Origin of the sequence: Streptomyces sp. WZ-12 (assembly GCF_028898845.1) — a bacterium.
Lineage (GTDB): Bacteria > Actinomycetota > Actinomycetes > Streptomycetales > Streptomycetaceae > Streptomyces.
Genome location: NZ_CP118574.1, coordinates 2,915,187 through 3,376,559, shown reverse-complemented (window position 1 = coordinate 3,376,559; position 461,373 = coordinate 2,915,187). Strand labels below are relative to the sequence as shown.

General features: G+C 72.2%; 395 protein-coding genes, 8 tRNA genes, 3 pseudogenes and 2 riboswitches (2 of these 408 running past the window's edge). Of the genes and pseudogenes, 249 read left to right on the top strand and 157 right to left on the bottom strand.

Features of this window, described 5'->3' with window-relative positions:
- The 3 genes from PV796_RS14130 to nudC all read left to right on the top strand — a co-directional run.
- Positions 1-2,535, top strand: partial view of an ATP-dependent DNA helicase gene (locus PV796_RS14130; protein WP_274913424.1) — the 3' portion only. 1,074 nt of this gene lie to the left of the window's left edge; the window shows 2,535 of its 3,609 coding nt (coding positions 1,075-3,609); its start codon lies off the left edge, out of view; its stop codon occupies positions 2,533-2,535.
- Positions 2,536-2,545: 10 nt separating this feature from the next.
- A complete protein-coding gene (locus PV796_RS14125; protein WP_274913422.1) occupies positions 2,546-3,946 on the top strand; it encodes a dipeptidase in 1,401 nt (466 codons plus the stop codon).
- A 74-nt stretch (positions 3,947-4,020) separates the two neighbouring features.
- A complete protein-coding gene (nudC, locus tag PV796_RS14120; protein ID WP_274913421.1) occupies positions 4,021-4,956 on the top strand; it encodes an NAD(+) diphosphatase in 936 nt (311 codons plus the stop codon).
- Positions 4,957-5,051: 95 nt separating this feature from the next.
- Here the strand turns inward: nudC and PV796_RS14115 are convergent, their stop codons facing one another.
- Positions 5,052-5,297, bottom strand: coding sequence for a mycoredoxin (locus PV796_RS14115; protein WP_274913419.1), 246 nt, complete (start codon positions 5,295-5,297; stop codon positions 5,052-5,054).
- A gap of 226 nt (positions 5,298-5,523) precedes the next feature.
- On the opposite strand from PV796_RS14115, the gene PV796_RS14110 reads away from it, so the two are divergent.
- From PV796_RS14110 to PV796_RS14090, 5 genes are all read left to right on the top strand, one after another.
- Entirely contained in the window at positions 5,524-7,755 is a 2,232-nt protein-coding gene (locus PV796_RS14110) for an ATP-dependent DNA helicase UvrD2 (protein ID WP_274913417.1), read from the top strand.
- 145 nt (positions 7,756-7,900) lie between these two features.
- Positions 7,901-8,218 (top strand): hypothetical protein, encoded by a 318-nt coding sequence (locus PV796_RS14105; RefSeq protein ID WP_274913416.1) that lies wholly within the window; start codon positions 7,901-7,903, stop codon positions 8,216-8,218.
- A gap of 118 nt (positions 8,219-8,336) precedes the next feature.
- Complete coding sequence (locus PV796_RS14100) at positions 8,337-8,687, top strand: WhiB family transcriptional regulator (protein WP_274913415.1); 351 nt, start codon at positions 8,337-8,339, stop codon at positions 8,685-8,687.
- Positions 8,684-9,001, top strand: a complete 318-nt coding sequence (locus PV796_RS14095; RefSeq protein ID WP_274913414.1) for a hypothetical protein — start codon at positions 8,684-8,686, stop codon at positions 8,999-9,001. Before PV796_RS14100 ends, PV796_RS14095 begins: the two co-directional genes overlap by 4 nt.
- 113 nt (positions 9,002-9,114) lie before the next feature.
- A complete protein-coding gene (locus PV796_RS14090) occupies positions 9,115-9,336 on the top strand; it encodes a hypothetical protein (RefSeq protein ID WP_274913413.1) in 222 nt (73 codons plus the stop codon).
- A gap of 3 nt (positions 9,337-9,339) precedes the next feature.
- Here PV796_RS14090 and PV796_RS14085 read toward each other — a convergent pair whose 3' ends face one another.
- Together PV796_RS14085 and PV796_RS14080 are read right to left on the bottom strand one after the other, a co-directional pair.
- A complete protein-coding gene (locus PV796_RS14085) occupies positions 9,340-10,800 on the bottom strand; it encodes an ABC1 kinase family protein (protein WP_274913411.1) in 1,461 nt (486 codons plus the stop codon).
- A gap of 34 nt (positions 10,801-10,834) precedes the next feature.
- Positions 10,835-11,974: a TOMM precursor leader peptide-binding protein gene (locus PV796_RS14080; RefSeq protein ID WP_274919022.1), complete on the bottom strand. Its 1,140-nt coding sequence runs from the start codon at positions 11,972-11,974 to the stop codon at positions 10,835-10,837.
- Positions 11,975-12,163: 189 nt separating this feature from the next.
- Here PV796_RS14080 and PV796_RS14075 point away from each other — a divergent pair, with 189 nt between their 5' ends.
- Both PV796_RS14075 and PV796_RS14070 read left to right on the top strand, forming a co-directional pair.
- A complete protein-coding gene (locus tag PV796_RS14075) occupies positions 12,164-12,775 on the top strand; it encodes a M48 metallopeptidase family protein (protein WP_274913410.1) in 612 nt (203 codons plus the stop codon).
- A 107-nt stretch (positions 12,776-12,882) separates the two neighbouring features.
- Positions 12,883-14,115, top strand: a pseudogene (locus PV796_RS14070) (TerD family protein); the annotation flags it as partial.
- A 168-nt stretch (positions 14,116-14,283) separates the two neighbouring features.
- Here the strand turns inward: PV796_RS14070 and PV796_RS14065 are convergent.
- Both PV796_RS14065 and PV796_RS14060 read right to left on the bottom strand, forming a co-directional pair.
- Positions 14,284-14,826, bottom strand: coding sequence for an NUDIX hydrolase (locus tag PV796_RS14065; protein ID WP_274913409.1), 543 nt, complete (start codon positions 14,824-14,826; stop codon positions 14,284-14,286).
- Entirely contained in the window at positions 14,823-16,319 is a 1,497-nt protein-coding gene (locus tag PV796_RS14060; protein ID WP_274913408.1) for a zinc-dependent metalloprotease, read from the bottom strand. Before PV796_RS14060 ends, PV796_RS14065 begins: the two co-directional genes overlap by 4 nt.
- Before the next feature lie 190 nt (positions 16,320-16,509).
- On the opposite strand from PV796_RS14060, the gene PV796_RS14055 reads away from it, so the two are divergent.
- The 4 genes from PV796_RS14055 to PV796_RS14040 all read left to right on the top strand — a co-directional run bounded on the left by PV796_RS14055 (position 16,510) and on the right by PV796_RS14040 (position 19,940).
- Positions 16,510-17,658 (top strand): SDR family oxidoreductase, encoded by a 1,149-nt coding sequence (locus PV796_RS14055; protein ID WP_274913407.1) that lies wholly within the window; start codon positions 16,510-16,512, stop codon positions 17,656-17,658.
- Between the two features lie 148 nt (positions 17,659-17,806).
- Positions 17,807-18,280, top strand: a complete 474-nt coding sequence (locus tag PV796_RS14050) for a molybdenum cofactor biosynthesis protein MoaE (protein WP_274913406.1) — start codon at positions 17,807-17,809, stop codon at positions 18,278-18,280.
- A 281-nt stretch (positions 18,281-18,561) separates the two neighbouring features.
- Complete coding sequence (locus tag PV796_RS14045) at positions 18,562-18,756, top strand: hypothetical protein (RefSeq protein ID WP_274913405.1); 195 nt, start codon at positions 18,562-18,564, stop codon at positions 18,754-18,756.
- 89 nt (positions 18,757-18,845) lie between these two features.
- The gene (locus PV796_RS14040; protein WP_274913404.1) at positions 18,846-19,940 is read left to right on the top strand and encodes a YlbL family protein; all 1,095 of its coding nucleotides are present in this window, start codon (positions 18,846-18,848) and stop codon (positions 19,938-19,940) included.
- A 47-nt stretch (positions 19,941-19,987) separates the two neighbouring features.
- Here the strand turns inward: PV796_RS14040 and PV796_RS14035 are convergent, their stop codons facing one another.
- Positions 19,988-20,542 (bottom strand): PPA1309 family protein, encoded by a 555-nt coding sequence (locus PV796_RS14035; RefSeq protein WP_274913403.1) that lies wholly within the window; start codon positions 20,540-20,542, stop codon positions 19,988-19,990.
- 214 nt (positions 20,543-20,756) lie between these two features.
- Between PV796_RS14035 and PV796_RS14030 the strand changes: the two genes are divergently transcribed.
- The 4 genes from PV796_RS14030 to PV796_RS14015 all read left to right on the top strand — a co-directional run bounded on the left by PV796_RS14030 (position 20,757) and on the right by PV796_RS14015 (position 26,014).
- Positions 20,757-23,573, top strand: coding sequence for a UPF0182 family membrane protein (locus tag PV796_RS14030; protein WP_274913402.1), 2,817 nt, complete (start codon positions 20,757-20,759; stop codon positions 23,571-23,573).
- A 131-nt stretch (positions 23,574-23,704) separates the two neighbouring features.
- A tRNA-Met gene (locus PV796_RS14025) sits at positions 23,705-23,778 on the top strand.
- Between the two features lie 207 nt (positions 23,779-23,985).
- On the top strand, positions 23,986-25,821 hold the full coding sequence (locus PV796_RS14020; RefSeq protein ID WP_274913399.1) for a tetratricopeptide repeat protein: 1,836 nt from the start codon (positions 23,986-23,988) through the stop codon (positions 25,819-25,821).
- Positions 25,822-25,940: 119 nt separating this feature from the next.
- Positions 25,941-26,014 (top strand) — tRNA-Met (locus PV796_RS14015).
- 418 nt (positions 26,015-26,432) lie between these two features.
- Here PV796_RS14015 and PV796_RS14010 read toward each other — a convergent pair.
- Positions 26,433-26,852 (bottom strand): Fur family transcriptional regulator, encoded by a 420-nt coding sequence (locus PV796_RS14010; protein WP_274913398.1) that lies wholly within the window; start codon positions 26,850-26,852, stop codon positions 26,433-26,435.
- Between the two features lie 161 nt (positions 26,853-27,013).
- Between PV796_RS14010 and PV796_RS14005 the strand changes: the two genes are divergently transcribed.
- Entirely contained in the window at positions 27,014-28,477 is a 1,464-nt protein-coding gene (locus PV796_RS14005; RefSeq protein WP_274913397.1) for a catalase, read from the top strand.
- 174 nt (positions 28,478-28,651) lie between these two features.
- Here the strand turns inward: PV796_RS14005 and PV796_RS14000 are convergent, their stop codons facing one another.
- Together PV796_RS14000 and hisN are read right to left on the bottom strand one after the other, a co-directional pair.
- Positions 28,652-29,050, bottom strand: a complete 399-nt coding sequence (locus PV796_RS14000) for a CBS domain-containing protein (protein WP_274919020.1) — start codon at positions 29,048-29,050, stop codon at positions 28,652-28,654.
- Between the two features lie 202 nt (positions 29,051-29,252).
- Positions 29,253-30,056 (bottom strand): histidinol-phosphatase, encoded by an 804-nt coding sequence (gene hisN, locus PV796_RS13995; protein ID WP_274913395.1) that lies wholly within the window; start codon positions 30,054-30,056, stop codon positions 29,253-29,255.
- Positions 30,057-30,239: 183 nt separating this feature from the next.
- Between hisN and PV796_RS13990 the strand changes: the two genes are divergently transcribed.
- Positions 30,240-30,878, top strand: a complete 639-nt coding sequence (locus PV796_RS13990; protein ID WP_274913394.1) for a TetR/AcrR family transcriptional regulator — start codon at positions 30,240-30,242, stop codon at positions 30,876-30,878.
- 42 nt (positions 30,879-30,920) lie between these two features.
- On the opposite strand, the gene PV796_RS13985 is transcribed toward PV796_RS13990, so the two are convergent.
- The 4 genes from PV796_RS13985 to PV796_RS13970 form a co-directional block, all read right to left on the bottom strand.
- Positions 30,921-31,244 carry a DMT family transporter gene (locus PV796_RS13985; protein WP_274913393.1) on the bottom strand — a complete coding sequence of 108 codons (324 nt, stop codon included), beginning with the start codon at positions 31,242-31,244 and terminating at the stop codon, positions 30,921-30,923.
- Positions 31,245-31,403: 159 nt separating this feature from the next.
- Positions 31,404-32,411: a ribosome small subunit-dependent GTPase A gene (gene rsgA, locus PV796_RS13980; protein WP_274913392.1), complete on the bottom strand. Its 1,008-nt coding sequence runs from the start codon at positions 32,409-32,411 to the stop codon at positions 31,404-31,406.
- A gap of 13 nt (positions 32,412-32,424) precedes the next feature.
- A complete protein-coding gene (gene aroA / locus PV796_RS13975; RefSeq protein WP_274913391.1) occupies positions 32,425-33,774 on the bottom strand; it encodes a 3-phosphoshikimate 1-carboxyvinyltransferase in 1,350 nt (449 codons plus the stop codon).
- A 175-nt stretch (positions 33,775-33,949) separates the two neighbouring features.
- The gene (locus PV796_RS13970) at positions 33,950-34,663 is read right to left on the bottom strand and encodes a M50 family metallopeptidase (protein WP_274913389.1); all 714 of its coding nucleotides are present in this window, start codon (positions 34,661-34,663) and stop codon (positions 33,950-33,952) included.
- Positions 34,664-34,706: 43 nt separating this feature from the next.
- Between PV796_RS13970 and PV796_RS13965 the strand changes: the two genes are divergently transcribed.
- From PV796_RS13965 to def, 8 genes are all read left to right on the top strand, one after another.
- A complete protein-coding gene (locus PV796_RS13965) occupies positions 34,707-35,537 on the top strand; it encodes an SOS response-associated peptidase (protein WP_274913388.1) in 831 nt (276 codons plus the stop codon).
- Between the two features lie 54 nt (positions 35,538-35,591).
- The gene (locus PV796_RS13960; RefSeq protein WP_274913387.1) at positions 35,592-36,239 is read left to right on the top strand and encodes an alpha/beta hydrolase family protein; all 648 of its coding nucleotides are present in this window, start codon (positions 35,592-35,594) and stop codon (positions 36,237-36,239) included.
- A 340-nt stretch (positions 36,240-36,579) separates the two neighbouring features.
- On the top strand, positions 36,580-37,284 hold the full coding sequence (locus PV796_RS13955; RefSeq protein WP_274919018.1) for a sigma-70 family RNA polymerase sigma factor: 705 nt from the start codon (positions 36,580-36,582) through the stop codon (positions 37,282-37,284).
- A complete protein-coding gene (gene rsrA, locus PV796_RS13950; protein ID WP_274913386.1) occupies positions 37,281-37,673 on the top strand; it encodes a mycothiol system anti-sigma-R factor in 393 nt (130 codons plus the stop codon). Before PV796_RS13955 ends, rsrA begins: the two co-directional genes overlap by 4 nt.
- A 194-nt stretch (positions 37,674-37,867) precedes the next feature.
- Positions 37,868-39,274: an HD-GYP domain-containing protein gene (locus PV796_RS13945; RefSeq protein ID WP_274913385.1), complete on the top strand. Its 1,407-nt coding sequence runs from the start codon at positions 37,868-37,870 to the stop codon at positions 39,272-39,274.
- Positions 39,271-40,590 carry an HD-GYP domain-containing protein gene (locus PV796_RS13940; RefSeq protein WP_274913384.1) on the top strand — a complete coding sequence of 440 codons (1,320 nt, stop codon included), beginning with the start codon at positions 39,271-39,273 and terminating at the stop codon, positions 40,588-40,590. The genes PV796_RS13945 and PV796_RS13940 overlap by 4 nt, the downstream gene beginning before the upstream one ends.
- A gap of 325 nt (positions 40,591-40,915) precedes the next feature.
- Positions 40,916-41,914: a tetratricopeptide repeat protein gene (locus PV796_RS13935; RefSeq protein ID WP_274913383.1), complete on the top strand. Its 999-nt coding sequence runs from the start codon at positions 40,916-40,918 to the stop codon at positions 41,912-41,914.
- A gap of 100 nt (positions 41,915-42,014) precedes the next feature.
- Positions 42,015-42,644, top strand: coding sequence for a peptide deformylase (gene def, locus PV796_RS13930; protein ID WP_274913382.1), 630 nt, complete (start codon positions 42,015-42,017; stop codon positions 42,642-42,644).
- A gap of 48 nt (positions 42,645-42,692) precedes the next feature.
- On the opposite strand, the gene PV796_RS13925 is transcribed toward def, so the two are convergent.
- The 7 genes from PV796_RS13925 to PV796_RS13890 all read right to left on the bottom strand — a co-directional run bounded on the left by PV796_RS13925 (position 42,693) and on the right by PV796_RS13890 (position 52,528).
- Positions 42,693-44,636 carry a transglycosylase domain-containing protein gene (locus PV796_RS13925; RefSeq protein WP_274913380.1) on the bottom strand — a complete coding sequence of 648 codons (1,944 nt, stop codon included), beginning with the start codon at positions 44,634-44,636 and terminating at the stop codon, positions 42,693-42,695.
- Between the two features lie 166 nt (positions 44,637-44,802).
- Positions 44,803-45,858 (bottom strand): ribonucleotide-diphosphate reductase subunit beta, encoded by a 1,056-nt coding sequence (locus tag PV796_RS13920; protein WP_274913379.1) that lies wholly within the window; start codon positions 45,856-45,858, stop codon positions 44,803-44,805.
- Positions 45,858-48,263, bottom strand: a complete 2,406-nt coding sequence (locus PV796_RS13915; protein ID WP_274913378.1) for a ribonucleoside-diphosphate reductase subunit alpha — start codon at positions 48,261-48,263, stop codon at positions 45,858-45,860. Before PV796_RS13915 ends, PV796_RS13920 begins: the two co-directional genes overlap by 1 nt.
- 164 nt (positions 48,264-48,427) lie before the next feature.
- A riboswitch (cobalamin riboswitch) is annotated at positions 48,428-48,577 on the bottom strand.
- A 104-nt stretch (positions 48,578-48,681) separates the two neighbouring features.
- A complete protein-coding gene (locus tag PV796_RS13910; protein ID WP_274913377.1) occupies positions 48,682-49,191 on the bottom strand; it encodes a GNAT family N-acetyltransferase in 510 nt (169 codons plus the stop codon).
- 519 nt (positions 49,192-49,710) lie between these two features.
- The gene (gene mctP, locus PV796_RS13900) at positions 49,711-51,375 is read right to left on the bottom strand and encodes a monocarboxylate uptake permease MctP (protein WP_274913376.1); all 1,665 of its coding nucleotides are present in this window, start codon (positions 51,373-51,375) and stop codon (positions 49,711-49,713) included.
- Entirely contained in the window at positions 51,372-51,632 is a 261-nt protein-coding gene (locus tag PV796_RS13895) for a DUF3311 domain-containing protein (protein ID WP_274913374.1), read from the bottom strand. Before PV796_RS13895 ends, mctP begins: the two co-directional genes overlap by 4 nt.
- Positions 51,633-51,766: 134 nt before the next feature.
- On the bottom strand, positions 51,767-52,528 hold the full coding sequence (locus PV796_RS13890; protein WP_274919017.1) for a GntR family transcriptional regulator: 762 nt from the start codon (positions 52,526-52,528) through the stop codon (positions 51,767-51,769).
- A 243-nt stretch (positions 52,529-52,771) separates the two neighbouring features.
- Between PV796_RS13890 and PV796_RS13885 the strand changes: the two genes are divergently transcribed.
- The 4 genes from PV796_RS13885 (at position 52,772) to PV796_RS13870 (ending at position 57,543) form a co-directional block, all read left to right on the top strand.
- Positions 52,772-54,040, top strand: coding sequence for an extracellular solute-binding protein (locus tag PV796_RS13885; protein WP_274913373.1), 1,269 nt, complete (start codon positions 52,772-52,774; stop codon positions 54,038-54,040).
- Positions 54,041-54,181: 141 nt separating this feature from the next.
- Positions 54,182-55,165, top strand: a complete 984-nt coding sequence (locus tag PV796_RS13880; RefSeq protein WP_274913372.1) for a carbohydrate ABC transporter permease — start codon at positions 54,182-54,184, stop codon at positions 55,163-55,165.
- A complete protein-coding gene (locus PV796_RS13875; protein WP_274913371.1) occupies positions 55,162-55,992 on the top strand; it encodes a carbohydrate ABC transporter permease in 831 nt (276 codons plus the stop codon). Before PV796_RS13880 ends, PV796_RS13875 begins: the two co-directional genes overlap by 4 nt.
- Positions 55,993-55,995: 3 nt before the next feature.
- Complete coding sequence (locus PV796_RS13870) at positions 55,996-57,543, top strand: glycoside hydrolase family 3 protein (RefSeq protein ID WP_274913370.1); 1,548 nt, start codon at positions 55,996-55,998, stop codon at positions 57,541-57,543.
- Positions 57,544-57,958: 415 nt separating this feature from the next.
- Here the strand turns inward: PV796_RS13870 and nagB are convergent, their stop codons facing one another.
- On the bottom strand, positions 57,959-58,741 hold the full coding sequence (gene nagB, locus PV796_RS13865; RefSeq protein ID WP_274913369.1) for a glucosamine-6-phosphate deaminase: 783 nt from the start codon (positions 58,739-58,741) through the stop codon (positions 57,959-57,961).
- A gap of 275 nt (positions 58,742-59,016) precedes the next feature.
- The gene (locus PV796_RS13860) at positions 59,017-59,790 is read right to left on the bottom strand and encodes an SDR family oxidoreductase (protein WP_274913368.1); all 774 of its coding nucleotides are present in this window, start codon (positions 59,788-59,790) and stop codon (positions 59,017-59,019) included.
- Between the two features lie 134 nt (positions 59,791-59,924).
- Between PV796_RS13860 and PV796_RS13855 the strand changes: the two genes are divergently transcribed.
- Both PV796_RS13855 and PV796_RS13850 read left to right on the top strand, forming a co-directional pair.
- Positions 59,925-60,584, top strand: coding sequence for a TetR/AcrR family transcriptional regulator (locus PV796_RS13855; protein ID WP_274913367.1), 660 nt, complete (start codon positions 59,925-59,927; stop codon positions 60,582-60,584).
- A gap of 357 nt (positions 60,585-60,941) precedes the next feature.
- Positions 60,942-62,414 (top strand): sensor histidine kinase, encoded by a 1,473-nt coding sequence (locus tag PV796_RS13850; protein ID WP_274913365.1) that lies wholly within the window; start codon positions 60,942-60,944, stop codon positions 62,412-62,414.
- A gap of 172 nt (positions 62,415-62,586) precedes the next feature.
- Here the strand turns inward: PV796_RS13850 and PV796_RS13845 are convergent, their stop codons facing one another.
- Both PV796_RS13845 and PV796_RS13840 read right to left on the bottom strand, forming a co-directional pair.
- Positions 62,587-62,844: a WhiB family transcriptional regulator gene (locus PV796_RS13845; protein WP_003983230.1), complete on the bottom strand. Its 258-nt coding sequence runs from the start codon at positions 62,842-62,844 to the stop codon at positions 62,587-62,589.
- Positions 62,845-63,164: 320 nt separating this feature from the next.
- A complete protein-coding gene (locus PV796_RS13840; RefSeq protein WP_274913364.1) occupies positions 63,165-64,148 on the bottom strand; it encodes a diacylglycerol/lipid kinase family protein in 984 nt (327 codons plus the stop codon).
- Positions 64,149-64,244: 96 nt separating this feature from the next.
- On the opposite strand from PV796_RS13840, the gene PV796_RS13835 reads away from it, so the two are divergent.
- A complete protein-coding gene (locus PV796_RS13835; RefSeq protein ID WP_274919015.1) occupies positions 64,245-64,706 on the top strand; it encodes a hypothetical protein in 462 nt (153 codons plus the stop codon).
- A gap of 224 nt (positions 64,707-64,930) precedes the next feature.
- Here PV796_RS13835 and PV796_RS13830 read toward each other — a convergent pair whose 3' ends face one another.
- From PV796_RS13830 to PV796_RS13815, 4 genes are all read right to left on the bottom strand, one after another.
- Complete coding sequence (locus tag PV796_RS13830) at positions 64,931-65,896, bottom strand: RNA polymerase sigma factor SigF (RefSeq protein WP_274919014.1); 966 nt, start codon at positions 65,894-65,896, stop codon at positions 64,931-64,933.
- A gap of 43 nt (positions 65,897-65,939) precedes the next feature.
- Complete coding sequence (locus PV796_RS13825) at positions 65,940-66,353, bottom strand: anti-sigma regulatory factor (protein ID WP_018536172.1); 414 nt, start codon at positions 66,351-66,353, stop codon at positions 65,940-65,942.
- A gap of 299 nt (positions 66,354-66,652) precedes the next feature.
- Positions 66,653-67,141 carry a GNAT family N-acetyltransferase gene (locus tag PV796_RS13820; protein WP_274913362.1) on the bottom strand — a complete coding sequence of 163 codons (489 nt, stop codon included), beginning with the start codon at positions 67,139-67,141 and terminating at the stop codon, positions 66,653-66,655.
- Positions 67,142-67,208: 67 nt separating this feature from the next.
- On the bottom strand, positions 67,209-67,469 hold the full coding sequence (locus tag PV796_RS13815; protein WP_274913361.1) for a UBP-type zinc finger domain-containing protein: 261 nt from the start codon (positions 67,467-67,469) through the stop codon (positions 67,209-67,211).
- A 66-nt stretch (positions 67,470-67,535) separates the two neighbouring features.
- Here PV796_RS13815 and PV796_RS13810 point away from each other — a divergent pair, with 66 nt between their 5' ends.
- Positions 67,536-69,128: a Na+/H+ antiporter gene (locus PV796_RS13810; RefSeq protein ID WP_446750684.1), complete on the top strand. Its 1,593-nt coding sequence runs from the start codon at positions 67,536-67,538 to the stop codon at positions 69,126-69,128.
- 24 nt (positions 69,129-69,152) lie between these two features.
- On the opposite strand, the gene PV796_RS13805 is transcribed toward PV796_RS13810, so the two are convergent.
- Complete coding sequence (locus tag PV796_RS13805; protein ID WP_274913358.1) at positions 69,153-70,064, bottom strand: 1-aminocyclopropane-1-carboxylate deaminase/D-cysteine desulfhydrase; 912 nt, start codon at positions 70,062-70,064, stop codon at positions 69,153-69,155.
- Positions 70,065-70,110: 46 nt separating this feature from the next.
- Positions 70,111-70,344: a hypothetical protein gene (locus PV796_RS13800; protein WP_274913357.1), complete on the bottom strand. Its 234-nt coding sequence runs from the start codon at positions 70,342-70,344 to the stop codon at positions 70,111-70,113.
- A gap of 235 nt (positions 70,345-70,579) precedes the next feature.
- On the opposite strand from PV796_RS13800, the gene PV796_RS13795 reads away from it, so the two are divergent.
- Together PV796_RS13795 and PV796_RS13790 are read left to right on the top strand one after the other, a co-directional pair.
- The gene (locus PV796_RS13795) at positions 70,580-71,497 is read left to right on the top strand and encodes a glutaminase (protein ID WP_274913356.1); all 918 of its coding nucleotides are present in this window, start codon (positions 70,580-70,582) and stop codon (positions 71,495-71,497) included.
- Between the two features lie 92 nt (positions 71,498-71,589).
- Positions 71,590-71,823 carry a hypothetical protein gene (locus PV796_RS13790; RefSeq protein ID WP_274913355.1) on the top strand — a complete coding sequence of 78 codons (234 nt, stop codon included), beginning with the start codon at positions 71,590-71,592 and terminating at the stop codon, positions 71,821-71,823.
- A gap of 51 nt (positions 71,824-71,874) precedes the next feature.
- Here the strand turns inward: PV796_RS13790 and PV796_RS13785 are convergent, their stop codons facing one another.
- The 3 genes from PV796_RS13785 to PV796_RS13775 all read right to left on the bottom strand — a co-directional run bounded on the left by PV796_RS13785 (position 71,875) and on the right by PV796_RS13775 (position 76,358).
- Positions 71,875-72,813 (bottom strand): beta-ketoacyl-ACP synthase III, encoded by a 939-nt coding sequence (locus tag PV796_RS13785; protein ID WP_274913354.1) that lies wholly within the window; start codon positions 72,811-72,813, stop codon positions 71,875-71,877.
- A gap of 171 nt (positions 72,814-72,984) precedes the next feature.
- Positions 72,985-75,258: a heavy metal translocating P-type ATPase gene (locus PV796_RS13780; RefSeq protein ID WP_274913352.1), complete on the bottom strand. Its 2,274-nt coding sequence runs from the start codon at positions 75,256-75,258 to the stop codon at positions 72,985-72,987.
- A gap of 86 nt (positions 75,259-75,344) precedes the next feature.
- Complete coding sequence (locus PV796_RS13775; RefSeq protein WP_274913351.1) at positions 75,345-76,358, bottom strand: helix-turn-helix transcriptional regulator; 1,014 nt, start codon at positions 76,356-76,358, stop codon at positions 75,345-75,347.
- Positions 76,359-76,595: 237 nt separating this feature from the next.
- Between PV796_RS13775 and corA the strand changes: the two genes are divergently transcribed.
- Positions 76,596-77,681, top strand: a complete 1,086-nt coding sequence (gene corA / locus PV796_RS13770) for a magnesium/cobalt transporter CorA (RefSeq protein WP_274919013.1) — start codon at positions 76,596-76,598, stop codon at positions 77,679-77,681.
- 70 nt (positions 77,682-77,751) lie between these two features.
- Here the strand turns inward: corA and PV796_RS13765 are convergent, their stop codons facing one another.
- Together PV796_RS13765 and PV796_RS13760 are read right to left on the bottom strand one after the other, a co-directional pair.
- Positions 77,752-79,023 (bottom strand): CynX/NimT family MFS transporter, encoded by a 1,272-nt coding sequence (locus PV796_RS13765; RefSeq protein ID WP_274913350.1) that lies wholly within the window; start codon positions 79,021-79,023, stop codon positions 77,752-77,754.
- Positions 79,020-79,799: a FadR/GntR family transcriptional regulator gene (locus PV796_RS13760; RefSeq protein WP_274913348.1), complete on the bottom strand. Its 780-nt coding sequence runs from the start codon at positions 79,797-79,799 to the stop codon at positions 79,020-79,022. The genes PV796_RS13765 and PV796_RS13760 overlap by 4 nt, the downstream gene beginning before the upstream one ends.
- 176 nt (positions 79,800-79,975) lie before the next feature.
- On the opposite strand from PV796_RS13760, the gene crcB (PV796_RS13755) reads away from it, so the two are divergent.
- From crcB (PV796_RS13755) to crcB (PV796_RS13745), 3 genes are read left to right on the top strand one after another with little or no spacing between them, the layout of a single operon-like run.
- Entirely contained in the window at positions 79,976-80,413 is a 438-nt protein-coding gene (gene crcB / locus PV796_RS13755) for a fluoride efflux transporter CrcB (RefSeq protein ID WP_274913347.1), read from the top strand.
- On the top strand, positions 80,410-80,844 hold the full coding sequence (locus PV796_RS13750) for a DUF190 domain-containing protein (RefSeq protein WP_274913346.1): 435 nt from the start codon (positions 80,410-80,412) through the stop codon (positions 80,842-80,844). The genes crcB (PV796_RS13755) and PV796_RS13750 overlap by 4 nt, the downstream gene beginning before the upstream one ends.
- The gene (gene crcB / locus PV796_RS13745) at positions 80,841-81,200 is read left to right on the top strand and encodes a fluoride efflux transporter CrcB (RefSeq protein ID WP_274913344.1); all 360 of its coding nucleotides are present in this window, start codon (positions 80,841-80,843) and stop codon (positions 81,198-81,200) included. Before PV796_RS13750 ends, crcB (PV796_RS13745) begins: the two co-directional genes overlap by 4 nt.
- Before the next feature lie 220 nt (positions 81,201-81,420).
- On the opposite strand, the gene snpA is transcribed toward crcB (PV796_RS13745), so the two are convergent.
- A complete protein-coding gene (snpA, locus tag PV796_RS13740; protein ID WP_274913343.1) occupies positions 81,421-82,086 on the bottom strand; it encodes a snapalysin in 666 nt (221 codons plus the stop codon).
- A 244-nt stretch (positions 82,087-82,330) separates the two neighbouring features.
- Here snpA and PV796_RS13735 point away from each other — a divergent pair, with 244 nt between their 5' ends.
- A complete protein-coding gene (locus tag PV796_RS13735) occupies positions 82,331-83,290 on the top strand; it encodes a LysR family transcriptional regulator (protein WP_274913342.1) in 960 nt (319 codons plus the stop codon).
- A 179-nt stretch (positions 83,291-83,469) separates the two neighbouring features.
- On the opposite strand, the gene sodN is transcribed toward PV796_RS13735, so the two are convergent.
- Entirely contained in the window at positions 83,470-83,865 is a 396-nt protein-coding gene (gene sodN / locus PV796_RS13730; RefSeq protein WP_274913341.1) for a superoxide dismutase, Ni, read from the bottom strand.
- 164 nt (positions 83,866-84,029) lie between these two features.
- Between sodN and sodX the strand changes: the two genes are divergently transcribed.
- On the top strand, positions 84,030-84,485 hold the full coding sequence (gene sodX, locus PV796_RS13725; protein ID WP_274919011.1) for a nickel-type superoxide dismutase maturation protease: 456 nt from the start codon (positions 84,030-84,032) through the stop codon (positions 84,483-84,485).
- On the opposite strand, the gene PV796_RS13720 is transcribed toward sodX, so the two are convergent.
- Complete coding sequence (locus PV796_RS13720; RefSeq protein ID WP_274913340.1) at positions 84,398-85,018, bottom strand: CGNR zinc finger domain-containing protein; 621 nt, start codon at positions 85,016-85,018, stop codon at positions 84,398-84,400. The two genes, sodX and PV796_RS13720, sit on opposite strands and share 88 nt — an antisense overlap.
- A 92-nt stretch (positions 85,019-85,110) precedes the next feature.
- Between PV796_RS13720 and PV796_RS13715 the strand changes: the two genes are divergently transcribed.
- The gene (locus tag PV796_RS13715; protein WP_274913339.1) at positions 85,111-85,872 is read left to right on the top strand and encodes a class I SAM-dependent methyltransferase; all 762 of its coding nucleotides are present in this window, start codon (positions 85,111-85,113) and stop codon (positions 85,870-85,872) included.
- An 80-nt stretch (positions 85,873-85,952) separates the two neighbouring features.
- Here the strand turns inward: PV796_RS13715 and PV796_RS13710 are convergent, their stop codons facing one another.
- The 3 genes from PV796_RS13710 to PV796_RS13700 all read right to left on the bottom strand — a co-directional run bounded on the left by PV796_RS13710 (position 85,953) and on the right by PV796_RS13700 (position 88,762).
- On the bottom strand, positions 85,953-86,705 hold the full coding sequence (locus PV796_RS13710) for an amino acid ABC transporter ATP-binding protein (RefSeq protein WP_274919010.1): 753 nt from the start codon (positions 86,703-86,705) through the stop codon (positions 85,953-85,955).
- 53 nt (positions 86,706-86,758) lie between these two features.
- Positions 86,759-87,694, bottom strand: coding sequence for an amino acid ABC transporter permease (locus PV796_RS13705; RefSeq protein WP_274913338.1), 936 nt, complete (start codon positions 87,692-87,694; stop codon positions 86,759-86,761).
- Positions 87,695-87,778: 84 nt separating this feature from the next.
- Positions 87,779-88,762, bottom strand: coding sequence for an ABC transporter substrate-binding protein (locus tag PV796_RS13700; RefSeq protein WP_274913336.1), 984 nt, complete (start codon positions 88,760-88,762; stop codon positions 87,779-87,781).
- A gap of 561 nt (positions 88,763-89,323) precedes the next feature.
- Here PV796_RS13700 and PV796_RS13695 point away from each other — a divergent pair.
- Positions 89,324-90,550, top strand: a complete 1,227-nt coding sequence (locus PV796_RS13695) for an NAD(P)-dependent malic enzyme (protein ID WP_274913335.1) — start codon at positions 89,324-89,326, stop codon at positions 90,548-90,550.
- 197 nt (positions 90,551-90,747) lie between these two features.
- Positions 90,748-91,710 carry a zinc-binding dehydrogenase gene (locus PV796_RS13690; RefSeq protein WP_274913334.1) on the top strand — a complete coding sequence of 321 codons (963 nt, stop codon included), beginning with the start codon at positions 90,748-90,750 and terminating at the stop codon, positions 91,708-91,710.
- A gap of 27 nt (positions 91,711-91,737) precedes the next feature.
- Here PV796_RS13690 and PV796_RS13685 read toward each other — a convergent pair whose 3' ends face one another.
- Positions 91,738-92,490, bottom strand: a complete 753-nt coding sequence (locus PV796_RS13685; RefSeq protein ID WP_274913332.1) for an antibiotic biosynthesis monooxygenase — start codon at positions 92,488-92,490, stop codon at positions 91,738-91,740.
- A gap of 157 nt (positions 92,491-92,647) precedes the next feature.
- On the opposite strand from PV796_RS13685, the gene PV796_RS13680 reads away from it, so the two are divergent.
- Positions 92,648-92,857 (top strand): helix-turn-helix domain-containing protein, encoded by a 210-nt coding sequence (locus PV796_RS13680; RefSeq protein WP_039640853.1) that lies wholly within the window; start codon positions 92,648-92,650, stop codon positions 92,855-92,857.
- On the top strand, positions 92,857-93,417 hold the full coding sequence (locus PV796_RS13675) for a Clp protease N-terminal domain-containing protein (protein ID WP_274913329.1): 561 nt from the start codon (positions 92,857-92,859) through the stop codon (positions 93,415-93,417). The genes PV796_RS13680 and PV796_RS13675 overlap by 1 nt, the downstream gene beginning before the upstream one ends.
- A gap of 116 nt (positions 93,418-93,533) precedes the next feature.
- Here PV796_RS13675 and PV796_RS13670 read toward each other — a convergent pair whose 3' ends face one another.
- From PV796_RS13670 to PV796_RS13640, 7 genes are all read right to left on the bottom strand, one after another.
- Complete coding sequence (locus PV796_RS13670; protein ID WP_274913328.1) at positions 93,534-94,739, bottom strand: helix-turn-helix transcriptional regulator; 1,206 nt, start codon at positions 94,737-94,739, stop codon at positions 93,534-93,536.
- A gap of 2 nt (positions 94,740-94,741) precedes the next feature.
- Entirely contained in the window at positions 94,742-95,653 is a 912-nt protein-coding gene (locus PV796_RS13665) for a DUF4097 family beta strand repeat-containing protein (protein ID WP_274913326.1), read from the bottom strand.
- A 179-nt stretch (positions 95,654-95,832) separates the two neighbouring features.
- Complete coding sequence (locus PV796_RS13660) at positions 95,833-96,012, bottom strand: DUF6104 family protein (protein ID WP_189295496.1); 180 nt, start codon at positions 96,010-96,012, stop codon at positions 95,833-95,835.
- Positions 96,013-96,177: 165 nt separating this feature from the next.
- A complete protein-coding gene (locus PV796_RS13655) occupies positions 96,178-99,975 on the bottom strand; it encodes a multifunctional oxoglutarate decarboxylase/oxoglutarate dehydrogenase thiamine pyrophosphate-binding subunit/dihydrolipoyllysine-residue succinyltransferase subunit (RefSeq protein ID WP_274913323.1) in 3,798 nt (1,265 codons plus the stop codon).
- A 238-nt stretch (positions 99,976-100,213) separates the two neighbouring features.
- A complete protein-coding gene (locus PV796_RS13650; protein WP_274913321.1) occupies positions 100,214-101,338 on the bottom strand; it encodes a HAMP domain-containing sensor histidine kinase in 1,125 nt (374 codons plus the stop codon).
- Positions 101,335-102,075, bottom strand: a complete 741-nt coding sequence (locus PV796_RS13645; RefSeq protein ID WP_274913320.1) for a response regulator transcription factor — start codon at positions 102,073-102,075, stop codon at positions 101,335-101,337. The genes PV796_RS13650 and PV796_RS13645 overlap by 4 nt, the downstream gene beginning before the upstream one ends.
- A gap of 112 nt (positions 102,076-102,187) precedes the next feature.
- Positions 102,188-102,931 carry a spermidine synthase gene (locus tag PV796_RS13640; RefSeq protein ID WP_274913318.1) on the bottom strand — a complete coding sequence of 248 codons (744 nt, stop codon included), beginning with the start codon at positions 102,929-102,931 and terminating at the stop codon, positions 102,188-102,190.
- A 195-nt stretch (positions 102,932-103,126) separates the two neighbouring features.
- Between PV796_RS13640 and PV796_RS13635 the strand changes: the two genes are divergently transcribed.
- The 3 genes from PV796_RS13635 (at position 103,127) to lon (ending at position 107,548) form a co-directional block, all read left to right on the top strand.
- Complete coding sequence (locus PV796_RS13635) at positions 103,127-103,981, top strand: rhomboid-like protein (RefSeq protein WP_274913317.1); 855 nt, start codon at positions 103,127-103,129, stop codon at positions 103,979-103,981.
- A 96-nt stretch (positions 103,982-104,077) separates the two neighbouring features.
- Positions 104,078-104,986: a pentapeptide repeat-containing protein gene (locus PV796_RS13630; RefSeq protein WP_274913315.1), complete on the top strand. Its 909-nt coding sequence runs from the start codon at positions 104,078-104,080 to the stop codon at positions 104,984-104,986.
- 147 nt (positions 104,987-105,133) lie between these two features.
- Positions 105,134-107,548 carry an endopeptidase La gene (gene lon / locus PV796_RS13625; protein WP_274913314.1) on the top strand — a complete coding sequence of 805 codons (2,415 nt, stop codon included), beginning with the start codon at positions 105,134-105,136 and terminating at the stop codon, positions 107,546-107,548.
- 71 nt (positions 107,549-107,619) lie between these two features.
- Here lon and PV796_RS13620 read toward each other — a convergent pair whose 3' ends face one another.
- A complete protein-coding gene (locus tag PV796_RS13620; RefSeq protein WP_274913312.1) occupies positions 107,620-108,480 on the bottom strand; it encodes a lysozyme in 861 nt (286 codons plus the stop codon).
- Between the two features lie 305 nt (positions 108,481-108,785).
- Here PV796_RS13620 and PV796_RS13615 point away from each other — a divergent pair, with 305 nt between their 5' ends.
- Entirely contained in the window at positions 108,786-109,307 is a 522-nt protein-coding gene (locus PV796_RS13615) for a MarR family winged helix-turn-helix transcriptional regulator (protein ID WP_376570015.1), read from the top strand.
- A 259-nt stretch (positions 109,308-109,566) separates the two neighbouring features.
- Here the strand turns inward: PV796_RS13615 and PV796_RS13610 are convergent, their stop codons facing one another.
- On the bottom strand, positions 109,567-110,412 hold the full coding sequence (locus tag PV796_RS13610) for a hypothetical protein (RefSeq protein WP_274913311.1): 846 nt from the start codon (positions 110,410-110,412) through the stop codon (positions 109,567-109,569).
- A gap of 623 nt (positions 110,413-111,035) precedes the next feature.
- Here PV796_RS13610 and PV796_RS13605 point away from each other — a divergent pair.
- From PV796_RS13605 to PV796_RS13585, 5 genes are all read left to right on the top strand, one after another.
- Positions 111,036-113,996 carry a sensor histidine kinase gene (locus PV796_RS13605; RefSeq protein WP_274913309.1) on the top strand — a complete coding sequence of 987 codons (2,961 nt, stop codon included), beginning with the start codon at positions 111,036-111,038 and terminating at the stop codon, positions 113,994-113,996.
- Positions 113,996-114,490, top strand: a complete 495-nt coding sequence (locus PV796_RS13600; protein WP_274913308.1) for a roadblock/LC7 domain-containing protein — start codon at positions 113,996-113,998, stop codon at positions 114,488-114,490. The genes PV796_RS13605 and PV796_RS13600 overlap by 1 nt, the downstream gene beginning before the upstream one ends.
- Positions 114,487-114,888 carry a DUF742 domain-containing protein gene (locus PV796_RS13595; protein ID WP_274913306.1) on the top strand — a complete coding sequence of 134 codons (402 nt, stop codon included), beginning with the start codon at positions 114,487-114,489 and terminating at the stop codon, positions 114,886-114,888. Before PV796_RS13600 ends, PV796_RS13595 begins: the two co-directional genes overlap by 4 nt.
- Before the next feature lie 76 nt (positions 114,889-114,964).
- Complete coding sequence (locus tag PV796_RS13590; RefSeq protein WP_274919006.1) at positions 114,965-115,540, top strand: GTP-binding protein; 576 nt, start codon at positions 114,965-114,967, stop codon at positions 115,538-115,540.
- 59 nt (positions 115,541-115,599) lie between these two features.
- Positions 115,600-116,853: a styrene monooxygenase/indole monooxygenase family protein gene (locus tag PV796_RS13585; RefSeq protein WP_274913304.1), complete on the top strand. Its 1,254-nt coding sequence runs from the start codon at positions 115,600-115,602 to the stop codon at positions 116,851-116,853.
- A 54-nt stretch (positions 116,854-116,907) separates the two neighbouring features.
- Here the strand turns inward: PV796_RS13585 and PV796_RS13580 are convergent, their stop codons facing one another.
- From PV796_RS13580 to PV796_RS13570, 3 genes are all read right to left on the bottom strand, one after another.
- Complete coding sequence (locus PV796_RS13580; protein ID WP_274913303.1) at positions 116,908-117,171, bottom strand: hypothetical protein; 264 nt, start codon at positions 117,169-117,171, stop codon at positions 116,908-116,910.
- A gap of 11 nt (positions 117,172-117,182) precedes the next feature.
- A complete protein-coding gene (locus PV796_RS13575; RefSeq protein WP_274913302.1) occupies positions 117,183-117,923 on the bottom strand; it encodes a TetR/AcrR family transcriptional regulator in 741 nt (246 codons plus the stop codon).
- A 209-nt stretch (positions 117,924-118,132) separates the two neighbouring features.
- Positions 118,133-119,059: an AurF N-oxygenase family protein gene (locus PV796_RS13570; protein ID WP_446750683.1), complete on the bottom strand. Its 927-nt coding sequence runs from the start codon at positions 119,057-119,059 to the stop codon at positions 118,133-118,135.
- 207 nt (positions 119,060-119,266) lie between these two features.
- Between PV796_RS13570 and PV796_RS13565 the strand changes: the two genes are divergently transcribed.
- Both PV796_RS13565 and PV796_RS13560 read left to right on the top strand, forming a co-directional pair.
- Complete coding sequence (locus tag PV796_RS13565) at positions 119,267-120,376, top strand: ferritin-like domain-containing protein (RefSeq protein ID WP_274913298.1); 1,110 nt, start codon at positions 119,267-119,269, stop codon at positions 120,374-120,376.
- A gap of 30 nt (positions 120,377-120,406) precedes the next feature.
- Entirely contained in the window at positions 120,407-121,309 is a 903-nt protein-coding gene (locus tag PV796_RS13560) for an ADP-ribosylglycohydrolase family protein (protein WP_274913297.1), read from the top strand.
- 157 nt (positions 121,310-121,466) lie between these two features.
- Here the strand turns inward: PV796_RS13560 and PV796_RS13555 are convergent, their stop codons facing one another.
- The 4 genes from PV796_RS13555 to PV796_RS13540 all read right to left on the bottom strand — a co-directional run bounded on the left by PV796_RS13555 (position 121,467) and on the right by PV796_RS13540 (position 126,431).
- Positions 121,467-122,375, bottom strand: coding sequence for an alpha/beta fold hydrolase (locus PV796_RS13555; RefSeq protein WP_274913295.1), 909 nt, complete (start codon positions 122,373-122,375; stop codon positions 121,467-121,469).
- Positions 122,376-122,493: 118 nt separating this feature from the next.
- Positions 122,494-123,324, bottom strand: a complete 831-nt coding sequence (locus tag PV796_RS13550; RefSeq protein WP_274913293.1) for an ABC transporter ATP-binding protein — start codon at positions 123,322-123,324, stop codon at positions 122,494-122,496.
- A 207-nt stretch (positions 123,325-123,531) separates the two neighbouring features.
- Complete coding sequence (locus PV796_RS13545) at positions 123,532-124,986, bottom strand: penicillin-binding transpeptidase domain-containing protein (RefSeq protein ID WP_274913291.1); 1,455 nt, start codon at positions 124,984-124,986, stop codon at positions 123,532-123,534.
- On the bottom strand, positions 124,983-126,431 hold the full coding sequence (locus PV796_RS13540) for an FtsW/RodA/SpoVE family cell cycle protein (protein WP_274913289.1): 1,449 nt from the start codon (positions 126,429-126,431) through the stop codon (positions 124,983-124,985). The genes PV796_RS13545 and PV796_RS13540 overlap by 4 nt, the downstream gene beginning before the upstream one ends.
- 370 nt (positions 126,432-126,801) lie before the next feature.
- Between PV796_RS13540 and PV796_RS13535 the strand changes: the two genes are divergently transcribed.
- A complete protein-coding gene (locus tag PV796_RS13535; RefSeq protein WP_274913287.1) occupies positions 126,802-128,100 on the top strand; it encodes a cytochrome P450 in 1,299 nt (432 codons plus the stop codon).
- 585 nt (positions 128,101-128,685) lie between these two features.
- On the top strand, positions 128,686-129,630 hold the full coding sequence (locus PV796_RS13530; RefSeq protein ID WP_274913286.1) for a helix-turn-helix transcriptional regulator: 945 nt from the start codon (positions 128,686-128,688) through the stop codon (positions 129,628-129,630).
- A 160-nt stretch (positions 129,631-129,790) separates the two neighbouring features.
- Here the strand turns inward: PV796_RS13530 and PV796_RS13525 are convergent, their stop codons facing one another.
- The 4 genes from PV796_RS13525 to PV796_RS13510 form a co-directional block, all read right to left on the bottom strand.
- The gene (locus PV796_RS13525; RefSeq protein WP_274913284.1) at positions 129,791-130,246 is read right to left on the bottom strand and encodes an NUDIX domain-containing protein; all 456 of its coding nucleotides are present in this window, start codon (positions 130,244-130,246) and stop codon (positions 129,791-129,793) included.
- A gap of 231 nt (positions 130,247-130,477) precedes the next feature.
- The gene (locus PV796_RS13520) at positions 130,478-131,686 is read right to left on the bottom strand and encodes an MAB_1171c family putative transporter (protein WP_274913283.1); all 1,209 of its coding nucleotides are present in this window, start codon (positions 131,684-131,686) and stop codon (positions 130,478-130,480) included.
- Positions 131,679-132,200: a hypothetical protein gene (locus PV796_RS13515; RefSeq protein WP_274913282.1), complete on the bottom strand. Its 522-nt coding sequence runs from the start codon at positions 132,198-132,200 to the stop codon at positions 131,679-131,681. The genes PV796_RS13520 and PV796_RS13515 overlap by 8 nt, the downstream gene beginning before the upstream one ends.
- 528 nt (positions 132,201-132,728) lie before the next feature.
- Positions 132,729-132,800, bottom strand: a tRNA-Arg gene (locus PV796_RS13510).
- 258 nt (positions 132,801-133,058) lie between these two features.
- Here PV796_RS13510 and PV796_RS13505 point away from each other — a divergent pair.
- The 25 genes from PV796_RS13505 to PV796_RS13385 all read left to right on the top strand — a co-directional run bounded on the left by PV796_RS13505 (position 133,059) and on the right by PV796_RS13385 (position 159,661).
- Positions 133,059-133,562, top strand: coding sequence for a response regulator (locus tag PV796_RS13505; RefSeq protein ID WP_274913281.1), 504 nt, complete (start codon positions 133,059-133,061; stop codon positions 133,560-133,562).
- A gap of 121 nt (positions 133,563-133,683) precedes the next feature.
- Positions 133,684-134,718 carry an ArgS-related anticodon-binding protein NrtL gene (gene nrtL / locus PV796_RS13500; protein WP_274913280.1) on the top strand — a complete coding sequence of 345 codons (1,035 nt, stop codon included), beginning with the start codon at positions 133,684-133,686 and terminating at the stop codon, positions 134,716-134,718.
- A 100-nt stretch (positions 134,719-134,818) separates the two neighbouring features.
- A complete protein-coding gene (lysA, locus tag PV796_RS13495) occupies positions 134,819-136,210 on the top strand; it encodes a diaminopimelate decarboxylase (protein ID WP_274913279.1) in 1,392 nt (463 codons plus the stop codon).
- A 157-nt stretch (positions 136,211-136,367) separates the two neighbouring features.
- Positions 136,368-137,660, top strand: coding sequence for a homoserine dehydrogenase (locus PV796_RS13490; protein ID WP_274913278.1), 1,293 nt, complete (start codon positions 136,368-136,370; stop codon positions 137,658-137,660).
- Between the two features lie 8 nt (positions 137,661-137,668).
- Entirely contained in the window at positions 137,669-138,751 is a 1,083-nt protein-coding gene (gene thrC, locus PV796_RS13485; protein WP_274913277.1) for a threonine synthase, read from the top strand.
- 349 nt (positions 138,752-139,100) lie between these two features.
- Positions 139,101-140,018 (top strand): homoserine kinase, encoded by a 918-nt coding sequence (gene thrB, locus PV796_RS13480; RefSeq protein WP_274913275.1) that lies wholly within the window; start codon positions 139,101-139,103, stop codon positions 140,016-140,018.
- A gap of 373 nt (positions 140,019-140,391) precedes the next feature.
- Entirely contained in the window at positions 140,392-142,407 is a 2,016-nt protein-coding gene (rho, locus tag PV796_RS13475; protein ID WP_274913273.1) for a transcription termination factor Rho, read from the top strand.
- A gap of 349 nt (positions 142,408-142,756) precedes the next feature.
- Positions 142,757-143,881 carry an LCP family protein gene (locus tag PV796_RS13470; RefSeq protein WP_274913272.1) on the top strand — a complete coding sequence of 375 codons (1,125 nt, stop codon included), beginning with the start codon at positions 142,757-142,759 and terminating at the stop codon, positions 143,879-143,881.
- A gap of 154 nt (positions 143,882-144,035) precedes the next feature.
- Entirely contained in the window at positions 144,036-144,260 is a 225-nt protein-coding gene (gene rpmE, locus PV796_RS13465) for a 50S ribosomal protein L31 (RefSeq protein ID WP_016570915.1), read from the top strand.
- A gap of 168 nt (positions 144,261-144,428) precedes the next feature.
- A complete protein-coding gene (prfA, locus tag PV796_RS13460) occupies positions 144,429-145,508 on the top strand; it encodes a peptide chain release factor 1 (RefSeq protein WP_274913270.1) in 1,080 nt (359 codons plus the stop codon).
- Between the two features lie 39 nt (positions 145,509-145,547).
- Entirely contained in the window at positions 145,548-146,393 is an 846-nt protein-coding gene (gene prmC, locus PV796_RS13455) for a peptide chain release factor N(5)-glutamine methyltransferase (RefSeq protein WP_274913269.1), read from the top strand.
- 70 nt (positions 146,394-146,463) lie between these two features.
- Positions 146,464-147,111 (top strand): L-threonylcarbamoyladenylate synthase, encoded by a 648-nt coding sequence (locus PV796_RS13450; RefSeq protein WP_274913268.1) that lies wholly within the window; start codon positions 146,464-146,466, stop codon positions 147,109-147,111.
- Positions 147,111-147,806, top strand: a complete 696-nt coding sequence (locus tag PV796_RS13445; RefSeq protein ID WP_274913267.1) for an arsenate reductase/protein-tyrosine-phosphatase family protein — start codon at positions 147,111-147,113, stop codon at positions 147,804-147,806. The genes PV796_RS13450 and PV796_RS13445 overlap by 1 nt, the downstream gene beginning before the upstream one ends.
- A 216-nt stretch (positions 147,807-148,022) precedes the next feature.
- Positions 148,023-149,396 carry a serine hydroxymethyltransferase gene (locus PV796_RS13440; RefSeq protein ID WP_274913265.1) on the top strand — a complete coding sequence of 458 codons (1,374 nt, stop codon included), beginning with the start codon at positions 148,023-148,025 and terminating at the stop codon, positions 149,394-149,396.
- A 119-nt stretch (positions 149,397-149,515) separates the two neighbouring features.
- On the top strand, positions 149,516-150,853 hold the full coding sequence (locus PV796_RS13435) for an MraY family glycosyltransferase (protein WP_274913263.1): 1,338 nt from the start codon (positions 149,516-149,518) through the stop codon (positions 150,851-150,853).
- Between the two features lie 289 nt (positions 150,854-151,142).
- Positions 151,143-151,580 carry a hypothetical protein gene (locus tag PV796_RS13430; RefSeq protein ID WP_274913262.1) on the top strand — a complete coding sequence of 146 codons (438 nt, stop codon included), beginning with the start codon at positions 151,143-151,145 and terminating at the stop codon, positions 151,578-151,580.
- A gap of 279 nt (positions 151,581-151,859) precedes the next feature.
- Positions 151,860-152,654, top strand: coding sequence for a F0F1 ATP synthase subunit A (atpB, locus tag PV796_RS13425; RefSeq protein ID WP_274919004.1), 795 nt, complete (start codon positions 151,860-151,862; stop codon positions 152,652-152,654).
- A gap of 76 nt (positions 152,655-152,730) precedes the next feature.
- Complete coding sequence (gene atpE / locus PV796_RS13420) at positions 152,731-153,000, top strand: ATP synthase F0 subunit C (protein WP_274913260.1); 270 nt, start codon at positions 152,731-152,733, stop codon at positions 152,998-153,000.
- A 41-nt stretch (positions 153,001-153,041) separates the two neighbouring features.
- Complete coding sequence (locus tag PV796_RS13415; protein WP_274913259.1) at positions 153,042-153,605, top strand: F0F1 ATP synthase subunit B; 564 nt, start codon at positions 153,042-153,044, stop codon at positions 153,603-153,605.
- Entirely contained in the window at positions 153,602-154,417 is an 816-nt protein-coding gene (locus tag PV796_RS13410; protein WP_274913258.1) for a F0F1 ATP synthase subunit delta, read from the top strand. Before PV796_RS13415 ends, PV796_RS13410 begins: the two co-directional genes overlap by 4 nt.
- Positions 154,418-154,630: 213 nt before the next feature.
- Positions 154,631-156,220, top strand: coding sequence for a F0F1 ATP synthase subunit alpha (gene atpA / locus PV796_RS13405; protein ID WP_274913257.1), 1,590 nt, complete (start codon positions 154,631-154,633; stop codon positions 156,218-156,220).
- Positions 156,221-156,240: 20 nt separating this feature from the next.
- Positions 156,241-157,161: a F0F1 ATP synthase subunit gamma gene (locus PV796_RS13400; RefSeq protein ID WP_274913255.1), complete on the top strand. Its 921-nt coding sequence runs from the start codon at positions 156,241-156,243 to the stop codon at positions 157,159-157,161.
- 5 nt (positions 157,162-157,166) lie between these two features.
- Positions 157,167-158,609, top strand: coding sequence for a F0F1 ATP synthase subunit beta (gene atpD / locus PV796_RS13395; protein ID WP_274913254.1), 1,443 nt, complete (start codon positions 157,167-157,169; stop codon positions 158,607-158,609).
- A 107-nt stretch (positions 158,610-158,716) separates the two neighbouring features.
- Entirely contained in the window at positions 158,717-159,100 is a 384-nt protein-coding gene (locus PV796_RS13390) for a F0F1 ATP synthase subunit epsilon (RefSeq protein WP_136742616.1), read from the top strand.
- A gap of 117 nt (positions 159,101-159,217) precedes the next feature.
- Entirely contained in the window at positions 159,218-159,661 is a 444-nt protein-coding gene (locus PV796_RS13385) for a DUF2550 domain-containing protein (protein WP_274913252.1), read from the top strand.
- A 334-nt stretch (positions 159,662-159,995) separates the two neighbouring features.
- Here PV796_RS13385 and PV796_RS13380 read toward each other — a convergent pair whose 3' ends face one another.
- Together PV796_RS13380 and PV796_RS13375 are read right to left on the bottom strand one after the other, a co-directional pair.
- Positions 159,996-160,685, bottom strand: coding sequence for a response regulator (locus PV796_RS13380; protein WP_274913251.1), 690 nt, complete (start codon positions 160,683-160,685; stop codon positions 159,996-159,998).
- Positions 160,682-161,911 carry a sensor histidine kinase gene (locus tag PV796_RS13375; RefSeq protein WP_274913250.1) on the bottom strand — a complete coding sequence of 410 codons (1,230 nt, stop codon included), beginning with the start codon at positions 161,909-161,911 and terminating at the stop codon, positions 160,682-160,684. The genes PV796_RS13380 and PV796_RS13375 overlap by 4 nt, the downstream gene beginning before the upstream one ends.
- Before the next feature lie 261 nt (positions 161,912-162,172).
- On the opposite strand from PV796_RS13375, the gene PV796_RS13370 reads away from it, so the two are divergent.
- On the top strand, positions 162,173-162,757 hold the full coding sequence (locus PV796_RS13370) for a hypothetical protein (protein WP_274913248.1): 585 nt from the start codon (positions 162,173-162,175) through the stop codon (positions 162,755-162,757).
- Positions 162,758-162,764: 7 nt separating this feature from the next.
- On the opposite strand, the gene PV796_RS13365 is transcribed toward PV796_RS13370, so the two are convergent.
- Entirely contained in the window at positions 162,765-163,337 is a 573-nt protein-coding gene (locus PV796_RS13365) for a cob(I)yrinic acid a,c-diamide adenosyltransferase (protein ID WP_274913247.1), read from the bottom strand.
- 364 nt (positions 163,338-163,701) lie between these two features.
- On the opposite strand from PV796_RS13365, the gene PV796_RS13360 reads away from it, so the two are divergent.
- The 3 genes from PV796_RS13360 (at position 163,702) to PV796_RS13350 (ending at position 168,003) form a co-directional block, all read left to right on the top strand.
- Positions 163,702-164,550 carry a 3-hydroxyacyl-CoA dehydrogenase family protein gene (locus PV796_RS13360; protein WP_274913245.1) on the top strand — a complete coding sequence of 283 codons (849 nt, stop codon included), beginning with the start codon at positions 163,702-163,704 and terminating at the stop codon, positions 164,548-164,550.
- Positions 164,551-164,696: 146 nt separating this feature from the next.
- The gene (locus PV796_RS13355) at positions 164,697-165,020 is read left to right on the top strand and encodes an STAS domain-containing protein (protein WP_274913244.1); all 324 of its coding nucleotides are present in this window, start codon (positions 164,697-164,699) and stop codon (positions 165,018-165,020) included.
- Between the two features lie 298 nt (positions 165,021-165,318).
- On the top strand, positions 165,319-168,003 hold the full coding sequence (locus PV796_RS13350; protein WP_274913243.1) for an ATP-binding protein: 2,685 nt from the start codon (positions 165,319-165,321) through the stop codon (positions 168,001-168,003).
- A gap of 133 nt (positions 168,004-168,136) precedes the next feature.
- On the opposite strand, the gene nucS is transcribed toward PV796_RS13350, so the two are convergent.
- Positions 168,137-168,799: an endonuclease NucS gene (gene nucS / locus PV796_RS13345; RefSeq protein WP_100599763.1), complete on the bottom strand. Its 663-nt coding sequence runs from the start codon at positions 168,797-168,799 to the stop codon at positions 168,137-168,139.
- A 252-nt stretch (positions 168,800-169,051) separates the two neighbouring features.
- Here nucS and PV796_RS13340 point away from each other — a divergent pair, with 252 nt between their 5' ends.
- The gene (locus PV796_RS13340; RefSeq protein WP_274913240.1) at positions 169,052-169,444 is read left to right on the top strand and encodes an SCO5389 family protein; all 393 of its coding nucleotides are present in this window, start codon (positions 169,052-169,054) and stop codon (positions 169,442-169,444) included.
- 128 nt (positions 169,445-169,572) lie between these two features.
- On the opposite strand, the gene PV796_RS13335 is transcribed toward PV796_RS13340, so the two are convergent.
- Positions 169,573-170,622: an LLM class flavin-dependent oxidoreductase gene (locus tag PV796_RS13335; RefSeq protein ID WP_274913239.1), complete on the bottom strand. Its 1,050-nt coding sequence runs from the start codon at positions 170,620-170,622 to the stop codon at positions 169,573-169,575.
- 225 nt (positions 170,623-170,847) lie between these two features.
- On the opposite strand from PV796_RS13335, the gene PV796_RS13330 reads away from it, so the two are divergent.
- Entirely contained in the window at positions 170,848-171,171 is a 324-nt protein-coding gene (locus PV796_RS13330; RefSeq protein WP_274913238.1) for an ATP/GTP-binding protein, read from the top strand.
- A gap of 21 nt (positions 171,172-171,192) precedes the next feature.
- Here the strand turns inward: PV796_RS13330 and PV796_RS13325 are convergent, their stop codons facing one another.
- From PV796_RS13325 to mce, 7 genes are all read right to left on the bottom strand, one after another.
- Positions 171,193-172,068 (bottom strand): ABC transporter permease, encoded by an 876-nt coding sequence (locus PV796_RS13325; protein WP_274919003.1) that lies wholly within the window; start codon positions 172,066-172,068, stop codon positions 171,193-171,195.
- A gap of 401 nt (positions 172,069-172,469) precedes the next feature.
- Positions 172,470-173,693: an ABC transporter ATP-binding protein gene (locus tag PV796_RS13320; RefSeq protein ID WP_274913237.1), complete on the bottom strand. Its 1,224-nt coding sequence runs from the start codon at positions 173,691-173,693 to the stop codon at positions 172,470-172,472.
- A gap of 123 nt (positions 173,694-173,816) precedes the next feature.
- On the bottom strand, positions 173,817-174,590 hold the full coding sequence (locus PV796_RS13315; RefSeq protein WP_274913236.1) for an ABC transporter permease: 774 nt from the start codon (positions 174,588-174,590) through the stop codon (positions 173,817-173,819).
- Positions 174,591-174,593: 3 nt separating this feature from the next.
- Entirely contained in the window at positions 174,594-175,619 is a 1,026-nt protein-coding gene (locus tag PV796_RS13310) for an ABC transporter ATP-binding protein (RefSeq protein WP_274913235.1), read from the bottom strand.
- A 159-nt stretch (positions 175,620-175,778) separates the two neighbouring features.
- Positions 175,779-176,717, bottom strand: a complete 939-nt coding sequence (locus PV796_RS13305) for a cellulose-binding protein (protein WP_274913234.1) — start codon at positions 176,715-176,717, stop codon at positions 175,779-175,781.
- Positions 176,718-176,831: 114 nt separating this feature from the next.
- Positions 176,832-181,130, bottom strand: coding sequence for a polarized growth protein Scy (gene scy, locus PV796_RS13300; RefSeq protein WP_274913233.1), 4,299 nt, complete (start codon positions 181,128-181,130; stop codon positions 176,832-176,834).
- A gap of 210 nt (positions 181,131-181,340) precedes the next feature.
- Positions 181,341-181,781: a methylmalonyl-CoA epimerase gene (gene mce / locus PV796_RS13295; protein WP_274913232.1), complete on the bottom strand. Its 441-nt coding sequence runs from the start codon at positions 181,779-181,781 to the stop codon at positions 181,341-181,343.
- A 164-nt stretch (positions 181,782-181,945) separates the two neighbouring features.
- On the opposite strand from mce, the gene PV796_RS13290 reads away from it, so the two are divergent.
- Both PV796_RS13290 and meaB read left to right on the top strand, forming a co-directional pair.
- The gene (locus tag PV796_RS13290) at positions 181,946-183,121 is read left to right on the top strand and encodes an acetyl-CoA C-acetyltransferase (protein ID WP_274919001.1); all 1,176 of its coding nucleotides are present in this window, start codon (positions 181,946-181,948) and stop codon (positions 183,119-183,121) included.
- An 81-nt stretch (positions 183,122-183,202) separates the two neighbouring features.
- Positions 183,203-184,162 (top strand): methylmalonyl Co-A mutase-associated GTPase MeaB, encoded by a 960-nt coding sequence (meaB, locus tag PV796_RS13285; protein ID WP_274913230.1) that lies wholly within the window; start codon positions 183,203-183,205, stop codon positions 184,160-184,162.
- 253 nt (positions 184,163-184,415) lie between these two features.
- On the opposite strand, the gene PV796_RS13280 is transcribed toward meaB, so the two are convergent.
- From PV796_RS13280 to PV796_RS13265, 4 genes are all read right to left on the bottom strand, one after another.
- On the bottom strand, positions 184,416-184,892 hold the full coding sequence (locus tag PV796_RS13280; RefSeq protein WP_274913229.1) for a MarR family winged helix-turn-helix transcriptional regulator: 477 nt from the start codon (positions 184,890-184,892) through the stop codon (positions 184,416-184,418).
- A gap of 122 nt (positions 184,893-185,014) precedes the next feature.
- Positions 185,015-185,788, bottom strand: coding sequence for an AIM24 family protein (locus PV796_RS13275; protein ID WP_274913228.1), 774 nt, complete (start codon positions 185,786-185,788; stop codon positions 185,015-185,017).
- Positions 185,785-186,435, bottom strand: coding sequence for an AIM24 family protein (locus PV796_RS13270; protein ID WP_274913227.1), 651 nt, complete (start codon positions 186,433-186,435; stop codon positions 185,785-185,787). The genes PV796_RS13275 and PV796_RS13270 overlap by 4 nt, the downstream gene beginning before the upstream one ends.
- Complete coding sequence (locus PV796_RS13265; protein WP_274913226.1) at positions 186,435-187,073, bottom strand: AIM24 family protein; 639 nt, start codon at positions 187,071-187,073, stop codon at positions 186,435-186,437. Before PV796_RS13265 ends, PV796_RS13270 begins: the two co-directional genes overlap by 1 nt.
- Positions 187,074-187,291: 218 nt before the next feature.
- Between PV796_RS13265 and PV796_RS13260 the strand changes: the two genes are divergently transcribed.
- Positions 187,292-187,642: a DUF3817 domain-containing protein gene (locus PV796_RS13260; protein ID WP_274913225.1), complete on the top strand. Its 351-nt coding sequence runs from the start codon at positions 187,292-187,294 to the stop codon at positions 187,640-187,642.
- Positions 187,639-187,947, top strand: coding sequence for an MTH1187 family thiamine-binding protein (locus PV796_RS13255; protein ID WP_274913224.1), 309 nt, complete (start codon positions 187,639-187,641; stop codon positions 187,945-187,947). The genes PV796_RS13260 and PV796_RS13255 overlap by 4 nt, the downstream gene beginning before the upstream one ends.
- Positions 187,948-187,959: 12 nt before the next feature.
- Here the strand turns inward: PV796_RS13255 and PV796_RS13250 are convergent, their stop codons facing one another.
- Entirely contained in the window at positions 187,960-188,949 is a 990-nt protein-coding gene (locus PV796_RS13250) for an ArsR/SmtB family transcription factor (RefSeq protein WP_274913222.1), read from the bottom strand.
- Positions 188,950-189,029: 80 nt separating this feature from the next.
- On the opposite strand from PV796_RS13250, the pseudogene PV796_RS13245 reads away from it, so the two are divergent.
- From PV796_RS13245 to PV796_RS13230, 4 genes and pseudogenes are all read left to right on the top strand, one after another.
- Positions 189,030-190,315, top strand: a pseudogene (locus PV796_RS13245) (MFS transporter).
- 123 nt (positions 190,316-190,438) lie between these two features.
- Positions 190,439-190,951, top strand: coding sequence for a MarR family winged helix-turn-helix transcriptional regulator (locus tag PV796_RS13240; RefSeq protein ID WP_274913221.1), 513 nt, complete (start codon positions 190,439-190,441; stop codon positions 190,949-190,951).
- A 144-nt stretch (positions 190,952-191,095) separates the two neighbouring features.
- Entirely contained in the window at positions 191,096-191,428 is a 333-nt protein-coding gene (locus tag PV796_RS13235) for a DUF3817 domain-containing protein (protein ID WP_274913220.1), read from the top strand.
- Positions 191,429-191,780: 352 nt separating this feature from the next.
- Positions 191,781-193,481 carry an acyl-CoA mutase large subunit family protein gene (locus PV796_RS13230; protein WP_274913219.1) on the top strand — a complete coding sequence of 567 codons (1,701 nt, stop codon included), beginning with the start codon at positions 191,781-191,783 and terminating at the stop codon, positions 193,479-193,481.
- A 423-nt stretch (positions 193,482-193,904) separates the two neighbouring features.
- Here PV796_RS13230 and PV796_RS13225 read toward each other — a convergent pair whose 3' ends face one another.
- Both PV796_RS13225 and PV796_RS13220 read right to left on the bottom strand, forming a co-directional pair.
- On the bottom strand, positions 193,905-195,329 hold the full coding sequence (locus PV796_RS13225; protein ID WP_274913218.1) for a sensor histidine kinase: 1,425 nt from the start codon (positions 195,327-195,329) through the stop codon (positions 193,905-193,907).
- Positions 195,330-195,384: 55 nt separating this feature from the next.
- Positions 195,385-196,125: a response regulator transcription factor gene (locus tag PV796_RS13220; RefSeq protein ID WP_274913217.1), complete on the bottom strand. Its 741-nt coding sequence runs from the start codon at positions 196,123-196,125 to the stop codon at positions 195,385-195,387.
- 62 nt (positions 196,126-196,187) lie between these two features.
- On the opposite strand from PV796_RS13220, the gene PV796_RS13215 reads away from it, so the two are divergent.
- A complete protein-coding gene (locus PV796_RS13215; protein ID WP_274913216.1) occupies positions 196,188-197,348 on the top strand; it encodes a UDP-N-acetylglucosamine--N-acetylmuramyl-(pentapeptide) pyrophosphoryl-undecaprenol N-acetylglucosamine transferase in 1,161 nt (386 codons plus the stop codon).
- A complete protein-coding gene (locus PV796_RS13210) occupies positions 197,345-198,358 on the top strand; it encodes a GDP-mannose 4,6-dehydratase (RefSeq protein WP_274913215.1) in 1,014 nt (337 codons plus the stop codon). Before PV796_RS13215 ends, PV796_RS13210 begins: the two co-directional genes overlap by 4 nt.
- Positions 198,359-198,391: 33 nt before the next feature.
- Here the strand turns inward: PV796_RS13210 and PV796_RS13205 are convergent, their stop codons facing one another.
- Positions 198,392-199,030, bottom strand: coding sequence for a TetR/AcrR family transcriptional regulator (locus PV796_RS13205; RefSeq protein ID WP_274913214.1), 639 nt, complete (start codon positions 199,028-199,030; stop codon positions 198,392-198,394).
- Positions 199,031-199,337: 307 nt separating this feature from the next.
- Here PV796_RS13205 and PV796_RS13200 point away from each other — a divergent pair, with 307 nt between their 5' ends.
- The 4 genes from PV796_RS13200 (at position 199,338) to PV796_RS13185 (ending at position 203,714) form a co-directional block, all read left to right on the top strand.
- The gene (locus PV796_RS13200) at positions 199,338-200,312 is read left to right on the top strand and encodes a tetratricopeptide repeat protein (protein WP_274913213.1); all 975 of its coding nucleotides are present in this window, start codon (positions 199,338-199,340) and stop codon (positions 200,310-200,312) included.
- Between the two features lie 639 nt (positions 200,313-200,951).
- Positions 200,952-201,572: a DUF6230 family protein gene (locus PV796_RS13195; protein ID WP_274913212.1), complete on the top strand. Its 621-nt coding sequence runs from the start codon at positions 200,952-200,954 to the stop codon at positions 201,570-201,572.
- Positions 201,573-201,829: 257 nt separating this feature from the next.
- Positions 201,830-202,390 carry a DUF6114 domain-containing protein gene (locus tag PV796_RS13190; protein ID WP_274913211.1) on the top strand — a complete coding sequence of 187 codons (561 nt, stop codon included), beginning with the start codon at positions 201,830-201,832 and terminating at the stop codon, positions 202,388-202,390.
- On the top strand, positions 202,380-203,714 hold the full coding sequence (locus PV796_RS13185; protein WP_274913210.1) for a hypothetical protein: 1,335 nt from the start codon (positions 202,380-202,382) through the stop codon (positions 203,712-203,714). Before PV796_RS13190 ends, PV796_RS13185 begins: the two co-directional genes overlap by 11 nt.
- Positions 203,715-203,846: 132 nt before the next feature.
- On the opposite strand, the gene pyk is transcribed toward PV796_RS13185, so the two are convergent.
- From pyk to pta, 3 genes are all read right to left on the bottom strand, one after another.
- A complete protein-coding gene (gene pyk, locus PV796_RS13180; protein WP_274913209.1) occupies positions 203,847-205,274 on the bottom strand; it encodes a pyruvate kinase in 1,428 nt (475 codons plus the stop codon).
- Positions 205,275-205,391: 117 nt separating this feature from the next.
- Complete coding sequence (locus tag PV796_RS13175) at positions 205,392-206,636, bottom strand: acetate kinase (protein ID WP_274913208.1); 1,245 nt, start codon at positions 206,634-206,636, stop codon at positions 205,392-205,394.
- Between the two features lie 25 nt (positions 206,637-206,661).
- Positions 206,662-208,809, bottom strand: a complete 2,148-nt coding sequence (gene pta, locus PV796_RS13170; protein WP_274913207.1) for a phosphate acetyltransferase — start codon at positions 208,807-208,809, stop codon at positions 206,662-206,664.
- A gap of 277 nt (positions 208,810-209,086) precedes the next feature.
- Here pta and PV796_RS13165 point away from each other — a divergent pair, with 277 nt between their 5' ends.
- Positions 209,087-210,112: an ATP-dependent 6-phosphofructokinase gene (locus PV796_RS13165; RefSeq protein ID WP_274913206.1), complete on the top strand. Its 1,026-nt coding sequence runs from the start codon at positions 209,087-209,089 to the stop codon at positions 210,110-210,112.
- Between the two features lie 100 nt (positions 210,113-210,212).
- On the opposite strand, the gene PV796_RS13160 is transcribed toward PV796_RS13165, so the two are convergent.
- The 8 genes from PV796_RS13160 to PV796_RS13125 form a co-directional block, all read right to left on the bottom strand.
- Entirely contained in the window at positions 210,213-212,786 is a 2,574-nt protein-coding gene (locus PV796_RS13160) for an ABC transporter permease (protein ID WP_274913205.1), read from the bottom strand.
- Between the two features lie 124 nt (positions 212,787-212,910).
- Positions 212,911-213,702, bottom strand: coding sequence for an ABC transporter ATP-binding protein (locus PV796_RS13155; RefSeq protein ID WP_274913204.1), 792 nt, complete (start codon positions 213,700-213,702; stop codon positions 212,911-212,913).
- Between the two features lie 200 nt (positions 213,703-213,902).
- Positions 213,903-214,637, bottom strand: coding sequence for a helix-turn-helix domain-containing protein (locus PV796_RS13150; RefSeq protein ID WP_274913203.1), 735 nt, complete (start codon positions 214,635-214,637; stop codon positions 213,903-213,905).
- 151 nt (positions 214,638-214,788) lie between these two features.
- The gene (locus tag PV796_RS13145; RefSeq protein WP_274913202.1) at positions 214,789-215,643 is read right to left on the bottom strand and encodes a carbohydrate ABC transporter permease; all 855 of its coding nucleotides are present in this window, start codon (positions 215,641-215,643) and stop codon (positions 214,789-214,791) included.
- The gene (locus PV796_RS13140) at positions 215,643-216,497 is read right to left on the bottom strand and encodes a carbohydrate ABC transporter permease (protein WP_274913201.1); all 855 of its coding nucleotides are present in this window, start codon (positions 216,495-216,497) and stop codon (positions 215,643-215,645) included. The genes PV796_RS13145 and PV796_RS13140 overlap by 1 nt, the downstream gene beginning before the upstream one ends.
- A complete protein-coding gene (locus tag PV796_RS13135) occupies positions 216,497-217,870 on the bottom strand; it encodes an extracellular solute-binding protein (RefSeq protein ID WP_274913200.1) in 1,374 nt (457 codons plus the stop codon). The genes PV796_RS13140 and PV796_RS13135 overlap by 1 nt, the downstream gene beginning before the upstream one ends.
- 106 nt (positions 217,871-217,976) lie before the next feature.
- Positions 217,977-218,681: a response regulator gene (locus PV796_RS13130; protein ID WP_274913199.1), complete on the bottom strand. Its 705-nt coding sequence runs from the start codon at positions 218,679-218,681 to the stop codon at positions 217,977-217,979.
- Positions 218,678-220,330: a sensor histidine kinase gene (locus PV796_RS13125; protein ID WP_274913197.1), complete on the bottom strand. Its 1,653-nt coding sequence runs from the start codon at positions 220,328-220,330 to the stop codon at positions 218,678-218,680. The genes PV796_RS13130 and PV796_RS13125 overlap by 4 nt, the downstream gene beginning before the upstream one ends.
- A gap of 154 nt (positions 220,331-220,484) precedes the next feature.
- On the opposite strand from PV796_RS13125, the gene PV796_RS13120 reads away from it, so the two are divergent.
- The gene (locus tag PV796_RS13120) at positions 220,485-221,885 is read left to right on the top strand and encodes a cation:dicarboxylate symporter family transporter (protein ID WP_274913196.1); all 1,401 of its coding nucleotides are present in this window, start codon (positions 220,485-220,487) and stop codon (positions 221,883-221,885) included.
- 113 nt (positions 221,886-221,998) lie between these two features.
- Here the strand turns inward: PV796_RS13120 and glgB are convergent, their stop codons facing one another.
- The 9 genes from glgB to glgX all read right to left on the bottom strand — a co-directional run bounded on the left by glgB (position 221,999) and on the right by glgX (position 241,122).
- Positions 221,999-224,320 carry a 1,4-alpha-glucan branching enzyme gene (gene glgB / locus PV796_RS13115; protein WP_446750593.1) on the bottom strand — a complete coding sequence of 774 codons (2,322 nt, stop codon included), beginning with the start codon at positions 224,318-224,320 and terminating at the stop codon, positions 221,999-222,001.
- A gap of 76 nt (positions 224,321-224,396) precedes the next feature.
- Complete coding sequence (locus PV796_RS13110) at positions 224,397-225,851, bottom strand: maltokinase N-terminal cap-like domain-containing protein (RefSeq protein ID WP_274913194.1); 1,455 nt, start codon at positions 225,849-225,851, stop codon at positions 224,397-224,399.
- A gap of 341 nt (positions 225,852-226,192) precedes the next feature.
- Complete coding sequence (gene treS / locus PV796_RS13105; protein WP_274913193.1) at positions 226,193-227,920, bottom strand: maltose alpha-D-glucosyltransferase; 1,728 nt, start codon at positions 227,918-227,920, stop codon at positions 226,193-226,195.
- Positions 227,917-229,920, bottom strand: coding sequence for an alpha-1,4-glucan--maltose-1-phosphate maltosyltransferase (locus PV796_RS13100; RefSeq protein ID WP_274913191.1), 2,004 nt, complete (start codon positions 229,918-229,920; stop codon positions 227,917-227,919). Before PV796_RS13100 ends, treS begins: the two co-directional genes overlap by 4 nt.
- Positions 229,921-230,548: 628 nt before the next feature.
- Positions 230,549-232,180, bottom strand: a complete 1,632-nt coding sequence (locus PV796_RS13095) for a M4 family metallopeptidase (protein ID WP_274913190.1) — start codon at positions 232,178-232,180, stop codon at positions 230,549-230,551.
- A gap of 295 nt (positions 232,181-232,475) precedes the next feature.
- A complete protein-coding gene (locus PV796_RS13090) occupies positions 232,476-234,467 on the bottom strand; it encodes a M4 family metallopeptidase (RefSeq protein WP_274913188.1) in 1,992 nt (663 codons plus the stop codon).
- 391 nt (positions 234,468-234,858) lie between these two features.
- Entirely contained in the window at positions 234,859-236,766 is a 1,908-nt protein-coding gene (locus PV796_RS13085) for an ABC transporter ATP-binding protein (RefSeq protein ID WP_274913187.1), read from the bottom strand.
- Positions 236,763-238,658 carry an ABC transporter ATP-binding protein gene (locus PV796_RS13080; RefSeq protein ID WP_274913185.1) on the bottom strand — a complete coding sequence of 632 codons (1,896 nt, stop codon included), beginning with the start codon at positions 238,656-238,658 and terminating at the stop codon, positions 236,763-236,765. Before PV796_RS13080 ends, PV796_RS13085 begins: the two co-directional genes overlap by 4 nt.
- 154 nt (positions 238,659-238,812) lie before the next feature.
- Entirely contained in the window at positions 238,813-241,122 is a 2,310-nt protein-coding gene (gene glgX, locus PV796_RS13075) for a glycogen debranching protein GlgX (protein WP_274913182.1), read from the bottom strand.
- 279 nt (positions 241,123-241,401) lie between these two features.
- Here glgX and PV796_RS13070 point away from each other — a divergent pair, with 279 nt between their 5' ends.
- The 7 genes from PV796_RS13070 to PV796_RS13040 all read left to right on the top strand — a co-directional run bounded on the left by PV796_RS13070 (position 241,402) and on the right by PV796_RS13040 (position 248,295).
- Positions 241,402-242,676 carry a L,D-transpeptidase gene (locus tag PV796_RS13070; protein WP_274913180.1) on the top strand — a complete coding sequence of 425 codons (1,275 nt, stop codon included), beginning with the start codon at positions 241,402-241,404 and terminating at the stop codon, positions 242,674-242,676.
- 205 nt (positions 242,677-242,881) lie between these two features.
- Positions 242,882-244,108 (top strand): L,D-transpeptidase, encoded by a 1,227-nt coding sequence (locus PV796_RS13065; protein WP_446750592.1) that lies wholly within the window; start codon positions 242,882-242,884, stop codon positions 244,106-244,108.
- Between the two features lie 102 nt (positions 244,109-244,210).
- Entirely contained in the window at positions 244,211-244,978 is a 768-nt protein-coding gene (locus PV796_RS13060; protein WP_274913179.1) for an enoyl-CoA hydratase/isomerase family protein, read from the top strand.
- Positions 244,979-245,252: 274 nt separating this feature from the next.
- Positions 245,253-245,780 carry an ATP-binding protein gene (locus PV796_RS13055; RefSeq protein ID WP_274913177.1) on the top strand — a complete coding sequence of 176 codons (528 nt, stop codon included), beginning with the start codon at positions 245,253-245,255 and terminating at the stop codon, positions 245,778-245,780.
- A gap of 388 nt (positions 245,781-246,168) precedes the next feature.
- Positions 246,169-246,591, top strand: coding sequence for a hypothetical protein (locus tag PV796_RS13050; protein ID WP_274913175.1), 423 nt, complete (start codon positions 246,169-246,171; stop codon positions 246,589-246,591).
- A 58-nt stretch (positions 246,592-246,649) separates the two neighbouring features.
- Positions 246,650-247,414, top strand: a complete 765-nt coding sequence (locus PV796_RS13045; protein ID WP_274913174.1) for a DsbA family protein — start codon at positions 246,650-246,652, stop codon at positions 247,412-247,414.
- The gene (locus PV796_RS13040; protein ID WP_274913172.1) at positions 247,411-248,295 is read left to right on the top strand and encodes a cytochrome c biogenesis CcdA family protein; all 885 of its coding nucleotides are present in this window, start codon (positions 247,411-247,413) and stop codon (positions 248,293-248,295) included. Before PV796_RS13045 ends, PV796_RS13040 begins: the two co-directional genes overlap by 4 nt.
- A gap of 27 nt (positions 248,296-248,322) precedes the next feature.
- Here the strand turns inward: PV796_RS13040 and PV796_RS13035 are convergent, their stop codons facing one another.
- The 4 genes from PV796_RS13035 to PV796_RS13020 form a co-directional block, all read right to left on the bottom strand.
- Entirely contained in the window at positions 248,323-248,685 is a 363-nt protein-coding gene (locus tag PV796_RS13035) for a hypothetical protein (protein WP_274913170.1), read from the bottom strand.
- A 173-nt stretch (positions 248,686-248,858) separates the two neighbouring features.
- On the bottom strand, positions 248,859-249,689 hold the full coding sequence (gene nadE, locus PV796_RS13030; RefSeq protein WP_274913169.1) for an ammonia-dependent NAD(+) synthetase: 831 nt from the start codon (positions 249,687-249,689) through the stop codon (positions 248,859-248,861).
- 99 nt (positions 249,690-249,788) lie between these two features.
- Positions 249,789-250,343, bottom strand: a complete 555-nt coding sequence (locus PV796_RS13025; RefSeq protein ID WP_274913168.1) for a GH25 family lysozyme — start codon at positions 250,341-250,343, stop codon at positions 249,789-249,791.
- A 217-nt stretch (positions 250,344-250,560) separates the two neighbouring features.
- Positions 250,561-251,814: a glycosyltransferase gene (locus tag PV796_RS13020; protein ID WP_274913166.1), complete on the bottom strand. Its 1,254-nt coding sequence runs from the start codon at positions 251,812-251,814 to the stop codon at positions 250,561-250,563.
- Between the two features lie 283 nt (positions 251,815-252,097).
- Here PV796_RS13020 and PV796_RS13015 point away from each other — a divergent pair, with 283 nt between their 5' ends.
- Both PV796_RS13015 and PV796_RS13010 read left to right on the top strand, forming a co-directional pair.
- Positions 252,098-252,829, top strand: a complete 732-nt coding sequence (locus PV796_RS13015) for a response regulator transcription factor (RefSeq protein WP_274913165.1) — start codon at positions 252,098-252,100, stop codon at positions 252,827-252,829.
- A 1-nt stretch (position 252,830) separates the two neighbouring features.
- Positions 252,831-254,336 (top strand): ATP-binding protein, encoded by a 1,506-nt coding sequence (locus PV796_RS13010; RefSeq protein WP_446750591.1) that lies wholly within the window; start codon positions 252,831-252,833, stop codon positions 254,334-254,336.
- Between the two features lie 166 nt (positions 254,337-254,502).
- Here the strand turns inward: PV796_RS13010 and PV796_RS13005 are convergent, their stop codons facing one another.
- Positions 254,503-255,462 (bottom strand): M56 family metallopeptidase, encoded by a 960-nt coding sequence (locus PV796_RS13005; RefSeq protein WP_274913164.1) that lies wholly within the window; start codon positions 255,460-255,462, stop codon positions 254,503-254,505.
- Positions 255,459-255,908, bottom strand: coding sequence for a BlaI/MecI/CopY family transcriptional regulator (locus PV796_RS13000; RefSeq protein ID WP_274913163.1), 450 nt, complete (start codon positions 255,906-255,908; stop codon positions 255,459-255,461). The genes PV796_RS13005 and PV796_RS13000 overlap by 4 nt, the downstream gene beginning before the upstream one ends.
- Positions 255,909-256,022: 114 nt before the next feature.
- Between PV796_RS13000 and PV796_RS12995 the strand changes: the two genes are divergently transcribed.
- The 4 genes from PV796_RS12995 to PV796_RS12980 all read left to right on the top strand — a co-directional run bounded on the left by PV796_RS12995 (position 256,023) and on the right by PV796_RS12980 (position 258,665).
- Positions 256,023-256,748 (top strand): DedA family protein, encoded by a 726-nt coding sequence (locus PV796_RS12995; RefSeq protein ID WP_274913162.1) that lies wholly within the window; start codon positions 256,023-256,025, stop codon positions 256,746-256,748.
- Positions 256,749-256,854: 106 nt separating this feature from the next.
- Complete coding sequence (locus tag PV796_RS12990; RefSeq protein WP_274913160.1) at positions 256,855-257,514, top strand: phosphatase PAP2 family protein; 660 nt, start codon at positions 256,855-256,857, stop codon at positions 257,512-257,514.
- Complete coding sequence (locus tag PV796_RS12985; RefSeq protein WP_274913159.1) at positions 257,511-258,239, top strand: phosphatase PAP2 family protein; 729 nt, start codon at positions 257,511-257,513, stop codon at positions 258,237-258,239. Before PV796_RS12990 ends, PV796_RS12985 begins: the two co-directional genes overlap by 4 nt.
- 141 nt (positions 258,240-258,380) lie before the next feature.
- Positions 258,381-258,665 carry a hypothetical protein gene (locus PV796_RS12980; RefSeq protein WP_274913158.1) on the top strand — a complete coding sequence of 95 codons (285 nt, stop codon included), beginning with the start codon at positions 258,381-258,383 and terminating at the stop codon, positions 258,663-258,665.
- Positions 258,666-258,752: 87 nt separating this feature from the next.
- On the opposite strand, the gene PV796_RS12975 is transcribed toward PV796_RS12980, so the two are convergent.
- From PV796_RS12975 to gcvT, 4 genes are all read right to left on the bottom strand, one after another.
- Complete coding sequence (locus tag PV796_RS12975) at positions 258,753-260,135, bottom strand: L-serine ammonia-lyase (RefSeq protein WP_274913156.1); 1,383 nt, start codon at positions 260,133-260,135, stop codon at positions 258,753-258,755.
- Between the two features lie 339 nt (positions 260,136-260,474).
- Positions 260,475-261,734, bottom strand: coding sequence for a serine hydroxymethyltransferase (gene glyA, locus PV796_RS12970; protein WP_274913154.1), 1,260 nt, complete (start codon positions 261,732-261,734; stop codon positions 260,475-260,477).
- A gap of 75 nt (positions 261,735-261,809) precedes the next feature.
- The gene (gene gcvH, locus PV796_RS12965) at positions 261,810-262,187 is read right to left on the bottom strand and encodes a glycine cleavage system protein GcvH (protein ID WP_274913153.1); all 378 of its coding nucleotides are present in this window, start codon (positions 262,185-262,187) and stop codon (positions 261,810-261,812) included.
- Positions 262,188-262,309: 122 nt separating this feature from the next.
- Positions 262,310-263,428 carry a glycine cleavage system aminomethyltransferase GcvT gene (gcvT, locus tag PV796_RS12960; protein WP_274913151.1) on the bottom strand — a complete coding sequence of 373 codons (1,119 nt, stop codon included), beginning with the start codon at positions 263,426-263,428 and terminating at the stop codon, positions 262,310-262,312.
- A gap of 152 nt (positions 263,429-263,580) precedes the next feature.
- Positions 263,581-263,676, bottom strand: a riboswitch (glycine riboswitch).
- A 284-nt stretch (positions 263,677-263,960) separates the two neighbouring features.
- Between gcvT and PV796_RS12955 the strand changes: the two genes are divergently transcribed.
- The 9 genes from PV796_RS12955 to PV796_RS12915 all read left to right on the top strand — a co-directional run bounded on the left by PV796_RS12955 (position 263,961) and on the right by PV796_RS12915 (position 274,595).
- Positions 263,961-264,671 carry an AAA family ATPase gene (locus tag PV796_RS12955; protein ID WP_376566952.1) on the top strand — a complete coding sequence of 237 codons (711 nt, stop codon included), beginning with the start codon at positions 263,961-263,963 and terminating at the stop codon, positions 264,669-264,671.
- 129 nt (positions 264,672-264,800) lie between these two features.
- Entirely contained in the window at positions 264,801-265,646 is an 846-nt protein-coding gene (locus PV796_RS12950; RefSeq protein ID WP_274913149.1) for an enhanced serine sensitivity protein SseB C-terminal domain-containing protein, read from the top strand.
- 53 nt (positions 265,647-265,699) lie between these two features.
- Positions 265,700-266,488 carry an enhanced serine sensitivity protein SseB C-terminal domain-containing protein gene (locus PV796_RS12945; RefSeq protein ID WP_274913148.1) on the top strand — a complete coding sequence of 263 codons (789 nt, stop codon included), beginning with the start codon at positions 265,700-265,702 and terminating at the stop codon, positions 266,486-266,488.
- A gap of 410 nt (positions 266,489-266,898) precedes the next feature.
- Entirely contained in the window at positions 266,899-267,897 is a 999-nt protein-coding gene (locus PV796_RS12940) for an ABC transporter permease (RefSeq protein WP_274913147.1), read from the top strand.
- Positions 267,898-267,988: 91 nt separating this feature from the next.
- Positions 267,989-269,737 (top strand): ABC transporter substrate-binding protein, encoded by a 1,749-nt coding sequence (locus tag PV796_RS12935; protein ID WP_274913146.1) that lies wholly within the window; start codon positions 267,989-267,991, stop codon positions 269,735-269,737.
- A gap of 78 nt (positions 269,738-269,815) precedes the next feature.
- Positions 269,816-270,826, top strand: coding sequence for an ABC transporter permease (locus PV796_RS12930; RefSeq protein WP_274913145.1), 1,011 nt, complete (start codon positions 269,816-269,818; stop codon positions 270,824-270,826).
- Positions 270,823-271,938 (top strand): ABC transporter ATP-binding protein, encoded by a 1,116-nt coding sequence (locus PV796_RS12925; RefSeq protein WP_376566946.1) that lies wholly within the window; start codon positions 270,823-270,825, stop codon positions 271,936-271,938. Before PV796_RS12930 ends, PV796_RS12925 begins: the two co-directional genes overlap by 4 nt.
- Positions 271,935-273,065, top strand: a complete 1,131-nt coding sequence (locus tag PV796_RS12920) for an ABC transporter ATP-binding protein (protein WP_446750590.1) — start codon at positions 271,935-271,937, stop codon at positions 273,063-273,065. Before PV796_RS12925 ends, PV796_RS12920 begins: the two co-directional genes overlap by 4 nt.
- A gap of 99 nt (positions 273,066-273,164) precedes the next feature.
- Positions 273,165-274,595: a M1 family metallopeptidase gene (locus PV796_RS12915; RefSeq protein WP_274913143.1), complete on the top strand. Its 1,431-nt coding sequence runs from the start codon at positions 273,165-273,167 to the stop codon at positions 274,593-274,595.
- 16 nt (positions 274,596-274,611) lie between these two features.
- Here PV796_RS12915 and PV796_RS12910 read toward each other — a convergent pair whose 3' ends face one another.
- Positions 274,612-275,235, bottom strand: a complete 624-nt coding sequence (locus tag PV796_RS12910) for a trimeric intracellular cation channel family protein (protein ID WP_274913142.1) — start codon at positions 275,233-275,235, stop codon at positions 274,612-274,614.
- 117 nt (positions 275,236-275,352) lie between these two features.
- Between PV796_RS12910 and PV796_RS12905 the strand changes: the two genes are divergently transcribed.
- The 17 genes from PV796_RS12905 (at position 275,353) to PV796_RS12825 (ending at position 296,801) form a co-directional block, all read left to right on the top strand.
- A complete protein-coding gene (locus PV796_RS12905; RefSeq protein WP_274913140.1) occupies positions 275,353-276,201 on the top strand; it encodes a thioesterase family protein in 849 nt (282 codons plus the stop codon).
- Between the two features lie 119 nt (positions 276,202-276,320).
- The gene (locus tag PV796_RS12900; protein WP_274913139.1) at positions 276,321-277,490 is read left to right on the top strand and encodes a cysteine desulfurase family protein; all 1,170 of its coding nucleotides are present in this window, start codon (positions 276,321-276,323) and stop codon (positions 277,488-277,490) included.
- Between the two features lie 770 nt (positions 277,491-278,260).
- The gene (mnmA, locus tag PV796_RS12895; RefSeq protein ID WP_274913137.1) at positions 278,261-279,418 is read left to right on the top strand and encodes a tRNA 2-thiouridine(34) synthase MnmA; all 1,158 of its coding nucleotides are present in this window, start codon (positions 278,261-278,263) and stop codon (positions 279,416-279,418) included.
- 304 nt (positions 279,419-279,722) lie between these two features.
- Positions 279,723-280,394 carry a VC0807 family protein gene (locus PV796_RS12890; RefSeq protein ID WP_376566959.1) on the top strand — a complete coding sequence of 224 codons (672 nt, stop codon included), beginning with the start codon at positions 279,723-279,725 and terminating at the stop codon, positions 280,392-280,394.
- A gap of 186 nt (positions 280,395-280,580) precedes the next feature.
- Positions 280,581-281,957: an NADP-specific glutamate dehydrogenase gene (gdhA, locus tag PV796_RS12885; protein WP_274913134.1), complete on the top strand. Its 1,377-nt coding sequence runs from the start codon at positions 280,581-280,583 to the stop codon at positions 281,955-281,957.
- Positions 281,958-282,057: 100 nt separating this feature from the next.
- Complete coding sequence (locus tag PV796_RS12880) at positions 282,058-282,600, top strand: LOG family protein (RefSeq protein WP_274913133.1); 543 nt, start codon at positions 282,058-282,060, stop codon at positions 282,598-282,600.
- Positions 282,601-282,645: 45 nt separating this feature from the next.
- The gene (locus PV796_RS12875) at positions 282,646-283,335 is read left to right on the top strand and encodes an SDR family oxidoreductase (RefSeq protein ID WP_274913132.1); all 690 of its coding nucleotides are present in this window, start codon (positions 282,646-282,648) and stop codon (positions 283,333-283,335) included.
- 93 nt (positions 283,336-283,428) lie between these two features.
- Complete coding sequence (locus PV796_RS12870; protein ID WP_274913131.1) at positions 283,429-283,887, top strand: MarR family winged helix-turn-helix transcriptional regulator; 459 nt, start codon at positions 283,429-283,431, stop codon at positions 283,885-283,887.
- Between the two features lie 179 nt (positions 283,888-284,066).
- The gene (locus tag PV796_RS12865; RefSeq protein WP_274913129.1) at positions 284,067-285,467 is read left to right on the top strand and encodes an MFS transporter; all 1,401 of its coding nucleotides are present in this window, start codon (positions 284,067-284,069) and stop codon (positions 285,465-285,467) included.
- Between the two features lie 74 nt (positions 285,468-285,541).
- Positions 285,542-286,555, top strand: a complete 1,014-nt coding sequence (locus PV796_RS12860) for a methionine synthase (protein ID WP_274913127.1) — start codon at positions 285,542-285,544, stop codon at positions 286,553-286,555.
- Between the two features lie 34 nt (positions 286,556-286,589).
- Positions 286,590-288,806, top strand: a complete 2,217-nt coding sequence (gene ligA / locus PV796_RS12855) for an NAD-dependent DNA ligase LigA (RefSeq protein WP_274918992.1) — start codon at positions 286,590-286,592, stop codon at positions 288,804-288,806.
- Between the two features lie 156 nt (positions 288,807-288,962).
- Complete coding sequence (locus PV796_RS12850) at positions 288,963-291,071, top strand: putative bifunctional diguanylate cyclase/phosphodiesterase (protein ID WP_274913125.1); 2,109 nt, start codon at positions 288,963-288,965, stop codon at positions 291,069-291,071.
- A gap of 875 nt (positions 291,072-291,946) precedes the next feature.
- On the top strand, positions 291,947-292,243 hold the full coding sequence (gene gatC, locus PV796_RS12845; protein ID WP_274913123.1) for an Asp-tRNA(Asn)/Glu-tRNA(Gln) amidotransferase subunit GatC: 297 nt from the start codon (positions 291,947-291,949) through the stop codon (positions 292,241-292,243).
- A 5-nt stretch (positions 292,244-292,248) separates the two neighbouring features.
- Positions 292,249-293,742: an Asp-tRNA(Asn)/Glu-tRNA(Gln) amidotransferase subunit GatA gene (gene gatA / locus PV796_RS12840; RefSeq protein WP_274913121.1), complete on the top strand. Its 1,494-nt coding sequence runs from the start codon at positions 292,249-292,251 to the stop codon at positions 293,740-293,742.
- Positions 293,743-293,813: 71 nt separating this feature from the next.
- Positions 293,814-294,056 (top strand): hypothetical protein, encoded by a 243-nt coding sequence (locus PV796_RS12835; protein ID WP_274918991.1) that lies wholly within the window; start codon positions 293,814-293,816, stop codon positions 294,054-294,056.
- Positions 294,057-294,087: 31 nt separating this feature from the next.
- Positions 294,088-295,596 (top strand): Asp-tRNA(Asn)/Glu-tRNA(Gln) amidotransferase subunit GatB, encoded by a 1,509-nt coding sequence (gene gatB / locus PV796_RS12830; protein ID WP_274913119.1) that lies wholly within the window; start codon positions 294,088-294,090, stop codon positions 295,594-295,596.
- Positions 295,597-295,874: 278 nt separating this feature from the next.
- Complete coding sequence (locus PV796_RS12825) at positions 295,875-296,801, top strand: LLM class F420-dependent oxidoreductase (protein WP_274913118.1); 927 nt, start codon at positions 295,875-295,877, stop codon at positions 296,799-296,801.
- 111 nt (positions 296,802-296,912) lie between these two features.
- Here PV796_RS12825 and PV796_RS12820 read toward each other — a convergent pair whose 3' ends face one another.
- The 3 genes from PV796_RS12820 to PV796_RS12810 are packed head-to-tail and all read right to left on the bottom strand — an operon-like array spanning position 296,913 to position 298,986.
- Positions 296,913-297,917 carry an aldo/keto reductase gene (locus PV796_RS12820; RefSeq protein ID WP_274913117.1) on the bottom strand — a complete coding sequence of 335 codons (1,005 nt, stop codon included), beginning with the start codon at positions 297,915-297,917 and terminating at the stop codon, positions 296,913-296,915.
- Positions 297,914-298,168, bottom strand: coding sequence for a DUF397 domain-containing protein (locus PV796_RS12815; protein WP_274913116.1), 255 nt, complete (start codon positions 298,166-298,168; stop codon positions 297,914-297,916). Before PV796_RS12815 ends, PV796_RS12820 begins: the two co-directional genes overlap by 4 nt.
- On the bottom strand, positions 298,165-298,986 hold the full coding sequence (locus tag PV796_RS12810) for a helix-turn-helix domain-containing protein (protein WP_274913115.1): 822 nt from the start codon (positions 298,984-298,986) through the stop codon (positions 298,165-298,167). Before PV796_RS12810 ends, PV796_RS12815 begins: the two co-directional genes overlap by 4 nt.
- Positions 298,987-299,098: 112 nt before the next feature.
- Between PV796_RS12810 and PV796_RS12805 the strand changes: the two genes are divergently transcribed.
- From PV796_RS12805 to PV796_RS12785, 5 genes are all read left to right on the top strand, one after another.
- On the top strand, positions 299,099-299,557 hold the full coding sequence (locus PV796_RS12805; protein WP_274913113.1) for an ATP-binding protein: 459 nt from the start codon (positions 299,099-299,101) through the stop codon (positions 299,555-299,557).
- Between the two features lie 201 nt (positions 299,558-299,758).
- On the top strand, positions 299,759-301,954 hold the full coding sequence (locus PV796_RS12800; RefSeq protein ID WP_274913111.1) for an MMPL family transporter: 2,196 nt from the start codon (positions 299,759-299,761) through the stop codon (positions 301,952-301,954).
- Positions 301,955-302,020: 66 nt separating this feature from the next.
- Positions 302,021-302,728, top strand: a complete 708-nt coding sequence (locus PV796_RS12795; RefSeq protein ID WP_274913109.1) for a hypothetical protein — start codon at positions 302,021-302,023, stop codon at positions 302,726-302,728.
- A gap of 256 nt (positions 302,729-302,984) precedes the next feature.
- Positions 302,985-303,164 carry a hypothetical protein gene (locus tag PV796_RS12790; RefSeq protein WP_274913108.1) on the top strand — a complete coding sequence of 60 codons (180 nt, stop codon included), beginning with the start codon at positions 302,985-302,987 and terminating at the stop codon, positions 303,162-303,164.
- A gap of 108 nt (positions 303,165-303,272) precedes the next feature.
- Positions 303,273-306,329, top strand: coding sequence for a helix-turn-helix transcriptional regulator (locus PV796_RS12785; RefSeq protein WP_342456908.1), 3,057 nt, complete (start codon positions 303,273-303,275; stop codon positions 306,327-306,329).
- Positions 306,330-306,979: 650 nt separating this feature from the next.
- Here PV796_RS12785 and PV796_RS12780 read toward each other — a convergent pair.
- A complete protein-coding gene (locus tag PV796_RS12780) occupies positions 306,980-308,020 on the bottom strand; it encodes an aldo/keto reductase (protein WP_274913104.1) in 1,041 nt (346 codons plus the stop codon).
- 87 nt (positions 308,021-308,107) lie between these two features.
- On the opposite strand from PV796_RS12780, the gene PV796_RS12775 reads away from it, so the two are divergent.
- The 7 genes from PV796_RS12775 (at position 308,108) to PV796_RS12745 (ending at position 319,260) form a co-directional block, all read left to right on the top strand.
- Positions 308,108-309,100 (top strand): 2-hydroxyacid dehydrogenase, encoded by a 993-nt coding sequence (locus tag PV796_RS12775; RefSeq protein WP_274913102.1) that lies wholly within the window; start codon positions 308,108-308,110, stop codon positions 309,098-309,100.
- 291 nt (positions 309,101-309,391) lie between these two features.
- Positions 309,392-312,301 carry a putative bifunctional diguanylate cyclase/phosphodiesterase gene (locus tag PV796_RS12770; RefSeq protein ID WP_274918989.1) on the top strand — a complete coding sequence of 970 codons (2,910 nt, stop codon included), beginning with the start codon at positions 309,392-309,394 and terminating at the stop codon, positions 312,299-312,301.
- 208 nt (positions 312,302-312,509) lie between these two features.
- Positions 312,510-314,381: an acetolactate synthase large subunit gene (locus PV796_RS12765; RefSeq protein WP_274913100.1), complete on the top strand. Its 1,872-nt coding sequence runs from the start codon at positions 312,510-312,512 to the stop codon at positions 314,379-314,381.
- Between the two features lie 44 nt (positions 314,382-314,425).
- Positions 314,426-314,950, top strand: coding sequence for an acetolactate synthase small subunit (gene ilvN / locus PV796_RS12760; RefSeq protein ID WP_274913099.1), 525 nt, complete (start codon positions 314,426-314,428; stop codon positions 314,948-314,950).
- Positions 314,951-315,060: 110 nt separating this feature from the next.
- On the top strand, positions 315,061-316,059 hold the full coding sequence (gene ilvC / locus PV796_RS12755) for a ketol-acid reductoisomerase (RefSeq protein WP_274913098.1): 999 nt from the start codon (positions 315,061-315,063) through the stop codon (positions 316,057-316,059).
- A 271-nt stretch (positions 316,060-316,330) separates the two neighbouring features.
- Entirely contained in the window at positions 316,331-317,935 is a 1,605-nt protein-coding gene (gene serA, locus PV796_RS12750; protein WP_274913096.1) for a phosphoglycerate dehydrogenase, read from the top strand.
- 299 nt (positions 317,936-318,234) lie between these two features.
- The gene (locus PV796_RS12745; protein ID WP_274913095.1) at positions 318,235-319,260 is read left to right on the top strand and encodes a PRC and DUF2382 domain-containing protein; all 1,026 of its coding nucleotides are present in this window, start codon (positions 318,235-318,237) and stop codon (positions 319,258-319,260) included.
- Positions 319,261-319,399: 139 nt separating this feature from the next.
- Here PV796_RS12745 and PV796_RS12740 read toward each other — a convergent pair whose 3' ends face one another.
- Positions 319,400-321,127 carry a TIGR03767 family metallophosphoesterase gene (locus PV796_RS12740; protein WP_274913094.1) on the bottom strand — a complete coding sequence of 576 codons (1,728 nt, stop codon included), beginning with the start codon at positions 321,125-321,127 and terminating at the stop codon, positions 319,400-319,402.
- Positions 321,128-321,349: 222 nt separating this feature from the next.
- A complete protein-coding gene (locus PV796_RS12735) occupies positions 321,350-322,612 on the bottom strand; it encodes a PucR family transcriptional regulator (protein ID WP_274913092.1) in 1,263 nt (420 codons plus the stop codon).
- A gap of 205 nt (positions 322,613-322,817) precedes the next feature.
- Between PV796_RS12735 and PV796_RS12730 the strand changes: the two genes are divergently transcribed.
- The 3 genes from PV796_RS12730 to PV796_RS12720 all read left to right on the top strand — a co-directional run bounded on the left by PV796_RS12730 (position 322,818) and on the right by PV796_RS12720 (position 326,049).
- Positions 322,818-323,744: a proline dehydrogenase family protein gene (locus tag PV796_RS12730; protein ID WP_274913091.1), complete on the top strand. Its 927-nt coding sequence runs from the start codon at positions 322,818-322,820 to the stop codon at positions 323,742-323,744.
- Between the two features lie 217 nt (positions 323,745-323,961).
- Positions 323,962-325,602 carry an L-glutamate gamma-semialdehyde dehydrogenase gene (pruA, locus tag PV796_RS12725; protein ID WP_274913090.1) on the top strand — a complete coding sequence of 547 codons (1,641 nt, stop codon included), beginning with the start codon at positions 323,962-323,964 and terminating at the stop codon, positions 325,600-325,602.
- A 315-nt stretch (positions 325,603-325,917) separates the two neighbouring features.
- The gene (locus tag PV796_RS12720; RefSeq protein ID WP_274913088.1) at positions 325,918-326,049 is read left to right on the top strand and encodes a hypothetical protein; all 132 of its coding nucleotides are present in this window, start codon (positions 325,918-325,920) and stop codon (positions 326,047-326,049) included.
- Between the two features lie 79 nt (positions 326,050-326,128).
- On the opposite strand, the gene PV796_RS12715 is transcribed toward PV796_RS12720, so the two are convergent.
- The gene (locus tag PV796_RS12715; RefSeq protein WP_274913087.1) at positions 326,129-327,751 is read right to left on the bottom strand and encodes a purple acid phosphatase family protein; all 1,623 of its coding nucleotides are present in this window, start codon (positions 327,749-327,751) and stop codon (positions 326,129-326,131) included.
- A 141-nt stretch (positions 327,752-327,892) separates the two neighbouring features.
- On the opposite strand from PV796_RS12715, the gene PV796_RS12710 reads away from it, so the two are divergent.
- A complete protein-coding gene (locus PV796_RS12710) occupies positions 327,893-328,933 on the top strand; it encodes a 3-isopropylmalate dehydrogenase (protein WP_274913086.1) in 1,041 nt (346 codons plus the stop codon).
- A 364-nt stretch (positions 328,934-329,297) separates the two neighbouring features.
- Positions 329,298-330,386 (top strand): branched-chain amino acid aminotransferase, encoded by a 1,089-nt coding sequence (locus PV796_RS12705; protein WP_274913085.1) that lies wholly within the window; start codon positions 329,298-329,300, stop codon positions 330,384-330,386.
- 86 nt (positions 330,387-330,472) lie between these two features.
- Here the strand turns inward: PV796_RS12705 and PV796_RS12700 are convergent, their stop codons facing one another.
- On the bottom strand, positions 330,473-331,912 hold the full coding sequence (locus PV796_RS12700; RefSeq protein ID WP_274913084.1) for a cytosine permease: 1,440 nt from the start codon (positions 331,910-331,912) through the stop codon (positions 330,473-330,475).
- Between the two features lie 270 nt (positions 331,913-332,182).
- On the opposite strand from PV796_RS12700, the gene ureA reads away from it, so the two are divergent.
- The 6 genes from ureA (at position 332,183) to cimA (ending at position 339,709) form a co-directional block, all read left to right on the top strand.
- On the top strand, positions 332,183-332,872 hold the full coding sequence (ureA, locus tag PV796_RS12695; RefSeq protein ID WP_274913083.1) for an urease subunit gamma: 690 nt from the start codon (positions 332,183-332,185) through the stop codon (positions 332,870-332,872).
- Positions 332,869-334,563: an urease subunit alpha gene (locus PV796_RS12690; RefSeq protein ID WP_274913082.1), complete on the top strand. Its 1,695-nt coding sequence runs from the start codon at positions 332,869-332,871 to the stop codon at positions 334,561-334,563. Before ureA ends, PV796_RS12690 begins: the two co-directional genes overlap by 4 nt.
- Before the next feature lie 105 nt (positions 334,564-334,668).
- Positions 334,669-335,709 carry an agmatine deiminase family protein gene (locus PV796_RS12685; protein ID WP_274913081.1) on the top strand — a complete coding sequence of 347 codons (1,041 nt, stop codon included), beginning with the start codon at positions 334,669-334,671 and terminating at the stop codon, positions 335,707-335,709.
- 33 nt (positions 335,710-335,742) lie between these two features.
- The gene (locus tag PV796_RS12680; protein WP_274913080.1) at positions 335,743-336,360 is read left to right on the top strand and encodes a TetR/AcrR family transcriptional regulator; all 618 of its coding nucleotides are present in this window, start codon (positions 335,743-335,745) and stop codon (positions 336,358-336,360) included.
- A gap of 116 nt (positions 336,361-336,476) precedes the next feature.
- Positions 336,477-337,799, top strand: a complete 1,323-nt coding sequence (locus PV796_RS12675) for an MFS transporter (protein ID WP_274913079.1) — start codon at positions 336,477-336,479, stop codon at positions 337,797-337,799.
- Positions 337,800-338,083: 284 nt separating this feature from the next.
- Positions 338,084-339,709 (top strand): citramalate synthase, encoded by a 1,626-nt coding sequence (gene cimA, locus PV796_RS12670; RefSeq protein WP_274913078.1) that lies wholly within the window; start codon positions 338,084-338,086, stop codon positions 339,707-339,709.
- 79 nt (positions 339,710-339,788) lie between these two features.
- Here cimA and PV796_RS12665 read toward each other — a convergent pair whose 3' ends face one another.
- On the bottom strand, positions 339,789-340,409 hold the full coding sequence (locus PV796_RS12665) for a YceI family protein (protein ID WP_274913077.1): 621 nt from the start codon (positions 340,407-340,409) through the stop codon (positions 339,789-339,791).
- 259 nt (positions 340,410-340,668) lie between these two features.
- Here PV796_RS12665 and PV796_RS12660 point away from each other — a divergent pair, with 259 nt between their 5' ends.
- From PV796_RS12660 to PV796_RS12650, 3 genes are all read left to right on the top strand, one after another.
- Positions 340,669-343,092: a polysaccharide lyase 8 family protein gene (locus tag PV796_RS12660; RefSeq protein WP_274913076.1), complete on the top strand. Its 2,424-nt coding sequence runs from the start codon at positions 340,669-340,671 to the stop codon at positions 343,090-343,092.
- A gap of 217 nt (positions 343,093-343,309) precedes the next feature.
- Positions 343,310-344,893 (top strand): acyl-CoA carboxylase subunit beta, encoded by a 1,584-nt coding sequence (locus PV796_RS12655; protein ID WP_274913075.1) that lies wholly within the window; start codon positions 343,310-343,312, stop codon positions 344,891-344,893.
- 81 nt (positions 344,894-344,974) lie between these two features.
- A complete protein-coding gene (locus tag PV796_RS12650) occupies positions 344,975-345,190 on the top strand; it encodes an acyl-CoA carboxylase epsilon subunit (protein WP_274913074.1) in 216 nt (71 codons plus the stop codon).
- 153 nt (positions 345,191-345,343) lie between these two features.
- Here the strand turns inward: PV796_RS12650 and PV796_RS12645 are convergent, their stop codons facing one another.
- Positions 345,344-346,627 carry an MFS transporter gene (locus PV796_RS12645; RefSeq protein ID WP_274913073.1) on the bottom strand — a complete coding sequence of 428 codons (1,284 nt, stop codon included), beginning with the start codon at positions 346,625-346,627 and terminating at the stop codon, positions 345,344-345,346.
- A 191-nt stretch (positions 346,628-346,818) separates the two neighbouring features.
- Here PV796_RS12645 and PV796_RS12640 point away from each other — a divergent pair, with 191 nt between their 5' ends.
- Positions 346,819-348,636: a dihydroxyacetone kinase family protein gene (locus PV796_RS12640; RefSeq protein WP_274913072.1), complete on the top strand. Its 1,818-nt coding sequence runs from the start codon at positions 346,819-346,821 to the stop codon at positions 348,634-348,636.
- A 96-nt stretch (positions 348,637-348,732) separates the two neighbouring features.
- Here PV796_RS12640 and PV796_RS12635 read toward each other — a convergent pair whose 3' ends face one another.
- The 8 genes from PV796_RS12635 to PV796_RS12600 form a co-directional block, all read right to left on the bottom strand.
- Entirely contained in the window at positions 348,733-349,311 is a 579-nt protein-coding gene (locus PV796_RS12635; protein ID WP_073447656.1) for a GTP-binding protein, read from the bottom strand.
- Positions 349,292-349,897 carry a DUF742 domain-containing protein gene (locus PV796_RS12630; protein ID WP_274913071.1) on the bottom strand — a complete coding sequence of 202 codons (606 nt, stop codon included), beginning with the start codon at positions 349,895-349,897 and terminating at the stop codon, positions 349,292-349,294. The genes PV796_RS12635 and PV796_RS12630 overlap by 20 nt, the downstream gene beginning before the upstream one ends.
- A gap of 84 nt (positions 349,898-349,981) precedes the next feature.
- Positions 349,982-350,395, bottom strand: coding sequence for a roadblock/LC7 domain-containing protein (locus tag PV796_RS12625; protein WP_018542541.1), 414 nt, complete (start codon positions 350,393-350,395; stop codon positions 349,982-349,984).
- 10 nt (positions 350,396-350,405) lie between these two features.
- The gene (locus PV796_RS12620; RefSeq protein ID WP_274913070.1) at positions 350,406-353,555 is read right to left on the bottom strand and encodes a sensor histidine kinase; all 3,150 of its coding nucleotides are present in this window, start codon (positions 353,553-353,555) and stop codon (positions 350,406-350,408) included.
- Positions 353,556-353,964: 409 nt separating this feature from the next.
- Complete coding sequence (locus tag PV796_RS12615) at positions 353,965-354,543, bottom strand: GTP-binding protein (RefSeq protein ID WP_274913069.1); 579 nt, start codon at positions 354,541-354,543, stop codon at positions 353,965-353,967.
- Positions 354,524-354,934, bottom strand: a complete 411-nt coding sequence (locus PV796_RS12610; RefSeq protein ID WP_016576235.1) for a DUF742 domain-containing protein — start codon at positions 354,932-354,934, stop codon at positions 354,524-354,526. Before PV796_RS12610 ends, PV796_RS12615 begins: the two co-directional genes overlap by 20 nt.
- A gap of 113 nt (positions 354,935-355,047) precedes the next feature.
- The gene (locus PV796_RS12605; protein ID WP_274918988.1) at positions 355,048-355,461 is read right to left on the bottom strand and encodes a roadblock/LC7 domain-containing protein; all 414 of its coding nucleotides are present in this window, start codon (positions 355,459-355,461) and stop codon (positions 355,048-355,050) included.
- Between the two features lie 9 nt (positions 355,462-355,470).
- A complete protein-coding gene (locus PV796_RS12600; RefSeq protein ID WP_274913067.1) occupies positions 355,471-359,016 on the bottom strand; it encodes a sensor histidine kinase in 3,546 nt (1,181 codons plus the stop codon).
- Positions 359,017-359,610: 594 nt separating this feature from the next.
- Between PV796_RS12600 and PV796_RS12595 the strand changes: the two genes are divergently transcribed.
- The 9 genes from PV796_RS12595 (at position 359,611) to PV796_RS12555 (ending at position 363,545) form a co-directional block, all read left to right on the top strand.
- Positions 359,611-359,796: a hypothetical protein gene (locus PV796_RS12595; RefSeq protein ID WP_274913066.1), complete on the top strand. Its 186-nt coding sequence runs from the start codon at positions 359,611-359,613 to the stop codon at positions 359,794-359,796.
- A gap of 80 nt (positions 359,797-359,876) precedes the next feature.
- Complete coding sequence (locus PV796_RS12590) at positions 359,877-360,650, top strand: fumarylacetoacetate hydrolase family protein (protein WP_274913065.1); 774 nt, start codon at positions 359,877-359,879, stop codon at positions 360,648-360,650.
- Positions 360,643-362,124, top strand: a complete 1,482-nt coding sequence (gltX, locus tag PV796_RS12585) for a glutamate--tRNA ligase (RefSeq protein WP_274913064.1) — start codon at positions 360,643-360,645, stop codon at positions 362,122-362,124. Before PV796_RS12590 ends, gltX begins: the two co-directional genes overlap by 8 nt.
- Positions 362,125-362,244: 120 nt before the next feature.
- A complete protein-coding gene (locus PV796_RS12580) occupies positions 362,245-362,970 on the top strand; it encodes an HAD family hydrolase (RefSeq protein WP_274913062.1) in 726 nt (241 codons plus the stop codon).
- Positions 362,971-363,062: 92 nt separating this feature from the next.
- Positions 363,063-363,134: transfer RNA gene (locus PV796_RS12575), tRNA-Gln, on the top strand.
- 21 nt (positions 363,135-363,155) lie between these two features.
- Positions 363,156-363,228 (top strand) — tRNA-Glu (locus tag PV796_RS12570).
- Positions 363,229-363,290: 62 nt separating this feature from the next.
- A tRNA-Glu gene (locus PV796_RS12565) sits at positions 363,291-363,363 on the top strand.
- 16 nt (positions 363,364-363,379) lie between these two features.
- Positions 363,380-363,451, top strand: a tRNA-Gln gene (locus tag PV796_RS12560).
- A gap of 21 nt (positions 363,452-363,472) precedes the next feature.
- Positions 363,473-363,545: transfer RNA gene (locus tag PV796_RS12555), tRNA-Glu, on the top strand.
- Between the two features lie 209 nt (positions 363,546-363,754).
- Here the strand turns inward: PV796_RS12555 and ndgR are convergent.
- Positions 363,755-364,474, bottom strand: coding sequence for an IclR family transcriptional regulator NdgR (ndgR, locus tag PV796_RS12550; RefSeq protein ID WP_018541140.1), 720 nt, complete (start codon positions 364,472-364,474; stop codon positions 363,755-363,757).
- A 174-nt stretch (positions 364,475-364,648) separates the two neighbouring features.
- Here ndgR and leuC point away from each other — a divergent pair, with 174 nt between their 5' ends.
- From leuC to PV796_RS12525, 5 genes are all read left to right on the top strand, one after another.
- Positions 364,649-366,079 carry a 3-isopropylmalate dehydratase large subunit gene (gene leuC, locus PV796_RS12545; protein ID WP_274913060.1) on the top strand — a complete coding sequence of 477 codons (1,431 nt, stop codon included), beginning with the start codon at positions 364,649-364,651 and terminating at the stop codon, positions 366,077-366,079.
- Positions 366,080-366,084: 5 nt separating this feature from the next.
- Positions 366,085-366,678, top strand: a complete 594-nt coding sequence (gene leuD, locus PV796_RS12540) for a 3-isopropylmalate dehydratase small subunit (protein ID WP_274913058.1) — start codon at positions 366,085-366,087, stop codon at positions 366,676-366,678.
- Positions 366,679-366,814: 136 nt separating this feature from the next.
- Positions 366,815-367,060 (top strand): hypothetical protein, encoded by a 246-nt coding sequence (locus PV796_RS12535; RefSeq protein WP_274913057.1) that lies wholly within the window; start codon positions 366,815-366,817, stop codon positions 367,058-367,060.
- A gap of 125 nt (positions 367,061-367,185) precedes the next feature.
- Positions 367,186-367,842 (top strand): HU family DNA-binding protein, encoded by a 657-nt coding sequence (locus PV796_RS12530; protein ID WP_274913056.1) that lies wholly within the window; start codon positions 367,186-367,188, stop codon positions 367,840-367,842.
- A gap of 101 nt (positions 367,843-367,943) precedes the next feature.
- Entirely contained in the window at positions 367,944-368,147 is a 204-nt protein-coding gene (locus PV796_RS12525; RefSeq protein ID WP_274913055.1) for a hypothetical protein, read from the top strand.
- On the opposite strand, the gene cofC is transcribed toward PV796_RS12525, so the two are convergent.
- Entirely contained in the window at positions 368,128-368,883 is a 756-nt protein-coding gene (gene cofC / locus PV796_RS12520) for a 2-phospho-L-lactate guanylyltransferase (protein WP_376564089.1), read from the bottom strand. The genes PV796_RS12525 and cofC overlap by 20 nt on opposite strands.
- A 131-nt stretch (positions 368,884-369,014) precedes the next feature.
- On the opposite strand from cofC, the gene PV796_RS12515 reads away from it, so the two are divergent.
- The 3 genes from PV796_RS12515 (at position 369,015) to PV796_RS12505 (ending at position 372,129) form a co-directional block, all read left to right on the top strand.
- Complete coding sequence (locus PV796_RS12515; protein WP_274913053.1) at positions 369,015-369,890, top strand: lysophospholipid acyltransferase family protein; 876 nt, start codon at positions 369,015-369,017, stop codon at positions 369,888-369,890.
- Positions 369,887-370,888: an NAD(P)H-dependent glycerol-3-phosphate dehydrogenase gene (locus PV796_RS12510; protein WP_274913051.1), complete on the top strand. Its 1,002-nt coding sequence runs from the start codon at positions 369,887-369,889 to the stop codon at positions 370,886-370,888. The genes PV796_RS12515 and PV796_RS12510 overlap by 4 nt, the downstream gene beginning before the upstream one ends.
- A gap of 104 nt (positions 370,889-370,992) precedes the next feature.
- On the top strand, positions 370,993-372,129 hold the full coding sequence (locus PV796_RS12505; RefSeq protein ID WP_274913050.1) for a D-alanine--D-alanine ligase family protein: 1,137 nt from the start codon (positions 370,993-370,995) through the stop codon (positions 372,127-372,129).
- Between the two features lie 345 nt (positions 372,130-372,474).
- Here the strand turns inward: PV796_RS12505 and PV796_RS12500 are convergent, their stop codons facing one another.
- Together PV796_RS12500 and PV796_RS12495 are read right to left on the bottom strand one after the other, a co-directional pair.
- Positions 372,475-372,969, bottom strand: coding sequence for a DUF3515 domain-containing protein (locus PV796_RS12500; RefSeq protein WP_274913049.1), 495 nt, complete (start codon positions 372,967-372,969; stop codon positions 372,475-372,477).
- A 9-nt stretch (positions 372,970-372,978) separates the two neighbouring features.
- Complete coding sequence (locus PV796_RS12495; protein WP_274913048.1) at positions 372,979-373,212, bottom strand: Lrp/AsnC family transcriptional regulator; 234 nt, start codon at positions 373,210-373,212, stop codon at positions 372,979-372,981.
- 158 nt (positions 373,213-373,370) lie between these two features.
- Here PV796_RS12495 and PV796_RS12490 point away from each other — a divergent pair, with 158 nt between their 5' ends.
- A complete protein-coding gene (locus PV796_RS12490) occupies positions 373,371-374,339 on the top strand; it encodes a thiamine-phosphate kinase (protein ID WP_274913047.1) in 969 nt (322 codons plus the stop codon).
- A gap of 9 nt (positions 374,340-374,348) precedes the next feature.
- Positions 374,349-375,155: a bifunctional hydroxymethylpyrimidine kinase/phosphomethylpyrimidine kinase gene (gene thiD, locus PV796_RS12485; RefSeq protein WP_274913046.1), complete on the top strand. Its 807-nt coding sequence runs from the start codon at positions 374,349-374,351 to the stop codon at positions 375,153-375,155.
- Between the two features lie 134 nt (positions 375,156-375,289).
- Here thiD and rpmB read toward each other — a convergent pair whose 3' ends face one another.
- Positions 375,290-375,475 carry a 50S ribosomal protein L28 gene (gene rpmB, locus PV796_RS12480; protein WP_006602870.1) on the bottom strand — a complete coding sequence of 62 codons (186 nt, stop codon included), beginning with the start codon at positions 375,473-375,475 and terminating at the stop codon, positions 375,290-375,292.
- Between the two features lie 231 nt (positions 375,476-375,706).
- Here rpmB and PV796_RS12475 point away from each other — a divergent pair, with 231 nt between their 5' ends.
- The 9 genes from PV796_RS12475 (at position 375,707) to mutM (ending at position 385,964) form a co-directional block, all read left to right on the top strand.
- Entirely contained in the window at positions 375,707-377,353 is a 1,647-nt protein-coding gene (locus tag PV796_RS12475) for a DAK2 domain-containing protein (protein WP_274913043.1), read from the top strand.
- Between the two features lie 120 nt (positions 377,354-377,473).
- Positions 377,474-380,473 (top strand): helicase-related protein, encoded by a 3,000-nt coding sequence (locus PV796_RS12470; RefSeq protein ID WP_274913041.1) that lies wholly within the window; start codon positions 377,474-377,476, stop codon positions 380,471-380,473.
- 173 nt (positions 380,474-380,646) lie between these two features.
- Positions 380,647-381,246 carry a 16S rRNA (guanine(966)-N(2))-methyltransferase RsmD gene (gene rsmD, locus PV796_RS12465; RefSeq protein ID WP_274913039.1) on the top strand — a complete coding sequence of 200 codons (600 nt, stop codon included), beginning with the start codon at positions 380,647-380,649 and terminating at the stop codon, positions 381,244-381,246.
- Positions 381,247-381,272: 26 nt separating this feature from the next.
- Entirely contained in the window at positions 381,273-381,755 is a 483-nt protein-coding gene (coaD, locus tag PV796_RS12460) for a pantetheine-phosphate adenylyltransferase (RefSeq protein WP_274918987.1), read from the top strand.
- 128 nt (positions 381,756-381,883) lie between these two features.
- On the top strand, positions 381,884-382,969 hold the full coding sequence (locus PV796_RS12455) for a cell division initiation protein (RefSeq protein WP_274913037.1): 1,086 nt from the start codon (positions 381,884-381,886) through the stop codon (positions 382,967-382,969).
- Between the two features lie 235 nt (positions 382,970-383,204).
- Positions 383,205-383,792: a YceD family protein gene (locus tag PV796_RS12450; RefSeq protein WP_274913036.1), complete on the top strand. Its 588-nt coding sequence runs from the start codon at positions 383,205-383,207 to the stop codon at positions 383,790-383,792.
- 2 nt (positions 383,793-383,794) lie between these two features.
- Positions 383,795-383,968 (top strand): 50S ribosomal protein L32, encoded by a 174-nt coding sequence (rpmF, locus tag PV796_RS12445; protein WP_016578620.1) that lies wholly within the window; start codon positions 383,795-383,797, stop codon positions 383,966-383,968.
- A gap of 7 nt (positions 383,969-383,975) precedes the next feature.
- Positions 383,976-384,827, top strand: coding sequence for a ribonuclease III (gene rnc, locus PV796_RS12440; RefSeq protein WP_274913034.1), 852 nt, complete (start codon positions 383,976-383,978; stop codon positions 384,825-384,827).
- A 186-nt stretch (positions 384,828-385,013) separates the two neighbouring features.
- Positions 385,014-385,964 (top strand): bifunctional DNA-formamidopyrimidine glycosylase/DNA-(apurinic or apyrimidinic site) lyase, encoded by a 951-nt coding sequence (gene mutM, locus PV796_RS12435; protein WP_274913033.1) that lies wholly within the window; start codon positions 385,014-385,016, stop codon positions 385,962-385,964.
- Positions 385,965-387,165: 1,201 nt separating this feature from the next.
- Here mutM and istB read toward each other — a convergent pair.
- The 4 genes from istB to PV796_RS12415 all read right to left on the bottom strand — a co-directional run bounded on the left by istB (position 387,166) and on the right by PV796_RS12415 (position 391,165).
- Positions 387,166-388,008, bottom strand: a complete 843-nt coding sequence (gene istB / locus PV796_RS12430; protein WP_274911130.1) for an IS21-like element helper ATPase IstB — start codon at positions 388,006-388,008, stop codon at positions 387,166-387,168.
- 75 nt (positions 388,009-388,083) lie between these two features.
- A complete protein-coding gene (gene istA, locus PV796_RS12425; protein WP_274911131.1) occupies positions 388,084-389,652 on the bottom strand; it encodes an IS21 family transposase in 1,569 nt (522 codons plus the stop codon).
- 107 nt (positions 389,653-389,759) lie between these two features.
- Positions 389,760-390,395, bottom strand: a complete 636-nt coding sequence (locus PV796_RS12420; protein ID WP_274913032.1) for a GNAT family N-acetyltransferase — start codon at positions 390,393-390,395, stop codon at positions 389,760-389,762.
- On the bottom strand, positions 390,392-391,165 hold the full coding sequence (locus tag PV796_RS12415) for a GntR family transcriptional regulator (RefSeq protein ID WP_274913031.1): 774 nt from the start codon (positions 391,163-391,165) through the stop codon (positions 390,392-390,394). Before PV796_RS12415 ends, PV796_RS12420 begins: the two co-directional genes overlap by 4 nt.
- Before the next feature lie 364 nt (positions 391,166-391,529).
- On the opposite strand from PV796_RS12415, the gene PV796_RS12410 reads away from it, so the two are divergent.
- Genes PV796_RS12410 through PV796_RS12385 form a run of 6 tightly spaced genes read left to right on the top strand, consistent with a single transcriptional unit; the run spans position 391,530 to position 394,965 of the window.
- Positions 391,530-391,685 (top strand): hypothetical protein, encoded by a 156-nt coding sequence (locus PV796_RS12410; protein WP_274913029.1) that lies wholly within the window; start codon positions 391,530-391,532, stop codon positions 391,683-391,685.
- Positions 391,682-391,918 carry a hypothetical protein gene (locus PV796_RS12405; protein ID WP_274913028.1) on the top strand — a complete coding sequence of 79 codons (237 nt, stop codon included), beginning with the start codon at positions 391,682-391,684 and terminating at the stop codon, positions 391,916-391,918. The genes PV796_RS12410 and PV796_RS12405 overlap by 4 nt, the downstream gene beginning before the upstream one ends.
- Entirely contained in the window at positions 391,918-392,109 is a 192-nt protein-coding gene (locus PV796_RS12400; protein ID WP_274913027.1) for a hypothetical protein, read from the top strand. Before PV796_RS12405 ends, PV796_RS12400 begins: the two co-directional genes overlap by 1 nt.
- 47 nt (positions 392,110-392,156) lie before the next feature.
- Positions 392,157-393,536, top strand: a complete 1,380-nt coding sequence (gene repSA / locus PV796_RS12395; RefSeq protein WP_274913026.1) for a replication initiator protein RepSA — start codon at positions 392,157-392,159, stop codon at positions 393,534-393,536.
- Positions 393,533-393,727 carry a helix-turn-helix domain-containing protein gene (locus tag PV796_RS12390; RefSeq protein ID WP_274913025.1) on the top strand — a complete coding sequence of 65 codons (195 nt, stop codon included), beginning with the start codon at positions 393,533-393,535 and terminating at the stop codon, positions 393,725-393,727. The genes repSA and PV796_RS12390 overlap by 4 nt, the downstream gene beginning before the upstream one ends.
- Positions 393,727-394,965, top strand: coding sequence for a tyrosine-type recombinase/integrase (locus tag PV796_RS12385; protein ID WP_274913024.1), 1,239 nt, complete (start codon positions 393,727-393,729; stop codon positions 394,963-394,965). Before PV796_RS12390 ends, PV796_RS12385 begins: the two co-directional genes overlap by 1 nt.
- A 20-nt stretch (positions 394,966-394,985) precedes the next feature.
- Here the strand turns inward: PV796_RS12385 and PV796_RS12380 are convergent, their stop codons facing one another.
- Complete coding sequence (locus PV796_RS12380) at positions 394,986-395,924, bottom strand: CAP domain-containing protein (protein WP_446750589.1); 939 nt, start codon at positions 395,922-395,924, stop codon at positions 394,986-394,988.
- 132 nt (positions 395,925-396,056) lie between these two features.
- Between PV796_RS12380 and PV796_RS12375 the strand changes: the two genes are divergently transcribed.
- The 4 genes from PV796_RS12375 to PV796_RS12360 all read left to right on the top strand — a co-directional run bounded on the left by PV796_RS12375 (position 396,057) and on the right by PV796_RS12360 (position 402,664).
- Entirely contained in the window at positions 396,057-396,338 is a 282-nt protein-coding gene (locus PV796_RS12375; RefSeq protein ID WP_274913022.1) for an acylphosphatase, read from the top strand.
- Positions 396,339-396,721: 383 nt separating this feature from the next.
- Entirely contained in the window at positions 396,722-396,925 is a 204-nt protein-coding gene (locus tag PV796_RS12370) for a hypothetical protein (RefSeq protein WP_039632428.1), read from the top strand.
- A gap of 378 nt (positions 396,926-397,303) precedes the next feature.
- On the top strand, positions 397,304-400,978 hold the full coding sequence (locus PV796_RS12365; protein ID WP_274913021.1) for a chromosome segregation SMC family protein: 3,675 nt from the start codon (positions 397,304-397,306) through the stop codon (positions 400,976-400,978).
- Between the two features lie 267 nt (positions 400,979-401,245).
- Entirely contained in the window at positions 401,246-402,664 is a 1,419-nt protein-coding gene (locus tag PV796_RS12360; protein WP_274913020.1) for a sugar porter family MFS transporter, read from the top strand.
- Between the two features lie 78 nt (positions 402,665-402,742).
- Here PV796_RS12360 and PV796_RS12355 read toward each other — a convergent pair whose 3' ends face one another.
- From PV796_RS12355 to PV796_RS12345, 3 genes are all read right to left on the bottom strand, one after another.
- Positions 402,743-404,464: an ankyrin repeat domain-containing protein gene (locus PV796_RS12355; RefSeq protein ID WP_274913018.1), complete on the bottom strand. Its 1,722-nt coding sequence runs from the start codon at positions 404,462-404,464 to the stop codon at positions 402,743-402,745.
- A 61-nt stretch (positions 404,465-404,525) separates the two neighbouring features.
- Positions 404,526-405,530 (bottom strand): LLM class flavin-dependent oxidoreductase, encoded by a 1,005-nt coding sequence (locus PV796_RS12350; protein WP_274913017.1) that lies wholly within the window; start codon positions 405,528-405,530, stop codon positions 404,526-404,528.
- 92 nt (positions 405,531-405,622) lie between these two features.
- Positions 405,623-407,122: a purine-cytosine permease family protein gene (locus PV796_RS12345; protein WP_274913016.1), complete on the bottom strand. Its 1,500-nt coding sequence runs from the start codon at positions 407,120-407,122 to the stop codon at positions 405,623-405,625.
- A 412-nt stretch (positions 407,123-407,534) separates the two neighbouring features.
- Between PV796_RS12345 and PV796_RS12340 the strand changes: the two genes are divergently transcribed.
- Entirely contained in the window at positions 407,535-407,777 is a 243-nt protein-coding gene (locus tag PV796_RS12340) for a hypothetical protein (RefSeq protein ID WP_274913015.1), read from the top strand.
- Between the two features lie 125 nt (positions 407,778-407,902).
- Positions 407,903-409,138, top strand: coding sequence for a signal recognition particle-docking protein FtsY (gene ftsY, locus PV796_RS12335; protein ID WP_274913013.1), 1,236 nt, complete (start codon positions 407,903-407,905; stop codon positions 409,136-409,138).
- A 186-nt stretch (positions 409,139-409,324) separates the two neighbouring features.
- On the opposite strand, the gene PV796_RS12330 is transcribed toward ftsY, so the two are convergent.
- The gene (locus PV796_RS12330) at positions 409,325-410,035 is read right to left on the bottom strand and encodes a bifunctional DNA primase/polymerase (protein WP_274913012.1); all 711 of its coding nucleotides are present in this window, start codon (positions 410,033-410,035) and stop codon (positions 409,325-409,327) included.
- Positions 410,036-410,512: 477 nt separating this feature from the next.
- Between PV796_RS12330 and nsdA the strand changes: the two genes are divergently transcribed.
- The 5 genes from nsdA to ffh all read left to right on the top strand — a co-directional run bounded on the left by nsdA (position 410,513) and on the right by ffh (position 418,734).
- Positions 410,513-412,006 carry a transcriptional repressor NsdA gene (nsdA, locus tag PV796_RS12325; protein WP_274913011.1) on the top strand — a complete coding sequence of 498 codons (1,494 nt, stop codon included), beginning with the start codon at positions 410,513-410,515 and terminating at the stop codon, positions 412,004-412,006.
- Between the two features lie 170 nt (positions 412,007-412,176).
- Complete coding sequence (locus PV796_RS12320) at positions 412,177-413,526, top strand: ammonium transporter (protein WP_274913010.1); 1,350 nt, start codon at positions 412,177-412,179, stop codon at positions 413,524-413,526.
- Entirely contained in the window at positions 413,523-413,861 is a 339-nt protein-coding gene (locus PV796_RS12315; protein WP_039632407.1) for a P-II family nitrogen regulator, read from the top strand. Before PV796_RS12320 ends, PV796_RS12315 begins: the two co-directional genes overlap by 4 nt.
- Before the next feature lie 70 nt (positions 413,862-413,931).
- A complete protein-coding gene (locus PV796_RS12310; RefSeq protein WP_274913009.1) occupies positions 413,932-416,481 on the top strand; it encodes a [protein-PII] uridylyltransferase in 2,550 nt (849 codons plus the stop codon).
- A gap of 702 nt (positions 416,482-417,183) precedes the next feature.
- Positions 417,184-418,734 (top strand): signal recognition particle protein, encoded by a 1,551-nt coding sequence (ffh, locus tag PV796_RS12305; protein WP_274913008.1) that lies wholly within the window; start codon positions 417,184-417,186, stop codon positions 418,732-418,734.
- A 73-nt stretch (positions 418,735-418,807) separates the two neighbouring features.
- Here the strand turns inward: ffh and PV796_RS12300 are convergent, their stop codons facing one another.
- Positions 418,808-419,665, bottom strand: coding sequence for a methyltransferase domain-containing protein (locus PV796_RS12300; protein WP_274913007.1), 858 nt, complete (start codon positions 419,663-419,665; stop codon positions 418,808-418,810).
- 554 nt (positions 419,666-420,219) lie between these two features.
- On the opposite strand from PV796_RS12300, the gene PV796_RS12295 reads away from it, so the two are divergent.
- The 17 genes and pseudogenes from PV796_RS12295 to PV796_RS12215 all read left to right on the top strand — a co-directional run bounded on the left by PV796_RS12295 (position 420,220) and on the right by PV796_RS12215 (position 434,450).
- On the top strand, positions 420,220-420,810 hold the full coding sequence (locus tag PV796_RS12295; protein ID WP_274913006.1) for a hypothetical protein: 591 nt from the start codon (positions 420,220-420,222) through the stop codon (positions 420,808-420,810).
- Between the two features lie 156 nt (positions 420,811-420,966).
- On the top strand, positions 420,967-421,407 hold the full coding sequence (gene rpsP / locus PV796_RS12290) for a 30S ribosomal protein S16 (protein WP_274913004.1): 441 nt from the start codon (positions 420,967-420,969) through the stop codon (positions 421,405-421,407).
- 2 nt (positions 421,408-421,409) lie between these two features.
- Complete coding sequence (locus PV796_RS12285) at positions 421,410-421,649, top strand: RNA-binding protein (protein WP_003980229.1); 240 nt, start codon at positions 421,410-421,412, stop codon at positions 421,647-421,649.
- Positions 421,650-421,854: 205 nt separating this feature from the next.
- Complete coding sequence (gene rimM, locus PV796_RS12280; protein WP_274913002.1) at positions 421,855-422,400, top strand: ribosome maturation factor RimM; 546 nt, start codon at positions 421,855-421,857, stop codon at positions 422,398-422,400.
- A complete protein-coding gene (gene trmD, locus PV796_RS12275) occupies positions 422,400-423,209 on the top strand; it encodes a tRNA (guanosine(37)-N1)-methyltransferase TrmD (protein WP_274913001.1) in 810 nt (269 codons plus the stop codon). Before rimM ends, trmD begins: the two co-directional genes overlap by 1 nt.
- 132 nt (positions 423,210-423,341) lie before the next feature.
- The gene (gene rplS / locus PV796_RS12270) at positions 423,342-423,689 is read left to right on the top strand and encodes a 50S ribosomal protein L19 (protein WP_274913000.1); all 348 of its coding nucleotides are present in this window, start codon (positions 423,342-423,344) and stop codon (positions 423,687-423,689) included.
- Between the two features lie 96 nt (positions 423,690-423,785).
- Positions 423,786-424,550 carry a signal peptidase I gene (gene lepB / locus PV796_RS12265; protein ID WP_274912999.1) on the top strand — a complete coding sequence of 255 codons (765 nt, stop codon included), beginning with the start codon at positions 423,786-423,788 and terminating at the stop codon, positions 424,548-424,550.
- Positions 424,543-425,598 carry a signal peptidase I gene (gene lepB, locus PV796_RS12260; protein ID WP_274912998.1) on the top strand — a complete coding sequence of 352 codons (1,056 nt, stop codon included), beginning with the start codon at positions 424,543-424,545 and terminating at the stop codon, positions 425,596-425,598. Before lepB (PV796_RS12265) ends, lepB (PV796_RS12260) begins: the two co-directional genes overlap by 8 nt.
- Entirely contained in the window at positions 425,540-426,502 is a 963-nt protein-coding gene (lepB, locus tag PV796_RS12255) for a signal peptidase I (protein WP_274918986.1), read from the top strand. Before lepB (PV796_RS12260) ends, lepB (PV796_RS12255) begins: the two co-directional genes overlap by 59 nt.
- A 54-nt stretch (positions 426,503-426,556) precedes the next feature.
- Positions 426,557-427,285 (top strand): signal peptidase I, encoded by a 729-nt coding sequence (gene lepB / locus PV796_RS12250; protein ID WP_274912996.1) that lies wholly within the window; start codon positions 426,557-426,559, stop codon positions 427,283-427,285.
- A gap of 82 nt (positions 427,286-427,367) precedes the next feature.
- Positions 427,368-427,883 (top strand): NUDIX hydrolase, encoded by a 516-nt coding sequence (locus PV796_RS12245; protein WP_274918985.1) that lies wholly within the window; start codon positions 427,368-427,370, stop codon positions 427,881-427,883.
- 38 nt (positions 427,884-427,921) lie between these two features.
- Positions 427,922-428,230, top strand: a complete 309-nt coding sequence (locus tag PV796_RS12240; RefSeq protein WP_003980220.1) for a DUF2469 domain-containing protein — start codon at positions 427,922-427,924, stop codon at positions 428,228-428,230.
- A gap of 468 nt (positions 428,231-428,698) precedes the next feature.
- On the top strand, positions 428,699-429,058 hold the full coding sequence (locus PV796_RS12235) for a YraN family protein (RefSeq protein ID WP_274912992.1): 360 nt from the start codon (positions 428,699-428,701) through the stop codon (positions 429,056-429,058).
- Positions 429,058-430,641: pseudogene (locus PV796_RS12230) on the top strand (YifB family Mg chelatase-like AAA ATPase); the annotation flags it as partial. The gene PV796_RS12235 and the pseudogene PV796_RS12230, both read left to right, overlap by 1 nt.
- Before the next feature lie 350 nt (positions 430,642-430,991).
- Positions 430,992-432,392 carry a DNA-processing protein DprA gene (gene dprA / locus PV796_RS12225; protein WP_274912990.1) on the top strand — a complete coding sequence of 467 codons (1,401 nt, stop codon included), beginning with the start codon at positions 430,992-430,994 and terminating at the stop codon, positions 432,390-432,392.
- Between the two features lie 375 nt (positions 432,393-432,767).
- A complete protein-coding gene (whiG, locus tag PV796_RS12220; protein ID WP_274912988.1) occupies positions 432,768-433,604 on the top strand; it encodes an RNA polymerase sigma factor WhiG in 837 nt (278 codons plus the stop codon).
- 306 nt (positions 433,605-433,910) lie between these two features.
- Complete coding sequence (locus PV796_RS12215) at positions 433,911-434,450, top strand: TetR/AcrR family transcriptional regulator (RefSeq protein ID WP_274918984.1); 540 nt, start codon at positions 433,911-433,913, stop codon at positions 434,448-434,450.
- Between the two features lie 456 nt (positions 434,451-434,906).
- Here the strand turns inward: PV796_RS12215 and PV796_RS42365 are convergent, their stop codons facing one another.
- Positions 434,907-435,722 (bottom strand): M23 family metallopeptidase, encoded by an 816-nt coding sequence (locus PV796_RS42365; RefSeq protein WP_446750588.1) that lies wholly within the window; start codon positions 435,720-435,722, stop codon positions 434,907-434,909.
- A gap of 1,030 nt (positions 435,723-436,752) precedes the next feature.
- Here PV796_RS42365 and rpsB point away from each other — a divergent pair.
- The 9 genes from rpsB (at position 436,753) to PV796_RS12165 (ending at position 446,806) form a co-directional block, all read left to right on the top strand.
- Positions 436,753-437,622, top strand: a complete 870-nt coding sequence (gene rpsB / locus PV796_RS12205; RefSeq protein ID WP_274912987.1) for a 30S ribosomal protein S2 — start codon at positions 436,753-436,755, stop codon at positions 437,620-437,622.
- 109 nt (positions 437,623-437,731) lie between these two features.
- On the top strand, positions 437,732-438,568 hold the full coding sequence (gene tsf, locus PV796_RS12200) for a translation elongation factor Ts (RefSeq protein WP_274912986.1): 837 nt from the start codon (positions 437,732-437,734) through the stop codon (positions 438,566-438,568).
- A 161-nt stretch (positions 438,569-438,729) separates the two neighbouring features.
- The gene (gene pyrH / locus PV796_RS12195) at positions 438,730-439,491 is read left to right on the top strand and encodes a UMP kinase (RefSeq protein ID WP_274912985.1); all 762 of its coding nucleotides are present in this window, start codon (positions 438,730-438,732) and stop codon (positions 439,489-439,491) included.
- Between the two features lie 174 nt (positions 439,492-439,665).
- Positions 439,666-440,223 carry a ribosome recycling factor gene (gene frr, locus PV796_RS12190; protein WP_274912984.1) on the top strand — a complete coding sequence of 186 codons (558 nt, stop codon included), beginning with the start codon at positions 439,666-439,668 and terminating at the stop codon, positions 440,221-440,223.
- Entirely contained in the window at positions 440,223-441,374 is a 1,152-nt protein-coding gene (locus PV796_RS12185) for a phosphatidate cytidylyltransferase (RefSeq protein WP_274912983.1), read from the top strand. Before frr ends, PV796_RS12185 begins: the two co-directional genes overlap by 1 nt.
- Before the next feature lie 168 nt (positions 441,375-441,542).
- Positions 441,543-442,655 (top strand): 23S rRNA (adenine(2503)-C(2))-methyltransferase RlmN, encoded by a 1,113-nt coding sequence (rlmN, locus tag PV796_RS12180; protein ID WP_274912982.1) that lies wholly within the window; start codon positions 441,543-441,545, stop codon positions 442,653-442,655.
- A gap of 261 nt (positions 442,656-442,916) precedes the next feature.
- Entirely contained in the window at positions 442,917-443,996 is a 1,080-nt protein-coding gene (locus tag PV796_RS12175; RefSeq protein WP_274912981.1) for a thiamine ABC transporter substrate-binding protein, read from the top strand.
- Positions 443,972-445,735 (top strand): ABC transporter permease, encoded by a 1,764-nt coding sequence (locus PV796_RS12170; RefSeq protein WP_446750682.1) that lies wholly within the window; start codon positions 443,972-443,974, stop codon positions 445,733-445,735. Before PV796_RS12175 ends, PV796_RS12170 begins: the two co-directional genes overlap by 25 nt.
- Entirely contained in the window at positions 445,736-446,806 is a 1,071-nt protein-coding gene (locus tag PV796_RS12165; protein ID WP_274912979.1) for an ABC transporter ATP-binding protein, read from the top strand. It begins immediately after the preceding gene.
- A gap of 54 nt (positions 446,807-446,860) precedes the next feature.
- On the opposite strand, the gene PV796_RS12160 is transcribed toward PV796_RS12165, so the two are convergent.
- The 5 genes from PV796_RS12160 to PV796_RS12140 all read right to left on the bottom strand — a co-directional run bounded on the left by PV796_RS12160 (position 446,861) and on the right by PV796_RS12140 (position 452,591).
- On the bottom strand, positions 446,861-447,547 hold the full coding sequence (locus PV796_RS12160) for a response regulator (protein WP_274912977.1): 687 nt from the start codon (positions 447,545-447,547) through the stop codon (positions 446,861-446,863).
- Complete coding sequence (locus PV796_RS12155; protein ID WP_274918983.1) at positions 447,541-448,695, bottom strand: sensor histidine kinase; 1,155 nt, start codon at positions 448,693-448,695, stop codon at positions 447,541-447,543. The genes PV796_RS12160 and PV796_RS12155 overlap by 7 nt, the downstream gene beginning before the upstream one ends.
- A 978-nt stretch (positions 448,696-449,673) precedes the next feature.
- Positions 449,674-450,660 (bottom strand): hypothetical protein, encoded by a 987-nt coding sequence (locus PV796_RS12150; RefSeq protein ID WP_274912976.1) that lies wholly within the window; start codon positions 450,658-450,660, stop codon positions 449,674-449,676.
- Between the two features lie 352 nt (positions 450,661-451,012).
- The gene (locus tag PV796_RS12145) at positions 451,013-452,173 is read right to left on the bottom strand and encodes an LOG family protein (protein ID WP_376564064.1); all 1,161 of its coding nucleotides are present in this window, start codon (positions 452,171-452,173) and stop codon (positions 451,013-451,015) included.
- A gap of 10 nt (positions 452,174-452,183) precedes the next feature.
- Positions 452,184-452,591, bottom strand: a complete 408-nt coding sequence (locus PV796_RS12140) for a MarR family winged helix-turn-helix transcriptional regulator (RefSeq protein WP_274912974.1) — start codon at positions 452,589-452,591, stop codon at positions 452,184-452,186.
- Positions 452,592-452,751: 160 nt separating this feature from the next.
- Between PV796_RS12140 and PV796_RS12135 the strand changes: the two genes are divergently transcribed.
- A complete protein-coding gene (locus PV796_RS12135) occupies positions 452,752-453,174 on the top strand; it encodes a RidA family protein (protein WP_274912973.1) in 423 nt (140 codons plus the stop codon).
- Positions 453,175-454,180: 1,006 nt separating this feature from the next.
- On the opposite strand, the gene PV796_RS12130 is transcribed toward PV796_RS12135, so the two are convergent.
- From PV796_RS12130 to PV796_RS12115, 4 genes are all read right to left on the bottom strand, one after another.
- Entirely contained in the window at positions 454,181-455,350 is a 1,170-nt protein-coding gene (locus tag PV796_RS12130; protein WP_274912971.1) for a hypothetical protein, read from the bottom strand.
- On the bottom strand, positions 455,332-456,072 hold the full coding sequence (locus PV796_RS12125; RefSeq protein ID WP_274912970.1) for an ABC transporter ATP-binding protein: 741 nt from the start codon (positions 456,070-456,072) through the stop codon (positions 455,332-455,334). Before PV796_RS12125 ends, PV796_RS12130 begins: the two co-directional genes overlap by 19 nt.
- Before the next feature lie 214 nt (positions 456,073-456,286).
- The gene (locus PV796_RS12120) at positions 456,287-457,648 is read right to left on the bottom strand and encodes an aspartate aminotransferase family protein (RefSeq protein WP_274912968.1); all 1,362 of its coding nucleotides are present in this window, start codon (positions 457,646-457,648) and stop codon (positions 456,287-456,289) included.
- A gap of 2 nt (positions 457,649-457,650) precedes the next feature.
- Positions 457,651-458,124 carry an Lrp/AsnC family transcriptional regulator gene (locus PV796_RS12115; protein WP_042150015.1) on the bottom strand — a complete coding sequence of 158 codons (474 nt, stop codon included), beginning with the start codon at positions 458,122-458,124 and terminating at the stop codon, positions 457,651-457,653.
- A gap of 184 nt (positions 458,125-458,308) precedes the next feature.
- Here PV796_RS12115 and PV796_RS12110 point away from each other — a divergent pair, with 184 nt between their 5' ends.
- Both PV796_RS12110 and PV796_RS12105 read left to right on the top strand, forming a co-directional pair.
- Positions 458,309-459,763, top strand: a complete 1,455-nt coding sequence (locus tag PV796_RS12110; protein ID WP_274912965.1) for a gamma-aminobutyraldehyde dehydrogenase — start codon at positions 458,309-458,311, stop codon at positions 459,761-459,763.
- A 133-nt stretch (positions 459,764-459,896) separates the two neighbouring features.
- Positions 459,897-461,078: a polyamine ABC transporter substrate-binding protein gene (locus PV796_RS12105; protein ID WP_274912964.1), complete on the top strand. Its 1,182-nt coding sequence runs from the start codon at positions 459,897-459,899 to the stop codon at positions 461,076-461,078.
- Between the two features lie 87 nt (positions 461,079-461,165).
- Here the strand turns inward: PV796_RS12105 and PV796_RS12100 are convergent, their stop codons facing one another.
- Positions 461,166-461,373, bottom strand: partial view of an adenosine deaminase gene (locus PV796_RS12100; RefSeq protein WP_376564060.1) — the 3' portion only. Its footprint extends 863 nt past the window's final position; 208 of the gene's 1,071 nt are visible here — the last part of the coding sequence; the start codon falls outside the window, past its right edge; it ends in the stop codon at positions 461,166-461,168.

Genomic DNA, 461,373 nt, shown 5'->3' with positions numbered 1-461,373 from the left:
GCCAACCGCCTGGCCGCCCCGCTGCGCGCGATGCACGCCGGCGTCGAGGCGCTGCGCCCGGCCCCCGGCGCCGAGCGGGACGGGCAGGTCCGCTGCGCCCTGCTGCCCACCCACGCCGAGGAGCTCACCTGGCTCGCGGACTCCCTCGCCCACCTGGTCCGCACCGGCACCCCGCCCGGCGGGATCGCGGTGCTGTGCCGCTCCGCCGCCGACTTCGCGCAGATCCAGGGCGAGTTGGTGGCCCGGGACGTACCGGTGGAGGTCGTCGGCCTCTCCGGGCTGCTCCACCTCCCCGAGATCGCCGACCTGGTCGCGGTCTGCGAGGTCCTCCAGGACCCGACGGCCAACGCCTCCCTGGTGCGGCTGCTGATCGGCCCCCGTTGGCGGATCGGCCCGCGCGACCTGGCCCTGCTGGGCCGCCGGGCGCGCGCCCTGGCCCGCCCCGGCACCCCCGCCGACGACGACCCGGAGCGCCGCCTGGCCGCGGCCGTCGAGGGCGTCGACCCGGCCGAGACGGTCTCCCTCGCCGACGCGCTGGACACCTTCCTGGAGGCCGGCGGCCCGGACGACGGCCTGCCGTTCTCCTCGGAGGCCCGGGTCCGCTTCGCCCGGCTGGCCGCCGAACTCCGCGACCTGCGGCGCTCGTTGGCCGACCCGCTGATGGACGTGCTGCACCGGATCCTGGCCGTCACCGGACTGGAGGTCGAGCTGTCCGCCTCGCCGCACGCCCTGGCCGCCCGCCGCCGCGAGACCCTGGGCACCTTCCTGGACCTCGCGGCCGGCTTCGCCGCCAAGGAGGGCGGCGCGGCCCTCGACGGCGAGGCCACGCTGCTCGCCTTCCTGGGTTTCCTGCGCACCGCCGTCCAGTTCGAGAAGGGCCTGGACAGCTCGCTCCCGGGCGGCGAGAACACCGTCAAGGTGCTCACCGCCCACAAGTCCAAGGGCCTGGAGTGGGACGTCGTCGCGGTGCCCGGCCTGGTGACCAAGCAGTTCCCCAGCGAGCAGGCCCGCGAGTCGTGGACCGGCCGCGCCAAGGTGCTGCCGCACCCGCTCCGGGGGGACGCCGCGACCCTGCCCGAAGTGGGGGAGTGGACCGCCCGCGGTGTGAAGGACTTCAAGGAGGCGATGCGGCACCACCAGGAGACCGAGGAACTCCGCCTCGGCTACGTCACGTTCACCCGCCCCCGCTCCCTCCTCCTCGGCTCCGGCCACTGGTGGGGCCCGAGCCAGAAGCGCTCGCGCGGCCCGTCCGCCTTCCTCACGGCGCTGCGCGAGCACTGCGAGGCGGGCCACGGCGAGATCGAGGTCTGGGCCGACCAGCCCGAGGAGGGCGCCGAGAACCCCGCCCTCGCCGAGGCCGCCGCCGACCGGCCCTGGCCGCTGCCCCTGGACGAGGACGCCACCGCCCGCCGCCGCGCGGCCGCCGCCACCGTCCGCGCCCACCTCGCCCGCCAGGCCCCGGAGACCGCCCCGGCACCCCCGGCCCCCGGGTACGACCCGGAATGGCCGCCGCCCCCGGACGACGAGGAGTGGGCGGCCGCTCACGAGGACGATCCGCTCCCGCCGCCCCCGGAGGACGACCCGTACGAGGCGTCCCCGTACGAGGCGTCCCCGTACGAGGACGAGCCCCCGTACGGGGCGGACGCCCCGGCCGCCGAGCCGTACGCCGACGGCCGCCGCCCCCGCCTCATCGCCCAGCGTTCCGCCGAGCCCGACCCGGCCGCCCTGGAAGGCGCCGCCGCCGGCACCGCGGGCACGGGCGCCCCCACCGGCCAGGAGGGCCTCTCCCCGCTGCCCCCCGAGGAGCGTCGCCTCGCGGCGTCCTGGGACCGCGATCTGACGGCGCTGGCCGCCGAGTTGCGCAGCTCCCGCGCCCGGGTCCGCGATGTCCCGCTCCCGGCCTCGCTCACCGCCACCCAGCTCCTTCAGGTCGCCGCCGACCCGGACGGCTTCGCCCGCGAGCTGGCCCGCCCGATGCCGCGCGCACCGCAGCGCGCCGCCCGCCGCGGCACCCGCTTCCACGCCTGGGTCCAGTCCCGTTTCGAGGAGCTGCCGTTGCCGCTGCTCGGCCCGGACGAGCTCCCGGGCGCCGAGCCCGGCGAGGAGCCGGAGATCGCCGACGAGCAGGACCTTCAGGCGCTGAAGGAGGCGTTCGCCCGCAGCCCGTACGCCCGGCGGACCCCGTTCCGGGTGGAGGTCCCGTTCCGGATGACGCTCGCCGGAAGGGTGATCCGCGGCCGGATCGACGCGGTCTACAAGGAGCCCGGCCCGGGCGGCGACCGCTTCGAGATCGTCGACTGGAAGACCGGCCGGAACCTCCCCTCGGGCGCCGGCGGCGCCGACCCCCTCCAACTCGCCGTCTACCGCCTGGCCTGGGCCGAGCGGTACGGCCTGGCCCCGTCCGAGGTCGGCGCCGCGTTCCTCTTCGTCCGCACCGGGGAAGTGGTCAGACCGGCGCGCCTACCAGGCCGGGAGGGGTTGGAGCGGATCCTGCGGGGCGAGACCGCCGGCCGGTATCCCCCGGAAGGCCGATAGGCTCGGGCGTATGAGCACCACCCCGGACAACGCCGTCCGCGCGTACATCGCCGGCCACCGCGACGCCTTCCTCGACGACCTCGCCCAGTGGCTGCGCATCCCCTCGGTTTCCGCCGACCCCGACCGCGCCGCCGATGTGCGCCGCAGCGCCGAGTGGCTCGCCGCCAAGCTGGCCGAGACCGGCTTCCCGGTGTCCGAGGTCTGGGAGACCGGGGGACTGCCCGCGGTCTTCGCCGAGTGGCCCGCCGGGGACCCGTCCGCCCCCACCGTGCTCGTCTACGGCCACCACGACGTCCAGCCCGCCGCCCGCGAGGACGGTTGGCACACCGACCCCTTCGAGCCGGAGACCGTCGACGGGAAGCTGTACGCCCGCGGCGCCGCCGACGACAAGGGGCAGGTGTTCTTCCACACCCTCGGCGTCCGCGCGCACCTCGCCGCGACCGGCCGCACCGCCCCCGCGGTCAACCTCAAGCTGCTCATCGAGGGCGAGGAGGAGTCCGGCTCGCCGCACTTCCCGGCCCTGATCGAGCAGCACGCCGACCGCCTGGCCTGCGACGCGGTGATCGTCTCCGACACCGGGATGTGGTCCAAGGACACCCCCACCGTCTGCACCGGCATGCGCGGGCTGACGGACTGCCAGATCGACCTGTACGGGCCCGACCAGGACATCCACTCCGGCTCGTTCGGCGGCGCGGTGCCCAACCCGGCCACCGAGGCGGCCCGGCTCGTCGCCGCCCTCCACGACGCCGACCGCAGGGTCGCCGTCCCCGGCTTCTACGACGGCGTGATCGAGCTCACCGACCGCGAGCGGGAGCCCTTCGCCGAGCTGCCCTTCGACGAGGAGGGCTGGCTGCGCACCGCGCACTCGCACGCCACCCTCGGCGAGGCCGGCACCACCACCCTGGAGCGCATCTGGGCCCGCCCCACCGCCGAGGTCAACGGCATCTCCGGCGGCTACCAGGGCCCCGGCGGCAAGACCATCGTCCCGTCCTCGGCCCAGTTGAAGCTCTCGTTCCGGCTGGTCGCCGGCCAGGACGCGGACGCCGTCCAACAGGCCGTCCGCGCCTGGGTCGCCGAGCGGCTCCCGGCCGGCATCCGCCACGAGATCACCTTCTGGGGCGCCACCCGCCCCTGCCTCACCCCGCTCGACCACCCCGCGCTCCAGTCCGTGGTGCGCGCCATGGGCCGGGCCTTCGAGACGGAGATCCGCTTCACCCGCGAGGGCGGCTCAGGGCCGGCCGCCGACCTCCAGGACGTCCTCGGCGTCCCGGTCCTGTTCCTCGGCATCTCGGTGCCCTCCGACGGCTGGCACGCGCCGAACGAGAAGGTCGAGCTCGACCTGCTGATGAAGGGCGTCGAGACCGCCGCCCACCTCTGGGGCGACCTGGCGGACGCCTGGCGCCCGTCCTGACCCGCGCGCACCGCCGTACCGCTCCGCGCCGCACGCAGCAATCACCCACGCCATAGGGGGAGTTGGAAACAGCAGTGACCACCTGGACCGACCGCACGGCCGACCGGCCGATCACCTTCAGCGCGCCGAGCGGCATCGACCGCAGTGCCCACCACCGTCTGGACGAGGCATGGCTGGCGGCGGCCTGGAGCCACCCGACGACGCGCGTCTTCGTCGTGTCCGGGGGACAGGCGCTGATCGACGACACCCCTGACGGTCGCACCGAACTGATCATGACGCCGACCTTCGAGGCGCCGCTGACCGAGGCCCACCGCTACTACCTCGGCACCGACGAGGACGGGGTCAGCTACTTCGCGCTCCAGAAGGACGCGCTGCCCGGCCGCCTCGACCAGTCCGCGCGCGCCGCCGGACTGCGCGAGGCCGGGATGCTGCTCTCCCCGCGGGACGCCGGTCTGCTGGTGCACGCCGTGGCGCTGGAGAACTGGCAGCGGATGCACCGCTTCTGCTCGCGCTGCGGCGAACGGACGGTCATCGCGGCGGCCGGCCACATCCGCCGCTGCCCGGCCTGCGGCGCCGAGCACTACCCGCGCACCGACCCGGCCGTGATCATGCTCGTCACCGACGACCAGGACCGCGCCCTGCTCGGCCGCCAGGTCCACTGGCCCGAGGGCCGCTTCTCCACGCTCGCCGGCTTCGTCGAGCCGGGCGAGTCCATCGAGCACTCGGTCGCCCGCGAGGTCTACGAGGAGGCCGGGGTCGTCATCGGCGACGTCGAGTACGTCGCCAGCCAGCCCTGGCCCTTCCCCTCCAGCCTGATGCTGGGCTTCATGGCCCGCGCCACCTCCTCGGAGATCCAGGTGGACGGCGAGGAGATCGAGGAGGCCCGGTGGTTCTCCCGCGACGATCTGGCCGCCGCCTTCGCCTCCGGTGAGGTCCTCCCGCCCTACGGCATCTCCATCGCCGCACGGCTCATCGAGAAGTGGTACGGCAAGCCGCTGCCCAGGCCCTGAGCCGCGCGGCCCGGGCCGCGGGCACGATCGGGCCGCCGACCGGCTCCCTCACCGGACCGGTCGGCGGCCCCGCCATTGGTGGTGCGCCGGGCCCCTCAGGCCGCGGCGACCTTCTCCTTGACCTGCGCCAGGGACGGGTTGGTCAGCGTCGAGCCGTCGGCGAAGAGCACGGTCGGCACCGTCTGGTTGCCGCCGTTGGCCTTCTCCACGAACGCCGCGGACTCCGGGTCCTGCTCGATGTTGATCTCGGTGTAGGCAATGCCCTCGCGGTCCATCTGGCCCTTCAGCCGACGGCAGTAACCGCACCAGGTCGTGCTGTACATCGTCACAGTGCCCGCCATGTGCCCTGCGCTCCTTCGGGGGTCGTCTCGATCGTGGTCACGTGCCACGCGCGTCCTTACCGACACCGTGGCACCGATGAGCACAACGCCCACCGGCCGCCAACCATTCCCGATCGGCCCACCGCCGCGCCACCGCCGTCCCCACCCGCGCCCACCGGTACGACCGCTCCCCGGGCGCTGTGGACGACGTTCCCGGGTGTCCTCGCGGACCTGGCAGCATGGCGGGGTGACAGCAGCAACCGACGCCACTCTCTTCCCGCAGGTTCCGGCGACGGCCGACGCGGTGCTCGACGGGCTCGACCCCGAGCAGCGCGAGGTCGCCACGGCCCTGCACGGGCCGGTGTGCGTCCTGGCCGGCGCCGGCACCGGCAAGACCCGCGCGATCACCCACCGCATCGCGTACGGCGTCCGGGCCGGGATCCTCCAGCCCGCCAGCGTGCTCGCGGTCACCTTCACCGCCCGCGCCGCCGGCGAGATGCGCGGCCGGCTCCGGCAGCTCGGCGCGGCCGGCGTGCAGGCCCGCACGTTCCACTCCGCGGCCCTGCGCCAGCTCCAGTTCTTCTGGCCCCGGGCGGTCGGCGGCGAGCTGCCGCGGCTGCTGGACCGCAAGGGCCCGCTGGTCGCCGAGGCCGCCGCCCGCTGCCGCCTCAAGCTCGACCGCAACGAGCTGCGCGACGTCACCGGCGAGGTCGAGTGGTCCAAGGTCACCCAGACCGTGCCCGCCGACTACCCGGCCGCGGTCGTCAAGGCCGGCCGCGAGGCCCCCCGCGACCCCGCCGAGATCGGCCAGATATACGCCACGTACGAACAGCTCAAACGGGACCGCGGCACCATCGACTTCGAGGACGTGCTGCTGCTCACGGTCGGCGTTCTCCAGGACCGGCACGACATCGCCGAGCAGGTGCGCGCCCAGTACCAGCACTTCGTCGTCGACGAGTACCAGGACGTCAGCCCGCTCCAGCAGCGGCTGTTGGACCTGTGGCTGGGCGACCGCGACAACCTCTGCGTGGTCGGCGACGCCAGCCAGACCATCTACAGCTTCACCGGCGCCACCCCCGACCACCTCCTCGACTTCCGGGTCCGCCACCCGCACGCCACGGTCGTCAAGCTGGTCCGCGACTACCGCTCCACCCCCCAGGTCGTCCACCTCGCCAACGGCCTGCTCTCCCGGGCCCGGGGCCGCGCCGCCGAGCACCGCCTGGAGCTGGTCTCGCAGCGCGAGCCCGAGGGCGAGCCGGCGTTCACCGAGTACGCCGACGAGCCCGCCGAGGCCGAGGGCACCGCCCGCCGGATCCGTGACCTGATCGCCGCCGGCGTCCCGGCGAGCGAGATCGCGGTCCTCTTCCGCATCAACGCCCAGTCCGAGGTCTACGAACAGGCCCTCGCCGACGCCGGCGTGCCCTATCAACTCCGCGGCGCCGAGCGGTTCTTCGAGCGGCCCGAGGTGCGCGAGGCCGGCGTCAAGCTGCGCGGCGCGGCCCGCTTCGGCGGCAACGACACCCTGCTGGACGGCGCGGCCGGCCTGCCGTCCGAGGTGCGCGCGGTGCTCAGCGACATGGGCTGGACCGACCAGCCGCCGGCCGGTTCCGGCGCCGTCCGCGACCGCTGGGAGTCGCTCGCCGCCCTGGTGCGCCTGGCCGAGGACTTCGCCCGGGCCCGCCCCACCGCCACCCTCGCCGACCTCGTCGCCGAACTCGACGAGCGGGCCGGCGCCCAGCACGCCCCCACCGTGGAGGGCGTCACCCTCGCCTCCCTGCACGCCGCCAAGGGCCTGGAGTGGGACGCGGTGTTCCTGGTCGGCCTCACCGAGGGCATGCTGCCGATCCACCACGCCCGCACCGACGAGCAGGTCGAGGAGGAGCGCCGGCTGCTCTACGTCGGCATCACCCGCGCCCGTCGCCGGCTGACGCTGTCCTGGTCGCTGGCCCGCTCGCCCGGCGGCCGGCACTCGCGCAGCGCCAGCCGCTTCCTCGACGGCCTGCGCCCCGGCTCCGGCGGGTCCCGTTACCGCGCCGCCGGGGCCCTGTCCGCCGGCGGCGTCGAGCGCGGCCGCGCCACGGCGGCCCCCGACCGGCCGCGCCGCGCGCACCGCAGCCCCGCCCGCTGCCGGGTCTGCAACCGCACGCTGACCGACCCCGGCGAGATGAAGCTGATGCGCTGCGAGGACTGCCCCTCGGAGCTCGACGAGGGGCTCTACGAGCGGCTGCGGGACTGGCGCTCCGCACAGGCCGCGGTCACCCGTCAGCCCGCCTACTGCGTCTTCACCGACAAGACCCTGATGGCCATCGCCGAGACCGTCCCGGCGAGCGCCGAGGAACTGGCCGTCATCCCCGGCGTGGGCCGCCGCAAGCTGGACCGCTTCGGCACCGACGTCCTGGCGATCTGCGCCGGTGAGGAGCCCGGTGGGGACGCCGCAGGGGGGCGCGCGGGGGGCGCGGAAAACTCATGGGAAAAATAGTTTGCGCACGCGGAGCGCATCCCCATAGCCTGCGGGAGCAACGGAAACGACGGAACTTCCGAGATCCGACGGATCCATGCTGTACTTGAACGCCCGGATCGGGATTTTCCCGGTCCCCAAAGACGCCGAGAGGAGGCGAGACCCCGTGATCAGCTTCATTGAGACCAACAAAATGACCGATCTCTCGGTCGTCGCCCCCTGCGCTCTCGGCGTTTCGCTCCTTGGTACCGGTCTGTCCGGCTCCGGCCGCCTGTCCGGTATTGAGGTCGCGCGTCCCGAGGCCCTCGCCGTCCCGACGGCGGGCGAGCGCGTCGCGCGACCGACCGAGGCACCCGCGGCAGCGGTAACGACGGCGAATTCCTTTGCCCTCGTGACGGCGGCCCATGGTGCCGAATCCCGGAAGCAGTACCAGCACGACATGTGGGCCTACCGCGGCCTCGAACCCTGGAGAGATCCAGCCTGATCGGCGATCAGGTCGGCACCTTCCAGGGCCGCGGAACCCACACCGGGATCCGCGGTCCTTTTGTTTTGCCCAACGCGCCCGCCACCACCGGGCCGCAACAGACGAGGAACACACACCAGTGCAACTCACGACGCACACCCCGTCAGCCACCGACCTGATCCCTCCGCCTGACCTCCAGGAGAACCCCTTGTTGCCCCTCACCGAGCTCGACGACGAGATCGACCGCCTCGGCACCGCCGTCCCCTGCCGCACCTACGACCCCGAGGTCTTCTTCGCCGAGTCCCCGGCCGACGTCGAGTACGCCAAGACGTTGTGCCAGACCTGCCCGGTGCGCGAAGCCTGCCTGGCCGGCGCCAAGGACCGCCGCGAGCCGTGGGGTGTGTGGGGCGGTGAGCTCTTCGTCCAGGGCGTCGTCGTACCCCGCAAGCGTCCGCGGGGCCGTCCGCGCAAGAACCCGGTCGTGGCATGAGCACCGCGCGCACAGGAACGATCGACCGTCCCGCCACCCGGGACCCCCAGAAGCAGGACCCCACGATGACCCCGTCTTTCACCGAAACCCCCGCACCCGCGAACTCCGGCGCGCTGAAGTCGCGTCAGAACAGGAACCTCGCCATGCAACTCATGCCAGAAGCCCTGGCCAGGGCCCATGTGGAGCAACGCCTCCAGGAAGCCGAGTCCGAACGCAGGGGACATCGGCTCGCCGCCGCGCGGCGGATGCAGCGGCGCGCCGAGCGCGCGTCGCTGCGTGCCCGCCGGGCGTTGGCCATGGCCGTGATGCAGTGACCGGAGACCCCGGCACCGCGCGCTGAACCGCCCGCGCCACGGGGCCCGTTCGACCGGACGGGCCCCGTACTGCGTTGCGTCCCGTTTCACGACTCCTGCGGGGATATCGTCGGATGGTGGACCAGAAGACGCATCAGACGCGGCAACAGGCGGAGTTGACCTCCGACGGCACGGTCGACGGCACGGTGTGTGCGCGCTGCGGCGCGGTGGCCAAGGGCTCCCCGCCGACCTGGACCTGCTCGGTCGAGAACGACGAACGCCGGTACTTCTGCAACCGCTGCGCCCGGGACAACATCCGTGCCATCGAGGGCCGGCTGGACTCCAACTGGTGGTGACGGTCAGGCCGGACTCTCCGCCGGGCTCCCGCCGGCACCGTCCGCGCCCGCCTCCCGTGCGGCCGCGCTCTCCCCGGCCTCGTCCTCCCCGGCCGTGGCCTCCGCTGCCGCGTCCTCCTCGTACGCGTCCGGCAGGAATCCCGGCATCCACGCCTCCAACTCATCGCGCAGCCGCACCGTGGCCCCCAACTGGCACAGCACCCCGATGGTGCTCAACGTCACACGGTGTATCAGGAGGTAGGAGGGCGGGAGGTTGAGCTGCTTGCCCAACTGGTGGGCGGGGGAGCGCGGATCGCCGATCCGGGTCGCCTGCTGGCGCATCCAGCCCCGGCTGAAGGTGAAGGCGTCCACCTGCGCGGGCTCGATGATCGGCAGCAGATACTCCAGCACCGCGTCGGGATCCAGCGCGATGGACTCCTTGACGAACCCCTCCTCGCACAGCATGCGGTAGACCGCGTCCGCCTCGCCGTCCAGCGCCATCCGCAGTGAGGCGCCGATCGTCGGCGGCAACCCGTCGGGCAGCCGGTCGACGGTGCCGAAGTCCAGGACGCCCAGTCGCCACTCCGCCACCGGACCGTCCGGTGATTCCCCGGGCAGCAGCCGGAAGTTGCCGGGGTGCGGATCGGCGTGCAGCAGACCGGTGCGCGCCGGGCCGGAGAAGAGGAAGCGCGCCAGCAACTGCCCGGCCCGGTCCCGCTGTTCCTCGGTGCCGTCCGCGATCACCTCGGACAGCGGCACCCCCGCCAACCACTCCGTCACCAGGACCTGGTCGCCCTGGTGCACCACCGCCGGCACCACCACGTCGGGATCGGCGGCGAACTCCGCGGCGTGCGCCTGCTGGGCCTCGGCCTCCAGGGCGTAGTCCAACTCCTCCGCGACCCGGTCGCGCAACTCGGTGATGAGCGGCTTGATGTCCATGCCAGGGATCAGCGGCCCGAGCAGCCGGGCGAACCGGCTGAGCTGCGTCAGGTCCGACAGCAACGCCGTGCCCGCCCCCGGGTACTGCACCTTGACGGCCACCTCGCGGCCGTCGTGCCACACCGCCCGGTGCACCTGCCCGATGGACGCCGCCGCGGCCGGCTTGTCCTCGAACTCCGCGAACTGCTCCCGCCAGTTGGCGCCCAGTTGCTCGGCCAGCACGGCGTGCACGGTGCTCGTCGGCATCGGCGGCGCCGCGTCCTGGAGCTTCGTCAGCGCCGCGCGATAGGGGCCGGCGATCTCCTCGGGCAGCGCCGACTCGAAGACGGACAGCGCCTGACCGAACTTCATCGCACCGCCCTTCAACTCGCCGAGCACCTTGAAGAGCTGTTCCGCGGTGCGCTGTTGGAGCTCGCGGCCGACGATCTCGGCGGACCGGCCGCCGAGCCGTTTGCCCAGGCCCCAGGTGGCACGGCCGGCGAACCCCAGTGGCAGCGCGGCCAGCTTGGCGGTCCGGGTGACCGCCTTGCGGGGAAGATCAGACATGCGCCCCTCCAACTCACACCGTCCCCTACCGGGGTTACCCGGTCATTGTTGCGTGTCGCGGCCGAGGAACCGAGGCGTCCGCCGGGCCCCGCTCCGCGGCGGCACCGCAGCCGCAGTCGGGATGCGGGGCGATCCGCACCGTCCGTACGCTCGCACACGGCAGCGGCAGTTCCATCCGCGCCCCCGTGCACGGCGGTGGCTCGCCGTCGAGGTACGCCAGCGCCTGGATGGCGGCGAGCCCCGCGACCGCCGTGGCCAGCGCGGCGTCGCAGGCCGGCACCGCCGGGGTACCGCGCCCCGAGCGCCACTGCGCGAGCAGCCGCGGCCAGGCCGGCTCGGCGTCCGTGCGCCGGAGTTGGTCGCAGCCGGCGCAGGCCGAGACGCCGGGCACCACCAACGGGCCCACCACTCCGGTGCCTTCCAGCACGCCCGCGTAGAGGTGGGGGATGCCGGCGGCGAGCAGCGGTTCGGCGAGCACGGGATCGGGGGCGTAGGCGCCGAGGCCGTCGCGCGGGGCGAGCACCATGAGGGAGATGCCGGGCGTGCCGGACTCGGTGACCGGGGCGCCGGTCCGGGGTCGGCCGCTCCACGGGGAGGACTCCCGGACCAACCGGCCGGCGGCCTCGGCCCGCCGCTCGCCGATCTGCCCGGCCGCCGGCCCGCCCGGCACCACGTCCCACGGCGCGACCGTGCCGCCGTCCACCACGTCCACCCGGCCGACCCCGGACCCCGACAGCAGCGCCGCGAGCTGCGCGCCGACCCGGCCCGCCCCCTTCACCTTGACCCGGACCGACCGGCGCGCCCCCATCCGCGCGAGCGGCCCTGACGCGCCCCCGCGCTGCCGCACCGACAGCGCGCCCAGATCCGCCCGTAACCGCTCGACGGCCGCGCCGTCCGCCCGCAGGGCGTCCGCCGCCGGTCCGTCCGCCGCCGGCGCCTCCAACAGCCCGGCCGCGCCGAGCCGCTCCACCACCCCGCGCGCCCGCTCCGGCGGCACGTCCAGCGCCACCGCCTCGTCGAGCAGTTGCGGCAGCGAGCGCGTGCCGTCGAGCAGTTCGATGAAGCAGCCGGTCGCCACGTCGACCGGCCCGACCGACCGCGCATGGGCCGGTGCCACCCCGAACCACACCGTCTCCCGGTCCCGCCAACCGCGCCGCAGCGCGGGCTTGAGCATCGGATGCATGTCTGCCGCCCCCGTTCGTTCTCGACCGGACTCCAGCATGCGCCGAGCGCCCGAGCGCGGCGGAAGTTATCCACAGGCGGCGGTCATTCGTCGTACAACGCGTGCACGCCGGGGGCGTTCAGGTGGCGAACCGTCCGAGGGGCGGGACTTCCCGCAGTGCCAACGGGTAACGTCGGGCGCGTGCCCGCCGACCCTTCCCCGCGCGGATCCGGGGAGACGCCCCTGCGCCGCGCCGCCGACCGCCCGCGCCGGGACGAGCCGAGCCCACCGGCCCGCGCGGTCGAAGTGCGGCGCAGCGCGCGACGGCGCCGGACGGTCTCCGCGTACCGCGAGGGCGACCGCACCATCGTCCTGATCCCGGCCCGGATGTCGCAGTCCGAGGAGCAGCGCTGGGTCTCCGTGATGCTGGACAAGCTCGCCGCCCAGGAGAGCAAGCGGATGCTGGGCGACGTCGATCTGGCCGAACGGGCCGAGCGGCTCTCCGGGCAGTACCTCGACGGGCGGGCCCGGCCGGGGTCGGTGCGCTGGGTCACCAACCAGAACACCCGCTGGGGGTCGTGCACCCCGGCCGAGGGCAGCATCCGGCTGTCGCACCGCCTCCAGGGCATGCCCGAGTACGTCATCGACTACGTCCTGCTGCACGAGTTGGCGCACCTCCTCGTCCCGGGCCACGGGCCGGAGTTCTGGCGCCTGTTGGAGTCCTACCCGCGCACCGAACGGGCCCGCGGCTACCTCGAAGGCGTGGTGGCCGCCGACCGGCTGCCGCATCTGCCGGCCGCCCGCCGCCGCTGACGGGACCGGAGGCCCCGGGCGCGCACCGGGGAGGCCCGCTGTCCGTACCAGCCGTTAGCCTGGCGAGGGTACGGATTCAACGCGAGGGCGGGGGAGGGCCGGTGTCGATGGCCAGGGAATTCCAGCGCGGCCACAAGGCCAGGCTGGCCGATCTGACGACGGAACGGGAGCTGTACGTCGGCGTGCAGATCGCCGGTCCCGGATTGGTCGTCGACATAAGCTGCTTCGGGCTGGACGACGACGAGCGGCTGTCCGACGACCGCTACTTCATCTTCTACAACCAGCCCAAGTCGCCCGAAGAAGCCATCCAGTTGCTCGGTGCGCAGGGCGGCGACACCGAATCCTTCCGGATCGCCCTCGACCGGATCCCGCCGCAGGTGCGGAAGTTGACCTTCACCGCCACCCTCGACGGCGACGGACAGATGTCGCAGATCGGGCCGGGCTTCCTGCGCATCGTCGCCGGTGGCCAGGAGGTGGCCCGATATCCCTTCACCGGCGCCGAGTTCAGCACCGAGCGCGCGGTGATGCTCGGTGACCTCTACGTCAAGGACGTCTGGCGGTTCGCCGCCGTGGGCCAGGGCTTCGACGGCGGCCTGGAGGCGCTGCTGACGAACTTCGGCGGCGAGATCCTGGAGGAGGACGAGGGCACCGGGCGCGCCGAGGGAGCGCCGGGGCCCGCGGGCGAGGCGCCGGCGCCACCCGTCACGGCGCAGGGTGTCCCCGCCCCCGCCCCCGCCCCGACGCCCGACCCCGCGCCCGTCTCGCCCCCGGCACCGCCCGTCACCACGCAGGGGGTGCCCGGGCCGGCGCCGACCGCCCCGGATCCGCGCGAACCGGCGCCGTACCAGCCGCAGTTGGTCCCGCCCCCGCTGCCCCAGCCGGCCGCCGCGCAGATCCACAGCGCGCCGACGCTCGTTGCGCCGCTGGTCCCGCCGGGCGGGACGCCGCCGCCCCCGGGCGTCCAGGCTCCGCCTCCGCCGCCCCCTCCGCCGCCGGCCGTCGGCGTGCCGGGTCCGCCCCCGCTCCCGTACGGCCAGGTGCCCGGCGGCCAACAGCCCCCGCCGCTGCCCCCGTACGGCCAGCAGGTACCTCCGCCGCCCCCGTACGGCCAGCAGCCCCCACCGTTGCCCTACGGTCAGCAGCCTCCACCGCCTCCGTACGGGCAGCAGCCGCCGCCCCCGCCGCCCGGTGGGTACGCCGCGCCCCAGGGGCCGCCGGTGCCGCTTCCGCCGCCCCCCGGTGCGTACGGTCAGCCGGGCCAGCAGCCGCCACCCCCGGGGGCCCCGTACGCCCCGTATCCGGGGCAGGGTGCGCCGGCTTCCGAGGGTGCCGGCGGGCAGTGGCGCCCCGAAGAGGAACCGGGTACGGGCCCGGGTGACCCGCACCGGGGTCGCTGACCGGCGCGCACGCGACGGCCTCGCCCCCCCAAATGCGTCCGGCGCCCGCCCCGTTGGGGCGGGCGCCGGAGTTGGCGTAGCTGGCGCAGCGTCAAATGGCTTGTGGCGGCGTCATGGTGTCGCCGACAGCAACGCCCGGGTGTCCGCCACCAGGTTGACCACCGACGCATCGGCCACCGAGGGCACCTCGTCGTAGCGGAACCACCGCAGGTCCAGCGACTCGTCGCTGATCGCCGCGACCGCGTCCGGCGGCGCCAGCGCGGCGTACTGGACGTCCAAGTGCACGGCGCAGGGCGTCTGATGGCGGTCCAGCCGCACCGGCGCACCGCCCAGCAGCGTCAGCCCCCGCGCGATCCCGGACTCCTCGCGCGCCTCCCGCAGCGCCGCGTCGGCGAGCGAGGCGTCCTCGGGCTCGCAGTGCCCGCCCATCTGGAGCCACATCTCCAGCTTGCGGTGCAGGGTGAGCAGCACCCGACCGCCCTCCGGGTCGATGACCAGCGCGCTGGCGGTGAGGTGCCCCTCCTTGCACGGCTTCCACATGCCGTCCTGATGGGCCGCGAGGTGGTCCAGATAGGCCAGCCGCAGTCGCTCCTGGTCGGCCGACGGCGCGGGCCACTCCTTGAGCACCCGCGCCGCGTCCTCCCGCAGGGTCACTGGGCGCCGCCGCCCTTGCCGTCGTCCTCGGGGCCGCGTGTGCCACCCTCGTCCTTGGTGCCGTCCGACGGTGCCTCACCGGCGTCCTCGGACCGCTTGGTCAGGTCCGGGCCCGCACCGGACGCCGCCTCGCCCAGCATCTTGTCGAGCTCGGAGAAGTCCGGGTGCTCGTGGTGGACGAAGCCGTCCGGGTCGTCCAGATCGGCCGCCGTCGGCAGCATGTCCGGGTGCTCCCACAGGCCGTCGCGGCCGTCCAGGCCCCGTGCGTCCGTCAGGGAGGCCCACAGCCGCGAGGCGTCCCGCAGGCGCCGCGGGCGGAGCTGGAGGCCGATCAGCGTGGCGAAGGTCTGCTCGGCCGGGCCACCGGTGGCCCGGCGCCGCCGCAGCGTCTCGCGGAGCTTGTCGGCAGACGGCAGGTGCGGCTTGGCCGCGGCGTGCACCACCGCGTCGACCCAGCCCTCGACGAGCGCCAGCGCGGTCTCCAGACGGGCCAGCGCGGCCTTCTGCTCCGGGGTGTCCTCGGGCTGGAACATGCCCTGCTGGAGGGCGTTTTGGAGCTCCTCGGGGTGCTGCGGGTCGAGCTGGCCGACCACGTCCTCCAGCTTGGTCGTGTCGACCTTGATGCCGCGCGCATAGCCCTCGACGGCACCGAAGAGGTGCGAGCGCAGCCACGGCACATGGGCGAACAGCCGCTGGTGGGCGGCCTCGCGCAGGGCGAGGTAGAGCCGCACCTCCTCCTCGGGGACGCCCAGTCCGGCGCCGAACGCCGTGACGTTCGCCGGCAGCAGCGCGGCCTTGCCGGCCGGGCCCAGCGGCAGCCCGATGTCCGTCGAACCGACGACCTCGGAGGCCAGCACACCCAGCGCCTGCCCGATCTGGGTGCCGAACATCGCGCCGCCCATGGAGCGCATCATCCCGAGCAGCGGGCCCGCCATGGCCTGCATCTCCTCGGGCAGTACGTCGCCCATCGCCGAGCCGACCCGCTCGGCGAGCGGGTCGACCAGGTCCTTCCACACCGGCAGGGTCTCCTCGACCCACTCGGCGCGGCTCCAGGCCACCACCGTGCCGGCGCCCGACGGGAGCGACGTCACGCCGTCCAGCCAGAGGTCCGCGAGCCGTACGGCGTCCTCGACCGCCGAGCGCTCACCGGGGGAGACGCTGGCGTCCTTGCTGCCGTCCTCGGCGCCCTGCGCGACGGTCTGCCGCGCGATGTCCTTGGCCATCTCCCAGTTCACCGGGCCGCCCTCGTAGGAGAGCATCTGGCCGAGGCGCTGGAAGGCGGCGCCGAGGTCGCCAGGGTTCATCTGGCCGCCGGGTCCCCCCATGCCGCCGAAGAGCGCCGCGAACGGATTGTTCGCGTCGCCGCTCCCGCCGCCGAACCCGAAGGGGTTCGCGGGGCCCTGGCTACCTCCCTGGCCGCCCTTCTGCTTGCCGTTGTCGCCGTCCTCCGGCTCCTCCGGCGGAAGGCCGAATCCAAATGGGGTGTCACTCACGGGTTTCCTCGGCTCGTAGGGCCGCCGGCCCTACGCCGACGGCGGCTGCCCGACATCACCTCCAGCGTAGACACTCGCCCCGCCCTGGGGCTCGGTGCTTCGCTGTCCCGGTGGCTGCGGCAGGATGGACGCCACCTGGTGCGAACGCGTCAGACGCGCCCGCACTGAAGACAACCGCTGGAGACGCCCGGTGAGTTCCCCAGATCCGACCGTTCGCGCAGCGCGAAACGCTGCCGCCACAACCGAACAGGCCGACCGCGGCCCGTCCGACGCCGGCCGGCCGCTGCGCCGCCCCGTCGTCGCCGTCACCGGAGCCGCCTCCGGGGTCGGCGCGCTGCTCACCCGCGCCCTGGTCGCGTCCGACGAGGTCAAGCAGGTGGTGGCGATCGACGAGCGGGTCGGTGAGGTCGCCGAGGCGGAGTGGCACGTGCTCGACGTCCGTGACCCCGCCATCGCCGACAAACTGCGCGGAACGGACGTCGTCGTCCATCTCGCGCTCGACCTCGACCTGGAGACCGACGCCGCGGCCCGCACCGCCTACAACGTGCGCGGCACCCAGACCGTGTTGACCGCGGCCGCGGCCGCCGGCGTCCACCGGGTGGTGCTGTGCACCTCCGCGATGGTCTACGGGGCGCTGCCCGACAACGACGTCCCGCTCGCCGAGGACGCCGAACTGCGCGCCACCGCCGACGCCACCGGGGTCGGCGACCTCCTGGAGATCGAGCACCTGGCGCGCCGCGCCCCCCGCGCCCACCCGGGCCTGAACGTCACCGTGCTCCGCCCCGCCGTCCTGGTCGGCGGCACCGACACCGCGCTGACCCGCTACTTCGAGTCGCCGCGCCTCCTGGTCGTCGCCGGCTCCCGCCCCGCCTGGCAGTTCTGTCACGTGGAGGACCTGGTCAGCGCCCTGGAGTACGCCGCCCTGGAGAAGGTCGAGGGCGAGCTGGCGGTGGGCTGCGACGGCTGGCTGGAGCAGGAGGAGGTCGAGGAGCTCTCCGGTATCCGGCGCATGGAGCTGCCGTCCTCAGTGGCTCTGGGCGCCGCCGCCCGGCTGCACCGGATCGGCCTGACGCCGTCGCCCGCCGGAGACCTGGCGTACACCATGCACCCCTGGGTGGTCAGCGGCAGCCGGCTGCACGACGCGGGCTGGCGGCCCCAGTGGACCAACGAGGAGGTCCTTGCCGAACTGCTGGAGGAGGTCGCCGGGCGGCACACCGTCGCCGGCCGCCGGCTCGGCCGCAAGGACGCCACCGCCGCGGGCGCCGCCGGCGCCACCGTCGCCCTCCTGGGCACCGCGGCCCTGGTCCGCCGCGCACGCAAGGCCCGCCGCCGCATCTGACGCCACCCATCGGGATCGTCCGTCCGCCCGTACACCTCCCGAAACGGCCACCGGGGCCACGGGACTGTACGAGCCTCCATACGCGGTCGCGGACGCCCGGTGGAAACGGCCATTCCGCGGCGCCCTCCCGGTACGGCACGATGGGACCATGTCTGGCACGCACTCCCGCACCGGTCGCGACCACCCTGGTGAGCAGGCCGCCGAGGACCCCATCCGGCTCCTGGAGATCCGCGCCGCCGCGCTGTCGGTGGACGAGGTCTTCGCGGCGGTCGGTGACGCATCGGCCGGTGGCACGGCCCTCTTCGTCGGCACCGTCCGCTCGCACGACGGCGGCGCGGACGTGGACGGCCTGGGCTACTCCGCGCACCCGTCCGCCGAGGCGGAGCTGCGCCGGATCGCCGAGAAGGTCGTCGCCGACTACCCGGTCCGCGCGCTGGCCGCCGTTCACCGGGTGGGCGACCTGGCCATCGGGGACCTCGCCGTGGTCGTCGCGGTCGCCTGCCCCCACCGGGCCGAGGCGTTCGCGGCCTGCCGCAAGCTGATCGACGACCTCAAACACGAGGTCCCCATCTGGAAGCACCAGACGTTCTCGGACGGAACCGAAGAGTGGGTGGGCGCGTAGCGCCCTCTTCTGGGGGTGGAGGTCGGGTGACGGGCGGGTGGGTGGGCGCGTAGCGCCCTCTTCTGGGGGTGGAGGTCGGGTGACGGGCGGGAGGGTGGGCGCGTAGCGCTCTCCTCCGGGGCGTAGGCCGGGTGCGTTCCCCATGCTCCTGGGGCCATGCGGCCGAATCGGTGCCTTGGGTTCCGGTTGCGTAACCCCGTCCTCGGGACCAGCGTTGACGTGGCAGATGGTTAATCTGCTTATTTGTCGATCGCGGGTGCGCAAGGGGTAGGGAGGTCGCCATGGGAGCGCTCCTCTGGCTGCTGATTCCGGTGCTGGCCGGTCTGGCCGCTGCGATGTGGAGCAGTTGGGCCATGCGCAACCGCCGCTCCGGGGACGTCGCCGAGCTGGCGGGCTACGCCCGGTTCCGCGCCGCGATGGAGCGGGGGCACGCCCCGGCCGCGACCGCCCCCGAGCACGCCTCGGACCCGGTCTGACGTCATAGCGGCCGGTCTGACGCCCTCGCTCGCCCCCGTACGGACGGCCCCGCGGGCCGGTTGTCGTACCCGTCCCGTACTGTCGTTCCATGCCACGCCGCACCGCGACGCTGCTCGCCTCGACCTTGATGCTGATCGCGCTGCTCTGCGCCGGGGTGCTGATTCCCGTCCCGTATGCCGAGATGTCGCCGGGGCCGACGGTCAACACCCTCGGTGAGCACGACGGGGAGCCGGTCCTGCAGATCTCCGGCCGGAAGACCTATCCGACGTCCGGGCACCTCAACATGACGACGGTCCGGGTCACGGGGCCGGACTACAACATGAACCTCCTTGAGGCGGTCTACGGCTGGTTGGACCCGAGCAGCGCGGTGGTGCCGCACAAGACGCTCTATCCCGAGGGGCAGACGGCCGAGCAGGCCGACCAGCAGAACGCCGAGGAGTTCAGTCAGTCCCAGGAGAGCGCCAAGGCCGCCGCGCTCAAGGAGCTGAACATTCCGGTCGCCACCCAGACCGTCGTCGGTGCGGTCCTGAAGGACAAGCCGGCCGACGGGGTGCTGCACGCCGGCGATGTGATCAAGGCGGTGGACGGCAAGGACGTCCAACAGACCAGCGACGTCGCCAAGTTCGTCACCCAGCACAAGCCGGGCGAAAAGGTGGTCTTCTCCATCATTCCGGCCAAGGAGGCGGCCGCGGCGGAGAAGAAGGGCAAGCGGCCTGAGGTCCCCGTCAAGCAGCTCGCGATCACCACGGCGTCGGACGGCGGCCGGGCGGTGGTCGGCATCCAGGCGCAGTTGGACCACATCTTCCCGTTCCCCATTGACGTGAAGCTGGCGGACGTCGGCGGCCCGAGCGCCGGGCTGATGTTCGCGCTCGGCATCGTCGACAAGCTCACCCCGGGCGGCGATCTGACGGGCGGCAAGTTCGTCGCCGGTACGGGCACCATCGACGACCAGGGCAAGGTCGGCCCGATCGGCGGCATTTCGATGAAGACGATCGGGGCGCGGGACAAGGGCGCGGAGTTCTTCCTGACGCCCAAGGAGAACTGCGCGGCCGCGGCGAAGGACACCCCCAGCGGCCTCCGGCTGGTGAAGGTCGGCTCCATCCAGGACGCGGTCAAGGCGTTGGAGAAGATCCGCGGGCACGACACCGCCGGCCTGCCGAGTTGTAGCCCGGCAGGCCGGTAGCGGGGGCGGCCGGCGGGCCCGTTCGGCCCGCCGTGGCCGTTAGGCCGTTACTCCTCGAAGGTCGCGGCCAGCGCCTCGGCGAGGCCGGGCACCAGCGACTTGCCGGTCAGCACCTCGGAGGTGGAGTCCTTCTCGCGCAGTCGCAGCGCGGACTCGCGGGCGCCGTCCCGGAGGACGGCCACCGTCATCCGCACCTCCTGGCGGTCCGGGTGCTTGGCGACCCACTTGGCGAGCTGCTCCCCGCTCATACCGGCCGGCTCGGCCTGTTCGGCGGAGGGGGGCAGCATCAGGCGCTCCACGGTGAGCGCGCAGCCGACGACGGCGTCCGGCCAGGCGATGGTGGCGAGGAACTCGTCCAGCGGGGCGCCGGCGGGGATCTCGTCCTGCTCGATGGGGGTCAGGGAGGTGCCGGAGGACTCGTCGATGCCCAGTTGGGCGGCGAGCGAGGGCTCCTGCGCGCGGAGCTTGGTGGTGTCGACGAGGGCGAACAGTCGGGCGGGCTGGTCCCAGCCGAGCCCGGCTGCGTACTCGTCGATTTCGAGCACCGCGCGGGTCAGTGGGTCGGCGGCGAGGGGGGTGCCGTCAACGGGGAGGTTGGTCATGCCCAACATCGTGCCTTGTAGACCCCGGAAATCGGGAACCGAGTAAAGCCGTCGTAAGTTGCATCACTGGGTCCTACTATCGCCGGGCCTGCTCCACACGACAGCGAACTTCGAGGTGCGCACCTTGGCTTTCCAGATGCCGGACCGCGGCGGAGGCCCCTCCGGGCCACGGATCAGAGTCGGCCGACCGTCGCGGCGGTTCCGAACCCTGCTCATGACGTTGGGCGCACTGGCCGTGCTGGCCATGCTCTTCGTGATGTTCTCGGGCTTCTGGACCGACTGGCTCTGGTACCGCTCGGTCCACTTCTCCTCGGTCTTCACCACCACCCTGTGGACCAAGATCGGACTGTTCTTCGCCTTCGGCTTCGTCATGGCGATCGCCGTCGGCATCAACATCTGGCTGGCGCACCGGCTGCGGCCGCCGCTCGCCGCGATGTCCACGGAGCAGCAGAGCCTGGACCGCTACCGCATGGGCATCGCCCCGTTCAAGAAGTGGGCGCTGATCGCGATCACCGCGGTGATCGGGCTGATCGCCGGGGCCTCCGCCTCCGGTGAGTGGCGTACCTGGCTCCAGTGGGTCAACCGCGTCCCGTTCGGCACCACGGACCCGCAGTTCCACAAGGACGTCTCGTTCTACGCCTTCGATCTGCCCTGGTACCGCTTCCTGTTGAGCTTCGGCTTCGCCTGCGCGGTGCTGTCCCTGGTGGCCGCCGCCCTCACCCACTACCTCTACGGCGGACTGCGGCTGACCAGCCCCGGTTCCCGGGCGACCGCCGCGGCCACCGGCCACCTCTCGGTGCTGCTGGGCATCTTCGTCTCCCTGAAGGCGGTCGCGTACTGGCTCGACCGCTACGGCCTGGCGGTGAAGTCCAGCGGCCTGAAGTCGGCCGACAACTGGACCGGTCTGCGCTACGTCGACGCCAACGCCTATCTGCCGGCGAAGACCATCCTGTTCTTCATCGCGGCGATCTGCGCGGTCCTGTTCTTCGCCACCCTCTGGCGGCGCACCTGGCAGTTGCCGGTGATCGGCTTCGGGCTGATGGTGCTCTCCGCCGTCCTGATCGGCGGGCTGTACCCAGCGATCGTGCAGAAGTTCCAGGTCCAGCCCAACGAGCAGGCCAAGGAAGCGCCGTACATCGAGAACAACATCAAGGCGACCCGGGACGCGTACGACATCCAGGACGCCGACGTGACGCCCTACAAGGGCAACTACAAGCCGACCACCAAGGAGGACAGCCAGCGGCTGCGGGACGCGGCGGACACCACCGCCAGCATGCGGCTGCTCGACCCGAACGTGGTCTCGCCGGCCTTCCAGCAGCAGCAACAGGTGCGGTCCTACTACCAGTTCCCGTCCACCCTGGACGTCGACCGGTACAAGGACAAGGACGGCAAGGAGCAGGACACCGTCATCGGCCTGCGCGAGCTGAACATCGCCGGCATCCCCGAACGCAACTGGATCAACGACCACTTCAAGTACACCCACGGCTACGGCGCGGTCACCGCCAAGGGGACCGAGACCGCCGACGGCGGCGCCCCGGACTACACCGAGGCCAACCTCCCCTCCCGTGGCCAGCTCCCCCCGTACGAACAGCGGGTCTACTACGGCGAGAAGACCACCCAGTACTCCATCGTGGGCGGGCCGCAGAAGGAGCTGGACTACTCCGACGACAGCGGCGAGAAGGGCTACCGCTACCAGGGCAAGAGCGGGGTGAGCCTGTCCAACCCGATCAACCGCGCCGCGTACGCGGTGGCGTTCGGGGAGCCGCAGATCCTCTACTCCGGCGCCATCGGGGACAAGTCGCGGATCCTGTACAACCGCACGCCCAAGGAGCGCGTGGAGTCCGTCGCCCCCTGGCTGACCATCGACGGCGACGCCTACCCGGCGGTGATCAACGGCCGCATCCAGTGGATCGTGGACGCGTACACCACCAGCAACGGCTACCCGTACGCCTCGCGCACCACCCTCGGGGACAGCACCGCCGACTCGCTCACCAACGGCCAGCGCGCGGTGGTGGCCCAGCAGAACCAGGTCAACTACATCCGTAACTCGGTCAAGGCGACGGTCGACGCCTATGACGGCACGGTCAAGCTCTACCAGTGGGACACCAAGGACCCGGTCCTGAAGACCTGGATGAAGGCGTTCCCCGGCACGGTCGAGAAGAAGGACTCCATCAGCCCCGAGCTGAAGGCCCACCTGCGCTACCCGCAGGACCTCTTCAAGGTGCAGCGCCAGTTGCTGACCACGTACCACGTCACCGACCCGGGCACCTTCTACACCGGTTCGGAGCGCTGGCAGATCCCGAACGACCCGACCACCAAGTCGGGCAACGCGGTGCCGCCGTACTACCTCAGCATGAAGATGCCCGACCAGAAGGACCGGGCGTTCTCGTTGACGACTACCTTCACGCCCAACAAGAAGGACAACCTGGGCGCCTTCATGGCGGTCGACGCTGACGCGAACAGCGACGACTACGGCAAGATCAGATTGCTGAAGCTGCCCGCGCAGACCCCGGTGCCCGGACCGCAGTTGGCCCAGTCGAAGTTCAACTCCGACCCGGCCATCGCCAACGAGCTCAACATCCTCAAGAAGTTCGGCGACTCGGAGATCGAGTACGGCAACCTGCTGACCGTCCCGTTGGACGGCGGACTGCTCTACGTCGAACCGGTCTACCTGCGCGGCGCCAACACCAACTACCCGCTCCTGAAGAAGGTGTTGGTGAGCTACGGCGACAGCAAGCCCGTCCTGGAGAACAGCCTCAAGGACGCGCTGGACGTGGTCTTCGGCAAGAAGGCGCCGAGCGCGGGCACCAGCCCGGAGAACCCGCCCGGCGGCGGCCAGACCGGCGAGCAGCCGCCGTCCGGCCAGACCGTCCAACAGGCCCTGTCGGACGCCGAGAAGGCGTACGACGAGGGCGAGAAGGCGCGCGTGGCGGGCGACTGGGCCGCGTACGGCGACGCCCAGAAGAAGCTGAAGGCCGCACTGGACCGGGCGGCCAAGGCGTCCGAGAAGGGCGGGAAGTCGAGCGGCTGAGCCTTCCCCGGGCACCACTGGGTGGTGCCCGGCGCGGGCCTCAGCGGGGTGGCCGCCGGCGCGAACCGGCGGCCACCGCGCACCGAGTGTCAATCGCGGCCCCGTGGCGTGATACGTTGGAGTCACAACGGCGCGGGGTGGAGCAGCTCGGTAGCTCGCTGGGCTCATAACCCAGAGGTCGCAGGTTCAAATCCTGTCCCCGCTACTGAAGACCAAGGCCCGGATTCCTTGAGGATCCGGGCCTTTGTCATGCGTTCGTGTCAAAGCGGCCGACAGGCGGGTCGGACGCCCCATGTGGGAAAGCTGTGTGCTTGAGTTTGGCATGTCGCCGTGTCGGGAAGTCGACAAACCGCTGAAGTGACCTCACTTGCTGCGGTATACCAGGTGTACGTGCGTTACAGGTGATGCGACGATGGTTCTTATGGGGGACAAGGCAAGGTTGTTGGAGACGGACCGGTTTGTGCAGGCGCCCGACGACGGGCGCGATTCCGAGAAGGCGATGGACGCGATGGAGGCCGACGGCACGGCCGAGGCGTCCGACGCGGTGACCGAGTCCGGCTACCGCCGCGCCGCCGAGGCGGGCGACACCGCCGCCATGAGCGCCCTGGGCGCACTGCTGTTGCGCCGTGCCGATCTGGACGGCGCCGAACCTCACCTGCGCTCCGCGGCCGCCGCGGGGGACCGGGCCGCGGCCAACAACCTCGGCGTCCTCCTGCACCAGCGGGGCTACGGCGACGAGGCCGCCGGTTGGTGGCGGATCGCCGCCGTCGCCGGTTCCGCCGCCGCGGCGCACGCCCTGGGCCGTCACTACCGCGAGCGCGGCGACGAGCCGGCCGCCGAGTACTGGCTGCGCCAATCCGCCGAGTCCGGCCACTACTTGGGCGCCTACGCCCTCGCCGACCTCCTGGAGCACCGCGGCGACATCGGCGCCGAGCGCTGGTTCCGGGCCGCCGCCGAGCGCGGTCACCGCGAGGCCGCCTACCGCCTGGCCCGGCTCATCGAGGAGGGCCGGGACGCCGAGCGCCGAACGACGCCCGCCTACGGGGAGTTGACCCAGCAGGTCGAGGCCCAGCAGTGGTACCGCCAGGCCGCCGCCCGCGGCCACCGGCGGGCCGCGCTGCAACTGGGCGCGCTGCTGGAGGAGCGCGGCGACATCCAGGAGGCCGGCCGCTGGTACCTCTCCGCGGCCAAGGACGGCGAGGCCCGCGCCGCCTGCGCGTTGGGCTTCCTGCTGCGCGACGCCGGCGACGAGGAGAGCGCCGCCGAGTGGTGGCGGCGCGCGGCCCAGGACGGCGACGGCAACGCGGCCAACGCCCTGGGGGCGCTCCACGCCGACCGCGGTGAACTCCAGACCGCCGAGCGCTGGTACCGCGCCGCGCTGGACGCCGGGGACATCAACGGCGCCTACAACCTCGGCCTGCTCTGCGCCGAGCAGGGCCGGCCCGGCCGGGGCGAACAGTGGTACCGCCGCGCCGCGTACACCGGTCACCGCGAGGCGGCCAACGCGCTGGCGATCCTGCTGCTGCAGCGCGGCGACGCCTCCGGGGCCGAGCCGTGGTTCTCCAAGGCGGCCGAGGCCGGCAGCGTGGACGCCGCGTTCAACCTCGGCATCCTGTTCGCCGGGCGCGGCGAGGAGCGGCTGGCGCTCTCCTGGTACGAGCGCGCGGCGGCCGCCGGGCACACCGAGGCCGCGCTCCAGGTGGCCATAGCGCAACTCCGGGACGGCGAGATCAAGGACGCCGAGCGGAACCTCCGTTGCGCGGCCGGGGGCGGTAGCGCCGAGGCGGCCTTCCGGCTCGCCGACCTGCTGGACCGGCGCTCCGCGGGTGCGGACGGCGAGCGGGCCGAGGGCGACGAGAGCCGGCAGTGGTACGAGCGGGCCGCCCGGCAGGGCCACCGCCGCGCCCAGGTCCGGGTTGGCATGTTCGCGGCGGCTCAGGGTGACGTCGTCGAGGCGGCGAACTGGTACCGCGCGGCGGCCGAGGCCGGCAGCCGCAACGGCGCCTTCAACCTCGGCCTGCTGCTGGCCCGCGAGGGCAGCCTGCCCGAGGCCACCCTGTGGTGGCAGCGCGCCGCCGAGGGCGGGCACGGTCGGGCGGCGCTGCGGCTGGCGCTGATCGCCGCCCGGCGCGGGGCGCTCGCGGAGGCCCAGCGTTGGTGCGCGCGGGCCGTGGAGCTGGGGCCGCCGGAGGTGGCCGAACGGGCGGCCCGGTTGCGGGCGGCGCTCCAGGAGGAACTGAGCGCGTGACGGCGGCAGGGTGCGGTCTGCGCCCGGTGTCCGGGGCCCGGTCCGAGGGCCGGCCCCGGGGCCCCGCGGAGGGAATTTGCGCTGGTCGTCGCGGTGGGGTTAAAGTTGAGACACAACGGCGCGGGGTGGAGCAGCTCGGTAGCTCGCTGGGCTCATAACCCAGAGGTCGCAGGTTCAAATCCTGTCCCCGCTACTGAAACCGAAGGCCCGGATCCTCAAGGATCCGGGCCTTCGGCGTTGTGGGAGTGGCGGCGCCGAGCGCGGTTGGCCGTGCGTGCGGCTGGGGGGCGGGAGGCCCTCTCGCGGTGCGCCTCCCCTGGGTGCGTCGGCCCCGGTTATCAAAACGCGCGACGCGATCAAAGCACTTGGCGCTGCGGCGATATGACGTGCCGTCAGGTGGGGCGACAGGGGAGTGGGCGTCCCGCGCGCGGGCAGGTAGGCGGGCGCGAGGAGTGGCGGGGATGTCGTCGGCTGTCGACTGGGGGCCGGGGTGTCCTGGTCGGCGGCGGGTCGTTGCTCCGTGAGCGGAACGGGGCCGCGGGGTGGCCGAGGGGAGGGCGCGCGGTGGTGGCGGGGGCCTGGGGCGCGGCCCGGACGGGGCCGGGCCCGGGTCAGGACTCGGTGTTGCAGTTGGGGCAGATGCCCCGGTAGGTCACGGTGACCTCGGAGACGTCGAAGCCGTAGCGCTCCGGCTCGGGCAGGGCGGACAGCGGGTCGCCGTGCAGGTGCACGTCGCGGATGGTGCCGCAGCGCGAGCAGACCAGGTGCTGGTGGTCGTGGTGGGCGTTGGGGTCGTAGCGCTTGGCGCGGCCGTCGGTGCTCACCTCGATCACCTCGCCGAGCGAGACCAGTTCGCCGAGGGTGTTGTAGACCGTGGCGCGGGAGATCTCAGGAAGGCGCTCCGACGCCTTGGCGTGCACCTCGTCGGCGGTGTAGTGGACGTGGTCCCCGTCCAGGACCTCGGCGACGACGCGGCGCTGTGCGGTCAGTCGCCAGCCGCGTCCCCGGAGCCGTTCCAGCAGGTCACTCATGCCAATCACCTATCAGTCAGATAGCCACCAGGGTACCAGCGGTCGTCCATCACCGGATTGTGTACGACTTTCGGTCACTTCTTGACTTAGACAATGTCCAATGTAGGATCGGGCTCGGCGAAAGCCAAGGGCAGGTGTACGAAAGACATCAGGAGGCGCACGTGTCGGTAGAGAGCACCACCGGACCGCTGACCACGGAGGCCGGGGCCCCGGTCGCGGACAACCAGAACAGCGAGACGGCCGGCGTCGGCGGCCTCGGTCTGATCCAGGACCAGAACCTGATCGAGAAGCTGGCGCACTTCAACCGCGAGCGCATCCCGGAGCGCATCGTGCACGCCCGCGGCGCCGGCGCGTACGGCACCTTCACCGTGACCGCGGACGTGACGAAGTACACCCGCGCGAAGTTCCTCTCCGAGGTCGGCAAGCAGACCGAGACGTTCCTGCGCTTCTCGACCGTCGCGGGCAACCTCGGTGCGGCCGACGCGGTGCGCGACCCCCGCGGCTTCGCGCTGAAGTTCTACACCGAAGAGGGCAACTACGACCTGGTCGGCAACAACACGCCGGTCTTCTTCATCAAGGACGCCATCAAGTTCCCCGACTTCATCCACACCCAGAAGCGCGACCCGTACACCGGCTCGCAGGAGGCGGACAACGTCTGGGACTTCTGGGGTCTGTCGCCCGAGGCCACCCACCAGGTGACCTGGCTCTTCGGCGACCGCGGCATCCCGGCCAGCTACCGCCACATGAACGGCTACGGCTCGCACACCTTCCAGTGGAGCAACGAGGCGGGCGAGGTCTTCTGGGTCAAGTACCACTTCAAGACCGACCAGGGCATCAAGAGCCTCGTCCAGGACGAGGCCAACAAGCTGGCCGGCGAGGACCCGGACAGCCACCAGCGGGACCTGCGCGAGTCCATCGAGCGCGGTGAGTTCCCGACCTGGACGGTCCAGGTGCAGATCATGCCGGCGGCCGAGGCGGCCAACTACCGCTTCAACCCGTTCGACCTGACCAAGGTCTGGCCGCACGAGGACTACCCGCCGATCGAGATCGGCAAGCTGGAGCTCAACCGCAACCCGGAGAACATCTTCGCCGAGGTCGAGCAGTCGATCTTCTCCCCGCACCACTTCGTGCCGGGCATCGGCCCCTCGCCCGACAAGATGCTCCAGGGCCGCCTGTTCGCCTACGGCGACGCGCACCGCTACCGCGTCGGCATCAACGCCGACCACCTCCCGGTGAACCGCCCGCACGCCACCGAGGCGCGCACCCACGGTCGGGACGGCGTGCTCTACGACGGCCGCCACGCCGGCCAGAAGAACTACGAGCCCAACAGCTTCGGCGGCCCGGTCGAGACCGGCCGGCCGCTGTGGCAGCCGGTCGCGGTCTCCGGCGAGTCCGCCAAGAGCGCGGCGCCCTCGCACGCCGAGGACAACGACTTCGTCCAGGCCGGCAACCTCTACCGCCTGATGTCCGAGGCCGAGAAGGAGCGCCTGATCAACAACCTGGCGGGCTTCATCGCCAAGGTCTCCCGCGACGACATCGCGCAGCGCGCGATCGAGAACTTCCGCAAGGCGGACGCGGACTACGGCAAGCGGCTGGAGGCCGCGGTCCAGGCCCTGCGCGGCTGACGTCCCACGCGCTGCGGCCGCCGCCCGCGCGGTGGTCGCGGCACGGGGCGATCCGTCGTCGCTTGCCGTACATGCCGAAGAGGCCGGAAGCCATGGGGCTCCGGCCTCTTCGCGCGTACGCCGACCCGTGCCCGCACGGGGCGGGCCCGGAGTCGAGGTGCGCGGTGGTGCCCCTCATGCCGCCGCGGCCGCCCGGGCGGGGACGCCGGACCAGCAGCGGATGATGTCGCGGACCGAGACGATGCCGACGGGTTCCATGTCGTCGAGGACGACGAGGTGGCGGAAGCCGCCGCGGACCATGGCGCCCGCCGCGTCGTCCAGGGTCCAGTCGGGGGCCGCGAAGACCACGTCCGAGGTGGTGTGGCCCTGTGCGGTCTCCCGGTCGGGATTCTCGCCCGCGCCAAGGGAGTTGAGGATGTCGCGCTCGGTGAGGATGCCGATGCCGCAGGTGTCGTTGTCGAGGACCACGGCCGCGCCGATGCGGCGGGCCGCCATCAGCCGCGCCGCTTGGCGGAGGGTGTGAGCCGGCCCGATGGTGAGGACCACCGTGCTCATGGCGTCTTTGACGAGCATGGGCATGGAGAAGAGCCACCTCCTTGGGGCTGTGAAAATGCGAAACGATTCACAAATTCACAAAGTGGGGGCTTCTCATATTCACATGCTCCCGGGCGCACAACAAGGGGCAGATGCTGGACGTCAGTCCGAACATCCGCCCCTGTGCAGGTCGGCCGGGGTGTGCGCGGCGTGAAAGCCGGCGCCGGTCACCCGTGCGGGATCAGCTCCGGTCGTCGCCGACGTAGGAGAGCAGGTCCTCGTGGAGCAGGCCGTTGGAGGCCGCCGCGTTGCCGCTGTGTGGGCCGGGTCGGCCGTCGAGTCCGGTGAAGCGCCCGCCGGCCTCCTGGACGATCACCGCACAGGCCGCCATGTCCCAGAGCGACAACTCCGGCTCCGCGCAGATGTCCACGGTCCCCTCGGCGACCATCATGTACGGCCAGAAGTCCCCGTAGGCGCGGGTGCGCCAGCAGTCTCGGGACAGGTTGAGGAAGTTGGGGAGCTTGCCGCGCTCCTCCCAGCCGGTCAGCGAGGAGTAGGCGAAGGACGCGTCCTGCATGCGGCCGACCTGGGAGGCCTGCAGCCGGGTCGCCGAGGTCAGGCTGCGGCCGGTGAAGGCGCCGAGGCCCTCCGCGGCCCACCAGCGACGGTTCAGCGCCGGCGCGGAGACCAGCCCGACGACCGGGCGGTCGCCGCCCTCGCCGCGCTCCATCAGGGCGATCAGGGTCGCCCAGACCGGCACCCCGCGCACGTAGTTCTTGGTGCCGTCGATCGGGTCGATGATCCAGCGGCGCGGGCCCGAGCCCTCGCTGCCGAACTCCTCGCCGAGCACCGCGTCCCGCGGCCGGGCGCGCTGGAGGTGGCTGCGGATCAGTTCCTCGGCGGACTTGTCCGCCTCGGTCACCGGGGTCATGTCCGGTTTGGTCTCCACCTTGAGGTCGAGGGCCTTGAACCGTTCCATGGTCGCGGCGTCCGCGGCGTCCGCCAGGACGTGTGCCAGGCGAAGATCATCGTGATAGTCGGGCATGGGCGAACAGTATCGACTGGTATGCGCGGGAGCCACACGGCCATGCCGCGCTCATCGGGTGGTCCGCCCGTCGGCGTCGGTCGGGTTCGCGCCGGCGGTGCCCGTAGCGGGTCTTGACAGTCCCTGACGGTGCGTCAATTCTGTGAGCTGGCCCACAAGTCGGGTGGGTCGGGGAGGTGGCGGATGCCCTCGGCGCGTGAGGCCCTGCTGGACGCCGCCTATGCGGCGCTGCTGAACCGGGCCTGGGTGGAGGTCCGGATGGTGGAGGTGGCGACGGCGGCCGGGGTCTCCCGGCAGACGCTCTACAACGCCTTCGGCAGCAAGGAGGGGTTGGCCCGCGCGCTGGTCAGCCGGGAGACCGAGAGCTATCTGACCGGGGTGGAGCGGGCGCTGGCCGTCGGAGGCCCGGACGGCCTGGACGGCCCGGCGGGCGACGCGGCCGCGCGGGTGGCCGCCGCGGCCGCCTGGACGCTGCGCGCCGCGCGGACGAATCCGCTGGTCAAGGCGGCGCTGACGGGATGTTGGGGGGAGCGGCTGCCGGCCGGGCAGACCGGGCCGGCGGAACTCGTCGGGCACTTCCGCGACCGGGCGGTGGCGGCGTTGGCGCCCGGCCGGCCCCGGGAGGAACTGCCGGCCCTGGGGACCGCCTGCGAGACCGCGGCCCGGTTGACGCTGTCCTGTGTGATCGTCCCGGCGGGACCGGCACCGGACGCGGCGCCGGCGGGGGCGTCCGCGCAGGTGCCGCGGCAGCGGGCGCCGGAGGCCGAGACCGAGGCGGTCGGCCGGCTCGTCCGGAAGGCGTTCGCCGGGCTCACGGCCTGATGGCGCGTTCCCACCGGCCGCCTGTGCGTGCTTCGACGTGCTTCAGTGCGCCGAGCCGGACAGTTGGAGCCCGATCACCCCGACGACCACCAGCGTGATGGAGACGATCTTCAACGTGGAGACCAGGTCGCCGAGGAAGATCATGCCGTAGATCGCGGTGCCGGCCGCGCCGATGCCGGTCCACACCGCGTACGCCGGGCCGACGTCCAGCTTCCGCAGCGCCAGGGTCAACAGGCCGAAGCTGCCCAGCGCGAAGACGGCGAAGGCGACCGTGGGGTAGAGGCGGGTGAAGCCGTGCGAGAGCTTGAGGCAGACCGCGAAGCCGGTCTCCAGCAGCCCCGCCACCACGACCAGCAGCCACGCCATATCCCACGCCTCCGTCAGCTCGGGGCCGCGCCAGCCGGTTGAGCACTTCTGGCGGGGCCGGACCGGATCGGACGGGAATGGACCGGACCAGACCGGACCGCGTCCTGGTTGAAGGCGATTATGCCCGCGGTCCGGATGGTCGGCAGGGGATCGCCGCGCTCAGTCGCCCTCGCGCCGCTCGCGGGTGGCCAGCAGCCGGCGCAGGGAATACAGGCGGGCCGGGTCCGCGTGCCCCTCGGCCACCCAGGCGTCCAGCGCGCAGTCCGGCTCGTCGTGGCTGCACGCCCGGGGGCACTCGGCGGTGCCGGGATCCAGGTCCGGGAAGGCGTTGATGACCCGGGACGGGTCGATGTGGGCCAGCCCGAAGGAGCGGACGCCCGGGGTGTCGATGACCCAGCCGGTGTCGTCCGGGAGCGGCAGCGCCAGCGCCGAGGTGGTGGTGTGCCGGCCGCGGCCGGTGACCGCGTTGACGTGCCCGGTGGCCCGGCGGCGCTCCGGCACCAGGGCGTTGACCAGGGTCGTCTTGCCCACCCCGGAGTGCCCCACGAACGCCGTCATCCGGCCGGTCAGCTTCTCCCGGACCCGCTCGGCGGCGGCGCCGTCGGCCAGCTCCTCGCGGTTGGTGACGACGTACGGGACGCCGAGCGCACCGTAGGACTCCAGCAGGGTGTCCGGCGGCGCCAGGTCGGACTTGGTCAGCACCAGGAGCGGGTCCAGCCCCGCGTCGTAGGCGGCGACCAGGCAGCGGTCGATCAGCCGGGGGCGGGGCTCGGGGTCGGCGAGCGCGGTGACGATCGCGAGCTGGTCGGCGTTGGCGACCACCACCCGCTCGAACGGGTCGTCGTCGTCGGCGGTGCGGCGCAGCGTGGAGGAGCGCGTCTCGACCCGGACTATCCGGGCCAGGGTGTCCTTGTCGCCGCTCAGGTCGCCGACCACCGCGACCCGGTCGCCGACCACCGCGCTCTTGCGGCCCAGCTCGCGGGCCTTCATGGCGGTGACCGTCCGGCCCTCGATCAGGCAGGTCAGGCGGCCCCGGTCGACGGTCAGGACCAGGCCCTCGCGGGCGTCCTCGTGCTTGGGCCGGATGCTCGTCCGCGGGCGGTTGCCCTTGCGGTTGGGGCGGACGCGGACGTCGTCCTCATCGGGGTTCTTGCCGTAGCGGCGCATCGTGCGACGACCCTCACGCTCTCCGGGCGGGGGCCGACGTCGGGTCGAGCATCCGTGTCCACAGCGCCGGGAAGTCCGGCAGGGTCTTGGCGGTGGTGGCGACGTTCTCCACCTCCACGCCCTCGACGGCCAGGCCGATGATCGCGGCGGCGGTGGCCAGCCGGTGGTCCTCGTAGGTGTGGAAGATCCCGCCGTGCAGCGGGCGCGGCCGGATGTGCAGGCCGTCGGCGGTCTCGGTGACGTCGCCGCCGAGCTCGTTGAGCTCCTTGGTGAGCGCGGCCAGGCGGTCGGTCTCGTGCAGCCGGAGGTGGGCCACCCCGCGCAGCGTGGAGGGCGAGTCGGCGAGCGCGGCGAGGGCGGCGATGCCCGGGGTCAGCTCGCCGACCTCGCCGAGGTCGACGTCGATGCCGTGGATCCGGCCGCTGCCGGTGAGGGTCAGGCCGTCGTCGGTCAGCTCGCAGGAGCCGCCCATGGCGGTGAAGATCTCGCGCAGCGCGTCGCCGGGCTGGGTGGTGTGCTCGGGCCAGTCCGGGATGGTGACCTTGCCGCCGGTGACCAGGGCCGCGGCCAGGAACGGCTGGGCGTTGGAGAGGTCCGGCTCGACGACCAGGTCGCGGCCGAGCAGCGCGCCGGGGGTGACCCGCCAGACGTTCGGCTCGCCGCCGGCCTCCGGGGTGTCCACCTGGGCGCCGACGCTGCGCAGCATGTCGACGGTCATCCGGATGTGCGGCATCGAGGGCAGCGCCGCGCCGACGTGCCGGACCTCGACGCCCTGGTTGAAGCGGGGGGCGGACAGCAGCAGGGCGCTGACGAACTGGGAGGACGAGGAGGCGTCGATCTCCACCGCGCCGCCCTCCAGGGCACCGCCGCCGAAGACCGTCATCGGGAGCGCACCGCGGTTGTCGTCGTCGATCCGGGCGCCGAGGGCGCGCAGCGCGTCGATGACGCCGCCCAGCGGGCGCTCGTAGCAGCGCGGGTCGCCGTCGAAGCGGACCGGGCCGTCGGCGAGCGCGGCGACCGGGGGCAGGAAGCGCATGACCGTGCCGGCGTTGCCGACGTCGATGGTGGCGGGGCCGTGCAGGCCGGCGGGGATGATCCGCCACGCCTCGCCGCCGGAGTCGGCGGAGCCCGAGGAGACGGTCTCCTCGATGCCGACGCCCATGGCGCGCAGCGCCTCGGCCATCAGCAGGGTGTCGCGGGAGCGCAGCGGGCGGCGCAGCCAGCCGGGCTCGGAGGACAGCGCGGCCAGCACCAGGCCGCGGTTCGTGACCGATTTGGAGCCGGGCACGGTGACGGTCGCATCGACCGCCCCCGGGGCTACGGGGGCGGGCCACAGGGCGGGGGGAGCGGGGCTCTCGGTCATGCCCTTACTTTAATGGCTGGACAAGGGTGCCGATCTTGATCAAAAGCGGCGCAACCTGTGCGAAACACGTCCCTGCCAGTACAACCGCAGGCAGGTGGCGTCTTCGGGGCAACCGGGGCGCGGGAGACATACGGAATGTGGGTTACCGGATGTCATCGAGAGGGGCATCGGCTCCTCATATACCGAGCAGCCAGCGCCCGCCGCCCATCAGGGAGCAGACCGTCACCACGTGGAAGAAACCGAGCCAGACCGCGGCCGGGACGTGGGTGAGCCGCGCCAACTGGTCGGGGTCGGAGTCCACGGCGCCGCCGCGGCGCCGCTTCCCCTGGAGCTCGAACGGCGGCCGCACCCCGCCCAGCAGCAGGAACCACACCACCGCGTACGCGAACACCGCCTGCACCTGGGGATCGGTCAGCCAGGACACCAACAGGAAGGTGCCGCCGGCCAGTACGACGGTGAGCACGCCGTACGCGTTGCGGATCATCACCAGCATCGCCAGCAGCAGCGCGGTGGCCCCCCACAGCAGCGCCGTGATGTGCCCGGCGGCCAGCAGCGCGGCGCCGGCCAGGCCCAGCAGGGACGGCGCTATGTAGCCGGCCGCGGCGGTCAGGATCATGCCGAGGCCGTGCGGCTTGCCCCGGGAGACCGTCAACCCCGAGGTGTCCGAGTGCAGTTGGATGCCGTCCAGCCGGCGGCCGGTGAGCAGGGCGATCAGCCCGTGGCCGCCCTCGTGGGCGATGGTGACGGCGTTCCGCGACAGCCGCCAGGCGGTGCGCGGGACGATGGCCCCCAGGGCCAGCACGCCGGTGACGATCACCAGCCAGAGCGTCGGGCCGGGTTGGGCCGAGACGACCCGGTCCCAGACGTCGGTGATGCTGTGGGTGTCCATGGTCTCCGCGTCTCCCTTCGACGTGCATGGCAGTGTGGCATGCATGTGCGGTAGGTATGCAGCGAGCCGGAAGCCCGAGGACCTGGTGGGGATCTTCGGCGTTCAGCAGTGGGAGCCCACGGAGACCCTGGCGCCCAGTTGGAACATCGCCCCGACGGACAGCGTGCAGGCGGTGCTGGAACGTCCCCTCAAGGGCGAGGCGGCCGCCGCCTTCCCGCCGGGACCGGTGCGTCAACTGCGGACGCTCAAGTGGGGCCTGGTCCCGTCGTGGGCGAAATCACCCGAGGGCGCCGCGCGGATGATCAACGCGCGGGCCGAGACGGTGCACGAGAAGCCGTCGTTCCGGCAGGCGTTCGCCGCGCGCCGCTGCCTGCTCCCCGGGGACGGCTACTTCGAGTGGGTCACCGGCGCCGGCGAGCGGGAGCTGGAGGAGCAGGGGCGCAAGAAGCGGCCCCGCAAGCAGCCGTACTTCGTCACGCCCGCGGACGGCTCGGTGATGGCGATGGCCGGCCTCTACGAGTTCTGGCGGGACCGCACCCTGCCCGGGGACCACCCGCTGGCCTGGTGGGTGACCTGCACGGTCGTCACCACCGAGGCCGAGACCACGCCGCTGGCCGGGGCCGCCGGCGGCGAGGGCCCGCAGTCGCTCGCCGCCATCCACCCGCGGATGCCGCTGGTGCTGCCGCCGGACCGCTGGGACGCCTGGCTGGACCCGACCCGCACCGACCCCGACGACCTGCGCGCCCTGCTGGCCCCGCCGCCGCCCGGTCTGATGCGCGCCTACCCGGTCCCCACCGACGTCAGCAACGTCCGCAACAACGGTCCCGAGCTGGTCACCGAGCTCGACGGCCCCGAGGTCGGCACGCTGTTCTGAGCCGCCGGGCGGGCCGGACCGCCCCGCGCGGTGCACCGCGGGCAGGATGGGCGTATGAGCACGAGGGCGAACGAGAGCGAGACAATCACGACGCCGGCGGGCGACGCCCGGATCTCCTGGTACCGCGAGGCCGAACCGGCCCGGGCCGTGGTCGCCGTGAGCCACGGCGCCGGCGGCGGCATCGAGGCCCGCGACCTGGTGGCCCTGGCGGCCGCGCTGCCGGCCCGCGGCTACCCGGTGGCGCTGGTCGAGCAGCCGTGGCGGGTGGCCGGCAAGAAGGTGGCGCCCGCGCCGAAGACCCTGGACGCGGCCTGGACCGCGCTGTGGCCGGCGCTCACCAAGCCCGGGCTGCCGGTGGTCGCGGGCGGGCGGAGCGCCGGTGCCCGGGTGGCCTGCCGCACGGCCCGCGAGCTGGGCGCGCACGCCGTACTGGCGCTGAGCTTCCCGCTGCACCCGCCGGGCAAGCCGGAGAAGTCCCGGGTCGAGGAGCTGACCGGCGCCGGGGTGCCGACCCTGGTGGTGCAGGGCGGCCGGGATCCGTTCGGGCGGCCCGCGGAGTTCCCCGCGGGCACCGAGATCACCGAGGTGGCCCACGGGGACCACGGCTTTGCGGTGCCGAAGTCGGCCGGGGTGACCGAGGCGGAGTCGATGACGGCGCTCACCGACGCGGTGCTGGCATGGCTGGACGGCGTGTGCGGGTGACCCGGTCCGGGCGGTGCGGCAGCGGGTGACCGCGGGCCCCGGCGTCGCCCGCCGCGGTTCGCGTGCGGAAATGGCCGGCCGAGCCGGGAATGATCAGGCGGGGTGCCGCTGTTGTGCCATGCGTAGGCAGTGGAGCACGTTCAGCGCGCAACGAGGAATGGGAGTCCGCCGCATGGGAATCGCTTGCCCGGCCCGCCCGGCCGCCGACCTGCAGTGGCCGAAGATGCAGGTGACCCAGTCCGCCCTGGTTGGAGCGGCGGGGGCACCGGATCGTCGTCTATTCTCCGAATCGAGAGGGCCCGCGGCGCAGGCAGCGGGGTCCGCCACGGTGTTGGAGGAGGTGGGTCCGGTCACCGGAGCCGACGAAGGGACCGACGGCCCGGCCGCGGAGCAGACCGCGGGCGGGGCGGAGAGCGACGCCGAGCGCAATGCGCGCTTCGAGCGGGACGCCCTCGGCTTCCTGGACCAGATGTACTCCGCCGCCCTGCGCATGACGCGCAATCCGGCCGATGCGGAGGACCTGGTGCAGGAGACCTACGCCAAGGCGTACGCGTCCTTCCACCAGTTCCGGGAGGGCACCAACCTCAAGGCATGGCTGTACCGGATCCTCACCAACACCTTCATCAACTCGTACCGCAAGAAGCAGCGTGAGCCGCAGCGCAGCGCCGCCGACGAGATCGAGGACTGGCAGCTCGCGCGCGCGGAGTCCCACATGTCGACGGGGCTGCGCTCCGCCGAGTCGCAGGCGCTGGACCACCTCCCGGACTCGGACGTGAAGGCCGCGCTCCAGGCGATCCCGGAGGAGTTCCGGATCGCCGTCTACCTCGCGGACGTTGAGGGCTTTGCGTACAAGGAGATCGCGGACATCATGGGGACACCCATCGGCACGGTGATGTCCCGTCTCCACCGCGGTCGTCGCCAACTGCGCGGCCTGCTGGAGGATTACGCCCGTGAGCGCGGGCTGGTCCCGGCGGGGGCGGCTGCCGCCGAGGCGCAGTCCGCGGGCACGCCGGAGTCGCACGACCGGAAAGGCTCGGGATCATGAGCTGCGGAGAGCCGCACGAGAAGGACTGCTCAGAGGTCCTTGACCACCTTTACGAGTATCTCGACCGGGAGATGCCGGCCGGCGAGTGCGCCGAGTTCCAGGTCCATCTCGACGAGTGCTCGCCGTGCCTGGAGAAGTACGGCCTGGAGCAGGCCGTCAAGAAGCTGGTCAAGCGCTGCTGCGGGCACGACGACGTCCCCACCGACCTGCGCTCCAAGGTCATGGGCCGGATCGACCTGATCCGGGCCGGGGAGGCCGTGCCCGAGGTGAGCGTGCTGGACCAGGCGCGGCACGAACAGGCCCAGCGGGAGCGGGCGGACGCCGCCGGCGCCACCCCGCCGCCCGCTTCGCAGGCCGACCCGGCGGGCAACACCGCGCACGCCGAGTAGGACCCCGCCCCGACGTCCGCGCGCCGAACAGGCGCGCGTCGCACTCACCCCTGGGAGTGAGGGCAGCGCGGTCCGTCCCACCCGATTCATCGATGCGCCCCCCGTGGCGCCCCCGTCCCTCTATCCTCACCGGACCCCGAGGCACGCGGCGCTCCGCCGCGACGGAGAGCGTCGGGCAGGGTGAGGAGGGCGCGATGCGGGAACTCCCGACGGCCGCGCGGGTCTACATCGGCTGCGCCGCCCTGGCCGCGGCGCTCTGCGCGGCCCCCGCGGTACGGCTCGGCGCCGCCGCCCCCTGGACCGGCGCCCTGGCCCTCGGCACCCTGCACGGCCTGTGCGAGCGGATCCGCCGCTGCCCGTTGACCGACGGAGCGCAGCGCCCCGCCCCGGGCCCCGACGGGCCGCCCGGCACCTTCCCGCCGGGCTGGGCCGCCCCCGTACTGCTCGCCGGATCCTTCCTGTTGCCCCCACCGCTGGCCGCCCTGGTGGCCGTCCCCGGTGCCGCGCTGGCCCCGGCCGCCCGGCCCTGGCCGGCCGCCCGCCGTCTCTGGCACACCGCCGAACTCGCCCTCGCCGCCTGGGCGTCGGCCCAGGTCTTCCGGGCCGTCGGTCCCGTCGCGCCGGCCGCGGCCCCCTTCCCGGAGCTGCTGCCGCCCGCCCTGGCCGGTGCCGGCGCCTGCTGCGCCGTCCTGGTCGGGCTGGGTGGCGGGGTGCTGGTCCTCGCCGAGCGGCATCCGGTGCGCACCGCCTGGCGCGGTCCCGCGGTCCGGCTGCCGCTGGCGTACCTCGTCCACGGGCTGACCGGGCTGATGATGGCGGTGCTCTGGCGCAGCGCCTACGGGCCGCCCGCGGCGCTGTTGGTGCTGCTGCCGGTCCATCTGACCTGCTGGGCGTGGGCCCAGTACCAGCGCGAACGGGCCGCCCACCAGGCCACCGTCCGCGCCCTCGTCCAGGCCGTCGACCTCAAGGACCGCTACACCCGCGGGCACAGCGAGCGGGTCGGCCGGGCCTCGGTGCTGATCGCCCGGGAGTTGGGCCTGCCGGAGGACCGGCTGGAGGTGCTGCGGTTCGCCGGGATCCTGCACGACGTCGGCAAACTCGGCGTGCCCACCCGGGTGTTGCGGAAGGACGGGCCGCTGACACCGGAGGAGCGGCGGATCATCGAGCTGCACCCGGAGTACGGGCACGAGATCGTCCGCGGCATCGGCTTCCTGGGCGAGGCCAGGGCGGCGATCCTCCACCACCACGAGCGGATGGACGGCAGCGGCTACCCCTACGGCCTGACCGGCGCCCACATCCCCGAGTGCGCCCGGGTGGTGGCGGTCGCCGACGCCTTCGACGCGATGACCTCCACCCGCTCCTACCGCCGCGCCCGCCCGGTGTCGGCCGCCGTCGCCGAGCTCCGCCGGTGCGCCGGGACGCAGTTCGACCCGCGGATGGTCCGGGCGCTGGCCGACGCCCTGGACCGGCACGGCTGGCGCCCCGAGCGGGTGACCGCGGGGGAGGAGCGGGCGTCGGAACCGGCCCCGGCCGGGCGCGGAAACGTCCCGCCAACTCGGCTGTCCCACGGGCCCGGTGCGGCCCGCGGCGCCGTCCGGTGACCGGCCGACCGGCCGGCTGGCTGCCCGCCCCGGCCGCCGTGCTGGCCGGCTGGGGCCTCGGGCACACCCTGTGGCACGGGATCACCGGGCCGCGCGCCGCGCTGGCCTTCGGGGCGCTGATAGCGGCGGGCGAGGCGGTGCGCCGGGTCCCCGCCGCGGCCGGCCGCGGGCCCGAGCGCCCCGCGGCGCGGTCCGCGCGGGCGCCGTACCCGGACGCCGTCCGCCCGGCGTCCCCGGTGCCCGGCCTCCGGGAGGGCGCCCCGCTCGGCGCGGCCGGGGCGCTCGGCTACGCGCTGCTCGGCGAGGTGGGCGGCCGGCCGGCCGCGCCCGGGGTGCCGCAGACCCTCGCGGTGGTGGTGGCGGCCCAACTGGTCGGCCTCGTCCCGTACTTGCTGCGCGGCGGCGGCCCGGTGCTCGATCCGCTGGCCCGCCGGATGCTGACCGTCGCCTTCGCCGCCACCTGCTGCCAACCCCTCTACGCCGCGGGCGTGTTGCGCGCCGGGGGCGTGGCCGGGCCGGCCCGCCCGCTCTTCCTGGCGGTGCTGCTGGCGCTGACCGCGCTCTGCGACGCGGTGGTGGCGGCCGCGCTGATCCGGGCCAGGACCGGCTGGCCGTACGGGCCGCTGCTGCGCGACGAGTTGCGGGCGCTGCCCGGCATCGGCACCGCCATCTGTGCCACCGGGGTGGTCAGCGCACTGGGCGTGGCCGTCGCCGGCCTGTGGGCACTGCCCGTCTTCTGCCTGCCGCTGCTGCTCGCCCAGAGCGCCTTCCGCCGGTACGCCGCGGTGCGCGCCACCTACCGGCAGACCATCGCCTCGCTGGCCCGGGCCACCGAGGTCGCCGGCTGCACCCCGCCGGGGCACGCCCGCAAGGTGGCCGCGCTCGGCCGCGAGGTGGGGCGCGAACTCGGGCTCGGCGGGCCGGACTTGGAGGTCCTCGAACACGCCGCGCTGATGCACGACATCGGCCAGCTCTCGCTCGTCGACCCGGTACCGGCGGGCGCCACCGCCCCGTTGCCGCCCGCCGAACAGCGCCGGATCGCGCTGCTCGGCGGCGCCGTGGCCCGGCAGACCGGCGCCCCGCCGGAGGTCGCGGTGATTGTCGAGCGGCAGGCCGATCCGTACCGGGAACAGCCGCTCACGGCCCGTATCGTCCGCACCGTCAACGCCTACGAGGACCTGGTGGCGGAGGGCGTGGGGCCCGCGGCGAGACTGCGGGCGCTGGAGCGGCTGCGGCTGGCCACCGCCCGGGACCACGAGCCGCGGGTGGTCGAGGCGCTGGCCCGGGTCCTGGCCCGCGCGGACCGGGCGGGTTGAGGGTCGCCCCGGGCGCGAACACCGGCGGCCCGCGCCCCGTGGCGGGCTCCCGCGCACACCGTTGCGCAGTGTTCCGGGGCCGTCCACCGCCCGGGAACCCATGGGTAATGAGCGGCCCGCGAGATGGGCATGGTTGGATGCGAAGGAAGCCCCCTGAAGGGGGGTTCAGGGGGTCGGCGCAGGGCATGAGCCGCACGGGGGTGCTGTGCACCGGGCTGAGCCCGACGGCAATCTGTGGCAGGTTGTCGAGTGGGTCCCCAGAAGGCCCCGGGCGCCGCCCGGGACACCTCCGGAGCGGCACAAGAGCAACCAGCAGGCGGGAATCGTGAGGATCTTCGGCAAGGTACGGCACCGGCCCTCCGCCTCGTGGCGGCAGGCGACCGACCGGGCTTTCACGCTGATCGGCGACGGCCGTTACGAGGACGCCGGGGCGCTGCTGACCCGCGCGGCGGACATGGAACCCTGGCTGTCGGAGTCCTGGTTCAACCTCGCGCTGCTGCACAAGTTCCGGCACGACTGGGAACAGGCCCGGGCCGCCGGACTGCGCGCGGTGGCGCTGCTGGACCGCGAGACCGGGGCGCCCGACTGGTGGAACGTCGGCATCGCCGCCACCGCCCTCCAGGACTGGCCGTTGGCCCGCCGCGCCTGGCAGGCGTACGGCCTGAAGGTCCCCGGCGAGGGCTCGCCGACCGGGGAGCCGCTGGGGATGGCGCTGGGCAGCGCCGCGGTGCGGCTGTCGCCGGAGGGCGAGGCCGAGGTGGTCTGGGGCCGCCGGCTGGACCCGGCCCGGATCGAGGTGCTCTCCATCCCGCTGCCGTCCTCGGGCCGGCGCTGGGGCGAGGTGGTGCTGCACGACGGCGTTCCGCACGGCGAGCGCACCACCACCGGGGCCGGCGGCGAGACCCGGACGTTCCCGGTCTTCGACGAGATCGAGTTGTGGGCGCCGTCCCCGGTGCCCACCTGGGTGGTGCTCCTGGAGGCCGCCACCGAGGACGACCGGGACGCCCTGGAACAACTGGCCGCCGACGCCGGCTTCGCGGCCGAGGACTGGTCGTCGTCGGTGCGGCTGCTGTGCCGCACCTGCTCCGAGAGCCGGATGCCCAGCGACGAGGGCGACGGCGAGCACCTGGACCCGCACGACCACAGCGAACCGGGCCACCCCGGGCCGCTGGGCCACCGCACCGCGGGCTCCGGCTCGCTGTGGGTCCCCGAGCGCGAGTGCGGGATCGCGGCGCCGGCGGCGTTGGTGCGCGGACTGCTGGACGGCTGGGTCGCGGACAGCCCGGACACCCGGGAGTGGCGCGATCTCGAAGAGGTCTGCTGACGCCGTCGAAGGCGTTTCGACGGCCCCGGAAGCCGTCGCCGGCAACGGATTAGGCTGTAGGGCGTTACCCGAGGGTTTTGCAGGAAGGCGTACGGCGGAGATGGCCCAGCAGGACAGCGAGCAGCAAGCGAGCGACGCGTTCGTCGACGACGTCACGGACGCCAAGGAGCGTGAGGAGGCCCACCGGGAGCGCGGCACCTCCCGTCCGATCACCGTGGTCGGCAATCCCGTGCTCCACAAGGAGTGCAAGGACGTCACCGCGTTCGACGACGAGCTGGCGAAGCTGATCGACGACATGTTCGCCAGCCAGCGCACCGCCGAGGGCGTCGGCCTGGCCGCCAACCAGATCGGCGTGGACCTCAAGGTCTTCGTCTACGACTGCCCGGACGACGAGGGCGCCCGGCACGTCGGCGCGGTCTGCAACCCCGTCCTGGAGGAGCTGCCGGCCGGGCAGCGGGTGCTGGACGACTCCAACGAGGGCTGCCTGTCCGTCCCCGGTGCCTACGCCGCGATGCCGCGCCCGGACTACGCGGTGGTGCGCGGCCAGAACGCCAAGGGCGAGCCGATCGTGGTGCAGGGCACCGGCTACTTCGCGCGCTGCCTCCAGCACGAGACCGACCACCTCTACGGCTACCTCTACATCGACCGGCTCTCCAAGCGGGAGCGCAAGGACGTGCTCAAGCAGATGGCCGAGCAGGAGCCCCGCTACGACGTCGTGCCCAACGACTGAGCGCGGCGGTACGAGCGGGGCTCCGGCCCCGTGCGGGCCCCTGCGGCCCTACGCGGCGTTCTGATAGGCGGCCCAGACCCGGGGCGGGAGCGAGGTGCCCAGCCCGGTGTCGGGGCCGCCGACGCCGTTCAGCGGCAGCAACTGGGGCGCACCCGGCTTGTTCCGGAACAGCGTGATCGCCGTGGTCGGTTCGGCGCCGTCCGCCTCTTTGGGGGCGCGGTCGGCGCGGACCCCGGCACCGGGGGTGGCCTTCGCCGGCCGGCTCCAGGTGCCGGCCGGCGGCGGGGTGCCCACGAACCACGCCGACTTCATCCGGTCCCCGGACTCGGTCGCCCCGGCCGCGACCGGCTGCCGCGCCCACTCGCCGCCCACCGGGCTCAGCGCGCGCCAGCCCAGCCCCTCCAGCGTGGCGGTCATCTCCTGTGCCACCGCCGGGGCGAGCACCTGCTGCGGCTCACCGCGGGCGAAGCCGGCGACGCCCTTGCCCTGGTGGGACATCTTCGTCACCGCGTACGGCTCGGCGTGCTGGCCGCCGCCTGCGAATGTGGTGTACGCGCTGGCCAGCCGGATCGCGCTGGGCGCCGAGGTGCCCAGCGGGAAGGTCTGTTCCAGTTGCGCCAGGCTCTCCTTGTGCAGCCCGGCGCGGAGCACCAGGTCCCGGATCCGCTCCAACCCCAGCTTCTTGCCGGCCTGGACGAACGGGGCGCTCTCGCCGCGCATCAGGGCGCCGCGCAACTCCTCGGCGCCGCCGGCGGTGTCCACCGGGCGCGGCTGGTCCCCGTACCGCTCGGCCTCCTGCTGGAGGGCGGTGGCCAGTACGAACGGTTTGAAGGCGGAGCCGGCCGGGACCGCGGAGGTGTCCGCGTTGTTGACGAAGTGCGAGGTGGCGTCGGTCCCGCCGTAGAGCGCGACGATGGCGCCGTCACCGGGGCGCACCGAGGCCGCGCCGAATTCCGCGTAGGTGTCCTCGGTGCGCTTCTTCGGGTCGAGATTCTTCTTGCGGACGTCGGCGACGGCCTTCTCCAGTTGGTGGGTGCACCGCTTGTCGAACGTGGTGTGGATGCGGTAGCCGCCGCGGGCGAGGTCCTTGTCGGTCAGCCCGGTCGCGCTCTTGACGAATTTGTTGGCGACGTCGACGAGATAGCCGATCTGGCCGGCCTGACTGGTGGGTTTGGCCATCGGGCGCGGCTCGGGGAACGTGCGGTAGTGCGCCCTTTCCTGCTCGCTCATCGCACCGGTGGTGACCAGCCGGTCGAGTATCCACTTCCAACGCGCCACCGCCCGCGCGTGATTGGCCTTGCTCAGCCCCGGGTCGTACTGCTCGGAGCCCTTCAACAGGGCCGCCAGCAGGGCCCCTTGGCTGGGATCGAGGTCCTTGGCGTCGATGCCGTAATAGGCGTGCGCGGCCGCCTGAATTCCGTTCGAACCGCGGCCGAACCAACTGGTGTTGAGATATCCCCGCAGGATCTCCGACTTGGACTTCCGGTTGTTGACCTTCAGCGCGATGATGAATTCCTTCACCTTGCGGGTGGCGGTCTGATCCGGCGAGAGATAGGTGTTCTTCACATACTGCTGGGTGATGGTCGAACCGCCCTGGGTGTCCCCGCCCGAGACCATGTTCACCGCGGCGCGGGCGATTCCGGTGAGCGAGACCCCGTGGTCCTTGTAGAAGGTGGCGTTCTCCGCCGCTATCACCGCGTTCTGGACGTGCTTGGGCACCTTGTCGAGGGCGATGTTCTGGCGGTTGACGGCGCCGACGCTGACCATCTGGCTGCCGTCCGCCCAGTAGTAGACGGTGGCCTCCTGGGCGGCCAGCGCGTTCTCGTTGGGAATGTCGATCTTCACGTACACGACCGCGAACAGCCCCGCGAGGCAGAGCAGGACGAACCCGCCCGATCCCAGCCAGAGCCGCCAGGACGGCAGCCAACGGCGCACTCCCGTACGGCCGTTGCGGGGATAGTCGATGTACCGGCGTCTTTTCCTTCCCTCCATGCATGCGTAGATGCGGTGGGCAGGGCTCCGGTTGCCGCTCCGGCCGCCCGCTAATCGAACGCTCACATTCGGCGGGCGGCCGGGGGAAAACGGGACGGCCGGACGGCGGGGCAGGCCACCGTCCGGCCGTCGGTCCGGTCGATCGGGAGCAGAACCCGACGCGGGATCAGAACTCGTCGTCGAACGAGACCGAGCCCTCGACGGCGACCTGGTAGGCCGAGGCGCGCCGCTCGAAGAAGTTGGTCAACTCCTGGACGTTCTGCAGCTCCATGAAGGAGAACGGGTTCTCCGAGCCGAAGACGGCCGGGAAGCCCAGGCGGCGCAGGCGCTGGTCGGCGACGCACTGGAGGTACTCGCGCATCGACGCGGTGTTCATCCCCGGCAGGCCCTCGCCGCACAGGTCGCGGGCGAACTGGAGCTCGGCCTCGACGGCCTCCTTGAGCATGTCGGTGACCTCCTGCTCCAACGCGTCGTCGAAGAGGTCGGGCTCCTCCTGGCGGACCGTGTCCACCACGGAGAACGCGAAGTCCATGTGCATGGACTCGTCGCGGAACACCCAGTTGGTGCCGGTGGCCAGGCCGTGCAGCAGGCCCCGCGACCGGAACCAGTAGACGTACGCGAACGCGCCGTAGAAGAACAGGCCCTCGATGCAGGCCGCGAAGCAGATGAGGTTGAGCAGGAAGCGACGGCGGTCGGCCTTCGTCTCCAGCTGCCCGATCTCCTCGACGTGGTCCATCCACTTGAAGCAGAACTGGGCCTTCTCCCGGATGGACGGGATGTTCTCCACCGCGGCGAAGGCGGCGGCCCGGTCCTCCGGGTCGGGGAGGTAGGTGTCCAGCAGGGTCAGGTAGAACTGGACGTGCACCGCCTCCTCGAAGAGCTGACGGCTCAAGTACAGCCGCGCCTCGGGGGAGTTGATGTGCTTGTAGAGCGTCAGCACCAGGTTGTTGGCGACGATCGAGTCGCCGGTGGCGAAGAAGGCCACCAGACGGCCGATGAGGTGCTGCTCGCCGGGGGACATCTTGGCGAGGTCGGCCACGTCGGAGTGGAGGTCGACCTCCTCCACGGTCCAGGTGTTCTTGATCGCGTCCCGGTAGCGGTCGTAGAAGTCCGGGTACCGCATGGGGCGCAGGGTTAGTTCGAAGCCCGGGTCGAGGAGGTTCTTCGACCCCGTGGTGGCGGTGTGGGTCGCTGCTGCGTTCTTCTCGGGTGCGGTGGTCATTACTGGCATGCCTCGCAGGACTCGGGGTTTTCCAGGGAGCAGGCGACCGCCTCGGGGTCGGTCACCGGCAGTTGGGCGGGGATGGTGGCGGCGCGGGCGGACTGGGCGATCCGGGTGGCCGGCCGGGAGCGCAGGTAGTACGTGGTCTTGATCCCGCGCTTCCAGGCGTACGCGTACATCGAGCTGAGCTTGCCGATGGTCGGCGACGCCATGAAGAGGTTGAGCGACTGGCTCTGGTCCAGGTAGGGCGTCCGGTCCGCGGCCATGTCGATCAGGGCGCGCTGGGGGATCTCCCAGGCGGTGCGGTAGCGGTTCCGGAGGTCCGCGGGGATCCAGGACAGGTCCTGGACCGAGCCGTTGGCCTCGCGCAGCGCGTCCCGGGTCCGCGCGTCCCACAGGCCCAGCTCCTTGAGCTCCCCGATCAGGTACGTGTTGACCTGGAGGAACTCACCGGAGAGCGTCTCGCGCTTGAAGAGGTTGGAGACCTGCGGCTCGATGCACTCGTAGACGCCGGCGATCGAGGCGATGGTGGCGGTCGGGGCGATCGCCAGCAGCAGCGAGTTGCGCATGCCGGTCCTCGCGATCCGCGCGCGCAGCGCCGCCCAGCGGTCCGCCCAGCGCACCTCGGCGTTCGGGTAGTGGTCCGGGTGCAGCACCCCGCGGGCGGTCCGGGTCGCGGCCCAGTTCGGGTGCGCGCCGTGCCGCTCGGCGAGGTCGGCGGACGCCTCGTAGGCGGCGAGCATGATCCGCTCGGAGATGCGGGTCGACAGCTCCCGGGCCTCGGCGGAGTCGAACGGCAGCCGCAGCCGGAAGAAGACGTCCTGGAGGCCCATCAGGCCCAGACCGACCGGCCGCCAGCGGGAGTTGGAGGCGGCGGCCTGCTCGGTCGGGTAGAAGTTGATGTCCACGACCCGGTCGAGGAAGGTCACGGCGGTGCGGACGGTGGCGTCCAGCCGCTCCCAGTCCATCCGGCCGTCCTCGCCCAGGTGGGCCGCGAGGTTGACCGACCCCAGGTTGCAGACCGCGGTCTCGCCGTCGTCGGTCACCTCCAGGATCTCGGTGCACAGGTTGGAGGAGTGCACGACCCGGCCGGGCTCGGCGGTCTGGTTGGCGGTGCGGTTGGCGGCGTCCTTGAACGTCATCCAGCCGTTGCCGGTCTGCGCCAGGGTGCGCATCATCCGGGAGTACAACACCCGGGCCGGCACCTGCTTGAGGGCCTTGCCCGCGGCCTCAGCGGCCCGGTAGGCGGCGTCGAACTCGTCGCCCCACAGGTCGACGAGCTCGGGCACGTCCGAGGGGGAGAACAGCGACCAGTCCGCGTCCGCCTCGACCCGGCGCATGAACTCGTCCGGGATCCAGTGCGCGATGTTGAGGTTGTGGGTCCGGCGGGCCTCCTCGCCGGTGTTGTCCCGCAGCTCCAGGAACTCCTCGATGTCGGCGTGCCAGGACTCCAGGTAGACGCAGGCCGCGCCCTTGCGGCGGCCGCCCTGGTTGACCGCCGCGACCGACGCGTCCAGGGTGCGCAGGAACGGCACGATGCCGTTGGAGTGCCCGTTGGTGCCGCGGATCAGTGAACCGCGGGCGCGGATCCGGGAGTACGACAGCCCGATGCCGCCGGCGTGCTTGGAGAGCCGGGCCACCTGGTGGTAGCGGTCGTAGATGGAGTCCAGCTCGTCCAGCGGGGAGTCCAGCAGGTAGCAGGAGGACATCTGCGGGTGCCGGGTGCCGGAGTTGAACAGCGTGGGGGAGGACGGCAGGTAGGAGAGCGTGCTGGTCATCCGGTACAGCTCGGCGACGTCCGCCAGCGCCCGCTCGGAGGCGTCCTCGGCCAGGCCGCAGGCGACCCGCAGCAGGAAGTGCTGGGGCGTCTCGACCACGTTGCGGGTGGTGGGGTGGCGCAGCAGGTAGCGCGACTGGAGGGTGCGCAGCCCGAAGTACCCGAAGCGGTCGTCCGCGCCGTCGGCCAACGCCCCGTCCACCAGGGCGTCCAGGCGCTCGGCGTGCGCGGCGACGAACTCCGCGGTGGCGTCCGCGATCAGTCCCTCCCGGTGGCCGACCGCGATCGAGGCGGAGAAGGACGTGGCGCCCTGGCCGGCGGCCTCCTCGGCGATGGCGAGGGTGAGCAGGCGCGCGGCCAGCTTGGAGTACTGCGGCTCGTCGCCGATCAGCCCGGCCGCGGCCTCGGTGGCCAGGGACCGCAACTCGGCCTCGTCGGAGCCGGGGTGGCGGCCGCGGAGCGCGGCGGCGGCCACCTTGCCCGGGTCGGTGGCGGTCAGGTCCGCGGTCAGCTCGGTCAGCGTGCGCAGCAGGGCGACACCCGGGCCGTCTTCGGCCACGGGGGGCGCGGCCACCGCGGGCTGTACGACCTCGGCGTCTGACGCGGGCTCCGTTGGCGCGATGGTCACCTGATGCTCTCCCTCACTCGGCGGGGGCCGGAGGGCGCAGCAGGGGCGGCGCGCGGGCGGACAAGGGGGCACCCCGCGGCGAACCGGGGGTGCGCGGGGCCGGCCGCGCTCCGTCCACCAACCCATCCCTCGGGGCCCGGACGTCTCGACGCCGCACCAGTGGCGGTGCGGACGTACCATCGGCAGGTCTTCGGACTCGTGAGCGCGTAGGACCCCCAGAAACTGGCCGTATCCTGCGCTCTCATACCGTTGCGGGACAGTTCCGGATTCGCACCGGATTCCCCTGCGGCGACAGCGAGGAAGAGCATACATCTTGTGTTGCTCCCCGCACGCACCCCCACATCTTGTGTCGCACCGCATGGCATCCCTACGCGTGTGCGAACGGCCGCACCGCCTGTGCGGGGCCGGAAACAAGCCGTCAGGCCAGCTCCCGAGCAAACGCCCACAGGCGCACGCCCGGCACCGGGTCCCAGTCCCGCCCGGCAGCCCGCGCGAACCCCAGCCGCCGGTAGAGCCGGTGCGCCGGCAGCAGGTGCCGCTGGCTCGACAGCACCATGGCGCGCAGCCCGAGCCCCCGGGCCCGCTCAAGGCAGGCCCGGACCAGCGCCTCTCCGACGCCGCGCCCGCGCCCCTCGCCGCGGACCGCCAGCATCCGGAACTCGCCCTCGCCGGGCCCGGCCAACTCCGCGTACGGGCTGCCGTACGCGGCGAATGTCACAGCACCCACAACCGCGCCGCCCGCGCCGTTCTTCCCATCCACGGCCACCCATATCTCGGCGTGCTCGGCCCGGTGCGCCACCCGCCGCAACACCGCCGCATACGGATCGTCCGCCCCGCTCAGCAGCCCGTCGGCCAGATACACCTCCACCACCAACTCCCCGACCGTCTCGAACTCCGCCTGGCGTATGGGCCTGATCGTGATGTCCATGGAGCCAGTGTGGGGAACTGTGGGGCGCAGCGGGCGCGTTCGCCGATGGTGATCACGTATTGACTGTCAGTGGGCTCGGCTACCGTCGGTTCCATGTTCCCTGCTCTGCCCGGTGGATGGCATAAGGAGGAGGTTCCATGACCGCGCTCGCCGATCGGCCGCACACCAGCACGGCCGACTTCGAAGAGGCCGCCCGGATACTCAGTCGCTTGGAAGAAGAAGCGCGGTGGGAGCTCATCAACGGGAAGGTGCAAGAGCAAGCCCATGCCGGACGGGGATCACGGACGGATCATCCAGTGGTTGCTGCGCATCTGCCTGCAGCACCGGCCCGAGCTCTTCCTGGACCCGAACCAGGGACTGAAGACGGAGCCACACCGAAACGGTCGCCTCCGTCCGGACGGCTCGCTCGTGCCCTGTGACGCCTTCGTGAATGACCTCACGAGGTCGCTGAGCCGCACACGAGCGAGGGCCGTCGCGTTCGTCAGGAACGCGACGGCCCTCCGCCGTAGTTGACGAGGGTCAGTGCCCGCCCGGTGCCCCCGCCGTGGCCGGCGGGAGGTCGGCCGTGACGCCGTCGTCGCCGATGTCGGCGGTGTAGTCGCCGGGGGCGGTCTCGTCGACGCCCTCAGGGGCCTTGAGGGCCTTCAGGACGAGGGTGAGCACGACCGTCACCACCACGTTGAGCACGAAGGCGGTGAGGCCGATGTAGCCGATCTCGCCGATGCCGGGGATCTCCGCGTTGGAGCCGCCGAAGTGCTTCTGGGTCGGGCTGGCCACGCCGTACGCGGCCAGGGTGCCGTAGAGCATGCCGATCGCCCAGCCGGCCAGCAGCGCCCAGCGGTGGAACCAGCGGGTGAACAGCCCGCCGACCAGCGCCGGCATGGTCTGGAGGATCCAGATGCCGCCCAGCAGCTGGAAGTTGATGGCGACGGTCTTGTCCATGGTCAGGACGAAGATCAGGGCGCCGACCTTGACCAGGAGGGAGACCAGCTTGGCCACCTTGTGCTCCTGCTCGGGCGTGGCGGTGGGCTTCAGGAAGTCCTTGTAGACGTTCCGGGTGAAGAGGTTGGCGGCGGCGATCGACATGATCGCGGCGGGCACCAGCGCGCCGATGCCGATCGCGGCGAACGCCACCCCGGCGAACCAGCTCGGGAACATGTCCGCGAACAACTGCGGGATTGCCAACTGCGCGTTGCCGTGGGTGTCCGTCCCGGCCTTGAGCGCCATGAAGCCGAGCAGCGCGAGGAAGCCCAGCATCAGCGAGTAGATCGGCAGGATGGTGGTGTTGCGACGGATCACGTTGCGGCTGCGCGAGGAGAGCGTGGCGGTGATCGAGTGCGGGTACATGAACAGCGCCAGCGCCGAGCCGAGTGCCAAAGTGGCGTACGCCCACTGGGCGTTGGGGCCGCTGGCCAGTTCGCCGCGCGGTTTGCCGGTGGGCCCGGTCTGGGCGAGCGCCTTGCCCGCGGAATGGAAGATCTCGCCGAAGCCGCCCAGTTTGAGCGGGATGTAGATGATCGCCACCGCGATGACCAGGTAGATCAGCCCGTCCTTGACGAACGCGATCAACGCCGGCGCCCGCAGGCCCGAGGAGTAGGTGTAGGCGGCCAGCACGGCGAACGCGATCAGCAGCGGCAGGTCCTTGACGAACCAGTTGGCGTGCTCCCCGCCGCCGACCCCCATCACGTCCAGGACGGCCTGGATGCCGACGAGTTGGAGCGCGATGTAGGGCATCGTGGCCAGCAGGCCGGTCAGCGCCACGGCCAGCGACAGCCCCTTGGAGCCGAACCGCCCGCGGACGAAGTCGGAGGTGGTGACGTAGCCGTGGCGGTGCGAGACCGACCACAGTCGGGGCAGGAAGGTGAAGATCAGCGGGTAGACCAGGATGGTGTACGGGACGGCGAAGAAGCCGGCCGCGCCCGCCGAGTAGATCGCCGCCGGGACGGCCACGAAGGTGTACGCCGTGTAGAGGTCGCCGCCGAGCAGGAACCAGGTGATCCAGGTGCCGAAGCTCCGCCCGCCCAGGCCCCATTCGTCGAGGTTGGCGGAGTGCTCGACCCGGCGCCAGCGCGCGGCCAGGAAGCCCATGACCGTGACGGCGAGGAAGAAGAAGACGAAGACGGCGAGCGCCACGCCGTCGACGCCCTGGGGGCCGGCGGCGAGCGCGGTGGACGGGTTCGTCATCGGCCCGCACCGCCCTTGCGGGCGCGCTGCTCGCGCCGGACCAGCGCGTAGGCCACGGTCGTCAGCACCGTCGAGATCAGCACCCAGGCCATCTGGTACCAGTAGAAGAACGGGATCCCGATCAGCGTCGGCTCGATCCGCGCGTACGAACTCACCCACAGCATCGCCACGAACGGGGCGAGCAGGCACAATCCGGCCACCACCCGTGTGGGGGTGACGACCGGTCTGTGGTCCGGTGATGCGGCGTTCTCGGCCATGACCGTTGGCTCCCGTCCCTGGTGAACTCCGGTGCAGTCGGCTGGAAATCTATTCCAGGGGCGTGGTGCGCGTCACTAGCCGTCCGCATATCGGTACACAGCAGTGACCGTAAGGGAGTTGGGGCCGCGGGCCTTCAGTCCGTCGGGCGCCGCAGTCGGGCGACGAACTTGTAGCGGTCGCCGCGGTAGACCGAGCGGACCCACTCCACCGGCTGCCCCCGGGCGTCCAGCGAGTGCCGGGAGAGCATCAGCATCGGCAGGCCGACGTCGGTGCCCAGCAGCCCGGCCTCGCGCGGGGTGGCCAGCGAGGTCTCGATGGTCTCCTCGGCCTCCGCCAGCCGGACGTCGTAGACCTCCGCCAACGCGGTGTAGAGCGAGGTGTACTTGACCAGATTGCGACGGAGCGCCGGGAAGCGCTTGGCGGACAGGTGGGTGGTCTCGATCGCCATCGGCTCGCCGCTGGCCAGCCGCAGCCGCTCGATGCGCAGCACCCGGCCGCCGGGGGCGATGTCCAGCAGCCCGGCCAGCCGGTCGTCGGCGGTGACATAGCCGATGTCCAGCAGTTGGGAGGTCGGCTCCAGGCCCTGGGCCCGCATGTCCTCGGTGTAGGAGGTCAGTTGCAGCGCCTGGGAGACCTTGGGCTTGGCGACGAAGGTGCCCTTGCCCTGGATGCGCTCCAGGCGGCCCTCGACGACGAGTTCCTGGAGGGCCTGGCGGACGGTGGTGCGGGAGGTGTCGAACTCGGCGGCGAGGGTGCGCTCGGGCGGCACCGGGGTACCGGGCGGCAGGGTCTCGGTGATCTCCAGCAAGTGCCGCTTGAGGCGGTAGTACTTGGGCACCCGGGCGGACCGCACGCCCCCGCCACCGTTCTCGGCGCTGCCCGCGTCGGTCTCCATGACCCGCCTCTCCGATGCCTGTCGTGCTGCCGTCACCGGCTCCTCCGTACGTAGCGGCTCACATCGTGGCACGGGCGGGATGCCCGCGCGTCCACACGGGTCGCGGCCCGCCCCAGATGTCGGTCCGGTAACGGACCTGACAGCGACTCTTATACACCCTTGACACCCCTAAAGGTCTAGGCCAAGCTGCGAGAACTGGTCTAAACCATTAAAGCCACACCCGTCCTTGAGGGGGAGAGCGCAATGAAGCGTGGGCTCATAGCGGCGACCGCGGTCGCGGGAATGCTGGTGAGCGTCGCTGCCTGTGGGTCGAGCGGCGGCAAGAATGCGGGCGCCGACGGCTTCAAAGGCCAGAAGTTGACGGTCTGGGTGATGTCAGGATCGAATCCTGAGCAGTGGACCAAGCAGGTGTCCGAGCAATTCAAGAAGACGACCGGTGCCACCGTTGAATTCAAGGTCCAGCAGTGGAACGGAATTCAGCAGAAGCTGAGCACCGCGCTGTCCGAGGACACTCCGCCGGACGTGGTCGAGATCGGCAACACCCAGACCGCCGCCTACGCCAAGGCCGGTGCCCTGGTCGACCTCGGTGACCTGAAGAAGGAGATCGGCGCCGACTGGAGCGACGCCTTCAACAAGGCCGCCATGGCGGACGGCAAGCAGTACGCGCTGCCGTGGTTCGCCGGCAACCGCGTGGTGATGTACAACAAGAAGATCTGGGCCGCGGCCGGGATCAAGAAGAACCCCGCCACCCGCGCCGAACTCTTCCACGACTTCGACACCATCAAGAAGAAGACCGACGCCGAGCCGCTCTATCTGCCCGGCCAGAACTGGTACTTCCTCGACGGCCTGACCATCGGCACCGGTGCCCAACTGGTGAAGAGGGCGGGCGACAAGTGGGTTTCGAATATCGCCGACCCCAAGGTCGCCAAGGCCATGGACATTTACAAGCAGTACCAGGCGTTCGGCAACGCGCCCAAGAACAAGGACGAGGCCACCCCACAGCAGGCCGAGATCTTCGCCAAGGGAAAGACCGGCGCCATCATCGCCATGGGTTATGAGGCGGCCACCGCCATCAAGGCAAACCCGAAGATCAAGGACGATATCGGCTTCTTCACCATTCCCGGTGAGACCGCCGACAAGCCCGAGGGCGTCTTCCTCGGCGGCTCCAACTTCGCGGTCGCCGGGCTGAGCAAGAACCAGGACCTCGCCAAGGAATTCCTCAAGGTCGCGCTCTCCAAGGAGAACGACGCCCAGATGGTGCGCGAGGCCGGCTGGACGCCCAAGTCCCCGGCCCTGGCGAGCGCGGCCAAGGACAACCCGGCCGCCGCGGCCGCCGCCCCGGCCGCCGAAAAGGCGGGCGGCACCACGCCGTTGATCCCCCAGTGGGCCGCGGTCGAGAACGTGCCGAACCCGATCAAGAACTACATGACCGCGGTCCTGAACGGTAAGGCCCCGACCGACGCGGCCAAGGACATCGAGTCCGAGATCAACGCCCGGCTCGCCAAGCAGTAGCCGACCCCCGACGCGTACGGGCCGGCCGCCCCCGGCCCGTACGCCCGTCCGCCGCCGACCCCCCGAGCACCCCGGTGGGGCCGGCGGCGGCAACCACCGGAACCACCAGGCGCATTCACGGGAACGAGGGGACCACAGCTCATGGCAGTGCAGCTCGACGAAGCGGCCGGGGGGACCGCGCCGCGGACCCGCAAGCGCGGCGCACCACCCGGCCGGAGCGGCCCCGGTGGCCGGCGGGCGGCCCGCGGTGCGCCGTACCTCCTGCTGCTCCCGGCCCTGCTCGCCACCGCGGTCTTCCTGGGCTGGCCGCTCGTGCGCAACCTGGTGCTCTCCTTCCAGAACCTCAACATGAAGGAGCTGATCCAGCACCTCACCGACTGGCGGGGCCTGGGCAACTACCAAGAGGTCCTGGGCAGCGACCAGTTCTGGCGGGTCACCCTCCGCACCATCGTCTTCACCGCCGTCAACGTCGTACTGATCATGGTGCTGGGCACCCTGCTCGGGCTGCTGCTGGCCCGGCTCGGCAAGAAGATGCGGCTGGTGCTGTCCGCGGCGCTGGTGCTGGCCTGGGCGATGCCGGTGATCGCCGCCACCACCGTCTTCCAGTGGCTCTTCGACTCCCGCTACGGCGTCGTCAACTGGCTGCTGGCACACCTCGGTTGGCGCTCCATGGCGCACTACGACTGGGTCGGCACCCAGTTCTCCACCTTCTTCGTCATCACCGTGCTGATCGTCTGGCAGTCGCTGCCCTTCGTGGCCCTCAACCTCTACGCGGCCACCACGACCATCGCCAAGGAGCTCTACGAGGCGGCCCGGATGGACGGCGCCGGCACCTGGAGGATCTTCACCTCGGTCACCTTCCCCTTCCTGCGCCCCTTCTTCCTGGCCACGACGTTCCTCGAAGTCATCTGGGTCTTCAAGGCGTTCCCGCAGATCTTCGCGATCAACCAGGGCGGCCCCGACCGGCTCACCGAGACGCTGCCGATCTACGCCTTCACCGAGGGCGTCGGCAACCTCCACTTCGGGATGGGCGCCGCGATCTCCGTGCTGACCATCGTCGTGCTGCTCGCCCTCACCGCGTACTACCTGCGCCTGACGCTCAAGCAAGAGGAGGACGCGCTGTGAAGCGCTCACTCGCCGGCCGGATCTGGCCCAACGCGACCGCCGCCGTCCTCGCGCTGCTGTTCGTCTTCCCCGTGTACTGGATGTTCGCCACGGCCTTCAAGCCGACCGGGGACATCCTCAGCGAGGACCCCGTGTGGTTCCCGCTCCACGGCACCCTCAGCCACTTCGCGACCGCGGTGAACGCGCCCAACTTCTGGCAGCTGGCCACCAATTCGATCGTGGTGACCGTGCTCGCCGTCGGGCTCTCCCTGGTCATCGCGTTGTGCGGCGCGTTCGCCATCGCGCGGATGCGCTTCAAGGGACGCAAGGGCATCCTGCTGACCTTCATGGTGGCCCAGATGGCGCCCTGGGAGGTCATGGTGATCTCGATCTACCTGATCGTCCGGGATGCCGACCTGCTCAACAGCCTGCTGCCGCTCACCTTCTTCTACATGCTGATGGTGCTCCCCTTCACCCTCCTCACCCTGCGCGGCTATGTCGCCGCGGTGCCCAAGGAGTTGGAGGAGTCCGCGATGGTCGACGGCTGCACGCGCCGCCAGGCGTTCGTCAAGGTCATCCTGCCGCTGCTGGCCCCCGGCCTGATGGCCACCTCCCTCTTCGGCTTCATCACCGCCTGGAACGAGTTCCCGCTGGTCCTGGTGCTCAACAAGGAGCCCGGCGCCGGCACCCTGCCGCTCTGGCTCTCCCAGTTCCAGACCCAGTTCGGCGACGACTGGGGCGCCACCATGGCCGCCGCCTCGCTCTTCGCCGTGCCGATCCTGATCCTGTTCCTCTTCCTCCAGCGCAAGGCGGTCGGCGGTCTCGCCTCCGGCGCCGTGAAGGGATGACCGATGGTCACCGCTGTCCGCCCGGCCGACACCCTCACCCGGGACGCGCTCGCCGTCCTCCAGCCCGGCTTCACCGGCACCACCGCGCCGGACTGGCTGCTGCGCCGCCTCGACGAGGGCCTGGTCTCCGTCGCCCTCTTCGGCCGCAACGTGCACGGACCCGAACAACTCGGCGCCCTCACCGGCCAATTGCGCGCCACCCGTGACGAACTCCTCATCGCCATCGACGAGGAGGGCGGCGACGTCACCCGCCTCGAAGTGCGCGGCGGCTCCTCCTTCCCCGGCAACCTCGCCCTCGGCGCCGTCGACGACACCGCGCTGACCCGCGACGTCGCCCGCGAACTCGGCCGCCGACTGGCCGACTGCGGCGTCAACTTCAACTGGGCCCCCTGCGCCGACGTCAACTCCGACCCCGCCAACCCCGTCATCGGCGTCCGCTCCTTCGGCGCCGACCCGGCCCTCGTGGCCCGGCACACCGCCGCCTACGTCGAGGGCCTCCAGTCCGCCGGCGTCGCCGCCTGCGCCAAGCACTTCCCCGGCCACGGCGACACCGCCGTCGACTCGCACCACGACCTGCCCCGCGTCACCGCCGACCTGACGACGCTCCGGGAACGCGAACTGGTCCCGTTCCGCGCCGCGGTGGCCGCTGGCACCCGCGCCGTGATGACCGCCCACCTCCTCCTCCCCGCGCTGGACGCCGAACGCCCCGCCACGCTCAGCCCGGCCACCCTGCACGGCCTGCTGCGCGCCCCCGTCACCGCCGGCGGCCTCGGCTTCGACGGCCTGATCGTCTCCGACGGCATCGAGATGCGGGCCATCTCCGCCACCTACGGCATCGAGCGCGGCACCGTCCTGGCGCTCGCCGCCGGGGCCGACGCGATCTGCGTGGGCGGCGGCCTGTCCGACGAGGACACCGTGCTCCGGCTGCGGGACGCGCTGGTCAGGGCCGTCCGGGAAGGCGAACTGCCCGAGGAGCGGCTCGCCGACGCCGCGGCGCGGGTGCGCGCCCTGGCGCACTGGACCCGGGTCGCGGGCGCGGGGGAGGGGGCCGCGCCCGCGCCCGGGATCGGTCTGACCGCCGCCCGGCGCGCCGTCCGGCTGACCTCCGTCACCCCGCACCGCCCGCTCACCGTCCCCGCCTACGTCGCCGCGTTCACCCCGCATGCCAACATCGCCGTCGGCGACGAGACCCCCTGGGGCGTCGCCGCCGAACTCGCCCGCCTCCTCCCCGGCACCGGGTCCGCCACCTACACCGCCGCCGACGCCGCGGCCGACCCCGCCGCCCTCGTCGACGACCTCCTCACCGCCGCCGGCGACCGCCCCATCGTGGCCGTCGTCCGCGACCTCCACCGCCACCCCTGGATGGCCGACGCCCTGCACGTCCTGCTGACCGCCCGCCCCCACACCGCCGTCATCGAAATGGGCGTCCCCCAGGCCCCACCTCAGGGCACCCCCCACATAGCCACCCACGGCGCCGCCCACGCCTGCACCCAGGCGGCCACAGAAGCCCTGACGGGCCGGGGGGTTTGGGGGGATCGGGCGGACGCCTGAGACGCCAACGCGCCGGTGCGCCCGACGGGTTGGCGGAGCGCGTGCCCGGGGACGCAAGGGGCGTACCCGAGGGCGTAACGGGTCGGTGTGCCTGATGGACCTGAGGGCGCGAGGGGGCGGGCGCTGAGGGGCGGAGCCGGTCCGGCCGCCTTCACCCAACTCCCCAACAGTGGGTCTCCGTAGGGCACCCCAACGGCCCCGACCCCGCCGCCCTCGGCCCGACGGGCACCACCACCCACCGGACTCCCAGCGCCCACAAGCGCACCGGGAAGCGCCAGTCGCGCCGCGACGTACCGCCGGCTTCCCGCCCCAACTCCAGCCGCCCTCCCGGCAGTACACCGAGGGCCCGCCCCCGCGCCGGCGTCCCGTCAGGGCCCGGTGCTGGTGCGGGCCCTCGGGCCGCCGGTCGGTTCCGTCAGAGGCCCTGCCATTCCGGCTTGGCGGCGTAGGTCGCGCGGAAGTACTCGGCCAGCTTCAGCTTGGACGCCGCGGCCTCGTCGACGACCACCGTCGCGTGCGGGTGGAACTGCAGCGCCGAGGCCGGCACCAGCGCGGCGACCGGTCCCTCGACGGCCTGGGCCACCGCATCGGCCTTGCCCTCGCCGGTGGCGAGCAGCACCACGTGCTGCGCCTCCAGGATGGTGCCGATGCCCTGGGTGATGACGTGGTGCGGAACCTCGTCCAGGCTGTCGAAGAAGCGGGCGTTGTCCTCCCGGGTCTGCTGGGTGAGGGTCTTGATGCGGGTACGCGAAGCCAGCGACGAGCAGGGCTCGTTGAAGCCGATGTGCCCGTCGGTGCCGATGCCCAGCAACTGGAGGTCCACCCCACCGGCCTCGCGGAGCGCACGGTCGTACGCCTCGCACGCGGCCTGGACATCGTCGGCCGTGCCGTCCGGTCCCATGAACGCGTCCTCGTCGAGCCCCAGCGGCTCCACCACCTCGCGCAGCACCACCGAGCGGTACGACTCGGGATGCCCGGCCGGCAGCCCCACGTACTCGTCGAGCTGGCAGATCCGCGCCCGCGAGGCGTCCACCTCGCCGGCCCGGACCTTCGTCGCCAACGCCTCGTAGATGGGCAACGGCGTCGAGCCGGTGGCCACGCCGAGGAGCGCCTCGGGCTTGCGGCGCACCAGGGTGGCGATCGCCTCCGCGATGAGCTCGCCGCCTGCCGCGGCGTCCTGGACGATGACAACTTCCACGCTGGGCCTGCCGTTCTGAAGAATGGGCTATGTGGTATAGACCAATCTAGCAGAGGTGGGCCCACGCGGTCCCGTGGTGCCGTTGAACGACGGGGCACGTTTTCCCGACCGTTACCCGTCGATCCGGTGGCCGGCCGGCGGCCAACGGGTAACGGTCGACGGACCGGTGGGCGGGCCGAGCGGCGCACCGGTTGACGGGGCGGCCACAGGGTGACGGGCATGCGGGCCGCGCGCGGGGGAGCGAGCCATCGCCGGGGCGGCGCGGTGCCGGCCGGTCACAGCAGGGCGCCGCCCGTGGCGTCTATCCACTGGCCCGTCACCCACCGGCTGTCACCCGAGGCGAGGAACCCCACGATGTCGGCGATATCGGTGGCGTCCGCCACCCGCCCCAGCGGGGAGAGCGCGCTGGTCGCGGCGCGCGCCTCGGCGTTCTCCCCGCCGCGCAGCCAGGCGGCGTTCATGTCCGTGTCGACGGCGCCGGGTGCCACCGCGTTGACCGTGATGCCGCGGGGGCCGAGCTCCTTCGCCAGCGAGCGGGTCAGCACGTCGATCGGTCCCTTCGACATCGCGTAGGCGATCAGATCGGACTTGGCCGCGCCGTGCGTCAGCCGCGTGGAGACATTGACGATCCGTCCGCCGTCCCGCAGCCGGGACAGGCCCTCCTGGATGACGAAGTACGGCGCGGTGGTGTTGACCGCGAAGAGGCGCTCGACATCGGCGCGGGTCATCTCGCCGAACGGGCGCAGCGTGCCGTCCAACGTCTTATTGATTCCAGCGTTGTTGACCAGGATGTCCACCCCGTCCGCCCGCTCGTCGAACGCGGTCCACAGTGCCTCGGCGTCCCCGGGCATCCCCAGCGCGGCGTGGAGCGTGAACGCCTCGCCGCCCGCCGCCTCGATCGCCGCGGCCGTCTCCTTCGCCGCCGTCTCGTCGCTCCCGTAGTGCACGCCGACCCGCGCGCCGTCCCGTCCCAGCCGCTCCGCGATCGCGCGGCCGATGCCCCGGCCGCCGCCCGTCACCAGTGCCGTCCTGCCGCTGAGTGCACCCATCGCGAGCCCCTCCCCTTCGTCCGCCCGCGCGCCCCTCGGCGCGCACGCCTGCCCGTCCGCGAACGATTTCTGTATCGCTCGCTACATAAAAACCGTAGCACGCGTTTCTTAGCGACCGCTATAGAATTCACTCCATGGTGGCCAAGGAGACCAAGCAGCGCGGCCGACCCCGGTCCTTCGACCGGGAGACGGCCCTGGAGAAGGCGATCCGCTCCTTCTGGGAGTACGGCTACGAATCCACGTCCATCGCCGACCTCACCCGCGAGATGGGCATCAGCGCCCCCAGCCTCTACGCCGCCTTCGGCGACAAGCGGGCCCTGTTCGACGAGGCGATAGCGGTGTACGGGGAGGTGTACGGCGGCTTCATCTCCCGGGCCCTGGCCGAGGAGCCGACCGCCCGCCGCGGCGTCGAACGGGCCCTGCGCGAGGCCGCGATCGAGTACACCGTCCCGGACCGCCCGCGCGGCTGCATGGTCATCAGCGCCGCGCTCAACACCGCCCCCGCCTCCGCCGAGGTCGCCGCGTCCCTGCGCGACAAGCGGCAGTCGAACGTCCGGGAGATCGAGCGCGCGATCCGCGCGGACGCCGCCGCCGGCGAACTCCCCGCCGACACCGACGCGCACGCCCTCGCCGCGTACGTCAGCGCGATCATCGCGGGGATGTCGCAGTCCGCCCGGGACGGCACGGACCGCGCGACGCTGGAGGCGGTCGCCTCGCTGGCGATGAACGCCTGGCCGGGGAAGGGGGATCGGGCCCAGGGGGCGGGTGGCGCGGGCTCCTCCGGCCGGCGCTGACCCCCAAAAAACACCCGCGGGCCGCGGCGCCGGGACAGGACCCTCAACCTGTCCGGCACCGCAGCCCGGAGCTGACATCGGCCGGCCCCGTAGTGCGGGCGGTTGGTACCCCCAGTGCGGTAGGGGGCACGGCCCCGTCCCGGGACCGGTCGATCTTAAGGCCCGGGCGCAGTCAGGGCAGAGAGCGCCGTGGGCCTCGGTCCGCCCTCCTGTGCGGGGAGAGCGGAGGTTCCAGCGGTTCGGGGCTTCGCCCCGGTGTGCCGCACCGCACATTCTGGACTAGACCATTCTTCTCTGTCCATGGCCGTGCAGGCACAACACATACCGTACGCCGGTAGGCTCCGAGGTGTGCCCTCGATGAACGATCTCGTACGCCAGCACACCGCTCTGAGCGATTCCGACCTGGAGTGGCTCCACTTGCTGGTCTCGGAGTGGCAGTTGCTCTCCGACCTCTCCTTCGCCGACCTCGTCCTGTGGGTCCCCACCCTCGACGGCACCCGCTATGTGTCGGTCGCCCAGATGCGCCCCAACACCGGACCGACCTCCTATCAGGACGACATGGTCGGCCACCTCGTCCCCCGGGGACGTCGCCCGATGCTGGACTCCGCGTTGGACGAGGGCCGCATCGTGCGCGAGGGCGACCCCGAGTGGCGCGAGGAGGTGCCGGTCCGGGTGGAGTCCATCCCGGTCCGCCGCGAGGGCCGGGTCCTCGGAGTGATCGCCCGGAACACCAACCTGCTGACCGTACGGACGCCCAGCCGGCTGGAGTTGACCTACCTCCAGAGCGCCTCCGACCTGGCTCAGATGATCGCCGCCGGAACGTTTCCCTTCCCCGGCCAGCAGGTCGACATGGACGCCTCGCCGCGCGCCGGCGACGGGCTGATCCGGCTCGACGCCGAAGGCGTCGTCCAGTACGCCAGCCCCAACGCGCTCTCCGCCTACCACCGCCTCGGCCTCGCCGCCGACCTCGTGGGCCACCACCTCGGCCAGGCCACCGCCGAACTGGCCCCGGCCCGCGGCCCGGTGGACGAGGCGCTGGTCAAACTGGCCAGCGGCTGGGCGCCGCGGGAATTCGAGGTCGAGGGCAACGACGGGGTGATCCAATTGCGGGCCATTCCCCTCAAGCCCAAAGGGACGCACATCGGATCGCTCGTCCTGCTGCGCGACGTCACCGAACTCCGGCGCCGCGAACGGGAACTGATCACCAAGGACGCCACCATCCGGGAAATCCACCACCGGGTGAAGAACAACCTCCAGACCGTAGCCGCCCTGTTGCGGCTGCAGTCCCGCCGGATGGATTCCGAGCAGGGCCGCGAGGCCCTCAACGAGGCGGTGCGCAGGGTCGGTTCGATCGCGATCGTGCACGAGACGCTCTCCCAGACCCTCGACGAGCGGGTGGAGTTCGACGAGATCGTCGACCGGGTGCTGGCCATGGTCGCGGAGATCGCGCCCGGGAAGGTGGCCACCCGCCGCACCGGACGCTTCGGCATCCTGGACGCCGAGGTGGCCACGCCGCTGTCGATGGTGCTCACCGAGGTGCTCCAAAACGCCCTGGAACACGCCTTCGAGCAGGTGCAGCACGGCGCCGTCGAGGTCGCCGCGGTGCGCGGCGGCAGCCGCACCGAGCCCCGACTGCTGGTCACCGTCCAGGACAACGGCCGCGGACTGCCCGAGGGTTTCGATCCGCAGCGCGCCGGAAACCTGGGGCTGCAGATCGTACGGACCCTGGTGGAGGGGGAGTTGGGCGGAACGTTCGATATGGTCCGCCGGCCCGAGGGCGGCACCCAGGTGCTCCTCGACATCCCCGTGCGGGCCGACAAGAAGCACTGAGCAGCGGGCGCGCGGGCCGCCGCTCGTCGCCGCCCCGACACAGCAACAAGCCCCGGACCGATCCCGGTCCGGGGCTCAAAGCTGTGGTGATGCGGTATCGACCGGGTCTTCAACTCCGGGCGGGCATCGAAGGTACTGCGCGCTGCGGCTCGGGGGCCACGGGGAGGTCGGCTCAGGCGCTGGCGTTACGCGCCCGGTTACGAGCCGCACGGCGCTTCATGGCGCGGCGCTCGTCCTCGCTCAGACCACCCCAGACGCCCGAGTCCTGACCGGACTCAAGCGCCCACTGCAGGCACTGCTCCATGACGGGGCAGCGGCGGCAGACGGCCTTGGCTTCCTCGATCTGCAGCAGCGCGGGACCGGTGTTGCCGATAGGGAAGAAGAGCTCGGGGTCTTCTTCGCGGCAAACGGCGCGGTGACGCCAGTCCATGGCTGCTCCATCTCCTCGTGTGACGGGAACGTTGCTTGTGAATGTGAACGCTTTCACGAATCCCTCCACAAGGGAAGGGCCGAAAGCCAGTCAACGACTGGTGCGGTCCTGTGGAATGAGGAGGAGGATTCGGGCTCTCAAGGGGGCCGGTAAAGCGGCCGTCCCGATCGCCATGAAGAGACTCGCAAACCTCGGCGACGGATACAACCCCTTCCGGAAACTTTTTTTTGATTCCTTGGTGTCGCCTAGCTCACAGCCGTCATTCCAGGGGGTGGAGGCCAGTCTAAACGTTCGAGTGAAAGGACTTTAGGCCCTACTGCTCACACAATCACACGCAGTGCACGGCGTACGCCTGTGAACGTCACACTCGTCCGCAGTCCCAGATGGTCACCGTCCATCTGAAACGGCAGGGGAACCTGCGAATGCAAGGTGAAGTCGGTGAGGTCGTGGAGCGAGAGGACGTGCTTGCCGCGTGGGCCGCGATCCGGCGTGGAGGCGAGGAGTTGGGAACCGTAGCGGGTCACCGCCGGCACCGAGAACTTGTCCAGCGCGAAGAGGTCCAGGGCGGTGTCGAAGGACGCCTCGGGGGAGGGGTAGATCGGGCGGTTGCCCAGGTACGACCAGGGGGCGGTGTTGCAGATTATGGACATCGCGAGGTTCTCGGTGACCTCCGTGGTGCCCGGCTCCGCGCCCGGTCGTTCGAGTGTGATGGTGCCCTGCCGGCGGTTGGCCTCGCCCAGGAACTGCCGGACGACCTGGCGCACGTACAGGGAGTGGGTGGACCGCTTGCCGCGCTCGCGCTGCTGCTCGACCCGGCCGACCACGCCCGCGTCGAAGCCGAAGCCGGCGCAGAAGGTGAACCACCGGGCCGGCACCCCCTCGTCCGGGCTGCCGACGGTGCCCGCGGCGAGGCCCAGGCCGACCGTGCGCTCGCTCTTGTCGCGCAGCGCGTCCAGCAGGGCGCCGGTGGCCTCCACGACGTCGTTGGGGAGGCCCAGGGCGCGGGCGAAGACGTTGGTGGAGCCGCCGGGGACCACGGCGAGCCGGGGGTGCGAGTCCGGGTCGGGGCCGGTGGTCAGCAGGCCGTTGACGACCTCGTTGACCGTGCCGTCGCCGCCGAGCGCCACCACCAGGTCGGTCTCCCCGCCCTCGGCGGCCTCCCGGGCCAGGTCGCGGGCGTGTCCGCGGTACCGCGTCTCGGCGACCTCCAGCTTGAGGTCGCTGGCCAGCGCGTGGGTGAGTACCTCACGGGTGCGGGCACTGGTGGTGGTTGCTGCGGGATTGACCACGAGAAGTGCGCGCATATGCAGCAGCGTACCTACCTGCCGGTACCGGCCTCACTCCTGTCCACGCTCCGGGCGACCGGCGGTCCGGCCGGGGCCCGGCGCTACCCTGCTGGGGTGACCAGTCAGCAGAAGCAGTCCCCGAAGCGAGCCGCCGGCGCCCCCGCGGTGTCCGAGCCGGAGGGCCCGCGTCCCGCCCGGCTGAGCGCCGCCGCGGCGCTCACCGCCGTCGAGGGGCTGGCGCTGGCCGCCCTCGGCGCCTACATGCTGATCAACGGGCTGATCGGGGCGCCCGACAGCCCGCAGCAGGCGGAGATGGGCGGGGTGACCATCCTGGCGCTGGCGGTGCTCCCGCTGGTCGCCGCGCGCGGGCTGTGGCTCCGCCGCCGGTGGAGCCGGGGGCCCTCGCTGATCACCCAGATCGTGGCCCTGCCGGTCGCCTGGACCCTCGTCAAGGGCGGCGGCGCGCTGATCGCCGCCGGTGCCGCGCTGGCGGTGGCGGCGATCGTCGTGCTCGTCCTGCTGGTCAACCCGACGGCGACCACGGCGCTGGGCATCGGCCCGCGGGAGACGCCGTAGGCCCAACGACGGCCCAAGAGCGCGGAGATGGCCCCGTGGACGGATGCGCCGTGAACGCGCGAGTGGCCCCGTAAGGGAGGGGCGAACGGATCCCGTAGGGGACGTCGCCGCCCCCTGCGGGGCCACAACGGTGTTGGGGCGGGGTGGTATTCCCGTGCCGCGCCCCGTCGGGGTGGGGCGCCGGAGCGGCATCGGCGGCGGGGGACGGGACGGGGTGGGTGGGGCTACTCCTCCACCAGGAGCTTGTCGCGGAGTTGGGCCAGGGTGCGGGCCAGCAGACGGGAGACGTGCATCTGGGAGATGCCGACCTCCTGGGCGATCTGCGACTGGGTCATGTTGCCGAAGAACCGCAGCAGCAGGATCTTCTTCTCGCGCGGCGGGAGGTCCTCCAGCAGCGGCTTGAGGGACTCGCGGTACTCCACGCCCTCCAGCGCCTCGTCCTCCGCGCCGAGGGTGTCGGCGACCGCCGGGGACTCGTCGTCGGTGTCCGGGACGTCCAGCGACAGGGTGCTGTACGCGTTCGCCGACTCCAGGCCCTCCAGGACCTCCTCCTCGGAGATCCCCAGGTGCTCGGCCAACTCGTGGACCGTGGGCGCGCGGCCGTGCCGCTGGGACAGCTCGGCGGTCGCGGTGGTCAGCGACAGCCGCAGCTCCTGGAGGCGGCGCGGGACGCGGACCGCCCAACCCTTGTCGCGGAAGTGCCGCTTGATCTCGCCGACGACGGTGGGCGTGGCGTACGTGGAGAACTCCACGCCGCGCTCCGGGTCGAACCGGTCCACCGACTTGATCAGACCGATCGTGGCGACCTGGGTCAGGTCGTCGAGCGGCTCACCGCGGTTGCGGAACCGCCGGGCCAGGTGCTCGACCAGCGGCAGGTGCATCCGCACGAGGGTGTTGCGCAGCTCCGCGTGCTCCGGGGAGCCGGCGGGCAGCTCGCGCAGCTCGTAGAAGAGCGCGCGGGCGCCGCTGCGGTCGTGCGGATCCTCCGGCCCCGGGGACTGTCGTTCCTGGGGCCGGCCGCCGGCGGCCGGCGGATCCTGCCGGTCGGCCTGCCGGCCCTGCTGCTCGCTGTGGTCCATGTGGTCCGCCCGCTCTGCCTGCTCCGCCGCGTCCAACCGGACGCCGTGGTCGTCCCCACCCACCGGATGCGGCCGGGCGTGCTGCCCGGGGATGACCGCGCCCGCCGCCATCCTCGCGCCGCGTTCGACATCTTTCACGGGGCCCCCTGTTCGGTCATGACGGTCCGGGACCGGCGCCGCGCTCCTTGTACAGACTGATGGTGACCGTACGGTCCTCGGCAACGCTGGAGTCGACCTTGCCGGCCAGTGCGGAGAGCACCGTCCAGGCGAAGGTGTCGCGCTCGGGAGCGCGGCCGTCGGTCGTCGGGGCCGAGACCGTCACCTGCAGCGCGTCGTCGATGAGCCGGAAGACGCAGCTCAGCACGCTGCCGGGGACGGCCTGTTGCAGCAGGATCGCGCAGGCCTCGTCCACCGCGATGCGCAGATCCTCGATTTCGTCGAGGGTGAAGTCCAAGCGGGCTGCGAGACCGGCCGTGGCGGTACGCAGCACTGACAGGTAGGCACCCGCAGCGGGCAGACGGACTTCCACGAAGTCCTGAGTCCCGGGCTCGCCTGCGATCTGGGACACCCTCACCTCCAAGGTGGCACAAGCTGGTAAAGCTGGAATGCGTGCGGAAGCACCAGCGGTTGGCGTGCTTCACGTTCTTGCGGGGTATCCGTGCCGGTGGCCCTCCCGACGGGAGAACGATCGGCGCGGCTCGTGGTTCGGCTGTGACGCTATCGCGATCCGCGGGCCGGTGTCGCCCGGAAGGAGCAGGGCGCCCGTCCGGACAGCGACGCCCGGCTCGCCGACGGCGCATCTGTTACTGAGTGTAAAACTTCAGGCACGGACAGTGGTAGGGGTCGGCGTCGTCAAATCGCGGCCGATTACGCTCCGTTGGCGGGCGCGGTCTCCGCGAGCGACTGGAGCGCATCTCCAGTGAGCCGGAAGACCGTCCATTCGTCCATGGGCCGGGCGCCGATGGACCGGTAAAAACCGATGGACGGTTCGTTCCAATCCAGGACCGACCACTCGAAACGCTGGTAGCCGCGCTCCACGCAGATCCGTGCGAGGGCCGCCAGCAGCGCCTTGCCGTGGCCGCCGCCGCGCGCCTCGGGGCGCACGTACAGGTCCTCCAGATAGACACCGTGCGTGCCCGTCCAGGTCGAGAAGTTCCGGAACCACAGGGCGAAGCCGACCGGCTCGCCGGCGTCCTCGGCGATCAGTGCGAAGGCCGCCGGCTGCGCGCCGAACAGCGCCTCCTTCAACTGCGGTTCGGTGGCCTGCGCGGCCTCGGGGGTGCGTTCGTAGGCGGCCAGTTCGCCGATCATGGCGAGGATGACGGGGACGTCGTCGGGGGTCGCTGCGCGGATCATGCGGCAAGGCTAGACCGGGGCCCTGAGGGGCCCCACGGCGGTACCCGCCGCCGACCGCCGGTGACCCTCAGACCAGCGCCTCGTCCACGAAGCACCACCGCCAGGACGCGCCCGGCTCGAACGACCGCATCACCGCGTGGCCGGTCTCCTCGTAGTGGCCGGTGGCGTGCCGGTACGGGGAGGAGTCGCAGCAGCCGACGTGCCCGCACACCAGGCACAGCCGCAACTGCACCGGGTGGCTGCCCACGGCCAGGCACTCCAGGCAGGTCTCGCTCAGCGGCGCCGGCTCGGCGCGCGGCAGTTCGGGAACGTGCGTGCACTCGCTCATGATGGCCAGGTTAGATCGCCGGGACGGCCGGCGGGGGAGTGTGGGGACGGTGCGGTTGTGAACGTGATGCCGCTGTTGCTGCTGGTCGCGGGCAGCGCGGGGATCGCCGGGCTGGCGCGAAGGACGCCGGTGCCGGCGCCGCTGCTGTTGGTCACCGCGGGGCTCGGCGCCGCGTTCATCCCCGGCGTCCCGGATTACACCCTCGACCCGCATGTCGTACTCCCGCTGCTGCTGCCCCCGTTGCTGCACACCGCCGCGCTGGACAGCTCCTACCTGGACCTGCGGGCCAACCTCCGGCCGGTGGCGCTGCTCTCGGTCGGCTATGTGCTGTTCGCGACGCTGGCCGTCGGGTACGCGGCGTACCTGCTCGTGCCGGACCTGCCGCTGACCGCCGCGCTCGTCCTGGGCGCCGTCGTCGCCCCGCCGGACGCCGTCGCGGCCACCGCGATCGCCCGCAAGCTGGGGCTGCCGCACCGGATCACGACGATCCTCCAGGGCGAATCGCTGGTCAACGACGCCACCGCGATCACCGCGTACAAGGTGGCGCTGGCCGCCGCCGTGGGGGCGAGCGCCACCTGGGGCGCCGGCCTGAGGGAGTTCACCGTGGCCTCCCTCGGGGGCATCGGCATCGGCGTCGTCCTGATGGTGCCGCTGCACTGGCTCCGCTGCCGGCTGCGGGAATCGGCGCTCCTGGAGAACACCCTCTCGCTGCTCATCCCGTTCACCGCGTACGCCGCCGCCGAACAGGTCGGGGCCTCCGGGGTGTTGGCCGTCGTGGTGGTCGGCCTCTACCTGGGCCACCGTTCCTGGCAGGTGGACTTCGAGACCCGGCTCCAGGAGGAGGCGGTCTGGAAGATGGTCTCCTTCGTGTTGGAGTCCGCGGTCTTCGCGCTGATCGGGCTCCAACTGCCGGTCGTGCTGCGGGGACTGGGGAAGTTCAGCACCGCGCAGGCGCTCGGGTACGCGGCGGTGGTGTTCGCCGTCGTGGTGCTGGCGCGCTTCCTGTGGGTCTTCCCCGCCACGTACCTGCCGCGGCTGCTCTCGGCCCGGATCAGGACCCGGGAACCGGACACCACCTGGCGGGCACCGGTCATCGTCGGCTGGGCCGGGATGCGCGGGGTGGTCTCGCTGGCCATCGCCTTCTCCATCCCCGCGACGGTGCAGGCCGGCGGCCCCTTCCCGGCCCGCAACCTCGTGCTCTTCCTGACCTTCACCACCGTCATCGCCACCCTGGTCGTCCAGGGGCTGACGCTGCCGCCGCTGATCCGGGCGCTGCGGCTGCCGGGCCGGGACGCCCAGGCCGAGACGCTGGCCGAGGCACAGGCCCAGAACGAGGCGTCCCGGGCCGCCGAGGACCGCCTCGACGCCCTGCTCCAGGACGAGCGCAACGCCCTGCCGGGGCCGCTCGTCGACCGGCTGCGCACGGTCCTGGAGCGGCGCCGCAACGCGGTGTGGGAGCGGCTGGGCGCGGTGAACGAGGTGACCGGGGAGTCCGCCGACGACACCTACCGGCGGCTGGCCCGGGAGATGATCGACGCCGAGCGGCGGGTCTTCGTCGAACTGCGGGACGCGCGGAGCATCGACGACGAGATGATGCGGACGCTGCTGCGCCGGCTGGACCTGGAGGAGGCGGCGGCCTACCGGGAGGGCGCCTCATGACCCGTCCCGTGGGCGGCGGGGCGGCTACCCGGTCCCGGTGACGACGGCGACGACGGTACTGCCGGACGGGAAGGCGCCCCGCTCGACCAGGGCCGTCAGCGCGAACAGCAGCTTGGCGACGTAGACCCGCTCGACGGGCAGGCCGTGCCGCGCCTCGAACGCCTCGGTGAACGCGTCGAGTTCGGGGGTGCGGCGGGCGTAGCCGCCGAAGTCGAAGCCCTCCGCCAGCGTCCAGTCGCCGCGCGGCCCGCCGAAGGCCGCGCGCTGGAGGTCCGCGACCGTCTCGTGCAGGAAGTGCGGGCTGCCGCCCTTGAGGACCGGGACGCCCAGCGCGCGCTGCCCGGGCCCGAGGCCGGCGGCGAGCCCGGCCAGGGTGCCGCCGGTCCCGCACGCCACCGCGACCGCGTCGGCGTGCCCGCGCAGCTCTCGGCCCAGCTCCGTACAGCCCTGCGCGGCAAGGGAGTTGCTGCCGCCCTCCGGTATCAGGCGGAAGGCGCCGAAACGGTCCCGGAGGGCGGCCAGGACGCCTGGGTCGTCCTTGCGGCGGTAGGTGGCGCGGTCGACGAAGTGCAGGCGCATCCCGTCGGCGGCGCAGCGGGCCAGGGACCAGTTGAGCGGGGCGTGGGCCAACTCGTCGCCGCGGACCACGCCGATGGTGTCGAACCCCAGGAGCCGGCCGGCCGCTGCCGTGGCGCGCAGGTGGTTGGAGTACGCGCCCCCGAAGGTGAGCAGCGCGCGGTCGCCCGCCTCGGTGGCGGCGCGCAGATTGGGCGCCAACTTGCGCCACTTGTTGCCCGGGAGGGCGGGGTGTATGAGGTCGTCCCGTTTGAGGACGAGGCGGACGCCGCGGCGGGCGAACGGCCCGTCGTCGACGGGCTGGAGAGGGGAGGGCAGGCGGGGGCGGAGCGCTTGGGGCGCGGGGGAGGAACGGGTCACGGCAGCGGGGAGGGAGGAGGGGACGGGGGTGCGGTGCGGCCGGGCGTCAGTCGTGCAGGAAGCCGTCGCCGTGGGCGCTGATGTGGGCTTCGAGGGCCGACAGGGCGCTCTGGGTGGCATCGGGGGTGCCGCTGCCGCGGCGCTCGGCGTAGTAGGCGGCGCCCAGCTTCCTCAGCAGGTCGTTGCCGGCGCGCTGCTGCTGCAACTCGTCGACCTTCTGCCGGCCTTGCGCCAGCCCCTGCTTGGCCTGCTCCTTGGCGCGGTCGAGAAACCCTGACATTGCTGCCTCCCTGGGCGTACGGGTCGGTGGGCCCGACCCGGTGTCGGATTCGTTACGGGATCAACGGCGGGGAGGGCCGTGCGGTTCCCGTGCCAGGCTGGGGGATGTGGGCGAGGAGCGCGACATGGGTGACCCGGTCGGTGCACCCGACCCGGGTCCCGACCGGGCGGGCCTCGGGGGCGTTGACGGGGGGCTCCGATGGGGGCGCTCCTGCGGGCGGGTTAGCGTGTCCGTTATGGACTACCAGGCCGTTCTTGAGGAGGTAGCGGCCTATGCGAGGCCGTTCGTGGGGCGCGGGCACGTCGCCGACTACATTCCGGCGTTGGCGAAGGTGTCCCCGGACCAGTTCGGGATCGCGGTAGCCGACATCAACGGCGAGGTCTACGGGACCGGCGACTGGGAGGTCCCGTTCTCGGTGCAGTCGATCTCCAAGGCGTTCTCGCTGGCGCTGGTGATGGCCGGGTCCCACGGCCACGACGACATCTGGCAACGGGTCGGCCGGGAGCCCTCGGGGACGCCGTTCAACTCCCTGGTGCAACTGGAGTGGGAGAACGGGATTCCGAGGAATCCTTTCATCAACGCGGGCGCGCTGGTGGTGACCGACCGGCTGCTGACCATGACGGGCGATGCCAGCACCTCGATGCTGGAGTTCCTCCAGACCGAGAGCGGGAACCCGGAGTTGGCGTTCGACCAGGCGGTGGCCGACTCCGAGGCCGACCACGGCGACCGGAACGCGGCGCTGGCCCACTTCATGGCGTCGTTCGGGAACCTGGAGAACCCGGTGCCGAGCGTGATCGAGCACTACTTCTGGCAGTGCTCGATGGAGATGACGTGCCGGGACCTGGCGGTGGCCGGCGGGTTCCTGGCCCGGCACGGGCTGCGGGCGGACGGCAGCCGGCTGCTGGAGGCGCGCGAGGCCAAGCGGATCAACGCCGTGATGCTGACCTGCGGGACGTACGACGCGGCGGGCGAGTTCGCCTACCGGGTCGGGCTGCCGGCGAAGAGCGGCGTGGGCGGCGGCATCGTGGCCGTGGTACCGGGGCGGTGCACGCTGTGCGTGTGGAGCCCAGGGCTGGACGCGCGGGGGAACTCGGTGGCCGGGATGGCGGCGCTGGACCAGTTCACGACGCTGACCGGCTGGTCGATCTTCTAGCCGGCGGCCCGCGCGCGGGCGCCCGGCCCCGGGCCTGGCGTTGTGGGGCCGGGGGCGGCGGCGCATGGTGGGCGGTAGGAGGTGCACCTGCCATGGAGCATGAGATGCGCGCTGAGTATGCGGAGGGCGTGCTGCCGCACGAGGACACGCCGGTCAGGAAGTGGCACATGACCCGGGTGGGCGCGACGACCGCGATGTGCGGGCAGCCGCTGGCCCCGGCCGCCGCCACCCAATCGGCCGGCAAGTGGGGAACGGCCGAGGCGCAGCCGTTCTGCCGCACCTGCGGCGTGATGTATCTGGAGGAGCACCCTCAGGACACCGAATGAGCCGCACCGGGCGAGGCGGACGCCGTCCGGCCACCCGGTGACCGGGCGGCGTCAGGGGCTGGCGACGACCTGGCCCGCGTAGGAGAGGTTGCCGCCGAAGGCGAACAGCAGGACGGGGGCACCGGAGGGGATCTCGCGCCGTTCCACCAGCTTGGACAGGGCGAGCGGGACCGAGGCGGCGGAGGTGTTGCCGGAGTCGACGACGTCCCGGGCGACGACCGCGTTGACCGCGCCGATCCGCTCCGCGACCGGCTCGATGATCCGCAGGTTGGCCTGGTGGAGGACGACGCCGGCGAGGTCCTCGGGGCGGATGCCGGCCCGGTCGCACACCTGGCGGGCGATGGCGGGGAGTTGGGTGGTGGCCCAGCGGTAGACGGTCTGGCCCTCCTGGGCGAAGCGGGGCGGGGCGCCCTCGATGCGGACCGCGTTGCCCATCTGCGGGACCGAGCCCCACACCACCGGGCTGATGCCGGGTTCGTCGGCGGCGGTGACCACCGCGGCGGCGGCGCCGTCCCCGACCAGGACGCAGGTGGAGCGGTCGGTCCAGTCGACGACGTCGGTGAACTTCTCCGCGCCGATGACCAGGGCGCGGGTCGCCGAACCGGCCCGGATGGCGTGGTCGGCGGTGGCCAGGGCGTGGGTGAAGCCGGCGCAGACCACGTTGAGGTCCATCGTGGCGGGGGAGGCCAGGCACAGGCGGGCCGCGACCCGGGCCGCGGTGTTGGGGCTGCGGTCCACGGCGGTGCAGGTGGCGACCAGGACCAGGTCGATGTCCGCGGCGGCGAGGCCCGCGGTGGCCAGTGCCTTCGCGGCGGCCGCGGCGGCCATCGCGTCCACGGTCTCGTCCGGTGCCGCGATGTGCCGGGTGCGGATGCCGACGCGGCTGCGGATCCAGGCGTCGTCGGTGTCGACCATGCCGGCGAGGTCGTCGTTGGTGAGCACGCGAGAGGGCTGGTAATGGCCGAGGGCCAAGATGCGCGACCCGGTCATGAGGTCCCCTGGGGTACGTGGAGCGGGTGGTACCCGGACAGTCTCGCCGGTCGGCGACGGGGGACGGCTGTGCGAACCGCCAACGTTCGGCGGCGAGAACTGGAGGCTTCCGACGCCCGCCGGCCCCTGGACGCGGGGCGCGACCGGGGCCGGCGGGCGACGGGGCGGGCGTCAGCGCAGCGCGCGAAAGCGCCGCAGGCGGAGGCTGTTGCCGACGACGAAGACCGAGGAGCAGGCCATCGCGGCGCCGGCGATCATCGGGTTGAGCAGGCCGGCGGCGGCCAGCGGCAGCGCGGCGACGTTGTAGCCGAACGCCCAGAAGAGGTTGGTGCGGATGGTGCCGAGGGTGGCTCGGGCCAGCCGGATGGCGTCCGCTGCGGTGCGCAGGTCGCCGCGGACCAGGGTGAGGTCGCCGGCCTCGATGGCGGCGTCGGTGCCGGTGCCCATCGCCAGGCCGAGGTCGGCGGTGGCCAGCGCGGCCGCGTCGTTGACGCCGTCGCCGACCATGGCGACCGAGCGGCCCTCGGCCTGGAGGCGCTCGACGACGGCGACCTTGTCCTCGGGCAGCACCTCGGCGATCACCTCGTCGATGCCGACCTCCGCGGCGACCGACTCGGCGAGCGCGCGATGGTCGCCGGTGAGCAGGACCGGGGTCAGCCCCAGGGCGCGCAGTCGGCGGACCGCCTCGGCGCTGGTGGGCCGGACCGCGTCGGAGACCACCAGCACGGCGCGGGCGGCGCCGTCCCAGCCGACCGCGATCGCGGTGCGCCCGGCCCGCTCGGCCGCGTCCTTGGCGGCGGCCAGCGCGGGCGGCAGCGGCTGACCGCGGTCGGCCAGCAGCCGCTCCCGGCCGACGAGGACGGCGTGCCCCTCGACGGTGCCGCGGACCCCGAGGCCGGGGACGCCGGCGAAGTCCTCGGGCACCGGGAGGGCGCCGGAGGGCTCGGCCTCCTGGGCGGCGCCGGCGACGGCCCGGGCGATGGGGTGCTCGGAGGAGTGCTCCAGCGCGCCGGCCAGCCGCAGCGCCTGCGCGCGGGTCACGCCGTCGGCCAGGTGCACGTCGGTCAGGGCCATCGCGCCGGTGGTGACGGTGCCGGTCTTGTCCAGGAGGACGGTGTCGACGGTGCGGGTGGTCTCCAGGACTTCCGGGCCCTTGAGGAGGATGCCGAGCTGGGCGCCGCGGCCGGTGCCGACCATCAGCGCCGTCGGGGTCGCCAGGCCCAGCGCGCACGGGCAGGCGATGATCAGCACCGCGACCGCCGCGGTGAAGGCGGCCACCGCGCCGTGCCCGGTGGCGAGCCAGCCGGCGAGGGTGCCCAGGGCGAGCGCGATGACGACCGGGACGAAGACCGCGGAGATCTTGTCGGCGAGCCGCTGGGCCGCCGCCTTGCCGTTCTGCGCGTCCGTCACCAGCTTGGCCATACGAGCGAGTTGGGTGTCCGCGCCGATCCGGGTGGCCTCGACGACCAGCCGGCCGCCGGCGTTGACGGTGGCGCCGGTGACGGTGTCGCCGGGGGCCACCTCCACGGGCGCCGACTCCCCGGTCAGCAGCGCGGCGTCCACGGCGGAGGAGCCCTCCACCACCCGCCCGTCGGTGGCGATCTTCTCCCCGGGACGGACCACGAAGCGGTCGCCGACGGCCAGTTGACCCACCGGGACGCGCACCTCGCGGCCGGCCCGGAGGACGGCGACGTCCTTCGCGCCCAGCTCCATCAGGGCGCGCAGCGCGGCGCCGGCCCGGCGCTTGGCGCGGGCCTCGAAGTAACGGCCGGCCAGGATGAAGGTGGTGACGCCGGCCGCGGTCTCCAGGTAGAGGGCGTCGCCGCCGTCCGTACGGGACAGCGTCAGCGCGAAGGGGTGGGTCATCCCGGGCGTGCCCGCCGTCCCGAAGAACAGCGCCCACAGCGACCAGCCGAAGGCGGCGAGGGTGCCCAGGGAGATCAGGGTGTCCATGGTGGCCGCGCCGTGCCGGAGGTTGGTCCAGGCGGCGCGGTGGAAGGGCCACGCCCCGTACACCACCACGGGGGCGGTCAAAGTCAGCGAGAGCCACTGCCAGTTGGCGAACTGCAGCGCGGGGACCATCGCCATCAGGACCACCGGGACGGCGAGCGCCAGGGAGACCGCGAGGCGCTGCCGGAGGGCGGCGAGCGGGCCGTCGTCCGCCGGGGCCGGGCCGTCGCCGGCGTCCTCGGCGGACGGCTCCGGGGCGGGCGGCTCGGGGACGGTGGCGGTGTAGCCGGTCCGCTCCACGGTGGCGATCAGGTCGGCGGTGGCCACGCCGCTGCCCTCCGCGAGCGTCACCTGCGCCTTCTCGGTGGCGTAGTTGACGGTGGCGGTGACCCCGTCCATGCGGTTGAGCTTCTTCTCGACGCGGGCCGCGCACGAGGCGCAGGTCATCCCGCCGATCTCCAGCTCGACGACGGGCCCGTCGATCGCGGTGGTCATGACGGCTGTTCCTCCTGTTCGCGGGGCCGTGGGACACCGGTGGCGGCCGGCGTGGCGACCGCCCTCCGTCGATCCCGACCAACACCTTACCCCCCTGGGGTATTCCCGCCGCTCGGCCCCGCCGCGTCGTCCGTCGCCCCGGCCCCTGCCGCCCGCACCGCCCGGCCGCCCAGGTCCCGCACGTAGGCGGTCAGCTCGGCTGGCTCATGGACCGTGAACTCGAAGCCCAGCAGCATCAGTCGCATCGCCAGCCACTCCAGCGAATCCGGCGTGCTGCGCCAGCGGCAGCTGCCCGCGTCGAGCGGGGTGACCTCGCCCACCGCCGGCCCGCCGAGCCGCGCGGCCACCTCCGCCGCCGGCCCCCGCACCGTCGCCACCGCCCGGTACCCGGCCGTGAGCCCGCGCATCCGCTCCCGGACGTACGTCCCGGCGTCGGCCGCCGGCAGCTCGCGCGGCGGGGTCCGCACCCCGGTGGCGAACGGCTCGGCCAGCCGGTCCACCCGGAAGATCCGCCAGTCGTCGCGGTCGTTGTCGTACCCGACCAGGTACCAGCGGCGGCCTGCCGCGACCAGGCGGTGCGGCTCCACCAGGCGCCGGCTCGGCTCGCCCGCGTGCACCCGGTAACGGAAGCGCACCCGCTCGTGGTTGGCGATCGCCGCGGCCAGCACCGTCAGGTGCTCCGGGTCGACGGTCGGGCCGTCGCCGCCGGGCATCGGGACGGTGGCGGTGCCCAGGGTACTGACCCGGCGCCGCAGCCGGGCCGGGAGCACCTGCTCCAGTTTGGCCAGCGCCCGCACCGACGCCTCCTCGATGCCGACGAGGGTGTGCCCGGCGGTCGAGCGCAGGCCCACCGCGATGGCCACCGCCTCCTCGTCGTCCAGCAGCAGCGGCGGCATGGCGGTGCCGGCGGCCAGCCGGTAGCCGCCGTCGGCGCCCAGCGTGGCGTGCACCGGATACCCCAGCTCGCGCAGCCGCTCGATGTCGCGGCGGATGGTGCGGGTGGTGACCCGCAGCCGCTCGGCCAACTCCCGGCCGGGCCACTCCCGGGGCGTCTGGAGCAGGGACAGCAGATTCAGCAGGCGTGCCGACGTCTCACTCATGGGAACGATGATGAGGGAGGAAGTAGGACGGATACTGTCCTAGGGCGCCAGGGGTTCAGGGCTTTTCGGGACGGTGCGCGGTGGCGGCAGACCGCGCACCGGGGCCCGCCGGCGCGCGGGGCGCACGCGGGGCAAACGCGGGGCACGGAGTCCACCACGGGCCGGTGCGGAGTGCGCAAAATCAGGCGGCCGACATACCGTCGGCGCGCGCCCACGGGCGATACTGACCCGGTGTCGATGATCAGCAACCTCCGCAAGGCCGTCCGGCTGCCGCAGCCGCGTCGCGGCGCGGTGGACCTCAGCCACCCCGCGCGCTCGCCGCTGGGCACCGCCGTGGTGAACTGCGCGGTCTACGTCGGCGGGGTGCGCCAGGACGGTCACCGACCGGCCGACGAGGCGATCCGGCAGGTCCGGCGGACCGGTGACGGCTTCGTCTGGATCGGGCTGCACGAGCCGTCCGAGGTGGAGTTCGCCGGCATCGTCGAGCTGTTCGGGCTGCACCCGCTCGCCGTCGAGGACGCGGTCCACGCCCATCAGCGCCCCAAGCTGGAGCACTACGACGACTCGCTGTTCACGGTCTTCAAGACCGTGCGCTATGTGGAACACGACCAACTCACCGACACCAGCGAGGTCGTCGACACCGGCGAGATCATGGTCTTCACCGGCGCCGACTTCGTGATCACCGTGCGGCACGGCGGCCACGGCTCGTTGGGCCCGCTGCGCGAGCAACTGGAGCGCGAGCCCGGGCAGCTCGCGCTCGGCCCGTCGGCCGTGTTGCACGCCATCGCCGACCTCGTCGTGGACGACTACCTCGACGTCGCCGCCGCCGTCCAGGACGACATCGACGACGTCGAGAGCGAGGTCTTCTCGGTCCGGGGCAGCCGCGGCGCCGGCCGGATCTACCAACTCAAGCGCGAGCTACTGGACTTCAAGCGGGCGGTGACCCCGTTGGACCGCCCCCTCCAGGAGCTCGCCACCCGCTCGCCGCAGCACATCGACCCCCGGATCAAGACCTACTTCCGGGACGTCGCGGACCACCTCGACCGGGTCCGGGAGCAGATCACCGGCTTCGACGAACTGCTCAACTCGATACTCCAGGCGCACCTCGCCCAGGTCGCCAACGCCCAGAACGAGGCGATGCGCCGGATGTCCGCCTGGGCGGCGATCCTGGCCGTCCCCACCATGGTCACCGGCGTCTACGGCATGAACTTCGCGTACATGCCGGAGAAGAACTGGACCTTCGGCTATCCGCTGGTGATGGCCGTGATGGTGGGGGTCTGCTGGCTGATGCACCGCGGCTTCAAGCGGAACGGCTGGTTGTAGGGCGCCTCCGGGGGATCTGCGCGGGGCCCAACGGGCCCGTCGGGGACGGCCGTTCGGCCGCCCCTTCCGTTCATCGCCCCGCGACGTGCTGCGGCCGGGCGGCGCCGAGTCCCATCGCCACCTGCGGGACCAGCAGCACCAGCAGCACCGCCAGCGGCACCGTCCAGGAGCCCGAGGCGTCGTGCACCGCGCCCAGCACCGCCGGGCCGGTGGCGGCGAGGATGTAGCCGAAGCACTGGGCCATGCTGGAGAGTTGGGCGGCGTGCCGGGTGTCCGGGGCGCGCTGGACGATGAACAGCAGCGCCAGGCTGATCGCCGCGCCCTGGCCGAGGCCGAGCAGCGTCATCCACAGGTACGCGCCGCCGACCGGCGCCGCCCAGACCCCGACGAAGCCCGCCGCGCACAGCACCGCGCCCAGCGCCGCCAGGGTGCCGGCCCTCAGCCGGCGGCCGACGATCACCGGCGCCAGAAACGAGCCGGCGATCCCCAACAGCGAGGAGAACGACAGCATCCAGCCGGCGTCGCCCGCGCTCATCCCGGCGTCCTCGAAGACCGTCGGCAGCCAGGCGGCGGCCGCGTAGTAGCTCAGCGACTGCAGCCCCATGAAGCCGGTGACCTGCCAGGCCAGCGGGGAGCGCCACAGCCCGCGCACCGGGTGGGCGGCCTGCCGGGCGGCGGCCTCGGAGACGTCGGTGCGGGTGCGGATCTGCGGCAGCCAGACCACCAGCGCGAGCAGCGCCAGCGCGCCCCAACAGGCCAGCGTGGCCTGCCAACTGAGCCCCGCGGCCTGCTGCACGGGGACGGTGATGCCGGCCGCCAGCGCCGCGCCGCCGAACAGCGACATCGAGTACAGCCCGGTCATCAGGCCGGCCCTGGCCGGGAAGTCCCGCTTGATCAGGCCGGGCAGCAGGACGTTGGCGACGGCGATGCCGGCGCCGATCACCACCGTCCCGGCGAACAGCGCCACCACCGAGTCCAGCAGCCGCAGCCCGGTGCCCAGGCAGATCAGCGCCATGGTGGCCAGCAGCGACCGCTCCATCCCGAAGCGTCGGCCCAGCCGCGGCGCGACCGGTGCCAGCAGTCCGAAGCAGAGCAGCGGCAGCGCGGTCAGCAGGCTGGTGGCGGCCGCCGACATCCCGCTCTCGGTGCGGATGGTGCCGACCAACGGGGAGACCGCGACCAGCGCCGGGCGCAGGTTCAGCGCCAACAGGACGACGCCGAGGCCGAGATAGAGGGCGCGGCGGCCGGTGGTGCCGGTGGGCGCGGGGCCCCCTCCGGGCGCGGTCGTCGGCCCGGCGGCCGGCCGCGCCTCGGATATCTCCGTCGGCGGTCCTTGGGTCATGACTGGGCTTCCTCCTGTGTCCCGTCGTTCCGGGCCGTCCCGTTGGTGGCACCGGCGGTCTTGGTCTTCTGGGCCGGTTCGGCGGGCGCCTCGCGCAGCACCTGCGCCGCCTCCGCGAGGTGCGTCAGCGCCGCCCGCTCGGCGGCGTCCGGGTCCCGCGCCTCGATGGCGTCGACGATCGCGGCGTGCGCGTCGAACTGGTGCCGGACCGCGTCGGGCAGCAGCGGCGTGTCGACCACGGCCGCCAGCGCCTCCCGCAGCGCGTCGCTGAACTGCTCGTACAACTCGGCCAGCAGGCCGTTGTGCGCGGCGGCCGCGACCGCCCGGTGGAAGCGCATGTCCGCCTCCACGAACCGGGCCGCGTCGCCGGTGTCCCAGGCCCGGCCGCGCACCGCCAGCGCCTCCCGCAGCGCGGTCAGGTCCTCGTCCGTGCGGCGCTCGGCCGCATAACGGGCGGCATCGCGCTCCAGGCACGAACGGACCTCGTACGCCTCCAAGTTGGCGGCCCGGCGCAGCCGGCGCTGGACCGCCGCGCCGAAGCCGCTGCGGGCCCGGACGTAGGTCCCGTCGCCCTGCCGCGGCTCCAGCATTCCGGTGTGCACCAGGGCGCGGACCGCCTCGCGGACGGTGTTCCGGCCGACGTCCAACTGCTCGACCAGCACCGGCTCGGCGGGGATCTTCGCGCCGACCGGCCACTCGCCGTCGGCGATCAGCCGCTCCATCTGCTCGATGACCAGCTCGACGAGGCTGGTGCGGGCGGTACTGCGCAGCGGCATCGGCGCCGTCCTCTCGTTCGCGGGGCGTGGGTTCCGCGTCCGTCGGCACTCATCCGACGGGGCGCCGATTCCACCAGTGATGGGAACATCCCATGTTTAGCCGTGTCAAACGGCGCGGCTTAACCTGAGGGCGACGACGCCCGGTCGCACGCGCAGAGCAGAAAGGCCCGCGGACCATGGACGAACCAGCCCGCCGCCCGCTGCCCTGGCAGGGCCAGTGGCCGGTGATCGGCGCGGTGGCCGTGGGCGGCGCCCTCGGCGCCTCGGCCCGCTACGGCGCGGGGCTGCTCTGGCCGAGCGCGCGGGACGCCTTCCCCTGGACCACGCTGCTGGTCAACGTGGTCGGCTGCGCGCTGATGGGCGTCCTGATGGTGCTGATCACCGAGGTGTGGAGCGCCCACCGGCTGCTCCGCCCGTTCCTGGGCACCGGCGTCCTCGGCGGCTTCACCACCTTCTCCACCTACGCGGTGGACATCCAACGTCTGGTGGGTGCCGGCCGGTTGCCGCTGGCCCTGGCCTATCTCGCCGGCACCCTGCTCGCCGCACTGGCCGCGGTGGCGCTCGCCGCGGCCACCACCCGCGCGCTGGTCGGACCGGGGCGGCGGGCGGCATGACCGACGACGTGACGGGCGGCACGGCGGGCCGCGGCCCGGCCGGGTCCCCGGGCGGGCCGGTGCCGGCCGGCGAGCCGGGCCTGCGGCTGACCGTCTTCGTCGGCGAGCAGGACCTCTGGCACCACCGGCCGCTCTACGCGGAGATCGTGCACCGCGCCCGCGCGGCGGGGCTGGCCGGGGCGAGCGCCTTCCGCGGCATCGAGGGTTTCGGGGCCACCTCGCTGATCCACACCCACCGACTGCTCTCGCTCAGCGAGGAGTTGCCGGTGGCGGTGATCGTGGTGGACACCGAGGAACGGGTGCGGGCGTTCCTGCCGCAACTGACCGAACTCCTCGCCGGCGGGGGCCTGATGACCCTCGACCCGTGCGAGACGATCGCGTTCCGGGGCCGGGCGGGCACGGCCGCCGGCGGGGAGGACTCGCGCGAGTGAACTGGCTGCTGGTGGTGGCCGGTGCCATGGTCGGGGCACCGCTGCGCTTCCTCACCGACCGCTTCGTGCAGTCCCGGCACGACTCCGTCTTCCCCTGGGGGACGCTCGCCGTCAACGTCGGCGGCAGCCTCGTCCTGGGCGTGCTGACCGGCGCCGCGGGCCCGGACCTCCAACTGCTGTTCGGCACCGGCCTGTGCGGGGCGCTGACGACCTACTCGACGTTCTCCTACGAGACGCTGCGGCTGGCCGCCGACGGCGCGCGCCGGTACGCCGCGCTCAACGTGGTGCTCAGCCTGGTGGCCGGACTGGCCGCCGCCGGCGCCGGGTTGGCCCTCGGCCAGGCCCTCTGGCGCTGACCGGTCAACTCCCCTTGCACGCGCAAGCGGTGGGGCTCGGGAGGAGCCCCACCGCATGGGCGGACGTACGGCGCGCGAGGGCTGGTGGGGGGTACGGAGGCCGACCCCGCCAGGTGCCGGGCTCCGTCAGCCCCGGCCCGCCGTCCGCCCGGTCTCCGTCAGCCCGGCCGGGCGGACGACGGGCGACCGCCGTGCCGCGTCCCGGAGGTGACCCGGGAGGTCAGCCGCCGAAGTGGACGCCGGCCAGGCCGTTGGCCCAGAGCTGGTCCACCTGGGCGCGCTCGTTGGCGTCCGGCTGGGTGTTCTGGCAGGACGGGCCGGGCCCGCCACCGGACATCAGCTCGCTGCACGGGCCCTCGTAGTGGTCCGGCAGCCCCAGCACGTGACCGGTCTCGTGGGCGACCACGCGGACCGAGTTGTACTGCTGGGCCTGGCTGTGGTCGATGAAGACGAAGCCCTTGCCGTGGCCGTCGGTGCTGGCGTACGAACCGCGCGGGTCGTCGCCCTCCTTGTACTGGAAGTCGCCGCCGCCGCTGCCCGCCTGGAGCTTGACGTTCTGCACGGCGCCGTTCCAGATGGAGGCGCTCTGGGATATCTGGTCCGCGAAGGACGGCGCGGCGCTCGCGTCGTAGGTGACGGTCACCGACTTCAGGGACGGGTTGGCCAGGTGCTTGGCCTTGGCCACCGCCATGACGGCGTTGAAGAACGCCTTGGTGTTCGCCTTCTCGGCCGCCGAGCCGGTGTAGGCGGCGATCGAGGCGGGGGTGCTGTGGTGGGGGGCGGAGTGTGCGGTGGCGGGCGCGGCCGACACCGGTGCGGCCGCGGCGAGCGCGGCGGCGAGGCCCAGACCGAGCGCAGCCGACAGCGCCGTCTTGGGAGTTCTCATGTGGGGGGCTCCTTTATTTCCGAGGGGCCGTACGGCCGCCGTGTGGGGCGGCGGCCGGGGCCCTGCGGATTTCTTGGTGCCGTTGAGTGTGGACGGAGTTCACCCGGAAGGCGGAGATGCCAGGTGGCGATAGCGCGGGTCAATACCCCGGGTGGCGACCGGCCAACGCGCTGGTGAAGGGCCGGAGTTCGGACCGGTGGTGAAAGCCTGGTGTGAGTTGCGCCTGCGCGTTTATGCTCCGGGCGTGGAGCTTGAGGTAAGGCATCTTCGCGCCCTGTGCGCCATCGCCGACACCGGCAGCGTGCGCAAGGCGGCCCGTCAGCTGGGGATGACCCAACCCTCCTTGACCACCCAGCTCCACCGCATCGAGAAGGCCCTCGGCGGTCAGCTCTTCTTCCGCGAGCCGACCGGCAGTCGTCCCACCCCGCTAGGGCATTCGGTGCTCTGTCGCGCCCGGCCGATAGTGGCCGAAATGCGCGCGCTTGTCGAGGACGTCGCCTCGGTCTCCGTACGGGAGGAGGGCACCCGGCTGCGGATCGGCAGCACCAACAGCCCGGCCGTCGCCGGCTGGTTGCGCCGACTGCGCGCCCGCCTGCCGGAGACCGACACCACGATACGCACCGACGTGTCCGCCAACGCCCTGCTCCACATGGTCGCGATGGGCCAGCTCGACGCGGCCTTCGTGCACGAGGTCGAGGGCGCCCCGCTGCGCGTCCCCGACGGGCTGCTCGCGCACGAACTCCTCGCCAGGGAACCGCAGTTCATCGCCCTCGCCGAGAGTCACCCGGCGGCCGGCCATCCCGTCGTCCGGGTCGCCGACCTGGCCGCCGACCAGTGGATGGTCGACCCGACGGTGGACGGCGAGTGGGCCGGCCTGCGCCGCATCTGGGCCGCGGCCGGCATCAACCCCCGGGTGGTGCACGGCGATTACCTCACCGCCGTGGACCTCGTCATGGCCGGCGAGGTGGTCACCCCCTGCCAGCCCACCGCACGCTCCCGCCCCGGCATGGCGATCCGCCCGCTGTACGGGGACCCGTTGGCGGTCCGGCTGTTCATGGCCTGCCGCGCGGACGGCCCGCCGGCCGCCTCCGCCGACGACCTGTTCGCCGACCTCACCGCCGCCTACACGGAGATCGCCTGGGCCAGCGAGGCGTACCACGACTGGCTGGTCCGGCACGGCGGGCCGCTGTCGGTCGAACACTGAGGCGTCAGGGGCTTATAGGGCGGGGCTATCGCCCGCCGCCGGGCGGTCCGTGGCGCTACCGGGAACGGCCGCACCCGGCCCGCGACGTCCGCCGGGTTGCGGCGGGGTGCGGACCGGGTGCGGTCGGTTCCGGGACCGGGCGATCAAAGTGAGCGCCGGCCGGGCGGGTTGAGACGGGCTCAGCCCTTCTTGGTCGCCCAGAAGATCTTGTCGATCTGGGCGATCAGGTCCAGGGCCTTCTGGCCGGTGGCCGGGTCGTTCGAGCCCTTGGCGGCGCTGAGCGCCTTGAGGGTGTCGTTGACCAACTGGTGCAGCTCCGGGTACTTCTCGAAGTGCGGGGGCTTGAAGTAGTCGCTCCACAGCACCGAGACGTGGTGCTTGGCCAGCTCGGCCCGCTGCTCCTTGATCAGGACGGCGCGGGTGCGGAAGTCCGGGTCCTCATTGGCCTGGTACTTCTCCTGGACGGCCTTGACCGACTCGGCCTCGATGCGGGCCTGGGCGGGGTCGTACACGCCGCAGGGCAGGTCACAGTGGGCGCTGACCCGGATCTTCGGGGCGAACAGGCGGGAAAGCATGTTCAGTCCTTCCTCGTGATCGTCTTCTCAGGTGCGAGATTACTCGGTGCGGGAAGGCTTTTCTCGGGCGCCCCGGGGGTCTTAGGGCAAAAGTCCGGCACCGGGTCGGGACTGATGGAGGATGGTCCGTGAGGGTCGGACGGGGGCAGCAGTGGGAGGTACGGATGCCGGAGCGGGTGCGCGGGCCGGAGCGGGGCGTGGACGACGGCGCGGAGTCGGCGCGCGGCGGGCCGCTGCGGGCGCTGGGGCTGGCCGAGGTCTACAACCCGTCGATGGTGCCGACGCTCAGGCCCGGGGACCAGCTCGTGGTCCGGTACGGGGCGGCGGTGCGCCCCGGTGACGTGGTCGTGCTGCGGCACCCGTTCCGGCAGGACCTGCTGATCGTCAAGCGGGCGGTCGAGCGGCGGGACGGCGGCTGGTGGGTGCGCGGCGACAATCCGTTCGTGGAGAACGACAGCCGGGAGTTCGGGGCGGTCCCCGACGAGCTGGTGATCGCCCGGGCCTGGCTGCGGGTGCGGCCGCCGCGCGGGCTTCAGCGCTCGCCGCGCGCGGTGCTCGACTGGGGCGCCTGGGCGCTGTCGGCGGTACGGCCGCTCTCCCGGCGCTTGCGGGCGCGGTAGGCGGCGACGTTGGAGCGGGTGGCGCAGCGGTCGGAGCAGTAGCGCCGGGACCGGTTGGTCGAGGTGTCCAGATAGGCGTTGCGGCAGGGTCTGGCCTCGCAGATGCCCAGCCGGTCCACGCCCAGCTCGGTGAGGTGGAACGCCAGGCCCATGCAGGCGGTCGCGGTGTAGCCGGCGGTGGCGTTGGCGGCGTGGTCGGCGATGTGCATGTGCCACTTGGGGCGTCCGTCGTCATCACGGAACTCGTGGCCGGAGATCTGCGGGCTGACCGGGAACTCCATCATCAGGGCGTTGAGCAGGTCCACCGCGCGCACCTCGTCGCCGCCGTCCGCCGCCTCGAAGACCGCCCGCAGCCGGGAGCGGACCGCCCGCAGCCGGGTCACATCGCTCTCGGTGGCCCGCCGGGCGGCCTGCTGGGCGACGCCGAAGAGTTCGCGGACCGCCTCGACCGAGCTGAGACTGTCCCCGCCGCGCTCGGGCTGCTCGGTGTTGACCAGTCGCACGGCATAGTCCGAGTAATAGGCCAGTTCCACTTGTAATCCTTACGGGACGGCGTCTAAGGTGCAAGCACCCAGGCGTAATGGGTGTTGTCAGTACGAGGGTATTACGTACCGGAGGGGTGGCAATGACCGAGACCGTGCTCGACGGCGACTGGCAGGCGTGGCAGGACAGTTGGGACCGCCAGCAGGAGTGGTACATGCCGGACCGCGAGGAGCGGTTCCGGGTGATGCTCGACATGGTCGAGGCGCTGGTGGGTCCCAAGCCCCGGGTGCTCGACCTGGCGTGCGGCACCGGCAGCATCTCCGACCGGCTGCTGAGGCGGTTCCCCAAGGCCGAGAGCGTCGGCGTCGACCTGGACCCGGCGCTGCTGGCGATCGCCGAGGGATACTTCGCAGACGAGCCGCGGATCCGCTTCGTCCGGGCCGACCTCAAGGACCCGCAGTGGCCCGCGCGGCTGCCCCACGACTCCTTCGACGCGGTGCTCACCGCCACCGCGCTGCACTGGCTGCATGCGCCCGAACTGCGGGCGCTGTACGGGCAGTTGGGTGGCCTGGTCCGGGACGGCGGGGTGTTCCTCAACGCCGACCACATGCCCGACGAGGAGACCCCGCGGATCAACGCCGCCGAGCGGGAGTTCCGGCACGCCCGGATGGCGCGCGCCAAGGAGGCCGGCGCGGTCGACTGGGCGGAGTGGTGGCGGCGGGCCGCCGCCGACCCGTACCTGGCCGGGCCGACCGCCGAGCGCTTCGCGATCTACGGCGAGCACGCGGACGGCGAGACGCCCCCGCTGCGCTGGCACGCCGAGGCGCTGCGCGCGGCCGGGTTCGCCGAGGTGCGCCCGGTATGGGCCTCGCCGACCGACAGCCTCGTGCTGGCGCTGAAGTAACCCCCGGCGCCGCGCGGGCACCCGGCGCGGGGGGCGGGACCGCGCCGGTCCCGTCCACCGCGCCGTCGCGGTCGGTCCCGTCAGAGCACCTTGGACAGGAACGACTGGGTCCGTTCGTGCCGGGGGTTGGTGAGGACCTCGCGCGGGTGGCCGGATTCGACGACCACGCCGTCGTCCATGAAGACCAGCGAGTCGCCGACCTCGCGGGCGAAGCCCATCTCGTGGGTGACCACGACCATCGTCATGCCGTCGGCCGCCAGGTCCTTCATCACGTCCAGCACGTCGCCGACCAGCTCCGGGTCGAGGGCCGAGGTCGGCTCGTCGAAGAGCATCAGCTTGGGTTCCATGGCCAACGCCCGGGCGATCGCCACCCGTTGCTGCTGGCCGCCGGAGAGCTGCGAGGGGTAGTTGCCGGCCTTGTCGGCCAGCCCCACCCGGTCCAGCAGCTTGACCGCCCGCTCCCGCGCGGACGCCTTGGCCTCGCCCTTGACCTGGACCGGCGCCTCCATGACGTTCTCCACCGCGGTCATGTGCGGGAAGAGGTTGAAGCGCTGGAAGACCATCCCGATGTCCCGCCGACGGGCGGCGACCTCGCGGTCGCGCAGCTCGTAGAGCTTGCCGTGGTGCTCCCGGTAGCCGACCAGTTCGCCGTCGACCGACAGCCGGCCGGCGTTGATCTTCTCCAGGTGGTTGATGCACCGCAGGAACGTCGACTTGCCGGAGCCGGAGGGGCCTATCAGGCAGAACACCTCCCGGGGCGCCACCTCCAGGTCGATCCCCTTGAGGATGTGGGCGTTGCCGAAGGACTTGTGGACGCCCTCGGCCTTGACCATCGGGACGGCGGCCTTGCCGGAGCCGGTGATCGCGGTCCTGCTCGTGGGCTTGCTCATGCCGCACCTCCGGCGCGGTTCGGGCCGGCCAGCTTCGCCCTGAGGCGCTGGAACGGGGTGGGCGGAAGCTGGCGGCTGGAGCCGCGGGCGTAGTAGCGCTCCAGGTAGTACTGGCCGATGCTGAGCACCGTCGTGGCGATCAAGTACCAGGCGGCGGCCAGGATCAGCATCTCGACCACCACGCCGGAGTCCCGGCCGACGTTCTGCGCGGCCTGCAACAGGTCGTAGTACTGCACCGCGATGACCAGGGACGAGGTCTTGAGCATGTTGATGACCTCGTTGCCGGTCGGCGGCACGATCACCCGCATCGCCTGCGGCACGATGATCCGGCGCAGGGTCTTGCCGTGGCTCATGCCCAGCGCGTGCGCGGCCTCGGTCTGGCCCTCGTCGACGGCGTTCAGACCGGCCCGACAGATCTCGGCCATGTACGCGGCCTCGTTGAGGCCGAGGCCGAGCAGCGCGCACAGGAACGGGGTCATGAAGTCCGACCACTCGTCCTTGTAGATCGGCATGATGTCGATGTACTGGAAGACCAGGCCGAGGTTGAACCAGAGGAAGAGCTGGACGTAGACCGGGGTGCCGCGGAAGAACCAGACGTAGAACCACGCCACGGTCGAGGTCACCGGGTTCTTGGACTGCCGCATGACCGCCAGGATCACGCCCAGCACGATGCCGATCACCATCGCCAGCAGCGTGATCCACAACGTGTTGCGCAGACCCTTGAGGATGTCCGCGTTGAACATGTACTCCGGTATCGCGCCCCAGTTGACCTTTCCGGAGGCGAAGGCCCGCACGAGCAGCGCCAGCAGCCCGATGACGACGAGCGCGGCGACCCAGCGGCCGTAGTGGCGGACGGGGATGGCTTTGATGGGCTCGGGCTGGGGCGGAGCGGCCGCCGGCGGCTCGGCCGGCTTGTCGACGTCGACTGACACAGGGCTGCCTTTCAGCGTGTGACGGGAGAGGCGTAACGGAGGGACGCGCGGACCGCGCCGGCTTCGGCGGGTCGAACGCCGGCCTCAGGAGCCGCCGTTGATCTTCACTTCCTTGACGCCGGCGTCCCTGACGTTCCACTTGGCCAGGACGGCGTCGTACGCGTGGTTCTTGATCACCAGCTCCACGGCCGCCTTGATCGCGTCGCGCAGCTTCTCCTGCCCCTTGGGGACGGCGATGCCGTACGGGGCCGCCTTGAGCGGGGCGCCGCCGACCATCTGGAAGTCGTTGCCGCCACCGGAGACCTTCACCGCGTAGGCCGCGACCGGGTAGTCGCTGGAGACCGCGTCGACCCCGCCGGTGCGCAGCCGGGTCTGGGCCTCGGAGTCGTTGTCGAACGCCTCGATGGAGATCGGCTGTTGGCCGTCCGCCTCACAGGACTTGGACTTCTCCTTGGCCAGGTCGTGCGAGACGGTGCCGCGCTGCACGGCCAGCTTCTTGCCGCACATGGTCTCCCAGCCGTCGATGCCCTGGGTCTTGCCCTTCTGCGTGTAGAGCGAGACGCCGACGTTGAGGTAGTCCACGAAATCGACGCCCTCACCGATCTTCTTGCCGGTGGTGGAGTCGACGCCCTGCTGGCGGTCCTTGGTGTCCGTCATCGCCGACACCGCGATGTCATAGCGCTGGGACTTCAGGCCGCCCATGAGGGTGTCGAAGGTGGCGTTGTTGAAATTGAGCTTGATGCCCAGTTCCTTGCCGATGGCGGCGGCGAGATCCGGATCGATGCCTTCCACCTTGCCGTTCGACCGGAACTCCACCGGCTTGTAGGTGATGTCCGAGCCGACCTGGAGCATCGCCTTGTCCTGGACGTCCTTGGGCAACTTGCTGAAAAGCGGGGCGTGCGGATTCCGGTTCTTCGCCGCCTCCCGCCGGGCCTGCGCCGCCTGGGTCTGGTCACCGCAAGCGCTGAGCAGCAGCAGCGATGCGGTGACCGTGGCTATCGCGGCAGCAGTCTTGACGGACCTGCCGGGCCTGCCGGCCGCCGCGCGACGGGTGGTGTCTGCGGTCATGCGGATCCTCCTGCGGATGGGTAACCGACGTGCCAGTGTGGGCAGCCGATGCGCTGGTGAGAAGGGGGTGGGCACACACCTTTGGGCACCTTTGGGCGTCGCGCCCTCGGTCGGTGACGGAATCTTGCCATCCGGACTCCGGTATTCGGACTGCCGTTCAGGTCAAAATCGCATAACGGACGGGCAATGGTCACTACCGGCCTTCCGGCGCAAGGGAATCGGCTGCCCGCGGAGGATAGGGAGAACGCCGACGAAGGGGCGATGTCTCGGAATACGGACGGCCCGGAGGGCGTTCAGTGATTTTGGGCATTCCGTCGCTATTGTCGGGGCCTTGTACCAGCAGGTAACGAATCTGACTCGTCGGCGTGCATGCCCGTCCGGTAGAAAGGGTCGTTACACCCCTCATCCGGGGCTCAGGGCGCGTGTGCGGCGCGCCCGGCGTCCGTACCTCCCCCCGCGTGGCGGCCATCCGCGGCGCAGGGCGCGGGCGCGGTGCCCGCCCACCCCCCAACCAGGGAGTGGCCACCCTCAACTGATTTACGACAAAGGGGTCTAAGAACAGTGGCAGCGGAGATCGTCAATCCTCGCAGCGATCGCGAGACCGGTGCGGGCGGCGCGGACGGCACGTCCGGCGAGCCCTTCGACCCGGCCTTCGCCCTGCACCGCGGCGGCAAGATGGCCATCCAGGCGACCGTGCCGGTCCGCGACCGGGACGACCTGTCCCTCGCGTACACGCCGGGCGTCGCCAAGGTGTGCAGCGCCATCGCCGAGCGGCCCGAGCTCGTGCACGACTACACCTGGAAGTCCCAGGTCGTCGCCGTCGTCACGGACGGCACGGCGGTGCTGGGGCTGGGCGACATCGGGCCGGAAGCCTCCCTTCCCGTGATGGAGGGCAAGGCCATCCTCTTCAAGCAGTTCGGCGGTGTCGACGCGGTCCCGATCGCGCTCGCGACCACCGACACCGACGAGATCGTGGAGACCGTCGTCCGGCTCGCGCCGTCCTTCGGCGGCGTCAACCTGGAAGACATCTCGGCGCCGCGGTGCTTCGAGATCGAGCGCAGGCTCCAGGAGCGGCTGGACATCCCGGTCTTCCACGACGACCAGCACGGCACCGCCGTGGTCACCCTGGCCGCCCTGCGCAACGCCGCCAAGCTCACCGAGCGCGAGCTCGGCGACCTGCGGGCGGTCATCTCCGGCGCCGGCGCGGCCGGTGTCGCCATCGCCAAGATCCTGATCAACGCGGGCATCGGCGACGTGGCCGTCTGCGACCGCAAGGGCGTGGTCTCGGCGGACCGGGACGACCTCACCGACGTCAAGCGCGAGCTGGCCGGCTTCACCAACAAGGCCGGCCTGACCGGTTCGTTGGAGTCGGCGCTGGACGGCGCCGACGTCTTCATCGGGGTCTCCGGCGGCACGGTGCCGGAGGAGGCGGTGTCGAAGATGGCGAAGGACTCGCTGATCTTCGCGATGGCCAACCCCAACCCGGAGATCCACCCGGACGTCGCCCACAAGTACGCCGCCGTGGTCGCCACCGGGCGCAGCGACTTCCCGAACCAGATCAACAACGTGCTCGCCTTCCCCGGCATCTTCGCCGGCGCCATGCAGGTGCGCGCCGCGCAGATCACCGAGGGCATGAAGCTCGCCGCCGCGGAGGCGCTGGCCGCCGTCGTCGCCGACGAGTTGAGCGCGGACAAGGTCATCCCCTCGCCGTTCGACGAGCGGGTCGCCCCGGCCGTCACCGCGGCCGTCGCGGCCGCCGCCCGCGCGGAGGGCGTGGCCCGGCGCTGACCGGTCCGCCGCGGACCGACCACCGGAAAACGGGCCGGGCCGACACCCCCAAGGGGTGCCGGCCCGGCCCGTCCGCATGGGGCGGCGTCGGCGGGAAACGACCGCACGGATCCGGCCACCCGCGCGCACCCGCCGGGCGGTGCGTGTCACACCCGCGCCCGCTGTCGCGGGGCCCGCCGGCGGCCTACTTTGGGATCATGTTTGCTGCCTACGCCGCCCGCATCGACCGCGATCAGCCGCTCTCCGGACTGGAATTGGGGGAGCGCCCGGCCCCCACCGCCCGCCCCGGCTGGACCACCGTCGACGTCAAGGCCGCCTCCCTCAACCACCACGACCTGTGGACGCTGCGCGGCGTCGGGATCACCGAAGCGTCGCTCCCGATGATCCTCGGCTGCGACGCCGCCGGCATCGACGAGCACGGCAACGAGGTCGTCCTGCACTCCGTCATCGGGCAGACCGGCCACGGCGTCGGCCCCGACGAGAAGCCCTCCATCCTCACCGAGCGCTACCAGGGCACCTTCGCCGAGCGGGTCACCGTGCCCGCCTGGAACGTCCTGGCCAAGCCCGCGGAGCTGTCGTTCGAGGAGGCGGCCTGCCTGCCCACCGCCTGGCTGACCGCGTACCGGATGCTGTTCACCAACGCCGGCGTCCGGCCCGGTGACAGCGTGCTGGTCCAGGGCGCCGGCGGCGGGGTGGCGACCGCCGCCATCGTGCTGGGCGCCGCCGCTGGCCTGCGGGTCTTCGCCACCAGCCGGGACGAGGCCAAGCGCAAGCGCGCCGTGGAGCTGGGCGCCGAGGCGGCGTTCCCGACCGGTGAGCGGTTGCCCGGGCGGGTGGACGCGGTGATCGAGACGGTCGGCGCGGCCACCTGGTCGCACTCGATCAGGTCGCTGCGGCCCGGCGGCACCCTGGTCATCTCCGGTGCCACCAGCGGCTTCACGCCCAAGAGCGGCGAGCTGAACCGGATCTTCTTCCTGGAGCTGAAGGTCGTCGGATCGACCATGGGCAGCAAGGAGGAGCTGGCCGGACTGCTCGACTTCTGCGCCGCCAAGGGCATCCGGCCGGTGATCGACTCGACGCTGCCGCTGGACCGGGCGCGCGAGGGCTTCGCGAAGATGGCGGAGGGGGAGCTCTTCGGGAAGGTCGTGTTGACGGTCTGAGCCGTCGGCACCGGCCCCGAAGGGGCGTCAACCGCGGCCTGGCGGTGGGACGTTGACCAGGCTCCGGTGCGGCACATAGGTGGGCACGGCCGGTACGCCGGGCGTGCCCACCGCCGCGTCGTCCGCCGGTACCGCCGGGGCGGGAGCGACCCCGGGCAGCGCCTCGATCGCCGCCCGCAGTCGGGCCGGAGCGGCGCTGTCGGCAAACGCCCGCCAGGCCGAACGGCCCCGCCACTCGCCGAAGTTGAGCACCCGGCGGCCGTCCTGGGAGAAGTGGAAGTGGGCGCCGAGCAGCCCCGGGACGGGCTCCTCGGCCAGCATCCCGAGCACGGTGTCGGCGAGGGCGCGCTGGGCGTCCGCTGTGGCGGTGGCGAACGTCGGGGTCACCACGAACTCCGGTGTCCGCGTGGCGCGTTCGGCGGCCACGTGGCTGCGGTGGTGGCGGTAGCGGACCACGCCCGGGCGGCGGATGCCGGGGAGGGCCGCGTCGACGGGGGCGAGGGCGGCGGGGCGCCGGGTGCGCACCCACTCCCGGTGGGCCGCGTCGTCGGTCCACTGCGCGTAGTTGAGGACGTGGCCGCCGTCGGTGCTCAGGAAGGTGGTGAGCGTCAGCATCGCGGCCGGGCGGGGCTGCGCCTCCCAGGCGTCCACCACCGCGTCGGCCGCCGGGCGTTGGAAACGGGCGTCCGGTACCAGCCAGGGGCTGATCAGGACGGTGCCGGTGTCGGGCCGTTGGACGTCCGGGAATTCGAGGGTCGGGGCGGGGTCGGTCGGGGGCATGACGGCTCCGTTCGCGTGGGGCTCTTCTGGGTGCGGCACGAGCCTGATCCCTCAAGTGCGGTTGAGGTCAAGGGGGTTGGGGTGCGGAGGGGCACCTTTGAGAAGAGGGCCGTCAATCGGGGTTGACGCATTCTGTCCGTCAACCTACGTTGACATCATGACCGAAGCAACGGATCTCGCCGCACGGGCGAGTGACCCGGACCCGCGGGCCGGGCTGCGTGCCGTCGCCGCGCTCCGCCGGCTGCTGGAGCAGTTGGAGGCCGTACAGGTGCGCAGCGCCCGCGCGAAGGGTTGGTCCTGGCAGGAGATCGCCGCCGAGCTGGGGGTCAGTCGGCAGGCGGTCCACAAGAAGCACGGGAGGCGTTGATGTTCGAGAGGCTCACGGTCGGGGCGCGGGCGGTGGTGCGCGACGCCGGGGCGCACGCGGAGCGCACCGGCAGCGACACCATCGGCGAACCGGAGCTGCTGCTGGCGGTGTTGGACCGCCGGGGCACCCCGGCCGCCGCGGCGCTCGACGGGCTCGGCGCGCCACGGGCGGCGCTCGCCGACGACCTGGCGGCGGCCCGCCGGCGGGCCGGCCTCACGGCGGCCGACGCGGCGGCGCTGGCCGGGCTCGGGATCGACGTCGAGGAGGTCATCGCGCGGGTGGAGGAGGCGCACGGCGCCGGGGCGTTGGCCGCCGGTGGTCGCCGGGGCGGGCGCGGCAAACGGATGCGCCGGGCGTTCGCGCCGGAGGGCAAGGCGGTGCTGGAGCGCGCCCTGCGGATCGCGCTCGGCCGCGGCGACCGGCATGTCGGCGACGAGCACCTGCTGTTGGCGCTCACCGCCCGCTCCGGACCGGCCGGGGCGGTGCTCGCCGGCCGCGGGGTGACGTACGAGGCGGTGGCGCGGACGCTGGCCCGGCCGCCCGCCGAACGCGCGGGCTGAGGGCGGTACGTGGGGCGCCGGCGGCCGGCTCGGCCTCCGCAGGGGACGGAACAACGGCGGCCCCGGGTCGGGGGAGCGCACGTGGGCGCCCGACCACCGGGTCCGCCGGCCCGCGCCTACGCCCCCCGGCCGGCCCCCGGGCCGCCGTCCGCGCCCGTGCCGTCGTCGGGGGTCGCCGAGGCGTCGTCGCCCGCCCCGGGGCGGCGCAGCAGCGTGCCGATGTGGGCGGCGGCCGACGCCAACCGGCGGTGGGACTCGGCGTATTGCTCCGCGGTGACGCCGTGGTCGCGGGCCGCGTCCCGCAGGTCGTCGCGGAAGCGGTCCAGCAGGCGGTCGAAGTCGCGGGCCGGATCGCCGCTGCCGGGCTCGGTGGCCCAGGCGGGCGCGGCGGGCTCGGGCGGCGCGGGCGCCGCCCCGGCGGCCGGCGCGGCGGCCTCCTCCGGGGGCGCCGACTCCGGGGCCTCCTTGGTGAGGTCGACCCGCTCGACGGTGACCCGCGGGCCGTCCGCGGCGCCGTCGCGCTCGCCGGCACCGGACGGGGCGCCCGTGAAGCGGCCGACCTCGCGGGAGACCTCGGCCAGCGCCTCCTTCACCGCCGCCGACCAGTCCCCGGTGCGCACCACACCCTGGGCCTGCTCCTGGACGGTGCGGATCACCCGCTGGACCTCCTCGCGGGCGAACACCTGGGCGTCCCGGGCCTGTTTGCGGGCCCGCTGGGCGTCCTGCCTGGCGCGCCGGCTCTCCTCCTTGGCCCGCCGGGCCTGCTCCTTCCACTCCTCCTTGGCGCGCCGGAACTCCTCCTTCGCCTGCCGCCAGGCGTCCTTGTCGCCGTACGCGCCGTCGAAGTAGTCCGAGGCTTCCGGGAACGGGCGCCCGCCCGGGGCCCCGCGACCGGCCTTGCCGCCGGCCTTCCCGTTGCCCTTCTGGCCGCCCGCGCGGGCCTGTTGGGCGGCCTCCTTGACCTCGCGGCGCAGATCGCGGGCCGAACCGCTGACGTCCTCGCGGATGTCGGAGGCGAGCGCCGCCACCGACTCGCGGATCTCCAGCTCCAGATCGGCCAGTTCGCCGCCGCGGTCGGCGAGCTCGGCGCGGCCGGCGCCGGTGATGGAGTAGACCTTGCGACCGCCCTCGGTGGTGTGGGACACCAGGCCCTCGGCCTCCAGCTTGGCCAGCCGGGGGTAGACCGTGCCAGCGGACGGGGCGTAGAGCCCCTGGAAGCGCTCCTCCAGGAGGCGGATGATCTCGTAGCCGTGCCGCGGGGCCTCGTCGAGCAGCTTGAGGAGGTAGAGCCGCAGGCGGCCGTGGGCGAAGACGGGGGGCATGCTCAGAGCACCTTCTTCCCGGCGGGCGGGGTCGTGGGGGAGGGGCCTTCGCCCGGCGCGCCGGACGACGCGGCGCCGGCGGGGCCGTCCGACTCCTCGTAGGCGGGGCGGCGCAGCAGGGCCAGGGCGCCGGAGACCGTGGTGGCCCGGAGGCGGCCGGTGCCGGCGCCCAACGAGCCGGTGATCCGCTTGGCGCCCCACTGGCCGGTGACCCGGAGGTCGACGAAGGCGTTGGTGACCGCGCCGGTGGTGGTGCCGGCGTCCACCTTGGCGTCGGCCGGGTCGGGCAGCCGGATGGCGATCTCGCCGGAGACCGTGGTCAGTTCGATCTCCGCGCCGGTCGCCGGATCCAGGTCCAGCACCATGTCGCCGCTGACGGACTCGGCGCGGACCGCGCCGCCGGTGCCGTCGATGACCGTCAGATCGCCCGAGACGGAGTGGAAGCGGAGGTCGCCGGTGAGTGCCTGGGCCTCGACGTTGCCACTGACGGTGTCGGCGCGGACCGCGCCGGAGAGGCCGACGAGGGTGCCGTCCCCGTTGACCCCGCGCAGCTCCGTGGGGCCGGAGATGCCGGAGACGACCGCGCCGGCGCCGACCACGCCGACCTCGACGCGGGTGGTGGCCGGCACCGTCACCGAGACCACCGCGCTGCGCTGCCAGCCCCTGCGGTCGAGGAACTTCAAGAAGCCCTTCCAGGGCAGGTCGTCATAGCCGACGGAGAGGGTGCCGTCCTCGTGGGAGACCGACACCGGCGGGCCGTCCACCGCGGAGACCTCCAGGCGGGCCGGGCCGTCCTCGGTGGTGCCGACGACGTTGACGGTGCCGCCCACCAGGCGCACCGTCAGCGTCCGGACGGGCTCGGCGAACTCCAGCGTGCGCGGCCCGGAGACCGTCCACTCGGACTGGGCTGACATACCTGGCCTCCCCTGGGTAGGCGGACAACGCAACATATCGCGTCTTCGTTAGACACGATATATCGCAGTCCGGGAGAGTCAAGCGGGCTCAACCCCGACCGTGCCCTGATACGCCCCTTGCGTTCCCCTAGGTGACGGCCCCGTGCGCCCTACGCCCCTACGCCCTACTCGGCTACGCCCTACTCCTCGTCCTCGTCGTCCAGCCGGGCCAGCCAGGTGGCCAGCCGCTCCACCGGCACCTCGAAGTCCGGGTTGAGGTCGACGAAGGTCCGGAGCTGATCGGCCACCCACCCGAGGGTGACCTCCTCCTCGCCGCGCCGGTTCTCCAGCTCCTCGATGCCGCGGTCGGTGAAATACACGTGCTCTCCAGCAGGTCAAAGGGACATTGCGGCCAGGATAGGCAGCCGCGCGGACCGCCCGTGCCGCGGGCCGCCGGCCTCCGCGCCGGGCCCGGACAGCCCGAAGGGCCCGCCCCACCCTGGGTGGGAACGGGCCCTTCGGGGCCGTGGTCACGGACTAGACGCTCACGCGTCGAAGACCTCCGCCACGAGCTGGGCCTGCTCGGCCTGGTGCCGCTTGGCGGAACCGACCGCAGGCGAGGAGCCGTGCGGCCGCGAGATGCGGCGCAGGCGCTCACCGTGCGGGACGTCGGCGCCGACCGCCAGGTCCAGGTGGTCGATCAGGTTGAGACCGAGGAACGGCCAGGCACCCTGGTTCGCCGGCTCCTCCTGCGCCCACAGGTACTTCTCGGCGTTCGGGAACTTGGCGATCTCCGCCTGGAGTTCCTTGCCGGGCAGCGGGTACAGCCGCTCGATCCGGACCAGGGCGGTGTCGTTCGCGCCGCGCTTGGTCCGCGCCTCCTCCAGGTCGTAGTAGACCTTGCCGGAGCAGAAGACGACCTTGCGGACGTCCTCGGGCTTGACCGTGCTGTCGCCGATGACCGGCCGGAAGCCGCCGGTGGTGAACTCCTCCGCCTTCGACGCCGCGGCCTTCAGACGCAGCATCGACTTCGGGGTGAAGACGACCAGCGGCTTGTGGTGCGGGTTGTGCACCTGCCAGCGCAGCAGGTGGAAGTAGTTCGACGGCAGCGTCGGCATGGCGACGGTCATGTTGTTCTGCGCGCAGAGCTGGAGGAAGCGCTCGATCCGGGCCGAGGAGTGGTCCGGGCCCTGGCCCTCGTAGCCGTGCGGCAGCAGCAGGGTGACGCCGGAGGTCTGGCCCCACTTCTGCTCCGCGGACGAGATGAACTCGTCGACGACGGTCTGCGCGCCGTTGGCGAAGTCGCCGAACTGCGCCTCCCACATCACCAGCGCGTCCGGACGGGCCAGCGAGTAGCCGTACTCGAAGCCCATCGCCGCGTACTCGCTGAGCAGCGAGTCGTAGACGTTGAACCGCGCCTGGTCCTCGGACAGGTACAACAGCGGGGTGTAGTCGTTGCCGGTCTCCCGGTCGATCAGCACCGCGTGGCGCTGGCCGAACGTGCCGCGGCGGGAGTCCTGGCCGGCGAGCCGGACCGGGGTGCCCTCCATCAGCAGCGAACCGATGGCCAGGGTCTCGCCCATGCCCCAGTCGATCGTGCCCTCTTCGACCATCGTCGCCCGGCGCTGGAGCTGCGGCAGCAGGCGCGGGTGGACGGTGATGTTCTCGGGGATGTTGACCTGGGACTCGGCGATCCGCTTGACGACCTCCTGGGAGACCGCGGTGTCCACGTGGACCGGGAACTCCGCCTGCGGCTGCGGCACTTCCACCGCACCGGGCGCCGTGGTGGCGTCGCGGACCTCGGTGAAGACCTTCTCCAACTGACCCTGGAAGTCCTGGAGCGCCTGCTCCGCCTCTTCGAGGGTGATGTCGCCCCGGCCGATCAGCGACTCGGTGTAGAGCTTGCGCACCGAGCGCTTCTTGTCGATCAGGTCGTACATCAGCGGCTGGGTGAAGGCCGGGTTGTCCAGCTCGTTGTGGCCGCGGCGGCGGTAGCAGATGAGGTCGATGACCACGTCCTTGTTGAACGCCTGGCGGAACTCGAAGGCGAGCCGGGCGACCCGGACGACGGCCTCGGGGTCGTCGCCGTTGACGTGGAAGATCGGCGCCTCGATCATGCGGGCCACGTCCGTGGCGTACATGGACGAGCGCGACGACTCCGGGGCGGCGGTGAAGCCGACCTGGTTGTTGATGACGACGTGGACCGTGCCGCCGGTGCGGTAGCCGCGGAGCTGCGACATGTTCAGCGTCTCGGCGACCACGCCCTGGCCGGCGAACGCCGCGTCACCGTGCAACTGGATCGGCAGGACGGTGAAGTCCGTGCCGCCCTTGTTGATGATGTCCTGCTTGGCGCGGGCGATGCCCTCGACGATCGGGTCGACGGCCTCCAGGTGGGAGGGGTTCGCGGCCAGGGAGACGGTGATCTGCTCGCCGTCCAGGCCGGTGAACGTGCCCTCGGCGCCCAGGTGGTACTTCACGTCGCCGGAGCCGTGCATCGACTTCGGGTCGAGGTTGCCCTCGAACTCCCGGAAGAGCTGGGCGTAGGACTTGCCGACGATGTTGGCGAGCACGTTGAGCCGGCCGCGGTGGGCCATGCCGATGACGGCCTCGTCCAGCCGCGCCTCGGCCGCGGAGTCGATGACCGCGTCCAGCAGCGGGATGACCGACTCGCCGCCCTCCAGCGAGAACCGCTTCTGGCCGACGTACTTGGTCTGCAGGAAGGTCTCGAACGCCTCGGCGGAGTTCAGCCGGCGCAGGATGCGGAGCTGCTCGTCGCGCTCGGGGGACTTGTGCGGGCGCTCGACCCGGTCCTGGATCCACTTGCGCTGCTTGGGGTCCTGGATGTGCATGAACTCGATGCCGGTGGTGCGGCAGTACGAGTCGCGCAGCACGCCCAGGATGTCGCGCAGCTTCATCATGGACTTGCCGGCGAAGCCACCGACCGCGAACTCCCGCTCCAGGTCCCACAGGGTGAGGCCGTGCTCGGTGATGTCCAGGTCGGGGTGCTTGCGCTGGTGGTACTCCAGCGGGTCCGTGTCGGCCATGACGTGGCCGCGGACCCGGTAGGAGTGGATCAGCTCGAAGACCCGGGCGGCCTTGGTGACGTCGTCGTCGTGCGAGGCGTCGATGTCCCGCATCCAACGGATCGGCTCGTAGGGGATCCGCAGCGACTTGAAGATGTCGTCGTAGAAGTCGTTCTCGCCGAGCATGAGCTGGCTCATGACCCGCAGGAACTCGCCGGAGGCGGCGCCCTGGATCACCCGGTGGTCGTAGGTGCTGGTCAGCGTCATGACCTTGGAGACGCCCAGCTTGTTCAGGGCGTCCTGCGAGGTGCCCTGGAACTCGGCCGGGTAGTCCATCGAACCGACGCCCATGATCATGGACTGGCCGGGCATCAGACGCGGCACGGAGTGGACGGTGCCGATGCCGCCGGGGTTCGTCAGCGACGCGGTGACCCCGGTGAAGTCGTCCATCGTCAGCTTGTTGTCCCGGGCCCGGCGGACGATGTCCTCGTACGCCTGCCAGAACTCGAAGAAGCTCAGCGTCTCGGCCTTCTTGATGGCCGCGACGACCAACTGGCGCTCGCCCTTCGGCTTGACCAGGTCGATGGCCAGGCCGAGGTTGATGTGCGCCGGCTTGACCAGCGTCGGCTTGCCGTCCTTCTCCGCGAAGGAGTAGTTCATCGACGGCATGGCCTTGAGGGCCTGCACCATCGCGTACCCGATGAGGTGCGTGAAGGAGACCTTCCCGCCGCGGGCGCGCTTGAGGTGGTTGTTGATGACGATGCGGTTGTCGAACAGCAGCTTCACCGGGACCGCGCGGACGGACGTGGCCGTCGGCAGCTCCAGGGACGCGCTCATGTTCTTCGCAACGGCGGCCGACGGGCCGCGCAGGGTGACGAGCTCGGGGCCCGCGGGGGCCTCGCCGGTGGGCGCGCTCTTCGCCGGGGCGGCCTTCGCCGCGGGCTTCGCGGGAGCGGCCTTGGCAGGCGCGGGCGCAGCAGCGGCGGCCGGCTTGGCCGGGGCGGCGGGCTGGGCCGGCGCGGCCGGCTGGGCGGGGGGCTTCGGCCCGTCCGCGGCGGGGGCCGCCGGGGCAGGTGCCGACGGAGCCGGGGCCGCCGGAGCAGCGCCTGCTGCCGGCTGGTTCGGCGCGGTGGCACCGCCCGGCTTGTAGTCGGCGAAGAAGTCCCACCAGGCTCGGTCTACCGAGTTCGGGTCCTGGAGGTACTGCTGGTAGATCTCGTCGACGAGCCACTCGTTGGAACCGAACGCCGCAGCGGGATTCTTCCGCTGCTCTTCCTGTTCGGTCGAGACACTCGCACTGTTGGGGGACTGTAGCGACACGGCGGCAACCGCCCTCTTCCGCTTCCTAAGGTGGTGGACAGCGGGAATAAAGGCTACGCCTCTTGTGACCTTTGGTGCAGTCCGGGAGGGTCACTCGTCGCGCACGTCACATTCACCGAAGGGTTTCAGGGCCTGACTTGGCGGGAAACACACGAGGTTTGCCCGCGTGCGGGTAGCGCGCATCGCCGTAGCACCCCGGAAATCAGTGCTCCCACCACCGACCCTACGTCAGCCGACGTCAGCCCCGGGATGACGTGAGCCCCGGAAGAGTGACTCGGATCCGGCAACCCCGGGGTGACTCGGCCACCCCGATCCGGCCGCCGTGCAGGTCCACCGCCCAGCGCGCGATCGCCAGGCCCAGCCCCGTCCCGCCGTCGGTGCCCGGGCCGGAGGAGCCGGGGCCGCCGCGGTTGAACCGCTCGAAGACCCGGTAGCGCTCCGACTCCGGGATGCCGGGGCCCTCGTCCTGGACCTCCAGCACCAGGCTCTCCGGCCCGTCGCCGCGGCGGGCGCGCACGGTGACCCGGCCGTGCCGCGGGCTGTGCTTGATCGCGTTGTCGATGAGGTTGGCGACGACCTGGTGGAGCCGCTCGGCGTCGGCGTGCGCGGTCAGCTCCGGCGGGGAGACGTCGAGGTGGAGGTGGACGTCGGTGCGGGTGTGGGCGCCGGAGCCGGTGACGCCGGAGAGGGTGGAGGCGCCGCGGCTCATGTTGGCCTCCTTGAGCACCCCGGACAGGTACGGCCAGACCTCGAAGCGCCGGGCGTGCAGCGGGACCACGCCGTTGTCCAAACGGGACAGGTCCAGCAGGTGCTCCACCAGGCGGCCCAGGCGTTCGGTCTGCTTCAGGGCCGTGCGCATGGTGTCCGAGTCCGGCTCGCAGACGCCGTCGACGACGTTCTCCAGCACCGCGCGCAGCGCCGCGATGGGGGTGCGCAACTCGTGCGAGACGTTGGCGACCAGTTCCTTGCGGTGGGTGTCCACCGCCTCCAGGTCGGCGGCCATGCGGTTGAAGGCGTCGGCCAGGTCGCCGAACTCGTCGCGGCGGCCGGCGCGCACCCGGCGGGTGTAGTCGCCGTGCGCCATCGCCCTGGTCACCTCGGTCATCTCGCCGAGCGGGGCGGTCAGGCCGGTGGCCACGAACTGGGTGATCAGCAGCGAGGCGATGATCGAGAAGACCGTGATCACCCGCAGCTCGGTCGCCGAGTGCATCGCCACGAACACCAGGAGTGTGGTGATGATCACCGAGACGATCACCAGCGCGCCGAGCGCGGCCTTGACGGAGCGGTACGGGTCCAGCGGCCGCAACCCCTCCCAGAACCGGTCCCACAGGTCCCGTGCGCGCGGCCGCCACCGAAGCGTCATGCCGGCGGGGTCTCCAGGGCGTACCCGACGCCGTGGACCGTGCGGATGCGCTCGGCGCCGATCTTGCGGCGCAGCGCCTTGATGTGGCTGTCGACCGTGCGCGTGCCGGAGGCGTCCGCCCAGTCCCAGACCTCGGCCAGCAACTGCTCGCGGGAGAGCACCGCGCGCGGGGTGTTCGCCAGGCAGACCAGCAGGTCGAACTCGGTGGGGGTGAGGTGGACGTCGGTGCCGCGCACCCGGACCCGGCGCTGGGCGTGGTCGATCTCCAGCTCGCCGAGCCGCAGGATGCCGCTGCGCGGGGTGTGCGCGGCCAGCGCGGCCCGCTCGACCCGGCGCAGCAGCACGTGCACCCGGGCGGCCAGTTCCCGCATGGAGAACGGCTTGGTCATGTAGTCGTCGGCGCCGACGCCGAGGCCGACCAGCATGTCGGTCTCGTCGTCCCGGGCGGTGAGCATCATCACCGGCACCGGGCGCTGCGCCTGCACCCGGCGGCACACCTCCAGGCCGTCGAAGCCCGGCAGCATCACGTCGAGGACGAGCAGATCGGGCTGCCACGCCTCGGCGGTGTCCACCGCCGCCGGGCCGTCGGTGGCCGTCTGCACCTGGAAGCCCTCGGCGCGCAGCCGGGCCGCGATGGCGTCGACGATCGTCGGATCGTCCTCCACGACCAGCACCCGGCGCTGGGCGCCCGGCGTGGCCGCGGTGGTGCCGCCCTGGGTTGTCTGAGTCTGGTCCATCGCCCGCCCCTGCATGTGCCCTGCGTGGTCGCGTCTTGCCTGCGTGGTCGTGTCTTGTCGCGTCGTGCTGGGCAGCAGCGTAAGGGCATGATGTGACAGTCGGCTACGCGCCCTACGCGCACCGGAGCCCAAGGTGGACAACGTCCGGGACGCCTCGGGCAACCGGGATCTCTTCGGTCCGTACGCCCCCGAATCCGGCGTTTTCCAGCGCCCGTTCGAACGCCGGGGACGGCTGGGCCGACCACACCGCGAGCACCCCGCCGTCGGTCAGCGCGGCGCGGCAGGCGGCCAGTCCGGCGGGGGAGTAGAGGGTGTCGTTGTCGTCGGTGACGGTCCAGTCGGGGCCGTTGTCGATGTCCAAGCACAGGGCGTCGTAAGGGTGTTGGGCGGCGTCCGTGCGCAGGTGGGCCAGTAGGTCGGTGGGCAGGACCGCGGTGCGCGGGTCGGCCAGCGCCGGGCCGGAGACCGTGGCGAGCGGGCCGGCGCGGTGCCAGTCGATCACCGCCGCCTCCCGCTCGGCGACCGCGATCCGGCCCCAGCGCGGCTCGGCGGCCGCCCGGGCCAGCGAGAAGCCCACGCCCAGCCCGCCGATCAACAGCGAGGGGCGGGGGCGGTCCGGCGGCAGCGCGGCGAGCGCCGCGTCGACCAGCAGCCGCTCGGAACGCCCGTCGGAGGTGTCCATAAGGAAGCAGCCGTTCGCGATGATCTCGTAGACCGGACCGGCCTCCCCGGGGGCCGCCCCGACCGGGTCGCGCTGCCGGAGCACCACCTCCCCGTGGGGGCCCTCGCGACGGTCCAGGGTGCGTACGGCCGGTTCGGCGCCGGCGTGCGGATGCCAGGGGTGAACGGGAGCCATGCGGCCATCTTTAGCAACGTCCCCTCCGGTCGGTCCACCGACGGCGGGCGGCGGCCTCGCGCGGGGGAGGGGGCAACACCGGTGCACCACACGGGGGTTGCCGGCCGTGACGGATATCACTCACATAGCTGACTCATGGGTTGGCCGGGCACAGTGGGGCGCGAACGGTGCGCGGGGGCGGGGAGAGGACCTGGGATGACGAGTGCGGCGGAGCCGGTCGACGGCGCCCCGGTCGGCGACGGGGCGGCCCCGACCGTGGCCGGCCCCGGCGGCGCGGCCCCGGCACTGCTCGCCGGTGTCCCCCGCCAGCGCGGGGAGGCGGCCGCGGCCGCCCCCGACCCGGTGGACGCCCCGGCCCGCCGCCCCTGGCAGGGCCTGCGCCCCTGGCGGCTGCTCCCCACCCCCACCGGCGCCCCCTTCACCCTCTGCTACGCGCTGCTGCTCCTGGCCACCTCGTTCTACGCCGACCACGGCAACCCCTCGGTGGTCGCCGCGCTGCTCCAGGGCTCCAGTACGGACGTGACCCACCTCGCGCAGGCGCCGCTGCTGGTGCTCGTCGCCAGCGCGCTGTGGATAGCCGGCGGGGTGACCTCCGGGTTCGCGCTGGTCTTCCTGTTCGTGATGACCGCCCTGGAGCGGCGGATCGGCGGGGTGCGCACCGCGGTGGTGTTCTTCGGCGGCCATGCGCTGGCCACCCTCGCCACCGAGATGCCGGTGGGCTTCTCGGTCGCCGCCGGGTCGCTGCCGGACAGCTCACTGCACCGCCTCGACTACGGGATCAGCTTCGGCGTGATGACCTGTATCGGGGCGCTCGCCGGGCTGTTGCCCGCCTGGGCGCGCTGGCCCCTGGTGGCCGCGGCCGGCTACCAGGCGGTGGCCGGGCTGCTCAACGCATCGGACCCGCTGACCGATTGGGGTCATCTGCTCTCGTTCGTCCTCGGCCTGGCCGCCTGGCCGCTGCTCCGGCACTGGCGGGCGCAGCGCTCCGGACCCGCCCCGCTGCTGGGCGACCTGGGCCACCCGGCGCTGCGGGCGCCCCGGACGCCCTGACCCCGGCCCGTCCGCCGGCGGCGCCGATCCCGGAGAATGGGTCGCCTCGCGGGCGCCGCAACGGAAGGGCGACCGCCGGCCGCAGGAGCTGAGAACGTGTCGCACGAGCGTCGCCCCACCCAGGAGGACCGCGCGTCCACCCCGCCGCAGGCCCCGGAGGCCGACCGGCTGCCGCTGCGCTCCGACTGCGGAAACTGCTTCGGGCTGTGCTGTGTGGCGCTGCCGTTCGCCCGGTCCGCGGACTTCGCGCTGGACAAGGAGGCCGGGCGGCCCTGCCCCAACCTGGCGACCGACTTCCGCTGTGGCATCCACCGGGACCTGCGGCAGCGCGGCTTCTCCGGCTGCACGGTCTTCGAGTGCTTCGGCGCCGGGCAGAAGGTCTCCCAGGTCACCTTCGAGGGGCGGGACTGGCGGAGCGCGCCCGAGACCGCCCGGCCGATGTTCGACGCGTTCGCCGTGCTGCGCCAACTCCACGAGCTGCTCTGGTACCTCACGGAGGCGGTGGCGCTGCCGGCGCCCGGTGCGAGCACCGACTCCACCGGAGCGGCCGGCGCCGCGCTGCCTGCCGCGGTACGGGAGGAGTTGCGCTCCGCCCTGGAGAAGACCGAGCGGCTGACCCTGGGGACCGCCGAGGAGCTGGCCGCGGTGGACGTGGCCGGGCACCGCGGTGAGGTCAACGTCCTGCTGCTGCGGGTCAGCGAAGCGGTCCGGGCGAGGGTCCCGGGCCGTAAGAAGGAGCGGCGGGGCGCGGACCTGATGGGGGCCCGGCTGAAGGGCGCCGACCTCAGGGGCGCCAACCTCCGCGGCGCGTATCTGATCGCCGCCGACCTGCGGGGCGCGGACCTGCGGAGCGCGGACATGATCGGCGCCGATCTGCGGGACGCCGATCTGCGCGGCGCCGACCTCACCGACGGCCTCTTCCTGACACAGGCCCAGGTGAACGCCGCCCGGGGCGATGCGCGCACCCGGCTGCCGCGGGGGCTGCGCCGCCCCGCCCACTGGTAGCGGCACCCTCCCGCAGGGCCCATGCGCCCTGCCCCGTAACCGAGTTGCCCCGCGCTGATCGCTCACAGCGAACAGGTGGCGGGGAACAACCGCCGGCTCCCCGGCATTGAGTGGGTAAAGCTCAACTTGCTTGCCGAAGGGGAGATCATGACTGCTGAGCCGGCGTCCACACCGCTCACCCTGCCCGTGCTGCCCCTCGATGACGAGGTCGTCCTGCCCGGCATGGTGGTGCCCCTGGACCTGTCCGACGCCGAGGTGCGCGCCGCGGTGGAGGCCGCCCAGGCCGCCGCCCCGTCGGGCGCCAAGCCGCGGGTGCTGCTGGTGCCGCGGATCGACGGGACGTACGCGGCGATCGGCACGCTCGGACGGATCGAGCAGGTCGGCCGGTTGTCCGACGGCGACCCGGGCGCCCTGATCCGGGGCCTGGGCCGGGTGCGGATCGGTTCCGGCACCACCGGACCGGGCGCCGCGCTCTGGGTCGAGGGCACCACCGTCGAGGAGCCGGCCCCCGAGCCCCCGCCGGGCGCCGTCGCCGAACTCGTCACGGAATACAAGGCGTTGGCCACGAGCTGGCTGCGCAAGCGCGGCGCCTGGCAGGTCGTCGACCGGGTCACCGGCATCGACGACGTCCCCACGCTCGCCGACAATGCCGGCTACCTGCCCTTCCTCACCGTCGAGCAGAAGCTCCAACTCCTGGAAACCGTCGACCCGGTGGCCCGACTGAAGTACGCCACCGAGGTGCTGCGCTCCCACCTGGCCGAGCAGGACGTCGCCGAGTCCATCGCCAAGGACGTCCAGGAGGGCGTCGACAAGCAGCAGCGGGAGTTCCTGCTGCGGCGCCAACTGGAGGCGGTCCGCAAGGAACTGGCCCAGCTCAACGGCGACCCGGAGGACGAGGGCGACGACTACCGCGCCCGGGTCGAGGCCGCCGACCTGCCGGAAGAGGTGCGCAAGGCCGCCCTCAAGGAGGTCGACAAGCTGGAGCGGGCCAGCGACCAGAGCCCCGAGGGCAGTTGGATCCGCACCTGGCTGGACACCGTCCTGGAGCTGCCCTGGAACGAGCGCACCGAGGACGCCTACGACATCGCCGGCGCCAGGGCCGTGCTGGACGCCGACCACGCCGGACTGGAGGACGTCAAGGAGCGGATCACCGAGTACCTGGCGGTCCGCAAGCGGCGGTCGGAGCGCGGGCTCGGGCTCGTCGGGGGGCGGCGCGGGGGAGCCGTGCTGGCGCTCGTCGGGCCGCCCGGCGTCGGCAAGACCTCGCTCGGCGAGTCCGTGGCGCGCGCCATGGGGCGGAAGTTCGTCCGGGTCGCGCTCGGCGGCGTCCGGGACGAGGCGGAGATCCGCGGCCACCGGCGCACCTACGTCGGCGCGCTCCCCGGCCGGATCGTGCGGGCCGTCAAGGAGGCCGGCTCGATGAATCCGGTCGTCCTCCTGGACGAGATCGACAAGGTGGGCTCCGACTACCGGGGCGACCCGGCCGCCGCCCTGCTGGAGGTGCTGGACCCGGCGCAGAACCACACCTTCCGGGACCACTACCTGGAGGTCGAACTCGACCTGTCCGACGTGGTGTTCCTGGCCACCGCCAACGTCCTGGAGGCGATCCCGGAGCCGCTGCTGGACCGGATGGAGCTGGTCCGGCTGGACGGTTACACCGAGGACGAGAAGGTCGTCATCGCCCGCGACCACCTGGTGCCGCGCCAACTGGAGCGCGCCGGCCTGGCGGCGGGCGAGGTCACCGTCGAGGACGCCGCGCTGCGCAAGCTGGCCGGCGAGTACACCCGCGAGGCCGGTGTGCGGAATCTGGAGCGGTCCCTCGCCCGGCTGCTGCGCAAGGTGGCCGCCCAGCACGAACTGGGCGAGCGGAAGCTGCCGTTCACCGTCGGCGCGGACCAACTGCGGTCGCTCATCGGGCGCCCGCACCACACCCCGGAGTCGGCGCAGGACCCCGCCGAGCGGCGGACCGCGGTGCCCGGCGTGGTCACCGGCCTCGCGGTCACCGGGGCCGGCGGCGACGTGCTCTACGTGGAGGCGTCGCTGGCCGACCCGGAGACCGGCGCCTCCGGGCTCCAGCTGACCGGTCAGCTCGGCGACGTGATGAAGGAGTCGGCGCACATCGCGCTGTCCTTCCTGCGCTCGCACGGTGCCGAACTGGAGCTCCCGGTGGGTGACTTGAAGGAGCGCGGCGTCCATCTGCACGTCCCGGCCGGTGCCGTCCCCAAGGACGGGCCCAGCGCGGGCGTCACGATGACCACCGCACTGGCCTCGCTGCTGTCGGGCCGCCAGGTCCGCCCGGACGTCGCGATGACCGGTGAGGTCTCGCTGACCGGGCGGGTGCTGCCGATCGGCGGCGTCAAGCAGAAGCTGCTGGCGGCGCACCGCGCCGGCATCACCACCGTGATCATCCCCAAGCGCAACGAACCCGACCTGGACGACGTCCCGGCCGAGATCCTCGAAGCGCTGGAGGTGCACCCGGTCGCGGACGTGCGGCAGGTGCTGGAACTGGCCCTGACGCCGGCCGCGAACGGGGAGCGGCCCGAGGTCCCGGTGGCGGCGTAGGAGCCGGGCGCCGGCGCGGCGGAGGCCGGCCCGTCCCCCTGCGCGGGAGGACGGGCCGGCCCGCCGTGCGGTCAGCCGTTGGCCAGCGCCTGGAGGCGGTCGTACGCCCCGTTGAAGCGGTTGTGGTCACCGACCGTCGGGCCGGTCGAGGTGTACTGCCAGATGGTGTGGAAGCCCCAGCCGCCCGGGAGTTCGCCGACCGAGGAGCCGTAGCGCGGGACCCACAGCGGGTTGGTGCCCCCGAACGCGGCGGAGTTGCCGGTGCACTGCTTCCACCAGTTGGTGGAGGTGTAGAGCACCGCGTCCCGCCCGGTGCGCGCCTTGTAGGTGGCGAACCAGTCCTTCATCCAGTTCACCAGCCCCGCGGCGCTCAGCCCGTAACAGGTGGCGCCGTAGGGGTTGTACTCCATGTCCAGCGCGCCGGGCAGGGTCTTGCCGTCCTTGGACCAACCGCCGCCGTGGGCGACGAAGTAGTTGGCCTGGGCGGCGCCGCTGGAGGTGTCGGGCGTCGCGAAGTGGTAAGCGCCGCGGATCATGCCGGAGTTGTAGGAGCCGTTGTACTGCTGCGCGAAGGAGGGGTTGGTGTAGCTGGTCGACTCCGTGGCCTTGACGTAGGCGAACTTCACGCCGGCGGTCCACAGCGTCGACCAGGCGACGTTGCCGTTGTGGCTGCTGACGTCGACGCCCTCGACGGACGCGGTCAGCGAGGGCGGCGGCAGCACGCCGGCCTTGCCGCCCTCGTGCCTGGCGATCTGGGAGCCGGCCCAGTCCTGTCCGGGGTGGGTGGGCTCGGGGGCGCGCCGGGCGGCCGTGGCGCCGGCCGTGCCGGGCAGGCCGACGAGGAGGGAGACGGTCGTGAGCAGGATCCCGGCCACGGCCGCGCGGGAGCGCGCGGGGCGGTGGGTGGGGGAGCCGGATCTGAGCACGGGCATTACGTGCCTCCATAGATCTCGGTGGATCTCGGTGGATCCCGGTCCGATGGGGGAAATCCGAGGGAGCGGACGTGACCTTTTGAGGGGGAGGTACCGGCGCCACACTTGGTGTGGCCATGCCAGAACTGACGATACGCGCGTAGACCCCCGTGGTAAAAGGGGTGCGCGGACCGCCGTTGGCCTCACCTGCGAAATACTGTCCCAACTGCGGTTCCGCTTGGCCGGGAAGGAAATGTCCCGGCGCCGGGAAACGCGGGAGAGTGCACCGGGGGAACATCGGGGAAGCACCGGGGGAATTGCTGGACATGCGGGAAGACGCGGGAAAGGGCGCTGACGTGCAGGACACCGGAGCCGGCGGTACCACGGCGGAGGGCGAGCCGATGGGCGTGGACCCCGCGTTCCTGGCGCTGGAACGCGAATTGGCGGTGTTCCTGCGGCGGGCCCGGGCCTCCTCCGGCGAGCTCTCGCGCGAGGTCCACCCCGATCTGGAGTCGGCCGCCTACGGGTTGCTGGTGCGGCTCGCCGACGCGGGGGCGCAGCGGGCCACCGATCTCGCGGCGTTCTTCGGGGTCGGGAAGGCGACGATAAGCCGGCAACTGCACGCGCTGGAGCGGCTGGGGCTGGTGGCACGGGCACCCGATCCGGCCGATGGGCGGGCGGTGTTGGTGCGGATCACGGAGGAGGGGCGGGAGCGGTTCAACCGCGTGCGGACCGCGCGGCGGGCGCGGTACGCGTGCAACCTCGCGTCGTGGGACCGGGCGGAGGTCGCGGAGTTGGCGCGGTTGTTGCATCGGTTGAACGCGGAGCAAGAGGGGGAGGAGGGGTGACCCCCTCCTGAACCCGCGGCCCTCCGGCCGGGCCTGGGCCCGGGGGCCTTCCCCTTTGGGGGGTGCTCCGTTGCCCGTGGTGCCGGTGCCGGGGGCTGCGAGGCGTGGTTGTCGGACTGCTTCGCTTTACGTCCGACAACCGCGCCCCTCCGCCCCCGGCACCTCGCGTCGGATCCGGCTCACTGGTGGTGGGGGTGGGCGTCAGGGTGCTTTGCGGCGCCTCCGGTTGAGTTCCGGCCTTTCTGCGGGTGGCGGTGTCTCACGTCGTCGCGTGGATCACCGCCGCGTCGTCGTGGGGCTTGCCGCGGGGGTGGGTGGTCGAGTGGGGGTCGGCGTTTTCCAGGGCACGGACGCGGTCGATGAGGGCCTGGGGGCCGGCCGTTGCCACCAGGGCGGCGCATTCGGCCCAGGTGCCGGCGTGGAAGACGTCCACCCAGCGGGTGGCGCCGTCGGTCAGTGCGGTCAGGGAGCGGATCTCGGCGCGCGGGGCGGTGCCGGTGAGGGCGCGGGTGGCCACGGAGGGGTCGGCGGCGGCGGTGAAGAAGCCGTTCTCGGTGTTCCGGAGGGCCTCCACGGCGCGGACGTACTCCCGGGCCGCGGCGGCGCGTTCGGCCGAGTCGCGGGGGAGGGCCCGGACCGCGGCGCGCTGCGCGCGGACCGCGGGCGGCAGGGTGTCGAGCCGGGTGTCGCGCACGGGCTGTACCGAGCCGTCCGCCTTCGCCACGAGCAGTACGGAATCGGACAACACCAGGTGTTCCACGGTGTCCGCGGACCAGCGGGCGGCGACCACCGTCGCCTGTGGCGTGCGGGGGTGAGAAAGGTCACAGGTTCCGCGGTGGGTGGCGGCCGTTTCGGCCAGGGCCGCGGCCAGTACCTCAGTGAGCGTCATGTCGCGGCGTGAAACCGACAGTTCGAGCATTGCGCCCCCCAGGCGCGCGGTGAACCACGGCACGGAATGGACGCAGCCGTCGTCCCCCTCCGGCGGGGTCACCCCGTCCAGTAGCACCAGGGCGCCGCCCTCCCCGGAGGCAGGCAGGGCGACCGATGCGTAGTCCTCGTTGGGGCGTTGGGGATCGCCCGGCTCCGTGGCGAGTGCGATGCGCATGTCGGAAAGTCTGCCGGAGGTGGCCGGAACGCGGCGGTGGCCGGGCGCCGTGGCGGGCCGGGCGAGTAAAGGTGGCCCGGGGTCAGTTGGCGGCCCGGGGCCGGCTGCGGGCGGGCATCCTTCCAGGACCGGCACGCATCTCCAAACCCGCTTTGGGGTTGCGCGGGGTTGCGGCCGAAACTGATGTGGCGCGGAAGTTGATGGTCAAACTGCGATTGTTGTTCACTCGTTCAGGTGGCCGGAGATGTGTTGCCGAGCCACTGCGCGGCGCCGATGGAATGGTCATTTCCCGGATCAACCGGGGTGGTCAGGACGTTCGTCGCGACGCGCAGAGCCGGGCTGTTCCCCTTCGCGGGATGGTGCGCTGCCGCGTTCTTCGCGCAGATCCGACCCGCGAGCGGTGAGCGAGCCGGGTCCGCGACGCCAACACGGCGTGGGCAGGCGAGACAGGAATGCGAGCAGCGGTGCGGAAGAAGCGGCTTCGGGGCGGCGCAGGGAAGCCGGGGTCACCGGCCGGATCAATCTCGGTACCGGGTTCCGGTACGGGACCGGGCGCGGCAGGCGACGGCGCGGACGGCTCGGGACGGCGTCCCGCGCGGGTCCGCAACCGGCTCGTGGGGGCCGTGGCCGTGGTCGCCGTCGCGGTGCTGGGGGCCGGCGCCCCCGCAGTGGTGACTGCTGCCGACAACGCCAACGGCAGTCAACATCTGGTCGATCTCGCCGGGGTGAACGCGAAGGCCATCACCCTCGCGCACTCCCTCGCCGACGAGCGCGACGCGATGACCGCGTACGTCGCCGGCGGGCGCACCGGCCGCAACGTCAGCCAGGCACCCACCGAGTCCCAACGCGCCCAGGTGGACCGGCAGATCGACGACCTGCGCGGCCAGGCGCCCGGCGACTCCGCCGCGTTCGCCGCCGCCGACAAGCTCCTCAAGCAACTGCCGGACACCCGGCAGAAGGCGCTCGCCGGGCCCGCCACCGCCGACCAGGTCTACGACTCCTACAGCGAGGTCGTGCAGGCGCTCGGCGGGATCAGCGACGACATCGCCCGGGGCCTGCCCGCCCGGGCCGACGGCGGCGCCGCCGACACCCGCGCGCTGCCCGCCCTCGGCCGGGCCACAGACCAGGCCGCCGCCGCCCGGGCGTTGCTGCTCGCCGGCCTCAAGGCGGGCGGCAGCCAACCGAAGTTGACCGCCGCCGCGCAGGTCGCCCACGTCCGCGCGCAGGGGGCGCTCGGCGACTTCAACCAGGCCGCGAGCCAGCAGGCCCGGGACCGCTACCAGCGCACCGTCAACGGCAGCGACGTCGACACCGCCGAGCGCTATCTGACCAAGCTCACCGACCGGCCATATCTGGACGCCACCGCCATGGCGTTCAGCCGGAGCCGGGTGGAGGCGGCCCTGACGGCCCGGGTCGGGCTGATGCGGGGCGTCGAATCGGCCCTGGCCACCGCCGAGATCCAGCGCCTGGGCCAGCTCCGCGACGACGACGTGACGGACCTGGAGATCGCCGTCGGGCTGGAGGGCCTCTGCCTGCTGGTGGCCGTCGGCACCGGCATCTGGGCCGCCCGCACCCTGACCCAGCCGCTGGCCGCGCTGCGGATCGGCGCCAAGCGGCTGGCGGCCGACCCCGGCCACGAGGAGCCGATCAACTACAAGGGCCGCAACGACGAGTTCGCGGCCACCGTCCGGTCGGTCAACGCGCTGCACGCCCAGGTCGCCGAGACCGCCCGGCGCACCGCCGAACTGGAGGGCGAGCGCAAGCGGTTGGTCGGGTCACGGCAGCGGCTGGTCGCCGAGCGGGAGGTCCTCCAGGAGCAGGCGGAGGGGCTCAAGGAGGAGGCGGCCGCGCTCGCCGAGCGGCTGGCGGTGCTGCGCACCGGCATCCACGGCCGGTTCGTCAACCTCTCGCTGCGCACCGTCGGCCTGGTGGAGCGCCAACTCGGCGTCATCGAGTCGCTGGAGGAGTCCGAGCAGGACCCGGAGCGGCTGGAGACCCTCTTCAAGCTGGACCACTACGCCGCGCGGATGCGCCGCAACAGCGAGAACCTGCTCGTCCTGGCCGGCGCCGAACAGCACGGCAGCAGCCACTCGGGGCCGGTGCCGCTGCTGGACATGCTGCGCGCCGCGGTCAGCGAGATCGAGCGCTACGAGCGGGTGCGGATCGCCTCGCTGCCGCCGCACGCCCAGGTCGCCGGGTTCGCCTCCGACGACCTCAGCCACCTGGTCGCCGAACTCCTGGAGAACGCCACCGCGTTCTCCCCGCCGGACGCCCATGTCGAGCTCTCCGGCTGGCTGTTGGAGAGCGGCGAGCTGATGCTCTCCGTCGAGGACGAGGGCATCGGGATGACCGCCGACCGGCTGGCGGAGGTCAACGAGCGGCTCGCGGACGCCGAGTCCGCCTCGACGTCCGAGACCGTGGACGAGGCGCTGGGCCTCGGCCTGTACGTGGTGGTCCGGCTGGCCGCCCGGCACGGGGTGCAGGTCCAGCTCCGGGACCGGAAGCAGGGCGGGGTCACCGCCGTCGTCGTGCTGCCCGGTTCGATCCTGCCGAACCGGCCGGGGCCGGGGCCGGTGCCCCAGGGCGCGGCGGCGGGCACCGGCGGGCCGGCCCTCCCGGGCTCGATCGCCGAGGCCAACTCCAACACCCTCCAGACGCGGACGCACCGGCTCGACCCGGCCGGCCCGCCGGCCCCCGCGGAGCCGGTGGCCCCGGCGCCCGCACCGACCCCCGCGCCCGCGCCCGCCCCGGCGGCGCAGGCCGCGCCGGAGCCCGCTCCCCAGGAGCCGGCCGCCCGGCGCGGTCTGGCCGGCGACCCGTTCGTCGCCGCGGCCGAGCGCGCCATCGACGCGGCGGGGCTGGGCACTTCGGCCCAGGCCCCGGCGGAGCAGGCGCCGTCGGGCCCGCCGGCCGCGCCCTCCGTACCGGCCCAGTCGAAGGCCGCACCGGAACCCGTCGCGCCGGAGCCGGCCGCCTCGGCCCCCGAACTGAGCCCGTACGGCCCGCAGTCGGCCGGCCCGTACGCCTCCGCCGGCAACGCCGCCGGGACCCCCGGCAACGCCACCGGCGAGCACACCCGCCCCGGGGAGGCCGCGCCGCAGGGCGCGTCCCCGGCCGAGGGCGTCCCGGCGCCCGGGAAGCGCCGGCACGCCGCCCCGGCGCCGGCCACCGCCGACCCGTACGCCATCGGGCCGGACCAGCACGCCCGCCCCGTCCAGGGCGGGGAGCCCGCCGGAGCACCGGAGCCCACCGCGGCCCCGGACCCGGCGTCCCAGGGGGAGGCACAAGAGGAGGCACCCGACGCGGCCGGACCGCCGCGCCGGACCGCCACCGGGCTGCCCAAGCGCACGCCCAAGAACGTGGCGCAGAAGAAGGCGCCCGCCGCTCCCCGGCGGACGGGCGCCGCCAACGCCGAGGCACTGCGCCGTCGGCTCGGCGGATTCCAGCAGGGGGCACGAGACGGCCGGCGCGACGTCGCCGCCGAGATCGCGGAACGTACCGCGGAGCAGACCATCCCACAGACGGACACCGACGGAGCGGGGGCCCCGGGAGACAGCCGGATCGGCGAGGAGGCACGCGAGTGATGGCGCAAGCGCCCACTGCTTACGGACACGGATTGAGCACCCAGGCACGCAATCTGCACTGGCTGCTCGGGAATCTGGTCGACGAGGTCCCCGGCGTCCGCTCCGTCGCGGTCGTCTCCTCCGACGGTCTGCTGCTGCTCTCCTCCGACCCCGAGCAGGGCGGGGCCATCGCCGGCCACGGCGGCGAGCAGGGCGGTCCGCGCGGCTCCAGCGCCGACCTCGCCACCATCGTGTCCGGCCTCGGCAGCCTCACCAACGGGGCGGCCAAGCTGATGGACGGCGGCACCGTCAAGCAGACGATGGTCGCGATGGACGAGGGCAGCCTCTTCGTCATGTCGGTCAGCGACGGCTCGCTGCTCGGGGTGCACGCCACCCCGGACTGCGACATGAGCGTCGTCGCCTACCACATGGCCCTGTTCGTCGGCCGGGCCGGCCATGTCCTCACCCCCGAACTCCGCACCGAACTCCGCAAGTCGATGGAGAACGTCCAGTGAGCAGTAGCCCGAAACTCCCCGTGCGCGGCGGGGAACGCAAACCCGCGCGGGTCCGCCCGTATTCGCTCACCGGCGGCCGGACGCGCTTCGGCCACGTGCTGCTCGTCGAGACGTTCGTGGCGGCGCTGGACGCCCCCGAGGAGCGGCGCGAGTTGACCTCCGGCGGCTGGGGGGACCGCGTGATGCCGGAGATGCGCGCGATCGTCGAGCTGTGCCGTCGGATGCGCTCGGTCGCGGAGATCTCCGCGCTCCTCAAGATGCCGCTGGGTGTGGTCCGCGTCCTGCTCAGCGACCTCGCCGACCAGGGAAAGATTCGCGTCTACGGCACCGGGCACGGCACCGGCCGGCCCGACCGCGCGCTGCTCGAAAGGGTGCTGAGTGGACTTCACAGGCTCTGACACGATAGCGGCCGGCACGGAGCCGGCCGCCGGCTCCACGGCACCGGCCGCCCCGGCCACCGCCGCCGACGCGGGGCTGCAGAGCTGGCAGACGGACCGTTCGCAGGCGCCGATCGCCACCAAGATCGTGGTGGCGGGCGGCTTCGGCGTCGGCAAGACCACCTTCGTCGGGTCGGTCTCGGAGATCACCCCGCTCCAGACCGAGGCGGTGATGACCGAGGCCAGCGAGGCGACCGACGACCTGTCCGCGACGCCGGAGAAGACCACGACCACGGTCGCCATGGACTTCGGCCGGATCACCCTCGACCAGGAACTGGTGCTGTACCTCTTCGGCACCCCCGGCCAGCAGCGCTTCTGGTTCATGTGGGACGACCTGGTGCGCGGCGCGATCGGCGCGATCGTGATGGCGGACACCCGGCGGCTTCAGGACTGCTTCCCGGCGCTGGACTACTTCGAGAGCTGCGGGCTGCCGTACATCGTCGCGGTCAACCACTTCGAGGGGACCGAGCTGTACGACGTGGAGGACGTCCGGGACGCGCTGACGGTCCCGCCGGAGGTGCCGGTCGTGGTGATGGACGCCCGGCGCCGGCCCACGGTCATCCAGGCGCTCCTCGGGCTGGTCGGCCACGCGCTGGACGTCACGCCCGAGTAGCCCCCGCCTTCCGCCACCCCCCTCCCCCCGAACCGCAGGAACGAAAGAAGCGCGCCGCCATGCGGAAGATACTCATCGTTGGAGCCGGCCAGTCCGGTCTCCAACTCGCCCTCGGCCTCCAGACGCAGGGCTACGACGTCACCCTGATGTCCAACCGCACCGCCGACGAGATCCGCTCCGGCCGGGTCATGTCGACGCAGTGCATGTTCCACACCGCCCTCCAGCACGAGCGCGACCTGGCGGTCAACTTCTGGGAGGGACAGGCCCCGCGCATCGAGGGCCTGGGCGTCTCGGTCGCCGCCCCCGGCAGCCACGCCGAGCCCGGCGGCAGCCAGCGCGCCATCGACTGGGTCGGCAAGCTGGACGGCTACGCCCAGTCCGTCGACCAGCGGGTCAAGATGGCCGGCTGGATGGAGACCTTCGCGCAGCGCGGCGGCCAACTGGTCATCCACGGCGCGGCAGTTTCCGACCTGGACTTCTTCGCGCGGCGCTACGACCTGACGCTGGTCTCCGCCGGCAAGGGCGAACTGGTCTCGATGTTCGGCCGGGACGCCGCCCGCTCGCCCTACGACGCCCCGCAGCGCGCCCTGGCCGTCGCCTACGTGCACGGCATGGGCCCGCGCCCGGAGCACCCGGAGTTCGACGCGGTGCGCTGCAACCTCGTGCCCGGCGTCGGCGAGCTGTTCGTGATGCCCACCTTCACCGTCAGCGGCCGGGCCGACATCCTCTTCTGGGAGGGCGTCCCGGGCGGCCCGGTGGACGCCTTCCAGGGCGTGCGGGACCCCAGGGAACACCTGGCCCTGACCCTGGAGTTGATGAAGACGTTCCTGCCGTGGGAGTACGCCCGCAGCACCGGCGTCGAACTGACCGACGCAGGCGGCACGTTGGCCGGCCGCTACGCCCCGACGGTCCGCAACCCGATCGGCCGGCTGCCCTCCGGCGGCCTGGTGCTGGGCGTCGCGGACGTGGTCGTCGCCAACGACCCGATCACCGGCCAGGGCTCCAACTCGGCCGCCAAGTGCGCCGCTTCCTACCTCTCGTCCATCGTCGAGCGCGGGGAGCGCCCGTTCGACGGCGCGTGGATGCAGGCCACCTTCGACCGCTACTGGGAGACCGCCCAGCACGTCACGAAGTGGACCAACGCGATGCTGGCCCCGCCGCCGGAGCACGTGCTGAACCTCATCGGCGCCGCCGGCCAGCTCCAGCCCGTCGCCGACCGGTTCGCCAACGGCTTCAACGACCCGGCCGACTTCGAGAACTTCTTCTTCGAGCCGGAGAAGACCGCCGCCTACCTGGCGTCGCTGACGGGCTGACCCAAGGACCGGCCGGGGTGCCGGCGGCCGTTCGCGGACCGCCGGCCCCAGGCGTCAACGCCGCCTGCGCCAGGGCCACTTGGGGGCGAGGCCGGCCCGTCCCTCCGGGACGTAGGTGTACTGCCAGCCGCGCGGCAGGCCCAGGCGGCCCGGCGGGCCCGGGACCCGGCGGTAGACGTGTACCTCCGGCGGCCGCCCGTCGTCGCGGGGTACGGGGATCTCGTAGCTCTTCGGGGGCAGCCCGGTGGGGCCGACCAGGACGGGCAGGACCCGGCCGTCCAGGGGACCGCCGACGAAGAGAGTGTTCTCGCTGCGCACTGGCTCAAGTCTTACAGCAGATGGGCGGCGTCGCTGACGACGGGCAGGAGGCGGCGCGCGAAGTCGCCGGCCGGGCCGTTGCGGGCCTCCAGCTTCAGGGTCGCGCGGATCACCCGGGCGGTCCCCGCATCGCGGGCCGCGGTGGCGGTGAGCAGCGCCACGAAGTGGTCCACCAGCCAGTCCCGCAGCTCGTCGAGGCCGGGCTGCTTCTCCTCGTCGAGCCAGATCAGCGAGGCGGCCTCGACCGAGGCGATCCACATCCGGACCGTCGTCCGCAGCCGCGGGCTCGGCTCCGGGGCGCCGAGGTGGTGCAGGATCTGCTCGGCCGCGGCCCGCCGGACCTCGTCCACGATCGCGTTCGTCCGGGACGTCTCCACCACGCTGCCGCTCTGCAGCAGCGCGGAGAACCCGGCGTCGTGCTGGTCGACGAAGGCCAGGTAGCGGTCGAGGGCGCGGCCCAGCCGCCGGGTGAGCGGGCCGATCTCGGGCTCCGCGAAGCACTGCTCCAGCTCGTCGGCGGCGCTGCGCAGCGCCGCCTCGTACAACTGCTGCTTGCCGCCGGGGAAGTAGCGGTAGACGAGCGGCCGCGAGACCTCGGCGGCGGTCGCGACGTCGTCCAACGAGACGTCCTCCGGCGCGCGCTGGGCGAACAGGCCCAGCGCCGCGGCCAGGAGCTGGCTGCGGCGCTGCTCCACGCTCAGCCTGCGGTAGGCGGGTCTGGGTACTGCTGGGGCGGTGCCGCTGCCGTTCATGAACAGCAGCGTAACCGCCGGGGTTTCAGCGTCGTACAGGTGCTCGGGTCCCACCGGTCGCGGGGGGAGCGATCAGGCCAACAGTCCCGAGCTGCGCCACAGTCGGCGGCCGACCCCGCGCAGCACCCCGATGTCGTCGAGGCCGTGTCGATGTGCGGCTCCGCCGCGTGGCCGTCAGTCGTTTCGGGGGGCGGGCGCTGGGGCGGGTCTCAGGCCAACAGTCCCGAGCTGCGCCACAGTCGGCGGCCGACCCCGCGCAGCACCCCGATGTCGTCGAGGAAGTCCGTCAGGCGCCTGGCGCCGTTCTGCATGACCTCCCGCCGGTGGCCGCTGGCCTTCACCTGGGCGACCGCCTCGTTCCGGTCCAGGCCGACGTTGGTGTAGACCTCGGGGTTGACGAACGCCACCGCGAAGACCCGGGCGAACTCGCCGGAGGTGACCCGGGTGAACTCCTGTGACCACTTGGGCGCCGTCACCATCTGCCGCCGCAACTCCTCGCGGGCGTAGCGCACGTGCCGGGCCTCCTCCACCACGTGGATCCGGGTGACGCCGCGGACCAACGGCTGCACCCGCTCGTCGGCGAAGGTCAGCCGCTGCATCCAGTCCAGGACCTCCTCGCCGAGCAGGGTCGCGGTGAACGAACCCGGGGTGGTGGAGATCGTCTTGAAGAGGCGGCCGAGGTGGTGATGGACCCGGCTCACCGGGTACCAGGGCGTGTCCCCGCGGGAGATCAGCCGGGCGAACATCTTCGAGTGCCGGCACTCGTCCTCGATCTCGGTGAGCGCGTACCGGACGTGCGCGCTGGTGACCGGCTTGTCGTAGATGTGCCGGACGAGCAACTGCATCAGGATCATCTCGAACCAGATGCCCAACGAGGCGAGCGCCGCGGCCTCGTGCTGGGAGAGCAGGATGCGCTGTTCCTGGCTCATCCGCCGCCACAGCGGGGTGTCGTAGAGCGATACCAGCTCCGGCGGCCAGAACCACTTGCCCTCCTCGAAGGGCGCGTCCCAGTCGAGTTCGGCGTCGGGGTCGAAGGAGTGCTTGGCGGAGGAGGCGAGCAGCCGCTCGGCGACCTGCTCCCGGTCCTTGAGCGCCCCGAGGGCGTCCCGCAGGACTTCGATATCCGTCACGGTCATTGCGGTGGGCGCGCTCGTCATGGCTCTGGCTACACCTCACGGTCGAAAGTTACCCGCGGTCACATGCGGCTCCCCCTTATGAGACTGCGTGTCAGTAAGCGCGTCAATCCCTCGCGCACGACTTCTTGACCCGCCGGTAATGAGCGTGTGAACCTGCCAACAGCCGGCCCGGTAGCGGGCGTTGGCGGGCGGAGGAGGTACCGGACGGTGTCCATCCGAGAGCTGTACGTACAGGACCCAGGCGATCCCCTGTGGACCGTGCCGGCCACCGGCGCGGCCCGCTTCAACTGGGAGTACGACGAGGGACGTGACCGACTGCTGGCTCTCTACCAAAAGGGCAAGGACAAGCAGTGGGACGCCACCACCCGGATCGACTGGGACCTGGAGGTGGACCCCAAGGACCCACTCGGCACCCCCGACGACGCCCTGGCCGTGTACGGGACGAAGTACTGGGGCCGGATGACCGAGAAGGACCGCGGCGACCTCCGACAGCGCTTCACCGCCTGGCAGTTCAGTCAGTTCCTGCACGGCGAACAGGGCGCGATGGTCTGCGCGGCGCGCATCGTGGAGTCCGTCCCCGACCTGGACGCCAAGTTCTACTCGGCCACCCAGACCATGGACGAGGCCCGGCACGCGGAGATCTACGGCCGCTTCCTCAAGGACAAGATCGGGATGCTCTACCCGGTCGACGACAACCTCCGGGCGCTGCTGGCCGACACCCTCGCCGACTCCCGCTGGGACATGCCCTACCTCGGCATGCAGGTCCTCATCGAGGGCCTGGCGCTGGCCGCGTTCGGCATGATCCGCGACACCACCAACAAGCCGCTGCCACAGCAGATCCTCGCCTACGTCATGCAGGACGAGGCCCGGCACGTCGCCTTCGGCCGGATGGCGCTGCGCGACTACTACCGGCAGCTCACCGACGCCGAGCTCCGCGAGCGCGAGGAATTCGTCATCGAGGGCTGCTACTTGATGCGCGACCGGCTGCGCGGCACCCAGGTCCTTACGGACTTCGGCATCCCGCCGCAGGAGGCCGCCGAGCTCACCGAGGGCTCCGAGTTCCTCCAACTCTTCCGGAAGCTGCTGTTCAGCCGGATCGTCCCGTGCGTGAAGGACATCGGCCTGTGGGGCGAGCGCCTCCAGCGTGCCTATGTGGACCTCGGCGTCTTCGGGTTGGGCGACGCCAACCTCGACCTGCTGATGACCCAGGACGAGGAGCTCGCCGAGAAGCTGGACGCCGAGCGGTTCGCCACCGAGGAGGCGGCCCGCACGGCAGAGGTGGCCGAGGCCGTCGCCCGGGGCGCCGACGAAGGGTGAACTCCCCGCCCGCCGTGGCAGGATCCGCCCATGGACACCGACGACCGACGGCGCGCCGCGGTGCGCGGCAGCATCGAGGGCCTGGCGCACGGCGACGCCTTCGGTGAACGCTTCTTCCCGCTCCTCCGGACCGAGGAGGAGGCCCGCGCGCTGATCACCGCCCGCCGCCTGCCGCCCGACCCCCACTGGCGCTGGACCGACGACACGGCCATGGCGCTCGACCTGCTGGCCGTCCTCACCGCACACGGCGAGGTCCAACAACCCGCCCTCATGGCCCGGTTCGCCGCCACCCACCGCGCCGACCCGGGCCGCGGCTACGGCCCCGGCATGCACGCCCTGCTGCCCCGCGCCGCGGCCGCGCCCGAGGGCTGGCGGGAGTTGGCGCACGCCCTCTTCGGCGGCGAGGGCAGCCTCGGCAACGGCGCCGCCATGCGGGTCGCCCCGCTCGGCGCCTGGTTCCACCACGACCTCGACCGCGCCGCCGAACAGGCCGCCCGCTCCGCGGAGGTCACCCACGCCCACCCCCAGGGCATCGCCGGCGCGGTCGCGGTGGCCGTGGCCGCCGCGCTCGCCGCCCGCGGCACCCCCCTCGCCCTCCCCGAGATCGCCGCCCGCACCCCCGAGGGCCCGGTCCGCGACGGCCTGCTGCGCGCCGCCCAACTCCCGCCCGACACCGTCCCCGAGGACGCCGCCGCCATCCTGGGCAGCGGCCACCGCGTACGCGCCGAGGACACCGTCCCGTTCGCCCTCTGGTGCGCCGCCCGCCACCCCGACGACCTCCCCACCGCCCTGTGGACCACCGCCGCCGGCCTGGGCGACGTGGACACCACCTGCGCCATCACCGGCGGCGTAGTGGGCGCCCGTAGGGGGACGGGAGCGCTGGGGGAGGAGTGGACGCGCAGGCGGGAGCCGTTGCCGGAGTGGCTCGACTAGGTGTATTGCCCTGTGAGGTTCGGGGGCGGAGGTTCGGGGGCGGACTGCTTCGCTGTCCGTCCGGCCACCCCGCCCCGGAGCCCCCGAACCCGGCACCACGACGCGACCGGGGGCACGCCCCGGCGCCCCGAGCCGGACCAGCCGCCCATCCCGGCCCTCAGCCCGACTCCGCCCCGCCCGTCAGGAACCCGCTCAACTCCCCCTCCACGGCGGCCGACCGCAGCTCCGGCAACGCATGGTGCCCGACCCCCGGCACCGTCACGACCCGCGCCCCCGGCAGCCCCCGCCCCGCCGCCGCACCGACCTTCCACACGTCGTGCGCCCGACTCCCCCCGGCCACCAGCACCAGCACCGACGTCCCGGCGGCCGCCAGCCGAGCGAGCTCCGGCCGTGCCCCGGTGACCGGCCGCAGGCCCCGGAACTCCCGGCCGCCCACCCCCATCAGCCGCACCAACTCGGGCGCCACCCCCGGACCGCCGCCGCACTCCCACGCCAGGAACCGCCGGGCCCCGGCCTCACCGGGCCGGACCAACAGCGGCACGGCCCGCACCAGATACGACACCCGGTAACCGGCGAAGACCTGCGTCGGATCGAGCAGCACCAGCCGCTCCACCCGGTCGGGCGCGTGCACCGCATAGCCCGCCGCGATCCAGCCCCCGTACGAGTGCCCCATCAGCGCGACCCGGTCGAGCCCGAGCCCGTCCAACAGCCCGTCCAGCCAGGCCATCAGGTCGGCCGGCCGACGCAGCGGCCGCCCGGTGGGCACGGTCAGCCCCGGCGTGCCCGGCACGTCCACCGCGTGGACCCGGTGCGTCCGGGCGAGTTCGGCGACCCGCGCGTACCAGCCGGCGGAGGTGGCCCCGCCGCCGCCCAGCAGCACGAGCGGCGGCCGCCCGACCGCCCCGCAGGCGTTCACCCGCGTGGTCCCGAACTCCCCTTCGTGCTCGACCGGTTCGACCGGCACCGGCCAGAGCGCCAGGGCCCGCCCGTACGCGGCGCGGAACGCCGGGGACGGCGAGGACGCGGAAGGGGCGGCGGGACCGGAGGGCGTGGGGCTCGCGGACACGGGTGCCTCCGATGCGGGGAAGAGGGCGGACGGACGTCCGGGCGGGCGCGGTGCCTGACCCGACACGGTACGCCGCAAATGCCGGTCGCGCGGGGCCAGTTGGCGATCGTTACGCCGCCTACCGCCGCCCGGAGCGGGCCAGCCACCGCCCCTCGTGGCGGGACACCTCGATCGGCCGCCCGAAGCAGGCCGCCATCCGCGCGCCCGTCAGCACCTCGGCGACCGGCCCGAGCGCCTGCACCCGCCCGTCGCGCAGCAGCACCGCCCGGTCGATCGCCGGGGACAGCTCCTCCAGGTGGTGGGTGACCGTCACCGTCGCCAACTCCGGCCGGCCGACGGCCAGTCGGTGCAGCGCGTCGATCAGGTCCTCGCGGGACGGCAGGTCCAGGGCGTTGAACGGCTCGTCGAGCAGGAGCAGCGACGGGTCGGCCATCAGCGCGCGGGCGATCAGGATCCGGGCCCGCTGGCCGCCCGAGCAGACGCCGAACGGCCGCTCCGTCAGCTCCTTGCAGTCCAGCTCGGCCAGCAGCTCGTGGGCCCGTTCCCGGGTCTCCTGGTCGTACCTGCGCCACAGCGGCTGCACGGTGCCGGTGGCGCCGGTCAGCACCACGGTGTGCGCGATCGCGTCCTGCGGCACCTTCTGGGCGCCGGACACCAGGCCGATGGCGGCGCGCAGTTCGCGCACGTCGACGCGGCCGAGCCGGTGGCCGAGCACCTCGACGGTGCCGACGGTGGGGAACATCAGCGCGCCGATCAGCCGCAGCACGGTGGTCTTCCCGGCGCCGTTCGCGCCGAGCAACGCCCAGTGCTCGCCGGCGCGCACGGTCCAGTCGATGCCGTCGAGGATGACCTGGTCGGTGGTGTAGCGGCGGACGCCGACGCCGGCGAGGGCGGCGATCACCCGCCCCGCGTCCGGGGATCGGGGTTCCGAGGGCTGCGTGGGAGTCATCGCGGAAGGTTAGCTGCGCGTGGCACGTTCTCGTCGGGGCGTCCGGGACGTGGGACCCGTGGGGTGCCGCCCACGTTGTCGGCTCTCCCGCCGTGGGGGTTGCTGTCTGCGCCTGCGGCGCGGGGGCGTTGTCCGCTGCGCGGGGTTGTCGGGTGCGGTGACGGGCCTCCGGGGCCGGTGGTCGTGGTCGGCTGCCGGAGCGTGGGGTCAGGGGAGGCCGGCCGTCAGCACCGCCCTGGCGATCGGGCCGGCGCTGCCGCCTCCGCTGATGTCGTCGCGGTCGGCCTCCGCGTCCTCCACGACCACCGCGACCGCCGCCGTCGGCTCGTGGCTCTCGCGGTTGCGGACCCAGGCGATGAACCAGGCGTACGGGGTGCCCTCGTTGCGCACCCCGTGCTGGGCCGTCCCCGTCTTGCCGCCCACGGTGTACCCGTCGATGGCCGCGGTGTGCCCGCTGCCGTGCTCGACGACCTCGGCCATCAGCTCCTGGAGTTGCTGCGCGGTGCCCGGGTTCATCACCTGTCGGGTGGGCCCCCGGGGCCCGGTGCCGACCGTCACCCCGTACGCGTTGGTCACCCGCTCCACGAGGTACGGCGGCGTCAACTGGCCGTCGTTGGCCACCGTGGACGCCACCATCGCCATCTGGAGCGGGGTGGCCGCGGTGTCGTACTGGCCGATGGCGGACAGCGCGAGCTGCGCCGGGTCCAGGTCCGGGTCGAAGGTGCTCGGCGCGACGGGGGAGGGCAGCCGCAGCCCGGCGTCGCCGAAGCCGAACCGCTCTGCCGTGCGGACCATCGGGCGCAGCCCCACGCCGACGCCCAGCCGCGCGAAGACGGTGTTGCAGGAGAGCCGGAACGCCTCCCGCAGGCCGATGTGTTCGCAGCCGTCGGTCGGATTGCCCAGTGAGGTGCGGGTGCCCGGCAGGATGTACGGGTCGGGCACGTCCAGCGGAGCGTCGAGGTCCTTGACCAGCCCGGACTCCAGCGCGGCCGTCGCGGTGACGACCTTGAAGGTGGAACCGGGCGGATAGGTCTGCCGCAGCGCCCGGTTGAGCATCGGCCGGTCCGCCGCCCCGTTCAGCCGGCGCCAGGCGGCGGACACCGAGCGGCCGTTCCCGGAGAGCTCGCCGGGGTCGTACGAGGGCGAGCTGACCAGCGCCAACACCCGCCCGCTGCGCGGCTCGACGGCCGCCACCGCGCCCTTGCGGCCGGCCAGCCCGCGGTACGCGGCGCGCTGCATCGCCGGATCGACGGTGGTCTCGACCCGGCCGGCGGGCGGCCGCCGGCGGATCAGCCGGTCCCACCAGGGGAACCCGGCCAGCCGCTCGTCGGTCCCGGCGAGGATGCCGTCCTCGGCGCGCTCCAACAGCGACGTGCCGTACGTCTGCGAGGCGAAGCCGGTGATCGGCGCGTACAGCGGGCCGTCGGTGTAGGTGCGCTCGTAGCGCAGCCGTCCGCCGCTGTCCCGCGACCCGGTGACCGGGCGGCCGCCGACGACGAGCGTGCCGCGCGGCTGGGCGTAGCGGGCGATGGCGGGCCGCCGGTTGGCCGGGTTCGCGGTGTAGCCGTCCGCCTCGAAGACCTGCACCCGGACGGCGTTGACCAACAGCGCGGTCAGCAGCAGGAAGGAGAACGCGGCGGTGTGCCGGATGCCGCGGATCACCGGGCCGCCCCGACGGCGTCCGCGGCGGCCCGCGCCGGCCGGACCGGGGCCGGCGCCCGCGGCCCCCGCGCCCGGTCGCTGAGCCGCACCAGCAGCGCGACGATGATCCAGTTGGTGACCACCGACGAACCGCCCTGGGCCAGGAACGGCATCGCCATCCCGGTCAGCGGGATCAGCCCCATCACCCCGCCCGCGATCACGAACACCTGGAGCGCCGGCAGCACCGCCAGCCCCACCGCCAACAGGCTGCCGAACTCCTCGCGCAGCCCGAGCGCCGCCCGGTAGCCGCAGGCCGCCGGCAGCGCGTACAGCACGAACAGCGCGCACAGCCCGGCCAGTCCGAGCTCCTCGCCCACCGTCGCCAGGATGAAGTCGGACTTGCGCGCGAACCCGATCAGCGACGAGTGCCCCTGCCCCAGCCCCGTCCCCAGCGTCCCGCCCGCGGCGAACGCGAACAGCGACTGGGCCAGTTGCCCCGGCCCCCGGCCCGCCGCGATCCCGGCGAACGGATGCAGCCAGTCCGCCACCCGGCCGTGCACATGCGGCTCCAGCGCGCCCACCGCCGCCGCCCCGGCCGACGCCAGCAGCACCCCCACCGCGATCCACCCGGTCCGCCCGGTGGCGACGTACAGCAGCGCGACGAAGACCCCGAAGAACAGCAGCGAGGTCCCCAGGTCCCGTTCGAGGACCAGCACCCCGACGCTCACCAGCCAGATCGCGACGACCGGGGCGAGCACCCTCCCGGCCGGCAGCCGCAGCCGCCACACCACCTTGCCGGTGTGCGCCAGCGCCTCCCGGTTGGCCGCCAGGTACGCCGCGAAGAACACCGTGATCAACACCTTGGCGAACTCGGCCGGCTGGAGCGAGAATCCGGCCACCCTGATCCAGATCCGTGCCCCGTTGACGGCCGGGAAGAGGATCGGCACCACCATCAGGGCCAGCGCCAGCCCCGCGCACCCGTAGGCGCAGCGCTGGAGCACCCGGTGGTCCCGCAGCCCGGCCACCACCGCGATGAACAGCGCCACGCCCACCGTGGACCACACCAACTGGGCCGGCGCGGCATGGTCGTGCGCCGTCTCCAGGTCCAGCCGGAAGATCAGCACCAGCCCGAGCCCGTTGAGCAGCACCGCGGTCGGCAGCAGCAGCGGATCCGCGTACGGGGCGCCGAACCGCACCGCGAGGTGCGCCAGCAGCGCCAGCCCGCCGAGCCCGGCCGCGTACCGCAGCGCCCCGCCCGGCACCGCGTGCGCCCGCGCCAGCCCCACCACCAGGTAGCCGCAGAAGCTGATCAGCACCGCGCCTACGAGGAGGGCCAGTTCGGCGCCGCGCCTCTTGGGCCGGGGCACCGCCGCCGGCACGTCCCCCGCCCGTACCTCCGCCGCATCCGCCCCGTCCGCCACATCCACAGCGGCAACGTAGCAAGCAAAACGGTGCATTTCGGTCATGTCGCCCACTCCGTCAACCCCTCCCGCCCGACGGAACACGGACGGAATACGGCCGGGACACGGGTGGCCGAAAGTGCTCGCCGTCCCCTAGGGGAAGAATCAGGGACCTCACAGGGCGCGGGGCGCGGCCGTTCCGCGACCGACTCCGACGGCAGTTTGTAAACTCGGTCAGAACGAAAAGCAGAAGGCCGAGCTCGTCACGCTGATGCGGGCGACCGAACGCACCGGTCGACGCCATGGACCTGTGCCATGGCGCCGCACGCGAGGGGCTATGGCGTACGACACCGAGCACGCCAGTGAAGGTCCCGCGCCGTTTCGGCCCACGGGGGCGGCCGAGCGCGGGTGACCGTCCCCCGCGACGAAAGGCAGTATGAGCGCCATGACGACCCTCCGTTCCCGGATCTTCGCCTGGGCCGGCCGCCTCTACCTGGCGAGAACGCGGAAGAAGGGCTTCGACCTCTCCCGCATGTCCTTCCTGCCGGACTCCGTCCTGATGCCGCTGCGCCGGGACGGGCTCGACCCGGTCCCCGACCTCGCCGCCGTCCGCGAGCGCGAGCCCATCAGCAAGCTCCCGGTGCCGATAGCCGCCAACGTCTGGCTGGTCACCGGCTACGACGAGGCCAGGGCCGTCCTCGGCAACGGCCAGGCGTTCAGCTCCGACTTCACCAACCTCGTCGGCAAGGCCGGCGCCGGCGCCGAACAGAACCCCGGCGGCCTCGGTTTCGCCGACCCGCCGGTGCACACCCGCCTCCGCCGGCTGCTCACCCCCGAATTCACCATGCGCCGCCTGAGCCGGCTCACCCCGCGCATCCACGACATCGTCGAGGAGCGCCTCGACGCCATGGAGCGGGCCGGCCGCAACGGCGAGCCGGTGGACCTCGTCGCCGCCTTCGCCCTCCCCATCCCCTCCCTCGTCATCTGCGAACTCCTCGGCGTCCCCTACGAGGACCGCGACGACTTCGAACGCCTCAGCGCCGCCCGCTTCGACCTCTTCAGCGGCGCCAACGCCTCCTTCGGCGCCATATCCGAATCGCTCGCCTACTTCCGTGAGGTGGTCAAGAAGCAGCGCGCCAACCCCGGCGACGGCCTGCTCGGCATGATCATCCGGGAGCACGGCGACTCGGTCTCCGACGAGGAGCTCGCCGGCCTCGCCGACGGCGTCCTGACCGGCGGCTTCGAGACCACCGCCAGCATGCTCGCGCTCGGTGCCCTGGTCCTCCTCCAGGACCCGAAGCACTTCGCGGCCCTCAAGGACGGCGAGGACGTCGTCGACGCCTACGTCGAGGAGCTGCTGCGCTACCTCACCGTCGTCCAGGTCGCCTTCCCCCGCTTCGCCCGCGAGGACCTGGAGGTCGGCGGCGTCCGCATCGCCGCCGGCGACGTGGTGCTGTGCTCCCTCAGCGGCGCCGACCGCGACGGCGAACTGGGCCCCGACATGGAGCAGTTCGACCCCCAGCGCGCCAAGGCCCGCTCCCACCTGGCCTTCGGCTACGGCATCCACCGCTGCGTCGGCGCCGAGCTCGCCCGCATGGAACTCCGCGCCGCCTACCCCGCCCTGGTCCGCCGCTTCCCGACCATGCGCCTCGCCGCCCGCCCCGAGGACCTGGCCTTCCGCAAGCTGTCGATCGTCTACGGCCTGGACTCGCTGCCGGTCCGCGTGGACGGCTGACGGGCGTCCCACCCGCCGCGCGGGGGAGCGGCGCGGGCCCGCTCCCCGGCACCCCAACCCCGAGCAACGAAAGATCCCTTGACCGCCATCACGCCGGTCAAGGGATCAGTGCTTTGTGGGGGAGACGGCTCCTCCGCAGGCAGCCCCTCCGTGCGTAAACGGCCGAAACGTGCGGAGGGAAGGAGAGGGGCACGGGCGCCGAGAGGTCGAGACGCCTGAGGCGCCTGAGATGCCTGAGACGGGAAGGCCGAAAAGGCGGTGAAGAGAAGGTCGGGCCACCGGCCGCCGCAAGGCGCCGGGGCGAAACGCCAGTTGGGGACAAGACGGGCAGCGCCTCCCCCGTGCGCGCTGCCTGTCCTGCCCCTCACCCGGCCATCCGCCGCGCCACTGCGCGGAGTTCGGCCCGGTCCAACCGGTGCCACCGACGAGGAAGGCGCGATGGGAGCCGGGCGGCGTCCCGACCGAACCTCGCGTCGGCTAGATTGAAGTTATCCCGATTCAGTGAACCGATCAAGTCGTCGTTTCCGGCGCCGGTGACTAGAGTTCGTAGATCGAATCCAAGCCCGTCGCCCAGGAGTAACTGCCATGCCCGCTCGTCGATTCGACGGTCGCCGCGTACGCGCCGTACGCCGAGCCGCCGAGCTAGTCCAGTGCCAGGTGGCGCAGGCGGTCGGCGTCCGGGACACGGCCGTGGCGAGCTGGGAGACCGGTCACAGCTCGCCGCCCCCGGAGAAGCTGCCGGCGCTCGCCCGCGCCCTCGGGCAGGACCTCGACGAGCTGTTCCCCAGGGACGGTCTCCCCGATCTCGCCGATCTGCGCGCCGACGCCGGCTATGCGCAGCGCGACACCAAGACCGTCACCAAGACCAAGAGCACCGGCGCGGTGGCCAATGCCGAACGGGGCCGCAGGCGCCTGGGCGACGCCCTCGTCCAACCCCTTGCCGCCGCCTACGGGGTGAGCGTCGAGGTGCTCCTGACCGCACAGGAGCGCTCGTTCGGCCACGACGTCCCCGCGCCCCCGTCCCGACCGACCGCCGGGCCGACCGCCGGGCCGACCGCCGGGCCGACCACCAAGTCGGCTGCGGACACCGCCACCGGGCCGTCCGCCGGCCAGGAGCCGCGGTCCATCGCGGAGAAGATCGCCGGCCTGCTGAGGCTCTCGAAGCCCGACGCCCGCCCCACCCACGCCGAGCTCGCCGCCCGCGGGAACGAGCGTTGCGGCCAACCCGTGCTCTCCGAACGGCTCGTCGCCGAACTGCACTCCGGGTCGGTGACCGAGGCCCCGCCCGAGGCCCTCAAGGCGCTGGCCCTGGCCCTGGACGCCCCCGAGCTCTTCTTCTCCAGCCACGACCGCGAGGTGGACCGGATCGTCAGCGGGATACGGCTGGTCAAGGACGGCTTCACCGGCATGGCGGCGCGCGGCCGGGACGGCGGCGTGCCGGCCGAACTCATGGACTACATCAGCGAGATGTTCCAGGAGATCCGCCGCACCGAACTCCCGGACCCCCCACATCCGTCGGACGCGCCCTAGGGCGCGTCCGACGGATCTCCGCGGCGTCGCGGCGTCTGGCACGCCCGCTCGCGGCGTTGCCGACATGTCCCCATAGCTCCGCTATGAAGACATCCCGGCGCCTTGCGATCGCACGCACCAGACGCCGCTCCTTCCTCCACGGAGATCCGTCGGACGCGCCCTAGGGTGCCGTCACCTCGACATAGCGCTGCTGCCCGTCCTCGCGGGCGGCCAGCGCCGCCTCCCAGGCGACGCTCATCGGCGCCGGGATCAGATCCGGTCCGATCTCCCGCGGTGCCACGAACCGGTGCTCCGCCAGCTCCTCGGACTGCAGCACCATCGACTCCTGCTGGGCGCCGGTGAGCGTGCCGCCGTCGAAGACGTAGTAGACGTGCGAGCCGCGGCCGGGGACGGTGACCCACGCGCTCACCAGCAGGGGGCCGACCGCCGGCTCGACGCCCAACTCCTCGCGCAGTTCGCGCTCGCAGGCCGCGCGCGGCAGTTCGCCCTCGTCGATGCGCCCGCCCGGCAGGTTCCAGGCCGGCTTGTAGGTCGGCTTCACGATCAGCACGCGGCCGTCCTCGTCGGTAACGACGGCCCCGGCCGAGGCCCCGACACGGGCGTGAGCAGCGCTCATGGGTGACTCCTGGATATGTCGTTGGTCGACCGGAAGCGGGCCGACCGGAAGGTGGTCGTGGTCAGTTGGTCGAGCGTCGGTCGGCGGAACGGCGGTTGGTCGAGTGTCGGTTGGTGGAGATCGCCCGACGGTCGCTCGCCCGCCGGGCGTCCGTCCGTCACGCCGGGGTGGCCGCGCCCAGCAGTCGGACGGTGGCCGTCGGGTTGGCGCTCGCGTAGGCGTCGGCCACCGTCAGCAGCCACGGCACCTCCGCGGCCAGGCTCTCCCCGCGGCCAGGCTCTCCCCGCGGCCGGAGGGGAACGGCACGGGCGAGCCGACCGGGCGGTCGGCGCTCGCCATGGCGGCCCGGATCCAGTACGCCTCGGCGACGGCGTCCGCGGGCCGGCCGGCCGTCTCGGCCGCCGCCAACTCCGTGGCGTGCCGGTACAGATCCTCCGGCGCGCGCCGGCGCAGTTCGTGGATCGCGTCCCGGATCTCCGTGACGTACCGGCCGAGCCGGATCTGCGGGGACGCGTCGTGCGCGAAGATGTCCCGCACCGTGTTGAGCGGCGCCACCAGCCGGCTGCCCGGCAGGATGCGGCTCGGCGGGTACAGCACCAGATCGGGCACCACGAACGCCAGGTCGCGCCAGAGCCGGTGCAGCCGTCGGATCGCCGCGAGGGTCCGGTAGCGCAGCACGGCGACGTGGATGGTCGGCGCGATCACGCCGATCGCCCACAGGAGGAACGCCCCGTACAGCAGGGTGTCGGTCACCGCCTCCTGGACGGCGGCCGGCCCCTCGGGCATCGGGCTGACGGTGTTCCAGACCGCGCAGACGGCGCGCACCACGCAGTACAGCGTGGCCACGGCCATGCCGACGGCCATCAGCCACAGCCCGACGCGCAGCGTGCGGCGCGGCGCGTGCCGGGCCTTGCTGCCCCACTGGTATCCGCACAGCGCGGTGACGGCGCCGGAGTAGAGGTAGAACAGGCCCATGTACACGGCCAGTCCGGGCTCCCCGGCGTGCCGCTCCATGAAGTACGGGGAGGTGGGGACCTCGGTGCGGTGCAGCCAGAAGAGGAAGACCCCGGCCATGACGGCGATGGTGAGCGCGCAGCCCCACCCCGCGTGCCGGTGCACCGCGGAGGTGATCCGGACCCGACGGCTCGGCTCCGCGCCCGAGGCGAGCTCCCCGGCGTCGACGGCCGTGAGGTACCGCAGCAGCGTGCACATCGCCGCGATCGTGATGGTGTGCTTGAGCAGCGTGGCCAGGTCGGCCACGCCGATGTGGTCGACGAGGAACCTGCCGAGCGCGGTGCGCATCAGCCAGGCCAGCGCCAGCGCGGTGAACGTGCCCCACAGGGAGCGCTCCCGGGCCCGGCCCCGCAGCGCGGCGGGCGCCCGCCACAGGGCCTGCACCAGCAGCAGGCCCACGATGGTGTAGGCGATCGCATCAGTCACGGGGGCTCCTGCCGGGGTGGGTGAGGGTGTCGTCCAGTGCGCGCAGCGCACCGTCCTCGATGAACTCGTCGCTGTACGCGATGTGGTGGATGAGGTCCGCCACGGTCTCCGCGCGGGCCTCCTCACGGGTGCCGTAGCGCCGGCGGGCGGCCGCCTGCCCGCGCCCGATCAGCCGGTCGACCAGTTCGGCGGACGGATCGCCCGCCACTCGGTCCAGTACCTGTGAGGTGACCCCGTCGGCGTCGTCGCACCACAGGTGACCCAGCTCGTGAAGGATGATCTTCTCGCGGTGGAAGCGCGTGGTGCTCTCGACGTGCAGGATCAGATCGAGCGGCAGGGTCTCGTGCTTGAGCCACAGCCCGCACAGCCCGGTGCTCCCCAACAGCCGGTCCGGCAGCGGCACGAGCCGGATGGACCGGCCGCGCGCCGCGGCGATGTTCGCCACCAGGCCGTCGAGGTCGAACGGACGGGGAACGGGCATCTCCTCGACGATCCGCCGGGCTTCCTTGCGCACGGCACGGTGGTTGACCGGCCTCCCGCCTTCTTGGCGACGCCTCCTCCACCGCATGCGACTGGTTCCCTATACCCGTAAGCCCCGGAATCGGCAGACCAAACGATGGCAGCGCGTCATCCAGTCCACTCGATGAGTCGAAGCGACATTAGGCGATTTCCGGTTGCCCTTGTCAAGTGCGGGATTCACACCCTCGAACGCCTTGAATTCCCAGGCGAATTAGCTTTCCGCTCATTGCATCATCGCCGGCCATGCGGCTCGGCAGCGTGCCGCGACCGCGGCCGGTACCGCGCACCCCGCGCATGGCATCCCCGCCAACTCGCCCGCGCCGCCCACGGATTCCCCGCGCGTCCGCCAAGAACCGCAGCCCCGGCCCCAGTTGGCGACCGCGAGCGACGACGACCGGGCGTGCGCGACGCACCAGAACCGCCCCGACCCAAACGAAAAAGCCGGACCCAGTGAGACTGGATCCGACTCTTCCTCTTGGCATCTGCGCTGACCAATTGCGCTCTCGCGTCGGTCGAAGCGAAGTGCCCCCGGCAGGATTCGAACCTGCGCACACGGCTCCGGAGGCCGTTGCTCTATCCCCTGAGCTACGGGGGCTTTGCCGCTCGTTGCGGCGACGGGTAGAACACTACCAGCTCCGCCGGGGTGGTCATGAACGTTCCGGTGGTCAGGGCCGGGAGCGGGGTCCGGGAGGCGAAGGAGGGGCACCCCTGGGGACCGTCCGACGGGTCGGGTCGGACGGGCCCTAGCGCATGGCGGCGGGCGGTCGACGGCGGTCGTGGAAACGTCCCCCGCACGAGGGCGGAAGTGGGCAAAACCGGGACGCAGCCGCAGGGGCGCGCCTAGTCTCGTGGTGTGCCTGGCTTGTCCGGTCGGATCCTTGTGGTCGATGACAACAAGGTGATCCGGCAGTTGATCAGGGTCAACCTTGAGCTGGAGGGCTTCGAGGTCGTGACCGCGGCTGATGGTGCCGAGTGTCTGGATGTCGTCCACCGGGTCAGACCCGACGTGGTGACCCTGGACGTGATGATGCCGCGGCTGGGCGGGCTGCACACCGCGGCGCGTTTGCGGTCCGACCCGCGCACCTGGGACATCCCGATCGCCATCGTCAGCGCCTGTTCCCAGGGCGAGGTGGACAACGGGGAGTCGGTGGGCATCGACGCGTTCTTGGCCAAGCCGTTCGAACCGACGGATCTGGTGCGCACGGTGGGGATGTTGGTGCGCGAGGGGCGGCGGGAGCGCAGGGGGTGTGGCGGCCTCGCGGAGGGCGCCGGAGGAGCGGAGAACGGGCGCCCGGGCGGGGGCGCGTGGGGGAGCGACGGCGAGCCGGGGGCCGGGGGCGACCGGGCCGCCGGATGACGAGCGACGGAGCGGGACGGGTCCCGGTCGTCGGATGGGGAACGGGCGGCGGAGCGGGCCGGAGGGCCACAGGGCGAAACCCGCTCGCGTGGGCACCCCCTTCCTCCCATACGCTGGTGCTGTGACCCCGGAAGAGCTCTCCCGTACCGTCCTGCGCTCCGTGCGCGGGGCCGTCGCGGAGCGGGAGCTCTCCGTGTCCGTGCCGGCGCGGATCGTGGTGCAGTCACCGCCCCGGCCCGGCTGCGGGGAGTACGCCTCCAACGTCGCGCTGCAACTGGCCGGCCCCGCCGGGCTGCCGGCGCGCGAGGTCGCCGAGATCCTGCGGCGGCGCCTGACCGGGCGGGACGGTATCGCGCGGGTGGAGATCGCCGGCCCGGGATTCCTCAACTTCCACTTGGGCGGCGCGGCCACGGCCGGCCTCGTCGCGGACGTGTTGGCCCAGGGGGAGCGCTACGGCGAACCCCCGGCGCCGGGAGCCGCGGGGCCCGGCCGGCCCGGTGGCCCGGCGCGCTTCGCGGGGCAGTGGGCGCGGGCCCGGGAGGCCGTCGTCGGCGAGGTGCTGGCGCGGCTCGGCCGGGCCGCGGAAGCGGACACTCCGGACGCTCCGGACGCCGACGGTGAACTGGCCGGTCTGCTCGCGCGACTGGGCAGCGACGAGGCGCGCTGGGCGCTGCTGCGGCCCGCCGCGCACGACCCGGTGCGGCTGCCGGAGCGGCCGGTGCAGCACGAGGACAACCCGCGCTTCCGCGTCCAGTACGCCCACGCGCGCACCCGCGCAATGGTGCGGAACGCCGCCGAGTTGGGGTTCGCCGGCGAAGCGGGCGACGTCCGCGGCGAGGCGCCCGCGGCCGACCACCGGCCCCCGCAGGACGCCCCGACGCCCCTGACGCTCCAAACCCTGGAGACCTGCCTCGGCACGTATCCCACCGCCACCGCGACCGCCGCCCGGCGGTGCGCGCCGGATCGCGTGGTGCGCCATCTGGAAGCCACCGCTGACGCCTATCTGCGGTGGCAGGAGGAGTTCTGGCCGCTGCCCGTCGGCGGGGAGAAACCCTTGGCCGTGCACCGCGCCCGGGTGGCCCTCGCCGAGGCCACGGGGACGGTGCTGGGGAACGGCCTGCACCTGCTCGGCATCTCTGCTCCTGAACACGTCTGAATCCGGAGACCTCCGATGCATGCGTCCGACGTCGTGCGAACCGCACCGGTGGCCGTCCCGATCAGCACCTCTGAACGATCTTGAGGGGACCGTTTCCGTTATGAGCCGTTCCGCGCACCCCGCAGGCCCCCGGCATGGCGACGTACTGCCCGAGGGGCACTACGCCGGGCCGCCCGCCGACCTCAACTCCCTTGACCCGCAGGTCTGGTCCCGCACCGTGGCGCGCGACGCCGACGGCGCGGTGACCGTCGGCGGGCTGTCCGTGACCGCGCTCGCCGAGGAGTTCGGCACGCCGGCCTACTTCCTGGACGAGGCGGACTTCCGGGCGCGCTGCCAAGCCTGGAAGGACGCGTTCGGGCCGGACGCCGACGTCTTCTACGCCGGCAAGGCGTTCCTGTCCCGCGCCGTCGTGCGGTGGCTGCACGAGGAGGGCCTCCACCTCGACGTCTGCTCCGGCGGCGAACTCGCGACGGCGCTGGACGCGGGGATGCCCGCGGAGCGCATCGCCCTGCACGGCAACAACAAGAGCACCGAGGAGATCACCCGGGCCGTCGAGGCCGGGGTGGGACGCATCGTGCTGGACTCCTTCCAGGAGATCGCCCGGGTCGCGCACATCGCCGAGCGGCTCGGCAAGCGCCAGCGGGTGCAGATCCGGGTCACGGTCGGCGTCGAGGCGCACACCCACGAGTTCATCGCGACCGCGCACGAGGACCAGAAGTTCGGCATCGCGCTGGCCGGCGGCCAGGCCGCCGAGGCGGTCCGGCGCGCGCTGAAGCTGGACGGCCTCGAACTCATCGGCATCCACAGCCACATCGGCTCGCAGATCTTCGACATGGCCGGCTTCGAGGTCTCCGCCCGCCGCGTCGTGGAACTGCTCGCGACGGTCCGCGACGAGCACGGCGTGGAGCTGCCGGAGATCGACCTCGGCGGCGGGCTGGGCATCGCCTACACCTCCGACGACGACCCGCGGGCGCCGCACGAGATCGCCGAGGCGCTGCGCGGGATCGTCGGCCGCGAGTGCGCGGCGGCCGGGCTGCGGGTGCCGCGGCTGTCCGTCGAGCCGGGCCGGGCGATCGTCGGCCCGACCGCCTTCACGCTCTACGAGGTCGGCACGGTCAAGGAGTTGGAGGGGCTGCGCACCTACGTCTCCGTGGACGGCGGGATGTCGGACAACATCCGCACCGCGCTGTACGACGCGGAGTACAGCGTGGTGCTGGCCTCCCGGACGTCCGGCGCCGAGCCGATGCTGTCGCGGGTGGTCGGCAAGCACTGCGAGAGCGGCGACATCGTCGTGCGGGACGCCTTCCTGCCCTCCGACGTGGCGCCGGGCGACCTGCTCGCGGTGCCGGCGACCGGCGCGTACTGCCGCTCCATGGCCAGCAACTACAACCACGCGCTGCGCCCGCCGGTGGTGGCGGTCAACGACGGTGCGGCCCGGGTGATCGTCCGGCGGGAGACGGAGGAAGATCTCCTGCGGTTGGATGTCGGGTAGGGGCGGATCGCCGGGACCGGGCCCCGGATGAAATAAATGTCTCGGCATCCGGACGCGGGGCGGAAACCGCCGTCCGGTGCGTGAGACTGGTGCACGACCGGGAAACCGGTGCGTGACCAAGCAAGAAACCGCTGGATCGAAGAAAAGACGAGGTCGAATGATGCGTACGCGTCCGCTGAAGGTGGCGCTGCTGGGCTGTGGTGTGGTCGGCTCAGAGGTGACGCGCATCATGACGACGCACGCCGACGACCTCGCGGCCCGCATCGGCGCGCCCGTGGAGCTCGCCGGGATCGCCGTCCGCCGCCCGGAGAAGGTGCGGGCCGGCGTCCCGGCCGAGCTGATCACCACCGACGCCACCGCGCTCGTCAAACGCGGCGACATCGACGTGGTCATCGAGGTGATCGGGGGGATCGAGCCCGCCCGGGGGCTGATCACCACCGCCTTCGAGCACGGCGCGAGCGTGGTCTCGGCCAACAAGGCCCTGGTGGCGGCGGACGGCGCCGCGCTGCACGCGGCCGCCGAGAAGCACAACGCCGACCTGTACTACGAGGCGGCGGTCGCCGGCGCGATCCCGCTGGTGCGGCCGCTGCGCGAGTCGCTCGCCGGCGACAAGGTCAACCGCGTCCTCGGCATCGTCAACGGCACCACCAACTTCATCCTCGACAAGATGGACAGCACCGGCGCCGGCTACAGCGAGGCCCTCGACGAGGCCACCGCGCTCGGCTACGCCGAGGCCGACCCGACCGCCGACGTCGAGGGCTTCGACGCCGCAGCCAAGGCCGCGATCCTCGCCGGGATCGCCTTCCACACCCGCGTCACCATCGACGACGTGCACCGCGAGGGGCTGACCGAGGTCACCGCCGCGGACATCGCCTCCGCCAAGCGGATGGGCTGCACCGTGAAGCTGCTGGCCATCTGCGAACGGGCCGCGGACGGCGCGTCGGTGACCGCCCGAGTGCACCCGGCGATGATCCCGCTGACGCATCCGCTGGCGTCCGTGCGCGAGGCGTACAACGCGGTCTTCGTGGAGGCCGACGCGGCCGGCCAGTTGATGTTCTACGGGCCGGGCGCGGGCGGTGCGCCGACCGCCTCCGCGGTCCTCGGCGACCTCGTCGCGGTCTGCCGCAACAAGCTCGCCGGAGCCACCGGGCCGGGGGAGTCGGCGTACACCGCGCTGCCCGTCAGCCCCATGGGTGAGGTCGTCACCCGCTACCACATCAGTCTCGACGTGGCCGACAAGCCCGGCGTCCTCGCGCAGGTCGCGACGGTCTTCGCCGAACACGGCGTGTCCATCGACACCGTCCGCCAACAGGGCAAGGACGGGGAGGCGGACCTCGTCGTCGTCACCCACCGGGCGACCGACGCGGCCCTGTCGTCGACGGTCCAAGCGCTGCGCGAGCTGGACACCGTCCGCGGTGTCGTCAGCATCATGCGGGTCGAAGGGGAGTAGAGGAACCCATGTCTGCCAATTCCACCGTGGCCACCAGTAGGCAGTGGCGCGGAATCATCGAGGAGTACCGCGACCGGCTGCCGGTCAGCGACACGACCGAGGTCGTGACCCTCCGGGAGGGCGGCACGCCGCTCGTCCCCGCCCAGGTGCTGTCCGAGCGCACCGGCTGCGAGGTGCACCTCAAGGTCGAGGGCGCCAACCCCACGGGGTCGTTCAAGGACCGCGGGATGACGATGGCCATCACCCGCGCCAAGGAAGAGGGCGCCAAGGCCGTCATCTGCGCCTCCACCGGCAACACCTCCGCCTCGGCCGCCGCCTACGCGGTCCGGGCCGGGATGGTCTGCGCGGTGCTGGTCCCACAGGGCAAGATCGCGCTCGGCAAGATGGGCCAGGCGCTGGTGCACGGCGCCAAGATCCTCCAGGTCGACGGAAATTTCGACGACTGCCTGACGCTGGCCCGGGGCCTCTCCGAGAAGTACCCGGTCGCACTTGTGAACTCCGTTAACCCGGTGCGCATCGAGGGCCAGAAGACCGCCGCCTTCGAGATCGTCGACATGCTCGGCGACGCCCCTGACATCCACGTCCTGCCCGTCGGCAACGCCGGCAACATCACCGCCTACTGGAAGGGCTACCGGGAGTACGCGGCCGACGGCGTCGCCGCGCGCACCCCGCGGATGTGGGGCTTCCAGGCGTCCGGCAGCGCCCCGATCGTGCGCGGCGAGGTCGTCAAGGACCCGCACACCATCGCCACCGCGATCCGCATCGGCAACCCCGCATCCTGGGAGTTCGCCGAGCGGGCCAGGGACGAGTCCGGCGGCTTCATCGACGACGTGACGGACCGTCAAATCCTGGCCGCCTACCGCCTGTTGGCCGCACAGGAGGGCGTCTTCGTGGAGCCCGCCTCGGCCGCCTCGGTCGCCGGTCTGCTGAAGGCCGCCGAGGAGGGCAAGGTCGACCCCGGCCAGCGGATCGTCTGTACGGTCACCGGCAACGGCCTGAAGGACCCCGACTGGGCGGTCGCCGGCGCACCGCAGCCGGTCACGGTCCCGATCGACGCCGACGCCGCGGCCGAGCGCCTCGGCCTCGCCTGACCCCTCCGGGCAACCCCCGCAACCTGCGGAGACGTTCGGGGGCGGGTGGGCCGGCCAGCCGCCCGCCCGCCCCCGAACCGCACATTGCGCAAAGCCCCGGGCAAACGCTGCAAAGGCGCCGTTGAGGCATGTGCTGGCGCGCGACACGCATCGTGCGCCTCCTGTGCGCCCTATGTCGCGACAGAACCTTCCTTCGATAGGCTGGCACCCAACTCCCCTCCCCACGGCATAACGCAGTGGTGTGCAGGGCAGGTCAGAACAGACCCCACGAGCCGTCCGGGCGCTTCGGCGCCGCGGAGTCGTGCTCCGGGGCAGTACCGCAGCATCAATCAAGGAGAGTCATCGAGCGATGGCCGGTCCCGCGTTCCGCGCCGCCGCCGTCCGGGTGCGCACCCCCGCTACCAGCGCCAATCTCGGCCCCGGCTTCGATGCCCTGGGACTTTCCCTGGGGCTGTACGACGACGTCGTCGTCCGGGTCGCCGACTCCGGTCTGCACGTCGACATCGCCGGCGAGGGTGCGCAGTCGCTGCCGCGCGACGAAAGCCATCTGCTCGTACGGGCCATGCGTACCGCCTTCGACCTGCTCGGCGGGCAGCCGCGCGGCCTGGAGATCGTCTGCGCCAACCGCATTCCGCACGGCCGGGGCCTCGGCTCCTCCTCGGCCGCCATCTGCGCCGGCATCGTCGCGGCCCGCGCGGTGACCATAGGCGGCGAGCAGAAGCTGGACGACGCCGCGCTGTTGGAGCTCGCCAACGAGATCGAGGGCCACCCCGACAACGTCGCGGCCTGTCTGCTCGGCGGGTTCACGCTGGCCTGGACGGACACCGGCACCGCGCGGGCGATCCGCATGGATCCGGCCGATTCCATCGTTCCGGTGGTCTTCGTGCCCGGGAAGCCGGTGCTCACCGAGACCGCCCGCGGACTGCTGCCGCGCACCGTCCCGCACGTGGACGCCGCGGCCAACGCCGGTCGTGCCGCACTGCTCGTCGAGGCCCTGACCAGGCGCCCCGAGCTGCTGCTCGCCGCGACCGAGGACCGACTTCACCAGGACTACCGTGCCCCCGCGATGCCGGAGAGCATGGGCCTGGTGAACCGACTGCGCGCGGACGGCGTCCCCGCAGTCATCTCCGGTGCGGGCCCGACGGTCCTCGCACTGGTCGAAGAAGCGGCGGCCGACAAGGTCGCGGCGCTGGCGGGAGAGGGGTGGGCGGCCAACCGGCTGACCCTCGACGTGGCGGGCACCTGCGTGCTGCCGCTCGCCGGGTGATCACACCGAGTGATCGACGATCGCCGGTCTTGGAGAGGGGGAATGTTTGTTGGATCCGGTAGTGTTAACCTCAAGTCAGTACTCGACGCCAGTGTGGCGCGGTGCTTCGTGTCCCCCATCGGGACCATTTCTTCCGGGAGCCTCCCAAACTGCTTGGAACCCTTGTCCTGAGCAGACGTGAGCACGCTCCGGAATCGGCGTGACGACATAAGTCACATCCCAGATCTTCACGCCGGAGCCATGAATTGATTTCTCCGCCGAATCAGGCGGGACCACCGCCCCGGCCCGGTCCGTTAGACCAAGGAACCGGCCGGACAGCACAACCGGTCGCCGAGCCAGACAGGCCGACGCCCGCTCCAGGGAAGGACCCTTCGTGAGCGACACCACCGATCTGATGGGCGCGCGCACCGACGGCAGTGCCGCCACGCCCGCCACGGACGCTCCCGCCGCGCCTGCCACCACGCGGCGCCGCCGTTCCGGCACCGGCCTTGAGGGCATGGTCCTGGCAGAGTTGCAGCAGATTGCCTCGGGCCTCGGTATCAAGGGCACCGCGCGGATGCGCAAGAGCCAGCTGATCGAGGTCATCAAGGAGCGGCAGGCCGCCGGCTCCGGGGCCGCAACCAAGGCCGACGCGCCCGCCGCCGACGCCGAGACCAAGCCCAAGCGCCGGGCCACTTCCAAGGCCCGCACCGGTGAGGAGAGCGCCGAGCCCGCCAAGGCCGAGAAGGCCGCCAAGTCGACCAAGTCGACGGAGAAGGCCGGGACCCAGCAGCAGATCGACATCCCCGGCCAGCCCTCCCCGCAGGGCGGCGCCGCCGCCGAGGAGGCGCCGACCGGTGAGCGCCGCCGGCGCCGGGCCACCGCCCCCGCGGGCAGCCCGGACGGCACCGACGCCAAGGCCGAGTCCGCCACCGCGGTCAAGGCCGAGGCCAAGACCGACACCGCCGCGCAGGAGGCCGGCGAGGGCCGGTCCGCCAAGGGCACCGACCGCCAGGACCGCGGGGACCGCGGCCCGAAGGGCGAGCGGGGTCGTCGGGACCGTGACCGGGACCGCGACCGCGACCGTCGCAAGGGCGACGCGGGCGACAGCGGCGGCCAGGGCGGCAACCGTCAGCGGGACCGTCGGGACGGCGGCGACGACGAGGACTTCGAGGGTGGTCGGCGCGGTCGGCGCGGCCGTTACCGCGACCGCCGCGGGCGTCGTGGCCGCGAGGACTTCGCAGGCGAGCCGCAGTTGGCCGAGGACGACGTGCTGATCCCCGTCGCGGGCATCCTCGACATCCTCGACAACTACGCGTTCATCCGGACCTCCGGCTACCTGCCCGGCCCGAACGACGTCTACGTCTCGCTCGCCCAGGTCCGCAAGAACGGCCTGCGCAAGGGTGACCACGTCACCGGCGCGGTCCGGCAGCCCAAGGACGGCGAGCGGCGCGAGAAGTTCAACGCCCTGGTGCGGCTGGACAGCGTCAACAGCATGGCGCCCGAACAGGGCCGCCAGCGGGCGGAGTTCGGGAAGCTGACGCCCCTTTACCCGCAGGAGCGGCTGCGCCTGGAGGGCGAGTCGGGCGGCCTGACGACCCGGATCATCGATCTCGTCACGCCGATCGGCAAGGGCCAGCGCGGTCTGATCGTGGCGCCGCCGAAGACCGGCAAGACCATGATCATGCAGGCGATCGCCAACTCGATCACCCGCAACAACCCCGAGTGCCACCTGATGGTCGTCCTCGTCGACGAGCGTCCGGAAGAGGTCACCGACATGCAGCGGTCGGTCAAGGGCGAGGTCATCTCCTCGACCTTCGACCGCCCGGCCGAGGATCACACCACCGTCGCCGAACTCGCCATCGAGCGCGCCAAGCGCCTGGTCGAGCTCGGCCACGACGTGGTCGTGCTGCTGGACTCCATCACCCGCCTGGGCCGCGCGTACAACCTCGCGGCGCCCGCCTCCGGCCGCATCCTCTCCGGTGGTGTCGACTCGACCGCGCTCTACCCGCCGAAGCGCTTCTTCGGTGCCGCGCGCAACATCGAGGACGGCGGCTCGCTGACCATCCTGGCCACCGCGCTGGTCGAGACCGGCTCGCGGATGGACGAGGTGATCTTCGAGGAGTTCAAGGGCACCGGCAACCTGGAGCTCAAGCTCGACCGCAAGCTCTCCGACAAGCGCATCTTCCCGGCGGTGGACGTGGACGCGTCCAGCACCCGTAAGGAAGAGATCCTGATGGGCAGCGACGAGCTGGCCATCGTCTGGAAGCTGCGTCGGGTGCTGCACGCGCTGGACCAGCAGCAGGCCATCGAGCTGCTGCTGGACAAGATGAAGCAGACCAAGTCCAACGCGGAGTTCCTGCTGCAGATCCAGAAGACGACGCCGACCACGGGCAACGGCAACGACTGACGCCCGCGGCCGCGCCGCACTTCCACCGGGCCCCCTCACCCCTTCGCGGGTGAGGGGGCCCGGTTCATTCCGGTGTGACCCGCGCCGCGCGGGGCCGTGACCCGCTTGAGACCTTTCGCACAGATCGACGGCGCCTGCGGCGTTTACGCCGGACTGTGCCGCGCCGCGAAACCCCTGGTGAGGGCCGTGCCGCGGGCTCCGCGTCGGCGAGCGACGGCTGGTCCTTCTAAGAAAACGCTCATATTGGGCTGTGCAACCCTTCCGGTCGGCCCCCCGTCTGACTAGGCAATCCACCGCTTACGGCAGGGAGACGGCGAGGCGCAGTCGACCGACGAAGGACTGAGAACAGATGGCGCAGAGCGACGGGACCGGGCGAACCGCCGGAAGCGGAGGACGCTCCATACGTGGCACCGGACGGCGGCGCAAGGCCCCCAGCCGGCGGCACCGGATCCTCACCCGCACCCTGTGCGCACTGGTCGGCGTGGTGCTGCTCGGCGGCGCCGGGGCCGGCTACCTCTACTTCAAGTTCAACGGCAACCTCACGGGCGTCGACATCAACGCCGCCCTCGGCCGCGACCGGCCCAAGAACATCGACAACGGCTCGATGGACATCCTCGTCATGGGCTCCGACTCCCGCTCCGGCGCCAACGCCTCCTACGGCAAGGACGAGGGCGGGGCGCGCTCGGACACCGCGATGGTCCTGCACGTCTTCAAGGGCCACAAGAAGGCCAGCGTCGTCAGCATCCCGCGCGACACCCTGGTCACCCGGCCCGACTGCACCAAGGACGGCAGGACCGTCCCCGGGCAGCAGCGCGCCATGTTCAACACCGCCTTCGAGGTCGGCGGCCCCGCCTGCGCCGTCAAGACCGTCGAGTCGATGAGCGGCATCCGTATGGACCACTTCGTCGAGGTCGACTTCACCGGCTTCAAGAAGCTCATCGACGCGCTCGGCGGGGTGCCGATCACCACCACCAAGCCGATCGACGACAAGTACAGCCATCTGCACCTGGCGCCCGGCACCCACACCCTGGGCGGCGAGGACGCCCTCGGCCTGGTCCGCACCCGGCACGGCGTCCCCGGCGGCGACGGCAGCGACCTGGGCCGCATCCAGCTCCAACAGACCTTCATCAAGGCCCTGTTGAAGCAGGTGCGCAGCATCGGCGTGCTCTCCAACCCCGCCAAGCTCTACGACATCGCCGACACCGCCACCAAGGCCATCACCACCGACACCGACCTCAACTCGGTCACCGCACTGACTGGTCTTGCCAAGGAACTCGGCGGCATCTCCACCGACGACATCGACATGGTGACGCTCCCGGTGACCTACGACCCGGTCGACCCCGACCGCGTGCTGCCGCTCACCGCCAAGAGCCGGCAGGTGTGGGACGCGCTCCGCAACGACCAGGACATCCCCAAGGCCGCGCTCAAGGGCTCGGCGGGTGACAAGGGCGGCACGTCCCGCTACGTCAAGTAGCCGCCGCCGGCGCCGCGCCCGCCCGGGAATAGCGGAGGTCGTACCCCGGTTTTGGGAGATACGGCCAGTGCTGGCAAACTGGACCGTCGGCCCCGGTTCACGTGACGCAATCCGTGCCACGACCCGGTGCCACTCCCGAACCTAGGAGAATCCCTTGAAGCGCGACATCCACCCGGAGTACGTCGAGACCCAGGTCAGCTGCACCTGTGGCGCGTCGTTCACCACCCGTAGCACCGTTGCCGGCGGCACCATCCGCGCCGACATCTGCTCCGAGTGCCACCCGTTCTACACGGGCAAGCAGAAGATCATGGACACGGGCGGCCGCGTGGCCCGCTTCGAGGCCCGCTTCGGCAAGTCCGCCCAGGCCGCCAAGAAGTAGCGACCCGCAAGGCGCCGGCCTCCGGTCGCCCCTGGACAAGGGGGACCGGACCGGCGTCTTTGTCGTCCGTACCCTCTGCCCCCCCGGCTGAGGGCCGGCCCGCCGCACCGCGGCAACGGGGCGCAGCGCCCCGGGAAGCCACACCAGCAGTCAGCAGAGGAACACACGATGTTCGAGGCGGTCGAGGAACTGGTCGGCGAGCACGCCGACCTCGAAAAGCGGCTGGCCGACCCCGCGGTCCACGCGGACCAGCGCGAGGCCATGCGGCTCAACAAGCGCTATGCGGAACTGACCCCGATCATCGCCACGTACCGCGCGTGGAAGCAGACCGGCGACGACATCGGCACGGCCCGCGAACTGGCCGCCGACGACCCGGACTTCGCGAGTGAGGTCAAGGATCTCGAAGCCGCCCGCGAGGAGCTCACCGAGAAGCTGCGGCTGCTGCTCGTCCCGCGCGACCCCAGCGACGACAAGGACGTCATCCTGGAGGTCAAGGCCGGCGAGGGCGGCGAGGAGTCCGCGCTGTTCGCCGGCGACCTGCTGCGGATGTACCTGCGGTACGCGGAGCGGGTCGGCTGGAAGACCGAGATCCTCGACGCCAACGAGTCCGACCTCGGTGGCTACAAGGACGTCCAGGTCGCGGTGAAGACCAAGGGCGGCGGCGGGGCCACCGAGCCCGGCCAGGGCGTCTGGGCGCGGCTGAAGTACGAGGGCGGGGTGCACCGCGTCCAGCGGGTGCCCGCGACCGAGTCGCAGGGCCGGATCCACACCTCCGCGGCCGGTGTGCTGGTCACGCCGGAGGCCGAGGAGGTCGAGGTCGAGGTCGTGGCCAACGACCTGCGGATCGACGTCTACCGCTCCTCGGGGCCCGGCGGCCAGTCCGTCAACACCACCGACTCCGCGGTCCGGATCACCCACCTGCCCACCGGCATCGTGGTCTCCTGCCAGAACGAGAAGAGCCAGCTCCAGAACAAGGAGCAGGCGATGCGCATCCTCCGCTCGCGGCTGCTGGCCGCGGCCCAGGAGGAGGCCGAGAAGGAGGCGTCGGACGCCCGGCGCAGCCAGGTGCGCACCGTGGACCGCTCGGAGCGCATCCGCACGTACAACTTCCCGGAGAACCGCATCTCGGACCACCGGGTGGGCTTCAAGGCGTACAACCTGGACCAGGTGCTCGACGGCGAGCTGGACCCGGTCATCCAGGCGTGCGTCGACGCCGATGCGGCGGCCAAGCTGGCCGCCGCCCAGTAAGACCGCAAGACCTTTGAGGACCGATCGGCTGGAGGACCAGTGAACCTGCTGCTCGCGGAGGTGGCCCAGGCCACCCAGCGGCTGGCCGACGCCGGCGTGCCCTCCCCGCGCTTCGACGCGGAGGAGTTGGCCGCGCATGTGCACGGCGTCAAGCGCAGCCAGTTGCACACGGTCCCCGACGCGGACTTCGACGCCCGCTACTGGGAGGCCGTCGCCCGTCGCGAGGCGCGCGAACCCCTCCAGCACATCACCGGCCGGGCGTTCTTCCGCTACCTCGAACTGGCCGTCGGGCCGGGGGTGTTCGTGCCCCGCCCGGAGACCGAGTCGGTGGTCGGGTGGGCGATAGACGCGGTGCGCGCCATGGACGTCGTCGAGCCGCTGATCGTCGACCTCTGCACCGGCTCGGGGGCGATCGCCCTCGCCCTGGCGCAGGAGGTGCCGCGCTCGCGGGTGCACGCCGTGGAACTCTCCGACGAGGCCCTGGGCTTCGCCCGCAAGAACGTCGAGGGGTCCCGCGTCGTTCTCCACCACGGCGATGCGCTCACCGCGCTCCCCGAACTGGACGGGCAGGTCGACCTGGTGATCTCCAATCCGCCGTACATCCCGCTCACCGAGTGGGAGTACGTCGCCCCCGAGGCCCGCGACCACGACCCGGAGCTGGCGCTGTTCTCCGGCGAGGACGGCCTGGACACCATCCGGGGCATCGAGCGGACCGCGCACCGTCTGCTGAGGCCCGGCGGCGTGGTCGTCGTCGAGCACGCCGACACCCAGGGCGGGCAGGTGCCGTGGATCTTCAACGAGGAGCTGGGCTGGGCGGACGCGGCCGACCACCCCGACCTCAACAACCGGCCCCGCTTCGCCACCGCGCGCCGGGCGACGCCATGAGCCGCCCCGCCCAGGCGCCCGACGCAGGCGAGGCATCCGAAGTATTCGTTCCGCACGAGGAGGACCGCTAATGGCACGGCGATACGACTGCAGCGACGCGACCGACCGCGCGACCGGCCTGCGTGAGGCAGCCTCGGCCGTGCGGCGCGGCGAGCTGGTCGTGCTGCCGACCGACACCGTCTACGGCATCGGCGCGGACGCCTTCAGCCCGGAGGCCGTCGGCGACCTGCTGGAGGCCAAGGGCCGTGGCCGGGGGATGCCGTCCCCGGTCCTGGTCGGGTCCCCCAACACCCTGCACGGCCTGGTCACCGAGTTCTCCGAGCAGGCGTGGGAGCTGGTCGACGCGTTCTGGCCGGGGGCGTTGACCCTCGTCGCCAGCCATCAGCCGTCGCTGACCTGGGACTTGGGCGAGACCCGCGGCACGGTCGCGGTGCGGATGCCGCTGCACCCGGTCGCCATCGAGCTGCTCACCGAGTTCGGCCCGATGGCGGTCTCCAGCGCCAACCTCACCGGCCACCCCTCTCCGCAGGACTGCGACGCCGCGCAGGAGATGCTCGGCGACTCGGTCTCGGTCTACCTCGACGCCGGCCCGACGCCCGCCGCCGTGCCGTCCTCGATCGTGGACGTCACCGGCAAGGTGCCGGTGCTGCTGCGCGAGGGCGCCATCAGCGTCGAGGAGCTGCGCAAGGTCGTACCCGAGCTTGAGGTGGCGCATTGATGCCGCCGCCGCAGGGACGGGGCATAGCGGGACGAGGCGCCGACACCTTCTCCGTCCCGGTGGAGGACCCGCACTGCTTCCGGATCCTCCACGTCAGCACCGGCAACGTCTGCCGCTCGCCGATCACCGAGCGGCTGCACCGGCACGCCCTCCAGGAGCGGCTCGGCTCGTCACAGGCCGTCCGCGGCTGCGGGCTGCTCGTGGAGAGCGCCGGTACCTGGGGCCATGAGGGCGCCCCGATGGAGACGCACGCCGCGACGGTGCTCGCCGACTACGGCGCGGACCCGGCCGGCTTCATCGGCCGGGAGCTGCTCGACGAGCACGTCATCCGGGCCGACCTGGTGCTCACCGCCACCCGTGACCACCGCGCGCAGGTCATCTCCATGGGGCACTCCGCGGGGCTGCGCACCTTCACGCTGAAGGAGTTCAACCGGCTGGTTCGCGCCATAGATCCGGCCACGTTGCCGGCGCCCGACCCGGGGCTGCCCGACGGCGGGCTGGTCGAGCGGGCCCGCGCGCTGGTCGGCGCGGCCGCCGCGCTGCGCGGCTGGCTGCTGGCGCCCAACCCGGAGTCCGACGAGGTCCACGACCCCTACGGGGCGCCGATCACGTTCTTCCGCTCCATCGGCGACGAGATCAACAGCGCGCTCGACCCGGTCGTCACCGCCCTCACCGGAGTCCCGGCGCCGGCGTAGCGCGCCCGCGCACCCTCGCGTCCCAGGCACCCCGGGAACGGCCCTGACGGCCCCTCTGCGGCCCGTGGCCGGCCCCGGGACCCGATCGCTCGGCACGCCGCGCCCGATGCCTGAGCCGCGCCTACATTGGGATTGGGCCTGCCGGGCGGTCAGGGCCGGACGGGCCCCGGGGCACGTGCGACGTGCCCTGGTCCCGTACGAGGCCCGGAGCCAGCGATGCCCGCCACCACCGCGTCATCCCGCCGCACGTCCCCGGCCGGCGACCCCCGGACCGCCATCGCGGCCGAGGCCGTCGAGCAGCGGGCCCGGGCCGCCGCCCACGACCAGGTCACCAGGCCGCCCGGCTCTCCCGACTTCGCCGCGCTGCTGCGCCAGGACCCGGAGATCGCCGGCGTCCTGCTGGCGGAGAGCGGCCGGCAGAGCGACGGGCTCCAACTCATCGCCGCCGAGAACTTCGTCTCGCCCGCCGTCCTGGCCGCCCTCGGCTCCCCGCTGGGCAACAAGTACGCCGAGGGCTATCCGGGCGCCCGGCACCACAGCGGCTGCGAGATCGTCGACCTCGCCGAGCGGATCGCGGTGGAGCGCGCCACGGCCCTCTTCGGCGCCGAACACGCCAACGTCCAGTCCCACTCGGGCTCTTCGGCCGTGCTCGCCGCCTACGCCGCGCTGCTGCGCCCCGGCGACACCGTCCTGGCGATGTCCCTGCGGCACGGCGGCCACCTCACCCACGGCTCGCCGGCCAACTTCTCCGGCCGGTGGTTCGACTTCGCCGGCTACGGCGTCGACCCGGCGACCGGCCTGCTCGACTACGACGCGATCCGCGCACTGGCCCGCGAGCGCCGCCCCAAGGCCCTGGTGTGCGGCTCGATCGCCTATCCGCGCCACATCGACTACGCCGCCTTCCGCGACATCGCCGACGAGATCGGCGCGTATCTGATCGCCGACGTGGCACACCCGATGGGGTTGATCGCCGGCCGGGCGGCGCCCAGCCCGGTGCCCTACGCGGACGTGGTGTGCGCGACCACCCACAAGGTGCTGCGCGGGCCGCGCGGCGGGATGATCCTGTGCCGGGCGCGGCTGGCCGAGCGGATCGACCGCGCGGTGTTCCCGTTCACCCAGGGCGGCGCGCAGATGAACGCGGTCGCCGCCAAGGCCGTGGCGTTCGCGGAGGCCGCGACGCCCGCGTTCCGGGGCTACGCCCGCCAGGTCGTCGGCAATGCCCGGGCGCTGTCCGGCGGGCTGGCCGCGCAGGGCCTGACGGTCACCACCGGCGGCACCGACACCCACCTGATCACCGCGGACACCGCGCCGCTGGGCCTGGACGCGCGCACCGCCCGCGGCCGGCTGGCGGCCGCCGGCATCGTGTTGGACACCTGCGCGCTGCCCGGCGCCCAGCCGCCCGCGGGGTCCGGGACCTGCCCGACCGGGATCCGGCTGGGCACCGCGGCGGTGACGACGCAGGGGATGGGCGAGGCCGAGATGCACCGGGTCGCGGAGCTGATCGGGGCGGCGCTGCGGGAGGACGGCGCGGTGCGCGCCGCGGTCGCCGGGCTGGTCGGCCGGTTCCCGCCGTATCCGGATCAGGACTGAGCGCCGGCGGCTCCGGAACCGTCCGCGCGGCGCCCGGCGTCTTCTCCGGTATGCGCCCGTATTCACGGCCACTGGCCGGACACGCATAAGGTGTGGGGCTGTGATGGCCAGCTATCTCTATGGGGCAGCCCGTGCGTGAATACCTGCTGACGCTGTGCGTCACTGCCGCGGTGACCTACCTGCTGACCGGTCCGGTGCGGAAGTTCGCGATCGCGGCCGGTGCGGTGCCGGAGATCCGTGCGCGGGACGTACACCGCGAGCCGACCCCGCGACTGGGCGGGATCGCGATGTTCGGCGGGTTGTGCGCGGGGCTGCTGGTGGCCGCGCACCTGACCAACCTCAAGAGCGTCTTCGAGACCAACGAGCCGCGGGCCCTGCTGTCGGGCGCCGCGCTGATCTGGATCCTCGGCGTGCTGGACGACAAGTGGGGCGTGGACGCCCTGGTCAAGCTGGGCGGCCAGATGATCGCCGCGGGTGTGATGGTCCTTCAGGGGTTGACGATCCTGTACCTCCCGGTCCCCGGCATCGGCACGGTCTCGCTGACGCCGATGCAGGGCACCCTGCTGACCGTCGCGCTGGTGGTCATCACCATCAACGCGGTGAACTTCGTGGACGGCCTGGACGGTCTGGCGTCCGGCATGGTCTGCGTCGCCGCGGCCGCGTTCTTCATGTACACCTACCGGCTCTGGTTCGGTTACGGCATCGAGGCGGCGGCGCCGGCCACCCTGTTCTCGGTCGTCTTGATGGGCATGTGCCTGGGCTTCCTGCCGCACAACATGCACCCGGCCCGGATCTTCATGGGCGACTCCGGCTCGATGCTGATCGGCCTGGTGATGGCGGCCGGCGCGGTCTCGCTGACCGGCCAGGTCGACCCGGACCTGCTCAACCAGAAGGCGGGCGGTCTGCGCGAGGCGACCCACGCGATGGTGCCGGTCTACATCCCGCTGCTGCTGCCGCTGACGATCATCGCGGTGCCGGTCGCGGATCTGATTCTGGCCATTGTTCGACGGACCTGGAAGGGCCAGTCACCGTTCGCCGCGGACCGCGGGCACCTGCACCACCGCCTGCTGGAGATCGGCCACTCGCACAGCCGCGCGGTGCTGATCATGTACTTCTGGTCCGCGCTGATCGCGTTCGGCGCGGTGGCGTACTCCGCCAACGACGCCAGCATGTGGATCGTCCTGGGCATCGTGCTGCTCAGCACGGTCGGCCTGGTGCTGCTCCTGCTGCCGCGCTTCACCCCGCGGGCCCCGATCTGGGCCGAGCGGCTGGTCCCGCCGCGCTACCGCCGGGTCGTCCGCGCGGCGCTGGCCGTGGACGACCCGGCCGGGGGCGCGGCCGTGGACGAGCCGGGGGAGGAGCGTCGGTCGACGGTTCCGCCCGGGATCCACGGCGCCACGGCGATCGGCGACCGGTCACGTTTCGTGGACCGCCGCAAGGCGGGGAGTCACCGCTGAGGCCCCTCGTCGTCGCCCGAATGTGCGTCAGGAATCGGGACGGTTGACCCCATACCAGACAGATGATGGTTCGTCAGTGCACTGATGTGCAGAGTCACTCTCAGGTGTGACAGGATCCACACGAACCAGGTAAAGACCTCATCAAATAGTTTGTGATACCGTTCACGAAACCCGGCGATAGAGCCGAAGGGCCGTAGTGCGACGGTCCATTGGCCTGAAGGACCTTCCGCCGGCCGGGTCTACGCTCGTCCCTGACGACACCACCCCCATCCCATGCCGGAGCGCCACCATGCAGTCGAATGACGCCCGACTACTTCTCCACGCCGCCGTACCCACCGTTGCCGCCGGCGCCATCGCCGTTGCCGTGAGCGGTGTGGTCGCGGGCGCCGCGGGTGCGCTCGGCGCCGCCTTCGGCGCCCTGCTGGTCATCCTGGTGATGGGGGCCGGGCTCGTCGTCCTGCAGCAGACCGCCAAGAAGCTGCCGCAGCTGTTCCAGATGATGGGGCTGCTGCTGTACACGGTGCAGATCCTGTTCGTGGCGGTGTTCCTCATCGCCTTCAAGGACACAACTCTCTTCGATACCAAGGCATTTGCGTTCTCCCTGCTCGCTGCCACCCTCGTGTGGATCGCGGCACAGACCCGCGGCCACATGAAGGCGAAGATTCTGTACGTGGATCCCGACTCCGCGGAGGCCAAGACGGCCAAGACGGCGGGGTCGCCGACGTGACACGTAGGGCCGAGATAAACGGCCTCGTGCCGGCCTGCTATCGTCCGGTGCCAACTGCGGCGCAGCTGGCGCAGGCGGCTGAGCTCCCGGGGTCCCCGAGAAGGAACGGGAAGTTCTCGCGGCCGATGCCTGTGATCCGGACCGGCCTAGTGCCGACCAGCCGCCCCCTAATCCGTAACACCAGTCCAGTGCCGCTCCGTGGTTCAACGCCGCGCCGACACAACGAGGTTGCCGTACCCATGCGCCACGCTGAAGGAGCTCGCGGTGAGTGCTGAAACGATGCTCGCCTTCGAGACCGACTGCCACATCTTTTCCGGGTGCGGCTTTGATGCTCCCGGGCTTCATAACTTCGTCTTCGAGCCGCTCTTCACCATCGGTGGCTTCGAGTTCAACAAGCCGATGTTGCTGGCCCTGCTCAGCACGGTCGTCGTGGTGTGGTTCTTCTGGGCTGCCTTCGGCCGCGCCAAGGTGGTTCCCGGCAAGCTGCAGATGATCGGCGAGGCGGGCTATGACTTCGTGCGTCGCGGGCTCGTCTACGACGCGCTGGGGAAGAAGGAGGGCGACAAGTACGTCCCCTTCATGGTCTCGCTGTTCTTCTTCGTGTGGATCATGAACATCTGGTCGATCATCCCCGTCGCCCAGTTCCCGGTGACGTCGGTGATCGCCTTCCCCGCGGGCCTCGCGGCGATCGTCTACATCCTCTGGGTCTTCCTGACCTTCAAGAAGCACGGCTTCGTCGGCGCCTTCAAGAACTTCTCCGGCTACGACAAGTCGCTCGGCTGGGTCCTCCCGCTGCTGATGGTCATCGAGCTCTTCTCGAACCTGATCATCCGGCCGTTCACCCACGCGGTCCGACTCTTCGCGAACATGTTCGCGGGTCACCTGCTGATCCTGATGTTCACCGTCGCGAGCTGGTACCTGCTCAACGGGATCGGCTTCGTGTACGCCGGCGCGTCGTTCATCATGACCATCCTGATGACGGCCTTCGAGCTGTTCATCCAGGCCGTTCAGGCGTACGTCTTCGTGCTTCTGGCCTGCAACTACGTCCAGGGCGCGCTCGCCGAACACCACTGAGCACCCCGGCTCCCACCCCAACAGCTGTCCGGTGGCCAACCCCCACCGGTCCGTGAAACGAGAAGGAAGTAACGGCATGTCCGCTGCTCTCGAGATGGCCAACCACCTCGCCGCCGCCGGCGACTCCGCCAAGACCACGGTCGTCGGCAACGTCGCCGCCATCGGTTACGGTCTCGCCGCGATCGGCCCCGGCGTCGGCGTCGGCATCATCTTCGGTAACGGCACCCAGGCCCTGGCCCGCCAGCCCGAGGCCGCCGGCCTGATCCGCACCAACCAGATCATGGGTTTCGCCTTCTGTGAGGCTCTCGCCCTGATCGGCATCGTCATGGGCTTCGTTTACAAGTAAACGAAACTCATCGACTATCCATTCAGACGGAAGGCACTGATGTGAACGCCCTGAACTTGGCGGCGGAGGTTCCTGAGAACCCCCTCGTCCCGCCGATTCCAGAGCTGGTCATCGGCCTGATCGCTTTCTTCATCGTCTTCGGCTTCCTCGCCAAGAAGCTCCTCCCGAACATCAACAAGGTTCTGGACGAGCGCCGGGCGCAGATCGAGGGCCGGATCGAGGATGCCGAGGCGACTCAGGCCGAGGCGCAGCAGGTGCTCGCGGACTACCGGGCCCAGCTCGCCGACGCCCGCCACGAGGCCGCGCGCCTGCGCCAGGAGGCGCAGGAGCAGGGCGCGACGCTCATCGCCGAGATGCGCGCCGAGGGCCAGCGGCAGCGTGAGGAAATCATCGCCGCCGGTCACGCCCAGATCGAGGCAGACCGCAAGACGGCCGCCCAGGCGCTGCGTCAGGACGTGGGCAAGCTCGCCACCGAACTGGCCGGCAAGCTCGTCGGCGAGTCCCTTGAGGACCACGCCCGACAGAGCCGGACCATCGACCGCTTCCTCGACGAGCTTGAGGAGAAGTCGGCATCGGACGCGACGAAGGCTGAGGCCGGCCGATGAATGGAGCGAGCCGCGAGGCACTCGCCTCCGCACGCGAGCGGTTCAACGCGCTGACGGACAACACCTCCGTCGACGCCGCGAAGCTCGCCGAGGAGCTGGCTGCCGTCACCGCTCTGCTCGACCGCGAGGTGTCGTTGCGTCGGGTCCTCACCGACCCGGCGCAGCCCGGCGAGGCGCGGGCCGAGCTGGCCCGGCGGCTGCTCGGCGGCCAGGTCGGCGAGGCCACCCTCGACCTGGTGACCGACATGATCCGCTCCCGCTGGTCGCGCTCGCGTGACCTGCCGGACGCGATCGAGGAACTGGCGTTCAGCGCCGACCTCGTCGCGGCACAGCGGGACGGCCGCCTGGACGACGTCGAGGACGAGCTGTTCCGGTTCGGCCGGATCATCGCCGGGAGCGGCGAGCTCCGCCGTGCGCTGACGGACCGGAGCGCCACGGCCTCCGCCAAGACGGAGCTGCTGCACACGCTGCTGGGCGGCCGGGCCAACCCGGTCACCGAGCGGCTGGTGATCCGTCTTGTCGCACAGCCACGGGGCCGTAGCCTGGAGGCGGGGCTCGACGCCCTCTCCAAGCTGGCGGCGGCCCGCCGGGACCGCATGGTCGCGGTGGTCACCTCCGCGGTGCCGCTCAGCGACGGACAGCGGCAGCGCCTCGGCGCCGCACTGGCCGAGCTGTACGGCCGGCAGATCCACCTGAACCTCGACGTGGACCCCGATGTCCTCGGCGGCGTCCAGGTCCGGATCGGCGACGAGGTCATCAACGGGACCGTCGCGGAGCGCCTCGACGAGGCGTCCCGGCGGATGGCCGGCTGACGTAAGCCACCAACTCAAGAGCTGCACACCCGGCGGCGAGACACCGGACCCGCCGGACCGACAGGTCCGGCCGCGGTCCGGACGACGCCCCGGAGAACAGCACAAGCATGACGGCGGCCCCGAGTTGGGCCGTAAGCGGAAACGGTCCGGGGGAGACGCCCCCAGGACACCCGCACGTAACTTCGGGCCCAACAAGGAGAGCAGGGAACCCAGATGGCGGAGCTCACGATCCGGCCGGAGGAGATCCGGGACGCACTGGAGAACTTCGTCCAGGCGTACAAGCCGGACGCGGCCTCGCGCGAAGAGGTCGGGACGGTCAGCGATGCCGGCGACGGCATCGCACACGTCGAGGGTCTGCCCTCGACGATGGCGAACGAACTGCTGAAGTTCGAGGACGGCACGCTCGGTCTGGCGCTGAACCTGGAAGAGCGCGAGATCGGTGCGGTCATCCTCGGTGAGTTCAGCGGCATCGAGCAGGGCCAGCCGGTGCAGCGCACCGGTGAGGTGCTCTCGGTCGCCGTGGGCGAGGGCTACCTCGGCCGCGTCGTCGACCCGCTGGGCAACCCGATCGACGGACTCGGCGAGATCGAGACCGAGGGCCGCCGTGCCCTGGAGCTGCAGGCCCCCGGCGTCATGGTCCGCAAGTCGGTCCACGAGCCGATGGAGACCGGCTACAAGGCCGTCGACTCGATGGTGCCGATCGGCCGTGGCCAGCGTCAGCTGATCATCGGCGACCGCCAGACCGGCAAGACCGCCCTGGCCGTCGACACCATCATCAACCAGCGCGACAACTGGCGTTCCGGCGACCCGAAGAAGCAGGTCCGCTGCATCTACGTCGCCATCGGCCAGAAGGGCTCCACCATCGCGTCCGTCCGCGGCGCGCTGGAAGAGGCCGGTGCCCTCGAATACACCACCATCGTCGCCGCCCCGGCGTCCGACCCGGCGGGCTTCAAGTACCTGGCCCCCTACACCGGTTCGGCCATCGGCCAGCACTGGATGTACCAGGGCAAGCACGTCCTGATCATCTTCGACGACCTCTCGAAGCAGGCCGACGCCTACCGCGCCGTGTCCCTGCTGCTGCGCCGCCCGCCGGGCCGCGAGGCGTACCCGGGTGACGTCTTCTACCTGCACTCGCGTCTGCTGGAGCGCTGCGCCAAGCTCTCCGACGACATGGGCGCCGGTTCGATGACCGGTCTGCCGATCGTCGAGACCAAGGCCAACGACGTCTCGGCGTTCATCCCGACCAACGTCATCTCCATCACCGACGGCCAGTGCTTCCTGGAGTCGGACCTGTTCAACGCCAACCAGCGGCCGGCGCTCAACGTCGGTATCTCGGTCTCCCGCGTCGGTGGCTCGGCCCAGCACAAGGCGATGAAGCAGGTCTCCGGTCGACTCCGCGTCGACCTCGCCCAGTACCGCGAGCTGGAGGCGTTCGCCGCCTTCGGTTCCGACCTGGACGCGGCCTCCAAGGCCCAGCTTGGCCGCGGTCAGCGCATGACCGAGCTGCTCAAGCAGGACCAGTACGCGCCGATGGCCACCGAGGACCAGGTCATCTCCGTCTGGGCCGGCACCAACGGCAAGATGGACGAGGTCCCGGTCGCGGACATCCGCCGCTTCGAGCGCGAGCTCCTCGCCCACCTCCACCGGGAGAAGAAGGACCTGCTGACCAGCATCCGCGAGGGCGGCAAGATGTCCGACGACACCCTCGGTGCCATCTCGGACGCGGTCGACGCCTTCAAGCGGCAGTTCGAGACCTCGGACGGCAAGCTGCTCGGCGAGGACACCCCCGCCACCGGCAAGTGACGACGGAAGGGACCTGATCCATGGGAGCCACGCTCCGGGTCTACAAGCGTCGCATCCGCTCCGTCTCCGCGACCAAGAAGATCACTCGTGCGATGGAGATGATCGCCGCCTCGCGCGTCGTCAAGGCGCAGCGTCAGGTGGCGGCATCGACGCCGTACTCAAGTGAACTGACCCGCGCGGTGACCGCGGTTGCCACGGGTTCGAACACCCAGCACCCGCTGACGACCGAGGTGGAGAAGCCGACCCGGGCCGCGCTGCTGCTCATCACGAGCGACCGCGGTCTGGCCGGCGCCTACTCCTCCAACGTCATCAAGGCCGCGGAGCAGCTCACCGAGCGGCTCAAGGCCGAGGGCAAGGAGGTCGACGCCTACATCGTCGGCCGCAAGGGCGTGTCCTACTACGGCTTCCGTGAGCGCAAGGTCATGGAGTCGTGGGTCGGCTTCACCGACAGCCCGACGTACGCCGACGCCAAGATGATCGCCGCTCCGCTGATCGCCGCCGTCCAGCAGGACACCGCGGACGGCGGAGTGGACGAACTCCACATCGTCTTCACCGAGTTCATCTCGATGATGACGCAGAACGCGCTGGACGACCGTCTGTTGCCGCTGTCCCTGGACGGTGCGGCAGACGCGTCCGACGAGAAGTCCAAGGGCGAGATCCTCCCGCTCTACGACTTCGAACCGTCGCCGGAGGACGTCCTCGACGCCCTGCTGCCGCGGTACGTGGAGTCGCGCATCTACAACGCGCTGCTGCAGGCCGCCGCCTCCAAGCACGCCGCCACGCGGCGTGCGATGAAGTCGGCGACCGACAACGCCGAAGAGCTCATCAAGTCGCTCTCGCGGCTTGCCAACGCGGCCCGCCAGGCCGAAATCACCCAGGAAATCAGCGAGATCGTCGGTGGCAGTGCCGCACTGGCCGACGCGACCGCGGGGAGTGACTGACAACTATGACCACCACTGTTGAGACGGCCACGGCGACGGGCCGCGTCGCGCGGGTCATCGGCCCGGTCGTCGACGTGGAGTTCCCCGTCGACGCGATGCCGGACATCTACAACGCCCTGACGGTCGAGGTCATCGACCCGGCCGAGAAGGGCAAGACCAAGACCCTGACGCTGGAGGTCGCGCAGCACCTCGGCGAGGGCCTGGTCCGGGCGATCTCCATGCAGCCCACCGACGGCCTGGTCCGTCAGGCCCCGGTGACCGACACCGGCAACGGCATCACCGTGCCCGTCGGTGACATCACCAAGGGCAAGGTGTTCAACACCCTCGGCGAGATCCTCAACAAGCCCGAGGCGACCGCCGACGTCACCGAGCGCTGGGCCATCCACCGCAAGGCCCCGTCCTTCGACCAGCTTGAGTCGAAGACCGAGATGTTCGAGACCGGCATCAAGGTCATCGACCTGCTGACCCCGTACGTCAAGGGCGGCAAGATCGGTCTGTTCGGCGGCGCCGGCGTCGGCAAGACGGTGCTCATCCAGGAGATGATCTACCGCGTCGCCAACAACCACGACGGTGTCTCCGTGTTCGCCGGTGTCGGCGAGCGCACCCGTGAGGGCAACGACCTCATCGAGGAGATGACCGACTCCGGCGTCATCGACAAGACCGCGCTGGTCTTCGGTCAGATGGACGAGCCGCCGGGCACCCGTCTGCGCGTCGCGCTGGCCGGCCTGACCATGGCCGAGTACTTCCGTGACGTCCAGAAGCAGGACGTGTTGTTCTTCATCGACAACATCTTCCGCTTCACCCAGGCCGGTTCCGAGGTCTCGACCCTGCTCGGCCGGATGCCCTCCGCGGTGGGTTACCAGCCGAACCTGGCCGACGAGATGGGTCTCCTCCAGGAGCGCATCACCTCGACCCGTGGTCACTCGATCACCTCGATGCAGGCGATCTACGTCCCCGCGGACGACCTGACCGACCCGGCGCCGGCGACCACCTTCGCCCACCTCGACGCGACGACGGTGCTGTCGCGTCCGATCTCGGAGAAGGGCATCTACCCGGCGGTCGACCCGCTGGACTCGACGTCCCGGATCCTGGACCCGCGCTACATCTCGCAGGACCACTACAACTGCGCCTCGCGCGTGAAGTCGATCCTGCAGAAGTACAAGGACCTCCAGGACATCATCTCCATCCTGGGTATGGACGAGCTCAGCGAGGAAGACCGGCTCACGGTCTACCGCGCCCGTCGGATCGAGCGCTTCCTGTCGCAGAACACCCACGTGGCGAAGCAGTTCACCGGCGTCGACGGCTCGGACGTGCCGCTGGACGAGACGATCGCGGCCTTCAACGCGATCGCCGACGGCGAGTTCGACCACTTCCCGGAGCAGGCCTTCTTCATGTGCGGTGGCCTTGAGGACCTGAAGAAGAACGCCAAGGAGCTTGGCGTCTCCTGACCCGTGCTCCCGGACCGGGGGCGGCCTGGCCGTCCCCGGTCCGTACGACCACTAGTATTTGACCCAACATCTGCCACACCAGGCAGGTGGAGACCCGAGGAGCCATCGTGGCTGAGCTGCACGTCGAGTTGGTCGCCGCGGACCGGCAGGTCTGGTCCGGCGAGGCCAGCCTGGTCGTCGCGCGCACCTCGTCGGGCGACATCGGCGTCATGCCCGGACACCAGCCGCTGCTCGGCGTGCTGCAGTCGGGCCCGGTGACGATTCGCACGACCGGTGAGAGCGGGGACGGCACCGTCGTCGCCGCGGTGCACGGCGGCTTCATCTCGTTCGCCGACAACAAGCTGTCTCTGCTGGCGGAGATCGCCGAACTGTCGGACGAGATCGATGTCCAGCGCGCGGAGCGGGCCCTGGAGCGGGCGAAGTCGGAGGCCGACGCGGCCGCCGAGCGCCGCGCCGATGTCCGGCTGCGTGCGGTGACGGGCGTTCACTAGAGCTCCGTCACCGTCGAGATCGATCCTCAGCCGCGGGCTGCCCGGACTTCCGGAGCGGTCCGCGGCTGAGGCAATGCAGGTGCGTTTCCCGAATACACGGCGAGGAGGTCGGTCGAGATGGTCCTCGCTCTGCTCGTGAGCGGCGCGGTCGTGTTGCTCGTGCTGCTGGGGCTGTTCGTCTTCGGACTGCGACGGCGGCTCATCCAGCGCTCCGGCGGCACCTTCGACTGCAGTCTGCGCTGGAACGCGCCGGAGGTCGAGCCCGGCGGCAAGGGCTGGATCTACGGTGTGGCGCGGTACAACGGCGACCGGGTCGAGTGGTTCCGGGTCTTCTCGTACGCGCCGCGCCCCCGCCGCGTGCTGGAGCGCTCCGCCATCGAGGTGCTGGAGCGCCGCACCCCCCAGGGCGAGGAGGAACTCGCCCTGCTCTCCGACTCCATCGTGCTGGCCTGCGCCCACGACGGCCTCCGCGTGGAGCTCGCCATGAGCGAGGACGCCCTCACCGGCTTCCTGGCCTGGCTGGAGGCGGCCCCTCCGGGGCAACGAGTCAACGTGGCTTGAATGGGGCGTTCTCGTTGGATGAGGGTCCCCCCGGACGAAGCCTGAGGGAGGGCGAACGTGGCCTGAGGAGCGGGGAGATGGCTGCCGGTTGAGGGCTGTTGTCTGAGAGCGGTCGCCTGATGGCTGCCTCCCGACGCCTGCCGCCTGGTGGCGGTCGCCTGAGCGCCGCTGCCCGACGGCCGTCGCCTGACGGCCGGAATACCTCTCGTCCCGACTTCGTTGTGGCCCCGCAGGGGGGCCTGGCGCCCCCTACGGGATCCGTTCGGACGTCCCCTACGGCACTCCGCCCCGGCCACCGTGCCTCGGCTTGAGCGCCTCCGCTTGAGCGCCTCGGCTAAGGCGCATCCACCCCCAACTCCTGGGCCAGGACGGCCGCTTGGACGCGGCTGCGGAGGTCCAGTTTGGCCAGGAGGCGGCTGACGTGGGTCTTGACGGTGGCCTCCGCCATCGCCAACCGCAGCGCGATATCGGCGTTCGACAGCCCCTGACCCAAGCAGCCCAGCACCTCCCGCTCCCGTGGGGTCAGCGCGTCCAGCGCCGCCGGGTCGGGGGCCCGGCGGTCCCGCGGCGGTCGGCCCGCCGGGCGCGGGCGGGCGAACTCCGCGATCAGCCGCCGGGTCACCGCCGGGGCGATCAGCCCCTCGCCGGCCGCCACCGTGCGCACCGCGGTCAGCAGTGCCGCCGCGTCGCTGTCCTTGAGCAGGAAGCCCGCGGCCCCCGCCCGCAGCGCGCCGAAGACGTACTCGTCCAGGTCGAAGGTGGTCAGCACCAGGACGTCGGCCAGCCCCTCCGCGGTGATCCGTCCGGTGGCCGAGACGCCGTCCAGCCGCGGCATCTGAATGTCCATCAGCACCAGATCGGGTCGTAACGCGCGGGCCAGGCGGATCGCCTCCTCGCCGTCCACCGCCTCCCCGACCACCTCGATGTCGGGCGCGGAGCGCAGGATGAGGACCAGTCCGGCCCGTACGGCGGACTGGTCCTCGGCGACGAGGATCCGGATCGGCTGGGTGGCGGCGCCTGTCATCGTTGCTCTTCCTCTCCGGCGGCGGGCAACGCTGCCCGCACCAGCCAGACTCTTCCGTCCGGCCCGCCTTCCGGGCCGGCTTCGAACTCCCCGCCCAACAGGGCGATCCGCTCCCGCATGCCGACCAGCCCGGCTCCGGAGCCGGGCGCGCGGGGGCCCGAACGCTCACCGTACGGGCTGCGCACGGTGACGGTGAGCGCCCCTTGGGGGCCGTCGGCGACCCGCACCCGGACCGTGCCGGGCGCGGCGTGCTTGAGCGCGTTGGTCAGCGACTCCTGGACGATCCGGTACGCGGCCAACTCCACCGGTGCCGGGGGCCTTTCGTCGCCCCGGCCGGCCGGCTGCCGGTCGTCGTCCAGGACGAACCTCAGGTCGCTGGCGACGCCGTTGGCGCGGGCCTGTTCGACCAGGGCCTCCAGGCCGTCGAGGGTGGGGGTGGCGGCCGGCTCCTCGCAGGTGGTGGCCGCCGGGTCCCGCAACAGCCCGATGAGGCGGCGCATTTCGGCCAGGCCCTGGACGCTGTTCTCGCGGATGACGGTGAGCGCCGCACGGGTCGCCGACGCGTCGTCGATGGTCTGCGCGGCGGTCGCGTGGATGGCGATCGCGGACAGGTGGTTGGCGACCAGGTCGTGCAACTCCCTGGCCATCCGGGCGCGTTCGCCGACCACCGCCTGGGTGCGGTCCATCTCGGCCAGCAGCGCGGTCTGTTCGGCCCGCAACCGGGCGCTCTGCGCGGCGTCCCGATGGCCGCGGATGATCACGCCGGTCCAGGCGGGGGCCACGGTGATCAGCGCGATGCCGATGCCGATCAGCACCACCTGCGGGTCGGGCCAGGCCGCCGCGGTCGCGGCCGTGGCCAGCACCGTCACCAGCACCGAGTGGACCGGGATCTGCCGGGCGGCGGCCGGCGGCCCGTAGAGCACCGCGGCGTACAGCACGTCCGTGAACATCAAGACGGTGGCGATCAGCGCGCCGGTGCAGACGTCCAGCGCCAGCGCCGGCACCGCGAGGGCCAGCGCGGTCATCGGGGCGGTGCGGCGCAGGAGTTCGGCCACCACCATGACGGTGAGCGCGAGCGGGGTGGCCGACGAGGGAAGGTCGAACAGCGGGGGACCGCCGTGCAGGCCGAGGACCCACAGCAGCACCCCGGTGGACAGCCCGCCGGCCGCGATGAGGACGTCGAGGCGGTGCGGCCGGCCCGGCGCGGCGGGATGGTGGGCGATCACCCCTCCATCAAACACGGCGTCGGGGCCGGGCGCCGCCACCTCGCCCGCTTCCGGCTACGCCGCGGGCGGGCGGAGGCCGGGCCCGCGCACCGCGCCGCCTCCTCCCGCCCGTCGGTCGGGTACATCGAAAGATGCAGCTCGGGATCGTCGCCGCCGACGAGGTACCGGGCGCTCTCGGCTGCGAGCCTTTGAGGGACCGCCCCGCTGGGCCGGTGCGCCACGGCCGCCCGGGAAGCGGAGCGGCCGGAGAGGAGAGATGCCGTGGTCGTCACCCTGATCATCGCCTGCGAGGTCGGCTTCTGGGTGCTGCTCGCCGCCGGCCTGGCGCTGCGCTATCTGGCGCGGATGCCGAGGACCGGGGCGGCGGTGCTGCTGCTGGAGCCGCTGCTGGAGCTGGTGCTGCTGATCGTCACCGCGATCGACCTGAAGAACGGGGCCACCGCGGACTGGAAACACGGCCTGGCCGCCCTCTACATCGGCTACACCGTCGCCTACGGCCACTACACGATCAAGTGGGTCGACGGGTACGTCGCCCACCGCTTCGCCGGCGGCCCGCGCCCCGTCAAGCGCTACGGCATGCAGCGCTTCGTCCACGAGATGAAGCTGTGGGTGCGCACCGTGGTGATGGCCGGGGTGGCGGCCGCGCTGCTCCAGGTCGCCATCTGGTACGTCGGTCAGGACGGGGACGCGTCGTCGCTGCGGGAGTGGCAGGCGACGAGCCTGCGCATCGTGATGATCCACGCGGTGATCGCGCTGACCTACCTCATCTGGCAGAAGAAGGACCCCAACGGCCAGTCCGCGCCGGCGGAGGCGGCGGACCGGCCCCGGGAGAAGTCGCTGCGCTAGGGCCGGTTCAGCGCTCGCCGCCCGGCACCCACAGCACGTCCCCGGTCTCCTTGTTGGCCGTGCGGGCGAGGATGAACAACAGGTCGGAGAGGCGGTTGAGGTAGGTGGCGGCGAGCGGGTTCATGGTCTCGCCGTGCTCCTCCATCGCCGCCCAGGTGGCGCGCTCGGCGCGACGGACGACGGTGCACGCCTGGTGGAGCAGGGCGGCGCCGGGGGTGCCGCCGGGGAGGATGAAGCTGCGCAGCTTCTCCAGCTCCGCCAGGAAGCGGTCGCAGTCCGCCTCCAACTTGTCGACGTAGGACTGCTCGACGCGCAGCGGCGGGTATTCCGGGTCCGCCACCACCGGGGTCGCCAGGTCGGCGCCGACGTCGAAGAGGTCGTTCTGCACCCGCAGCAGCACCGCGGCGACCTCCTCGGGCAGCGCGCCGAGCGCCAGCGCCACCCCGATCGCCGCGTTGGCCTCGTTGGCGTCCGCGTACGCCGCGATCCGGGCGTCGGTCTTGGCGGTCCGGCTCATGTCGCCGAGCGCGGTGGTGCCCTTGTCTCCGGTACGGGTGTAGATGCGGGTCAGATTCACCATAGGAGTGAGACTACGCCGCGGGCCGGGGGAGGGCGCGGGCGTGCGGGGCCGTCGACTTCGGCCGTGGGCCGGGCCGTCGGCGGGCGGTCGGTGCGGCGCCGACCGGCCGGGTCCGGCGCGGGCCCGCGAAGGTCTCCCGAGACGCGCTCGGGCCGCTGGGCGAGGGGGCGGCGGGGCGACCGGACGGGTCCTCAACTGCCCGGTGCGGGTGGCCGACTGACGGTTCCGGCGGGGGTCGGCGGGCCCCCTGAGTGTGATGTCCGTCATTCGAGACGTGACGCGCATCTCTTAGCGACCAATCGATCGTCGCCGACCGCTAACGTCGCTCACGACCGTCAAATGCACAGGGTGTGAGGGGACAGCAGTGGCAAAGAAGCTGGCCGTCATCGGCGCCGGACTGATGGGTTCCGGTATCGCGCAGGTCTCGGCCCAGGCGGGTTGGGACGTCGTCCTGCGCGACGTCACCGACGAGGCGCTGGCGCGCGGAAAGGGCGGCATCGCCGCCTCCTACGAGAAGTTCGTCGCCAAGGGGAAGTTGACGGCGTCCGACGCCGAGCAGGCGTTGGCCCGGATCTCCACCACCACCGACCTGGACGCGGTCGCCGACGCGGACCTCGTGGTGGAGGCGGTCTTCGAGAAGATCGAGGTCAAGCGGGAGATCTTCCAGACGCTGGACAAGTTGGCCAAGGACGAGGCGGTGTTGGCCTCCAACACCTCGGCGATCCCGATCACCAAGATCGCCGCGGCCACCTCGCGGCCCGAGCGGGTGGTCGGCACGCACTTCTTCTCGCCGGTGCCGCTGATGCAGCTCTGCGAGCTGGTGCGCGGCTACAAGACCAGCGACGAAACCCTCGCCGCCGCACGGGAGTTCGCCGAGTCCGTCGGCAAGACCTGCGTCGTGGTCAACCGCGATGTGGCCGGCTTCGTCACCACCCGGCTGATCTCGGCGCTGGTCGTCGAGGCCGCCAAGCTCTACGAGTCCGGGGTGGCCACCGCCGAGGACATCGACACCGCCTGCAAGTTGGGCTTCGGGCACGCGATGGGCCCGCTGGCCACCGCCGACCTGACCGGCGTCGACATCCTGCTGCACGCCACCGAGAACATCTACACCGAGTCGCAGGACGAGAAGTTCGCCCCGCCGGAGCTCATGCGCCGCATGGTCGACGCCGGTGACATCGGCCGCAAGAGCGGCCAGGGGTTCTACGCACACTGATGCCGCGTCAGGGACGTACTCCCACGGGGTCACCCCGCGGGGTGATTTCGGTATCGGTTCGCTCACAGACGGCAACTTCGCCGTGGGAGAGGCAGTCAGTTCGGTAGACGACAATGCACCACAACCCATGACATCGGGGAGCGCATATGTACATCAGGGGCGACCACGCCGAGCTGGTCGTCGGGGGCCGCCTCGACGTCCGCAGCGCGGCGGACGCCCGTACGGCCCTGCACGCCGCCGTGGACGCCGGTCGGGGTGATCTGGTGCTGGATCTCGCCGAGTTGGACTCGTGGGACGCCACCGGCCTCGGAGTGATCATGGGTGCGCACCGGCGGGCCGGCCGCAACAACCGCCGGCTCGTCCTGCGCGGGGTGCCGCCGCAGATGCAGCGGCTCCTGGTCGCCACCCGGCTCCACCGCGTCCTCGCGATCGAGGGCGGGATCGAGGCGGAGTCGCTTCCCCGGGTGTGAGACCGGGGGAGCGGGTGCGGTCGTCGCGGGGTGACGGGTGCGCCCATGCGTGCCGACGTTCACACTCGGGCAAATCCGGCGAAGCGCGCATCTCGCCTGATGTGCGGTCTTTTCCGGCAAGGCGCTACCCCGAGTGTGCCCCGAGCCGGGGAACGGTCTATGGTTCGGTTGCCTGCCGTGTGTCATCATCCGCGGCGGGGCACCGGACCAGACGCGACGGCTGAGGACAATCGCCGGAGCCGGGGGAGTGCGGACGGCCGGAAGCACCGACGGCACGCACATCCTGGGAGCTTGCAGCATGGACCCGAACACCCACCCGGGGCCCGAAGAGTACGAGGAGCAGGGCGGCCCGGCCGGGCCGCCGGCCCCCGAGACCGCCGGCCGGCCCGCCGGATCCGACGGCCTGGCCCGCGTCGTCCGGCTGGTGACCGGCCCCTACCTGGTCACCGTCAACCCCGTCGACGGCTGCGAGATACAGCCCTGCCCACCCGGTGAGCGGCCCGCCGCGCCGGAGAAGCGCGACGCCCAGGACCGCGCCGAGACGGCCCGCGCCGCGCTGCCCCCGGCGCCCACCGGACCGCTCTCCTTCGCCGGCCACGCGATCCCCCTCGAAGAGCGCGACGAGGACATCGCCCGGCTGATCCGGCTGCTCACCCGCGGCCGCTCGGTCCGCGTCACCGGCCCCGCTGGCTCCGGCCGCACCCGGCTGCTGGACGCCGTCGCGGGCGGCGTCGCCGACCTCGCCCCGGACGGCGTGGTCCGGCTCTCCGGCTACCACCGCAGCGTCGCCGACGTCCTGTACGCGCTGTTCGCCGCCGTCTACCGGGCCCCGCAGTACCGGCCGGAACGGCCCGAACTGCTGCGTCTGCTCGGCGAGATCGGCGCCGTCGTCGTCCTGGACGACCTGGATTTCGGCGGCGCCGCGCTGGACGAGCTGCTCGACGCCACCCCCGAGTGCGCCTTCCTCCTCGCCGCCACCCCCGACGTGCCGGCCCCCAGCGCCGACGCCCACGTCGAGGAGGTCTTCGTCGGAGGGATCAGCCAGGCCGCCGGCGCCCGGCTGCTGGAGCGCGCCGTGGACCGCCCGCTCACCCGGGAAGAGAAGTCCTGGGCCGCCGACCTGTGGTTCGAGTCCGAGGGGCTGCCGCTGCGGTTCGTCCAGGGCGCCGCCCTGCTGCGGCAGCGCGACAGGGCCCGGACCGCGCCCGGCGCCCTCGACGACGGCTACGGCCTCTTCCCCGAGGACGGCACCGCGGACCCGGAGCGGCGCCCCGAGGTCCCGCTGCCGGCCCTCGGCGAGGCCGCCGCGCCCGCCCCGCTGCTCGCCAACCGGCTCGGCGCCGCCGCCCAGGAGGCGCTCCGCTTCGCGGTCGCCCTCGGGGGCGAACTGCCCCACCAGGCACACCTGCCGGCCCTCACCCAGGACACCCAGGCCGACGCCGCCCTCGGCGAGCTGCTCGGCTGCGGCCTGATCAGCCCGGCCGGCGGCCACTACCGCCTCGCGGCCACCGTCCAGGACCAGTTGACCGCCGCCGGCTACGCCGAGGGCGCCCCCGCCCGGGCGCACACCGCCGCCCAGCACTACGCCTGGTGGGCCGGGCACCCCTCGGTCACCCCCGAGCGGGCCGCCGCCGAGTCCGGCGCGGTGCTGGCCGCCATGGGCGTGCTGACCGGCAGCCGGGAGAGCGGCCATCCGGCCGCCGCGGTGCTGCTGGCCCGCACCGCCGCGCCCGCGTTCGCCGCCGCGCTGCACTGGAGCGCCTGGGAGCGCAGTCTGCGGCACGGCCAGGAGGCCGCCCGGCTCGCCGGCGAGGTCGCCGAGGAGGCGTACTTCCACCACGACCTGGGCGTGCTGGCGCTGTGCAGCGGCAACGTCGACCGGGCGCGCGCCGAGCTGGAGGCGTCCATCGGGCTGCGCGGGGTGCTCTCCGACCGGGACGGCGCGGTCGCCGGGCGGCGCGCCCTCGCCCTGGTCATCGACCGCGCCCGGGCCGCCTCCGCGGACGCCCCGACGGCCCTGATCGCCCCCGTCGCCGCGACGCCGGCCCCCGAGGGGGCGGACGCGTCGGCGGGCCACGAGACGGCCGCCGGGTTGTCGCCCGACGCGGTGTCAACGGCCAAGCTGCACGCGGTCGTTCGGCCGGAGGGGCCCGCCCCCGCGGCCGCCGCGCCCGGCGAGACCACCGCCACCCTGCCGGCCGCCAAGGCCGCCAACACGGTGCGGACCCCCGTGGCGGTCCCGGCCGCGGCGAGGGGCGTGACCGCCAAGTCCGCATCGGCCGGCGGCGGTTCGGCCACCGGCGGCGTCCGGCACGCCCTGCGCCGCACCGGCCGCCGCAACCTCCTCGCCGCCGCCGGCGGAGTGCTGCTGGCCGCGGTGCTCGGCACCGTCGTCACCCTCGGTGTGACCTCCGACAACACCGGCCCGCAGGACGACAAGAAGGTCACCACCGAGCAGTCCCCGACCCCGAGCGACGACACCGGGCAGCCGGCCCGGGAGACCGGCACCGGCCTGCCGCCCACCGGCCCCGGCACCACCCACCCCGGCACCCCGAGCCACCGACCGACCACCTCGCCGTCCGCCCCCGGCACCACCGGCGCCCCCACCGGCCCCGGCACCCCCACCGGCGGACCGACCTCCGGCAGCGGCTCCCCGACCGGCGGCACCACGTCCCCCACCGACCGCCCGACCCACCCCACGCACACCCCCACCGACCGTCCCACCCACACCCCGACCGGGAAGCCGACCGACACCCCGACCGACCCCACCCCGACGGGGAAGCCGACCGACACCCCGACCGACCCGACCCCGTCGACGTCCGGCGGCTCCACGGGCGGCTCTACGGGCGGCAGCCCCTCCGGCGGCAGCTCCGTGGTGGCGCCGTCCACCAGTACCGGGAACGGCTCCGGCACCGCACCGTCGTCATCCGGCCAGGCGGCTTCCAGCCAGGAGGCCACCGGGCAGGGCACCCCGACCGGCTGACCCAGCCGCCCCACCCGCACCACCCGGCCCACCCGGCGCGCGTCACCACGCCACGACGGCCCGGTACGCACCCCCGCCCACCGGGCGGACGGATCGCGTACCGGGCCGTCGTCGTACGGGCCGGTGCGGGCGGTCAGAACAGTCGCAGCTTGTCGTCCTCGATGCCGCGCAGCGCGTCGTAGTCCAGCACCACACAGCCGATGCCGCGGTCGGTGGCCAACACCCGGGCCTGCGGCTTGATTTCCTGAGCTGCGAAGACCCCCTTCACCGGGGCCAGGTGCGGGTCGCGGTTGAGGAGTTCGAGGTAGCGGGTGAGCTGCTCGACGCCGTCGATCTCACCGCGCCGCTTGATCTCGACGGCGACGGTCTGCCCGTCGGCGTCCCGGCACAAGATATCCACCGGGCCAATGGCAGTGGGGTATTCACGCCGAATAAGCGAGTAGCCCTCGCCCAGTGTCTCGATCCGGTCGGCGAGCAACTCCTGGAGGTGCGCCTCCACACCGTCCTTGATCAGCCCGGGGTCCACGCCGAGCTCGTGCGAGGAGTCGTGCATGATCTCCTCAAGGGTGATGATGAGCTTCTCGCCGCCCTTGTTCTCCACCGTCCACACGTTGCCGTCGCCCTCCTTGAGGGAGCAGGGCGGGGACATCCAATTCAGGGGTTTGTAGGCCCGGTCGTCCGCGTGGATGGAGACGGAGCCGTCCGCCTTCACCAGGATCAGGCGGGGGGCGGAGGGCAGATGAGCGGTGAGCCGCCCCGCGTAGTCCACGGAGCAGCGGGCGATGACGAGACGCATGGTGCGCCACGCTACTCGAAGCGGGGCCGCCGACGCGATTCGGCCCCGGGCCGGAGGCTCTTTACGGCGGAAACCGCCGCACCCCCGGCGCCCGTGCATGGCCGGTTGTATGTGCAATCTCCTGGTGCGGACCCCTTGCGCGGCATACCGTTGACGCGGGGGGTCGCGGTGCGAACACGCTCTGTCGCGATTTCCCCTTGTCCCATCCATGAGGTCCCGTCCGTCGCGACGGGGCCGCGAGAGGAGAACCTCATGTCGCTCGACGTCTCACCGGCCCTCCTCGAACAGGCCGAGCGGGGCGAGGTCGACGAAGCCGCGTTTGTCGACTGCGTCCGGACGTCCCTGCCCTACGCGTGGGGGATGATCAGCTCACTGGTGGACCGGCTGGAGGCGGACGGCGGCGAGTTCGCCGACAACCAGACGCCGCCGCCGGACGAGCAGGCGCGTGGCCAGCTCCTGCGCGCGCTGGCAAGCGACGCCATCCGCGGCTCGCTGGAGCGTCACTTCGGTGTGCGCCTCGCCTTCCAGAACTGCCACCGGGTCGCGGTGTTCCCGCTCGACCCGGCCGCCGACCGGCGGCTGGCCCGATTCACCTCCGTGCGGGGCCAGTTGCTGAACCAGTCGCCCGAACTCCGCGACTGCTGAACGGAGTTGCTGCCGCCGAGCCGACCCTCCGGAGCTCCCTCCGGCGCCGCGCACCGGCGTTCAGCACCAGCACCGACAGCCGTGCCCCACGTGTGCTTCCGTGACCCCGTCGCCCACCTCCGGCGGGGTCACGCCAGCCGCGGCAACACCTCGACGCCCAGCCGCCGGACGTTCTCCTCGGTGGCGGCGAGATCCCCGGAGCCCTCCACCAGCAGCGCGAACCGCCGGATTCCGGTGCGCTCCGCGGTCTGCGCCAGCCGATCCGCGCACCACTCCGGCGGGCCGACCGGATGCAGCTCGCACAGCAACTCCGTGTACGCCAGCGGATCGCGCATCGCCCGGTACCGGCCGTCGACCGTCACATGCGCGCCCAGGCCCTGCCGCAGCCAGCCCGGCATCGCCTTGGTCAACGACTCCAGCGCGGCCGCCCGGTCGTCGGCGATCTGCACCACGCCCGCCGAGACGTGCTCGGCCGTGGCCACCTCGACCGGGTCCCGCCCGGCCTGAAGCGCCGCCGCCCGCCACAGCGCGACCATGTCCGCCTTCTCCTCGTCGCCGCAGTGCATCCCGAGGAGCATCGGCAACCCCCGGGCCGCGGCCAGCCGCACCGACGGCGGCGAGGTGCACGCCACCACCACCGGCGGCCCGGCCGTCAACCCGTCCGGATCGTCCGGATCGGTGAGCGCCTCGGACGACCGCGGCACCACCGCCACCTCCCGGAAGGCATAGCGCTCGCCGCACGCACCCACCCGCGGCTCGCGCAGCCACCGCAGCAGCAGGTCCAGCGACTCGGGGAAGCCGCGGTCGTACGCGTCCAGACCGGCGCCGAAGACCTCCAGGTCCACCCAGGGACCGCCCCGCCCGACACCGAGCGTGAACCGCCCCTCGGACGTCAGGTGCAGCAGCGCCGCCTGCTCGCCGAGCGCCACCGGATGCTGGGTCGGCAGCACGCTCACCGCCGTCCCCACCCCGATCCGCCGCGTCCGCCCCAGCAACAGCGCGGCCAGCGTCGTCGCCTGCGGACACACCCCGTACGGGACGAAGTGGTGTTCGGCGAGCCAGACTTCATCGAGCCCGGCCTGCTCCGCGAGCTCCGCGGACCGCACTGCGCGGTGCAGTGCTTCCCCCTGCCCCTGGCCGGGGAACTGGGCGGCCAGGATGAAGGCCCCAACACGCATCGCTCTCTGCCTCCTTGCAGCCGACGCGACCCCTCCTCACCCGGCAACAACGTGCGACACCTGCCCAGGGCACGGCCTGACGGGAAATTTCCAGATGATCGCAGAAACGTGACGGCGGACTTTTGCCCCTGACCGTGCCGCGTACGCTGGTGACAGCCCTCCCCCGAGCTCTCCACCTCGTTCGACCGGAGGGTCCCCGACCCCCGCGACCTGTCGAGGAGTGCTGTGTCTCCGCGCCGAAACCGCCAACGCGGTGCGAAACCCGCCGACCGCACGGAGCGCACGGGGGCCGGCCATTACGGCCTGGAAGCCACCGAGGAGTGGCGCGGGGAGGAGTGGGTGGTCCGCCAGGTCGGCGGCACCGGCGCGGTCAAGCACTACCGCTGCCCCGGCTGCGACCAGGAGATCCCGCCCGGCGTCCCGCACGTCGTCACCTGGCCCCGGCACGGCGACGTCGACGACCGCCGGCACTGGCACCGGACCTGCTGGAACGCACGGGACCGCCGGCGCGCACGGCTCCAGCGGTCCCGGAACGCGCCCCGCTACTGAGGCGCCACGCACCCTCGCGCCCTACACGTCGCGCCGTTCCTGGACGAGGAAGGCGGCGCCCAGGGCGACGCCGGCGACCGCGGTCAGGATCCACAGCGGGGTCCACCCCTCCGGGCCGGAGCCGTCCGGGAGGAACGGGATGCCGTACAGGGTCGCCAGGGAGTTGGGGACCGAGTAGTTGATCAGGCCCTTGGTGAGCCACTGCAGGCTCGACGCGCCGAGCATGAAGACCGCGAGCAGCATCGGCAGCAGGACCACCCCGAACATGGCGCTGATGGCGCCGGCGGAGTGCCGCAGCAGGGAGCCGATCGCCAGTGCCAGCAGGCCGAGCAGGGAGACGTACAGGCCGGTGCCGACCGTGGCCCGCAGCCATTCGTCAACCGTCGGTTCCCGGCCGCCGACCATGCCGGACATGGCGAGCGCGACCAGCGTGGCGGCCAGCGTCGTGATCACGAAGGCGAGCAGGAAGAAGACGATCGCCTTGGCGGCCAACACCCGGGCCCGGCTCGGGCAGGCGGTCATGGTGGTCCGGATCATCCCCGTCCCGTACTCGGCGGCGATCACCAGGACGCCGAGCGGGATGATGCACAGCGTCCCCAGCATCACGCCGAAGAAGCCGAAGGCGATGCGGGGGTTGACGTCGTGGCCCGACAGGGCGGTGGCGGTGAGCAGGCCGATGCCGAGGATCAGCACGACCAGCACGCCGAGCGTCCACATCGTCGACCGCACCGAGCGGATCTTGGTCCACTCGGCGGCCAGCGCATGGCCCAGGTGCGTCGGGCGGACGGGGATGGGGGAGACGTAACCGCCGCGCGGGGCCTGGTGGTTGGGGGCGGGCTGCGGCGGCTGTGCCGGGTGCGGCTGCGGGACCTGCGGCGGTACGGCGGCGAGTTGCATCGTGCCGGCGTCCTTGCCCGGCCCGTGCGCCGACAGCGGCCGCGGCGCGGGGTGACCGCCGGCCGGCGGCTGCGCGTGGGGGAGCGGCTGTGCCTGGAGCGCCATCGTGCCGGCCTCCTGCGCGGGGGCGGGGGCGGGGGCGGGCTGGGCCTGCAACATCATCGTCCCCGCCTCCTGGGCGGGCGCCGGCTGCTGCGGCGCGGGCTGCTCCGCGACCGGCAGCGGCTGGGCGGCGGGCACGGGCGGCACCGCCGACTCCGGCGCGGCCGGGGGCACGGCGGGCGGCATCGGCCCGGCGGTGGGCGCGGAGGGGGTTCCCCCCTGCTCGAACGGAGTGGAGAGCTCGGGGGACGGCGGCATCGGCTGCGCACCGGGCTGCGGTTGCGGCTGCTGAGGGCTGGTCATCGGGCGTCCTGGGGGTGCGGCATGGACTGGTCGGCGGAGGGGGTTCCGCCCTGCTCGAACGGAGTGGAGGGCGTGGGGGCCGGCGCTGGCGGTTGTTGCCCGTACGGGTGGGGCGCGCCGTACGGACCGGGCGCCCCGTACGGGTGACCCTGCGGCGGCGGCACCGGGGCGCCCACGGGCTGCGCGTACGGGTCCGGCTGCGCGTACGGATTCGGCGGCGGCGCGGGCATGCCGAACGGCGGCTGCCCCGGCGCGTGTTCCCGGCGCGCGCCGCCCGGCGGCGGGAAACCGGCCCGCTGATCGGCGGCGGAGCGGTAGTCGACGACGCCCTGCGTCATCCGCATGTACGCCTCCTCCAACGACGCCTGGTGCGGGGAGAGTTCCCACAGCCGCACCTCGGCCGCGTGCGCCAGCTCGCTGATCCGCGGCAGCGGCAGCCCGGTCACCCGCAGCGCACCGTCCGGCTCCGGCACCGCCGCGCCGCCCGCCTCGGCGACCGCCGCGACCAGCTTCTCGCGCTGTTCCGGCGCGTCGCCCGGCGTCCGCACCCGCGCGAAGTCCGCGGAGTGCGTCGAGATGAAGTCCGTGACGGGCATGTCCGCCAGCAACTGCCCCCGGCCGATCACGATCAGGTGCTCCGCGGTCAGCGCCATCTCACTCATCAGGTGCGAGGAGACGAACACCGTGCGGCCCTCGGCCGCCAACCGCTTCATGAGGTTGCGCACCCACAGGATGCCCTCCGGGTCCAGGCCGTTGACCGGCTCGTCGAAGAGCAGCACCTGCGGATCGCCGAGCAGCGCCGCCGCGATCCCCAGCCGCTGCCCCATCCCCAGCGAGAACCCCTTCGACCGCCGGTGCGCGACGTCCTGCAGACCGACCACGCCCAGCACCTCGTCGACCCGCTGCGCCGGAATCCCCGACAACTGCGCCAACGACAGCAGATGCGCCCGCGCACTGCGCCCCCCGTGCACCGCCTTCGCGTCCAGCAACGCGCCCACCTGGCGCGCCGCGTTGGGGGTCCGGCGGAACGGTCGGCCACCGATCGTGGCGTGACCGGACGTCGGGGCGTCGAGGCCCAGGATCATCCGCATCGTCGTCGACTTGCCCGAGCCGTTGGGCCCGAGAAAGCCGGTCACGGTGCCCGGACGCACCTGGAACGTCAGGTTCTGCACGGCCGTCTTGGGCCCGTAGCGCTTTGTCAGGCCGACTGCCTCGATCATTCTCCGCCCCTCGCGAGATGGTCGGGGCAGAGGCGCCCTCGTGCCCCCGTGAGGGGTACGAGGCTATCGGCACGTTGACGGTTCCCGCCAAAGCAGCACAACCGGTCGGTGCCGGCCCCGCCGTCAGGCGTCCCGCCGTGCCAGCAGCACATAGCCGGCGATCAGCGCCGCCGCCGTCCACGCCGCCATGATCGCGAACCCGCCCCACGGCCCGTACGGCGTCTGGTCGTTGACCGGCGCGACCACCTGCATGACCTTCGAGCCGGCCTGGTCCGGGAGGTACCGGCCGACCTTCCGGGTCGCCGACACGTTCCCCAGGATGTTGGAGATCAGGAAGAAGAACGGCATCAGCGTCCCCAGCGACAACATCGGGCTCCGCAACATCGTCGCCACCGCCATCGAGAACAGCGCGATCATCGTCATGTACAGCCCGCCGCCGATCACCGCCCGCAGCACCCCCGGGTCACCGAGGTGGGCCCGATGACCGCCGAGCGCCGCCTGCCCCGCGAAGAACGCCGCGAAGCTGGTCACCAACCCGACCACGAACACCAGCACCGTCGCCACCAGCACCTTGCAGAACAGGAACATCCCGCGCCGCGGCACCGCCGCCAACGACGTGCGGATCATCCCCGTGCTGTACTCGTTCGTCACCACCAGCACCCCGAAGACGATCATCGCCAACTGCCCCAACCCCATCCCCGCGAAGCTGATGTTGGTCGGGTCGAAGGCCAACCGCCGCTCCGCCGGCATCGCATCGAAGTCCTTCCGCGCCAGCGTGCAGATCAGCACGCCCAACACGACGGTCACCAGCACCGCGGTGCCCAGCGTCCACACCGTCGACCGCACCGACCGGATCTTGGTCCACTCCGACCGCAACACCTGTCCCACGACAGCCATCCCTCAACTCCTCTTCCGCTGCTGCCAGTCCGCACCCCAACCGTCCGGCGCCGCCCCGCCCGACATCGCCCCCTGCGGCACCGCCGGCCGCACCGGCGCCCCGCCGCCCTGCCCGGCCGGCCGACCGTCGTGCGCGTGATACTCCACCGCACCCGCCGTGAGCTGCATGAACGCCTCCTCCAACGAAGCCTGTTGCGGGCTGAGCTCGTGCAACACCAACCGGTGCGCGGCCGCCAACTCCCCCAACCGCTCCGCCGGCACCCCGTCGACCTCCAACGCCCCGTCCCGCCCCGCCGACGACCGGATGCCCTCCCGGTGCAACACGTCCAACAACCGCTCCCGCTCCGGGCACCGCAGCCGCACATACGACCGCGAGTTCTCCTGGATGAACTCCGCCATCGACGTGTCCGCCAACAACCGGCCCTGCCCGATCACCACCAAGTGCTCCGCGGTCAGCGCCATTTCGCTCATCAAATGGGACGACACGAACACCGTCCGCCCCTGGGACGCCAGGTTCTTCATCAGATTGCGGATCCAGTGGATGCCCTCCGGATCCAACCCGTTGACCGGCTCGTCGAACATCAAGATCCGCGGATCGCCCAACAACGCCCCCGCGATCCCCAGCCGTTGCCCCATCCCCAGCGAAAAGCCCCTCGACCGCTTCCGCGCCACCGACGTCAACCCGACCAGGTCCAACACCTCGTCGACCCGCGCCCGCGGAATGCCGTTGCTCTGCGCCAGACACAGCAGATGGTTGGTCGCGCTCCGCCCCCCGTGCATCGCCTTGGCGTCCAACAGCGCCCCGACATACGTCAACGGGTCCTTCAACTGCCGGTAGTGCTTCCCGTCGATCCGCACCGAGCCCGCCGTCGGCACGTCCAGACCGAGCACCATCCGCATCGTCGTGGACTTCCCCGCCCCGTTGGGGCCGAGGAAGCCGGTGACGATCCCGGGCCGCACGGTGAACGTCAGACGGTCCACCGCGACCGTGTCACCGTAGTGCTTGGTCAGCCCCTTGAGCTCGATCATGCACAGCACGCTAGGCGCGCCCCGACCGCCCCGCCACCGGGGCGGCGCCGCCCGGAGGACCACCACTTCGGGCCCCGCACACGACCGCGCCCCCGGACCACCACGGCGGTGGTACGGGGGCGCGGACCGGCCCTGCGCGAAACTCTCCGGCAGCGGACCTCAGCGGCTCTGTTGGGCCGGCACCCCGCGGGACACCGACTCGTCGTCGCCCGGCGCACCGGCCGCGGCCACCGCCGCGCCCGTCAGCGTCGCCAGCATCTCGCGGACGTTGGTGAGCTGCGCGTTGATCGAGTCGCGGCGGTTGGTGAGCGCCGCCAGCTCGCGCTCGGATTCGCTGCGGATCCGGTCGGCCTTGGCGTTGGCGTCCGCCACGATGTCCTCGGCCTGACGCTGCGCGGTCTCCACCGTCTGACGGGCCCGACGCTCCGCGTCCGTCCGCAGCTTCTCCGCCTCCAGGCGCAGCTGCTCCGCCCGGTGCTCGATCTCCGCCAGCCGCTTCTCGGCCTTCGCCTGACGCGACGCCAGATCACGCTCGGACTGCTCCCGCCGCTTGGCGAGGTTGGTCTCGAAGTCCGCCGCCGCCTGCGCGGCCTTGGCCCGGGTCTCCTCGAAGAGGGCGTCCGCCTCCTCGCGCTTGGACTGGGCGTCCTTCTGCGCCTCGGCCCGCATCGAGGCCGCCTCGCCCTTGGCCTTCTCGACGATCCGCGCGCCCTCGTCCTCGGCCTTCGCCTTGCGCTCGACGGCGAACTGCTCCGCGTCGTTACGGACCTGCTGGGCGGCCGACTCGGCCAGCTCGCGGTGCTGCTCGGCGGCCCGGCGGGCCTCCTCACGCAGCTCCTTGGCCTCCTCCTCCGCGAGGCGGAGGATCTTCTCCACGCGCGCTCCGAGGCCCGCGTAGGAGGGTTCGGCGTCGGTGACCTGAGCCTGGGCGTTCTGCGTTTCGAGGTGCAGCTCCTCGATGCGCTTCTCCAGCGAGGTGATACGGGCCAGCGCACTGTCGCGGTCCGCGACCAGTTTCGTAATGCGGTCATCCACCTGACCGCGGTCGTACCCACGCCGCACGAGCTCGAAGCCGAAGGGGGAGGAAGTGTCGCTCATGGGGTTCCTGTCGAAAGAGACCGGTGAGGTGATAAGGAGAATCCTAGGGGCCTTAACGGCGTGTCATCGAGTCATTGCGCGTTTGAAGTGGAGAATGACCCCTCATTTGAGTGGCTACCCCTCAGACTGCTTGCCACTCGAACGAGTTGTCCCGGCCCCCGCGGCGGCCTTCACCGCACCGCCCTTGCCATCCCCGCCGCCCTGCGTCGGCACCTCGAACGACTCCAACGCCTCCAGGACGTTCTGGACACGGGAGATCTCGGTGTTGATGTCCGCCTGACGACGCGCCAGCACCTCCAACTCGCGCTTGCCCTCCGCCACGATCTGCGCGGCCTCCTCCTTGGCCTCGGCGCGCATCTTCTCCGCGTCCCGCACCGCCGCGGCCTTCTTGTTCTCGGCCTCCTTGATCAGACCCTCGGCCTTCTTGACCGCGGCGATCCGGACCTTGCTCGCCTCGCTGTTCGCGTCCGACATCAGCTTGTCGGCCTTCGCCTCGGCCGCCACCTGCTGCTCCGTGGCCTGCGCGATCAGCTTGTCGACCCGCTCCCCGGCGTTCTTCATCGCCTCCGACGACTCCCGACGGGCCCGCTCGTGCAACTCCTCGACCTCGGACTCGATCCGGCCCCGCAGCTCCTCGGACCGCTCCCTTATGGCCGTCGCGTCCCGCCGCGCCTCGCCGAGCAACGTATCGGCGTCCGTACGGGCCTTCTCCACCAGCGAGTTGCCCTCCGCGGTGCCCTCCCGCACGATCCGCTCGGCCTCCTTGCGGGCCGCCCCGACCATCGCGTCGGACTGCTCCTCGGCGGCGGTCGCCGTCTTCAGCGCCTCCTCCTGCGCCTTGGCGATCAACTGGTCGGCCTGCTCGGCCGCGTCACCACGGCGCTTCGCGGCGTCCTTACGGGCCTCGTCCAGCACCCGGTCCGCCTCGCCGGCCGCCTCGGTACGCGTCCGCTCCGCGGCCGCCTCGGCCTCCTCACGGACCTTCGCCGACTCCGCCCGCGTCCGCGTGGCGTGCTCCTGCGCCGACGTGACCGTCTCCGCCGCCTCGGCGCGCAACCGGTCCGCCTCCGCCGTGGCCGTCGCCACCATCCGGTCGGCCTGCTCCCGCGCGTCCGCCCGGGTACGGTCCGCCTCCCGCTCGGCCTCCGCGGTCCGCTCCGCCGCCTCCGTGCGCAGCCGCTCCGCCTCGCCGGCCGCCTCCGCCACCAACTCGTCGGCCTGCGCCGCCGCGTCCGCCCGCGTCTTGTTCGCCGCCGTGCGCGCCGCGTCGCCGGTCCGCTCCGCGTCCGCCCGGGCACCCTCCAGCACCTCGGCCGCGTCCGCCCGCAGCCGCTCGGCCGCCTCCGACGCCTCCGTGACCATCCGCTGCGCCCGCTGCTCGCCCTCCGCGCGCAGCCGCTCCGCGGCCTCCTGACCCTCCCGGACCGTCCGGTCCGCGTCATCCTGCGCCGAAGACGTCAGCTCCGTCGCCTCGTTGACGATCCGTTCGGCCTCCGCACGGGCCTCGGTCACCAGCCGGTCGGTCTGCTCGGCCGCCTCCGACCGCATCCGGTTCGCATCGTCCCGCGCCTCCGCACGGGCCCGCGCCGCGTCCTGCTCCGCCGACGCCAACGCGTCCGACGCGTCGGTCCGCAGCTGCTGCGCCCGCGCCGTGGCGTCCGCCACCGACTTCGTGGCCTTCGCGGTCGCCTCGGCGACCAACTCCTCGGCCTGTGCGGTTGCTTCCGACACCAGTTGGTCGGCCTGCTCCGCGGCCTCCGTGCGCGCGGTGTTGGCGTCCCGACGCGCCCCGTCCAGGACCTCGGCCGCCTCCGAGCGCAGCCGCTCGCCCTCCTCGGAAGCCTCCAAAACCGCCCGCTCCGCAAGCGACTTGGCGGCCTCCGCGGCCTCCTGCGCCTCCTGACGCACCCGCGCCGCATCCTCCGCGGCCCGCTCGCGCTCGGCATGCGCATCCGCCCGGACCCGGTCGGCCTCCTCCTGCGCCTCGGACTTCGTCCGCTCCGCGACATGCTCCGCCGCCGAACGCAGCCCCGCGATCTCCTCGTTGGCCTGCTCGTGCAGCCCCGCGACCGCATCCCGCACCTGCTGCGCGGTCTGCTCGGCCGCCGCCACCAACTCCGCGGCCCGCCGGTCCGCCTCCTCGACGAGCTGCTCGGCCTCCGCCTGCGCCTCACTGACCCGCGTACGGGCCGACGCCAGCAACTCCTCGCTCTGCTCCCGCGCCGCCGTCCGCTCCTGGTGCGCCTCCTCGCGCGCCTCACCCAGGAGCTGCTCGGCCTCCCGACGCCGCCGGGCCGCCTCCTCCTGCGCCTCGGCCAACGCCTCCGCGGCCTCCGTGCCCGTCCGCTCGGCGGCCGCCGCCGCCTCCGCACGCACCCGGTCCGCGGTCTCCTGCGCCTCCGCCTTCAGCCGCTCGGCCTCCGCCGCCGCCTCGCCCCGCAGGGCCGCCGCCGCCGACTCCGCCTCGGCCCGCGCCGTCGACGCGTCCCCGGCCGCCTCCGACCGCAGCCGCTCGGCCTCCTCCTCGGCCTGCTGCTGCAGCGCACGCCGCCGCTCCGCGGCCTCCGCCTTGAGCCGGGCCGCCTCCTCCTGCGTCTCCCGCCGCAACTGCTCGGCCCCGGAACGCGCTTCGCGCAGCGACTCCTCGGCCGCCGCCAGCTTCTCCTCGGCCTCGCCCTGCAGCCGGTCCAGCTCCGCCTGGGCCTCCGCCCGCCGCTCCTCGGCGGCCTCCTCGGCCTCCGCCCGCAGCTTCGCGGCGCTCTTCTCCGCCTCGTCCGTCAGCTCCTCGGCGGCCTGCGTGCCCTCCAACAGGAGCTGCTCGGCCTCCGCACGGGCCCGCTCCAGCGCCTCATCGGCCTGCCGGCGCAGCGCCGACGCCCGCTCGATCGCCTCCGTCCGCACCCGCTCGCTCTCCGCGACCGCGCCCGAACGGGACTCCTCCGCATCCGACTTGGCCTCGGCCAGCAGCCCCTCGGCGGTCCCCGCCGCCTCCTCGATCTGCTGAACCGCCTCCCGGCGCGCCTCGCCCCGGATCCGCTCGCCCTCCGCGACCGCGTCCGCCCGAAGCTGCTCCGCCTCACCGCGCAGCCGCCGCGCCTCCTCCTGGAGCTCGGCGGTCTTGGCCCGGTATTCCTTGGTGTCGTTCTTCGCCGCGCCCTTGAGCTGCTCGGCGGTGTCGTGCGCCTGCTCCCGCAGCCGATCCGCCTCCGCCTCCGCCTCCCGGCGCAGCCGCTCCGCCTCCTCGGCGGCCGCCTTCGTCGTCGCCTTGGCGTCCTGCGACGCCTTCGACAACATCTCCTCCGCGGCCCGCGCCGCCTTCGCCAACTGCGCCGCGGAATCCTCCGCGACCTTCGAGCGCGCCGTCTCCTGCGCCTCGGCGAGGAGCCGATCCGCCTCCGCCCGGGCATCCGCCCGCAGTGACTCGGCCTCCGACGTGAGCGCCTCGGCCTCCTTCGTCGCCTCGGCCACCAGCCGGGCGACCTCCGCCTTCGCCGTCCGCGTCCGCTGCTCGTTCTCCGACTCCGCCGACGACAACCGCTTGGCGGCCGACGCCTGCGCCTCCTCGACCAGCTTCTCCGCCTCGGTCCGCGCCTCCCGCAGCGCGGCGTCCGCCTCCTGCGCCCGCTCCTTCGCGGTCCGCGTCAGCTCCGCCGCCTGTCGACGCGCCTCCTCCGACTCCGCACCCGCCGACGAACGAAGCTGCTCGGCCTGGTCCGTCGCCTCCTGCGCCTGACTCGACGCCGCGTTCAACAACCGCTCGGCATCGGTCCGCGCCCGGCGCAGGATGGATTCCGCTTCCGCCCGCGCCTCCTCGGCGGCCGTCCCCAGCCGCTCCCGGGCCCGGTCCGCCACCCGCTGCGCCTCGTCCCGCGCGGCCGCCCGCACCTGCTCGGCCTCCGCCCGGGACTCCTCCATCAGGCGGCGCGCCTGCGACTCCGTACGGGCCCGCAACTGCTCGGCCCACGCCACGTTCTCGTTGACGTGCGACTCGACCGTCTGCCGGCGCTCGTTGAGCTCCTCGTCCAACCGCTGCCGACGACCGACCGCCTCGGCGTGCAGCTCGGCCTCCATGCGGGACTGCCGCTCCGCCGCCTCCTGAAGCAGCCGCTGCGTCTGCGCCCGCGCCTCCCGCAGCTCCCGCTCGGCATCCGAACGCAGCTGATCGGCCTGGATCTGCGCATTGCGCAGCAACTGCTCGGCCTGGTGGCTGAGGTTGTCGTAGGCAGGCCGCGAGGCGAGGTTGCGGCGCGCCTCGTGGAGCTTGGCGCGCAACACCTCGACCTGGTAGCCGAGGTCGTCGGCGTGCTGGACGGCCTTGTCCCGCTCAGTCTTCAGCCGTTCCATCTCGGCTTCGAACTGCGAGAGGTGGTCGGCCTCAGCCCACTGACGCTCCTGGCGCTCGTTGCCCCGCACTGCGCGGTCCCATCCGTCCCCTGGTCATGGCGGCGGCCGGCTCCGGCCCTGCGGCGCTGATCCCGTACACGTCACCGCGCACCAGGACTCGCGCCCCTCGGAGCTGACCCTTCCGAAGAAATGGTGTCAGATCATCGGCAGAGTATGGACGCAAGCCCCACTCCCGTACCCCGGCCGAAGCTGCACTCTACCGGCCGGGGAAGCGGAAGGTCAGTGGTCAGTCGCCTCCGGGGGCGCTGCGGTGACGAGTTCGGTCAGCACACCGTGGCAGTCCTTGGGGTGCAGGAACGTGATGCGGGACCCCATCGAACCCCGCCGCGGCTCGTCGTAGAGCACCCGCACGCCCTTGTCGCGGATGTCCTGCGCGTCCCCGTCCACGTCCGCCGTCCCGAACGCGATGTGATGCACGCCCTCGCCGTTCTTGGCCAGCCACTTGCCCACCGCCGAATCCTCCCGGACCGGCTCCAGCAACTGGAGATAGGAGGCCCCGCCGTCCGAGGTCTCATTGATCTTCAACATCGCCTCGCGCACGCCCTGTTCCTCGTTGACCTCGGTGTGGAACACCTCGAAGCCATACGTGGCACGGTAGAACTCGACGGTCCGGTCGAGGTCGAAGCAGGCGATCCCGATGTGGTCGATTCGCGTCAGCATGGCTCCAGTGCACCGCCCGCACGGCTGGTTACGCAACGTGCGCGCGATCACACCCACTTCCCGGTGACCCGGCGACTACCCCTCAGTACATTGACGGGAACCCTCGTTAACTTCCCTGCACAGGAAGGCCGCACCGTATGTCTGCAACGAACGGCACCACCTCCGTGATCGTGGCCGGCGCGCGCACCCCCATGGGCCGCCTCCTCGGCTCGCTGCGCAGCTTCTCCGGGGCCGATCTGGGCGGAGCGGCCATCAAGGCGGCACTGGACCGCGCGGGGATCGGCGGCGACCAGGTGCAGTACGTGATCATGGGGCAGGTGCTCCAGGCCGGCGCCGGCCAGATCCCGGCCCGCCAGGCCGCCGTCAAGGCCGGCATCCCCATGAACGTCCCCGCGCTGACCGTCAACAAGGTCTGCCTCTCCGGTCTCGACGCCATCGCCCTGGCCGACCAGCTCATCCGCGCCGGCGAGTTCGACGTCATCGTCGCCGGCGGCCAGGAGTCCATGACCAACGCCCCGCACCTGCTGCCCAAGTCCCGCGAGGGCTACAAGTACGGCGCGGTGGAACTGCTCGACGCCATGGCGCACGACGGCCTCACCGACGCCTTCGAGGGCATCGCCATGGGCGAGTCCACCGAGAAGCACAACACCCGCCTCGGCATCGGCCGCACCGAACAGGACGAGATCGCCGCGCGCTCCCACCAACGGGCCGCCGCCGCCCAGAAGAACGGCCTCTTCGAGGCGGAGATCACCCCCGTCGAGATCCCGCAGCGCAAGGGCGACCCGGTGCTCTTCAGCAAGGACGAGGGCATCCGCCCCGAGACCACCGCGGAGGGCCTCGGCAAGCTCCGCCCGGCCTTCTCCAAGAACGGCACCATCACCGCCGGCACCTCCTCGCAGATCTCCGACGGCGCCGCCGCCGTCGTCGTGATGAGCAAGGCCAAGGCCGAGGAACTGGGCCTGGAGTGGATCGCCGAGATCGGCGCGCACGGCAACGTCGCCGGCCCCGACAACTCCCTCCAGTCGCAGCCCTCCAACGCCATCAACCACGCCCTCGCCAAGGACGGCCTGACCGTCGACGACCTCGACCTGATCGAGATCAACGAGGCGTTCGCGGCGGTCGCCGTGCAGTCAATGAAGGACCTCGGGGTCTCCCCGGAAAAGGTGAATGTCAACGGTGGCGCCATCGCGCTCGGCCACCCGATCGGCATGTCCGGCGCCCGTATCGTGCTGCACCTCGCGCTGGAACTGCGGCGGCGCGGCGGCGGCATCGGCGCGGCGGCGCTGTGCGGCGGTGGCGGCCAGGGCGACGCGCTGATCCTGCGGGTACCGGGCAAGTGACCGCCGGCCGCGCGCCGGACGGGTCCGGCGCGGGAACAGCGCGTACCAGCCAGTGAGTCGAGGTCGAAGGAGCCGAGCGCGATGGTGGACGTCCCGCAGCTAGTGGAACAGGCCCGGCAGGGCCGGCCGAGGGCGGTGGCCCGGCTGATCTCCCTCGTCGAGGGGGCGGCGCCGGAGCTGCGCGAGGTGATGGCGGCCCTGGCGCCGCTGACCGGCAACGCCTACGTCGTCGGCCTCACCGGTTCGCCCGGCGTCGGCAAGTCCACCACCACCTCCGCCCTGGTGACCGCGTACCGCAAGGCGGGCAAACGGGTCGGCGTGCTGGCCGTCGACCCGTCCTCGCCGTTCTCCGGCGGCGCGCTCCTCGGCGACCGCGTCCGGATGTCGGAACACGCCTCCGACCCCGGCGTCTACATCCGCTCCATGGCCACCCGCGGCCACCTCGGCGGGCTGGCCTGGGCCGCCCCACAGGCGATCCGGGTGCTGGACGCCGCCGGCTGCGACGTGGTCCTCGTCGAGACCGTCGGCGTCGGCCAGTCCGAGGTCGAGATCGCCTCGCAGGCCGACACCAGCGTGGTGCTGCTGGCCCCCGGGATGGGCGACGGCATCCAGGCCGCCAAGGCCGGCATCCTGGAGATCGGCGACGTCTACGTCGTCAACAAGGCCGACCGGGACGGCGCCGACGCCACCGCCCGCGAGCTGAACCACATGCTGGGCCTGGGGGAGGCCCGGGCACCCGGCGACTGGCGGCCGCCGATCGTCAAGACGGTCGCGGCCCGCGCCGAGGGCATCGACGAGGTCGTCGCGGCGCTGGAGAAGCACCGGGCGTGGATGGAGGAGCGCGGCGTGCTGACCCAACGCCGGCTGGCCCGCGCCGCCCGCGAGGTCGAGACGATCGCCGTCACCACCCTCCGCTCCCGCATCGGCGACCTCTCCGGCGACCGCCACCTCGACGCCCTCGCCGAACGCATCGTCGCCGGCGACACCGACCCGTACCGCGCCGCGGACGAACTCGTCACGGGCCTCACGAACGGCACGTAGCGCGGCGTGGCGCGCAGGGGGCGTCTGGGCCCTCTCTTGGGCCCCTCTGGCCCCCTGCGCCCGGTCCTGGCCCCTGCGACCCGCACCCGGCGAGGAGAGGCGGAGCGCCCGAGCCACCACGGAGTCGGGCAGGCAGTCGCGGGGGCGGCCATCGACACCCCGCTCCGCCGACATGGCGAGCGGGCGCCAACGGGCAGGGGGCGGCGGGGTGTTGGAGCCACCGTGACCGCGGCGTGCGGCGCCGCACGCGCGGCTACGCGTTGCCGCGGTGTTCGCGCAGGTGATCGGCGACCGGGGCGAGGGAGTCGTGCAGGGACTCCAGGGTCTCGGGGGTGAAGAGGTCGATGAAGTGGCGGCGGACCGAGGCGACATGGTGCGGGGCGACCCGGCGCATCGTCTCCCAACCGGCCTCGGTGAGGACGGCGTAGAGGCCACGGCGGTCCGACTCGCAGCTTTCGCGGCGCACCAGGCCGGCGTTCTCCATGCGCGTGATCTGGTGCGAGAGGCGGCTCTTGGACTGCAGCGTGCTGGCGGCCAGGTCGCTCATCCGCAGCCGGTGGTCCTCGGCCTCGGAGAGGTTGACCAGGATCTCGTAGTCGTTGTTCGTCAGGCCGAACGGCTGGAGATCGCGCTCCAGTTGGTGCATCAGCAGCCTGCTGACGTCCAGATGGGTGCGCCAGGCACGCTGCTCCTGGTTGGTCAGCCAGGGAGTGTCACTGTCGGTCGTCATGGATGAATTCTACCCGTGAAAGTTGAATAATGAATTAGTCATGGCGTGTGACATTGCGGAACTCGGCTGGCCGGGATCCATGGTGGCTCAGACGTTCGAGGTCACCGTCCGCAGACTACCGTTCACAGCCCGAAGCGGCGCTGGAGCCCCCCGAGGGCGCCGGAGGGCTGCGGCACATGTGAGCCACTTTCCGGCGCGGGGGCGCCGCCTCCCGGGACGCCGTCCTCCGCCGCCAGCGCGCCGGTCGCGCGCTCCGGAAGCAGTTGTTCCGTGGACTGCAGCAGGACCGTCCCGGCGCCGGTGAACTCGAATTGGTGCTCCTCGCCTGAGGCGCCGCCGAGGCCGGTGTGGGCGCGCACCCCGCCGAGGAATCCGCGCAGGTACTGGTGGTCGTAGTGGTGGCAGGGGGACGGGCAGTCGGCCCAACCCACCAGGGCCTGCGGGTCGACCCGGATCGGTGGTTCGGCGAAGACCACCGGGCCGTTGGAGGCGGCGACGAACTTCCCCGTGCCGATCAAGGTGAGGAAGCCGGGGATGATCGATTGCTTCAGGGCGAGAGATGGCTGAAAGGCGAGCAGGTTGCCGGAGCGAATAGTGAGGTTGCCCTCATCGAGGTCGAAGGAGTTCACGTCGAAGGACCGGTCGGCCAGGAGCATCTTGCCCCGGCCCTCGGCGACCACCCAGTGCGCGGCGTGCAGTGGCGAATGGAAACTCCCGGCGATGAGGCGGTCCAGGCCGCCGTACCCGATGCCGTGGAAGTCGATCTGCCCGTAGTAGGCGATCATCTTCCCTTTCTGGAGGAACCATTGGCCGTCCAGGGCGACGCTGAAGGCGTAGTCGCCCACGTTGTCGTCGACGGGGAGGGTGTGGACGTCGTGGATGACGGGACCGGTCACAGTTTCTCCTCGGACGCCTGGACGTAGACGGTGCCCTGGCCGGACAGCTCCAGTTGGAACGCCTCGCCCGAGCCGCGGCCGATCAACTCGCGCCAACCGATCGCGGTGGAGAGGCGGTTGCGCACCTCGCCGCGGTGCCCGACGTACGCCTGCGGGTCGACGTGGACCGGGCGCTGCGGGGTGATCGGCAGCTCGACGACGCCGCCGTGGGCCATCACCGCGGCCGAGCCGTGCCCCTGGAGCGTGGTGGTGAACAGGCCCTGGCCGGTGGCCTGTCCGCGGACCATGCCCAGCACCCCGCCCTGCGAGCCGAGGAACATCGTGCCCTGGGCGAGCGAGCCGTCGAAGGCCAGCAGCCGGTCGGCCTCCACGTAGAGGGTGTCGCCGGTCAGGTCGACGAGGTGGACGTGATGGCCGCCGTGACCAAACATGACTGTGCCGTCGCCCTCCACAGTCATGAGGGGCGTCGCCTCGCCGGCGATCCGGCGGCCGATCATGGAGCCCAGACCGCCCTGGCCGCCCTGGATGTTCGGGGTGAAGGCGACCTCGCCGCGGTAGGCGAGCATCGCGCCGCGCTGGCTGAACATCCGCTGCCCGGGGGCGATCCGGGCCTCCACCATGCGGGAGTTGAGGGCCGTGAACGGCATCAGACCTCACCGCCCACGGTGTTGCGCTCGCTGGGCTGCACGTAGACCAGCCCCTCGCCCTCGAAACGGATCTGGAACGCCTCCCCGGAGCCCTCGCCGATGAACGTGCGGAAATTCACCCCGGACTGGAAGTGCTGCTTCAGCTTCCCGGTGTGCGCGACGTAGGCGCCCGGGTCGACCTGGAGCGGGTACTGCGGGGTGACCCGCAGCACCACGGCCGGGCCGTCGGAGGTGAGCGCGGCCTGCCCGTGGCCCTCGACGGTGGTGGTGAACAGGCCGTTGCCCTGCGAGGCGCCGCGCAGCCCGGTGAACGTCGTGCCGGTGTGCAGCGCCGCCTCGGTGCACAGCAGGTTGCTGGCCTCCACGTAGAGCTTCTCGCCCTGGAGGCGGACGAGGTTGATCTCGCTGGCGCGGTCGGCGAAGTAGCAGGTGCCCTCGCCCTTCACCTGCATCACCGTCATCTGCTCGCCCGTCAGCCGGCGGGTGACCATGCCGCGCAGCCCCTCGCCGCCGCCGGTCATCTTCTTGAAGGTCATGTCGCCGTCGTAGGCGACCATCGCGCCGTTCTTCGCCTTGACGGCGTCGCCGACGAGGTCGACGGCGAGGACCTTGCTCCCCTGGAGCCGAAACTGAGCCACGCGTCAGACGGTAGTCGGCGGCGGCCGCGCTGGGCAGGGCTTTCGGCCCGGAGACGACCCTGACCTTTCCCCGAGCCCGCCCCGGACGGTGCGACGTCCCGTGACCGCCCGACGGCCCCCGGCGCGGTGATCGTCGGGACGGCTGTAACAATGGGGCGGATGCTTGTGAACTCTTGCACAAGCCTGTGACGCCTCCCCTCCGCCCGAACGAGGTTCCCGTGGACATCAAGACCGCCGCTGCCCTGCACCGACTGCGCCTGGCATCCATCCCGGAGGCGCTCTCCTTCCCGGCGCTGCTGATATTCGGCACGGGCTTCCGGATCTTCCTGGGCTACGACAAGCTGGTCATGCCCCTCGGCCTGCTGCACGGCATCCTGTTCACGATCTTCGTGGTGCTGTTGCTGGACGCCTGGAACCGCACCAAGTGGCCCTTCAAGCGCGTGGCCTTCTTCTTCCTCCTCGCGGTGCTGCCGTTCGGCGGCCTCTACGCGGACAAGGTGCTCAAGCGTGAGGAGGCGGCCAAGGTGATCGCCGCCCGGGCGCGCCGGGAAGGTACCGTGAACGCATGATCGTCGCCTTTTCCGTCAGCCCGTTGGGCGTCGGCGAGGACGTCGGCGAGTACGTCGCCGACGCCGTCCGGGTCGTCCGCGAGTCCGGGCTGCCCAACCGCACCGACGCCATGTTCACCTCCATCGAGGGCGAGTGGGACGAGGTCATGGACGTCGTCAAGCGCGCCGTGGCCGCCGTCGAGGCGCGCGCCGGCCGGGTCTCGCTGGTCCTCAAGGCCGACATCCGGCCGGGCGTCACCGACGGCCTCACCTCCAAGGTGGAGACCGTCGAGCGCCACCTGGCCGGCGGCGAGCGGGGCGCCTGACGGGAGCGGCCGTCAGCCGCCGGCCGCCAGGGCGATGCCCAACGGCGTCCGCTCGTAGAGCACTTGGTGTCCGTGCCGGCGCGAGGCCAGCAGCCCGGCGTCGCGCAGCACGGACAGGTGCGCCGAGACGGACGAGGCGGCCAGCCCCAACTGGTGGGCCAGCGCCGACGTGGTCGCCGGCGCGTCCAGGGCCGTCAGCACCGCGGCCCGGTTGGCGCCCAGCAGCCGGGCCAGCGCAGGGCCGCCCGCCGGCCGCTGCCACAACCCGCCGATGCCGCGCGCCGGGTAGATCACCGTCGGCTGCCACGGCGGGTCGAAGCCGCTGATCACGTCCGGCCAGACGAAGACGCTGGGCAGCAGCAACACCCCCCGCCCCGCCAGGTCTTGGAGCTGCGCGAAGTCCGTACGGGTGCGGACGGTCAGTGTGCCGTCGTCCGACCAGGACAGCCGGGGGTGCAGATCGGCGAACAGGCGGCGCAGCCCGCCGCTGGCCAACTGGCGCGAGCGGTAGGCGATTTCCGCCTCCAGCAGGGCCCGCAGCCGTGGCCAGTCTGGCGCGAGCAGGGCCTCCCAGGCGCGTTCGGTGAGGTCCGCCAGCCGCTGCACGGCCCGTTCGGGGTCGGCCAGCGCCGCCCGCCCCTCTGACGAGTGGGCCGCCCCCGGGACGCACGCCAGCGACTTGGCCATCTCGGTGCGGGCCAGCGCCGGGTCGGTGGCCCGTAGGCGCGCCAGCTCCGCGGCGAAGTCGGCCAACGGGACGTCGGGTGGGCGACCCAGGAAGTCGGGGGTGTAGCCGGGCCGTTGGGCCGGCATGAACAGCCACAGCGGGGACAGGTCAAGACCCGCCACCCGCTCCCGCATCCGCCGCAGCCACGGCAGGTGGTAACCGTGCCGGTCGGTGCGGCGCAGGGTCCGCAGCGCCTCGTGGGTCTCGCACAGCGGCGAGATCGCGAACCGGATCCGCAGCAGGTCGTCCGCCCCGAAATGCAGTTCCAACGGCACCGCCGGGCCCTCCCCTCCCGCAACATTCGGTCCGAGCCGAAACACTACGGCCCACCGGGCGGCGCCGGCAGCCTGACGCCATGCCGACGCCCACCGGGCCCGCACGACCGGGCCCCGCTCCCGCCTGCCGTCCACCGGCCGCCGCCGCGCCGCCCGGGACGGGGTACCGCGCCGTCTTCGCCGTCCCCGAGTTCCGCTACGTCTTCGCCGCCCACCTGCTGTCCTCCCTGGGCGTGGTGGTCTGCGAGATCGCGCTGTCCGTCCTGGTCTACCGGCTGACCGACTCGCCGTTGCTCAGCGCGCTGACCTTCGCGCTCGGCCTGCTGCCGTACGTCGTCGGCGGCACGCTGCTGTCGGCCGTCGCCGACCGGCACCCGGCCCGTCGGGTCCTGGTCTGCTGCGACGCGGTGTGCGCGGCGGCGGCCGCGGCCATGGTGCTGCCCGGGGCGCCGGTGGTGGTGCTGCTCGGGCTGCGCTGCCTGATCGCGGCGGTGGCGCCGGTCTTCGCCGGTACCCGGGCCGGGTCGCTCGGGGAGATCCTGGGCGAGACCTGTTCGTCCTGGGACGCTCGCTGGTCCGGATCGTCAACCAGGGCGCGCAGCTCGTCGGATTCGCCGCCGGGGGGCTGCTGTTGGCGGCCGTCCCGCCGGGGGAGGTGCTCGGCATCACCGCCGGGACGTTCACCGCCTCGGCGCTGCTGTTGCGGCTGGGGACGGCCGCCCGCCCGGCCCGTGGGCGGTCCGGCGGGGCGCTGCTGGGCGCCTCGCTGGCCGGGACCCGGCACCTGCTGGCCGACCGGCGGGTGCGGGCGCTGCTGCTGCTCGGCTGGGCGCCGCCGGCCGTCGTGGTCGTCCCGGAGGCGCTACTGGTCCCGTACGGGGACCTGTTGGGGGTGGGGCCGGCCGGGCAGGGGCTGTTGATGTGCGGGATGCCGATCGGGGCGGTGGTGGCCGAGACCCTGGTGGGGGCGTTCCTCGGGCCGCGGGCCCGTACGCGACTGACGTTCCCGTTGGGGGCGTTCGCGGTGGTGCCGTCCCTGGGGTTCGCCGTCCGGCCCTCGCTGGGCTGGGCGTTGGTGCTGCTGGTGCTGACCGGCACCAGCATCGCGTACAACTTCGGCGTCGACCGGTGGTTCGTGGCCGCGGTGCCCGAGGAGCTGTTGGGGCAGGCGATGACGGTAATGCAGGCGGGACGGATGACGATGATGGGTGCGGCGATGGGGCTGGCCGGGGTGGCGGCCGAGTACGCGCCACTCCCGGTGGTGATGCCGGCCGGGGGAGTGCTGGGGGCGGTCGCGGTCCTGGCGGTGCTCTTCGAGGTGCGGCGCTCGGGTGCCCGGAATACGGGGGAGGCGGTGACCACGTGAGCCCTCGGGCGGCTGCGGCCCTCCGCGCCCCCAGAGACGGCCCGAAAGGGTGCGGACCACCGACTGAGCCCGGAAGTTGAGACAGTGCTGACCAGCATGTGGCCGCCCGGTAGGGTCAAAGGCGTGCCGAAGCCGCTCAGCCTTGCCTTTGACCCCATCGCGCGCGCAGACGAACTCTGGGCGCAGCGATGGGGATCCGTGCCCTCCATGGCCGCGATCACCTCGATCATGCGGGCCCAGCAGATCCTGCTGTCCGAGGTGGACGCGGTGGTCAAGCCGTACGGGCTGACCTTCGCGCGCTACGAGGCGCTGGTGCTGCTGACCTTCTCCAAGGCGGGCGAGCTGCCGATGTCGAAGATCGGCGAGCGCCTGATGGTGCACCCCACGTCGGTGACGAACACCGTGGACCGGCTGGTGAAGTCCGGGCTGGTCGCCAAGCGCCCCAACCCGAACGACGGCCGCGGCACCCTGGCGTCCATCACGGAGAAGGGGCGCGAGGTGTGCGACGCGGCCACCCGGGACCTGATGGCCATGGACTTCGGGCTCGGGACGTACGACGCCGAGGAGTGCGCCGAGGTCTTCGCGCTGCTGCGGCCGCTGCGGGTGGCGGCCGGGGACTTCGAAGACCGGGACTGAGGGCCGCGCGGGAGCGCCCGCGCGGGTCGGCGCGCAGGCGCCCCGCGTCCGCGCACACGGCCCGAAAAGGGCCCCCACCTGCAACCCGGTGCCTGTGCGGTCCCCGCGTCCGCGGGGATTTTCCGGGCGGTTACGCTCGTACCCATGAAATCCAGCGTGCTGACCCGTTACCGGGCGATGGCCTACATCACCGCCGTGATGCTGCTCGTGCTCTGCGCCTGCATGGTTTTCAAGTACGGCTTCGGGATGGGCAAGGACCTGACCCTCGTCGTCGCCCAGGTCCACGGCGTGCTCTACATCATCTACCTGGTCTTCGCGTTCGACCTGGGTTCCAAGGCGCGCTGGCCGTTCGGCAAGCTGCTGTGGGTGCTGATTTCCGGGACGATCCCGACCGCCGCGTTCTTCGTCGAGCGCAAGGTGGTCCGCGAGATCGAGCCGCTGCTGGCGGACGCCAAGCCGGATCTCGCCAAGGTCTGACGGCGGGCCGGTCGGCCGTGGCGCCCGCGCCACGGCGCTCCTGGCTGCCGTGGCACGACCCGTGCGCGCCTCTCCCGATGCGGGAGGGGCGCGTCTGCGTTGTCCGCCGCGCTCTCCGCGCTGCCTTCCCTCCGTACGCGGGTGGGGCGTGCGGTGGGGCGGCAGGGTGGCGGTGCGCGGTGGGCGGCTCGTCGGTGGTGGGGCGGGGCCGGCGCTGGGCGGTGGTTTTCGGCGCGGGGGCGGTGGGCAGCCCCCTGGTGGGGGATGCGGGGCCCCTAGGGGGCGGCCCCCGAGGCGAATCCGGGGTACGTCCCATCGACAGATAGTAGGACGTCCTAGTAAATTCGTGGGCATGGACGCTGACGCGATCGAAGAGGGCCGCCGCCGCTGGCAGGCCCGGTACGACTCCGCCCGGAAGCGGGACGCGGACTTCACCACCCTGTCCGGCGACCCCGTCGAGCCGGCGTACGGGCCCCGCCCCGGCGACTCCGTGGAGGGCTTCGAGCGGATCGGATGGCCGGGGGAGTACCCCTTCACGCGCGGCCTGTACCCGACCGGCTACCGCGGCCGGACGTGGACGATCCGCCAGTTCGCCGGCTTCGGCAACGCCGAGCAGACCAACGAGCGCTACAAGATGATCCTCAAGGCCGGCGGCGGCGGCCTCTCGGTGGCGTTCGACATGCCGACGCTGATGGGGCGCGACTCCGACGACCCGCGGTCGCTCGGCGAGGTCGGGCACTGCGGCGTCGCCATCGACTCGGCGGCCGACATGGAGGTCCTCTTCAAGGACATCCCACTGGGCGACGTCACGACGTCCATGACGATCAGCGGGCCCGCCGTGCCGGCCTTCTGCATGTACCTCGTCGCCGCCGAGCGCCAGGGCGTCGACCCGGCGGTGCTCAACGGCACGCTCCAGACCGACATCTTCAAGGAGTACATCGCGCAGAAGGAGTGGCTCTTCCCGCCCGAGCCGCACCTGCGGCTGATCGGCGACCTGATGGAGCACTGCGCGCAGGGCATCCCCGCCTACAAGCCGCTGTCGGTCTCCGGCTACCACATCCGGGAAGCCGGCGCGACGGCCGCCCAGGAGCTCGCCTACACCCTCGCCGACGGCTTCGGCTACGTCGAGCTCGGCCTCTCCCGCGGGCTGGACGTGGACACCTTCGCCCCCGGCCTGTCCTTCTTCTTCGACGCGCACGTGGACTTCTTCGAGGAGATCGCCAAGTTCCGCGCCGCGCGCCGGATCTGGGCCCGCTGGATGCGCGACGTCTACGGCGCGCGCAGCGAGAAGGCGCAGTGGCTGCGGTTCCACACCCAGACCGCCGGCGTCTCGCTGACCGCCCAGCAGCCGTACAACAACGTGGTGCGCACGGCCGTGGAGGCGCTGGCGGCGGTGCTCGGCGGCACCAACTCGCTGCACACCAACGCCCTGGACGAGACCCTGGCGCTGCCCAGCGAGCAGGCCGCGGAGATCGCGCTGCGCACCCAGCAGGTGCTGATGGAGGAGACCGGCGTCGCCAACGTCGCGGATCCGTTGGGCGGTTCGTGGTTCATCGAGGCGCTGACCGACCGGATCGAGGCGGACGCGGAGAAGATCTTCGCGCAGATCAGGGAGCGCGGGGCGCGGGCGGTGCCGGACGGGCAGTACCCGGTCGGCCCGATCACCTCCGGCATCCTGCGGGGCATCGAGGACGGCTGGTTCACCGGCGAGATCGCCGAGTCCGCGTTCCGCTACCAACAGTCCCTGGAGAAGGGCGAGAAGCGGGTCGTCGGGGTCAACTGCCACGAGGGGTCGGTCACCGGGGACCTGGAGATCCTGCGGGTCAGCCACGAGGTCGAGCGGGAGCAGGTGCGACTCCTGGCGGAGCGCAAGGCGGCCCGCGACGACGCCCGGGTGCGGGCCGCGCTCGCGGACCTGCTGGCCGCGGCACGCGGCGGGCGGAACATGATCGAGCCGATGCTGGCCGCGGTCCGCGAGGAGGCGACCCTCGGGGAGATCTGCGACGTGCTGCGCGAGGAATGGGGGGTCTACACCGAACCGGCCGGCTTCTGATTGCCCATACCCCAGCCGCACCCCGACACCCCGACTCCGCACCCCGGCTGCACCCCGACCGCATCCCCACGAAGCACCCCGCACTGCACCCCGACCACAGACCCCGGACTCCACCCCAACCGCAGGCGGGCGCTCCCTGACCTCCGACTACCGTCTCCCTGACCTCCGACCACAGCCCGACGACCCGCTTCTCGCCCTTCTCCAGGGACTGTTGATACCCGCTCCAGGGACTGTTGGTACCCGACCGCTTGACTACAGCCCGACCACACCCCCACTACAATCCGTAACGGAATGGGGAACTCCCCGGCATCCCGCGTTCGTTGCCGGATAAGAGGAGGCAGCGGCGGCGAGCACGGCGCAAGGCAGGCAGTGGGAGGTGGTGGGCGCGGGCAGGCGCCGCCTCGGGTCAGGGCCTCGGGGCCGTCACCCGTCCCCCTCGGCGGGTTGCGGGGGGACGGGCATGCGTAGGCGGAAGAGCGCGCCGCCGCCCGGGGCCTGTTCGGCGGTGAGTTCGGCGCCGTGGGCCCGGGCGATCTGGCGGGCCATGGCAAGGCCGAGGCCCGAGCCGGGTAGCGCCCGGGCGGCCTGGGCCCGGTAGAAGCGGTCGAAGACGTACGGCAGGTCGCCGTCGGCGATGCCGGGGCCGTGGTCGCGGACGGTGAGGTGCAACTCGCCCGCGACGTCCGCCAGTTCGGTCTCGACGGGGCCGCCGGGCGGGGAGAACTTGGCGGCGTTGTCCAGGAGGTTGGACAGCAGGCGGGTGAGCCGGGCGGGGACGCCGGGCAGGGTGGTGGTGGCCGTCCCGGGGGCGATGCGGAGGGTGAAGGCGAGGGCCGGCCAGTGTTCGCGGGCCGCGGCGACCGCGTGCTCCAACAGGGCGGCGGGGCGGACCTGTTCGAGCAGCGGGCGGGGCTCCTCGTCGCGGGCGAGCTCGATCAGGTCGTTGACGAGGGTGGTGACCTCGCGCAGTTGGCGGCCCAGCGCCGCGGAGGCGCGATCCCGCTGTTCGCCCGTCAAGCGGTCGGCGCGGGCGAGGAGTTCGGCGTTGGTGCGCAGCGCGGTGAGCGGGGTGCGCAGCTCGTGGGAGGCGTCGGCGACCAGGCGGCGCTGGGCGGTGACGGACTGCTCCAGTTCGCCGAGCATGGTGTTGAAGCTGGCGGCGAGCCGGGTGAGTTCGTCCTCGTGGCCGGGCGGGCCGGGCGGCAGGTCGATGCGGTGCCGGGGGTCGCGGGTGGTGGCGATCCGCTCCGCGGTGGCGGTCAGTCGGGCGACCGGGGCCAGGCCGGTGCGGGAGACCCAGTAGCCGAGGCCGGCGGCGAACAGGACGCCGATGCCGCCGACCGCGGCCAGCCCCCAGGCGGCCTGGCGCACCCCGCGCTCGACGGTGTCGGAGCGCAGCGCCACCTGGAGCGCCTCGTCCCGGCCGGGCAACCGGGAGGTGTACGTCCGTACCGGGTGCCCGGCGACGGTGAGGTTGGTGTAGTAGGGCGAGTGACGGCCGGCGGCCACCTCGCGGGTGGCGCTGGTCACGGGCAGGGCGGGGGTGCGGTCGTGGGCGTCCCGGGCGGGATTGGCCGGGATGATCTGGACGCAGGGGACGGCCTGGTAGCGGCAGGAGGTGTCGCTGGCGGTCGGGCCCCAGTTGCGGGTGCGCTGGACGAGTTGGGTGGCGGTCTGGGCGAGGTTGAGGTCGAGCTGACGGGTCATCTGGACCCGCAGGACGACGAACGCGGCCGCGCAGATGCCCACCGCGACCAGGGCCACCGCGGCGGACGCGGCCAGCGCCAGCCGGGCGCGCAGCGGGCGGCGGCGGACCCAGCGGCCGCCCAGGCGGCGCCGGCCGGTCATGCCGCGGTCCCGTTCGGCGCGGTCACGGTCGCGGTCGGGCGGAGGCGGCGCGGGGTCATGTGCCCTCCGGGCGGTCCAGGCGGTAGCCGACGCCGTGCACGGTGTGGACGAGCCGGGGCTCGCCGCCGGCCTCCAACTTGCGGCGCAGATAACCGATATAGACGGCCAGCGAGTTGGAGTCCGGGCCGAAGTCGCGGCCCCAGACCCGCTCCAGGATCGTCTCCCGCGGCAGCACCTGGCCGGGGTGCGTCAGCAGCAGTTCCAGCAGGGCGTACTCGGTGCGGCTGAACTCCAGCGGGCGCTGGCCGCGGTGGCCGGTGCGGGTGGTGGGATCGACGACGAGGTCGGCGAAGGCGAGGTGGGAGGCGTCGGCCCGGCCCGCCTCGGCCCGCCGCAGCAGGGCGCGGACCCGGGCGATCAACTCGTCCAGGGCGAACGGCTTGACGAGGTAGTCGTCGGCGCCGGCATCCAGGCCGTCGACCCGGTCGCTGACCGCGTCCAGGGCGGTCAGCACGAGGATCGGGGTGCGGTCGTCCAGGGCGCGCAGCCGGCGGCAGACCGCCAGGCCGTCCAGCACCGGCATCATCACGTCCAGGACGAGGGCGTCCGGTTGCCAGGCGGCGACCTCGGAGAGCGCGGCCAGCCCGTCGGCGGCGCCGCGGACCGCGTAGCCCTCCACGGCGAGTCCGTCCGCCACTGCGGCGCGGACCTCCGGTTCGTCGTCGACGACCAGGATCCTGGGGGCGGCTGGCGGGGGCGTGCCGGGTGCGGGCGCGGGTGCGGGGCGTGCGGTCATGGACCCAGGCTGTCAAACGGCGTCTTAGAACGTTCTTAAAGCGGCGGTCGAGCGTGGCGGCCATGCGCACACCACTCTCGGTCGTGATCGGTGCGGGCGGCACCGGCGGCCATATCTATCCCGGACTCGCCCTCGCCGACGCGCTGCGTCGGGCCGTGCCGGACGCGGTGATCTCCTTCGTGGGGACCGACCGCGGCCTGGAGACGCGGCTGATCCCGCAGGCCGGCTACCGGCTGCACACCGTCGACATGATTCCCTTCGACCCCTCGCTGGGCGCCCGGCGCTACCTGCTGCCGGCCGCCCTGTTGAAGTCCGGCGCCCAATGCCGGGCGATCCTGCGGGAGCAGGGCGCCCAGGTCGCCGTCGGCATGGGCGGTTACCCCAGTGCCCCGGTGATCGTCGGGGCCAAGATGGCCGGGCTGCCGAGCCTGATCCACGAGTCCAACGCGGTGCCCGGCCGGGCCAACAAGTTCGCCGCCCGGCTCACCCCGCACATCGCCCTGGCCTTCGACCGCAGCCGGCCGCACCTCGCGGGCGGCGAGCGGGCCGAGACGGTGGGGATGCCGCTGTCCGGGCCGCTGGCCGGGCTGGACCGGGTGGCGCTGCGGAGCGCGGCCCGGCGCGCCCTGGGCGTCCCGGAGGACGCCCGGCTGCTGCTGGTCAACGGCGGCAGCCTGGGCGCCGCCCGGCTCACCGAGGCCGCCGTCGGGCTCGCCGGCCGCTATCTGGCGCGGCCCCGGATGCGGCTGCTGATCAAGACCGGGCCGGCGGCGCTGGACGCCACCCGGGCCGCCCTGGAGGCCAACGGCGGGGCCGCGGTCGCCGAGGCGGTGCCGTATCTGGACCGGATGGACCTGGCGTACGCGGCGGCCGACCTGGTGCTGTGCCGGGCCGGTTCGGCGACCGTCGCCGAGCTCGCCACGATCGGGATGCCGGCCGTCCTCGTCCCGTACCCGCACGCGCCGGGCGACCACCAGACGCACAACGCCCGGGTGCTCTCCGACGCCGGCGCCGCGCTGCTGCTGCCCGACGCGGAGGTCACCGACGAACGGTTGGACGCGCAGCTCACCCCGCTGCTGGCGGACCCCGTCCGGCTGGCCGCGATGGGCGCGGCGGCCGACCCCGGCACGCATGCGCACGCCGCCGATCTGCTGGCCGCCCGGACCCTGGCGCTGGCCGGCCACCCCCACCACCTCACCACCACCCAGAAGGAGTCAGCATGAGCACGCGCAGCACCGTGTCCCGGTCGTGGGCCGGACGGAAGGTCCTGGTCACCGGGGCCGAGGGGTTCATCGGGTCGACGCTGGTCGACCTGCTGGTGGACGCGGGCGCCGAGGTGCGCGCCTTCGTGCACTACAAGCCGTACGCGGAAAAGGGCAATCTGGCGCGGTACTTGGTGCCGGGCGGCCCGGTCGAGATGGTCGCCGGGGACGTCCGGGACGCCGGCCGGGTCATGGACGCGGTCGCCGGCTGCGACACCGTCTTCCACCTGGCCGCGCTGATCGGCATCCCGTACAGCTACGACTCGCCGGGCGCGTATGTGCAGACGAACGTGGTGGGCACCGAGAACGTCGCGGAGGCGTGCCGCCGGCACGGGGTGCGGCGGATGGTGCACACCTCCACCAGCGAGGTGTACGGGACCGCGCTCACCGCGCCGATCAGTGAGGAGCACCCGCTCCAGCCGCAGTCGCCGTACTCCGCCTCGAAGATCGGCGCGGACATGATGGCGCTGTCGCACTGGCACGCCTTCGAGCTGCCGGTGACGGTGGTGCGGCCGTTCAACACCTACGGGCCCCGGCAGTCCGCCCGCGCGGTGATCCCGACGATCCTGGCCCAACTGCACGCCGGCGCCCGGCAGATCAAGCTGGGTTCGCTGACCCCGACCCGGGATTTCACGTTCGTCACCGACACCGCGGCCGGGTTCCTGGCGCTGGCCGACTGCGACCGGGCGCTGGGGCAGGTCGTCAACCTCGGCAGCGGCCGGGAGATCGCCATCGGGGCGCTGGCGGAGGCGCTGATCGCGGCGTCCGGGCGGGACGCCGAGGTGGTGGTGGACGCCGAGCGGCTGCGGCCCTCGGGCAGCGAGGTGGAGCGGCTGCTGTCGGACAACTCCCGGGCGCGGCAGTGGGCTTCGTGGGAGCCGCAGGTCTCCCTCAAGGAGGGGCTGGAGCGGACCTCTGCGTGGGTGGCGGAGCATCTGCACCTGTTCCGGGCGGACCGCTACCAGGTCTGACGGCGGGTCCGGCGGCGCCGGGCCGGGCCGGGGCTACGGCTCCAGCCCGGCCAGGCCCGCCAGCAGCAGCGTGGTGAACTGCCGGGCCCAGCCGGTGTCCACGGGGCCCGCGCTGACCAGCAGGCGGTGCACGACGGCCCCGGCGATCACGTCGAAGATCAGCCCCACGGTGCACTCGGCGGCCTGCTCGCCCTCGGGTCCGCCGGCGTCCGGCGGGAGTTCGCCGCGGGCCTGCGCCCGCGAGCGGCCCAGCAGCACCAGCCGCTTCTGCCGCTCGACGATGGCCTGCCGGATCCGCTCGCGCAGCGCGTCGTCGGTGGTGGACTCGGCGACCACCGCCATCAGCGCGGTCTTGGTCTCGGGCCGGGCCAGCAGCGCGCCGAACTGGAGCACCACGCCCTCGATGTCGGCCTGGAGGCAGCCGCGGTCGGGGAGTTCGAGCTCGTCGAAGAGGACCGCGACGGCGTCCACGACCAGTTCGCTCTTGCTGGCCCAGCGGCGGTAGAGGGTGGTCTTGGCGACCCCGGCGCGCTGGGCGACCTCGCCCATGGTGAGCCCGCCCCAGCCCACGTCGACGAGCGCGGCGCGGGTGGCGTCGAGGATCGCGCGGTCGGCCTCGACGCTGCGGGGGCGGCCCGGGCGGCCCTTCGGCGGGTGGGCGGACTGGTGCATGCCGGCGACCATACCGGCCGGTAGTGCGGCGGGCGGCGCTTCCCGTGAGGCAGATCACGCGGACCGGGCCGAAAAGTGGGTGCCGGGTGGGGGCGGCGCCGAGTTACGCTACGACCCGTAGCGTAAGAGTGACACCACTGGCCGTGGGTGGGGACCCATGGCCGCACACACCGGCCCCGTGCACGGGGCCGCCGACGGGCACCGGTTCCCCGGCGCGGGCCGCATTCCAGCGGGGCGTACGGGGGCGAGCGGGCCCGCTTCCCGGATCGCTTTCCGGAACCGGCCGCTCAGGGGGGAGGATGGACACATGCAGCCACGCAACATGTCCATGAGTGGAGTCGTCGACCTCGCAGCGGTGAAGGCGGCAGGGGAAGCGAAGCAGAAGGCCGAGCAGGCCCGCGCCGAGGCCGCCCGCACCGGCGTTCAGCCGGCCGGCGCCGCCCGCCTGGTGTTCGACGTCGACGAGGCGGGGTTCCAGCAGGACGTCCTCCAGCAGTCCAACGAGGTCCCGGTCGTCATCGACTTCTGGGCCGAGTGGTGCGAGCCGTGCAAGCAGCTTGGCCCGCTGCTGGAGCGCCTCGCGGCGGAGTACGCCGGCAGGTTCGTCCTCGCCAAGATCGACGTCGACAGCAACCAGATGCTGTTCCAGCAGTTCGGGGTGCAGGGCATCCCGGCGGTCTTCGCGGTGGTCGCGGGCCAGCCGATCCCGCTGTTCCAGGGCGCGGTGCCCGAGGCCCAACTCCGCCAGGTGCTGGACCAGTTGGTGCAGGTCGCCGAGCAGCAGTTCGGCATCGTGGGCGCGCCGGTCGACCCGGCGGCCGCCGAGCAGGCCGACGCCGCTGCCGAGGCGCCCGCACCGGTCGGCCCGTACGACGCGGCGCTGACCGCGGCGGCGGACGCGCTGGACGCCGGTGACCTCGACGGCGCCATCCGTGCCTACCGCAACGTGCTCTCCGACGATCCGACCAACCCGGAGGCCACGTTGGGCCTGGCCCAGGCCGAACTCCTGGCGCGGGTGCAGGACCTGGACCCGCAGGTGGTCCGCAAGGAGGCCGCGGAGCAGCCGGGCGACGCCGCGGCGCAGATCAGGGCCGCGGACCTGGACCTGGTCGGCGGGCACGTCGAGGACGCCTTCGGCCGGCTGATCGAGACCGTGAAGCGGACCGCGGGCGAGGACCGGGAGGCCGCGCGGGTGCGGCTGTTGGAGCTCTTCGAGGTGATCGGCGCGGAGGACCCGCGGGTGTCGAAGGCGCGCACGGCACTGGCCCGCGTCCTGTTCTGAGCCACGCTTCGGCGATTTCCGGGCACATTTCCGTCCCGTCCGGATCCGCTCCCTCACGACTCCCACACAAGGGTCCAGCAAACGACACGGCGGCCACGCTTTACCGAAACTTGGTAAAGGTGGCCGCTGTTACTTGGAGTAAGTCGCGGCCGTCAACTAGCCCAAATCTGCCCTGAATTGCCCCTTGTTCGGTCGCTGTGAGCAGCGACGCTGCGTGCCTAGGTGATCTCTCTGTGTCCCGGCATGGTTATCGGGTCGTTACCCGTAAGTAACGAGGGCCTTGTGCGGCGGCCGGGAATGCACGACGATCGGCGACGCTCGGTCCATTCCCGCAGCCCGGCATCCGGCCGGCGCCGCGGGGCTTTTGGGTCCCCACCGAGTGGGTCGGCGGCAGTGGCGCCGGCCGTGGACAGGGGGGTCTCTGCCCGTACGGCAGGGCCTGTCCGGTGAGGTTGCGCGAGAGCGTGGCCAGTGGTTGTCGCTCGGGGGTGATCGCCGGTATTCGAAGAACACTGCTGTGGCCCTTCGAGACGGGCGCTCTCCTTCCCGAGGACGTAGCACTTCTCCCATCCCAGGTACGGCCTTACCTCAACCGAGGTGGTACGCACCGGAGATGTACGTCCGAGAAGGAGGAAAGTCATGGAGTCCTTGACTCGTGGCGGGACCAGATGGAAGCGGTTCGCCGTCGTCATGGTGCCGAGCGTCGCGGCCACCGCCGCGATCGGTGTCGCCCTCTCGCAGGGTGCCCTGGCGGCGTCGTTCAGCGTGTCCGGCCAGCAGTTCAAGGTCAGCACGGACCGGCTGGAAGGCACCGGCTTCGTCCAGTACGGCGCGGTTGACGCCCAGAAGAACGGCAAGAACGTCCCGGTCGCGGTCTCGGCGTTCAGCAACGCCACGATCCACAACCTGTGCCAGTCCGTCGTCGTGCCGGTCCCGGTCTTCGGCGATGTGTCGATGAAGCTCCAGGCCGGCGGTGCCGGCAGCAATCCGGTGGAGGCCAAGAACCTCTACATCGACCTGGACCAGTTGAACGCGGACGCGACCTTCAACAACATCAACATCGGTGTTGCCGCGGGGTCCACGTCCAAGGGGCCCGGCATGAAGAAGGGCGACAAGGCCGACCCCGGCTCCTTCGCCCAGGAGGCCGACACGGCCACGCTGACCGGCGTCCACCAGCGTGCCTGGGCCACCACGGCCGGCACGTTCAAGCTCAGCGGCCTCAAGATGAGCGTCACCAAGGGCGCGCACGAGTGCTACTGACGCACTGAGCGTGCGGGCGCGGGGTGGAGCTGTACGGCGCCGTGCCGTTCCCCGTGCCCGTACGCCAGGTAGCGCTGGAAGTGCCCACAGAACCACCGAATTGCCAGTCCCGAGGAGCCGGACATGAGCGACTGGAGCATGGGGGACTCCCCGGCCGGAGTTCCCCGGCCAACGCCGGGCGGTGCCCCCGGGGGAAGAGTCATCGACAGGTACGTGCGGCGCGGATGCGGGCCCGCCGACCGCAGGGAGGCTGGCGCATGAGCGCAGAACGACCACGGCTGAACGAGACCCTCGGCCGGAAGCGGCAGGCGTTCCGCCACTGGCGCGGGCAACGCCCCTTCTGGGGCGGCCTGTTGACCCTCCTCGCGGGCATCCCGATCATGTACATCCCCTACGCGAACCTCACCATCGGATCCCTCACCGTCCGGATGGCGACCACGGCCGGCGCCGGTTCGCTGATCATCGGCGTGCTGCTGGTGGTGCTCGGCCTCACCATGTGGTTCCAGCCGGTCTCGCGGGTCTTCGCGGGCGTCGCGGCGATCCTGCTGGCCCTCGTTTCGCTGGTCGTCTCGAACTTCGGCGCCTTCCTGATCGGCTTCCTGCTGGGGCTGATCGGCGGCGCGCTGGGCGTCTCGTGGGCGCCGGGCAAGGCGGTGCGCAGCGAGGACGAGCCCGGCGAGGGGGGCCACGTCGTCGGGCCGGTGGTCGCCACCCACCCCGCTCCGGCGGCCGGTGGTCACGGGTTGGGCAACGGACTGGACGATCTGTCAGGAACGAGCCCGACCAACGGAAGGAACGGGAGGCACCGTGCCGGGTGACGAACTGCGGGTGGGGACACCCCCGCCGGAGGGCGAGGGCGCGGCCTCCGGGGCGACCGGCCGTTCGGGCGCGGGGAGCGGACCGCGCCACGCGGCGCCCAAGAAGCCGCTGTTGACCCGCCTGCACGTGCCCGCGGGCAAGGCGATCGCCATCGCCGCGATGCCGTCCGCCGTCCTCATGGGCATGGGGCTCACGCCCCAGATGGCGATCGCCAAGCCGGTGCCGCCCGAGAGCCCCTTCCGGGACGGCCCCTGCGTCACCGTCCCGGACACGTCCGGCCAGGACGCCAAGGCGAAGGACGACGGCAAGGACCAGAAGGACCAGAAGAAGGACGGCAAGGACGCCGGGAAGGACGGGGGCAAGCCGTCCGCGGAGCCGTCGACCTCGCCGTCCGCGTCGCCGTCCTCGTCGCCCTCGGCCGGCAAGGACGCCAGCGGCGGCGGGGCGCCCGGTCCGTCCGCCCCGGCGACGCCGTCCCCGTCGGCCTCGCCGAAGAAGGACGACGGCGGCCTGTTGGGCGGGATCGGCGACGTGCTCGGCGGCCTCCTCGGCGTGCACAAGAAGTCCGACCAGCCGCCGGCCTCGCCGACCCCCTCGCCGTCCGCGTCCGCCACCAAGTCCCCGACGCCGTCGGCGGGTTCGTCGGCCAAGGAGCCGTCGGCCAAGGACGCGTCGCCCTCGCCGGGCTCCGGGCCCGGCCTGGACGAGGTCACCAAGCCGGTCGGCGATGCGCTGAAGGACCCGTCGAAGGCGGTCAACGACACCGTGCACGGTGCCGTCGGCACGGTCGACAACGCCCTGCCCGGCGGTGGGTTGGACGGCAAGGACAAGGACGGCAAGCCCGCGTTCCCCTGCGTCGTGGAGAACAAGCAGCAGGGCAAGGACGAGCAGACCCCCGCCACCCTCCCGGACCTCCCCTGGCACCTGGAGTCCAGCGGGCTGACCCTGCGCGGCCTGAACTACGAGGGCGTGGTCAACGTCAGGACGCAGAGCGGCCACACCAAGCAGGCGCTGAAGTTCACCGCGGACAGCATCGACATCGGCGACCTGCACCAGATCGTGGACGATGCGAGGTCGGGCAAGCACTACCACGTGCGGTCGACGCCGGGCTCCACGTCCACCATCCGCGGCGGCAAGGTGACGCTCTACACCGAGCGGTTGCAGGGCAACCTCTTCGGGCTGATCCCGATCGTCTTCGACCCCGAGCACCCGCCGCCGCTGAACGTCCCGTACGCCTACTTCAGCAAGGTGAAGCTGGACCAGGCCGGCCAGTTCGGCGGCAACCTGCACGTCCCGGGCATGCACCTGTCCATCGAGGACTGAGGTCCGTCGAGGACGGAAGCGGACCGGCCGGCGGCGACGAGACCTCCGGGAGCCGCGGAGAGACGGCGGTGGGCCGCCCCCTTCGAACGAGGGGGCGGCCCACCGCCGTTGTGGTGCCCGTCGGGCGGCGCGTCAGGCGCGCTCGCCGCCGAGGTGGTGCACCCGGACCATGTTGGTGGTGCCGGGGACGCCGGGGGGCGAGCCGGCGGTGATGATCATGGTGTCGCCCTCGTTGTAGCGCTTGAGCTTGAGCAGCTCGGCGTCGACCAGGTCGACCATCGCGTCGGTGTTGTCCACGTGCGGGACGACGAAGGAGTCCACGCCCCAGCTCAGGGTGAGCTGGTTGCGGGTGGCGAGGTCGGTGGTGAAGGCCAGGATCGGCTGGGCGGCGCGGTAACGGGAGAGCCGGCGGGCGGTGTCACCGGACTTGGTGAACGCGACCAGGGCCTTGCCGTCGAGGAAGTCCGCCATCTCGCAGGCCGCGCGGGCCACCGCACCGCCCTGCGTACGCGGCTTCTTGCCGGGCACCAGCGGCTGGAGGCCCTTGGAGAGCAGCTCCTCCTCGGCCGCCTCGACGATCTTCGACATGGTCTTGACGGTCTCGATCGGGTACTGGCCGACCGAGGACTCCGCGGAGAGCATGACCGCGTCGGCGCCGTCGAGGATGGCGTTGGCGACGTCGGACGCCTCGGCGCGGGTGGGCCGGGAGTTGGTGATCATCGACTCCATCATCTGGGTCGCCACGATCACCGGCTTGGCGTTCCGCCGGCACATCTCCACCAGGCGCTTCTGCACCATCGGGACCTTCTCCAGCGGGTACTCCACCGCCAGGTCGCCACGGGCCACCATCACCGCGTCGAAGGCCATCACGACCTCCTGCATGTTGGCGACCGCCTGCGGCTTCTCGACCTTGGCGACGACCGGGACCCGGCGGCCCACCTCGTCCATGACGCGGTGCACGTCCTGGACGTCCTTGGCGTCCCGCACGAAGGAGAGCGCGACCATGTCGCAGCCCATGTGCAGGGCGAACTTCAGGTCCTCGATGTCCTTCTCGGACAGCGCCGGGACGTTGACCGCCGCGCCGGGCAGGTTGATGCCCTTGTGGTCGGAGATGACCCCGCCCTCGATGACGATGGTGCGCACCCGCGGACCGTCGATCTCGACGACCTGGAGGGCGACGTTGCCGTCGTTGATCAGGACCGGGTCGCCCTTGGAGACGTCGCCGGGCAGACCCTTGTAGGTGGTGCCGCAGATGTGCTTGTCACCGGGGACGTCCTCGGTGGTGATGACGAACTCGTCACCGCGCACCAGCTCGACGGGGCCCTCGGCGAAGGTCTCCAGGCGGATCTTGGGGCCCTGGAGGTCGGCCAGCACGCCGACGGCGCGGCCGGTCTCCTCGGCGGCCTTGCGGAGGCGGTGGTACCGCTCCTCGTGCTCCGAGTGGGTCCCGTGGCTCATGTTGAAGCGGGCCACGTTCATGCCGGCCTCGATCAGCGTCTTCAGCTTCTCGTAGGAGTCGACGGCGGGGCCCAGGGTGCAGACGATTTTGGAACGGCGCATGTCTCGATCCTATCGGTTTGTTTCGGAGCGGAATATTTCGCTCTGCTTCACAGACTCTTCAGCCGGGCCGGGGCCCGGCCGGCCCGCGGGCTGCCGCCCCGCGCGCCGGGCGCTGATCTAGGCGGTGACCAGGGCGTACGTCTGCCGGGCGATCTCCAGTTCCTCGTCGGTGGGGACCACCGCGACCGCGACCCGGGCGTACCCGGGCGAGATCAGCCGCGGCTCGTCGGACCGGACGTCGTTCAGCGCGGCGTCCACCGCCAGGCCCAGCTCCTCCAGGCCGGCGATGGCGGCGGCGCGGACCGGGGCGGCGTTCTCGCCGACGCCCGCGGTGAAGGCCACCGCGTCGACCTTGCCGAGCACCGCGCTGTAGGCGCCGATGTACTTCTTCAGCCGGTGGATGTAGATGTCGAAGGCGAGCGCGGCCCGCGCCCCGTCCTCGCCGCCCGCGTCGATCCGGCGGCGGATCTCCCGCATGTCGTTGTCGCCGCACAGCCCGAGCAGGCCGCTCTTCTTGTTGAGCAGCTCGTCGATCTCGTCGACGGACATCCCGGCGACCCGCTTGAGGTGGAAGGTCACCGCCGGGTCGATGTCACCGGAGCGGGTGCCCATGACCAGGCCCTCCAGCGGGGTCAGGCCCATGGAGGTGTCCACGCAGCGGCCGCCCTGGACGGCGGAGGCGGAGGCGCCGTTGCCCAGGTGCAGCACGATCACGTTGACGTCCTCGGGCGCCTTGCCGAGCAGTTCGGCGGTGCGGCGGGAGACGTAGGCGTGCGAGGTGCCGTGGAAGCCGTAGCGGCGGATGCGGTGCGCGTCGGCGGTCTCCACGTCGATGGCGTAACGGGCCGCGTGCTCCGGCATCGTGGTGTGGAAGGCGGTGTCGAAGACCGCGACCTGCGGGAGGTCGGGGCGCAGGCCCTGGGCGGTCTTGATGCCGGTGATGTTGGCCGGGTTGTGCAGCGGGGCGACCGGCACCAGCCGCTCGATCTCCTTGAGCACCGCGTCGTCGATGACGGTCGGCGCGGTGAACTTCAGCCCGCCGTGCACCACCCGGTGCCCGATCGCGGCCAGTTCCGGGGAGTCCAAACCGAGCCCGTCGGCGGCCAGTTCGTCGGCCACCGCCTTCAGCGCGGCGTCGTGGTCGGCTATCGGGCCGGTGATCTCGCGGGTCCGGCCGCCGGCGGCCAGCGGGGTGTGGACCAGGCGCGAGGTCGTCTCACCGATCCGCTCGACCAGGCCGACGGCGAGCCGCGCACCGCCCGCGGCGGAGCCGCCGTCCGAGGCTGCCATGTCGAGGAGTTGGTACTTCACCGACGAGGAGCCGGAGTTGAGGACGAGGACGCGGGTGGCGTTGGCAGTCATGAAGGGCTTTCCGTGGGGGGTGGGGTCAGCTGGTGTGGCCGGTGCCGGGCTCGTCGCCCTGGGCCTGGATCGCGGTGATCGCGACGGTGTTGACGATGTCCTGGACGAGGGCGCCGCGGGAGAGGTCGTTGACCGGCTTGCGCAGGCCCTGGAGGACCGGGCCGACCGCGACCGCGCCGGCGGAGCGCTGGACGGCCTTGTAGGTGTTGTTGCCGGTGTTGAGGTCCGGGAAGATCAGCACGGTGGCCTTGCCGGCCACGTCCGAGTCCGGCAGCTTGGTCGCGGCGACCGCCGCGTCCACCGCCGCGTCGTACTGGATCGGGCCCTCGACCAGCAGGTCCGGGCGCCGCTCGCGGACCAGCTCGGTGGCCTTGCGGACCTTGTCGACGTCGGCGCCGGAGCCGGAGGTGCCGGTGGAGTACGACAGCATCGCGATCCGCGGCTCCACGCCGAACTGGGCCGCGGTGGTGGCGGATTGGATGGCGATGTCGGCCAACTGCTCGGCGTTCGGGTCCGGGTTGACCGCGCAGTCGCCGTAGACCAGGACGCGGTCGGCCAGGCACATGAAGAAGACCGACGAGACGATCTGGGCGCCCGGCTTCGCCCGCCCGTCGCCCGCCACCTCCCCAGCCGACGCGCTGCGCGCGGCCCCTTGGGTCTTGATGATCTCGAAGGCCGGGCGGATGGTGGCGGCGGTGGAGTGCACCGCGCCGGAGACCATGCCGTCGGCCAGGCCCTCCTGCACCATCAGGGTCCCGAAGTAGGAGACGTCGGCGACCATGTCGAAGGCCAGCTCGTAGCTGACGCCCTTGTGGGCGCGGAGGGTGGCGTAGAGGTCCGCGAACCGCTCGCGCAGCGGCGAGGTCTGCGGGTCGATGATCTGCGCGTCGGCCAGGTCGATGGCGAGGTCGGCGGCGCGCTTGCGGATCGTCTCCTCCTCGCCGAGCAGCGTCAGGTCGCAGACGTCGCGGCGCAGCAGCACATCGGCGGCGCGCAGCACCCGCTCCTCGGTGCCCTCGGGGAGGACGACCCGGCGGCGGCCGGCGCGGGACCGCTCGATCAGCTCGTGCTCGAACATCATCGGGGTGACCCGCTCGGAGCGGGCGACCGAGATCCGGTCGGTGAGCTCGGCGGTGTCCACGTGCCGCTCGAAGAGGCCGAGCGCGGTCTCCGCCTTGCGCGGCGAGGCGGCGTTCAACTTGCCCTCGATGGCGAACAGCTCGGCGGCGGTGGGGAAGGAGCCGCCGGGCACCGAGACGACCGGGGTGCCGGGCGCGAGGCGGGCGGCCAGCGCCATGATGTCCGGGCCGGGACGCTCGTCGAGGGTGAGCACCACGCCGGCGATCGGCGGGGCGCCGGCGCTGTGCGCGGCGAGCGAGCCGATGACGAGGTCGGCGCGGTCCCCGGGGGTGATCACCATGCAGCCGGGGGTGAGCGCCTGGAGGAAGGTCGGCAGCATCGCGCCGCCGAAGACGAAGTCCCGGGCGTCCCGGGCGAGGCCGGAGTCGTCGCCCAGCAGCACCTCGGCGCCGAGCGCGTGGACGATCTGGCCGACGGTCGGTGCGGAGAGCGAGCCGTCCTCGGGGAGCGCGTAGCAGGGCACCGGCAGCCGGGCGGCGAGCCGCTCGACGACGGCCGTGCGCTGCTCGGCGGCGACGCGGTTGACGACCAGCGCGACCACGTCGCAGCCCAGCGAGGTGTAGGCGCGGTAGGCGTTGCGGGCCTCGGCGCGGACGGACTCGGCCTCCTGGCCCTGGCCGCCGACGACGGGTATCACCGCGGCGCCGAACTCGTTGGCCAGCCGGGCGTTGAGCGCCAGCTCGTCGGGGAGGCTGGTGTCGGCGTAGTCCGAGCCGAGGACCAGCACGTACTCGAAGTCGCGGGCGACGGCGTGGAAGCGGTCGACGAGCCGGGAGACCAGCTCGTCGGTGCCCTGCTCGGCCTGGAGGGCGGCGGCCTCGGTATAGCTGATGCCGTAGACGGACTCCGCGGGCTGGGCGAGGCGGTAGCGGGCCCTCAGCAGTTCGTAGAGCCGGTCCGGTCCGTCGTGCACAAGGGGCCGGAAGACCCCCACCCGATCGACGTGGCGGGTCAGGAGCTCCATGACTCCCAACTCGACGACCTGGCGGCCGTCGCCGCGGTCGATACCGGTCACGTACACGCTGCGCGTCACGCGGTCTCTCCGTCCATTCCGATGGCCGCGAGGCGCCCGGCCTGCGGATTTTCCCTGGTCACAAGGTCAAAATTACCCGTTATGGTGGGCTTGACCCTCTTGACAATACCTGCGCGGATGGATACGTCGCTCTCCCAGTTTCCCTGCGGGGTGCGGGCCGGGGGACAGTGGGGGTGGCCGCCCGCGCGCGGCACCGGGCCGGGGTGCGGGCGCGCCGCACGTGAAAGAATCGGACCGGCTCACACGAACCGACAGCGAGCACAGGAGACACAGCACGATGCGTATCGGAGTCCTCACCGCGGGCGGCGACTGCCCCGGCCTGAATGCTGTGATCCGGTCCGTCGTCCACCGCGCCCTGACCGGCCACGGCGACGAGGTCATCGGCTTCGAGGACGGCTTCAAGGGCCTGCTCGACGGGCGCTTTCGCAAGCTGGACCTGGACGCGGTCAGCGGCATCCTGGCCCGCGGCGGCACCATCCTCGGCTCCGCCCGCCTGGAGCGCGCCCGGCTGCGCGAGGCGTGCGAGAGCGCCAAGGACTTCTCCCGCGAGTACGGGATAGACGTCCTGATCCCGATCGGCGGCGAGGGCACGCTGACCGCGGCGCGGATGCTCGCCGACGCCGGGATGCCGGTCGTCGGCGTCCCCAAGACCATCGACAACGACATCTCCTCCACCGACCGCACCTTCGGCTTCGACACCGCCGTCGGCGTGGCCACCGAGGCCATCGACCGCCTGAAGACCACCGCCGAGTCGCATCAGCGGGTGATGGTCGTCGAGGTCATGGGCCGGCACGCGGGCTGGATCGCGCTGGAGTCCGGGATGGCCGGCGGCGCCCACGGCATCTGTCTGCCGGAGCGCGAGTTCGACGTCAACGACCTGGTGAAGATGGTCGAGGAGCGGTTCGCCCGCGGCAAGAAGTTCGCCGTGGTCTGCGTCGCCGAGGGCGCCCACCCGCGGCCCGGCACCATGGACTACAAGAAGGGCGCCATCGACCAGTACGGCCACGAGCGGTTCTCCGGCATCGGCACCGCGCTCGCCCGCGAACTGGAGCACCGCCTGGGCAAGGAGGCCCGCCCGGTCATCCTCGGCCACGTCCAGCGCGGCGGTACCCCCACCGCCTACGACCGGGTGCTGGCCACCCGCTTCGGCTGGCACGCCGTCGAGGCCGCGCACCGCGGCGACTTCGGCCAGATGACCGCGCTGCGCGGCACCGACATCGTGATGACCCCGCTGGCCGAGGCGATCACCGAGCTCAAGCGGGTCCCGGAGGCCCGCATGGACGAGGCCGAGTCGGTCTTCTAGGGCCGCCCCTCCTCTGCCGCCGCGTCCGCCCGACCGGACGTCAACGAGCCGCCGGCGACGCACCGTTGGGTGCGTCGCCGGCGGCTTTGCGCGTGGGGCCTCACTGGGAGGCGACGGCCTCCAGCATGTTCAGCCGGCCGGCCCGGCGGGCCGGCCACAGCGCCGCCAGCACGCCGACGACCAGGGCGATCAGCAGGAACAGGCCGAGCCGGCCCCAGGGCAGCACCATCGAGTAGGTCGGGAAGGACGAGCCGACCAGGCTGCCGCCGGCCCAGGCCAGGAAGATGCCCAGGCCGATGCCGAGCACCGCGCCGAAGAGCGAGATGACCACCGACTCCAGCCGGACCATCTGCTTGATGCCGCTGCGGGCCAGACCGATGGCGCGCAGCATCCCGATCTCGCGGGTGCGCTCGAAGACCGACATGGCCAGGGTGTTGACCACGCCGACCACCGCGATGATCACGGCCATGCCCAGCAGCCCGTAGACCATGTTCACGATGGTGTCGATCTGCCCGGCGTTCTCCTTGCGCAGGTCATCGCGGCTCTGCACCTTCAGCAGCGGACTGTCGCCGAGCGCCCGGCGGATGTCCTTGGCCAACTCGGGGGAGCTGCCGTTCGCCGTCTTGACCAGGAGCGCGTCGTCGCGGAACCGGTCCAGGTGCGGATCGACCAGGGCGGTCGCGGCGAAGGAGGAGCCGAGGGTCTCGTTGTCGGCGTAGAGCGCGGCGACCTTCAGGCGGGCCTTCTTCTTGTCGTAGAACTCGACGTTCACGGTGTCGCCGACGCGCCAGCCGTGCTCCTTGGCGCCGCTCTGCGAGACGGCGATGCCGCCGGCCTTGACGGCGGCCAACGAGCCCTGGGTGATGTCGAGTTGGGTGACCTTGCCGATCTGGTCGAGGTCGGTGCCGCGGAGGAAGCCGAAGGTGCTGTCGCGACCGGGGCCCGCTTCGGTGGAGAAGCCGGTGCCGCGCAACGGCGCCATCGCCTCGACGCCGGGGACCTGGCGCACCTTCGGCGACAGCTTCGGGTCCAGGCCGACGTAGGTGGAGGTCTTGACCTGGTAGTCGGCGGTCACGCCGCTGCCGACCATCTTGTCCATGGCCACCTGGGCGGAGTGGCCCGCCACGGTCATCCCGGTGATCAGGGTCAGGCCGATCATCAGCGCCGAGGCGGTCGCGGCCGTCCGCCGCGGGTTGCGCAGCGCGTTCTCCTTGGCCAGCTTGCCGGTGACGCCGAAGAGGCGGGTGGTGACCGCGCCGGCCAGCGAGACCAGCGGCCGGGACAGCAGCGGGGCCAGGATGATCACGCCGGTCAGGGTCAGCGCCGACCCCGCCATGGCGATCGGCAGGTCGTCGCCGGAGGTGAGGGTGGAGACCCACAGCATCACCGCGACGCCGGCGCCGGTGATCAGCGCGCCGATGGTGTTGCGGACCACGAGGCTGCGCAGGGCCGGCGGCGCCTCGACGGTGCTCAGCGCCTCCACCGGGGCGATCCGCGCCGCCTTGCGGGACGGCAGCCAGGCGGCCAGGACGGTCACCACGACGCCCACGCCCAGCGAGGCGAGCACCGCGGCCGGGCTGATGACGACCGGGCCGTCCGGGAAGCCCGCACCGCCTGCGTCCAGCACGGCCCGCAGCCCCACCGCGATCCCGGTGCCCAGCGCGAAGCCGACGACCGAGGAGACCAGGCCCAACAGGCCGGCCTCGGCGAGCACCGAGCGCACCACCTGCCGGCGGGAGGCACCCACCGCGCGCAGCAGCGCGATCTCGCGGCTGCGCTGGGAGATCAGCATGGTGAAGGTGTTGGCGATGATGAAGACGCCGACGAACAGGGCGATCCCCGCGAAGGTCAGCAGGGTCTTGCTGAGCGCGCTGTTCTGCTCGGCGATCCGCCGGGCCTGTTCGGCGGCCAGGTCGTGCCCGCTGGTCGCCGCGGCGCGGTCGGCCGGCAGCAGCTCGCGGACCTTGGCGGTCAGCGCCCGCTGGTCGGTGCCGGGGGCGGCCGCCACCACCAACTCGTCGAACTGGCCCGGGTGCAGATACAGCTTCTGCGCGGTGGCGGTGTCGAACAGCGCCAGGCTGCCGCCCGCGGTCACCGCCGGGTCGTCGGTCGCCACGATGCCGACCAGCTTCTTGGTCAGCACCGGGCCGTCGGTGGCGAACCGCACGGTGTCGCCGACCCGCACGCCGGCCGCCTTCGCGGTGGTCTCGGCCAGCGCCAACTCCCCTTCGGCGGCCGGGCCGCGGCCCTGCACCAGCGGGTAGCGGGGGTCCTTGCCGTCCTTGCCCGGCTGGTAGTTGACGGCGCGGTTCTGCCAGCCGTTGCCGATCGGTTCGCCGTCCTTGCCGGCCAGGGTCGCCGCGCCGGTGACGTCGGCGCGGACGCCGGTGACGCCGGGCAGCGCGCGGATCCGGTCGGCCACGTGCTGGTCCAGGGCGGTGGTCCGCTTGCCGTCCTTCCCGGGGCCGGGGCCGGCATCGGGGTCCGAGGCGGCCTGGACGGAGACGGCGACGTCCTTGAGGTTCTTGGCGGAGGCGTTCTTGACGGCCTCGCCGACGGAGTCGCTGAAGATCAGGGTGCCCGCGACGAAGGCGACGCCGAGCAGGACCGCGAGCGCGGTCATCAACAGGCGGGCCTTGTGCGCGAGGACGTTGCGCAGGGCGGTTCTGAACATGGTGGTGGTGTCAATCCTGGGTACGGGGCCCGGGCGGGGCTCGGGTACGGGCGGCGGTGGCCGGACATGGCCAACTCGCGGGGCCGGCCGGCCAGTTGGCGCGGTCGGCGCGTCCGGTGTGCCGCTAGCTCGTCCGGCCCGCGGCCTCGAAGCGGCGCATCCGGTCCAGCACGGCGTCCGCGGTGGGCTCGTGGAGCTCGTCGACGATCCGGCCGTCGGCGAGGAAGACCACCCGGTCCGCGTAGCCGGCGGCGACCGGGTCGTGGGTGACCATCACCACGGTCTGGTCCATCGCCCGGACCGACTCCCGCAGGAAGCCCAGGACTTCCGCGCCGGAGCGGGAGTCGAGGTTGCCGGTCGGCTCGTCCGCGAAGATGATCTCCGGCTGGGCGGCCAGCGCCCGCGCCACCGCGACCCGCTGCTGCTGGCCGCCGGAGAGCTGGGCCGGCCGGTGCTTAAGACGCTCCGACAGCCCCACGGTGTCCACGACCCGGCCGACCCACTCCCGGTCCGGGCGGCGGCCCGCGATGTCGATGGGCAGCGTGATGTTCTCCAGCGCGGTGAGCGTCGGCAGCAGGTTGAACGCCTGGAAGATGAAGCCGATCTTGTCCCGACGCAGCCGGGTCAACTGCTTGTCGCCCAGGGAGGCCAGCTCCATGTCGCCGATCCGGGCCGAGCCGGAGGTGACCGAGTCCAGCCCCGCCATGCAGTGCATCAGGGTGGACTTGCCCGAGCCGGAGGGGCCCATGATCGCGGTGAAGCGGGCCCGGCCGAACTCCACCGAGACGGAGTCCAGCGCCACCACCCGGGTCTCGCCCTGGCCGTAGACCTTGCTCAGGTTGGTGGCGCGGGCGGCGACGGCCGGGGTGGCGGGCCGGAGGGGGGAAACGGGACGGGGGACGGCGGCGTGCGGCACCACGAACTCCCAGGAAGGTGAAGGGACGGGAAGGACTCGGCGGGAACGCCGTGCTCCCATCCTCGATGCCGCACCCCGCCCGGGGCTTCGCCCGCAGGGACCGAAAGCCGGACCGGCCGCAAGTGCCATGCCGGGCGCCCGCGTCCATCTCTGGACGGACGGCCGTCCACCCGCAGACCGACGCGCGGCCCTTGGGGCTCCTAGGGCCCGTCCCCGTCGCGCGGCCCGGGTGTCGGCCCGTCGGCCCGGCGCCAGAACTCCGCCAGGATGCCGTCGAGGAAGCCCCGGCCCGCCCTGCCCGCCTCGTCCGGGGCCCGGCCGCCGGTCCAGCTCAGCGAGGCGGCCATCGTCGCGTGGTACTCCTCGTGCAGTTCCTGGAGGGCCGTTGCCAGGCGCTCCTTGGGCAGCGGTGCCAGCTTGCCGACCGGGCGGACGTAGCCCTGCCAGCGGGTGGTGGCGGCGCTGGTCAACAGCTCGACCAGGCGGTCCTCCTGGTCGGTGAAGCGGATCAGCGCGGGCAGCGGCAGCGCCAACGCCTCGGCCAGCGCCGCCGCCTGCCGGTCGGTGCCCCGCCACCGCCCGCCGGCCTCCAGGTGCCCGTACCCGGCCACGTCCATGCCGATCCGGCGCGCCAGATCGGCGGGGGCGAGGCCGAGCGCCAGCCGGTACTCGCGGAGGGTCTCGGGGGCGCCGAGGAGCTCGGCGGGGGCGCACCACAGGGCGCCGGCCAACGCGGCCAACTCCGCCTCGGTGGGGGAGGTCTCGCCCAATTCCCAGGACGCCACCGCCGCCGGTTCCAGACGTTTTCCGTAGGCCGCCCAGATTCCGTAGGCGACGTGGGCGTGGGTCATGCCGAGGGCCTCGCGCAGTCGGCGGGCGGCGGCGGCATTGAAAGGGGGTCTGCGGGCTTCCCCGTCGTCCGTGCTCACCGGCACACGGTAGGGGAGGGCGATGCCGCGGACCCATCGTGCGGATGTCCAAGGTTGGCGGTTGGGGGAACGTACGAGAGGGGCCCGCCCGCGGGCCGGATTTCGGTGCCGAGCCCGCGCGACTACCCCGCCGACCAGGGATTCCACGCGGGACGGATCACCCCTTCACGGCGCCGCCGAGGGCGAATCCGCCGCCCAACCGCCGGGAAATAAGGATGTAGAGAAGGAGCACCGGTGTCGAGTACAGGATCGAGAATGCGGCGAGTTCACCGAAGGCGATGGCCCCGTAATTCCCGAAGAAAGTGAAAATGCTGACCGACGCCGGGAGTTGTTCCGGGGAGAGCAGCAGCATGAACGGGACGAAGAAATTCCCCCACATCATGATGAAGGTATAGACCGCGACCACGCCGACGCCCGGCGCCATGAGCGGCAGCACGATCCGCAGCAGCCCCTGCGGCCGGGAGGCGCCGTCGGTCCACGCCGCCTCCTCCAGCACCGTGGGCACGCCGTCCATGAAGTTCTTCATCAGCCAGATCGCGAACGGCAGTTGGGCGGCGGCCAGGAACAGCGCCGTCCCGTAGCGGGTGTCGATCAGGTTCACCCGGACGAACAGCGCGTAGACCGGGACCATCACCGCGGTGACCGGCAGGCAGGCCGAGAACACCACGGTGAGCAGGTACGGCCGGGCGAAGCGGGACCGGAAGCGGGACAGCGGGTAGGCGGCCAGCGCCGCGCAGGCCACCGTGAGCAGCGTGGCCCCGCCGCAGATCAGCAGGCTGTTGAGCATCGGCGTGAAGGTGATCTCGTCGGTGAGCACCGCCGAGAAGTTGTGCAGCGTGGGGGAGGTGGGCAGGTGCACCCGCAGCGTCGCCCGCTCGTCCAGCGACGCCAGCACCAGCCACGCCAGCGGCACCGCGAACGCCACCGCGACGACCAGCAGCGCGGCGTCGGCCGCCAGGCGCCGCCGGACCGCGGCGCGCACCGGCGACCACCGCCGTCGTCCGGCCCGCATCAGACCTCCTCCCGCAGCAGCCGCAGGTACACCGCCGAGAACAGCGCGCCCACCACGAGCAGCAGCAGCGCCACCGCCGTGCCGTAGCCGATCAGCGACTTCACGAACGCCTGGTCGTACATGAACACCGGGAGGGTCTGGCTGCGGTTGCCGGGGCCGCCCCGGGTGAGCGCCCAGATCAGCCCGAACACCGACAGCGTCTGAAGGGTGTTGAGCATCAGGTTGGTGCCGACCGAGCGGCGGATCATCGGCAGGGTGATGTGCCACAGCCGGCGCAGCCCGCGGGCGCCGTCCATCTCCGCCGACTCGGCGACCTCCTGCGGGATGCCGTCCAGCGCCGCCGAGTACACCAGCATCGAGAACGCCGTGCCGCGCCAGACGTTGGCGAACGACACCGCCAGGATGGGCAGGGTGAACAGCCAGTCCTGGGCGGGGAGATGGAGCCAGGCGAGCAGCGCGTTGAGGGTGCCGCGGCGCTCGAAGAAGGTGTAGAGCAGGAAGCCGGCGACGATCTCCGGGAGCACCCATGCGGTGATCACCACCGTGCCGGTCACCGCCCGCACCGGCCGCGAGGCGCGCCGCAGCAGCCCGGCCAGCGCCAGCCCCAGGGTGTTCTGCCCGAGCACCGCCGAGATCAGGGTGAACACCACGGTCAGCAGGACGGCGTTGCGGAACTCCGGATCGCCCACCGCGTGGCGGAAGTTGGCCAGCCCGACGAACGACGCCGACTCCTGGCCGGTGAGTTGGGTGTCGGTGAAGGCGAGGTAGGCGCAGTAGCCGACCGGGCCGGCCAGGAAGAGCAGCAGCAGCGCGGTGGCCGGGGCCAGCGGCGACCAGCGCACCAGGTGCCGCATCACGGCTTGTTGACGACCGCGCCGCCCACCAGGGAGCGCACCGTCCGGTCGTAGCGGGCGGCGGCCTGCGCCGGGGTGGCGTCGCCGGCGGTGACGGACTCCGTCGCCTCCCCGATCGCCGCGGCGACCTGCGGGTACTCCGGCAGCGCCGGCCGGTAGCGGCTCACCTCGACCAGCTTGGTGAAGAAGCCGATGCCCGGCACCGCCGTGCGGTACCGGGCATCGGCCGCGACGTCCCGGCGGACGGCGATCTGGGCGCCCCGCACGCACCAGTCCAGCGCATTGGCGCGCGACTGGAGGGTCTCGATCACCTTCCAGCCCAGTTCGGGGCGGAGCGCCCGGGCCGGCACCGACCAGGCCCAGCCGCCGGCCAGGCTGACCCGGCCGGGCGGGGCGCCGGACCGGGTCGGGAACGGCGCCTGGCCGAGGGTGCGGGACCACTGCGGCCAGGGGTTGCCGCCGCCGGTGCGCTGCCACTGCTGGCCGAGCCAGGAGCCGTCGAGGTCGATCGCCAGCTTCTGCTGCGGCAGCAGCTCGGCGGCCACATTGGTCTGGATGTTGGGGCTCAGCGCGTCGGAGACGTCCGGGCCCAGCTTCTCCTTGTAGACCGTGTCGAGGAAGCGGAGGCTGTCGGTGAAACCGCGGGAGCCGACCACCCACTTCTTCGCGCCGGGGTCGTAGAGCGGGTCCCGCCCGGTGCCGTAGAGCAGCATCTCGAAGCCCTGCATCACCGCGGCCTCGCCCGCGCCCCGGCCGGTGAAGACGTTCAGCGGGATCACCCCCGGCACCTTCCGCTTGATGGCGCGGGCGGCGGCCAGGACCTCGTCCCAGGTGCGGGGGTGCCAGTCGGCGGGCAGCCCGGCCCTGGCGAAGACGGTGCGGTTGAACCACAGCCCGCGGGTGTCGGTGCCGTCCGGGACGCCGTAGGTGCGCCCGTCCTGCCCGCGGGCCGCGGCCCGGGCGGTGGGCACGAACTGCCGCCAGTCGGCCCAGGAGTTGAGGTGCTCGTCCAGCGGCCGCAGCAGCCCGGCCTTGATGTCGGAGCTGATCAGGAAGGTGTCCTCGTAGACCACGTCGGGCGCGGTCTTCGGGGAGCGCATCATCTGCTGGATCTTGGTGTAGTAGTCGTTCTCCGACGCCTGGATCGGGATCAGCTTGACCTTCTTGCCGGGGTTGGCCTTCTCGAACTGCCGCACCACCAGGGCGAGATAGTCGTCCCGGACCGTCACTTTGGCGTTGGTGTCCTTGATGAAGGCGACCGTGACGGTGTTCGGGTCGCCGCCGGAGCTGCCGCAGCCGGTGAGCGTGCCGGCGGCCAGCGCGGCGGCGGCGAAGAGGAGCGGGACCTTTCCGGGCGGAGCGGTGGAGCGCACGGCACGACCTCCAACGAACCGCGGCCGACCCGTCGCGGACCGGCCGCGCACGGTCAACTAGCCACGGCCTACTGCCTGCTGAAAGTAAGCCACCGGTCACTCCGGGTCAATGGCCCGACCAGCGGTAGCGCAACTCCGGGCGGCCGACCTGCCCGTACTGCGGCGCCCGGGCGGCCCGGCCGCTCTCCACCAGGTGCTCCAGGTAGCGCCGGGCGGTGATCCGGGAGATCCCCACGTCGGCGGCGGCCTCGGTGGCGGTCAGCCCGTCGGCGGCGGCCCGCAGCACGTCCGTCACCGCCCGCAGGGTGGCCGCGGTCAACCCCTTGGGCAGCGCGGCCGGGCGGGGTGCGCGGAGCGCCGCCAGCGCCCGGTCCACCTCGTCCTGCCCGCTGGCCTCCCCGGTGGTGGCGCGGAACTCGGCGTAGCGCAGCAGCCGGTCCCGCAGGGTGGCGAAGGTGAACGGTTTCAGCACGTACTGGACGACGCCCAGCGAGACGCCCTCGCGGACCATCGCCAGATCGCGGGCGGAGGTCACCGCGATGATGTCCGCGCCGTGCCCGGCGGCGCGCAGCGTCCGCACCAACTGGAGCCCGTGCCCGTCCGGTAGGAACAGGTCGAGCAACAGCAGGTCGACCGGGTGGTGTTCGAGGTGGCGGCGGGCCTCGGTGCCCGAGTGCACGGTGCCGGACACCGCGAAGCCGGGCACCCGCCCCACGTACAGGGCGTGCGCGGCCGCCGCGACCGGATCGTCCTCGACGACCAGGACGCGGATCGCCTCGGCGCCCGCCGCGTCGGGCCCCCGGCCGCTCACCGGTCCGCGCCTTCCGCCGCCCGCAGCGGCAACTGCACGGTGAACCGGGCGCCGCCCTCGGGCCCCCGGTCCAGCCGGACCGTGCCGCCGTGCCGGTGCACCGCCTGCCGGACCAGCGCCAGCCCCAACCCGCGGCCGCCGCCGGCGCGTTCCTTGGTGCTCCAGCCGCGCCGGAAGACCTCCTCGGTGGCGTCCGCGGCGACCCCGGGCCCGTTGTCCACGACGCACAGCAGCAGCTCGCCGCCGTCGGCCCGCGCGGTGACCCGCACCTGGGGCGGCGCGCCGTCCCCCGGAGGCGCGGCGGCGGCGTCCAGGGCGTTGTCGACGAGGTTGCCTAGCACCGTCACCAGGTCGCGGGCGGGCAGGCCCGGCGGCAGCACCCCGTCGTCGATCCGGCTGTCCGGCGTCAACACCAGCTCCACGCCGTGCTCGTTGGCCTGCGCGGCCTTGCCCAGCAGCAGCGCGGCCAGCACCGGCTCGGCGACCGCGCCCACCACCCGGTCGGTCAGCGCCTGCGCCAGCTCCAGTTCGGCGGTGGCGAATGCCACCGCCTCCTCGGCCCGGCCCAGTTCGATCAGCGACACCACGGTGTGCAGCCGGTTGGCCGCCTCGTGTGCCTGCGACCGCAGCGCCTCGGCGAAGCCGCGTACGGAGTCCAACTCGCCGGACAGCGCCTGGAGTTCGGTGTGGTCGCGCAGGGTGACGACGCTGCCGCGGTGCTGCCCGCCGGAGACCGGCGCGGAGTTGACGACCAGCACCCGCTCGCCGGTCAGATGCAGCTCGTCGACGCGCGGGCCGGCCGCCCGCAGCGCCCCGGTCAGCGGCTCCGGCAGCCCCAGCCCGGCGACCGGCCGGCCCACCGCGTCCCCGGTCAGCCCGAGCAACTCCCGCCCGCCGTCGTTGATCAGCGCGACCCGGTCGTCCGCGTCCACCATCAACAACCCCTCGCGGACGGCGTGCAGCGCGGCCTCGTGGTAGTCGTACATCCGGGACAGCTCCGCGGTGTTCATGCCGTGGGTGTGCCGGCGCAGCCGGGCGTTGATCACGTAGGTGCCGGCGCCGCCCAGGACCAGGGCCGCCGCGGCCACCCCGACCAGCGCGAGGACCTGGTCCCGCAGTTGCTCGCCGATGGTGGCGATGGTGATCCCGGAGCTGACCAGCGCGGTGATCGCGCCGCCCCGCTCGGGGTCGCGGACCGGGGCGACCACCCGCACGGACGGGCCGAGCACCCCCTGGTGGGTCTCCCGGAAGACCTCGCCGCGCAGCGCGGGCCCGATGTGGCCGAGGTACTTCCCGCCGATCGCGGACGGCTCCGGGTGCGTCCAGCGCGTCCCGTCCGGCGCCATCACCACGACGAAGTCCACCCCGGCGTCCCGCCGCAGGCGCTCGCTGTACGGCTGGAGCGCGGCGGTCGGGTCCTTGGTGCGGGCCGCGGCCACCACGGCCGGGGAGTCGGCGACGGCGGTGGCCGCCGCCGTCGCCTGCCGCCGCGCGGTCTCCTCCGCCTGCCGCCCGGCGTTGACGTAGGCGAAGACGACGCAGCCCAGGACCGCCGCCGCCACCAGGACCACCTGCATGGCGAAGAGTTGCCCGGCGAGGCTGCGCGGGCCGCGCAGCCGCCGCGGCCGGCGGGGACGGGGCGGGTTCATGCGGAACAGTCTGCCGGGTCACTTTTACATGAACGAAATGTACGCAAGGGTGACGGCCGCCACACCGCCGTGCATAGTCGCCGGGACTCGTTCCGCGCCGCGAGCCGCAGAAAGCGGCCCGGAACCGTGCCCCCGTCAGAAAGGCAGGCCAGCCGTGGCCGCACAGACCCCGTCGTCCCGGGGCACCGCCGAGGACGCCCCACCGGCCAAGCGGGACCGGACCCACTTCCTGTACCTCGCCGTGATCGGCGCGGTGCTGCTCGGCATCGTCGTGGGCCTGGCCGCCCCCGGCTTCGCGGTGCAGCTCAAGCCGGTCGGCACCGGGTTCGTCAACCTCATCAAGATGATGATCTCGCCCGTCATCTTCTGCACGATCGTGCTGGGCATCGGCTCGGTCCGGAAGGCGGCCAAGGTCGGTGCGGTCGGCGGGCTGGCCCTCGGCTACTTCATGGTGATGTCCACCGTCGCGCTCGCCATCGGCCTGCTCGTCGGCAACCTCCTCGACCCCGGCTCCGGCCTGCACCTGACCGACGCGCTCCGGCACGCCGGCCAGGCCCAGACCGCCGAAGCCCACGAGTCCACCACCGACTTCCTGCTCGGCATCATCCCGACCTCCCTGGTCTCCGCGCTCACCCAGGGCGAGGTGCTCCAGACCCTGTTGGTGGCACTGCTGGTCGGCTTCGGGCTCCAGGCGCTCGGCCCGGCCGGGGCGCCGGTGCTGCGCGGCATCGGCCACGTCCAGAAGCTGGTCTTCCGGGTGCTGTCGATGATCATGTGGGCGGCGCCGGTGGGGGCGTTCGGCGCGATGGCCGCGGTGGTCGGCGCCACCGGTGTGGCCGCGCTGAAGTCGCTGGCCGTCATCATGGTCGGCTTCTACCTGACCTGCCTGCTCTTCGTCGTCGTGGTGCTGGGCACGCTGCTCCGGCTGGTCGCCGGCGTGAACGTGCTCGCGCTGCTGAAGTACCTGGGCCGGGAGTTCCTGCTGATCCTGTCGACCTCCTCCTCGGAGTCGGCGCTGCCCCGGCTGATCGCGAAGATGGAGCACCTGGGCGTCAGCCGCCCGGTCGTCGGCATCACCGTGCCGACCGGCTACAGCTTCAACCTCGACGGCACCGCCATCTACCTGACCATGGCCGCGCTGTTCGTCGCCGAGGCGATGGACAAGCCGCTCTCCCTCGGCCAGCAGGTCTCCCTCCTGGTCTTCATGATCATCGCGTCCAAGGGGGCGGCCGGGGTCACCGGCGCGGGCCTGGCGACGCTGGCCGGCGGCCTCCAGTCGCACCGCCCCGAACTCGTCGACGGCGTCGGCCTGATCGTCGGCATCGACCGCTTCATGAGCGAGGCCCGGGCGATGACCAACTTCGCCGGCAACGCGGTGGCCACCATCCTGATCGGCACCTGGACCAAGGAGATCGACAAGGAGCGGGTCGGCGAAGTGCTCGCCGGCCGGCTGCCGTTCGACGAGCGGACGCTGACCGCCGACGACCACGGCGCGCCGGCCGACGGCGCCCCCGCCGCCCCGGCCGACGCCGGCAAGGCGTCCGCCGCGGTCTGACCGCCGGCCCGCGCCGGACGGCGCCCTCGGGGGCGCAGGAGGGGAGAAGGGGCGGGCGCCGCGCGCGCCCGCCCCTTCCGCGCATCGCCCGACGGTCGCCCGTCGGGCCCGTCCTACGCCGGCGCCAGCCAGAGCGTCGCCAGCGGCGGCAGCACCACCGGGATCGAGGTGCGGCGGCCGTGCCAGGCGACCGGCTCGGCCTTGAGCGGTTCGGGGTTGGCGACGCCGCTGCCGCCGTAGCGCGGGTCGTCGGTGTTCACCACCTCCCGCCAGACGCGCACGTCGCCGGGGACGCCCAACCGGTAGCCGTGCCGGACCACGGGCGAGAAGTTGCTGACCGCGATCAAGGGGCGTCCGTCGTCGGCGAACCGCAGGAAGGCGAAGACGTTGTCCTCGCCGGCGTCCGCGTCGATCCAGGAGAAGCCCTCCGGGTCGGTGTCCCGCTCCCACAGCGCGGGCGTGGCCGCGTAGCGGCGGTTCAGCTCGCGGACCAGGTCGCGCACGCCCCGGTGGTCCGGCTCCGCCTCGTAGGACGGGTCCAGCAGCCACCAGTCCGGGCCGTGCCGCTCGGCCCACTCCGCGCCCTGGGCGAACTCCTGCCCCATGAAGAGCAGTTGCTTGCCCGGGTGGGCCCACATGAAGCCCAGGTACGCCCGGTGGTTGGCGCGCTGCTGCCACCAGTCGCCGGGCATCTTCGACACCAGCGCCCGCTTGCCGTGCACCACCTCGTCGTGCGAGATCGGCAGCACGTAGTTCTCGGAGTAGGCGTAGATCATCGAGAAGGTCATCTCGCCGTGGTGGTACTTGCGGTGCACCGGCTCCTTCTCGACGTAGCCGAGCGAGTCGTGCATCCACCCCATGTTCCACTTCAGCCCGAAGCCCAGCCCGCCGAAGCCGCCCGGGCCGACGTGGTGGGTGGCGCGGGTGACGCCGTCCCAGGCGGTGGACTCCTCGGCGATGGTGACGACGCCGGGACAGCGCCGGTAGACCGTCGCGTTCATCTCCTGGAGGAACGCGACCGCGTCGAGGTTCTCCCGCCCGCCGTGCGCGTTCGGCGTCCAACTGCCGTCCTCGCGCGAGTAGTCGAGGTAGAGCATCGAGGCGACCGCGTCCACCCGCAGGCCGTCGATGTGGAACTCCTCGCACCAGTACACCGCGTTGGCGACGAGGAAGTTGCGCACCTCGGTGCGGCCGTAGTCGAACTCCAGCGTCCCCCAGTCCGGGTGGGCGGCCCGGTTCGGGTCCCCGGGCTCGTACAGCGGCCGCCCGTCGAACTCGGCCAACGCCCAGTCGTCCCGCGGGAAGTGCGCCGGCACCCAGTCCATCAGGACGCCGATGCCCGCACGGTGCAGGGCGTCGACGAGGAACTTGAAGTCGTCGGGGGTGCCCATCCTGGCCGTCGGCGCGTAGAAGCCGGTCACCTGGTAGCCCCAGGAGCCGCCGAAGGGATGCTCGGCGACCGGCATGAACTCGACGTGGGTGAAGCCCAGGTCCTTGACGTAGCCGGGCAGTTGGGCGGCCAGTTGGCGATAGGTCAGCCCGGGACGCCAGGAGGGCAGGTGCAGCTCGTAGACGGAGAACGGCGCGGTGTGCACCGGGCGTTCGCCGCGCCGCGCCATCCATGCCTCGTCCCGCCAGGTGTAGTGCGAGTCGTGCACCACCGAGGCGGTGGCCGGCGGGCACTCGGTGCGCCGGGCCATCGGGTCGGCCCGCACCGTCCGGGTCCCGTCCGGCCGGGTGATCTCGAACTTGTAGAGCTCGCCCTCGCCGAGGCCGGGCAGGAACAGCTCCCACACCCCGGACGAGCCCAGCGACCGCATCGGGGAGCCGGTGCCGTCCCAGTAGTTGAAGTTCCCCACCACGCGCACCCCTTGGGCGTTGGGCGCCCACACGGTGAAGCGGGTGCCGGTCGCCCCCTGGTGCGTCATCACCCGCGCGCCGAGCGCCCGCCACAGCTCCTCGTGCCGGCCCTCGCGGAACAGGTGCAGGTCCAACTCGCCGACCGCGGGCAGGAAGCGGTACGGGTCCCGCTCGGTCAGCGCGGTGTCGCCGTAGTCGACCCGCAGCCGGTAGTCGGGGATCTCGCGCAGCGGCAGCACCCCCGCGAACAGCCCGTCCCCCTCGGAGCGCAGCGGCACCCGCAGCCCCGGCGCCATGACCGTGACGGACTCGGCGTGCGGCCGCAGGGTGCGCAGCAGCAGCCCGCCGGGCACCGGATGGGCGCCGAGCAGGGCGTGCGGGTCGTGGTGCGCCCCGGCGAGCAGCCGCCCGCGGTCCTGAGCGGACAGTGGCTCGGCGCGGCGCACTTCGGAACCGCCGCCGGCCGGCTGCACACGGGACGCGGGTGCGGGTGCGGGCGTGGCGGTCCGGGACGGCGGCGACGCGGGCGAGGCGCCGTCCGGGGCGGGAGGGGGAGGGGACGGGCGGGCAGTCACGGGCGGGGCCTCCTCGGGCGGGGATCGGTCGGTCGGTGCGGGCGACGGGCGGCGTACGGGACGGCCGGGCGCGGGTTCAGCCGGCCCCCTGGTCGCCGAGGGCCGCCAGCCGTCGGATCGCCGCCATCGGCACCGCCAGCCAGTCGGGCCGGTGCCGGGCCTCGTACAGCACCTCGTAGACGGCCTTGTCGGTCTCGTAGGCGCGCATCAACTCGGGGGCCGAGCGCGGGTCCAGGCCGCCGGCCTCGGCGTAGCCCAGGCAGTACGCGGCGCGGGTGCGGCGAGCCCACTCCAGCGCCCACGGGTCGCCGCCGGCCGGCCCGCTGCGGGCCGCGTAGTCGAACGAGCGGAGCATCGCGGCGACATCGCGGACGGCCGGCTGTGGGCGGCGCCGCTCGGCCAGCGGCCGGACCGGTTCGCCCTCGAAGTCGATCAGCGCCCAGCGGCCGCCCTCGGCGGTGCGCAGCGTCTGCCCCAGGTGCAGATCGCCGTGGATGCGCTGGGCGGCCCAGCTCCGGCCGTCGTGCCCCATCGTGGCGAGCGCGTCGAACGCGGCCCGCAGCGGCGCCCGGTAGGGCTGGAGCACCGGCACCGCGCGGGCGGTGGACTCCAGCCGCTCGTTCATCTGCGCGGCGATCGCGTCCAACTGCGGGCGGCGCAGCTCGGTGGTCGGCAGGGCCTGGGCGAGCGCGGTGTGCACCTCGGCGGTGGCGTGACCCAGCGCCCGCGCCGAGCGCGTGAAGTCGGCCCGCACCGCGAGCGCGTTGAGGGCCAACTGCCAGCCGTCGGTGGAGCCGGCGAGGAACGGCTGGAGCACGCCCAGGGTGGTCGCCTCGCCGCCCTCGCCGGGCACCGACTCGAACCACGCGGCGGGCGCCGGCACCCGGGCGCACCGGGCGGCCGCCAGCGCCCGCGGCAGCTCCAGGTCCGGATTGATCCCCGGCTCGATCCGCCGGAAGACCTTCAGGATGAACGTATCGCCATAGACGACCGAGGAGTTGGACTGCTCCACGGCGATCGGCCGGGCGGTCAGCCCGGAGGGGATGTCCAGGACCGGTTCGCGGCAGAAGCGCAGCGCCCCGATCCGGCCGGGCGCCCGCAGCCGTTCCAGCAGCAGCCCGCACAGCCGGTTGTCCAGCAGCGCGTCGTAGACGGTGCGGCCGCGCAGCGGGCCGCCGGCCGGGCGGCCGACCACCGCGGGTGCCAGGTGCGGCGGCGGCGCGGGGTGGGTGCCCAGCAGCAGTTGGTAGCAGTCGCCGCCGGCCGGGGTGCGGCTGGGCGGGGCGCTCTGCTGGGCGCGGACCAGCAGGTGGAGCAGGCCGGGTGCGCCGCCCTCGTCGGTGCCCGGCAGCAGTTCGGTCGCCGAGACCAGCGCGAAGCCGGTGAGCAGCCGGCCCTTGCCGGCGAACCACCGCTGCCGCGGCACCCATTCGGCCAGCAGCGGCGCCAGCGAGGAGAGCAGATCGGGTGCGGTGACCGGCGAGCGGTCGGGGGCGTGGCGGGTGGCGCGGGTCGAGGCGGTATCCGACATGGCGTCGCGTCCTTTCCCCGGGCACACGACAGACAGGGCAAAGTGTCCCGGAATGCGGCCTTTACGGTGCGGTGGTGTGGGACGTGTCGGGCGAGATCGTCCTTACGCGCGCGCGTTCCCGGCGTTTCTCGGCGTTCGCTTCGCTGCTCGGTGGCGTCGCCCGAGCCCCGACGAGCAGGAGGCCCCGCGTGCCGGGCCGAGGGGGCCGACCACGGCCCGCCCAGCCCGAGCGGTACCGGGAGGGTGCCCGGGCGAAAGGTCGAAAAACGCCCGTACGCGCGGCTCGGTCGCGTACGGGCGCGGGTCTTTACGGGGCCCGTGCCCGGTGGTGGCACGGTCGGCTAGCCGGCGTGGTACCCGCTCTTGCGGAGCCGGAACCAGTAGAAGCCGTGGCCCGCCAGCGTCAGCAGGTACGGCAGCTTGCCGATCGCCGGGAAGCGGACGCCGCCGATGAGCTCCACCGGGTGGCGACCGCTGAACGCCTGGAGGTCCAGCTCCGTGGGCTGGGCGAAGCGGGAGAAGTTGTTCACGCACAGCACCAGGTCGTCGTCGGTGCCGTCCTTGCCAGGGGATTCCCGGAGGTAGGCCAGCACCGCGGGGTTGGACGACGGCAGTTCGGTGTAGCTGCCGAGTCCGAAGGCCGGGTTCTGCTTGCGGATCTCGATCATCCGGCGGGTCCAGTGCAGCAGCGACGAGGGCGAGCTCATGGCGGCCTCGACGTTGGTGACCTGGTAGCCGTAGACCGGGTCCATGATGGTCGGCAGGAACAGCCGGCCGGGGTCGCAGGAGGAGAAGCCGGCGTTGCGGTCCGGGGTCCACTGCATCGGGGTGCGCACCGCGTCCCGGTCGCCGAGCCAGATGTTGTCGCCCATGCCGATCTCGTCGCCGTAGTAGAGGATCGGCGAACCGGGCAGCGACAGCAGCAGGGCGGTGAACAGCTCGATCTGGTTGCGGTCGTTGTCCAGCAGCGGGGCCAGCCGGCGGCGGATGCCGATGTTGGCGCGCATCCGCGGGTCCTTGGCGTACTCCGCGTACATGTAGTCGCGCTCTTCGTCGGTGACCATTTCGAGGGTCAGCTCGTCGTGGTTGCGCAGGAAGATGCCCCACTGGCAGCCGGACGGGATCGCCGGGGTCTTGGCGAGGATCTCCGAGACCGGGTAGCGGGACTCCCGGCGGACCGCCATGAAGATCCGCGGCATGACCGGGAAGTGGAAGGCCATGTGGCACTCGTCGCCGCCGACCCCGTAGTCGCCGAAGTAGTCGACCACGTCCTCCGGCCACTGGTTGGCCTCGGCCAGCAGCACGGTGTCCGGGTACTGCGCGTCGATCTCGGCGCGCACCCGCTTCAGGAAGGCGTGCGAGGCCGGCAGGTTCTCGCAGTTGGTGCCCTCCTCGGCGTAGAGGTAGGGCACCGCGTCCAGCCGGAAGCCGTCGATGCCCAGGTCGAGCCAGAAGCGCAGGGCGGAGATCATCTCCTCCTGGACCGCCGGGTTCTCGTAGTTGAGGTCCGGCTGGTGGGAGAAGAAGCGGTGCCAGTAGTACTGCTTGCGGACCGGGTCGAAGGTCCAGTTGGAGACCTCGGTGTCGACGAAGATGATCCGGGCGTCGGCGTACTGCTTGTCGTCGTCGGCCCAGACGTAGTAGTCGCCGTATGGCCCCTCCGGATCGGTGCGGGACTCCTGGAACCACGGGTGTTGGTCGCTGGTGTGGTTCATCACCATGTCGATGATGACCCGCATGCCGCGCTGGTGGGCGGCGTCCACGAACTCCACGAAGTCGGCCAGGTCACCGAACTCGGGGAGGACCGCGGTGTAGTCCGCGACGTCGTACCCGCCGTCCCGTAGCGGGGACTTGAAGAACGGCGGCAGCCAGAGGCAGTCCACCCCCAACCACTGGAGGTAGTCCAGTTTGGACGTGATGCCCTTGAGGTCCCCGATGCCGTCGCCGTTGCTGTCCTGGAAGGAGCGGACCAGGACCTCGTAGAAGACCGCCCGTTTGAACCATTCGGGATCGCGGTCCTTCGCCGGGGTGTCTTCGAACGTGTCGGGAACAGGCTCATTGACGATCAATTGGGTGACCCTCCGATCGGTGAGGACGGTCGCAGCGACAGCACATGAGCGGGCGCGAGCGAGCTGCCCGGCTCCAGGCGCACATAGTTGTCCCTGCCCCAGTGGTAGGTGTCGCCGGTGAGCTCGTCGCGCACCGGGAAGGACTCGTGCCGGCCGAGGCCGAGTTCCGGCATGTCCAACGACACCGTTGCCTCGTGGGTGTGGTGCGGGTCGAGGTTGACCACCGTGAGCACCGTGTCGGTCCCGTCGCCGTCCCCGGCGCGCTTGGAGTACGCGAGGACGGCGTCGTTGTCGACGTGGTGGAAGTGCAGGTTGCGTAGCTGCTGCAGGGCGGGGTGGCGACGACGGATGCGGTTGAGCGCGGTGATGAGCGGGGCGATGGTGCGCCCCTCGCGGGCCGCCTTCTCCCAGTCGCGGGGCCGGAGTTGGTACTTCTCCGAGTCCAGGTACTCCTCGCTGCCGGGCCGCACCGCGGTCGCCTCGCACAGCTCGTAGCCCGCGTAGACGCCCCAGGCGGGGGAGAGGGTGGCGGCCAGGACGGCGCGGGACTCGAAGGCCGGGCGGCCGCCCTCCTGGAGGTGGGCGTGCAGGATGTCGGGGGTGTTCACGAAGAAGTTGGGCCGCAGGTAGCCGGCGCTCTCGCCGGTCAGCTCGGTGAGGTACTCGGTCAGCTCCTGCTTGGTGTTGCGCCAGGTGAAGTAGGTGTAGGACTGCTGGAAGCCGATCTGCGCGAGGGTGTGCAGCATCGCGGGGCGGGTGAACGCCTCGGCCAGGAAGAGCACATCGGGGTCGGTGCGGTTGATGTCGCCGAGCACCTTCTCCCAGAACGCCACCGGCTTGGTGTGCGGGTTGTCCACCCGGAAGATCCGCACGCCCTTGGCCATCCAGAAGCGCAGCAACCGCTCGGTCTCCCGGACCAGTCCGCGGAAGTCGGCGTCGAAGGCGAGCGGATAGATGTCCTGGTACTTCTTCGGCGGGTTCTCCGCGTAGGCGATGGTGCGGTCGGCGCGGTGGTGGAACCACTGGGGGTGCAGCCTGACCCAGGGGTGGTCGGGGGAGCACTGGAGGGCGAAGTCCAGCGCCACCTCCATCCGCAGGTCGCGGGCGGTGCGCACGAAGTGGTCGAAGTCCGCGAAGGTGCCCAGGTCCGGGTGGAGCGCGTCGTGGCCGCCGGCCGGCGAGCCGATGGCCCAGGGGGAGCCGACGTCCTGCGGGCCCGCGGAGAGCGTGTTGTTGGGGCCCTTGCGGTGGGTGGTGCCGATGGGGTGGACGGGCGGGAGGTAGACCACGTCGAAGCCCATCGCGGCGATCGCCGGCAGTCGTTCGGCGGCGGTGCGCAGGGTGCCGCCGACGACGCTTCCGTCGGGGGCGGTCACCGCGCCCTCGGAGCGCGGGAAGAGCTCGTACCACGAGCCGAACAGGGCTCTTCGGCGCTCGACGATCAGCGGCATCGGGCGGGAGACGGTGAGGAGTTCGCGCAGCGGGTGGCGGTCGAGGGCGCCGGTGACCTCCGGGGCGAGCGCGGTGGCCAGGCGGGTGGCGGCCGGCCGGGCGGCGTTGCGCAGCGCGTCGACGGCGGCCAGCACGGCCTCCCGGCCGTCGCTCTTGGGGACCTCGGCGGCGGCCCGTTCGTGCAGGTCGGCGCCCTCGGCGAGGACGAGTTCGGGCTCGATGCCGGCCGGGATCTTGATGCCGGCGTGCCGGCGCCAGGTGGCGATCGGGTCGGACCACGCCTCCACGGTGAAGGTCCAGCGCCCCTCGACGTCGGGGGTGACCCGGCACGCCCACCGGTCGGTGCCCGGCGCCCGCTCCCGCATGGGGGTCCACGGGCCGCAGCGGCCCGCCGGGTTGCGCAGCACCACGTTGGCGGCGACCGCGTCGTGGCCTTCTCGGAAGACCGTGGCGGAGACCTCGAAGGTCTCGCCCACCACGGCCTTCGCCGGGCGGCGACCGCAATCGATCTGCGGGCGGATGTCCAGTACGGGGATGCGACCGATCATGGGCTCACCTGGGGATTGTGGTGCTTTGCGGGGTTTTGTCCTTTGTATCGGCTCCGTAGTGGGGGTGCGGGGTGCGGGCATCGGCGCTCCTGTCCGCTTTCACTCCGCTGGCGGACGGCGCGGTGGGTCGGATCGGGCCCCGCCGTCCGGGGGCGCGGCGCGGCGTACCACAGGAGCCTTCCCGTGGGCGGCGGCCGGGAAAGCCGGGGGAATGTGAACTACCGATTCGTAGCCGCTCACGTGGTGCGCTCCCAGGGGCCCGGGGTGCCGCCGTGGTGGGCGGCGGTGGAGCGGTGCTGACACGGTTCGGCATGCGACTCCTCAACTCGGTGTGATCACAGCGGAGTTGCGGTGTGCGGAAGTCCGTCGCCGCGCCGGGGCCCGTCGGCGCCACCACCGCAGCCTCTCGCCGCACAGGGGTCCGTACAAGAGCGCCTGCGGGGCTGGAATCGGCCATATCGACGGACCCGGCGGTACGGACCGGCGACGACCGGCCTGCGGGCGCCGGGGCGCGGCCGAAAAAAGCCGGCGTGGCCGGGGGGAGTTCCCCCCGGCCACGCCGGCGCGGTGCGCTGCGGTCAACGGGCCGCGGTGCGCGGCCCGTTGATGCCCGTGGTGTGACGTGACGTTACTTGACCGCGACGCCGTTCCAGGCCGACTCGACGCCCTTGACCTCGGCGCTGTCCTTGCCGTAGAGGTCGGTGGCCGCCTTGACGGTCGCCTCGCGGGCCGCCTTGTAGTCGGTGGTCGAGGTCATGTACGCGGTCAGCGCCTTGTACCAGATCTTCTCGGCCTTGTCCCGGCCGATGCCGGTGACCTTCGAGCCGTCGGCGGTCGGGCTGTCGTAGTGGTCGCCGTTGGCGTCCTTCGGGCCGCTGCCCTCGGACAGCAGGTAGAAGAAGTGGTTGGCGATGCCGGAGGAGTAGTGGACGTCCACGTTGCCGGCGTCCGGGGTCCAACTGTCCAGGGACTGGCCGTCCTTGGAGGGCTTGTCCATGTAGCGCAGCGGCTTGCCGTCGCCGTTGATGTCGATCTTCTTGCCGATGAAGTAGCTGCCCGGCTCGGTCGGGTTCTTGGCGTGGAACGCGACGGAGGCGCCGAAGATGTCCGAGGTGGCCTCGTTGAGGCCGCCGGACTCGCCGCTGTACTCCAGGCCGGCGGTGGCGGACGTGACGCCGTGCGACATCTCGTGACCCGCGACGTCAAGGGCGGTCAGCGGCTTGTTGTTGCCCTGGCCGTCGCCGTAGGTCATGCAGAAGCAGCTGTCGTCCCAGAACGCGTTGACGTAGTTCTGGCCGTAGTGCACGCGGGAGGTGGCACCCTTGCCGTCGCCCTTGATGCCGCTGCGGCCGTGCACCTCCTTGTAGTAGTCCCAGGTCTCCTGGGCGCCCCAGGCGGCGTCGACGGCCGCGGTCTCGGGGTTGCTCGGCTTGCCGTCGCCCCAGGTGTCGGTCGACTTGGTGAACAGCTTGCCGTCGCCGCTCTCGCTGCCGCTGAGGTTGAACGTCTGGTGGCCGCCGCGGCTGTCGTCGGTCAGCTCGTAGCCGTTGCTGCCCTTCTTGGTCGACAGGTCGACCTTGCCGGCGTACTCGCTGTTGCCGACGCCGGTCTCGATGCCCTGGTACTGGAAGAGCTTCTTGCCCGTGTTGGCGTCGGTGATGACGTGCAACTGGTTGGGCGTGCCGTCCTTCTGGAGGCCGCCGACCACGGTCTCGTACGCCAGCACCGGGGTGCCCTTGGCGGCCCAGACCACCTTGCGCGGGGTCTGGGCGTCGGCCTTCTTGGCGCCGATGGTCTTCGTCGCGTCCGACTGGGCGGCCAGCGCGGCGGCCTTCGGGGCGATCTTCGGGGTGGTGGAGGCGACCGCGACCTTCTTGTCGGTGGCCTTGGTGACGCCCTTGACGGCGCCGCCCTTGGCGGTGTGCACGACCAGGTCGCCGCCGAGCACCGGCAGGCCGGCGAAGGTGCGGTCGTAGCGGGTGTGCACGGTGCCGTCGGCGTCCTTCATGACGTCCTTGACGACCAGCTTCTCCTGGGACCCCAGGTTCAGCGCCGCGGCGGTCTGCGCGGCGGCGGCGCTCGCCGTGTGCATCAGCTCGGTGTGGTGCGAGGTGCTGAGCGCGAGCGGGGCGCCGTTCGGCGCGGCCGGGGCGGGCGCGGCGCCGGCGGTGCCGGCCGCGGTGATGCCGGCGACGAGCAGGGCCGCCGCGGCGGCCGCGGCACCGGTCACCCGGGTCTTGCGGGATATGTGGGGGGTCACGCGTGCTCCTTCAACTTTGCCAAGTGGTGGGGGTGCAAAGCGATGCGGGTGTGACATGCGTCGGGAAGACTGCCAGTTGAGCGGGTGCATGTCAGGAGTCTGTTAAGAGGTTGACCGAAAATCGTCCGTCCAGGGGCGCGCGTTGTCCGGATAACGGAGTGGGGCGCCGCCCCCGGAGGTCCGGGAGCGGCGCCCAACGTGGCCGTGCGGTCGATCAGTTGTCGTGATCGGGTGGATGCGTCCGGTGCTGACCCGCCCTGTCACATCACGGTGACCGGAAGGTGACCGACCGCTGTCAGAACGTCAGTTTCCAGCCGTTGAGGGTGCCGGCGTCGCCCGCGTAGACGTCCTGTACGCGCAACTTCCAGGTGCCGCTCGCGGCCTTGGCCGAGGCGTTGACGGTGTACGTGGTCTTGACGTCGGCCGCCGAGTCCCAGGCGCTCGCGTTCTTCAGCCGGTACGCGGTGCCGTCCGGGGCCAGCAGGTCGATGACCAGGTCGCCGCGGAAGGCGTGGCTGATGTCCACGGTCACCTTCAGCGCGCCGGGGGCCTGGCCGCCGCGGCTGACCGCGATCGGCGAGGTGATCGCCGCACCGCGGTCCGGGATGGCCACCTTGGCGGTGCTCTCGAAGACGCTGTCGCCGCCGCCCGGGGTGGTGCGGGAGCCGACGTTCACGGCCGCCCAGGTGTCGGCGACCGTGTTGTACGTGGCGCTGCCCTGGCCGAAGAGGTCGGCGGCGGCCTGGAGGGTGGCGGTGCGGGCGCCGGCGTAGTCGGTGTTGGCGTTCATGTACTGGGTGAGCGCCTTGAACCAGATCTTCTCGGCGTTGGCCCGGCCGATGCCCGGCACCGGCTGGTTGTCGTAGGTCGGGCTGTCGTAGTGGACGCCGCCGATGTCCTTGGGGCCGCTGCCCTCGGACAGCAGGTAGAAGAAGTGGTTGGCGACGCCGGAGGAGTAGTGCACGTCGAGGTTGCCGACGTCGCTCGACCAGTAGTCGGCCGAGGCGCCGTCCTTGGAGGGCTTGTCCATGTAGCGCAGCGGGGTGCCGTCGCCGTTGATGTCGATCTTCTCACCGATGAGGTAATCACCGGGATCGGCGGGGTTGTTGGCGTAGAACTCCACCGCGGTGCCGAAGATGTCCGAGGTGGCCTCGTTGAGGCCGCCGGACTCGCCGCTGTACTCCAGGCCGGCGGTGGCGGCGGTGACGCCGTGCGACATCTCGTGGCCGGCCACGTCCAGCGCGGTCAGCGGCTTGTTGTTGCCCTGGCCGTCGCCGTAGGTCATGCAGAAGCAGCTGTCGTCCCAGAACGCGTTGACGTAGCTGTTGCCGTAGTGCACGCGGGAGTAGGCGCCGACGCCGTCGCCGCGGATGCCGGTGCGGCCGTGCACGTTCTTGTAGTAGTCCCAGGTCTCCTGGGCACCGTAGGCGGCGTCGACGGCCGCGGTCTCGGGGTTGCTCGGGGTGCCGTCGCCCCAGGTGTCGGTCGCGTTGGTGAACAGCGAACCGGTGCCCGACGAGCCGTGGTTGAGGTTGTAGGTCCTGTGGTTGCCGCGGGCGGTGTCGGTCAGCGTGAAGCTCGGCGCCGAGCCGGAGCTCCCGAGGGTGACCTGACCGCTGTACTCGCTCTTGCCGATGCCGTTCTCGATGCCCTGGTACTGGAAGAGCTTCTTGCCCGTGGTGGCGTCGGTGATGACGTGCAACTGGTTGGGCGTGCCGTCGTCCTGGGTCCCGCCGACCACGGTCTCGTACGCCAGCACCGGGGTGCCGTCGGCGGCCCAGATCACCTTGCGCGGGGTCTGGGCGTCGGCCTTCTTCGCGCCGAGCGTCCGGGAAGCGGAGACGGCCTTGGCCTCGGCCGCGGCCGGCGCGACCTTCGGGGTGACGGAGGCGACCTTGAGGGCGCCCCGGGTGGCCTTGGTGACGCCCTTGACGGCGCCGCCCTTGGCGGTGTGCACGACGAGGTCGCCGCCGAGCACCGGCAGCCCCTGGTAGGTGCGTTCGTAGCGGGTGTGCACGGTGCCGTCGGCGTCCTGCTCGACGTCCTTGACGGCCAGCTTCTCCTGCGCGCCGAGTTGGAGCCGCCGGGCGGTGGCGTCGGTGGTGGCGTGCGCCGTGCGGAGCAGCTCGGCCCGTTGCGACGGGGAGAGCTTGGCGGGCAGCGCGCCGGCGGCGGGGGCCGCGTGCGGGGCGGGGGTGTTCCGGTGCGGCGCGGCCGCCGCACCGGTGCCCGCCTGGACGCCGACGGCCAGGAGGGCGGTGACCGCAACCAGCGCGCCGGTCGCCACGGCGCGCCGCTGCGGGCGGGGTCTATGGGGGGTGCTTCTCACACTGACTCCTTCTGCGGGGCCGCGAGACGAGCCGGGCGGCCAAGGGGGGACCGGGCGGCGGAGGGGCCGTCCGGGCAGAGCGAGGCAGAACGGTGGAGCGTGTGGGGGGAAGCGGTGTGAACCGGGGTCGCGGCCGCCCGGGGCGGTGCCGTGGGGGTCCGGGGAGCGACTGCCGGGAAGAGTGCCACCGTCGATGCGTGATTGTCAGGCACCGTTCAACTAAATGGCCGGAAAACGTCCGTTGGGCGAAATCTGTGTCCGTAAACCGGACGCCCGGGTGGGTAGGGGGTGGTCAACGCCGTGTGGCGCGGCGGGAGTTGACCGGTGCCGGAGATCCGTCAGAAGCGCCCTAGGCCACGCTGTCCCGCCATGCCCGGTGCAGCGCGGCGTACCGGCCGTTGCCGGCGATCAGCGCGGCCGGGGCGCCGTCCTCGACGATGCGGCCGTCGGCCATCACCAGCACCCGGTCGGCGGTCTCCACCGTGGAGAGCCGGTGCGCGATCACCAGGGCCGTGCGGCCGCGCAGCACCGCGCCCATCGCCCGCTGCACCGCCCGCTCGCCCGGTATGTCCAGCGAACTGGTCGCCTCGTCCAGGAGCAGCACCGCCGGGTCGGCCAGCAGCGCCCGGGCGAAACTGACCAACTGCCGTTGGCCGGCGGAGAGTCGGCCGCCGCGCTTGCGGACGTCGGTGTCGTAGCCGTCCGGGAGGGCGGTGATGAAGTCATGGGCGCCGATCGCCCGGGCGGCCCGCTCGATCTGCGCGCGGTCGGCGTCCGGGTGGCCCAGCGCGATGTTGTCGGCGACCGTGCCGGAGAACAGGAACGCCTCCTGGGTCACCATCACCACCGCGCGGCGCAGTTCGGCCCCGGACAGCTCGCGCAGATCGACGCCGTCCAGCACCACCCGGCCGTCGGTGGGGTCGTGGAACCGGGCGAGCAGCCGGGCCAGGGTGGACTTGCCGGCCCCGGTGGCGCCGACCACCGCGACGGTGGTGCCGGCGGCCAGCGTGAGGTCGAAGGGCGGCAGCACCTCGCCGCCGGTGCGGTACCCGAACCGGACGCCGCGGAAGGCCACTTCGCGGCCGGGCCGGTCGGGGGCGGCCGGCGGCAGCGCGCGCGGGGCCGCCGGCTCGGCCACCGTCGGCCGCTGGGCCAGCAGCCCGGCGATCTTCTCCAGGGAGGCGGCCGCGGACTCGTAGGCGTTCAGGAACACGCCCAGCCGGTCGATGGGGTCGTAGAGCCGGCGGAGGTAGAGCGTCGCGGCGGCCAGCACGCCGAGGGCGAGCGAGCCGTCGGCGACGCGGTAGGCGCCCCACAGCACGATCGCGGCCACCGCGGTGTTGGCCACCGCGCGGGAGCCGATGACGAAGCGGGCCATCTCCAGGATCGCGTCGCCGTTGACCTGCCGGTGGCGGGAGTTGAGCCCGTCGAAGGCCGCGTCGTTGGCCCGCTCGCGGCGGAACGCCTGCACCGGGCGGATGCCGCCCAGGGTCTCCGTGATCCGCACGATGACCGCCGCGATGGCGGTGGACTTGGCGCGGTAGGCCCGCTCGGAGCGGTTCCGGAACGAGCTGACCAGCAGCGCCAGCGGCACCGCCGAGAGCAGCGCCGCGGCGCCCAGGCCGACGTCCAGCCAGAGCAGGGTCACCGTGATGTAGACGGTCGAGAGGACGACCGTGACCAGCTCCTGGAGGCCCTCCTCCAACAGCTCGCGGAGCGCCTCGATGTCCGTGGTGGAGCGGGAGATGAGCCGGCCGGAGGTGTAGCGCTCGTGGAAGTCCAGACCGAGCGCCTGGGCGTGCCGGAAGATCCGGCCCCGCAGGTCCAGCAGCACGTCCTGGCCGGCCCGGGTGGAGAGCCGGACGAAGACCCACTGGAGGCCGCCGGACGCCACGGCGCTCAGGCCCGCCACCACGGCCAGCACCAGCAACGGGCCGCGGTCGCCCGCCCGTAGGGCCGGCACCACGCGGTCCAGCGCATAGGCGACCAGCAGCGGGCTGGCCTGCGCCGCGGCCTGTTGGAGCAGCAGCGCGAGAGTGGCCGCCGCCACCCGGCCGCGGTGCGGGGCGAGCAGGGAGCCCAACAGGGCGCGCGAGGCGCCCTTGGGGGTGGGCAGCAGATCCGCCGCCACGGCGTCCGGGGCGTCGCCCGGTGCGTCGGGTGGGGCGCCGGGCGCCGTGTCGCCCGGGGCGGACCGCCGCCCCGGAAGTCGGCTCCCCGGGCCGTCGGCCGGCCGCCCGGTTTGAGTCGTCGTCATCGCGCGCCCTCCCCCTCGTGCTGCCCCGGGCTTCCGCCGCGCTCCGGGCCGCCCGACATCAGTGCCGCGTACTCCGGGCTCTCCCGCAGGAGTTGGCGGTGGGTGCCGACGGCGGCTATGCGGCCGCCGGACAGCAGCGCCACCCGGTCGGCCAGCAGCACCGTGGACGGCCGGTGGGCGACCACCAGGGCCGTCGTGGTGGCCAGCACCTCGCGCAGCGCCGCCTCCACCCGCGCCTCGGTGTGCACGTCCAGCGCGGAGAGCGGGTCGTCGAGGATCAGGAACCGCGGCCGGCCGACCACCGCGCGGGCCAGCGCCAGCCGTTGGCGCTGCCCGCCCGACAGGCTCATCCCCTGCTCGCCGACCTCGGTGTGCGCCTCCCGGGGGAGGGCCGCGACGAACTCCTCGGCCTGCGCGACCCGTAGTGCCCGCCGCAGATCCGCCGAGCGGTCCGCCGCCGTGCCGCGCGCGGTGCCGCCCACGGCGCCGTCCGCGAGGTCGTCCGCGGTGCCCATCAGGACGTTCTCCGCCACCGTCGTGGAGAACAGGGTGGGCTCCTCGAAGGCCACCGCGACCAGCGCCCGGGCCTGTTCGCGGGTGAGCGTGGCCAGATCCCGGCCGTCCAGGGTGATCCGGCCCGCGGTGGGGTCGTAGAGCCGCGGCACCAGCGCCGTGAGCGTGGTCTTGCCGCTGCCCGTCGCCCCGACCAGCGCCATCGTCTCCCCGGGGCGGACGTGCAGATCGACGCCGCGCAGGGTCGGCGGGGCCCCGGGGGGAGCATCCGGGTAGCGGAACTCCACCCCCTCGAAGACCAGCCCGCCGCCGGCCCGTTCGGGGCGCGCGCCCGGCCGGCGCGGGGGCGGGCCGTCCTCCTGGAGCGGCGGCTCGTCCAGCACCTCGAAGTACCGGTCGGCGGCGGTCGCCGCGGCGCTGCTCATCGCCAGCAGGAAGCCGATCGAGTCCACCGGCCAGCGCAGCGCCAGCGCCGTCGACAGGAAGGCGACGAGGGTGCCGGCGGACACCTGCCCGTCGGCCACCTGGACCGTGCCCAGCACCAGCGCGGCGGCCAGCGCCAGCTCCGGCAGGAGGGTGCCCACGCCCCAGAGCACCGACAGCAGCCGGGCCTTGGCCAGTTCGGTGGTGCGGACCGCGCCGGCCAGCTCCCGGAACGCGCGGGCCTGGCTGCGGTGCCGCCCGAACCCCTTGATGATCCGGATGCCGAGCACCGACTCCTCGACGACCGTGGTCAGATCGCCGACCTGGTCCTGCGCCAGCCGGGCGGCCCGCCCGTACCTCGCCTGGAAGACCGAGCAGAACACCATCAGCGGCACCACCGGCACCATCAGCACCAGTCCCAGCGTCCACCGCTGAGCCAGCAGGAGCACCCCGCCGACCACGATGGTCGCGCCGTTCACCAACAGGAACGTCATCGGGAACACCAGGAAAAGGCGCAGCAGTTGGAGATCGGTGGTGGCCCGGGAGAGCAACTGCCCGGAGGCCCAGCGGTCGTGGAAGGCCACCGGCAGCCGCTGCACATGGCGGTAGAGCGCGTCCCGCATGGACGCCTCCACCGCGGCCGTGGGGCGCGCCACCAGCCACCGCCGCAGCCCGAACAGCGCCGCCTCGGCGAGCCCGAGCAGCAGCAGATACCCGCCGCCGCGCCACACCCCGCCGGTGTCCCCGCGCGTCACCGGGCCGTCCACCAGCCACTTGAGCACCAGCGGGATGACCACCGAGATGCACGACGCCACCACCGCCACGCCCGCGGCGGTGAACAGCCGCGCCCGCACCGGCCGGACGAACGGCCACAGGCGTAGGAGCGAGCGCACCGCGGAGCGCCGTACCGCTCCGGTCCGCCCGTCGCTGGACGTCGAACGCATGGTCGTGGCCATCACCCGCGAGCGTACGGTGCCCCACTGACATCGCTCACGCGGATTGCGCCGGAGCGGCCGGAACGGGATGGGTCGGGGCCGGTAAAACTCCTTGTTGCAGGGCTCGTTGACGTGGATTCAGGTACCCGGTCACCGACCCGGAGCGCTGGTCCCGTCAGCCGGGCACCGCGCGGAACAGCAGCACCGTCCGTGCCGGAACGGTGAGTTCGGCGCCGGCCGCGAACCTGTGGGTCCGCGCGGGGAGTTCGGGCGCCCCGTCGGCCGGCGGATCGACCGGATCGACCGGACCGGGGGGCTCGGTCGCCTCGACCGGCTCGACGGAGGTGTCCACCAGGAGCTCGTAGGCGCCCGCCCAGGGCAGGCCGGGCAGGACCACGTCCCGGGGGCGGTGGTCGGCGTGCAGCACGGCCAGGAAACTGTCGTCGGTGACCCGGGTGCCGTGGGTGTCGCGCTGCGGGATGTCGTTGCCTGACAGGTACATCGCCAGCGTGGCGCCGGGGGCGTACCAGTCCGCCTCGGTCATCTCGGTGCCGTCCGCGCGGAACCACGCCAGGTCGCGCAGTCCGCCGCGGTGCTGCGGGCGGCCGGAGAAGAACGCCCGGCGGCGGAGCACCGGGTGGGCGCGGCGCAGCGCGATCAGGCGGGCGGTGAGGGTGGCCAGGGCCCGCCAGTGGGGGTCGTCCAGCAGCGACCAGTCGAGCCAACTGGTCGCGCCGTCCTGGCAGTAGGCGTTGTTGTTGCCGTGCTGGGTGCGGCCCAGCTCGTCGCCGGCCACCAGCATCGGGACGCCGGTGGACAGCAGCAGCGTGGTCAGCAGGTTGCGGAGCTGGCGGCGGCGGAGCGCGGTGACGGCCGCGTCGTCGCTCGGGCCCTCGGCGCCGCAGTTCCAGGACCGGTTGTCGTCGGTGCCGTCCCGGTTGTCCTCGCCGTTGGCCTCGTTGTGCTTGTGCTCGTAGCTGACCAGGTCGCGCAGGGTGAAGCCGTCGTGCGCGGTGATGAAGTTGACCGAGGCGTACGGGCGGCGGCCGCCCCAGGCGTAGAGGTCGCTGGACCCGGAGAGCCGGTAGCCCAGGTCGCGGACGTCGTGGGCGGCGCCGCGCCAGAAGTCCCGGACGGTGTCCCGGTAGCGGTCGTTCCACTCCGTCCACAACGGCGGGAAGGCGCCGACCTGGTAGCCGCCGGCGCCGACGTCCCACGGCTCGGCGATCAGCTTGACCCGGCGCAGCACCGGGTCCTGGGCGATCACCGCGAGGAACGGGGAGAGCATGTCGACGTCGTGCAGGGAACGGGCCAGCGCGGCGGCCAGGTCGAAGCGGAAGCCGTCCACGCCCATCTCGGTGACCCAGTAGCGCAGCGAGTCGGTGATCAGCCGCAGGACCTGCGGCTGGACGACGTGGAGGGTGTTGCCGCACCCGGTGTAGTCGGCGTAGCGGCGCGGGTCCCCAGGGAGGCGGTAGTAGCCGCGGTTGTCGATGCCGCGCAGGGAGAGGGTCGGGCCCCGTTCACCGGCCTCCGCGGTGTGGTTGTAGACGACGTCGAGGATCACCTCGACGCCGGCGTCGTGCAGCGCCCGCACCATCCGCTTGAACTCGCCGACCTGTTGGCCACGGGTCCCGGTGGCGGCGTACCCGGCGTGCGGCGCGAAATAGCCGATGGAGTTGTAGCCCCAGTAGTTGTGCAGCCCGCGGCGCACCAAGTGGTCCTCGTGCGCGAACTGGTGGACCGGCAGCAGCTCGACGGCGGTCACCCCGAGGCGGGTGAGGTGCGCGAGCGCCGCCGGGTGGGCGAGGCCGGCGTAGGTGCCGCGCAGCCCCTCCGGGATGCCGGGGTGGCGCATGGTGAAGCCCTTGACGTGGAGCTCGTAGAGGACCGAATCCGGCCACGGGGTCTTGGGCCGCCGGTCGTCCCGCCACTCGTCGCCCCCGTCGTCGTCCTCGCCGACCACCACGCCCTTGGGGACGTGCGGCGCCGAGTCGCGGTCGTCCCGCACGGTGTCGGCGATGTGCTGCTCGGGCCAGTCCCGGACGTGCCCGTAGAGCTGGGCGGGCAGCGCGGGACCGGTGGGGCCGGTCTCGGTGCGGGTCCCGAAGTCGCCGTCCACGGCCCGGGCGTACGGGTCGAGCAGCAGCTTCGCCGGGTTCCAACGGGCGCCCGTCCAGGGGTCCCAGCGGCCGTGCACCCGGTAGCCGTAGCGCTGGCCGGGGCCGACGCCGGGCAGGAAGCCGTGCCAGATCTCGTGGGTCAACTCGGTCAGGGCGTAGCGGGTCTCCTGCCCCCCGTCGTCGAAGAGGCACAGCTCGACGGCCTCGGCGCCGCCCGCCCAGAGGGCGAAGTTGGTGCCGGCGGTCCCGTCCGGCCCGGTGCGGTGGCGGGCCCCCAGGGGCGTCGGGCTGCCGGGGCGGACGTCCGCGGGCGGGGCGAGCGGTTGGTCCGCCACCGCCTCCTGCTCGGGTGCGCTGGACACGTGCCGGCCTCCTGCGGCTGAAGGACTCAGGTCCGGGCGGTGGCGCCCGGTCGTCGGCCGGGGGCGTCCCGGCCGTGCGCGGGGCCGCCGCCCGCGGTGCGGTGCTGCACCGTTGTTCTGCCCGCAACCGGGCGTTGCCTCACGCTTAAGGCGCTGCTGACGGATCTCCGCGGAGTTCCGTCGTCCCGGGTCCGCCCCGCCCGCGCTCGCGGCGCGTCCATGACATTCCGATACGCGGCATACCGTCCAACTCGCGCATCATCCGTCACAATCCGGCGTATGACCGGTCATCAGGACCATCGACCAGGGGGCGCCCCCCAGGGCCGCGCCGCGGGCCGCGCGCCGACGGGCCGCCGGCCGCACCGCCTGCGCCGTACCACCCGCGCACTGCTGGCCGCGCTCACCGGCGCGGTGGCGCTGACCGGTTGCGCCCAACCTGACCTCTTCCTCGGGGGCGCGCCGCCCGCCCCGGAGGAGGCCATCCGCATCGTCCCCGGAGATGGCGCGCGCGGTGTACGGGCCAACGGGCGGTTGGAGGTCCGGGTGCCGACGGGCCGGTTGGAGCGGGTCGAGGTCAACCGCACCGCCGGCGGCGGCCGGCAGCCGGTCGCCGGCCGGATCTCCCGGGACGGCACGATCTGGCGCCCGGTGTCGGACTCCCTCGAACTCGGCGCCCGGTACACCGTGGACGCGGTCGCGCTGGACGGCGCCGGCCGCCGCACCAGCCGGCGCACCACCTTCACCACCTTCGCGCCCGCGCACCGCGTCCTCGGTTTCTACTCGCCGGAGAGCGACACCACGGTCGGCACCGGCCTGATCTTCTCGCTGGTCTTCAACCGGCCGGTGCTCGACCGCGCCGCCGTCGAGCGCGCGGTCACGGTCAGCGCCCGGCCCGCCGTCGAGATCGCCCCGCACTGGTTCGGCCACCGGAGGCTGGACTTCCGCCCCCGCACCCGTTGGCGGCCGGGCACCCGCCTCACCGTCCAACTGCGGCTGCGCGAGGTGCGGACCGGCCCCGGCTCCTACGGGGTCCAGCACAAGACCCTCCACTACCAGGTGGGCCGGGACCAGATCAGCGTCGTGGACGCCGCCCGGCACACGCTGACCGTCCACCGCGACGGTCGGCTGCTCGCCGTCCTGCCGGTGACCGCAGGCAACGAGGAGAACCCCACCTACAACGGGACGATGGTGATCCTGGAGCGGCACGCGGTGACCCGGATGGACGGGGACACCGTCGGCTTCGGTACCGAGTACGACATCCCGGACGTGCCGCACGCCATGCGGCTGACCCGCTCCGGCACCTTCCTGCACGGCAACTACTGGGCCTCGCCGCGGGTCTTCGGCGGCCTCAACACCAGCCACGGCTGCGTGGGGTTGAAGGACATCCGGGGCGGCGGCCCGGACACCCCGGCCGGCTGGCTGTACCGGAACTCGATCGTCGGCGACACCGTGGTGGTCCACAACTCCCCGGACCGCACCGTCGCCGCCGACAACGGCCTGGGCGGCTGGAACATGCCGTGGTCGGCCTGGCGGGCGGGCAGCGCGCGGAACTGAACCGGCCCCGGCCCCTCGCGCCCCGGCGCGAGCCACCGGGCGCTCGTACGCTTGCCCGCGGCCCCACCCGCCGCACGCGACTAAACGCCTACCAGCGCGGGGAGTTGACTGTCGGTGCGGTGTGGTTATCTAGCGGCACGCACCCGGTCGGCGTCGCCCGGGCGCGGGCCAGTCGCGGGCCGTGCGAGGGGGAAAGGGGCCAGTCGTGAACGTCCAACCGATGCCGGGGGAGCCGGTGCGCCGGTCGCCGGCGCGCCGCGCGGGCGGTCCGCTCGTGCTACTGCTCGCTCCCATGCTGTTGTTGGTCTCCGCCTGCGGCGGCGACGCGGACGGCGCGCCGAGCGGGCGGTCGACGGCGGGGACCGCCTCACAGGCCGCCGTGGTGATAGCGCCCGGGGACGGCGCCCGGGAGGTGGCCACCAGCGGCGCCCTGAAGGTCACCGCCCAGCAGGGGAAGCTGCGTTCGGTGAAGGTCACCGACGCCAAGGGTAACGAGGTCGACGGCGAGATATCCGGCGGCGGCGCCCTGTGGCGGCCCAGCACCCACCTCGGCGCCTCGACGCGGTACACCGTCGAAGCGGTGGCGGTGGACCGCCGGGGCCGACAGGCCGCCGAGCACGCCTCGTTCACCACCCTCGTCCCGAAGAACACCTTCATCGGCGAGTACAGCCCCGAGAACGGCCAACGGGTCGGCGTCGGGATGCCGGTCTCGATCCGTTTCAGCCGCGGCATCACCCACCCCCGGGCCGTCGAGCGGGCCGTCACGGTCACCGCCCGGCCCGCCGTCCCGATCGTCGGCCACTGGTTCGGCAACGACCGCCTCGACTTCCGCCCTGAGAAGTACTGGGCGCCCGGCACCAAGGTCACCCTCCGCCTCGACCTCAACGGCGTCGAGGGCCGCCCCGGCGTCTACGGCACCCAGACCAAGCAGGTCTCGTTCACCGTCGGCCGCAGCCAGGTCAGCACCGTCGACGCCCGGACCAAGCAGATGACGGTGGTGCGCGACGGCAAGACCCTCAAGACCGTGCCGATCACCGCGGGCGCCCCCGGCACCGAGACCTACAACGGCCAGATGGTGATCAGCGAGAAGAGCCTGGTGACCCGGATGAACGGCCAGACCGTCGGCTACGGCGGCGAGTACGACATCAAGGACGTCCCGCACGCGATGCGGCTGAGCGCCTCCGGCACCTTCATCCACGGCAACTACTGGTCCGGCCGGGCCACGTTCGGCACCCGCAACGCCAGCCACGGCTGCGTCGGCCTCTACGACCGGCGCGGCGGCGGCGACCCCGACACCCCCGCGGCCTGGTTCTACCGCAACTCCCTCATCGGCGACCTCGTCATCGTCAGGAACTCGCACGACCGCACCGTCCAGCCCGACAACGGCTTCGGCGACTGGAACCTCTCCTGGGCCAAGTGGCGGGCCGGGTAAGGGCGTAGCCGGGAGGAGGGACGCGGGCGGCCGGGTGCCGCGCGGGCGGTACGGCCGGAGGCGGGGCGGCGTGCGGGCGTTAACGCGTACTAACCTGCCGGCATGACTGTGCATCTTGAGGTCGCCGACGGCGTCGGCACCATCCGCCTGGACCGCCCGCCGATGAACGCCCTGGACATCGCCACCCAGGACCGGCTCCGCGAGCTCGCCGAGGAGGCCGGCCGCCGCGACGACGTCCGCGCGGTCGTCCTCTGGGGCGGCGAGAAGGTGTTCGCGGCCGGCGCGGACATCAAGGAAATGCAGGCCATGGACCACGCCGCGATGATCGTGCGGGCCAAGGCCCTACAGGACGCGTTCACCGCCGTGGCCCGGATCCCCAAGCCGGTGGTCGCCGCGCTCACCGGCTACGCCCTCGGCGGCGGCTGCGAGTTGGCGCTCTGCGCCGACTTCCGGATCGCCGCGGAGAACGCCAAGTTGGGCCAGCCCGAGATCCTGCTCGGCCTGATCCCGGGCGCCGGCGGCACCCAGCGGCTGGCCCGGCTGGTGGGCCCGTCGAAGGCCAAGGACCTGATCTTCACCGGCCGGCACGTCAAGGCCGACGAGGCGCTCGCCATCGGCCTGGTGGACCGGGTGGTGCCCGCCGAGGAGGTCCGCGCGCAGGCGCACGCGTGGGCGGCGCGGCTGGCGTCCGGTCCCGCGCTGGCGCTGCGGGCCGCCAAGGAATCCGTCGACGCCGGGCTGGAGACCGACATCGAGACCGGTCTGACGGTCGAACGCAACTGGTTCGCCGGGCTGTTCGCGACCGAGGACCGGGAGATCGGGATGCGCAGCTTCGTCGAGGACGGGCCGGGCAAAGCCAAGTTCCTCTGAGGCGGCTGTTGTTGACGTGGCGTATGTGAAGTGGCCGGTACGCCATGCCTCGTGTGGGCGAATTGCGGAAACGCCCGGTACACCGTAACGGGGCCTCGCCGGCGGCCGTTGAGCCGTCGTCGCCCACACGGGAGCGCCGCAGGTCAACGGGGTGGCGCCGGCCATCCGCTGCCGTTGGCATATGTCGCGAGGGAGGCGCGGAGTCGGTGATTCCGGACAGTGGATTCCACCGGTTCCGCCCCCCAACGCGCTGACGAGCGGTCATGATGGGGGCATGGCGGGCCTGGATGGAACGGAGCAGCCGCGGCCGCGGAGCGGAACGGCCGCCGCACGCTGGGGGATTCCCGGCACGGAGGGGCAGCCGCCCCCGGCCCCGGTCGGACCGGTGCCCGCCGGGCTCGACCTGGTCGGCGACCCGACCCTGGGCGAGGTCAGGCTCCCCTCGCGCCCCCAGTCCGCCCGCATCGCGCGCCGGTTGACCGCCGCCATCCTCCTCACGCAGTGGTCCCTGACGCCCCAACTCGCCGAGCACTCCGTGCTGCTGGTCTCGGAGCTGGTGGGCAACGCCGTGCGGCACACCGGCGCCCGGACGTTCGGGCTGCGGATACTGCGCCGCCGTGGCTGGATCCGGGTGGAGGTGCGCGACCCCTCGCGCGGGCTGCCCTGCCTGATGCCGGTGCAGGCGATGGACGTCAGCGGGCGCGGGCTCTTCCTCGTCGACAAGCTCTCGGACCGCTGGGGCGTGGACCTGCTGCCGCGCGGCAAGACGACCTGGTTCGAGATCCGGGTCACCGACCGCTGACCGACCGCTGACCGCCGGGGGCGTCGCCCTCCCCGCGAAACGGGACCGGGGCCGTCCCGCGGGATGCCGCGGGGCGAGCCCCGGTTCCCGGCCGTCAGCGGGCGGAAGGGGTGGCCCGCGCGGCCGGATGCGACCGGGCCCGCGCCAACGGGGGGTCGCCGCGGACGACTATCGCAGGCCGCCCCGCCGCCGACCAAAGCCGACAAAGAGGGCATAGCCCGACAACTCGCCATCAAATGAGGGGCGTAGTGGGGTGAGCTATGCCACCGCCGCCGTTCGCAGCCGTCCGCCGCCGTTCGCGGTCACCCGCCGCCGGCGGTCCGTAGGATGGGACGTTCCGAATGACACGGACCCAGACGACACGGACCGACACCGAGGGGGAGGGATCATGCGCCGGCTGCGCCGCTCCGCGCCGCTGACCCTGCTGTTCCTCCTCGCGGTCGCGTTCGGCCCGTTGCTCTGCCGGATCGGCGGCGACCAGGCGTGGCTGGCCGGCCGCGCCGCCGCGGCCGCCGACATCTGGCGGAGCGCCCCCGCGGGCCCGAACACCGCGTCCGCCACGGCGTCGGCCGCCACCGCCCCGATCGCGGTGGCCGACGGCGTCAAGCACTGCTCCGGCCGCCATGCGCCGAGCCCCGGTGAGGCCGCCCCGCTGCCGGCCCCGCACCGCGCCGAGCCGCTCGCTCCGGACGTCACGGGCCCCGGGCCGCTCGCCGCCGACCTCCCCCGGACCTTCGCCCTGGCCCGCCCGCCCACCGACGGCGGCCCGGCCACGGACCACACCGCGCTCCTGCCCGTACTGCGGATATAGGCCGCCCCGCCCGGCCCGCCCATCCCGTACACCCCTTTCGCAGCACAGGAGCTTTCGCATGCCCGCTTCCGCTTCCCCTGCCCGCAAACTCGCCGCCGTTGGCGCGGTCCTCGCGCTGGTGGTGGCGGTGATCGCCGTCGCCGTCGCGGTCGGCAAGGCCGTCGAGAACGGTCGGGACACCGCCCCCGGCGCCGCCGCCTCCGTCACGCCCCAGGAGGACGACGGCCAGCAGAAGCTGTACGACGACCTCGCCAAGCGCACCAGCCGCCGCACCGCCGGCGACCCGCTGGCCCTCGGCAAGCCCGACGCCCCGGTCGTGCTGGTCGAATACGCCGACTACCAGTGCTCGTTCTGCGGCCGCTTCAACCGCGAGACCAAGCCCGACCTGGTCAAGAAGTACGTCGAGGACGGCACCCTGCGGATCGAGTTCCGCAACTTCACCATCTACGGCGCCGACTCCGAGCGCGCCGCCCGCGCCTCCTGGGCCGCCGGCCAGCAGGGCAAGTTCTGGCAGTTGCACGACGAGCTCTACGCCAAGACCCGCAAGGGCGACGCGCTCGCCGAGGACAAGCTGGTCGAGCTGGCCCGCACCGCCGGCGTGCCCGACCTGGACAAGTTCCGCACCGACCTGAACTCCCCGGCCGCCGAGCAGGCGTTGAAGAAGGACCAGGAGGAGGGCTACCAGATCGGCGTGCAGTCCACCCCGTCCTTCCTGATCAACGGCCGGCCGGTCGCCGGCGCGCAGGAGACCCGGCTCTTCGAGCAGACCATCGAGCAGGCCGCCGCGAGCGCGCGCCACAAGGGCGCGGGGGCCGGCAAGTGACCGGCGACATCGGCTACCTCGCCGCGTTCCTCGGCGGGGCGCTCGCGCTGATCAGCCCGTGCAGCGCCCTGCTGCTCCCGGCGTTCTTCGCCTACTCGCTGGCCAGCCCCGGCCGGCTGCTGGCCCGCACCGGGGTGTTCTACCTGGGGCTGGCCACCACCCTGGTGCCGCTGGGCGCTGCCAGCACCGCCGCCAGCAAGCTCTTCAACGGCAACCGCGACCTGCTGATCGCGGTCGGCGGCTGGCTGGTCATCGCGCTCGGCCTGGCGCAGATCGTCGGCCTGGGCTTCGCCTCCCGGCGCGCGCAGGAGGCGGCCGCCCGGATAACCCCGCGCACCGCCCTGTCGACCTTCCTGCTCGGCTGCGTCTACGGCCTGGCCGGCTTCTGCGCCGGGCCGATCCTCGGCTCGGTGCTGACCGTGACCGCGGTCAGCGGCTCCCCGGTCTACGGCGCCTCGATGCTCGCCGTCTACGCGCTGGGCATGGCGCTGCCGCTCTTCGTGCTCGCCCTGCTCTGGGACCGCTTCCGGCTCGGCACCCGGGGCTGGCTGCGCGGCCGCGAGTTCGCGCTCGGCCGGCTGCGGCTGCACACCACGTCGGTGATCTCCGGGCTGTTCTTCATCGGCATCGGCGTGCTGTTCCTGACCTTCAACGGGACCAGCGCGCTGCCCGGGATCGTCGACGCGGACTCCGACATGAGGGTGGAGAAGTGGGCGGCCCAACTGGGCAACGCCGTGCCGAACGCGGTCCTGCTGGCGGTCGCCGCGCTGGCCGTCGCCGCCGTGCTCGGCTGGATCGCCCTGCGCCCGGACCGCAAACGGGACGCCGGGGCCCGGCGCGGCGCGGCGGAGTCCGACGACTTTGACGGCGCGTCCGGCTAGCCGCGCGGGCCCACGCCGGGGCGGGCCCTATGCGCTGAGCCGACGGTGCCAGTCCGGATGCGGGCGCCGGCGGGCGATCGGGCGGACGTGCCCGGGGTGGGCGTCCGCCCGGCGCCTGCGGTCGTTGCACAGCAGGCACTTGCCGTAGCCCGGGGGCAGTGGGTCCTCGGGGTCGCCGTGCAGGGGATCCACCGCGCCGTTGGGATGCAGGGCGCAGCCCGTCGGGCCGGGGGTGGGTCCGCCCAGCGAGCTGGCGGCGCTCAGCGCCCGGCGGAGGACGTCGACGAGCTCGTCGGCGTCCTGCCGGGTCGGCGCCGAGTGCAGCGCGGAGGCGAGGTCACAGGCAGCGGTCAGCGCGGTCTGGAGTTCGTGCAGGCGTGCGTCACCCATACCGTGGAGAGTAGGCGGCCCCACTGACAGTTGATCTTCCGATCGCACTTCGTGGCTTCCCATGGCCGGATGCATGCCCGCTGCGGGCCATGGTTTAGCACCGCGGCGATGACCGTCGCCTGGCCGTCGTGTGACGGGACGGTGCCGGGCGGGCGCGGTGGGCCCGCCCGCCGTCAGGGAGCGATCGGCAGCGCCCGCTTGTGGGCGGTGAGGCGGTAGCGCCGGACGATCGCCTCGAACGCGGCCTCCTCGACCGGCTCGCCCTCCAGGAAGTCGTCGATCTGGTCGTAGCTGACGCCCAGCGCGTCCTCGTCGGGCTTGCCCGGGTCGAGGGTCTCCAGGTCGGCCGTCGGGACCTTCTCGACCAGTTCGGCGGGGGCGCCCAGGGCTCGGGCGACGGCGCGCACCCGGCGCTTGGTCAGCCCGGTCAGCGGGACCACGTCGGCCGCGCCGTCGCCGAACTTGGTGAAGAAGCCGGAGACCGCCTCGGCGGCGTGGTCGGTGCCCACCACCAGGCCGGCCTCCGCGCCCGCCACCGCGTACTGGGCGATCATGCGCTGGCGGGCCTTGATGTTGCCGTGCACGAAGTCCTGTTGGTGGGCGTCGCGGAAGGCGACGCCGCCGTCCAGCGCGGAGGCCAGCGCGGCATCGCTGGCCGGCCGGACGTCGACGGTCAGCAGGCGGTCGGCGCGGATGAAGTCCAGCGCCCGTTGGGCGTCCTTCTCGTCCGCCTGCACCCCGTAGGGCAGCCGCATCGCGAAGAACGTCGCGTCGTGCCCCTCGGCGCGGGCCCGCTCCACGGCGAGCTGGCAGAGCCGACCCGTGGTGGTGGAGTCGACCCCGCCGCTGATCCCCAGCACCAGGGAGCGCAGCCCCGTGGAGGTGAGCTGCGCTGTGAGGAAGGACACCCGGCGCTCGATCTCCCGGGCGGCGTCGAACTCCGCGGTCACCCGGAGTTCCTGGGCTATCTCCTGCTGCAGGGCCTTGGCCGCCGGGTCCGTCACGGGTGCTCCTTCACGCTCTTCGTCACGCGCTGTTCACCCACCGCGGGATCGGGTCGCGCGCGGTGTCGGCCAGGCGTATCGGGGTACTGCCCGAGAAGTTTATGCGGGGTGCGCCCACTTCTTGAGCTCGGCCCTGCTGCCGAAGGAGGCGACGTTCTTGTCCAGCGGGGTGTCGGTGTACTGGTGGATCCGCCACTTCGCCTTGATCCGCGGGTGCCCGGCCGCGACGTAGTCGGCGATCCACAGCCCGTCCGCGGCGTACGAGGTGGTGTCACGGTGCAGCCAGAAGTCGCGGTTGCAGTAGAGCAGCACCCGGTGGGTGGGGCGCAGCTTCTTGACCTCCTGGAGGAACTGGTCCTTCTGCGCGTTGCTGGCGTAGGAGCCGGCGCCGGTGGTCTCCCAGTCCGCGGCCAGGACGTCGCCGTGCGCCGACGCGCACCTCTCCACGAAGTAGCGGGCCTGGGCGGCGATGTTGCCCGGCCACAGGAAGTGGTAGAAGCCGACCACGGCCCCCGCCTCGCGGGCCCGCGCCGCCTGCGCCGACTGGTGCGGATTGACGTAGGAGCGGCCCTCGGTCGCCTTGATCAGGACGAAGTCCAGTCCCGTGGCGGAATATCCGGTGTTGTAGGAGCTGACATCGACACCGTGCAGCATGAGCGGCCTCCTGCCGTCGGACCTACGGAAAAGCGAAGCGTCATCTGCGCGAAGCGGCAGTCGCCCCCTCAGCAGTTCAGCATGTTCACGACCGGAGACGCCAGATTGCCGCGCCGAAGTTCCCGACGGCGCCGGCGAGTTGGTGACGTGAGGCGCGGTTGGGGTGTGTGGGGTGGGAGGGACGGGTGGGTGGACCGGTCCTGTTCGTCCGGCCGTTTCAGCTTCGTTCGTTTCTGCGGGCCGGCGCCGGGGCGAGGGCCAGGCTGAACACGCGGCGGACGAACCGGGCCCGGCGGGTGGCGCGCAGCTCCGCGATCAGCGCCCGGTAGCACTCGGCGACCTGCCCTGGGCCGTGCCGGCGGGCACTCTCCAGCGCGGCCGTGGCCATCGCCCGGCGCCGTTCCGGGTCCTCGGCCAGCTCCAACAGCGCCCCCACCAGGGCTCGTCCGTCGTCGGGCGGCACCAACACCCCGCCCCCGCCGCCGTCCTGGAGCAGCTCCGTCGGGCCGGGCGGCCGGCCGATGCCGACGACCGGGACGCCGCGCCGCATCGCCTCGGCCAGGGCCGGCCCGGACGCCTCGGCGTCGGAGGCCGACGCGGCGAGCGTCGCGCCCGCGAACTCCGCCCCGTCCGGCGTCCGCGGCCCGGCCAACTCCGCCCGCCCGGCCAGCCCCAGCCCGTCGATCAGGCTGCGCAGCCGGGCGCGTTCCGGGCCCTCGCCGTGGATCCGCAGCCGCCAGCCCGGGTGTTGGGCGCAGACCGCGGAGAACGCCTCGACGAGCAGGTCGAAGCGCTCGCCGGGGACGAGCGGGCCGGCCGCGACGAGCGTCGGCGCGCCCCGCTCCGCCGCGCGGGCCGCCGCCGGTTCCGCGTCCGGGCCGGTCGGCGGGGCGTCCGGCGGCGGGACGACGGTCGGCACCGCCAGCACCCGCACACCGGGCAGCGACAGCCGCGCCCGCCAATGGGCCGCCTCCGCCTCGGTGGTGGTGACCAGCGCGTCCAACGCCCGGTAGGGGCCGACGAGTTCGGCCAGCAGCGGGGCGCCGTGCGCGTCGTACCGCAGCGGCACCCGGCCGATCCGCAGGGCCCGGCGGGGGCCGAAGCGGGCCAGATAGGCGTTGATGCCCGGCCGGGTCCCGATGAGGACGTCGGCGTCGGTGCCGCGCAGGAACTCCGCGGCCCGGAGGTCGACCAGCCGGCTGTACTGGTGGTGGTGCGGATCGGCGCGCGGGAAGTCCAGCGCGGGCGCGCCGAACAGCGGGTGCGCCATGTCGTCGCTGCCCACCCGGGTGTCCACCAGCGGCACCAGGCGCAGCCGGGGGTCCACCGCGCACCGCGGGACCTCCCGGTGGCGCAGCATCGAGACCAGCTCGACGTCGTGGCGGTCGGCGAGCGCGGCGGCGAGCGCGAGGGTGGCGCGCAGCGGGGCGCCGACGGCGTACGCGTTGTGCAGCAGGAAAGTGATCTTCATAGGTGTCGTGCGGGGTCTCTGCGAGGTGTTCCGGGGGCGCGGCCACGGGTGTCGGTATCGGCGCCCGGGCCCCCTCGGCGCCGGGCCGTCCGTGCGGCGGCCGGCCGGTCCCGTGGGCGGCCCGTCCGGCACCGGCCACCGTCCCGGGGGCGGGTAAGCCGAGGGCGTGCCCCGGGTGAGAGGCCGGTAAGCGCGGGTGAGAGCGCGGTAAGAAAGCGCCCGGCGGGGGTCGGCCGCGCGGGGGGACCCGCACCAGGGAGGGGGGCCTTGGCAGACTTGCCGGGTGACCCACTCCGTGCTGCTGGCCGAGGACGACCGCCCCATCCGCACCGCGCTGGAACGCGCGCTGACCCTGGAGGGCTACCGCGTCACCGCCGTCGCCGACGGCATCCAGGCGCTGGCCGCCGCCCACCGCGAACGGCCGGACGTGATCCTGCTGGACGTGATGATGCCGGGGATCGACGGGCTCCAGGTCTGCCAGGTGCTCCGCGCCGAACAGGACCGCACCCCGATCCTGATGCTCACCGCCCGGGTCGAGACCGCGGACCGGATCGCCGGACTCGACGCCGGCGCCGACGACTACGTGGTCAAGCCGTTCGAGATCGAGGAGGTCTTCGCCCGGCTGCGGGCGCTGCTGCGGCGCACCGCCCAGCCGTCGCGGGCGGCCGACGGCGCCGGGCCCGGCGAGGGGTACGACGCCCGGGCCGCGGAGAGCGGCGTCGTCGAGGCGGCCGACCTGCGGATCGACGGCCCCTCGCGGCGCGCCTGGCGCGGGGAGCGCGAACTGGAGCTGACCCGCACCGAGTTCGAGCTGCTGGAGCTGCTGGCCCGGAATGCCGGGATCGTCCTGGACCACTCGACGATCTACGACCGGATATGGGGCTACGACTTCGGACCCGGCTCGAAGAACCTCGCGGTCTACGTCGGCTATCTGCGGCGGAAGGTGGACGTGCCGGGCAGCCGGCCGCTGATCCACACGGTGCGCGGCGTCGGCTACGTCCTCCGGGAGGACTGAGGTGTCCGGGCGCCGCGGTCCGTCCGCCCGGCTGCCGGGGACCCACCGGGTCCGCCGGTGGCTGGCTGCCTGGCTGCGCGCCCGTAAGCCGGCCAGCCTGCGCACCTCCTTCGCGCTGGCCTTCGCCGCCGGCGCCGCCGGGGTGACGGTGCTGGTCGGGTTCCTCAGCTACGACGCGGCGGCCCGGCTGGTGCGGATGGACGAGAAGTCGTTCTTCACCGAGGTCGTCCAGGACCTGCGGGCCCAGGTGCAACAGGAGCCGCACACGGTCGCCGACTACGCCACCGGCCCCGGCCGCGACCCCGGCGGGCCGCGGGACGAACTGGCCGGCGCCACCCGCACAGACGTCCAGGTGCTCACCGCCGACGGGCGGATCGCCGAGGCCGGGCGCCCCGCGCTCCCGGTGGGCGACGGCGAACGCCGCCTGGCCGCCCAGCGGGAGGCCGGCCGCTTCGAGGAACGGGTCGCCGTCGTCGGCGAGACGGAGTACCACGTCGCCACGGTGGCGCTCGGCGGCGGCCGCGGCGCCGTCCAGGTCGCCCAGAAGTTCAGCGGCACCGAGGACCTGCTCGCCGCGCTCCAACAGCGCACCGTGCTGCTGGCCGCCGGGGTGATCGCGCTGGCCGGGGCCGTCGGCTGGTGGCTGGCCCGCCGGATCACCGGGCGGCTGGTCCATCTGACCGCGGCCGCGGAGAGCGTCGCCGGGCACGGCCGGGTCGATGTGCAGGTGCCGGTGACCGGCCGGGACGAGGTCGCCCGGCTCGGCCGGGCCTTCGACGACATGCTCGGCCGGCTGACCGTCGCGATCCGCGACCAGCAGCGGCTCGTCCAGGACGCCGGGCACGAGCTGCGCACCCCGCTGACCTCGCTGCGCACCAACATCTCGCTGCTCAAGCGCTTCGACGAGCTGCCGCCGGACGCCCGCGAGGAGCTCCTCGCCGACCTGTCCGGCGAGGCCCGCGAACTGACCGATCTCGTCAACGAGTTGGTCGCGCTGGCCGCCGGACAGCACGGCGACGACCCGGCGTCCGAGGTGCACCTGGCCGAGGTCGTCGAGCGGGCGGTGGCCGCGACCCGCCGGCGCACCGGCCGGGAGATCACCGTGCGCACCGACCGCCCGGCGGTGGTCGCGGGCCGCCCGGCCGCCCTGCACCGGGCGGTCGGCAACCTCCTGGAGAACGCCGCCAAGTTCGACGCCGAGGGGACCGCGCCGATCGAGGTGGTGGTCACCGGCGCCCGCGTCGAGGTCCTCGACCGCGGCCCCGGCATCGCCGAGTGCGACCTGCCCTACGTCTTCGACCGCTTCTACCGCGCCCCGGCCGCCCGCGGCCTCCCCGGCTCGGGCCTGGGCCTGGCCATCGTCCGTGAGATAGCCCTGACCCACGGCGGCCGGGCCTTCGCCGCTCCCCGCCCCGGCGGCGGCGCCCGCCTGGGCTTCACGGTCGCGAGGGACGCCCCGGAGCCGGCCGACGAAGGGGCGGAGGAGGTCGGGGGCGCGGTGGGGTGAGCGGGCCTGCCGTGGCGGGGCGTTACGGGGTGCCGTGCACTCGTGGGGCGCCAACGGCCGGGCGCCGGGCGGGAGTTGACGGGCTCGCCCTGGTGTCCGCGGGGCGCCGTGCGGTCCGGGCGCCGGGTGGGGAGCGGCGGGGCTGTCCGCCGCTCCGTGCTCCGCCCTACCGCCCCGGATGCTCGCCCTGCGCCGTTTCCACGTTCTGGTGGAGGTCGGCCGCGGCGTCCACCGCGCCCGCGGCGGAGAAGGCGACGCAGGCCAGTAGGGCGGCGGCTATCAGGCGGTGGGCACCGGGGACGGCGCGGCGGGGGCGGGCCGTCGGGGGCTCGGGGCCGAGCAGGGCGGCGACGCGGCGGGGGACCGGGCCGGTCGTCGCGGCGAGCGCGGGGCCGGGGCGGGGCGGGGCCGCGGGGTGAGTGCGGGTCGCCAGCGCGGCGCGGCCGATCGCGCGGGCGGTGAGCTGGCGGTCGCCCACCCGGGAGGCGGCGGCCTCGTCCGCCCAGCGCTCCAGCGCGTACGCCAGCGGGGCGCGCAGGCCGCGCAGCAGCGGGTGCCAGGCCGCGGCCAGCGCGACGGTCAGCAGGAAGAGGTGGTGGCGGCCGGCGAGATGAGCGCGCTCATGGGCGAACAGGGCCTCCCGCTCGGCCGACGGCAGCGCGCGCAGCATCCCGGCGGTGACCACCACCCGGTCCGGGCGGCCGGGGAGGGCGTAGGCGTCGGGCACCGCGTCCGGCAGGACGCACAGGTCGCCGGCGAGGGCGTGGCCGTCGGCGGCGCGCCGGGCGGCGCGCAGCTCGGCGCGGTGCCGCAGCGCGCGGCGGGCGACGGCGATCACGCCGCAGGCCAGCAGCGCGCCGGCGATCGGGGCGGCCGGGACGGTCACCACCGCGTCGGTGCCCGGCAGCCCGCGCTGGAGGTGGCCGAAGGCGGCGACCGGCGGCAGCCGCAGCGCCCCGGCGACCGCGAGCAGGCCGAGCGCCGCGGCCGTGCAGGCGGCGAGCACGGCGGCGCAGCCGGTCAGCAGCCAGGCCGCCGCCCGCGGCGGCAGCGACTCGGCGAGCCGGCGGGCGGCGGGCACCGCCAGCAGCGGCATCAGCAGCGGGACCCAGACGGCGAAGATCACGACGTGGCCCCGGGTGCGGGGCGGTGGCCGTCGGCGGCGCCGTGCGGGCCCGCGCCGTCGGCAGCCGCATCCCCCGGCTCCGCCTCGTCCAGCAGCGCGCGGAGCAGTCGCTCGTCCTCGGTGGTCAGCTCGGAGACGAAGCGGGCGAGCGCGGTGGTGCGGTCGTCCTGCTTGTCGAGCTCGCTGCGCATCCGCCGGGCGGTGAGCCCGGCGGAGTCGTGTATCGGGGAGTAGGCGAAGCCGCGGCCGGCCCGGGTGCGGGAGACCGCGCCCTTGTCGTGCAGCCGGCTGAGGATGGTGGTGACGGTCGTCCGGGCCAGCCGGCCGTCCAGCTCGCCCTGCACCTCGGCCGGGGTCAGCGGGCCGCCGGCCGCCCAGAGGGCCGCCAGCACGCTCGCCTCCAGCTCGCCGGCGGGGCGGCGCTGCGCGGGTGGTGTCTCCGACATGGAACGGCCTCCACCCTTTCCGTCGTCTACAGTTCCGTAGACCGTCTACGGAACTGTAGACGGTGGGTCCGCCGCTCGGCAGGCCCACAACCCATTATGGGAGGGGCCACTGACATGGCCGTAGCGGCCGCTGCACTGCACGTCGACACCGTCACCCAGGCGGTCAACGTCCTCGACGCCGGCTCCCTGCTCGCCGCCTTCGGCGCGCTCGGGGTCGCCGTCGTCCTCTTCGCCGAGACCGGCCTCCTGGTCGGCTTCTTCCTGCCCGGCGACTCGCTGCTGTTCACCGCCGGGCTGCTGTGCGCGCCCGGCGTCGGCGGCGCCGTCCACCTCGCCCTGCCGCAGGTGTTGGCCGCCGCGGCGGTCGGCACGCTCCTCGGCTCGCAGACCGGCTACTGGATCGGCCGCCGCGGCGGCCGCGCCCTGCTCGCCCGCGGCCGCTCCCGCAAGCTGCAGGAGGGCGCCGCCCGCGCCGAGGAGTACCTCGCCCGCTACGGCCACGCCAAGGCGATCGTGCTGGCCCGCTTCGTGCCGATCGTCCGCACCGTGCTCAACCCGCTCGCCGGCGCCCTGAACGTGCCGGCCCGCAGCTTCGCCCTCTGGCAGATCATCGGTGGCTTGATCTGGACGTTCGGCCTCACCTTCGCGGGATACGCGCTGGGCTCGTCGGTGCCCAACGTCGACCGCTACCTGCTGCCCGTCGTCGGCTTGGTGGTCCTGGCATCACTGACCCCGATCGCCCTGGAGGTGCTCCGTTCCCGCCGGCGCGGCGCGTCCCGCGGGTCGGACGAGGAGCCCACCGATGCGCCGGATCCCGCCACCGCGCCACCGGCACCCTGAACGACCCGGCACACTTGCTGGTGCACACCGGCGGTCGGCGCCCATCGAGGCCGCCCGGTAGCCCCAGCCCACGCACCACGCATCGACCCGCCAAGGAGTAAGCCCAGTGACCGACCTCGCCCTCGGCGGAGCCTCGATCGACGGCGGCCTGTACAAGTCCGTAACCGGCTTCGCCCAGGACATGCCGCACTTCCTCAACGTCCTGGTCTCCTACTGGACCGACTTCGGGCTGGGGGTCTTCGCGCTGTTGATGCTGGCCGGCTGGTGGCGCGCCCGGCAGCGGCTCGGCGGCAGCTCCCGCCGCCGGCTGGGCCCGGGGGAGGGCCGGTACTCCGCCCCCGTGACGATGGCGATGGCGCTGGCCGTCCCGGTCATCGTGGTCCTGGCCTACGTGGCCAACGACGTGATCAAGAGCTTCTTCCACGAACAGCGCCCCTGCCAGACCCTGCACGACGTCATCACCGTCGAGCCGTGCCCGCCCATGGGTGACTGGTCCTTCCCCAGCAACCACTCCGTCATCGCCGCCTCCGCGGCCATCGCGCTGCTGCTGCTGGACCGCCGGCTCGGTGCCATCGCCATCCCGGCCGCGCTGCTGATGGGCGCCTCCCGGGTCTGGGTCGGCGCCCACTACCCGCACGACGTGCTGGTCGGCCTGATCGTCGGCGCCCTGGTGGCCGCGGTCCTGATGCCGCTCGCCCGGCGGGCCGCCCCGCTCGTCGAACGCGTACTGGAGACCCCGCTGCGCCCCCTGGTGTCCCCCCGGTGACGCCCTCGGGGGCGCCGCCGGAGCCGGCCACCGGCCCGCGCTTCGGTGCGCCCCCGAGGCACCTGCTCGTCCTGGCGGCCGTCCTCGCCGCCCTCTTCGCCGCCCTGGCCGTCACCACGGCCGCGCGGCACGGCGCCCCGTTCGCTCCCGAACGGGGCGCGCTGCATTGGGCGCTGGCCCACCGCGGGGAGCCGCTGCGCTCCCTGGCGAGCGCCCTGACCGCCACCGGCACCGGCGTCGTCCCCTACCTGATGGCGCTCCTCGCCGGCCTGTTGGCCGCCCGCGACGCCCGCGGCCGGCTCCGCGCGGCGGCCGGCGCGGTGCTCGTCCTCGCCGCCTGCCAGGCCGTCCGCTACGGCCTGATGGAGCTGCTCGCCCGCCCCCGGCCGCCGGCCGCGGACTGGATCGGCGGCGCCACCGGCTACTCCTTCCCCTCCGGCCACTCCACCACCTCCGCGCTGGCCGCCGGCCTGCTGGCCTGGGGCGTGCTGCACCGCAGCCGCCCCGGCACCGGCCGCCCCTGGTGCGCGCTGCTCGCCCTGTGGGCCGTCGGCGTCGGCCTCACCCGGGTCTACCTGGGCGTCCACTGGGCCGGCGACGTGCTGGCCGGCTGGCTGCTGGCCGCCGCCCTGCTCGCCCTCGCGCTGCTGCTCGACCCCCTGGTCGTCCCGCCGCCCGACGGGGGCCGCGCAAGCCCTCCGAGCAGCTTGCCCATGAATCGCTGACGATCGGCCCAGGTCTTGCCCAAGGCCGCATGGACCTCGGCCGCGATGAGCAGCCACTGTGCTGAGCACCGGAGGCCGCGCCCGGCCACCGCCGGTGCCGCGCCCGCACCCGTTGACCGCGCAAGCCCTGGGGGGATCGCAATGAAGCAGCAGACGAGCATCCCGCCGGTCGCCCCGATGGGCGGCCCCCACCGTTGCCCCGCCGCCGCGCCCGCCGACCCGACCCCGTGCGACGGTCCGCCCGACGCCGCCACCCTCGTCGACCAGCACGGCCGGGAGGTCGCCGGCTGCGTCCACCACTGCGCCCGGCTGCTCCCCGGCCTCGACGGCGCCCGCGTCCACCCCTTCGTCCCCGCCGCCCAGGCCCTGGACATCTACGTCCGGGCCTGCGAACTCCCGCCGTTCGCCTGGGAGATCGGGCGGTAGGGCCGGTCCGCCGGCGGCCCGCGCAAACGCCCCGGGCGCCGGCGGGAGTTCCTCCCTGCCGGCGCCCGGGGCGCGCAGTGCCGCGGGTCAGCACTCGATGATGTTCACCGCGAGCCCGCCGCGGGCGGTCTCCTTGTACTTGACGCTCATGTCGGCGCCGGTCTCCTTCATGGTCTTGATGACCTTGTCGAGGGAGACGTGGTGGCGGCCGTCGCCGCGCAGCGACATCCGGGCCGCGGTGACGGCCTTCACGGCGGCCATGCCGTTGCGCTCGATGCACGGGATCTGGACCAGGCCGCCGACCGGGTCGCAGGTCAGCCCGAGGTTGTGCTCCATGCCGATCTCGGCGGCGTTCTCCACCTGCTCGGGGCTGCCGCCGAGGACCTCGGCCAGGCCGCCGGCCGCCATCGAGCAGGCCGAGCCGACCTCGCCCTGGCAGCCGACCTCGGCGCCGGAGATCGAGGCGTTCTCCTTGAAGAGCATGCCGATCGCGCCGGCGGCGAGCAGGAAGCGGACCACGCCGTCCTCGTTCGCCCCGGGGACGAAGTTGACGTAGTAGTGCAGCACGGCGGGGATGATGCCGGCCGCGCCGTTGGTGGGGGCGGTCACCACCCGGCCGCCGGCGGCGTTCTCCTCGTTGACGGCCATGGCGTAGAGGGTGACCCACTCCATGGCGCGGGCCGCCTCGTCGCCCTCGGAGCGCAGCGCGCGGGCGGCGTTGGCGGCCCGGCGGCGGACCTTCAGGCCGCCGGGGAGGATGCCCTCGCGGGACATGCCGCGCTCGACGCAGCCCTGCATGACCCGCCAGATCTCCAGCAGGCCGGCGCGGATCTCGTCCTCGGTGCGCCACGCCTTCTCGTTCTGCAGCATCAGCGCGGAGATGGACAGGCCCGTCTCCCGGGAGAGCCGCAGCAGTTCGTCGCCGGTGCGGAAGGGGTGGGTCAGGACGGTGTCGTCCAGCTTGATCCGGTCCTCGCCGACCGCGTCCTCGTCGACGACGAAGCCGCCGCCCACCGAGTAGTAGGTCTTCTCCAGCAGCGGGGCGCCGGCGGCGTCGTAGGCGAAGAGGGTCATGCCGTTGGCGTGGTACGGCAGCGACCGGCGGCGGTGCAGGATCAGCTCGGTGGACTCGTCGAAGTCGATCTCGTGCGCGCTGCCTATCTCGGCGCCGAGGAGGCGCAGCCGGCCGCTGGTGCGGATGCGCGCCACCTCGTCGTCGGCGGACTCGACGTCGACGGTGCGCGGGGAGTGGCCCTCCAGACCGAGCAGCACCGCCTTGGGGGTGCCGTGGCCGTGGCCGGTGGCGCCGAGCGAGCCGAAGAGTTCGGCGCGCACCGAGACCGTCTGGGCGAGCAGACCGTCCTTCTTGAGCCGCCGGGCGAACATCCGGGCGGCCCGCATCGGGCCGACGGTGTGGGAGCTGGACGGGCCGATGCCGATGGAGAAGAGGTCGAAGACGGAGATGGCCACGGGGGCGGTACTCCCTTGTCTGCTCGGGGTTGGACGGTTGCGCAGATCGGGGCAGGACGGGGTGTTTCCGGCCCGACTGTCGAGCGTAACCCGCTCGCCGGGGATTGCCGCCGGACGGGAGGCGGCGGGCGGGAGAAGCCGGGAGGGCCGGCGGGAGAACAGCGGCGGTGAAGCCGGCCGGGCGGCGGGGTGCGGGGCCGTCGGGGCCGGCGGTCCGGGGAGGTCAACGGCGGCTCCGGGCCGGGCAGTTCGGCCCGGAGCGCGGTGCGGCGGCGGGCCGCGGAAGGGCGGCCCGCCGCTTCGGTCACCGGGGGCCGTGGCACCCCGGTGACCGGTTCGTCACAGCGACGGGTACAGCGGGTACTTCTCGGCCAGCGCCGTGACCCGGGCCTGGAGCGCCTCGCGGTCGTAGCTGGGCTTGAGCGCCTCGGCGATGATGTCGGCGACCTCGCGGAAGTCCTCGACCGTGAAGCCGCGGGTGGCCAGGGCCGGGGTGCCGATCCGCAGGCCGGAGGTGACCATCGGGGGCCGCGGGTCGTTCGGGATCGCGTTGCGGTTGACGGTGATGCCGACCTCGTGGAGGCGGTCCTCGGCCTGCTGGCCGTCGAGCTCGGAGTCGCGCAGGTCGACCAGGACGAGGTGGACGTCGGTGCCGCCGGAGAGCACCGAGACGCCGTGCTCCTTGACGTCGTCCTGGACCAGGCGCTCGGCCAGGATCCGGGCGCCCTCCAGGGTGCGCTGCTGGCGCTCCTTGAACTCCTCCGACGCGGCGACCTTGAAGGACACCGCCTTGGCGGCGATCACGTGCTCCAGCGGGCCGCCCTGCTGACCGGGGAAGACCGCGGAGTTGATCTTCTTGGCCAGCTCGGCGGTGGACAGGATGACACCGCCGCGGGGGCCGCCCAGCGTCTTGTGGGTGGTGGTGGTCACGACGTGGGCGTGCGGCACCGGGGAGGGGTGCAGGCCCGCGGCCACCAGGCCGGCGAAGTGCGCCATGTCGACCATCAGGTACGCGCCGACCTCGTCCGCGATCCGGCGGAAGGCGGCGAAGTCGAGCTGGCGCGGGTAGGCGGACCAGCCGGCGACGATCAGCTTCGGGCGGTGCTCCTTGGCGAGGCGCTCGACCTCCTCCATGTCGACCAGGTTGGTCTTCTCGTCGACGTGGTAGGGCACCACGTTGTACAGCTTGCCGGAGAAGTTGATCTTCATGCCGTGGGTGAGGTGCCCACCGTGGGCGAGGTTCAGACCCAGGATGGTGTCGCCCGGCTTGATCAGCGCGAACATCGCGGCGGCGTTGGCCTGCGCGCCGGAGTGCGGCTGGACGTTGGCGGCCTCGGCACCGAAGAGCGCCTTGATCCGGTCGATGGCGATCTGCTCGACCACGTCGACGTGCTCGCAGCCGCCGTAGTAGCGGCGGCCCGGGTAGCCCTCGGCGTACTTGTTGGTGAGGACCGAGCCCTGGGCCTCCATGACGGCGACCGGAGCGAAGTTCTCCGACGCGATCATTTCGAGGGTGGACTGCTGACGGTGGAGCTCGGCGTCGACGGCGGCGGCGACGTCGGGGTCGAGCTCGTGCAGGGAGCTGTTCAGAAGCGACATGAGACTTCCTGGAGAGTGACGGAGCGGGCGGGGCGCCGCGGCCCCGGCCGAGCGGTGGCGGCCGGGGCCGGGGTGTCAGCCGGTGGTGAAGGCGGTGTACGCGTCGGCCGTGAGCAGGTCCTCCGGCTCACCGGTGAGCTTCACCTTGAACAGCCAACCGCCCTCGAACGGGGCGGAGTTCACCAGCGAGGGGTCGGTGACGACGTCCTCGTTCACCTCGGTGATCTCGCCGGTCACGGGCGAGTAGAGGTCGCTGACGGACTTGGTCGACTCCAGCTCACCGCAGGACTCGCCCGCGGTGACGGTGGCCCCGACCTCGGGGAGCTGCACGAAGACGACGTCGCCGAGGGCGTTGGCCGCGTGCTCGGTGATGCCGACCGTCGAGACGCCGTCCTCGGCGGCCGACAGCCACTCGTGCTCCTTGCTGTAGCGGAGCTGCTGAGGGTTGTCCATGGCTCGATTCTCCTGTACGCGGGGGTGTGGTCGTGCATGGGGTCTTGCCCTGTGAGACGGGTGGCGCCGGGCACGGTGGCGCGGGTCCGCGGCGGGCACCGCGGCCCGGCCGGCGCCGCCCGCTACTTCTGCCGCTTGTAGAAGGGCAGCGCGATGACCTCGTAGGGCTCGTGCGTGCCGCGGATGTCCACCCGGACGCCCTCGGTGCCGGGCGCGGAGTGCGCCGCGTCGACGTAGGCCATGGCGATCGGCTTGCCGAGGGTGGGGGAGGGTGCCCCCGAGGTGACCTCGCCGATCACCGTGCCGTCGGCGGCGACGACCGGGTAGCCGGCGCGCGGCACCCGGCGGCCCTCGGCGATCAGGCCGACCAACGTGCGCGGCGGGGCCTGCCCGGCCCGCTCGGCGGCCGCCGTGAGCGCCGCCCGCCCGACGAAGTCGCCCTCCTTCTCGAACTTCACGACCCGGCCCAGACCCGCGTCGAACGGGGTGAGCGCGGTGGTCAGTTCGTGCCCGTACAGCGGCATCCCCGCCTCCAGGCGCAGGGTGTCGCGGCAGGACAGGCCGCACGGGACCAGGCCGACGTCCCGGCCCGCCTCGGTCAGCGCGGTCCAGAGGGCGACCGCGTCCGCGGGGCGGACGAACAGCTCGAAGCCGTCCTCACCGGTGTAACCGGTGCGGGCGATCAGCGCCTCGACGCCGGCGACCGTGCCGGGCAGCCCCGCGTAGTACTTCAGCCCGTCCAGATCGGCGTCGGTCAGCTTCTTGAGGATGCTCAGGGACTCCGGGCCCTGCACCGCCAGCAGCGCGTAGGCGTCCCGGTCGTCGCGGACGGCGGCGTCGAAGCCGGCCTGCCGGTCGATCAGCGCGTCCAGCACCATCTGGGCGTTGGAGGCGTTGGCGACGACCATGAACTCCGTCTCGCCGAGGCGGTAGACGATCAGGTCGTCGAGGATGCCGCCGTCGGCGGCGCAGATCATGGTGTAGCGGGCCCGACCGACCTTCAGGGCGCCGAGGTTGCCGACCAGCGCGTGGTCGAGGAGGGCGCCGGCCTGCGGGCCGGTGACGGTGAGCTCGCCCATGTGGGAGAGGTCGAAGAGGCCGGCGCGGGTGCGCACAGCGAGGTGTTCCTCGCGCTCGCTGCTGTAGCGCAGCGGCATGTCCCAGCCGGCGAAGTCGGTCATGGTCGCGCCGAGCGCGCGGTGGGTTTCGTCCAGCGCGGTGCGGCGGGGGGCTTCAGTCATCGCTTACGGGCTCCCGGGCATGGGTGACAAGACGGTCTCCCCATCTGTCATCGGAACCTGAGAGGTTCACCGGGATCCCGCGGACGGGCCCGGTTTGCACCTTGGGTGGAGCCGTCCCGTCGGCCGGGCCGCGACTCGCTTTTCAGATCTGCCTCGCCCGCGCGGTATAGGGGCCTGAGAGATTCAAGGGAGGACTTGCTCCTTCGGCGCCCCGCCGTGGCGGCCGGGGACTCTCCCGCGCGGATTCAAGCGGCCGGTATGGAATTGGCTGACTGCCCACGAGTTGACGTTCGAGCCCGCCCGTGGCGGCCACATCATTACACGGGATCGCCCGTTACAGGAGCCCCGGCCGGTGCTCCGTTCCCGGTTATCCCGGTCGCGAGGTCCCGCCGGCCGCCCCCGCCCCGGTCGTATCCCCTGCCTCTCCCTTGCACCTCTCTCGCTACGCATTACCCTTTCTTGACACTCTGCACGGGCTGCGGGAGGGCCGGGTCGGAACCCGGTTCGGGGCCATCGGGGAGGGGCGCGCACGGTGCACGGCGAGGCGACGGACGCGGGGACGGCGCGTGCCGCGCCCCCGGAAACCCCGGTTCCGGAGCCGGCCTTGGGCGGCCCCCGGGAGCCGCGCCCCCGCCACCGGGCCGACCGGCCGCCCTGCACCGACCTGCGGGGCCCGGGCCGCCCCCCGCACCCCGTGCTCCGCTTCCCGCCCGGCGATCTCGTCGTGGTCTCCGGCCTGCCCGGCAGCGGCAAGAGCACCCTGATGCGACGGGTGGTGCCCGCGCGCGACGAGCGGGGCACCCCGGTGCACCGCGTCGACTCCCAGGACGCCCGCGACCGCTGGGAGCACGGCCGGCTGCACCGCCTCCCCTACGCCCTCTACCGACCGCTGGTCCGGGTCGCGCACTACCGCGCGCTGCACCGGGCGCTGCGCTCCGGCGGCAGCGTGGTGGTGCACGACTGCGGGACGTGGGCGTGGGTGCGCCGCTGGCTGGCCCGCGCGGCCCGGCGCGGCGGCCGGGGGCTGCACCTGGTCCTCCTCGACGTGCCGCCCGCGGTGGCCCGCGGCGGCCAACGGGCCCGCGGCCGCGGGGTGTCGCGGTACGCCTTCGCCCGCCACCGCCGGGCGGTGCGCCGCCTGGTGGCCCGGGCCGGGGCGGCCCGGCTCCCGAAGGGCGTGCGCTCCGTGGTGCTGCTGGACCGGCGCTGCGCGCGGGAGTTGGCGCGCGTCACCTTCGGTTGACCGGCCGCACCCCCGCCACCGGCTTCGATGACCGGCCGGTCGCCCGTTAGGGTCTTAATCCACCGGGCGGGCCCGCGGACCGCCCCAGCGAAGTCGGCCGGGCAGCGCGGCCAGTAATGGGTGGGTGAGATGAACTATCCGGACAATGCACCGCAGCACGGCGGTCCGGTGCCGGGGAACGTCCCGGACGAGGGGATACCGCACGCGGCCTGGCCGGCCAACGAGTTGGAGGAGGTGCTGACCGCCTCGGTCGGGCACCCCGAGGCCGGCGGCCGGATCGTGGAGGTGCTGGGCCGCAGCCGGGTATGGGTGCCGCTGCCCGAGGGCGGCGGCCCGGACGGCGCGGGCCTGGGAGCGCCCGGCCTCGACGTGCCGACCGTCGAGATCGGCGGCGCCGCCTACGTCCCGGTCTTCAGCTCCGAGCAGGAGTTCCGGCGGGTCGTCGGCACGCACCTGTCCTACACCGTCGCGCCCGCCCGGGAGTTCGCCCGCGGCCTGCCGCCGCTGGTGGGCCTCGCGGTCAACCCGGACGGCACCGTCGGCGTCCCGCTGCCGCCGCCCGCGGTCGCCGAACTGTGCCGTACCGGACGGACCGACCTGGACGGCCCGCAGACCGCGGGCGCCCGGGTGCGGCTCTTCGAACCGGACTGGCAGGACGAGCCGGTGGACTTCCTGGCCGCCGCCGGCCTCGCGTTCTCCGCCGCCGGCATCGTGCTGGCCGCCCGCCGCGCGCTGGCCGGCGTCGAGGGCGACACGCCGGCGCTCTTCGTCGGCGTGCAACTCGACGTCGCCCCCGAGCGGCTGCACGACGGCACCGCCCGCGACGAGGCGTTGACCGCCCTCGGGCGGGCCCTGGGCCAGGTGCCGGTGCCCTGGCCGGTCCAACTCGTCCTGCTCGACGTCGCCCAGGGCGACCCGGTCGCCGACTGGATGCTGGAGCGCGTGCGGCCCTTCTACACACGGGACCACTCGTAAGCTGGTGGGACGACGGGCGGGCGGGCGCCCGGCCGGGAGGAGGGACGGACCACGTGAGCGCGGGTGCGCAACAGGGAGCGGCGGCGGCCGACCAGGTCGAGCAGATGCTGCGACAGGTCTCGCCCGGGCGTTACGACGCCTACGAGGCGATGCTGGGCGCCCTCGCGCACGGGCAGGTCTGGATGCTCCTGTGGCACGGCCGGACCGGCCAACCCGACGCCCAGTACGGGAACATGGAGGTCGACGGGCTGGGCTACGCCCCCTGCGTCACCTCCGCCGCCGAGCTCGCCGCCTCCGGCTGGACCCGCGACCACGAGGTCGTCACCGGACCCGAGATCGCCGCCTCCCTCTTCCCCGACCGCTGGGGCCTGTGGCTCAACCCGCACGCCCCCGGCGGCGGCGTCGGCGTCCCCTGGCTCGACCTGCGCCGGATCGCCGGCGGCCTGGACCGGCTGCCCGCCGGTCCGCTGCGGATCAGCGAACCGGTCATCGACATCCCGCAGTTCTACGCCCTGCTCGCGCAGCACGCCCACCGCACGCCCCCGGTACGGTCGTTGCGCCGGGCCTGGGTGCAACCCGCCCTCGGCGCCCCGTATTTGGCGATCGGCCTGGACCTCTACGACACCGGGCAGCCGTCGGTGGACGCCGCCCGGATGCTGATCCAGCAGTCGATGGGTGCGGTGCCGGACGGCCTGCCGGTGTCCACCGTCGCCATGAACGACGAGTACGACCCGGTCGGCATGTGGATGCGGGCCTGCGCCCGCCCGTTCTTCGACCGCGACGGCTACGCCCAGCCGGCTCCCGGACCCACCTACGGCTACGGCTACCCCCGCGCCTACTGAGCCCGACCGGCGCCCACAGTCCTGCCGGCGCCTGCCCGCCTCCCCGAGTGAATTGGCCTTATTCCACCGGCAGTTGACGCTTTTTTCGGCCATCCGGTGCACCGCTCAAACCGCTCCGTTGTTCGCATAACGGAAGGCCGTGGGTCACATCACAGTTGCGCATCCTTTCCTGGCCAGGGCTGGTGAGTGATCGCAACTCGGATGAAGACTCCCGCTCCAAGGACTTCGGTCCTGTGTACGAGCGCCATCCCCACCGGCGTCCCTGCGCCAGTCGACGACCCGTCCGCGATGTCAACTCACCTGCGTACGGGGTGAGATGGCGGCAGGTGAGCACCAGAGGGGTCACCACCAGGCCGCTACCGCGGCGGGCACAGGCCGGCCACCGTCGGCCGAGGGGGGTTCAGAGCACCGTGACCGCACCGATCGAGACCACCGGCGCGGCTGCGCAGGCGCAGCCGGAGGCGGTGCTGGAAGGCGTCGAGAGCAAGCGCATCGAGGGGCGCTCGCTCGGTCAGATCGCCTGGCTGCGCTTCCGCCGCGACAAGGTCGCCATGGCCGGCGGCATCGTCGTCGTCCTGCTCATCCTGGTCGCCACCCTCTCCCGCCCGCTCCAGCACCTGTTCGGGCTGGACCCCAACCAGCCCCACCAGGACCTGATCGACCCCAACACCACGCTGCCCAAGGGCGACTTCGGCGGGATGGGGCTCGACCACCTGCTGGGCGTGGACCCCAAGTTCGGCCGCGATCTGCTCGCCCGGATCCTGGAGGGCTCCTGGGTGTCGCTGCTGGTGGCGTTCGGCGCGACGCTGCTGTCGGTGGCCATCGGCACCGTCCTCGGCGTGATCGCCGGCTTCTACCGCGGCCGGGTGGACGCCTTCATCAGCCGTCTGATGGACGTCTTCCTCGCCTTCCCGCTGCTGCTGTTCGCCATCGCGATCTCCGCGTCGCTCCAGGGCGGCGCGTTCGGGCTCTCCGGGCTGCCGCTGCACATCTCGGTGCTGATCTTCGTGATCGGCTTCTTCAACTGGCCCTACATGGGCCGGATCGTGCGGGCCCAGACCCTGTCGCTGCGGGAGCGGGAGTTCGTCTTTGCCGCCCGCGGCCTGGGCGCCCGCGGCCCGTTCATCCTCTTCCGGGAACTCCTGCCCAACCTCGTGGGGCCGATCATCGTCTACTCGACGCTGCTGATCCCCTCCAACATCCTCTTCGAGGCGGCGCTGAGCTTCCTGGGCGTGGGCATCCAGCCGCCCCAGTCGTCGTGGGGCGGCACCCTCACCCAGGCGGTCAAGTACTACGAGGTCGACCCCCAGTACATGATCGTTCCCGGCCTCGCGATCTTCGTCACCGTGCTCGCGTTCAACCTGCTCGGTGACGGACTGAGGGACGCGCTGGACCCGCGCAGCCGCTGACCGGCGCCGGCCTTCATCCCCCCACTCTGCACCCGTTTTCGAAGCCGTTTCGATCCGACGTTTCTCGACGAACGAAGGGGACACCGAGCACATGCGAAGGTCACTTCCGGTCGCGACCATCGCGGCCATCACCAGCGCGGGCCTCCTGCTGGCCGGCTGTAGCGGAAAGGGGTCCTCGGACAGTTCCGCCGGGGCCAACGCCGCCACCAAGGGCGTCGTCAACGCCTCGGACGCGAAGGGGGGCACCGTCACCTACGCGATGAGCGACGCCCCCGAGTCCTTCGACCCGGGCAACACCTACTACGCCTTCGTCTACAACTTCAGCCGTCTGTACGCCCGTCCGCTGACCACCTTCAAGCCGGGCCCCGGCACCAAGGGCGAGCAACTGGTCCCGGACCTCGCCGAGTCGATGGGCAAGTCCGCCGACGGCGGCAAGACCTGGACGTACAAGCTCCGCAAGGGCGTCAAGTTCGAGGACGGCACCCCCGTCACCTCGCAGGACGTCAAGTACGCGGTGGAGCGCAGCAACTTCGCCCGCGACATCCTCTCGCTGGGCCCGAACTACTTCCAGCAGTTCCTCCAGGACAACGACGGCGGCTACAAGGGCCCCTACAAGGACAAGAGCAAGGAAGGGCTCAAGTCCATCGAGACGCCGGATGCGCAGACCATCGTCTTCCACCTGAAGAAACCGTTCGCCGAGTTCGACTACCTGGTCAGCGCCCCGCAGACCGCGCCCGTCCCGCAGGCCAAGGACAAGGGCGCGGACTACACCAAGTCCGTGGTCTCCAGCGGCTCCTACAAGTTCGCGAACTACCAGGAGGGCAAGCAGCTCACCCTGGTCCGCAACCCGCAGTGGTCGGCCGCGACCGACCCGCTGCGCAAGCAGCTCCCGGACAAGATCGTGCTCAACCTGAAGGTCGCCCAGTCGACCATCGACAAGGACCTCCAGTCCGGCAACACCCTGGTCGACATGGCAGGGCGCGGCGTCGACGCCCAGACCCAGGCGCAGTTGCTGACCGACCCCGGCCAGAAGGCCAACACCGACAACGCGCTCGGTCAGCGCCTGGTCTACACCGCCATCAACACCAAGGTCGCGCCGTTCGACAAGCCGGAGTGCCGCAAGGCCGTCGAGTACGCCATCGACAAGAAGGCCGTGCAGACCGCGCTCGGCGGCCCGATCCGCGGTGACATCGCCTCCACGGTCCTGCCCACCGACATCGCCGGCTACCAGAAGTACGACCTGTACCCGCAGAAGTACACCGGCGACAACCTGGACCTGACCCAGGCCAAGGCGCACTGGAAGCAGTGCGGCGCCGGCAACGTCTCCACCACCATCCTGGCCCGCAACGACCGCCAGGACGAGGTCGACGCGGCCACCTCGATCATCGGCTCGCTGAAGAAGATCGGCATCAACGCCAAGCTCCAGCAGTACCCGACCAGCAAGTACTTCTCGGACTACGCCGGCGTGCCGGCCTTCGACAAGTCCAACAACGTCGGCCTGATGATGATGCAGTGGGGCGCCGACTTCCCGACCGGCTACGGCTACCTCCAGCAGATCCTCCACGGCAAGGCGATCAGCCAGTCCGGCAACTCCAACCTCTCCCAGTTGGACGACCCGGAGATCAACAACCTGCTCGACACGGCCATCGCCAACACCGACCAGGCCGCCCGCGAGAAGGCGTACGCGGACATCGACCGCAAGGCGATGGAGCAGGCGGCGATCGTCCCGCTGACCTACTTCAAGGTCCTGATGTACCGCTCGCCGAAGGCCACCAACCTGGCGTCCAGCTCGGCCTGGAGCGGTGAGTACGACTACCTCAACATCGGCGTCAAGAAGTAGCAGCCCTGGAAGGCAGGTGAAGGCATTGGTGCCCGCGGGCCACTCGCTCCCGGCCCGCGGCACCGGCGCCGCATCCCCGTGTTCTCGTACCTCATCCGCAGGTTGATCAGCGCGGTGATCCTGTTGCTGATCGTCAGCGCGGTCACCTTCGGCATCTTCTTCCTGCTGCCGAAACTGGCCGGGCAGACCACCGACCAGCTTGCCCAGCAGTACATCGGAAAGGCCCCCACGCCCGCGGACATCGCCGCGGTCAAGAAGAACCTCGGCCTGGACAAGCCCGTGTACGAGCAGTACTGGGAATTCCTCAAGGGCATCTTCGTCGGCGTCGACTACAAGTTCGGCCCGGAGGCGGCCAAGTGCCATGTGCCGTGCTTCGGTTACTCCTTCAAGACCCATATCGAGGTCTGGCCGGAGATCCAGTCGCGGCTTCCGGTGACGCTGTCGCTGGCCGCCGGCGCCGCCGTGCTGTGGGTGGTCTCCGGCGTCGCCACCGGCGTGCTCTCCGCGCTCCGCCCCGGCTCGTTCTTCGACCGGGCGGCGATGGGCGTGGCGCTGGCCGGCGTCTCGCTCCCGATGTTCTTCACCGGCGCGCTGGCCCTGGCCCTGTTCACCTACCAGTGGCCGCTCTTCCAACGCAGCGACTACATACCGCTGTTGACGGACCCGGTGGGCTGGGCCCGGACCATGTTCCTGCCCTGGGTCACCCTGGCGTTCCTCTACTCGGCGCTCTACGCCCGGCTCACCCGGGCCGGCATGCTGGAGACGCTGAGCGAGGACTTCATCCGCACCGCCCGGGCCAAGGGCCTGCGGGAGCGCCGGGTGGTGATCCGGCACGGCCTGCGGGCCGCGCTGACCCCGATCGTCACCGTCTTCGGCATGGACCTGGGCCTGCTGCTCGGCGGTGCGCTCATCACCGAACAGGTCTTCTCGCTCAAGGGAGTCGGCGCCTTCGCGGTCGACTCCATCAACGCCAACGACCTGCCGAACATTCTCGGCGTCACCCTGCTCGCCGCGTTCTTCATCGTCCTGTGCAACCTGGTGGTGGACGTTCTGTACGCCGCCATCGACCCGCGGGTGAGGCTCACTTGACCGACTCTTTCGAGGACCAGACCACGGCGACGGGGGAGGCCGCGACGGGCGCCGGACCCACGACCCCCGCCGCCCCCTCCGCCTTTCTCGAAGTGCGCGACCTCACGGTGCACTTCCCCACCGACGACGGCCTGGTGAAGTCCGTCGACGGGCTGACCTTCAGCCTTCAGAAGGGCAAGACGCTCGGCATCGTCGGTGAGTCCGGCTCCGGCAAGTCGGTGACCTCGCTGGCCATCATGGGCCTGCACCGGGCCTCCCGACAGCAGCGCAGCAAGGTCCGGATGTCCGGCGAAATCTGGCTGGACGGCCGGGAGTTGGTCGCCGCCGACCCCGACGAGGTCCGCCGGCTGCGCGGCCGCCAGATGGCGATGATCTTCCAGGACCCGCTCTCCGCGCTGCACCCCTTCTACAGCGTCGGCAGCCAGATCGTGGAGGCGTACCGCGTCCACCACGACGTCGACAAGAAGACCGCGCGCAAGCGGGCCGTGGAGATGCTCGACCGGGTCGGCATCCCGCAGCCCGACAAACGGGTCGACGACCACCCGCACCAGTTCTCCGGCGGCATGCGCCAGCGCGCCATGATCGCCATGGCGCTGGTCAACAACCCCGAGCTCCTGATCGCCGACGAGCCGACCACCGCCCTGGACGTCACCGTCCAGGCGCAGATCCTGGACCTGATCCGCGACCTGCAGAAGGAGTTCGGCTCGGCGGTCATCATCATCACCCACGACCTCGGAGTCGTCGCCGAGCTCGCCGACGACCTGCTGGTGATGTACGGCGGCCGGTGCATCGAACGGGGCCCGTCGGACCGGGTGTTCGCGACCCCGCAGCACCCCTACACCTGGGGCCTGCTCGGCTCCATGCCGCGGATCGACCGGGACCAGTCCGACCGGCTGATCCCGGTCAAGGGCTCCCCGCCCAGCCTGATCAACGTGCCGTCCGGCTGCGCCTTCAACCCCCGCTGCCCGTACGCGGACCTCCCCAAGGACAACCTCACCCGCACGGTGCGCCCCGAACTCCAACAGGTCGACGGCCGGCACTTCTCCGCCTGCCACCTCCCGCAACCGGAACGGGACCGGATCTGGACCGAAGAGATTGCGCCGAAGCTGTGACCGAGACGACCCAGAGCACCGAGACGACCCAGAGCACCGAGACGATCCGGAGCGCCGAGACGACCGGGCCCGCCGGGGCGCAGGCGCAGCAGGCGCCGCTGCTCACGGTGCGGGGCCTGGTCCGGCACTTCCCGATCACCAAGGGGATCCTCAAGCGGAAGGTCGGCGCCGTGCAGGCGGTCGACGGGATCGACTTCGACGTCTTCCCCGGGGAGACGCTGGGCGTCGTCGGCGAGTCCGGCTGCGGCAAGTCGACGATGGGCCGGCTGATCACCCGGCTCGACGAACCGACCGGTGGCTCGGTCGAGTTCGAGGGCCGGGACATCACCCATCTGTCGTCGGGTCGACTGCGGCCGCTGCGCCGCGACGTGCAGATGATCTTCCAGGACCCGTACGGTTCGCTGAACCCGCGGCACACCATCGGCGGGATCGTCTCCACCCCCTTCCGCCTCCAGGGCGTCACGCCCGAGGGCGGGGTGAAGAAGGAGGTGCAGCGGCTGCTGGAGCTGGTGGGGCTGAGCCCGGAGCACTACAACCGCTATCCGCACGAGTTCTCCGGCGGGCAGCGGCAACGCATCGGGATCGCCCGGGCGTTGGCCCTCAAGCCCAAGCTGGTGGTCGCCGACGAGCCGGTCTCCGCCCTCGACGTCTCCATCCAGGCGCAGGTCGTCAACCTCATGGACGACCTCCAGGAGGAGCTGGGCCTGACCTACGTCATCATCGCCCACGACCTCTCGGTGATCCGGCACGTCTCGGACCGGATCGCGGTGATGTACCTCGGCAAGATCGTCGAACTGGCCGACCGGGACGCGCTGTACGCCTCGCCGCGGCACCCGTACACCAAGGCGCTGCTGTCGGCCGTGCCGGTGCCCGACCTCAGGCGGCGCACCCAGCGCGAGCGGATCCTGCTCAAGGGTGATGTGCCCTCGCCGATCAATCCGCCGTCCGGCTGCCGGTTCCGCACCCGCTGCTGGAAGGCGACGGAGGTGTGCGCCACCACCGAGCCGCCGCTGGTGCGCCTGGACACCGGGCACCAGGTCGCCTGCCACCATCCGGAGGAGCCGGCGGACGCCAACTCCGCTTCCGGTGTGGAGCGTTCACCGGGTAAGGGCTCAAGTGGTCAGTAACACCTGACGACTTGGCAAAGTCCTGGGTGGCGGAGGGCGGGAGAGTGCAGAGTCGGCGCGGTTGTTCATGTTGGATCCGCGTATTCGAAGGGACGGCTCATGGCACTCTCCCGTTCTGCGCGTCGCACCTCCCGACTGCTGGCCCTGGCCACCGCCGTGGCCGCGGCCGCCTCGCTCGCCGCCGCCCCGGGGGCGGTCGGCGCGGCGCCGCACCCGACCCCGGGCGCCCCCGGCATCGGTGACCCGTACTTCCCGAACCTCGGCAACGGGGGCTACACCCCGCTCCATTACGACCTGGGCGTCAGCTACCACCCCGACTCGGGCCGGCTCGACGGCCGCACCACCCTGACCGCCCGGGCCACCCAGGACCTCTCGACGTTCGACCTGGACCTCCAGAAGCTGACCGTCGACCGGGTCAGGGTCAACGGCCGGCCGGCGCACTTCTCCAGAACCGGTGACGAACTCGTCGTCCGGCCGGGCCGCGCCCTGCGGCGCGGCGGGCGGTTCGCGGTGACCGTCGTCTACCACGGCGTCCCCGAGCCGCTCAGCGGCCCGATCGTCTTCGGCTCCAAGTACGGCTGGATGAAGACCAAGGACGGGGTGTTCGTCGCCTGCGAGCCCAACGCGGCCTCGACGTGGTTCCCGTCCAGCGACCACCCGGCCGAGAAGGCCACCTACGACATCCACATCGACGCCCCCAAGGGGCTGACCGGGGTCTCCAACGGGCGCCTGGTCGGCTCCGGCGAGCGCGGCGGCCGTGCCTGGTACCACTGGCGGGAGAGCCGCCCGATGGCGCCGTACCTGGCGACCGCCACCATCGGGAAGTTCAGGGTGCGCACCGGCACCACCCCCGGCGGCACCCCGATCTACGTGGCCACCGACCCGACCCTGCCCACCGGCAAGGTCGACGTCTACGCCATCACCGCGGAGGCCACCGACTACTGGGCGAAGCTCTTCGGGCCGTACCCGTTCGAGGAGACCGGGGCGATCGTGGACGACATGCCGGAGGCGGGCTTCTCCCTGGAGGTGCAGTCCAAGCCGGCCTACTCCGCGGTCCGCAACGAGACCACCATCGTTCACGAGTTGGCGCACCAGTGGTTCGGCGACTCGGTCTCGGTCAAGCAGTGGAAGGACATCTGGCTCAACGAGGGCTTCGCCAGCTACGCCCAGTGGCTGTGGGCCGAGCACCGCGGTACCACCACGGCCCACGACGCGTTCCGCAAGGCGTACCGGTCGGTGCCGGCGGACGACCCGTTCTGGAAGATCACGGTCGCCGACCCGAAGCGGGACACCATGTTCTCCCAGGCGGTCTACCAGCGCGGCGCGATGACCCTCCAGGCGCTGCGCGAACGCATCGGCGACCGGGCGTTCTTCCGGCTGCTGCCGGCCTGGACCGCCCGGCACCGCTACGGCAACGCCAACACCGCCGACTTCGTCGCGCTGGCCGAGAAGGTCTCCGGGCAGCGGCTCGGTGCCTTCTTCCACACCTGGTTGGACACCCCGAGCCGCCCGGCGCTGCCGGGTCAGTGACCGGCTAGCCGGCGTCCTACTCCGCGCCCCGGCCGCGCAGTTGCTGCGGTCGGGGCAGGTGCAGCCCGAAGTAGACCGCGCCCATCCGCAGGGCGAAGACCAGCCCCGCCGAGACCATCGCGGCGACCGAGGCGCCGATCCCGAGGCGGTACAGCAGGAGGTAGCAACAGGCGCCGGCGAGCGCCGCGATGGCGTAGACGTCCTCGCGCAGCAGCAGCGGCGGGAACTCCCCGCACAGCACGTCGCGGATCACCTCGCCGGTCACGCCGGTGAGCACCGCGAGGATGATCACCGCGAGCGGGGTGACGCCCGCCGAGATCGCCGCGCGGGCGCCGATGACGGTGACCACGGACAGCCCGATCGCGTCCACCACCAGCAGCGACTTGCGCGGCAGGGACCAGAACCGCAGGTACACGATGGTGCCCACGCCGACGCAGATGATCACCGTCAGCAGCACCCAGTCGTGCGTCCAGTACAGCGGCCGTCGGTCCAGGATCACATCGCGGAGCGTGCCGCCGGAGATGGAGGCGGCGAACGCGAGGACCAGGCCGCCGAAGGGATCCATGTTGGCGCGGAAGGCCGCCAGCACGCCGCTCGCGGCGAAGGCCGCGATCCCGACCAGGTAGAGCACATGAAGCATGCGGTCATGATGGCAGCAGCGGAGTGGATCACTCCGCTCACGGGCCCCGCCCGACTCCCGTCCCGTTCCTTGAAATTGACACTACCGGTCGGTAATCGATCCGTGTAGCGTGCCGCCATGGCAACGGTGACCGTAGGAAACAGCGAGTTCGACCGCGACACCGCGGTCACCCGGCGCGCTCCCGGCGTCTACGCCGCCGACCTCTCGGCGGGCTGGACGATCATCAACGCGGTCAACGGCGGCTACCTCCTCGCCCTGCTCGGCCGCGCCCTGGGCGACGCGCTCCCGCACCCGGACCCGCTCACCGTCACCGCCCACTACCTGACGGCGTCCGTGCCCGGCCCGGCCACCGTCCGCACCGAGGTGGTCCGCACCGGCCGCACCCTCTCGACCGGCACCGCCACCCTCGTCCAGTACGCCGACGACGGCACCGAGGTCGAGCGGATCCGGGTGCTCGCCACCTACGGCGACCTCGCCGCCCTCCCCGACGACGTCCGCACCACCGCCAAGCCCCCGGCCCTCCCGCCCTACGAGCACTGCCTGGGCACGGACAGCGCCCCCGACGGCCGGCCGGCCATCCCCGGCAGCACGGCGATCGCCGGGCGGCTGGACATCCGGCTCGACCCGGCCACCGTCGGCTGGGCGGTGGGCGCGCCGTCCGGCAAGGGCGAGATGCGCGGCTGGTTCGGCCTGGCCGACGGCCGCGACCCGGACCCGCTCTCCCTCCTCCTGACCGTGGACGCACTGCCGCCCACCGCCTTCGAGTTGGGCCTGCGCGGCTGGGTCCCCACCGTCGAGCTGACCTGCCACGTCCGGCACCGCCCGGCCCCCGGCCCGCTCCGGGTCGCCATCACCACCCGCAACCTGGCCGGCGGCTTCCTGGAAGAGGACGCCGAGGTCTGGGACTCCGCGGACCGCCTGGTGGCCCAGTCCCGCCAACTGGCCCGCACGATCCTGGCGACGTGAGGCGGGGGCGCGCGACGCCCCCGGGCGGGGCGTGCGCCCCGGCCCAGAGCATGCGCCCCTGGGCGATGCGCCCCCGCGCGGGGTACGCGCCCCGGGGCGGCTCGTAGAATCAGCGCACCATGGTTTACCTCGACCACGCCGCTACCACTCCGATGCTCCCGGAGGCGGTGCAGGCGATGACCGCCCAGTTGACCGTCACCGGCAACGCGTCCTCGCTGCACGCCGCCGGCCGGCGGGCCCGGCGCACCGTCGAGGAGGCGCGGGAATCGCTCGCCGCCTCCTTGGGCGCGCGCCCCAGTGAAGTCGTCTTCACGGCGGGCGGCACGGAGGCCGACAACCTCGCGGTCAAGGGCCTGTACTGGTCCCGCCGGGCGGCCGACCCGGCCCGCACCCGGGTCCTGGCCAGTCCCGTCGAACACCACGCCGTCCTGGACGCCGTCGAGTGGCTCGGCGAGCACGAGGGCGCCACGGTCGACTGGCTGCCGGTCGACCCGTACGGCCGGGTGTCCGCCGAGGCGCTGCGGGAGGCCATCGCCCGCAACCCCGACGACGTCGCGCTGGCCACCGTCATGTGGGCCAACAACGAGATCGGCACCGTCCAGCCGGTCCGCGAACTGGCCGAGGTGGCGCGGGAGTTCGAGGTCCCGCTACACGCCGACGCGGTGCAGGCGGTGGGCCAGTTGGAGGTCGACTTCGCCGCCTCCGGGCTCGCCGCGATGACCGTCTCCGGCCACAAGATCGGCGGCCCGTACGGGATCGGCGCGCTGCTGCTGCGCCGGGAGCACGCCCCCGTGCCGGTGCTGCACGGCGGCGGGCAGGAGCGGCACGTCCGCTCCGGCACCCTCGACACCCCCGCCATCGCCGCGTTCGCCGCGGCCGGTCGGCACGCGGTGGCGCACCGGGAGGAGTTCGCCCGTGAGATCGGCGCGCTCCGCGACGACCTGATCAAGGCGGTCCGGGCGGCCGCGCCCGACGCCATCCTGGGTGGTGACCCGGACCCGGCCGGCCGCCTCCCGGCCAACGCCCACTTCACCTTCCCCGGCTGTGAGGGCGACTCCCTGCTGCTCCTCCTGGACGCCCAGGGCATCGCCTGCTCCACCGGATCGGCCTGCACCGCCGGCGTCGCCCAGCCCAGCCACGTCCTGCTGGCGACCGGAATGCCCCAGGACCTCGCCCGCGGCACCCTCCGCTTCTCCCTGGGCCACACCTCCACCGCCGCGGACGTGGCGGCCCTGGCCGAGATCATCGGCCCGGTGGTGGAGCGAGCTCGGGGGGCGGGCCTCAGCTAGGCGCTGCGCTGGGCTTGCTGCCCACGTGGTTGGCTGTCCCGCCGCGCGGGTTGCTGTCTTTTGCGCCTTGCGGCGCGGGCCGGTCCGCTGCGCGGGGCGAGCCGATGTGTCCGCTGCCGGTCCGCTTGCGCGGGGCGAGCCGAGTTGTCTGGTCCGCTGCCGGTCCGCTTGCGCGGGGCGGGTGGGGTTGTGGTCCGCTGCGCGGGGCTGTTGGGTTGCGGTGACGGGCCTGCGGGGCGGGCATGCCAGACTGCTTCGCTTTACGTCTGGCACACCCACCCCTCCGGCCCGTCCCCTCCCGTTGGAGGGTGGGAAAAAACGGTGGGTGCCACGTCCGCCCGGTGGGTCAACTCGGGTCGTTGGGTTGAGTGGTGACCGTCAGAGGACGAGTACGCGTGAGCGGTGATCGTAAGAAGGCGCATGAGCTTGCGCGGTGACCGTCAGAGGACCACTCAGGATCAGCTCCATCCCAGAGAAATCCACCCCTCAACGGGAGGGGACGGGCCGGAGGGGGCGGTGTGCCAGACGTAAAGCGAAGCAGTCTGGCACACCGCCCCCGCAGGCCCGTCACCGCAACCCAACAGCCCCGCGCAGCGGACCAGACAACTCGACCCGCCCCGCGCAAGCGGACCGGCAGCGGACACATCGGCTCGCCCCGCGCAGCGGATCGGCCCGCGCCGCAGGCGCAAAAGACAGGAACCCGCGCGGCGGGAAAGCCGACAACGTGGGCCGCAAGCCAAACGCAGCGGACCGTCTACCCTTGAAGGGCTATGACTGATGCCGCCGCCCCCCGCCGCCTCCGCGTCCTCGCCGCCATGTCCGGCGGTGTGGACTCCGCCGTCGCCGCGGCCCGCGCCGCCGAGGCGGGCCACGACGTCACCGGCGTCCACCTCGCGCTCTCCGAGAATCCCAAGTCGTTCCGCACGGGCGCCCGCGGCTGTTGCACCATCGAGGACTCCCACGACGCCCGCCGCGCCGCCGACGTGATCGGCATCCCGTTCTACGTCTGGGATCTGGCCGAGCGCTTCCGCGAGGACGTGGTCGAGGACTTCATCGCCGAGTACGAGGCCGGCCGCACGCCGAACCCCTGCCTCCGCTGCAACGAGAAGATCAAGTTCGCCGCGCTGTTGGACAAGGCGCTCGCCCTCGGCTTCGACGCGGTGTGCACCGGCCACTACGCCAAGGTGCTCCTGCGCGAGGACGGTTCCCGCGAGCTGCACCGCGCCGCCGACATGGCCAAGGACCAGTCCTACGTCCTCGGCGTGCTCGACGACCGCCAGTTGGCGCATGCCATGTTCCCGCTCGGTGACACCCCCACCACCAAGGCCGAGATCCGCGAAGAGGCCGCCCGCCGCGGCCTGTTCGTCGCCAAGAAGCCCGACAGCCACGACATCTGCTTCATCGCCGACGGCGACACCCAGGGCTTCCTGGCCAAGCGGCTGGGCGCCGCGGAGGGCGACATCGTCGACGAGTCCGGGGCCAAGCTGGGCACGCACGAGGGCGCGTACGGCTTCACCATCGGCCAGCGCAAGGGCCTGCGCATCGGCACCCCGGCCGCCGACGGCAAGCCCCGCTACGTCCTCGACATCTCGCCGGTGGACAACACCGTCACCGTCGGCCCGGCCGCCGCCCTGGACGTGACCGCGCTCACCGCGATCCGCCCCCGCTGGTGCGGCCGCCCGCCGGAGGCCGGCGAGGCCGTCTACACCGCCCAGCTCCGCGCCCACGGCGGCGAGACCGAGGTGCGGGCCGAGGTGGTCGACGGCACCGAGCTGCGGGTCTCCTTCACCGAGCCGGTCCGTGGCGTCGCGCCCGGCCAGGCGATCGTGCTCTACGACGGCACGCGGGTGGTCGGTTCGGCGACGATCGCCACCACCACGCGGCGCAGCACCGCCGCCGCGGGCGCCCCGCGGCAGCAGGCCGGCTGACCCGACCGCCGCCGGGACCATCGGGACCACCGGAACCGGCTGCACCCGCGGGGCCGCGGGAGCCGTAGACCCCGCGCGACCCGTACGCCCCACGCACCCCACGGGCCGGTCACCGCCACCAGCCCGGGTGCCACCCCTGACAAATGTCACGGCCAAGTCGGGACAGTTGGAACTGCCGGCCGGACCCCGCGGTGCCCGAGGCTTGGGGTGTCCGGCACGGCGCCGCAGTCGCCGTGCACCGCCCAACTCGGGGGAGTCCGTGGTGAGTCACCAACCGTCCGCCGGCAGTCAGCTCGTCAAGACCATGGCACCGCTGGTCCTGGACCTCGGTATTCCGCTGGCGTCGTACTACGTCCTCAAGAACGCCTTCGACCTCGGCGACGTCGCCGCGCTGGCCTGGAGCAGCGTCGTCCCGGCGCTGCGCACCGTCTGGAGCCTGGTCCGGGAGCGGACCGTCAACGGCCTCGCGCTGCTGATACTCCTGGTCAACGTGGTGGGGCTGGCGACGAGCACGATGACCGGCGATCCGCGGCTGATGATGGCCAAGGACAGCGGCGTCAGCAGCGTGATCGGGCTCGCGGTGCTGTTCTCGGTGTGGCGGGGGCGGCCGTTGATGACGGCGGGGCTCAAGCCGTGGGTGACCAAGGGCAGTTCGCAAGGGGTGGCCGCATGGGACCGGCTCATGGCGCGCGGGGCGCGGTTCCGGCGGCTGGAGCGGCGGTTCTCGGTCATATGGGGGAGCACGCTGCTGGTCGAGTGCGCGGTCAAGGCCGCCGGCGCCTATCTCCTCCCGGTGCACACCATGGTGTGGTTGGGCACGGTGTTGACGGTGGTGGCGCTGCTGTTCGCCATGGTGGTCGCCGGCGGTGCCGCCGCCGAGCCGATGGAGCGGATGGTGAGGGCGGAGGCCGCGGGCGGCGCGGGCGCCGCGGCGGACGCCGGGAAGGACGCGGTCGCCCAGGTGGCCGGCGTCTGATGCGGAGCAGCGCGGGGGAGTTGGGGAAATCGCGTGAGGATCGGCGTGCCGAGCACCCCGCCCTCGATCCGGCGGGCAGCGGCGCATAAGGTCGGCGATGCGACGGGACATCCAAGCCCGCGTCGACGGTTCAACGGCGATCCGGACGGCACGCGGCTTTCGTCGGCCACGAAGGGAACGGAAGTCATGTCGACTGTTCAACCTGAGGTCACGCCCGGCGGTCTCACCGCCGAGCTGGCGTCCCTGCACGCCGAGCTGATCCGCCGGAATCCCGGTGAGGCGGAGTTCCACCAGGCGGCCCTGGAGGTCCTGGAGACCCTGGCGCCGGTGCTGACGGCCCGCCCCGAGTTCGCGGACGCCAAGGTCCTGGAGCGGCTGGTCGAGCCGGAGCGGCAGATCATGTTCCGGGTGCCCTGGCAGGACGACGCGGGCCGGATCCGGGTCAACCGCGGTTTCCGGGTGGAGTTCAACGGCGCGCTCGGCCCGTACAAGGGCGGCCTGCGCTTCCACTCGTCCGTCAACCTCGGCATCGTGAAGTTCCTCGGCTTCGAGCAGATCTTCAAGAACGCACTGACCGGGCTGAACATCGGCGGCGGCAAGGGCGGCAGCGACTTCGACCCGCACGGCAAGTCGGACGCCGAAGTGATGCGCTTCTGCCAGTCCTTCATGACCGAGCTGCACCGCCACCTCGGCGAGCACACCGACGTACCGGCCGGTGACATCGGCGTCGGCGGCCGGGAGATCGGCTACCTCTTCGGCCAGTACCGCCGGATCACCAACCGCTGGGAGGCCGGCGTCCTCACCGGCAAGGGCCTGGAGTGGGGCGGCTCCAAGGCCCGTACGGAGGCCACCGGTTACGGCAACGTGCTCTTCACCGAGGAGATGCTCAAGCGGCGCGGCGAGGAGCTGGACGGCCAGCAGGTCGTCGTCTCCGGGTCCGGCAACGTCGCGATCTACACCATCGAGAAGGCCCAGGCGCTCGGCGCCAATGTGCTGACCGTCTCGGACTCCGGCGGTTACGTCGTCGACGAGAAGGGCATCGACCTGGCGCTGCTCAAGCAGATCAAGGAGGTCGAGCGGGGCCGGGTCGCCGACTACGTCGAGCGGCGCGGCGGTTCGGCCCGGTACGTCCCCGGCGGACGTGTCTGGGACGTCGCCTGCGACGTGGCGCTGCCGTCGGCCACCCAGAACGAGCTCGACGCGGACGCCGCCCGCGTCCTGATCCAGGGCGGCGTCAAGGCGGTCTCCGAGGGCGCCAACATGCCCACCACCCCCGAGGCGGTGGCGCTGTTGAAGGAGGCCGGGGTGGCCTTCGGCCCGGGCAAGGCGGCCAACGCCGGCGGCGTGGCGACCAGCGCGCTGGAGATGCGGCAGAACTCCGGCCGCGAGACCTGGTCGTTCGAGCGCGCGGAGGGCGAACTCGCCGCCATCATGCGGGGGATCCACGACGTCTGCTTCCAGACCGCCGAGCGCTTCGGGCTGCCCGGTGACTACGTGGCGGGCGCCAACATCGCCGGCTTCGAGCGGGTCGCGGACGCGATGCTGGACCAGGGCCTGATCTGACGGCCGCGCCGGGCCCGGTGGTGAGCGCGCCGCACCGCCGGGCCCGGCGTGCTCCCGCGCGCCCGTGGGGTGCCCGCCGGGTGCCCGTAGGGTGAGCGGCATGAATATCTGCGTCTTCTGCTCCGCCGCCGACCTCGATGACCGTTATGTCAAGCCTGCCCGGAAGTTCGCCGAATTGATCGGTCAGGGCGGTCACGCCCTGGTATGGGGTGGTTCGGACACCGGGCTGATGAAGGTCATGGCGGACGGTGTCCAGGAGGCCGGCGGCAAACTCCTCGGCGTCTCCGTGGAGTTCCTGGCGCACAAGGCGCGCACCAACGCGGACGAGATGGTCGTCACCAAGGACCTCGCCGAGCGCAAGGCGCAGCTGCTGGCGCGCGCCGACGCCGTGGTCGTCATGGTGGGCGGCACCGGCACGCTCGACGAGGCGACCGAGATCCTGGAGCTGCGCAAGCACGGGATGCACGGCAAGCCGGTGGTGCTGCTGAACACCGCCGGGTTCTACGACGGCCTCAGGAGCCAGTTCGAGCGGATGGCGGCCGAGGGCTTCCTGCCGATCCCGCTGACCGAGCTGGTCTTCTTCGCCGAGGACGGCGCGGGCGCGCTGGCCTACCTGGAAGAACAGGTCAGCATCGAGGGCTGACCCGGCCCCGCGTCCCCCGGAAGGGCACGCCGTAGGATCGTCCCCATGGGTACGCACTTGATCACAGGCGCCGGTTCGGGCATCGGAGCGGCGGTCGCGCGGCGGCTGGCCGAGCGCGGCGAGGAGCTGTGGCTGCTGGCGCGGGACGCCGGTCGCGCCAAGGAACTGGCCGAGCGGTTCCCGGGCGCCCGCACCCTCGTCGGCGACCTCGCCAACCCCGAGAAGCTGGACTGGGCCTTCGGGCAGCAGGCGCTGCCGGAGCGGCTCGACTCGCTCCAGCACATCGCGGGCGTCATCGAGCTGGGCGCGGTCGGCGACCTGCCGGCCAAGGCGTGGCAGCGGCAGCTCGCCGTCAACCTCGTCGCGCCCGCGGAGATCACCCGCCTGCTGCTGCCGCTGGTGCGGGTGGCCCGCGGCGACGTGGTCTTCGTCAACTCCGGCGCCGGGCTGGCCGCGAACGCCAACTGGGGCGGCTACGCGGCGAGCAAGCACGGCCTGAAGGCGCTGGCCGACTCGCTGCGCGCCGAGGAGCACGACAACGGCGTGCGGGTCACCTCGGTCTACCCGGGGCGCACCGCCACGCCCATGCAGGAGTCCACCCACCAGCAGGAGGGCATGGACTACGACGCGTCCCGGTGGATCGACCCGGAGTCGGTGGCCACGGCCATCCTCACCGCGATCGACCTCCCGCGGGACGCGGAGCTCAAGGACGTGGTGGTCCGCCCCGGCCGCTGACCGCAGCCCGGCCCCCGGCTCCCGGGGGCCGCACCGGTCGTCCGGCCGCCCCTCGCCCCCGTGCACCGCACGGGGGCGACGTACGCTTCGGGGGTGACCACGTCGAGGCCGAGCACCGAAGCGAAGAACACCGCCGCGGCCGGGTGCGGGTTCCGGGAGATCCGGGGCCTCGTCACCGAGCTGAGCCGCCGCATGGACGCCCACCAGCGCAGCCGGATCGCGGAGTTGGACCTGACGCCGACCCAGGCGAAGGCGCTGGAGGAACTGGGCGAGCCGAGGACCGCGCGCGAGTTGGCCGCGGTGCTGTGCTGTGAGCCGCCCAACGTCACCTATGTCATCTCCAAGTTGGAGAAGCAGGGGATGGTGGTCCGCCGACCGCACCCCGCGGACGGGCGGGCCAAGCAACTGGTGCTGACCGAGGCCGGCCGGGAGCTGCGGTTGGACCTGCTGCGCCGGATGGGCACCGGGTCGCCGTTGGACCACCTCTCCTACGAGGAGCGCAGCGCGCTCCGCGACGAACTCCTCAGGGCGCTGGGCCGGACCGCGCCCTAGCGCGCCGATCCGACCGCCCCTCCCCACAGGCCCCCGGGTGCAACCCGGGGGCCTGTGGCGTGAGTTGGTGCCGCTGGTTCCCGGGGTCGTCGGCTCGGTGCCGGGGCTTGGTATCGCTTCAGTAAAGTTATAGCTGTAACTATCGCTCGCGATGGATAGCTACAGCTATAACTAATTCCATGATCACAGAGACCGCCGCGCCGCGCCGTACGGCGAGCACCCCGACCCGCCCTGCGCCCGCCCGCGGCGGCGTCCAACTCGTCGTCCTGGCCCTCGGGTTCGTGATGGCGAGCCTGGACACCGGCATCATGAACGTCGCCGCGCACGACCTCCGGGACCGGCTCGGGCTGACCATGTCCGGCCTCACCTGGGTCGTCGACGGCTATGTCCTCGCCTTCGCCGCGCTGCTGCTGCTCGCCGGCTCGCTGGCCAAGCGGTACGGCGCCCGCCGGATCTACCTCATCGGGCTGGCCGTCTTCACCGCCGCGTCCCTGCTCGGCGCCGCCGCACCGAGCGGCACCGCCCTCACGGCGGCCCGCTTCGCCCAAGGGGCCGGCGCCGCGCTCTTCATGCCCAGCTCCCTGTCGCTGCTGATGAACGCCTTCCCGGAGCCGGCGCGCCGGGCGAAGGTGCTCGGCATCTGGTCCGCGATCGTCTCCACCTCCGTCGCCCTGGCGCCCACCCTCGGCGGCCTGTTGGTGGGCACCCTGGGCTGGCGCAGCATCTTCCTGGTCAACCTCCCCATCGGGATCGCCGGGCTGCTGCTGACCCGCCGGGTCGTCGCGCCGACCCCGGGCAGCGGTGCCCCGCTCGGCGGCGCCGGCCACGTCCTGGGCCTGCTCGCCCTCGGTGCGCTCAGCTACGCCCTCATCGAGGGGCCCGCCGCCGGCTGGACCGCGCCCGGCGTGCTGCTCGCGGCCGCCCTCGCGGTGCTCGCGGCCGCCGCGTTCGTGCTCCGCGAGCGCACCGCCCGCACCCCCGTCCTGCCGGTCGTGCTCTTCGCCGACAGTCGCTTCAGCGCCGCCAACGCGGTCGGCTTCCTCTTCAACTTCGCCTTCTACGGCGCCCTGTTCGTCCTCGGCCTGTTCCTCCAGACCGGGCGCGGCGCGAGCGCGGTGACGGCCGGCCTGGCGATGCTCCCGGCCGTCCTGGTCATCCCGGTCGGCAACGTCCTCTACACCCGGATCGCCCCGCGCACCGGCAACCGGGCCGCGCTCACCACCTCCCTGGCGCTCTCCGCCGCCAGTTACCTCCTGCTCTTCCTGGTGCTCTCCCCGGCCCTCCCGTACGGGACGATCGCGGCGGTGCTGGCCGTCGCCAACCTCGCCAGCGGCATCGCCTCCCCGGCGATGACCGGCGTGCTGATGGAGGCCGCCGGCCGCACGCACGCCGACATCGGCAGCGCCACCCTCAACGCCAACCGCCAGGTCGGCTCGCTGGTCGGCATCGCCGGCATGGGCGCCGTGCTCACCGGCGCGGGCGACGCCCACCAAGGGACCGGCCACGCCTTCGCGTTGACCGCGCTGGCCCTGGCGGTCGCCGCGGCGGTGAGCTGGCTGGGCCTGCGCGCACGGGGCTGACCTGCGGGCGGCCGGCGGTGGGCCGGGCGGAGCCGGCGGCCCCCGCCCGGCCCACCGCCGCATACCCTTCCGGGGTGAGCGAGAACAGCAGGCACAAGTGGACCGCGGGCGCGGCCACCGGCATCGGGTCGATGCCGGGCGGTGACGCGCGCGAAGCGGCGAAGACCGTCACCGGGTCACTGGAGGACTTCCCCCATCTGCCCGAGCTCCCCGCTCGGGGGCCCGGCGCCGACATGATCGGGCGCACCCTCGGCATGCTCGTCGAGCTCTACGCCCATGTGGAGCCCAGCGGTTGGCGGATCAGCGACCGGCCCGGCCGCGACACCCGCCGGGCCCGCTCCTGGCTCGGCGAGGACCTGGACGCCCTGGAGGAGTTCACCCAGGGATACACCGGCCCGCTGAAGGTCTCCGCGGTCGGTCCCTGGACGCTGGCCGCCAGCCTGGAACTGCGCAACGGCGAGGCGGCGGTCGGCGACCCCGGCGCCTGCCGGGACCTCGTCGCCTCCCTCACCGAGGGGCTGCGCGGCCACCTCGCGGAGGTCCGGCGCCGGGTGCCGGGCGCCGACCCCGTCCTCCAACTCGATGAGCCGTCGCTGACCGCGGTGCTCCGGGGACGGATCAAGACCGCCAGCGGCTACCGCACCCACCCGGCGGTGGACCGGGCGGTCGTCGAGGGCGCGCTGCGCGACCTCGTGGCGGCGGCCGACGGCGCGCCCGTCGTCGTCCACTCCTGCGCCCCCGAGGTGCCGTTCGCGCTGCTGCGGCGGGCCGGTGCCGCGGGCGTCTCGTTCGACGCCGGGCTGCTCACCGAGCGTGAGGACGAGGTGCTGGGCGAGGCGGTCGAGGGCGGTACCGCGCTGTTCGCGGGCGTGGTGCCGGGCGTGGACGGCCCATTGTCAGACCCTGCCGGTAGCGTCATGGGTGTCCGGACGCTGTGGCGCAGGCTGGGGCTGGCGCCGGGGCTCCTCGCGGAGTCCGTGGTGGTCACCCCGTCGTGCGGCCTGGCGGGCGCCTCGCCCGCCTACGCCCGCGCGGTCCTCGCCCACTGCGTCCGGGCGGCGAGATCACTCGCAGACAACCCAGAGTGACCGCTTGACGATCAGGACACGGGAGGACAAGACGGTGGCTGGCGAACAGCACGCAACGGCATCGGAGGTGCCGGCCGCGGCACGGGAGAAGCACGCCCGGCTCGCTGAGGAGATCGAGGAGCACCGCTTTCGCTACTACGTGAAGGACGCCCCGGTCGTCAGCGACGCGGAGTTCGACAAGCTGCTGCGCTCCCTTGAGGCCCTGGAGGCGGAGCACCCCCAGCTGCGCACCCCGGACTCCCCGACCCAGAAGGTCGCCGGCTCCTACGCCACGGAGTTCACCGAGGTCGCCCACCGCGAGCGGATGCTCTCGCTGGACAACGCCTTCGACGACGAGGAGTTGTCGGCCTGGGCCGACCGGATCGCCACCGAGCTCGGCGGCGACGCCAAGAGCGCCGGCTACCACTTCCTGTGCGAGCTCAAGGTGGACGGCCTCGCGGTCAACCTCACCTACGAGCACGGCCGGCTCACCCGCGCCGCCACCCGCGGCGACGGCCGCACCGGCGAGGACATCACGCCCAACGTCCGCACCATCGCCGAGATCCCGCACCGCCTGGCCGGCGACGAGGTCCCCGACCTCGTCGAGATCCGCGGCGAGGTCTACTTCCCGATGGAGAAGTTCCTCGAACTCAACGAGCGCCTGGTGGCCGACGGCAAGCCCCCGTTCGCCAACCCCCGTAACGCCGCGGCCGGTTCGCTCCGCCAGAAGGATCCCAAGGTCACCGCCACCCGCCCGCTGCACATGGTGGTGCACGGCCTCGGCGCCCGCGACGGACTGGAGATCGCCCGCCTCTCCGAGGCGTACGACCTTCTCAAGGCATGGGGCCTGCCCACCGCCTCGCACAACCGCGCCGTCCAATCCCTCGCCGCCGTACGGGAGTTCATCGCCCACTACGGTGACCCGGAGACCCGCCGCACCGCCGTCGAGCACGAGATCGACGGCGTGGTGGTCAAGCTGGACGAGATCCCGCTCCAGGGCCGGCTGGGCGCCACCTCGCGCGCCCCGCGCTGGGCGATCGCCTGGAAGTACCCGCCGGAGGAGGTCAACACCAAGCTGGTCGACATCCGCGTCGGCGTCGGCCGCACCGGCCGGGTCACCCCGTACGCCGTCGTCGAGCCGGTCACCGTCGCCGGCTCCGAGGTGGAGTTCGCCACCCTGCACAACCAGGACGTGGTCAAGGCCAAGGGCGTCCTCATCGGCGACACCATCGTCATCCGCAAGGCGGGCGACGTGATCCCCGAGATCCTCGGCCCGGTCGTGGATCTCCGGGACGGCACCGAGCGGGAGTTCGTGATGCCGGCCGAGTGCCCCGAGTGCGAGGCGCCGCTCCAGCCGGCCAAGGAGGGCGACATCGACCTGCGGTGTCCCAACGCCCGGTCCTGCCCCGCCCAGATCCGCGAGCGGCTGTTCTACCTCGCCGGCCGCAAGTGCCTGGACATCGAGAACTTCGGCTATGTCGCCGCCACCGCGCTGAGCCAGCCGTTGGAGCCCGCCGAGCCGCCGCTGCACGACGAGGGCGGCCTCTTCGACCTCGCCGTCGAGGAGCTGCTGCCCATCAAGTCCCATGTCCTCGACCCGGATACGGGCCTGCCCAAGCGCGACCCGAAGACCGGCGAGGAGAAGGTCGTCACCTTCTTCGCCAACCAGAAGGGCGAGCCGAAGAAGAACACCCTCGCCATGTTGGAGAACATCCAGGCCGCCAAGTCCCGCCCGCTGGCCCGGATCCTGACCGGTCTCTCGATCCGCCACGTCGGCCCGGTGGCCGCCCAGGCACTGGCCCGGGAGTTCCGCTCCATCGACCGCATCCGGGACGCCAGCGAGGAGGAACTGGCGGCCGTGGACGGCGTCGGCGGCACCATCGCGGCCTCCCTCAAGCAGTGGTTCGCGGTGGACTGGCACCAGGAGATCATCGAGCGCTGGCGGGCCGCGGGTGTCCGAATGGAGGAGGAGCAGACGGGTGAGGCGGGCCCGCGGCCATTGGAAGGCGTCACCGTCGTCGTAACGGGCACACTTCAGTCACACACCAGAGATGGCGCGAAAGAAGCGCTGCAGGCTCTCGGTGCAAAGGTGACCGGATCCGTTTCCAAGAAGACCGGATTCGTGGTGGTGGGCGACAACCCCGGTTCGAAGTACGACAAAGCCATGCAGTTGAAGGTCCCCGTGTTGGACGATGATGGCTTCGCTGTGCTGCTGGAGCAGGGTCCTGAGGCAGCACGAGCGGTAGCTGTCACTCCGCCTGAGGAGGAGTGAGGTGTCACCCCATCGGCGCATACCAGATTGATCCGGGAGGCCGGGTCGCATTCGGGCAACCGCTGCGGATCGCTGCCCGTGTTGGCCTTCCGCGGCCTACTGTTGACGTGTGCGCCTGCCGTGGCGCGGGCACCGCCGGCTGTGAGAGGGATCGGAATGAAACCGACCGACAGCGCCGCTCCGGCGTCGCGGCTCCGCCGGCTCGTGGTGCCCGCGCTGCCCGCGGCCATCGTCATGGCGGCGAGCGTGGCGCTCGCCGCCGGTGTGCTGCACACTCTCGGCGGCGGCGAGCCGCTGTTCCCCGTAGGTGCCGTCGGCTGGGCGCTGGCGATGCTGACCGGCGTCCTCGTCGGCCACTTGGTCGCCCTCGGCCGCGACCGCTGGTGGGGCGGCACCGGCTCCGGGGCGGCCCTCGCCCTCGCCGTACTCCTCCTGTACGGCTGGGTGCCGGCCGTCCTGGTCAGCCTCTCCGTCGTGACCCTGGTCGGCGCCGCCCGGCGGCAGCGCTGGCGACAGGCCGTGGTCCACGGGGCCGCTGACGTTCTCGGCATCGGCGCCGCGGCGCTCGGCCTGGCCGCCTGTGGGGTGGCCCCCGACGTCCGTCGGCCCTGGGCGCCCGTCGCCTGGGACCTCACCGTCCTGCCCCAGGTGATCGTGATGGCGGGGGCCTATCTCCTCGTCAGCCGGGGGCTGTTGTGGGTCAGCCGGCTGCCGCTCGGCGGCGGTCTGCCGGCCATCTCCCGCACGGCGCTGGTGCGTCAGGCGCTGGTCGGCCTCGCGCTGCTCGGTATCGCCCCGTTGATCGCGGTGTGCGCGGTGGGCGCCCCGCTCCTCCTCCCGCTGTTCGCGGTCCCGTTGATCGCGCTGGACTCCACGCTGTGGATAGCCCGGGCCCGTGCCGAGGAGCAGTTGCGCGACCCGCTCACCGGCCTGCCCAACCGCCAGTGGCTGCTGGAGCGCACCTGGACGGCCCTGGACGAGGCCGAGCGGGCCAGCACCCGCGTCGCCCTCGTCCTGATCGACCTCGACCGCTTCCGTTCGGTCAACGACACCCTCGGACACCTCGCCGGCGACCGGCTGTTGCTCCAGATCGCCGACCGGCTGCGGCACGCCCTGCCCCGCGGCGCGGAGGCCGCCCGGCTCGGCGGCGACGAGTTCGCCGTCCTGCTGCCGGCCACCGACTCCCTCACCAGCTCCCAACGGGTGGCCCGCAACCTCGTCGCCGCCCTCAGCTCCCCGCTGGACCTCGACGGACTGACCCTCGTGCTCGAAGCCAGCGCGGGGGTCGCGGTCTATCCCGAACACGCCCTGGACGCCGAGGGGTTGCTGCGCCGCGCCGACGTGGCGATGTACCAGGCCAAGCGGGACCGCAGCGGCGTCGAGCTCTACGAGGCCAAGCGGGACGGCAACACCCCGGACCGGCTGGGCCTGTTGGGCGATCTGCGCCGCGCCCTGGACGCCGGCGACGTCGAACTCCACTACCAGCCCAAGGTCCGCTTCGACGGCCAGGTCTCGGGCTTGGAGGCGCTGGTCCGCTGGGTCCATCCGGACCGCGGCCGGGTGCCACCGGACGAGTTCATCGCCATCGCCGAGTCCTCCGGCCTGATGCCGCGGTTGACCGAGTACGTCCTGGAGACCGCGCTCGCCCAGGTGGCGCGCTGGCGGGCGATGGGCCTGGAGGTGCCGGTCGCGGTGAACGTCTCACCGCGCGACGTGCACTCCCCGGGCTTCGCCGGCGCGGTCGCGGCCCGCCTCGCCCGACATCGCGTTCCACCCGGAGCCCTCCAACTGGAAATAACCGAACACGTCCTCCTGGAGGACCCGCAGCGAGCCGCCGACACCCTCGCCGGGCTCACCGCCCACGGCGTGAAGATGTCCCTGGACGACTTCGGCACCGGGTACAGCTCCCTGGTCCACCTGCGACGCCTCCCGGTCAGCGAGCTCAAGATCGACCGCTCCTTCGTGGCCCGGCTGGCCGTCGACACCGAGGACGCCGAGATCGTCCGCTGCACCCTCGACCTCGCCCACTCGCTGGGCCTCCTGGTCGTCGCCGAGGGCGTCGAGGACGACGAGACCTGGGAACGCCTGCGGGACCTCGGCTGTGACGCCGTACAAGGCTGGCTGGTGGCGGCCGCGATGCCACCGGACGAGACCACGGCCTGGCTGAGGGCCCGCGGTGAGCACGGGTGGCACCGTGCGTCGGAGACGTCCGCCCTGGCGGCGGAGAAGGCAGCCGAGCGCCCTTCGGGACAGGTCCTCAACTGACCCGGCCACCGGCCGTCCCGTATCCCCGCTCCGACACCAACACCCAGGCCCCGCCACCGGATTCGACGCCGACGCCCGGCTCGACGCCGACGCCGGACCCGACACCCGGAGCGATGCCGTCGACATCCGGACCTTCGGCATCCGCACCCTCGCCATCGGAGGAGTCCGCATCGGACGAGTCAGCGCCGGAGGAGACCGCATCGGAGGAGTCCGCATCGGTCGAAGCCGCTCCCCACGGGCCGGCGCCGAACGAGCCGGCCCAGAAGCCGGACGAGTCCGTACCGGATGAGCCCGTACCGGACGAGTCCGTACCGCGTGACTCCGCGCCGCATGACTCCGTAGCGGACGAGATTGTTCCGGATGAGCGGGAGAAGAGGGGAGAGGCGGAAGCGGGGGAGGGGAGGGAAGCGGTTGGGGACGAGGCGTTGGACGGGGCCGTGCCGTCGGATCGGCCTGATGAGTCGGAGGGGTCCGCGCTCCGCGGGGCCGTGCGGCGCGATGGCGCGGGGCATGGTTTTGGGCGCCGTCGGTCCTTAAGGGGCCGCTCGGCGGGGGCGGGTGAGCCGTCGGCGTCGGGCGGCCCGGCGGAGGGCGGCGAAGCCGTCGGCCGGCCCAGGACAAACGATCCGGCAGCCGGTCCGGAGGGGCCGGAGTGAGTCGCTCCGGGGCGGGGTGAGCCTGTCCGCGGCGGCCCGTGGGGGCCGCCGCGGGCACTCGTCGGGGCCCCCGTAGGCGCCCGAAGCGAAAGCGTTTCGCGGCAGCGTTCTCCTACGCCATAGGATTGGGCCGGAATACTCCGCCGGAGAATTCGCCCAGAAATCTCCTTCCGGACACTCCGCCCAGAACACTCCGCCGAAAACCCAGAGGATCGCTGCATGCCTGGCATCACGCGCGAGGAGGTCGCCCACCTCGCCCGGCTGGCACGTCTGGAGCTGAAGGCCGAAGAGCTCGACCACTTCGCCGGACAGCTCGACGACATCATCGGCGCGGTCGCCCGCGTCTCCGAGGTCGCCGATCAAGACGTACCGCCGACCTCCCACCCGCTGCCGCTGACGAACGTGATGCGGCCGGACGAGGTCCGTCCGTCGCTCACCTCGGAGCAGGCGCTCTCCGGCGCCCCCGCTCAGGAGCAGCAGCGTTTCAAGGTGCCGCAGATCCTGGGGGAGGAGTGACCACCATGACAGACCTGATCAAGCTCACCGCCGCCGAGACCGCGGCGAAGATCGCCGCCGGTGAGATCACCGCCGTCGAGGTGACCGAGGCGCACCTGGCCCGCATCGAGGCCGTCGACGAGAAGGTGCACGCCTTCTTGCACGTGGACCGCGAGGGCGCGCTGGCCCAGGCCCGCGCCGTCGACGAGAAGCGCGCCCGTGGCGAGAAGCTGGGCCCGCTGGCCGGTGTCCCGCTCGCGCTGAAGGACATCTTCACCACCGAGGGCGTTCCCACCACGGTCGGCTCGAAGATCCTCGAAGGCTGGCTCCCGCCCTACGACGCGACGCTGACCAAGAAGCTCAAGGCCGCCGACGTCGTCATCATCGGCAAGACCAACATGGACGAGTTCGCCATGGGGTCATCCACGGAGAACAGCGCCTACGGGCCGACCGGCAACCCCTGGGACCTCACCAAGATCCCCGGCGGCTCCGGCGGCGGCTCCTCCGCCGCCCTGGCCTCCTTCCAGGCCCCGCTCGCCATCGGCACGGACACCGGCGGCTCGATCCGCCAGCCCGCCGCCGTCACCGGCACCGTCGGCGTCAAGCCCACCTACGGCGGCGTCTCCCGCTACGGCATGGTGGCCTTCTCCAGCTCCCTGGACCAGGGCGGCCCGTGCGCCCGCACGGTGTTGGACACCGCGCTGCTGCACGAGGTCATCGCCGGCCACGACCCGCTGGACTCCACCTCCATCGACGCCCCGGTCCCGCCGGTCGTCGAGGCGGCCCGCAACGGCAGCGTGGACGGCATGCGGATCGGCGTCGTCAAGCAGTTCCGCGGCGAGGGCTACCAGCCCGGCGTGCTCCAGCGCTTCGACGAGTCGGTCGCGCTCCTCAAGGAGCTGGGCGCCGAGATCGTCGAGTTGGACTGCCCGTCCTTCGACCTGGCGCTGGCCGCTTACTACCTGATCGCGCCCTCGGAGTGCTCCTCCAACCTCGCCCGCTTCGACGCCATGCGCTACGGCCTGCGGGTCGGCGACGACGGCACGAAGTCCGCCGAGGAGGTCACCGCACTGACCCGCGAGGCCGGCTTCGGCCCCGAGGTCAAGCGCCGCATCATGCTCGGCACCTACGCGCTCAGCTCCGGCTACTACGACGCGTACTACGGCAGCGCCCAGAAGGTCCGCACCCTCATCACCCGGGACTTCGAGCGGGCCTTCGAGCAGGTCGACGTGATCATCTCGCCGACCACGCCGACCACCGCGTTCCCGATCGGTGAGCGCACCGACGACCCGATGGCGATGTACCTCGCCGACGTCTGCACCATCCCCGCCAACCTCGCGGGCAACGCCGCGATGTCGCTGCCCTGCGGCCTGGCGCCGGAGGACGGCCTGCCGGTGGGTCTGCAGATCATCGCGCCCGCGATGGCCGACGATCGGCTGTACAAGGTGGGCGCCGCCGTCGAGTCCGCGCTCACCGAGAAGTGGGGCCACTCCCTGCTGGAGGAGGCACCGGCCCTGTGAACGTCGAAGGGGGCACCACCCAGGCCATTCGGGCGCTGGGGGACAACGAGGACATGCCGAAGGAGATTGCCGTGAGCGGAAAGCTGGCCAAGGCCAAGAACTTCAAGAAGTCCAAGCCCGGCACCTACCTGTCCATCGGCACCACGCTGTTCGGCGCGGTGAGCGTCGTCAAGCAGGCGAAGAAGGCCAAGGGGGAGCACGACACGCTCCAGCTGATCGACGCCGCCATCTCCGCCGCCGCCATCGTCACCGGGGTCGCCCTGCTCGTCCGCGAACTGCGCCGTCTCAACGACGACGACGTCCTCGCGGGCTGACCGGCGCCGGACCTGAGAGGTTAGTTTCACCGTGACTGTCACCGAACTGGTGCCGTACGAGGACGCGTTGGCCACCTACGACCCCGTGATGGGGCTGGAGGTGCACGTCGAGCTCGGCACCAAGACCAAGATGTTCTGCGGGTGTTCCACCACCCTGGGCGCCGAGCCCAACTCGCAGACCTGCCCCACCTGCCTGGGTCTGCCCGGCTCGCTCCCGGTCGTCAACGCGATCGGCGTCGAGTCCGCGATCAAGATCGGCCTGGCGCTGAACTGCTCGATCGCCGAGTGGTGCCGCTTCGCCCGGAAGAACTACTTCTATCCGGACATGCCGAAGAACTTCCAGACGTCGCAGTACGACGAACCCATCGCCTTCGACGGGTACTTGGACGTTCAGCTGGAGGACGGCGAGATCTTCCGCGTCCACATCGAGCGCGCCCACATGGAGGAGGACACCGGCAAGTCCACCCACGTCGGCGGCGCCACCGGCCGGATCCACGGCGCGCGGCACTCGCTGCTGGACTACAACCGCGCCGGCATCCCGCTCATCGAGATCGTCACCAAGCCCATCGAGGGCGCGGGCGAGCGGGCCCCCGAGGTCGCCAAGGCGTACGTCGCCGAACTGCGCGAGCTCATCAAGGCGTTGGGCGTCTCCGAGGCCCGCATGGAGATGGGCCAGATGCGCTGCGACGTGAACCTCTCGCTGCGCCCCAAGGGCGTCGAGAAGTTCGGCACCCGCTCCGAGACCAAGAACGTCAACTCGCTGCGCTCCGTGGAGCGGGCCGCCCGGTTCGAGATCCAGCGGCACGCCGCGGTGCTCTCCGCCGGCGGCACGATCATCCAGGAGACCCGGCACTTCCACGAGGACGACGGCTCCACCACCTCGGGCCGGGTCAAGGAGGAGGCGGAGGACTACCGCTACTTCCCCGAGCCGGACCTGGTGCCGGTGGCCCCGTCCCGCGAGTGGGTCGAGGAACTGCGGGCCGACCTGCCCGAGTTGCCGCGGGTGCGCCGCAATCGGCTGCGCGAGGAGTGGGGCGTTACCGCCTTCGACATGCAGTCGATCCTCAACGCCGGTGCGGTCGACCTGATCGTCGCCACCACCGAGGCCGGTGCGGACGCCGCCGCGGCCCGGAAGTGGTGGATGGGCGAGCTGGCCCGCCGCGCCAACGAGGACGGCGTGGAGCTCGGCGCGCTGCCGATCACCCCGGAGCAGGTCGCCCGGGTCGCCGCGCTGGTCGCCGACGGCTCGCTCAACGACAAGCTGGCCCGGCAGACCATCGAGGGCGTGCTGGCCGGCGAGGGTGACCCGGACACCGTCGTCGAGAAGCGCGGCCTGAAGGTCGTTTCCGACGAGGGCGCGCTGGGCACCGCGGTGGACGAGGCGATCGCCGCCAACGCCGCCATCGCCGACAAGATCCGCGGCGGCAAGGTGGCCGCGGCCGGTGCCCTGGTCGGTGCGGTCATGAAGGCCACCCGCGGTCAGGCGGACGCCGCCCGGGTCCGTGAGCTGATCCTGGAGAAGCTGGGCGTCGAGGGCTGAGCCCCTGCCCTTGCCGGTACCTGGCGCGCGAAGCGGCCGTCCCTCCTCGGAGGGGCGGCCGCTTCGTCGTACCGGGGCCGTGCCGGTGCCGTGCCGGGCGTCCGTACCCCTCCCGGGTGAATTTTCGATCTTCTGTCGCGGTGGTGGAATGCCGCGCCGCCGGCCGGTGCTGTCACGGGAAAGGGCCGGGTTGTTACCGGAGAAGGATCAACGACGGATCAACGTCGGTCACGGGTCGCGACGGGGGCAACGCCCGCCGGAGAGCGGAGGAGTGAGCAATGGCGCAGCAGGGGACGGCCGCACCGGGGGGCCGGGAGGTCGCGGCGCGGATCGGTCGGGTCGGGATCTGGCAGGGCGGGCTGGGCCGGGTATCGGCCGCGGTGGCGCGGGAGTTCGCGACCGACGTCGAGCGGCTGGGCTACGGAGCGCTGTGGTTCGGTGAGGCGCAGGCCACCAAGGAGGCGTTCGCGCATGCCGGGTTGTTGCTGGCCGCCACCGAGCGGCTGACGATCGCCACCGGCATCGCCAACATCTGGGTCCGCGACGCCACGGCGATGAACGGCGGCGCACACACCCTCGCCGAGGCGTACGAGGGCCGGTTCCTGCTGGGGCTGGGCGCCAGCCACGCCCCGCAGGTCGACACGCGGGGCCACACCTACGCCAAGCCGCTCGCCGCGATGCGCGCGTATCTGGCGGCGATGGACGAGTCCGGCTACGAGGGCCCGATACCCGAGGCGCCCGCCCGGGTGCTCGCCGCGCTCGGCCCGAAGATGCTGGAGCTGGCCGCCGAGCGGGCCGCCGGCGCGCACCCGTACTTCGTCACGCCCGAGCACACCGCCCGGGCCCGCGAGGTGCTGGGCGCCACTCCGCTGCTCGCCCCCGAGCAGGCCGTCCTGTTGGAGACCGACCCGGCGAAGGCCCGCGCCCTGATCCGCGCCGAGCACCTCGGCCTTTACCTCACGCTCCCCAACTACACCAACAGCCTGCGCCGGTTGGGCTTCGAGGACGACGACTTCGCGGGCGGCGGCAGCGACCGGCTGGTCGACGCGCTGGTGGCCTGGGGCGACGCGGACGCCATCCGGCGGCGGGTGCAGGAGCACCACGACGCCGGCGCCGACCACGTCGCGCTCCAGCCGATCGCCGCCGAGCGCGGCCTGGGCATCGACCAACTGCGCGAACTGGCCCCGGCGTTGCTGGCCGGATGACGAGATGACGGGATGACCGGTTGGCTGGTGGAGCGGCTGACGGGGTGAGGGGGTGAGCGGGCCGTGGTCGGCGGGCCGGTGCGGGGCCGGGACCGCGGGCGCGGCCGTCGGTCAGTGACCGAGGCGGGCCAGGGCCGCGTCGGGGTAACGCCCGCCGGCCACCGCTCCGTCGGGCACCGCGGTTCGGAGCCGGTCCGCCTGCTCCGGGCTGAGCGCCAGGTCGGCCGCGGCCGCGTTCTCCTCCAGGTAGGCGCGGCGCTTGGTGCCGGGGATCGGCACGATGTCCTCGCCCTGGGCGAGCAGCCAGGCGAGGACGGCCTGCGCCGGGGTGCAGCCCAGGGACTCGGCGGCGGTGCGCAGCGCCCGCACCAGCGCCAGATTGCGCTCGATGTTCTCGTCCGCGAACCGCGGCCACCGGCGCCGGGCGTCGTCGGCGGTGAGGTCCGCGCGGGAGGCCAGCGTGCCGGTCAGCATCCCGCGCCCGAGCGGCGAGTACGCGACGACCCCGATGCCCAACTCCCGGCACGTCGCCAGCATTTCGCCCTCCAGCACGTCGCGCGTGAAGAGCGAGTGCTCCAACTGCACGGCGCTGATGGGGTGGACGGCGTGCGCCCGGCGCAGCGTCTGCGGGTTCACCTCGCTGAGGCCGAGGTGGCGCACGGAGCCCTCGGCGACGAGCTCCGCCAGGGCGCCGACCGTCTCCTCGATGGGGACGGCCGGGTCGCGGCGGTGCAGGTAGTAGAGGTCGATCCGGTCCGTTCCCAGGCGGCGCAGCGAGGCGTGGCACGCCTCCCGCACCCACCGGGCCGAGGTGTCGACCGCGTTCACCCGTCCCGTGGCCGGGTCGTGCCGCAGCCCGAACTTGGTCGCGACCACCAGCCCGTCCCGCACGGAGGCCGGCCGGCTGCCCAACCACCGCCCGAGGAACTCCTCGTTGGCGCCCCGCCCGTACGCGTCCGCGGTGTCGAGCAGGGTCACCCCGAGCTCGACCGCCCGATCGAGGGTGCGGACGGACTCCTCGTCGTCCCGCACCCCGTACGAGATCGACATTCCCATGCAGCCCAGCCCGAGCGCGGAGACGAGCGGCCCGGTGGCGCCTAGTTGGCGTTGTTTCATGGGTGGGTGGTGGTGTCGGTGGTGACGTCCGTGATGAACGCGCCCCAGGCGGCGGCCGGGAGGGTGAGCACCGGCCCGTCGGGATTCTTGGAGTCGCGGATGTGGATGGTGGTGGGGGAGGCGGCTACTTCGAGGCAGTTGCCGCCCGCACTTCCGCTGTAGGTGGACTTGCGCCAAGCGAAGGCGGCTTCCAGGCAGTTGCCGCCTTCGTCGCCGCTGTAGCTGGACTTGAACCAGGCCAGGTCGCTCATGCTGCTCCCGCCAGTTGATCAAGCAGGCTGATGCTGTCTTCTGGTGTCAGTGCCTGCGATCGCAGCATCCCATACTTCTGTTGGAGCAGGCTTACCTCATCTGGTTCGTCCACAAGGCAGCTCACTCGCTGGCCTTCGATGTAAGCCAGTTGACCGTGATCGGGTGTCTCCAGAAGGACGAGTGGCCCATTGAGCCCCGCGTGCCTCTTGCGCCCCGTGGGCATGACCTGAAGCCCGATGAACGGCAACTCCGCGCACTCCCGTAGATGTTGGATCTGCTGCCGCAGTACCTCCTCGCCGCCGATCGGGCGACGCAGGATCACCTCCTCCAGGATGAAGTTCAGGATCGGCGGCGGGTCCCGTTGGAGGAGTTGCTGACGATCGAGTCGGGCGGTGAGGCGCTCGGCGGTGTCGGCTTCCCTTATGGGCGGGAAGAGGCACGAGAAGACGGCCTGTGCGTAGGCCGGCGTCTGGAGGAGACCAGGCACGACGTGGTTCTCGTACGAGAGCAGGGAGATCGCCTCCGCCTCATACTCGACGAAGTCCTGCACGAAGGCCGGAAAGCGCTCCTTGTTGGGCACTTTCCTGACCGCGACCGCCAACGCCCCCTTCGTGTCGAGGACTTCGTCGAACGCCTCGGCCAGGTCGATCTTGAGCGCTCTGCGGCCCTGCTCGATCGAGCCGATGGTGTCCTCGTGGACGCCCACCGCCTCGGCCAGGGCCGGTTGTGTCATCCCGGCCGCCCTGCGGAAGTGGCTCAACTGGGCGCCGATCACATGCCAGGACGTGATCCGCTTCGGTTTGTTCGGCTGGTGCATGCCGCTTGCCTTCCCCCCGTCGTGACCTGCTGATGCGGCGAGAAGTCGTACATCGCATCTGTACGACATCACGCTGTGGTCCAGCGTAATCACGACCAGTGACATTGGGTGCATGCACGAGGAAGCGGAGCTGGAGATTCAGGCCGTGCGGGTCCGGACGGCGTTCTACCGGCGCGAGCGCCGTTCCGTGGCGCTGGCCAGGGAGTTCGCGCGGACCGCGCTCGCCGACTGGGACCGGAAGCGGGGCGCGGACGACGTGGTGCTCTGTGTCAGCGAACTGTCCACCAACGCGCTGCTGCACGGCGTTCCGCCGGGGCGCGGGTATCGGCTGTGGCTGGCGTTGGGGGCGGAGGACAAGGTGCTGCGGGTGGAGGTGCATGACAGTGGGGATGGTGAGCCTCGGGTGTCGGAGGGGGGTGGTGCGGCGGATGAGGAACGCGGGCGCGGACTGTGGTTGGTGTCCGCGCTGGCGGACGCGTGGGGCGTCGAGGAGCGGCTGCCCGGCAAGATCGTGTGGTGTGAGTGGCGGACGGAGGGTGAGGGTGAAGAAAGTCCGTTAAGCGAGTTTTGACGGGGTTAACTTCCCAATAAGGAGGGCCGGTTGTCTTTGGGGGTTCGGCTGTGGGGAAGTCCACAAAGGGGACAAAGGATCTTTTCGGGCTGACAGTCTGCACCTGCCCAGCCCGTCCCCGACCCCACGCCCGTCCTCTGCTCGTCCGCGTTCGGCTTCCCCGCTACCGGGAGATATCGGCGCACGACCCGGAAGCAACCCGTGACCGCTCTGGCCCGTTGGTGCCTCAGGCGCCGCCTCGTGGTGCTCCTCTTCTGGTGCGCCGCGCTCGCCGGCACGGCCGTCGCCGCGGGCGTGGTCGGCTCCGCGTACTCCACCGACTACGCGGTCCCCGGTACCGAGTCCGGCCGGGCCGGCGCCCTGTTGGCCAAGGCGTTCCCGGACCGCGCGGGCGACGCCGACACCATCGTCTGGCACACCGGCGACGGCAGCGTGCGCGCCACCGCGGTCCGCACGACCATGACGCAGGCGCTGGCCGAGGTCGCCAAACTGCCTGGCGTGGCCGACGTCCAGGGCCCCTACGGGCCGGGCGGTGGCGGGCAGATCAGCCGGGACGGGCACACCGCCTACGCCTCGCTGACCTTCCGGAGTTCGCCGGACGACCTGCCGGCGTCCCAGGTGCGGAAGGTGGTGGACACCGCCAAACGGGCCGCCGGGAACGGCCTCCAGGTGGAGTTGGGCGGCAGCGGGATCGCGCTCACCCAGTCCCCGCACGATCAACTGCCGGAGGCGATCGGGGTGGCCGCGGCGGCGGTGGTGCTCTTCCTCGCCTTCGGGTCGCTGGCCGCGACCCTGTTGCCGATCGTCACCGCGCTGGCCGCCGTCGGCACCGCGGCCGCCGGGATCAGCCTGCTCGGCCACGTCATGACGGTTGCCGACTTCGCCCCGATGCTGGGCATGTTGATCGGACTCGGGGTCGGGATCGACTACGCCCTGTTCATCGTCACGCGGCACCGCAAGGGGTTGCGCGCGGGGCTCTCCGTCCAGGAGGCCGCCGAGCGCGCGGTGACGGTGTCCGGGCGCGCGGTGGTCTTCGCCGGCGCCACCGTCTGCATCGCCCTGCTCGGCATGCTCACCCTGCGGCTGGGCTTCCTCAACGGAGTTGCACTGGCCGCCTCGCTCACCGTCGTCCTCACCGTCGCCGCCTCCATCACGCTGCTGCCGGCGCTGCTGGGGTTCATCGGGATGCGGGCGTTGGGGCGGCGGGAGCGGCGCCGGTTGGCCGAGGAGGGGCCGGTGACCGCCTCCGGGACGGGCCCGGCCGCCCGTTGGGCCGGCTTCGTCGAACGCCATCCCAAACTGCTCGGCGCCGCCGCGGCCGCCGTGATGCTCACCCTGGCGCTGCCCACCCTCGGCCTTCACCTGGGCACCTCGGACCAGGGCAACGACCCGGCGACGGCCACCACGCGCAAGGCGTACGACCTGCTGGCGGACGGCTTCGGGCCGGGCTTCAACGGGCCGCTGACGCTGGTCGGTTCGCTCGACGGCGCCCCCGACCGGCTCGCCTTCGACGAGCTGCCGCAGGTCCTCCGGGACACGCCGGGCGTGGCGCGGGTCAGCGGGCCGGACTTCGACGGCGGCCATGCCACCGGGGTGATCACCGTCGTCCCGGACAGCGCGCCGCAGTCGCAGCGGACCTCCGACCTGGTCAGCAGGTTGCGCACCGAGGTGCTGCCGCGCGCGGCCGACGGCACCTCGCTCCAGGTGCGGGTCGGCGGGGTCACCGCCGGCTACGACGACTTCGCCGAGGTCATCGTCGGTAAACTGCCGCTCTTCCTGGGCGCGGTGATCGGCCTGGGTTCCGTCCTCCTGCTGCTCGCGTTCCGCAGCATCGGCATCCCCCTCAAGGCCGCGCTGATGAACCTGGCGGCGGTCTCCGCCTCGTTCGGGATCGTCGTCGCGGTCTTCCAATGGGGGTGGGGGAGCGAGGCGTTGGGCCTGGGACGGGCCGGACCCATCGAGCCGTTCCTGCCGGTCATCATGGTCTCGGTGCTCTTCGGGCTCTCGATGGACTACCAGGTCTTCCTGGTCAGCCGGATGTACGAGGAGTGGCAGCGGACCGGCGACAACCGGCGGGCGGTGCGGGTCGGGCTCGCCGAGACCAGCCGGGTGATCAACTCGGCCGCGGTGATCATGATCGCGGTGTTCGGGGCCTTCGTCCTCAGCGGCGACCGGATCATCGCCATGTTCGGCATCGGGCTGGCCGCCGCCGTCGCGCTGGACGCGTTCGTGCTGCGCACGCTGCTGGTGCCGGCCCTCATGCACCTGCTCGGCGGCGCCAATTGGTGGCTGCCGGCCTGGTTGGAGCGGCGGCTGCCGCGGCTGAGCATCGAGCCGCCCGAGGAGCCGGCCGCGCCCGCGCCGTCGGCGGAGGGCCGACCGTCGGTGACGGTCTGACCCCGTGACGTAGGCGCCGCGGCGGTTCTCATCTGGCTCTCAGACGCGGCACCTACGGTCGCGCCCATGGGAACGACGACCGACAAGCGAAGCGACGACGCGAAGACGACCACCACTGACCAGGGGGCCAAGGACGCGAACGAGGCCGCGGAGCGGGCCGAGGAGACGGCGGCTGCCGGCGGCGAGAAGAACGGGGAGAAGGCGGGGGAGAAGGCCGGGGAGACGGTCGTTGAGACGGCCGAGGCGCAGGCCGACGGGGGTACCGAGGCGGGGGAGCGGGCCGCGGGCGAGGCCGATGGCGCCGACGCCGCTGCCGACGCGGACACCGACACCGACACCGACACCGACACCGACGTTGAGGCCGACGCCGCCGAGGCCCCCGCCCGTTCCGGCGCGGCCGCCGGCGCCGGGGCCGTCGTGGCGGCCGGGCTCGGCCTGGCCTCCATGACCGGCACCTGGCTCGGCACCCTGCTCGCCGAACGGCAGACCCTGGTCGGCCAGATCAAGGTCCAGTCCGGCAAGGCCACCGACCAGATCGCCACCGTCTACGGCGCCCCCTGGCACACCACCGCCCTGGTCAACGGGGTCTTCGCGGTGCTCGCCATGGTCGTCGCCGCGGTGGTGCTGACCGGGCGCCGTCCCACCTGGGTGCGCGCCGTCGCCTGGGGCGGGCTGGTGCTCGGCTTCCTCGGGCTGCTGATCTCGGCGGGCATGTACCTCGACCTGTTCGCGAGCCTGCCCAGTCTGCCTAAGGTGCCCGGCGCCGGCTCCTGAGCCCCTGTGAGGCCAACGGCGCCCGCGCCTAAGGCCCTTGGGGCGTAACGCGGCGTCGTGCCGTACGGGAACGGGCCGGACCAGGGGGCTCCTAGGCCCCCGACCGGCCCGTCGTCCCGTATGGCGGACGCCGTCGGGGCCGGAGATCGGGCACTCTCCCGATGTGCCGGACCCTCCTTGGAGACGAGAGTGGAGGCCATCGACGCCCGGCGAACGGCCGGGCGTCGCCACCGCCTCATCCCAAGGGGGAGAGCCCATGTACGTCTCCGAACTGGAGCTCCGGGTCCGCTACGAGGAACTGCGGCGCGAGGCCGACCGCCGCCGGCTGGTGCGCGAGGCCGCCAACGGGGCGCGGGACGCCGCCCGTTCCGGAAGCGAGGAGTCCGGAAGGCGGGTGAGGGCGGACCGGGGCCGGGTCCGGCGCGCCACCGCCTGACCGCCCAACGGCCTTGTGACCGGGGGTGTTCGGGGGTCCGGGGGCGCCCCGTGGCGGCGCCCCCGCGGTGTGCCGGAAACCACTGCCGGATTGTCAGACCCCTGTGCGATGCTCGGCACCGTGGAGACCAGAGCGATCAGTCCCGTCTTCGTCGGCCGCGCCGCCGAGCTCGCCGAGTTGGGCGACGCGCTGGCGCGGGTCGCGGCGTCCGGCGAGCCCCAGGCCCTGCTGATCGGGGGCGAGGCCGGGGTCGGCAAGACCCGCCTGATCGAGGAGTTCTGCGAGACGGCCCGCGACCGCGGCGCGCAGGTCGCGCTCGGCGGCTGCATCGAAATCGGCTCCGAGGGCCTGCCGTTCGCCCCGTTCTCCGCCGTCCTGCACACCCTCAACGCCCACCTGCCCGACGAGCTGGCCGCGGCCGTCGCCGGCCAGGAGGGCGAATTGGCCCGGATCCTCCCGGAGTTGGGCGAGACCGCGGGCGAGAGCCGGGACGAGGAGACCGGCCGGGCCCGGCTCTTCGAGCTGACCGCCCGCCTCCTGGAGCGGCTCGCCGCCCACCGCACCCTCGTCCTCGTCGTCGAGGACCTCCACTGGGCCGACCGCTCCACCCGCGAACTGCTCGCCTACCTCCTGCGCGCCCTCCACGACGCCGGCATCCTCCTGGTCGCCACCTACCGCTCCGACGACATCCACCGCCGCCATCCGCTGCGCCCCTTCCTCGCCGAGATTGACCGGATGCGCACCGTCCGCCGCATCGAGCTGGACCGCTTCAACCGCGACGAGGTCCGCACCCAGATCGCCGGCATCCGCGGCAGCGAGCCCGCCGAGGAGACCGTCGACCGGGTCTTCAAACGCTCCGAGGGCAACGCCTTCTTCGTCGAGGAGCTGGCCCGCAGCCTCGCCGACGGCTGCCGCTACGGCCTCAGCGACCCGCTGCGCGATCTGCTGCTGGTGCGCGTCGAGGCGCTCCCCGAGGACGCCCAACGGGTGGTGCGGATCGCCGCCGAGGGCGGCTCCACCGTCGAGCACGAACTCCTCGCCGCCGTCTGCCGGATGCCCGAGGACGACCTCATCGAGGCGCTCCGCGCCGCCGTCGGCTCCAACACCCTGCTGCCCACCCAGGACGGCACCGGCTACCGCTTCCGGCACGCCCTGGTCCGCGAGGCCGTCGTCGACGACCTGCTGCCCGGCGAGCGCACCCGCCTCAACCGCCGCTACGCCGAGGCCCTGGAGGCCGCCCCGGCCCTCGTCCGCTCCGAGGTCTGCGCCACCCGGCTGGCCAGCTACTGGTACAAGGCCCACGACGCCGCCAAGGCGCTGCCCGCCGTCCTCGCCGCCTCCGTGCAGGCCCGCCGCCGGCACGCCTACGCCGAGCAACTGCGGCTGCTGGACCGCGCCCTGGAGCTGTGGGACGACGCGCCCGTCGAGGTCCGCCAGAAGGTGCGCCCGGTCGACTACGCCGAGGCGTACCCGGCCTGCGGCTGCGACGACGAGGCCCTCCGCTTCCTGGATCTGCTCGCCGAGATCGCGGTGGCCGCCCGGTTGTCCGGCGACGGCGAGCGGGCCTTCACCATCACCAAGCGCGCCCTGCGCACGCTGCGCACCGAACACGACGCCCAGCGCACCGCCTGGTTCCTGGTGCAGCGCTCCAAGCTCTGCCAGACCACCGGCCGCGGCGACGGCTGGGAAGACCTGGGCAAGGCCAAGGAGTTGATGCGCGGACTGCCGCCGTCGTCCGTGCACGCCACCGTCACCGCCGCCGTCGCCAGTTGGCAGATGCTGCACGAGCCGGGCCCTGGCGCCTTCGCCACCGCCGAACGGGCCGTGGAGCTGGCCCGTACGGTCGGCGACGAGGAGGCCGAGCTCAACTCCCGGGTGACGCTGGCCGGGCTGCGGGTGGACGCCGGCGACGTCGAGGAGGGCCTCGCCGAGTTCCGCACCGTCCTCGACCGCGCCGTCGACCGGGGCTACTTCGCGGTCATCGCCCGCGGCCACGTCAACCTCCCGGGCACCCTGGAGGGCGTCGGCCGCTCCCGCGAGGCGGTGGACGTCACCGACCAGGGCGTCGAGCTCACCACCCGCTACGGCCTGACCAACAGCACCAGTTGGGTGCTGAGCAACCGCGCCGAATCGCTCCAGTCGCTCGGCCGCTGGGAGGAGGCCGGCGGGGCCGCCGCCGACGCCCGCCGCCTCGCCCGGGACCCGCGCGCGATCGCCCTGGCCGCCAGCCGGCTCACCGCGCTGGCCCTGGACACCGGCGATCTGGCCGCCGCCGAGCGCGAACTGGCCGTCGCGCAGGAGCACTACGGCACCCACGACCCCCAGCCGCAACACGCCCTCCCCCTGGCGCGGCACGCGCTGCGGCTCGCCGCCCGCCAGGGCCGGATACTCGACGCCCGGGCCGTCCTGCGCCAGGTCGCGCCCAGCACCGGCTTCGCGCCCGGCCTGCACCGCTACGCCTGGCCGCTGCTGTGGTCGGCCACCGCCGTCGAGTCCGACGCCCGCGGGCTGCCCGCCGCGGAGCCCGGCCGGCCCGAGGTCCTCGCCCGCATCCGACAGGCCGCCAAGCGGCTGCCGCGGCTCTCGCCGGTGTGGGACGCCTACGGCACGGCCGTCGAGGCCGAACTCCGCCGCGCCGAGGGCCGGGAGTCCCCCGACGCCTGGGCCCACGCCGTCGCCGCCTTCGAACGGCTCGCCCGGCCGCACGAGTTGGCCTGGTGCTGCTGCCGCTGGGCCGAGTCACTGCTGCACGGCACGGAGCGGGCCAGCGCCGGCCTCAGCGGTCGGACCCCGCGCGAGGCCGCCGTCCTGGTGCTCGGACAGGCGCACGCGGTCGCGGTCCGCACCGGCGCCCGACCGCTGACCGGCGAGCTCGAACTCCTCGCCCAACGCGCCCGAATACCCCTCCCCGGCCGCGGCCCGGCGCCCGACGCGCCCCGCCCACCGGCGCCCGCCACCCCCGTCGAGTCCCTGGGCCTCACCCCCCGGGAACGCGATGTGCTCCGCCTGGTCGCCGATGGCCGCAGCAACCGTCAGATCGCCGACGAGTTGTTCATCTCCCCGAAGACGGCCAGCGTTCATGTCTCCAACATCCTGGCCAAGTTGGGGGTGTCGGGGCGCGGCGAGGCCGGCGCCGTCGCCCATCGGTTGCGGCTGTTCACCTGACGGTGGGTTGGCTTCCCACGTTGTTGGCTTTCCCGCCGTGCCGCTGCGCTTGGTTTGCTGCCCACGTGGTTGGCTTTCCCGCCGCGCGGGTTGCTGTTTTTGCGCCTGCGGCGCGGGCCGGTCCGCTGCGCGGGGCCGGTCCGCTGCGCGGGGCTGTTGGGTTGCGGTGACGGGCCTCCGGGGGCGGCATGCCAGACTGCTTCGCTTTACGTCTGGCACACCGCCCCCTCCGGCCCGTCCCCTCCCGTTGAGGGGTGGTTTTCTCTGGGATGGAGCTGATCCTGAGTGGTCCTCTGACGGTCACCGCGCAAGCTCATGCGCCTTCTTACGATCACCGCTCACGCGTACTCGTCCTCTGACGGTCACCGCTCAACCCAGCGGCCCGAGTTGGCCCACCGGGCGGACGTGGCACCCACCGTTCTTTCCCACCCCCCAACGGGAGGGGACGGGCCGGAGGGGTGGGTGTGCCAGACGTAAAGCGAAGCAGTCTGGCATGCCCGCCCCGCAGGCCCGTCACCGCAACCCAACAGCCCCGCGCAGCGGACAACACAACTCGACCCGCCCCGCGCAGCGGACCGGCAGCGGACCGGCAACCCGCGCGGCGGGAAAGCCAGCAACGTGGGAAGCCAACCCGCCGGGGGCCCGTGCGGTTAGTACCAAGAGTCCCGCGCCGCGGGCAACGCGGCGATCTCCCGGAGATCCTCGGGGCTCAACACCAGCTCCGCCGCGTTCGCGTTCTGCGCGGCCCACCGTTCCTTCTTCGTGCCCGGGACGGGGACCACATGGCGGCCCTGGGCGAGGGTCCAGGCGAGTGCCACCTGCCCGGGGGTGGCCCCGTGGCGCGCGCCGACGCGGCGCAGGCCGGCCACCACCGGCTGGTTGGCGGCCATCATCTCGGCGGTGAAGCGCGGGTGTCGGGCCCGTATGTCCTCCGGTTCGAAGCCCTGGCCGGGGGTGAGGGTGCCGGTCAGGAAGCCGTTGCCGAGCGGCATCGCGGCCAGGAAGCCCACGCCGCGCGACTCGCACCACGGGAGCAGTTCGACCAGCGCCTCCGCCGCCCACACGGACAGCTCGGCCTGCACGCTGCTGACCGGGAACACCTGCTGGATGCGCTCCAGTTGGCGCAGGGTGCCGTCGTGCAGGCCGGGGCGGCGGAACGCCCGGCCGTCGGGTGCGGTCCGGGCCGCCCGGGGGCCGCGCCAGGTCCGGGCGGCCCGGGCGCCCACCGCGCACAGCCCCAGCGAGCGCACCTTGCCGGCCGCCACCAGTTCCGCCATCGCCCCCCAGGTCTCCTCGATGGGTACTTCGGGGTCCGCGCGGTGGAGTTGGTAGAGGTCGATGTGGTCGGTCTGCAGCCGGCGCAGCGACGCGTCGCAGGCGCGCTTGATGTAGCCGGGCCGCCCGTTGGCGACGATGTGCTGGTCGCCGGCGAGCAGCCCGCACTTGGTGGAGACGAAGGCGTCCGCGCGGCGTTCCTTGAGGACCCGCCCCACCAACAGCTCGTTGGTGAACGGGCCGTACATGTCCGCGGTGTCCACCAGGCTGCACCCCCGGTCGAGCGCGGTGTGCAGTGCCCGCAGCGATCCCTCGCCGCTGCGCTGCGACGCGCTGTACCCCCAGCTCATCGGCATGCAGCCGAGGCCGATCGCGCCCACCTCCAAGGCCGCCGCGCCGATTGTCCTGCGCTCCACCTGGTCGTGCCTCCGTCCCTCGCCCCCGATCAAGGGCCAGACCAAACTAACGTCTGAACCAAACGTCTCTTCGCATAGCCTCGGGCCATGGCAACCGCAGAACCGCACTCCACCCCCGGTGACGTCTGGCTCCCCATCGCGCCCGGTGAGATCGACGGCCTTCCCGAGGGGCTGAATTACGTCCATTGGGACGCCGGTCCCGAGTACCCCGCCGACCCCGCCCGCTGCGTCTTCTACGCCGTCCCGTACATGAAGCCGGTCGACGTCTGCCTGCGCCCGTTGGCGCGGATGAGCCGGGTGCGGGTGGTGCAGACCCTCACGGCCGGGGTCGACAACCTGCTCCCGGGGTTGGACCGGATGCCGCCCGGTGCCCAGTTGTGCAACGCCCGCGGGCTACACGACGCCAGCACCGCCGAGTTGGCGCTCACTTTGACGTTGGCGGCGCTGCGCGGCATCCCGGAATTCGTCCGGGCCCAGGAAACGGGCGCGTGGCGGCCGGAGTTCCGACCTGCGCTCGCCGACAAGTCGGTCCTCATTGTGGGCTATGGTTCGATCGGCAGTGCCATCGAAGACCGGCTCACACCTTTTGAATGCGCGCGGGTCACACGCATCGCGCGCACCGCACGTGACACTGTGCGCGGTCCGGTGCATCCACTGTCTGAGCTGTCCGCCCTCTTGCCCGCCGCGGACGTCGTCATCCTCGCAACTCCGCTCACCGAAGCCACCCGTGGCCTGGTAGGACGCGATTTTCTGGCCCGGATGAAGGACGGCGCACTGCTGGTGAACATCGCCCGGGGAGCGATCGTCGACACCGCCGCGCTCCTCGACGAACTGGAGTCGGGACGGCTGCGCGCCGCCCTCGACGTCACCGATCCGGAACCGTTGCCGGCTGACCATCCGCTGTGGCGCGCTCCCGGCCTGCTCGTCACTCCACACGTCGGGGGCCCCAGTTCTGCCTTCCTGCCCCGTGCGAAGCGGCTGCTGCAAGCCCAGTTGGCACTTTTCGCGGCCGGCGAGCCCGTCCGGCATGTCGTCGCCACCGCACCGGAATCCGAAGTGGATCGCTCTACGAGTCCGTAAGGCTGCTCTCTGTATCTACAAATCCCCTCGATGTCACGCTCCGTAGAGGCGCTATGTCCCTGAGTGACGGTCTGGTGTATCGTCCGAGCGGGGAAAGCGCCGGGATCGTCACGGCGAGACACGAAAGATCCGGAACCGAGGGGGGCGACGGGCGATGCAGTGCCGATGGATGATCCGCGAGATGCGCGATCCACGACCGCCCGCAGGAATGCCGTCGGGACTCCGCGCGCACCGATCCCGACGCGGTCCGGCCCGGGTGAACGGAAGAGCACAGTGAGCGCCCCGGGGGCGATGCTCTCCCGCCCGCCCGTGCAGACCGGCAGCGCCCCGAGCCCGGTCCCGCAGATCGTGCTGGCCGTCGTCTGCGGCGGCTACGCCATCGGTTCCGCGATGGGCTGGGGCTCACCGCGACTGGCCGGGGTCATGGGGGACTTCGGGCTCAGCCTGGCCGCCCTGATCGCCGCCGTCTCCTGCGGGCTCTACGCCCGCCGGTACGCCACGCCCTTCCGCCCCGCCTGGGTCCTGTTCGCCGTCTCCTCCGGGATGGCCGGGCTCGGCAACGGCGTCTGGGGCTACTACGAGGTCGTCCAGCAGGCCACGGTCCCCAGCCCGTCCATGGCCGACTTCTGCTTCCTGCTGTTCGCGCCGCCAGCCATCGTCGGCCTGCTGGTGCTCGCCAAGCGGCCGGTGACCCGGGCCGGTTGGGTCTGCCTCGGGCTCGACGCCTGGCTGATCGCCGGCTCGCTGCTCACCCTCTCCTGGAGCCTGGCGCTCGCGCACACCGCGCACTTCAACGGCCGCTCGGTCGCCGAGGGCGCGCTCTCGCTGGCCTATCCGCTGCTGGACATCGTCCTGGTCAGCATGGTCCTGGCGCTGCACTTCCGGCGCTCGTCCGTGCACCGCTCCGCGATCAACACCGCGATCGCCGCACTGGCGTTGACGGTGCTGTGCGACGCGCTCTTCAGCTCCCCGCTGCTGCACGACCACTACCGCTCCGGCCAGATCCTGGACGCCGGCTGGTTCGCCGGCTCGCTGCTCTTCGCGTACGCCCCGTGGGTGGGCGGCCGGCCCGGCGCGGACGCCACCGTGCCCGCCGGCCCCACCGGGCAGTTGAACCGCCCGCAGACGCCGCCCGGCAGCCGCCCGATCGCCGGTTCGCTGGCCGCCCTGACGCCGTATCTGGCCGCCGCCGTCTGCACGTTGGGCATCCTCACCAACGTCCTGGACGGTCGGCGCATCGACCGCGTGGTGCTCTTCACCGGCTGCACGGTCGTGCTGGCCCTGGTCGTGAGGCAGGGCATCATGCTGCTCGACAACATCACCCTCACCCAGGAACTCGCCCAGAAGGAGAACCACTTCCGCTCCCTGGTCCAGGGCTCCAGCGACGTCATCATGATCGCCGCGCCGACCGGCGTGCTGCGGTACGTGAGCCCGGCCGCCGCCGGGGTCTACGGCCGGGACGCCGAGGAGCTGGTCGGCTCCGAACTCGCCTCGCTGATCCACCCCGAGGACCTGGGCCGGGTGGTCCACGAGGTCCGCCGGTTCCTCGCCGCCTCGCCCGAGGCCGAGCCGACCACCCGGATCGAGTGCCGCTTCCGGGCCGGCGGCCAGCGCGCCGGCGGCTGTGACGGATGGTTGAACGTGGAGTCCACGGTCAACCGCCATCACGGCGGCCTGATCTTCAACTCCCGCGACGTCACCGAGCGCGTCCGGCTCCAGGCCCAGCTCCAGCACAACGCCTCGCACGACGCGCTCACCGACCTGCCCAACCGCGCGCTGTTCACCGAGCGGGTCACCAAGGCCGTCACCGGCCGCCGGGCCACCGACCACGACACCGCCGTGCTCTACATCGATCTCGACGGCTTCAAGCAGGTCAACGACACCATCGGTCACCAGGCCGGCGACGAGCTGCTGATCCAGGCGGCCCGGCGGCTCGCCGAGTCGGTGCGGGCCGGGGACATAGCGGCCCGCCTCGGCGGCGACGAGTTCGCCGCGCTCATCACCGGCGACGGCACCCGCGACCACGCGGCCCGGGAGTTCCGCATCCTGGAGATCGCCGACCGGCTGCGCCTCCGGCTCTCCGAGCCGTACCGCATCGACGGCCGGGACGTCCGGGTCGCGGCCAGCATCGGCGTCGCCTTCGCCGAACCGGGCACCAGCCCCTCGACCCTGCTGCGCAACGCCGACCTGGCGATGTACCGCGCCAAGCAGGCCGGCAAGGGCCGGGTCGAGCTCTACGCCCCGCAGATGCAGGACGAGGTCGCGCACCGCGCCGAGCTCGCCAGCAAGCTCCGCACCGCCCTACAGGACGGCGAGTTCGCGCTCCAGCACCAGCCGGTGGTCGAGCTCGCCAGCGGCAAGATCACCGCGGTCGCCGCGCACGCCCGGTGGCGGTCGGCCGAGGGCATATTCTTCACCCCGGCCGAGTTCCTCCGGGTCGGCGACCGCGGTCGGCTCACCGACGAGGGCGGCGAGCGCGCCGCCGAGTTGGGCCGCTGGCAGCTTGAGGAGGCGGTCGCGCAGGCCGCCGCCCGGCACCTCGCCGGCCACCCGGTCCCGATCGCCGTCCGGCTCTCCGCCCGCCGACTCCTGGACCGCGCCCTGACCCCCAAGGCCATCGAGGCGCTGCTCGCCCGGCACGGCCTGCCCTCCGGCGACCTCGTGCTGGAGCTGTCCGAGAGCGACCCCCGGATTCCGCTCGACGACCTGGAGCGGCGGCTGGTCGCACTGCGCCGGCTCGGCGTGCGGATCGCGCTGGACGGGTTCGGCAGCGGATGCGCCGCGATGGGCGCCCTGCGCCGGCTCCCCATCGACGTACTGCGGCTGGACCGCGGGCTGATCGACGGGGTGGTGGAGTCCCCCCGGGAGCACAAGATCACCGCCGGGCTGCTGCGGATCGCCTCCGACCTCGGCATGCGCTCGGTCGCGGAGGGCGTCGACCTGCCCGAACAGGTGCTGGCGCTGCGCTCCATGGGATGCACGCACGGCATGGGCCTGGCCTTCTCCGGGCCCCTGGACGAACCGCGGCTGCGCCGGGCGCTGACCCGCGGCAGCTACCCGGTGCCGGACCTCACGGGCCAGGGCCGCGCGGTGGTGCTCAGCGGCAGCCGACCGGCCCGGCGGGCGGCGGTCGCGGGGCCGGACGCGCGGGTGCATCCGCCGTTGCGCCCAAATAGTGAGACCTCCGTCCCACCCACTTGACACTCAGTGCGCGTGAGGGGGAGGGTCAGTGCCATGCGCACCCGAATTCTCGTACTTGGAAAGCGCGTCGGCTGAAGCTGGGACCCTGACGAACCCGGCTGACCACACCGACGCGCTCCCCTCGCTTGCCTCACGGCACGAGGGGTTTTTTGTTGCACCGCAACCTCACAAATCCGCCCAAAACCCTCAGCTTCGAGAAGAGACGCAGATGACCGAGCAGGCCACCGGGGCCCACCATCCGCAGTCGCGGACCCGTAACTCCGGCGGATCGCAAGCGCCCGCGACCGTCGAGCACGTCACGGGCGCGCAGTCCCTCATTCGTTCGCTGGAGGAGGTCGGGGCCGACACCGTGTTCGGCATCCCCGGCGGTGCGATCCTTCCCGCCTACGACCCGATGATGGACTCCTCGAAGGTGCGGCACGTGCTGGTGCGGCACGAGCAGGGCGCGGGGCACGCCGCCACCGGATACGCCCAGGCCACCGGCAAGGTCGGGGTCTGCATGGCGACGTCCGGGCCGGGCGCCACCAACCTCGTCACCCCGATCGCCGACGCGCACATGGACTCCGTCCCGCTGGTCGCGATCACCGGGCAGGTCGCCTCCAAGTCGATCGGCACGGACGCCTTCCAGGAGGCGGACATCTGCGGCATCACCATGCCGATCACCAAGCACAACTGGCTGGTCACCGACCCGGCCGACATCCCCAAGACGATCGCCGAGGCGTTCCACGTCGCCTCCACCGGCCGCCCCGGCCCGGTCCTGGTCGACATCGCCAAGGACGCCCTCCAGGCGCAGACCACCTTCGTCTGGCCGCCCCACACCGACCTGCCCGGCTACCGCCCGGTCACCAAGCCGCACGCCAAGCAGATCCGCGAGGCCGCCCGGCTGATCGCCGAGTCCAAGCGCCCGATCCTCTACGTCGGCGGCGGCGTCCTCAAGGCCGGTGCCACCGCCGAGTTGAAGGTGCTCGCCGAGCTGACCGGAGCCCCGGTCACCACCACCCTGATGGCACTGGGCGCGTTCCCCGACACCCACCCCCAGCACGTGGGGATGCCCGGCATGCACGGCGCGGTCACCGCCGTCGCCGCGCTCCAGAAGGCGGACCTGCTCATCACCCTCGGCGCCCGCTTCGACGACCGGGTCACCGGCAAGCTGGACTCCTTCGCCCCGGGTGCCAAGGTCGTGCACGCCGACATCGACCCCGCCGAGATCGGCAAGAACCGCGCCGCGGACGTGCCGATCGTCGGGGACGCCCGCGAGGTCATCGCCGACCTGATCGTCGCGGTCCAGGCCGAGTTCGAGGCGGGCCACAGGGGCGAGGCCGCCCGAACGGGATATGCAGCCTGGTGGAAGGACCTCAACCGCTGGCGCGAGACCTACCCGCTGGGCTACGAGCTGCCCGACGACGGCAGCCTCTCCCCGCAGCAGGTCATCGAGCGGGTCGGCCAACTCGCCCCGGAGGGCACCATCTTCGCCGCCGGCGTCGGCCAACACCAGATGTGGGCCGCGCACTTCATCGACTACGAGCAGCCCGCCACGTGGCTGAACTCCGGCGGCGCCGGCACCATGGGCTACGCCGTGCCCGCCGCGATGGGCGCCAAGGCCGGCAAGCCGGACCGCACGGTCTGGGCGATCGACGGCGACGGCTGCTTCCAGATGACCAACCAGGAACTGGTCACCTGCGCGCTCAACAACATCCCGATCAAGGTCGCGATCATCAACAACGGCGCGCTGGGCATGGTCCGCCAGTGGCAGACCCTCTTCTACAACCAGCGCTACTCCAACACCGTGCTGCACTCCGGCCCCGAGGACGTCAACCCGGAGGCCCGGGGCACCCGCGTCCCGGACTTCGTCAAGCTGGCCGAGGCGATGGGCTGCGCCGCGCTGCGCTGCGAGGACCCGGCCGACCTGGACAAGGTCATCGAGGAGGCCAACGCCATCAACGACCGCCCGGTCGTGGTGGACTTCATCGTCCACGAGGACGCCCAGGTGTGGCCGATGGTCGCCGCCGGCACCTCCAACGACGAGGTGATGGCCGCCCGGGGCGTCCGTCCCGACTTCGGCGACAACGAGGACGACTGACAGCCAGGACGTCAACGGACGCACGGAAGAAGAGAGAAGACGACATGTCCAAGCACACGCTCTCCGTCCTGGTGGAGAACACCCCCGGCATCCTCGCCCGGATCGCCGCGCTGTTCTCCCGCCGCGGCTTCAACATCGACTCGTTGGCGGTCGGCGTCACCGAGCACCCCGACATCTCCCGCATCACCATCGTGGTCAGCGTCGAGTCGCTGCCGCTGGAGCAGGTCACCAAGCAGCTCAACAAGCTGGTCAACGTGCTCAAGATCGTTGAGCTGGAGCCCGGTTCGGCCATCCAGCGCGAACTGGTCCTGGTGAAGGTCCGCGCCGACAACGAGACCCGCTCGCAGATCGTCGAGATCGTCCAGCTCTTCCGCGCCAAGACCGTTGACGTCTCCCCGGAGGCCGTCACGATCGAGGCCACCGGTTCCAGCGACAAGCTGGAGGCGATGCTCAGGATGCTGGAGCCGTTCGGCATCAAGGAACTGGTGCAGTCCGGCACCATCGCGATAGGGCGTGGCGCCCGGTCCATCACCGACCGCTCGCTGCGCGCGCTGGACCGCACGGCCTGACCTACCTGCCCGCCGCGGCCCCGCCGGACCGCATGGCGAGACCCGCCGACCTTCCCCACCCCGCCCGACATACTGTGTGGGCACCCGCTAGAACCAAGGAGATACCCGAAGTGGCCGAGCTGTTCTACGACGACGACGCCGACCTGTCCATCATCCAGAACCGCAAGGTGGCGGTCATCGGCTACGGAAGCCAGGGCCACGCCCACGCGTTGTCCCTGCGCGACTCGGGCGTCGACGTGCGCGTCGGTCTGCACGAGGGCTCCAAGTCGAAGGCCAAGGCCGAGGAGCAGGGCCTGCGCGTGGTGACGCCCGCCGAGGCCGCCGCCGAGGCCGACGTCATCATGATCCTGGTGCCGGACCCGATCCAGGCCCAGGTCTACGAGGAGTCCATCAAGGACCACCTCAAGGACGGCGACGCGCTGTTCTTCGGCCACGGCCTGAACATCCGCTTCGGCTTCATCAAGGCCCCGGCCGGCGTGGACGTCTGCATGGTCGCCCCCAAGGGCCCGGGCCACCTGGTCCGCCGTCAGTACGAGGAGGGCCGCGGCGTTCCGTGCATCGCCGCCGTCGAGCAGGACGCCACCGGCAAGGCGTTCGACCTGGCGCTCTCCTACGCCAAGGGCATCGGCGGCACCCGCGCCGGCGTCATCAAGACCACCTTCACCGAGGAGACCGAGACCGACCTCTTCGGCGAGCAGGCCGTGCTCTGCGGCGGCGCCGCCGCCCTGGTCAAGGCCGGCTTCGAGACCCTCGTCGAGGCGGGCTACCAGCCGGAGATCGCCTACTTCGAGTGCCTCCACGAGCTGAAGCTGATCGTGGACCTGATGTACGAGGGCGGCCTGGAGAAGATGCGCTGGTCGATCTCCGAGACCGCCGAGTGGGGCGACTACGTCACCGGCCCGCGGATCATCACCGACGCCACCAAGGCGGAGATGAAGAAGGTGCTCACCGAGATCCAGGACGGCACCTTCGCCAACAACTGGATGGCGGAGTACAAGGCCGGCCTGCCGAAGTACAACGAGTACAAGAAGGCCGACGAGAACCACCTGCTGGAGACCACGGGCAAGGAGCTGCGCAAGCTGATGAGCTGGGTGGACGACGAGGCGTGAGCCACCGGACGAGGGGGTCGCGACACCGTTCGCGACCCCCTCGTCCGCATGCCGCCGCACCTTCCGCCTACCGCCTTGTCCACCGCGTAGAACCACGCATGAGTGATCCTTACGCAACGGCACAGCCCGTTCGGCGCCCCGCCACTACACTGCTCGTCACAAGCGCGTCAGGCTCACAGCGTCGTGCGTCTTCCACGCGGCTTTTCCCCCTTCACCGCCTTCGGCCGTCGGGACGGCCGTCCGCGAAGGACTAGTGAGGACTGAAGACCACGTGAGCACTGCCAACTCGGGTAAACCCGTTGTACTGATCGCCGAGGAACTGTCGCCGGCCACCGTTGACGCCCTCGGCCCGGACTTCGAAATCCGGCACTGCAACGGCGCCGACCGCGCCGAACTGCTGCCCGCCATCACCGACGTCGACGCCATCCTCGTGCGCAGTGCGACGAAGGTCGACGCCGAGGCGATCGCCGCCGCCAAGAAGCTGAAGGTCATCGCGCGCGCCGGCGTGGGCCTGGACAACGTCGACGTCTCCGCCGCCACCAAGGCCGGCGTGATGGTCGTCAACGCCCCGACCTCCAACATCGTCACCGCCGCCGAGCTCGCCTGTGGCCTGCTGGTCGCCACCGCCCGCAACATCCCGCAGGCCAACACCGCGCTGAAGAACGGCGAGTGGAAGCGCAGCAAGTACACCGGCGTCGAGCTCAGCGAGAAGACCCTCGGCGTGGTCGGCCTCGGCAGGATCGGCGTCCTGGTCGCCCAGCGGATGTCCGCCTTCGGCATGAAGGTCGTCGCCTACGACCCCTATGTGCAGCCGGCCCGCGCCGCGCAGATGGGCGTCAAGCTGCTGACCCTGGACGAGCTGCTGGAGGTCTCGGACTTCATCACCGTCCACCTCCCCAAGACCCCCGAGACCCTCGGCCTGATCGGCGACGAGGCGCTGCACAAGGTCAAGCCGAGCGTCCGGATCGTCAACGCCGCCCGCGGCGGGATCGTCGACGAGGCGGCGCTGGCCAGCGCGCTCAAGGAGGGCCGGGTCGCCGGCGCGGGCCTGGACGTGTACGCCGTCGAACCGTGCACCGACTCCCCACTGTTCGACTACGACCAGGTCGTGTGCACCCCGCACCTCGGTGCCTCCACGGGCGAGGCGCAGGAGAAGGCGGGTATCGCGGTCGCCAAGTCGGTGCGGCTGGCGCTGGCCGGCGAGTTGGTGCCGGACGCGGTCAACGTCCAGGGCGGCGTGATCGCCGAGGACGTCAAGCCGGGGCTGCCGCTGGCCGAGCGGCTGGGCCGGATCTTCACCGCGCTGTCCGGCGAGGTCGCCCTGCGGCTCGACGTCGAGGTGTACGGCGAGATCACCCAGCACGACGTCAAGGTGCTCGAACTCTCCGCGCTCAAGGGCGTGTTCGAGGACGTCGTGGACGAGACGGTGTCCTACGTCAACGCCCCGCTGTTCGCGCAGGAGCGCGGCGTCGAGGTGCGGCTGACCACCAGCAGCGAGTCGCCCGAGCACCGCAACGTGGTCACCGTCCGCGGCACGCTCGCGGGCGGCGAGGAGGTGTCGATCTCCGGCACCCTGGCCGGCCACAAGAACGTCCAGAAGATCGTCGCGGTGGGGGAGCACTCCATCGACCTCGCGCTCGCCGACCACATGGCGTTCCTGCGGTACACCGACCGCCCCGGCGTGGTCGGCACCGTCGGCCGGATCCTGGGCGAGGCGGGCATCAACATCGGCGGCATGCAGGTCTCCCGCGCCGATGTCGGCGGCGAGGCGATGGTGGTGCTGACCGTCGACGACACCATTCCGGCGAATGTGCTGACCGAGATCTCCGACGAGATCGGTGCGAGCTCGGTGCGCGCGGTGAACCTCACCCACTGACGCCACCGCGCTCCGCGCAGGTCAACGGGCCCGGTCCCCGCGTGAAGCGGGGGCCGGGCCCGCGGTCGTTCCGGGCATCGTACGCAGGCGGCGGCCGGGGCGCCCGCGGTGACTGACCTCTCAACCATTCACCCGTTCGGGCTAAAGAGGGTGGCTGGTGGACGCCCCGTGAGCAGCGTCGGGGGGCCGCCGTGGCCGGTGGCCGCCCGGTTCCCCGAGTCGCTGGGGCGGCGATCGCGGCGCGCAATGGGAACTGCGCGTGTCCCAGAGGAGGTGCGCGCGGAAGGAGGCAGGACGCCATGAACGCACCCCTGGGTGGCACTCCGCAGAGTCTGACCGGGCTGCACGTGGTGGACGCGGAGGGCGCGAAGGTGGGCGTCGTCCAGCAGGTCTACCGCGACGACGCCACCAACGAGCCGGAGTGGATCACCGTGCGGACCGGGTTGTTCGGGATGAAGGAGACCTTCGTGCCGCTGGCCGGGGCCCGGCGGCTGGGCGACGAACTGCACGTCCCGCACACCAAGGAGACGATCAAGGACGCGCCGCGGATCGACGCCGAGGGCCACCTCGACCCCTCCGAGGAGGAGCGGCTCTACCGCCACTACGGGCTGATCCGGCCCGGGATCACCGGGGCTGCCGGCGCGGCCGGTGCCGCGGGTGCGGTGGGGCGGGCCACCGGGCCGGGCGCCGCCTCGTCCCGGCCGACCGTGACCAGTGGGACCACCGGCGGGCAGAGCGCGGGCGCGGCCGACATCCGGCGCCGGGCGGCGGCGGACGCCCCGCTGACGCACCGCACCCGCGCCGGCGGCGAGCGCAACAAGCTGACCGATGCCCGGACTTCGGGCGCGGACCGGCCGATGGCCCTCTCGCGCCGCCGGGCCGAGACGGACGCGGCCCGCGAGGCGGAGGGCACCACCGAGATCGTGCTGTCCGAGGAGCGGGTCGAGATCGGCACCGAGGAGCACGAGTCCGGCCGGGCCCACCTGCGCAAGCACGTGGTCACCGAGGACGTGCACCGCACCGTGCCGGTCAGCCACGAGGAGGTCCGGGTGGTCCGAGAGAGGATCACCGAGGAGGACCGGCGGGCCGGGCGCGGCGGGCCGCAGATCGGCGAGGGCCAGGTCGAGGTCGTGCTGCACGAGGAGCAGCCGGTGATCAACAAGCGGACCGTGCCGGTCGAGCGGGTCCGGCTGGAGACCGAGCGGGTCACCGAGCAGCGCGAGGTCACCGCCGAAGTCCGCAGGGAGACGCTGGAGTTCGACGACGGCACCGGGACCCAACGGGGCACCGAGCGCGGCGGACCGGGCCTCGGCCGGACGCGCTGAACGGGACCGGCGGCGCCGAGCGGGACCGGCCGGCACGAGCGGGCCGGGCGCCCGGCGCCGCGGCCCGCGTCCGGGCAAGTCGCCCGCGCCGCCGCCCCGTTCGGCCGCCCGCGCGCCGTGCGCCGGACCGGGCCGGCGCTCACCTCCCCGGGCGGGTCAGCAGCAGCTCGGTGTTGTGGTCGGCGGGCGCGCCCAGCTTGGCGTCCGGGGTGGCGTAGGGGTCGTTGTAGGACAACTCGCGGTACAGGGCGGCGAGTCCGGCGTCCGAGGTGTCGGCGGGGGAGGCGGCGTACGGGGCGGCGGACTCGATCAGGGTGGTGAACAGGGAGAGCGTCCCGTCGCCGTTGTCGGCCAGCTCGATGATCCGGGCGTGCTGCGGATAGTCCACGTGCGAGGCGGTGTTGATCTCCCAGAAGGCGCGCTCGGGGACGGCGTGCGCGTGCGGGGTGATGCGGTTCTCGTGGGTGTGGCCGTTGACCCAGGCGACGACGTTGGGGAAGCGCTGCAACAGGGCGACCAGGGCCTTGCCGTCGTGCCGGCCCTCGAACGGGCGGTAGGGGTCGGGCAGCAGATTGCCCATGGTGGCGCTGGTGTGGTGGCTGAACAGGACGATCAGCGCGTCACCCCCGCTGCCGCGCACCGGGCGGCCGTCGGCGTCGTACCAGCGGCTGCTGTGCGCCTTCAGCGTCGACTCCAGCCAGTGCAACTGCTCGGTGCCGAGCGAACCGTCCGCCCAGCCGGCCCGGTTGGTGGTGTCCAGGCTGATGCCGAGGACGCCCTCGGCGAGCGGGAGGGTGTAGTAGAGCCGGCCGCTGGCCGCCGCGTCGGAGGTGAAGCCGTGGCCCACCGGGCCGGGGCCGGTGTGCGCCGGGTCCAGATGGGCCTTGGCGAACTCGGCCGGGGTGAACGGGTGGCGCCGCTCGTCCGGGGTGACCTTGCGGATCGCGCCGCGGTCGGCCAGCAGTGAGCCGAGCAGCGTGGCGGCGTGGCCCGGGTCGTTCCGCAGGGCGTCGGCCAGCTTGGCCGCGGTGGTGTCGTCGCAGCCCTCCAGCTTGCGGTCGCCGGTGTAGAGCGCGTTCAACAGGCCGAGGTCGGGCAGGGTGCCCTGGATGCTGTCGTCGTGGTTGCCGACCGTGGTGTACCAGGGGACGGACAGGCCGGGCGCGGTGAACGGGCGGGTCGCGCCGGAGAGAAAGCCCGGTATCTCGGGCAGGCCCTTGGCCTTGTAGTCGTCCCGGATCGGGGACTCCGGGTTCCAGTACGCGGCGTTGCCGGAGTTCTGCACGCCCTCGTAGCGCTTGGGGTCGCCGCTGTTGGGGGTGATCCGACCGCCGCTCATCACCGTCAGATACCAGTCGAGCTCGATCTTCTCGTGGTTGTCGGTGTTGTCGCCGGTGGCCATGACCAGGCCGAACGGCCGGCCGGTGTACGGGCCTTGGCGCACCGCGTTGACCCGCTCGACGAGGGAGGCGGCGCCGCGCACCGTCAGCGCCTCCTGCGGGCGGTGCGCGCTGTCGATGAACCGGGCCAGATACTCGAACCGCACCGGCGACTCGACGTCCGCCAGGTGCAGGTCGGTGAACTGCACGAACGAGGCGAGGCCGGTCCGGCGGTCGTCCCGCCCGGCGCTCCCGGCGGCCAGCTCGCGGCGCACCACCAGCGGCCAACCCGGCCCGGCCACCAGCCTCTTGTACGCCCCGGTGCCGGTCGGCCGGGCGGCCTGCTCCAGGGTGGTGCCCCCGGTCCGCACGGCCCGCGCGGCGGTGGCCGCCAGCGCCCGGTCGGAGGCGGCCGCCGACCACAGCGCCGCGCCCGCCAGCGCGGCGGACGCCCTCGACACGAACTGGCGGCGGTTCATCCCGTGCATCAAATCCCCCTGGAGTGGCCGCACATGGCGGGTCGGCGACGGGTCCCGCGAGCCGGTCCGGCGGCCGGGCACCCTCGATCGGCGCACACGCTACTTGCCGGTAGTGGCCGGCAACAGGCCCTGTGGACAAAGGGTTTGCGGCCGTCAGATGGCCAACAGATGCCATCCCGGGGCACTCCAGGCATCCCCCGGCGGCCGCCTCACAGCGGCCTCACAGCCACCTCACAACCGGGCCGCCTTCAGAGCCATGTGGAGCAGCAGGCGGTCCGCTCCCTCGTCGAGGTCCAGCCCGGTCAGCTTCTCGACCCGGCCCAGGCGGTAGTAGAGCGTCTGGCGGTGGATGCCGAGCTGCTGGGCGGTGCGGCCGGCCTGGCCGGCGCAGTCGAGGAACGCCTCGACCGTACGGGCGAGTTCGGCGTGCGCGGGGGCGAGCAGCGGGCCGACGGCCGGGTCGGGCGCGGCGGCCGGGAGGGCGGTCAGCAGGCGGTAGGCGCCGAGGTCGGTCCACTCGGCGACGGGGCTGAGCCGGGGCTCGGCGCGGGCCGCGCGGGCCGCGGCCAGGGCCTGCCGCCAGGAGTCCGGCAGCTCGGTCAACTCCCGGGTGGGGACGCCGATTCCGGCCGCGCCCCGGGTGGGACGGGCTCCCGTCCGGCCGGTCGCCGCGGGCGCGCTGCCGGCTCGCGGCGAGCGCAGCAGATGGTCGGCGGCGGTGTGGGCCGGGGCGAGCGAGGCGGCCTGGCGCAGCCGGACCAGCGCGGCCAGCACGGGCTCCGCGGCGCCCGGGCCCGGCCGGTCCGGCGCTCCGGCGTCCGCCGCGGGCAGCGGGCAGGCGGCGAGCAGTCCGGGCAGGGCCGGTAGCGGGGCCGCGTCGGTGGCGGTGGTGTCCCAGGGGAGGACGGCGACCAGGGTGAGCGGGGTGCCGGGGGAGAAGCGGAGGGTGTCCCGGAGGGCGTCCCGCAACGCGCCCGCCGCGGCCGCGGCCTTGCCGTCCGTACGGGAGGTGAGCAACTCCCGGAGCACTTCGGCGAGTTCGGAGCCGGCTCGGGACTCCTCGGCCAGCAGGGCGCCGATCCGGGCGGCGCTCTCCATCGCCTGCGCCATCCGGGGGTCCGGCGGGGTGTCGTGGCCGCCCAGCTCCAGGTCGGTCAGATGGCCGTCGTCCAGCAGCCAGACGTAGCCGTGCACCACGCCCCGGTGCCGTACCGGGAGACAGATCCGGCCTTTGAACACGCCGGCCGCCGGGTCCGGCGGGATCCGCAGCGGGGAGGTGGCCCGGGCGATCCCGAACGCCTCGAACCACGCCCGCACCGCCGCCGAGGACCGCCGCTGGAGGATCGAGCGGGTCCGCACCGGGTCCATGACCTCGTCGTCCTCGCCCTCATGCGCCCCGAAGGCGATGAGTTGGAAGTCCCGGTCCTCCAGGGTCGCCGGCGCGCCGAGCGCCGCCGAGATCTCGTCCACCAACTGTTGGTAGTCGCTGCGCACCGTCGCCCGGCCCCTCTCCTGTCCCTGCCGTCACCTCACTCCCATTCTCATACATCTGTCTGAGATGCCGGCCACGAAGGCGTGACAGCTGTCGATGGCCGGAAAGTGGCGAGATCCTTAAATTTCAGGTGGCTCATCTTGCCGCCGCGTGCCGCCGCTCGGCGCCCGCCCCGGCATTTGTCATCCTGAATCGTGGAGGTGCCCCATGCTGGGTCCCGTGCTTCTCGCCGCCGCGCGCAGCGACAGCATCCGACGCGTCGTCGCGGCCGCTCCGGTCACCCGTCCCGTGGTGGACCGGTTCGTCGCCGGCGAGCACCTGGACGAGTCGATGGCGGCGGTGCGCACCCTCGCCGCCCGCGGCATGGAGGTCACCCTCGACCACCTCGGCGAGGACATCACCGACCCGGCCGAGGCGCTCCGCAACCGCGACGCCTATCTCCAGTTGGCCGCGGCGCTCAAGGAGTTGGGGCTCGGCCCCAAGGCCGAGATGTCGGTGAAGCTCTCCGCCTTCGGGCAGGCGCTGTCCGGTGGACACGACCTCGCGCTGCGCAACGTCACCCCCGTCGTCGAGGCCGCCGCCGAGGCCGGCACCACCGTGACGCTGGACATGGAGGACCACACCACGGTCGACTCCACCCTGGCGATCCTCAAGGAGCTGCGCGAGCGGTTCCCGCAGACCGGCGCGGTGCTGCAGTCCTACCTCTTCCGCACCGAGGACGACTGCCGCGCACTGGCCGGGGAAGGCTCCCGGGTGCGACTGGTCAAGGGCGCGTACAAGGAGCCCGCGGCGGTCGCGTTCCAGGACAAGCGGGAGGTCGACCGGGCCTATGTGCGCTGCCTGAAGATCCTGATGGCGGGGAAGGGCTACCCGATGGTCGGGTCCCACGACCCGCGGATGGTCGCCATCGCCCAGGAGCTGGCGCACCGCAGCGGCCGCAAGCCCGCCGACTACGAGTTCCAGATGCTGTTCGGCATCCGCGAGGCGGAGCAGCGGCGCCTGGTGGAGGAGGGCCACCGGATGCGGGTCTACATCCCGTACGGGACGGACTGGTACGGCTACTTCATGCGCCGGCTCGCCGAGCGCCCCGCCAACCTGGCCTTCTTCCTGAGGTCCCTGGCCACCCGCGGCTGACCCCTGCCGACCGGCTCTTTTGGGGCGGGATTTACCATCCCTTTTGAGAGCCTATGGGTGGATTCTGGAAGTGGGGGAAACCTCCGGGGGCGGCGCCTTCACCGCCGCCTCCGGGACACCCGCCGTGGCAGTGGCCTCGGCACGACCGACGTACACCGACGTACGACAACGAAACGATCGCGAACGACGATCGCAAGCGTAAGGAGACACGGCCGCTATGGACGCTGTGACCCAGGTCCCCGTGCCGGTGAACGAGCCGGTGCACAGCTACGCCCCGGGCAGCCCGGAGCGCTTCCGCCTGGAGGCCAAGCTCAAGGAGCTGGCCGGCAACCCCATCGAGCTGCCGATGACCATCGGCGGTGAGCGGCGGATGGGCGGCGGCGAGCGCTTCGACGTCGTGCAGCCGCACCACCACTCCGCCCGCCTGGGCACGTACGCCAACGCCACCGTCCAGGACGCCCAGGACGCGGTGGACGCCGCGCTGGCCGCCGCCCCCGCCTGGCGCGCGATGCCCTTCGACGACCGTGCCGCGATCATCCTCAAGGCCGCCGACCTGCTCGCCGGTCCCTGGCGCGAGACGCTGGCCGCCGCCACCATGCTCGGCCAGTCCAAGACCGCCCAGCAGGCCGAGATCGACACCCCCTGCGAGCTGGTCGACTTCTGGCGCTTCAACGTCCACTTCGCGCGGCAGATCCTGGCCGAGCAGCCGCCGGTGAACTCCCCGGGCGTCTGGAACCGCTCCGACCACCGCCCCCTCGAAGGCTTCGTCTACGCGATCACGCCCTTCAACTTCACCGCGATCGCCGGCAACCTCCCCACCGCCCCCGCCCTGATGGGCAACGTCGTGGTCTGGAAGCCGTCCCCGACGCAGACCTTCGCCGCGGTGCTGCTGATGCGCCTGCTGGAGGAGGCCGGCCTGCCGCCCGGCGTCATCAACCTCGTCACCGGCGACGGCAAGGACGTCTCCGAAGTGGCCCTGACCCACCCCGAGTTGGCCGGCATCCACTTCACCGGCTCGACCAGGACCTTCCAGTACCTCTGGAAGACGGTCGGCACCAACATCGAGGCGTACAAGACCTATCCGCGGCTGGTCGGCGAGACCGGCGGCAAGGACTTCATCGTCGCCCACCCCTCGGCCGACCGCGCCGTGCTGAAGACCGCCATGACCCGCGGCGCCTTCGAGTTCCAGGGGCAGAAGTGCTCCGCGGCCTCCCGCGCCTACGTCCCGGCCTCGCTGTGGAACGCCGGCTTCAAGGAGGAGTTCGCCGCCGAGGTCGACGCCCTGACCATGGGTGACGTCACCGACCTGGCGCACTTCATGGGCGCCGTCATCGACGAGCGCTCGTTCGCCAAGAACAAGGCGGCGATCGACCGCGCCAAGGCCGACCCGACCGTCGAGGTCGTGGCCGGCGGCACCTACGACGACAGCGTGGGCTACTTCGTCCGCCCGACGGTCCTGGTCTCCACCGACCCGGAGAACGAGATCTTCAAGGACGAGTACTTCGGCCCGATCCTCGGCGTGTACGTCTACGACGACTCGGTCGAGGGCGGCTACGGGGCGATGCTGGACCAGATGGAGTCCGCCTCGGCCTACGGCCTGACCGGTGCCGTCATCGCCCAGGACCGCGCCGCGGCCGTCGCCACCTGCGAGCGGCTGCGGTTCGCCGCGGGCAACTTCTACATCAACGACAAGCCCACCGGCGCCGTCGTCGGCCAGCAGCCGTTCGGCGGCGGCCGGGCCTCCGGCACCAACGACAAGGCCGGCGCCAAGCAGAACCTGATGCGCTGGACCTCGACCCGCTCCATCAAGGAGACGCTGGTCCCGCCGACCGACTACCGGTACCCGCACATGGGCTGACACCCGCCCCTGCCGAGGGCCCGGCCTCCCCTTTTCGGGGGGCCGGGCCCTCGGCGTTTCCGGCTGCCGGGTCGCTTCCGTCTCAAATAGTAGGAAGCCCAAGTAATTGTGCAGACAGCACGGCCGCGCTGGCCTAGCTTTGTAGAAGCCGAACGCTTCGCTCCATCCAGCGAACGCGGATGCGGCCCGGCACGCCGAGCGCAGGTGACCCCTGTGGTGCCGCGGCCCCCGCCCCTTTGGCCATCCCTGCACCACCCACCCCTCTTCTTCGACGCACCCCTTCAGCTCGGGGCTTTGGCATTGGAGACGCGCATCATGGCCGAGACCATCGTCCGCAGGACCCGTCACTCCTCCCGTCAGACCAACGACGCCGACCGCCGCAACGCCGCGGCCGCCCTCCAGCGCGCACTCGACCGCCGCGACAACGGCGGCGCCACCGGTCACTGAGCCACGCCGACCCCGCTCATGCGCGAAGGGGCGCCCGGGAGTTGGTCCCGGGCGCCCCTTCGCGCGGTGGTGCGGGCGGTCAGTGTCGGCGGCGGGACCGGGTGACCGCGAAGTGGTCGATGCGCTCACCGGACTCGGCGAGGGCGGTGACCGCCATCCTGGGCCGGGCGCCCGGGGTGACCTCGACGGCGATGAACGAGTAGCCGGTGTAGCGGACCCGGGACCACTCGACGCTCTCCTTGGCCTTCGCCCCGCCCTTGATCCAGTGGTAGGTGTCCACGTGGTCGAGGTCCTTCACGTGGCCCTCGTAGCTGTCGGGCACGGGGAAGTCGTACAGCGACTTCCCGGCGCCGCCGGCCGTGACGTAGACGATGCCCTCGTGCGCGGCGTCGACGGTCTCCCCGACGGGGACCCGCTTGGCCACGTGGCCGCCCTTGAGGGCGTCGGTGCGCTCGTAGACGTGGTTGTGGCCGTTGATCACCAGGTCCACCTGGTGCTTCTCGAAGAGCGGCAGCCAGGCGTCCCGGACCCCGCCCTCCGAGGCGTGCGAGTTGGTGGTGGAGAAGGCGCAGTGGTGGAAGAAGACCACCAGGAAGTCGATGCCGTGGGCGGCGCGCAGCTCGCCGAGCCGGCGGTCCAGCCAGCGGGTCTGTCGGCCCTGCGTGTAGCCGGCGTTGGCGGGGATCTCGTAGGAGACGTCGTTGGCGTCCAGGGCGATCACCGCGACGTTCCCGTAGGTGAACGAGTAGACGCCGGGGGCGTGTTGGGGGTCCGGGCCGTTGGTCGGCAGCGACCAGCGGGCCGACTGGCCGCCGTAGCCGTTGGGGGAGTACCACGCCTCCATGTCGTGGTTGCCGGTGGTCACCATCCACGGCACCGACTTGGCCACCGTCTCGGTCTGGGCGAGGAACTGGTCCCAGGTGCGGGCGTCGTAGGTGTCGTGCTCGGAGCCCTGGCCGTCCGGGTCGGCGTAGCAGATGTCGCCCGCGTGCAGGTGGAAGGACGGGTTCTGCCCCAGGATCAACTGGTCGTTGGCGAGCGCGTGGTAGCTGACGCCCTGGTCGCCGAAGGCGGTGAAGACGAACTTCTCGGCGCGGGCCGGCGCGGTGCGGAAGGTGCCGACGGTGCCGAAGTGGCGCGGGTCGGCGGGGTCGAAGCCGTCGTGGCCGACGCCGTAGTAGTAGGTGGTGCCCGGGCGCAGGCCGTCCAGGGCCGCGTGCAGATAGAACTGGTCGACCGCCGGCAGCTTGCCGGACAGCGCCGGGGTGTGCAGGTGGCGCACCTCCGCCGGGACCTTGCGGCCCAGGTCCCAGGGGGTCGAACCGACCCGCAGGAACGGCCGCTTGACCGCGAACGGCACCTGCCAGGACACCCGCATCTGGGTCCGCGGATCGGCGCCGAAGGCGAGGTGGCGGCCGAACGGGGCGACCAGGTGGCCGTCGACGGCGGCGGTGGCGGGCGCGGAGAGCAGCGTCGGGCCGGCGGGCTGAGCGGCCTGCGCGGCCGGGGCGGTCAGCAGGCCGGCGCCGGCGACCATGCCGGCGGTCACCGCGGAGCTGCGCAGCAGGCCCCGGCGGGTCAGCTTGGTGCGGAGGTACTCGTGCTGCTCGGGCATGGTCATCCGGGCCGCGAGGTGCTCCGGTATGCCGACGCGGGGGGTGTGCGAGGGCTGGGGGCGCTCCCCCCGGGGGTGTGCAGTCATGTGGCCGAATCTGACAAGTCCGACCGACGGCGGTGGGGCCCGCGGGTGAACGGCGGATGGCCGCTGGCTGTCGGCCGGTGCACCCTGTCCGCATGTCGGACATGACGTGTCAATCAATGGGACGAAGAGTAGGGTCCAGGCATGTCTCGCAGCATTCGCCTCGCAGTGATCCCCGGTGACGGAATCGGCCAGGAAGTCGTGGCGCAGGGCCTGAAGGTCCTGACCGCGGTCCTCCCGCAGGACGTCAAGCTGGAAACCAAGGAGTACGACCTCGGGGCCAGGCGCTGGCACCGCACCGGCGAGACCCTCCCGGACGCGGAGCTGGCGGCGCTCAAGGAGCACGACGCGATCCTGCTCGGCGCGATCGGCGACCCCTCGGTGCCGTCCGGCGTCCTGGAGCGCGGACTGCTGCTCAAACTCCGCTTCGCCTTCGACCACTTCGTCAACCTGCGTCCCTCGAAGCTCTTCCCGAACACCGCGACGCCGCTGGCCGGCCGCCCCGACATCGACTTCGTCGTCGTCCGCGAGGGCACCGAGGGCCCGTACACCGGCAACGGTGGCAGCCTGCGCACCGGCACCCCCGCCGAGGTCGCCACCGAGGTCAGCGTCAACACCGCCTACGGCGTGGAGCGGGTGGTCCGGGACGCCTACGAGCGGGCCAACTCCCGCCCGCGCAAGAAGCTGACGCTGGTGCACAAGAACAACGTCCTGGTCTACGCCGGCCACATGTGGAAGAACATCTTCGACAAGGTCGGCCGGGAGTACCCCGAGGTCACCACCGACTACCTGCACGTCGACGCGGCGACGATCTTCCTCGTCACCCAGCCCGAGCGGTTCGACGTGATCGTCACCGACAACCTCTTCGGCGACATCCTCACCGACCTCGCCGCGGCCGTCACCGGCGGCATCGGCCTGGCCGCCTCCGGGAACATCAACCCCACCGGGGAGTTCCCCTCGATGTTCGAGCCGGTGCACGGCTCCGCGCCGGACATCGCGGGCACCGGCAAGGCCGACCCGACCGCCACCATCCTCTCCGTCGCCCTGCTGCTCCGGCACCTCGGCCTCGACGAGCAGGCGGCCCGCATCGAGGCGGAGGTCGCCGCCGACCTGGAGGCCAGGGACGGTACGGCCCGCACCACCGACCAGATCGGGGACGCGCTCGCCGCACGCGTAGCGGGCTGACGCCCGACGCACCAGCAGTACCGACAGCGCCGGGCCGACCACGGTCCGGCGCTGTCCGCATACCCCGACCCCGGCCCGTCTGGGCAACCGGCGGGTCGGATGCCACCATCTGACGCGGGCCGCGCACACCGGTTCCAGAGGCGGACACCCACGCGCGATAATCGGACGAGGGGCCGTCGGTCGGAAACTCGAAACGTCCCAGTAACGACCGGTACGGCCACGGGACGACGGTGTGCGGCCGCTCCCCACCGCACCGGTGCGGCGAGCGGGGAACGCCCCCGGCCGGAGGGCCGGTGATCCTCCCCGGCGCACGCTGGGTGGGGAGTACCCCCGGTATCGGACACGCAGCGAAGGACACGGATACATGACGACGCCCACCATCGAGCTCAAGCCCTCCGCGCATCCGCTGCCCGCGGCGGAGCGGGAGAAGATCCTCGCCGCCCCCGGTTTCGGCCGGTACTTCACCGACCACATGGTGACGATCAAGTGGACCGAGGGGCGCGGTTGGCACGACGGGCAGCTCGTGCCCTACGGTCCGCTCTCCCTCGACCCGGCGACCAACGTCCTGCACTACGCCCAGGAGATCTTCGAGGGGCTGAAGGCGTACCGCCAGCCCGACGGCAGCGTCGCCACCTTCCGTCCGGACGCCAACGCCCGGCGCTTCCAGGCGTCCGCCCGCCGGCTGGCGATGCCGGAGCTGCCGGTCGAGACCTTCCTGGCCGCCTGTGACCTGCTGGTCCAGCAGGACCAGGACTGGGTGCCGCCGCACGGCGGCGAGGAGTCGCTCTACCTGCGCCCGTTCATGATCGCCACGGAGGTCGGGCTGGGCGTCAAGCCCGCCAACGAGTACCTCTTCGTCGTCATCGCCTCGCCCGCCGGCGCCTACTTCCCCGGCGGCGTCAAGCCGGTCTCCATCTGGCTGTCCGAGGACCGGGTGCGGGCCGTCCCCGGCGGCATGGGCGACGCCAAGACCGGCGGCAACTACGCCGCGTCGCTGCTGGCCCAGGCCGAGGCCGCGGCCCGCGGCTGCGACCAGGTCGCCTACCTCGACGCCGTGGAGCACACCTGGGTCGAGGAACTGGGCGGGATGAACCTCTACTTCGTCTACGGCGACAAGATCGTCACCCCGACGCTGACCGGCTCGCTGCTGCCCGGCGTCACCCGCGACTCGCTGCTCTCCGTCGCCCGCGACCTCGGCTACGAGGCGGAGGAGGGCCGGGTCTCCTGCGACCAGTGGCAGAACGACTCCGCCAGCGGCGCGCTCACCGAGGTCTTCGCCTGCGGCACCGCCGCGGTGATCACCCCGGTCGGCACGGTCAAGCGCGCGGGCGCCGAGTGGCACGAGTCCGGCGGCGAGCCGGGCAAGGTCACGCTGAAGCTGCGCGAGGCGCTGCTGGACATCCAGCGCGGGGTGGTCCCCGACGCGCACGGCTGGATGCACCGCATCGGCTGACGGCCCGCGTCTCCCGGACACCTTCGAAGGCCGCCCCGGCTCCCCGCCGGGGCGGCCTTCGCCGTCCGCGCGCGCGGGCCGGCGGGTCAGCCGACCTCGGCGGGCGCCTCCCGGGTCGGCGTCGCAGCCGGGTGCAGCGGCGGCACCGGGCGCGACTGCCGGGCGACCAGGGCGAGGTAGACGACGGCGGCGGTGGCGGCGGCCAGCAGGAAGCTCATGTCGATGCCGCCGGTGAGGTGCAGCAGCGGCCCCTCGTAGGGGGAGCCGACGGCCAGCAGGCCGACCGCTGAGCCCAGCGCCCAGGCGAGCGCGGCCCGCACGTTCCAGCCGGCCTTGAACCAGTACACGCCGCCGACCGTGCCGCGGTTGTAGACCTGGAGCGACTCCGCGTCGTAGACGCCGCGGCAGCGGACGAAGCCGATCACGGTGATGACCGCCCACGGCGTGCCGATGGCGGTCATCAGCAGGACGAAGGAGGTCATCGCGTTCTGCGCGTCCCACAGGAAGTGGCCGACGTAGACCAGCACGGTGGCGAGCGCGGCGACGACGTAGGTGGCCTGGGTGCGGGTGGCGCGCGGCAGGATCGCGTCCAGGTCCAGGCCCATGCTGTAGAGCATCAACCCGGAGTTGCCGGCCGATCCGGCCGAGGCGTTGAGCAGCAGGAACACCAGGTACCAGGCGGGTGCCCCGGCGACCAAAGGGCCGGCGTAGTCGGTGCCGGCGCCGACCGCGAGCGCGCTGAACGTGCCGAAGAGCTGCGGCACCAGCAGGCCGAGCACCAGCCCGAGGTAGGTGGCGCCGAAGACCGCCTTGGAGGTGTGGCGGCGCGGGGAGATGTAGCGGCTGTAGTCGCCGAGCAGGGTGATGAAGGCGATCGGGCCGCTCAGGCCGGCGGAGACCGCGGAGAGCAGCCAGGTCTGCCAGTAGCCGCCGAGCGCGTAGTGGACGCCGGGCACCGGGCCGGTGCTGAAGTGGTGGGCGTAGGCGAGGAGGCCGATCACCAGCAGGACCGTCAGGCCCACCGCGAGCACCTTGCTGAGCCGCAGCAGCACCTTGTAGCCGTAGACCGCGCCGACGGCGGTGGCCGCGGCCAGCACCGCGTAGACGAGCGCGTACGCCGCCCCGTCGGCCGGCAGGCCGGTGAGGCGGTGCAGGCAGTCGACCATCGCGTCGCCGCCGACCCACAGGGTCAGCGCGGTGTAGCCGAGCGAGAGCAGCAGCCCGATCACCGAGCCGATGAGCCGGCCGCGGACGCCGAAGAAGGCGCCGCTGGAGGTGGAGAGGTTGGTCGCGCTGCGCAGCGAGACCAGGGCGAGCGGCGCGGTCAGCAGCGCGCCCACCAGGGTGCCGGCGGCGAGGGAGGTGACCGAACCCCAGAAGCCGAGGCCGAAGGAGACCGGGAGCCAGCCGAAGATCACCACGCCGAGCGCGAGGTTCGAGCCGAGCAGGATGGAGACCAGGTCACGCGGGCGACTGGTCCGCTCCTCGTCCGGGACGGTGTCGACTCCGCGTTGTTCTATCGGCATGAGGGCTCCCCTGAGAGGCCGGAACGAAAAGGTTTCGAAGCGGTGCTGGTGCGGTGCTCCGTCGGTGGGTGGGGCGTTCGTCGGCGATGCCTACGAAGTGGGGGCTCGCGCCGGCGAGGACTTTTGAGTGATGCTCTAAGAACGATCAGTTCAAGCCATCCATTAGAGCGACGCTCAATATGAAGCACACTTCCCGACTAGGTCAATGGTTTCGGAATGATGAATTCCGAGTTAGAGTGGCGCTCAATTCGAGCGGGAGGAAGGGACCGGATGCGGCTCACCCCCACGGAACGCGACCGACTGCTGTTGTTCGGCGCGGCGGAACTGGCGCGGGCCCGGCGGGCTCGCGGACTGAGGCTGAACGTGCCCGAGGCGACCGCGTTGATCGCCGACACGGTCTGCGAGGCGGCGCGGGACGGGCGCCGCCTCGCGCAGGCCATCGAGGCGGCCCGCAGCGTGTTGGGCCCCGATGACGTGCTGCCGGGGGTGGCCGATGTCGTCACCGAGGTGCATGTGGAGGCCGTCTTCGACGACGGTTCCCGGCTCGCGGTGGTCAGCGATCCGTTCCAGGGCGGTGGACTCGGCGAGCGCGCCCCGGGTGCGGTGTTGCCCGGTCCGGCCGATCCGGAGCCCGAGCCCGCGTTGACGCTCACGGTCCGCAACACCGCGACCGTGCCGATCAGCGTCACCTCGCACTTCCACTTCTTCGAGGTCAACCCCCGGTTGGAGTTCGACCGCGGGGCCGCCTACGGCATGCGGTTGTGCGTCCCGGCGGGCTCGTCGGTGCGGTTCGATCCCGGTGGGGTGAGTGAGGTCGGGCTGGTGCCGATCGGTGGCGAGCGGATCGCGATCGGCTTCGCCGGGCTCGTCGACGGCCCGCTGGACGCGCCGGGCGCCAAGACCGAAGCGCTGCGGCGGGCCGCCGCCTGCGGCTATCTGGGAGCGGAGGAGCAGGGATGACCCGGAGCATCGACCCGCACGAGTACGCCGCGGTCCATGGTCCGCGTGCCGGTGACCGGGTTGTCCTGGGCGACAGCGGGCTGGTCGTCCGGGTGGAGTCCGACTCGCAGAAGCGCGGTGAGGAGTTCCTGGCCGGCTTCGGCAAGACCGCCCGTGACGGGTTGCACCTCAAGGCCGCCGCGGTGCGCGAGACCTGCGACGTGGTGATCAGCAACGTCCTGGTGATCGATGCGGTCCAGGGCATCCGCAAGACCTCCATCGGCATCCGCGCGGGGCGCATCCACGCCATCGGTCGGGCCGGTAACCCCGACACTCTCGACGGCGTCGACGTCGTCGTCGGCACGGGCACCTCGATCGTCTCCGGCGAGGGGATGATCGCCACCGCCGGTGCCATCGACACCCACGTCCACCTGCTCTCCCCGCGGGTGATGGAAGCCTCGCTGGCTTCCGGCGTGACCACCATCATCGGCCAGGAGTTCGGCCCGGTCTGGGGCGTCGGCGTCAACTCCCCCTGGGCGCTGGGCCATGCGTTTGGCGCCTTCGACGCCTGGCCGGTCAACATCGGCTTCCTGGGCCGTGGTTCGTCCTCCGACCAGGCCCCGCTGGTCGAGGCGCTGGCCGAGGGCGGCGCGTTGGGTTTCAAGGTCCACGAGGACATGGGCGCGCACGCCCGCGCCCTGGACACCGCCCTGCGGGTCGCCGAGGACCACGACGTCCAGGTCGCCCTGCACAGCGACGGGTTGAACGAGTGCCTGTCGGTCGAGGACACCCTGGGCGTCCTGGACGGCCGCACCATCCACGCCTTCCACATCGAGGGCTGCGGCGGCGGGCACGTCCCCAACGTCCTGAAGATGGCCGGCGTGCCCAACGTCATCGGTTCCTCCACCAACCCCACCCTCCCCTTCGGGCGGGATGCGGTCGCCGAGCACTACGGCATGATCGTCTCCGTTCACGACCTGAAGACCGACCTGCCCGGCGACGCCGCCATGGCCCGCGACCGCATCCGGGCCGGCACCATGGGCGCCGAGGACGTGCTGCACGACCTGGGGGCGATCGGCATCACCTCCTCCGACGCCCAGGGCATGGGCCGGGCCGGCGAGACCGTCCGCCGCACCTTCGCGATGGCCGGCAAGATGAAGGCCGAACTCGGCCCGACCGAGGGCGACGGCCCGCACGACGACAACGCCCGCGTCCTGCGCTACATCGCCAAACTCACCATCAACCCCGCCCTCGCGCACGGCCTTTCGCACGAGGTCGGATCGATCGAGGTCGGCAAGATGGCCGACCTCGTGCTGTGGCAGCCGCAGTTCTTCGGCGCCAAACCGCAACTGGTCCTCAAGTCCGGCTTCCCCGCCTACGGCGTCACCGGCGACCCCAACGCCGCCACCGACACCTGCGAACCCCTGGTGCTGGGGCCGCAGTTCGGGGCGCACGGCGCCACCCCGGCCGAGATCTCGGTGGCCTTCGTCGCCGGCGCCGCGGCCCAACAGGGCGGCGACACCCTGCCCACCCGCCGGCGCCGGGTCGCCGTCCGCGGCACCCGCGGCATCGGCCCCCGCGACCTGATCCACAACGCCCGCATCGGCGACGTCCAGGTCGACCCCCGCACCGGACTGGTCACCCTCGACGGCGAGCCGATGCGCTCCGAACCGGCCGACGTCGTCTCGCTGTCCAGGCTCTACTTCCTCTGACGCCACCGGCCGCCGGCCCGCACCCACCGCCCCGGGACACCGTCCCGCCCCACGCCCCCTTCCGCTCCGCGACCTGAGCGCACCTTCCGAGGACCGAGGACCCTTATGAACACCCCTGCCGCCGACGGCTTCCGGATGCCCCCCGAGTGGGCCCCGCACGAGCGCACCTGGATGGCCTGGCCCGGCCCCAACTTCACCTTCGGCGCCGAGGGCGACGCCTCGCTCGCCGAGGCCCGCCGCGCCTGGGCCGCCATCGCCCGTGCGGTCCGGCGGTACGAGCCGGTCACCGTCGTCGCGAGCCCCGGCCAACTGGACGGCGCCCGCGCCCTGCTCGGCGACGGCATCGACCTCGTCGAACGCCCCCTCGACGACGCCTGGATGCGCGACATCGGCCCCACCTTCCTCACCGACGGCAACGGCCAACTGGCCGCCGTCGACTGGGTGTTCAACGGCTGGGGCGCCCAGGACTGGGCCGTCTGGGACCGCGACGCGCAGATCGCCGAGCAGGTCGCCGACCTCGCCGGCGCCCGCCGCTACGCCACCTCCCTGGTCAACGAGGGCGGCGGCATCCACGTCGACGGCGAGGGCACCGTCCTGCTCACCGAGACCGTCCAGCTCGACCCGGGCCGCAACCCCGGCCGCAGCAAGGAGGAGGTCGAGGCGGAGATCCACGCCCACCTCGGCACCGCCAAGGCCATCTGGCTGCCGCGCGGACTGTACGCCGACTACGGCCAGTTCGGCACCCGCGGCCACGTCGACATCGTCGCCGCCTTCGCCCGCCCCGGCGTGGTGATGCTGCACACCCAGCCCGACCCCGGCCACCCCGACCACGCCATCTGCACCGAGCTCGGCAAGCTGCTGCGCGCCGCCACCGACGCCCGCGGCCGGCACCTGGAGGTCGTGGAGGTCCCGGCGCCCACCGTCGTCGAGGTGGCCGGCGAACCGGTCGACTACTCCTACCTCAACCACCTCCAGTGCAACGGCGGCATCGTCCTGTGCGCCTTCGACGACCCGCGCGACGAGGAGGCGGCCGCGCTCTTCCGCCGGCTCTTCCCCGGCCGCGACGTGACCCTGGTCGACGCCCGTACGATCTTCGCAGCGGGTGGCGGCATCCACTGCATCACCCAGCAGCAACCGAGGGTCTGACCCACCAGGCCCGCCCCGACCCCGGAGGTCCCCGTGCCCGGTCCCGTACGCCGTCCCCGGCGGCGGCTCAGCCAGCCGCGCGAGCAGGTGCTGGCCGCGGCGATGGCCACCATCGCCACCGAGGGGCTGGACCGGCTGACCATGGCGGGGCTGGGCCGCGAGGTCGGGATGAGCAGCGGCCACATCCTCTACTACTTCGGCACCAAGGACGAGCTGCTGCTGCAGACCCTCCAGTGGAGCGAGGAGCAGCTCGGCGCCGACCGCCGGGCCACCCTCGCCCGCCAGGTCTCCGCCCGTGAGCGGCTGGACGCCCTGGTCGACCTCTACCTCCCCGAGGGCCACCGCGACCCGCGCTGGACGCTCTGGCTGGAGGTCTGGGTCCGCTCCCAGAACGCCGACGACGAGACCCGCCAGCGCCAGCTCGACCTCGAACTGGCCTGGCACCGCGACCTGGTCGCGCTGCTCGTCGAGGGCGCCTCCAAGGGCGAGTTCCGGCCCGTCGACGCCGAGCGCTTCGCCACCCGCACCCGCGCCCTCCTGGACGGCTTCGGCACCCACCTCGTCGTCGGCCTGCCCGGCACCGACCGCGACGGGGCGCGCCGCGAGGTCCGGCACTTCCTGGACGAGGCGCTCACCCCGCCCGGGGACTGACCGCCACCGCACCGGCCCGGGCCGCGGCCGCCGTGACCGCAAGGCACGCAAGTACGCGTGATCGTTGCCGCCGCCACCCTTGCCGAAGGGCCCGCTCTCGACGACCGTGATCGGCTATGGGACGAGAGCAGTGGAAGAAGATCTGGGTCGGCTCGGCCGGCAACATGGTGGAGTGGTTCGACTGGTTCGTCTACGCCAGTTTCGCGGTGTACTTCGCCGACGCGTTCTTCCCCAAGGGGAACGACACCGCCAACCTCATGAACACCATGGGGATCTTCGCCGTCGGCTTCTTCCTGCGCCCGGTCGGCGGCTGGCTGCTCGGCCGGGTCGGTGACCGCCGGGGCCGCAAGGCCGCCCTCACCCTGACCGTGACCCTGATGTCCGCCTCGGCCGTCCTGATCGCCGTCGCCCCCACCTACGCCGTCGCCGGCTACGGCGGCATCGCCGTCCTCCTGGTGGCCCGGATGCTCCAGGGCCTCTCGGTCGGCGGCGAGTACGCGGCCAGCGCCACCTACCTCACCGAGGCGTCCGCGCCCGAACGCCGCGGCTTCGCCTCCAGCTTCCAGTACGTGTCGATGACCGCCGGCCAACTGCTGGGCTTGGCCCTCCAGATCGTCCTCCAGCGCACCATGTCCGAGGAGGCGCTGCACAGTTGGGCCTGGCGGATCCCGTTCATCGTCGGCGCGCTGGGCGCCGGCATCGTCTTCTACCTGCGCCGCACCATGCTGGAGACCGAGGTCTACGCCGAGGACGACCAGGCCCGCACCGACCCCGACCGCGGCACCATGAAGGCGCTGTGGGCCCACAAGCGCGAGGCGTTCCTGGTCATCGCCCTCACCATGGGCGGCACCGTGGCGTACTACACGTACACCACCTACCTCACCAAGTACCTCTCCGGCACCGCCGGGTTGTCCAAGCCCACCGCCTCCCTGGTGAGCTTCTGCGCGCTGTTCCTCTTCATGTGTCTCCAGCCGTTGGCCGGCCATCTGTCGGACCGGATCGGCCGCCGCCCGCTGCTGATCACCTTCGCGGTCGGCTCCACCCTCCTGACCGTGCCGATCATGACGATGCTCAAGCACGCCGGCTCCTTCTGGCCCGCGCTCGGACTGTCGCTGCTGGCCCTGGTCGTGGTCACCGGCTACACCTCCATCAACGCCTGTGTGAAGGCCGAGCTGTTCCCCACCGGCATCCGCGCGCTGGGTGTCGCGCTGCCCTACGCCATCGCCAACGCCCTCTTCGGCGGCACGGCCGAGTACGTCGCCCTGTGGTTCAAGAACGCCGGCATCGAGTCCGGCTTCGCCTGGTACGTCTCCGGCTGCGCGGCGGTTTCCCTGGTCGTCTACCTGACGATGCGGGAGACCCGGACCATCGACCTGGGCCGCGTCGGGACGGCGCGCGGCGACGGGAGCGCGGACCAGGACCGGGCGCTCGCATCCTGAGACGACGCCGTGCCGGGGGCGGTGGTGTGCCACACTGCCCCCGTGCTCTCGTTCGCCATGATTATTGGCAGCAGGCGCGCCGGTCCGCAGTGACCGCCCCGTACGACCCGAGTACGGCGTGGCCACCGTCGTCCCAGACCCGCGCGCAGACCTCTCGCACCCGCGAGGGGTTTTTTCGTTTCCGGGGCCCACCCCTGCACCGGAGGCGCAGCGCGAGGGATCATGGAGGGACGGTGGAACCGGGCATTCCGGTAGACCGAGATCCGACAGGAGCCTTGACCAGCATGACGGACGTACCCGAAGCCGCCGTCCCCGACGACTTCCACGTATTCGACACCACGCTCCGCGACGGCGCCCAGCGCGAGGGCATCAACCTGACCGTCGCCGACAAGCTGACCATCGCCCGTCATCTGGACGACTACGGCGTCGGCTTCATCGAGGGCGGCTGGCCCGGCGCCAACCCGCGGGACACCGAGTTCTTCGAGCGCGCCCGCGCGGAGATCGACTTCCGGCACGCCCAGTTGGTCGCGTTCGGCGCCACCCGCAAGGCCGGCGTCCGCGTCGAGGACGACCCGCAGGTCGCCGCGCTGCTGGACTCGGGGGCCCCGGTCATCACCCTGGTCGCCAAGTCCCACGTCCGACACGTGGAACTGGCGCTGCGCACCACGCCCGAGGAGAACCTCGCGATGGTCCGCGACACCGTCGCGCACCTGCGCGCCCAGGGCCGCCGGGTCTTCCTCGACTGCGAGCACTTCTTCGACGGCTACGCGCTGGACCCGGAGTACGCCAAGGCGGTCGTGCGCACCGCCCACGAGGCCGGTGCCGACGTCGTGGTGCTCTGCGACACCAACGGCGGGATGCTGCCGGCGCAGGTGACCGCGGTGGTCCGCACCGTCCTCGCGGACACCGGCGCCCGGCTCGGCGTGCACGCCCAGGACGACACCGGCTGCGCGGTCGCCAACACCCTGGCCGCGGTCGACGCCGGCGCCACCCACGTCCAGTGCACCGCCAACGGCTACGGCGAACGGGTCGGTAACTCCAACCTCTTCCCGGTCGTCGCCGCCCTGGAGCTGAAGTACGGGCGCCCGGTCCTGCCGCCCGGCAAGCTGGCTGAGACCGCCCGGATCTCGCACGCCATCGCCGAGGTCGTCAATCTCACGCCCTCCACCCACCAGCCCTACGTGGGGGTTTCGGCGTTCGCCCACAAGGCCGGGCTGCACGCCTCCGCGATCAAGGTGGACCCGGATCTCTACCAGCACATCGACCCCGCGCTGGTCGGCAACACCATGCGGATGCTGGTCTCCGACATGGCCGGCCGGGCCTCGATCGAGCTCAAGGGCAAGGAGCTCGGCATCGACCTGAGCGACGACCGGGAGCTGGTCGGCCGGGTCGTCGAGCGGGTCAAGGAGCGCGAACTGGCCGGCTACACCTACGAGGCCGCCGACGCGTCGTTCGAGCTGCTGCTCCGCGACGAGCTGCGGCGGGCGGGCGAGGGCGGTACGCCGCTGAGCTACTTCACCGTGGAGTCCTGGCGGGCCATCGTCGAGGACCGCCCCGACGGCACCCACGCCAACGAGGCCACCGTGAAGCTGTGGGCCAAGGGCGAGCGGATCGTCGCCACGGCCGAGGGCAACGGTCCGGTCAACGCCCTGGACCGGGCGCTGCGGGTGGCCCTGGAGCGGATCTACCCGCAGTTGGCCACGATGGAGCTGGTGGACTACAAGGTCCGCATCCTGGAGGGCGCGTTGGGCACCGGCTCGACGACCCGGGTGCTGGTCTCCACCAGCGACGGCCGGGGGGAGTGGTCCACGGTCGGCGTCGCCGAGAACGTCATCGCGGCGTCCTGGCAGGCGCTGGACGACGCCTATGCGTACGGGTTGCTGCGGGCCGGGGTCGAGCCGCAGGGGTGAGCGTCGGCGGCGCGGGGGAGCGCCGCGGTCGTGGGGGCGTGGGCGGTGGAGGCCACCCGCCCCGCCCCCGCGCACCCGCTCAACTCCCCGCCCGCACCGCCGAGATGTCGAAGACCAGCTTGACCTTGTCGCTGACCATCACGCCGCCGGTCTCCAGCGCCGCGTTCCAGGTCAGGCCCCACTCCGAGCGCAGGATCTCGGCGCTGCCCTCGAAGCCGACCCGCTCGGCGCCGTAGACGTCGGTGGCCGCGCCGTGGAACTCCAGGTCGATGGTGAGCGGCTTGGTGACGTCCTTGATGGTCAGGTCGCCGGTGATCCGGTAGCCGTCGCCGCCGGTCGCCTCGGCGGCGGTGGAGCGGAACGTCATCCGCGGGAAGGTCTCGGCGTCGAAGAAGTCCGCGCCGCGCAGGTGGGCGTCGCGGTCGGCGATGCCGGTGTCGACGCTGGCGATGGTGACGTCGAGGGTGGCGGTGGAGCGGGCCGGGGCGGACCCGTCGAGATGCAGGGCGCCCTCGTAACTGCCGAAGGTGCCGCGGACGTTGGTGACCATGGCGTGCCGGACGCTGAAGCCGATGCTGCTGTGGGCCGGGTCGATGGCGTAGTCGCCGGTCAGGGCGGCCAGTGCGGGGTCCACGTCCAGGACGGCGGTGGTCGCGGTCGGGGCGGGGGCAGCGGCGGGGCGCTTGCGGAACAGGGACATGGCTCCTCCTCGGGGACGGACGCGGGCGGGGAATGCGCGCCGCGGGGCATTGAACCGCTCTTGTTTAATGTTCAACGACATTCACGGTAGCGGAATCTCGTTTAACTTTCAACCTTTGCGTGGGACGGTTCCCCCGCACGAGTGACATCGGCTCCCCCCGACGCGGTCATTGCCGCCCCGTTCGAGCCCGTGCTAGACCATCGGGAACTCCCAAGTGCGCAGCGCCACACCCTAGTTGACGCCACGGAGAGGAGCGACCATGTCGCCCGCCACCCCGCCCGCCTGGTCGCGCCGAGGATTCCTGACCGCCACCACCGCCGGCGCCCTGGCCCTCACCCTCGGCCCCGCCGCCCGGCCCGCCGACGCCGCCGACGGGGACGCCTACGCCACCCTCCGTCGCCGCTGGTGCGACCTCGCCCTCGGCACCGGCTACGACCCCACCGCCGCCCCGTACGCCGGCGCCCTCAACGAGACCGGCCAGCTCGCCGCCGGCTACCGCCGGACCATGCGCCCGACCGCCGACTCCCTCTGGCCGGACAGCCCCTACGACCCGCCCGCCGGCCTCACCCGCAGCTACGACCGGCTCGCCACCATGGCCCTGGCCTGCGCCCAGCCCGGCACCGGCCACACCGGCGACGCCGACCTCGCCGTCGCCGTCCGCGCCGGCCTGGACCACCTCGACCGCACCGTCTACCACCCCGCCACCACCCCCTACGGCAACTGGTGGGAATGGCAGATCGGCAGCCCCAGACTCCTCCTCGACACCCTCGCCGTCCTCGACGAACACCTCCCCGGCGGCGCCGGTGACGCCCTGCGCGCCCGCTGCCTGGCCGCCGTCGACCACTTCGTCCCGGACCGCGCCCTCGGCTCGTACGCCGGCACCAGCACCGGCGCCAACCGCGTCGACCTCTGCCGCGTCGTCGCCCTCCGCGGCATCCTCGGCCGCGCCCCCGCCAAGATCGCCCTGGCCCGCGACGCGCTCTCCCCGGTCTTCCCCTACGTCACCCACGGCGACGGCCTCTACGCCGACGGCTCCTTCGTCCAGCACACCTGGGTCGCCTACTCCGGCACCTACGGCGCGGTCCTCCTCGACGGCCTCGGCCGGCTCTTCACCCTGCTCAGCGGCTCCACTTGGGAGGTCACCGACCCCCACCGGCAGCTCGTCCTGGACGGCGTCGAGCACGCCTACGCGCCGCTGCTCCACGACGGGTTGATGATGGACGGCGTCAACGGCCGCGCGGTCAGCCGCGGTTACCTGCGCAACGACCCCCGGCACGTCCTACACAGCGACCACCGCCACGGCCACGCCGTGCTCGCCGGCATCGCCCTGCTCGCCGGGGCCGCGAGCGCCGCCGAACGCGACCGCTGGCACGCCCTGATCAAGGGCCACATCGCCCGCGACCGCACCCTGCCGGTCCGCACCGACCGCCAGTTCTCCGTCGCCGACCTCGCCCGCCTCGCCGCGGTCGACGCCGGCCCCGCCCCCGCCGCCCCCGAGCCCGTCGGCCACCGCCTCTTCCCCGCCATGGACCGCGCCGTGCACCGCCGCCCCGGCTGGACCGCCGGCCTGGCCATGGCCTCCGACCGCATCGCCCACTACGAGAACGGCAATGGCGAGAACCAACGCGGCTGGCACACCGGCGCCGGCATGCTCTCCTGGTGGCCCGCGGGCCGCGCCGGCGACCAGTACACCGACGCCTTCTGGCCGACCGTCGACCCCTACCGCCTCCCCGGCACCACCGTCTCCACCAAGCGCCTGGCCGACGGCGCGGGCGGCCCCTGGGGCGAGCCGAGGCCCGACGCCCGTTGGGTCGGCGGCACCACCGACGGCAGCTACGCCGCGCTCGGCCAGGACCTCCGCGGCCTCGACTCCACCCTCCGCGCCCGGAAATCCTGGTTCGCCCTCGCCGACTGCGTGGTCTGCCTCGGCGCCGGCATCACCTGCCGGGACGGCGTCCCCGCCGAGACCGTCGTCGACAACCGCAACCTCGGCGCCCGCGGCACCGCCGCCCTCACCGTCGACGGCGTCCGCCAGCCCACCGCCCCCGGCCGCACCACCGCCTTCCCCCGCGCCCACTGGGCCCACCTCGCCGGCCACGGCGGCTGGGTCTTCCCCGGCGGCGCCCCGCTGCACGTCCTGCGCGAGGACCGCACCGGCCGCTGGTCCGACATCAACCACACCTCCACCACCGACCCGTACACCCGCCGCTACCTCACCCTCTGGCACGACCACGGCACCGACCCCACCGGCGCCGGCTACGCCTACCTGCTGATGCCCGGCGCCGACCGGCACGCCCTCGCCGCCCGCGCCGCCGACCGGCACTGGCTGACCGTCCTCGCCAACGACGCCGACCGGCAGGCCGTCGCCGTCGCCCCGCTCGGCGTCACCGCCGCCAACTTCTGGCGCGCCGGCACCGCCGGGCCGCTCACCGCCGATGGCCCGGCCAGCGTCCTGCTCCGCACCCGTCGCACCCCCGGCCGGGCCGGCCGCACCGCGACCCTGTGCGCCGCGGCCCCCGAGCGCACCGGCGCGCCCCTGGAGCTCACCTGGTCCCGGCCGGTCCGCGCGGTGCTCGCCCACGACGACGCGGTCGAGGTCCTGGCCACCGGCGACGCCCTGCGGCTGCGCCTGACCCCCGGCACCGCCTGCGCCACCCACACCTGCACCGTGCTGCTGCGCTGACCGCCGCCGGCCGGCCCGCCGACCACCGACCGGCACAACATCGCCCGCCCGTCGTTTGTCGGCACCACACAGACGCTGGACACCGCGTCCACCCCGCCACAGCCCAGCAGCCGGGCCGCGTGCAGCGTGGTTCTGTACCGCCTGCCCACGAAATCGCGCCCGACGTTGTACGAAACCGACATCGGTGTACGGGGCCTCGCCCACGTACCGTCGATACATGACCACTGTCGAAGATGTGCCCGCCGGTGCCAACGACGCCCGCGGGCGCGTCGCCGAACTGCGCGCGATCCGTGAGCAGGTCCGGCGAGGCCCCAGCGAGCGAGCCACCGAAGCGCAGCGTGCCAAGGGCAAGCTGACGGCCCGCGAGCGGATCGACCTGCTGCTGGACGAGGGTTCCTTCAACGAGGTCGAGCCGCTCCGCCGGCACCGCGCCACCGGCTTCGGCCTGGAGGCCAAGAAGCCGTACACGGACGGTGTGATCACCGGTTGGGGCACGGTCCACGGCCGGACCGTCTTCGTCTACGCGCACGACTTCCGGATCTTCGGCGGCGCCCTGGGCGAGGCCCACGCCACCAAGATCCACAAGATCATGGACATGGCCATCCAAGCCGGTGCGCCCCTGGTGTCGCTCAACGACGGCGCCGGCGCCCGCATCCAGGAGGGCGTCTCCGCGCTCGCCGGCTACGGCGGCATCTTCCAGCGCAACACCAAGGCGTCCGGCGTCATCCCGCAGATAAGCGTCATGCTCGGCCCGTGCGCCGGCGGTGCCGCCTACTCGCCGGCCCTCACCGACTTCGTCTTCATGGTCCGTGAGACCTCGCAGATGTTCATCACCGGTCCGGACGTGGTGCGGGCCGTCACGGGCGAGGAGATCACCCAGAACGGCCTGGGCGGCGCCGATGTGCACGCCGAGACCTCCGGCGTGGCGCACTTCGCCTACGACGACGAGGTCACCTGCCTCGAAGAGGTCCGCTACCTGCTGTCGCTGCTGCCGGCCAACAACCGGGAGAACCCGCCGGTGGTGGCCTGCGAGGACCCCGTCGACCGGAGCTGCGAGACGCTGCTGGACCTGGTCCCGGCGGACGGCAACCGGCCGTACGACATGCGCAAGGTCATCGAGGAGATCGTCGACGACGGCGAGTACCTGGAGGTCCACGAGCGCTGGGCCACCAACATCATCTGCGCGCTGTCCCGCTTCGACGGCCGGGTGGTCGGCATCATCGCCAACCAGCCGCAGTCGCTGGCCGGCGTCCTGGACATCGAGGCGTCCGAGAAGGCCGCCCGCTTCGTCCAGATGTGCGACGCGTTCAACATCCCGATCGTCACGCTGCTGGACGTCCCCGGCTTCCTGCCCGGCGTCGACCAGGAGCACGGCGGCATCATCCGCCACGGCGCCAAGCTGCTCTACGCGTACTGCAACGCGACCGTGCCGCGGATCTCCATCGTGCTGCGCAAGGCGTACGGCGGTGCCTACATCGTGATGGACTCGCAGTCCATCGGGGCCGACCTGACGTATGCGTGGCCGACCAACGAGATCGCGGTGATGGGCGCGGAGGGCGCGGCCAACGTGATCTTCCGCAAGCAGATCGCCGAGGCGGACGACTCCGAGGCGATGCGCAGCCGCATGGTCAAGGAGTACAAGTCCGAGCTGATGCACCCGTACTACGCGGCCGAGCGCGGTCTGGTCGATGACGTCATCGACCCGGCGGAGACCCGGCACACGCTGGTGCGGGCGTTGGAGATGCTGCGGACGAAGCATGCGGATCTGCCGGCGCGCAAGCACGGTAATCCGCCGCAGTAGGGGAGTTGGGGGCGCGCCCGTTCCTCCCGTCCCTCGTTCCGCCACCTGTCTTCCATTCCGTCACGGAGAATCGAGATCGTCGTGAATCCTGCCGAGAGCAGTGTTGTTGCCGCTGCGCCCATCCGCGTCGAGAAGGGTCAGGCCAGCGAGGAAGAGCTCGCTGCGCTGACCGCCGTCCTGTTGGCCCGTGCCGCGCATCAGCCGGCGGCGCCGGTTCGGCCGCGTACGACGGCCGCTCGGTGGCGGCGGCTGGAGCGGCAGATGGGGTTCCACGGGGCGACCAGTTGGCAGCGGTGAGGTACCGCTAGCCCGTTGCGCGTTCGGCGGCCCTCGCACCTTGTCGGTGTGGGGGCCGCCGTCTGTTTGTCCGCGTCTTGGTGGGGGCGGGAGGGCCTGTCCGCCTGTGGGGCCGAGCGTCACCGGCTCAACTCGTGGGTTGGGGCGGGGCGTTCAGACGTGGGTGGCCGCGGTGGGGGTCTCGGCGTGGGGCGTGGGGGTGGCGTGGCCCTCCGGGAGTTTGAGGTAGAGGGTGAGGAGGGCGGCCACGACGTAGAGGGCGGCGAAGATGATGACCACGCCGGCGGGGCCCAGGGGGTCGAGGAAGAGGCTGACGAGGGCGGGGCCGACGAAGGCGGCGCCGCCGGCGCCGAGGTTGAGGAGGGCCATGGCGCCGCCCTTGTTGTCGGGGGCGAGGGCCGGGACGAGGGCGGAGATGGAGACGAAGCCGGCGAGGGTGACGCCGTAGAGCATGCCGACGAGGACGGCGACCCAGTAGTGGGGGCCGACGGCCTGGGGGACGAAGTACAGGGTGAGGGTGGTCACCGCGCAGCCCAGGCCGCCGAAGGTGGCGATGGTGCGGCGCCAGCCGATCCTGTCGCCGATGACGCCGAAGAGCAGGTTGCAGAAGACGTTGGTGCCGTAGATGACGGCGAGCAGGGTCAGCCAGCGGCCCTCGCCGAAGCCCAACTCCTTGCCGAAGAAGGTCGGGAGGAAGACCAGGAAGCCGAATTCCGGGGCGGTGTTGATGATGCGGACGATGCAGCCGACGGCGACCTTGGGGTGGGTCCAGGCGATGGAGAGGCTGGAGACCAGGGACTGGACGGGTTTGACCTCGGGTGGGGCGAGGCGGGCGAAGCCGGTGCGTTCGCGGACGCCGAGGAGGCAGCAGGCGCCGCCGAGGACGATGATGCCGAGGGCGATCCAGAGGGTGCCGAAGGGGCCGAACCAGGGGTTGGTGGCGCCGGCGACGAGCGAGCCGAGGGTGGGCAGGCCGCCGGTGAAGGCGACGTAGAACCAGCCGACCGCGGTGCCCATGCGGGCCTTGGGGGCGGTGGCGGTGATCCAGACCAGGAAGCCGAAGGCGAAGAGCGGGTAGCCGAAGCCGCGGAGGCCGTAGAAGACCAGCATCAGCGGGTAGTTGTGCGGGCCGAGGGCGAGGGTGAGGTAGAGGACGTCGAAGACGATCCAGACGGCCAGGCCCAGTTGCATCACCCGGCGCGGGCCCCACAGGTCGGAGAGGGCGCCGGAGAGCCAGGAGGCGAGCATCACGGTGATGCCGTAGGCGGTGATGACGTAGGAGGCGCGGACCTCGGTGCCGGCGCCGTGGTCGGCCATGAACGGCGCGATGAAGCCGGACTCGACCCCGTCGCCGACCATGAACAGCAACACGCCGAGATAGCCGAAGACCAGGGCTTTGGGGATGCCGATCCGGTCGAGGAGAGGGGATGCTGCCATTGCACGCCTCCGGCGGGTGCGGGTGTGATGGCAGCAGCATGAATCCTGTGAAGTTCACATGCAAGGTGTGATGCAGGGTTTTCTTGGCGGCAATTCCCACAGGATTGCACGGGGTTTCGGCCGCCAGGGGTGACGAATCTGTGATCTGGGTGTTAAATCCAACAGAGGCAGAAACAAAGGAGTGTGGCCTGATGACGACCGAACCCGCCGGCCTCGGACACCACCTGGAGACCTTCCGCGAGGACTGGTTGGAAGGGTTGGCCGACGCCTATGCGCGCACGGTCCGCCGGGTCCCGGGCGCCTACGGCATCGTCGGCCGCCACGCGCCCCGCCCCGGCAAGGTCGCGGTCGTCATCGGCGGCGGCTCCGGCCACTACCCGGCCTTCGCGGGGCTGGTGGGGCCCGGGCTCGCGGACGCCGCCGCGGTCGGCGACGTCTTCGCCAGCCCCAGCGCCGAGCAGATCTACCGCACCGTCCGGGCCGCGGACGGCGGCGCCGGCGTGCTGCTCACCTACGGCAACTACGCGGGCGACGTGATGCACTTCGGGCTGGCCGCGCGGCGGCTCACGGCCGAGGGCGTGGCGACCCGGACGGTGCTGGTCACCGACGACGTGGCCAGCGGGCCGCCGCCGGTGGAGGGCCAGCCGATCGACCCGTCCCGGGACCGGCGCGGGGTGGCCGGCGACCTCTTCGTCTTCAAGGTCGCCGGCGCGGCCGCCGAGCGCGGCGACGACCTGGACTCCGTCGCCCGCCTCGCGGCCCGCGCCAACGACCACACCCGCACCTTCGCCGCCGCGTTCGCCGGCTGCACCCTCCCGGGCGCGGCCGAGCCGCTGTTCACCGTCAACGGCGGCACCACCGAGCTGGGCATGGGCATCCACGGCGAACCGGGGCTGCGCACCACCCGCCAACTGACCGCCGCCGAGCTGGCCGACGAGCTGGTCGGCAATCTGCTGCCGGAGCTGCCCGTCGGGGACGGTCGGGTCGCGGTGCTCCTCAACGGGCTGGGGCGCACCAAGTGCGAGGAGATGTTCGTGGTGTACCGGCAGGTCAACCGGCGGCTGCGGGCGGCGGGTCTGCGCCCGTTCCGGCCGGAGGTCGGGGAGTTCGTGACCTCCTTCGACATGGCCGGGGTCTCGCTGTCGCTGATGGCCCTCGACGACGAACTGGCCGCCCTCTACGACGCGCCCTGCGACACCCCGGCGTTCCGCAGCCTGCCCGGGGCGTACGGGCCCGGGGACGACCAACGGGCCGACGGGGCGGGCGAGTCGGAGGAGCCGACGGAGGCGGGCGCGAGCATGGTCGCGGCGGTGGGCGGGCCCGTAGGGGGCGGTGGCGCGGCGCCCCTAGGGGACGGCACATCCCCCGGTGGGGGTCTGCCCGTGGCGGCGGCGTTGCATGCCGCGCTGGAGCTCGTCGCGGCCAACGAGGAGGAGTTGGGGCGGCTGGACGCGGTGGCCGGCGACGGGGACCACGGGATCGGCATCGTCCGCGGGTTGCGCGCCGCCGTGGCGGCCGCCGCCACGGCCGAGCCGGGGCCGGCCGACGACCCGCGGTCGGCCGGGACCGCGCTGCTCGCCGCCGGGCTGGCGCTGGCCGACGCCTCCGGGGGCGCCTCCGGGGCGCTGTACGGCGCCCTGTTGGCCGAGGCCGGCGCCGTCCTGCTCCGGGCCCCCGAGGACGCCCGCGGCGCCGCGCTGTTCGCGGACGCGGTGGACGCCGCCCAGCGGGCCGTCGGCGAACTCGGCGGCGCCACCGTGGGGGAGAAGACCATGCTGGACGCCCTGGACCCGTTCCGGCGCGAGCTCCGGGCCCGCGCCGCACAGGGCCTGTCCAAGGCGTGGCAGGCCGCCGCGGAGGCCGCCACCCGGGCCGCCGCGGACACCGCCCGCCTCACCCCGGCCCGCGGCCGCGCGGCCCGCATGGGGGCGCTCGGCTACGGCCACCCCGACGCCGGCGCGGTCTCGCTCGCGCTCCTGCTCACCGCCGTCGGCAGCACCCTGCGCTGACCCGCCGGTGACACGACGAGGCCCCCGCACCTGGCAGGTGTGCGGGGGCCTTCGTCAATGCGGCGTGCGGGCCGGCGGGTTGCCGGCACCGGGCCGTCAGCGCAGCCGGGCCATCAGCGCGTGCTCCACGAGCGTGATCAGCGCGCTCTTGGCCTCGCTGCGGTGCCGCGCGTCGGTGGTGATGATCGGCGCGTCCGGGCCGATCTGCAGCGCCTCACGGACCTCGTCGGGCGTGTAGGGCTGGTGCCCGTCGAAGCCGTTGAGGGCGATGACGAAGGGCAGGCCGCTGTTCTCGAAGTAGTCGACGGCCGGGAAGCAGTCGGCGAGCCGCCGGGTGTCGACCAGGACGACCGCGCCGATGGCACCGCGGACCAGGTCGTCCCACATGAACCAGAAGCGGTCCTGACCCGGTGTGCCGAAGAGGTACAGGATCAGGTCCTGGTCCAGGGTGATCCGGCCGAAGTCCATCGCCACGGTCGTGGTCGTCTTGTCCGGTGCGTGCGTGAGGTCGTCGATGCCCGCCGAAGCGGAGGTCATCACGGCTTCGGTGCGCAGCGGGTTGATCTCTGAGACGGCCCCGACGAACGTGGTCTTGCCCACGCCGAAGCCGCCCGCCACCACGATCTTCGCCGAGGTGGTGGAGCGGGCTGCACCGCTAGAGCTTGCGAAGTCCACTGAGCACCCTTTCGAGCAGTGTCACATCTGGCTGTCCGCCGGCGGTCTCGTCCCCGCCGGGCTGATGGATGGCGACGAGTCCGGCCTCCGCCAGGTCGGCGACGAGGATCCGGGCGACGCCGAGGGGGATGGAGAGGAGGGCCGAGATCTCGGCAACCGATTTGATTTCGCGGCAGAGGTGGCAGATGCGCTGGTGCTCCGGCAACTGGCCCTGCAGCTTCGCGGGATCCGCGGTCGTGCTGACCAGCGCCTCGATCGCGAGCTGGTAGCGCGGCCGGGTCCGGCCCCCGGTCATCGCGTACGGACGCACGAGCGGATTGCTCGGTCCGCCCGTGGGGGCGGGCTCGGGCGCCGGCCGCGGCGGCTGCACCGGCTGGATGCGCGGCGGCTGCGGCTGGTCGTACGGCGAGGGCTCGGTCGGCGGGGGCCCGTAAGGCTGGGGACGGTACGGGCCCTGCTGCTGAGCGGGGTGCTGCGGCCTGCGGCTGGGCGCGGACGGGAAGTTGAAGCGGTTGTGATGGGTCTCGCCCTGGGAGCCGGACTGCTGTCCGGATCCATACGGGTAGCCGCTAGGGGGCGTTGCCACGTTTCCTCCTCCAACTTGCCTATCTGACGCCGGTCGCGCCACCGAACCCTATGGTGCGGTGGCGGGAAACGCACTGCCTGTCTGCTAGTTGAGAAGGCTGCCCTGCAGTTCTGCGCGGAGGTCGGGCGTCAGGACGGTGCCCGCGCGGTCGACCAACAGGGCCATCTCGTAACCGACGAGGCCGATGTCGCACTCGGGGTGCGCCAGGACGGCCAGCGACGATCCGTCGGAGACGGACATGATGAAGAGGAAACCACGCTCCATCTCCACCACGGTCTGGTTGACGCTCCCGCCCTCGAAGATGCGGGACGCGCCGGAGGTGAGCGAGGTCAACCCGGAGGCCACCGCCGCTAGTTGATCGGCGCGGTCGCGGGGGAAGCCCTCGGACATCGCGAGGAGGAGACCGTCCGCGGAGACCACGACCGTGTGGGACACCCCGGGGGTGTTCTCCACGAAGTTGGTGATCAACCAGTTCAGATTCTGCGCCGCCTGGCTCATCGGGCTCACACTAACGCTCCTGATCGTAGGTGCTGCCGGGGCCGAAGCCCTGTTGGTCATTCTGGGGGACCCCCGGGGAGGGGTCCGTGCCGGTGCCGGCGCTGCGCCCCTGCTGGACACCGCGGCGCAGATTGCTCAGCCTGCCGCGGACGTCCTCCGGAGCGCGGGAGACCTGGGGGCCGCCCTGCGTGGTCTGCTCCGCGGTGCCCTCGACCAAATTGGCCTTGGGCACCCGCCGGGGAAGGCCCGAAGCGGTGACCCCGCCCGCCGACGGCTGGCGCAGTCGCTCCGCCCGCTGCCAGCGCTCGTCGTTCTCGCTGCGCCAGGCGGAGCCGTCGTCCTGGCCGCTCTCCGGTGCCGTCTGCTGCTGATCCTGCGGCGAGTCGGCTCCGCGGAACGGAAGACCGGCGTCGGTCAGCGACTGGACCGTGCTCGCGGAGGGGCCGGGACGCTCGAATGTTACGCGCTCGGAGGCATCCGCGGGAGCGGCAGTTGGATTCCGGTCAGATTCCGCTTCCGATCCGAAGTACCCCTGGTGCGCGGCGGGTTCGGCCCACTCGTTCACCTGGCCGGTTTCCTGCGGGGCCCAGCCGTCAACCCGGCCGCTCTCCCGCGGGGCCCAGCCGTCCACGTGACCCGCGTCCTGCGGGGCGTAGGGGTACTGGCCGGTGGTCTCCATCGGGTTCGGGGCGGCGAACGCCTCACCACCGTAGGAGCGGTCGTCGTAGAGCGGCTGGCCGGGCTCCGCATACGGCGTCGGGTGCCCCTGGAAGCCGTCGGTCACCTCGTCGCGGAACAGCGGTCGGGTGTCGGCCTGTTGGGGCGCGGGCTGCCCGGCGGCGGCCTGCGCCTCCAGGGCCGCGCGGCGCTCCTCGCGCAGCAGCGAGCGACCCACCGGGTCGAGCTCCGCCGCGGGGCCCGCGGCCCCCTGGAGGCCGTCGTCGAAGCCGAACTCCGCGGCGGTGCGGGCGTCGTCCTGGTAGGCGGCCTGCTGGTGCTCGGGGACGATTCGGGAGACGGTGAAGGTGTCGTCGAACTGCTCGTCGCCGCCACCGCCGTGGGTGATCGCCTCCGGCAGCATGACCAGCGACGTGGTGCCGGCCTGTTCGCCCGAGGGGCGCAACTGGACCCGGATGCCGTGCCGGTCGGCCAGCCGGCCGACCACGAACAGGCCCATCCGCTGGGAGACCGCGGCGTCCACGCTCGGCGGGTTGGCCAGCTTGTGGTTGATGTCCGCGAAGTCCTCGGGGGTCAGCCCGATGCCCTTGTCGTGGATCTCGATCATGACCCGGCCGTCGGGCAGTCGGGTCGCGGCCACCCGCACCTTGGTCTGCGGGGAGGAGAACGTGGTGGCGTTCTCCAGGAGTTCGGAGAGCAGGTGCACCAGGTCGGTCACCGCGGTGCCGTGGATCTCGCTCTCGGGGACCCCGCTGAGCTCGATCCGCTCGTAGGACTCGACCTCGGAGGTGGCCGCGCGCACCACGTCGATCAGCGGCACCGGCTGGTTCCAGCGGCTGCCGGGCTCCTCGCCCGCGAGGATCAGGAGGTTCTCGCCGTTGCGGCGCATGCGGGTGGCGAGGTGGTCGAGCCGGAAGAGGTTCTCCAACTGGTCCGGGTCGGCCTCGTTGTTCTCCAGGCCGGTGATCAGCTCCAGTTGACGCTCGATCAGGCCCTGGTTGCGGCGCGAGAGGTTGGTGAAGATCGCGTTGACGTTGCCGCGCAGCAGCGCCTGCTCGGCGGCGAGCCGGACCGCCTCGCGGTGCACCTGGTCGAAGGCGCGGGCGACCTCGCCGATCTCGTCGGTGGTGGCGATCGGGATCGGCTCCACGCGGGTGTCGACCCGGCCCGGCTCGGTGCGCGAGAGCTGGTCGACCAGCATCGGCAGCCGCTGCTCGGCGACGCCGAACGCCGCGTTGCGCAGCGCCCGCATGTTGCGGCTCATCCGGCGGGCCATCAGCCCGGCCACGATGAACGCGGCGGCCAGCGCGGCCAGCACGATGCCGGAGTCGACGAAGATGGACCACTTGGCGTCCGAGGAGATCTGCGCCGCCTCGTTCACCGCCTTGTCCGCCAGGTCCTTCTCGATGGACCGGTACATGTCGAACTTGCCGGTGGCGGCGCGGAAGTACGCGTCCGGTGTGACGCCCTTGGCGGCCAGCGCGTCCGGCGCGGCGCCCGAGGCGATCAGGGTGGACATCTGGTCCATCGACGGCGGGGTGCGGAACTGCTGACCGGCCGCCTCCGCCTGCGACTTGGCCCGGTCTATCTGGGCCTGCGCCGCCCGCTGGAGACCGGCGGCGTCGTCCTTCAGCCGCTGCACGTCCTCGGGCGTCCCGCCGGAGGTGTACTCGCCGATGGCGATGCCCTCCAGGTAGCGGTACGAGGCGAACGCGGTCAACTGCGTCTTGTGCTCCTTGCCGCCCTGCGGGGACGCGGGGTCGACCAGGAGGTGGGTGCCGATGGAACGCTCCAACGACTCGGCGGCCTTCGCCAGCGAGACGGCGTAGACGGTGCGCCCGTAGGAGGTGATGTTGCCGGTGCCCAGGCCGAGTTCGTTGGCGAACTCCATCAGCGGGTGCTGGATCTCGACGTAGCCCTCTTCGGTCTGCACGCCGGTGAGCTTGGCGGTGAAGGCGACCTGGCGGAGCTGCGCCAGCTTCGGCTCGGTCTTCTGGAAGAGCGCCATCCGGCGCTGCAGGCCCGGCTTGTCCGGCATGCTCTTGGCGGCCTCGTGGAACGCCTTGCCGGCGGCGTCGGTGGCGTCCCGCGCCTCCTGGACGGTCGGGTCGTCCTTGCGGCCCTTCAGCAGCGGGGCGGCGGTGCGGTCCCGCTCGTCGATGAGGGCGTTGCTGTAGGAAAGCGCGGCGCGAACGAGCTTGGCGGTGTTCTCGGCGTCCCTGGCGTCCTGCCAGGTGCCGAGGGAGTTGTTGACCCGCAGCCCGCCGAAGACCAGGCCGACGAGGACCGGGATCAGCAAGATGGCGTTGAGCCGGGTGGCCACCCGCCAGTTGCGCGGGGCGTACTTGCTGCCGCTGACCTGGGGCTTTTCGGCCGGAGGTGCGGGCGCGTCGGCGGCCGTCGCAGTGCCACCGCGGGGCGGCGGCGTGAAGTTGCCCCGCCGCGGTTCCTGCGGCTCGGGGCTCGTCGTGCTTCGCCTCACTCGACCAACAACCTCTCGGCGACGGCACGGTCGCGCAGTGCCGTTTCTTCTGGGCGTTACTACTCCGGAGTTCAGCGAATTTCAGCACGTCAGGGCGGTGCGTTCCAAACACTGAGCGGGGCTTGAACAACCCTTGAAGGCCGCAAGATAAAAGGGGCGTTAAGGGCGAGGCGCGGCAAAAGGCGGGAGAAATGTGAGCGCAGCGAAGCCGGCCATGCGCATGGGGTGTCGAAAGCGCGCCGATTCACTGTCGAAACGTTATGAAGCCCTTTACGGGCGTGTCGAAGGACACAGATCACGGCGACGGTGTATGGGAACCGAACCCGGGCAGCCCGCACCCCCGATGACGCCCCCTCGGGGACAACTGCCGTGCGGCCCGCGCCGAATGACGCGCGGGCCGCAGGCCGGGTCAGCGGAGCCGGGCCATCAGCGCGTGCTCCACGAGCGTGATCAGCGCGCTCTTGGCCTCCGCGCGGTGGCGGGCGTCGGTGGTGATGATCGGGGTGCCGGGGCCTATCTGGAGCGCCTCGCGCACGTCGTCCGGCCCGTACGGCTGGTGCCCGTCGAAGCCGTTGAGGGCGATGACGAAGGGCAGGCCGCTGTTCTCGAAGTAGTCGACGGCCGGGAAGCAGTCGGCCAGGCGGCGGGTGTCGACCAGGACGACCGCGCCGATCGCGCCGCGGACCAGGTCGTCCCACATGAACCAGAAGCGGTCCTGACCCGGTGTGCCGAAGAGGTACAGGATCAGGTCCTCGTCCAGCGTGATGCGGCCGAAGTCCATCGCCACGGTCGTGGTCGTCTTGTCCTGGACGTGGCTGAGGTCGTCGATGCCCGCCGAAGCGGAGGTCATCACGGCTTCGGTGCGCAGCGGGTTGATCTCTGAGACGGCGCCGACGAACGTGGTCTTGCCGACGCCGAAGCCGCCCGCCACCACGATCTTCGCCGAGGTGGTGGAGCGGGCTGCACCGCTAGAGCTTGCGAAGTCCACTGAGCACCCTCTCCAGCAGCGTCACGTCCGGCGTGCCGCCCGCCTCGCCGCTGCCGCCCGGCTGGTGGATCGCCACCATCCCGGCCTCCGCCAGGTCCGCCACCAGGATCCGGGCCACTCCGAGCGGGATGTGCAGCAGCGCGGAGACCTCCGCCACCGACTTCACCTCGCGGCACAGGTGGCAGATCCGCTGGTGTTCGGGCAGCAGACCGGGCAACTGGGACGGGTCGGCCGTGGTGCTGACCAGCGCCTCTATGGCGAGCTGGTAGCGCGGCCGGGTCCGGCCTCCGGTCATGGCGTACGGGCGCACCAACGGCTGGTCACCTTCGCTCCCGTACGGCGCTGAGCTGTAGGCACCGTACGGGCCGGAAGTGGCGGGTGGCGGGGTCATGGGTCCTCCGGACGGGACAACAGTCGGTCGTCGGGGTTGGGCCGGTGGGGGGTGCGGCTCGGATGGATGAGGGGTCACCGGGTGCGGTGCGGCGCTGCGGACGCCGCGGGCACTCAGCTCAGCAGGCTGCCCTGCAGTTCTGCGCGGAGGTCGGGCGTCAGGACGGTGCCCGCGCGGTCGACCAACAGGGCCATCTCGTAACCGACGAGGCCGATGTCGCACTCGGGGTGCGCCAGGACGGCCAGCGACGATCCGTCGGAGACGGACATGATGAAGAGGAAACCACGCTCCATCTCCACCACGGTCTGGTTGACGGTCCCGCCCTCGAAGATGCGGGACGCGCCGGAGGTGAGCGACGTCAACCCGGAGGCCACGGCCGCCAGTTGATCGGCGCGGTCGCGGGGGAAGCCCTCGGACATCGCGAGGAGCAGTCCGTCCGCGGAGACCACCACCGTGTGGGACACCCCGGGGGTGTTCTCCACGAAGTTGGTGATCAACCAGTTCAGATTCTGCGCCGCCTGGCTCATCGGACTCAACTAACGCTCCTGCTGGTGAGTGGGATCGACAGTGCCGTGGGTGCCGGTGGACGACGTCCCGGCCTGCCGGCCCTGCTGGATGCCCCGGCGGAGATTGGTCAGCCGGCCGCGCACGTCACTGGGTGCGCGGGAGACCTGCGGACCGCCCTGCGGGGGCTGCTGCTGCGCGGTGCCGGCGACCAGGTTGGCGCGCGGCACCCGGCGGGGCAGCCCGGACGTGGTGACCCCGCCCGAGGCCGGCTGGCGGACCTGCTCGGCCTGCCGCCACACCTCGTCGTTCGGCGAGGTCCGCCACTGCGCGTTCGCGTCGGCCGGGGTGCCCGGGCGGGCACCGTCGACCGGGGCGCCGCCGTTCGACGCCCCGTCCGGCGTCCCGCCGTCCTCGGGGGCGCCGCGGCGCGGCAGCGGCGGCACACCCGCGGCCGCGGCGGCCGGGGTGTTGAACCAGTTGGACTCGATGGTGTCGAAGATCGGGGTGCGGGTGTCGCCGGCGCCGTCGCTCGGGGCACCGTCGAGCGGGTCGCGCAACGGGTCGCCGCCGAGCGGGGCCTCGCCCGCCGGGGACCGACCGGCCTGGGGCCGCGGCGCCCGACCGGTCGGCTCGCTCTCGGGGTGCGGGAACTGCCCGGTGGTCTCCAACTGCCCGGCGTCGAACTGCCCGGCGTCGAACTGCCCGGTGTCGAACTGTCCCGTGTCGAACTGCCCGGTGTCGGCGTCGGGGCGCGGGTGCTGCCCGGTGTCCTGCGCGGGTCGCGCGAACTGGCCGGTGTGCGCGTCGGGTTGCGGGAACTGCCCGGTGTCGCCGGGTGCCCGGACCGGCTCGAGGCCGGTGGTGGCCGGGGCGTCGTTCGGCGTGGTGCCCGGTCGTGGTCCGCCGAAGTCGGGCCGGGGGAACGCGGCGGTGTCGCCGGGGCCGGCGGCCGGCGCGGGCCGCCGGAAGGGGTCGGTGACCTCGGGCTCCTCGTGGCCGCGCGGGCGGTCCTGGGCCTCGCGGGGCGCCAGCGGCCAGTCGTCGTCGGCGCCGCGGTCCCGGCGCACGCCCAGCGGGGCGTCGTCCGGCCGCGCGGGGTCCGCGGGGGTCGATCCGGCGCCGCCGCCCGGGAGTTCGGCCGCCGGGCCCGACTGCCGGGTCGGCAACTGCGGGCGCTCCTCGCGCGGGGGCAGGCCGGCGGGCGGGGCCACGGTCGGGGTGCGGGCCTCCTCGGCGCCGCGGCTCGCGTCCACGCCGCGGACCGGCAGCGCGGGCCGGGAGCCGTCGCCGGCCGGGCGGGCCTCGCCGCCGGCCGCCGGGGCGGACGGTGCGGTGTTGCGCCCGCCGGGCGCCGGCGCACCGAAGGCGTTGGGGGCACCACCGGGGCCGCCGCGGCCGGGCAGCGGGGGCCGCCCGCCCGGGCCGGAGCCGACCTGGCCGCGCGGCTGGAGCCCGGCGAGCCGGCTGGTGGGCGTGCCACCGCTCTCCGAGGGGCTCTTGGCGGTGCTCGGCGCCGGCTTCTTGCCGCCCTGGGCGACGTCGACCGGCAGCATGACCAGGGCGGTGGTGCCGCCGGAGTCGGAGGGCCGCAGCTGGATGCGGATGCCGTGCCGCAGCGACAGCCGGCCGACCACGAACAGGCCCATCCGCCGGGAGACCGAGACGTCCACGGTCGGCGGGCTGGCCAGCCGCTCGTTGATCGCCGACAGGTCCTCGGGGGAGAGGCCGATGCCGGTGTCGTGGATCTCGACCAGGACGCGGCCGTCGGGCAGCGCGTGACCGGTCACCTTGACCTTGGTCTGCGGCGAGGAGAACGAGGTGGCGTTCTCCAGCAGTTCGGCGAGGAGGTGCACCAGGTCGTTGACGACCCGGCCGGCGACCTCGGTCTGCGGGACCGCGTTCAGCTCGATCCGCTCGTACTGCTCCACCTCGGACGCGGCGGCGCGGAGCACGTCGACCAGCGGGACCGGGCGGGTCCACCGGCGACCCGGCTCCTCACCGGCGAGGACCAGCAGGTTCTCGCCGTTCCGGCGCATACGGGTCGCGAGGTGGTCCAGCTTGAAGAGCGAGGAGAGCTGGTCCGGGTCGGCCTCACGGGACTCCAGTTCGGAGATCAGCGAGAGCTGACGCTGAATCAGGCCTTGGGAGCGGCGCGAGAGGTTGGTGAACATCGCGTTGACGTTGCCCCGCAGCAGCGCCTGCTCGGACGCCAGCCGGACCGCCTCGCGGTGCACCTCGTCGAAGGCCGCGGCCACCCGGCCGATCTCGTCCCGGCTGTGCACACCGACCGACTCGACGGAGGTGTCGACGTCCTGCGGGTCCGACTCCGAGAGCTGCTTGACCAGTTCGGGCAGTCGGTCCTGGGAGACCCGCTGCGCGGTGTCCTGGAGGCGGCGCAGCGACCGGACCATGGAGCGGGCCACGACGAACGCGCCGACCAGCGAGACGCCGAGGACCAGCAGGATCACCGCACCGTTGAGGATGGCGTCCTGGGTCGCGGTGTTGCGCAGCTCGCGGGCCTTCTGGTCCATCTCGGACAGCAGGGTGTCCTCGATCCGCGACATCTCGTCGATCTTGACGGTGTCCGAGTCGTACCAGTCCAGGTACTTGTAGTCCTGGCTGCGGATGCCGCCGCCGGTGACGAAGACGCGGTGCGCGAACGCGGAGGCGGCCTTGATCTCGTCGTTGTGGCCGTCCAGGCCGCTGGTGAGCGCGCCGGCGTTGCCGCTGTAGATCTGCGAGAAGCGGTCCCGGGCGGCCTTCTCGTCGTCCTCTGCGGTGCGGCCGGCCTGCCGGTCGTTGGCGGAGAGCTGCGGGCCGCCGGAGTGCGCCAGGCCGGCACTGACCAGGGCGCGCTGGATCGACGCGTACTCCTTGGCCGACGAGAACGCGGCCAGGGCACGGGTGGAGCGGATCATCTCCGGGTTGCTGGTGGCCTGTGCCATGTCCTGCGAGAGGTCCAGCAGGGACGTGATGAGCTGGTTGTAGGAGTTGACGGTCCGCGCGACGTTGTTGTCGTCCTTGTAGGCGTTGGCGCGGATCTCGTTGAGGGTGTTGAGCTGGCGGCCGATCTCCAGGACGGTCGCCCGGACACCGGCCATCGTGGCGTCGCCGCCCTTGATGTCGTCGGTGGCCTGGTTGAAGGAGACCTTGGCGCGGTCGGTGGCCTCGCGCGGGGCGACCACGTTGGCGTCGTCCTTGACGTTGCCGGTGCCGGCCAACGGGCCGGCCGACTTGTCCCGCTCCGCCTGCAGCGCGTTGGCCAACTCGGTTGCCTGCCGCGTCATCTGCGTCAGCAACTGCATCTTGGAGAGCTGGTCCATGTTCTCCAGCTCGGTGTTGACGCGCAGGGCACCCAGGGTCGTCGCCGCGACGACGGGAAGGGCCAGCAGGGAGACCAGACGGGTGCTGATGCGCCAGTTGCGCAGCGCTATTCGACTGCCGGGCCCGCTGGGGCTGTTCTTGGGCTTGCCGCCGTCCGCGGCGTCCTCGCCCGGAGTCTGACCGCGGTCTGTCTCACCGCGCAGCTCCGGGTCCGCCGCAGCGTTGCCATCCCTCTTGAAACGTCCCTGCACTAGCGTCGCAACCTCTGGACCAGGCGTCCCACCGCGGGGCGGCAGGACGGTGTCGAGTCGGAGGGGACCGCGAAGCCCCCAAGGCGGTCGTGATGACCGGTGAGCCACCCCCTCTGGCCGAGAGAGCGGCGCCACCGCGCGGCGCTTCTTCGCGCCCTGCGCGCCGGCGGAAATGTGCGGCGGTCCGTGGAATTCCAGCACAGTGCAGGATCTCCAACAAGGGCGGAGCGGGTCGCTGTGACATGGGTGACGCAATGTATGGAACGCGTTACGACCGGTAGAAGACGCCGCCGCCGAATTCGGACTTATGTCCGCGAGTCGACCGCCGACACCCCCTGTCCCAGGTGCGGTGATCAGGAGCGGAACGTGCGGTTCAATCCGCCAATGTCCGTTTCGACCATGGATATTGATCATGGGAAATGCGGCATATGTCACACCCTTCGTGAGGAAACTCACAGGAAGATCGCCGAGTTTCCCGCTGATCCGCAGGGAATAGCGCGCTTAGCCTGACGCTTTACACAGTTGCGCAGAACGACAACGCGCAGAAATGCAACGTTCGGCAACTCTTCCCGACCAGACGCGAGGCATACCGCAGTGAAGACGACGATGATGTTCCGCAACATAGCCAACCCGCGGCGCACCACCCTGGCCCACCTCAAGGACGCCGACGACCTCGGTGCCCCGGAGGCGCAGGAGCACACCGTCGAACTGCCCCGCCAGACCGCCAATCCCCGCCGCACCGTCCTGAACGACCTCCCGAAGCAGGACGTCCCGGCCTGACGGACGGCGGCCCGCCCAGGTCCCCGCGATAGCCTGGAGTGTCAACTCCGGCCAGTGATCATGAGGGGCAGCGGCAACCCGTGCGCATCGCCAGATTCTCCATCGACGGCACCGTCGGTTTCGGCGTCCTCGAAGGGGACGAACTCGACGTCATCAAGGGACATCCGTTCGCGGAGTTCGAGCGCTCGGGCCAGAAGGTCCCCCTCGACAAAGTCCGCCTGCTGCCCCCGGTCCTCCCCAACAAGGTCATCGGCGTGGGGCGCAACTACGCCGAGCACGCCGCCGAGCTGGGCAACGAGGTCCCCGAGACGCCGGTCACCTTCTTCAAGCCGTCGACCTCGGTGATCGGCCCCGGTGACCCGCTCGCCTACCCCTCCTTCTCCCAGGAGGTGCACCACGAGGCCGAACTGGCCGTCGTCATCGGCCGGATGTGCCGCGAGGTGCCCCGCGAGCGGGTGGCCGACGTCATCCTCGGCTACACCTGCGCCAACGACGTCACCGCGCGCGACGTCCAGCGCACCGAGAAGCAGTGGGCCCGGGCAAAGGGCTTCGACGGCTCCTGCCCGCTCGGCCCCTGGATCGAGACGGACCTGGACCCGGCGGCGGTCGCCGCGGGCCTGACCATCCAGTGCACGGTCAACGGCGAACAGCGCCAACTCGGCCGCACCAGCGACATGGTCCGCCCGATCGAGGACCTGATCGTGCACATCACCGAGGCGATGACGCTGCTCCCCGGCGACGTCGTCCTCACGGGCACCCCGGCCGGGGTCGGCCCCCTCAACGTCGGCGACACGGTCGCCGTCACCATCGAAGGCATCGGCACTCTCACCAACAAGGTGATCAAGCGTGGCTAACGCGACCCCCGTCCGCGTCCGTTTCTGTCCCTCCCCGACCGGCAACCCCCACGTCGGCCTGGTCCGCACCGCCCTGTTCAACTGGGCCTACGCGCGCCACACCGGCGGCCAGTTGGTCTTCCGCATCGAGGACACCGACGCGGCCCGCGACTCCGAGGAGTCCTACCGCCAGCTTCTGGACTCGTTCCACTGGCTCGGCTTCGACTGGGACGAGGGCCCCGAGGTCGGCGGCCCCCACGAGCCCTACCGCCAGTCGCAGCGGATGGACCTCTACAAGGACATCGCCCAGAAGCTGCTCGCCGCCGGCCACGCCTACCCCTGCTACTGCACCACCGAGGAGCTCGACGCCCGCCGCGACGCCGCCCGCAAGGCCGGCAAGCCCTCCGGCTACGACGGCGCCTGCCGTGAGTTGACCGCCGAGCAGAAGGCCGCGTACGAGGCCGAGGGCCGCACCTCGATCGTCCGCTTCCGGATGCCCGACGAGCCGATCACCTTCACCGACCTGGTCCGCGGCGAACTGACCTTCACCCCGGAGAACGTCCCGGACTACGGCATCGTCCGCGCCAACGGCGCGCCGCTGTACACCCTGGTCAACCCGGTCGACGACGCCCTGATGGGGATCACCCACGTCCTGCGCGGCGAGGACCTGCTCTCCTCCACCCCCCGTCAGATCGCCCTCTACCGGGCCCTGATCGAGCTCGACATCGCCTCCGCCGTCCCGGAGTTCGGCCACCTGCCCTACGTCATGGGCGAGGGCAACAAGAAGCTCTCCAAGCGCGACCCGCAGGCCAACCTCAACCTCTACCGGGAGCGCGGCTTCCTCCCCGAGGGCCTGCTGAACTACCTCTCCCTGCTGGGCTGGTCGTTCTCCGCGGACCAGGACGTCTTCACCATCCCCGAGATGATCGAGAAGTTCGACATCGCGGACGTCAACGCCAACCCGGCCCGCTTCGACCTCAAGAAGGCCGAGGCGATCAACGCCGAGCACATCCGCCGGCTGGAGTTGAAGGACTTCATCGCGGCCTGCGAGCCGTGGCTGACCGCCCCGTTCGCCAACTGGGAGCCCGAGGACTTCGACCGGGCCGCCTGGGAGGCCATCGCCCCGCACGCGCAGACCCGCCTCACCGTCCTCTCGGACATCACCGCCAACGTCGACTTCCTCTTCCGCGCGGAGCCGGTCGAGGACGAGGCGTCCTGGACGAAGGCCATGAAGGGCGACCCGGTGGCCCTGCTCACCACCGCCCGCGCCAACTTGGCGGCCGCCGACTGGGCGTCCGGCCCCGAGCCCCTGAAGGAGGCCGTCCTCGCCGCCGGCGAGCAGCACGGTCTCAAGCTGGGCAAGGCGCAGGCCCCGGTCCGGGTCGCCGTCACCGGTCGCACCGTCGGCCTGCCGCTCTTCGAGTCCCTGGAGATCCTCGGCAAGGAGCGCACGCTCGCCCGCGTCGACGCGGCCCTGGCCAAGCTGGCCGGCTGACCCGACCGCACCCACGGGACCCACGGGCCCGGAAGCCCCCGCGCTTCCGGGCCCGTTCGCCGTCCACCCGCCGAAATTCCCCCTTGCCCCACCCCACCCACCGGCCGCAAGATTCCCACCATGCCCCTGCGTGCCGTCCTCTGGGACCTCGACGACACTCTCTTCGACTACACCGGTTCCGACCGCACCGGCGTGCTCCGACACCTGCGCACCGAGGGGCTGCTGGCCGCGTACGGCGGCGAGGAGACCGCCCTGGCCCGCTGGCGCGCGGTCATGGAGACCGAGTTCGCCCGCTTCCTCACCGGCGAACTGGGCTTCCAGGAACACCGCAGGGCCCGCGCCCGCACGTTCCTGGGCGCCCCGCTGAGCGACGCGGAGGCCGACGCCTGGTTCGGCCGCTACGTCGCCCAGTACGAGGCCGCCTGGCGGCTGTTCCCGGATTCCGTGCCGGCCCTGGAGGCGCTGACCCCCCTGGTCCGTCAGGCGATGCTCTCCAACTCCTCGACCGCCAACCAGGAGCGCAAGCTGACGGCCCTGGGCATCCGGGAGCACTTCGAGGTCGTCCTGTGCGCCGACGCCCTGGGGCACGCCAAGCCCGCCCCGGAGGCGTTCACCGCGGCCTGCGCGGCCCTCGCGCTGCCACCGGCCGACGTGCTCTACGTCGGCGACCGGCTCGACCTCGACGGCCTGGGCGCCCGGGACGCCGGCCTGGTGCCCGTATGGCTGGACCGCGCGGGCGCCAACGAGCCGCCGCCACCGGGCGTGCACCGCATCCGCGGGCTGGCCGAGCTCCCCGAGCTGGTGCGCGGGCTTATCGGTTTTGGAGCACCCTCCACGATCAGGTAATGTTCTTCCTGCGCCGCCCGAGAGGGCCGAAAGGCCCGGACCGGAAAGCGCAGATCAAGGAGAAACCCCCGACTCCGGGGGTTGCACTTTGATGGCCTATGGTGTAATTGGCAGCACGACTGATTCTGGTTCAGTTAGTCTTGGTTCGAGTCCAGGTAGGCCAGCTCGCAGAGCTCATCTGCAAAGCCCCCGTTGTGTAGCGGCCTAGCACGCCGCCCTCTCAAGGCGGTAGCGCCGGTTCGAATCCGGTCGGGGGTACAGATCCTTCCCGGGGAGGCAGTCTGGGTCGCACCCACTGTCACTCACGCAGGATCGCTAGGGCCCCCGTTGTGTAGCGGCCTAGCACGCCGCCCTCTCAAGGCGGTAGCGCCGGTTCGAATCCGGTCGGGGGTACTGGTCTACACCACCATGGCCTATGGTGTAATTGGCAGCACGACTGATTCTGGTTCAGTTAGTCTTGGTTCGAGTCCAGGTAGGCCAGCTCGCAGAGCTCATCTGCAAGGCCCCCGTTGTGTAGCGGCCTAGCACGCCGCCCTCTCAAGGCGGTAGCGCCGGTTCGAATCCGGTCGGGGGTACGTCACAGGAAGAGGCCCTCCGCTTTCAAGCGGAGGGCCTCTTCCGCGTGTTGGGAGCGGCGTTGGTCAATTGCCCCGCGGCGCGGGGGAGTTGGTGCCGGCCCGGTGGCAACGATCCGTGCGGCGGGCGGAATTGGGTGGCGGTCGGCGCGGGTGTCGGGAGCGGGCCGGCTGGCCGCCGCGGGGGAGCGGGGCCGGCCGGTGGGGACTCAGCCGCCGTTGCGGCGCAGGCCCTCGGAGAGGCGGGCGGCGGCGTCGATGACCGCCTGGGCGTGCATCCGGCCTGGGTGGCGGGTCAGCCGCTCGATCGGGCCGGAGACCGAGACGGCGGCCACCACGCGGTTCGAGGGGCCGCGCACGGGCGCCGAGACCGAGGCCACGCCCGGCTCCCGCTCACCGATCGACTGGGCCCAGCCGCGGCGCCGTACGCCGGAGAGCGCGGTGGCGGTGAAGCGGGCGCCCTGGAGGCCGCGGTGCAGCCGCTCCGGCTCCTCCCAGGCCATCAGGATCTGGGCCGACGAACCGGCCTTCATGGTCAGCGTGGAGCCCACCGGGACGGTGTCCCGCAGTCCGGACAGCCGTTCCGCCGCGGCCACGCAGATCCGCATGTCGCCCTGTCGACGGTAGAGCTGGGCGCTCTCGCCCGTCACGTCCCGTAGATGCGTGAGCACCGGGCCGGCCGTGGCCAGGAGGCGGTCCTCGCCGGCCGCCGCGGCCAGTTCGGAGAGGCGCGGGCCGAGGATGAACCGGCCCTGCATGTCCCTCGCCACCATCCGGTGGTGTTCCAGTGCCACGGCCAGCCGGTGGGCCGTGGGTCGTGCGAGCCCGGTCGCCGCGACCAGCCCGGCGAGGGTGGCCGGACCGGACTCCAGAGCGCTCAAAACCAGAGCCGCCTTGTCGAGAACGCCGACGCCGCTAGAGTTGTCCATGCAACGATACTCGCGTCTCACAGTGTGAAACGCAAGTTCAATTTTCCAGCGAAGTCGTCACTCTGTAGCTGCGGCCCCCGACCAGGGCCCGGCGTCAGACCCGCCAGGGGAGATTCGCGGGTCACCGCGCACACACGAGCAAGGCCGGCACTGCGGCCGGCCGGAGGGAAAGCGATGGGACGGACACTTGCGGAGAAGGTCTGGGACGACCACGTCGTCCGGCGCGCGGACGGCGAGCCCGACCTCCTCTTCATCGATCTGCACCTGCTGCACGAGGTCACCAGCCCGCAGGCGTTCGACGGTCTCCGCAAGGCCGGTCGCACGGTCCGGCGCACGGACCTGACCCTCGCCACCGAGGACCACAACACCCCCACGCTCGACATCGACAAGCCGATCGCGGACCCGGTCTCCCGCACGCAGTTGGAGACCCTGCGCAAGAACTGCGCGGAGTTCGGCGTCCGGCTGCACCCGCTGGGCGACGTCGAGCAGGGCGTTGTCCACGTCGTGGGACCGCAGTTGGGACTGACCCAGCCCGGCACCACCGTGGTCTGCGGTGACAGTCACACCTCCACCCACGGCGCGTTCGGCGCGCTGGCGTTCGGCATCGGCACCAGCCAGGTCGAGCACGTCCTGGCGACCCAGACGCTGCCGATGGCCCCGTTCAAGACCATGGCCATCACCGTCGACGGCGAACTGCCCGACGGCGTCACCGCCAAGGACCTGATCCTGGCCATCATCGCGAAGATCGGCACCGGCGGGGGCCAGGGCTACGTCATCGAGTACCGCGGCTCGGCCATCGAGAAGCTGTCGATGGAAGCCCGGATGACCATCTGCAACATGTCGATCGAGGCGGGCGCCCGGGCCGGCATGATCGCCCCCGACCGGACCACCTTCGACTACCTCCAGGGCCGCGACCATGCCCCGCAGGGCGCGGACTGGGACGCCGCGGTGGCGTACTGGCGGACGCTGCGCACCGACGACGACGCGGTCTTCGACGCCGAGGTCGTCATCGACGCCGCGTCGCTGGCCCCGTTCGTCACCTGGGGCACCAACCCCGGCCAGGGCGCGCCGCTTTCGGCGCGAGTCCCCGACCCGGCTTCGTACGAGGACCCCTCGGAGCGGTTCGCCGCCGAAAAGGCCCTGGAATACATGGGGTTGACGGCGGGTCAGCCGCTGCGCGAGATCTCCGTGGACACCGTCTTCGTAGGTTCGTGCACCAACGGCCGTATCGAGGACCTGCGCTCGGCCGCCGCGATCCTCAAGGAGCGCAAAGTCGCCGACGGCGTACGGATGCTGGTGGTCCCCGGCTCGGTCCGGGTCGCCCTCCAGGCCGTCGAGGAGGGCCTGGACAAGGTGTTCACGGCCGCCGGCGCCGAATGGCGGCACGCCGGTTGCTCGATGTGCCTGGGCATGAATCCGGACCAGTTGGCGCCCGGTGAGCGCTCCGCGTCCACCTCCAACCGCAACTTCGAGGGCCGGCAGGGCAAGGGCGGTCGCACCCACCTCGTTTCGCCCCAGGTCGCCGCCGCAACGGCGGTTCTCGGCCATCTGGCCTCGCCTGCCGACCTGTCCGACGCCACCGTCGCCACGCCCGCGGGAGTCTGAACACCATGGAAGCATTCACCACCCACACCGGCCGGGCCGTTCCGCTGCGCCGCAGCAACGTCGACACCGACCAGATCATCCCGGCCCATTGGCTGAAGAAGGTCACCCGGGACGGCTTTGAGGACGGCCTGTTCGAGGCGTGGCGCAAGGACCCCGAGTTCGTCCTCAACCAGGAGGCGTACAAGGGCGCCACCGTCCTGGTGGCCGGCCCCGACTTCGGCACCGGCTCCTCCCGCGAACACGCAGTCTGGGCACTGCAGAACTACGGCTTCAAGGCCGTCATCTCGTCCCGCTTCGCGGACATCTTCCGGGGCAACTCCCTGAAGAACGGCCTCCTGACGGTGGTCCTGCCGCAGGAGACCGTGGACCGGCTGCAGCAGTTGGTGGAGTCCGACCCCACCACCGACGTCACGGTCGACCTCGTCCGACGCGAGGTTCGCGCCGAGGGCATCACCGCCGGCTTCACCCTGGATGAGAACGCCCGTTGGCGACTCCTGGAGGGTCTGGACGACATCAGTCTCACCCTTCGGGAGGAGTCTTCGATCGCCGCGTACGAGGCGAACAGGCCCGCGTTCAAACCGCGTACCATCGAGGTCTGACCTCGGGTTTTATGGCTCAAAGGCTTATTGCGTACGATGCGCCCCCTGTGCAGTTGGCGGGGGGCGCATCGCCGTGTTGAGGCCGGTGTTGAGGCCCCGTGAAGCGACAACTCGCCGCAGATGGCACAATTAGCGCATGGAACGCGACGACCAACTCAAGCTCTACGGTTCCGTCGCCGACCGACTCAAGGACGCACACGCAAGAGTGCGGACACTGCAAGTCCCGGAGGGCGTACGGATGGCGCTGACCCGGAAGCTGCTCGTCATCACGGCCGCGGCTAAACACGATCTTGCGGACGCAGCAAGGCGTCTGGAGTGGTTCATGCATGACCTTGACGAAGGTCGTTATCCCGAAGATGTGCATGCCGATGGAAGTCCGTGAAGGTCGAGTCCGTTGCGGCACAAGGGTGATTAGCCCGTTTCGTGTTTGATTTGCGGTATATATCTGCCTAACGTGCGAAAACGCTTGGAAACTTTCGTTCCAGCAATGTCTCCGAAGGGGAAGACGTGAACAAGGCGCAGCTCGTAGAAGCCATTGCCGACAAGGTCGGTGGCCGCCAGAACGCCGCGGACGCGGTGGACGCCGTACTGGACGCAATCGTCCGGGCAGTTGTCTCCGGCGACCGCGTTTCGGTCACCGGATTCGGCTCGTTCGAGAAGGTCGACCGCCCGGCCCGTTACGCCCGCAACCCGCAGACGGGTGAGCGCGTGCGGGTCAAGAAGACCTCGGTGCCCCGTTTCCGCGCGGGCCAGGGCTTCAAGGACCTGGTGAGCGGCTCGAAGAAGCTCCCCAGGGGCGGTGAGGTCGCCGTCAAGAAGGCGCCCAAGGGCAGCCTGACCGGTGGTGCCACCATCAAGAAGGCCGCGGCGAAGAAGGCCGCCGCCAAGAAGGCTGCGGCCAAGAAGGCCACGCCGGCGAAGAAGACGGCGGCGAAGAAGACCACCGCGGCGAAGAAGGCCACCGCGAAGAAGGCCACTGCCAAGAAGGCGGCGCCGGCGAAGAAGACGGCGGCGAAGAAGGCCACGGCGAAGAAGACCACCGCCAAGAAGGCCACGGCGAAGAAGACCGCGCCCGCCAAGAAGACCACGGCGAAGAAGGCTCCCGCCAAGAAGACCACGGCGCGCAAGACCACCGCCAAGAAGACCACTGCTCGCAAGCGGTAATTGAAGCGGCGGCAACGCAACGCCAGGCGCCGGGCCGGTCTCCCTTCGGGGAGCCCGGCCCGCGGTGCGTGATCCGTCAACGCCCCGTCTACGCTGGCCTCATGCAGGCGACCGCGTACACCTACGACGAGACGACCCGCGCCGGCAGCGTGCTGCTGGACGACGGGACCCCGCTGCCCTTCGACGCGGCGGCCTTCGACGCGGGCGGCCTGCTCCTGCTGCGGCCCGGTCAACGCGTGCGGATCGAGGTCACCGGCGAGGGTGCCGACCGGCGGATCGTCCTCGTCACGCTCCAGACGCTCTGAGCGGCGGCCCGACCACACCCGGGACGCCCACGATGTCCCGGCGGCCCGGAACGGCGCCGACGCCCGCCCACGCGGCCCAGCCCGGCACCCGCGGGGCCTGCCGCGCGGTGTGCGGGCCCACGCCCAGCGCCAGCGCGGCCCGCAGATCGTCGCCGGTGTCCACGTCCCGGCGCACCGACGGCACGTCCGGCGCGGTGATCTCCCGGGCCCCGGACGCCAGGTGACGGGCCCGTGAGGCGCCCCCGAAAGCCGGGTCCAATTCCGTACCGGAAGTCGCGGACAGAAGCGTTGTCCCGATATCCGCCGCATCCGCGAGAAATGCGCGGGGAAAAAGCGCGGCGGAATGGAGCACCACCGCCAGCTCGGCCGGGCGGAGCGCCGGCAGATCGGCGTTCAGCGCGGCGACCGGAGCACCGGGTCGGTGCGCCCTTACCACGGCCGCACCGTGGGCCAGTGCGGCATTCAGTCCGTTGGCCGGAGCGTCCGGCACAATGCGCGCCCCCAACGCCGTCAAGTGCTCCCCGGCCACCGGATCGTCCGTGACAACCGCCACATCCCGCACGTCCGCGCAGGCCAGCGCCGCCGCCACGGTGTCCAGCGCGAATGCCAGCGCCAACCGCGGCCGGAACTCCTCACCGGCGGCTTCGGAGAGCCTGCTCTTGGCCCGCACCAGCGGTTTCAGCGGCACAACGAGGCTCCAGCGCACATCCGCTCCGTCTCTTCGCATCGGGATCATTCTCACCTGCCGCCGGGCCTTTCCTTCAGCGACGGGGTTACGGTGTTCTCGACATAGCGGGTACACGGGGCGACACTTGTGCGGCTGCCGGCTCGCAGCAGCTTCGCAGGTCCCACAAGGAGGGTGTCCCAGTGTCCCGCCGCAGAATCGGCTTCTGGTACCGCTTGGCCGCGGTCATCTGCAAACCGCCGCTCTTGGTTCTGTTCAAGCGGGACTGGCGGGGAATGGAGCACATTCCGACCGACGGCGGTTTTATTACCGCGGTCAACCACAACTCGTATCTTGATCCGCTCTCCTATGCGCACTATCAGTACAACACCGGGCGGGTCCCGCGATTCCTCGCCAAGGCCGGGCTCTTCAAGAGCGGCTTTGTCGGCATGGTGATGCGGGGCACCGGACAGATCCCCGTCTACCGGGAAACCACCGACGCCGCCACCGCCTTCCGCGCCGCCGTGAACGCCATCGAGAAGGGCGAATGCGTCGCCTTCTACCCGGAGGGCACCCTCACCCGCGACCCCGCGCTGTGGCCCATGCAGGGCAAGACCGGCGCCGCCCGGGTCGCGCTGCTGACCAAGGCACCGGTCATCCCCGTCGCCCAGTGGGGCGCCAACGAGGCGATGCCGCCGTACGCCAAGGAGAAGAAGCTCCGGCTCCTCCCGCGCAAGACGCTGCGCGTCAAGGCCGGTCCGCCGGTGGACCTCAGCGAGTTCCACGACCAGGAGCCCACCGCCGAGGTGCTGCGTGCCGTCACCGAGAAGATCATGGCGGCCATCACCGTCGAACTGGCCGGAATCCGCGGCGAAGCCGCGCCGGCCGAACCCTTCGACTACCGCAGGGAAATCGCCCGCGAACGGCGCGCCGCCCGTGAGGCCGCGCGGGCCGCGAAGGCCGCCGAGACGGCCCGCGCCGACGACGCCGAGCTGGAACCGGCCGAGTCCGCCGCACCGGCCGCCCCCACGCACACCACCCGAAGCACCCGTCAGGCACAGGAGGATGAAGGCAAGTGACGCGCTGCGCCGTCTTCGGCACGGGGTCCTGGGGCACCGCATTCGCGATGGTGCTCGCCGACGCGGGATGCGAGGTGACCCTGTGGGGGCGCAGAGCGGCCCTCGTTGACGCCATCAACGCCGGCCGCACCAACCCGGACTACCTACCGGGCGTCGAACTCCCCACGGGCGTACGGGCCACCACCGATCCGGCCGAGGCCGCCCGTGGCGCGGACTTCACCGTCCTGGCCGTGCCCTCCCAGACGCTGCGCGCCAACCTCGCCGAGTGGGCGCCCCTGTTGCCCTCCGACACCGTTCTGGTCTCCCTGATGAAGGGAGTTGAGCTGGGCACCGCCAAGCGCATGAGCGAGGTCATCGAGGAGGTCGCCAAGGTCCCCGCGGAACGCGTCGCGGTGCTGACCGGCCCCAACCTCGCCAAGGAAGTTGCCGCGAAGCAGCCCGCCGCGGCCGTGGTCGCCTGCGCCGACGAGGACGTCGCCCGCCGCCTCCAGGCCGCCTGCCACACCGCGTACTTCCGCCCGTACACCAACACCGACGTGGTGGGCTGCGAACTGGGCGGTGCGGTCAAGAACGTCATCGCGCTCGCGGTCGGCATCGCCACCGGCATGGGCCTGGGCGACAACGCCAAGGCGTCCCTGATCACCCGCGGACTGGCCGAGACCACCCGGCTCGGGCTGGCCATGGGTGCCGACGCGCACACCTTCGCGGGCCTGGCGGGCATGGGCGACCTCGTCGCCACCTGCTCCTCGCCGCTCTCCCGCAACAACACCTTCGGCACCAACCTCGGCCGGGGCATGTCCCTGGCGGAGACCATCGCGGTCACCAAGCAGACCGCCGAGGGCGTCAAGTCCTGTGAATCCGTGCTGGATCTGGCCCGCAAGCACGGCGTCGACATGCCGCTCACCGAGACCGTGGTGGAGATCGTCCACGAGGGCAAGCCGCCGCTGGTGGCCCTCAAGCAACTGATGTCCCGCAGCGCCAAACCGGAGCGGCACTGAGCTCCCGCCCGTTCCCACCGCCCCTCAACGGCGCCGCGGTGGGGCAGCACCTCCCGCCCCGCCGCGCCGCCGCAACCCCTACCAGCAGGTACCCTCAAGCCGATATGAGCAGCGAGACCACCTCCCACAAGCCCCGTGTCGCCGTCGTGTTCGGCGGCCGCAGCTCCGAGCACGCCATCTCCGTGGTCACCGCCGGAGCCGTGCTGGCCGCCATCGACCGCGACAAGTACGACGTGCTGCCCATCGGCATCACCACCGACGGCCGCTGGGCGCTGACCGCCGACGACCCCGCGCGGATGGCGATCACGGACCGGCGGCTGCCCAACGTGGCCGAGCTCGCCGAGGGCGGCGACGGCGCGGTGGTGCTGTCCGCCGACCCCACCAGCCGCGAAGTCGTCTACAGCGAGCCGGGATCGGTCCCCAAGGTTCTCGGCGAGGTTGACGTCGTCTTCCCCGTGCTGCACGGCCCGTACGGCGAGGACGGCACGCTCCAGGGCCTGCTGGAGCTGTCCGGGGTGCCCTACGTCGGCTCCGGGGTGCTCGCCTCGGCCGTCGGCCAGGACAAGGACTACATGAAGCGGGTGTTCGCCTCCTTCGGGCTGCCGGTCGGCCCGTACGAGGTCATCCGCCCCCGCGAGTGGGAGCAGGACGCCGCCGGGGCCCGCAAGAAGATCGTGGACTTCGCCGGCGAGCACGGCTGGCCGCTGTTCGTGAAGCCGGCGCGGGCCGGCTCGTCCATGGGCATCAGCAAGGTCGACGACCTCGCCGGGCTGGACGAGGCGATCGAGGAGGCGCGGCGCCACGACCCCAAGATCATCGTGGAGTCGCTGCTGCGCGGCCGCGAGATCGAGTGCGGGGTGCTGGAGTTCGAGGACGGCCCGCGGGCCAGCGCGCCGGCCGAGATCCCGCCGGTCACCGCGCACGACTTCTACGACTTCGAGGCCAAGTACATCGACTCGGCCGCCGGCATCGTGCCCGCGCCGCTGACCGCGGAGCAGACCGCCCGCGTCCAGGAACTGGCGGTCGAGGCGTTCGAGGCGGCGTCCTGCGAGGGACTGGTCCGGGCGGACTTCTTCCTGCTGGACGACGGCGAGTTCGTGATCAACGAGATCAACACGCTGCCCGGTTTCACGCCCATCTCGATGTACCCGCGGATGTGGCAGGAGAGCGGCGTCAGCTACCCGGAGCTCATCGACCGCCTCCTCCAGGCCGCCCTGCGCCGCTCAACGGGGCTGCGCTGAGTGGGGAGTTGAGGGTGGGCGAACAGATCCCCTAGGGGATGTGCGCGCCCCCTTGCGGGGCCTCAACGCGCGTGCGGCGGGCGGGTATTCCCGGGCGTCAACCACGCACCGGCCCGCCGGTACCCGCTGCCGCGGCGGTCGCGCGCGAGCGAGTCGGTCGCCCGCCGGTACGTGCGGTGCGTCGGCTCAGTGCTGGTGTCTCGGCTCCCTACGGGATGCGCCACCGGCACATCCCGCGAGTCGGCCAACACCGGTCCGTCGGCAGCCCCGTGTGGTGCGCCCGGTGCCCCGGAGCGGAGCCGCCACGTTGGCCACCCGTCGGGCGCCGGTCACCTCCAGCGTCGGCTACACGCCGGCCGGGATGCTCCGCTGCACCGCGTCCGCGAGGTCCGGTAGGACGTTGATCTCCGGGGCGTACTTCCCCGGCACCGTCACCTCGACGTAGACCTTCCGCAGCACCGTCGTGAAGCGGTAGCCGTCGTCCTGCTTCTCGAAGAGCCACTGGACGCCGTTGACTTCAGCGGAGTCGGGGTTGGGGTTGTAATGTTCACTTCCGTGCCTGAGCACCTCCGGCTGGGGCACCCCGCAGCGCAGCTCCACGGCAGGATCGCCCCATATGGCAGTGAAGTCCGAGACCGGCTCGGCGGTACCCCGCGTGAGCCCGTCGACGGTCCGCGGCAGGTCCCGGTGGAGCGCCCGGCAGGCCCGTGCGGCGTCGCCCGTGGGGGAGGGCGCCGCGACCTCCGGGGTGGACGAACACCCCGCGACCGCGCACACCGTGGCGAGCAGGGGTAGGGCGGCCAGGTACCGGCGTGGGGCACGTATCACCCGGCCGAGCATACGGGGGAGCTAGAGATGGACCACCGGGCAGGTGAGCGTCCGCGTGATGCCTTCCACTTGCTGGACCTTCGCGACCACCATGCGACCCAGTTCGTCGACGGTGTCCGCCTGGGCGCGCACGATGACGTCGTAGGGGCCGGTCACGTCCTCAGCCTGGAGCACGCCGGGGAGCTTCGCGATGACCTCCGCCACCGCCGAGGCCCGGCCGACCTCGGTCTGGATCAGGATGTAAGCCTGTACCACGGAACCTCCAGGGCGGCTACGAGGATCATGTGGGAAGAAGGGACGCCACGGTACCGCGTCACCGAGCGGAGCGGGGAGACCCGCGCGGTGAACGCGGTCGGTGCGGCGCCGTCGTCAGCCACGTACGGACCGTCCGTACACATCGGAAGGGCAACAGCATGAAGGGCACCGTGGGCGAGCTGGGGGAGTTCGGGCTTATCAGAGAGCTCACCTCCCGGCTCACCTCCACTCCCGCCGTACGGATCGGGCCTGGGGATGACGCCGCGGTGGTCACCGCGCCGGACCGCAGGGTCGTCGCCAGTACCGACGTTCTCCTCGAAGGCCGGCACTTCCGCCGCGACTGGTCCACCGCCTACGACGTCGGCCGCAAGGCCGCCGCGCAGAACCTCGCCGACATCGCGGCGATGGGCGCGGTGCCCACCGCGATCCTGCTCGGCCTGGTCGTCCCCGCCGAACTCCCCGCGACCTGGGCGACCGAGCTGATGGACGGGCTGCGCGACGAGTGCCAGGTGGCCGGCGCCGCGGTGGTCGGCGGGGACGTGGTCCGCGGCGAGACCATCACCATCGCCATCACCGCCCTCGGCGACCTGCGCAACCAGGAGCCGGTCACCCGGGCCGGTGCCCAGCCCGGTGACGTGGTCGCGGTGACCGGCTGGCTCGGCTGGTCCGCCGCCGGCTACGCGGTGCTCACCCGCGGCTTCCGCTCTCCGCGCGCCTTCGTGGAGGCGCACCGCCGCCCCGAACCGCCGTACCACGCGGGCCCGGCCGCGGCCGCGCTCGGCGCCACCGCCATGACCGACGTCAGCGACGGGCTCGTCGCCGACCTCGGGCACATCGCCGACGCCAGCAAGGTCCGCATCGACCTGCGGTCGGCCATGATCGACATCCCCTCGCAGATGTCCGACATCGGCACCGCGGTCGGCGTGGACCCGATGCAGTGGGTCCTCAACGGTGGCGAGGACCACGCCATCGTCGCCACCTTCCCGTCCGACGTGAAGCTGCCCGCCCGTTGGAAGGTGATCGGCGAGGTCCTCAACCCCTCGGCGCTGCCCCAGGTGACGGTGGACGGCGCCCCCTGGGCCAAGGCCGGCTGGGACCACTTCGGCGACGACGGGGACGCCGAGTAGATTCGCGGCATGGAGACACCACCCCGCGTGCTGACCGTCGCCGGCTCCGACTCCGGCGGCGGCGCCGGCATCCAGGCTGACCTGAAGACGATGCTGGCGCTGGGCACCCACGGCATGAGCGTGCTGACCGCGGTCACCGCGCAGAACTCCCTGGGCGTCCAGGGCGCGTGGGAGCTGCCCGCCGAGGCGGTGCGGGCCCAGTTCCGCAGCGTCGTCGACGACATCGGCGTGCAGGCCGTCAAGACCGGGATGCTGTCCTCGGCCGCGCTCGTCACGACCGTCGCGGAGCTGCTCGCCGGCCTCACCGCGCCGGTCGTCGTCGACCCCGTCGGCATCTCCAAGCACGGCGACGCGCTGCTGGCCGCCTCCGCCCTGGACGCGGTCCGCACCAAGCTGCTGCCGACCGCGACCGTCGCCACCCCCAACCTCGACGAGGTCGCCCAGCTCACCGGCGTGCGGGTCACCACCGCGGACGGGATGCGGCGGGCCGCCGACGCGGTCTTGGCCTTCGGGCCGCGCTGGGCGCTCATCAAGGGCGGCCACCTGCCGGCCGACGCCGCGGGCACCGCCGTGGACCTGCTCACCGACGGCGTCGAGGAGCACTGGCTGCGCGCCCCCCGTCACGACAACCGGCACACCCACGGCACCGGTTGCACCCTCGCCAGCGCCCTCGCGGCCCGGCTCGCCCAAGGCGACACCGTCCCGCAGGCCGCCGCGGCGGCGAAGGAGTACGTCAGCGGCGCGATCGCGGCCGGCTTCCGACTGGGCGCGGGCATCGGACCGGTCGACCACGGCTGGCGGCTGCGCACCCGCTGATCGCGCCGGCCGCCGGACTCGTGGCAGTCCCCCAGGGACGCACGGCAGCCCGCGGACCAACGGCAAGAAGCCGGCCCACCGCGAGGGTGGACCGGCTTCTCAGCAACCGGCGGGGCTGCGCTACGGCTAAGGCGTCAGCGCGAGACCTTGCCGGCCTTGATGCACGAGGTGCAGGCGTTCAGCTTCTTCGGCGTGCGCCCGATCACTGCACGCACCGTCTGGATGTTGGGGTTCCAACGACGGTTGGTGCGGCGATGCGAGTGCGAGACACTCTTGCCGAAGCCCGGCCCCTTGCCGCAGACGTCGCAGTTGGCAGCCACGGGTCACTCCAAAGACTTCAGATGCACTTACGGGAAACCTGGCGGGTCGAGTGCATAGCCGTGCCGACGCCGTCAGGAGAGGAATGGCCCGATTTTCATCGGGCAACCGGAGCAGCATACAACGACCGCTCCTGCAGGACGAAACTACCACGCACCCTCCGGCCCCCGCCCCGGCCTCCCACCCCGACCGCGGCTACTGTGCGGGTGCATCCCGCGACCCAGGAGGACGACGTGCCAAACCCGCTCGACGCCGCCGCGGTCCGCACCTGGTGCGGTCTGGCCCTGGAGGCGCTCGGACGGGAACGCGAGCGGATCGACGCGATCAACGTCTATCCGGTCGCCGACGGGGACACCGGCACCAACCTCTACCTGACGCTGGAGTCGGCCGCCCGCGCGGTCGAGGCCGCCTTCGACGGCCACGCCTCCGCCGGCACCGCGCCCGGCCTCGCGGACGCCGTCGGCGCCATGGCGCACGGTGCCCTCATCGGGGCGCGCGGCAACTCCGGCACCATCCTGGCGCAGCTCCTGCGCGGGATGGCCCAGGTACTGGCCACCGCCCCGGCCGGCGGTAGCGGCGCGGCGGACGCCCTGCGCGCGGCGCTGCGGCGGGCCGCGACGGCGGCGTACGAGGCGGTGGCGCACCCTGTGGAGGGCACCGTGCTGACCGTGGCGACGGCCGCCGCCGACGCCGCCGAGCGCGCCGCCGACGGGCCCGCCGCAGTCGCGCGAGCCGCCCACGAGGGCGCCGCCGAGGCACTGCGGGCCACCCCGGGGCAGCTCGCGGTGCTGGGCAGGGCGGGGGTGGTGGACGCCGGCGGCTGCGGGCTGGTGGCCCTGTTGGGCGCGCTCGCCGACGCGCTGTCCGGGGAGGTCGGTGCCGCCCCCGTCGCCGTACGGGCCGGTGGGGCGCTCCCGGTGGCGGCCGGTTGCGACGCGGTGGTCCGGGACGGCTGCGCCGATCCGCACGCCGGCGGCCCCGCCTTCGAGGTGATCTACCTCTTGGAGGCCGGGGACGCGGAGGTGGCCGCGCTGCGCGGCCGGCTCGACCGGCTCGGGGACTCGCTGGTGGTGGTCGGCGGGGACGGGCTGTGGCACGTCCATGTCCACGTCGACGACGCGGGGGCCGCGGTGGAGGCCGGCATCGAGGCCGGCCGGCCGTACCGGGTCCGGATCACCCACTTCGGCGCCGGCCCCCGGGCCAAGGAGCCGGAGCTGGCGGCCCGGGCCGTGGTCGCGGTGGTCCCCGGCGTCGGGCTGGCCGGGCTGTGTGCGGAGGCCGGCGCGACCCCGGTGACCGTCCGCCCCGGGGAGCCGCCCGCCAGCGGCGAACTGGTCCAGGCGATCCGGCAGGCCCGCGCCCGCGAAGTGATGCTGCTGCCCAACGACCCCGAGCTGCGGCACACCGCGGCGGCCGCGGCCGAGCAGGCCCGGGCCGAGGGCATCCGGGTCGCGCTGATCCCGACCCGCTCCGCCGTCCAGGGCCTCGCGGCGCTGGCCGTCCACGAGCCGGGCCGCAGCTTCGACCAGGACATGGTCGCGATGACCGCGGCGGCCGGCGCCACCCGCTACGCCGAACTGGCCGTCGCCGAGCACCGCTCCTGGACGATGGCCGGGGTCTGCCAGGCCGGGGACGTGCTCGGCCTGATCGACGGCGACGTCGCGGTGATCGGGCCCGACCTCGCCCGCACCGCGACGGCGGTGCTGGACCGGATGCTCTCCGCGGGCGGCGAACTGGTCACCCTCATCCTCGGCGCGGACGTCCCCGACGAACTCGCCGCACACCTGGAACGGCACGTCCGCGAGCGCCACCTCGCGGTGGACACGGTCGTCTACGAAGGCGGCGAATACGCGGCGCCGCTGCTGATCGGCGTGGAATAGCGGGCACCCGATTCGCGCCCCGATACGGCTGGGAAAACCGCGTCCCGGATATCTCCCGGCCCGGAATTCCCGTCCGCGGAAAGCGGCGGTGGTGGCTCGTTGTCAGTGGCGTGGTGTGCAATGGAACGCGTGGCAGCGCTCGATGAACCCCTGAAGAAAATCCTCGGCGGCACCACCGCGAAGGTGCTGGCCGAGCACCTCGGCCTGGAGACGGTCGGCGATCTGCTGCACCACTATCCGCGCCGCTACGCCGAGCGCGGTGAGCTGACCCGGCTCTCCGACCTGCCGTTGGACGAGCACGTCACGGTCGTCGCCAGGGTCGCCGACGCCCGCGTGCTGACGTTCAACCACGGCCGCGGGCAGCGCCTGGAGGTGACCCTCACCGACGGCAGCGGCCGGCTCCAGTTGGTCTTCTTCGGCAAGGGCATCCACAAGCCGCACAAGGAGCTGTTGCCCGGCAGGCGCGCGATGTTCGCCGGCAAGGTCTCGGTCTTCAACCGCAAACTCCAGCTGGCGCACCCGGAATACGCCCTCCTCGACCAGGATGCCGACAGCGGTGCCGTCGACGCGTTCGCCAACCAGCTCATGCCGATCTACCCGGCGTGCCAGCAGATGGCCTCCTGGAAGATCGCCAAGGCGGTCGACGCGGTGCTGCCCAGCGCCCAGGACGCCGTCGACCCGCTGCCCCCGGCGCTGCGCGCAGGCCGCGGCCTGATCCCGCTCACCGAGGCGCTGCTGAAGATCCACCGCCCCGACACCAAGGCCGACATCGCCGACGCCCGCGCCCGGCTGAAGTGGGACGAGGCGTTCGTCCTCCAGGTCGCGCTCGCCCGCCGCCGCCTCGCCGAGACCCAACTCCCGGCCGTGCCCAGGCGGTTGAGCCCCGGCGGCATCCTCGACGCGTTCGACGCCCGGCTGCCGTTCACCCTCACCGAGGGCCAGTCGAAGGTCAGCCGGGAGATCTTCGACGACCTGTCGACGGAGCACCCGATGCACCGCCTCCTCCAGGGCGAGGTCGGCTCCGGCAAGGCCCAGCCGCTGGATGCCCTGGTGCTCACCCCGCGCGGCTTCCGCCCCATGGGCGAGCTGGCACCGGGCACCGAAGTGGTCGTGCCCAGCGGGGAGATCGCCCTGGTGGACGGGGTGTTCCCGCAGGGCGAGCGGGAGGTGTGGAGGCTGGTGCTCGCCGACGGCAGCGCGATCGAGTGCGACGACGAGCACCTGTGGATCGTCTCCTCGCGCGCCACCGGCGAGCGGGTGCTGACCACCCGCGAGTTGCGGTCCGCCCTGCGGGACGAGGCCGGCCACCCCCGGTGGTCGATCGCCCCGGCCACCCCGGTGGACCTCGACGACGGCGGCCATCGCCCCCTGGAGCCCTACGCGTTGGGCCGGACCCTCGGCGCCGGCGGGGACGGCCCGACCGGCCGCGCCGTCCCCGCCGCGTACCGCAACGCCCCCGTCAAGGACCGCCGGGCCCTGCTGCACGGCCTGTTGGACGCCGGCGGCGAGTGGCGCGGCACCGACGGCACCCTCCGCCCCGCCCCGGCCCCGCTGGCCGCCGATGTCGCCTGGCTGGCGCGCTCGCTGGGCGGGACGGCCCGCATGGCCCCCGCCGACGACGGCCGCGTCGAGGTCGCGTTGACGCTCCCGGAGGACGGGGCGGGCTGCGAGCGCGCGGTCACCGCCGTCGAGTACGTCGGCCGCCGGCCCGTCCAGTGCATCAGCGTCGCGCACCCCTCGCACGCCTACGTGACCGACCACTTCACGGTCACGCACAACACCATGGTCGCGCTGCGCGCCATGCTCGGCGTGGTGGACAGCGGCGGCCAGGCGGCGATGCTCGCGCCCACCGAGGTGTTGGCCCAGCAGCACCACCGCTCCATCACGGAGATGATGGGCGATCTGGCCGAGGGAGGCATGCTGGGCGGCTCGGAGCGGGGCACCAAAGTGGTGCTGCTGACCGGCTCGATGGGAGCCCCGGCCCGCCGCCAGGCACTGCTCGACCTGGTCACCGGCGAGGCCGGCATCGTCATCGGCACCCACGCCCTGATCGAGGACGTGGTGCAGTTCCACGACCTCGGCCTGGTCGTCGTCGACGAGCAGCACCGCTTCGGCGTCGAGCAGCGCGACGCCCTGCGCTCCAAGGGCAAACAGCCACCGCACCTGCTGGTGATGACGGCGACGCCGATCCCGCGGACGGTCGCCATGACGGTCTTCGGCGATCTGGAGACGTCGGTGCTGGACCAACTCCCCGCCGGCCGCTCGCCGATCGCCAGCCATGTGGTGCCGGCCAAGGACAAGCCGCACTTCCTCGCCCGGGCCTGGGAGCGGGTCCGGGAGGAGGTGACCGCCGGCCACCAGGCGTATGTGGTCTGCCCGCGGATCGGCGACGACGAGGACGAGTCCGCGGCCAAGGGGAAGACGGTCAAGGAGAAGGCCGCCAAGGGGAAGACGCCCAAGGAGGCGCCCCCGGAGGCGAGTTCGCCGGAGGATCTGGCCGAGAAGCGCCCCCCGTTGGCGGTGTTGGACATCGCCGAGCAGTTGCGGAAGGGCCCGCTCGCCGGATTGCGGGTCGCGGTGCTGCACGGCCGGATGGCCCCCGACGACAAGGACGAGGTGATGCGCCGCTTCGCCGCCGGTGAGTTGGACGTCCTGGTCGCCACCACCGTCATCGAGGTCGGGGTCAACGTGCCCAACGCCACCGCCATGGTGATCATGGACGCGGACCGCTTCGGCGTCTCCCAGCTCCACCAGCTCCGCGGCCGGGTGGGCCGCGGCTCGGCCCCCGGACTGTGCCTCCTGGTCAGCGAGATGCCCGAGGCCAGCCCGGCCCGCGGCCGGCTCGCCGCGGTCGCCGGCACCCTCGACGGCTTCGAGCTCTCCCGCATCGACCTCGAACAGCGCCGCGAGGGCGACGTCCTCGGCCAGGCGCAGTCCGGCGTCCGCTCCTCGCTGCGGATGCTCGCGGTCATCGACGACGAGGAGGTCATCGCGGCCGCCCGCGAGGAGGCCACCGCCCTGGTCACCGCCGACCCCGAGCTGACCGGCTGTCCCGAACTGCGGACCGCGCTGTCCGCCCTGCTGGACGAGGAACGGGAGCAGTATCTGGACAAGGGCTGACGCCGCACCCCCGTCGTACACCCCCGCACGGCCGGCCCGACCCGTGAGAACGATCACGGGCGGCCGGCACCGGGGGCGGTCCCGCCGCATGGGGGACGGACATATCGTGGGAGGGCGGAGCCCGGCCGGGCGCCCACCCCTCTTTCGACCACGTTCAACGTAAGGACGGGCCCATGACCCGCGTGATCGCCGGCGCCGCCGGCGGCCGCCGCCTCGCCGTACCACCGGGCAACGGCACCCGCCCGACCTCCGACCGCGCGCGGGAGGGGATGTTCTCCACCTGGGAGTCGCTCGACGGCCCGTTGGCCGGTGCCCGGGTGCTCGACCTCTACGGCGGTTCCGGCGCGGTCGGTCTGGAGGCGCTCTCCCGCGGCGCCGCGCACGTCCTGCTGGTCGAGGCCGACGCCCGCGCGGTCCGCACCATCCGGGAGAACGTCAAGGCGGTCGGCCTCCCCGGCGTCGAGGTGCGCCCCGGCAAGGCCGAGCAGATCGCCGCGGCCCCGGCCCCGGGCGACCCCTACGACGTCGCCTTCCTGGACCCGCCGTACGCGGTCGGCGACGACGATCTCCGCGAGATCCTGCTCACACTCCGTGGTCAGGGGTGGCTTGCGGGGGAGGCACTCGTCACCGTGGAGCGGAGTACCCGGGGCGGTGCGTTCGCCTGGCCGGACGGATTCGAAGCGATCAAGGCCCGTCGCTACGGCGAGGGGACGCTTTGGTACGGTCGCGCCGCTTCGGTGTCAGCCGAATCGACGTCAGCAACCGTGTCATGAACGGACCGGAGAGCGAGGAGACGAAGTTGCGCCGCGCCGTCTGTCCGGGGTCCTTCGACCCCATCACCAACGGGCACTTGGACATCATCGCCCGGGCCTCCAAGCTGTACGACGTCGTCCATGTCGCCGTCATGATCAACAAGTCCAAGCAGGGCCTGTTCACGGTCGAGGAGCGGATCGACCTCATCCGGCGGGCCACCGCCGAGTTCGGCAACGTCGAGGTCGAGGCGTTCCACGGCCTGCTCGTCGACTTCTGCAAGCAGCGCGACATCCCCGCCATCGTCAAGGGCCTGCGCGCGGTCAGCGACTTCGACTACGAGCTCCAGATGGCCCAGATGAACAACGGCCTCTCCGGGGTGGAGACGCTCTTCGTGCCCACCAACCCCACCTACAGCTTCCTCTCCTCCAGCCTGGTCAAGGAGGTCGCGGCCTGGGGCGGCGACGTCTCCCACCTGGTCCCGCCGTTCGTCCTGGAGGCGCTGACCGAACGGCTCCGCAACAAGGCATGACCCACCATCCGGTGCGGTAGGACCGGCACGTTCCTGACGGATCGTCAGCAGGTGTCGGGGCGGGGGATCCTGGCCGTACAGTCGTCCCGTTCCGTCCTTCCGATCCTGCAGAGAGTGGCGAGTCCAAGGTGGACGTCCAGAAGAAGCTCGACGACATCGTCCAGGCCGTCGGCAGCGCCCGGTCCGTGCCCATGTCGGCCTCGTGCGTGGTCAACCGCGCCGAACTGCTCGCCCTGCTGGAGGAAGTGCGCACCGCGTTGCCCGGCTCCCTGGCGCAGGCGCAGGAACTCCTCGGCGGGCGCGAGCAGATGGTGGAGGAGGCGCGCGCCGAGGCCGACCGGATCATCGAGTCCGCGCACAGCCAACGCGGTTCGCTGATCTCCGACACCGAGGTGGTCCGGCAGGCCCAGGACGAGGCGGACCGGCTCCTGGCCGAGGCGCGCGCCGAGGCCGAGGAGGTCCGCGCCCAGGCCGACGACTACGTCGACAGCAAGCTGGCCAACTTCGAGGTCGTGCTCACCAAGACCATCGGCGCCGTCGACCGCGGCCGGGAGAAGCTGCTCGGCCGCGGCCCGGGCCTGGACGAGCAGGGCTACGAGGACGCCGAGGCCCCCGAGCGCAGCGCCGACCCCGCGACCCTCACGCAGCGCGCTGACGCCTACGTGGACGCCAAATTCGGCGCGTTCCAGGCCGTGTTGACCAAGACCCTGGAGGCGGTCGGCCGCGGCCGGGACAAGCTCCAGGGCGCCCGCGCGATCGACGAGCTCGGCGCCCACCTCGCCGCACAGGGCGACCCGCAGTCCGCCGCCCCGCCGCAGGCCGACGCGGACTACCTCGCGGGCCTGGCCGGCCTCACCCCCGTCCAGAGCGCCCCGCAGCCTGCGCCCCAGGAGCCGCAGCCCGGCTACTACGACCAGGTCGCCGCCTACCAGCAGCCGACCGACTACGCCTACCAGCAGCCCGAGCAGGTCTCCTACGTCCAGCAGCAGGACCCGTACGGCTACGACTGGCAGCAGGCCCAACAGCCGGCCGCCCAGATCCCGCAGCAGGGCTACGACGCCGCCGACTACCAGCAGCCACAGGTACCCCAGCAGGCGCAGCACGTCCCACAGGCCCCCGGCACCCAGCCCGGCGCCCTGGACGAGACCAGCCTCTTCGACACCAGCCTGATCAACCTCGACCAGCTGCGGCAGTACGAGGAGCGCCGCCACTAGGGCCTGCCCGACGGGCCGTGGTCCCGCCGTGTCTGGCCGCGCACTGCTGCGCGCCCGGGAAGCGCGGGTGCGGATTGGGCCTAACGGGGGCTGTCCAGTATCCTGGCTGTTCGGTCGCGTGTATGCCCGCGATCAACGCTGCCCGCACGCCGACTCCGGCCGCGGACGGCGGACTACCGCAGTACGAGAAAGCAGGAAAGTCTTGGGCCCCCGCCTCGACCACCGTTCCCCGCTCGTGTTCGACACACGCGAGCTGGGGCGTCGTCCCGGCACGCTCAAGCGGCTCTCCCGCTCCGTCGAGGCCCCCGCGGACCTCGGCAACGAGGTCATCGGAGCGCCCCAGGGCGCGCCGGTCGAGCTCGACCTCCGCCTGGAAGCGGTCATGGACGGGGTGCTCGTTACGGGTACCGGCCGTGCGACCGTGAAGGGGGAGTGCGTAAGGTGTCTGGAGCCGCTGGAGCGAGTGCTCGAAGCGGAATTCCAGGAGCTGTTCGCCTACCCCGACGCCGACGTCCGGACCCCCGTGTCCGGCGACGACGCCGAGGACGAGGAGGACACGTTCTACATCGAGGACGATCTGTTCGACCTCGAACCCGTGCTGCGGGACGCGGTGGTGCTGGCACTGCCGTTGCAGCCGGTGTGCCGGGAGGACTGCCCTGGCCTGTGCTCCGAGTGTGGGGCGCGGCTGGCGGACGACCCGGACCACCACCACGACGCCGTCGACATGCGCTGGGCGGCACTGCAGGAACTCGTCGAGCCCAACCAGGGCCACGAGAAGGACAATGAACCCCGCGACGGCGGGGATGAACCTCAGGAGAAGTAGCCGTGGCTGTTCCGAAGCGGAAGATGTCGCGCAGCAACACGCGCCACCGCCGGTCGCAGTGGAAGGCTGCGGTCCCCACCCTGGTTGCGTGCGAGCGCTGCCAGGAGCCGAAGCAGCAGCACATCGCGTGCCCGAGCTGCGGCACCTACAACAAGCGCCAGGTCATCGCGGTCTGAGCGGCTGGTGACAGGCACTGTGTCTAGCCCGAAGAAGGCAGAAGACGGCCATGCGTCACCCCGCAAGCGCGGCGACGACACGGCCCCTACGGACACGGTCTCGTCCCTCTCGCTTCTGGAAGGGCGGCTCGGGTACACACTTGAGTCCGCCCTTCTGGTGCGTGCACTGACGCACCGCTCGTACGCCTACGAGAACGGCGGTCTGCCCACCAACGAGCGACTCGAATTCCTCGGGGATTCGGTGCTCGGCCTGGTGGTCACGGACACGCTGTACCGCATCCACCCGGACCTGCCGGAAGGCCAACTGGCCAAGCTGCGGGCCGCGGTGGTCAACTCGCGGGCGCTCGCCGAGGTGGGCCGCGGCCTCGACCTCGGCGCCTTCATCCGCCTCGGACGGGGCGAAGAGGGCACGGGCGGCCGGGACAAGGCCAGCATCCTCGCCGACACCCTTGAAGCGGTGATCGGCGCGGTCTATCTCGACCAGGGCCTCGACGCGGCCGGCGAGTTGGTACACCGGCTCTTCGACCCGCTCATCGAGAAGTCCTCCAGCCTGGGCGCCGGCCTCGACTGGAAGACCAGCCTCCAGGAGCTCACCGCGACCGAGGGCCTCGGTGTTCCGGAATACCTGGTCACCGAGACCGGCCCGGACCACGAGAAGACCTTTACTGCTGCCGCCCGCGTCGGTGGTGTCTCGTACGGCACCGGCACCGGCCGCAGCAAGAAGGAAGCCGAGCAGCAGGCGGCCGAGTCCGCGTGGCGCGCGATCCGCGCCGCGGCGGACGAGGCGGCGGGGAAGACGCCGGACGGCGTCGACCCGGCTCAGGCTTCGGGCGACACCACGTCGCCGGCACAACACTGAAACATCCGCTTCTGACCCCTCCCGGACGGCCCGGTCGGCCGCCCCGGGCGGGGTCAGAAGTCTTTCCGCAAGCCTCTCCGGGAGCCTTCCGGAAGTCCGGTGACTCCGCCCGCGGGGCCCCGACTCCCCGGCTCCTGCGCCTGAACTCCCTCCCGGAGACCGCCCCGAAGAGCGTGAGGAGTGCCCGTGCCCGAGTTGCCCGAGGTCGAGGTCGTCCGGCGCGGCCTCGCGCGCTGGGTCAGCGGCCGCACCATCGACACCGTCGAGGTCCGCCACCCGCGCGCCGTCCGCCGGCACCCCGCCGGCGCCGACGACTTCGCCGCCCGGCTGACCGGGCTGCGCATCGGCCCGGCCCGTCGGCGCGGCAAGTACCTCTGGCTCCCGGTGACCGGCGGCGGTCCGGCCGTGCAGAGCGCCGCCGAGGGCATCGCGCCGGTCGTCACCCCCGACGTCACCCACGGCCTGGCGATCCTCGCCCACCTCGGCATGAGCGGCCAACTGCTGGTCCAGCCGCAGGACGCCCCCGACGAGAAGCACCTGCGGATCCGGATCCGCTTCGCCGACACCGACGCCGATGTCCCCGCCGAGGCCGCCGGCACCGAGCTGCGCTTCATCGACCAGCGCACCTTCGGCGGGCTCTCGCTGCACGACACCGTGCCCGGCGACCCCGACCTGCTCCCCGACGTCATCGCGCACATCGCCCGCGACCCGCTCGACCCGGCCTTCGACGACGCCGCCCTCCACGACGCGCTGCGCCGCCGCACCACGATCAAGCGCGCGCTCCTCGACCAGACCCTGATCAGCGGCGTCGGCAACATCTACGCCGACGAGGCGCTGTGGCGCGCCAAGCTCCACTACGACCGGCCGACCGCCACCCTCACCCGCCCCCGCACCGCCGAACTGCTCGGGCACGTACGGGAGGTGATGACCGCCGCGCTGGCCGTCGGCGGCACCAGCTTCGACAGCCTCTACGTCAACGTCAACGGCGAGTCCGGCTACTTCGAGCGCTCCCTGGACGCCTACGGCCGCGAGGACGAACCCTGCCGCCGCTGCGGCACCCCGATCCGCCGCCGCCCCTGGATGAACCGGTCCAGCTACTTCTGCCCGCGCTGCCAACGCCCGCCCCGGCCGAGCTAGCGAACCGCGGGCCGGGCGGCGTCAGAAGCCGAACAAGTGACCCGCCGGGGCTGCGGCCTGCGACGGAAGAAACGATCAACGCTGTGACCTGCGGTTGAGCCGTCAGTGTTTGTCATCGTTGGCCGACGTTGAGCGCCCTTTCACGGCCCAGAGACGGCCCGAGAGGGCGCTGGACGCGCTGCGTTCCCTCTACCTCAACCCACCACTCACCCTGGCTTCCGTCCCGTCCGCCGTCGACCCACACACCGTGGAGCGGGCGTGGTTCAGGGCGTCAAGGTGGAGCGCGCCACTGTACGAACGACCTTGACGCCCTGGGCCGCGTCCGCTCGGCTCTGCCTGGGTCGACGGCGGACGGGACGGAAGCCCCCACTTCAGCCCCTCACCAGCCGGCACTCGGCGACGGCGCCCCCTGCCCCCGGTGCCGGCCGATCCCCCGCCGGAGGCATGTTCTTCCCACCCCTCAACCTTCCCCTCCTTCTCACCTCGTCTCGTTGCCCGCGGGGACTCCCGTCCGGCCTTGCCCTGGGACGTGCGCTCTCGGGTGGCTGATTTGCTCCGGTGCCGCCGGCGGGTGGCCGTGGTCGGTCCTGGGTGTGGGTGGTGGTTCGGGTTGCGGGGTTCCCGGCTCGTTCCGGTGCCGTTGTGGGCGGACAAAGCGGCAAGGGATCACCCCGTGGCAGCTTCGGTGGCGCGGGGCCGGGGGCCGGGCGGAGCGGGCCGGAGGCAGGAGCGGCGCCCGAGCCCCCGAGCCCGGCGCCGGCCCGTGTGACGGGCCGGCGGGGTGTGATTCCCAGCGGCGGCTGTATAGCCGTTGGCCGGGCGCCGGATGCCAAAGGCAAGAGCCCCCGCAAGACCAGGACCACAAACCTACGATCCCCGCGGGACGTGCCTCGGGCTGTCCGCTCACGGCGAGGACGGGGGGTTGCCTGCCCCTTGTGACGCTGGTGGACTCGATGGCGACGGTTGAGCGATCGATCCGGGACGGCCCTGCGGGAACGGCACCCCGAGAGACTGCCGCGGTCCCTCCCCGCACCCCTTCCCCGCCCGGAAGGGCGGGGCTTGATGAGGTAGAGAAACCCGTAACAGATCTAGAGGCCTGTCCACGGACATCGGCCCGTCTGGGTGAGCGGTCAGTTCGGGTCTTGCTGGGCGGACAGCTCATCTCCCGTCGCGGTATGACTTTTCGTCCCTCGGTTGGCGGTCAGTTGGCGGTGATGAGAGGTTGGACTCCCTGGCCGGTGGTGGCCTGGGTGAGGCGGAGTGAGGAGCCTTCGGTCAGCACGATGTGAGCGTGGTGCAGGAGGCGATCGACAGCGGCGGTGGCCAGTGTCTTGGGCATGATCGAATCGAATCCTGAGGGATGAAGGTTCGAGGTCACGATGACCGAACGGCGTTCGTAGGCGGCGTCGATGACGCGGTAGAAGGCTTCGGCGGCGGCCTGGCCGCAGGGCAGCATGCCAATGTCATCCACGACGATCAGATCACATCGGGTGATCTTCGCGACGGCCTTGGAGACGGTGTTGTCGACGACGGCCCGGCCGAGGTGGGCGGTGAGGGATTCGAGGGTGAACCAGGCGACTTTCATCCCTTCGTCGATGGCCTTGTTGGCGAGTGCTTCGGCCAGGTGGCTTTTGCCCGTGCCGCTGGGGCCGGCGGCCGCCAAGTTCTCCGCCCGGCCGATCCACTCCAGCGTCATCAACGCGTGCTGGGTTGGGACGGGGATGGAGGAGATGTCCTCCTTCCACGACTCGAAGGTCTTGCCCGAGGGGAGTTGAGCCTGCTTGCGGTGGTTGCGTCTGGTGGCCGCGTCGCGGCCCTTGATCTCTTCCTCCAGCAGGATGCGGACCACTTCAGCGGGGTCCCACCGTTGTGATCTCGCGGTCGCGAGGACTTCGGGGGCGGCCCTGCGGAGGTAGGGAAAACGCATGCGCCGAAGGACGGACTCCAGCTCGGGCGGGATCGGCGGGGCCGTCGGCGGCGGGGGAAGCGGTGTCGGGGGCGTCTGGGTGACGACCTCGACGGGATCCATCACGGGGGCTGTCATGTCAACTTCCTTTCCATGGTGCCGGGTTGGGAGGGTCCCCGTTCCCGGGCCGCAAAGCGGCCCGGGAACGGAAGATCAGGCGGGTTTGACGCGGCCGAAGTCGGCCCAGGCGGAGGTGCCGGGTTGGACGGAGTGGGCCTCATCGGCGACGACCAGGTCGGCGGGGCGGGAACCGTGGCGGCGGTGTTGGACGATGGACATGAGGTCCTCTTCGGCGAACCGTCCGGCGGTCGCCGCGAGCCCGAGGGCGATGTCGACCTCGCCGACACCGACCAGAGCGGCCAGTTCGACGGCGGCGGCCATCTTGACCCGCATCCTGCTGGTGCCGGCCGCGGCGGCTTCGATCAGCCACGACTTGGCCCCCGGGCCGAGGTCGAGGAATGCTTTCTCCGCGTCCGTGCTGGGCTTGGGTTTGGGCTGGCGGGGACCACCGTCCATGTCCTGGGGGTGGTTGGGGTAGTGGGTCAGGTCGATCACCGGCCGTCCGGGCAGGGAGAGTTGGTGCCGGGCGACTTCCACCAAGCCGGCGGGGCCGTGCATCCACTCGGGCCGGTGGGCAAGGCGGGACAGGTCGACGACGATGACCAACTCGTCGCCGTCGGCACGAACCCAGGCTTCGGAACCGACCAGGCCCGGCGGGGTCGAGTAGCGGACCGATCCGAAGCGGACCGTCTGGTCCTTGAGGACCTGCCTCGACTCGCCCAACGCGAGGGTGTGGGGGGCCTCGGGCAACGGATGAAGCCGCTTCTTTTCGATGTCGAGCATGGCCGCCGGCGTCTTGCCGGTCTCGCGGTGGATGCGCTGGTTGACCTGCTGGCAGAACACCGCGCAGGCCCCGCGGAGTTCGGTGAAACTGTCGTACTCGCCCAGCAGATTGGCATCAGTGGGCACCAGGTCGGCCTTCGCGATGCGGACCGTGGCCTCCGAACCGCCCTTGGATTCCGGATCGAAGGGGACGCATGTGTGCACTTGCACGCCGTAGTGGCGGCCCGTGCCCACCACCTGAGGGTGGCGGACGGCGACACCGGCGACGCGGTCGATGGTGACGGTCTTCTCGTTGTCGGTCAGCGCATAGGTCGGGACCCCACCGAACTGCCGCAGCATGGAGTCGATGCACGAGATCAGCGTGCCCAGCGACCGGTCCCAGGCCGGGACCACCACCCGGTAACGGGACCACGCCAACCACGCGCAGAACAACAGCGTTTGGCGGGGCTCGCCACCGCCTGGGCCAGGCACTTTCGGTCCCCAACCCCAGTCGAATTGGCACCAGAGCGCAGGTTCAGCGATCCATGGGCGATACGTTCTGCGGTGGCCGGCCTTCCACCGTTCCTTCGCCTTCGCCACCGCCCGGCGGGTCGTGCGCTCATCACCGGTGAAACCCAGTAGTTGCAGGCGTTCGTGGAGCTTGTCGGCACGGACCTTGCCCTGCGAACGTTCGACCCACTCCTCGATCTTCGGCATGAACGGGTCGATCAGCTTCGGGCGGACGATCGGTCCGTCGACGGGCATCCCCCTGTCCCTCATCCGTGCGTACCGGCGCACGGTCTTGGGATCAACCCCCGCCAGCTGAGCCGCCGAGTACACGCACTCGGTGGCATCCAACGCCTCGAAGATCTCCATCACTTCCCTGGCATTCTTCTTCACGATCCCTCCGGGAGGAGTCGCTCATATGTGATCGGGCAATCACGAGCAAACCCCCGGAGGGATTCATCTGTTCGGAATGGATGTTCGGACTGCCTCGAATAGCCCAATCACCAGGGAGATGAGCTGTCCGCCAGCCAAGACCCGGAATGACCGTCTACCTGGATCTTGCGCTGTCCGCTGTCAAGGCCAAGGGGTGTTGGCGCGGGCGTCTCGTCGATGAAGTCGGTTTCGGCGGGCCGAGCTGGACGTTGGGCGAGCCAGCCGGAGACTCTTGGTCCGCCATTGACTGCGTTGCCCTCGCAAACAGTTCGGACATGCTCGAAGCCTTGCCCAAGGTAGTAACGCTGCAAGGCGTCGTTCGTCGTCCACGCATCAAGGCGAAGCCACTTCGCATGAGAGCGATAGGCCCGGTCGCCTGCCCAATCGAGAAGCCGTCCGCCCAGATTCTGTCCTGCGTGCGTACGAGCCACGGTGAGCTTGTTGATGAACATCGACGGTTGCCCCAACTCCTCGTGCGACCAAAGCCCCTCCTCTGCGTCAGGAGTCAGGGTGATGGTTGCCGCGGTAACTGCGCCGTCTCGCACCATGAACACGGTCCCCGCCTCGATGGTGACCAACAGGCGATCCGCAGGGTAAGGACGACTCCACTGATCGCTTCCCAACTCGCTCAGCCATGAGGATGCCTCCTCACGAAACGCTATGAGCTGGTCCAGGTCGGAGGGTAGGGCAGGGGTGATGATCACTGGGGTTCGTTCTCGTTTCGGGCGGACAGATCGCCAATGTCGTAGGTCATCCGGTTCAGATCGCCACGGAGAGTGGTGACTGTGCATCGGACAGGGCCGCCGTTGGAATAGCCCGTGCGAGTCCAGAGCAGGACAGGAACGCCGGCTCCGATCTCAAGCAGCCGGGCCTCCTCGGGCGTTGGCATCCGGGTCGCGATTTCGTCGGCGTAGCCAATCTGCTCGATGCCCAGACTTGCCAGGTACTGCGTGGTCCCTTCAGCGATGTCGCCGGGATCGGTCAACCGCGGGGCCTTCTCCACGAGCCAATCCGGGTAGTGAGTGGCCTGCGTTGACCACGGCACGTCATCGACAAACCGGTGACAGAACCGAAGGACGGCCCGAGAGTCTGGACCGACCTTCAGTCGCTGGGCGACGTAGCCGGGCACCGATGTCAGCTCTACCCGGAAGCTTTGGTGCGGCCGCCGACCAGCGTTGGTCACGTCCGTGGAGTATGCATCCCCGTTCTGAGGGAAGGTCAGGTTCTCGAAGCGGGAAGCGTTTAGCTCGAAGACCTCGTGCTTGCGGACCTCGTACCCAAGCCCTTGACTGGACGAGACCAGCCCCTCGCTGACAAGCAGGCTTAGACCTGACCGGACAGTGTTCCGTGACGCCTCGAAGCGAGCGGACAAGTCGCTCTCTGAGGGCAGCCGCGCGCCTGGGCCATATGCGCCGCTCTCGATTTCTCGGCGCAGGGCATCGGCCACCTGTCGGTACTTCGGCTGCTTGCTCATACCTCCATCATGACGCACTCAGTCAACTTGTTGGTACATGTGCAGCCAAAACTCTTGACGTGACCTACCTAACGGGGCACGCTCTACTTGTACCAACAAGCTGAGCAAGCGGGCCAATAGGTTCGATTGCAACCAGGGGGCGGCCACCTACCGCCAAGCAGTCAGCCGCCCCCCAGACCCAAGAAGGGCGTTCCCCATCATGCCTGTTTCTCCTGCCTTCGTGCGCTCGGCCCCTGGTCGTGGCTGCCCGGTGTGCACTGAGCGGCGCTGCGCTGACCCGGCTGAGTGCCTGTGGTTCCTGACCTCCCGCCCGTGGGCGGACTGCGATCGGTGCGTCGGGACCGGCTGGGCCGGTGAGGATGACGTGCTCTCGGTGTTCTGCCGCGGCTGCGACGGCTCCGGCCTTGTGGAGTCCGGCACGGACGAGATCACCGACAACGCCAAGGCGCTCTGCGCGGCCTACTGCGACGCCCTGCGCGCCCGCCTGGCCACCACGCCTCGTCTGGCGGTGGCGGCATGAACAACAAGACCTTCCCCGAGTTCTCGCTGACGTGGGCCGACGCTGACGCCGGCCGGGCCCCGTGCCCTGGATGTGGCTCGCGCCGGTTCCCGTCCTGGACCCGCGTACGGGTCGATGAGGTGGAGGTGCTCACCCACGACGGGGACGTGATCTGCCCCGGTGACCCCACCTTCGGTGCCCTGGCCGGCCCCGAGCTGCTGCCCGTGGTCGAGTCGGTGGAGGTGGCGGCGTAATGGGGCTCTTCAACCGCGGGGACCGCTTCTCAGACCGTGACTGGGTGGAGGAGGACTGGGAGCTGAGGAAGCACAAGGCACACCACAAGCACGACTGCGGACGCCTCGGCCCCAAGAAGAGCGACGGCAAGGGCGCCTCCGGACCATCCTGCGATACGGCTAACGACCACCGTCGGGGGCGGCGCTCGTGACCCACCTGCCTGTTACCCCGGCCGCTGTCGCTGGTGCGGCGGCGGCCGTGGGTACCGACCCCGTGACCCTCGCGGACATGCTGCGGGTCGCCAACTCGCCCGGCTTCGACCGCTGGCAGGACCAGGTCCGCCGTACCGGCGGTTGCTCCAACCCCATCCACCTGATGGGCCAGACGGTCACCCGTGATGCCCGGACCGGGGATGTTCTCTACTCCTACTCGACCGACGGTGAGCCGGGCGGGCGCTTGCGGGTGGCCTGCGGCAACCGCCGCGCCTCGCGCTGCCCCTCTTGCGCCTGGACGTACGCCGGGGACGTGTATCACCTGATGCGTGCGGGGATCAGCGGCGATCCCAACAAGGGCACCCCGCGCACGGTCCGGGATCACCCCCGGGTCTTCGCGACCTTAACCGCGCCCTCGTTCGGCCCGGTCCACAACCGCCCCGACGGCGGCCGGTGTCGCTGCGGCACCCAACACCCCGAGGGCGACCCCGTGTTGGGCACGGCGCTTGATCCGGCTCGCTACGACTACGCCGGCGCGGTGCTGTGGAACAACCATGCCGGGGACCTGTGGCGGCGCTTCACCATCTACCTGCGCCGGGAGATCGCCGCCCGCGCCGGGGTAACGCAAGCGGCGTTGAAGGAAGAGTGTCGGGTCTCCTTCGGCAAGGTCGCAGAGTTCCAAAAGCGCGGCGCCGTCCACTTCCACGCGGTTGTACGCCTGGACGGTCCCGACGGCCCGGAGACGGACCCGCCCGCGTGGGCCAGCGTGGCCCTGCTCGATGACGCGATCCGGGCCGCCGCTGAACGCGTCAGCGTCCCCGTGCCGGCCTCCGGCGACTTTCCCGCCCGAACCCTGCGCTGGGGAGGGCAAGTTGATGTCCAGCCCATCGGTGGACTCGCGCACGTGGAGCTGACGGAAGCGGCGGTTGCCTCGTACGTGGCCAAGTACGCCACCAAGGCCGCCGAGACGACCGGGACCGTCGATCACCGGCTCGGGGAGCTCTCGGAGCTGGATGCACTCGCGGACCTGCCCGGCCACACCCGGCGTCTGATCGAAGCTTGCTACCGCCTGGACGACGCTTACCCGGACCGCAAGTTGTGGCAGTGGGCCCACATGCTCGGCTTCCGCGGCCACTTCTCCACCAAATCCCCGCGCTTCTCCACCACCCTCGGCGCCCTGCGCCAGGTCCGCGCCGACTACCGCGCCCGCCAAGAACGCAGGGAACGCGGCTTCTCGGAAGACCTCAACGACACGGAGGGCTCCACGATGGTCCTCGCCCACTGGACCTACGCCGGCCAGGGCCACACCCCCGGCGAGACCTGGCTCGCCGCTTCGATCGCCCGAGACATCCGCCTCGACCGCGAAACCGCGCGCCAAGTGCTCGCTGACCTGCCCGACCCGGACGACTGGGAGGTGTGCGCATGAAGCGGCCACTGCCTGACCGCTATCTGACCCCGGTTGACCTGGCGGACCTCCTCGGCGTTCCCGTCGAGACCGTCTACCAGTGGCGCCGCAAGCACACCGGACCGCGTGGCTTCCGCGTCGGTCGTCACCTGCGCTTCGACCCGGAAGACGTCCGCGTCTGGGTCGAGTCCCAGATGGAAGGGGCCGCCTGATGGCCGGACACATCCAAGACCGCTGGTACAAGGTGACCGAGGGCTCGGACGGCAAACCTGTCAAGGTCAAGACTGACCGCCACGGCACGGGCCTGCGCTACCGCGCCCGCTACGTCGCCCCGGACGGCTCCGAGAAGTCTAAGAGCTTCCCCGACAAGCAAAAGCGGAAGGCTGAGGCTTGGCTCAACAACGTTGAGGCCGACATGTCGCGCGGCGACTACATCGATCCCAACGCTGGGAAGCTGACGTTCGCTCAGTACGTCGCGACGTGGTTGACGACGCAGACCACCGACCCGGCGACCCGTGAATCAGTGGAGAGCCGTCTGCGTCTCCACGCGACGCCGCATCTCGGCACTCGGCCCATGGCGTCGTTCCAGCCTTCCCACATTCGCCTCTGGATGCGGGCGATGGAGGACGCGGGCCTGTCAGCCGCGTACCGGCGGGGGATCTTCGCGCACGTGTCTACGGTCTTCACTGCTGCGGCCGAGGACCGGGTTATTCGAGAGAATCCGTGCCGCGCTCGGTCCGTAAAGGCTCCGCGCCTCGATCCTCGCAAGGTCAAGCCGTGGACGTATGAGCGGGTCAGCCAAGTTCGGGACGAGTTGCCCGACCGGTACGCCGAGATGGTCGAACCGGCGGCCGGGTGTGGGCTACGTCAAGGCGAAGTCTTCGGCTTGGCGGTGGAAGACGTTGACTTCCTCGGTGGAGTGCTCCACGTCCAGCGCCAGGTCAAGCTACTGCGTGGGCGTCCCGTCTACGCCCCTCCTAAGGGCGGCAAGGTGCGAGACGTGCCGCTCCCTGAATCCGTCGGCTTCGCCCTTGCGGCGCACATCACCAGGTACCCGCCGCAGGAGGTCACTCTGCCGTGGAAGACGCTCGACGGAGCACCGGTCACGGCAACGCTGATCTTCTACAGCCCCGAGAGCCTGGCGTTGAACCGGAACCGCTTCAACGATCGTGTGTGGCGTCCGGCTCTGCGGGCTGCTGGCGTGCCGACCGGTCGGGATAACGGCATGCACGCGCTTCGGCACTTCTATGCCTCGGTCCTCCTGGACGCCGGCGAGAGCATCAGGGCTCTGAGTGAGTACCTGGGCCATCACGACCCCGGGTTCACGTTGCGGACCTACACCCATCTGATGCCGGCGAGTGAGACGCGTACCCGGGCCGCGGTCGATCGTGTCTTCGGGAAGAGCGGGGCAACGGATGACGGCCCCGAGACGGCCCAGGAAGCTGGATAGGGCCTTGACCTGCGGCTTTCTTAGAAGCCGAACTCCTGGGTCCACCACGGCCCGCCCGGGCCGAAGTGGGCGCCGACCCCGAGGGTCGTGTACTCGCAGTTGAGGATGTTGGCCCGGTGCTCGGGGCTGCTCATCCAGATGTCCATCACCGACCGTGCGTCGGCCTGGCCCCGGGCGATGTTCTCCCCGCCCACGTCCGCTATGCCCTGCGCGCGGGCCCGGTCCCAGGGCGTGTGGCCGTCCGGATCGGTGTGCCCGAAGAAGCCGCGCCGCGCCATGTCGTCGCTGAACCGCTGGGCCAGACCGGCCAGTTGGTCGCTGGCGGTCACCGGCGAGCAGCCCGCCCGGACCCGCTCCTGATTGACCAGCCGGACCACCTCGGCCTCGGCCGCGGACTCGGTGCTCCCGGTGGCGGACGGGCGGACGCTCGGCGACGCGGATGGCCGGGGCGCCGCGGTGGTCGGCCCGTTGGTGGGCCGCGCGGTCCGCTGGTCGTTGTCCTCCGGGGCGGGGGTGGCGGCACCCCGGGACGCGGAGGAGGACGCGGACGGGGTGGCGCTGGGGGACGCGGGGGAGGGGGCCGGAGTGGCCCGCCCGGCACCCCGGGGCGCGGTCTCCGCGCCGCCGCTGCCCCGGCCCGTCGAGGCCGGGAGGCCGGCCGCCGGTGCGGCGGCGCTCTGTTGCGGCTCGGCGTCCGACGGCGCATCGGCACGGATCCGGTCGGGGCGACCGCCGCTCACCTCGAACCGCCCGCCGCCGGGCACCAGTCCGGACGTCACCGCCACCGCGCCCATCGCCACGGCCGCGGAGGCGCCGAGCAGCCCGGTGCGCACCGGCGTGCTCCGGCGGGGCGCCGCCCGGTGCCCGCGCCGCCCCGCCGGCGCGTCCGCCGACCCGTCAACGGGCCCTGTACGAACGGCTTCTAAAGCGTGGGGAGCAGAGCGTCGATGGCGACCCATCCGCAGAGGTTCCTTCCGTCCCGCGCCAAAACAACTCACTCGAAAGAGTGGGCCCTCGCTGTCGGGGGACTGTACGCCATGACACAAGGGGCGGATGTGCTTGCTGAGCAATTGGCCGGTTAACGTGCACACATGAACGAGCAGGTGCGCATGACCGCATGGGTACGCGGACGGGTCCAAGAGGTCGGGTTCCGTTGGTTCACCCGGGCGAACGCCCTGCGCATCGGCGGACTCATCGGCTTCGCGGTCAACCTCGGCGACGGCCGCGTCCAGGTCGTCGCGGAGGGGACGAAGGACCGCTGCGAGCAGTTGCTGGAGTGGCTCCGCACCGGGGACACGCCCGGGACGGTCGCCGGCGTCACTGAGATTTGGGCCACGCCGCGGGGCGGTTACGACGGCTTCGAGATCCGCTGACGGGCCCGCGCTGGCCCGCCCTCCCGGCCTCGTCCGGCACGCCCGCCGGCGCGCCTCCGTGCGCTGCTTACGGGAGATAAGCGCTGGTGGTTGCCAACTCGGCCGACCCGTGGAAGGCTGCCGCTGTACGGATGATCTCCACGCCCCGCGGGACCTTTCTGGCGAGTGGCGCGCCCTGTCACGGTGGCTGCGCACTCACGGGTGCCCGAGGATACGGGGCGTGATCGTGTTGACCCTCCATCCGTTTGGTGAGACTCTGGAATCCCCGCGCACCTTAGCTGTTTGGCATTGAGTACACCTGGAGAATGACAAGCACCGCGGGTGCGAATCCCTCACGACCCACACCGCTTCGGTCGGTCACTCATTGTGGAGGACCATCCATCATGGCAAAGGCGCTTCTCGGTTACGTCGGCGGCTCCGACCCCCGAGTCCTCGCCGAGATGCGACGGCTTCAGCAGCGCGTCCAGGACCTCGAATCCGAACTCATTCGGATGCAGGCCGAGAATGACATGCTCTCCGCTGCCGCGCGTCGCGACGACTCGGTGCTCGACATCGACGTACCCCAGGCGGAGCCCGCGCTCACCTGACCCCAGACCGGGGCCGGACGGGCTGCACGCCAGCCGCTTGAGGCACCGCTCTTCTCAAGATCTGCAAGGGACGCTTCGGCGTCCCTTCGTCATTTCCCCCGTCGTTCCGCCCCTTGAGCAATTCCGCCTTGGTCGGGCTTTTCCCCCTCCGGGCCGTCCGGGCGTCTCGTGCCCCTTCGGTCACTTCCGTCGCGCGGTGTTTCCCCAGCCCCTCGGTGTCGTCCTTACCGCATGATGTGCCCCTCCCTTTACCCGGTGAAACCGATGTGTTCTCCGGTCCGGGAAACCGGGAGTGAACGGCGGCGGATACCCCGGGGCCGTACGGTCGTCGGAATGTTGCGGAGGGGGCGCGCGGGGCGGCCGGTATCGTACAAAGACGTGCATCTCAAGAGTCTGACCCTGCGAGGCTTCAAGTCCTTCGCCTCCGCCACGACGTTGCGGTTCGAACCGGGCATCACCTGCGTCGTGGGCCCCAACGGTTCCGGCAAGTCCAATGTCGTGGACGCGTTGTCGTGGGTGATGGGGGAGCAGGGGGCCAAATCGCTGCGCGGCGGGAAGATGGAGGACGTCATCTTCGCCGGGACGACCGGGCGGCCGCCGCTCGGCCGCGCCGAGGTGTCGCTGACGATCGACAACTCCGACGGCGCGCTGCCCATCGAATACGCCGAAGTCACCCTGACCCGGACCATGTTCCGCAACGGCGGCAGCGAGTACCAGATCAATGGCGACACCTGCAGGTTGCTGGATATCCAGGAACTCCTCTCGGATTCCGGTATCGGCCGCGAGATGCATGTGATCGTGGGCCAGGGGCAGCTCGACTCCGTGCTGCACGCCGATCCGATGGGCCGCCGGGCGTTCATCGAGGAGGCCGCCGGCGTGCTCAAGCACCGCAAGCGCAAGGAGAAGGCGCTGCGGAAGCTGGACGCGATGAAGGCCAACCTCGCCCGGGTGCAGGACCTCACCGACGAGCTGCGGCGGCAACTCAAGCCGCTGGGGCGGCAGGCCGCGGTCGCCCGGCGGGCCGCCGTCATCCAGGCCGATCTGCGCGACGCCCGGCTGCGGCTGCTCGCCGACGACCTCGTCACGCTGCGCCGGGCGCTGGCCGCCGAGATCGCGGACGAGGCGGCGCTGAAGGAGCGTAAGGAGGCCGCGGAGGCGCAGCTTCGGACGGCGCAGCAGCGCGAGGCGGCGTTGGAGGCCGAGGTCCGGGCGTTGGCGCCGCGGGTGCAGCGGGCGCAGCAGACCTGGTACGAGCTGTCCCAGCTCGCCGAGCGGGTGCGCGGCACGGTGTCGCTGGCCGAGGCCCGGGTGCGTAGCGCGGCGGCGGCTCCGCCGGAGGAGCGGCGCGGTCGGGACCCCGAGGAGTTGGAGCGGGAGGCCGCGCGGATCCGCGAGCAGGAGGCGGAGTTGACGGCCGGCTTGGAGGCGGCGAGCCGGGCGCTTGAGGACACCGTCGAGCACCGGGCCGCGCTGGAGCGGCAGTTGGCCGAGGAGGAACGGCGCCTGCGGGACGCCGCCCGGGCATTGGCCGACCGGCGCGAGGGGCTGGCCCGACTCAGCGGTCAGGTGACCGCCGCCCGGGGTCGGGCCGCCTCGGCGCGGGCCGAGATCGAGCGGCTGGCCGAGGCCCGGGACGCCGCCCACTCCCGGGCGGTCGCGGCGCAGGAGGAGTACGAGCAGCGCCGGGCCGAGGTCGACGGGCTGGACGCGGACGACGAGGAGCTCGCCGGCCGGTATGAGGCGGCGCGACGGGAGTCGGCCGAGGCGGAGGCCGCGCTGAGCGCGGCCCGGGAGGCGCTGACCGCGGCCGAGCGGGGGCGCGCCGCGACCGCCGCCCGGCACGACGCGCTCGCCCTCGGGCTGCGCCGCAAGGACGGCACCGGCGTGCTGCTGGCCGCCGCGGACCGGATCGGCGGGCTGCTTGGGCCGGCGGCCGAACTGCTCACCGTCACGCCCGGGTTCGAGGTCCCGGTGGCGGCCGCGCTGGGCGCCGCGGCGGACGCGGTCGCGGTCACCGACCCGGCCGCGGCCGCGGCGGCGCTGCGGCTGCTGCGCTCGGAGGACGCGGGGCGGGCGGCGCTGGTGCTGGCCGGGAGCCGGCCGGCGCGGGTGCCGGCGCCGGCTCGGGCGCGCGAGGAAGTGGAGGCCGTGGCGGCGGTGGAGGCCGTCGAGCGGGCCGGTGGTGGCGAGACGTCCGGCGGGGCCGGCGGGGGCGGTGTCGCACCGGCGCCGGGGGTGGGCGGCGGGCCGGTGTCCGCGCAGGAACTGGTCAGCGGGCCGCGGGAGTTGACCGCCTCGGTGGCCCGGCTGCTGCGGGACGTGGTGGTGGTCGGGACGTTGGCCCAGGCCGAGGAGGTGGTGGCGGCGCGGCCGGAGCTGATCGCCGTCACCGCGGAGGGCGATCTGCTGGGGGCGCACTTCGCGCAGGGCGGTTCGGCGGGGGCGCCGAGCCTGCTGGAGGTCCAGGCGTCGGTCGACGAGGCGGCCGCGGAACTCACCGAGCTGGCGGCCCGCTGTGACGAACTGGCCGAGGCGCTGCGGGCGGCGGAGCGGCGACGGGCCGAATGCGCCGCGCTGGTCGAGGAGTTGGACGCCCGGCGGCGCGCGGCCGACCGGGAGAAGTCGAAGGTCGCCGGGGATCTGGGGCGGCTGGCCGGGCAGGCGCGGGCCGCCGCGGGGGAGGCGGAACGGTCCGCCGCGGCCGCCGCCCGGGCCGAGGAGGCGCTGGCGCGGGCCATGGCGGAGGCGGAGGAGCTGGCCGCCCGGCTCGCCGCGGCCGAGGAGGCCCCGGGCGCGGCCGACGAGGAGCCGGACACCTCGGTGCGCGACCGGTTGGCCGCGGACGGGGCCAACGCCCGGCAGACCGAGATGGAGGCCCGGCTCCAGGCGCGTACGCACGAGGAGCGGGTCAAGGCGCTCGCCGGGCGGGCGGACGGGCTGGACCGGGCGGCGCGGGCGGAGCGCGAGGCGCGGGCGCGGGCCGAGCGGCGGCGCGCCCGGCTGCGTCATGAGGCGGCGGTGGCCGGGGCGGTGGCCTCGGGCGCGGGTCAACTGCTGGCGCACATCGAGGTGTCGGTGGTCCGGGCCGAGGAGGAGCGGGCCGCCGCGGAACGGGCCAAGGACGAGCGGGAGCGGGCGCTGGCGGGCGCGCGTGAGCAGGGCCGTGGGCTGGCGACCGAGTTGGACAAGCTGACCGACTCGGTGCACCGCGGCGAGGTGTTGGGCGCGGAGAAGCGGCTGCGGATCGAGCAGTTGGAGGGCCGGGCGCTGGAGGAGTTGGGGGTGGAACCGGCCGCGCTGGTGGCGGAGTACGGGCCCGACCAGCCGGTCCCGCCGTCCCCGCCGGCCGAGGGCGAGACGCTGCCCGAGGACCCCGCGCACCCGCGGAACCTGCCGGTGCCGTATGTGCGGGCCGAACAGGAGAAGCGGCTGCGGGCCGCCGAGCGGGCGTACCAGCAGCTCGGGAAGGTGAACCCGCTGGCGCTGGAGGAGTTCGCGGCGCTGGAGGAGCGGCACCGGTTCCTCAGCGAGCAGCTCGAAGACGTGAAGAAGACCCGGGCCGATCTGCTGCGGGTGGTCAAGGAGGTCGACGAGCGGGTCGAGCAGGTCTTCACCGAGGCGTTCCGCGACACCGCCCGGGAGTTCGAGGGCGTCTTCGCGCGCCTCTTCCCGGGCGGCGAGGGGCGGTTGGTGCTGACGAACCCGGACGACATGCTGGCGACCGGGGTGGACGTGGAGGCGCGTCCGCCGGGGAAGAAGGTCAAGCGGCTCTCGCTGCTGTCGGGCGGGGAGCGTTCGCTGACCGCGGTCGCGCTGCTGGTGTCGATCTTCAAGGCGCGGCCCAGCCCGTTCTACGTGATGGACGAGGTCGAGGCGGCGTTGGACGACACCAATCTCCAGCGGCTGATCCGGATCATGGAGGAGCTCCAGGAGAGTTCCCAGTTGATCGTGATCACGCACCAGAAGCGGACGATGGAGGTCGCCGACGCGCTCTACGGCGTCTCGATGCAGGGCGACGGCGTCTCGAAGGTGATCAGCCAGCGGCTGCGCTGAGCCCGTCGGGCGGGGCCGGTGGCAGGCCCCAACGGGCCTTCTCCGCCGGCCCGTCTTCGCCTTCTCAAGATCAATTCAGAACTTGAATGGAGGTTGCGCTGGGCGGGTGAGGAAGACGTCAGGTTTCGGGTATTGACTTCGAAACTTAAAGGCATAGTCTCTGCAACGTTGCTTTTACCTTCAAGTGGTGGGTACCCCCAACGTGTGCACCACTTGTAGGGCCAGCCCCCTACGCCCGGCAGCGCAGCCGGGCCACTGGAGTTCACGTTGACCAGCACCGCGCAGCCGACGGTCCCGGAAGGCCGCAAGGCCCAGCCGGACCACCTCGGCCATGTCATCTTCATCACCGCGGCTGCCGCGATGGGCGGCTTTCTCTTCGGCTACGACAGCTCCGTCATCAACGGCGCCGTCGAGGCGATCCGCAGCCGCTACGACGTCGGGTCCGCCGTCCTCGCGCAGGTGATCGCCATCGCCCTGATCGGCTGCGCGATCGGCGCCGCCACCGCCGGCCGGATCGCCGACCGGATCGGCCGGATCCGGGTCATGCAGATCGCCTCGGTGCTGTTCACCATCAGTGCCATCGGCTCGGCGCTGCCGTTCGCCCTGTGGGACCTGGCGATGTGGCGCGTCCTGGGCGGCATCGCGATCGGCATGGCCTCGGTCATCGGCCCGGCCTACATCGCCGAGGTCTCGCCGCCCGCCTACCGCGGCCGGCTCGGCTCCTTCCAGCAGGCCGCGATCGTCGTCGGCATCGCCGTCTCCCAGCTCGTGAACTGGGGCATCCTCAACCTCGCCCACGGCCAGCAGCGCGGCACCATCGCCGGCCTGGAAGCCTGGCAGTGGATGCTCGGCGTGATGGTCATCCCGGCCGTCCTCTACGGCCTGCTCTCCTTCGCGATCCCCGAGTCGCCGCGCTTCCTGATCTCCGTCGGCAAGGCCGATCGTGCCAAGGAGGTGCTCGCCGAGGTCGAGGGGCACACCGTGGACCTCGACGCCCGGATCGTCGAGATCCAGGACGCGATGCGCAGCGAGCACAAGTCGACCTTCAAGGACCTGCTCGGCGGCAAGGGCGGCTTCCTGCCGATCGTGTGGGTCGGCATCGGACTCTCCGTCTTCCAGCAGCTCGTCGGCATCAACGTCGCCTTCTACTACTCCTCGACGCTGTGGCAGTCGGTCGGCATCAACCCGGAGAGCTCGTTCTTCTACAGCTTCACCACCTCGATCATCAACATCATCGGTACCGTGATCGCGATGATCTTCGTCGACCGGATCGGTCGTCGCCCGCTGGCGCTGATCGGCTCCGCCGGTATGGCCATCGCGCTGGCCCTGGAAGCCTGGGCCTTCTCCGCCAAGACCGCGGCCGGCACCCTGCCGGCGACCGAGGGCACCGTGGCGCTGATCGCCGCGCACGGCTTCGTCCTCTTCTTCGCGCTCTCCTGGGGCGTCGTGGTCTGGGTCTTCCTCGGCGAGATGTTCCCGAACAAGATCCGTGCCGCCGCGCTGGGCGTCGCCGCCTCCGCGCAGTGGATCGCCAACTGGGCGATCACGGCCAGCTTCCCCAGCCTCTCCGACTGGAACCTGTCCGGCACCTACGTGATCTACGCGGTCTTCGCCCTGCTCTCGATCCCCTTCGTGCTCAAGTTCGTGAAGGAGACCAAGGGCAAGGCGTTGGAGGAGATGGGCTAACCCCCCGCCAGCCCTCTCCTCAGTTCTCGCCGCTGCCCCGACTCACCCGAGTCGGGGCAGCGGTGGTTTCCGCGCCGGTCACGCCGAGCCCACCTGCGCCAGGAGCCGGCTGTCGGCGGGTATCTCCACCCAGCGGCGGGGCGGACCGATCACGGGCCGCGGGGTCGTCACGCGCAGACCGGCCGCCGCGGAGGCGTAGGCCAGCGCGCTCGCGTCGTACAGGTCGTCCGGCAGGGAGCGGCTCCAGAAGCGGTGGGTCCAGTGGCCCTCGGGCGCCCTGTCGAGCGGCGGGAGGCCGAGCTCCTCGGACAGCTCGACGCGGCCGTCGCGGGCGAGCGTGCCGAACGTGCCGCCCTGGGGGCTGACGTAGAGGCCGTACGCGGTGGCGCCCGGGGAGAGCGCGGCCAGCAGCGGGTCGGTGCCCAGCACGTACGACGCCGGCTGGAGCAGGACGCAGCCGCCGGGCACGCCCGTCACGCCCACCGCGCGGTGGGCGCCGGCGCCGTACGGATCGAGGCTCCAGGAGTCCGGGGCGGGCGGATTCGCCCCGGGGGCCGGCGCCCACGCGGGGCCGTCGGCCCAGGCGCTGCCGAGCCGACGGACCGTCTCCGCCTCGTCGACGCCGGCCACGAACGCCACCGAGCTGCCCTCGGCGCGCACCCCGCGGAAGACCGCCGCCCGCTCGTCCGCGTCCCGCACGGCGGCGCGCTCCTGCGGCGACAGCGGCACCGCGCCCGGGAGGCCGGCGAACAGCGGGGCCAGCGCGGTGGTCAGCGCCAGCCGACCGGGGGAGCGGCCGCCGAGCTGCGGGCGCCAGGCGTCCGCGCCGGCCCGCAGCAGCACCTCGGCCGCCGCCGCGGCGCCATGGCAGACGGCGCCCCACAGTGGGGTGCATCCCTGGTCGTCCGGGGCATCCACCGCGGCGCCGTGCTCCAGGAGCGCGGCGACGACCTCGGGGGAGCCGTGGGCGGCGGCCAGATGCAGCGGGGTCTCCGGGGAGCCGGGGGCCAGGGCGGTCGGGTCGGCACCGTGCTCCAGGCGGGCCAGCACCGCGACGGGGTCCCGCCACTGGGACGGGGACAGGAACTCCCAGTCGCCGCGCGCCGGTTCGGGCGCGGGCGGTGTCCACGGCTCCGGCTCGGTCGGCCGGGCCATGATCGCGGCCGGGCCCGTGGCGAGCGTGCGGAACCCCCGCGATTCCGCACGCTCCGCCGGCGGCGCGGCGTCCGGCCAGACCTCCCGCACCCCGCCGGCCGCCGCCCGCAGCGGCCCGGCGTCGACGACCGTGACCGTCTCGGGCACCTGCTGGTCCGGCCACTCGACCACCAACTGGGTGGCGCCGGCCGGCGGCAACTGCGAGAGGTGCAGCTCCAGTTGGTAGTGGAAGGCGCCGCCGGAGCCGCCGCTCATCCGCAGGGTCGGGCCGCGCCGCTCGACCGGCGGCCAGGGCGCGCCGTCGAGGGTGGTGACCTTCCGCCCGTCGGCCAGCAGCAGGCCGCAGCGCAGCGCCCCGTCGCCCGGGTGGCCGTGCGGCGCGGGCGGGCGGCCGGGACGGAGCCGCCGCAGGAAGACCGACAGCCGCATCGTCACCGACCCCGGCCACACCTCCCACCCGGTGAGCAGGATCCGCACGTCGGGGCCTGCGCCGGCCTCGGCGACCTGGGGGAGCTGCGCCGGGACGAACCAGTGGGCGGGGGCGAACTCCTCGTCGTCACCGGGCGCGTACGGGCCCAACTCCAGGGTGTCCTGCGGGGGTTCGGAGGGTGGGGCGGACGCGGGCAGACCGTCGAAGAAGCTCATGCACCGATCGTGACACCCGGCACTGACAATCGACCGCGTCGCGCCCGCGGTCCGCTCCGGCTCAGCCCGCCAGCCGCGGCGCGACCCGCTCCGCGAACAGTCGCAGCGACCGCCAGCCCTCCTCGACCGGCATGCCGCCGCACAACGGATGCAGGATCAACGTCCCCTGGGCGCCGTCCTCTTGGGCCAGGCGCAGGCAGTCGTCCGGGGTGAGGATGCGGTACACGCCCTCGGCGCGCAGGGCCGCGGCGTCCCGCGCGGTCGAGCGGACCGCGGAGTGGCTCCCGGTGGACTGCCAGGCCGCGTACCGCCGTGCCTCGTAGAGCAGGTGGTCGCCGTGCTCGGCCCAACTGCGGTCCGGGTCCTCGGAGAGGTGCAACAGGCAGGTGCGCCGCGGCGGTTGGAGCACCCAGCCGGCCGTGCCGGCCGCGGCGCACTGCTCGTGGTAGTAGCGCTCCAGCTCCGGTAGATGGGCGCTGGGGAAGAGCGGCAGCCCCAGGCGGGCCGCCCGTCGGGCCGCGGGCCGCGAGGCGCCCCCGATGAGCAGCGGAGGGTGCGGTCGGGTGAACGGGCGCGGGGTGACCTGGACGGTGCGCCCCCGGTAGCGGAACGGTTCGCCGGTCCAGGCGTTCAACAGCGCCCGGAGCACCTCGTCTTGGAGGGCGCCGCGCTCGCGCCACTCCTTGCCGTGCGCCGCGTACTCCTCGGGCCGGTAGCCGAGGCCGGCGACGGTGACTAGCCGGCCGCCGCCGAGCAGATCGAGCACGGCGAGGTCCTCGGCCAGCCGCAGCGGGTCGTGCAGCGGCGTGAGCAGGGCGGAGACGGTGACGCCGATCCGGCGGGTGGCGCCGAGGACGGCGCCCGCGAAGGCGAGCGGGGAGGGCATCCAGCCGTTGTCGGTGGCGTGGTGCTCCTCGGTCTGGACCATGGTCAGGCCGTGGTCGTCGGCGTACCGGGCCATCTCGACGGCGGCCCGGTAACGGGCGGCGAGGTCGTCCGGCGCGGCCGGTGGGCCGGCGAGGTTGAAGCGCAGGACCGTGGTGGGTGCGGCAGAACCGGCGGACATGACGGGTCCCCTTCGCCAGAGCAGGTGGCGAAGGGGACCGTAACTGACGATACGTCAGTTCACCAGGGGGAGGGGCGGTATCCGGCCGCCGGTCAGCCGACCTCGACGGCCGACCGCTCCTCGTCGGAGCCCGCGGCGGGGGCCGGCTCCGGGGCACCGTTCTCACGGGCGGCGGGCAGCGCCGCGAAGACCACCGCGGCGATCAGGATGGTGGCCGCCCAGCCCAGGCCGTTCTGACCGATCCAGGTGTCGGCCAGCGGGCCGGTGAACCACTGGACCTTGGTGAACGACAGGCCGGCCAGCAGGGCGACGCCCCAGGCCGTCATGGCCTGCCAGCAGAAGCCGCCCTTGTACCAGTAGCGGCTGGTGCGGTCGATGTTCATCAGGCTCGGCGCGTGGTAGCGGACCGCCATCTTGCGGCGGCGGGCCATGTCGATGCCGTAGACGCCGATCCAGGCGGAGAAGGAGACCGCGAGCAGCGTCAGGAAGGCGATGAACTGGCCCACGAAGTCCTTGGCCACCAGCATCATGAACAGCCCGCCGATCAGGCTGATGGCGGCGTTGATGCTGACCGCCAGGGCGCGCGGCAGCTTGACGCCCATGGTCTGCGCCGTGAAGCCCGCGGAGTACATCGACAGGCTGTTGATCAGCATCATGCCGATCAGCGCGGTGATCAGGTACGGGATCGCGATGGCCGACGGGAGCACCTGGCCCAGGAAGGACATCGGGTCGGTGTTCTGGTTGGCCAACTCCGGCTTGGAGACGGCCATCACGCCGCCCATGACCACCATCGGGACCAGCACCAGGGCCGCGCCCGAGACGGTGGTGCCGACGATCTTCTTACCGGAGGCGGAGTGCGGCAGGTAGCGCGCGAAGTCCGGGCCGGTGGGCACCCAACTGAGGCCGCCGGCCGCGATGGTGCCGATGCCCGCGATCATCATCGCGCCGCTGCCCGGCGACTTGGCGAAGATCGCCCCCCACGGCATCTCGACGATCAGGTAGATCAGGACGACGGCGCTGATGAGGCTGAAGAGGTACGTGGAGTACTTGTTGCAGACGTTGAGCGCCTTGCGACCCATCCCGCTGATCAGGAAGGTGCAGGCGACGAAGCCCAACAGGGTCACCACGACCAGCACGTTGTTGGTCTGGATGCCGAACACCAGGCGGAGCACGGTCAGGATCGCGTAGGCGCCGCTGACCGCGTTGATCGTCTCCCAGCCGAAGCGGGCGACCCAGAGGATGGCGCCCGGGAAGTAGTTGCCGCGCACGCCGAAGGCGGCCCGGGAGAGCATCGCGCCCGGCGCGCCGCCCCACTTCCCGGAGACCGACAGCAGGCCGACGATCCCGAAGGAGATCGTCGCGGCGATCGCGGCGACGATCAGCACCTGCCAGAAGTTCAGGGCGTTGTTGATCACCAGGGAGGCGCCCATGGTGAGCAGCAGCACGCTGATGTTCGCCGCCACCCAGGTCGGGAAGAGCTCCCGGACCCGCCCCCGGCGTTCGTCATCCGGGACCGGCTCGATGCCGCGGGTCTCGACGGCGCCGTCGGCGTCGGAAGTGGACGTGGATGCAGACGTGGTGCTGGTGCCCATGGGTGCAGCTGTCTCCGTGCGGGGGTCTGGGTGGCACCCCCGGGGAGGAGGTGCAGGCAGCGGCTGTGGTGCCTGGCCAGAAAAGTGGTTGCCAGGACTCTACGCGCGTTGCTCAGCCGCCGACCATCGTACTTTGTTCCAAGTTCTTTCGATCCGTCCGCTTGGACTCCTTGACGATCGCACGGAGCGCGGTGGCTGTCGATGAATCCAGTCACACCCCCGTGATCAGGACATACGAGACGCGGGGGACGCCCAGGCCGCCGCGCTCGCCCGACGCCGGCCGGTGCCCGGCCCCCGCCCGGGGCCCGTCGGAGAGACGCACGTCTCGTTTGAGCGCGGGCGCGCTGCCACCGGGCGGCGGGATCCCGCCCCTCGGGGCATGGCGCGACGGAATTGGTGCAAGGTGAACCCGATGAACGACAGCGAACCCGCCCAGGAGGCCGATGTGCCCGCCAAGACATGCCAGTGGTGCCAGGGCACCGGCTATGTGTCCCAGGCCCTGGCCTACGCCCCCGGCGTCGACCCGTTCCGCGGCCCGTACGAGACCGTCCAACGGGCCGGGGAGTGCCGCCACTGCCGGGGGTCGGGGATGTACGAATCCGACCGCGACCCCACCCTGGAGCGCTGGCGCACCGAGGAGCGCAGGGAGTCCTGAGGCGGGGGCCCGGCCGGGATCACCCAGGGCCCCGCGGGAGTTGAGAGAACCCCGCCGGCAACCGGGACGGGCCCCCGGGCGCGTGCGGCCGTCCGCGACGGGGTGTGGCTGATACTGGAGGGGTTATGGAAACCGTCATCCTTGCCGTAGTCATCGCCGTGGTCGTGCTCGGCGCGATCAGCGGGCTGGTCGTCACCGGCCGTAAGAAGAAACAGCTGCCGCCGTCCCCGCCGGCCGCCCCCAAGCCCTCCGTCACCGCGCCCCCCGTCGAACCGCAGGTCGGCGAGGAGGCCGAGACCCCCCGCGACGAAGAACGTCGCACCATCGAAGAAGTCGAGCTGCCCACGGCCGAGGCCCCCGCGGCCGAGGCCGAGGCGCCGCCCGCCGAGCCGGAGGCGCCCGCCGCCCCCGCCGTCGAGGTCCCCGAGCCGACCGCCGGCCGCCTGGTGCGGCTGCGCGCCCGGCTCGCCCGCTCCCAGAACACCCTCGGCAAGGGCCTGCTGACCCTGCTGTCGCGGGAACACCTCGACGAGGACACCTGGGAGGAGATCGAGGACACCCTCCTCACCGCCGACGTCGGCGTCATCCCCACCCAGGAGCTCGTCGAGCGGCTCCGCGAGCGGGTCAAGGTGCTGGGCACCCGCAGCCCCGAGGAGCTCCGCAAGCTGCTCCGCGAGGAGCTGCTCACCCTCATCGGCACCGACGTCGACCGCACCGTGCACACCGACGGCGCCGTCGGCAACGGCGGTGACGAGATCCCCGGCGTGGTGATGGTCGTCGGCGTCAACGGCACCGGCAAGACCACCACCACCGGCAAGCTGGCCCGCGTCCTGGTCGCCGACGGCAAGTCCGTGGTGCTCGGCGCGGCCGACACCTTCCGCGCCGCCGCCGCCGACCAGCTCCAGACCTGGGGCGAGCGGGTCGGCGCCCGTACGGTCCGCGGCCCCGAGGGCGGCGACCCGGCGTCGATCGCCTTCGACGCGGTCAAGGAGGGCATCGCCGAGTCCGCCGACATCGTGCTGATCGACACCGCCGGCCGGCTGCACACCAAGACCGGGCTGATGGACGAGCTCGGCAAGGTCAAGCGGGTCGTCGAGAAGCACGGCCCGGTCGGCGAGGTGCTGCTCGTCCTGGACGCCACCACCGGCCAGAACGGCCTCGTCCAGGCGCGGGTCTTCGCCGAGGTCGTGGACGTCACCGGTGTGGTGCTCACCAAGCTGGACGGCACCGCCAAGGGCGGCATCATCATCGCCGTCCAGCGCGAACTGGGCGTCCCGGTCAAGCTGGTCGGCCTGGGCGAGGGCCCGGACGACCTGGCGCCGTTCGAGCCCGAGGCGTTCGTGGACGCGTTGATCGACTGACGGCGGCACGGCGCGACGGCGGGGCCGGGCCACCGGGAGCCCCGCGCCGAGCGTTCGGATCAAGCCAAGCCGGCGGGCGGGTGCCGCCGGCGATCACATCCGGCCAATGCGGCTGCGCGGCGCGGGAGATGACCGCGACGGCCGGGCCCGCGCGCCGCGCGCCCCGTACCGCCACCGCGCGCCGGCTCAGCGCCCCGGCGGGCCGGACATCGCCGCACCGGAGGCCGCCCGACCACCGGCCGACCGGTTGCACACATACGCCAGTGCGCCCAGCAGCAGCCGGGCCTGCGGCGGGCAGCCGGCGGTGTCCAGGACCGGCGGGCGCAGCCAGCGCATCGGCCCTCGGCCGCCGAGGTCGGACGGCGGCGCGGTGATGTGGTCGCCGGGGCCCAACGGGCGCAGGTCCAGGCCCGCGTCGTCCCACCCCGTGCGGTAGAGGAGGTCGGGCAGCGCGTCGGCCGCCCCCGGGGCGACGAAGAACAGCGCGCGCCCGGTGGGCGTGGCGGCCACCGGCCCCAGCGGCAGGCCCATCCGCTCCAGCCGCACCAGCGCGCCCCGGCCCGCGTCCTGCGGCACGTCCAGGACGTCGAAGGACCGGCCCACCGGGAGCAGCACCGCGGCGCCCGGCGTCTCCGCCCAGGCGGCGACCGCCCTCTCCAGCGTGGCGCCGGCCGGCACCTCGCGGGCGAAGGAGAGCGGATGGGCGCCCGGGGACGGGCAGTTGGCGGCCCCGCACGAGCACGCCGTCCGGCCGCCGGCCCGCACGGCGCGCGCCCCGGGGACGACGTCCCAGCCCCACAGCCCGGTGTACTCCGCCGCCGCGGTGCCTTCGGCGGAGCGGACGCGACGGCGCGAGCCGGAACGGAGGTCCCGGATGCCGCCGATCGTGAAACCCATGCCCCCTCCTATGGGTGGTGCGGATGAGTGGTGACGAGTCGGCGAGTTGACGAGGAGACGGTTCTTCACGCTGGTGTTCACGCTCCGTCGGCGCATTGCGGTGCCGGTCGTGTGCCGTCACGCGCCGGGTGGCGCGGCTCGGTCCGCACGCCCTCGCGTGCACCGCTCCGCCCGCGCCCGGACGACCCGTGTCAAGTCAATCGCGAGAGGCGGCCGGGGAGTTCATTCAAAGGGGTGGCGAATGGTGGCGTTTCTGCAATCGCCCTCCCGGCGGGCGTGATCGTAGGATTACTTTCGGTGCACGAACCCGCAGGGGCACCATTCGTACGCGTATGCCCGTGGCAACGCGTGAGGGGCGACGGCCGCAGGTGTGGCCGGATTCCGCGGTCGGGTAGATGTACCGCGGAACGGGGGCCGCAACAGGCGGCATCCTGTGGGTGGTTCGCGGACAAGCGCTATCGGAATGGGGGCGTTCCTGTGGGCGGCACGGACGGCACCGCCGGCTCCACCAGCACGGACGGCACCGACGCCGTCAAACGCCCCAACGCGCAGTTGGGGTCCTGGTTCCTGCGCAGCGGCTGGTCCAAGGGCGAGTTGGCGCGGCAGGTGAACCGCCGGGCGCGCCAGATGGGCGCCCACCACATCAGTACCGACACCTCCCGCGTGCGCCGTTGGCTCGACGGGGAGCAACCCCGGGAGCCCATCCCGCGGATCCTCTCCGAACTCTTCTCCGAACGCTTCGGCTGCGTGGTCGGCATCGAGGAGCTGGGGCTGCGCTCGGCGCACCAGTCCCCGTCCGTCTCCGGCGTGGACCTCCCCTGGGCCGGGCCCCAAACCGTCAACCTCATCAGCGAGTTCACCCGCAGCGACCTGATGCTGGCGCGCCGCGGCTTCCTGGGCACCTCGCTCGCGCTCGCCGCCGGCCCCTCCCTGATCGAGCCGATGCAGCGCTGGCTGGTGCCGGTGCCCGCGGCCCCGGGCGAGCCCGGTGCGCCCTCCGAGCGGTCCCGCCGTCTGGCCCGGCTCTCCCGCCCCGAGCTGGAGCTGCTGGAGGCGACCACCGCGATGTTCCGGCAGTGGGACGCGCAGTGCGGCGGCGGCCTGCGGCGCAAGGCGGTGGTCGGCCAGCTCCACGAGGTCACCGACCTGCTCCAGGAGCCCCAGCCGCCCGAGATCGCCCGGCGGTTGTTCAAGGTCGCCGCCGAACTCGCCGAACTGGCCGGCTGGATGAGCTACGACATCGGCCTCCAGCCCACCGCCCAGAAGTACTTCGTCCTCGCGCTGCACGCCTCCAAGGAGGCCGGCGACCGCCCGCTCGGCTCGTACGTCCTCTCCAGCATGAGCCGGCAGATGATCCACCTCGGCCGGCCCGACGACGCGTTGGAGCTCGTCCACCTCGCCCAGTACGGGAGCCGGGAGACCGCCACCCCCCGCACCCAGGCGATGTTGTATGCGATGGAGGCCCGGGCCTACGCCGGCATGGGCCAGCCCAGCAAGGTCAAGCGCGCGGTGCGGATGGCCGAGGACACCTTCTCCGACATCACCTCCGGCGAACCCGATCCGGACTGGATCCGCTTCTTCTCCGAGGCCGAACTCAACGCCGAGAACGCCCACTCCTACCGCGACCTCGCCTACGTCGCCGGCCGCAGCCCCACCTACGCCTCGCTCGCCGAGCCGGTCATGCGCCGCGCCGTCGAACTGTTCGCCAAGGACCCCGAGCACCAGCGCTCCTACGCGCTCAACCTCATCGGCATGGCCACCGTCCACCTGCTCCAGAAGGAGCCGGAGCGGTGCGCCGAGATGGCCCAGCAGGCGATACCGTTCGCCCGGCAGGTCCGCTCCGAACGGGTCAACAACCGGCTGCGCAAGACGGTGGACACCGCCCTGCGGGAGTTCGGTACCGTCGGCGAGGTCGTCGAGCTCAGCGACGAGCTCTGCCGACAGCTCCCGGAGACCGCCGCCGCCGGCTGAGTGGGCCGCCCGCGACGAACGGGGAGTTCACCGCCGCGTAACACGCCGGACGACTTCGTCACCCCGGTGAAACACCGGCAAGGTTTGGCCGAAACGGCGCCGCGACACCCTCATCGCGAAGCCGGCCCACCCCCACCCGCACGGGCCGCATCGACGACGAGGAGACGCCGATGCCCCCAGGCATCCTTCCGCTCGCAGACGGCCTGGCGGAAAAAACCACGCTCAGCCCCGCCAACACCGGGTTCATGCTCATCTGCTCCGCCCTGGTGATGCTGATGACCCCCGGCCTGGCCTTCTTCTACGGGGGCATGGTCCGGGTCAAGAGCGTGCTGAACATGCTGATGATGAGCTTCATCAGCCTCGGCATCGTCACCCTCCTGTGGGTGCTCTACGGCTTCGGGCTGGCCTTCGGCACCGACGCCGGCGGCGTCATCGGCTGGAACGGCGACTTCGCCGGCCTCGGCCACATCGGCCTGACCCAGCTATGGGGCACCAGCACCATCCCGATCTACGTCTTCGCCGTCTTCCAACTGATGTTCGCGGTGATCACCCCCGCGCTGATCAGCGGCGCCCTCGCCGACCGGGTGAAGTTCACCGCCTGGGCGCTCTTCATCGCCCTGTGGGTCACCGTCGTCTACTTCCCGGTCGCCCACTGGGTGTGGGCCGACGGCGGCTGGCTGTTCAAACTGGGCGTCATCGACTTCGCCGGCGGCACCGCCGTGCACATCAACGCCGGCGCCGCGGCGCTCGGCGTGATCCTCGTCGTCGGCAAGCGCATCGGCTTCAAGAAGGACCCGATGCGGCCGCACAGCCTGCCGCTGGTGATGCTCGGCGCCGGCCTGCTGTGGTTCGGCTGGTTCGGCTTCAACGCCGGCTCCTGGCTGGGCAACGACGACGGCGTCGCCGCGGTCGCCTTCGTCAACACCCAGGTCGCCACCGGCGCCGCGATGCTCGGCTGGCTCGGCTACGAAAAGCTCCGGCACGGCTCGTTCACCACCCTCGGCGCGGCCTCCGGCGCGGTCGCCGGCCTGGTCGCCATCACCCCCGCGTGCGGCGCGGTCAGCCCGCTCGGCGCGATCGCGCTCGGCGTGATCGCCGGGGTGCTGTGCGCGATGGCCGTCGGCCTCAAGTACCGCTTCGGATACGACGATTCCCTCGACGTGATCGGCGTCCACCTCGTCGGCGGCATCGTCGGCTCGCTGCTGATCGGGCTGTTCGCCACCGGCGGCGTGCAGAGCCACGCCAAGGGCCTCTTCTACGGGGGCGGCTTCGCCCAACTCGGCAAGCAGACCGTCGGCGTGGTCTGCGTCCTGCTGTACTCGCTGGTCGTCTCCTACGTCCTTGCCAAGGCCATCGACCTGGTGATGGGCTTCCGGGTCGGCGAGGACGAGGAGATCACCGGCGTCGACCAGGCCGCGCACGCCGAGACCGCCTACGACTTCGCCGGTGCGGGCGGCGGCACCGCGGCCCGCAGGACTCCGGCACTGGGCGAACCCCCGACCAAGAAGGTGGACGCGTGAAGCTCATCACGGCAGTAATCAAGCCGCACCGGCTCGACGAGGTGAAGGACGCCCTCCAGGCGTTCGGGGTGCACGGCCTGACCGTCACCGAGGCCAGCGGCTACGGACGGCAGCGCGGGCACACCGAGGTGTACCGGGGCGCCGAGTACACCGTCGACCTGGTGCCCAAGATCCGGATCGAGGTGCTCGTCGAGGACGCGGACGCCGAGGAGTTGGTGGAGGTCGTCGTCAAGGCCGCCCGCACCGGCAAGATCGGCGACGGGAAGGTGTGGAGCGTGCCCGTCGAGGAGGCCGTGCGGGTGCGGACCGGGGAGCGCGGACCCGACGCGCTGTGAGCCGCCGGCGGCGGGCGGCGGGGGACGACCGGAGCGCCGTGGGGGACAACACGACCGAGGAGAAACCGAGTTGACCGAGCGCGTCGAGACCGCAGACCCCGCCGCCACCGCCCGCACGGGCGGCGACTACCCCGCCGCCCGGCTGCGGCTCCTCCAGGACGACACCCCCGCCGGCCCCGACCGCCGGGCCGCCCTCGCCCACCTCACCGACGACTGGCTCGCCGCCCTACTGGCCGGCGCGCTCGCCTCTACTGCCCGCGGCCCGGCCGCCACCGGCACCGCACTGGTCGCCGTCGGCGGCTACGGCCGCGGCGAACTCTCCCCGCGCAGCGACCTCGACCTGGTGCTGCTGCACGACGGCCGCGCCGCCACCGCCGACCTCGCCGCCCTCGCCGACCGCCTCTGGTACCCCGTATGGGACCTCGGCCTGGACCTCGACCACTCCGTCCGCACCCCCGCCGAGGCCCGCCGCGCGGCCCGCGACGACCTCAAGGTGCAGCTCGGCCTGCTCGACGCCCGCCACCTCGCCGGCGACCCCGAACTGACCGCCGCGGTCCGCACCGCCGCCTACGCCGACTGGCGCGAGAGCGCCCCCCGACGACTGCCGGAGCTCCGCGAGCTCTGCCGGGAGCGCGCCGCCCGCCACGGCGAGCTCCAGTACCTCCTCGAACCCGACCTCAAGGAGGCCCACGGCGGCCTGCGCGACGCCACCGCCCTACGGGCCATCGCCGCCTCCTGGCTCGCCGACGCCCCCCGCGACGGACTGGAGGCCGCCCGCACCGCGCTCCTGGACACCCGGGACGCCCTGCACCGCACCACCGGGCGCGCCACCGACCGCCTCTCCCTCCAGGACCAGGACCAGGTCGCCGGCGCCCTCGGCCTGCTCGACGCGGACGCCCTGCTCCGCCGCACCTACGAGTCCGCCCGCACCATCGCCTACGCCGCCGACGTCACCTGGCGCGAGGTCGGCCGGGTGCTGCGCGCCCGGTCCGTCAAACCGGCGCTGCGCGGGCTGTTGGCCGGCCGCGGCGGCGCCCGCGGCGAACGCTCGCCGCTCGCCGACGGCGTCGTCGAACTCGACGGCGAGGCGGTGCTGGCCCGCACCGCCCGCCCCGAACGCGACCCGGTGCTGCTGCTGCGCGCCGCGGCCGCCGCCGCCCAGGCCGGACTCCCGCTGGCCACCCACGCCATCCGTCGCTGCCACGCCGCCCGGGCCGGCGCGCCGCTGCCGGTGCCCTGGCCCGCCGAGGCACGGGAACAACTGGTCACGCTCCTCGGCGCCGGCGCGCCCACCGTGCCCGTATGGGAGGCCCTGGAGGCCGAGGGCGTCATCGACGGCCTGCTGCCCGACTGGGAGCGGGTCCGCTGCCGTCCGCAGCGCAACCCCGTGCACACCTGGACCGTGGACCGCCACCTGGTCGAGACCGCGGTCCGCGCCGCCGCGCTGACCCGCCGGGTGCACCGACCCGACCTCCTCCTGGTCGCTGCCCTGCTGCACGACATCGGCAAGGGTTGGCCCGGCGACCACGCGGTGGCCGGCGAGACCATCGCCCGCGACATGGCAACCCGGCTCGGCTTCGGCCCCGGCGACACCGAGGTGATCGCCGCCCTGGTCCGGCACCACCTGCTGCTCGTCGAGACGGCCACCCGGCGCGACCTGGACGACCCGGAGACGGTCGGCGCGGTCGCCGAGGCCGTCGGCAGCCCGGGCACCCTGGAACTGCTGCACGCCCTCACCGAGGCCGACGCGCTAGCCACCGGGCCGGCGGCCTGGAGCGCCTGGCGCGCCGGGCTCGTCGCCGGCCTCGTCCAACGCGTCGCCGACCGGCTTGCCGGCGGCCACGCACCGGACCCGCGCGAGACCGACGCCCCCACCGCCGAACAGGAGCGGCTGGCCGTCGAGGCGCAGCGCACCGGCGGCCCGGCGCTGACCCTGTGCACCCGCCCCGAGGTCGGGCCGCCGGACGCCGTCGGGGACGACCCGGGCGCGACCGCCCCGGAACCGGTCGGCGTGGAACTCCTCATCGCCGTCCCCGCCCGCCCGTTGCCCGGCCACCACCCCGCGACGGCCGTTCCGCCCGGCGTGCTCCCCGCGTCCGCCGGCGTGCTGGCCCTGCACCGCCTCACCGTCCGCTCCGCCGAACTGCGCACCCTCGACCCCCTCGGCCGGGGTCCGGTGCTGCTGCTGAGCTGGCGGGTGGCGGCCGAGTACGGCTCGCTGCCCGAGGCCGGCCGGCTCCGCGCCGACCTCGTCCGGGCCCTCGACGGCTCCCTGGACATCGCCGCCCGCCTCACCGAACGCGAACGCGCCTACGCCCGCCGCTCCCGCGCCGCCCTCGCCCCGCCGCCGAGCGTCACCGTCGCCGCCGGCAGTTCCCGCACCGCCACCGTCATCGAGGTCCGCGCCCGGGACGCGCACGGGCTGCTGCACCGGATCGGCCGCGCCCTGGACGCGGCCGGCGTCAGCGTGCGCAGCGCCCACATCAGCACCCTCGGCGCCAACGCGGTCGACGCCTTCTACGTCACCGACCCCGACGGCACCCCCCTCCCCGACCCGACGGCCCACAAGGTGGCCGAAGCAGTGGAGTCCGCCCTCCAAGACCCGCCCCCCGCCCCTTAGAGGCCAAAAGAGGCCAACCACCGCTCCCCAAGCCCCAGTTCCCGCCCACTCGGACGCACCCCCCACTGTCCCCAGAGGGCCGACCCAGGGCCGGGCTCCCGCCCTCTCTGACCCCGAGCGCTGCCCAGGGGCATCAGCCCTCGTCCTTCAGGCCCCGACCCCCGACCGCCGTCCTCCAGGGCCCGCAGCGCTGCCCCGCTGGAGCCCAACCGCTGCGCTCCAGAGCTCGACCGGTTCCCCTCCAGGGCCGAGCTTCGTACTCTCCGTCCCGAGTGCTGCCCGAGGGGTCGACCCCCGCCTCCGGGTCTCGGGAGCACGGCCCCCGAAGGCCCGACCCTCGCCCTCTCGGCTCTGGAGCGCTGCCCCGCCAGGGCCCAACCCCCGTTCCCTGGAGGTCGATTAGAGGCTGGCCGTCCCTCTCCAGGGTCCTGCGCCCGCCCCTGGGCGCTCGGCTCTCGCCCTCCGGGGCGTGCCGTCCGCTCTCCGGGGCCCGACGCCCCGACCGCGTAACGTGCTCCCGGGAATACCCTCCGTCGCCCCCGCGTTGTGGCCCGCAAGGGGCGCCTGGAACCCCTACGGGATCCGTTCGTCCGCCCCCTACGGCGACCGCCCCCCTCGGGCAGGGGCGGGATCGCTTGCACGGCCGGATACCCTAGAACCCGACTGGACCTTAGCCCCCGACCCCGAGGATCGACGACCGCCGTGTTCGATACGCTTTCCGACCGCTTGGCGAGTACTTTCAAAAACCTCCGGGGCAAGGGCCGCCTGAGCGAGGCGGACATCGATGCCACCGCGCGCGAGATCCGGATCGCCCTGCTGGAAGCGGACGTCGCGCTGCCGGTCGTCCGTGCCTTCATCAAGCAGGTCAAGGAGCGCGCGCTGGGCGTCGAGGTCAGCCAGGCGCTGAACCCGGCCCAGCAGGTCATCAAGATCGTCAACGAGGAGCTCGTCGGCATCCTCGGCGGCGAGACCCGGCGCCTCCGCCTGGCCAAGCAGCCCCCGACGGTGATCATGCTCGCCGGCCTCCAGGGCGCCGGTAAGACCACCCTCGCCGGCAAGCTGGGCCGCTGGCTCAAGACCCAGGGTCACTCGCCGCTGCTGGTCGCCTGCGACCTCCAGCGCCCCAACGCCGTCAACCAGCTCCAGGTCGTCTCCGAGCGCGCCGGCGTCGCCTTCTACGGCCCCGAGCCGGGCAACGGCGTCGGCGACCCGGTCCAGGTCGCCAAGGACTCCATCGAGCACGCCCGCGGCAAGCAGTACGACGTGGTCATCGTCGACACCGCCGGCCGCCTCGGCATCGACGCCGAGATGATGCAGCAGGCCGCGGACATCCGGGACGCGGTCAGCCCGGACGAGGTCCTCTTCGTCGTCGACGCGATGATCGGTCAGGACGCGGTCAACACCGCCGAGGCGTTCCGCGACGGCGTCGGTTTCGACGGCGTGGTGCTCTCCAAGCTGGACGGCGACGCCCGCGGTGGTGCCGCGCTCTCCATCGCGCACGTCACCGGCAAGCAGATCATGTTCGCCTCCAACGGCGAGAAGCTGGACGAATTCGACGCGTTCCACCCGGACCGCATGGCGTCCCGCATCCTCGGCATGGGCGACATGCTCTCGCTCATCGAGAAGGCCGAGCAGACCTTCAGCCAGCAAGAGGCCGAGAAGATGGCGGCCAAGCTGGCGAAGGGCCCCAAGGAGTTCACCCTCGACGACTTCCTGGCCCAGATGGAGCAGGTCCGGAAGATGGGCTCGATCTCCAAGCTGCTCGGCATGCTGCCCGGCATGGCGCAGATGAAGGACCAGATCAACAACCTCGACGAGCGCGAGGTCGACCGCACCGCCGCGATCATCAAGTCGATGACGCCGACCGAGCGCCAGGACCCGACGATCATCAACGGGTCCCGCCGGGCCCGTATCGCCCGGGGTTCCGGCGTCGACGTCAGCATGGTCAAGAACCTCGTCGAGCGGTTCTTCGAGGCCCGCAAGATGATGTCGCGGATGGCCCAGGGCGGCGGGATGCCCGGCATGCCCGGCATCCCGGGCATGGGTGGCGGCGCCGCCCGGAAGAAGAAGCAGATCAAGCAGGCCAAGGGCAAGCGCAAGAGCGGCAACCCGATGAAGCGCAAGGCCGACGAGGAGGCCGAGGCGGCGCGCCGCGAGGCGGCCGCGGCCGGCAACCCGCTCGGCCTGCCGCAGGGCGGCCAGGACCCGCAGAACTTCGAACTCCCCGAAGAATTCAAGAAGTTCATGAAGTGACGCGACTGAACTGACCCGAGCCCCGGCCGCCTCTCGGCGGTCGGGGCTCGGTCGTTGCGTTCAGAGGTCCCGTCTAACGGGTGCGCGCGATCAGATACCGAAAGACGTTCGCCATCCAGACCGTCCCGTCCGCCCGTTGGTACGGCTGGAGCGCTTCGGCCAGCTCCTTCTCCACCTGCCGTGGTCCGGCCGTCTCCAGCGCCGCGTCGAACAGCCCGGTCGACAGCATCCCGCGCACCGCGCTCGTCAAGTCCGCGTACCCGAACGGGCAGGCCACCCGCCCCGATCCGTCGGGTCGCAGCCCCGCCCGGCCCGCCAACTCCTCCAGGTCGTCCCGCCCGGCCGGTCGCCAGCCGGCGCCCAGGCTCGCCGCGGGTTCGGTCAGCCGCCGCGCCACCCCCAGCACCCCGGCCGCCGCGCACCGTTCCACCGGGCCCCAGCCGCCCAGCACCACCGCGCTGCCGCGCTCGGCCATCGTCGCCGCCGCGGTCAGCGCCCCGGCCACCTCCTGCGCCCCGCCGCCGCAGCCCACCGGATGGAACGCCGTGATCACGGTGAACGCCGCGCCCGTCGGCGCCGCGTCCGCCAGCCCGCCGCTGACCAGCCGGGTGACCTCCGGCATCCCGTCCGGCGTGAGCCGCTCGCGCGCCAGCTCCAGCCGGCACTCGTCCGCGTCCACGCCGCTGACCTGCGCCCCGCGCGCCGCCGCGAGCAGCAGGGCCAGCCCGGAACCGCAGCCCAGCCCCAGCAGCCGGGTGCCGGGCCCGATGCCCAGCCGGTCGTATGCGGCCTCGTAGAGGGGGACCAGCATCCGCTCCTGGATCTCCGCCCAGTCGCGGGCACGGGCGCGGGTGCCGGCCGGCGCGGCCGGGCCGGCGCTGGGGAGGTACCCGGTGTTCGGAAGCTGGTGCCGCACGAGCGTGGGTGACATCGATAGCGCCCCTATTCGCCGAGAACCCGAAGCTGATCAGTACCGTCCGCCCCCGTGTTTCCGTGCGTTGCGCCCCCTGCGAACCAGACAACTGCGCAACCGACCGGGCGTCCAGGGGGTGCGCCGGGGATTGGCTCCCGCGCGCCCCTGCGTGCGCCGGGCCGTGCACTCCCGGAGCGCCGTTCCAGGGTGCCCCGAGGCCCGCGGTCCCGCCACGCAGCGCCGGCGCGCGCCGGCCCTGCCCGCGGGACCCGCCTCGGGGCGACGGATGCCGCAGCCCTACCGTGGACGGGACGGACCGGCACCCGCGGCATTTCGTACCGCCGGTAACATCGCCCCGGGTCTGTGCGTGGAGGCGCGGGCGGCGTACGCCATGTGGCGTACGCGGGGGTACGCGCCCTACGTACCGGCTTGCCACGGCCGGGGTGCCTTCTGTGCAGATCGACGTACCACGCACGGGCCACGCCTCCTGCCCAGAAACTGACCGGTACGTGCAAATTATTTGGGATGCCCCGGAATCGGAACACCGGGCGACTCCGGCTCGTTGTCACGACGTGAGCACGACACCGCCTGTTCTCGCCGCCGAGCTGGCGCTCGCCTGGGCCGACATTCAACGGCACCACCCCGAGCTGCCGGACCTGGCCGCGCCCGAATCCCTGATCGGAGAGTCCTCGTCCGCCTGTGGCGCCGAGCTCTCCTTCGAACGGCTGCTCCACGAGGCAGTCCACGGCATCGCCGCCGCCCGCGGCATCCGCGACACCTCCCGGGCAGGCCGCTATCACAACCGCCGGTTCCTGGCGATCGCCGAGGAGCTGGGCTTGGACCACACCGACGAGCCGCATCCCAGCAGCGGATTCTCGTTGGTCACGCTCAACCCCGAGGCCAGACGGCGCTACCGCCCCACCATCGAGCGGCTCGCCAGAGCCCTCAAGGCCCACAGCGCCGCCACCGCCACCGACACCGCCCGCAGCTTCCGCGGGCCGGCCGCCCGGCACGGCTCCTCCGGGGGCGGCGTCCGCGTCAAGGCCGTGTGCGACTGCGGGCGCAATGTCCGGGTCGTTCCGTCCGTGCTGGCCCAGGCGCCGATCGTCTGCGGCGGCTGCGGCAAGCCCTTCCGCATCCCCGAGGTGGCCGCGGTCGGCTGACCTCCGGGCGTGTGGCACAATTGCCTGCTGTACTCGACAGTCGCATAGGACCCCTCTCTCCTCCGGCTGACGCGTCCATCGGGGCCCCCGAGTACCGCAACCCCACGTGGCATCTCGTTGTGCCCCACCACGTCAAGACCAGGAGACCCCACTCCAGTGGCAGTCAAGATCAAGCTGAAGCGTCTGGGCAAGATCCGTTCGCCTCACTACCGCATCGTCGTCGCCGACTCCCGCACCCGTCGGGACGGTCGCGCCATCGAGGAGATCGGCCTGTACCACCCGGTGCAGAACCCCTCCCGCATCGAGGTCGACTCGGAGCGTGCGCAGTACTGGCTGAGCGTCGGCGCCCAGCCGACCGAGCCCGTGATGGCCATCCTCAAGGTGACCGGCGACTGGCAGAAGTTCAAGGGCCTGCCGGCCCCGGCGCCGATGAAGGTCGCCGAGCCGAAGGCCGACAAGAGCGCCCTCTTCGAGGCCGCTGCCAAGGCTTCCGGTGACGAGCCGAAGGGTGAGGCCATCACCCCGAAGGCGAAGAAGGCCGACAAGAAGGCGGACGAGGCCGCGGCCGAGTCCACCTCCGAGTCCACCGAGGACTGAGCGTGCTTGAGGAGGCCCTTGAGCACCTCGTCAAGGGCATCGTCGACAACCCCGACGACGTGCAGGTAGCCTCGCGCACCCTGCGCCGCGGGCGGGTGCTGGAGGTCCGGGTCCACCCCGACGACCTCGGCAAGGTGATCGGCCGCAACGGCCGCACCGCCCGTGCACTGCGGACCGTCGTGGGTGCGATCGGCGGCCGGGGCATCCGCGTCGACCTCGTCGACGTTGACCAAGTTCGCTGATCAAGTTGAACACCGGCTCGGGCCGGGGAGGGCCTTCGGGCCGTCCCCGGCCCGCGTCCGTATGCGAGCGTGGAACCCGAGGGGCATCCCCTAGGGGCCCGCGGCCACCCGTCCCGTTGGACCCACCACCGTCAATTGAGGAACCACGGCGTTCCTCGGCCACCTCCGCGAAAGCGGCGGCGGCTTAGCCGCAAAGAGGAGCACAGTGCAGCTGGTAGTCGCCCGGATCGGCCGCGCCCACGGGATCAAGGGCGAGGTCACCGTAGAGGTGCGCACCGACGAGCCGGAGCTCCGGCTCGCCCCGGGCGCCGTCCTGGCCACCGACCCGTCGTCCGCCGGGCCGCTGACCATCGCCACCGGCCGGGTCCACAGCGGCCGGCTGCTGCTGCGCTTCGACGGCGTCGCGGACCGCACCGCCGCCGAAGCGCTGCGCAACACCTTGCTGATCGCCGAGGTCGACCCCGAGGAACTCCCCGAGGACCCCGAGGAGTTCTACGACCACCAGTTGATCGACCTCGATGTCGTCACCCGGGACGGCACCGCCGTCGGCCGGATCACCGAGGTGTCCCACCTGCCCTACCAGGACCTGCTGATCGTCGCCCGGCCCGAGGGCGGCGACGTCATGATCCCGTTCGTCGCGGAGATCGTGCCCGAGATCGACCTGGAGGAGCAGCGCGCGATCATCGACCCGCCGCCGGGACTCCTCGACGAGGCCCAGGCCGAGATCGCCTCCAACCGCGAGGAGATCTGATGCGGCTCGACGTCGTCACGATCTTCCCCGAGTACCTCGAACCGCTGAACGTCTCGCTGGTCGGCAAGGCCCGCGCCCGCGGACAGCTCGACGTGCGCATCCACGACCTGCGGGAGTGCACGCACGACAAGCACCACACCGTCGACGACACCCCCTACGGTGGCGGCCCCGGCATGGTCATGAAGCCCGAGCCGTGGGGCGAGGCGCTCGACGGCATCCTGGCGTCCGGCGAGGGCGAGCCGGTCGTGGTCGTGCCGACGCCCAGTGGCGTCCCGTTCACCCAGCAGCTCGCCGTCGAACTCTCCGCCAAGCCCTGGCTGGTGTTCACCCCGGCCCGCTACGAGGGCATCGACCGCCGCGTCATCGAGGAGTACGGCGACCGCCTGGACGTCCGCGAGGTCTCCATCGGCGACTACGTCCTGGCCGGCGGCGAGGCCCCGGTGCTGGTCATGGTCGAGGCGGTGGCCCGACTGCTGCCCGGCGTCCTGGGCAACGCCGCCTCCCACCAGGACGACTCCTTCGCTCCCGGGGCGATGGCCGACCTCCTGGAGGGCCCCGTCTACACCAAGCCCCCGGAGTGGCGCGGCCGTGCCATCCCGGAGGTGCTGGTCAGCGGCCACCACGGCAAGATCGCCCGGTGGCGCCGCGACGAGGCGTTCCGCCGTACCGACCGCAATCGCCCGGATCTGATCGAGCGCGCCGACCCCGCCGCCTTCGACAAGAAGGACCGCGAGATGCTCTCCATATTGGGCTGGGCCGAGGGCGAGGGCGGCCGATTTGGGCGGACGAACCACGCCGTGGAAGAATGAGCCGCTGTTGTCCGCGCCCGGCGTGCGCCCCTGCCACAGGGGGAACGACGTCCGCCCGGTGACCGGCAGCGAACCAACCTTTCCGATCATTCCGCTGATGACCTGTGGCATCGGCGAAGAAAGCAGTGGGTCATGAACCTCCTCGACTCCGTCGACTCCGCGGCGCTGCGCAGCGACATCCCGGCCTTCCGCCCGGGTGACACCGTCAACGTCCACGTCCGCGTCATCGAGGGCAACCGCTCTCGTGTGCAGCAGTTCAAGGGCGTTGTCATCCGCCGCCAGGGCGCCGGCGTGCGCGAGACCTTCACGGTCCGCAAGGTCAGCTTCTCGGTCGGCGTCGAGCGCACCTTCCCGGTGCACACCCCGATCGTCGAGAAGATCGAGGTCGTCACCCGCGGTGACGTGCGCCGCGCCAAGCTGTACTACCTCCGCGAGCTGCGCGGCAAGGCCGCCAAGATCAAGGAGAAGCGCGAGCGCTGAGCCCGCCGCACCGGGGCGGCAACGACCAGCTCCGATGCACCGCGAGGCCACGCTCGCGACCGGCGTCCGGGCCCGGCCGGATAGGCTCTGGGCCTCATGGACACCGACGCACAGCTCACGGAGCGCGACCCCACTCCCGACCCCGCCCAGGGGTCGGAGCGGCGGTCGCGCTCCGCGCGTTTGTGGGCCCGGGCCGGTGAGCTGCGGTACCGGCCGATCACCCTCTTCGCGCTGTGCCTGGCGTTCCTGTTCCTGCTCAGCACCTTCGTCGCGCAGCCGTTCCTGATCCCCAGCACCTCTATGGAGAACACCCTCCGGGTCGGTGACCGGGTCCTGGTGAACAAGCTGGCGTACCGTTTCGGCGCCACCCCCCGGCGCGGCGACGTCATCGTCTTCGACGGCACCGGATCTTTCGTTCACAGGGAGCAGGGGGAGAATCCCGTCACGGGACTGCTGCGCAAGGCGGGCGCGGCGCTGGGCCTGGCCCGGTCCGACGACACCGATTACGTCAAGCGCGTCATCGGCGTCGGTGGGGACCGAGTGACCTGCTGCGACAAACGGGGGCGGATCGACGTGAACGGTGAGCCGGTGACCGAGGGGTATCTCCATCCCGGGGACGCGCCCTCCGCCGTCCCCTTCGACATCGTGGTGCCCCCGGGCCGGCTGTGGGTCATGGGCGACCACCGGGCCCGCTCCAGCGACTCCCGCGACCACCTCGGCGAACCGGGCGGCGGCACCATCCCGCTGGACAAGGTCATCGGCCGTGCCGCCCTGATCACCTGGCCGTTCAGCCGCTGGAGCGCCCTCGACACCCCTGGGGCCTTCGCCCGTATACCGGCCCCGGCAGGCCCCCATGGGTAGCCACGGACGTCCTCGCCACGGGGAGCAGAGCACCGTAGGGCCGGCCCCGGAGGGCGACGGGACGCCCGGTGGCGAGGGGGAGACCGCCGGCGCGGCGCCGGGATCCCGCCGGGCGACCGGCGGGCGGGCCGAGCGACGCCGGCAGGCCAAGCGCATCAAGCGCCGCAGGCGCCGTTCCTACCTCAAGGAAATCCCGATCCTCGTCGGGGTGGCGCTGGCCATCGCGCTGGTCCTGAAGACGTTCCTGGTGCAGGCGTTCGTGATCCCGTCCGGCTCCATGGAGCAGACGATCAAGATCGGCGACCGGGTGCTGGTCGACAAGCTCACCCCGTGGTTCGGCGCCAAGCCGCACCGCGGCGACGTGGTCGTCTTCAAGGACCCCGGCGGCTGGCTCAAGGGCGAGCAGAACCAGTCCACCGGCAACCCCGGCCCGATCAAGGACGTCATGACCTTCATCGGACTGCTGCCGTCCGCCAACGAGCAGGACCTCATCAAGCGTGTGATCGCGGTCGGCGGCGACACCGTCCGCTGCTGCGACAAGCAGGGGCGGGTCACCGTCAACGGCACCCCGCTCACCGAGCCCTACGTGCACCCCGGAAACCCGCCCTCCGAGCTGAAGTTCACGGTGAACGTCCCCACCGGGCGGATCTTCGTGATGGGTGACCACCGCTCCAACTCGGCGGATTCGCGCTACCACTTGGACGAGCCCTACCACGGCACCGTTTCCGAGGACAACGTCGTCGGCCGGGCGGTGGTCATCGCCTGGCCGTTCAGTCACTGGCGGTTCCTCGAAGAGCGGGACACCTTCGCCGCCGTGCACGACGCGCCGGGTGCGAGGGCCTCGGCGGCGGGTGCAGCGCATAGGGTGTCACCCGACAGTTTGACCGTACTCCCGACCCCTGCGGAACTCCCGCTCGTTATGGGAGTGGTGGGCCTGCACCGGTTGACGGGCAGGCGACAGCGCGGAGTAAGGAGTGGATGTGGGGGACTTGGCGGTCGGCGCGCGGTCCGGAACCGAAGAGCCCGAAGAGCCGGCGGGACGCGGTGAGTCCACGTCGCAGGCGGCGAGTTCCGTACATCAGCCACAGGCCCAGTCAGGCGGGTCCGCGCCGGACCGGCCGCGGACCGATCTATCGAAGCAGTCGGACACAGCGGCCGACGAGGAGGCGATCGGCAGCGTGACCAAAGGCAAGAAGCCGCGTGCCTTCTGGAAGGAACTGCCGATCCTCATCGGCATCGCCCTGCTCCTCGCACTGTTGATCAAGACGTTCCTGGTACAGGCGTTCTCGATTCCGTCCGATTCGATGCAGGACACCCTCCAGCGCGGGGACCGGGTGCTGGTCGACAAGTTGACACCGTGGTTCGGCTCCAAGCCGGAGCGCGGCGAGGTCGTCGTCTTCCACGACCCGGGCGGCTGGCTCAACGAGACCCCCACCCCGCAGCCCAACCCCGTGCAGAAGGTCCTCAGCTTCATCGGGCTGATGCCGTCGGCCGAGGAGAAGGACCTGATCAAGCGGGTCATCGCGGTCGGCGGTGACACCGTCGAGTGCCAGGGCACCGGCCCGGTGAAGGTCAACGGCAAGGCCCTCAAGGAAGACTCCTACATCTTCCCCAACGCCACCCCGTGCGGCGACCGCCCGTTCGGCCCGATCCACGTCCCCAAGGGGCGGATCTGGGTCATGGGTGACCACCGGGACGACTCCCTCGACTCCCGTTACCACCAGAACCTCCCCGGCAACGGGACGGTCTCCGAGTCCGAGGTCGTCGGTCGCGCCTTCACCATCGCCTGGCCGATCAACCGTTGGGCAACCCTCCCCGTACCGGACACCTTCGACCAGTCCGGGATCAACAAGGCAATGGGTGCGGCTCCGGCCGCGATGGGGCTCGCCGGCGCGGTACCGCTCGTCATCTGGCGCCGCAGGAGGCTGACCGCAGCGCGTAACCCCAGGTAAGGTGCCGTCCCGGATCTTCGACGCGGGCCCGCCCCGCGGGGCGGGAGCGCTGGGATGAGCGGCACTACGGAACGATCGACGGACGGCCACGGCCGGACCAAGGGCAGCATCCTGTCCGGTCTGGCCGTGGCCGTCGGCTGTGTGCTGTTCCTGGGGGGCTTCGTGTGGGGCGCGCTGATCTACCGCCCCTACACCGTGCCCACCGACTCGATGTCGCCCACCATCGCCGCCGGCGCCCGGGTCCTCGCCGAGAAGGTCGACGGCTCCGCGATACGCCGCGGCGACGTCGTCGTCTTCAAGGACACCACCTGGAGCGACCTGCCGATGGTCAAGCGGGTCGTCGGCATCGGCGGCGACAAGGTCGCCTGCTGCACCAAGAAGGGCCAACTCACGGTCAACGGAACCCCCGTCGAGGAACCGTATCTCCAGGGCAACGGCCCCGCCTCACCCGTCGGATTCCGGGCCACCGTCCCCACTGACCAGCTCTTCCTCCTCGGCGACCACCGCAACGACTCCCTCGACTCGCGCGTCCACCTCACCGACGGCGATCACGGCTCCGTGCCGCGCAGCGCCGTCGCCGCCCGGGTCGACGCCCGCGCCTGGCCGCTCGGCAGCATCGGCATGCTCCAGCGCCCCGAGGGTTTCGCCGCGCTCCCGGGAGGCACCTCGCAACCGGGACCGCTCTCGCCCATCGTCCTGGCGGTCGTCGCCGGGGCCGTGCTCATCCTTGGAGGAGCGGCATACGGGCCGATCATGCGACGGAAGGGACGCGGACGTGGGTGAGCGGGAGTTGAGGCCGGGGCCGGAGCGGGTGGCCGTCGGGACGGACGGCGCGGATGGGGATGGCGAGACAGGCGCGGAGCCTCTGGCCACCGAGGCCGCTGTTCCTGCGCAGGACGCTGAGGTGCGCCAGGTCTCCCGCGTCGTGCTGCTCGATCCGGACGACCGGATCCTGTTGTTGCACGGCTTCGAACCGGACAGCCCGTCCGAGACCTGGTGGTTCACCCCCGGCGGCGGCCTGGAGGGCGCCGAGACCCGTGCGGAGGCGGCCCTGCGCGAGCTCGCCGAGGAGACCGCTATCACCGAGGCCACCCTCGGCCCGCTGCTGTGGAAGCGCCGCTGCGCCTTCCCCTTCGACGGGCGACGCTGGGAGCAGGACGAGTGGTACTACCTGGCACGGACCGACCGGACCACCACCGACACCGCGGGCCACACGGACCTGGAACGACGCAGCGTCTCCGGATTGAGGTGGTGGACCTCGGAGGAACTGTCGGCGTCGCATGAGACGGTGTATCCGACCAGACTCGCCGAGCTGCTGCGCACACTGCTCGACGAAGGGCCCCCGAGTGCGCCGGTGCTCCTGGAGACCGAGAGGGTCTGACGCACAATAGGGGGACGCACGGCTGAAGGGGATCTGCCATGAGCGCCGAGGACCTCGAAAAGTACGAGACCGAGATGGAGCTGAAGCTCTACCGGGAGTACCGAGACGTCGTCGGGCTGTTCAAATACGTGATCGAGACCGAGCGTCGCTTCTACCTCACCAACGATTACGAGATGCAGGTGCACTCCGTGCAGGGTGAGGTGTTCTTCGAGGTCTCGATGGCCGATGCCTGGGTCTGGGACATGTACCGACCGGCCCGGTTCGTCAAGCAGGTGCGAGTGCTCACGTTCAAGGACGTGAACATCGAAGAGCTCAACAAGAGCGATCTGGATCTTCCCGGAAGCTGAGAAGCGGCGCGCGGGGCGACGCGGCCCTGGGGGCGGAGGCTGAGGGGGCCGGGCGCCTACGCGCGCCGCCCCGGCGGGTGACGGAGTTATCCACAGCAGGGCGGTTATCCACCAAGATCCAATAGATCTGTGCGGAGGCGTCACAGTCGGTGCCGGAGGTGGTACCGCATGAACGCCATGCACGCCGGCCAACAGGCCGCGGACGCGACAGACGCCGGGAAGAACGACAAGTTCGGCAACCCCAAGTGCCGAGAGTGCGCCCCAGGAGAGGGTGACAGTGCTCCCAAGAGCCCCCCTCGGGGGTCGGGGAGTGGAGGCCACGGGTTAGCCCGCGAGCCCGGAAGGCGGCGGCCCGATGGCCGTTCCCCGACGGGTCGCGAGGGGCGGGCGCTGCCGGAAGCCTCGACAGCACGCGCGGTGTCTGCGCCCCCGGGAGCGGCACGGAAGCCCGCGCAACCAGCCGCCCCGATGACGCCGCGCAATGCCCTCGGCCGCTACGGCGAGGACCTGGCCGTACGGCGGCTGCTCGAAGCCGGGATGCGGATCCTCGACCGCAACTGGCGTTGCCGCGACGGAGAAATCGACATCGTCGCCGCCGACGGCGACGCCCTGGTCGTCTGCGAGGTCAAGACCCGTCGGGCGAGCTGGTACGAACACCCCATGGCGGCGGTCCGGCCCGAGAAGACCGCCCGGCTGCGGCTGCTCGCCGAGCGCTGGATGGAACGGCACGGCGGCCCACCGCCCGGCGGCGTCCGCATCGATGTCATCGGCGTCCTGCTGCCCGCTCGCGGCGCCCCCGTGGTTGAGCACGTACGGGGGGTGGCGTGATGGGATTCGCCCGCACCTGCTCCGTGGCGCTGGTCGGCGTCGAGGGCGTGGTCGTCGAGGTCCAGGCCGATCTGGAGCCCGGCGTGGCCGCGTTCACCCTGGTCGGACTGCCCGACAAGAGCCTGGTCGAGTCCAGGGACCGGGTTCGCGCCGCAGTGGTCAATTCTGGGGCCGAGTGGCCGCAGAAGAAGCTCACCGTCGGCCTCAGCCCGGCGTCCGTCCCCAAGAGCGGCAGCGGCTTCGACCTCGCCGTGGCCTGCGCGGTTCTCGGCGCCGCCGAGCGGCTCGACCCCCGCGAGCTCACCGACCTCATGATGATCGGCGAGCTTGGTCTCGACGGCCGGGTCCGCCCCGTCCGCGGCGTGCTGCCCGCCGTGCTCGCCGCCGCCGAGGCCGGCTACCGCCAGGTCGTCGTGCCGGAACAGACCGTCGCCGAAGCCTCACTCGTCCCCGGCGTCGCCGTCCTCGGCATTCGCAGCCTGCGGCAACTCATCGCCGTGCTCAGCGACGAACCGGTCCCCGAAGAGGACAGCCCCCTCGCCGAAGGCCGCCCCGATCCGCTCCTGGCCGGGCTCGTCATGCCCGGCAACGGCGTCACCGCCGGCCTCCCATCCAGCGAACACACCCCCGACCTCGCCGACGTCGCCGGTCAGCACAACGCCCGACGCGCCCTCGAAGTGGCCGCCGCCGGGCGCCACCACATCTTCTTCAAGGGCCCACCGGGTGCCGGCAAAACCATGCTCGCCGAACGGCTCCCGGGGCTACTGCCACCCCTGACACCCAAGGAATCCCTGGAGGTCACCGCCGTCCACTCGGTCGCCGGCACCCTTCCGCCCGGTCAGCCACTCGTCCACCGCCCGCCCTACTGCGCTCCGCACCACTCCGCCACCATGGCCTCCTTGGTCGGCGGCGGGACCGGGCTGCCCCGCCCAGGGGCGGTATCCCTCGCCCACCACGGCGTACTGTTCGTCGACGAGGCGGCCGAGTGCAGCCCGCGCGTCCTGGACGCGCTTCGCCAACCACTCGAATCGGGCCATGTCGTCGTGGCCCGCGCCGGCGGCATGATGCGGATGCCCGCGCGCTTCCTGCTCGCCCTCGCGGCCAACCCATGCCCCTGCGGGCGGCACGGCACCACCGCCGGTGGCTGCGAATGCCGGCCCTCCTCGATCCGCAGGTATCGCGCCCGACTCTCCGGACCGTTGATGGACCGCATCGATCTCCGGATCGCCGTGGAGCCGGTCGCCCGCTCCGAACTGATCGCCCTCGGCCGCAGCGCCGAATCCACCGCCACCGTCGCCGAACGCGTCCGCGCCGCCCGCGAACGCGCCGCGGCCCGCTTCGCCGACACGCCTTGGCAGTCCAACAGCGAGGTGCCTGGTCACGAACTACGGACTCGCTGGCCCGTATGCCCCGGCGCGCTGAACCAGGTCGAACGCGACCTGGAATGCGGCCTCTTGACGGCCCGTGGGCTCGACCGGGTGCTCCGCGTCGCCTGGACCGCCGCCGACCTCGCGGGCCGCGACCGCCCGACCAAAGAGGACGTCAACTGGGCGCTGGAACTCCGCACGGGCGTAAGGCGCGGGGCCTTCACCACGCAGACGGGCACGACGGCACGGGCCGGTACGGGAGGCGGAGCGAGAGCGTCCACCGTGGCCGGAGCGAGACTGCGCGGCGACGCCGACGCACAGTCAACGGCAGGGACGGAACGGGCCCCGGATGCCGAGACGGAGGGGCAACCCGAGGCGAGGGCGGAGCCGGAGACCACAGGGGCGGGGGCGAACGCGATGAGGACGGGAGCGGAGCGGCCGGCGACGGCAGTGCCCAGGACGGGGCAGCCGTTGCGAACGGCCAAGGGGGAGAGGCGCAAGAAGACACGGGATCACAGGCCGCGGATCGCTCTTGTCCGCCAGGTGGTGGATGGCGAGGACGAGCGATGAACACCATCGATGAATGGGGCTTCGTCACGAACGGGGCAGAGGAGGAGCCCGTACCGGAGGCGAGTCATGGGTCTGGAGCGGAGCCGAAATCCGGCTCCGGGCCCGGCTCCAGCAAGCGGTGCCCCACCCACAATGCCCTGGCGAAAACCGGCCGCGCCGTTGGGGCGTCCGGTGAGCCGCTCCGCGCGACGGCCGATGCGGCCGCCCGGAAGCGCGCCGCTCCCCGCACCGCAACCCCTGCTTCCCGAAGCTACGAACCGCAGCGGGCTGCCCGCGCCGCGCTCACCCGGATTCTCGAACCGGGTGACGAAACCGCCGGCCGCTGGCTGCGCGAGATGGGCCCTGTGGCCCTCTGGCACGCGCTCTCCGAAGACGATGCGCCACCACCCGTCGGCGCCAGCCCGACCAAGTTCGCGGGCCTCCGACTGCGCGCGGCGCGAGCCCGGCCCGCCGCCGATCTCGCCGCCGTCGCCGCGCTCGGCGGACGCTTCGTTTGCCCGGGCGACGAGGAATGGCCAAGCCAACTGGACGACCTCGGCGACGCCCGCCCCATCGGCCTCTGGGTGCGCGGCGCGGCCAACTTGCGCATCTGGGCGCTCCGCTCGGTCGCCGTGGTCGGGGCGCGGGCCTGCACCGACTACGGCGCCCACCTAGCCACCACCCTCGGCGCGGGGCTCGCCGAACGCGGCTGGACGATCGTCTCCGGGGCGGCGTACGGCGTGGACGGCGCTGCCCATCGCGGCGCGCTCGCCGCGGACGGCCCGACCATCGCCGTGCTCGCCTCCGGCATCGACCATTCCTATCCGCGCGGACACACCGAGTTGATCGACCGGATCGCCGAACAGGGGCTGGTCATCGCCGAGTTGCCACCGGGAGACCATCCCACCCGGAGCCGTTTCGTCCAACGCAACCGCGTCATCGCCGCCCTGACCCGCGGTACGGTCGTCGTGGAGGCCGAACTCCGCAGCGGATCGCTGGTCACCGCCCGACGAGCGTTAGATCTCGGGCGCTTCACGATGGGCATGCCGGGCCCGATCACCAGTGGGCTCTCCGCCGGGGTACATCAACTCCTGCGCGGCGAGGCGGCGGTGGTCACCGACGCAGACGAGGTCATCGAACTCGTCGGCAGCATCGGCGAGCTGGCTCCCGAGCGCCGCGGTCCAACGTTCGCCCACGACCTGTTGGACCCGGTCGCCCTCCGAGTGCTTGAAGCGCTACCCGCACGTGGCGGCGCTGATACCGCCCACTTGGCCCGGGAGTCGGGCACGCCCCGCGATCTCACCCAGGGCAAGCTCTTTGAGCTCCACTCCCTCGGATTCGTTCAAAGGTGCGGTGAGAGCTGGGAGTTGGTGCGACGCGCCAACTCGACCGAAGGTTCCCGGCGAGGCGGTACTTGACCTGGCGCGAACGGGTGAAAGGGTGAGGGGAATGACCGCAGAAGCCAGATTTGCCGTGCTTCGGCGTATGCGGCAGGCCCGTTGGACGCCCGCGATTCGGCACGGCGCACGCAAAGGATCCCGCCCGTTGCACCACCTCGTCCGCCCCCACCGCCCCCCCGGGGGCGCACTCCCGGCGCACGCGCCTCCGACGCTCCGTCCGAGTGCCGCCGTGTCGCGCAAAGTAACCCTGGGGTGCGGGCAGCGGAACGTATCTGCGCACACTCAACCTGCCTTCCTCGCACACCGCGACGCCGCGGTCACGCTACGCTCACGACAGTTCAAGCCTCATACATCCACCCACCCCCGTCTCGGCAGAACGGCTCAAGGCGACGAATGCCCCAGCACACCTCCGGGTCTGACCGCGCGGCAGTACCACCCGCCGCGCGCGGCAGCGTGCGCCCTGCCCCGCCCACCTCGCTCGACGAGCTGTGGCGTTCCTACAAGGCGTCAGGCGACGGTCGCCTGCGGGAACAGTTGATCCTGCACTACTCGCCGCTGGTCAAATACGTCGCCGGCCGCGTCAGCGTCGGACTGCCACCCAACGTCGAGCAGGCCGACTTCGTCTCCTCCGGAGTCTTCGGACTCATCGACGCCATCGAGAAGTTCGAGCCCGAACGCTCCATCAAGTTCGAGACGTACGCCATCACCCGCATCCGCGGCGCGATGATCGACGAACTGCGCGCCCTGGACTGGATCCCGCGATCCGTACGCCAGAAGGCCCGGGCAGTGGAACGTGCCTACGCCACCCTCGAAGCGCAACTGCGTCGCACGCCTACTGAGGCGGAGGTCGCCGACGAGATGGGCATCCCGCTCGAAGAACTCCACGGCGTCTTCAGCCAACTGTCCCTGGCGAACGTCGTCGCGCTGGAAGAACTCCTCCACGTCGGAGGCGAAGGCGGAGAACGCCTGAGCCTGATGGACACCCTGGAGGACACCGCCGCCGAGAACCCGGTAGAGATCGCCGAGGACCGCGAACTGCGGCGGCTGCTGGCGCGCGCCATCAACACCCTGCCCGACCGCGAGAAGACCGTGGTCACCCTCTACTACTACGAGGGCCTCACCCTCGCCGAGATCGGCAACGTCCTCGGCGTCACCGAGAGCAGGGTCAGCCAGATTCACACCAAGTCCGTACTCCAGCTCCGCGCGAAGCTGGCGGACGTTGGGCGTTGAGGGCAGCGGGCGCGTCCGGGGGATGCCGCGGGTGAGTGATGGTCCGTTGTATGGACGTGGTGGGCTTCGGGGGCCGCGGGGGCTACTGGGTTGTTCGCCGGATCACGGGCCGCGGTAATGGGTGGGCTAGGGGAAAGGCATAACGGTCGGGAGGTGTGAAGTCGCGATATCGATCCTGCATCGATGTCGCGATGACCCGTGTCACGACGATCCATGTCGCGATGCGGAGTGCCACGACGAGGACGCCATCCGTACAGTGGTGACGTGCCCAGGATTCGAGCGGCCTCGGTGGCCGAGCACCGGACGATGCAGCGCGGCGCCCTCTTGGACGCCGCCCGCACCCTGCTGTCCGAGGGCGGAACGGAAGCGCTGACCTTCCCTGCCCTCGCCGAGCGCACAGGACTGGCGCGCTCCTCCGTATACGAGTACTTCCGCTCCCGCGCGGCCGTCGTCGAAGAACTGTGCGCCGTCGACTTCCCCGTATGGGCCGCGGAGGTCGAGTCGGCGATGGAGAGCGCCGAGACGCCCGAAGGGAAGGTCGAGGCGTACGTGCGCCAGCAACTCGCCCTGGTCGGCGACCGTCGCCACCGCGCCGTCGTCGCCATCTCCGCTGGTGAACTCGACGCCGGCGCCCGGGAGAAGATCCGCGCGGCGCACGGCGGACTGATCGCCATGATCGTCGAGGCGCTGGCCACCCTCGGCCACGCACAGCCCCGTCTCGCCGCGATGCTGCTTCAGGGAGTCGTCGACGCCGCGGTCCGCCGCATCGAACTTGGCGCCGCCGAAAACCCGGAAGAGATCACGGAAGCAGCGGTGGCAATGGCCCTTAACGGGGTGCGCGGCTGAGTTCCGGTGTGAGGTGGGGGCCTCCGGCAGAGCGGTGAGGTCGCGGGCGCTGGAGGTGAGGGTTGGTTGTTGGGGGAGGGACTGGCTCGCTCCTCCGGAGCTTTTGAGCTTTCCTTCCCCCGCCCCCGCCCCCGCCCCCGCCCCCGCCCCTCCACCTCCCCTAACTGGTCGTTTGCCCGCAGCCCGCAGCCCGCAGCCCGCAGCCCGCAGCCCGCAGCCCGCAGCCCGCAGCCCGCAGCCCGCAGCCCGCAGCCCGCAGCCCGCAGCCCGCAGCCCGCAGTGCGCAGCCCGCAGTGCGCAGCCCGCAGTGCGCTCCGCGTGTTGGGCGGCCCTGCAGCGTTGCGCGGCCAGTGCCAGCAGGCTCAACCGGGCTGTACTGGGCGGCCGTACGGGGTAGCGCATCTCTGTATTGGTCGGAGCACCTCGCGCTGAACTCGCCCTACGCCTCCTCTCCCACTACGTGTGTTTCGGTCTCCACCGTTTCGGTCCTCCGCCACGCCGCAAGAGGCCCAACCGCCGTCTCTCACTGCGGGTGCACGGGACAGCGCCGTGCCGCTTAGCTCGTTCCTTCCTTTCTACGGATCCGCGCAGGCGGCCCAACGCCCACAGGGCGGCGCCGGCGAGAGCGAGTGTGCCGAGTAGGGCTGCACCGGTAGCGTCCGCCGATGTGCTCGTCCCTTCACGGTTGGCGAGGGCTGGTTGTTCGCGATGTGGACGAGAGAGTCCGACTTCCGGTACGGCGTTGGGTTCGGGGATGCCGAAGACCGGAAGCAGGCGCGAGTGGGCGCCGTGGAGTATGGCCGGTGGCAGTAGCGAGAGCGGGTCAAGGTAGGTCGTGCCACGTAGTAGGCCCCAATGAAGGCATGGGGCGCGGCAGTGGTAGGGGCCGCCCTCCAGCACACCGACGGGCTGGCCGGCGGCGACCTGTTGGCCCTTGTGGGCGGAGGCGCGGACCGGTTCGTAGGTGGTGCGCAACGGTGGGTGGCCCGAGTTGGACACCTCGATGGTGAGAACGCCGCGGCCGGCGACGGTGCCGGCGAAAGTGATCCGTCCGGGCGCAGCAGCTTTGACGACTGTGTCTGTGGATGCCGCAAGATCGACGCCCCTGTGTCCTGCCGACCAGGGTGTTGGAGGCGGCTCCCAGCCGCGCAGCACCGTGGGCGGTGCCCCGCCAGGGCCGTCGACTGGCCAGGAGCGGTCCGCCGTCGAAGCTGCCGGTAGGGCAGCCAGCTTCACCCCGGCCTTGGCCAAGGGAGGCGCCACGCTGGCCATCGGCGACGCCTCGTTGGCCACCCCTGCCGTACTGATCGCTTCTCTAGATGCCCCGAGGCACAGTACGCACAGGCAGAGAGCGCACAGGGCACACAGAGCGCACAGCGTGAGTGGGGGGAGCGCCGGAGGGAGTGGGTGCCGGCCGCCGTCTTGGCGGTTTCGGCTTGATGACACCTCCTGTCCCCGCGTTGCCCGGCTTTGGGTGGCAACTCCTGTGGCCTTCACCTGGGCACGATCTTGGCTCGGTTCTTGAGGCGACGCCGAGGCGGATCCGTGCGCGGGAGCTGGAGTTGGGACTGGGGCCGGAGCTGATGCCGAACCCGGATCCGGCCCCGAGCTCAGCCCTGGATCTGAAGTCCGCCCCGAACCCGTCACGGACACAGGCACGGACACAGGCACGGACGCAGGCATGGAAGAGGCAACCGGCGTGGACTCGGCGCGGGGCCGCGCCGTTTGGAGTGAGCGCTCACCGACCAGATCCATCCCAGCCTCTCGTTCCACAGGCGGTCCGTGGCGGCACTGCCGGTCAGGGCGGAAGCCCGGTGAGCCTCCGTACCCAGGGAGTTGCCTTCGTTCGATGTGGGGCCTTCTGGCAGGGGCGGAGAGTCGTGGGTGGGTCACGTTGCGTCGTCGGTGTGGTGGGAGCGTGGCATGAGGCCGTCGGTTGGTCGGGCCGGTGATTCGTCGCATGTTTTGACGATCGCGGATGCGGAGCAGGCGCGGGGATCTTGGTCAAAAGCTGTGGACGGAAGGGTGGTTGTGGATAACGGCGTCACCCTGAAGGGGCGCGGAAATGGTGCGTGTCGCCTGGTGCATCGCCCGTCCCGTACACTTCTGATGGCGATCCGGGTCACCGGGTCGACTTCGCACGCCCCGCCGCCAGTGCAGTAGTCCCGTTCGGGCAGCACGTCGGCCGCGCTCCTCGGTCCTCGGAAGGTTCCACCCGGTTCCTCCCCTGGCAGGCGCGTCGGGGCGTCAGGCACTGCGATCAGCCGGTCGCGGTGGAACCGAGATAACAAGGAGTACGGCCATGGCCGTCGTCACGATGCGGGAGCTGCTGGAGAGCGGCGTCCACTTCGGGCACCAGACCCGCCGCTGGAACCCGAAGATGAAGCGTTTCATCTTCACGGAGCGCAACGGCATCTACATCATCGACCTGCTCCAGTCGCTGTCGTACATCGACCGCGCCTACGAGTTCGTCAAGGAGACCGTCGCGCACGGCGGCTCGGTGATGTTCGTCGGTACGAAGAAGCAGGCCCAGGAGGCCATTGCTGAGCAGGCGACCCGCGTGGGCATGCCCTACGTGAACCAGCGCTGGCTCGGCGGCATGCTGACCAACTTCTCGACCGTCTACAAGCGTCTGCAGCGCCTCAAGGAGCTTGAGCAGATCGACTTCGAGGACGTGGCCGCCTCCGGCCTCACCAAGAAGGAGCTCCTGGTCCTCTCCCGCGAGAAGGCCAAGCTGGAGAAGACCCTCGGTGGTATCCGCGAGATGCAGAAGGTGCCCAGCGCCGTCTGGATCGTGGACACCAAGAAGGAGCACATCGCCGTCGGCGAGGCGCGCAAGCTCAACATCCCGGTTGTCGCGATCCTCGACACCAACTGCGACCCGGACGAGGTCGACTACAAGATCCCGGGTAACGACGACGCGATCCGCTCGGTCACCCTGCTCACCCGCGTGATCGCCGACGCCGTCGCCGAGGGCCTGATCGCCCGCTCCGGTGCCGCGACCGGCGACCAGAAGCCGGGCGAGAAGGCCGGCGAGCCGCTGGCCGAGTGGGAGCGCGACCTGCTCGAAGGCGACAAGAAGTCCGACGACGAGGCCGCCAAGGCCGAGGCCCCGGCCGCTGAGGCCGAGAAGCCCGCCGCCGAGGCCGAGAAGCCGGCCGAGCAGGGCTGACCTCTCAGACTGGTTGGTTGACGGCGGGGGAAGGTGCCACAGGCGCCGCCCCCGCCGTCCACCCGTAGATCTTTCGACTTTCGCGATTTCGAGAAGAGATTCACAGACCATGGCGAACTACACCGCCGCTGACGTCAAGAAGCTCCGCGAGCTCACCGGCGCCGGCATGATGGACTGCAAGAAGGCCCTGGAAGAGGCCGAGGGCAACGTCGACAAGGCCGTCGAGGTCCTGCGCGTCAAGGGCCAGAAGGGCGTCGCCAAGCGCGAGGGCCGCTCCGCCGAGAACGGCGCTGTGGTCTCCCTGCTCGCGGACGACAACACCTCCGGTCTGATCCTTGAGCTCAAGTGCGAGACCGACTTCGTCGCCAAGGGCGAGAAGTTCCAGGCCGTCGCCAACGCTCTGGCCGCGCACGTCGCCAAGACCAACCCGGCGGACCTTGAGGCCCTGCTCGCCTCCGAGATCGAGGCCGGCAAGACCGTCCAGGCGTACGTCGACGAGGCCAACGCGAACCTCGGCGAGAAGATCGTCCTGGACCGCTTCGCGCAGTTCTCCGACGGCTACGTGACGGCGTACATGCACCGCACGATGCCCGACCTACCGCACCAGATCGGTGTCCTTGTCGAGCTCGACAAGGACAACGCCGAGATCGCGAAGGGCATCGCGCAGCACATCGCCGCGTTCGCCCCGAAGTACCTCTCCAAGGAGGACGTGCCGGCCGAGGTCGTCGAGGCCGAGCGCCGCGTCGCCGAGGAGACCACCCGCGCCGAGGGCAAGCCCGAGGCCGCGCTGCCGAAGATCGTCGAGGGTCGCCTCAACGGCTTCTTCAAGGACGCGACGCTGCTCGGCCAGCCGTACGCGCTCGACAACAAGAAGTCCGTGGAGAAGGTTCTCCAGGAGGCCGGCGTCACCCTGAAGCGCTTCGCGCGCATCAAGGTCGGCATCTGAGCCTGCCGCGAGGCAGCGAATGACCTACGGCCCCGCTAGGGTCGTACGCAGTCGGCCGCTCATCGGTCGGCCGCAGATGTGACGAGGAGGCCATTGCCGGACAGGGATCTGACCAAGACCCACGGCAATGGCCTTCTTCGTATGTGCACGAGGAGAGCTCAATGAATCACGGTGCCGACGGCGCAGACACCCACAAAGCCGGTAAGCGACGCTTCCTTCTGAAGCTGTCGGGCGAAGCGTTCGCCGGTGGCGGCGGACTCGGTGTGGACCCCGATGTCGTGCACGCCATCGCCCGCGAGATCGCCGCGGTGGTCCGTGACGGTTATGAGATCGCCATCGTGATCGGCGGCGGCAACTTCTTCCGCGGTGCCGAACTCCAGCAGCGCGGCATGGACCGGGCCCGCTCCGACTACATGGGCATGCTCGGTACGGTCATGAACTGCCTGGCCCTCCAGGACTTCCTGGAGAAGGAGGGCATCGACTCCCGGGTCCAGACGGCCATCACCATGGGACAGGTCGCGGAGCCGTACATCCCGCTGCGCGCGGTGCGTCACCTGGAGAAGGGCCGCGTCGTCATCTTCGGCGCCGGTATGGGCATGCCGTACTTCTCCACCGACACCACCGCCGCCCAGCGCGCCCTGGAGATCGACGCCGAGGCCATGCTGATGGGGAAGAACGGCGTGGACGGCGTCTACGACTCCGACCCCAAGAAGAACCCAGACGCGGTCAAGTTCGACGCCCTCGAATACGGCGAGGTCATCACCCGCGACCTGAAGATCGCCGACGCCACCGCCATCACGCTGTGCCGGGACAACAAGCTTCCGATCCTCGTGTTCGAGCTGCTCGCTGAGGGGAACATCGCGCGTGCGGTGAAGGGTGAGAAGATCGGCACGCTCGTCAGCGATCAGAACACCCGGGCCTGACGGCCTCAACTGCCTGATTCCGTACGGGTGTCGGCTCGTACGGGCGGCAACCCCCGGTCGTGGGAAGACCTCGGTACGGGGATGGACAACCGCCTGCCGGTCGGACACCGTGCAGGAGAAGACGCGCGGCAGGGGCGAGGCTCTGCTTCTTACCGATAAGACCAGGAGCAAGTGGTGATCGAAGAGATCCTCCTCGAAGCCGAGGAGAAGATGGAGAAGGCCGTCGTGGTCGCCAAGGAGGACTTCGCCGCGATCCGCACCGGGCGTGCGCACCCGGCGATGTTCAACAAGATCGTGGCCGACTACTACGGTGCCATGACGCCCATCAACCAACTGGCGTCGTTCTCGGTGCCGGAACCGCGGATGGCCGTGGTGACCCCCTTCGACAAGAGCGCGCTGCGCAACATCGAGCAGGCGATCCGCGATTCGGACCTCGGCGTCAACCCGAGCAACGACGGCAACATCATCCGCGTGAACTTCCCGGAGCTCACCGAGGAGCGCCGGCGCGAGTTCATCAAGGTCGCCAAGAACAAGGCCGAGGACTCGAAGATCTCGATCCGCAGCGTGCGGCGCAAGGCCAAGGAGTCGCTCGACAAGCTCGTCAAGGACAAGGAGTCGGGCGAGGACGAGGTGCGCCGGGCCGAGAAGGAGCTCGACGACACCACCGCGAAGTACGTCGCGCAGGTGGACGAGCTCCTCAAGCACAAGGAATCCGAGCTCCTAGAGGTCTGATGAACGAGTCATCCTGGGGGACCCCGGTCGGCGCCGGACACTGGGGACCGCCCGATCACGGACCGGCCGCCTCGCTGCGCGGGGCGGCGCCCCCCGCCCCGGCGGGTCCCGTGCACGGCAGGGGCGGCGCGGCGCAGACTCGGCCCATGCCCATCGTGCCCGAGCCGGGCGGACACCAGGACGACCATCGGGACATCCGGGATGACCAGGACAACCTGGACGACCGGGGGGCTGCTCGACTGAGCGGCCCCCTGTTCCGCGACGACAGGCCGCAGGAGCCCATGCCGACCTCGCTCCCCGGGTCCGACAGCGACCCAGTGAAACCGCAGAAGAAGAGCGCGGGGCGCAATCTGCGCGCCGCCATAGGGGTCGGCGTCGGACTCGGCGCGGTGATCCTCGCCTCGCTCTTCGTCTACAAGCCGGTGTTCATCGGTGTCATAGCGCTCGCCGTCGTCGTGGGTCTGTGGGAACTGACCTCGCGGCTGGCGGAGCGCAAGGACATCCGGGTGCCGCTGGTCCCGCTCGCGGTCGGCGGCACCGCCATGGTGATCGCCGGGTATGTGCGCGGTGCCGAGGGGGCGTGGGTGGCGATGTCGCTCACCGCGCTCGCCGTCCTGGTCTGGCGGATGACGGAGGCGCCGCAGAACTACCTCCGGGACGTCACGGCCGGGGTCTTCGCGGCGTTCTACGTACCGTTCCTGGCGACGTTCGTGGCCCTGATGCTGGCGGCCGCGGACGACGGGCCGCAGCGGGTGCTGACGTTCCTGCTGCTGACGGTCGTCAGCGACACCGGTGCCTACGCGATCGGCTGGCGCTTCGGGAAGAAGAAGCTGGCGCCGCGGATCAGCCCGGGCAAGACCCGCGAGGGACTCGTCGGTGCGGTGCTCTTCGCGATGGTGGCGGGCGCGCTGTGCATGCAGTTCCTGATCAAGGGCGGCGTCTGGTGGGAGGGGCTGCTGCTCGGCCTGGCGGTCGCGGTCAGCGCGACCCTGGGTGACCTCGGCGAATCCATGATCAAGCGGGACCTGGGCATCAAGGACATGGGCACCCTGCTGCCCGGCCACGGTGGAATCATGGACCGGCTGGACTCGCTGTTGCCGACCGCCCCGGTGGTCTGGCTGCTGTTCGTGATCTTCGTGGGAGCGGGCTGACCGCAGCCGGTTACCCTTGGAGGGCGCGCCGCTCGTTCGCGGCGCGCCCTTCCCGTTCCCGCGACCGCGGGGACGATCCGTGAGGTCCCCTGGTTCCGGCCCCGTCCGGCCCCTGGCTCCGCGTCGGCGGAAGCCGTCCGGCCTCGTCGCACAGAGGAGTTTCCGCCCATGGCACGCCCGGCCCCGGGAGAACTGACGTTTGTCGCCCCCCGCGGCGCCAAGAAGCCCCCACGGCACCTCGCCGACCTCAGCCCGGCCGAGCGCCGCGAGGCGGTGGCCGCGATCGGTGAGAAGCCGTTCCGTGCCAAGCAGTTGTCGCAGCACTACTTCGCCCGCTACGCGCACGACCCGGCGCAGTGGACCGACATCCCCGCGGCGGCGCGCGAGAAGCTGGCCGCGGAACTGCTGCCGGACCTGATGTCGGTGGTGCGGCACATCTCGTGCGACGACGACACCACCCGCAAGACGCTGTGGCGGCTGCACGACGGCACCCTCGTCGAGTCCGTTCTGATGCGCTACCCGGACCGGGTCACCATGTGCATCTCCTCGCAGGCCGGCTGCGGCATGAACTGCCCGTTCTGCGCCACCGGCCAGGCCGGGCTGGACCGCAACCTCTCCACCGCGGAGATCGTGCACCAGATCGTCGACGGGATGCGGGCCCTGCGCGACGGCGAGGTTCCCGGCGGCCCGGCGCGACTGTCCAACATCGTCTTCATGGGCATGGGCGAGCCGCTCGCCAACTACAAGCGCGTGGTCGGCGCCATCCGGCGGCTGACCGACCCCGAGCCGGACGGGCTGGGCCTCTCCCAGCGCGGCATCACCGTCTCCACCGTCGGGCTGGTCCCGGCGATGCTGCGGTTCGCCGACGAGGGCTTCAAGTGCCGGCTCGCGCTGTCGCTGCACGCGCCCGACGACGAGCTGCGCGACACCCTCGTGCCGGTCAACACCCGCTGGAAGGTCCGCGAGGTGCTGGATGCGGCATGGGAGTACGCCGAGAAGTCCGGCCGCCGGGTCTCGATCGAGTACGCGCTGATCCGTGACATCAACGACCAGGCATGGCGCGGTGACCTGCTGGGGCGGCTGCTCAAGAACAAGCGGGTCCACGTCAACCTCATTCCGCTCAATCCGACGCCGGGCTCGAAGTGGACCGCCTCGCGGCCCGAGGACGAGCTGGCGTTCGTACGGGCCATCGAGGCGCACGGCGTGCCCGTGACCGTCCGGGACACCCGGGGCCAGGAGATCGACGGCGCCTGCGGGCAACTGGCGGCCTCGGAACGCTGAGCACCCGCTGGTACGGTGGCGTGGGAAAAACGCACATTCATTCCGACAGGGGAGCGCCACAGCGCTGAGAGTGCGGACGCGTCGTAGCCCTACGGCGCCCGCAGACCCTTGAACCTCGCCCGGGTCATTCCGGGTAGGAAGTTCGGTCGTCACTCATGCTGTTGCGCCCCGCCCACCGCTCGCTGCCGAGCGTCATCGACGCAGAACGCAGTGGACACCGGGCGGGGCCGCGTCTCTTCCTGGCCAGCCAGGAGGAACTCAGTGAGCACCACCAGCAGGATCACCGCGGCAGCGCTCACCGCGGTGGCCGGCATCACCGCACTCGCCGGGTGCGGTAGCTCCGGCACCGGCGGCAGCGCGGATGCCAAGACCGTCACACTCGTCAGCCATGACTCGTTCAACGCCTCCAAATCCGTCCTGGCCGCCTTCGAGAAGGAGACCGGCTACAAGGTCAAGGTGCTCAGGGGCGGGGACGCGGGCAAGGCCGTCAACCAGGCGATCCTGGCCAAGGACAACCCGCAGGGCGACGTCTTCTTCGGCATCGACAACACCCTGCTCTCGCGCGGCCTGAACGCCGGCCTCTTCACCTCCTACAAGGCCAAGGGTCTGGAGAACGTCCCGGCCGACCTCCAGCTCGATAAGGACGCCCACCGCGTCACGCCCCTGGACTACGGCGACACCTGCGTCAACTACGACCGCGCCTACTTCACCCAGCACAAGCTGGCGCCGCCGCAGACCTTCGACGACCTGCTCAAGCCGCAGTACAAGAACCTGCTGGTCACCGAGAACTCCGCCACCTCCTCTCCGGGTCTCGCCTTCCAACTCGGCACTATCGCCACCCACGGCGAGGCCGGCTGGCCGGACTACTGGAAGAAGCTCAAGGCCAACGGCGTCGAGGTCGTGGACAGTTGGGAGCAGGCGTACAACGAGCGCTTCTCGGGCTCCGCGGCCGGCAAGGGCAAGGGGGACAAGCCACTGGTGGTCTCCTACGCCTCCAGCCCGCCCGCCGAGGTGCTGGGCAAGAACCCCGCGCCCAAGGAGGCCCCGACGGGCGTCTCGACGGGCACCTGCTTCCGGCAGATCGAATTCGGCGGTCTGCTCAAGGGCGCCAAGAACGAGAAGGGCGGCAAGGCGCTGCTCGACTTCCTCCTGTCGAAGAAGTTCCAGGAGGACATGCCGCTGCAGATGTTCGTCAACCCGGCGCGCAAGGATGCCAAGGTGCCGGAGCTGTTCACCCGCTACGGCACCGCGATCGACAAGCCGGCGACGCTCGCCCCGGCGACGATCACCAAGAACCGTGACCAGTGGATCAAGCAGTGGTCCTCGCTCGTTCTGAAGTAGCCCCCGCCCGGCCCAGGAGGCCCGCGCGCGGAACGGCGGTGCGGCTCGGTCTGATGGCCCTGCCGCTCGCCTTCTTCGCGCTGTTCTTCGCCTATCCAGTCGCCGTGATCGTCGGGCGCGGACTGAAGGACGGCGGGCAGTGGCAGTTCGGGAGGTTCGCCGCCGTGCTCGGCGACCCGGACGTCCTCCACGTGCTGTGGTTCACCGTCTGGCAGGCCGCCGCCTCGACGGGGCTGACGCTGTTGCTCGCGCTGCCCGGCGCATACGTCTTCGCCCGCTTCGACTTCCCCGGCAAGCAACTGCTGCGGGCAGTGGTCGCGGTGCCCTTCGTGCTCCCCACCGTTGTCGTCGGCTCCGCCTTCCTGGCGTTGGTCGGCCGGGGCGGGCTGCTGGACAACCTGTGGGGCGTCCGGCTGGACACCTCGGTGTGGGCGATCCTGCTCGCGCACGTCTTCTTCAACTACGCGGTCGTCATCCGTACCGTCGGGGGGCTCTGGGCCCAACTCGACCCGCGTCAGGAGGAGGCGGCCCGGGTCCTGGGAGCCGGACGGTTCGCGGCCTGGCGGAGGGTGACGCTGCCCGCGCTGGGACCTGCCGTGGCCGCCGCGGCGCTGATGGTGTTCCTCTTCACCTTCACCTCCTTCGGTGTCGTGCAGATCCTGGGCGGCCCCACCTTCTCCACGTTGGAGGTGGAGATCTACCGGCAGACCGCCGACTTCCTGGATCTGCCCACCGCCGCCGTGCTGACCCTGATCCAGTTCGCCGCCGTACTGGGCCTGTTGGGGCTGCACGCCTGGACCGTGCGGCGCCGCGAATCGACCCTGCGGCTCGTCGACGCCTCCCGCACCGCCCGTCGGCCGCGGGGCCGCGGCCAGTGGGCGCTGCTCTGGAGCACGCTCGCCGTCATCGCCGTGCTGCTCGTCCTGCCCCTGGCCGTGCTCGTCGAACGGTCCTTCGCCGGGCCCCACGGCTACGGGCTGGTCTTCTACGAGACACTGCACTCCGCCGCGTCCGCCGACAGCACCTTCGCCGTCGCCCCCCTCGACGCCCTCTGGAACTCCCTCTCCTACGGTGCCGCGGCCACCGCGATCGCCCTGCTGATCGGCGGCCTGGCGGCAGCTGCACTCACCCGCTCCCGGCCGGCGGCCGGCCCGTCGGGACGCACCCCCGTGATCGCCCGGCTGCTGCGTGGCTTCGACGGGCTGCTGATGCTGCCCCTCGGCGTCTCCGCCGTGACCGTCGGCTTCGGCTTCCTGATCACCCTCGACAAGCCGCCGCTGGACCTGAGGGAATCGTGGTGGCTGGTGCCGCTCGCCCAGGCCCTGGTGGGCGTGCCGTTCGTGGTCCGCACCATGCTGCCCGTCCTGCGGGCGGTAGACGGCCGGCTGCGGGAGGCGGCGGCCGTCCTCGGCGCCTCGCCCTGGCGGGTCTGGCGCGAGGTGGATCTGCCGATGGTGCGGCGAGCCGTGCTCATCGCGGCGGGCTTCGCGTTCGCCGTCTCGCTCGGCGAGTTCGGCGCGACCGTGTTCATCGCACGGCCCGATCAGCCGACCCTTCCGGTGGCCGTGGCGCGGCTGCTGGGCCGCGCGGGGGAGTTCAACTACGGCCAGGCGATGGCCCTGTCGACCATGTTGATGGTGGTGTGCGCGGGCGCCCTGCTGGCCCTGGAACGGATCCGTCCCCAGCCGCGGACCGGCTCTGCCGGGGGCAGCCCCATCGACCACTCCGGGGAGTTCTAGATGACGACACAGACCGGGACCACGACATCGGAAATGCTGCGGCTGGACGGCGTCACCGTCCGCTTCGGCACACCCGGTGCGGCCCCCGCTCTCGACGCGGTCGACCTGGACGTCGCGGCGCACGAAACCGTCTGCGTCCTCGGCCCCAGCGGAAGCGGCAAGTCCACCCTGCTGCGGGTGGTCGCCGGGCTGCAACACACCGACGCGGGCGCCGTGTTGCTGGAAGGCCGCGACCAGACGGGGGTGCCCACGCACCGGCGCGGTGTCGGGCTGATGTTCCAGGACCACCAGCTCTTTCCGCAGCGTGATGTCGCGGGAAATGTGGCGTTCGGGCTGCGGATGCGGCGTTCCTCGCGCGCCGAACAGGAGCGCACGGTCGCGGAACTGCTGGATCTCGTCGGCCTGCCGGGGGCACAGGGCCGGGCCGTGGCCTCGCTGTCCGGTGGTGAACAGCAGCGGGTTGCACTGGCCCGCGCACTCGCACCGAGCCCGCGACTGCTGATGCTGGACGAGCCGCTCGGGCAGCTTGACCGGGGGCTGCGGGAGCGACTGGTCGTCGAACTGCGGCGGCTCTTCCGCGAGTTGGGGACGACCGTGCTGGCCGTCACCCACGACCAGGGCGAGGCGTTCGCGCTCGCCGACCGGGTCGTGGTGATGCGGGACGGCCGGATCGCCCAGAGCGGCACCCCTCTGGACGTCTGGCAGCGGCCCGCCAACGCGTTCGTCGCCCGCTTCCTCGGCTTCGACAACGTGGTCGAGGCCACCGTACAGGGCGGGGCCGCCGCCACCCCCTGGGGCAAAGTGCCGGTCCCGGAGGGCACTTCGGACGGGCCGTGCCGCCTGCTTGTGCGCCCGGCCGGCGTCCGGCTGACCTCTCCGGAGGACGGACTGCCCTGTCTGGTCGCGGCGCGCACCTTCCGCGGCACGCACGTGGCGCTGCTGCTCCAGCCGGCGGGCGCACCGCAGGTGGAGGCGGCCTGCCCACTGAGCCAGGCGCCGGAGACGGGGGAGCGGGTGGGGATCTCCTTCGCCTCCGAGGACGTGGTGGTGCTGGATGCCACGGTGGAATAACCGTGTCGCATACCGCAGTTGTGCCATGACTCGCTCCTTTCGGGTCGGGTGCCACTAGATGCGCGGGGGAGGGGTGGGGCGTCGGCCCTGCGGGACGACCAGCCCCAGCTCATAGGCGAGGATCACCGCCTGGGCGCGGTCGCGAAGGCCCATCTTCGTGAAGAGCCGGTTGATGTGGGTCTTGACGGTGTGATCGGTGATCGTCAGCCGTGTGGCGATCTCCGTGTTCGACAAGCCCTGGGCGATGTGGATGAGCACCTCTACCTCACGGCCGGTCAATTCCCGCACCGTGCGCACCGGAACGGGTGCCGACCGCTGCTTGACGAACTCCCCGATCAGCCGCTTGGTCAGTTCGGGCGCCAGCAGCGCATTGCCCTCCGCCACCACCCGTACGGCATGCAGGAGTTCGGGGAACGTCGTGTCCTTGAGGAGAAAGCCACTGGCCCCGGCAGCGAGCGCGTCATAGACGTATTCGTCGAGGCCGAACGTCGTCAGCATCAACGCCTTGGTGGCACCCCTCGATGCCTGGGTGATCTCCCGTGCGGCCTCGATGCCGTTCTTATGCGGCATCCGGATGTCCAGCAGTGCCAGATCAGGGCGCCGCTCCGCGGCGATCCGGACCGCCTGGGCACCGTCCTCCGCCTCACCCACCACCTCGATGTCGTCCTGAGTGGCCAGGAGATTGACGAACCCGGTACGGACGATGGCCTGGTCGTCGGCCACGATTGCTCGGATCACCACGGGATTTCCGCCTCTACGAGAAAGCCACCGTCCGGGCCCGGACCGACGGTCAACGTCCCGCCGAGCAGTGCCGCCCGCTCCCGCATCCCGGCGAGGCCATGACCGTTGTGGACCAGGCCTGGCGGGCCCGGCCCGTCGTCGGCGATCCGCACCGCCAGCCGATCGGGCTGATAACCGATCTCCACCCACGCATGGGCTCCCGGCGCATGCCGGCGCACATTGGTCAGCCCCTCCTGCACGATGCGGTACGCGGACAACTCGCAGGACGTGGGCAGCACGACCCGGTCACCGTTGAACTGCAGTTCCACCTCGCCGCCGACCGAGCGGTGTTGCGCTATCAGCTCACCCAGTGCGTCCAGCGTCGGCTGCGGTGCCGTGCCGGTGCGGTCCTCGGGGCCCGTGCGCAGCACGCCCGACAGTCGACGCAGCTCGGCCATCGAGGCGCGGGCCGACGCCGCGATCTGCTGGAAGTCATCGCGGGCCTGCGGCGACAGGTCCGGTGTGGTGTATGTCGCACTCTCCGCCTGCACCGCGATCACCGAGACCGAGTGCGACACCACGTCGTGCAACTCGCGGGCGATCGCCGCCCGTTCGGCCTCGGTAGCCTGCCGCCGTTCCACCTCCAACACTCGGGCCTGCGCGACCGCCCGTTCCCGCTGTGTCTCTTCGCGCGCGCGTACCGCGTCGCCCATCGACACCGCGGCCAGCGTCGCCATGGTCAGCACGCACCACTCGTCGAGTAGACCGAGGGAGTACGACCCTGGGTGCCAGGAGACGATGTGCCAGGCATTCACCGCCAGGGAGAGCGCCGAACCGCTGCCGACGATCAGCGCCGGATGCGCGATTCGGTGGCGACCGAGGGTGTAGCACGCCAGCAGGCCGCTGACCGCCGCGGCAATATAGAGGTCTGGTCCGGCCGCGAAGCTCACCAGGACCGCGACGGCCGAAACGGCTGCCGAGGCCGGGTACACACGACGCCATGACAGCGCCGCCGCAGACAACAGCACGCCGAGCGCGATCACCGCCGAGTGCCGCGGTACCACGACGAGTTCCGCGGCTGATAACGCCGTGAGGGCCCCGCCGGAGATCCAGGGATAGAGCGGCGACGCGATCCATGCGCGCAACCGCTGTCGGAGAGAAGTGCTCATGCCGCTATTTTTTCGGCTCGCGGTGGTGACAGCGTCGCCGTACGGGTTGAACCACGGCGACGCTGTCATGCCACGGGTTGACGTCGAAGTTCGGTTGCTCGTTTGACGCTTCATGATCCGGACGCCCATAGCCTCGTGATCAGGACAAGGACGGGAGCATCATGAAGAATCAACTGGCTCGCGAATCAATGGACTTGACGCCATTTGGCGACCCGACGGGAGTCGCGAGTGCGCCGCGAGGCCCGGGCGACGGACACCGCGGACGGAGAATCCTTGAGGTGTGGGTGTGGGTGTGGGTGTGGGCGTGGGCGTGGAGCGCGTGCGCGGTCGTCGCCGCCGGGCTTGTCACCACGCTTTCCCTGTACCGCACTTGGGGCTTCTGTGCCGCAGCCGGCTGCGGCTGCGCGGGGGTGGCAGCCGCACTGCGCGCGAGAAGCCGGCACCTACCCCGTGCTCCTGCCCTCTCTGCTCGACTATCGGTGGTACTCGCCGTGATGGGCGCCGTGGTTCCGCCGTTCCTCATACTCGTGTTGACCGACAGCGCGCGTTTCGAGGCTGCGGTCGTCGAGCGCTCGGCTGACCTGCTGCTGGACTCCGGCAGCCCCTACATATCTGCCCCGCCACGGTGACGGACCACAACCCGTACTTGCCAGGAATGACGTTCTTCAGGCTGCCGCACGTGGTGTTCGGCGGGGGGCGTTGACGGATGCCCGATGGCAGATGGTGATGGCCGGAGCCATCCGCCTGTCGATGGCCGGTGCGGCGACCGTGCTCGTCCGCCGGGTGCGCACTGAGCGCGATCATCGCCATGGTGTTGATCGCGAAACGCGGTCGCCGCCGTCGCCACCGCTATTGCCGGCGACGGACTGCGGGCGCGAGTCGGCACTCATCGACGGTATGGCCTCAAAGCCCCGCGCGATCCGTGCCTTCCGCAGGTGAGCCCCCACTCGCCGCTCCTGCGAGCCCGTCCGATCCGTCTCACTCAGTCGAGCCGGATGCCTGGCCCGCGAGGCGTCCCTGCTCCGTCCTGGACGCCCCCGCGTCATCCGGCTTGTGTTCCGCGTACGTTTCTCGCTCAGCCTCCGACTCCGGTGCGATCTCCGGTTCGCCGAACCAGGCAACCGCCACGGCTCCGGCCACCGCGACCACAAATCCGAGGATCGCCATCCACGCGAAGCCCGGACGGGAGGAGTCACCCAGCCACAGAACCCCGAGGATTCCGGGCACGACGGTCTCGCCCACCACCAGCGCCGCCGTGGCGCCGTTCACCGAACCGATCTGCAGGGCGACGGTGTGGAGGTACATCCCGCCGATGCCCGCGACCAGGATCGCGTAGAACGCAGGATCGCCGAGAAGGGACGGCAGATGGAACGGATCCACACCGTTCAGCACGCGCACGCCGACGCCGAGCGCGCCGAAGCCCAGGCCGGACAGCAGACCCGCGAGGATCGCGGCTCGTCCGCCGAGCAACCGTACGAGCAGGGTCCCGCCCCCGATGATCACGATCGAGGCGATCAGCAGCCACCAGTGGGTGCTGACCGGTGTATGACCGCTGCCCTCTGGTCCGGCGGCGGTGGCCAGCAGCACCAGCGCCGAGCAGACCACGGCGATGGAGGTCCACTCGGGACGGGTGAGCCGGATGTTCAGGAGCTTGATGCTGAGCACGGCCGTGATCACCAGGTTCGCGCTGATCACCGTCTGCGAAAGGAACAGCGGCAGCATTCGCGCCGCGAGCGCGCCCAGCCCGAAACCTATGAAGTCCAGCACGGTGCCGAGCATGAATTCCCAGGTCACGGCCGCCTTGGCGGTCGAAGACAGGCTCGGGCCGCCGTGCTGGGTGAGGGCGCTGCTGGATGCCTTCGCCGCCTCCTGACGAGCGGACTTGCGCGAGCCCACCGCCTGCAAGACCGAACCCGTGCCGTAGCAGGCGGATGCCGCCGTGGCCGTCAGAAGGCCGATGATCACCGAGAGCTCCGTTCGCGTGCTGCATTACCTGTTCATTACCTGGCCTGGCAGACGCGCATTTCGGGAGGTGAGTTGCCTCGATGGGCAAAAAGTTCTTCGGTCGGTCCTGCCGCGGCGCGGAATGGGGTGGAGGCCACGCTGGTGGAGGGGTTGATGGGACGCCTTCTTCCGATGGTTCCGGTGCATCGGGTGGCCTGGCCGTACGCGGTCGTCGGTCGGTGCGTGGACTCTCTGACGAGCGATGACGTCCATGGCGATGGGGCCTCCCGCCTGCGGCCCTACCTCGCTCTCCCGATCTTCCGCACCCTCGCCAAGAGCACGCCGACGAAGAGAGCGTCTCCGACGAGCGAGTTCACGACCCGCCGTCGGGGCCTCCGTGCTCGGCGGCGAGGCGAGCCAATGCCTCAGGGGCGTCGTCCACGGAATCGACCAGGGCGATCTTGGCGGCCATCGGGTGGTCGGTGGCCAGCGTCCGGAGCAACGGCCAAGCCGGCAACGTCTCGGTCCAGTGGCGGCGGTTCACCAGCACCATGGGCGACGGCGTACCGTGCGACCGGTAGTAGTTCAAGGTCGCGGCGTCGAAGACCTCTTGCACGGTGCCGGCCGCGCCCGGCAGGAACACCACGCCGGCGTTCGCCCGGGCCAACAAGCCCTCCTCGCGCAGCGCGTTGACGAAGTACTTCGCAATATGGGTCGCGAAGGCGTTCGGCGGCTCGTGCCCGTAGAACCAGGTGGGCATGGCGACCGAGGGGCCACCGTTGGGACGGCTCCGGAGCACCTCAACGGCGGCGCGCGCCCATTTGGTGACCGAGGGCCTGAAGTGCGGTGCTTTGGAGAGGAGTTCCAACGCCTCGTCGAGCGCGGCGTCGTCGTGGGGCGCGGTGTACGCCCCGAGGTTCGCCGCTTCCATCGCGCCGGGACCGCCGCCGGTAGCGACGGTCAGGCCGTCGCGGCTGAGGCGGCGCCCGAGCCTGGCCGCGCCCGCGTAGGCGTCGGAATCACGCGCCACGGAGTGCCCGCCCAGGATGCCCACCACGCGTGCGCCGGCGAGATGGTCGTCCAAGGCGTCCGAGACGGCATCGTCGTGGATGCTCCGCAGCATGCTGGCGACGACCTCGCCGGCCGCCTTGGTTTCCTGGAACCAGCGATACGTACGCGCATCAGGCGTGGCGTCGTAACCGACTTCGAGCAGTCCCGAGAAGAGGTCGCCCGGTGTGTAGAGGGCGCGGTGGTAGGGATCGAACGGCAGGCCCGGCACGGGCGGGAAGACCAAGGCGCCGCTGGCCCGCACCTTCGCGGCGGCATCCGGTTCCATCTCGCAACCGAGGAAGACGGAATCCGTGGTGTCCGTGGCCAGCAGCGTGAACGTACGGGTCGTCAGATCGAGGGACTGGAGGCGGTACCCGGCGAGGCTGCCGGATGCGGCGGCCTGGTCGAACTCCGCGAGCGAACCGATCTCTTGGCGGCGCTCGCGGGGGCCGAGACGGGCCGAGTGCTCTGCATTGGGCTGCACGTCCACCATGTTAGGGCCGCAGGGACTTCACCAGGGGCCCGAGCAGACCGTCTTCGGACGCGGAGTCGAGGGCGGCGCTCAGCGCGCTGTCGTACGTTGGGCGCGCCTTGGTCTGCGCCTCTCGGCCCTCATCGGTGATCACGCTGTAGACGCCGCGCCGGTCGTCGGGACACAAGTCCCGGCGGGTCAGGCCGGACGATTCCAGCCGCGAGGCCAGTCGGCTCACCGAACTCTGGTTGAGGCCGATCAGATCGGCGAGTTCCTGCATCCGCAGCTCGCCGTCCTCCGACTCCACCAGGCGCGCCAGCGCACGGTACTCGGACAGCCCGAGCTGGTGGTGCTGTTGCAGGGCCTTCGCCAGTTCCTGCTCGACGCGGGTGTGCAGTGCCCCCAGCCGGTCCCAGTGCTCCGCGTCCATCCTCTTCCGTTTTCTTCCGTCGTTCGCCATCTCCGGCGTCCCTTCCCGACATCCTCCGAGGCTTTTTCCGCTGAGCCCTTGACAGCAGCGTACATGCATCTGAAACTTATGTATGTGCATGCAAGGGATGTATGTGCATGGAGAATTCAAGGGGAGTGTCATGTCGTCGACCGAAGCCGTGGCAGCGGCAAGCGCGCGAGGAATCCAGCGCATCTCCACCACGCCGGACTGGTACGAGCCGTACAAGATCTCACAGGCCATCAAGGCCGGCGGACTGATCCATGTGTCCGGGCAGGCGGGAATCGACGAGCGCGGACGGACGGTTTCGGATGACTTCCTGGCCCAGGGGCGGCAGGCGTTCGCGAACGTCGAGCGGGTCCTCGCCGAGGCTGGTGCCTCGCTCGCCGATGTCGTGAAGGTCGGCATCTTCGTCACGGACATGGCGGCCAACCTCCGTCATGTCATCGCGCTGCGCGAGGAGTTCCTCTCCGAGCCCTACCCTGCGGACACCCTGCTCGAAGTGTCGTCGCTGGCCCAACCGGAGTGGCGAATAGAGGTCGAGGTCACCGCCCTCGCTCGCTGACGCCTGCTGCACTGCCGCTCGACAACGGACCTGCCTCGCACGGCCACATGGTCCCGCCGCGATCCAGCGCTCCGCGAACGATCGTGGCTCTGTACCTCCGCTCGGCACCGCATGCTGCCGACACCGACGGCCGTCAGGCACGCCGGACGCGGGCGCTGCCACGTCAGATCCCCCGCTACAACGCCTACGACGACCACATCAACTACACCAAGGAGCCGACCAACCGCATCACCCCGGTAAACGGGCTCAATCCCAACGATCGAAGCCGCTGGCCCAGAACACACCCGCGTCGCAACGAGCCGCTGCCGAGAACCCTCACCGCCTCAGGAGCACGGAACGGCAGAAGAACCCCCCTATTCCGCGAGGGACTTCAGCTCCCCTCGGTTTCGACACGCCGCCCCTCGGCACCAGCCTGCAACGCCGCGCCAGCCAGGGAGCGCCGCCGCGAGCCCCGGGAGCTGGCACATCCGAGCCCAGCGAGCTCGTGGTTCACCGCACCCGGCACACCCCATGCGCCAAAGACCAAGCCAGCTACGCTCAACATTCCGGAGGTCAACGAGCCAAACCCAAACGCGCCCGAGCCCAACACCCCAAGGCCCAGCGCACCATTGCTCAACGCGCGACGGTCCCATCTGCCGAATGTCGGGACACCCGAACTCAACGAGCCCGCCCTCACCGCATCGCAACGCGGCGCCTCGGCGCCCAGCGCATCCGCGCCTCTCACGTCAGCCCCCACCACATCAGTGCCCATAACGTCGGCACGGTTCACGTCCCCACCCATCCCTCAGGCACTCAACCGTCGAACGAGTTGGTCGGCGCCCCCTGCGTCGAACCGCACCGCGCCAACATCGTCCAACTCATCAGAGCTCAACTCACCAGAGCCCTATAGGCCGAGACTGAGGCTGAGAACGGGACCAAGGTCGGTCCTCGCCCTGTCCACTTCGCGCGCACCGCCTCCATCACCGCCGAGGCCCACCACCTCGCCCGATCGCACCGGACTCCCGGCTCAGTGCACCAGCGGCAGGGTGGCCATTTCGGCGACGGTCCATGTCAGGGGGCCCAGGACGAGGAGCAGGGCCAGGGTGCGCAGGGCCGTGGCGCGGTGGAGGACGGAGGCGGAGGCGCCGAGCCGGCGCAGGGCCGCCGTGGTGTGGGCGCGGGCGGTCCGGGATTCCCAGGCGGCGGTGAGGGCGCTGGCGCTGACGCAGGCAAGGATGACCGCCGCGCCGATGGCGGTGAAGGGGCCGAGCGGACGGGAGGGGGCGGCCTCGTACACCGCGGCGGCGGCATAGGCGGCGGAGGCGACCGCGCAGAGGACGCCGATCGGGCGGCCCAGGCGGTGGGACTCCTCCTGGAGTACGCGGCCGGAGAGCAGCCGCAGTGCGCCGGGGCGGCCCGCGCACAGCAACTGCCCGGAGAGGTACACCAGGCCGGGGCCGGCCAGCACCAGGCCGAAGGCGGCGAGGCCCCAACCGATCAGAATATTTGGTGGGCTGACGATCAGTCGGCCGGGGAGGGGTAGTAGCCCGCCGGGGGTGCCGGCGGCTGGGCTGGTGTAGGCCTCGACGGCCAGACCGGCGGCGGTCAACGCGACGCCCCAGGGGAGGCCGGAGGGGGCTGTGGTGGTGGCAGGGAGTGCGAAGTTGATGGCGCCCGGTTCGGTGCGGGGGCGGAGCGCGAAGGCGGTGGCCGCGGCGGCGGTCAGCGGGATGACGGACAGCAGGATGAGGGCGCCGACCAGCGGCACGGGGTGGCCGGCGCCGAGCAGGTTGGCGTCGACGAACCGGTGGCCGGTGCCGGTGCCACCGAGGTTGTTGCGGAGGGACAGGAAGGCGGCGAAAGAGAGGAGGACGCCGAGGAGACAGGAGAGTGCGGTCGAGGTCGCGGCGAGCAGGGTGAGCCGCAGCGGGCCCAGGCCGGCGGCGGTCATGCCCCGCTGGAGGCGGGCGGCTGGGTCGGTGCGGGCCACGGACACCGCGAGTTGTGTGGTGGCCGCGAGCGGGACGGCGCACCACAGGAGTCGGGCCAAGGAGTCGCCGGCCGTGTCGGGGTGGGCGGCGGCGTGACCGAGGGCCCCCAGCACCAGGAAGCCGGTGCCGGCCGCTGCGGTGGCGACGAAGAGTCGGCGCAGCAGGACGAGGGGGTGAGCGCCACGGGCTAGGCGGAGAGCGAGCACGCTGCCCTGCTTTCCTCATCGGGGGTGCCGGTGGCCTCGGGGACGGCGCCGGAGCGGCGGCCGTCGAAGAGGGTGAGGGTCCGGTCGGCGAGTGCGGCGACCTGGGGGTCGTAGGTCGCCAGGACCACGGTGATGTGGTGCGAGCGGGCGGCGGTGGTCAGGGTGCGGAGCACCTGGGTGCCGTCGGCGCTGTGCAGCGGGGCGGTCGGTTCGTCGGCGAAGAGCACCTGCGGGGCGGCGGCCAACGCGCGGGCGATGGCGACGCGTTGGCGCTGGGTCTGGTCGAGCCGGGCGGGGCGGTGGCGGGCGCACATGCCGACGTCGAGGCGTTCCAGCCATTCGATGGCGGTGTGTTTGGCCTCGCGGTGACTCGTGCCGCGCAGCAGGAGGGGGAGGGCGGTGTTCTCCCAGGAGGTGAGTTCCGGGACGAGGTGGGGCTTGGTGTCGATCCAGCCGAACCGATCGAGACGCAGCCGTTCGCGGCTGGGGGAGGAGAGGGTGTGTACGGGGGCGCCGTTGAACCAGATCTCGCCCTCGGTCGGGACGAGTTGGCCGGAAAGGCACGCGAGGAGCGTGGTCTTGCCGCTGCCGCGGGGTCCGGTGACGGCAAGGATCTCGCCCTCGTGCACGCCGAGCGAGACATCGGTGAGGGCGGGGGTGGAGCCGTGCATGTGGTGCAGGCCGCGGGCCCAGAGAACGTCGTTGTCAGGCGGGGCCACCATCTGCACACCTCTCGCTGGTTCGCTGGTCGTTCCGCCGGCCGGGGGAACGAACACGGAGGGTATCGGTCACCAGCACGGTAAGGAATCGGGTCCCCGGTCATTTGTGGCTCGGCAGCCACAACGGCCCAGAATCACTCGTATGGGTGGGGGACGAGTGAATCCGGGCCGTTGGATGTTCAGTTGTCTCCCAGCGGACCAGGAGGGGGTGCCGTGATCAGAGCTTGGCCCAGGCCTCGGTGAGGACGGAGCGCAGGATCTGCTCGATCTCGTCGAAGACCGGCTGGTCGGCGATGAGCGGCGGGGCGAGCTGGATGACCGGGTCGCCACGGTCGTCCGCGCGGCAGTAGAGACCGTTGTCGTACAGCGCCTTGGAGAGGAAGCCGTAGAGGACGCGCTCGGTCTCCTCGTCGTTGAAGGACTCCTTGGTGGTCTTGTCCTTGACGAGCTCGATGCCGTAGAAGTAGCCGTTGCCGCGGACGTCGCCGACGATCGGCAGGTCGTGCAGCTTCTGGAGGGTGCTCAGGAAGTTGCCCTCGTTGTCGAGGACGTGCTTGTTGAGGCCCTCGCGCTCGAAGATGTCGAAGTTCGCCAGCGCCACGGCCGAGGAGACCGGGTGACCGCCGAAGGTGTAGCCGTGCAGGAAGGTGTTGTCGCCCTTGTAGAACGGCTCGGCGAGGCGGTCGGAGATGATGCAGGCGCCGATCGGGGAGTAGCCCGAGGTCATGCCCTTGGCGCAGGTGATCATGTCCGGGACGTAGTCGAACTTGTCGCAGGCGAACATGGTGCCGAGGCGGCCGAAGGCGCAGATGACCTCGTCGGAGACGAGCAGCACGTCGTACTGGTCGCAGATCTCGCGGACCCGCTGGAAGTAGCCGGGGGGCGGCGGGAAGCAGCCACCGGCGTTCTGGACCGGCTCCAGGAAGACGGCGGCGACGGTCTCCGGGCCCTCGAAGAGGATCTGCTGCTCGATCTGGTCGGCGGCCCAGCGGCCGAACGCCTCGGGGTCGTCGCCGAAGAGCGGGGCGCGGTAGATGTTGGTGTTGGGGACCTTGTGCGCGCCGGGGACCAGCGGCTCGAAGGGGGCCTTCAGGCCCGGCAGGCCGGTGATGGACAGGGCGCCCTGCGGGGTGCCGTGGTAGGCGACCGCGCGGGATATGACCTTGTACTTGGTGGGCTTGCCGGTGAGCTTGAAGTACTGCTTGGCCAGCTTCCAGGCGGTCTCGACGGCCTCGCCGCCACCGGTGGTGAAGAAGACCTTGTTGAGGTCGCCCGGCGCGTAGTGCGCCAGGCGCTCGGCCAGCTCCACGGCCTTGGGGTGGGCGTAGGACCACACCGGGAAGAAGGCCAGTTCCTGGGCCTGCTTGTAGGCGGTCTCGGCGAGCTCGACGCGGCCGTGGCCGGCGTTGACCACGAACAGGCCGGCGAGGCCGTCGATGTAGCGCTTGCCCTTGTCGTCGTAGATGTTGGTGCCCTCGCCGCGCACGATCGTGGGCACGGGGGCGTTCTCGTACGACGACATGCGGGTGAAGTGCATCCACAGGTGGTCGTACGCCGTCTTGGAGAGGTCGGCGCTCATTGCTATCTCGTTCCCCAGGTGTAGGTCTGCTTCCGGAGCTTGAGGTACACGAAGCTCTCGGTGGATCGGACGCCGGGAAGCGTGCGGATCCGCTTGTTGATCATTTCCAGAAGGTGGTCGTCGTCCTCGCAGACGATCTCGATGAGGAGATCGAAGGAGCCTGCCGTCATGACGACGTATTCGACTTCCTCCATGGTCGTCAGGGCGTCGGCCACGGGGTCGAGGTCGCCCTCGACGTTGATGCCGACCATCGCCTGCCGGCGGAAACCGACCGTGAGGGGGTCGGTGACCGCGACGATCTGCATCACGCCTTGGTCGAGCAGCTTCTGTACGCGCTGACGTACCGCCGCCTCGGACAGGCCGACGGCCTTGCCGATCGCGGCGTACGGACGGCGCCCGTCCTCCTGGAGCTGCTCGATGATCGCCAGGGAGACGGAGTCGATCGACGGAGTGCCGTTTCTGTCACGAGTGGCCACATCCCTCACTGTGCACGAGGTTCGACGGTATGGCAACCCTGAATCAATGAAATCAGTTGTCTATCGATGGAGATTTAACTGATTCCGTTGTTCGAAGGGTGTGGGTGTGTTGAAAACGTGGTCCCCGCGACTAGGGTGGGGGCACAACCACCGGACATCTGACACTGACTGAAGGGGGCGCACAGTGACCACCGCACTGCGTCGTCTGCGCAACTACATCGACGGGGAGTTCCGGGACGCCGCCGACGGCCGGACCACGGAGGTGGTCAACCCGGAGACGGGTGAGGCGTACGCCACCGCCCCCCTCTCCGGTGCCGCGGACGTGGACACGGCCATGGCCGCCGCCGAGGCCGCATTCCCGGCCTGGCGCGACCTGATCCCGGCCGAGCGCCAGAAGGTCCTGCTCAAGGTCGCCGACCGCTTCGAGGAGCGCGCCGAGGAGCTGATCGCCGCCGAGTCCGAGAACTGCGGCAAGCCGATCGCCCTCGTGCGCTCCGAGGAGATCCCGCCGATGGTGGACCAGATCCGCTTCTTCGCGGGCGCCGCCCGGATGCTGGAGGGCCGCTCGGCCGGCGAGTACATGGACGGCTTCACCTCCATCATCCGCCGCGAGCCGGTCGGCGTCTGCGCTCAGGTCGCGCCGTGGAACTACCCGATGATGATGGCCGTTTGGAAGTTCGCCCCGGCGCTGGCCGCGGGCAACACCGTGGTCCTCAAGCCCTCCGACACCACCCCCGCCTCCACGGTGCTGATCGCCGAGATCATCGGCGGCGTCCTGGACGAACTCGGCCACTCCCGCGGCGTGTTCAACGTCGTCTGCGGTGACCGGGAGACCGGCCGGCTGATGGTCGAGCACAAGACCCCGGCGATGGCGTCGATCACCGGCTCGGTGCGCGCCGGCATGCAGGTGGCCGAATCCGCGTCCAAGGACCTCAAGCGGGTCCACCTGGAGCTCGGCGGCAAGGCCCCGGTCGTGGTCTTCGAGGACACCGACATCCCCAAGGCCGTCGAGGACATCGCGACGGCCGGCTACTTCAACGCCGGACAGGACTGTACGGCCGCCACCCGCGTGCTCGTCCAGGAGTCCATCCACGACGAGTTCGTCGCCGCGCTGGCCAAGGCCGCCTCGGAGACCAAGACCGGCCCGGTCGACGACGAGGACGTGCTCTACGGCCCGCTGAACAACGCCAACCAGCTGGCCCAGGTCAAGGGCTTCATCGAGCGGCTGCCCGCGCACGCCAAGATCGAGGCCGGCGGCGAACAGGTCGGCGAGAAGGGCTACTTCTTCGCCCCGACCGTCGTCTCGGGCCTGAAGCAGGACGACGAGATCGTCCAGCACGAGGTCTTCGGCCCGGTGATCACCGTCCAGTCCTTCGCCGACGAGAAGCAGGCGGTGGAGTGGGCCAACGGCGTCGAGTACGCCCTGGCGTCCTCGGTGTGGACCAAGGACCACGCCCGCGCGATGCGGATGTCCAAGGCCCTCGACTTCGGCTGCGTGTGGATCAACACCCACATCCCGCTGGTCGCCGAGATGCCGCACGGCGGCTTCAAGAAGTCCGGCTACGGCAAGGACCTGTCCGCCTACGGCTTCGACGACTACACCCGGATCAAGCACGTGATGACCTCGCTGGACGGCTGAACCGGCCGTCCCCGCAAGGGGATCCGCGCCGTCGAGCGACACGGAACGCTCGACACACCGTCGCGGGCGGAGGCCCGGCAACCGACGCTCTGTCTCTTGCCGCCTCCGCCCGCGACGCGTGAGAGTGCTCGCCATGGCTGATCTTTCGCGGCGTTCGCTGCTTCGGGGCATGGGCGGAATCGGTGTGACCGGGGCGCTGGCCGCCATGACGGGATGCGGGGTGCCGCCGGCCTACGTCGAGGCCGCCGACCGCGAGGCCCCGGACCGTTCCGCCCACGACCGCAAGCTGGTCTTCGCCAACTGGCCGCTCTACATCGACGTCGACGACCACGACAAGCGGCGCCGCCCCACGCTGGACGCGTTCCAGAAGCGCACCGGGATCTCCGTGACGTACACCGAGGAGATCAACGACAACGACGAGTTCTTCGGCAAGATCAGCCCCGCGCTGATGAACCACCAGCCCACCGGGCGGGACCTGATCGTCATCAGTGACTGGATGTGCGCCCGCTACGTCCGGCTGGGCTGGGTCGAGACGATGGACCGCGCGGCCCAACCGAACGTCGCCGAGCACCTCGATCCGCTGCTGCGCGGCCCGCACTTCGACCCCGGCCGGCGGCACTCCGTCCCCTGGCAGTCCGGCATCACCGGCATCGCCTACAACCGCCGGAAGCTGGGCCGGGAGATCCGGCACACCTCCGATCTGTGGAAGGACGACCTGCGCGGCCGGGTCACGCTGCTGGCCGGGCTGGACGAGGCGTTCGCGATGCTGCTCCAGGGCAACGGCGTGGACATCACCCGTTGGACCGCCGCCGACTTCCACCGGATGATCGACCAGGTGCGCGCGCAGGTCCGCAAGGGGCAGATCCGCCGGTTCACCGGCAACGACTACATCAAGGACCTGGACTCCGGCGATGTGCTCGCCGCGCAGGCGTACTCCGGTGACGTCATCCAACTCAAGGCGGACAACCCGGACATCGAGTTCGTGGTGCCCGAGGAGGGCGCGGAGTTGTGGGCGGAGAGCATGATGATCCCCAACCTCGCGGCCCACAAGCGGAACGCCGAGCGGCTGATCGACTACTACTACCGGCCCGAGGTCGCGGCCGAGCTCGCCGCCTGGGTCAACTACGTCTGCCCGGTGCCGGCCGCGCGGGAGGTGCTCGCCGCGTCCAAGGACAAGGAGCGGGCGCAACTGGCCGAGGACCCGCTGATCTTCCCCGATGCGGCGCTGCGCGAGCGGCTGGCCATCGCCCGGGACATCACGGCGAAGGAGCGGGTCGAGTTCGCCAAGGAGTGGAACGGGATCGTGGGGTTGTAGGGAGGGGCGGGGGCCGGGGAGCGTCGCCGAGTGGGCTCCGGGCCCCGCGCAGCCGCCGGTCGGCTGCGCGGGTCGACGGCGGGTCGACTAGCCGCGCCACCCGGCCGCGTACGCGTCGATCTCGGTCGACAGGCGGGACTTGGCCGCGTCGTCCATGAACGAGGCGGTGACGGCGTTCTTGGCGAGGGCGGTCAGGCCGGCGGTGTCCAGGCCCAACAGGCGGGCGGCGATGGCGTATTCGGTGTTGAGGTCGGTGCCGAACATCGGGGGGTCGTCGCTGTTGATGGTGACCAGG

Excerpts from the sequence above, each read along its gene's own strand:
- meaB (WP_274913230.1), top strand. The coding sequence starts at position 183,203 with ATGGTGGACGTCCCGCAGCTAGTGGAACAGGCCCGGCAGGGCCGGCCG.
- PV796_RS13200 (WP_274913213.1), top strand. The coding sequence starts at position 199,338 with ATGCAGCCACGCAACATGTCCATGAGTGGAGTCGTCGACCTCGCAGCG.
- PV796_RS13785 (WP_274913354.1), bottom strand. The coding sequence starts at position 72,813 with ATGACCGGGTCGCGCATCTTGGCCCTCGGCCATTACCAGCCCTCTCGC.
- PV796_RS12140 (WP_274912974.1), bottom strand. The coding sequence starts at position 452,591 with ATGGACGCGGAGCACTGGGACCGGCTGGGGGCACTGCACACCCGCGTC.
- pyrH (WP_274912985.1), top strand. The coding sequence starts at position 438,730 with ATGAATCACGGTGCCGACGGCGCAGACACCCACAAAGCCGGTAAGCGA.
- istB (WP_274911130.1), bottom strand. The coding sequence starts at position 388,008 with ATGACAGCCCCCGTGATGGATCCCGTCGAGGTCGTCACCCAGACGCCC.
- PV796_RS13060 (WP_274913179.1), top strand. The coding sequence starts at position 244,211 with ATGACTGTGCATCTTGAGGTCGCCGACGGCGTCGGCACCATCCGCCTG.
- PV796_RS13985 (WP_274913393.1), bottom strand. The coding sequence starts at position 31,244 with ATGGCGTGGCTGCTGGTCGTGGTGGCGGGGCTGCTGGAGACCGGCTTC.
- PV796_RS13440 (WP_274913265.1), top strand. The coding sequence starts at position 148,023 with ATGCCCGCCACCACCGCGTCATCCCGCCGCACGTCCCCGGCCGGCGAC.
- PV796_RS12350 (WP_274913017.1), bottom strand. The coding sequence starts at position 405,530 with ATGTCCGCCGGTTCTGCCGCACCCACCACGGTCCTGCGCTTCAACCTC.
- PV796_RS12950 (WP_274913149.1), top strand. The coding sequence starts at position 264,801 with ATGAACTATCCGGACAATGCACCGCAGCACGGCGGTCCGGTGCCGGGG.
- PV796_RS12910 (WP_274913142.1), bottom strand. The coding sequence starts at position 275,235 with ATGCTTCATGTGCTCTACCTGGTCGGGATCGCGGCCTTCGCCGCGAGC.
- PV796_RS13790 (WP_274913355.1), top strand. The coding sequence starts at position 71,590 with ATGGAGCATGAGATGCGCGCTGAGTATGCGGAGGGCGTGCTGCCGCAC.
- PV796_RS12120 (WP_274912968.1), bottom strand. The coding sequence starts at position 457,648 with ATGAGCGCCGACCTCTCCAAGACGGCGTACGACCACCTGTGGATGCAC.
- PV796_RS13690 (WP_274913334.1), top strand. The coding sequence starts at position 90,748 with ATGTTTGCTGCCTACGCCGCCCGCATCGACCGCGATCAGCCGCTCTCC.
- dprA (WP_274912990.1), top strand. The coding sequence starts at position 430,992 with ATGAACACCATCGATGAATGGGGCTTCGTCACGAACGGGGCAGAGGAG.
- PV796_RS12865 (WP_274913129.1), top strand. The coding sequence starts at position 284,067 with ATGATCACAGAGACCGCCGCGCCGCGCCGTACGGCGAGCACCCCGACC.
- PV796_RS13575 (WP_274913302.1), bottom strand. The coding sequence starts at position 117,923 with ATGAACGGCAGCGGCACCGCCCCAGCAGTACCCAGACCCGCCTACCGC.
- PV796_RS12525 (WP_274913055.1), top strand. The coding sequence starts at position 367,944 with ATGCAGGCGACCGCGTACACCTACGACGAGACGACCCGCGCCGGCAGC.
- PV796_RS13540 (WP_274913289.1), bottom strand. The coding sequence starts at position 126,431 with ATGACCGAAATGCACCGTTTTGCTTGCTACGTTGCCGCTGTGGATGTG.
- pruA (WP_274913090.1), top strand. The coding sequence starts at position 323,962 with ATGGACGCTGTGACCCAGGTCCCCGTGCCGGTGAACGAGCCGGTGCAC.
- PV796_RS13385 (WP_274913252.1), top strand. The coding sequence starts at position 159,218 with ATGGTCCTCGCTCTGCTCGTGAGCGGCGCGGTCGTGTTGCTCGTGCTG.
- PV796_RS12470 (WP_274913041.1), top strand. The coding sequence starts at position 377,474 with ATGGAACGCGTGGCAGCGCTCGATGAACCCCTGAAGAAAATCCTCGGC.
- PV796_RS12165 (WP_274912979.1), top strand. The coding sequence starts at position 445,736 with ATGACGACACAGACCGGGACCACGACATCGGAAATGCTGCGGCTGGAC.
- PV796_RS12815 (WP_274913116.1), bottom strand. The coding sequence starts at position 298,168 with ATGAGCGACCTGGCCTGGTTCAAGTCCAGCTACAGCGGCGACGAAGGC.
- atpB (WP_274919004.1), top strand. The coding sequence starts at position 151,860 with ATGCTCGCCTTCGAGACCGACTGCCACATCTTTTCCGGGTGCGGCTTT.
- snpA (WP_274913343.1), bottom strand. The coding sequence starts at position 82,086 with ATGAGAACTCCCAAGACGGCGCTGTCGGCTGCGCTCGGTCTGGGCCTC.
- PV796_RS13315 (WP_274913236.1), bottom strand. The coding sequence starts at position 174,590 with ATGGCTGTCGTGGGACAGGTGTTGCGGTCGGAGTGGACCAAGATCCGG.
- PV796_RS12215 (WP_274918984.1), top strand. The coding sequence starts at position 433,911 with ATGCAGCGCGGCGCCCTCTTGGACGCCGCCCGCACCCTGCTGTCCGAG.
- PV796_RS13635 (WP_274913317.1), top strand. The coding sequence starts at position 103,127 with ATGACGAGTGCGGCGGAGCCGGTCGACGGCGCCCCGGTCGGCGACGGG.
- PV796_RS13965 (WP_274913388.1), top strand. The coding sequence starts at position 34,707 with ATGTGCGGTAGGTATGCAGCGAGCCGGAAGCCCGAGGACCTGGTGGGG.
- PV796_RS13025 (WP_274913168.1), bottom strand. The coding sequence starts at position 250,343 with ATGCTGCACGGTGTCGATGTCAGCTCCTACAACACCGGATATTCCGCC.
- PV796_RS13845 (WP_003983230.1), bottom strand. The coding sequence starts at position 62,844 with ATGGACTGGCGTCACCGCGCCGTTTGCCGCGAAGAAGACCCCGAGCTC.
- PV796_RS14020 (WP_274913399.1), top strand. The coding sequence starts at position 23,986 with ATGGTTCTTATGGGGGACAAGGCAAGGTTGTTGGAGACGGACCGGTTT.
- PV796_RS12490 (WP_274913047.1), top strand. The coding sequence starts at position 373,371 with ATGAAGGGCACCGTGGGCGAGCTGGGGGAGTTCGGGCTTATCAGAGAG.
- prfA (WP_274913270.1), top strand. The coding sequence starts at position 144,429 with ATGTTCGAGGCGGTCGAGGAACTGGTCGGCGAGCACGCCGACCTCGAA.
- rsrA (WP_274913386.1), top strand. The coding sequence starts at position 37,281 with ATGAGCTGCGGAGAGCCGCACGAGAAGGACTGCTCAGAGGTCCTTGAC.
- def (WP_274913382.1), top strand. The coding sequence starts at position 42,015 with ATGGCCCAGCAGGACAGCGAGCAGCAAGCGAGCGACGCGTTCGTCGAC.
- PV796_RS13750 (WP_274913346.1), top strand. The coding sequence starts at position 80,410 with ATGACCGACGACGTGACGGGCGGCACGGCGGGCCGCGGCCCGGCCGGG.
- lepB (WP_274912999.1), top strand. The coding sequence starts at position 423,786 with ATGGACACCGACGCACAGCTCACGGAGCGCGACCCCACTCCCGACCCC.
- PV796_RS12790 (WP_274913108.1), top strand. The coding sequence starts at position 302,985 with ATGTACGTCTCCGAACTGGAGCTCCGGGTCCGCTACGAGGAACTGCGG.
- gcvT (WP_274913151.1), bottom strand. The coding sequence starts at position 263,428 with ATGACTGAAGCCCCCCGCCGCACCGCGCTGGACGAAACCCACCGCGCG.
- PV796_RS13760 (WP_274913348.1), bottom strand. The coding sequence starts at position 79,799 with ATGCCGCTGCGCAGTACCGCCCGCACCAGCCTCGTCGAGCTGGTCATC.
- tsf (WP_274912986.1), top strand. The coding sequence starts at position 437,732 with ATGGCGAACTACACCGCCGCTGACGTCAAGAAGCTCCGCGAGCTCACC.
- PV796_RS12850 (WP_274913125.1), top strand. The coding sequence starts at position 288,963 with ATGAAACCGACCGACAGCGCCGCTCCGGCGTCGCGGCTCCGCCGGCTC.
- PV796_RS12730 (WP_274913091.1), top strand. The coding sequence starts at position 322,818 with ATGCTGGGTCCCGTGCTTCTCGCCGCCGCGCGCAGCGACAGCATCCGA.
- PV796_RS13210 (WP_274913215.1), top strand. The coding sequence starts at position 197,345 with ATGAGCACGCGCAGCACCGTGTCCCGGTCGTGGGCCGGACGGAAGGTC.
- rplS (WP_274913000.1), top strand. The coding sequence starts at position 423,342 with ATGAACCTCCTCGACTCCGTCGACTCCGCGGCGCTGCGCAGCGACATC.
- PV796_RS12905 (WP_274913140.1), top strand. The coding sequence starts at position 275,353 with ATGGCAACGGTGACCGTAGGAAACAGCGAGTTCGACCGCGACACCGCG.
- whiG (WP_274912988.1), top strand. The coding sequence starts at position 432,768 with ATGCCCCAGCACACCTCCGGGTCTGACCGCGCGGCAGTACCACCCGCC.
- PV796_RS13925 (WP_274913380.1), bottom strand. The coding sequence starts at position 44,636 with ATGGAGGGAAGGAAAAGACGCCGGTACATCGACTATCCCCGCAACGGC.
- PV796_RS14010 (WP_274913398.1), bottom strand. The coding sequence starts at position 26,852 with ATGAGTGACCTGCTGGAACGGCTCCGGGGACGCGGCTGGCGACTGACC.
- PV796_RS14125 (WP_274913422.1), top strand. The coding sequence starts at position 2,546 with ATGAGCACCACCCCGGACAACGCCGTCCGCGCGTACATCGCCGGCCAC.
- PV796_RS13085 (WP_274913187.1), bottom strand. The coding sequence starts at position 236,766 with ATGACGACGACTCAAACCGGGCGGCCGGCCGACGGCCCGGGGAGCCGA.
- ilvN (WP_274913099.1), top strand. The coding sequence starts at position 314,426 with ATGTCCAAGCACACGCTCTCCGTCCTGGTGGAGAACACCCCCGGCATC.
- mce (WP_274913232.1), bottom strand. The coding sequence starts at position 181,781 with ATGCTGACGCGAATCGACCACATCGGGATCGCCTGCTTCGACCTCGAC.
- PV796_RS14035 (WP_274913403.1), bottom strand. The coding sequence starts at position 20,542 with ATGACCAACCTCCCCGTTGACGGCACCCCCCTCGCCGCCGACCCACTG.
- PV796_RS13920 (WP_274913379.1), bottom strand. The coding sequence starts at position 45,858 with ATGACCACCGCACCCGAGAAGAACGCAGCAGCGACCCACACCGCCACC.
- PV796_RS13585 (WP_274913304.1), top strand. The coding sequence starts at position 115,600 with ATGCGGAAGATACTCATCGTTGGAGCCGGCCAGTCCGGTCTCCAACTC.
- trmD (WP_274913001.1), top strand. The coding sequence starts at position 422,400 with ATGCGGCTCGACGTCGTCACGATCTTCCCCGAGTACCTCGAACCGCTG.
- PV796_RS13885 (WP_274913373.1), top strand. The coding sequence starts at position 52,772 with ATGAAGCGTGGGCTCATAGCGGCGACCGCGGTCGCGGGAATGCTGGTG.
- PV796_RS13890 (WP_274919017.1), bottom strand. The coding sequence starts at position 52,528 with ATGGAGACCGACGCGGGCAGCGCCGAGAACGGTGGCGGGGGCGTGCGG.
- PV796_RS12745 (WP_274913095.1), top strand. The coding sequence starts at position 318,235 with ATGAACGCACCCCTGGGTGGCACTCCGCAGAGTCTGACCGGGCTGCAC.
- PV796_RS13560 (WP_274913297.1), top strand. The coding sequence starts at position 120,407 with ATGGACACCGACGACCGACGGCGCGCCGCGGTGCGCGGCAGCATCGAG.
- PV796_RS13100 (WP_274913191.1), bottom strand. The coding sequence starts at position 229,920 with ATGATCGGTCGCATCCCCGTACTGGACATCCGCCCGCAGATCGATTGC.
- PV796_RS12185 (WP_274912983.1), top strand. The coding sequence starts at position 440,223 with ATGAACGAGTCATCCTGGGGGACCCCGGTCGGCGCCGGACACTGGGGA.
- PV796_RS13680 (WP_039640853.1), top strand. The coding sequence starts at position 92,648 with ATGACCGAAGCAACGGATCTCGCCGCACGGGCGAGTGACCCGGACCCG.
- PV796_RS13195 (WP_274913212.1), top strand. The coding sequence starts at position 200,952 with ATGGAGTCCTTGACTCGTGGCGGGACCAGATGGAAGCGGTTCGCCGTC.
- PV796_RS13525 (WP_274913284.1), bottom strand. The coding sequence starts at position 130,246 with ATGAGCGCTGCTCACGCCCGTGTCGGGGCCTCGGCCGGGGCCGTCGTT.
- PV796_RS12810 (WP_274913115.1), bottom strand. The coding sequence starts at position 298,986 with ATGCACCAGCCGAACAAACCGAAGCGGATCACGTCCTGGCATGTGATC.
- PV796_RS13230 (WP_274913219.1), top strand. The coding sequence starts at position 191,781 with ATGGACGCTGACGCGATCGAAGAGGGCCGCCGCCGCTGGCAGGCCCGG.
- PV796_RS13445 (WP_274913267.1), top strand. The coding sequence starts at position 147,111 with ATGCCGCCGCCGCAGGGACGGGGCATAGCGGGACGAGGCGCCGACACC.
- PV796_RS12900 (WP_274913139.1), top strand. The coding sequence starts at position 276,321 with ATGGTTTACCTCGACCACGCCGCTACCACTCCGATGCTCCCGGAGGCG.
- crcB (WP_274913347.1), top strand. The coding sequence starts at position 79,976 with ATGGACGAACCAGCCCGCCGCCCGCTGCCCTGGCAGGGCCAGTGGCCG.
- PV796_RS12685 (WP_274913081.1), top strand. The coding sequence starts at position 334,669 with ATGAACACCCCTGCCGCCGACGGCTTCCGGATGCCCCCCGAGTGGGCC.
- PV796_RS12580 (WP_274913062.1), top strand. The coding sequence starts at position 362,245 with ATGCCCCTGCGTGCCGTCCTCTGGGACCTCGACGACACTCTCTTCGAC.
- PV796_RS13070 (WP_274913180.1), top strand. The coding sequence starts at position 241,402 with ATGACCGGTCATCAGGACCATCGACCAGGGGGCGCCCCCCAGGGCCGC.
- PV796_RS13365 (WP_274913247.1), bottom strand. The coding sequence starts at position 163,337 with ATGGTGAATCTGACCCGCATCTACACCCGTACCGGAGACAAGGGCACC.
- PV796_RS14040 (WP_274913404.1), top strand. The coding sequence starts at position 18,846 with ATGCCACGCCGCACCGCGACGCTGCTCGCCTCGACCTTGATGCTGATC.
- PV796_RS13270 (WP_274913227.1), bottom strand. The coding sequence starts at position 186,435 with ATGCCGTTCACGGCCCTCAACTCCCGCATGGTGGAGGCCCGGATCGCC.
- PV796_RS14085 (WP_274913411.1), bottom strand. The coding sequence starts at position 10,800 with ATGTCTGATCTTCCCCGCAAGGCGGTCACCCGGACCGCCAAGCTGGCC.
- PV796_RS13765 (WP_274913350.1), bottom strand. The coding sequence starts at position 79,023 with ATGACCCAAGGACCGCCGACGGAGATATCCGAGGCGCGGCCGGCCGCC.
- PV796_RS12500 (WP_274913049.1), bottom strand. The coding sequence starts at position 372,969 with ATGCTCGGCCGGGTGATACGTGCCCCACGCCGGTACCTGGCCGCCCTA.
- mctP (WP_274913376.1), bottom strand. The coding sequence starts at position 51,375 with ATGACGAACCCGTCCACCGCGCTCGCCGCCGGCCCCCAGGGCGTCGAC.
- PV796_RS13570 (WP_446750683.1), bottom strand. The coding sequence starts at position 119,059 with ATGACCGTGACGGATATCGAAGTCCTGCGGGACGCCCTCGGGGCGCTC.
- atpA (WP_274913257.1), top strand. The coding sequence starts at position 154,631 with ATGGCGGAGCTCACGATCCGGCCGGAGGAGATCCGGGACGCACTGGAG.
- PV796_RS12690 (WP_274913082.1), top strand. The coding sequence starts at position 332,869 with ATGACCCGGAGCATCGACCCGCACGAGTACGCCGCGGTCCATGGTCCG.
- PV796_RS13280 (WP_274913229.1), bottom strand. The coding sequence starts at position 184,892 with ATGACGACCGACAGTGACACTCCCTGGCTGACCAACCAGGAGCAGCGT.
- PV796_RS14095 (WP_274913414.1), top strand. The coding sequence starts at position 8,684 with ATGAGCACCGCGCGCACAGGAACGATCGACCGTCCCGCCACCCGGGAC.
- gdhA (WP_274913134.1), top strand. The coding sequence starts at position 280,581 with ATGTCGACTGTTCAACCTGAGGTCACGCCCGGCGGTCTCACCGCCGAG.
- rsmD (WP_274913039.1), top strand. The coding sequence starts at position 380,647 with ATGACCCGCGTGATCGCCGGCGCCGCCGGCGGCCGCCGCCTCGCCGTA.
- PV796_RS42365 (WP_446750588.1), bottom strand. The coding sequence starts at position 435,722 with ATGGCCAGCGTGGCGCCTCCCTTGGCCAAGGCCGGGGTGAAGCTGGCT.
- PV796_RS13550 (WP_274913293.1), bottom strand. The coding sequence starts at position 123,324 with ATGACTCCCACGCAGCCCTCGGAACCCCGATCCCCGGACGCGGGGCGG.
- PV796_RS12320 (WP_274913010.1), top strand. The coding sequence starts at position 412,177 with ATGCCCCCAGGCATCCTTCCGCTCGCAGACGGCCTGGCGGAAAAAACC.
- PV796_RS13020 (WP_274913166.1), bottom strand. The coding sequence starts at position 251,814 with ATGAAGATCACTTTCCTGCTGCACAACGCGTACGCCGTCGGCGCCCCG.
- PV796_RS13615 (WP_376570015.1), top strand. The coding sequence starts at position 108,786 with ATGCGGGAAGACGCGGGAAAGGGCGCTGACGTGCAGGACACCGGAGCC.
- PV796_RS13830 (WP_274919014.1), bottom strand. The coding sequence starts at position 65,896 with ATGGCGGCGGGCGCGGTCATCCCCGGGCAGCACGCCCGGCCGCATCCG.
- leuD (WP_274913058.1), top strand. The coding sequence starts at position 366,085 with ATGGAAGCATTCACCACCCACACCGGCCGGGCCGTTCCGCTGCGCCGC.
- PV796_RS13990 (WP_274913394.1), top strand. The coding sequence starts at position 30,240 with ATGCCCTCGGCGCGTGAGGCCCTGCTGGACGCCGCCTATGCGGCGCTG.
- PV796_RS12935 (WP_274913146.1), top strand. The coding sequence starts at position 267,989 with ATGCGAAGGTCACTTCCGGTCGCGACCATCGCGGCCATCACCAGCGCG.
- PV796_RS12355 (WP_274913018.1), bottom strand. The coding sequence starts at position 404,464 with ATGAGCTTCTTCGACGGTCTGCCCGCGTCCGCCCCACCCTCCGAACCC.
- PV796_RS13795 (WP_274913356.1), top strand. The coding sequence starts at position 70,580 with ATGGACTACCAGGCCGTTCTTGAGGAGGTAGCGGCCTATGCGAGGCCG.
- nucS (WP_100599763.1), bottom strand. The coding sequence starts at position 168,799 with ATGCGTCTCGTCATCGCCCGCTGCTCCGTGGACTACGCGGGGCGGCTC.
- PV796_RS12820 (WP_274913117.1), bottom strand. The coding sequence starts at position 297,917 with ATGAAACAACGCCAACTAGGCGCCACCGGGCCGCTCGTCTCCGCGCTC.
- PV796_RS13080 (WP_274913185.1), bottom strand. The coding sequence starts at position 238,658 with ATGGCCACGACCATGCGTTCGACGTCCAGCGACGGGCGGACCGGAGCG.
- thrC (WP_274913277.1), top strand. The coding sequence starts at position 137,669 with ATGTCTGCCAATTCCACCGTGGCCACCAGTAGGCAGTGGCGCGGAATC.
- cimA (WP_274913078.1), top strand. The coding sequence starts at position 338,084 with ATGACGGACGTACCCGAAGCCGCCGTCCCCGACGACTTCCACGTATTC.
- PV796_RS13945 (WP_274913385.1), top strand. The coding sequence starts at position 37,868 with ATGCGGGAACTCCCGACGGCCGCGCGGGTCTACATCGGCTGCGCCGCC.
- PV796_RS13110 (WP_274913194.1), bottom strand. The coding sequence starts at position 225,851 with ATGTCGGATACCGCCTCGACCCGCGCCACCCGCCACGCCCCCGACCGC.
- ureA (WP_274913083.1), top strand. The coding sequence starts at position 332,183 with ATGCGGCTCACCCCCACGGAACGCGACCGACTGCTGTTGTTCGGCGCG.
- PV796_RS13310 (WP_274913235.1), bottom strand. The coding sequence starts at position 175,619 with ATGATCGAGCTCAAGGGGCTGACCAAGCACTACGGTGACACGGTCGCG.
- PV796_RS12675 (WP_274913079.1), top strand. The coding sequence starts at position 336,477 with ATGGGACGAGAGCAGTGGAAGAAGATCTGGGTCGGCTCGGCCGGCAAC.
- rsgA (WP_274913392.1), bottom strand. The coding sequence starts at position 32,411 with ATGCGCCGCTACGGCAAGAACCCCGATGAGGACGACGTCCGCGTCCGC.
- PV796_RS13910 (WP_274913377.1), bottom strand. The coding sequence starts at position 49,191 with ATGGACATCACGATCAGGCCCATACGCCAGGCGGAGTTCGAGACGGTC.
- PV796_RS13320 (WP_274913237.1), bottom strand. The coding sequence starts at position 173,693 with ATGATCGAGGCAGTCGGCCTGACAAAGCGCTACGGGCCCAAGACGGCC.
- PV796_RS13165 (WP_274913206.1), top strand. The coding sequence starts at position 209,087 with ATGCGTATCGGAGTCCTCACCGCGGGCGGCGACTGCCCCGGCCTGAAT.
- PV796_RS13035 (WP_274913170.1), bottom strand. The coding sequence starts at position 248,685 with ATGGGTGACGCACGCCTGCACGAACTCCAGACCGCGCTGACCGCTGCC.
- sodX (WP_274919011.1), top strand. The coding sequence starts at position 84,030 with ATGCCGGAGCGGGTGCGCGGGCCGGAGCGGGGCGTGGACGACGGCGCG.
- thrB (WP_274913275.1), top strand. The coding sequence starts at position 139,101 with ATGGCCGGTCCCGCGTTCCGCGCCGCCGCCGTCCGGGTGCGCACCCCC.
- PV796_RS14030 (WP_274913402.1), top strand. The coding sequence starts at position 20,757 with ATGACGTTGGGCGCACTGGCCGTGCTGGCCATGCTCTTCGTGATGTTC.
- PV796_RS12605 (WP_274918988.1), bottom strand. The coding sequence starts at position 355,461 with ATGAGCCAGGCGGCGCAGAATCTGAACTGGTTGATCACCAACTTCGTG.
- PV796_RS14050 (WP_274913406.1), top strand. The coding sequence starts at position 17,807 with ATGTCTGGCACGCACTCCCGCACCGGTCGCGACCACCCTGGTGAGCAG.
- PV796_RS13255 (WP_274913224.1), top strand. The coding sequence starts at position 187,639 with ATGATCGTCGCCTTTTCCGTCAGCCCGTTGGGCGTCGGCGAGGACGTC.
- PV796_RS13000 (WP_274913163.1), bottom strand. The coding sequence starts at position 255,908 with ATGTCGGAGACACCACCCGCGCAGCGCCGCCCCGCCGGCGAGCTGGAG.
- PV796_RS13215 (WP_274913216.1), top strand. The coding sequence starts at position 196,188 with ATGCGCACACCACTCTCGGTCGTGATCGGTGCGGGCGGCACCGGCGGC.
- PV796_RS12640 (WP_274913072.1), top strand. The coding sequence starts at position 346,819 with ATGACGACCGAACCCGCCGGCCTCGGACACCACCTGGAGACCTTCCGC.
- PV796_RS13145 (WP_274913202.1), bottom strand. The coding sequence starts at position 215,643 with ATGCGGGCCGGACGACGGCGGTGGTCGCCGGTGCGCGCCGCGGTCCGG.
- PV796_RS12300 (WP_274913007.1), bottom strand. The coding sequence starts at position 419,665 with ATGTCACCCACGCTCGTGCGGCACCAGCTTCCGAACACCGGGTACCTC.
- PV796_RS13490 (WP_274913278.1), top strand. The coding sequence starts at position 136,368 with ATGATGCGTACGCGTCCGCTGAAGGTGGCGCTGCTGGGCTGTGGTGTG.
- PV796_RS12330 (WP_274913012.1), bottom strand. The coding sequence starts at position 410,035 with ATGGGTTTCACGATCGGCGGCATCCGGGACCTCCGTTCCGGCTCGCGC.
- PV796_RS13350 (WP_274913243.1), top strand. The coding sequence starts at position 165,319 with ATGGACCCGAACACCCACCCGGGGCCCGAAGAGTACGAGGAGCAGGGC.
- PV796_RS14090 (WP_274913413.1), top strand. The coding sequence starts at position 9,115 with ATGGTGGACCAGAAGACGCATCAGACGCGGCAACAGGCGGAGTTGACC.
- PV796_RS12345 (WP_274913016.1), bottom strand. The coding sequence starts at position 407,122 with ATGGGCACCAGCACCACGTCTGCATCCACGTCCACTTCCGACGCCGAC.
- PV796_RS13140 (WP_274913201.1), bottom strand. The coding sequence starts at position 216,497 with ATGCGGCACCTGGTGCGCTGGTCGCCGCTGGCCCCGGCCACCGCGCTG.
- PV796_RS13670 (WP_274913328.1), bottom strand. The coding sequence starts at position 94,739 with ATGCCCCCCGTCTTCGCCCACGGCCGCCTGCGGCTCTACCTCCTCAAG.
- lon (WP_274913314.1), top strand. The coding sequence starts at position 105,134 with ATGACTGCTGAGCCGGCGTCCACACCGCTCACCCTGCCCGTGCTGCCC.
- PV796_RS12370 (WP_039632428.1), top strand. The coding sequence starts at position 396,722 with ATGGCAAAGGCGCTTCTCGGTTACGTCGGCGGCTCCGACCCCCGAGTC.
- PV796_RS12645 (WP_274913073.1), bottom strand. The coding sequence starts at position 346,627 with ATGGCAGCATCCCCTCTCCTCGACCGGATCGGCATCCCCAAAGCCCTG.
- PV796_RS13535 (WP_274913287.1), top strand. The coding sequence starts at position 126,802 with ATGAGCGCCATGACGACCCTCCGTTCCCGGATCTTCGCCTGGGCCGGC.
- PV796_RS13055 (WP_274913177.1), top strand. The coding sequence starts at position 245,253 with ATGGCGGGCCTGGATGGAACGGAGCAGCCGCGGCCGCGGAGCGGAACG.
- PV796_RS13225 (WP_274913218.1), bottom strand. The coding sequence starts at position 195,329 with ATGACCGGCCGGCGCCGCCTGGGCGGCCGCTGGGTCCGCCGCCGCCCG.
- corA (WP_274919013.1), top strand. The coding sequence starts at position 76,596 with ATGATCAGCAACCTCCGCAAGGCCGTCCGGCTGCCGCAGCCGCGTCGC.
- gatC (WP_274913123.1), top strand. The coding sequence starts at position 291,947 with ATGCCTGGCATCACGCGCGAGGAGGTCGCCCACCTCGCCCGGCTGGCA.
- PV796_RS13855 (WP_274913367.1), top strand. The coding sequence starts at position 59,925 with ATGGTGGCCAAGGAGACCAAGCAGCGCGGCCGACCCCGGTCCTTCGAC.
- PV796_RS13610 (WP_274913311.1), bottom strand. The coding sequence starts at position 110,412 with ATGCGCATCGCACTCGCCACGGAGCCGGGCGATCCCCAACGCCCCAAC.
- glyA (WP_274913154.1), bottom strand. The coding sequence starts at position 261,734 with ATGTCGCTTCTGAACAGCTCCCTGCACGAGCTCGACCCCGACGTCGCC.
- PV796_RS13160 (WP_274913205.1), bottom strand. The coding sequence starts at position 212,786 with ATGTTCAGAACCGCCCTGCGCAACGTCCTCGCGCACAAGGCCCGCCTG.
- PV796_RS12715 (WP_274913087.1), bottom strand. The coding sequence starts at position 327,751 with ATGACTGCACACCCCCGGGGGGAGCGCCCCCAGCCCTCGCACACCCCC.
- ftsY (WP_274913013.1), top strand. The coding sequence starts at position 407,903 with ATGGAAACCGTCATCCTTGCCGTAGTCATCGCCGTGGTCGTGCTCGGC.
- PV796_RS12155 (WP_274918983.1), bottom strand. The coding sequence starts at position 448,695 with ATGAGCACTTCTCTCCGACAGCGGTTGCGCGCATGGATCGCGTCGCCG.
- PV796_RS13045 (WP_274913174.1), top strand. The coding sequence starts at position 246,650 with ATGCCCGCTTCCGCTTCCCCTGCCCGCAAACTCGCCGCCGTTGGCGCG.
- atpD (WP_274913254.1), top strand. The coding sequence starts at position 157,167 with ATGACCACCACTGTTGAGACGGCCACGGCGACGGGCCGCGTCGCGCGG.
- PV796_RS12805 (WP_274913113.1), top strand. The coding sequence starts at position 299,099 with ATGCACGAGGAAGCGGAGCTGGAGATTCAGGCCGTGCGGGTCCGGACG.
- PV796_RS12625 (WP_018542541.1), bottom strand. The coding sequence starts at position 350,395 with ATGAGCCAGGCGGCGCAGAATCTGAACTGGTTGATCACCAACTTCGTG.
- PV796_RS13050 (WP_274913175.1), top strand. The coding sequence starts at position 246,169 with ATGCGCCGGCTGCGCCGCTCCGCGCCGCTGACCCTGCTGTTCCTCCTC.
- hisN (WP_274913395.1), bottom strand. The coding sequence starts at position 30,056 with ATGCCCGACTATCACGATGATCTTCGCCTGGCACACGTCCTGGCGGAC.
- PV796_RS13620 (WP_274913312.1), bottom strand. The coding sequence starts at position 108,480 with ATGCCCGTGCTCAGATCCGGCTCCCCCACCCACCGCCCCGCGCGCTCC.
- lepB (WP_274912996.1), top strand. The coding sequence starts at position 426,557 with ATGAGCGGCACTACGGAACGATCGACGGACGGCCACGGCCGGACCAAG.
- PV796_RS13205 (WP_274913214.1), bottom strand. The coding sequence starts at position 199,030 with ATGCACCAGTCCGCCCACCCGCCGAAGGGCCGCCCGGGCCGCCCCCGC.
- PV796_RS13710 (WP_274919010.1), bottom strand. The coding sequence starts at position 86,705 with ATGGTCAAGGCCGAGGGCGTCCACAAGTCCTTCGGCAACGCCCACATC.
- PV796_RS12710 (WP_274913086.1), top strand. The coding sequence starts at position 327,893 with ATGTCTCGCAGCATTCGCCTCGCAGTGATCCCCGGTGACGGAATCGGC.
- PV796_RS13600 (WP_274913308.1), top strand. The coding sequence starts at position 113,996 with ATGGCGCAAGCGCCCACTGCTTACGGACACGGATTGAGCACCCAGGCA.
- PV796_RS13435 (WP_274913263.1), top strand. The coding sequence starts at position 149,516 with ATGGGGCAGCCCGTGCGTGAATACCTGCTGACGCTGTGCGTCACTGCC.
- rlmN (WP_274912982.1), top strand. The coding sequence starts at position 441,543 with ATGGCACGCCCGGCCCCGGGAGAACTGACGTTTGTCGCCCCCCGCGGC.
- PV796_RS13220 (WP_274913217.1), bottom strand. The coding sequence starts at position 196,125 with ATGACCGCACGCCCCGCACCCGCGCCCGCACCCGGCACGCCCCCGCCA.
- PV796_RS13640 (WP_274913318.1), bottom strand. The coding sequence starts at position 102,931 with ATGGCTCCCGTTCACCCCTGGCATCCGCACGCCGGCGCCGAACCGGCC.
- PV796_RS12535 (WP_274913057.1), top strand. The coding sequence starts at position 366,815 with ATGGAACGCGACGACCAACTCAAGCTCTACGGTTCCGTCGCCGACCGA.
- rpsB (WP_274912987.1), top strand. The coding sequence starts at position 436,753 with ATGGCCGTCGTCACGATGCGGGAGCTGCTGGAGAGCGGCGTCCACTTC.
- mnmA (WP_274913137.1), top strand. The coding sequence starts at position 278,261 with ATGACTGATGCCGCCGCCCCCCGCCGCCTCCGCGTCCTCGCCGCCATG.
- PV796_RS13895 (WP_274913374.1), bottom strand. The coding sequence starts at position 51,632 with ATGGCCGAGAACGCCGCATCACCGGACCACAGACCGGTCGTCACCCCC.
- gatA (WP_274913121.1), top strand. The coding sequence starts at position 292,249 with ATGACAGACCTGATCAAGCTCACCGCCGCCGAGACCGCGGCGAAGATC.
- PV796_RS12415 (WP_274913031.1), bottom strand. The coding sequence starts at position 391,165 with ATGAGCAAGCAGCCGAAGTACCGACAGGTGGCCGATGCCCTGCGCCGA.
- PV796_RS13675 (WP_274913329.1), top strand. The coding sequence starts at position 92,857 with ATGTTCGAGAGGCTCACGGTCGGGGCGCGGGCGGTGGTGCGCGACGCC.
- PV796_RS13645 (WP_274913320.1), bottom strand. The coding sequence starts at position 102,075 with ATGGACCAGACTCAGACAACCCAGGGCGGCACCACCGCGGCCACGCCG.
- PV796_RS12665 (WP_274913077.1), bottom strand. The coding sequence starts at position 340,409 with ATGTCCCTGTTCCGCAAGCGCCCCGCCGCTGCCCCCGCCCCGACCGCG.
- PV796_RS12125 (WP_274912970.1), bottom strand. The coding sequence starts at position 456,072 with ATGGTGGCCCCGCCTGACAACGACGTTCTCTGGGCCCGCGGCCTGCAC.
- PV796_RS13380 (WP_274913251.1), bottom strand. The coding sequence starts at position 160,685 with ATGACAGGCGCCGCCACCCAGCCGATCCGGATCCTCGTCGCCGAGGAC.
- PV796_RS12980 (WP_274913158.1), top strand. The coding sequence starts at position 258,381 with ATGAAGCAGCAGACGAGCATCCCGCCGGTCGCCCCGATGGGCGGCCCC.
- PV796_RS12915 (WP_274913143.1), top strand. The coding sequence starts at position 273,165 with ATGGCACTCTCCCGTTCTGCGCGTCGCACCTCCCGACTGCTGGCCCTG.
- PV796_RS12775 (WP_274913102.1), top strand. The coding sequence starts at position 308,108 with ATGGCAACCGCAGAACCGCACTCCACCCCCGGTGACGTCTGGCTCCCC.
- pyk (WP_274913209.1), bottom strand. The coding sequence starts at position 205,274 with ATGCGCCGTTCCAAAATCGTCTGCACCCTGGGCCCCGCCGTCGACTCC.
- PV796_RS12340 (WP_274913015.1), top strand. The coding sequence starts at position 407,535 with ATGAACGACAGCGAACCCGCCCAGGAGGCCGATGTGCCCGCCAAGACA.
- aroA (WP_274913391.1), bottom strand. The coding sequence starts at position 33,774 with ATGACCGAGAGCCCCGCTCCCCCCGCCCTGTGGCCCGCCCCCGTAGCC.
- PV796_RS13860 (WP_274913368.1), bottom strand. The coding sequence starts at position 59,790 with ATGGGTGCACTCAGCGGCAGGACGGCACTGGTGACGGGCGGCGGCCGG.
- PV796_RS12390 (WP_274913025.1), top strand. The coding sequence starts at position 393,533 with ATGAAGCGGCCACTGCCTGACCGCTATCTGACCCCGGTTGACCTGGCG.
- PV796_RS12700 (WP_274913084.1), bottom strand. The coding sequence starts at position 331,912 with ATGCCGATAGAACAACGCGGAGTCGACACCGTCCCGGACGAGGAGCGG.
- PV796_RS13650 (WP_274913321.1), bottom strand. The coding sequence starts at position 101,338 with ATGACGCTTCGGTGGCGGCCGCGCGCACGGGACCTGTGGGACCGGTTC.
- PV796_RS14045 (WP_274913405.1), top strand. The coding sequence starts at position 18,562 with ATGGGAGCGCTCCTCTGGCTGCTGATTCCGGTGCTGGCCGGTCTGGCC.
- PV796_RS12240 (WP_003980220.1), top strand. The coding sequence starts at position 427,922 with ATGAGCGCCGAGGACCTCGAAAAGTACGAGACCGAGATGGAGCTGAAG.
- PV796_RS13970 (WP_274913389.1), bottom strand. The coding sequence starts at position 34,663 with ATGGACACCCACAGCATCACCGACGTCTGGGACCGGGTCGTCTCGGCC.
- PV796_RS13800 (WP_274913357.1), bottom strand. The coding sequence starts at position 70,344 with ATGTCAGGGTTTCTCGACCGCGCCAAGGAGCAGGCCAAGCAGGGGCTG.
- PV796_RS13820 (WP_274913362.1), bottom strand. The coding sequence starts at position 67,141 with ATGATCCGCGCAGCGACCCCCGACGACGTCCCCGTCATCCTCGCCATG.
- PV796_RS12105 (WP_274912964.1), top strand. The coding sequence starts at position 459,897 with ATGGCTGATCTTTCGCGGCGTTCGCTGCTTCGGGGCATGGGCGGAATC.
- PV796_RS13715 (WP_274913339.1), top strand. The coding sequence starts at position 85,111 with ATGACCGAGACCGTGCTCGACGGCGACTGGCAGGCGTGGCAGGACAGT.
- PV796_RS13470 (WP_274913272.1), top strand. The coding sequence starts at position 142,757 with ATGGCGCAGAGCGACGGGACCGGGCGAACCGCCGGAAGCGGAGGACGC.
- PV796_RS12770 (WP_274918989.1), top strand. The coding sequence starts at position 309,392 with ATGCTCTCCCGCCCGCCCGTGCAGACCGGCAGCGCCCCGAGCCCGGTC.
- sodN (WP_274913341.1), bottom strand. The coding sequence starts at position 83,865 with ATGCTTTCCCGCCTGTTCGCCCCGAAGATCCGGGTCAGCGCCCACTGT.
- PV796_RS12795 (WP_274913109.1), top strand. The coding sequence starts at position 302,021 with ATGGGAACGACGACCGACAAGCGAAGCGACGACGCGAAGACGACCACC.
- PV796_RS13960 (WP_274913387.1), top strand. The coding sequence starts at position 35,592 with ATGAGCACGAGGGCGAACGAGAGCGAGACAATCACGACGCCGGCGGGC.
- PV796_RS12400 (WP_274913027.1), top strand. The coding sequence starts at position 391,918 with ATGGGGCTCTTCAACCGCGGGGACCGCTTCTCAGACCGTGACTGGGTG.
- PV796_RS12660 (WP_274913076.1), top strand. The coding sequence starts at position 340,669 with ATGTCGCCCGCCACCCCGCCCGCCTGGTCGCGCCGAGGATTCCTGACC.
- PV796_RS12740 (WP_274913094.1), bottom strand. The coding sequence starts at position 321,127 with ATGCACGGGATGAACCGCCGCCAGTTCGTGTCGAGGGCGTCCGCCGCG.
- PV796_RS12135 (WP_274912973.1), top strand. The coding sequence starts at position 452,752 with ATGTCGTCGACCGAAGCCGTGGCAGCGGCAAGCGCGCGAGGAATCCAG.
- PV796_RS13530 (WP_274913286.1), top strand. The coding sequence starts at position 128,686 with ATGCCCGCTCGTCGATTCGACGGTCGCCGCGTACGCGCCGTACGCCGA.
- PV796_RS13810 (WP_446750684.1), top strand. The coding sequence starts at position 67,536 with ATGCCGCTGTTGCTGCTGGTCGCGGGCAGCGCGGGGATCGCCGGGCTG.
- PV796_RS12785 (WP_342456908.1), top strand. The coding sequence starts at position 303,273 with ATGCTCGGCACCGTGGAGACCAGAGCGATCAGTCCCGTCTTCGTCGGC.
- PV796_RS13235 (WP_274913220.1), top strand. The coding sequence starts at position 191,096 with ATGAAATCCAGCGTGCTGACCCGTTACCGGGCGATGGCCTACATCACC.
- PV796_RS12610 (WP_016576235.1), bottom strand. The coding sequence starts at position 354,934 with ATGACCCCGCCACCCGCCACTTCCGGCCCGTACGGTGCCTACAGCTCA.
- PV796_RS13780 (WP_274913352.1), bottom strand. The coding sequence starts at position 75,258 with ATGACCACCGCGATCGACGGGCCCGTCGTCGAGCTGGAGATCGGCGGG.
- PV796_RS12405 (WP_274913028.1), top strand. The coding sequence starts at position 391,682 with ATGAACAACAAGACCTTCCCCGAGTTCTCGCTGACGTGGGCCGACGCT.
- PV796_RS13450 (WP_274913268.1), top strand. The coding sequence starts at position 146,464 with ATGGCACGGCGATACGACTGCAGCGACGCGACCGACCGCGCGACCGGC.
- PV796_RS13815 (WP_274913361.1), bottom strand. The coding sequence starts at position 67,469 with ATGAGCGAGTGCACGCACGTTCCCGAACTGCCGCGCGCCGAGCCGGCG.
- PV796_RS14080 (WP_274919022.1), bottom strand. The coding sequence starts at position 11,974 with ATGCTCAAGCCCGCGCTGCGGCGCGGTTGGCGGGACCGGGAGACGGTG.
- PV796_RS13880 (WP_274913372.1), top strand. The coding sequence starts at position 54,182 with ATGGCAGTGCAGCTCGACGAAGCGGCCGGGGGGACCGCGCCGCGGACC.
- PV796_RS13400 (WP_274913255.1), top strand. The coding sequence starts at position 156,241 with ATGGGAGCCACGCTCCGGGTCTACAAGCGTCGCATCCGCTCCGTCTCC.
- PV796_RS13870 (WP_274913370.1), top strand. The coding sequence starts at position 55,996 with ATGGTCACCGCTGTCCGCCCGGCCGACACCCTCACCCGGGACGCGCTC.
- PV796_RS13840 (WP_274913364.1), bottom strand. The coding sequence starts at position 64,148 with ATGCGCGCACTTCTCGTGGTCAATCCCGCAGCAACCACCACCAGTGCC.
- PV796_RS12720 (WP_274913088.1), top strand. The coding sequence starts at position 325,918 with ATGGCCGAGACCATCGTCCGCAGGACCCGTCACTCCTCCCGTCAGACC.
- lysA (WP_274913279.1), top strand. The coding sequence starts at position 134,819 with ATGAGCCGTTCCGCGCACCCCGCAGGCCCCCGGCATGGCGACGTACTG.
- PV796_RS13685 (WP_274913332.1), bottom strand. The coding sequence starts at position 92,490 with ATGCCCCCGACCGACCCCGCCCCGACCCTCGAATTCCCGGACGTCCAA.
- PV796_RS13430 (WP_274913262.1), top strand. The coding sequence starts at position 151,143 with ATGCAGTCGAATGACGCCCGACTACTTCTCCACGCCGCCGTACCCACC.
- PV796_RS12995 (WP_274913162.1), top strand. The coding sequence starts at position 256,023 with ATGGCCGTAGCGGCCGCTGCACTGCACGTCGACACCGTCACCCAGGCG.
- thiD (WP_274913046.1), top strand. The coding sequence starts at position 374,349 with ATGGAGACACCACCCCGCGTGCTGACCGTCGCCGGCTCCGACTCCGGC.
- PV796_RS13325 (WP_274919003.1), bottom strand. The coding sequence starts at position 172,068 with ATGCAACTCGCCGCCGTACCGCCGCAGGTCCCGCAGCCGCACCCGGCA.
- PV796_RS14115 (WP_274913419.1), bottom strand. The coding sequence starts at position 5,297 with ATGGCGGGCACTGTGACGATGTACAGCACGACCTGGTGCGGTTACTGC.
- PV796_RS13700 (WP_274913336.1), bottom strand. The coding sequence starts at position 88,762 with ATGACCGCAGACACCACCCGTCGCGCGGCGGCCGGCAGGCCCGGCAGG.
- PV796_RS12235 (WP_274912992.1), top strand. The coding sequence starts at position 428,699 with ATGACGCCGCGCAATGCCCTCGGCCGCTACGGCGAGGACCTGGCCGTA.
- PV796_RS13410 (WP_274913258.1), top strand. The coding sequence starts at position 153,602 with ATGAATGGAGCGAGCCGCGAGGCACTCGCCTCCGCACGCGAGCGGTTC.
- PV796_RS14000 (WP_274919020.1), bottom strand. The coding sequence starts at position 29,050 with ATGCTCGTCAAAGACGCCATGAGCACGGTGGTCCTCACCATCGGGCCG.
- leuC (WP_274913060.1), top strand. The coding sequence starts at position 364,649 with ATGGGACGGACACTTGCGGAGAAGGTCTGGGACGACCACGTCGTCCGG.
- PV796_RS13190 (WP_274913211.1), top strand. The coding sequence starts at position 201,830 with ATGAGCGCAGAACGACCACGGCTGAACGAGACCCTCGGCCGGAAGCGG.
- PV796_RS12875 (WP_274913132.1), top strand. The coding sequence starts at position 282,646 with ATGGGTACGCACTTGATCACAGGCGCCGGTTCGGGCATCGGAGCGGCG.
- PV796_RS12890 (WP_376566959.1), top strand. The coding sequence starts at position 279,723 with ATGGCACCGCTGGTCCTGGACCTCGGTATTCCGCTGGCGTCGTACTAC.
- PV796_RS13305 (WP_274913234.1), bottom strand. The coding sequence starts at position 176,717 with ATGAGCGACACTTCCTCCCCCTTCGGCTTCGAGCTCGTGCGGCGTGGG.
- PV796_RS12825 (WP_274913118.1), top strand. The coding sequence starts at position 295,875 with ATGGCGCAGCAGGGGACGGCCGCACCGGGGGGCCGGGAGGTCGCGGCG.
- PV796_RS13335 (WP_274913239.1), bottom strand. The coding sequence starts at position 170,622 with ATGCGTGTTGGGGCCTTCATCCTGGCCGCCCAGTTCCCCGGCCAGGGG.
- PV796_RS13665 (WP_274913326.1), bottom strand. The coding sequence starts at position 95,653 with ATGTCAGCCCAGTCCGAGTGGACGGTCTCCGGGCCGCGCACGCTGGAG.
- ndgR (WP_018541140.1), bottom strand. The coding sequence starts at position 364,474 with ATGGACAACTCTAGCGGCGTCGGCGTTCTCGACAAGGCGGCTCTGGTT.
- PV796_RS12765 (WP_274913100.1), top strand. The coding sequence starts at position 312,510 with ATGACCGAGCAGGCCACCGGGGCCCACCATCCGCAGTCGCGGACCCGT.
- atpE (WP_274913260.1), top strand. The coding sequence starts at position 152,731 with ATGTCCGCTGCTCTCGAGATGGCCAACCACCTCGCCGCCGCCGGCGAC.
- PV796_RS12505 (WP_274913050.1), top strand. The coding sequence starts at position 370,993 with ATGAGCAGCGAGACCACCTCCCACAAGCCCCGTGTCGCCGTCGTGTTC.
- PV796_RS12880 (WP_274913133.1), top strand. The coding sequence starts at position 282,058 with ATGAATATCTGCGTCTTCTGCTCCGCCGCCGACCTCGATGACCGTTAT.
- PV796_RS12380 (WP_446750589.1), bottom strand. The coding sequence starts at position 395,924 with ATGGGTCGCCATCGACGCTCTGCTCCCCACGCTTTAGAAGCCGTTCGT.
- PV796_RS13850 (WP_274913365.1), top strand. The coding sequence starts at position 60,942 with ATGAACGATCTCGTACGCCAGCACACCGCTCTGAGCGATTCCGACCTG.
- PV796_RS12375 (WP_274913022.1), top strand. The coding sequence starts at position 396,057 with ATGAACGAGCAGGTGCGCATGACCGCATGGGTACGCGGACGGGTCCAA.
- PV796_RS13340 (WP_274913240.1), top strand. The coding sequence starts at position 169,052 with ATGTCGCTCGACGTCTCACCGGCCCTCCTCGAACAGGCCGAGCGGGGC.
- PV796_RS13355 (WP_274913244.1), top strand. The coding sequence starts at position 164,697 with ATGTACATCAGGGGCGACCACGCCGAGCTGGTCGTCGGGGGCCGCCTC.
- lepB (WP_274912998.1), top strand. The coding sequence starts at position 424,543 with ATGGGTAGCCACGGACGTCCTCGCCACGGGGAGCAGAGCACCGTAGGG.
- PV796_RS12385 (WP_274913024.1), top strand. The coding sequence starts at position 393,727 with ATGGCCGGACACATCCAAGACCGCTGGTACAAGGTGACCGAGGGCTCG.
- PV796_RS12705 (WP_274913085.1), top strand. The coding sequence starts at position 329,298 with ATGACGACGCCCACCATCGAGCTCAAGCCCTCCGCGCATCCGCTGCCC.
- cofC (WP_376564089.1), bottom strand. The coding sequence starts at position 368,883 with ATGATCCCGATGCGAAGAGACGGAGCGGATGTGCGCTGGAGCCTCGTT.
- PV796_RS13175 (WP_274913208.1), bottom strand. The coding sequence starts at position 206,636 with ATGACTGCCAACGCCACCCGCGTCCTCGTCCTCAACTCCGGCTCCTCG.
- PV796_RS13775 (WP_274913351.1), bottom strand. The coding sequence starts at position 76,358 with ATGAGTGAGACGTCGGCACGCCTGCTGAATCTGCTGTCCCTGCTCCAG.
- PV796_RS12655 (WP_274913075.1), top strand. The coding sequence starts at position 343,310 with ATGACCACTGTCGAAGATGTGCCCGCCGGTGCCAACGACGCCCGCGGG.
- PV796_RS13125 (WP_274913197.1), bottom strand. The coding sequence starts at position 220,330 with ATGAACCCGCCCCGTCCCCGCCGGCCGCGGCGGCTGCGCGGCCCGCGC.
- gcvH (WP_274913153.1), bottom strand. The coding sequence starts at position 262,187 with ATGGACAACCCTCAGCAGCTCCGCTACAGCAAGGAGCACGAGTGGCTG.